General features: G+C 65.0%; 391 protein-coding genes, 7 tRNA genes, 7 pseudogenes and 2 riboswitches (1 of these 407 only partly in view). Of the genes and pseudogenes, 234 read left to right on the top strand and 171 right to left on the bottom strand.

The genetic code is table 11. From position 1 onward, the window contains the following. Window positions 1-94: 94 nt before the first annotated feature. Window positions 95-670, bottom strand: a complete 576-nt coding sequence (locus tag ACMAUO_RS14570; protein WP_420357695.1) for a hypothetical protein — start codon at window positions 668-670, stop codon at window positions 95-97. A 98-nt stretch (window positions 671-768) separates the two neighbouring features. Here ACMAUO_RS14570 and ACMAUO_RS14565 point away from each other — a divergent pair, with 98 nt between their 5' ends. The 3 genes from ACMAUO_RS14565 (at window position 769) to ACMAUO_RS14555 (ending at window position 3734) form a co-directional block, all read left to right on the top strand. Then, a complete protein-coding gene (locus tag ACMAUO_RS14565; protein WP_420357694.1) occupies window positions 769-987 on the top strand; it encodes a DUF1653 domain-containing protein in 219 nt (72 codons plus the stop codon). 48 nt (window positions 988-1035) lie between these two features. After that, window positions 1036-2619, top strand: a complete 1584-nt coding sequence (locus ACMAUO_RS14560; protein ID WP_420357693.1) for an adenosine deaminase family protein — start codon at window positions 1036-1038, stop codon at window positions 2617-2619. 62 nt (window positions 2620-2681) lie between these two features. After that, window positions 2682-3734, top strand: coding sequence for a purine nucleoside permease (locus ACMAUO_RS14555; protein WP_420358277.1), 1053 nt, complete (start codon window positions 2682-2684; stop codon window positions 3732-3734). 13 nt (window positions 3735-3747) lie between these two features. On the opposite strand, the gene ACMAUO_RS14550 is transcribed toward ACMAUO_RS14555, so the two are convergent. The 12 genes from ACMAUO_RS14550 to ACMAUO_RS14495 all read right to left on the bottom strand — a co-directional run bounded on the left by ACMAUO_RS14550 (window position 3748) and on the right by ACMAUO_RS14495 (window position 17183). Beyond that, on the bottom strand, window positions 3748-4302 hold the full coding sequence (locus ACMAUO_RS14550) for a PqiC family protein (RefSeq protein ID WP_420357692.1): 555 nt from the start codon (window positions 4300-4302) through the stop codon (window positions 3748-3750). Between the two features lie 203 nt (window positions 4303-4505). Beyond that, window positions 4506-5480: an MlaD family protein gene (locus tag ACMAUO_RS14545; protein ID WP_420357691.1), complete on the bottom strand. Its 975-nt coding sequence runs from the start codon at window positions 5478-5480 to the stop codon at window positions 4506-4508. Window positions 5481-5483: 3 nt separating this feature from the next. Further along, window positions 5484-6281, bottom strand: coding sequence for an ABC transporter ATP-binding protein (locus tag ACMAUO_RS14540; protein ID WP_420357690.1), 798 nt, complete (start codon window positions 6279-6281; stop codon window positions 5484-5486). 1 nt (window position 6282) lies between these two features. Then, entirely contained in the window at window positions 6283-7416 is a 1134-nt protein-coding gene (locus ACMAUO_RS14535; RefSeq protein WP_420357689.1) for an MlaE family ABC transporter permease, read from the bottom strand. 122 nt (window positions 7417-7538) lie between these two features. Next, window positions 7539-8591 carry a hypothetical protein gene (locus tag ACMAUO_RS14530; protein WP_420357688.1) on the bottom strand — a complete coding sequence of 351 codons (1053 nt, stop codon included), beginning with the start codon at window positions 8589-8591 and terminating at the stop codon, window positions 7539-7541. Then, window positions 8566-9942: an MBOAT family O-acyltransferase gene (locus ACMAUO_RS14525; RefSeq protein WP_420357687.1), complete on the bottom strand. Its 1377-nt coding sequence runs from the start codon at window positions 9940-9942 to the stop codon at window positions 8566-8568. Before ACMAUO_RS14525 ends, ACMAUO_RS14530 begins: the two co-directional genes overlap by 26 nt. 17 nt (window positions 9943-9959) lie before the next feature. Beyond that, window positions 9960-10697 carry a 2OG-Fe dioxygenase family protein gene (locus ACMAUO_RS14520; RefSeq protein ID WP_420357686.1) on the bottom strand — a complete coding sequence of 246 codons (738 nt, stop codon included), beginning with the start codon at window positions 10695-10697 and terminating at the stop codon, window positions 9960-9962. Beyond that, entirely contained in the window at window positions 10690-13167 is a 2478-nt protein-coding gene (locus ACMAUO_RS14515; protein WP_420357685.1) for a mechanosensitive ion channel family protein, read from the bottom strand. Before ACMAUO_RS14515 ends, ACMAUO_RS14520 begins: the two co-directional genes overlap by 8 nt. A gap of 168 nt (window positions 13168-13335) precedes the next feature. Then, complete coding sequence (gene thiM, locus ACMAUO_RS14510; protein ID WP_420357684.1) at window positions 13336-14175, bottom strand: hydroxyethylthiazole kinase; 840 nt, start codon at window positions 14173-14175, stop codon at window positions 13336-13338. Between the two features lie 36 nt (window positions 14176-14211). Continuing rightward, entirely contained in the window at window positions 14212-14826 is a 615-nt protein-coding gene (locus ACMAUO_RS14505; protein ID WP_420357683.1) for an RDD family protein, read from the bottom strand. 37 nt (window positions 14827-14863) lie between these two features. Then, complete coding sequence (gene argJ / locus ACMAUO_RS14500) at window positions 14864-16096, bottom strand: bifunctional glutamate N-acetyltransferase/amino-acid acetyltransferase ArgJ (RefSeq protein WP_420357682.1); 1233 nt, start codon at window positions 16094-16096, stop codon at window positions 14864-14866. A gap of 130 nt (window positions 16097-16226) precedes the next feature. Then, window positions 16227-17183: a peptidylprolyl isomerase gene (locus tag ACMAUO_RS14495; RefSeq protein ID WP_420357681.1), complete on the bottom strand. Its 957-nt coding sequence runs from the start codon at window positions 17181-17183 to the stop codon at window positions 16227-16229. A gap of 232 nt (window positions 17184-17415) precedes the next feature. Between ACMAUO_RS14495 and secA the strand changes: the two genes are divergently transcribed. From secA to ACMAUO_RS14405, 18 genes are all read left to right on the top strand, one after another. Next, on the top strand, window positions 17416-20148 hold the full coding sequence (gene secA, locus ACMAUO_RS14490) for a preprotein translocase subunit SecA (RefSeq protein WP_420357680.1): 2733 nt from the start codon (window positions 17416-17418) through the stop codon (window positions 20146-20148). A 232-nt stretch (window positions 20149-20380) separates the two neighbouring features. Beyond that, a complete protein-coding gene (locus ACMAUO_RS14485) occupies window positions 20381-21130 on the top strand; it encodes a YebC/PmpR family DNA-binding transcriptional regulator (RefSeq protein WP_114726573.1) in 750 nt (249 codons plus the stop codon). A gap of 11 nt (window positions 21131-21141) precedes the next feature. After that, window positions 21142-21648, top strand: coding sequence for a crossover junction endodeoxyribonuclease RuvC (gene ruvC / locus ACMAUO_RS14480; protein WP_420358276.1), 507 nt, complete (start codon window positions 21142-21144; stop codon window positions 21646-21648). Then, window positions 21645-22262: a Holliday junction branch migration protein RuvA gene (gene ruvA / locus ACMAUO_RS14475; RefSeq protein ID WP_420357679.1), complete on the top strand. Its 618-nt coding sequence runs from the start codon at window positions 21645-21647 to the stop codon at window positions 22260-22262. Before ruvC ends, ruvA begins: the two co-directional genes overlap by 4 nt. Next, window positions 22259-23305 carry a Holliday junction branch migration DNA helicase RuvB gene (gene ruvB, locus ACMAUO_RS14470; RefSeq protein WP_420357678.1) on the top strand — a complete coding sequence of 349 codons (1047 nt, stop codon included), beginning with the start codon at window positions 22259-22261 and terminating at the stop codon, window positions 23303-23305. Before ruvA ends, ruvB begins: the two co-directional genes overlap by 4 nt. After that, entirely contained in the window at window positions 23302-23706 is a 405-nt protein-coding gene (locus ACMAUO_RS14465) for a YbgC/FadM family acyl-CoA thioesterase (RefSeq protein WP_420357677.1), read from the top strand. The genes ruvB and ACMAUO_RS14465 overlap by 4 nt, the downstream gene beginning before the upstream one ends. Before the next feature lie 188 nt (window positions 23707-23894). Then, entirely contained in the window at window positions 23895-24611 is a 717-nt protein-coding gene (tolQ, locus tag ACMAUO_RS14460; protein ID WP_420357676.1) for a protein TolQ, read from the top strand. Between the two features lie 3 nt (window positions 24612-24614). Beyond that, window positions 24615-25058 carry a protein TolR gene (gene tolR, locus ACMAUO_RS14455; protein ID WP_420357675.1) on the top strand — a complete coding sequence of 148 codons (444 nt, stop codon included), beginning with the start codon at window positions 24615-24617 and terminating at the stop codon, window positions 25056-25058. Between the two features lie 27 nt (window positions 25059-25085). Next, on the top strand, window positions 25086-26078 hold the full coding sequence (tolA, locus tag ACMAUO_RS14450) for a cell envelope integrity protein TolA (protein ID WP_420357674.1): 993 nt from the start codon (window positions 25086-25088) through the stop codon (window positions 26076-26078). A gap of 44 nt (window positions 26079-26122) precedes the next feature. Further along, complete coding sequence (gene tolB / locus ACMAUO_RS14445; protein WP_420357673.1) at window positions 26123-27487, top strand: Tol-Pal system beta propeller repeat protein TolB; 1365 nt, start codon at window positions 26123-26125, stop codon at window positions 27485-27487. A 247-nt stretch (window positions 27488-27734) separates the two neighbouring features. After that, window positions 27735-28211, top strand: coding sequence for a peptidoglycan-associated lipoprotein Pal (gene pal, locus ACMAUO_RS14440; RefSeq protein WP_420357672.1), 477 nt, complete (start codon window positions 27735-27737; stop codon window positions 28209-28211). A 232-nt stretch (window positions 28212-28443) separates the two neighbouring features. Then, entirely contained in the window at window positions 28444-29391 is a 948-nt protein-coding gene (locus ACMAUO_RS14435; RefSeq protein ID WP_420357671.1) for a tetratricopeptide repeat protein, read from the top strand. After that, window positions 29382-30701 carry a tRNA lysidine(34) synthetase TilS gene (gene tilS / locus ACMAUO_RS14430; protein ID WP_420357670.1) on the top strand — a complete coding sequence of 440 codons (1320 nt, stop codon included), beginning with the start codon at window positions 29382-29384 and terminating at the stop codon, window positions 30699-30701. The genes ACMAUO_RS14435 and tilS overlap by 10 nt, the downstream gene beginning before the upstream one ends. A gap of 198 nt (window positions 30702-30899) precedes the next feature. Beyond that, the gene (gene ftsH / locus ACMAUO_RS14425) at window positions 30900-32834 is read left to right on the top strand and encodes an ATP-dependent zinc metalloprotease FtsH (RefSeq protein WP_420357669.1); all 1935 of its coding nucleotides are present in this window, start codon (window positions 30900-30902) and stop codon (window positions 32832-32834) included. A 107-nt stretch (window positions 32835-32941) separates the two neighbouring features. Then, entirely contained in the window at window positions 32942-33988 is a 1047-nt protein-coding gene (gene folP, locus ACMAUO_RS14420) for a dihydropteroate synthase (RefSeq protein ID WP_420357668.1), read from the top strand. Window positions 33989-34023: 35 nt separating this feature from the next. Then, complete coding sequence (glmM, locus tag ACMAUO_RS14415) at window positions 34024-35382, top strand: phosphoglucosamine mutase (protein ID WP_420357667.1); 1359 nt, start codon at window positions 34024-34026, stop codon at window positions 35380-35382. Window positions 35383-35402: 20 nt separating this feature from the next. Next, entirely contained in the window at window positions 35403-36215 is an 813-nt protein-coding gene (thiD, locus tag ACMAUO_RS14410) for a bifunctional hydroxymethylpyrimidine kinase/phosphomethylpyrimidine kinase (protein ID WP_420357666.1), read from the top strand. Window positions 36216-36554: 339 nt separating this feature from the next. Then, window positions 36555-37307, top strand: a complete 753-nt coding sequence (locus tag ACMAUO_RS14405) for a response regulator transcription factor (RefSeq protein ID WP_420357665.1) — start codon at window positions 36555-36557, stop codon at window positions 37305-37307. Between the two features lie 233 nt (window positions 37308-37540). Here the strand turns inward: ACMAUO_RS14405 and ACMAUO_RS14400 are convergent, their stop codons facing one another. From ACMAUO_RS14400 to ACMAUO_RS14385, 4 genes are all read right to left on the bottom strand, one after another. After that, complete coding sequence (locus ACMAUO_RS14400) at window positions 37541-38851, bottom strand: Hsp70 family protein (protein WP_420358275.1); 1311 nt, start codon at window positions 38849-38851, stop codon at window positions 37541-37543. 54 nt (window positions 38852-38905) lie between these two features. Beyond that, a complete protein-coding gene (gene alkB, locus ACMAUO_RS14395; protein ID WP_420357664.1) occupies window positions 38906-39577 on the bottom strand; it encodes a DNA oxidative demethylase AlkB in 672 nt (223 codons plus the stop codon). Between the two features lie 16 nt (window positions 39578-39593). Beyond that, the gene (locus tag ACMAUO_RS14390; protein ID WP_420357663.1) at window positions 39594-40130 is read right to left on the bottom strand and encodes a GNAT family N-acetyltransferase; all 537 of its coding nucleotides are present in this window, start codon (window positions 40128-40130) and stop codon (window positions 39594-39596) included. A 231-nt stretch (window positions 40131-40361) separates the two neighbouring features. Beyond that, on the bottom strand, window positions 40362-42602 hold the full coding sequence (locus ACMAUO_RS14385; RefSeq protein WP_420357662.1) for a S9 family peptidase: 2241 nt from the start codon (window positions 42600-42602) through the stop codon (window positions 40362-40364). Between the two features lie 149 nt (window positions 42603-42751). Here ACMAUO_RS14385 and ACMAUO_RS14380 point away from each other — a divergent pair, with 149 nt between their 5' ends. From ACMAUO_RS14380 to ACMAUO_RS14370, 3 genes are all read left to right on the top strand, one after another. Beyond that, on the top strand, window positions 42752-43657 hold the full coding sequence (locus tag ACMAUO_RS14380) for a DMT family transporter (protein WP_420357661.1): 906 nt from the start codon (window positions 42752-42754) through the stop codon (window positions 43655-43657). A gap of 154 nt (window positions 43658-43811) precedes the next feature. Further along, a complete protein-coding gene (gene glf, locus ACMAUO_RS14375) occupies window positions 43812-44963 on the top strand; it encodes a UDP-galactopyranose mutase (RefSeq protein ID WP_420357660.1) in 1152 nt (383 codons plus the stop codon). A 74-nt stretch (window positions 44964-45037) separates the two neighbouring features. Further along, window positions 45038-45760 carry a glycosyltransferase family 25 protein gene (locus tag ACMAUO_RS14370; protein ID WP_420357659.1) on the top strand — a complete coding sequence of 241 codons (723 nt, stop codon included), beginning with the start codon at window positions 45038-45040 and terminating at the stop codon, window positions 45758-45760. A 388-nt stretch (window positions 45761-46148) separates the two neighbouring features. On the opposite strand, the pseudogene ACMAUO_RS14365 reads toward ACMAUO_RS14370, so the two are convergent. After that, window positions 46149-47031: pseudogene (locus ACMAUO_RS14365) on the bottom strand (IS110 family transposase). A gap of 145 nt (window positions 47032-47176) precedes the next feature. Here ACMAUO_RS14365 and ACMAUO_RS14360 point away from each other — a divergent pair. Next, a pseudogene (locus tag ACMAUO_RS14360) lies at window positions 47177-48015 on the top strand (IS5 family transposase). Window positions 48016-48108: 93 nt separating this feature from the next. On the opposite strand, the gene ACMAUO_RS14355 reads toward ACMAUO_RS14360, so the two are convergent. The 9 genes and pseudogenes from ACMAUO_RS14355 to ACMAUO_RS14315 form a co-directional block, all read right to left on the bottom strand. Beyond that, window positions 48109-49794 (bottom strand): DUF4422 domain-containing protein, encoded by a 1686-nt coding sequence (locus ACMAUO_RS14355; RefSeq protein ID WP_420357658.1) that lies wholly within the window; start codon window positions 49792-49794, stop codon window positions 48109-48111. A gap of 76 nt (window positions 49795-49870) precedes the next feature. Continuing rightward, on the bottom strand, window positions 49871-50881 hold the full coding sequence (galE, locus tag ACMAUO_RS14350; protein WP_420357657.1) for a UDP-glucose 4-epimerase GalE: 1011 nt from the start codon (window positions 50879-50881) through the stop codon (window positions 49871-49873). A gap of 152 nt (window positions 50882-51033) precedes the next feature. After that, window positions 51034-51870, bottom strand: a pseudogene (locus ACMAUO_RS14345) (IS5 family transposase). Window positions 51871-51949: 79 nt separating this feature from the next. After that, window positions 51950-52231, bottom strand: coding sequence for a hypothetical protein (locus tag ACMAUO_RS14340; RefSeq protein ID WP_420357656.1), 282 nt, complete (start codon window positions 52229-52231; stop codon window positions 51950-51952). 95 nt (window positions 52232-52326) lie between these two features. Further along, complete coding sequence (locus tag ACMAUO_RS14335; RefSeq protein ID WP_420357655.1) at window positions 52327-54549, bottom strand: glycosyltransferase; 2223 nt, start codon at window positions 54547-54549, stop codon at window positions 52327-52329. Window positions 54550-54712: 163 nt separating this feature from the next. Further along, window positions 54713-55604, bottom strand: a pseudogene (locus ACMAUO_RS14330) (IS110 family transposase). A gap of 305 nt (window positions 55605-55909) precedes the next feature. Beyond that, complete coding sequence (locus tag ACMAUO_RS14325; RefSeq protein WP_420357654.1) at window positions 55910-57463, bottom strand: FkbM family methyltransferase; 1554 nt, start codon at window positions 57461-57463, stop codon at window positions 55910-55912. A gap of 647 nt (window positions 57464-58110) precedes the next feature. Further along, window positions 58111-58931 (bottom strand): annotated as a pseudogene (locus tag ACMAUO_RS14320) (transposase). A 199-nt stretch (window positions 58932-59130) separates the two neighbouring features. Next, window positions 59131-59373, bottom strand: coding sequence for a hypothetical protein (locus ACMAUO_RS14315; protein ID WP_420357653.1), 243 nt, complete (start codon window positions 59371-59373; stop codon window positions 59131-59133). Window positions 59374-59532: 159 nt separating this feature from the next. On the opposite strand from ACMAUO_RS14315, the gene ACMAUO_RS14310 reads away from it, so the two are divergent. The 3 genes from ACMAUO_RS14310 to ACMAUO_RS14300 all read left to right on the top strand — a co-directional run bounded on the left by ACMAUO_RS14310 (window position 59533) and on the right by ACMAUO_RS14300 (window position 63885). Further along, window positions 59533-59934: a hypothetical protein gene (locus ACMAUO_RS14310; RefSeq protein ID WP_420357652.1), complete on the top strand. Its 402-nt coding sequence runs from the start codon at window positions 59533-59535 to the stop codon at window positions 59932-59934. Between the two features lie 229 nt (window positions 59935-60163). Continuing rightward, window positions 60164-62503 (top strand): TonB-dependent receptor family protein, encoded by a 2340-nt coding sequence (locus ACMAUO_RS14305; RefSeq protein WP_420357651.1) that lies wholly within the window; start codon window positions 60164-60166, stop codon window positions 62501-62503. 14 nt (window positions 62504-62517) lie between these two features. Beyond that, complete coding sequence (locus ACMAUO_RS14300; RefSeq protein ID WP_420357650.1) at window positions 62518-63885, top strand: PepSY-associated TM helix domain-containing protein; 1368 nt, start codon at window positions 62518-62520, stop codon at window positions 63883-63885. Between the two features lie 32 nt (window positions 63886-63917). On the opposite strand, the gene ACMAUO_RS14295 is transcribed toward ACMAUO_RS14300, so the two are convergent. Then, window positions 63918-64562, bottom strand: a complete 645-nt coding sequence (locus ACMAUO_RS14295) for an SCO family protein (RefSeq protein WP_420357649.1) — start codon at window positions 64560-64562, stop codon at window positions 63918-63920. Window positions 64563-64740: 178 nt separating this feature from the next. On the opposite strand from ACMAUO_RS14295, the gene ACMAUO_RS14290 reads away from it, so the two are divergent. Continuing rightward, window positions 64741-64968 carry a hypothetical protein gene (locus ACMAUO_RS14290; RefSeq protein WP_420357648.1) on the top strand — a complete coding sequence of 76 codons (228 nt, stop codon included), beginning with the start codon at window positions 64741-64743 and terminating at the stop codon, window positions 64966-64968. A gap of 3 nt (window positions 64969-64971) precedes the next feature. Here the strand turns inward: ACMAUO_RS14290 and ACMAUO_RS14285 are convergent, their stop codons facing one another. The 5 genes from ACMAUO_RS14285 to ACMAUO_RS14265 form a co-directional block, all read right to left on the bottom strand. Further along, entirely contained in the window at window positions 64972-66630 is a 1659-nt protein-coding gene (locus tag ACMAUO_RS14285; protein ID WP_420357647.1) for a long-chain-fatty-acid--CoA ligase, read from the bottom strand. Window positions 66631-66701: 71 nt separating this feature from the next. Next, window positions 66702-68003 carry an OmpP1/FadL family transporter gene (locus tag ACMAUO_RS14280; RefSeq protein WP_420357646.1) on the bottom strand — a complete coding sequence of 434 codons (1302 nt, stop codon included), beginning with the start codon at window positions 68001-68003 and terminating at the stop codon, window positions 66702-66704. Between the two features lie 420 nt (window positions 68004-68423). Next, window positions 68424-69359: an electron transfer flavoprotein subunit alpha/FixB family protein gene (locus ACMAUO_RS14275; RefSeq protein WP_420357645.1), complete on the bottom strand. Its 936-nt coding sequence runs from the start codon at window positions 69357-69359 to the stop codon at window positions 68424-68426. 2 nt (window positions 69360-69361) lie between these two features. Next, window positions 69362-70111, bottom strand: coding sequence for an electron transfer flavoprotein subunit beta/FixA family protein (locus ACMAUO_RS14270; protein ID WP_420357644.1), 750 nt, complete (start codon window positions 70109-70111; stop codon window positions 69362-69364). Further along, on the bottom strand, window positions 70108-70290 hold the full coding sequence (locus ACMAUO_RS14265; RefSeq protein WP_420357643.1) for a hypothetical protein: 183 nt from the start codon (window positions 70288-70290) through the stop codon (window positions 70108-70110). The genes ACMAUO_RS14270 and ACMAUO_RS14265 overlap by 4 nt, the downstream gene beginning before the upstream one ends. A gap of 594 nt (window positions 70291-70884) precedes the next feature. Here ACMAUO_RS14265 and ACMAUO_RS14260 point away from each other — a divergent pair. The 5 genes from ACMAUO_RS14260 (at window position 70885) to ACMAUO_RS14240 (ending at window position 77543) form a co-directional block, all read left to right on the top strand. Beyond that, window positions 70885-72024 carry a thiolase family protein gene (locus ACMAUO_RS14260; protein ID WP_420357642.1) on the top strand — a complete coding sequence of 380 codons (1140 nt, stop codon included), beginning with the start codon at window positions 70885-70887 and terminating at the stop codon, window positions 72022-72024. Next, window positions 72024-74375, top strand: a complete 2352-nt coding sequence (locus tag ACMAUO_RS14255; protein WP_420357641.1) for a 3-hydroxyacyl-CoA dehydrogenase/enoyl-CoA hydratase family protein — start codon at window positions 72024-72026, stop codon at window positions 74373-74375. Before ACMAUO_RS14260 ends, ACMAUO_RS14255 begins: the two co-directional genes overlap by 1 nt. Window positions 74376-74394: 19 nt before the next feature. Continuing rightward, window positions 74395-76185 (top strand): acyl-CoA dehydrogenase C-terminal domain-containing protein, encoded by a 1791-nt coding sequence (locus ACMAUO_RS14250; RefSeq protein WP_420357640.1) that lies wholly within the window; start codon window positions 74395-74397, stop codon window positions 76183-76185. 79 nt (window positions 76186-76264) lie between these two features. After that, complete coding sequence (locus ACMAUO_RS14245; RefSeq protein WP_420357639.1) at window positions 76265-76747, top strand: PaaI family thioesterase; 483 nt, start codon at window positions 76265-76267, stop codon at window positions 76745-76747. A 202-nt stretch (window positions 76748-76949) separates the two neighbouring features. Continuing rightward, window positions 76950-77543 carry a chalcone isomerase family protein gene (locus ACMAUO_RS14240; protein WP_420357638.1) on the top strand — a complete coding sequence of 198 codons (594 nt, stop codon included), beginning with the start codon at window positions 76950-76952 and terminating at the stop codon, window positions 77541-77543. 66 nt (window positions 77544-77609) lie between these two features. Here the strand turns inward: ACMAUO_RS14240 and ACMAUO_RS14235 are convergent, their stop codons facing one another. Then, on the bottom strand, window positions 77610-78278 hold the full coding sequence (locus ACMAUO_RS14235; protein ID WP_420356546.1) for an IS1595 family transposase: 669 nt from the start codon (window positions 78276-78278) through the stop codon (window positions 77610-77612). A 152-nt stretch (window positions 78279-78430) separates the two neighbouring features. Then, window positions 78431-79201 carry a TetR/AcrR family transcriptional regulator gene (locus ACMAUO_RS14230; protein WP_420357637.1) on the bottom strand — a complete coding sequence of 257 codons (771 nt, stop codon included), beginning with the start codon at window positions 79199-79201 and terminating at the stop codon, window positions 78431-78433. 252 nt (window positions 79202-79453) lie between these two features. On the opposite strand from ACMAUO_RS14230, the gene ACMAUO_RS14225 reads away from it, so the two are divergent. The 3 genes from ACMAUO_RS14225 (at window position 79454) to ACMAUO_RS14215 (ending at window position 82307) form a co-directional block, all read left to right on the top strand. After that, a complete protein-coding gene (locus ACMAUO_RS14225; RefSeq protein ID WP_420357636.1) occupies window positions 79454-80431 on the top strand; it encodes an NAD(P)H-dependent flavin oxidoreductase in 978 nt (325 codons plus the stop codon). Window positions 80432-80592: 161 nt separating this feature from the next. Further along, complete coding sequence (locus tag ACMAUO_RS14220) at window positions 80593-80802, top strand: hypothetical protein (RefSeq protein WP_420357635.1); 210 nt, start codon at window positions 80593-80595, stop codon at window positions 80800-80802. Between the two features lie 74 nt (window positions 80803-80876). Beyond that, complete coding sequence (locus ACMAUO_RS14215) at window positions 80877-82307, top strand: cryptochrome/photolyase family protein (RefSeq protein WP_420358274.1); 1431 nt, start codon at window positions 80877-80879, stop codon at window positions 82305-82307. Here the strand turns inward: ACMAUO_RS14215 and ACMAUO_RS14210 are convergent, their stop codons facing one another. Both ACMAUO_RS14210 and add read right to left on the bottom strand, forming a co-directional pair. Next, a complete protein-coding gene (locus ACMAUO_RS14210) occupies window positions 82308-83228 on the bottom strand; it encodes a delta(1)-pyrroline-2-carboxylate reductase family protein (RefSeq protein WP_420357634.1) in 921 nt (306 codons plus the stop codon). A gap of 55 nt (window positions 83229-83283) precedes the next feature. Beyond that, window positions 83284-84315 (bottom strand): adenosine deaminase, encoded by a 1032-nt coding sequence (gene add / locus ACMAUO_RS14205; RefSeq protein WP_420357633.1) that lies wholly within the window; start codon window positions 84313-84315, stop codon window positions 83284-83286. 232 nt (window positions 84316-84547) lie between these two features. Between add and ACMAUO_RS14200 the strand changes: the two genes are divergently transcribed. From ACMAUO_RS14200 to ACMAUO_RS14170, 7 genes are all read left to right on the top strand, one after another. Next, complete coding sequence (locus ACMAUO_RS14200; protein WP_420357632.1) at window positions 84548-85783, top strand: acyl-CoA dehydrogenase family protein; 1236 nt, start codon at window positions 84548-84550, stop codon at window positions 85781-85783. A gap of 309 nt (window positions 85784-86092) precedes the next feature. Then, the gene (locus ACMAUO_RS14195; RefSeq protein WP_420357631.1) at window positions 86093-87301 is read left to right on the top strand and encodes an acyl-CoA dehydrogenase family protein; all 1209 of its coding nucleotides are present in this window, start codon (window positions 86093-86095) and stop codon (window positions 87299-87301) included. A gap of 36 nt (window positions 87302-87337) precedes the next feature. Continuing rightward, window positions 87338-88579 carry an SfnB family sulfur acquisition oxidoreductase gene (locus ACMAUO_RS14190; RefSeq protein WP_420357630.1) on the top strand — a complete coding sequence of 414 codons (1242 nt, stop codon included), beginning with the start codon at window positions 87338-87340 and terminating at the stop codon, window positions 88577-88579. Between the two features lie 8 nt (window positions 88580-88587). Then, the gene (locus tag ACMAUO_RS14185) at window positions 88588-89688 is read left to right on the top strand and encodes an ABC transporter substrate-binding protein (protein ID WP_420357629.1); all 1101 of its coding nucleotides are present in this window, start codon (window positions 88588-88590) and stop codon (window positions 89686-89688) included. Then, on the top strand, window positions 89681-90679 hold the full coding sequence (locus ACMAUO_RS14180; RefSeq protein ID WP_420357628.1) for an ABC transporter permease: 999 nt from the start codon (window positions 89681-89683) through the stop codon (window positions 90677-90679). The genes ACMAUO_RS14185 and ACMAUO_RS14180 overlap by 8 nt, the downstream gene beginning before the upstream one ends. Continuing rightward, complete coding sequence (locus tag ACMAUO_RS14175; RefSeq protein WP_420357627.1) at window positions 90673-91476, top strand: ABC transporter ATP-binding protein; 804 nt, start codon at window positions 90673-90675, stop codon at window positions 91474-91476. Before ACMAUO_RS14180 ends, ACMAUO_RS14175 begins: the two co-directional genes overlap by 7 nt. A gap of 253 nt (window positions 91477-91729) precedes the next feature. Further along, the gene (locus ACMAUO_RS14170; protein ID WP_420358273.1) at window positions 91730-93898 is read left to right on the top strand and encodes a TonB-dependent receptor family protein; all 2169 of its coding nucleotides are present in this window, start codon (window positions 91730-91732) and stop codon (window positions 93896-93898) included. 55 nt (window positions 93899-93953) lie between these two features. Here ACMAUO_RS14170 and ACMAUO_RS14165 read toward each other — a convergent pair whose 3' ends face one another. From ACMAUO_RS14165 to ACMAUO_RS14150, 4 genes are all read right to left on the bottom strand, one after another. After that, window positions 93954-94202 carry a DUF6587 family protein gene (locus ACMAUO_RS14165; protein WP_420357626.1) on the bottom strand — a complete coding sequence of 83 codons (249 nt, stop codon included), beginning with the start codon at window positions 94200-94202 and terminating at the stop codon, window positions 93954-93956. Beyond that, window positions 94199-96043 carry a ferrous iron transport protein B gene (gene feoB, locus ACMAUO_RS14160; protein ID WP_420357625.1) on the bottom strand — a complete coding sequence of 615 codons (1845 nt, stop codon included), beginning with the start codon at window positions 96041-96043 and terminating at the stop codon, window positions 94199-94201. The genes ACMAUO_RS14165 and feoB overlap by 4 nt, the downstream gene beginning before the upstream one ends. Window positions 96044-96059: 16 nt before the next feature. Beyond that, window positions 96060-96299, bottom strand: a complete 240-nt coding sequence (locus ACMAUO_RS14155; protein ID WP_420357624.1) for a FeoA family protein — start codon at window positions 96297-96299, stop codon at window positions 96060-96062. Between the two features lie 799 nt (window positions 96300-97098). After that, window positions 97099-98124 carry an NAD(P)/FAD-dependent oxidoreductase gene (locus ACMAUO_RS14150; protein WP_420357623.1) on the bottom strand — a complete coding sequence of 342 codons (1026 nt, stop codon included), beginning with the start codon at window positions 98122-98124 and terminating at the stop codon, window positions 97099-97101. A gap of 141 nt (window positions 98125-98265) precedes the next feature. On the opposite strand from ACMAUO_RS14150, the gene tsaE reads away from it, so the two are divergent. From tsaE to trxA, 5 genes are all read left to right on the top strand, one after another. Beyond that, entirely contained in the window at window positions 98266-98736 is a 471-nt protein-coding gene (gene tsaE, locus ACMAUO_RS14145) for a tRNA (adenosine(37)-N6)-threonylcarbamoyltransferase complex ATPase subunit type 1 TsaE (protein ID WP_420357622.1), read from the top strand. Beyond that, a complete protein-coding gene (locus ACMAUO_RS14140; RefSeq protein ID WP_420357621.1) occupies window positions 98733-99503 on the top strand; it encodes a nucleotidyltransferase family protein in 771 nt (256 codons plus the stop codon). The genes tsaE and ACMAUO_RS14140 overlap by 4 nt, the downstream gene beginning before the upstream one ends. Next, complete coding sequence (gene addB / locus ACMAUO_RS14135) at window positions 99500-102517, top strand: double-strand break repair protein AddB (protein WP_420357620.1); 3018 nt, start codon at window positions 99500-99502, stop codon at window positions 102515-102517. Before ACMAUO_RS14140 ends, addB begins: the two co-directional genes overlap by 4 nt. Further along, window positions 102514-106038: a double-strand break repair helicase AddA gene (gene addA / locus ACMAUO_RS14130; RefSeq protein ID WP_420357619.1), complete on the top strand. Its 3525-nt coding sequence runs from the start codon at window positions 102514-102516 to the stop codon at window positions 106036-106038. The genes addB and addA overlap by 4 nt, the downstream gene beginning before the upstream one ends. Window positions 106039-106106: 68 nt before the next feature. After that, window positions 106107-106433 (top strand): thioredoxin TrxA, encoded by a 327-nt coding sequence (gene trxA, locus ACMAUO_RS14125; protein ID WP_114729005.1) that lies wholly within the window; start codon window positions 106107-106109, stop codon window positions 106431-106433. Between the two features lie 79 nt (window positions 106434-106512). On the opposite strand, the gene ACMAUO_RS14120 is transcribed toward trxA, so the two are convergent. The 6 genes from ACMAUO_RS14120 to dxs form a co-directional block, all read right to left on the bottom strand. Next, window positions 106513-106746: a hypothetical protein gene (locus tag ACMAUO_RS14120; protein WP_141288988.1), complete on the bottom strand. Its 234-nt coding sequence runs from the start codon at window positions 106744-106746 to the stop codon at window positions 106513-106515. 94 nt (window positions 106747-106840) lie between these two features. Then, a complete protein-coding gene (gene hpnK / locus ACMAUO_RS14115) occupies window positions 106841-107680 on the bottom strand; it encodes a hopanoid biosynthesis-associated protein HpnK (protein WP_420357618.1) in 840 nt (279 codons plus the stop codon). A 175-nt stretch (window positions 107681-107855) separates the two neighbouring features. Next, entirely contained in the window at window positions 107856-109280 is a 1425-nt protein-coding gene (gene hpnJ, locus ACMAUO_RS14110; RefSeq protein ID WP_420358272.1) for a hopanoid biosynthesis associated radical SAM protein HpnJ, read from the bottom strand. 89 nt (window positions 109281-109369) lie between these two features. Beyond that, window positions 109370-110548: a bacteriohopanetetrol glucosamine biosynthesis glycosyltransferase HpnI gene (gene hpnI / locus ACMAUO_RS14105; RefSeq protein WP_420357617.1), complete on the bottom strand. Its 1179-nt coding sequence runs from the start codon at window positions 110546-110548 to the stop codon at window positions 109370-109372. A gap of 46 nt (window positions 110549-110594) precedes the next feature. Then, a complete protein-coding gene (locus tag ACMAUO_RS14100) occupies window positions 110595-111257 on the bottom strand; it encodes an ABC transporter substrate-binding protein (protein ID WP_420357616.1) in 663 nt (220 codons plus the stop codon). Continuing rightward, on the bottom strand, window positions 111254-113329 hold the full coding sequence (gene dxs / locus ACMAUO_RS14095; protein ID WP_420357615.1) for a 1-deoxy-D-xylulose-5-phosphate synthase: 2076 nt from the start codon (window positions 113327-113329) through the stop codon (window positions 111254-111256). The genes ACMAUO_RS14100 and dxs overlap by 4 nt, the downstream gene beginning before the upstream one ends. A gap of 393 nt (window positions 113330-113722) precedes the next feature. On the opposite strand from dxs, the gene hpnH reads away from it, so the two are divergent. Together hpnH and ACMAUO_RS14085 are read left to right on the top strand one after the other, a co-directional pair. Further along, a complete protein-coding gene (hpnH, locus tag ACMAUO_RS14090; protein ID WP_420357614.1) occupies window positions 113723-114904 on the top strand; it encodes an adenosyl-hopene transferase HpnH in 1182 nt (393 codons plus the stop codon). A 102-nt stretch (window positions 114905-115006) separates the two neighbouring features. After that, window positions 115007-116296 (top strand): hemolysin family protein, encoded by a 1290-nt coding sequence (locus tag ACMAUO_RS14085; protein ID WP_420357613.1) that lies wholly within the window; start codon window positions 115007-115009, stop codon window positions 116294-116296. A gap of 218 nt (window positions 116297-116514) precedes the next feature. Here the strand turns inward: ACMAUO_RS14085 and ACMAUO_RS14080 are convergent, their stop codons facing one another. Together ACMAUO_RS14080 and ACMAUO_RS14075 are read right to left on the bottom strand one after the other, a co-directional pair. Then, on the bottom strand, window positions 116515-118518 hold the full coding sequence (locus ACMAUO_RS14080) for a lytic transglycosylase domain-containing protein (protein ID WP_420357612.1): 2004 nt from the start codon (window positions 118516-118518) through the stop codon (window positions 116515-116517). Window positions 118519-118732: 214 nt separating this feature from the next. Then, entirely contained in the window at window positions 118733-119623 is an 891-nt protein-coding gene (locus ACMAUO_RS14075; RefSeq protein WP_420357611.1) for a uracil-DNA glycosylase, read from the bottom strand. A gap of 99 nt (window positions 119624-119722) precedes the next feature. Here ACMAUO_RS14075 and ACMAUO_RS14070 point away from each other — a divergent pair, with 99 nt between their 5' ends. From ACMAUO_RS14070 to ACMAUO_RS14055, 4 genes are all read left to right on the top strand, one after another. Then, complete coding sequence (locus ACMAUO_RS14070) at window positions 119723-121507, top strand: tetratricopeptide repeat protein (RefSeq protein ID WP_420357610.1); 1785 nt, start codon at window positions 119723-119725, stop codon at window positions 121505-121507. A gap of 7 nt (window positions 121508-121514) precedes the next feature. Next, window positions 121515-122396 (top strand): 4-(cytidine 5'-diphospho)-2-C-methyl-D-erythritol kinase, encoded by an 882-nt coding sequence (locus ACMAUO_RS14065; RefSeq protein WP_420357609.1) that lies wholly within the window; start codon window positions 121515-121517, stop codon window positions 122394-122396. Between the two features lie 116 nt (window positions 122397-122512). Next, window positions 122513-122905 carry a hypothetical protein gene (locus ACMAUO_RS14060; protein ID WP_420357608.1) on the top strand — a complete coding sequence of 131 codons (393 nt, stop codon included), beginning with the start codon at window positions 122513-122515 and terminating at the stop codon, window positions 122903-122905. A gap of 488 nt (window positions 122906-123393) precedes the next feature. Beyond that, window positions 123394-124689: a hypothetical protein gene (locus ACMAUO_RS14055; RefSeq protein ID WP_420357607.1), complete on the top strand. Its 1296-nt coding sequence runs from the start codon at window positions 123394-123396 to the stop codon at window positions 124687-124689. A 150-nt stretch (window positions 124690-124839) separates the two neighbouring features. On the opposite strand, the gene ACMAUO_RS14050 is transcribed toward ACMAUO_RS14055, so the two are convergent. Together ACMAUO_RS14050 and ACMAUO_RS14045 are read right to left on the bottom strand one after the other, a co-directional pair. Then, entirely contained in the window at window positions 124840-126225 is a 1386-nt protein-coding gene (locus ACMAUO_RS14050; RefSeq protein ID WP_420357606.1) for a hypothetical protein, read from the bottom strand. Between the two features lie 7 nt (window positions 126226-126232). Next, window positions 126233-127114, bottom strand: coding sequence for an ABC transporter ATP-binding protein (locus ACMAUO_RS14045; RefSeq protein ID WP_420357605.1), 882 nt, complete (start codon window positions 127112-127114; stop codon window positions 126233-126235). 243 nt (window positions 127115-127357) lie between these two features. On the opposite strand from ACMAUO_RS14045, the gene ACMAUO_RS14040 reads away from it, so the two are divergent. After that, window positions 127358-127882, top strand: a complete 525-nt coding sequence (locus ACMAUO_RS14040) for a hypothetical protein (RefSeq protein ID WP_420357604.1) — start codon at window positions 127358-127360, stop codon at window positions 127880-127882. 37 nt (window positions 127883-127919) lie between these two features. Here the strand turns inward: ACMAUO_RS14040 and ACMAUO_RS14035 are convergent, their stop codons facing one another. The 3 genes from ACMAUO_RS14035 to ACMAUO_RS14025 form a co-directional block, all read right to left on the bottom strand. Further along, the gene (locus tag ACMAUO_RS14035) at window positions 127920-130475 is read right to left on the bottom strand and encodes a cation-translocating P-type ATPase (RefSeq protein ID WP_420357603.1); all 2556 of its coding nucleotides are present in this window, start codon (window positions 130473-130475) and stop codon (window positions 127920-127922) included. A 148-nt stretch (window positions 130476-130623) separates the two neighbouring features. Next, window positions 130624-131610, bottom strand: a complete 987-nt coding sequence (locus ACMAUO_RS14030) for an SDR family oxidoreductase (RefSeq protein ID WP_420357602.1) — start codon at window positions 131608-131610, stop codon at window positions 130624-130626. A 94-nt stretch (window positions 131611-131704) separates the two neighbouring features. Then, on the bottom strand, window positions 131705-132283 hold the full coding sequence (locus ACMAUO_RS14025; RefSeq protein WP_420357601.1) for a YqaA family protein: 579 nt from the start codon (window positions 132281-132283) through the stop codon (window positions 131705-131707). Between the two features lie 421 nt (window positions 132284-132704). Between ACMAUO_RS14025 and ACMAUO_RS14020 the strand changes: the two genes are divergently transcribed. Next, window positions 132705-134243, top strand: a complete 1539-nt coding sequence (locus ACMAUO_RS14020; protein WP_420357600.1) for an FAD-dependent monooxygenase — start codon at window positions 132705-132707, stop codon at window positions 134241-134243. Window positions 134244-134678: 435 nt separating this feature from the next. Continuing rightward, window positions 134679-137141: an ABC transporter permease gene (locus ACMAUO_RS14015; protein ID WP_420357599.1), complete on the top strand. Its 2463-nt coding sequence runs from the start codon at window positions 134679-134681 to the stop codon at window positions 137139-137141. Window positions 137142-137171: 30 nt separating this feature from the next. Here the strand turns inward: ACMAUO_RS14015 and ACMAUO_RS14010 are convergent, their stop codons facing one another. Next, the gene (locus tag ACMAUO_RS14010; protein ID WP_420357598.1) at window positions 137172-138656 is read right to left on the bottom strand and encodes an ATP-binding protein; all 1485 of its coding nucleotides are present in this window, start codon (window positions 138654-138656) and stop codon (window positions 137172-137174) included. Between the two features lie 39 nt (window positions 138657-138695). Then, the gene (locus ACMAUO_RS14005; RefSeq protein WP_420357597.1) at window positions 138696-139418 is read right to left on the bottom strand and encodes a response regulator; all 723 of its coding nucleotides are present in this window, start codon (window positions 139416-139418) and stop codon (window positions 138696-138698) included. Between the two features lie 149 nt (window positions 139419-139567). On the opposite strand from ACMAUO_RS14005, the gene ACMAUO_RS14000 reads away from it, so the two are divergent. Together ACMAUO_RS14000 and ACMAUO_RS13995 are read left to right on the top strand one after the other, a co-directional pair. After that, the gene (locus tag ACMAUO_RS14000) at window positions 139568-140365 is read left to right on the top strand and encodes a PRC-barrel domain-containing protein (RefSeq protein WP_420357596.1); all 798 of its coding nucleotides are present in this window, start codon (window positions 139568-139570) and stop codon (window positions 140363-140365) included. 64 nt (window positions 140366-140429) lie between these two features. Next, a complete protein-coding gene (locus ACMAUO_RS13995) occupies window positions 140430-141707 on the top strand; it encodes an MFS transporter (RefSeq protein WP_420357595.1) in 1278 nt (425 codons plus the stop codon). Between the two features lie 97 nt (window positions 141708-141804). Here ACMAUO_RS13995 and ACMAUO_RS13990 read toward each other — a convergent pair whose 3' ends face one another. Further along, on the bottom strand, window positions 141805-142257 hold the full coding sequence (locus tag ACMAUO_RS13990; protein WP_420357594.1) for a hypothetical protein: 453 nt from the start codon (window positions 142255-142257) through the stop codon (window positions 141805-141807). A gap of 261 nt (window positions 142258-142518) precedes the next feature. Between ACMAUO_RS13990 and ACMAUO_RS13985 the strand changes: the two genes are divergently transcribed. Next, the gene (locus tag ACMAUO_RS13985; RefSeq protein WP_420357593.1) at window positions 142519-143883 is read left to right on the top strand and encodes an Nramp family divalent metal transporter; all 1365 of its coding nucleotides are present in this window, start codon (window positions 142519-142521) and stop codon (window positions 143881-143883) included. Here the strand turns inward: ACMAUO_RS13985 and ACMAUO_RS13980 are convergent. Next, a complete protein-coding gene (locus ACMAUO_RS13980) occupies window positions 143846-144451 on the bottom strand; it encodes a histidine phosphatase family protein (protein WP_420357592.1) in 606 nt (201 codons plus the stop codon). The genes ACMAUO_RS13985 and ACMAUO_RS13980 overlap by 38 nt on opposite strands. Window positions 144452-144624: 173 nt before the next feature. Continuing rightward, window positions 144625-144843: riboswitch (cobalamin riboswitch) on the top strand. 119 nt (window positions 144844-144962) lie between these two features. Between ACMAUO_RS13980 and ACMAUO_RS13975 the strand changes: the two genes are divergently transcribed. The 19 genes from ACMAUO_RS13975 (at window position 144963) to ACMAUO_RS13885 (ending at window position 163925) form a co-directional block, all read left to right on the top strand. Further along, window positions 144963-147074, top strand: a complete 2112-nt coding sequence (locus ACMAUO_RS13975) for a TonB-dependent receptor plug domain-containing protein (protein WP_420358271.1) — start codon at window positions 144963-144965, stop codon at window positions 147072-147074. Between the two features lie 4 nt (window positions 147075-147078). Beyond that, window positions 147079-147921 carry an ABC transporter substrate-binding protein gene (locus tag ACMAUO_RS13970; RefSeq protein WP_420357591.1) on the top strand — a complete coding sequence of 281 codons (843 nt, stop codon included), beginning with the start codon at window positions 147079-147081 and terminating at the stop codon, window positions 147919-147921. Continuing rightward, entirely contained in the window at window positions 147918-148922 is a 1005-nt protein-coding gene (locus tag ACMAUO_RS13965; RefSeq protein ID WP_420357590.1) for a FecCD family ABC transporter permease, read from the top strand. The genes ACMAUO_RS13970 and ACMAUO_RS13965 overlap by 4 nt, the downstream gene beginning before the upstream one ends. After that, window positions 148919-149701: an ABC transporter ATP-binding protein gene (locus tag ACMAUO_RS13960; RefSeq protein WP_420357589.1), complete on the top strand. Its 783-nt coding sequence runs from the start codon at window positions 148919-148921 to the stop codon at window positions 149699-149701. Before ACMAUO_RS13965 ends, ACMAUO_RS13960 begins: the two co-directional genes overlap by 4 nt. 168 nt (window positions 149702-149869) lie before the next feature. Then, entirely contained in the window at window positions 149870-150523 is a 654-nt protein-coding gene (locus ACMAUO_RS13955) for a cytochrome c3 family protein (RefSeq protein WP_420357588.1), read from the top strand. Then, entirely contained in the window at window positions 150511-153336 is a 2826-nt protein-coding gene (locus ACMAUO_RS13950; protein ID WP_420357587.1) for a 4Fe-4S dicluster domain-containing protein, read from the top strand. The genes ACMAUO_RS13955 and ACMAUO_RS13950 overlap by 13 nt, the downstream gene beginning before the upstream one ends. Continuing rightward, a complete protein-coding gene (gene nrfD / locus ACMAUO_RS13945; RefSeq protein ID WP_420357586.1) occupies window positions 153333-154682 on the top strand; it encodes an NrfD/PsrC family molybdoenzyme membrane anchor subunit in 1350 nt (449 codons plus the stop codon). The genes ACMAUO_RS13950 and nrfD overlap by 4 nt, the downstream gene beginning before the upstream one ends. Further along, a complete protein-coding gene (locus tag ACMAUO_RS13940) occupies window positions 154679-155176 on the top strand; it encodes a DUF3341 domain-containing protein (RefSeq protein WP_420357585.1) in 498 nt (165 codons plus the stop codon). Before nrfD ends, ACMAUO_RS13940 begins: the two co-directional genes overlap by 4 nt. Then, window positions 155173-155655, top strand: a complete 483-nt coding sequence (locus tag ACMAUO_RS13935; protein ID WP_420357584.1) for a c-type cytochrome — start codon at window positions 155173-155175, stop codon at window positions 155653-155655. Before ACMAUO_RS13940 ends, ACMAUO_RS13935 begins: the two co-directional genes overlap by 4 nt. After that, on the top strand, window positions 155652-156683 hold the full coding sequence (locus ACMAUO_RS13930) for a hypothetical protein (RefSeq protein ID WP_420357583.1): 1032 nt from the start codon (window positions 155652-155654) through the stop codon (window positions 156681-156683). The genes ACMAUO_RS13935 and ACMAUO_RS13930 overlap by 4 nt, the downstream gene beginning before the upstream one ends. Next, window positions 156676-157068 carry a hypothetical protein gene (locus tag ACMAUO_RS13925; RefSeq protein WP_420357582.1) on the top strand — a complete coding sequence of 131 codons (393 nt, stop codon included), beginning with the start codon at window positions 156676-156678 and terminating at the stop codon, window positions 157066-157068. Before ACMAUO_RS13930 ends, ACMAUO_RS13925 begins: the two co-directional genes overlap by 8 nt. Continuing rightward, on the top strand, window positions 157068-157847 hold the full coding sequence (locus ACMAUO_RS13920) for an SCO family protein (protein WP_420357581.1): 780 nt from the start codon (window positions 157068-157070) through the stop codon (window positions 157845-157847). Before ACMAUO_RS13925 ends, ACMAUO_RS13920 begins: the two co-directional genes overlap by 1 nt. Continuing rightward, a complete protein-coding gene (gene coxB, locus ACMAUO_RS13915) occupies window positions 157844-158809 on the top strand; it encodes a cytochrome c oxidase subunit II (protein ID WP_420357580.1) in 966 nt (321 codons plus the stop codon). The genes ACMAUO_RS13920 and coxB overlap by 4 nt, the downstream gene beginning before the upstream one ends. A 5-nt stretch (window positions 158810-158814) precedes the next feature. Beyond that, window positions 158815-160440, top strand: coding sequence for a cytochrome c oxidase subunit I (locus ACMAUO_RS13910; RefSeq protein WP_420357579.1), 1626 nt, complete (start codon window positions 158815-158817; stop codon window positions 160438-160440). Further along, on the top strand, window positions 160433-161080 hold the full coding sequence (locus ACMAUO_RS13905) for a cytochrome c oxidase subunit 3 (protein ID WP_420357578.1): 648 nt from the start codon (window positions 160433-160435) through the stop codon (window positions 161078-161080). The genes ACMAUO_RS13910 and ACMAUO_RS13905 overlap by 8 nt, the downstream gene beginning before the upstream one ends. Then, a complete protein-coding gene (locus ACMAUO_RS13900; RefSeq protein WP_420357577.1) occupies window positions 161080-161379 on the top strand; it encodes a hypothetical protein in 300 nt (99 codons plus the stop codon). Before ACMAUO_RS13905 ends, ACMAUO_RS13900 begins: the two co-directional genes overlap by 1 nt. A 78-nt stretch (window positions 161380-161457) precedes the next feature. Beyond that, window positions 161458-162282 (top strand): UDP-2,3-diacylglucosamine diphosphatase, encoded by an 825-nt coding sequence (locus ACMAUO_RS13895; RefSeq protein ID WP_420357576.1) that lies wholly within the window; start codon window positions 161458-161460, stop codon window positions 162280-162282. Between the two features lie 72 nt (window positions 162283-162354). Further along, on the top strand, window positions 162355-163392 hold the full coding sequence (locus ACMAUO_RS13890) for a glycosyltransferase family 4 protein (RefSeq protein ID WP_420358270.1): 1038 nt from the start codon (window positions 162355-162357) through the stop codon (window positions 163390-163392). 254 nt (window positions 163393-163646) lie between these two features. After that, window positions 163647-163925, top strand: a complete 279-nt coding sequence (locus ACMAUO_RS13885; RefSeq protein WP_420357575.1) for a hypothetical protein — start codon at window positions 163647-163649, stop codon at window positions 163923-163925. A 12-nt stretch (window positions 163926-163937) separates the two neighbouring features. Here ACMAUO_RS13885 and ACMAUO_RS13880 read toward each other — a convergent pair whose 3' ends face one another. The 4 genes from ACMAUO_RS13880 to ACMAUO_RS13865 form a co-directional block, all read right to left on the bottom strand. Continuing rightward, window positions 163938-165743, bottom strand: a complete 1806-nt coding sequence (locus ACMAUO_RS13880) for an amidohydrolase (protein ID WP_420357574.1) — start codon at window positions 165741-165743, stop codon at window positions 163938-163940. Window positions 165744-165836: 93 nt separating this feature from the next. Next, window positions 165837-166082: a hypothetical protein gene (locus ACMAUO_RS13875; protein WP_420357573.1), complete on the bottom strand. Its 246-nt coding sequence runs from the start codon at window positions 166080-166082 to the stop codon at window positions 165837-165839. Between the two features lie 76 nt (window positions 166083-166158). Next, the gene (locus ACMAUO_RS13870) at window positions 166159-166836 is read right to left on the bottom strand and encodes an SH3 domain-containing protein (protein ID WP_420357572.1); all 678 of its coding nucleotides are present in this window, start codon (window positions 166834-166836) and stop codon (window positions 166159-166161) included. Window positions 166837-166985: 149 nt separating this feature from the next. Next, window positions 166986-167120, bottom strand: a complete 135-nt coding sequence (locus ACMAUO_RS13865) for a hypothetical protein (protein ID WP_420357571.1) — start codon at window positions 167118-167120, stop codon at window positions 166986-166988. A 190-nt stretch (window positions 167121-167310) separates the two neighbouring features. Between ACMAUO_RS13865 and ACMAUO_RS13860 the strand changes: the two genes are divergently transcribed. The 10 genes from ACMAUO_RS13860 (at window position 167311) to ACMAUO_RS13815 (ending at window position 179668) form a co-directional block, all read left to right on the top strand. After that, window positions 167311-167505, top strand: a complete 195-nt coding sequence (locus ACMAUO_RS13860; protein WP_420357570.1) for a hypothetical protein — start codon at window positions 167311-167313, stop codon at window positions 167503-167505. A gap of 669 nt (window positions 167506-168174) precedes the next feature. Then, complete coding sequence (locus ACMAUO_RS13855) at window positions 168175-170757, top strand: EAL domain-containing protein (RefSeq protein ID WP_420357569.1); 2583 nt, start codon at window positions 168175-168177, stop codon at window positions 170755-170757. Window positions 170758-171092: 335 nt separating this feature from the next. Next, on the top strand, window positions 171093-172031 hold the full coding sequence (pstC, locus tag ACMAUO_RS13850) for a phosphate ABC transporter permease subunit PstC (protein WP_420358269.1): 939 nt from the start codon (window positions 171093-171095) through the stop codon (window positions 172029-172031). Window positions 172032-172035: 4 nt separating this feature from the next. Continuing rightward, complete coding sequence (gene pstA, locus ACMAUO_RS13845) at window positions 172036-172950, top strand: phosphate ABC transporter permease PstA (RefSeq protein ID WP_420357568.1); 915 nt, start codon at window positions 172036-172038, stop codon at window positions 172948-172950. A gap of 31 nt (window positions 172951-172981) precedes the next feature. Beyond that, a complete protein-coding gene (gene pstB, locus ACMAUO_RS13840; RefSeq protein ID WP_420355741.1) occupies window positions 172982-173755 on the top strand; it encodes a phosphate ABC transporter ATP-binding protein PstB in 774 nt (257 codons plus the stop codon). 26 nt (window positions 173756-173781) lie between these two features. Continuing rightward, window positions 173782-174477, top strand: coding sequence for a phosphate signaling complex protein PhoU (gene phoU / locus ACMAUO_RS13835; RefSeq protein ID WP_420357567.1), 696 nt, complete (start codon window positions 173782-173784; stop codon window positions 174475-174477). 13 nt (window positions 174478-174490) lie between these two features. Then, window positions 174491-175222, top strand: a complete 732-nt coding sequence (locus tag ACMAUO_RS13830; RefSeq protein ID WP_420357566.1) for a response regulator — start codon at window positions 174491-174493, stop codon at window positions 175220-175222. Between the two features lie 39 nt (window positions 175223-175261). Beyond that, window positions 175262-176557 carry an ATP-binding protein gene (locus ACMAUO_RS13825; protein WP_420357565.1) on the top strand — a complete coding sequence of 432 codons (1296 nt, stop codon included), beginning with the start codon at window positions 175262-175264 and terminating at the stop codon, window positions 176555-176557. Between the two features lie 86 nt (window positions 176558-176643). After that, window positions 176644-177648 (top strand): phosphate ABC transporter substrate-binding protein PstS, encoded by a 1005-nt coding sequence (gene pstS, locus ACMAUO_RS13820; RefSeq protein WP_420357564.1) that lies wholly within the window; start codon window positions 176644-176646, stop codon window positions 177646-177648. Window positions 177649-177970: 322 nt separating this feature from the next. Then, window positions 177971-179668, top strand: a complete 1698-nt coding sequence (locus ACMAUO_RS13815; RefSeq protein ID WP_420357563.1) for an OprO/OprP family phosphate-selective porin — start codon at window positions 177971-177973, stop codon at window positions 179666-179668. A gap of 118 nt (window positions 179669-179786) precedes the next feature. Here ACMAUO_RS13815 and ACMAUO_RS13810 read toward each other — a convergent pair whose 3' ends face one another. Together ACMAUO_RS13810 and ACMAUO_RS13805 are read right to left on the bottom strand one after the other, a co-directional pair. Further along, window positions 179787-180749, bottom strand: a complete 963-nt coding sequence (locus ACMAUO_RS13810) for a LysR family transcriptional regulator (RefSeq protein WP_420357562.1) — start codon at window positions 180747-180749, stop codon at window positions 179787-179789. Between the two features lie 95 nt (window positions 180750-180844). Beyond that, complete coding sequence (locus tag ACMAUO_RS13805; RefSeq protein WP_420357561.1) at window positions 180845-181324, bottom strand: CBS domain-containing protein; 480 nt, start codon at window positions 181322-181324, stop codon at window positions 180845-180847. Between the two features lie 245 nt (window positions 181325-181569). On the opposite strand from ACMAUO_RS13805, the gene ilvD reads away from it, so the two are divergent. The 4 genes from ilvD to ACMAUO_RS13785 all read left to right on the top strand — a co-directional run bounded on the left by ilvD (window position 181570) and on the right by ACMAUO_RS13785 (window position 189863). Continuing rightward, window positions 181570-183426, top strand: a complete 1857-nt coding sequence (gene ilvD / locus ACMAUO_RS13800; RefSeq protein ID WP_420357560.1) for a dihydroxy-acid dehydratase — start codon at window positions 181570-181572, stop codon at window positions 183424-183426. Between the two features lie 487 nt (window positions 183427-183913). After that, the gene (locus ACMAUO_RS13795) at window positions 183914-187087 is read left to right on the top strand and encodes an efflux RND transporter permease subunit (protein WP_420357559.1); all 3174 of its coding nucleotides are present in this window, start codon (window positions 183914-183916) and stop codon (window positions 187085-187087) included. Then, window positions 187087-188268 carry an efflux RND transporter periplasmic adaptor subunit gene (locus ACMAUO_RS13790; RefSeq protein WP_420357558.1) on the top strand — a complete coding sequence of 394 codons (1182 nt, stop codon included), beginning with the start codon at window positions 187087-187089 and terminating at the stop codon, window positions 188266-188268. Before ACMAUO_RS13795 ends, ACMAUO_RS13790 begins: the two co-directional genes overlap by 1 nt. Continuing rightward, window positions 188265-189863, top strand: a complete 1599-nt coding sequence (locus tag ACMAUO_RS13785) for an efflux transporter outer membrane subunit (RefSeq protein WP_420357557.1) — start codon at window positions 188265-188267, stop codon at window positions 189861-189863. The genes ACMAUO_RS13790 and ACMAUO_RS13785 overlap by 4 nt, the downstream gene beginning before the upstream one ends. Window positions 189864-189960: 97 nt before the next feature. Here the strand turns inward: ACMAUO_RS13785 and ACMAUO_RS13780 are convergent, their stop codons facing one another. Next, window positions 189961-190659 (bottom strand): GNAT family N-acetyltransferase, encoded by a 699-nt coding sequence (locus tag ACMAUO_RS13780; protein WP_420357556.1) that lies wholly within the window; start codon window positions 190657-190659, stop codon window positions 189961-189963. Between the two features lie 334 nt (window positions 190660-190993). Here ACMAUO_RS13780 and ACMAUO_RS13775 point away from each other — a divergent pair, with 334 nt between their 5' ends. The 3 genes from ACMAUO_RS13775 to ACMAUO_RS13765 all read left to right on the top strand — a co-directional run bounded on the left by ACMAUO_RS13775 (window position 190994) and on the right by ACMAUO_RS13765 (window position 197046). Next, window positions 190994-193423, top strand: coding sequence for a TonB-dependent receptor (locus ACMAUO_RS13775; protein WP_420357555.1), 2430 nt, complete (start codon window positions 190994-190996; stop codon window positions 193421-193423). A gap of 7 nt (window positions 193424-193430) precedes the next feature. Continuing rightward, entirely contained in the window at window positions 193431-195458 is a 2028-nt protein-coding gene (locus ACMAUO_RS13770) for a phosphocholine-specific phospholipase C (RefSeq protein ID WP_420357554.1), read from the top strand. Between the two features lie 172 nt (window positions 195459-195630). After that, the gene (locus tag ACMAUO_RS13765) at window positions 195631-197046 is read left to right on the top strand and encodes a diguanylate cyclase domain-containing protein (protein ID WP_420357553.1); all 1416 of its coding nucleotides are present in this window, start codon (window positions 195631-195633) and stop codon (window positions 197044-197046) included. A gap of 16 nt (window positions 197047-197062) precedes the next feature. On the opposite strand, the gene ACMAUO_RS13760 is transcribed toward ACMAUO_RS13765, so the two are convergent. Both ACMAUO_RS13760 and ACMAUO_RS13755 read right to left on the bottom strand, forming a co-directional pair. After that, window positions 197063-197548 (bottom strand): thioredoxin domain-containing protein, encoded by a 486-nt coding sequence (locus ACMAUO_RS13760; RefSeq protein WP_420357552.1) that lies wholly within the window; start codon window positions 197546-197548, stop codon window positions 197063-197065. A gap of 15 nt (window positions 197549-197563) precedes the next feature. Then, a complete protein-coding gene (locus ACMAUO_RS13755; protein WP_420357551.1) occupies window positions 197564-198196 on the bottom strand; it encodes a peroxiredoxin in 633 nt (210 codons plus the stop codon). Between the two features lie 524 nt (window positions 198197-198720). Here ACMAUO_RS13755 and ACMAUO_RS13750 point away from each other — a divergent pair. Together ACMAUO_RS13750 and cysE are read left to right on the top strand one after the other, a co-directional pair. Beyond that, window positions 198721-198930 carry a hypothetical protein gene (locus tag ACMAUO_RS13750; RefSeq protein ID WP_420357550.1) on the top strand — a complete coding sequence of 70 codons (210 nt, stop codon included), beginning with the start codon at window positions 198721-198723 and terminating at the stop codon, window positions 198928-198930. A 47-nt stretch (window positions 198931-198977) separates the two neighbouring features. After that, window positions 198978-199850, top strand: coding sequence for a serine O-acetyltransferase (gene cysE, locus ACMAUO_RS13745; protein ID WP_420357549.1), 873 nt, complete (start codon window positions 198978-198980; stop codon window positions 199848-199850). A gap of 194 nt (window positions 199851-200044) precedes the next feature. Here the strand turns inward: cysE and ACMAUO_RS13740 are convergent, their stop codons facing one another. From ACMAUO_RS13740 to gspG, 12 genes are read right to left on the bottom strand one after another with little or no spacing between them, the layout of a single operon-like run. Next, complete coding sequence (locus ACMAUO_RS13740; protein ID WP_420357548.1) at window positions 200045-200887, bottom strand: type II secretion system minor pseudopilin; 843 nt, start codon at window positions 200885-200887, stop codon at window positions 200045-200047. Beyond that, window positions 200884-203298 (bottom strand): type II secretion system secretin GspD, encoded by a 2415-nt coding sequence (gene gspD, locus ACMAUO_RS13735; RefSeq protein WP_420357547.1) that lies wholly within the window; start codon window positions 203296-203298, stop codon window positions 200884-200886. Before gspD ends, ACMAUO_RS13740 begins: the two co-directional genes overlap by 4 nt. Before the next feature lie 14 nt (window positions 203299-203312). Continuing rightward, window positions 203313-203792, bottom strand: a complete 480-nt coding sequence (locus ACMAUO_RS13730; RefSeq protein WP_420357546.1) for a hypothetical protein — start codon at window positions 203790-203792, stop codon at window positions 203313-203315. After that, a complete protein-coding gene (gene gspM / locus ACMAUO_RS13725; protein WP_420357545.1) occupies window positions 203789-204400 on the bottom strand; it encodes a type II secretion system protein GspM in 612 nt (203 codons plus the stop codon). Before gspM ends, ACMAUO_RS13730 begins: the two co-directional genes overlap by 4 nt. A gap of 23 nt (window positions 204401-204423) precedes the next feature. Next, window positions 204424-205461 (bottom strand): PilN domain-containing protein, encoded by a 1038-nt coding sequence (locus ACMAUO_RS13720; protein WP_420357544.1) that lies wholly within the window; start codon window positions 205459-205461, stop codon window positions 204424-204426. Window positions 205462-205486: 25 nt separating this feature from the next. Then, window positions 205487-206077: a prepilin-type N-terminal cleavage/methylation domain-containing protein gene (locus ACMAUO_RS13715; RefSeq protein ID WP_420357543.1), complete on the bottom strand. Its 591-nt coding sequence runs from the start codon at window positions 206075-206077 to the stop codon at window positions 205487-205489. Then, window positions 206074-206490: a type IV pilus modification PilV family protein gene (locus tag ACMAUO_RS13710; RefSeq protein ID WP_420357542.1), complete on the bottom strand. Its 417-nt coding sequence runs from the start codon at window positions 206488-206490 to the stop codon at window positions 206074-206076. The genes ACMAUO_RS13715 and ACMAUO_RS13710 overlap by 4 nt, the downstream gene beginning before the upstream one ends. Further along, window positions 206487-206915, bottom strand: coding sequence for a pilus assembly FimT family protein (locus ACMAUO_RS13705; RefSeq protein ID WP_420357541.1), 429 nt, complete (start codon window positions 206913-206915; stop codon window positions 206487-206489). Before ACMAUO_RS13705 ends, ACMAUO_RS13710 begins: the two co-directional genes overlap by 4 nt. Further along, window positions 206905-208125 (bottom strand): type II secretion system F family protein, encoded by a 1221-nt coding sequence (locus ACMAUO_RS13700; protein WP_420357540.1) that lies wholly within the window; start codon window positions 208123-208125, stop codon window positions 206905-206907. Before ACMAUO_RS13700 ends, ACMAUO_RS13705 begins: the two co-directional genes overlap by 11 nt. A gap of 15 nt (window positions 208126-208140) precedes the next feature. Then, window positions 208141-209853 carry a GspE/PulE family protein gene (locus ACMAUO_RS13695; RefSeq protein WP_420357539.1) on the bottom strand — a complete coding sequence of 571 codons (1713 nt, stop codon included), beginning with the start codon at window positions 209851-209853 and terminating at the stop codon, window positions 208141-208143. Then, entirely contained in the window at window positions 209846-210619 is a 774-nt protein-coding gene (locus ACMAUO_RS13690; RefSeq protein ID WP_420357538.1) for a prepilin peptidase, read from the bottom strand. Before ACMAUO_RS13690 ends, ACMAUO_RS13695 begins: the two co-directional genes overlap by 8 nt. A 10-nt stretch (window positions 210620-210629) precedes the next feature. Further along, the gene (gene gspG, locus ACMAUO_RS13685; RefSeq protein WP_420357537.1) at window positions 210630-211067 is read right to left on the bottom strand and encodes a type II secretion system major pseudopilin GspG; all 438 of its coding nucleotides are present in this window, start codon (window positions 211065-211067) and stop codon (window positions 210630-210632) included. 80 nt (window positions 211068-211147) lie between these two features. Here gspG and ACMAUO_RS13680 point away from each other — a divergent pair, with 80 nt between their 5' ends. Further along, window positions 211148-211558 (top strand): lytic transglycosylase domain-containing protein, encoded by a 411-nt coding sequence (locus ACMAUO_RS13680; protein WP_420357536.1) that lies wholly within the window; start codon window positions 211148-211150, stop codon window positions 211556-211558. 11 nt (window positions 211559-211569) lie between these two features. Here ACMAUO_RS13680 and ACMAUO_RS13675 read toward each other — a convergent pair whose 3' ends face one another. Together ACMAUO_RS13675 and ACMAUO_RS13670 are read right to left on the bottom strand one after the other, a co-directional pair. After that, a complete protein-coding gene (locus ACMAUO_RS13675; RefSeq protein ID WP_420357535.1) occupies window positions 211570-213174 on the bottom strand; it encodes a glycoside hydrolase family 32 protein in 1605 nt (534 codons plus the stop codon). A gap of 77 nt (window positions 213175-213251) precedes the next feature. Continuing rightward, window positions 213252-214991, bottom strand: a complete 1740-nt coding sequence (locus tag ACMAUO_RS13670; RefSeq protein WP_420357534.1) for a glycoside hydrolase family 68 protein — start codon at window positions 214989-214991, stop codon at window positions 213252-213254. An 848-nt stretch (window positions 214992-215839) separates the two neighbouring features. On the opposite strand from ACMAUO_RS13670, the gene ACMAUO_RS13665 reads away from it, so the two are divergent. The 4 genes from ACMAUO_RS13665 to ACMAUO_RS13650 all read left to right on the top strand — a co-directional run bounded on the left by ACMAUO_RS13665 (window position 215840) and on the right by ACMAUO_RS13650 (window position 221418). Then, window positions 215840-217162, top strand: a complete 1323-nt coding sequence (locus ACMAUO_RS13665) for an FAD/NAD(P)-binding protein (protein ID WP_420357533.1) — start codon at window positions 215840-215842, stop codon at window positions 217160-217162. Between the two features lie 259 nt (window positions 217163-217421). Continuing rightward, window positions 217422-219518, top strand: a complete 2097-nt coding sequence (locus ACMAUO_RS13660; protein WP_420357532.1) for a putative bifunctional diguanylate cyclase/phosphodiesterase — start codon at window positions 217422-217424, stop codon at window positions 219516-219518. 230 nt (window positions 219519-219748) lie between these two features. After that, on the top strand, window positions 219749-220873 hold the full coding sequence (locus ACMAUO_RS13655; RefSeq protein ID WP_420357531.1) for a phytanoyl-CoA dioxygenase family protein: 1125 nt from the start codon (window positions 219749-219751) through the stop codon (window positions 220871-220873). An 80-nt stretch (window positions 220874-220953) separates the two neighbouring features. Beyond that, on the top strand, window positions 220954-221418 hold the full coding sequence (locus ACMAUO_RS13650; protein WP_420357530.1) for a nuclear transport factor 2 family protein: 465 nt from the start codon (window positions 220954-220956) through the stop codon (window positions 221416-221418). 27 nt (window positions 221419-221445) lie between these two features. Here the strand turns inward: ACMAUO_RS13650 and ACMAUO_RS13645 are convergent, their stop codons facing one another. Next, window positions 221446-222558, bottom strand: coding sequence for a P1 family peptidase (locus ACMAUO_RS13645; protein ID WP_420357529.1), 1113 nt, complete (start codon window positions 222556-222558; stop codon window positions 221446-221448). Window positions 222559-222726: 168 nt separating this feature from the next. On the opposite strand from ACMAUO_RS13645, the gene ACMAUO_RS13640 reads away from it, so the two are divergent. The 15 genes from ACMAUO_RS13640 (at window position 222727) to ACMAUO_RS13570 (ending at window position 244284) form a co-directional block, all read left to right on the top strand. Continuing rightward, window positions 222727-222930: a DUF3311 domain-containing protein gene (locus ACMAUO_RS13640; RefSeq protein ID WP_420357528.1), complete on the top strand. Its 204-nt coding sequence runs from the start codon at window positions 222727-222729 to the stop codon at window positions 222928-222930. Further along, window positions 222923-224314, top strand: coding sequence for a sodium:solute symporter family protein (locus ACMAUO_RS13635; RefSeq protein ID WP_420357527.1), 1392 nt, complete (start codon window positions 222923-222925; stop codon window positions 224312-224314). Before ACMAUO_RS13640 ends, ACMAUO_RS13635 begins: the two co-directional genes overlap by 8 nt. A gap of 15 nt (window positions 224315-224329) precedes the next feature. Further along, a complete protein-coding gene (cynS, locus tag ACMAUO_RS13630) occupies window positions 224330-224779 on the top strand; it encodes a cyanase (protein WP_420357526.1) in 450 nt (149 codons plus the stop codon). 88 nt (window positions 224780-224867) lie between these two features. Beyond that, window positions 224868-226379: a sodium:solute symporter gene (locus ACMAUO_RS13625; RefSeq protein ID WP_420357525.1), complete on the top strand. Its 1512-nt coding sequence runs from the start codon at window positions 224868-224870 to the stop codon at window positions 226377-226379. 4 nt (window positions 226380-226383) lie between these two features. Continuing rightward, window positions 226384-227310 (top strand): N-acetylmuramic acid 6-phosphate etherase, encoded by a 927-nt coding sequence (locus ACMAUO_RS13620; protein WP_420358268.1) that lies wholly within the window; start codon window positions 226384-226386, stop codon window positions 227308-227310. Between the two features lie 285 nt (window positions 227311-227595). Then, entirely contained in the window at window positions 227596-229269 is a 1674-nt protein-coding gene (locus ACMAUO_RS13615; RefSeq protein WP_420357524.1) for an NAD(P)-binding protein, read from the top strand. 29 nt (window positions 229270-229298) lie between these two features. Continuing rightward, complete coding sequence (nifJ, locus tag ACMAUO_RS13610) at window positions 229299-232874, top strand: pyruvate:ferredoxin (flavodoxin) oxidoreductase (RefSeq protein WP_420357523.1); 3576 nt, start codon at window positions 229299-229301, stop codon at window positions 232872-232874. Window positions 232875-233091: 217 nt separating this feature from the next. After that, a complete protein-coding gene (locus ACMAUO_RS13605) occupies window positions 233092-234102 on the top strand; it encodes a dihydroorotate dehydrogenase-like protein (protein WP_420357522.1) in 1011 nt (336 codons plus the stop codon). A gap of 108 nt (window positions 234103-234210) precedes the next feature. Then, window positions 234211-235581, top strand: a complete 1371-nt coding sequence (locus tag ACMAUO_RS13600; RefSeq protein WP_420357521.1) for a bifunctional enoyl-CoA hydratase/phosphate acetyltransferase — start codon at window positions 234211-234213, stop codon at window positions 235579-235581. An 86-nt stretch (window positions 235582-235667) separates the two neighbouring features. Beyond that, window positions 235668-236933: an MFS transporter gene (locus ACMAUO_RS13595; RefSeq protein WP_420357520.1), complete on the top strand. Its 1266-nt coding sequence runs from the start codon at window positions 235668-235670 to the stop codon at window positions 236931-236933. Window positions 236934-237021: 88 nt separating this feature from the next. After that, window positions 237022-238011, top strand: coding sequence for an HlyD family secretion protein (locus ACMAUO_RS13590; protein ID WP_420357519.1), 990 nt, complete (start codon window positions 237022-237024; stop codon window positions 238009-238011). Beyond that, window positions 238008-240785 (top strand): ribosome-associated ATPase/putative transporter RbbA, encoded by a 2778-nt coding sequence (gene rbbA, locus ACMAUO_RS13585; RefSeq protein WP_420357518.1) that lies wholly within the window; start codon window positions 238008-238010, stop codon window positions 240783-240785. Before ACMAUO_RS13590 ends, rbbA begins: the two co-directional genes overlap by 4 nt. Further along, the gene (locus tag ACMAUO_RS13580; protein ID WP_420357517.1) at window positions 240782-241909 is read left to right on the top strand and encodes an ABC transporter permease; all 1128 of its coding nucleotides are present in this window, start codon (window positions 240782-240784) and stop codon (window positions 241907-241909) included. Before rbbA ends, ACMAUO_RS13580 begins: the two co-directional genes overlap by 4 nt. Window positions 241910-241929: 20 nt before the next feature. Beyond that, window positions 241930-243345 carry a TolC family protein gene (locus ACMAUO_RS13575; RefSeq protein ID WP_420358267.1) on the top strand — a complete coding sequence of 472 codons (1416 nt, stop codon included), beginning with the start codon at window positions 241930-241932 and terminating at the stop codon, window positions 243343-243345. Between the two features lie 54 nt (window positions 243346-243399). After that, window positions 243400-244284 (top strand): NAD(P)-dependent oxidoreductase, encoded by an 885-nt coding sequence (locus ACMAUO_RS13570; protein WP_420357516.1) that lies wholly within the window; start codon window positions 243400-243402, stop codon window positions 244282-244284. Here the strand turns inward: ACMAUO_RS13570 and ACMAUO_RS13565 are convergent, their stop codons facing one another. From ACMAUO_RS13565 to ACMAUO_RS13555, 3 genes are read right to left on the bottom strand one after another with little or no spacing between them, the layout of a single operon-like run. Beyond that, entirely contained in the window at window positions 244285-245058 is a 774-nt protein-coding gene (locus ACMAUO_RS13565) for a sulfite exporter TauE/SafE family protein (RefSeq protein ID WP_420357515.1), read from the bottom strand. It abuts the gene before it with no gap. Between the two features lie 2 nt (window positions 245059-245060). After that, window positions 245061-246749, bottom strand: a complete 1689-nt coding sequence (locus ACMAUO_RS13560) for a bifunctional protein tyrosine phosphatase family protein/NAD(P)/FAD-dependent oxidoreductase (protein WP_420357514.1) — start codon at window positions 246747-246749, stop codon at window positions 245061-245063. A gap of 40 nt (window positions 246750-246789) precedes the next feature. After that, window positions 246790-247716 (bottom strand): MBL fold metallo-hydrolase, encoded by a 927-nt coding sequence (locus tag ACMAUO_RS13555; protein ID WP_420357513.1) that lies wholly within the window; start codon window positions 247714-247716, stop codon window positions 246790-246792. 108 nt (window positions 247717-247824) lie between these two features. Here ACMAUO_RS13555 and ACMAUO_RS13550 point away from each other — a divergent pair, with 108 nt between their 5' ends. From ACMAUO_RS13550 to ACMAUO_RS13540, 3 genes are all read left to right on the top strand, one after another. Further along, window positions 247825-248481: a peroxiredoxin gene (locus ACMAUO_RS13550; protein ID WP_420357512.1), complete on the top strand. Its 657-nt coding sequence runs from the start codon at window positions 247825-247827 to the stop codon at window positions 248479-248481. Next, the gene (locus tag ACMAUO_RS13545) at window positions 248478-248885 is read left to right on the top strand and encodes an ArsR/SmtB family transcription factor (protein WP_420357511.1); all 408 of its coding nucleotides are present in this window, start codon (window positions 248478-248480) and stop codon (window positions 248883-248885) included. Before ACMAUO_RS13550 ends, ACMAUO_RS13545 begins: the two co-directional genes overlap by 4 nt. Before the next feature lie 164 nt (window positions 248886-249049). Continuing rightward, a complete protein-coding gene (locus ACMAUO_RS13540) occupies window positions 249050-250078 on the top strand; it encodes a hypothetical protein (RefSeq protein WP_420357510.1) in 1029 nt (342 codons plus the stop codon). A gap of 103 nt (window positions 250079-250181) precedes the next feature. Here the strand turns inward: ACMAUO_RS13540 and yghU are convergent, their stop codons facing one another. Then, window positions 250182-251057 (bottom strand): glutathione-dependent disulfide-bond oxidoreductase, encoded by an 876-nt coding sequence (gene yghU / locus ACMAUO_RS13535; protein ID WP_420357509.1) that lies wholly within the window; start codon window positions 251055-251057, stop codon window positions 250182-250184. Window positions 251058-251294: 237 nt separating this feature from the next. On the opposite strand from yghU, the gene ACMAUO_RS13530 reads away from it, so the two are divergent. The 3 genes and pseudogenes from ACMAUO_RS13530 (at window position 251295) to ACMAUO_RS13520 (ending at window position 255479) form a co-directional block, all read left to right on the top strand. Beyond that, window positions 251295-251930 (top strand): LysE family translocator, encoded by a 636-nt coding sequence (locus ACMAUO_RS13530; protein WP_420357508.1) that lies wholly within the window; start codon window positions 251295-251297, stop codon window positions 251928-251930. A 27-nt stretch (window positions 251931-251957) separates the two neighbouring features. Continuing rightward, window positions 251958-252143: pseudogene (locus tag ACMAUO_RS13525) on the top strand (hypothetical protein); the annotation flags it as partial. Window positions 252144-252578: 435 nt separating this feature from the next. Further along, a complete protein-coding gene (locus tag ACMAUO_RS13520) occupies window positions 252579-255479 on the top strand; it encodes an autotransporter outer membrane beta-barrel domain-containing protein (protein WP_420357507.1) in 2901 nt (966 codons plus the stop codon). Window positions 255480-255840: 361 nt separating this feature from the next. On the opposite strand, the gene ACMAUO_RS13515 is transcribed toward ACMAUO_RS13520, so the two are convergent. Then, window positions 255841-255916, bottom strand: a tRNA-Asn gene (locus ACMAUO_RS13515). 185 nt (window positions 255917-256101) lie between these two features. Here ACMAUO_RS13515 and ACMAUO_RS13510 point away from each other — a divergent pair. Further along, entirely contained in the window at window positions 256102-257178 is a 1077-nt protein-coding gene (locus ACMAUO_RS13510) for an ABC transporter substrate-binding protein (protein ID WP_420357506.1), read from the top strand. A 20-nt stretch (window positions 257179-257198) separates the two neighbouring features. On the opposite strand, the gene attM is transcribed toward ACMAUO_RS13510, so the two are convergent. The 3 genes from attM to ACMAUO_RS13495 form a co-directional block, all read right to left on the bottom strand. Beyond that, entirely contained in the window at window positions 257199-257990 is a 792-nt protein-coding gene (gene attM / locus ACMAUO_RS13505) for an AttM family quorum-quenching N-acyl homoserine lactonase (protein WP_420357505.1), read from the bottom strand. A gap of 68 nt (window positions 257991-258058) precedes the next feature. Continuing rightward, window positions 258059-259219, bottom strand: coding sequence for an iron-containing alcohol dehydrogenase (locus tag ACMAUO_RS13500; protein WP_420357504.1), 1161 nt, complete (start codon window positions 259217-259219; stop codon window positions 258059-258061). Window positions 259220-259277: 58 nt separating this feature from the next. Then, entirely contained in the window at window positions 259278-260744 is a 1467-nt protein-coding gene (locus tag ACMAUO_RS13495) for an NAD-dependent succinate-semialdehyde dehydrogenase (RefSeq protein WP_420357503.1), read from the bottom strand. A 94-nt stretch (window positions 260745-260838) separates the two neighbouring features. On the opposite strand from ACMAUO_RS13495, the gene ACMAUO_RS13490 reads away from it, so the two are divergent. Further along, window positions 260839-261624, top strand: coding sequence for an IclR family transcriptional regulator (locus tag ACMAUO_RS13490; RefSeq protein ID WP_420357502.1), 786 nt, complete (start codon window positions 260839-260841; stop codon window positions 261622-261624). Window positions 261625-261639: 15 nt separating this feature from the next. Here the strand turns inward: ACMAUO_RS13490 and ACMAUO_RS13485 are convergent, their stop codons facing one another. Then, complete coding sequence (locus tag ACMAUO_RS13485) at window positions 261640-262389, bottom strand: TetR/AcrR family transcriptional regulator (protein WP_420357501.1); 750 nt, start codon at window positions 262387-262389, stop codon at window positions 261640-261642. Between the two features lie 126 nt (window positions 262390-262515). Between ACMAUO_RS13485 and ACMAUO_RS13480 the strand changes: the two genes are divergently transcribed. Next, complete coding sequence (locus tag ACMAUO_RS13480; protein ID WP_420357500.1) at window positions 262516-263241, top strand: DUF2459 domain-containing protein; 726 nt, start codon at window positions 262516-262518, stop codon at window positions 263239-263241. A gap of 6 nt (window positions 263242-263247) precedes the next feature. Here ACMAUO_RS13480 and ACMAUO_RS13475 read toward each other — a convergent pair whose 3' ends face one another. From ACMAUO_RS13475 to ACMAUO_RS13460, 4 genes are all read right to left on the bottom strand, one after another. Further along, window positions 263248-263442 carry a hypothetical protein gene (locus ACMAUO_RS13475; RefSeq protein ID WP_420357499.1) on the bottom strand — a complete coding sequence of 65 codons (195 nt, stop codon included), beginning with the start codon at window positions 263440-263442 and terminating at the stop codon, window positions 263248-263250. Between the two features lie 131 nt (window positions 263443-263573). Next, window positions 263574-265424, bottom strand: a complete 1851-nt coding sequence (locus tag ACMAUO_RS13470; protein ID WP_420357498.1) for a beta-galactosidase — start codon at window positions 265422-265424, stop codon at window positions 263574-263576. Further along, a complete protein-coding gene (locus ACMAUO_RS13465; RefSeq protein WP_420357497.1) occupies window positions 265424-267430 on the bottom strand; it encodes an enterotoxin in 2007 nt (668 codons plus the stop codon). Before ACMAUO_RS13465 ends, ACMAUO_RS13470 begins: the two co-directional genes overlap by 1 nt. Before the next feature lie 3 nt (window positions 267431-267433). After that, complete coding sequence (locus ACMAUO_RS13460; RefSeq protein WP_420357496.1) at window positions 267434-269815, bottom strand: TonB-dependent receptor; 2382 nt, start codon at window positions 269813-269815, stop codon at window positions 267434-267436. 48 nt (window positions 269816-269863) lie between these two features. Between ACMAUO_RS13460 and ACMAUO_RS13455 the strand changes: the two genes are divergently transcribed. The 7 genes from ACMAUO_RS13455 (at window position 269864) to nagA (ending at window position 276880) form a co-directional block, all read left to right on the top strand. Then, a complete protein-coding gene (locus ACMAUO_RS13455) occupies window positions 269864-270031 on the top strand; it encodes a hypothetical protein (RefSeq protein ID WP_420357495.1) in 168 nt (55 codons plus the stop codon). 160 nt (window positions 270032-270191) lie between these two features. Next, window positions 270192-270983, top strand: coding sequence for a DeoR/GlpR family DNA-binding transcription regulator (locus tag ACMAUO_RS13450; RefSeq protein ID WP_420357494.1), 792 nt, complete (start codon window positions 270192-270194; stop codon window positions 270981-270983). Window positions 270984-271100: 117 nt separating this feature from the next. Then, window positions 271101-272081 carry a BadF/BadG/BcrA/BcrD ATPase family protein gene (locus ACMAUO_RS13445; protein WP_420357493.1) on the top strand — a complete coding sequence of 327 codons (981 nt, stop codon included), beginning with the start codon at window positions 271101-271103 and terminating at the stop codon, window positions 272079-272081. A gap of 61 nt (window positions 272082-272142) precedes the next feature. Then, window positions 272143-273096 (top strand): SIS domain-containing protein, encoded by a 954-nt coding sequence (locus ACMAUO_RS13440; RefSeq protein ID WP_420357492.1) that lies wholly within the window; start codon window positions 272143-272145, stop codon window positions 273094-273096. Between the two features lie 78 nt (window positions 273097-273174). Then, entirely contained in the window at window positions 273175-274479 is a 1305-nt protein-coding gene (locus tag ACMAUO_RS13435; RefSeq protein ID WP_420357491.1) for a class II D-tagatose-bisphosphate aldolase non-catalytic subunit, read from the top strand. Then, on the top strand, window positions 274476-275762 hold the full coding sequence (gene gluP / locus ACMAUO_RS13430) for a glucose/galactose MFS transporter (protein WP_420357490.1): 1287 nt from the start codon (window positions 274476-274478) through the stop codon (window positions 275760-275762). Before ACMAUO_RS13435 ends, gluP begins: the two co-directional genes overlap by 4 nt. Then, complete coding sequence (nagA, locus tag ACMAUO_RS13425; RefSeq protein ID WP_420357489.1) at window positions 275762-276880, top strand: N-acetylglucosamine-6-phosphate deacetylase; 1119 nt, start codon at window positions 275762-275764, stop codon at window positions 276878-276880. Before gluP ends, nagA begins: the two co-directional genes overlap by 1 nt. A 38-nt stretch (window positions 276881-276918) precedes the next feature. Here the strand turns inward: nagA and ACMAUO_RS13420 are convergent, their stop codons facing one another. The 4 genes from ACMAUO_RS13420 to ACMAUO_RS13405 form a co-directional block, all read right to left on the bottom strand. Further along, a complete protein-coding gene (locus ACMAUO_RS13420) occupies window positions 276919-277128 on the bottom strand; it encodes a type II toxin-antitoxin system antitoxin (RefSeq protein ID WP_420357488.1) in 210 nt (69 codons plus the stop codon). Next, on the bottom strand, window positions 277125-278060 hold the full coding sequence (locus tag ACMAUO_RS13415; RefSeq protein ID WP_420357487.1) for an SPFH domain-containing protein: 936 nt from the start codon (window positions 278058-278060) through the stop codon (window positions 277125-277127). Before ACMAUO_RS13415 ends, ACMAUO_RS13420 begins: the two co-directional genes overlap by 4 nt. 152 nt (window positions 278061-278212) lie before the next feature. After that, window positions 278213-279079, bottom strand: coding sequence for a methylenetetrahydrofolate reductase [NAD(P)H] (gene metF / locus ACMAUO_RS13410; protein ID WP_420357486.1), 867 nt, complete (start codon window positions 279077-279079; stop codon window positions 278213-278215). Window positions 279080-279119: 40 nt separating this feature from the next. After that, window positions 279120-280058, bottom strand: a complete 939-nt coding sequence (locus tag ACMAUO_RS13405; protein WP_420357485.1) for an ArsR/SmtB family transcription factor — start codon at window positions 280056-280058, stop codon at window positions 279120-279122. Window positions 280059-280123: 65 nt separating this feature from the next. After that, window positions 280124-280323, top strand: a riboswitch (cobalamin riboswitch). A 111-nt stretch (window positions 280324-280434) separates the two neighbouring features. Here ACMAUO_RS13405 and metE point away from each other — a divergent pair. The 5 genes from metE to ACMAUO_RS13380 all read left to right on the top strand — a co-directional run bounded on the left by metE (window position 280435) and on the right by ACMAUO_RS13380 (window position 286946). Next, on the top strand, window positions 280435-282747 hold the full coding sequence (gene metE / locus ACMAUO_RS13400) for a 5-methyltetrahydropteroyltriglutamate--homocysteine S-methyltransferase (RefSeq protein WP_420357484.1): 2313 nt from the start codon (window positions 280435-280437) through the stop codon (window positions 282745-282747). Between the two features lie 94 nt (window positions 282748-282841). Continuing rightward, a complete protein-coding gene (locus tag ACMAUO_RS13395) occupies window positions 282842-284434 on the top strand; it encodes an APC family permease (protein WP_420357483.1) in 1593 nt (530 codons plus the stop codon). A gap of 27 nt (window positions 284435-284461) precedes the next feature. Continuing rightward, entirely contained in the window at window positions 284462-285154 is a 693-nt protein-coding gene (locus ACMAUO_RS13390) for an IclR family transcriptional regulator (RefSeq protein WP_420357482.1), read from the top strand. 148 nt (window positions 285155-285302) lie between these two features. Further along, complete coding sequence (locus tag ACMAUO_RS13385) at window positions 285303-285698, top strand: GlcG/HbpS family heme-binding protein (protein WP_420357481.1); 396 nt, start codon at window positions 285303-285305, stop codon at window positions 285696-285698. A gap of 27 nt (window positions 285699-285725) precedes the next feature. Continuing rightward, entirely contained in the window at window positions 285726-286946 is a 1221-nt protein-coding gene (locus ACMAUO_RS13380; RefSeq protein WP_420357480.1) for an MFS transporter, read from the top strand. Between the two features lie 185 nt (window positions 286947-287131). Here ACMAUO_RS13380 and ACMAUO_RS13375 read toward each other — a convergent pair whose 3' ends face one another. The 4 genes from ACMAUO_RS13375 to ACMAUO_RS13360 form a co-directional block, all read right to left on the bottom strand. Beyond that, window positions 287132-287647, bottom strand: a complete 516-nt coding sequence (locus ACMAUO_RS13375) for a DUF1697 domain-containing protein (RefSeq protein WP_420357479.1) — start codon at window positions 287645-287647, stop codon at window positions 287132-287134. 180 nt (window positions 287648-287827) lie between these two features. Continuing rightward, complete coding sequence (locus ACMAUO_RS13370) at window positions 287828-289039, bottom strand: MFS transporter (protein ID WP_420357478.1); 1212 nt, start codon at window positions 289037-289039, stop codon at window positions 287828-287830. A 262-nt stretch (window positions 289040-289301) separates the two neighbouring features. Then, window positions 289302-291011, bottom strand: a complete 1710-nt coding sequence (ade, locus tag ACMAUO_RS13365) for an adenine deaminase (RefSeq protein WP_420357477.1) — start codon at window positions 291009-291011, stop codon at window positions 289302-289304. Window positions 291012-291045: 34 nt separating this feature from the next. Continuing rightward, window positions 291046-292377, bottom strand: coding sequence for an MFS transporter (locus ACMAUO_RS13360; RefSeq protein WP_420357476.1), 1332 nt, complete (start codon window positions 292375-292377; stop codon window positions 291046-291048). Window positions 292378-292593: 216 nt separating this feature from the next. Here ACMAUO_RS13360 and ACMAUO_RS13355 point away from each other — a divergent pair, with 216 nt between their 5' ends. Then, window positions 292594-292911, top strand: a complete 318-nt coding sequence (locus ACMAUO_RS13355; protein ID WP_420357475.1) for a hypothetical protein — start codon at window positions 292594-292596, stop codon at window positions 292909-292911. 137 nt (window positions 292912-293048) lie between these two features. Continuing rightward, window positions 293049-293759, top strand: coding sequence for an NUDIX domain-containing protein (locus tag ACMAUO_RS13350; protein WP_420357474.1), 711 nt, complete (start codon window positions 293049-293051; stop codon window positions 293757-293759). Window positions 293760-293774: 15 nt separating this feature from the next. Here ACMAUO_RS13350 and ACMAUO_RS13345 read toward each other — a convergent pair whose 3' ends face one another. From ACMAUO_RS13345 to ACMAUO_RS13320, 6 genes are all read right to left on the bottom strand, one after another. Beyond that, window positions 293775-295424, bottom strand: a complete 1650-nt coding sequence (locus ACMAUO_RS13345) for a glycoside hydrolase family 44 protein (protein ID WP_420357473.1) — start codon at window positions 295422-295424, stop codon at window positions 293775-293777. A gap of 6 nt (window positions 295425-295430) precedes the next feature. Beyond that, window positions 295431-297338, bottom strand: a complete 1908-nt coding sequence (locus ACMAUO_RS13340) for a tetratricopeptide repeat-containing sulfotransferase family protein (protein WP_420357472.1) — start codon at window positions 297336-297338, stop codon at window positions 295431-295433. 201 nt (window positions 297339-297539) lie between these two features. After that, window positions 297540-298427 carry a transporter gene (locus ACMAUO_RS13335; RefSeq protein WP_420357471.1) on the bottom strand — a complete coding sequence of 296 codons (888 nt, stop codon included), beginning with the start codon at window positions 298425-298427 and terminating at the stop codon, window positions 297540-297542. 200 nt (window positions 298428-298627) lie between these two features. Then, window positions 298628-300814: a PQQ-dependent dehydrogenase, methanol/ethanol family gene (locus ACMAUO_RS13330; protein ID WP_420357470.1), complete on the bottom strand. Its 2187-nt coding sequence runs from the start codon at window positions 300812-300814 to the stop codon at window positions 298628-298630. 52 nt (window positions 300815-300866) lie between these two features. After that, window positions 300867-302348 (bottom strand): aldehyde dehydrogenase, encoded by a 1482-nt coding sequence (gene aldA, locus ACMAUO_RS13325; protein WP_420357469.1) that lies wholly within the window; start codon window positions 302346-302348, stop codon window positions 300867-300869. 145 nt (window positions 302349-302493) lie between these two features. Continuing rightward, window positions 302494-303495 (bottom strand): GAF domain-containing protein, encoded by a 1002-nt coding sequence (locus ACMAUO_RS13320; RefSeq protein ID WP_420357468.1) that lies wholly within the window; start codon window positions 303493-303495, stop codon window positions 302494-302496. Between the two features lie 331 nt (window positions 303496-303826). On the opposite strand from ACMAUO_RS13320, the gene ACMAUO_RS13315 reads away from it, so the two are divergent. From ACMAUO_RS13315 to ACMAUO_RS13285, 7 genes are all read left to right on the top strand, one after another. Next, window positions 303827-304837: an MYG1 family protein gene (locus tag ACMAUO_RS13315; protein WP_420357467.1), complete on the top strand. Its 1011-nt coding sequence runs from the start codon at window positions 303827-303829 to the stop codon at window positions 304835-304837. A gap of 97 nt (window positions 304838-304934) precedes the next feature. Beyond that, entirely contained in the window at window positions 304935-305675 is a 741-nt protein-coding gene (locus ACMAUO_RS13310) for an SDR family NAD(P)-dependent oxidoreductase (protein WP_420357466.1), read from the top strand. Between the two features lie 254 nt (window positions 305676-305929). Further along, entirely contained in the window at window positions 305930-307000 is a 1071-nt protein-coding gene (locus ACMAUO_RS13305) for a phosphotransferase (RefSeq protein ID WP_420357465.1), read from the top strand. Window positions 307001-307104: 104 nt separating this feature from the next. Next, the gene (locus tag ACMAUO_RS13300; RefSeq protein ID WP_420357464.1) at window positions 307105-308550 is read left to right on the top strand and encodes an NAD-dependent succinate-semialdehyde dehydrogenase; all 1446 of its coding nucleotides are present in this window, start codon (window positions 307105-307107) and stop codon (window positions 308548-308550) included. After that, entirely contained in the window at window positions 308543-309385 is an 843-nt protein-coding gene (locus ACMAUO_RS13295; RefSeq protein WP_420357463.1) for an NADPH-dependent oxidoreductase, read from the top strand. Before ACMAUO_RS13300 ends, ACMAUO_RS13295 begins: the two co-directional genes overlap by 8 nt. 74 nt (window positions 309386-309459) lie before the next feature. After that, window positions 309460-310275 (top strand): class A beta-lactamase, encoded by an 816-nt coding sequence (gene bla / locus ACMAUO_RS13290; protein WP_420358266.1) that lies wholly within the window; start codon window positions 309460-309462, stop codon window positions 310273-310275. A 144-nt stretch (window positions 310276-310419) separates the two neighbouring features. Then, window positions 310420-311514 (top strand): branched-chain amino acid aminotransferase, encoded by a 1095-nt coding sequence (locus tag ACMAUO_RS13285; protein ID WP_420357462.1) that lies wholly within the window; start codon window positions 310420-310422, stop codon window positions 311512-311514. 118 nt (window positions 311515-311632) lie between these two features. On the opposite strand, the gene ACMAUO_RS13280 is transcribed toward ACMAUO_RS13285, so the two are convergent. The 3 genes from ACMAUO_RS13280 to ACMAUO_RS13270 form a co-directional block, all read right to left on the bottom strand. Further along, window positions 311633-311986 (bottom strand): RidA family protein, encoded by a 354-nt coding sequence (locus tag ACMAUO_RS13280; RefSeq protein WP_114727253.1) that lies wholly within the window; start codon window positions 311984-311986, stop codon window positions 311633-311635. Window positions 311987-312070: 84 nt separating this feature from the next. Then, complete coding sequence (locus ACMAUO_RS13275; RefSeq protein ID WP_420357461.1) at window positions 312071-313387, bottom strand: cytochrome-c peroxidase; 1317 nt, start codon at window positions 313385-313387, stop codon at window positions 312071-312073. Window positions 313388-313499: 112 nt separating this feature from the next. Further along, window positions 313500-315170: a phospholipase C gene (locus ACMAUO_RS13270; protein WP_420357460.1), complete on the bottom strand. Its 1671-nt coding sequence runs from the start codon at window positions 315168-315170 to the stop codon at window positions 313500-313502. Window positions 315171-315475: 305 nt separating this feature from the next. On the opposite strand from ACMAUO_RS13270, the gene adhP reads away from it, so the two are divergent. From adhP to ACMAUO_RS13235, 7 genes are all read left to right on the top strand, one after another. Continuing rightward, window positions 315476-316504, top strand: coding sequence for an alcohol dehydrogenase AdhP (adhP, locus tag ACMAUO_RS13265; RefSeq protein WP_420357459.1), 1029 nt, complete (start codon window positions 315476-315478; stop codon window positions 316502-316504). A 106-nt stretch (window positions 316505-316610) separates the two neighbouring features. Further along, on the top strand, window positions 316611-318035 hold the full coding sequence (locus ACMAUO_RS13260; RefSeq protein WP_420357458.1) for a M20 family metallopeptidase: 1425 nt from the start codon (window positions 316611-316613) through the stop codon (window positions 318033-318035). A 295-nt stretch (window positions 318036-318330) separates the two neighbouring features. Further along, window positions 318331-319932 (top strand): flavin monoamine oxidase family protein, encoded by a 1602-nt coding sequence (locus ACMAUO_RS13255; protein WP_420357457.1) that lies wholly within the window; start codon window positions 318331-318333, stop codon window positions 319930-319932. Continuing rightward, window positions 319932-320351 carry a c-type cytochrome gene (locus ACMAUO_RS13250; RefSeq protein ID WP_420357456.1) on the top strand — a complete coding sequence of 140 codons (420 nt, stop codon included), beginning with the start codon at window positions 319932-319934 and terminating at the stop codon, window positions 320349-320351. Before ACMAUO_RS13255 ends, ACMAUO_RS13250 begins: the two co-directional genes overlap by 1 nt. A gap of 7 nt (window positions 320352-320358) precedes the next feature. After that, window positions 320359-320868: a RidA family protein gene (locus ACMAUO_RS13245; RefSeq protein ID WP_420357455.1), complete on the top strand. Its 510-nt coding sequence runs from the start codon at window positions 320359-320361 to the stop codon at window positions 320866-320868. Window positions 320869-320987: 119 nt separating this feature from the next. Beyond that, entirely contained in the window at window positions 320988-321485 is a 498-nt protein-coding gene (locus tag ACMAUO_RS13240; protein WP_420357454.1) for an HD domain-containing protein, read from the top strand. A gap of 95 nt (window positions 321486-321580) precedes the next feature. After that, on the top strand, window positions 321581-322534 hold the full coding sequence (locus ACMAUO_RS13235; RefSeq protein WP_420357453.1) for a D-2-hydroxyacid dehydrogenase family protein: 954 nt from the start codon (window positions 321581-321583) through the stop codon (window positions 322532-322534). 111 nt (window positions 322535-322645) lie between these two features. On the opposite strand, the gene ACMAUO_RS13230 is transcribed toward ACMAUO_RS13235, so the two are convergent. From ACMAUO_RS13230 to ACMAUO_RS13220, 3 genes are all read right to left on the bottom strand, one after another. Further along, a complete protein-coding gene (locus ACMAUO_RS13230) occupies window positions 322646-324286 on the bottom strand; it encodes a S10 family peptidase (RefSeq protein ID WP_420357452.1) in 1641 nt (546 codons plus the stop codon). A gap of 16 nt (window positions 324287-324302) precedes the next feature. Next, window positions 324303-325076 carry an MBL fold metallo-hydrolase gene (locus tag ACMAUO_RS13225; protein ID WP_420357451.1) on the bottom strand — a complete coding sequence of 258 codons (774 nt, stop codon included), beginning with the start codon at window positions 325074-325076 and terminating at the stop codon, window positions 324303-324305. A gap of 131 nt (window positions 325077-325207) precedes the next feature. Further along, the gene (locus ACMAUO_RS13220) at window positions 325208-328021 is read right to left on the bottom strand and encodes a phosphoenolpyruvate carboxylase (RefSeq protein WP_420357450.1); all 2814 of its coding nucleotides are present in this window, start codon (window positions 328019-328021) and stop codon (window positions 325208-325210) included. A 214-nt stretch (window positions 328022-328235) separates the two neighbouring features. On the opposite strand from ACMAUO_RS13220, the gene ACMAUO_RS13215 reads away from it, so the two are divergent. The 11 genes from ACMAUO_RS13215 (at window position 328236) to ACMAUO_RS13165 (ending at window position 339533) form a co-directional block, all read left to right on the top strand. Next, window positions 328236-329519 (top strand): DUF445 domain-containing protein, encoded by a 1284-nt coding sequence (locus ACMAUO_RS13215; protein ID WP_420357449.1) that lies wholly within the window; start codon window positions 328236-328238, stop codon window positions 329517-329519. Window positions 329520-329667: 148 nt separating this feature from the next. After that, window positions 329668-330138, top strand: a complete 471-nt coding sequence (locus tag ACMAUO_RS13210; RefSeq protein ID WP_420357448.1) for an SUF system Fe-S cluster assembly regulator — start codon at window positions 329668-329670, stop codon at window positions 330136-330138. A gap of 14 nt (window positions 330139-330152) precedes the next feature. Further along, window positions 330153-331643: a Fe-S cluster assembly protein SufB gene (gene sufB, locus ACMAUO_RS13205; protein WP_420357447.1), complete on the top strand. Its 1491-nt coding sequence runs from the start codon at window positions 330153-330155 to the stop codon at window positions 331641-331643. 15 nt (window positions 331644-331658) lie between these two features. Next, window positions 331659-332432: a Fe-S cluster assembly ATPase SufC gene (gene sufC / locus ACMAUO_RS13200; RefSeq protein ID WP_114727357.1), complete on the top strand. Its 774-nt coding sequence runs from the start codon at window positions 331659-331661 to the stop codon at window positions 332430-332432. Further along, window positions 332429-333694, top strand: a complete 1266-nt coding sequence (gene sufD / locus ACMAUO_RS13195; protein ID WP_420357446.1) for a Fe-S cluster assembly protein SufD — start codon at window positions 332429-332431, stop codon at window positions 333692-333694. Before sufC ends, sufD begins: the two co-directional genes overlap by 4 nt. Window positions 333695-333696: 2 nt before the next feature. Then, on the top strand, window positions 333697-334947 hold the full coding sequence (locus ACMAUO_RS13190; RefSeq protein ID WP_420357445.1) for a cysteine desulfurase: 1251 nt from the start codon (window positions 333697-333699) through the stop codon (window positions 334945-334947). Between the two features lie 10 nt (window positions 334948-334957). Then, window positions 334958-335401 (top strand): Fe-S cluster assembly sulfur transfer protein SufU, encoded by a 444-nt coding sequence (sufU, locus tag ACMAUO_RS13185; protein ID WP_420357444.1) that lies wholly within the window; start codon window positions 334958-334960, stop codon window positions 335399-335401. Between the two features lie 28 nt (window positions 335402-335429). Continuing rightward, a complete protein-coding gene (locus ACMAUO_RS13180; RefSeq protein WP_420358265.1) occupies window positions 335430-335867 on the top strand; it encodes an SUF system Fe-S cluster assembly protein in 438 nt (145 codons plus the stop codon). Window positions 335868-335913: 46 nt separating this feature from the next. Beyond that, window positions 335914-336297, top strand: a complete 384-nt coding sequence (locus tag ACMAUO_RS13175; protein ID WP_420357443.1) for a HesB/IscA family protein — start codon at window positions 335914-335916, stop codon at window positions 336295-336297. 158 nt (window positions 336298-336455) lie between these two features. Continuing rightward, window positions 336456-337256, top strand: a complete 801-nt coding sequence (nagB, locus tag ACMAUO_RS13170; RefSeq protein WP_420357442.1) for a glucosamine-6-phosphate deaminase — start codon at window positions 336456-336458, stop codon at window positions 337254-337256. A 99-nt stretch (window positions 337257-337355) separates the two neighbouring features. After that, window positions 337356-339533 carry a beta-N-acetylhexosaminidase gene (locus ACMAUO_RS13165; protein ID WP_420357441.1) on the top strand — a complete coding sequence of 726 codons (2178 nt, stop codon included), beginning with the start codon at window positions 337356-337358 and terminating at the stop codon, window positions 339531-339533. 63 nt (window positions 339534-339596) lie between these two features. Here the strand turns inward: ACMAUO_RS13165 and ACMAUO_RS13160 are convergent, their stop codons facing one another. Together ACMAUO_RS13160 and ACMAUO_RS13155 are read right to left on the bottom strand one after the other, a co-directional pair. Beyond that, on the bottom strand, window positions 339597-340268 hold the full coding sequence (locus ACMAUO_RS13160; RefSeq protein WP_420357440.1) for a glutathione S-transferase: 672 nt from the start codon (window positions 340266-340268) through the stop codon (window positions 339597-339599). A 132-nt stretch (window positions 340269-340400) separates the two neighbouring features. Further along, window positions 340401-341108 carry a hypothetical protein gene (locus ACMAUO_RS13155; protein ID WP_420357439.1) on the bottom strand — a complete coding sequence of 236 codons (708 nt, stop codon included), beginning with the start codon at window positions 341106-341108 and terminating at the stop codon, window positions 340401-340403. A gap of 538 nt (window positions 341109-341646) precedes the next feature. Here ACMAUO_RS13155 and ACMAUO_RS13150 point away from each other — a divergent pair. Beyond that, window positions 341647-343716, top strand: coding sequence for a M13 family metallopeptidase (locus ACMAUO_RS13150; RefSeq protein ID WP_420358264.1), 2070 nt, complete (start codon window positions 341647-341649; stop codon window positions 343714-343716). Window positions 343717-343861: 145 nt separating this feature from the next. Here ACMAUO_RS13150 and ACMAUO_RS13145 read toward each other — a convergent pair whose 3' ends face one another. Then, window positions 343862-345142, bottom strand: a complete 1281-nt coding sequence (locus tag ACMAUO_RS13145; protein WP_420357438.1) for a class I SAM-dependent RNA methyltransferase — start codon at window positions 345140-345142, stop codon at window positions 343862-343864. Window positions 345143-345305: 163 nt separating this feature from the next. Beyond that, the gene (locus ACMAUO_RS13140; RefSeq protein WP_420357437.1) at window positions 345306-346955 is read right to left on the bottom strand and encodes a DEAD/DEAH box helicase; all 1650 of its coding nucleotides are present in this window, start codon (window positions 346953-346955) and stop codon (window positions 345306-345308) included. A 255-nt stretch (window positions 346956-347210) separates the two neighbouring features. Between ACMAUO_RS13140 and ACMAUO_RS13135 the strand changes: the two genes are divergently transcribed. Continuing rightward, the gene (locus tag ACMAUO_RS13135) at window positions 347211-349043 is read left to right on the top strand and encodes a glycoside hydrolase family 15 protein (protein ID WP_420357436.1); all 1833 of its coding nucleotides are present in this window, start codon (window positions 347211-347213) and stop codon (window positions 349041-349043) included. Window positions 349044-349212: 169 nt separating this feature from the next. Here ACMAUO_RS13135 and ACMAUO_RS13130 read toward each other — a convergent pair whose 3' ends face one another. Beyond that, window positions 349213-349665, bottom strand: coding sequence for a CopD family protein (locus ACMAUO_RS13130; RefSeq protein ID WP_420357435.1), 453 nt, complete (start codon window positions 349663-349665; stop codon window positions 349213-349215). 148 nt (window positions 349666-349813) lie between these two features. Here ACMAUO_RS13130 and ACMAUO_RS13125 point away from each other — a divergent pair, with 148 nt between their 5' ends. The 32 genes from ACMAUO_RS13125 (at window position 349814) to parC (ending at window position 387164) form a co-directional block, all read left to right on the top strand. Then, on the top strand, window positions 349814-351331 hold the full coding sequence (locus ACMAUO_RS13125) for an NAD(P)H-hydrate dehydratase (RefSeq protein ID WP_420357434.1): 1518 nt from the start codon (window positions 349814-349816) through the stop codon (window positions 351329-351331). Window positions 351332-351360: 29 nt separating this feature from the next. Then, window positions 351361-351445: transfer RNA gene (locus tag ACMAUO_RS13120), tRNA-Leu, on the top strand. A 146-nt stretch (window positions 351446-351591) separates the two neighbouring features. Next, window positions 351592-352929: a trigger factor gene (tig, locus tag ACMAUO_RS13115; protein WP_420357433.1), complete on the top strand. Its 1338-nt coding sequence runs from the start codon at window positions 351592-351594 to the stop codon at window positions 352927-352929. 200 nt (window positions 352930-353129) lie between these two features. Beyond that, the gene (locus ACMAUO_RS13110; protein ID WP_420357432.1) at window positions 353130-353768 is read left to right on the top strand and encodes an ATP-dependent Clp protease proteolytic subunit; all 639 of its coding nucleotides are present in this window, start codon (window positions 353130-353132) and stop codon (window positions 353766-353768) included. Window positions 353769-353977: 209 nt separating this feature from the next. After that, entirely contained in the window at window positions 353978-355237 is a 1260-nt protein-coding gene (gene clpX / locus ACMAUO_RS13105) for an ATP-dependent Clp protease ATP-binding subunit ClpX (RefSeq protein WP_114727217.1), read from the top strand. A gap of 357 nt (window positions 355238-355594) precedes the next feature. Further along, complete coding sequence (lon, locus tag ACMAUO_RS13100) at window positions 355595-357976, top strand: endopeptidase La (protein ID WP_420358263.1); 2382 nt, start codon at window positions 355595-355597, stop codon at window positions 357974-357976. Between the two features lie 171 nt (window positions 357977-358147). Continuing rightward, a complete protein-coding gene (locus ACMAUO_RS13095) occupies window positions 358148-358432 on the top strand; it encodes an HU family DNA-binding protein (protein ID WP_114727215.1) in 285 nt (94 codons plus the stop codon). A gap of 75 nt (window positions 358433-358507) precedes the next feature. Next, window positions 358508-358582: transfer RNA gene (locus ACMAUO_RS13090), tRNA-Val, on the top strand. A 112-nt stretch (window positions 358583-358694) separates the two neighbouring features. After that, window positions 358695-358771, top strand: a tRNA-Asp gene (locus ACMAUO_RS13085). A 286-nt stretch (window positions 358772-359057) separates the two neighbouring features. Next, on the top strand, window positions 359058-359423 hold the full coding sequence (locus ACMAUO_RS13080) for an NADH-quinone oxidoreductase subunit A (protein ID WP_420357431.1): 366 nt from the start codon (window positions 359058-359060) through the stop codon (window positions 359421-359423). Between the two features lie 36 nt (window positions 359424-359459). After that, on the top strand, window positions 359460-360035 hold the full coding sequence (locus tag ACMAUO_RS13075; RefSeq protein WP_420357430.1) for a NuoB/complex I 20 kDa subunit family protein: 576 nt from the start codon (window positions 359460-359462) through the stop codon (window positions 360033-360035). Next, entirely contained in the window at window positions 360028-360693 is a 666-nt protein-coding gene (locus ACMAUO_RS13070; RefSeq protein WP_420357429.1) for an NADH-quinone oxidoreductase subunit C, read from the top strand. Before ACMAUO_RS13075 ends, ACMAUO_RS13070 begins: the two co-directional genes overlap by 8 nt. 46 nt (window positions 360694-360739) lie before the next feature. Further along, window positions 360740-361990: an NADH-quinone oxidoreductase subunit D gene (locus tag ACMAUO_RS13065; RefSeq protein ID WP_420357428.1), complete on the top strand. Its 1251-nt coding sequence runs from the start codon at window positions 360740-360742 to the stop codon at window positions 361988-361990. Between the two features lie 5 nt (window positions 361991-361995). Next, entirely contained in the window at window positions 361996-362634 is a 639-nt protein-coding gene (locus tag ACMAUO_RS13060) for a complex I 24 kDa subunit family protein (RefSeq protein ID WP_420357427.1), read from the top strand. 15 nt (window positions 362635-362649) lie between these two features. Continuing rightward, on the top strand, window positions 362650-363975 hold the full coding sequence (gene nuoF / locus ACMAUO_RS13055; protein WP_420357426.1) for an NADH-quinone oxidoreductase subunit NuoF: 1326 nt from the start codon (window positions 362650-362652) through the stop codon (window positions 363973-363975). Between the two features lie 5 nt (window positions 363976-363980). Continuing rightward, window positions 363981-366047, top strand: a complete 2067-nt coding sequence (gene nuoG / locus ACMAUO_RS13050; RefSeq protein ID WP_420357425.1) for an NADH-quinone oxidoreductase subunit NuoG — start codon at window positions 363981-363983, stop codon at window positions 366045-366047. 6 nt (window positions 366048-366053) lie between these two features. Next, window positions 366054-367079 (top strand): NADH-quinone oxidoreductase subunit NuoH, encoded by a 1026-nt coding sequence (nuoH, locus tag ACMAUO_RS13045; protein ID WP_182949730.1) that lies wholly within the window; start codon window positions 366054-366056, stop codon window positions 367077-367079. Next, complete coding sequence (gene nuoI, locus ACMAUO_RS13040) at window positions 367079-367567, top strand: NADH-quinone oxidoreductase subunit NuoI (protein ID WP_420357424.1); 489 nt, start codon at window positions 367079-367081, stop codon at window positions 367565-367567. The genes nuoH and nuoI overlap by 1 nt, the downstream gene beginning before the upstream one ends. A 60-nt stretch (window positions 367568-367627) precedes the next feature. Continuing rightward, a complete protein-coding gene (locus ACMAUO_RS13035; protein ID WP_420357423.1) occupies window positions 367628-368407 on the top strand; it encodes an NADH-quinone oxidoreductase subunit J in 780 nt (259 codons plus the stop codon). After that, the gene (gene nuoK, locus ACMAUO_RS13030) at window positions 368404-368727 is read left to right on the top strand and encodes an NADH-quinone oxidoreductase subunit NuoK (protein WP_012227311.1); all 324 of its coding nucleotides are present in this window, start codon (window positions 368404-368406) and stop codon (window positions 368725-368727) included. The genes ACMAUO_RS13035 and nuoK overlap by 4 nt, the downstream gene beginning before the upstream one ends. A 7-nt stretch (window positions 368728-368734) precedes the next feature. Further along, window positions 368735-370675 (top strand): NADH-quinone oxidoreductase subunit L, encoded by a 1941-nt coding sequence (gene nuoL, locus ACMAUO_RS13025; RefSeq protein ID WP_420357422.1) that lies wholly within the window; start codon window positions 368735-368737, stop codon window positions 370673-370675. A 23-nt stretch (window positions 370676-370698) separates the two neighbouring features. Beyond that, a complete protein-coding gene (nuoN, locus tag ACMAUO_RS13020) occupies window positions 370699-372123 on the top strand; it encodes an NADH-quinone oxidoreductase subunit NuoN (RefSeq protein WP_420357421.1) in 1425 nt (474 codons plus the stop codon). Continuing rightward, window positions 372120-372905, top strand: a complete 786-nt coding sequence (locus ACMAUO_RS13015; RefSeq protein ID WP_420357420.1) for a biotin--[acetyl-CoA-carboxylase] ligase — start codon at window positions 372120-372122, stop codon at window positions 372903-372905. Before nuoN ends, ACMAUO_RS13015 begins: the two co-directional genes overlap by 4 nt. 266 nt (window positions 372906-373171) lie before the next feature. Continuing rightward, the gene (locus ACMAUO_RS13010) at window positions 373172-374818 is read left to right on the top strand and encodes a ribonuclease J (RefSeq protein WP_420357419.1); all 1647 of its coding nucleotides are present in this window, start codon (window positions 373172-373174) and stop codon (window positions 374816-374818) included. A gap of 417 nt (window positions 374819-375235) precedes the next feature. Then, entirely contained in the window at window positions 375236-376552 is a 1317-nt protein-coding gene (proS, locus tag ACMAUO_RS13005) for a proline--tRNA ligase (protein WP_420357418.1), read from the top strand. 3 nt (window positions 376553-376555) lie between these two features. Further along, on the top strand, window positions 376556-377806 hold the full coding sequence (locus ACMAUO_RS13000; RefSeq protein ID WP_420357417.1) for a lipoprotein-releasing ABC transporter permease subunit: 1251 nt from the start codon (window positions 376556-376558) through the stop codon (window positions 377804-377806). Beyond that, on the top strand, window positions 377799-378500 hold the full coding sequence (locus tag ACMAUO_RS12995; protein ID WP_420357416.1) for an ABC transporter ATP-binding protein: 702 nt from the start codon (window positions 377799-377801) through the stop codon (window positions 378498-378500). The genes ACMAUO_RS13000 and ACMAUO_RS12995 overlap by 8 nt, the downstream gene beginning before the upstream one ends. A 160-nt stretch (window positions 378501-378660) precedes the next feature. After that, the gene (gene dnaE, locus ACMAUO_RS12990) at window positions 378661-382089 is read left to right on the top strand and encodes a DNA polymerase III subunit alpha (protein ID WP_420357415.1); all 3429 of its coding nucleotides are present in this window, start codon (window positions 378661-378663) and stop codon (window positions 382087-382089) included. Between the two features lie 168 nt (window positions 382090-382257). After that, on the top strand, window positions 382258-383046 hold the full coding sequence (gene rpsB, locus ACMAUO_RS12985; RefSeq protein ID WP_182964058.1) for a 30S ribosomal protein S2: 789 nt from the start codon (window positions 382258-382260) through the stop codon (window positions 383044-383046). 119 nt (window positions 383047-383165) lie between these two features. Further along, window positions 383166-384071 (top strand): translation elongation factor Ts, encoded by a 906-nt coding sequence (gene tsf, locus ACMAUO_RS12980; RefSeq protein ID WP_420357414.1) that lies wholly within the window; start codon window positions 383166-383168, stop codon window positions 384069-384071. Window positions 384072-384113: 42 nt separating this feature from the next. After that, on the top strand, window positions 384114-384863 hold the full coding sequence (gene recO, locus ACMAUO_RS12975; RefSeq protein WP_420357413.1) for a DNA repair protein RecO: 750 nt from the start codon (window positions 384114-384116) through the stop codon (window positions 384861-384863). A gap of 81 nt (window positions 384864-384944) precedes the next feature. Next, window positions 384945-387164, top strand: a complete 2220-nt coding sequence (gene parC / locus ACMAUO_RS12970; RefSeq protein ID WP_420357412.1) for a DNA topoisomerase IV subunit A — start codon at window positions 384945-384947, stop codon at window positions 387162-387164. Between the two features lie 27 nt (window positions 387165-387191). Here the strand turns inward: parC and ACMAUO_RS12965 are convergent, their stop codons facing one another. The 3 genes from ACMAUO_RS12965 to ACMAUO_RS12955 form a co-directional block, all read right to left on the bottom strand. Beyond that, window positions 387192-387971, bottom strand: a complete 780-nt coding sequence (locus ACMAUO_RS12965; protein WP_420357411.1) for an arginyltransferase — start codon at window positions 387969-387971, stop codon at window positions 387192-387194. A gap of 171 nt (window positions 387972-388142) precedes the next feature. After that, window positions 388143-389138: a porphobilinogen synthase gene (gene hemB, locus ACMAUO_RS12960; protein WP_420357410.1), complete on the bottom strand. Its 996-nt coding sequence runs from the start codon at window positions 389136-389138 to the stop codon at window positions 388143-388145. 101 nt (window positions 389139-389239) lie between these two features. Beyond that, a complete protein-coding gene (locus ACMAUO_RS12955) occupies window positions 389240-390700 on the bottom strand; it encodes an APC family permease (protein WP_420357409.1) in 1461 nt (486 codons plus the stop codon). Between the two features lie 209 nt (window positions 390701-390909). On the opposite strand from ACMAUO_RS12955, the gene glyA reads away from it, so the two are divergent. Continuing rightward, window positions 390910-392208: a serine hydroxymethyltransferase gene (glyA, locus tag ACMAUO_RS12950; protein WP_420357408.1), complete on the top strand. Its 1299-nt coding sequence runs from the start codon at window positions 390910-390912 to the stop codon at window positions 392206-392208. A gap of 135 nt (window positions 392209-392343) precedes the next feature. Here the strand turns inward: glyA and ACMAUO_RS12945 are convergent, their stop codons facing one another. The 3 genes from ACMAUO_RS12945 to ACMAUO_RS12935 are packed head-to-tail and all read right to left on the bottom strand — an operon-like array spanning window position 392344 to window position 396162. Then, window positions 392344-393675 carry a c-type cytochrome gene (locus ACMAUO_RS12945; RefSeq protein ID WP_420357407.1) on the bottom strand — a complete coding sequence of 444 codons (1332 nt, stop codon included), beginning with the start codon at window positions 393673-393675 and terminating at the stop codon, window positions 392344-392346. Next, complete coding sequence (locus tag ACMAUO_RS12940; protein ID WP_420357406.1) at window positions 393672-395450, bottom strand: GMC family oxidoreductase; 1779 nt, start codon at window positions 395448-395450, stop codon at window positions 393672-393674. Before ACMAUO_RS12940 ends, ACMAUO_RS12945 begins: the two co-directional genes overlap by 4 nt. Before the next feature lie 13 nt (window positions 395451-395463). Continuing rightward, window positions 395464-396162, bottom strand: a complete 699-nt coding sequence (locus tag ACMAUO_RS12935; RefSeq protein ID WP_420357405.1) for a gluconate 2-dehydrogenase subunit 3 family protein — start codon at window positions 396160-396162, stop codon at window positions 395464-395466. Between the two features lie 320 nt (window positions 396163-396482). On the opposite strand from ACMAUO_RS12935, the gene ACMAUO_RS12930 reads away from it, so the two are divergent. After that, complete coding sequence (locus ACMAUO_RS12930) at window positions 396483-397508, top strand: LacI family DNA-binding transcriptional regulator (protein WP_420357404.1); 1026 nt, start codon at window positions 396483-396485, stop codon at window positions 397506-397508. 153 nt (window positions 397509-397661) lie between these two features. Here the strand turns inward: ACMAUO_RS12930 and ACMAUO_RS12925 are convergent, their stop codons facing one another. After that, a complete protein-coding gene (locus tag ACMAUO_RS12925; RefSeq protein ID WP_420357403.1) occupies window positions 397662-399413 on the bottom strand; it encodes a carbohydrate porin in 1752 nt (583 codons plus the stop codon). A 293-nt stretch (window positions 399414-399706) separates the two neighbouring features. Between ACMAUO_RS12925 and ACMAUO_RS12920 the strand changes: the two genes are divergently transcribed. From ACMAUO_RS12920 to ACMAUO_RS12900, 5 genes are all read left to right on the top strand, one after another. Further along, entirely contained in the window at window positions 399707-400222 is a 516-nt protein-coding gene (locus ACMAUO_RS12920; RefSeq protein ID WP_420357402.1) for a GlcG/HbpS family heme-binding protein, read from the top strand. Window positions 400223-400341: 119 nt separating this feature from the next. Further along, window positions 400342-401016: a sugar dehydrogenase complex small subunit gene (locus ACMAUO_RS12915; RefSeq protein WP_420357401.1), complete on the top strand. Its 675-nt coding sequence runs from the start codon at window positions 400342-400344 to the stop codon at window positions 401014-401016. Window positions 401017-401019: 3 nt separating this feature from the next. Continuing rightward, window positions 401020-402678, top strand: coding sequence for a GMC family oxidoreductase (locus ACMAUO_RS12910; RefSeq protein ID WP_420357400.1), 1659 nt, complete (start codon window positions 401020-401022; stop codon window positions 402676-402678). Further along, a complete protein-coding gene (locus tag ACMAUO_RS12905) occupies window positions 402678-404102 on the top strand; it encodes a c-type cytochrome (protein ID WP_420357399.1) in 1425 nt (474 codons plus the stop codon). Before ACMAUO_RS12910 ends, ACMAUO_RS12905 begins: the two co-directional genes overlap by 1 nt. Window positions 404103-404143: 41 nt before the next feature. Next, window positions 404144-405295 carry a lactonase family protein gene (locus tag ACMAUO_RS12900; RefSeq protein WP_420357398.1) on the top strand — a complete coding sequence of 384 codons (1152 nt, stop codon included), beginning with the start codon at window positions 404144-404146 and terminating at the stop codon, window positions 405293-405295. Window positions 405296-405360: 65 nt separating this feature from the next. Here ACMAUO_RS12900 and ACMAUO_RS12895 read toward each other — a convergent pair whose 3' ends face one another. Together ACMAUO_RS12895 and ACMAUO_RS12890 are read right to left on the bottom strand one after the other, a co-directional pair. Next, window positions 405361-406392, bottom strand: coding sequence for a M14 family metallopeptidase (locus tag ACMAUO_RS12895; RefSeq protein WP_420357397.1), 1032 nt, complete (start codon window positions 406390-406392; stop codon window positions 405361-405363). Between the two features lie 205 nt (window positions 406393-406597). Beyond that, window positions 406598-407782: a DEAD/DEAH box helicase gene (locus tag ACMAUO_RS12890; protein ID WP_420357396.1), complete on the bottom strand. Its 1185-nt coding sequence runs from the start codon at window positions 407780-407782 to the stop codon at window positions 406598-406600. Window positions 407783-407885: 103 nt separating this feature from the next. Between ACMAUO_RS12890 and ACMAUO_RS12885 the strand changes: the two genes are divergently transcribed. The 3 genes from ACMAUO_RS12885 to ACMAUO_RS12875 all read left to right on the top strand — a co-directional run bounded on the left by ACMAUO_RS12885 (window position 407886) and on the right by ACMAUO_RS12875 (window position 410983). Further along, window positions 407886-408854 (top strand): mitochondrial fission ELM1 family protein, encoded by a 969-nt coding sequence (locus tag ACMAUO_RS12885; RefSeq protein ID WP_420357395.1) that lies wholly within the window; start codon window positions 407886-407888, stop codon window positions 408852-408854. A gap of 81 nt (window positions 408855-408935) precedes the next feature. Continuing rightward, entirely contained in the window at window positions 408936-410840 is a 1905-nt protein-coding gene (locus ACMAUO_RS12880; RefSeq protein WP_420357394.1) for a hypothetical protein, read from the top strand. Between the two features lie 68 nt (window positions 410841-410908). Continuing rightward, window positions 410909-410983: transfer RNA gene (locus ACMAUO_RS12875), tRNA-Val, on the top strand. Between the two features lie 247 nt (window positions 410984-411230). Here the strand turns inward: ACMAUO_RS12875 and ACMAUO_RS12870 are convergent. From ACMAUO_RS12870 to ACMAUO_RS12745, 26 genes and pseudogenes are all read right to left on the bottom strand, one after another. Next, window positions 411231-411401, bottom strand: a complete 171-nt coding sequence (locus tag ACMAUO_RS12870) for a hypothetical protein (RefSeq protein ID WP_420357393.1) — start codon at window positions 411399-411401, stop codon at window positions 411231-411233. Beyond that, window positions 411401-412048 (bottom strand): hypothetical protein, encoded by a 648-nt coding sequence (locus ACMAUO_RS12865; RefSeq protein WP_420357392.1) that lies wholly within the window; start codon window positions 412046-412048, stop codon window positions 411401-411403. Before ACMAUO_RS12865 ends, ACMAUO_RS12870 begins: the two co-directional genes overlap by 1 nt. A gap of 14 nt (window positions 412049-412062) precedes the next feature. Next, window positions 412063-412551 (bottom strand): lysozyme, encoded by a 489-nt coding sequence (locus ACMAUO_RS12860; protein WP_420357391.1) that lies wholly within the window; start codon window positions 412549-412551, stop codon window positions 412063-412065. Window positions 412552-412666: 115 nt separating this feature from the next. Beyond that, on the bottom strand, window positions 412667-412945 hold the full coding sequence (locus tag ACMAUO_RS12855; RefSeq protein ID WP_420357390.1) for a hypothetical protein: 279 nt from the start codon (window positions 412943-412945) through the stop codon (window positions 412667-412669). A 65-nt stretch (window positions 412946-413010) separates the two neighbouring features. Further along, window positions 413011-413256 carry a hypothetical protein gene (locus tag ACMAUO_RS12850; protein ID WP_420357389.1) on the bottom strand — a complete coding sequence of 82 codons (246 nt, stop codon included), beginning with the start codon at window positions 413254-413256 and terminating at the stop codon, window positions 413011-413013. A gap of 5 nt (window positions 413257-413261) precedes the next feature. Continuing rightward, complete coding sequence (locus ACMAUO_RS12845; protein ID WP_420357388.1) at window positions 413262-414068, bottom strand: hypothetical protein; 807 nt, start codon at window positions 414066-414068, stop codon at window positions 413262-413264. Between the two features lie 3 nt (window positions 414069-414071). Continuing rightward, on the bottom strand, window positions 414072-414398 hold the full coding sequence (locus ACMAUO_RS12840; RefSeq protein WP_420357387.1) for a hypothetical protein: 327 nt from the start codon (window positions 414396-414398) through the stop codon (window positions 414072-414074). Next, complete coding sequence (locus ACMAUO_RS12835) at window positions 414395-418363, bottom strand: phage tail protein (RefSeq protein WP_420357386.1); 3969 nt, start codon at window positions 418361-418363, stop codon at window positions 414395-414397. The genes ACMAUO_RS12840 and ACMAUO_RS12835 overlap by 4 nt, the downstream gene beginning before the upstream one ends. 24 nt (window positions 418364-418387) lie before the next feature. Then, entirely contained in the window at window positions 418388-419422 is a 1035-nt protein-coding gene (locus ACMAUO_RS12830) for a phage tail protein (protein ID WP_420357385.1), read from the bottom strand. Continuing rightward, window positions 419422-420183 (bottom strand): hypothetical protein, encoded by a 762-nt coding sequence (locus ACMAUO_RS12825; protein WP_420357384.1) that lies wholly within the window; start codon window positions 420181-420183, stop codon window positions 419422-419424. Before ACMAUO_RS12825 ends, ACMAUO_RS12830 begins: the two co-directional genes overlap by 1 nt. 1 nt (window position 420184) lies before the next feature. After that, on the bottom strand, window positions 420185-421807 hold the full coding sequence (locus ACMAUO_RS12820) for a hypothetical protein (RefSeq protein WP_420357383.1): 1623 nt from the start codon (window positions 421805-421807) through the stop codon (window positions 420185-420187). Next, window positions 421807-426546 (bottom strand): phage tail protein, encoded by a 4740-nt coding sequence (locus ACMAUO_RS12815; RefSeq protein WP_420357382.1) that lies wholly within the window; start codon window positions 426544-426546, stop codon window positions 421807-421809. The genes ACMAUO_RS12820 and ACMAUO_RS12815 overlap by 1 nt, the downstream gene beginning before the upstream one ends. A gap of 2 nt (window positions 426547-426548) precedes the next feature. Further along, window positions 426549-427295, bottom strand: a complete 747-nt coding sequence (locus tag ACMAUO_RS12810; protein WP_420357381.1) for a hypothetical protein — start codon at window positions 427293-427295, stop codon at window positions 426549-426551. Between the two features lie 12 nt (window positions 427296-427307). Then, window positions 427308-427571: a hypothetical protein gene (locus ACMAUO_RS12805; protein WP_420357380.1), complete on the bottom strand. Its 264-nt coding sequence runs from the start codon at window positions 427569-427571 to the stop codon at window positions 427308-427310. A 128-nt stretch (window positions 427572-427699) separates the two neighbouring features. Next, window positions 427700-428137 carry a hypothetical protein gene (locus ACMAUO_RS12800; protein ID WP_182973552.1) on the bottom strand — a complete coding sequence of 146 codons (438 nt, stop codon included), beginning with the start codon at window positions 428135-428137 and terminating at the stop codon, window positions 427700-427702. Window positions 428138-428184: 47 nt separating this feature from the next. Next, entirely contained in the window at window positions 428185-429144 is a 960-nt protein-coding gene (locus ACMAUO_RS12795) for a phage tail tube protein (RefSeq protein ID WP_420357379.1), read from the bottom strand. Window positions 429145-429186: 42 nt separating this feature from the next. Continuing rightward, complete coding sequence (locus tag ACMAUO_RS12790; protein WP_420357378.1) at window positions 429187-429624, bottom strand: hypothetical protein; 438 nt, start codon at window positions 429622-429624, stop codon at window positions 429187-429189. Continuing rightward, on the bottom strand, window positions 429624-429854 hold the full coding sequence (locus ACMAUO_RS12785; protein WP_420357377.1) for a hypothetical protein: 231 nt from the start codon (window positions 429852-429854) through the stop codon (window positions 429624-429626). The genes ACMAUO_RS12790 and ACMAUO_RS12785 overlap by 1 nt, the downstream gene beginning before the upstream one ends. A gap of 89 nt (window positions 429855-429943) precedes the next feature. Then, complete coding sequence (locus tag ACMAUO_RS12780; RefSeq protein WP_420357376.1) at window positions 429944-430582, bottom strand: hypothetical protein; 639 nt, start codon at window positions 430580-430582, stop codon at window positions 429944-429946. A 20-nt stretch (window positions 430583-430602) separates the two neighbouring features. Continuing rightward, window positions 430603-430851 carry a hypothetical protein gene (locus tag ACMAUO_RS12775; RefSeq protein ID WP_420357375.1) on the bottom strand — a complete coding sequence of 83 codons (249 nt, stop codon included), beginning with the start codon at window positions 430849-430851 and terminating at the stop codon, window positions 430603-430605. A 54-nt stretch (window positions 430852-430905) separates the two neighbouring features. Beyond that, a complete protein-coding gene (locus ACMAUO_RS12770) occupies window positions 430906-432210 on the bottom strand; it encodes a phage major capsid protein (protein ID WP_420357374.1) in 1305 nt (434 codons plus the stop codon). A gap of 21 nt (window positions 432211-432231) precedes the next feature. Beyond that, window positions 432232-432927 (bottom strand): HK97 family phage prohead protease, encoded by a 696-nt coding sequence (locus ACMAUO_RS12765; protein ID WP_420357373.1) that lies wholly within the window; start codon window positions 432925-432927, stop codon window positions 432232-432234. Further along, window positions 432911-434185, bottom strand: a complete 1275-nt coding sequence (locus tag ACMAUO_RS12760) for a phage portal protein (protein WP_420358262.1) — start codon at window positions 434183-434185, stop codon at window positions 432911-432913. Before ACMAUO_RS12760 ends, ACMAUO_RS12765 begins: the two co-directional genes overlap by 17 nt. Window positions 434186-434279: 94 nt before the next feature. Further along, window positions 434280-435824, bottom strand: a pseudogene (locus ACMAUO_RS12755) (terminase large subunit); the annotation flags it as partial. 202 nt (window positions 435825-436026) lie between these two features. After that, a complete protein-coding gene (locus ACMAUO_RS12750) occupies window positions 436027-436617 on the bottom strand; it encodes a terminase (RefSeq protein ID WP_420357372.1) in 591 nt (196 codons plus the stop codon). Window positions 436618-436782: 165 nt separating this feature from the next. Then, complete coding sequence (locus ACMAUO_RS12745; protein ID WP_420357371.1) at window positions 436783-437070, bottom strand: HNH endonuclease signature motif containing protein; 288 nt, start codon at window positions 437068-437070, stop codon at window positions 436783-436785. A 99-nt stretch (window positions 437071-437169) separates the two neighbouring features. On the opposite strand from ACMAUO_RS12745, the gene ACMAUO_RS12740 reads away from it, so the two are divergent. Together ACMAUO_RS12740 and ACMAUO_RS12735 are read left to right on the top strand one after the other, a co-directional pair. Then, complete coding sequence (locus tag ACMAUO_RS12740; RefSeq protein WP_420357370.1) at window positions 437170-437424, top strand: type II toxin-antitoxin system HicA family toxin; 255 nt, start codon at window positions 437170-437172, stop codon at window positions 437422-437424. Beyond that, the gene (locus tag ACMAUO_RS12735) at window positions 437421-437771 is read left to right on the top strand and encodes a type II toxin-antitoxin system HicB family antitoxin (protein WP_420357369.1); all 351 of its coding nucleotides are present in this window, start codon (window positions 437421-437423) and stop codon (window positions 437769-437771) included. The genes ACMAUO_RS12740 and ACMAUO_RS12735 overlap by 4 nt, the downstream gene beginning before the upstream one ends. A 9-nt stretch (window positions 437772-437780) precedes the next feature. Here the strand turns inward: ACMAUO_RS12735 and ACMAUO_RS12730 are convergent, their stop codons facing one another. The 10 genes from ACMAUO_RS12730 to ACMAUO_RS12685 all read right to left on the bottom strand — a co-directional run bounded on the left by ACMAUO_RS12730 (window position 437781) and on the right by ACMAUO_RS12685 (window position 444870). Next, the gene (locus ACMAUO_RS12730; RefSeq protein WP_420357368.1) at window positions 437781-438389 is read right to left on the bottom strand and encodes a DUF3164 family protein; all 609 of its coding nucleotides are present in this window, start codon (window positions 438387-438389) and stop codon (window positions 437781-437783) included. Next, window positions 438386-438568: a hypothetical protein gene (locus ACMAUO_RS12725; protein ID WP_420357367.1), complete on the bottom strand. Its 183-nt coding sequence runs from the start codon at window positions 438566-438568 to the stop codon at window positions 438386-438388. Before ACMAUO_RS12725 ends, ACMAUO_RS12730 begins: the two co-directional genes overlap by 4 nt. A gap of 45 nt (window positions 438569-438613) precedes the next feature. Beyond that, complete coding sequence (locus ACMAUO_RS12720; protein WP_420357366.1) at window positions 438614-439486, bottom strand: tyrosine-type recombinase/integrase; 873 nt, start codon at window positions 439484-439486, stop codon at window positions 438614-438616. Window positions 439487-439665: 179 nt separating this feature from the next. Further along, a complete protein-coding gene (locus ACMAUO_RS12715) occupies window positions 439666-440079 on the bottom strand; it encodes a hypothetical protein (protein ID WP_420357365.1) in 414 nt (137 codons plus the stop codon). Window positions 440080-440345: 266 nt separating this feature from the next. Beyond that, window positions 440346-441038 (bottom strand): RES family NAD+ phosphorylase, encoded by a 693-nt coding sequence (locus ACMAUO_RS12710; protein WP_420357364.1) that lies wholly within the window; start codon window positions 441036-441038, stop codon window positions 440346-440348. Continuing rightward, window positions 441035-441430 carry an antitoxin Xre-like helix-turn-helix domain-containing protein gene (locus ACMAUO_RS12705; RefSeq protein ID WP_420357363.1) on the bottom strand — a complete coding sequence of 132 codons (396 nt, stop codon included), beginning with the start codon at window positions 441428-441430 and terminating at the stop codon, window positions 441035-441037. The genes ACMAUO_RS12710 and ACMAUO_RS12705 overlap by 4 nt, the downstream gene beginning before the upstream one ends. 223 nt (window positions 441431-441653) lie before the next feature. After that, window positions 441654-442199, bottom strand: coding sequence for a hypothetical protein (locus tag ACMAUO_RS12700; protein WP_420357362.1), 546 nt, complete (start codon window positions 442197-442199; stop codon window positions 441654-441656). Between the two features lie 205 nt (window positions 442200-442404). Next, complete coding sequence (locus ACMAUO_RS12695; RefSeq protein WP_420357361.1) at window positions 442405-443487, bottom strand: hypothetical protein; 1083 nt, start codon at window positions 443485-443487, stop codon at window positions 442405-442407. 128 nt (window positions 443488-443615) lie between these two features. Next, on the bottom strand, window positions 443616-444119 hold the full coding sequence (locus ACMAUO_RS12690) for a hypothetical protein (RefSeq protein WP_420357360.1): 504 nt from the start codon (window positions 444117-444119) through the stop codon (window positions 443616-443618). A 340-nt stretch (window positions 444120-444459) separates the two neighbouring features. Then, a complete protein-coding gene (locus ACMAUO_RS12685) occupies window positions 444460-444870 on the bottom strand; it encodes a hypothetical protein (RefSeq protein WP_420357359.1) in 411 nt (136 codons plus the stop codon). Window positions 444871-444972: 102 nt separating this feature from the next. Here ACMAUO_RS12685 and ACMAUO_RS12680 point away from each other — a divergent pair, with 102 nt between their 5' ends. Beyond that, window positions 444973-445239 (top strand): hypothetical protein, encoded by a 267-nt coding sequence (locus ACMAUO_RS12680; RefSeq protein WP_420357357.1) that lies wholly within the window; start codon window positions 444973-444975, stop codon window positions 445237-445239. On the opposite strand, the gene ACMAUO_RS12675 is transcribed toward ACMAUO_RS12680, so the two are convergent. The 3 genes from ACMAUO_RS12675 to ACMAUO_RS12665 all read right to left on the bottom strand — a co-directional run bounded on the left by ACMAUO_RS12675 (window position 445220) and on the right by ACMAUO_RS12665 (window position 446657). Beyond that, window positions 445220-445462 carry a hypothetical protein gene (locus tag ACMAUO_RS12675; protein ID WP_420357356.1) on the bottom strand — a complete coding sequence of 81 codons (243 nt, stop codon included), beginning with the start codon at window positions 445460-445462 and terminating at the stop codon, window positions 445220-445222. The genes ACMAUO_RS12680 and ACMAUO_RS12675 overlap by 20 nt on opposite strands. Next, window positions 445459-445866, bottom strand: a complete 408-nt coding sequence (locus ACMAUO_RS12670) for a hypothetical protein (RefSeq protein ID WP_420357354.1) — start codon at window positions 445864-445866, stop codon at window positions 445459-445461. The genes ACMAUO_RS12675 and ACMAUO_RS12670 overlap by 4 nt, the downstream gene beginning before the upstream one ends. 593 nt (window positions 445867-446459) lie before the next feature. After that, window positions 446460-446657 carry a transcriptional regulator gene (locus ACMAUO_RS12665; RefSeq protein WP_420357353.1) on the bottom strand — a complete coding sequence of 66 codons (198 nt, stop codon included), beginning with the start codon at window positions 446655-446657 and terminating at the stop codon, window positions 446460-446462. Window positions 446658-446758: 101 nt separating this feature from the next. Between ACMAUO_RS12665 and ACMAUO_RS12660 the strand changes: the two genes are divergently transcribed. After that, window positions 446759-447082, top strand: coding sequence for a helix-turn-helix domain-containing protein (locus ACMAUO_RS12660; RefSeq protein WP_420357352.1), 324 nt, complete (start codon window positions 446759-446761; stop codon window positions 447080-447082). Here the strand turns inward: ACMAUO_RS12660 and ACMAUO_RS12655 are convergent. Then, entirely contained in the window at window positions 447045-447824 is a 780-nt protein-coding gene (locus ACMAUO_RS12655; protein WP_420358261.1) for a 3'-5' exonuclease, read from the bottom strand. The genes ACMAUO_RS12660 and ACMAUO_RS12655 overlap by 38 nt on opposite strands. A 480-nt stretch (window positions 447825-448304) precedes the next feature. Here ACMAUO_RS12655 and ACMAUO_RS12650 point away from each other — a divergent pair, with 480 nt between their 5' ends. The 12 genes from ACMAUO_RS12650 to ACMAUO_RS12595 all read left to right on the top strand — a co-directional run bounded on the left by ACMAUO_RS12650 (window position 448305) and on the right by ACMAUO_RS12595 (window position 454106). Continuing rightward, window positions 448305-448751: a hypothetical protein gene (locus ACMAUO_RS12650; RefSeq protein WP_420357351.1), complete on the top strand. Its 447-nt coding sequence runs from the start codon at window positions 448305-448307 to the stop codon at window positions 448749-448751. A 187-nt stretch (window positions 448752-448938) separates the two neighbouring features. After that, window positions 448939-449187: a hypothetical protein gene (locus ACMAUO_RS12645; RefSeq protein WP_420357350.1), complete on the top strand. Its 249-nt coding sequence runs from the start codon at window positions 448939-448941 to the stop codon at window positions 449185-449187. Next, window positions 449184-449426, top strand: a complete 243-nt coding sequence (locus ACMAUO_RS12640) for a hypothetical protein (protein ID WP_420357349.1) — start codon at window positions 449184-449186, stop codon at window positions 449424-449426. The genes ACMAUO_RS12645 and ACMAUO_RS12640 overlap by 4 nt, the downstream gene beginning before the upstream one ends. Window positions 449427-449448: 22 nt before the next feature. After that, complete coding sequence (locus tag ACMAUO_RS12635; RefSeq protein ID WP_420357348.1) at window positions 449449-449733, top strand: hypothetical protein; 285 nt, start codon at window positions 449449-449451, stop codon at window positions 449731-449733. 112 nt (window positions 449734-449845) lie between these two features. Continuing rightward, on the top strand, window positions 449846-450322 hold the full coding sequence (locus ACMAUO_RS12630; protein WP_420357347.1) for a hypothetical protein: 477 nt from the start codon (window positions 449846-449848) through the stop codon (window positions 450320-450322). Next, the gene (locus ACMAUO_RS12625; RefSeq protein ID WP_420357346.1) at window positions 450319-450828 is read left to right on the top strand and encodes a hypothetical protein; all 510 of its coding nucleotides are present in this window, start codon (window positions 450319-450321) and stop codon (window positions 450826-450828) included. Before ACMAUO_RS12630 ends, ACMAUO_RS12625 begins: the two co-directional genes overlap by 4 nt. Further along, complete coding sequence (locus tag ACMAUO_RS12620) at window positions 450825-451058, top strand: hypothetical protein (RefSeq protein ID WP_420357345.1); 234 nt, start codon at window positions 450825-450827, stop codon at window positions 451056-451058. Before ACMAUO_RS12625 ends, ACMAUO_RS12620 begins: the two co-directional genes overlap by 4 nt. Further along, window positions 451059-451277: a hypothetical protein gene (locus tag ACMAUO_RS12615; RefSeq protein ID WP_420357344.1), complete on the top strand. Its 219-nt coding sequence runs from the start codon at window positions 451059-451061 to the stop codon at window positions 451275-451277. Beyond that, entirely contained in the window at window positions 451274-451651 is a 378-nt protein-coding gene (locus ACMAUO_RS12610; protein WP_420357343.1) for a LexA family protein, read from the top strand. Before ACMAUO_RS12615 ends, ACMAUO_RS12610 begins: the two co-directional genes overlap by 4 nt. Further along, the gene (locus ACMAUO_RS12605) at window positions 451648-452034 is read left to right on the top strand and encodes a hypothetical protein (RefSeq protein WP_420357342.1); all 387 of its coding nucleotides are present in this window, start codon (window positions 451648-451650) and stop codon (window positions 452032-452034) included. Before ACMAUO_RS12610 ends, ACMAUO_RS12605 begins: the two co-directional genes overlap by 4 nt. Before the next feature lie 180 nt (window positions 452035-452214). Beyond that, a complete protein-coding gene (locus ACMAUO_RS12600; RefSeq protein WP_420357341.1) occupies window positions 452215-453378 on the top strand; it encodes a tyrosine-type recombinase/integrase in 1164 nt (387 codons plus the stop codon). Window positions 453379-453749: 371 nt separating this feature from the next. Beyond that, entirely contained in the window at window positions 453750-454106 is a 357-nt protein-coding gene (locus ACMAUO_RS12595; protein WP_420357340.1) for a YidB family protein, read from the top strand. 120 nt (window positions 454107-454226) lie between these two features. Here ACMAUO_RS12595 and ACMAUO_RS12590 read toward each other — a convergent pair whose 3' ends face one another. Further along, a complete protein-coding gene (locus tag ACMAUO_RS12590; protein WP_420357339.1) occupies window positions 454227-455141 on the bottom strand; it encodes an N-formylglutamate amidohydrolase in 915 nt (304 codons plus the stop codon). Between the two features lie 144 nt (window positions 455142-455285). On the opposite strand from ACMAUO_RS12590, the gene ACMAUO_RS12585 reads away from it, so the two are divergent. After that, a tRNA-Val gene (locus ACMAUO_RS12585) sits at window positions 455286-455360 on the top strand. 103 nt (window positions 455361-455463) lie between these two features. Here ACMAUO_RS12585 and ruvX read toward each other — a convergent pair. Further along, window positions 455464-455943 carry a Holliday junction resolvase RuvX gene (gene ruvX, locus ACMAUO_RS12580; protein ID WP_420357338.1) on the bottom strand — a complete coding sequence of 160 codons (480 nt, stop codon included), beginning with the start codon at window positions 455941-455943 and terminating at the stop codon, window positions 455464-455466. Between the two features lie 76 nt (window positions 455944-456019). On the opposite strand from ruvX, the gene gatC reads away from it, so the two are divergent. From gatC to ACMAUO_RS12550, 6 genes are all read left to right on the top strand, one after another. After that, the gene (gatC, locus tag ACMAUO_RS12575) at window positions 456020-456307 is read left to right on the top strand and encodes an Asp-tRNA(Asn)/Glu-tRNA(Gln) amidotransferase subunit GatC (protein WP_182950850.1); all 288 of its coding nucleotides are present in this window, start codon (window positions 456020-456022) and stop codon (window positions 456305-456307) included. After that, complete coding sequence (gatA, locus tag ACMAUO_RS12570) at window positions 456304-457791, top strand: Asp-tRNA(Asn)/Glu-tRNA(Gln) amidotransferase subunit GatA (protein WP_420357337.1); 1488 nt, start codon at window positions 456304-456306, stop codon at window positions 457789-457791. Before gatC ends, gatA begins: the two co-directional genes overlap by 4 nt. Beyond that, on the top strand, window positions 457791-459239 hold the full coding sequence (gatB, locus tag ACMAUO_RS12565; RefSeq protein ID WP_420357336.1) for an Asp-tRNA(Asn)/Glu-tRNA(Gln) amidotransferase subunit GatB: 1449 nt from the start codon (window positions 457791-457793) through the stop codon (window positions 459237-459239). Before gatA ends, gatB begins: the two co-directional genes overlap by 1 nt. 95 nt (window positions 459240-459334) lie before the next feature. Further along, window positions 459335-459427: transfer RNA gene (locus tag ACMAUO_RS12560), tRNA-Ser, on the top strand. 443 nt (window positions 459428-459870) lie between these two features. Continuing rightward, the gene (locus tag ACMAUO_RS12555) at window positions 459871-460545 is read left to right on the top strand and encodes a hypothetical protein (protein WP_420357335.1); all 675 of its coding nucleotides are present in this window, start codon (window positions 459871-459873) and stop codon (window positions 460543-460545) included. Window positions 460546-460733: 188 nt separating this feature from the next. After that, a protein-coding gene (locus ACMAUO_RS12550) for an O-antigen ligase family protein (protein ID WP_420357334.1) crosses the window boundary here: on the top strand, window positions 460734-461373 show its start. 653 nt of this gene lie beyond the right edge of the window; the window shows 640 of its 1293 coding nt (coding positions 1-640); the start codon lies at window positions 460734-460736; its stop codon lies beyond the right edge, outside the window.

The raw sequence follows: 461373 nt of genomic DNA, 5'->3' as shown, positions 1-461373 counted from the left end.
GCGGCCCTTTGGGCCGCTCTCGCTCACCAGCTCGGATTTCTCAGCAGGTCTGCCTGCTTTCCCTGCGATTCCTTTTTGTTTGTTCAGGCTGTTTCTATTGCGGGGACTGGTCCTCGTGGTGTTGGGCCTGGAATTGTTCGATCGACTGGCGCAGGCCAGTGTCGGGGGCGGCGGGCATTGTGTCGCGGTAGGTGGTGCCGTTCCAGACCCAGCGGTCGGTGCTGTCCACGATCAGGTCGCGCATGCCGCCATGGCTACGGTGGGACAGGGCGATCGGGCCGCTGACCGAATCCAGCACCTTGACCCAGTCCTTCCGGTCGCGCCTCAGGTAAACCGAGGTGGCGCAGCCGGCCGAGCCGCAGAGATTGGCCGATTGCAGTTGCACGAACAGTGCCGTGTCTCCCGCATGGATCGAGAGCGGGGCGGAGCCGACCATTACTATGGGGGTGTCGCCCTTCCGTACCGCCGCCGCGAGGTCGGACTGGTTCAGGGTGCGGGCGGCCTGGTCCAGCGCGCCGCCGGGTTGCTGGGCCAGGATGACCGGGTCGCCGCTCTCGGTCGTGCCGGCGGACTGGTGGCGGGGGGCCGCCAGGGCGGCGGGCGTGTGCGCCAGCGCCATGGCGGCGGCCAGCGTGGGGAGGAGGCGGGTATGACGGGGCGGGCGAATCATGCAATGAGGTCCGTCGGTTCGCGGGCGGCCTTGAGTGGGTCGCCTGGGGAGAGGCTGGCTCCGGATCGCGATCCGGAGCCCCGTGAGGATAGTAACGCATGAACGAGACCGAAAGGACACGGCCGGGCCTGTACCGTCATTATAAAGGCGGGCTGTACACCCTGATCTGTGTCGGCCGACATTCCGAGACCGAGGAATGGCTGGTGACCTATCGCAGCGAGGCGCGTGGCGATTACTGGGTGCGGCCGCTGGCGATGTGGGTCGAGGATGTGGAAGGGGTACCCCGTTTCAGCCCCGTTCGCGGCGCGGAAGGCTGACCGGCGCGGCCTGTTGCGTTTTGGAATCGATCGCCGCACCATCGCCTGATGTTGCGATTCTCCGTTGTCCTTGGTCTGGTCGCCGGCCTGGTCTTGCCCGCTGCGGCGGTTGCCGCGCCCTCGTCCGATGCCGCGTCGCGCGCGTTCGCGCTGTTGGATCGCGATCCGGCCCGGCTGGAAGAATTGCTGCGCGCCATGCCCAAGGGGGCGGACCTGCATAATCATCTGGCCGGCGCGATTTATGCCGAGAACATGCTGGATTGGGCGGCGCAGGACGGGTTGTGCGTCTCGCCCGCGCAGGGGCGGATTCTCAAGGGTGGCTGTGCGGCGGGTGACGCGGGGCAGGTGCGGGCCGCGGACCTTTCCGGCAAGCCGGATGTGCGGGCCGACATGATCGATGCGCTGTCGATGCGCGATTTCGTGCCGACGGCCTTGGACCGGTCGGGGCATGACCATTTCTTTGCGACCTTCGGGCGTTTCATGGCCGTGCAGGCGACCCATGGCGGCGACATGCTGGCCGAGGCGGTGACGCATGCGGCCGGCGACCATGTGCTTTATCTGGAACTGATGATCTCGCCCCAGCTTGGGCCGGTGGCGGGGCTGGGCGTGCGGCGTCCCTTGCAGGGGGAGGCGTTTGCCGAGGCCGATCGCGCGATTGCCGCCGATCTGCCGGCGCTGGTCGGCGCCGCGCGGCGGGAGGTCGATGCGATGGAAGCGCGGATGCGGGCCGTGCTGCATTGCGGGACCGCGCAGGCCGCGCCGGGATGCGGGGTGGCGGTGCGCTATCTGTATCAGACCATCCGCACCATGCCGCCGGCCATGGTCTTTCCGCAGCTTGATTTCGGTTACGCGCTGGTCAGGGCCGATCCGCGCTTTGTCGGCGTCAATATCGTGGCCCCCGAGGACGATGCGGTGGCGATGCGGGATTATGGCCTGCACATGCGCATGTTCGGCTGGCTGGCGGCGCGTGATCCGGCGGTGAAGCTGTCGCTGCATGCCGGGGAACTGGCGCCGGGGCTGGTGCCGCCCGAGGGGCTGCGGGACCATATCCGGCAGGCGGTGGAGATCGCGGGCGCGCGGCGGATCGGGCATGGGGTCGATATCCTGCATGAGGACGATCCGGACGGGCTGATGGCGGAAATGGCGCGGCGCCGGGTGATGGTGGAGATCAACCTGACCAGCAATGACGTGATTCTCGGCATTGCCGGGGCGGGGCATCCGCTCAACGCCTATCGCGCGGCGGGGGTGCCGGTGGCGCTGTCGACCGACGACGAAGGGGTGTCGCGCATCGACCTGACGCATGAATACGCGCGGGCGGCGACGGTGTATGCGCTGGATTATGCCGCGTTGCGTGATCTCTCGCGCGCGGGACTGGAATATGCCTTCGTGCCCGGTGACAGTCTGTGGCGCGGGGTGGCGCCGTACCGCATGGTCGCGGCCTGTGCGTCCGTACCGACGGGGGCGGTGCCTGAAGCGGGGGCGTGCCATGATTTTCTGGCCGCGAGCGAGAAGGCGCGGCTGCAATGGACGCTGGAAGCGCGTCTGCATGATTTCGAAACCACGATGATCCGCGCGGCGGGGATGGGTGTGCCGTCCGCCGCCGCGCGTGCGAAGGGGCATGGACCGGTATGAGGACACACGGAGCGCGGAAACGATCGGTGCGGCGGCTGGCGGGGGCCTGTCTGCTGGCCGGGATGGTGGTCGGCCGGGGGGCCGGGGCCCATGCGGAGCAGATTCCCGTGCGTGTGGTGGTGGTGACCACCTTCGAGATCGGCAAGGATACCGGGGATGCGCCGGGAGAGTTCCAGACCTGGGTGGAGAAGCTGCCGCTGAAGCAGGAACTGCCGGCGCCGGGCACTTATCATGGGGTGATGCGCTACAATCCGGAGCTTCAGGTGCTGGGCATTTCCGCCGGTGAGGGGCCGGAGCATATGGCCTCGGCCATCACCGCGCTGGTGCTGGACCCGCGTTTCGATCTGCGGCGGACGTATTTCGTGCTGGCCGGGATTGCCGGGATCAATCCCAATGTCGCGTCGATCGGCGGGGCGGTGTGGGCGCCGCGCGTCATCAATGGCGGGCTGGCGCATGCGGTCGATGCGCGGGAGATTCCCGCCGACTGGCCGGATGGATACACGCCGGTGCAGGGCAGTACGCCGACCGACAGCCCGGTGCCGCCGTTGCATTCGCTTTCGGGCGACATGGCCTATACGCTCAATCCGGCGCTGGTGGGTTGGGCCTATAACCTGACGCGCTCTCTGAAGCTGCCGGACTCGCCCGGATTGAAGGCGATCCGTGCGCGTTATGTGGGGTATCCGCAGGCACAGAAGCCGCCTGCCGTGCTGATGGGCGACACGCTTTCCAGCGAGACCTTCTGGGTCGGCGAGCGGATGAATCGCTGGGCCGAGCGCTGGGTCGGCTACTGGACGCAGGGGAAGGGCACCTTTGCGACCACTGCCGAGGAGGAAATCGGCCTGATGCAGGCGCTGACGATGCAGGCGCAGGCCGGCCGCGTGGACCCCGACCGGGTGCTGGTGCTGCGGACGGGCAGCAATTTCGACATGCCGCCGCCGGGCGAGAGTGCCGCCGAATTGCTGAAATCCGAGGCCAGCGAGGGCGGATATTCAGGCTATCTGCCCTCGATCGCCGCCGCCTATCAGGTCGGCAGCGTCGTGGTGCGTGAACTGGCGCTGCATTGGGACCGCTATGCCGACCATGTGCCGGGTGTGCCGGTGCAGCAGGGCAAATAGCGGCTGCTGGGCTTTATCGCGGCCAGGCGGCCGCGATGCGGGCTGCCAGGTCGTCGAGGATCGACTGGGTGAGGCTCGCGACCTGGTCGTCGGTCGCGGCGGGGCCCTGACGGGTGAGGACGGCGCGCTGGTGCAGCAGGGGCTGGTGCTCGTCCCGCGGGATGATCGACCAGTCGGCGGCCAGTGACGCGGTGCCGTCATGGGCGATGTCGAGCCGGCTGATATTCACCGCCAGGCGCCAGGTCGCGGGCAGGACCTGCGGCTGGTCGGTCACGAACAGGTCGGTGCGGCTTTCGGCCAGTCGCGCCGTGATCAGGTCGGTGGCACCGACCGACAGGCGGCTGGCCCAGCGGCCGGTGGCGCTGCGCTCGATCCGGTTGCCGTCGCGGGCGATCAGGTCCTGGCCATCCAGATAATCGGGCAGGGTGACGCGGCCGACGGTGACGACGGGTGTGCTCGGGGTGACGTTGCCGACCGGCACCGCACCCGTTGCGATGGCCGGCGCGCCCAGCGTGTAGAACCGCACCGGCGGCGAGGCGCACGCGGCGAGCATGGCCGGAACGATCAACGCGGCTAGCCACGCTGGCGTGTGGCGGTTGTGGGATGAAAAAGACTGTTCTGCCAGCCGGTCTGCCGAGTGAGAGTGCCGCGCAGCGGCACGCCCGGCGTGTGTCGGCGAGCACCGGAGCGGAGCGGCCTTGATGGCCGTGAGCACCGGAGCGCAGCGGACGCGCGTCGGATCGCCGGCAGACCGGCTGGCAGAATAGTCTTTCATGGGCGGCGTCCCATTAGGAGGAGTTGCGGATTGCGTTCTACGTCGCTGGCGAAGCCGCGCAGGGCGGCGGCGGCGGCGGACAGGTCGCGCAGGGTGGAATCGATGTTCGCGCGGTCGGCCGAGCGGGGCGATGTCATGTCGTGCAGGGCGGACAGGCTTTCGCGGGCCTGGATGACCGTGCCGTTGGCGTTGTGCAGCAGTTCGTGCAGGTCGGCGCCGCGCGCGTCGAGCTGTTGGGTGCCGGTATTGGCCAGCTGGTTGATGGAGGCCAGGGTGGTGTCCAGCCGCTGCTCCAGGTCCTGGATGGCGTGGGTCGTGGTATCGACGGCGACGCGGGAATGGTCGGAGGTCTGTTTGATGCTGTCGACCAGCGGGGGCAGGTCCTGGTCCAGCCGTTCGCTCAGTTGCTTGATGCTGGCCAGGGCGGCCTGGGCGTTGTCGGCCAGTTCCTTCAGCGGCAGTTGGGTCAGGGTTTCCTGCACCTTCTGGATCGCGGACTGGCGGGTGGGGATCTCGACCTCCTTGCCGGTCACGATGTCGGGGTGCAGCACGGCGGGGGCGGAGGGGTCGAAATCGAGGTCGATCTCGGACTGGCCGGTGACGAAGCTCTGCATGTTCAGCGAGGCGCGCAGCCCGTGGTCGATCATGTTCTGCAGGCTGAGGCTGCGATGGACGCCCGAGGCGCCGGCGATGGAGATGTTGTTGGGCTGGAGCTCGACCGCCACTGGGATATAGGCGGCGTGGGTCCGGGCGTCATAGGTGATCGAGATGGCATCGACCGCGCCGACACGGACCCCCCGGAAGGTGACCGGGGCGCCGATGGTCAGGCCCGATGTCGAGCCCTGGAACACCACGGTGGCCTGCCGCGTGGGCGAGAAGATGTTGAAATTGCCGAAGAACACCAGGGCCCCCATGCCCAGGGCCACGCCTCCGACGACAAAGGCGCCAACGACTGTTTCTCGATTTGCCATGGGTCAGTCGGTCCTCCCGGACTCGGTTTCGCGTTCGCGGTGCATGAAGGCGTGGACTTGCGGTTCGTCGCAGTGATCGTGGAGCCAGGACGGCGCGCCGTGGGCGATCGGGGTCTTGGTCTTGGCGTCGAGGAAGATGCCGTCATCGGCGATCTTGAACAGGCTGGGCAGTTCGTGGCTGACGATGACGATGGTGGCCCCCAGCCCGTCGCGCAGGTTCAGGATCAGGTCGTCGAGCCGGGCCGAGGTGATCGGGTCGAGCCCGGCGGAGGGTTCGTCGAAGAACAGGATATCCGGGTCGAGCGCCATGGCGCGGGCCAGGCCGGCGCGCTTCTTCATGCCGCCGCTGACTTCCGACGGATACTGGTCGATGGCGTGCAGCATGCCGACCAGACCCAGTTTGAGTTCCACCTGGTTGCGGACGGTGGCGGGGTCCATCTTCGTGAGCATCTGCATCGGCAGGGCGACGTTTTCGCCGACCGTGAGCGAACTCCACAGTGCGGCGCTCTGGAACAGCACGCCGAAGCGCCGGCTGACCGTCTGGCGGTGGGCCGCATCGGAGGTCCAGTAATCCTCGCCATCGACCAGGTAATGGCCGGCGGCGGGGCGCAGCAGGCCGATCATGCTCTTGAGGACGGTGCTCTTGCCGCAGCCCGAGCCGCCCATGACGGCGAAGATGCTGCCGCGCTTGATGTCGAAGGAGATGTCCTTCTGGATCACTTTCGGCCCGAAGGCGAGCGTGACGCCCTGGAGGGACATCAGGGTTTCGCGGCTGTCGGTGGCGGGGGTTTGCGGCGCCATGTCAGATTCCGATCGTCGTCGCGATGACGGCGAAGATCGCGTCGAGCGCGATGACGCCCACGATGCCCACCACCACCGCGCGGGTTGCGGCCACACCGACATCGGCGGCGCTGCGGCCGGCCTGCAGGCCAATGCGGCAACTGGTCAGCCCGATCAGGATGGCGAAGAAGATGCTCTTGATGAAGCCGAACCCGAACTGGTTGAGCGCCACGGCATTGAGCGTCTGGTGGAAATAGCCGGCCCCGGTGACGGACAGCATGCCGATCGCCACCGTGAAGCCGCCCAGCATGCCGACCAGGGAGCCGTACAGATACAGGAACGGCATGGTGGCGGTGAGGCTGAGGATCGACGGCAGGATGATATAGCTGGAGACCGGGATGCCGAAGACGGTCAGTGCGTCGATTTCCTCGTTGCCCTGCATGGTGGCGATGCGCGCGGCATAGGCGCCGCCGGTGCGGCCGGCCATGATGATCGCCGTCATGACCGCCGACATCTCGCGCACCATGGCGATGCCGACCAGGCTGGCGACGTAGATGTCGGCCGCGAACTTGCGCAACTGCACCGCGCCGACGAAGGCGAGGATCGCGCCGACAAGGAAGTTCACCACGCTGACGATCAGCAGCGCCGAGGGGCCGGCGTCGCGGATGTTCGACATCAGGTCGGTCAGGCGCATCCGGCCGCGCCCGGTCAGGCTGGCGATGCCGCCCCTGGCGGTCTCGACCCCCAGTTCGGTGACGGTGCCGATTTCGGTCAGGCTGTCGATCGTCACGCCGCCGATCGTGGCCAGGGGGGCAAAACGGCGGCGGGGGATCGGGGGCGCGGGTGCCGGCCGGTCGGGCAGCAGGTCGAGCAGTTTATGTGCCGCGTCCGGCAGGGTATCGGCGTCCATTTCGAGATGGGCTTGCGCCGCGCCCTGCTTGAGCGCCCACAGGAAGCCGATCAGCCCGGTATCCCAGCGGCCCAGCCCTTCGGTGTGGAAGGTCAGTTTCTGGCCCGGTCGCGCCTGGCGCAGCCCGTCGGACGGGAAATCGGGGACGTGGCCCTGCTGGGCGATCCAGTCGCCGGACAGGACGACCACGTTGGCATTGTCGCCGGTCTGCAGGGACCATTCCGGACCGCGATCGGTACTGTTCACAGCCTCTCCATATCGCAGCGTGTCCCGGGGCGGGGGCTGGAAAAAGGTGGGCAGGCGACGGAGCGCCCGTGGACGGGTTCTGTTTCCTTATCAGATGGAAGCCGTCCGGCAAGGGGGCGGCCTCAGGGATGGGGCGGTACCAGAACCCTGCCTTGCGTGGAGGGCACGTCTCGACCAGTTGCGGCGGCGGCCAGATCGTCCATCACCATGTGGGCGACCGCCTGGCGGTAATGGATCGGGTCCCAGAAATTGGCGCGGCTGTTGGCGATGGGGCCGGGGATATCGAAATCGACCGCCATGGTGTGCGGGGTGGCACGGGCGATGGCGGCGATGGCGATACGGCAGGCGGCGCGGGTTGCCGCGACCCGGCTGCCCGGTGCGCCCTGCTGTTCCCGCGCCGACGGGGGGAACCAGAGGATCTTGGTGGTTTCCGCCGGGATGGCGGCCAGCAGGCTGATCAGGAACGGAACGGAGGCGGGGGGACGTGCGGGCCCGTCCGCCCTCGCCGTGTCGAAGGCCCAGGTGCGGAACAGTTCGTCGACCCGGCGCGGGTCGTAGCGACTGTCGGGCGGCACGAAGCTGGTATAGCCGTCGGAGCCGAAGCGCTGTTGCTTGTGCCCGATCAGCCACATGAACTGGTTGGCGGCTTCCTGCACCGCATACATGTTCATGATCTCGCCATAGCCGCGCCAGGGCGAGCCTTCGTACATCCAGTCCGGCATCGGCCGGTTGGGCTCGGACAGGCCGTGCCGGTCGGCGAAGCACCATTCGGTGTCGATGTCGATCAGCACCACGCGCGGGGCGGGATGGTGACGCAGGAACAGGCGCAGGATGCGGCCCTGTTCCCACGGCGTGGCGCTGTTCATGGCCATGTTGACGAAATGCGCGCCGAACGGGGCGTCGAGGATGGCCGGTTGCAGCAGGCGGCTGGTGGAGGTGCCGATCATCGCCGAGTCGAAACGCGGGCTGATGGCCAGCGCCGGCATGCTGTAGCGCGCGTTGGTGGAAATCGGAATCCGGTGCCAGGGCGGCGACAGGGGCAGCATGTCCCATGGATCGACCAGGGCGACGAACAGATAGAGGATCGCGCCGACCACAGCCGCCGTGACGGCGAACACGCGGACGAAGCCGCGCCACGGGGTGTGGGGATCAGAACTGGAAATAGATGAAGGCATCGGGAATCCGCCCGCCGATCAGCAGGAGCAGGAAGACGAAGGCGATCGCGGCGGGAATAGCGACCAGCGGCGTCGGGCGCAGCATCCGCAGCATGGCGTCCTGCGAGGACGGACCGACCAGCGCCACGGCCAGGGCGATCCAGAACACCGCCGCATCGAGGATTCGGGTATGGCCCAGCCCGCCGAGGCCGGCCATGCCGCGCAGGACGCGCCCGGCGGTCGGGAAGTCCGGCGCGCGGAACAGCACCCAGCCGATGATGACGAACAGCATCGTCACCGCCCATCCTGCCAGCGCCGGCAGGCGCAGGCCCGCGCGTGTCCAGAGGTGATTGACGGCCAGGCCCGCGCCATGCAGCGCGCCCCAGGCCACGAAGGTCCAGCCCGCGCCGTGCCACAGGCCGCCCAGCATCATGGTTGCCATCAGGTTGGCCATCTGGCGCGCCAGGCCGTGCCGGTTGCCGCCGAGCGGGATGTAGACGTAATCGCGCAGGAAGCGCGACAGGGTCATGTGCCAGCGCTGCCAGAAGGCGCGGATGCTGGTGGCGCGGTAGGGCACGTTGAAATTGAACGGCAGGCGGAGGCCGAACATCAGCGCCATGCCGATCGCCATGTCGGAATAGCCCGAGAAATCGAAGAAGATTTCCAGCGTGTAGGTGAGGGCCGCGACCCATGCTTCCGCGAGGTTCGGCGTGGCGCCCGTGGCCGCGTGCGCGAAGAGCGGGTTGCAGGTGAGGGCCAGCGTGTCGGCCACGCCCGCCTTTTTCGCCAGGCCAAGCAGCAGCAGCATCGCGCCGCGCGAGAGGTTTTCCCACATCGCGGGGCCGCGCGGGCTGGTGCCGAACTGCGGCACGATTTCCGAATGGCGGACGATGGGGCCGGCGATCAACTGGGGGAAGAAGGTCACGAATTCCAGGAAATCGAGCATGCCGCGCACTGGGCGGGCGCCGCGCAGCAGGTCGGCGTGATAGGCGATTTTCTGGAAGGTGAAGAACGAGATGCCCAGCGGCAGGAGGATGGTCCAGGCGGGTGGAGGCCGGCCCGTTGCCCAGTCCAGGCTCTCGGCGAAGAAATGTGCGTATTTGAAGGTGAAGAGGATCGTGAGGTTCAGCACGATCCCGGCGATCGGCCAGGCGCGGCGCCCGGTGGCCGCCCAGGCGCGGCCCAGCGCCCAGTTGGCCAGCGTGAGCGCCACCAGGGCCGGGACGAAGCGCCAGTTCCATAGCCCGTAGAACAGCAGCGAGGCCGCGACCAGCACCGCCTGCCGCGCCGTGCGGTTGCCGGCGCACAGATAGAACAGGGCGAGGGTCGGCGGCAGGAAGCCGAGCAGGAAGGCCTGGGTGCTGAACAGCATGCGGGTGGGGGCGGGCCTTACTGGTGCCGGAAGGTCACGACCAGGACGTCGCGCCAGGCGGGGCGCGCGGGGTCGATCGGCCGGACGGCGGTGACGCCGTGATAGACGCGGTTGTCGTCCACCAGGGCGGCGTCCAGCGGGTTGGTCAGGGTGAAATGCCCGACCGGACGGCGATGCAGGTCGTGGATCGTCGTCTCGCCGCTGGCCACGTTCTCGCGCTGGACCATCAGGACCAGCACCCAGTCCACGCCGTCGCGATGCAGCCCTTCGGGCGTCGGCTCGCCCGGTTCCTCGGCGCGGGCCTCGATGCGGAACTGGTGGATTTCGACATGCCAGGCATCGGGGCGCCGGTCGGGCGGCGTGAGGTCGGTGACCAGCCGGCGCATCAGCCGCAGCACGGCGATCAGCGCCGGGTGGGTGCCGATCGTGGCTTCCACGGGGCGGAACCAGCGCTCGATGCCGCCATTCAGCTCGTTGTAATCGCGGCTCTGGTAATGGGGCTGGTGTTTCTTGCGCTCGATCGCGTGCGCCGACACCGTGTAGGTGGCATGCCGCCGCCGGCGGTAGCGGCCGCCGTCGGCCATGTAGCGGTCCAGCCCCAGGCGGTTCCAGCTCGCGGCGAAACCCTCCCAGTCCGCCAGCCCGTAGGGTTGCAGCAGCGCGCGCGTCGTGGGGGCGTGCAGGCAGGCGAAGCCGTCCTGCCCCAGGGGAGATTCGACGCCGGCCAGATCGGCCGGCAGGGGAGTGTCATTCATGGGACGGGTCCGGTTGGGGGGCCGCCGGCGCGGTGTTGCTGTTGGCGGGGGGCGTCGGCTCGGCCTGTCCGATCATCAGGGGGGTGGAGCCGAAATTGCCCATCAGCGAGAGGGTGGAGGGGATCGGGAATTTCACCCCTTCGGCAACCATGCGCAGGCCCAGGCGGCGGTAATATTCGCGCCACACCTTCCATTTGCTGCCGGGTGTGGTGCGGAACGACCCCAGGAATTTCGCGCCGTTTCCGTCGGCGTTCTCGACGCCCAGGAAGGTGAAGTCGGACAGGATCATCGGGGCGAACTGGGTATCGGCCCGCATTTCCGTGACCACCTTCGCCAGGATGCCGGCCACGCGGTCGGGGCTTTCGGTGAGGTCGAGCATGAAGCTGACGATCACCACGTTGTAGTCGCGCGAGGTGTTGGCGATCGAGGTGACGGACGAGAAGGGGATGATGTGGACGTCGCCGGTGACGGTGCGCAGGCGCAGCGTGCGGATCGAGAGATGCTCGACCGTGCCGGAGACGCCGCCGGCGGTGACCCAGTCGCCGACCTGCATCGCGTTTTCCACCAGCATGAAGAAGCCGGTGATGAAATCCTTGACCAGGCTTTGCGAGCCGAAGGCGATGGCCGCACCCATGATGCCCGCGCCGGTCAGCAGCGGCGCGACATTGAGGCCGATCTGCGACAGGGTGGTGACGGCGACGATGATGACGATGACCGTCAGCAGCACGGTGCGGATGATCGGCAGGACCGTGCGCAGCCGGATGGCGCGCGAGACCTGCTCGCTGCTCTCGTAACGGTTGATCTGGTTCTGCAACGCGGCGTTCGCGGCCTCCCACACCACGATCGCGACCGTGAAGGCGATCATGACCGACAGGATGGCGGCGACGATCCGCGTGCCCAGTTCGCCATGCAGGAAGAAGGCGACGGCCGGAATGCCCCATGACTGTAACAGGATGACGGTCGTGGCGAAGACCAGCAGCACCGACAGGGCGCGCCGGGCATAGGGATAGTAGTAATCGGCCCGGGCGCGCAGGCCGGGATAGCGGGCTTCGACGTCATCACTGATGTGGAACAGGCGGTTCTGCGCGCCGAAGAGCAGCAGGGCCAGCATGCGCGAGACGACGATGACGACGACCGTCATGACCGCGGTACGCCAGATCCAGGCATAGCCGCCGCGGACCTGGGTGGCCCAGACCAGCCACAGCGCCAGGTCGAATACCATCGCCGGCAGCCACCAGAGCTGCGCCAGGCGGCTGAGGAACTGCCAGAACGAACTCTTCTGGAAGCGGGCCGGCGGATGCAGGGCGGCCGCCACCTGATGGCGGATGCGCCAGATGAACACCGCGATCATGAGATGTTCGGCCAGCACCAGCGCGCGGATCAGGGCCTCGGTTCCGCGCGGGGCGAGGTGGAACAATCCGCCCAGCGTGGAGAGGCAGACCACGATCGAGGGCATGGCGACCAGCACGTTCCACCAGCGCGTGACGATGCGGGCCGTGCGGTCCGACGCGCCGCATAGCCGGATGGTGGGCGATTTCGGCACCAGGACGGTTTCGACCAGCAGGTAGATTCCGCGGGCGGCGGCATAGGCGTTGGCCAGGGTGAGCGTGACCAGTTCGGCCTGCTCGCTGCCGCCGAGGAAGGTGGCGCCGGCATAGCCGATGCCCAGGAACAGCGCCACGGGCAGCAGCTTGGTCAGCAGATGCAGCAGCGAGAAGGGAATGCGGCGGATGATGCGCAGGGTTTCGACCTGCTTGCGGTCGTCCTGGCGCCTTGTGTCCTGGACCGTCCGTTCGGCCTGCGTTTCCCCGCTGGGGGTGGGTGCGTCGTCTTCGGCCTGGACCTGGGCCGCGCGCTGGTTCAGGCGATGCTCGGCATCGACCGCGCGGGCGGTGATGCTGTTGAGCGGCCGGCGCAGCGCGATCGACAGGCCGCGCTCGGCGGCCATGGCGAAGGCGATGATCAGGCCCGCGCGGCCGAATGCATCGAACAGGGCGTTTCGCGAGTCGGGGTCGGACAGTTCGGTGCGGAACCAGTGGCCGACGAAGGCCAGGTCGGCGAAAAGAGCGGCGAATTGACGGGCCTGGTGGACGACGCCGTTGCGCATGGTGGACAGTTCGTCCAGCACGTCGCTGCCCACGCTGTCGGGCTCCAGCGCCACATCCGACTTGCCGGCGGACGCGGCGGCCGAAGGGGCCGGTGCAGGTGCCGGTGCGGGGGGCGCCGCCGCTGGTGGCGTGGCGGGGGCCGTCTGCGGCAGGCCTTTTGCGATCGCGTTCAGGGTGTTTGTGAACTCGGCGCGCTTCTGCGGATCGTTCAGCACGCCCAGCACCTGCTGGGCCTGCTGGGCGGTCATGGCTGGTGGGGGCGATTGTGACGTGGAAGGGGGGGCTGCCGCGGCATCGGCGGCGCGGCCGGAAGCCCACGGCAGGAAGAGCGTGCCGAGAAGCAGAAGCAGGATCGGCATCATCCGGCATGGGCGCCGTCCGGCGCGGGGAAGGGAAGGGCCACGAACGGGGAAGACCGACATGCCTGTGTATTACCTCCTGGAGGAATGACCGGGTTGGGACCGGATTGTCACGCAGGGCCGGACTGGAAATGCGCGCTGGTGATCCGACGCGCATCTCCAGTCAGGCTCTCAAGGGGCTAGGATAGCGATCCGCGCCTCTTGCGTCACCGTGTCGCGGTCCAGTTGATACAGCGCGTCCAGCAGGCGGACCTGCAGGCTGCCGGGGCCGGCGGCTTCGCGGGCCGCACGCTCGCCCGCCAGGCCGATCAGGACCATGGCGTGCGCGCAGGCGGCCATCGCATCGGGTTCCACGGCCAGGCAGGCGCCGGCCAGCGCGGTCGCGGTGCAGCCCAGGGCGGTGACGCGCGTCATCATCGGGTGGCCGTTCGCCACCGTGGCGATCCGCGCGCCGTCGGTGATGTGGTCGGTCGCGCCGCTGACGACGACGCAGGCGCCGGTTGCCCGTGCCAGCCGGCCGGCGGCGTCCAGGGCCTGTTCGGCGGTTTTCAGGGAATCCACGCCACGCCCGCTGGGCGGCGGTTCGGCATGGCCGTCGCGCAGGTGGGCGAGCGCGATGATTTCCGAGGCGTTGCCGCGAATCGCCCGTGGGGCGTCGGCCAGGCTGTCCAGCGCGATCCGGGCGCGGAAGGCCAGGGCCCCGACCGCTACCGGATCGAGGATCCAGGGCGTGCCGGCACGTCGTGCCGCCTTCGTGGCGCGGGCGATGGCGGCGGCCTGGGGCGCGGTGATGGTGCCGATATTGACCACCAGCGCGGCCGCCATGGCAGCGAAGGCTTCGACTTCCTCCTCGGCATCGACCATGGCGGGCGAGGCGCCGAGGGCCAGCAGGGCGTTGGCCGTGCTGTTCGCCGCCACGATGTTGGTGATGTTATGGACCAGCGGCGTGGCGGCGCGGACGCGCTCCAGCGTCGTGGCGACGGCATCGGACGTGAAGAGGGCGCTCGACATGGGGTGGCCTCCCGCGATTGCGGCCTCTGACGTTATTTATGGCGGTGGGGTGAAGCTGACGAGCGCTTCCTCCTGCCGGCGGATGACGCAGGTACCGGCCAGCAGGTCGTGCAGGGCCTGTTTGCGGCGGGTCCACATCACCATCAGGAAGCCTAGGCCGAGTGTCAGGATCGACAGGAAACGGCCGAAATGGCGCACGATGGCGCGGCCGAGGCCGATCTGCTGGCCGTGCAGGTCGGTGACGCGCATGCGGCAGGCCCGCTTGCCGGGCGTGCCTTGCAGGCGCGAGGATTCGAACAGGATGTAATAAAGCGCCGGCAGGAGAAGCTGGAGGATCTCGTACAGTCCGTTTCCATGCCATGTCGGATGGAAGCCGTTGTAGGAATAGGAATAATCCGCAGGCACAGTGCTGATGACGTCGCTGATGCGGACGATATCCGAGATCTCGTATTTGTCCGCGGCCGATCCGCTGTTCGTCACCGTGACGGTGAGGCTGGGGGAGACCGCCAGCCGCATGAGTCCGCCCAGTATGCTGAGGATGAAAGCGTCGATGATCCAGGCCAGCACCCTGAACCAGAAGCCGGCATAGACCCAGACATAGCGGGGATGGAGGCTGCCGAACGGATCGGAAAGCGGCGGCATGTCGGACATGGAGCGGTCTCCGCGTGGTCGGTCGGCTACGCGCTGTCTAGCTGCGATAGGACCCGTTGATGTCGATATAGCCGTGGGTCAGGTCGCAGCTCCACGCCGCGCCGATGCCGTTGCCGAGACCCAGGTCGATCGTGATCTCGATTTCCGGGCCCTTCATGTGGGCGACGACCGGGGTTTCGTCATAGCCGGGCACCACGGTGCCCTCGCGGGCGATCCAGACGCCGCCGATGGCGACCGACAGCGTATCGCGGTTCGCGGGTTCGCCGCTCTTGCCCACGGCCATGACGACGCGGCCCCAATTGGCGTCCTCGCCGGCGATCGCGGTCTTGACCAGGGGGGAGTTGGCCACGGCCATCGCCACCTTGCGGGCGGATTCGTCGCTGACGGCGCCCCTGACCTGGATTGCGATCAGCTTGGTGGCGCCTTCGCCGTCGCGCACCACCAGCAGCGCCAGTTCCAGCAGCAGATCGTTCAGCGCGGTGGCGAACGCGGCCAGCGCCGGGTCGGCGGGCGTGGTGACGGGCGGGTTGCCGGCCTGGCCGGTGGCGAACAGCAGCACCATGTCCGAGGTCGAGGTATCGGAATCGACCGTCGTGCGGTTGAAGCTGCGGTCGGTGCCCGCCGCCAGCAGCGGTTGCAGGACCGTGGGCGGCAGGGCGGCGTCGGTGGCCACGAAGCACAGCATGGTCGCCATGTCGGGCGCGACCATGCCGCTGCCCTTGGCGATGCCCTGGATGCGGACCGGCACGCCGGCGATTTCCGTCTCGCGCACCGCCGCCTTGGGGAAGGTGTCGGTGGTCATGATGCCGCGCGCGGCGTCTTCCCAGCCGGTTTCGGACAGGGTGGCGTAAAGGCCGGGCAGGGCGGTGGAAATCTTCTCGTAGGGCAGGACTTCGCCGATCACGCCGGTCGAGGCCAGGAAGACCTCGCTGGCCGCGCAGCCGACCAGGCGGGCGGCATCGGCGGCATTGGCCTGGGTGGCTTCGTAGCCGGCGCGGCCGGTGAAGACGTTGGCATTGCCGGCATTGACCACCAGCGCACGGGCCGAACCGTCCGGCAGGGCGGCGCGGCACCAGTCGACGGGCGCGCCGGGGCATTTGTTGCGGGTGAAGACGCCGGCGACCGTGGTGCCGGGGGCGAAGTCCGCCATCACCAGATCGGTCCGCCCGACATAGCGGATGCCGGCTGCCGCAGCGCCGAAACGCACCCCGGCCACGGGCGGAAGGTCCGGCAGCGCGCGGGCGAGGGGGGATACGGGAAGGGGAGCCATCGGTCCGGTCTTCTTTATCTTGGGGGCGGTGTGGTCCGACCCGCCGGGGGCCGGGGAGGGCATGAGGTATTATGGGCCGGCCGCTTCATCGGGTTTCATGTGAAACCGGATGAAGCGGCCGGGTCGGCTGTTACTTCTTGGCCGGGGCAGTCGGGGCCGCCGCCGGGGCGGGCGTGTCGGCGATCGGCTTGCCGCTGGGGTCGTACCGCACGACCTTGACGCCGGCTACCGCCTTCTCGACCGCGTCGCGGACGCCCTGCTGGATCAGTTTCTGGCGGACCTCGTCACGCACCGCGTCCAGCTTGGGGATGGCGGCGGTGCGGGTTTCCAGCACCTCGATCACGTGCCAGCCGTACTGGGTATGCACCGGCGTCTGGCTGACGGTGTGGGGCTTCATGGCGAAGGCGGCGTCGGAGAAGGCCGGCAGCATGTCGCCCTTCTTGAACCAGCCGAGGTCGCCGCCATTCTGCTTGGCCGAGGCCTTGTCGGTCGACAGCTTGGTGGCCAGGGCGGAGAAGTTGGCGCCGCCCTTGAGCTGCTTGATGACGTCGTTCGCCTCGGCTTCCGTCGCCACCAGGATGTGGCGGGCGTGGATTTCCTCTTCCGGCTTCTTGTTGGCGTAGTTCTTGTCGTAATAGGCCTGGATCGCGGCGTCGGTCAGCGTCGGGGTGACCTTCTGCGACAGGTAGGCGTTCTGCAGCGCGTTGGAGGCGGCGGTCTGCATCTGCTGCTTGACCTCGGGCTGGTTGTCCAGCCCTTCCTTGTGCGCCGCGAGCTGAATGGCCTTCTGGTCGATGATCTGGTTCAGCAGCATCGGGAAGATCATGTTCGGCGGGAGCTGGCGCAACTGCTGCGGCATGCCGGCGGCGGCCTGGCGCACGTCGTCCAGATGAATGTCTTCGCCATTCACGGTCGCGACCAGCGGGTTCGGATTGGCCGGGGCTGCCGGCTGGGCCGTGCCGGCGGCCGGTGCGGCAGCGGGGGCGGGCGCCGCGACCGGGGCGGCGGCATGGGCATGAGGAATGGAAAGCGCAGGAACGAGCAGGGCTGCCGCCAGAATGGAGGCTGCCGGGCTGGAAGGCCGCATGTGTTGAGAACCCTAAAATATAAAGTGTCTGTTTCATCATGGCCGAGCCTGTCCGGTCCTGCAAGGCTGGGGGGGAGCGGGGCTTTTGGAACGGCCTCCAGGGTCGGCTTCGGTTGACCGGTGGCGGTGTGGGTCCTATCTCAGATGCCGCGCGCGCGAATGCCCTTGCTCCAGTTCCAGCCCGTCCGGGAGTCCGGCCGGGGGTGGGGCCGCGCCATTCCGGAAGGTCTACATGTTCGCCAGTCTTGCCCGTGCCCTGTTTGGAACCGCCAACGATCGTTCTCTGAAGGCATTCCAGCGCCGCGTGCCCGAGATCAACGCGCACGAACCCGCGTTGCGTGCGCTGGATGATGCGGCCCTCGCGGCCAAGACGGGGGAGTTCCGGGAGCGGATCGCGAAAGGCACGTCGCTGGATGCGCTGCTGCCCGAGGCGTTCGCGGTGGCGCGCGAGGCGGCGCGCCGCGTGCTGGGGATGCGCCATTTCGACGTGCAGCTGATCGGCGGCATGGTGCTGCATGCCGGGCGGATCGCGGAGATGCGGACCGGCGAGGGCAAGACGCTGGTGGCGACATTGGCCGTGTATCTGAGCGCGCTGGCCGGCAAGGGCGTGCATGTGGTGACGGTCAATGACTACCTGGCCCGCCGCGATGCCGAGGAAATGGGGCAGATCTACAGCTTCCTGGGACTGACCACGGGCGTGATCGTGCCCAACATGGCCGACGAGGAGCGGCGCGCGGCCTATCGGGCCGACATCACCTACGGCACCAACAACGAATTCGGCTTCGATTATCTGCGCGATAACATGAAGTACCGGATCGAGGACATGGTGCAGCGCCCCTTCCACCACGCCATCGTGGACGAGGTGGATTCGATCCTGATCGACGAGGCGCGGACGCCGCTGATCATCTCGGGGCCGGCCGACGACAGTTCGGACCTCTATCGTTCGGTGGACGAGGTGGTGCGCGAGCTGGTGAAGCTGCCCGAGACCTTCGAGAAGGACGAGAAGTTCCGCACCGTGATCCTGACCGATTCGGGGTCGGAACAGGTCGAGACCATGCTGCGCGAGGCGGGCGTGCTGGCCGAGGGCGGGCTGTACGACATCCACAATATCGCGGTGATCCATCATGTGCAGCAGTCGCTGCGCGCCCATACGCTGTTCTCGCGCGATGTGGATTACATCGTGCGTGGCGGCAAGGTGATCATCATCGACGAGTTCACCGGCCGCATGATGGACGGCCGCCGCTATTCCGACGGATTGCACCAGGCGCTGGAAGCCAAGGAGCATGTCGAGGTCCAGCAGGAAAACCAGACGCTGGCCTCGATCACCTTCCAGAATTATTTCCGCCTCTATCCCAAGCTGTCGGGCATGACCGGCACGGCGATGACCGAGGCCGACGAATTCGCCGAGATCTACAAGCTGGACGTGGTCGAGATTCCGACCAACCTGCCGGTGTCGCGCAAGGATGGGGATGACGAGGTCTACCTGACCGCGCGCGAGAAATATGAGGCCGTCAGCAATCTGATCGAGGAAATTTCCAAGACGCCGCAGCCGGTGCTGGTGGGCACGACCTCGATCGAGAAGAGCGAGTATCTCTCCGAGCTTCTGAAGAAGCGGGGTATTCGCCACAATGTGCTGAATGCCCGTTTCCACGAGATGGAGGCCACGATCGTGGCCCAGGCCGGCGCGCCGGGGGCGATTACGATCGCAACCAACATGGCCGGGCGCGGCACCGACATCAAGCTGGGCGGCAATGTGGAGATGCGCATTCGCCAGGAACTGGCCGATGTGACCGACCCCGAGGAAAAGGCGCGGCGCGAGGCCGAGATCCGTGCCCAGGTGGCGGAATATCACGGCATCGTCCGCGAGGCGGGCGGGCTGTACGTGATCGGCACCGAGCGGCATGAAAGCCGCCGGATCGACAACCAGCTGCGCGGGCGTGCCGGGCGGCAGGGCGATCCGGGCAATTCGCGCTTCTTCATCTCGCTCGAAGACGATCTGATGCGCATCTTCGGGACCGAGCGCATGGGCGGGATGCTCCAGCGCCTGGGCCTGAAGGACGGCGAGGCGATCGTTCATCCATGGATCAACAAGGCCCTGGAGCGCGCGCAGAAGAAGGTCGAGGCCCGCAACTTCGACATGCGCAAGAACACGCTGAAATACGACGACGTCATGAACGACCAGCGCAAGGAGGTCTACGCCCAGCGCCGGGAGTATATGGGGGCCGAGGACCTGTCGGCGACGGTGCAGGAGATTCGGTCCGAAATCATCCACGACATGGTGCGCCGGCGTATCCCCGAGAAGGCATTTGCCGAGCAGTGGCAAAGTGCCGAGCTGGCCGAGGATGTGCGCGAGACGCTGGGGCTGGATCTGCCGATCGTCGACTGGGCGCGCGAGGACGGGGTGGATGGCGACGTGGTGACCGAGCGGCTGGAGCAGGCGGCGACGCAGGCCCAGGCGGCCAAGGCGGCCAATTTCGGCCCCTCGGTGATGCGCTATATCGAGAAGCAGGTGGTGCTGACCACCTTCGATTCGGCGTGGAAGGAGCACCTGCTGGCGCTGGACCAGCTTCGCCAGGGCATCGGCCTGCGCGCCTATGGCCAGAAGGACCCGCTGAACGAGTTCAAGCACGAGGCGTTCCAGCTCTTTACCGCCATGCTCGACGAGATGCGCCTGCGCGTGACCTCGACCATGGCGCGGGTCGAGGTGGCGCCGCCGGTTCTGGACAATCCGTTCTCGCACGCGGCTGAGATCCATGCCGATCCGCAGGTGCCCGGCCTGACCTCGGAACCCGGGCCCGGCGCGCTCTTTGCCGAGACGGCGGGCGATGTCGCGATTGCAACCCCGATCGGGGCCAGCGCGATCATGCCCGATGATCCGTCGAGCTGGGGCGAGACGCCGCGTAATGCGCCTTGCCCCTGTGGATCGGGGAAGAAGTACAAACACTGCCACGGCCGCCTAGCCTGAGAGGCTGGCCGTAAATGCGCGCTGGTGGCGATCCGGCGCGCGTTTCCTGCGCTCCGATGCTCACGGCCATCAAGGCCGCTCCGCTTCGGTGCTCGGAAACACACGACGGGCGCGGCCCTGGCGGGCCGCTCTCGCTCACCAGCCCACATTTCCGGCCAGCCTCCGGGAGGCCGGGTGGGGTGGGCATGGATGACGATTTGACGATTTGATGAAGAGTTAGAGAAGACGGACGATGGCGGGTCATTCGCAATTCAAGAACATCATGCATCGCAAGGGCGCGCAGGATGCGCGCCGGGCCCGGCAGTTTGCCAAGGTGATCCGCGAGATTACCGTGGCGGCGCGTTCGGGACTGCCTGATCCGGCGAGCAATCCGCGCCTGCGCGCCGCGATTTCGGCGGCGCGTGAGGTCAATATGCCCAAAGACACGGTCGAGCGCGCGATCAAGAAGGCGACGGGCGCCGGCGGCGGCGACGATTATGTGGAAGTGCGCTACGAGGGCTATGGCCCGGCGGGCGTGGCCGTGATCGTCGAGGCGCTGACCGACAACCGCAACCGTACGGCATCGGACGTGCGGGCCGCGTTCTCGAAATATGGCGGGTCGCTGGGCGAGACCAATTCGGTGTCGTTCATGTTTACCCGGCTGGGCGTGATCACCTATCCGGCCAGCGTCGCCAGCGAGGACGAGATGCTGGAAGCGGCGATCGAGGCCGGTGCCGAGAATGTGGAGAGCACCGCCGAGGGGCATGAGGTGACCTGCCCGGTGGAATCCTTCTTCGCGGTGCGCGATGCGCTGGAGACGCGCTTTGGCGAGCCGGCGAGCGCGAAATTCGACTGGCGCCCCGGGACCGTGGTGACGCTGGACGAGGAGAAGGCGCGCACCGTGCTGAAGCTGATCGACGTGCTGGACGAAAGCGACGACGTGCAGGCCGTCTACGCCAATTTCGACCTGCCGGACGACGTGGCCGAGAAGCTGTCGGCCTGACCGGGATGTCGGTGGTCCGGCTGCTGGGCATCGATCCGGGCCTGCGTTTTACCGGTTGGGGCATGATCGACGTGGCGGGGAACCGCCTGAGTCATGTCGCCGACGGTGTGATCGCGACCGACGGGGATGCCGCGGTGCCCGAGCGTCTGCGCTGCCTGCATGACGGGTTGATGGAACTGGTGCATCGGTTCGAACCGGCCGAGGCGGCGGTGGAGGAAACATACGTCAACCGCAACGGGTCCTCGACGCTGAAGCTGGGCTATGCGCGCGGGGTTGCGTTGCTGGTGCCGGCGCTGGCCGGAATCGTGGTTTCCGAATACGGTGCCATGGCGGTGAAGCGGGCGGTGGTCGGCACCGGCGCCGCCAGCAAGGAGCAGGTGGAGATGATGGTGCGCCGTCTTCTGCCCACGGCGACGATCAAGCGGGCCGATGCCTCGGACGCGCTGGCGGTGGCGATCTGCCACGCGCATCATCGCGCCAGCGCCCTGCGCGTGGCGGCGGGAACGCGCACGGCATGATCGCGCAACTGACCGGGCTGGTCGGGCAGATCGAGGCCGATCGCTGCGTGATCGACGTGCATGGCGTGGGCTATCTGGTCCATGCCTCGACCCGCACCCTGTCCGCGCTGCCGATGCCCCCCGAAGTCTCTCGCGTGCTGGTCGAGACCGTGGTGCGCGAGGATGCGTTCCTGCTCTACGGCTTTGCCGATGCGGCGGAGCGGGACTGGTTCCGGCTGCTGACGACGGTGCAGGGGGTGGGGGCCAAGCTGGCGCTGGCGATCCTGTCCGCGCTTTCGCCCGCCGATGTGGCGGCGACCATCGCGGCGGCGGACAAGGCGGGGCTGACGCGGGTTTCTGGCGTGGGCGCGCGGCTGGCGGAACGGATTCTGTCGGAACTGCGCGACAAGGCGGGCAAGCTGCCTGTGGGCGCGGGCGTTGTGCTGCCCGTGCCGACGGCTTCGGCCGGGGTCGAGGGGGATGTGCTGCTGGCGCTGGCGGGGCTGGGCTTCCGCCGGGCCGAGGCGCAGCCGGTGGTGGCGCGGATTCTGGCGCGGCTGAAGGAGGCCGGTGCCGGGCAGGAAGGTGACCTCGACGTGGTGATCCGTGAAAGCCTGCGGGAACTGGCGCGATGAGCGATCTGCCCCCGCGCGCGGTCGATCCGGGACGCATGGACGAGGATGCGGGCGAGGCCGGCCTGCGGCCGCAGACGCTTGAGGATTTCACCGGGCAGAAGGCCAGCCGCGAGAATCTGGCGATCTTTATCGCCGCCGCCCGCGCGCGGGGCGAGGCGATGGACCATGTGCTGCTGCACGGGCCGCCGGGGCTGGGCAAGACGACGCTGGCGCAGATCGTGGCGCGCGAACTCGGGGTGGGGTTTCGCGCGACCTCCGGGCCGGTGATCCAGCGCGCGGGGGATCTGGCGGCGATCCTGACCAACCTGCAGCCGCGCGATGTGCTGTTCATCGACGAGATCCATCGCCTGCAACCGGCGATCGAGGAAATCCTGTATCCGGCGATGGAGGATTTCCAGCTCGACCTGATTATCGGCGAGGGGCCGGCCGCGCGGTCGGTGCGGATCGACCTTTCACCCTTTACCCTGGTGGCGGCGACCACGCGGGCCGGGCTGCTGGCGACGCCGTTGCGCGACCGCTTCGGCATTCCGCTGCGGCTGGTGTTCTATACGGCCGAGGAATTGCGGCAGATCGTCTCGCGCGGGGCGCGGAAGCTGCAATTCGACCTGACGCCGGAGGGGGCTGAGGAAATCGCCCGCCGCTCACGCGGGACGCCGCGTATTGCCGGGCGCCTGCTGCGGCGGGTGCGCGACTTTGCCTCGGTCGCGCGGCCGGGGCCGGTGGACCGGGCGATGGCCGATGCCGCGCTCTCGCGGCTGGAAGTCGATTCGCTGGGGCTGGATGCGATGGATCGGCGCTATCTGCGCCGGATCGCCGAATTTCACCATGGCGGCCCGGTGGGCGTGGAGACGCTGGCGGCGGCGCTGGCCGAGGCGCGCGATACGCTGGAAGATGTGGTGGAGCCCTATCTGATCCAGGAAGGGCTGGTGCTGCGAACCAGCCGCGGGCGGATGCTGGGCGAGCGCGGATGGCGCCATCTGGGCCTGCAACCGCCGGCCCGACAGGCCGATCAGGGCGATCTTTTGCTGGGAGAGGACGGATGAAGCACAGCATCCCGTTTCGCGTCTATTACGAGGATACCGACGCGGGGGGAGTTGTCTATCATGCCCGCTATTTCGCCTTTGCCGAACGGGCGCGGACCGAGGCGATTCGCGGGCTGGGCCGTTCGGCCTTCTCGCTGCTGGAAGAATACGGGCTGGCCTTCGTCCTCCATCGGGCCACGATCGACTACAAGCGGCCGCTGCGGCTTGACGATGTCGTGACCGTGACGACGCGCCTGGTCGAACTGGGCTCGGCCAGTTGCCGGCTGGAGCAGGAATTCCTGCTGGAGGACAAATGCTGCGCGCGTCTGGACGTGCGACTGGCCTGCGTGCGGGCCGCCGATGGCCGGGCTGCCCGATTTCCGCCTTTATGGCATGATCTTCTGACCGGGTTGCTGGATTAGGGCGAGGCGTTTCCCGCGTTTCTGTCCGGAAGAAAATTTTCTACGCGGCGCGTGTGTCCCGCCGTGGGGGTGCTTCTGCTTTCTTCTGGAAGCCTATAAGGAACAGTATGGAAAGCAGTGTCGGACTGCCCCGACTCGGCGTCGGGATGCGGTGCTGAAGCTGCGTGCGGAAGGTGCAGGAGGCGTTTTTGGACCAAGCGGTTAACGCGGCGAATCTGGGCGCGGCGGCGTCCGACCTGTCGCTGTGGAGTTTGTTTCTGCACGCGGCGATCGTCGTCAAGCTGGTGATGATCGGCCTGGCGATCAGCAGCATCATCGTGTGGGGCATCATCTTCGACAAGATCGTGACCCTGCGGCGCGTGAATCGCGAGGCGTCGGCGTTCGAGGACAAGTTCTGGTCGGGCGGCAGCCTGGACGATCTGTATGAATCCGATGGGGCCAAGCCGCTGCATCCGATGGCGGCCGTGTTCGGCGCCGCGATGGGCGAATGGCGCCGCTCGGCGCGCATCGCCGGCATCGACCTGGCGCGCGGCGGGGTGAAGGAGCGCGTGGACCGCGCGATGAACATCACCATCACGCGCGAGATGGAGCGGCTGGGCCGCTGGATGATCTTCCTGGCCACGATCGGGCCGGTGGCGCCGTTCATCGGCCTGTTCGGCACCGTGTGGGGCATCATGCATGCGTTCGGGTCGATCGCGGCGATGCACAACACCAACCTGGCCGTGGTGGCGCCCGGTATCTCCGAGGCGCTGTTCGCGACCGCCATCGGCCTTGTGACCGCCATTCCGGCGGTGATCGCCTATAACGTCATCAGCAACAGTCTGGGCCTGTTCGAGGACCGGATGGCGGCGTTCGGCACCGAATTCGCCGCGATCCTGTCCCGCCAGTCCGAAGAAAGGGGCTGAATCATGGGCGTTTCCCTCGGTGGAGGGGGCGGCCGCCGCGGGCGTCGCCGCCCCATGTCGGACATCAACGTCACCCCGCTGGTCGACGTCATGCTGGTGCTGCTGATCATCTTCATGGTGACGGCGCCGATGATGACCAGCGGCGTGAATGTCGACCTGCCGAAGACCGACGCGGCGCCGGTGAATGCCGATACCAAGCCGATCACGGTATCCATCCGCAGTGACGGGTCGCTGTATCTGGGCGACAATCCGGTATCGGCGGACCAGTTGCTGGATCAGCTGCGCGCGGCATCCCAGAACGATCCTTCGCATCGCATCTTCGTGCGTGGCGATTCGCATATCGATTATGGGCGCGTGATGGAGGTCATGGGCCGTATCACGTCCGGCGGCTTTACCCATGTCGCCCTCCTGGCCCAGCAGCCGCCCTCGGGCGGCGGCGCGCCCTGACCGCCATCGGGTAGGAGAGCCGCAATCGTGGTTCCGCCGCGTCGTTCCGAACGCAAGCTGATGCGGTGGTCGATCATCGTGTCGGGCGTTGCGCATATGGTGCTGCTGGCGGCCATGCTGCTGGGGCTGCATGTGCCCGTGCCGCCCGAGCCGCCGCCGCCACCGACGATCGAGATGGAGTTCGCGCCCTCGGACAGCGGCGGCACGCCGCACAAGGCCGACAAGCCGGCGCCCAAACCCGCGCCGGCTCCGGCCCCGGTGCCGCAGGAGGCGCCGCCGGCCCCGACGCCGCCGGTGAAGGAACCGAACGAGGAAGCGGCCCCGCCGCCGCCTCCGCCGCCGCCCATGCCGCCGCCGCCGGAGACGCCGCCGGAAAAGCTGCCCGATACGCCGGTGCCGCCCAAGGTCGAGCAGCCGTCGCCCGATGCCGTGCCGGCACCGCCGACCCTGCCGTCGCCGCCCGTGCCCTCGCACGAGACGGCGCCGCCTTCGCCGCAGCCCGAACCCGCGCCCCTGCCGAAGATGCAGCAATTCTCGCACATCACGCAGCCGAACGAGACGAAGAAGGCGGTGCCGGATACCCATTCGCTGATGGCGACGCTGGATGCGTTCCGCGCCGACCAGAAGCAGACCCATCCGCCGAAGGCGCGGGCCAATCCGGTGCAGGGCGGAGCGCCCGATGGCGGGGGCGCGCCGGATGGCGACATTACCAGCGCGCTGAGTTCGGCCGACCAGAAGGCAATCGGGAATGCCGTGCGCCGCTGCTACACCGAGGATACGGCGGCGAAGGACTATGCGCAGTTCGTCGCCCATCTGGTGGTGACGGTGGATGGCACGGGCATGGCCCGCATCGTGCAGTTCGCGCCCGAGACCCAGGCGCGGATGGCGGGGGATTCGTCCTATCGCGCGTTGGCCGAACGGGCGCGGGCGGCGGTGCTGAGCCCGACCTGCGCGCAACTGCCCATACCCAAGGCGATGCTGGGGCAGACCCAGCAGCTCAAATTCGTTTTCCGTCCGTGAGGCAGCCCAGGCGCTGCCCGGTCGGTGCCTTCGAGGAGAAGACCATGCGTTCGAGTGAACTTCCGCTGATTTCCGATGCCGAGGCCTCGGTGCTGGCGACCCATTTCGGCCGCCGCGCCTTGCTTGGGACCGGTTGTGTCGCCGCCGGTGTGCTGGCCATACCGCTGTCCGCCCATGCCCAGGGTGCGCCGGGCGATGCGGAGATTACGGTGGACCAGGCGCGGACGGCGCCGATTCCGATCGTCATTCCGGTGCTGGGCGGCGATGCGGGCCAACTGGTGAGCAGCGTGATCTCGGGCGATCTGGGCAATTGCGGCCTGTTCTCGCCCATCAATGGCGCGCTGCCGGTGGGTGTGCCGGATTTCGGCACGTATAAATCGCTGGGCGCGCGGGCGCTGGTCAGCGGCACCGCGACCACGGGCAGCGGCGGGCTGCGCGTCGAATTCCGGCTGTGGGACGTGCTGACCGGGCAGCAGATCCAGGGCACCGCCTACACGGCGGGGGCCGGGGATGCGCGCAAGATCGCCCATATCATCGCCGATGTGATCTATGAGCGGCTGCTGGGCGAGAAGGGGTATTTCAACTCGCGAATCGCCTATATCGCCCGGTCGGGCCCGCGTGCGCACCAGACCACCCGGCTGGCGATCATGGACCAGGACGGCGCCAACAGCCACTACCTCTCCGGTGGGCAATGGCTGACCCTGACCCCGCGTTTCAGCCCGGTCAGCGAACAGCTTGCGTTCATGTCCTACGCCAACAACCGGCCGCGCGTGTATGTGCTGAACCTGGCGACCGGGCGGCAGCAATTGCTGGGCGATTTCGACGGGATCTCGTTCGCGCCGCGTTTCGCCCCCGATGGGCGGACGGTGGTGATGTCCGTCACGCGCGGAGGGGGATCGGACATCTATACGGTGGACCTGGCCTCGCGCGGCAAGCGGCAGCTCACCAGTTCCGGCGCCATCGATACCAGCCCCTGCTACAGCCCGGACGGGTCGCAGATCGTCTTCAACTCGGATCGCGGGGGCACGCCGCAGCTCTATATCATGAGCGCCGGCGGTGGCGGGGCGAAGCGGATTTCCTACGGGAATGGGACATATGGCTCGCCGGTCTGGTCGCCGCGTGGTGATCTGATCGCCTTTACGCGAATTGCGAACGGCAGCTTCTCGCTGGGCGTGATGGCGCCCGACGGCACCGGCGAGCGGATCCTGACCCAGGGCTTTACCGTGGATACCCCGACCTTCTGCCCCAATGGCCGGGTGCTGGCCTTCTGCCGCCAGACGGCGGCGGGGGCCGGAGGGGCCGGGTTCTCGTCCTCGATCGGCACGATCGATATTACCGGCTTTCATGAACGGTCGATTCCGGCGGTTGGTATGTCGTCAGATCCGGCCTGGTCACCGCTGAACGGCTGAAAAGACGACCGAAACAGCGCTTTAGTGTGCTTTTCAGGCCGATGTGCAAAACAAGATGCCCGGCATGTGTTACGGGCATCTTGACGGTCTGTCATGTCTGGCGGTAACGGGCGGGTGGGCTCCGCGGTTCGCATAGTTCTGTCACTGGGTTGTTGACGGAACAAAACGAGTGTCGGAACCAGATAACGCTTACCGGCAACTTAATCATATGGTTCCGTGCGGGAACCGATCTCAGGATCTAAAACCAATGAGACTGAAGCTTCTTGGTGCGCTTGGCATGGCCGTGTTTCTCGCGGCGTGCTCGGATGATACGAACAAGGGCGCCACGACCGGTACCGGTGCCGCCGCCCAGACCTCCGGCGTGACGCCGGGCAGCGAAGCCGATCTGGTCGCCAATGTTGGCGATCGCGTCTTCTTCGAACTGAACAAGAACAATCTGTCCAGCGAAGCCCAGGCCACGCTGGACCGCCAGGCCGCCTGGCTGGCGAAGTATCCGCAGGTGACCGTGCAGCTCGCCGGCAACTGTGACGATCGCGGCACCGAAGAGTACAACATCGCCCTGGGCGAGCGTCGTGCCAACGCGGCGCGCGACTACCTGGTGGCCAAGGGCGTTGCCGCCTCGCGCATCACGACGATCTCCTACGGCAAGGATCGTCCGACCGCGACGGGTGACGACGAGGAAGCCTGGGCCCAGAACCGTAACAGCATCACGTCGGTTCGCTGAGCGAACCGGCCGAAGCGTTCGTTCGGCTGAAGGAAGCCGGCCAGGTCTTTACCTGGCCGGCTTTTTTATTGGCGGCTGACCTGCGGTCTCTTCTGCGTGGTCCGGGTGCGTGATCTCTTCACGGCTTTGGAGCAGGCGTGCATAAGAGGCTGTTTGTGACCTCTTATCGTGACCTCCGGCGATCGGCATTGGTCTGGGCCGGCGGTGGTGCATTCATGGAGACATCCATATCATGCGGCCTGTTGCCTTCCGCTCTTTTTCGCCGTTTCGACATCGTGGGAGCCTGCCGCCGCGCGCGAAGGGGCTGGTGATCCTGACCCTGCTGGCTGGCCTGTCGCCGCTGGCGGTCCGGGCACAGGACACCGAGCAGATGACGAGTCGCGAAGGGATCGCGTTGCAGAACCAGATCATGGATCTGCGCCAGCAGCTTTCGCAGATGCAGTCGGCGGCGCCCGGGGGACAGGGGGGTGGCATTCTTCCGCCGCCCATGCCCGAGGGTGGCGGCAATAGTGGTAATGGCGGGCCGCCGGCGGCCGGTGGCGACCTGACGGCCCAGTTGCTGGACCGGGTGATGACCCTGGAGCAGCAGGTGCGCGACATGCGCGGGCAACTCGACCAATTGACCAACCAGGTGCAGCAGCAGAATGCGGCCCTGGCGAAGCAGATCGACGACATGAATTTCGCCATGCAGAATGGCGGCCATCCGCCGCCCAGGCCGGCGGCGCCGGATGCGCCGGCTGACGCGGCCGGTCCTGCTGCGGCGGGTGGCGGCGGGGATGCCGCGCCGCCGGCCAAGCGCACGCCCGACATCGTGCTGAAGGACGGCAATGCGGCCCTGATGCGTGGGGATTATGCCGGAGCGCAGGCAGCTGCCAAGCAGGTGCTGGCCGGCCCGAAGGGCCCGTTGCAGATCGACGCGCAGTTCCTGCTGGCGCAGTCGCTGGCCGGGCAGAAGCAGTATCGCCAGTCGGCCGTGGCCTATTACGATACCTATAACCGTTCGCCGCGTTCGGGCCGGGCGCCGGATGCGCTGCTGGGGGTGACGGCATCGCTGCTGGCGATGGGGGACAAGAATTCGGCGTGCCAGGCCCTGGCCAAGCTGAAGAGCGAGTTCCCCTCGCCGGCGCCGCGCGTCAAGACGGCCGAGACGGCCTATCGCACCCGCGCGGGATGCCACTGACCGGCTTTGATGCCGACCTGACCGGCGGCGGTTCCGCCGGGATGCTGGATGACGGCCGCTTTGCCGCCATCATGGCGGGGCTGGGGCCGTGGTTGCCTGACGGGGTGGGCATGCCCGAAATCGGCATCGCGGTGTCGGGCGGGGCGGACAGTCTGTGTCTTGCCTATCTCGCGGGGCGGTGGCGGCGTGCGGTGCGCGCGTTGATCGTGGACCATGGATTGCGGCCCGCGGCTGCCGCCGAGGCGCGCCTGACGCGCGATCGTCTGGCCCGGCTGGGGATTCCCGCCGAGATTCTGGTGCTGGAGGGGCTGCGTTCCGGCCCCGGCGTGGCCGATCGGGCGCGGCGCGCGCGCTATGCGGCGTTGTCGGCCGCGTGTCGGCGGACCGGGATCGTCGATCTGCTGCTGGGCCATCATGCGGGCGATCAGGCGGAAACCGTGCTGATCCGGCGCCGGGCCGCCAGTGGGCCGGATGGTCTGGCGGGCATGGGCGCGGTGACGTTTACCGGGGATCTGCGTCTGGTGCGCCCGTTTCGCGACATCGAACCGGCGACCTTGCGCGGCACGCTGCGGCGCGCGGGGCTGGAATGGGTGGAAGACCCTTCAAACGCCGATCCGCGCGCCGAGCGTGCCCGTCTGCGCGCCGGGCTTTCCGCCGATCCGCCGGCCGTGTTGCGGCTTTGCGCGGAGGCGGGGCAGGCGGGGGCCGCGCGCATGGCGCGCGATGCCGGGCAGGCGCGGCGGCTGGCCCGGGGGGTGACGGTCGCCGAGGGGGGGTGGGTGGCGCTGGCGGAGGACCCGGCCTGCCCGCGTACACTGGCCTTTCTGCTGCGTGCGGTGTCGGGGCGGGATTATCTGCCGCCCTCGCGGGCGGTGGCGGCGTTGTGTGCCGATCCTCGGCCGGCCACGCTGGCGGGGGCCTGTCTGGTGGAGGCGGGCGCGGCCCTGCGCCGGGCGGGGTTGCGCTGGCTGCTGCTGCGCGAGGAGGCGGCGATGCAGGCGCCCGTGCCGGCGGTGGCGGATTGCGTCTGGGACGGGCGTTTTGTGCTGCGGGCGCCGCACGGGGCCGATCTGCGGGGCGTGACGCTGGGCGCGGCGGGGCCGCCGGGACGATGGATGGCGCCCGCCGACTGGAAGACGCCGTGGCCGGCCCGCGCGTTGCGTACCCTGCCGGCGCTGTTCCGCGCCGGGCGGGTGGTGGCGGTTCCGACGATGGGGATCTGTCATGATCCGGCACTGGCCGGGGTGCGTCTGACGCTGATGCCGGGTGCGGTGGCGGCCGAGGCGGCGCGGTTCACAGGGGGCCATTGAGCGGTGGGCAGGCGGATTTTCGCGCCCGGGGGGCAATAAAGACCCGGGGTGGGGGTGTGAATGTCCCACGAAGGGCCTATGTATGGCTAAATCGAGGTAGAGAAGGCGTCTGGCTGCCGGTCAGAAGGAAGCCTTACCTGCGTGTTTCGGCACCAGGCGGAATCCGGGTGGCGTCAAGCGTATGGAACAATGGGCAAGATGAACAATTTTGGCCGGAACCTGGCCCTCTGGGTAATCATTATCGTACTGTTGCTGCTGCTGTTCAACGTCTTCCAGCCTGGAAGCACGCAGCATGCGGCGCAGCAACTGGCATATTCCGATTTTATCGGAGATGTGAATAACGGCCGCGTGCGCTCTGTCGTCGTGCAGGACCATAATGTCTCCGGCACGCTGACGGACGGCACGTCGTTCGAGACCTATACACCCCAGGATCCGACGCTGATCCCGCGCCTGACCGAAAAGGGCGTGGAGGTGATGGCGAAGCCGCAGGACAGCGATTCCAATCCGTTCCTGCGCTATCTGATCAACTACGCCCCGATCCTGCTGATGTTCGGCGCCTGGATCTTCATCATGCGCCAGATGCAGGCGGGTGGCGGCCGGGCCATGGGCTTCGGCAAGTCGCGCGCCAAGATGCTGACGGAAAAGCAGGGACGGGTGACCTTCGACGATGTCGCGGGCATCGACGAGGCCAAGAGCGAGTTGCAGGAGATCGTGGACTTTCTGCGTGATCCGCAGAAATTCACCCGCCTGGGCGGCAAGATCCCCAAGGGCGTGCTGCTGGTCGGCCCGCCGGGCACCGGCAAGACGCTGCTGGCCCGTGCCATTGCCGGTGAGGCGAACGTGCCGTTCTTCACCATCTCGGGCTCCGATTTCGTCGAGATGTTCGTCGGTGTCGGTGCGTCGCGTGTGCGTGACATGTTCGAGCAGGGCAAGAAGGCGGCGCCGTGCATCATCTTCATCGATGAAATCGACGCCGTTGGCCGTCATCGTGGCGCCGGCCTGGGTGGCGGCAATGACGAGCGCGAGCAGACGCTGAACCAGATGCTGGTCGAGATGGACGGGTTCGAGAGCAATGAGGGCGTGATCCTGATTGCCGCGACCAACCGCCCCGACGTGCTGGACCCCGCCCTGCTGCGCCCCGGCCGCTTCGACCGCCAGGTGGTGGTGCCCAATCCGGACGTGGTCGGGCGCGAGAAGATCCTGCGCGTGCATATGCGCAAGGTTCCGCTGGCGTCGGATGTCGACCCCAAGGTGATCGCGCGCGGCACACCGGGCTTCTCGGGCGCCGACCTGGCCAATCTGGTGAACGAGGCCGCGCTGATGGCTGCCCGCATGGGCAAGCGCACGGTCGCGATGCTGGAATTCGAGAACGCCAAGGACAAGGTGCTGATGGGCGCCGAGCGTCGCTCGCTGGTCATGAGCGAGGACGAGAAGAAGATGACCGCCTTCCATGAGGGCGGGCATGCGCTGGTCGCGATCATGACGCCGGGCGCCGACCCGGTGCACAAGGCCACGATCATTCCGCGCGGCCGTGCGCTGGGCCTGGTGATGAGCCTGCCCGAGGGCGACCGCTACTCCAAGAGCCGCGCGAAATGCCTGGGCGAGCTGACGCTGGCGATGGGTGGCCGCGCTGCCGAGGAGATCATCTTCGGGGCGGACAACGTGTCGAACGGTGCTTCCGGCGATATCAAGATGGCGACCGATCTGGCGCGCCGCATGGTGTCCGAATGGGGCATGAGCGACAAGCTGGGTATGATCGCCTATGGCGATAACGGGCAGGAAGTGTTCCTGGGCCATAGCGTGACCCAGAACAAGAACGTGTCTGAAGAGACGGTTCGCGAGATCGACGACGAGATCAAGCGCCTGATCGACAGTGCCTATGCCCGGGCGCGGACCATGCTGATCGAGCATGTGGATGACCTGCACCGGCTGGCCAACGCGCTGCTGGAATACGAGACCCTCTCCGGCGAGGAAATTCGCCAGGTGCTGCGCGGGGAGCCGATCGAGCGCGTGGTGGTGGATGATCCGATGCCGGAAAATCGCCGGTCTTCGGTTCCGCCGACGCCGCCGGCGGCGCCGCTGCCCTCGCCGGGTGGTGGTGGAGGCCTCGATCCGGCTCCGGCGGCCGGCTGAAGCCCGGAATCTGGACGCTGCGTTTATAGGATAAGGTGGAAAACAGGCGGGGTGACTCCGTCTGTTTTCATTTTATGACCATGCCATGATGATGGGGCGGAAGCTGGATGGGCGCATTGCGGCTGCTTGAACCGGCGGGACTGGTGTTCGGGCGCGATGCCCATAGGGCGGTGGATGCGGGGCTGGCCCACTGGCTGGCAGATGGACCGGCGGCCTTTACCCTGGCGCGGCTGATCGAGGGCGATGATGCCCGGCTGGTGCGCGCGGGGGATCTGCCCGGCGACTGGCTGGATGTGCTGGCGCGTGTGACCGCGCCGCTGCCCTCGGCGGATCTGCCGCCGGGCCCGCAGGTGATGGGAATCCTGAACGTCACCCCCGACAGTTTCAGCGATGGCGGCCGCCATTTCGGGACGGAGGCGGCGATTCGGGCCGGTATCGCCATGATCACGGCCGGGGCGGGGCTGCTGGATATCGGCGGCGAGAGCACGCGCCCTGGATCGGCCGTCGTGACGCCGGAGGAGGAATGGGCGCGTGTGGCGCCCGTTCTGGCGGAACTGCGGAGCCAGTCCGATGTCGCGTTGTCGGTCGATACCCGCAATGCGCGCACCATGTCGGCCTCGCTTGGGGTGGGGGCGGCGCTGATCAACGATGTTTCGGCCCTGCTGCATGATCCGCAGGCGCTGGCGGTGGTGGCCGATGCCGGCTGTCCTGTCGTGCTGATGCATATGCGCGGCACGCCGCAGACCATGCAGGATTTCGCCGTCTATGACGATGTGGCCGTCGACGTGACGTGCGAACTGGCCGCGCGGATCGATGCGGCGGTGGCGGCCGGCATTGCGCGCGACCGGATCATCGTCGATCCGGGGATCGGATTCGCCAAGAACGCCGCGCAGAATATCGAGATGATCCGGCGCCTGCCGATCCTGGCCAATCTGGGGTGCCGCGTGCTGCTGGGGACCTCGCGCAAGCGTGTGCTGGGGGAGATGGCGGGGGTGCCGGTGGCGTCGGACCGCGATCCGGGTACGGTTGCCAGCAGCCTGCCGGGGCTGGAACTCGGCAATACCATCCTGCGGGTGCATAATGTTCCTGCCATGGTGCAGGCATTGCGGGTCTGGCAGGGATTGTGGACCTGCGATAAGCCGGAGCGGATGTAGGCGCGGTGCGTGGTGAACCAGGGATAGCCGGGAAGATGACCAAGACCAGAAAATTGTTCGGCACCGACGGGATTCGCGGCACGGCCAATCAGGACCCGATGACGGTGGAAGTGGCCCAGAAGCTGGGACAGGCAGCCGGCCTGCGTTTTACGCGCGGGACGCATCGGCATCGGGTGCTGGTTGGGAAGGATACCCGGCTCTCGGGCTATATGATCGAATGTGCGCTGGTGTCCGGCTTTCTGTCGGCCGGGGTGGATGTGACGCTGGCCGGGCCGATGCCGACGCCGGCGATCGCGATGCTGACGCGGTCGCTGCGGGCCGATCTGGGCGTGATGATCTCGGCCTCGCACAATCCGTTCGGCGATAACGGCATCAAGCTGTTCGGGCCGGACGGATTCAAGCTCTCCGACGAGACCGAGGCCGAGATCGAGGACCTGATGCGCGCCGACCTGACGGGCCGGCTGGCGACGCCCGAGCGGATCGGCCGCGCCTCGCGCCTGAACGATGCGGCCGGGCGGTATATCGAGAATGCCAAGGCGTCGTTTCCGCGCGGGCGGCGCCTGGATGGGCTGCGGATCGTCATCGACTGCGCCAATGGGGCCGCCTATCGGGTGGCGCCGACCGCGCTGTGGGAACTCGGGGCCGAGGTGATCCGGATCGGGTGCGAGCCGAACGGCGTCAATATCAACGAGAATTGCGGCTCGACCCGCCCTGAGGCGCTGTGTGCGGCGGTGGTGGCGCATGAAGCCGATATCGGGATCGCGCTGGATGGCGATGCGGACCGGCTGCTGATTGCCGACGAGCAGGGGCGGCTGATCGATGGGGACCAGATCCTGGCCCTCATCGCCCGGTCGTGGAGCCGTCAGGGCAGGCTGAGTGCGAACAAGGTCGTGGCCACCGTGATGTCGAACATGGGGCTGGCGCGCTGCCTGGATGGGCTGGGGCTGGAACTGGTGCGCACGGCGGTGGGCGACCGCTATGTGGTCGAGCGCATGCGCGAACTGGGCGTCAATCTGGGGGGTGAGCAGTCGGGGCACATGGTGCTGTCCGATTTCGCGACGACCGGTGACGGGCTGGTGGCGGCATTGCAGGTTCTGGCGGTGCTGGTCGAGGAAGGTCGGCCGGCCAGCGAGGTCTGCCGCGTGTTCACGCCCTTTCCGCAATTGCTGCGCAATGTCCGCTTCATCGGCAAGAGTCCGTTGCATGCGCCCGCGGTGGAGGAAGCGCGCCGGCAGGCGGAGGCCGAACTGGGAACGGCCGGGCGGCTGCTGCTGCGCGAAAGCGGGACCGAGCCGCTGGTGCGCGTGATGGCGGAGGCGGAAGACCCGGCGCTGGTGGAGCGGGTGGTTGCCGGGATGTGCGCGGTGATCGGTTCCGCGCAGGAAGCGGCGTAGGGGCGCCGGTCTTGGCCGTCATGAAGGGCCGCGTCCTGGTCATCGCCGGCAGCGATTCCGGCGGTGGGGCGGGAATCCAGGCGGATATCAAGGCCGTGACGGCGCTGGGCGGGTTCGCCATGACGGCGGTCTCGGCCCTGACGGTGCAGAATACGCTGGGCGTGAGCGGAATCCTGCCGGTGCCGCCCGATATCGTGGCGGCGCAGATGCGCTGCGTGCTGGACGATATCGGCGTGGATGCCTTCAAGAGCGGCATGCTGGATCGGGGCGAGGTGATCCGGGCAGTGGCGGCGGAAGTGCGTGCCTACCCGGATGTTCCGTATGTGCTGGACCCGGTGATGGTGGCCAAGGGCGGTTCGCGCCTGTTGCAGGATGACGCCGTGGAGACGCTGATGCGGCATCTGGTGCCGCTGGCGAGCCTGCTGACGCCGAACCTGCCGGAGGCCGAGGTTCTGGTGGGTCACCCGATCCGCACGGTGGACGATATGTGCCGGGCGGCGGAGACCCTGCGGCGGGCGGGCGCGCGGGCGGTGCTGCTGAAGGGCGGACATCTGGAAGGGGATATCCTGACCGATGTGCTGTGCGAATCGTCGGGCATCGAACTGTTCTCGGACACCCGCCTGCATACCCGGCACACGCATGGGACCGGTTGCACGCTGGCGAGCGCGATTGCCGCCGGGTTGGCGCAGGGCCTGAGCCTGCGGGATGCCGTGGAACGGGCCCGGCGCTATCTGCGGGCCGCCATCGCGCGTGCCCCCGGCTATGGGGCCGGCGCGGGGCCGCTGAATCATGCCGTGACCGTCGATCCGGCCTGGGGCGCTCCCGGCGGCTGAGAGGCCCCGACCAAAAATAGGGGCGGGTGAATGAGAACTGCCCGCGAGGGACTGCGCCCGGTGGGTATTTTCGCGCGCCGAAGCGGGGCTGGCTCTGAAAAGCCTTCGAGAGAGAGACGTGCTGCCGATCGGGGATCGGAATGAGAGAGCGGAGGATGCGGATTACGCGGTCCGCAGGCGTAATGTTCGGCGGTCTCGGAAACGCTCCTGGCGGCTTGATATAACATATTCGTGATCGAGGCGGTTTGATACCCGGACCCATCCTAAAAGGATTGTTTGTGGAGGATTATACACCTATAGGTAGTAATTGTAGTCATAAACAATCAATGGTTGATGAACATGCGTGTCTTGCTCGTCGAGGGGAATGGGAGTGCGGCTCGTGGTACTTCCAGCACATTGCGCTCTGTTGGCTACATGATCGACCACGCCATGACCGGGCATGAAGGGGTCGAGATGCTTCGCCGTTACGATTATGATCTGGCATTACTTGAAATGGTTCTTCCAGATATCGACGGCTATGAAGTCCTGCGGGCGGCGAGGGCCGCGCGGCTGGATACACCCATCGTTGCCCTGTCCAGCCTGAGTGGGGCGCAGGCGAAGGTCCGGGCCTTTTCAGCGGGCGCGGACGATTACATCACCCGGCCCTACGATACGCCGGAACTGGCCGCACGCATCCAGGCCATCGTCCGTCGTTCGAAGGGATACAGCCAGCCGGTCCTGCAGGCCGGGGCGGTCAGGCTTTCCCTGGACAGCCGCGAGGTTACGGTAAAGGGGCGGCTGGTTCATCTGACCGGCAAGGAATACATGATCCTGGAACTGCTCATGCTCCGCAGGGGTACGGTACTGAGCAAGTTCGCATTTCTCGACCATCTCTATGGGGGGATGGACGAGCCGGAAATGAAGATCATCGATGTTTTTATCTGCAAGTTGCGGAAGAAATTGCAGGTGGCCGGGGCACGGGACGTGATCACGACCGTATGGGGGCAGGGCTACATGCTCAGGGACGAGACCGATGGTGACGCGCCGCTGCCGACCGCGATGATGAAGCCGCCGCGATCGGCCGAGGATCTGCCGTCGCTTGCTGTCGTCTGATCACGCTCGGGGATTATGGGCTTTATAAAACGTACGAACCGGCAGAAACGGAGGGTGCTTCATGTCGCTTCCGCGTGTCGCAAAAAAAAAGCAGGGTCCGAAGACCCTGCAGTTTGCGTGATGATTCGATATGCGATGCCCCCATCGCCCTTTTCTTATGGCACGGGGCGGGGGCATCGGCCTTGATCTGAATCAAAATCGGATGAAAAGAACGTAAGGTCTGAAAGGCTTTTTCAGCAGGTGGTGGTGCCTGACGGATGGGCCGTGTTCCCCTGCATCAGGGCCAGTCCTTCGGCGACCGACACGAACTCTCCGCCGCGATCGATCCGCTCGTTGCCGAAACGGGCGGCGAACAGGGCGCGGACCGCCGGGACGAACGAGGTGCCGCCGGTGAGAAACACCCGGTCGATATCGGCTTCGCCCAGGCCCGCGCGGTCCAGTGCCGTTGTCACAGCGCCGTCGAACTGGGCCAGATCGGGGGCGATCCAGTCTTCGAACGCCGCCCGTGTGATCGTGCGGTCGATATGGATGTCCTTGTGATGGAAGCGCAGGGTGGTGCTGTCGGCGTGCGACAGTTCGGCCTTGGCGGCACCGACTGCGCGATACAGGGCCTGGCCCTGCTGGTCGGCGACCAGAGTGGCCAGCGCATGCAGGCGATCGGGCTCGGAGGCGGTGCGCGCCACGTCGTCGATGGCGCGCAGCGTTGCCGGCGTGCGCATCAGCGACAGGCGGTGCCAGCGCGCCAGGCTGGCGTACCACTCGATCGGCACCGGCAAGGGGGCGCCCCCCATGATGCGGTAGGTACTGTCGCGGCCCAGTTCGGGCGAGACGACGTTGTCGATGATCCGGTAGTCGAACTGGTCGCCCGCGATGCCCACGCCCGCATGGCCCAGCGGAACGGCGCGCCCGATTGCGGGATCGAAGCGCAGGACCGAGAAATCGCTGGTGCCGCCGCCGAAATCGCCGACCAGGATCGTGGCCGGCGCGTCCAGCCGCCGGGCGAAGCGCCAGCCGGCGGCCTCGGGCTCCAGCGCCACGGCGATGCTGCGGAAACCGGCTTCGGCAAAGCCGTCGCGCAGGCGCTGTTCGCCGAACGCATCATCGGGTGCCTCGCCGGCGAATTGTACCGGGCGGCCGACCGTGGCATCGACCGTGGCGGGGTCGATGCCGACGGCGCGCATCAGTTCGGCGACGAAGAAGCCGACGAGGTTCTCCAGCGTCAGTCGGCGGCCCAGCAGGCGCGTTTCGCGGAACGATGTCTGCGCCAGGTAGGATTTCATGGACATGATCAGGCGGCTTTCGGCCGGATCGTCCAGATAGGCATCGATGGCGGCGGCGCCGATGGCCTGATGAACCGCCAGGCGGCCGCGTTCTTCCTCCTGCCACAGGCACAGCAGGGTGCGGCAGGTCTCGGATTCGGGATGGCCGGGGAAGGCGAAGCGCGTGGTGTGGGTTTCGCCGTCCGGGGTCGCGATGACGACGACGCTGTTGGTCGTGCCGAAATCGATGCCGACACGGGGGCGGGGCGTGGGGGCAGAGGACATCATCGCGGGTGAATAAGTGCTGCGGATCGCGATGTCCATCCGTGTCTTGCCGTTCTACCCGGCCCGCCGGAAGGTCAGGTTCAGCCGGGCCCGGCCGGTCAGGGCGTGGGTGCCTTCGGCCAAGGGGTGGATGCCGTGATGGGCCAGGCGGGCCGCCCCGCCCCAGGCCACGATGTCGCCATGCTCCAGCGGCACCCGCTGGACCGGGTCGGTGCGCGTGGGGCCGCCCCAGAGGAATATCGCCGGCAGGCCCAGCGAGACCGAGACGATCGGCTGGCTGAAATCATGCTCGTTGCGGTCCTGATGCAGGGTGAGTCGTGTGCCCGGTTCATAGCGGTTGATCAGGCAGGCGTCGGGCGTGAAGGCGGGGTAGCCGGCTTCGGCGGCGGCCTTGATCGCGAGCGTGGCGAAGGGGGCGGGCATTGCCGGCCAGGGCAGGCCGGTGAGCGGGTCGTGGGTGGTATAGCGATATCCCCTGGCATCGGAGACCCAGCCCAGCGCGCCGCAATTGGTCATGGCGACGGACATCGTGCGGCCACCGGGCGTTGCCATGCGGCGAAACGGGGCCGTTCGGGCGATGGCTTCGATCTGGACGATCAATTCGGGGGCCGTGGCGCGAGCCCGTCCGGCCAGCAGCATGGCACCCGGACCCAGCACGCGATCGTGGGCGCCGGACGCCAGGTCCAAGCCGGGGAGCGGGCCGGTTATCGGTGGACGGGGCGGCATGTCCGATTTTCCGGTTTCAGGGCCGGTCGGGGGGCGTGCGGTCTCCGCTGCCCAGTGCGCATTGCAGCAGCACGACATCCAGCCAGCGCCCGTGTTTGAAACCGACCGATTGGAGTGTGCCGACCGTGCGGAAGCCGTGGCGTTCGTGCAGGCGGATGGAGGGTATATTCGCGCTGTCGCCGACCAGGGCCATCATCTGCCGGAAGCCTCTGGCGACGCATTCCGCCATCAATGCACCCAGCAGGGTGGTGCCGATGCCGCGTCCGGCGGCGTGGGGGGTGAGATAGATGGAGTCCTCTACCGTGTCGCGATAGGCGATTCGCGGGTGGTAGGGGCCGGCATAGGCGTAGCCGATCACCGATCCCGCCAGTTCGGCCACCAGATAGGGGTAGTTCCTGGCCAGGAGTGTTTCCATGCGCCGTGTCATCTCTTCGACGGCAGGAGGGTCGATTTCGAACGAGGCGCAGCCGTGCAGCACATGGTCGTCGTATATCGCCGTGATTTCGGGCAGGTCGTGGGCGTGCGCGGCGCGGATGGTGACGTCGGAAGGCATGTTGGCTGGTCCGGCTGATTTGGGTGGGTGCGTCGGCGTGCTGGTGTGGGAGGAAATCTGCGGCAGCAGGGGCCGGATGTCGATGAGGACATGATCCGTCCGGCTTGGCTTCCAGACAAATGGTGACGACTGAATGGTTTCCAAAGGCAAAGCCTTTGGCGGGTCCAGGGTGGAACCCTGGCCTTTGCACCTACCCTGGCCGAGAGCCGGCCAGGGTAGGATGGTTGGAGGTCAGTTTGTCGCGGTGGGGGCCGGGGCCTTCAGGGTGGCGGCCAGGAAGGCCTCGCGCGCGTCGTTGACGTGGGCGCGCAGGACCGGGTCGGTCAGCATATGGGTGCCGGGCAGCAGCAGCAGGTTGTAGGGGCGGCCGGCGGTGATGAAGGCTTGCGTCATCTTCATCGTATTTTCGAAATACACGTTATCGTCGGTCAGGCCGTGCATGATCAGCAGCGGACGGGACAGGGATTGCGCGTAGGTGAGGACATTGCTGGCGCGGTAGCCGTCGGGGTCGTCCTGCGGTGTGCCCAGATAGCGTTCAGTATAGGCTGTGTCGTAATCGGCGAAGTCGGCCGGCGGGGCGCCCGCGACGCCGGCCTTGAAGACATCCGGCCGGCGGATGGTAGCCATTGCGGTGAAATAGCCGCCGAACGACCAGCCATGGACGCCGACATGATCGAGATCCAGTTCAGGGTAGCGTTTGCCGAGGGCGGTCAGGCCGTCGATCTGGTCCTGGAGCGGCAGGTCGATCAGGTTGTTCTTGGTGGCCCGTTCCCAGTCATGGTCGCGGCCCGGTGTGCCGCGCCCGTCCAGGCTGATGACGATGAAGCCGTGGTCGGCCATGCACTGGCTTTCCAGATTCAGGCGTGGTGCGTCCAGGACTTCCTTGTAGCCAGGGCCGGCATAGACCGACAGCACCACCGGGTAGCGCTGTCCCGGCTTGAAGCTGGCCGGGCGGATGATCATGGCATCCATGTCGCGGGTGCCGGCGCGGGTGTATTCGATATGTGGTGTCAGCGTGGGTGTTTCCGCGACGGCGGGGATTTTGGCCAGCACATGACCGTCGGCATCGCGCAGGGTGGTGACGGCACTGCCGTCGGCGCCCGACAGGCTGTCGACGAAGCGCGTATGGCCGCCATCGGCGAAAGTTGCGCCGTGCAGGCCGGGCTCGGGCGTCAGCAGGACCGGCGTGCCGCCTTGCAGGGGCAGGCGGTAGATTGCGGTGCGGGTTCGATCGGGGTTGGCGGTGATGGTTACCGTTCCGGCATCGGGGTCGAAATCGTCCAGCGAGACGAAGGGCAGGCTGGTGGGCGTGACCGCGTGATCGAGCGTGCCGTCGGCGTGGCGCAGTTCCAGTTGCCAATGACCGTTGCGTTCGGCGGCCCAGAGGAAACCGCTGCCGTTCGGCAGCCAGCGGGGAAGGGAGCGGCCGCGTCCGTCGCCGGAGGGGCTGATATTGATCCAGGCGGGATCGCGCTCGGTCAGCAGGGTGCTGGTCTGGCCGGTGGCAGGGTCGACGCGCAGGACCCGCTCCTCGGTCTGGGCGCGGTTCAGCACGACCAGCGTCAGGGGGCCGTGTCCCTTGGGCCAGACGGCGCGGGCCAGGTAGGGGAAGGCGGTGCTGTCCCATTGGACCCAGCGAGTGGGGCCGCCGTCGCGCGCGACCAGCCCCAGCCGGATGCGCGCGTTTGCCGTGCCGGCGCGGGGGTAGCGGAATTCGACCGGTTGCGTGGCCGGGTGCTGGGGATCGGTGATGTAATGTTTCTCGACGCCTGAGGAGTCGGCTTCCTCATAAAGAATCGTCTGTCCGTCGGGCGACCACCACAGGCCGTCCGGTCGGGCCAGTTCCTCGGCGGCGGCAAATTCGGCCAGGCCGTGGGTCAGGGTTTCGGTGCCGCCGTGGGTCAGGCGCGTGGTGTGTCCGCTGGCCAGTGTCACGACATGGACGTCGTTGTCGCGCACCACCGCGACATGGGTGCCGTCCGGTGACAGGCGCGGGGCAATCCAGCCGCGTCCGGGGACGTCGGCGACCTTGCCGGTTGCAACGTCGATTTGCATCAGGTGGTCGGCCTGGCTGACCAGTGCGGTGCGGCCGTCATCAGACAGGGTGAAGTCGGTGATGCCGGTGAGCGACATGCGGGCCCGTTCGCGCCGGGCCTTTTCCTCGACCGACAGAGATTCGGTGCCGGTCGGGCGGGCCAGTTCGGTCTCGGTTCCGCTCGTGGGGTCGAAGCGCCAGAGATGCAGCGTGGTGTCGCGCGGGCCGCTGCGCAGGAACAGTACCCCGTGTCCGTCCGGCGTGGGCTGTGCGTGGCGTGGCAGGCCCAGGGTGAAATTCCGTGTGGCCGCCAGGTCGGCGTAGCACTGGCTGGCGGGGGCGGCGTGCGCTGCCGCGGCCAGCAATAGTCCGGGCAGGGAGAGGGCCATGTGCCGCATCAGGCGGCGTGGCCGGCGGCCGAGGGAAAATGGAAACATCAGGCAGTCCGTCTGTCATGTCGAAAGTATCCGACGATGAATTGGCGGAGCGTCGAGCGCAAGTCAGGGACCTGGCCCCTCGCGTGGTCGGGATCGTTTCGGTATGACATGAGGTGCCCGCCTCGTGTTCGGGCGGGGAAGCCTGAAGCATGTCTACTGCCGTGCGGTTCCTGCCGCTGATCGTCATTGTTGCCATCCTGTCGTGGGCCAGCGCCTATCCTGTCGTGCGGATCGCGTTGCGCGATCTGCCGCCGGTGCCGCTGGCTGCCGCACGCTATGCCATTGCGGCGATGCTGGCCGGGGGGTGGCTGGCGTGGGCCCGCCCGCCGGTGCCGGCGCGGGGGGATTGGCCGCGTATCCTGGCTTGTGGGGCGATCGGGATCGCGCTTTACAATATCCTGTTCAATACCGGGGAAGTGACCGTTTCGGCCGGTGCTGCAAGCCTGCTGATCAGCGCGATGCCGCTGATTGCCGCCCTGATCGCGGTGGCGGTGATGGGCGAGCGGCTGTCGCCCTGGGGATGGGCTGGGTCGCTGTGCAGTTTTGCGGGTGTGGTGTTGATTGCCGGTGGGCAGGCGGGTGGGATTTCCCTCGGGTCGGGTGCGACTCTGGTTTTCGGGGCGGCGGTCTGCGGGGCGCTTTATACCACGTTGCAGAAGAAGCTGGTGCTGCGTTACGGGGCGCTGCCGACCATCTGCTACATCCTGATCGCGGGAGCGGTCTGTTTGAGTCCATGGTTGCCGCAGGCACTCAGGATATTGCCGGGGGCGCCTGTGCGCTGCTGGGCGGCGGTGCTGGAATTGGGGATTTTCCCCGCAGCCATCGGCTATGCGGCGTGGGCGTTCGTGGTTGGCCATATGGGGGCGGCGAGGGGGGCAGGCCTACTGTATCTGCTGCCGCCGGCGACGCTGGTGCTGGCGTTTATTCTGACCGGTGAAATTCCGACAGTTCGGACCCTGGTAGGTGGTGCCATTGTCATGGCAGGGGTGGTGGCGACTAATATTTATGGTCATCCGGATCGGCAGAGGCGGCGGCAGGGCGGACAGACGGCCTGAACCCCGAAGCATAGGGACAGGATCTGCAGCGAGTTACCCGGCATATTTTTTCAAAAGCGTTCGGTGGCATTCGCGGGCGGAAGCGTCTATCAGTCGGGAGGGGCGGGAGAAGAGGCCGTTTCCCGGAACGGAACGGGTCGAAAGACGGAAGAGCATGAGATTTTGCGTGGTCGGCGCCGGACTGAGCGGGGCTGTCATTGCCCGGACGCTTGCCCGGTGCGGTCACCAGGTCATCGTGGTGGACGAACGATCCCATCTAGGTGGTAACTGCCATACCGAACGCGACCCTGAGACGGGGATCATGGTCCATCGCTATGGACCGCATATCTTTCATACGGCGGATGAGCGCGTCTGGCATTATGTGCGGCGTTTTGGTAATTTTCGCCCGTATACGAACCGTGTGAAGGCCGTCGCGGGAGGGCATGTTCACGTGCTTCCCGTCAATCTTCTGACCATCAACCAGTTTTTTGGAAAGACGATGAGTCCTCGGGAGGCCCGGGACTTCATCGCGGAGAGGGCGGACCATTCCATCGCGCAGCCGCGTTCCTTCGAGGAGCAGGCACTGAAGATGGTCGGCCCGGAACTGTACCGCGCATTTTTCCGGGGCTATACCCTCAAGCAGTGGGGGATCGACCCGACAGAACTGCCGGCCTCCATCCTGAAACGTCTTCCGCTGCGTTTCGACTATGATGACAATTACTTCAGTCATCGGTATCAGGGTATTCCGGAGGAAGGATATACTGTAGTTGTCCAGAATATATTGAATGTCGATGGAATAGAAATTAGGCATAATTGCAGTTTCGAATCCCTGTCCGAGGAATTCAATCATGTCTTTTATACGGGGCCGATCGACCGTTATTTCGGGTTCCGGATCGGGCGTCTGGCATACCGAACCCTTGATTTCGAACGGGTTGTGGCGGATGGCGATTTTCAGGGAACAGCGGTCATGAATTATTGTGACGAAGATATCCCTTATACTCGGATCACCGAGCATAAATATTTTTCCCCATGGGAAATGGGAAATTTCTCCAAAACCGTCTGTTTCCGTGAGTATAGCCGTGCTGCGGGGGGGAATGATATTCCCTATTATCCGGTCAGGCTTGTCAATGACAGGGTTTTGCTCGATAATTATATCAGCATGGCGCGGGAGCAAAAAAACATTTCTTTTCTTGGGCGGCTTGGAACGTATCGTTACCTCGATATGGATGTTACGATCAGGGAAGCGTTGCACGCTAGTGATGTGATCGAGCGATCTTTCCAGTCATCCGGTTTTTCTCTTCCCGTTTTCTTCATTGATCCGAACTGAAGACCCGATGCCGGGGACATGGAATGGAAGATTCTCCGCCGTAATCGTATATCGTCTCAGGGACATGGTTGGATATGAATAAGTTCTTTATCAGCTTGGAAAGAACGCCGGAACGGACCGAGCGTTTTCTCACGGTCAACGCGCATATCCAGGGACTGGTGCATGCCCCGGGAATCGACGGATCGCTATTGGATATCGAGGGCATGAAGCAGCAGGCTTTTCTGCATCCGGATTGCCAGTTCACGCGTGGTGCCGTCGGCTCGGGACTGACGCATGTCGCCCTTTGGGGCTCGGTCGCCAAGAGCGGCGTGGCTGCCCATATTTTCGAAGACGATGCCTTCCTGTGCCGGAATTTCGAAGAGGAAAGCAGCCGGGTCATTGCCAGCCTGCCCGAGGACTGGGACATCATCCTGTGGGGCAATAATTCGGACACGGTGCTGCAGTTCGAGCTTCTCCCCGGCATTACGCAATGTGTTGCAACATTCTCGCAGGATAGCGTCCGGGCGGGGATTCAGACGTTTCGCGACATGGACGTTACGTCGCGGCCTTTCCGGCTGGATCATACGTTCGGTATCTGCGGTTATGCGATTTCGCCCCTGGGCGCTGATAAGCTGATTAGAAGTTGTCTGCCCATGCAGACGGTGGATCTTGCCTATCCGGCATTGGGCGGACGGGTTTTGCCGACGAGCTCGATCGATCATCTGATGAATCGGCATTATCGTGAGATGATGGCGTATACGTGCTTCCCTCCGCTGTGCTTGACGGATAATCAGGTGGAGAATAGCCTTAATAAATAGTATTTATCCTTGCCGCGGATCGTGGGAAAATAATAGAATCGCGGTTGCGGTGAATTTTTTTGTGTGCCGATGGATGACCGTTCTGATCGCAATTTTTGTGTGTTTATGGCAACATATTGGGCCTGCTCTGGGATAACCTTGAAATCACGAAGTCACTGGATGTAGCAATCCGGGGGGAAACATCGTTACGTCTCGATGATGGGATAACGCAATCAAACCAAGGAATTTGTATTTTCTTCGGGATAAGCGGAGGCGGTGACGCTCTGCTACGAAGGGGATGGTCTAACCTTGAGCCTGATGGTGTCCAGAGCGACGAACAAGCGGAATTCGTTCTGTGGGGGGGACGGTGGCCTGAGAGTATCCGTTGTGATCAAGCTGTTTCTGGCGTTCATAGGCGATTGTCGCGCAACAGGGCGTTGGCGAGGACGATGAGTTTTCGCATGATGGCGGTAATGGCGACTTTGGCGTGCTTTCCGGTGGTGGTCAGTCGGTCATAGACCCGCTTGAGATCGGGGTTGAAGCGCATGGCGACGATGGCGGGCATGTAGAGTGCCTGCCGGAGCGGCAGCCTGGCCTTCCTCCATCGTGCCGAGTTCCGGCATGTCGGCCAGCAGGGCATGGGCGGTGATCATGCCAAGACCCGGGATGCTGGCCAGCACGTCCCGGCGCCGAGACAGGTGCGGGTCTTCTGCCACCAATGCCGCGATGGCGGCATCGAGAGAAGCGGTCTGCCCTTCAATCTGCCGCAAACGATGCCGGCCATGGCGTTTCAGCAAATCGATCGTCAGGGTTTTGAGGCGATTGATCGTTGCCGTCCGGTCTCGCATCAGGCTGCGGCGGGCTGCGACCAGTTCGGCCAGGCGGTTCTGCAGGTCCGAACGGACCGGGCGTGCGACCGGCTCCAGCAGCGCGCCATAACGCGCCAGCATCAACGCATCGATACGATCGGTCTTGGCGAGCCTGCCGGTAGCCTCGGCGAAACGGCGCGCCTGCCGCGGGTTGACCTTGATCGCTGGCACGCCGAGGGACGCCAGACGTTCCTCCAGCAGCCGGTGATACGGGCCAGTCGGCTCGAACACCACCCGCGCGACGGTCTTCATGTCGCCGATCCAGCGCAGGAGCGCGGTCTGGCCCTTGCGGGTGTTGGCCACGCGCACGGTCTCTCCACCGGGGTGACGGGCTGCATCGAGATGGTCCTTGGAGACGTCGATCCCGATCGTGATCGACGCGGGCTGTGGTTCGGGCTTGGAAGCCGTGGCCGGATGCGTCATCTTTTCCATGTCCTATGCTTGTCATCCGAGGCCGAACCTCGGGTATCCGTTCAGGGCACAAGGAAAAGAAGGGGCGGTCATACTCTCAAGCCGACCCATCACGGTCTGCCTGTCACCGACCCGTCCCCTTCCTGATTTTTCCGGGGTGGCCACCCCGGAAAAATCAGTCCTTTGTCGCACACAGCGACACGGAAGGCATAAGACAAGACGCTACCCGACCGATCTGATGGACGAGGAATGGCTGTTCATTCAGCCGTTTCTGCCGTCAGTGGCCAAGCGTGGTCGCAAGCCTGCGACGGACCTGCGCGATGTGCTTGATGCGCTTCGCTATCTGGCACGGACAGGCAATGGATGGCGGATGCTGCCGAACGACTTTCGGCCCCTTGATAGACAGTGTATTGGTGGCTCCGCCGCTTCATGCGCCGGCTCCTGTTCCGCACGATCCATGACGTCGCACTGATGCTCGACCGCGAACGCGAAGGGCGCGAGCGGAGCCTGACGGCCGCCGTCGTTGATAGCCAGTCCATCAAGGCACCAGCAGCGGAAAAGCAGGGCTTTTGATACAGGCTAGAAGGTGTCGGCGGTAAGCGATACATTGCCGTCGATACAGATGGCCGATTGCTCATGGTCAATCTGACCATCGCCGATATCTCCGACAGTGCTGGTGCTCAAGCGATCGTCGCAGCCATTCGCAAGCGATGGCCCTGGCTCAAGCATCTGTTCGCTGACGGTAGTACCTACGACCGCACCCGCCTTATGAATGCCGCGACCTATCAGGATTTCGTTCTCGAGATCATCCGCCGCTCCGACAAGGGGCCCAGCTTCAACGTGTTGCCCCGGCGCTGGGTCGTCGAGTGCACTTTCGGTTGGATGACGCGCTGGAAGCGGATCGTGCGGGATTACGAGCAGAGGATCGACGTCACGGAGGCGATGATCCATGTCGCTCTCGGTAGCCTCATGCTCCGCAGAATTGTCCATCCATGACCATTCTTAAACGGACGCTTACACCAGTAGTTGGGAGATATGGGTAAACAAGGAGCCTGGCCCTTTGCGAGGAAAATATGCGGATGACCGTTTTCATGCGGAAGGGGGGGGGTGGTCATTTTCCTGCGTTTCCATTTTTGCCCGGTAAAAGAAGTACAGGTTCTTCAGGGGGTGTTCGCATGAGGCAACCCACGGTTTGACTTCGCCCGTAAAATGAAGAATGGCCGGGTGCTTGGCGGCTTCGGCCTGCTGGAGGTCCGAATAGGCGACATCCTGCTCGTTGTGGCCGTAAAGCCGCCCACCGGCGTTCCAACGCAAGGGCAAGAGTTCAATATCATCTTTGAAGGCGATATTAATAATGTCCTGATCCTGAAGCGTGATATTTTTTATGTTTTTTACAAAAGATTCCATGTACAGAAACTTTAGATTGCCATATTTTTCTTTTGCTCTGTGTAGGTCAATAACAAAAACACCTGCATTGATATAGCTTTTGTTGTATTTCTTTCCAAAAAGCTTTCGCGAATGGGTAATTCCACCTTCATCCATGCACCCACCGAGTGTTTTTTCCTTCAGGTCCATATTCCAGAGTAACGTTATGTCGTCACAATAAATGGTATCTAGATCAGAATAGATGAAACGACCAATATTATCTGGAAGAAATTCGTGCATTATCAGTCTGTAATACGTGTTTTTGCTAATGTGCGGCCGATTGTTTGGGAAAATGTTTGAGAAAGTATCTGAGCTGACATTATAGAAATCGAACTGGTTTATTGGAAATTTCGCATGCATTTTTTTTATGTTGGCATGACTCAACCTTTCGTCATGCAGAACGTGGAAATGGACGCTATTTCGATTTTCTGTATTGTCAAGTAAAGAATACAAAGAGACCATTGCATGATCTATATATTTATCATCAAACGAGATAACAATGTGAATACGGTCTGAGTATTTGATCGGCCTTTCCTTGGGTGGATGTTTGTAAGTTATTTTGCTTATGTCATATGGTGTGGAGAATTTTGGAATAATAATTTCTCCAGCATGAAAAAACGTTTCTTTTTCACCATAAACAAAATGTTTCATCAAAAACACAGTGCTTAGAAAACTATAAATGAATTTAAATACTTTTTTCTGTTCGTTGTTGCGATGAGATGTGTCAACAGTTCTTTCAAAAAGAAAAAGAACAGAAAAAATAAAATCGCAATATTGATCAAAAATGTCTCTCCGTAGGAGAATATTTTCGCTATTAAACTTAGAATCGATATGTGCTGTTAAAAGGGCTGCTTCATAATACACACTAAAGTTGTTTTTTATGAGGGTTAGAACGCAGTCAATATCTTTTTTCTCATGTTCAAAGCAGTAATTCTCATAAAATGTCTGGACATGAGATGCCGCAGAGTGGGGGTGAATCTTGCATAAGGGCGCGGTCAGAATGGTGTGATTCTGGCAGGAACTCTCAATATTTTGGGAGCAGAAATCAATAAATTCGATATTTTTATTAAGAATGGAAATTTTCTGGTGAGCGAGTTCGGAGAAGATCAAATATGATTTTTCAGTGTTCAGGCCGACATAGTCATGTTGCGTATTTTTCCAAATCCAGTAAAGGACCGTAAGTTCGCACCACTCCCGATTTCTAGCAGAGATCGTGTCACCTGTGTCGTCACCAATCATGCCTGCAAATTTTACATTGGCAATTGCGCGCCCCCCCTGAATGGGTTCAAAATAACGGTTTCTATGTATATTTGTATTGGTGTGATGATATACATAAATCTTGATATCCATCAGATTGTCCTTATTGATATTGTCTTTGATTATTTTCATAATGAAAGATTTTTTTTAATCGGTCATTCTCTGCTGTCTATTTGACTTTTGCACTCAGGAATTGCCAGCGCCATGAATCCCTGCACATATCGACCAATGTACGCTTGGCGGTCCAGCCAAGCATGGTTTTTGCCAAAGCCGGGTCGGCATAACAACTGGGAGCATCGCCCGGGCGACGCGCGCCAATTTTGTAGGGAATTTCAATCCCTGTTGTATTTTCAAACGCATGGAGCAATTCCATTACGGAATGGCCAGTGCCAGTCCCGAGATTGACGGCATGGGTGCCATGAGTGCCAAGGGCTACCTCCACTGCGGCACAGTGAGCTTCCGCCAGATCCATGACGTGCAGGTAATCACGTATGCCTGTGCCATCGGGTGTGGGGTAGTCATTGCCAAAAATGGTCAGGCAGTCGCGCTGTCTGGCTGCGACCTGGCACAAATAGGGCATCAGATTGGTGGGAACGCCGCATGGGGCCTCCCCTATTAGGCCCGAGGGATGGGCGCCAACAGGATTGAAGTAGCGTAGCAAAAATGCGGTGGACAATATGCCGGTTCGCACAAGGTCCCCTATCATATCTTCCATGATCAGTTTTGTACGGCCATAGATATTGGTGGCATGCAGAGGCGCTATTTCTGCAATGGGGCAGTGTTCTGGTGCCCCATAAACCGTGGCGGAAGAAGAAAAAACAATACGCCCGATACCCGCATGCCGCATGGCTGTGAGCAAGCTTAAAGTGCCCGCTACATTGACATCAAAATAGAGCAGTGGGTTAGCTTCGCTTTCTCCCACGGCCTTGAGGGCGGCGAAATGAATGACGGCCTCAAATGCGGCAGCTGCAAATATCTGCCGCACAGCCTCGGTATCACGGATATCCACCTCATGGACGGGGCAGTCAACGCGCGTAATTTCCTTCAGCCGGGGAGGGACCGAGCGCGATGCGTTAGAAAAATTATCCAGAAGCGCGACCTCATGGCCACGCGCTAGAAGGGCTACCGCAGTGTGGGAGCCGATAAATCCGGCTCCGCCGGTAAGAAGAATACGTGCCACACGCCCACTTTGCTACAGAGGGAATTTGAACAATGACTATATCAACATTTCCGCCCAAGCCAATATTGGATGCCCCGAAAGGCCGGGCTCATGCGCAATGGGCATTCTGCCGCGTGGGCAGTGCACCGTAAAGCCTTAGAGTCCGTCCAAGATCATGCTTTATGATTACAGAGTCTTCGGAGCATCATCCGGACTGATGCCGATTGAAGGAAAGCGAGTGCGTTCTGGTTGAGGCACTCCCAATCCTTGCTCAGGCGTCGGCAGCGGTTCAGCCAAGCGATGGTGCGTTCCACAATCCAGCGCTTGGGCAACACCACGAACTTTCGGGCATCGCATCGTCGCACGATCTCGACGTTCACAGTGCGGCAGGCATGGGCCAGTCCCTGCTGGAACTTCGGCCCCTGATAGCCAGCGTCGGCGTAGAGTTTCAGAAGGAACGGATACAGTCCGAACAATGTTGCCATCAGCATGACGCCGCCGTGGCGGTCCTGGATATCAGCCGCATGCACTATGACGGCCATCGGAAGTCCCTGTGTATCGACGAGGATATGCCGCTTCTTGCCCTTGATCTTTTTGCCACTGTCGAAGCCGGACGGGTCGATCCGGCGCCCCCTTTTTCGGCACTTTGACGCTCTGACTGTCAATAATGGCCGCTGTGGGGCTGGCGTCGTGATGCACCTGTTCGCGGCAGAGCACGTAAAGGGCATGGTGCAACCGCTCGAGCGTACCCTCATACTGCCAGCGGCAGAAATAATAGTTCACCGTGCTGCGTGGCGGCAGATCTTTCGGGAGCGCGCGCCACTGGCACCCGATGCTCAGAATATACATCAGACCGTTCATGACCTCGCGCACGTTCACGGTCGCTTGTTGCCGCCCCGCTTCGCATGGGGGATCATCGTCTCGATCAGCGACCATTCCTCGTCAGTCAGGTCGCTGGGATAGCGGAGTTTGCCGCTGTCATACCGGACGCGATTTTCAATCGCCCACATCGAGCGCCTCTCCAAATCGGGGCTACCGACATGGAATCACAGATGATTCTAAAGATTCAAGATGATCTCGGACGGACACTTATGATGACCGAGTAGCTTTAAGTAAGGTGATTGCGCGGGCCAAGTCGTCCCTCTCTTTTTGTAGGTCAAGGTATCCTTTGCGGAATTCGCCAATTTTTCCATTAATAGCATTAACCTGCTCTTGCAGGGCGGCGTGGGCCTGTTCGGTCGCACGCAGTTTTTGCAAGGCGAGCAGATACTGTTTTTGCAATTCCGCAAAATTGGTTTTCAATCTTTTTTCGTTATACAAAAGAAATTCTACTGAACGTTCTTTCTGGTCGTCTTGGGTTGGAAAGGTCATGTCTCTGTTTTCCTGCCTGGCGTAAAATTCATGTCTTTATATGCAAAAAAGCGATTGGGGTTTGAGCACGCTCTATTTTGGAAGCCTGATATTTATCAATCGCATGCCAGCTCTTCAAAGATTTTTTTGACGTTCTCGGTATATTGCTCAGGTCCGTGTTGTTCCTCCAATTTGCGGAGGGCGTTGAGCGCAAGTTGCTGGCGCTGCTCCGGGTGGCGGAGAAGATCGTTTAATGCGTGGGCGTAGGCCCTCACCAATTCTTCATCCGTCAGTGTGTCGGAGTGAATGAGCTTGCCGGTCACATTATTTTCAATGATTTCATCAATCCCACCCACGGCAGGTGCTACAATAGGCAGCCCTACAGACATGGCCTCCAGCAGCACGTTGGGAAGCCCGTCAAAGCTGCTTGTATAAAGGAAGCAAGCATAACCCTCTGTCGCAATTTTAGTAAAGTTCGAAAAGGGCCCTCGGTAGGTAATGTTCGGGAAGGACGAAAAGACATGAGTGTCAAAATGACCTAGAACGTTTATTCCAAAAACATCAATCTGGGCTTCTGGATAGAGTTCATAAAGCATTTTGGATATTGGAATTAACAGTTCTGGTCTTTTTTCATTGTCAATTCGACTTGCCCATAAAATTCTCGTGCTTGGTTGGGTAATATTCGATTTTATAGAGTCTATAGAGGTAAAGTTTGGTTGGCATGCATAGAGTAGTTTCCTTTTTTTGTTTTTTGCGTAAATATAATAAATATCGTTGTTAATAATATTTTTATTATCTGATAATATGAGGTCAACCTCATCAAGAATCGTTGCTGCCGTTGTGAAGAAATTTCTGTATATAGGAAAGGAATCTGATCCTGATTTTTCATCAGAAAATCTGTAAAATATTTTCTTGTTATTTTTTAGTATTTTCAGGAATTTATGTGTAAAAATATATGCAAATGGACTTGGCTTGATGTGGATGCGCGCTTGTGGAGCGCAGTTCTGGATAAGCTTGAGGACAATCAGATTGCGTTCATGCTCATTCAGGTCAGAGGCAAGGGTTGGAATGTCAAGTATGGTTACGTGTTTTGGCAAGCGTGCTGATGCGCTCATTGCAGAGGATTTTTCACCCAGAATAATCAGAGTTTGATTGTCGGGGGCTAATGCCTCCAGGGCCTTGATAATATCAAAAATATATCTTTCCGCTCCACCGACGGAGAGGAAGGGTAACAGAATGACATCTGTAAATGTTTTATCCCGAATTATCTCACACACTTCGTAATAGGCAACGCCTATGGCAGGGTTTATCAAATCTAAAGAGGAACGAAAGTCGTTATCTGTCAAAAAATAGGGGTCAATCAAGGGCTCTATTTTGTTGGCAGCAGAAAGCAGTCCCCAGAATACCGGATCTCTGAGCGCATCAATACGTTTGAAATTAAATGTCTTCAGGATGTCTCGGCCATGGGTTTTCCATGACAAATATTTATCCTTGCTCAGGCGTAGAAAAGTTGGCGGCTCGAAAAGAATACAGGGCGCAATTTGTCCGGGAGAGTCGGTTGATGCTTGAACCGAAAGACTGCTTGCTCGTCTTCGGTAAAAAAAGACTGTATCGGGCGTGGGGCGGATGTTGCAGTCTATAGCTAGTGCTGTCGCATTGAAATGCCAATCTTCATACGCATAGCCAGAAGATAGGGAGTGATCCACGAACTGTATTTTTTCGTAAAGACTACGCTGAAACATGATGCACGACAGATAGGGATGCATGCCAATGAATGGCAAAGGGGACGTAGCATCAGTGTCAGGATATTCCAGAATATGGCTCTGCATACCAAATGAGAATAAATATTGACATATCCTGATTGCCAATTTTCCGCTTTGCATGACATCAGTATAAAGGGCCGTCAAGGCATTGAATGAAATAAGGTCATCAGCATCGTGCAGAAGAATGCAGGTTCCTTTTGCCGCTTCAATTCCTGAATTGCGTGATAGACCCAATGAACGATGAGAGACACGGAGAACGGTTACAGGACAGACGTCCTGTAAATCGGTGTTTTGGAAAACCGTTTCAGTTTCTTCATCGCTTGAATCAAAAACGGCAATAATTTCGCAGGTCAGGCCGCAGACCTGCGAGTAGCGAATGCAGCCTTCGAGGTTGATCAGTGTTCGAGCAAGAAAATTTTTTTCTCTATGTATATTGATGACGATGGAAATGTTCGGATTGGAAACATTTTTTTCTTGAATCATACTCGCCATTCCAAATAACTTCAGAGCCTGTTTGAAAATGCACGCTGGTGACGATCCGACGCGCGTTTCCTGTGCTTCGGTGCTCACGGCCATCAAGGCCGCACCGCTCTCGCTTGCCAGGGTAGATTTCCAAACAGGCTCTCATTGGAAGAAGTTTATATAAGGTATCAATCAAATCGGGAATATAAAATATCAGTGGATATAAGTGAGTTGCGCTGCCTGAGAGTATCCGTTGTGATCAAGCTGTTTCTGGCGTTCATAGGCGATTGTCGCGCAACGGCGCGTTGGCGAGGACGATGAGTTTTCGCATGATGGCGGTAATGGCGACTTTGGCATGCTTTCCGGTGGTGGTCAGTCGGTCATAGACCCGCTTGAGATCGGGGTTGAAGCGCATGGCGACGATGGCGGGCATGTAGAGTGCCTGCCGGAGCGGCAGCCTGGCCTTCCTCCATCGTGCCGAGTTCCGGCATGTCGGCCAGCAGGGCGTGGGCGGTGATCATGCCAAGACCCGGGATGCTGGCCAGCACGTCCCGGCGCCGAGACAGGTGCGGGTCTTCTGCCACCAATGCCGCGATGGCGGCATCGAGAGAAGCGGTCTGCCCTTCAATCTGCCGCAAGCGATGCCGGCCATGGCGTTTCAGCAAATCGATCGTCAGGGTTTTGAGGCGATTGATCGTTGCCGTCCGGTCTCGCATCAGGCTGCGGCGGGCTGCGACCAGTTCGGCCAGGCGGTTCTGCTGGTCCGAACGGACCGGGCGTGCGACCGGCTCCAGCAGCGCGCCATAGCGCGCCAGCATCAGTGCATCGATACGATCGGTCTTGGCGAGCCTGCCGGTAGCCTCGGCGAAACGGCGCGCCTGCCGCGGATTGACCTTGATCGTTGGCACGCCGAGGGACGCCAGACGTTCCTCCAGCAGCCGGTGATACGGGCCAGTCGGCTCGAACACCACCCGCGCGACGGTCTTCATGTCGCTGATCCAGCGCAGGAGCGCGGTCTGGCCCTTGCGGGTGTTGGCCACGCGCACGGTCTCTCCACCGGGGTGACGGGCTGCATCGAGATGATCCTTGGAGACGTCGATCCCGATCATGATCGACGCGGGCTGTGGTTCGGGCTTGGAAGCCGTGGCCGGATGCGTCCTCTTTTCCATGTCCTATGCTTGCTGTCACCGACCCGTTCCCTTCCTGATTTTTCCGGGGTGGCCACCCCAGAAAAATCAGTCCTTTGTCGCACGCAGCGACACGGAAGGCATAAGATAAGCCTGACCTGAAATGTGGGCTGGCGGCGATCCAGCGCGCATTTCCTGCGCTCCGCTCCGATGCTCGGAAACACACGACGAGCGCGGCCCTGACGGGCCGCTCTCGCTCGCCAGCGTGGATTTCCAAACAAGCGCTGAGTGGTCACATTAATTGAATAAGCCAGCAATGGCTTATTCAGTTTGAATGATGGGGCTGCTTATGTTTTTTGCGAGAGATTTAAAACATTGATCCCGGATTGGAAAATATTATGAAAGCCATTTTCAATATAGATATATTTTGCATAATCTAACAACACGTCTTTTCGGTAAGCAGAAACATCGTTCCCAAACTGTAAAATAAAATATTGCTCACTTAGGTGAGAAATTAGTTCTTTTATGCTGCTATCGCTCATGCATTGTATTTCAAAATGAATAATAATTGGGTGACATTTGTGTAAAAGTATATCATCGATAATGATTTTATCCATTCCCTCAGCATCGATCACCACAATGTCAGGGGGCGCACCATTTGAAATCGCAACAAGCTCATCGAATCCCACAACATCGACCTCAATTTTTTCGATGCAGGTTTGAATGATTCTTGTCGTTCGTTCATCTATGCCCCCTAGGCCCCCTATGGCATTCTTGTCGTTGTAGATGGAGGATATTCCAAGAACCCATGCGGGTAGGCCAGATTTTTCTACTTTTTGCGGGTTGATGGCATTTAAGGAGAGCTTTTTTTTGTCAAGGCTATAGGCTCGCTGAAGGATATTGGCTCTGGTATTGTTTTTGTAGTTTTCTTTCAGGAGGGTATACATATAAGGATTGGGCTCGAGAAGAAGGGCCCGTGGATTGAAATTAATCATTGCGTTACGCAGCGGGTCTACCAGAATTCCGTCTGCTGCGCCGATTTGCCAAATGAGTTTTTCTGGATATTTATTCAAAACCCAATGAATTATTTTTGATAGTTCAAATAGCTTCTCTGATTTTTCGTTAAAACTAACATTTTTTTCAATACTCATAACGCAATTAATAGTTTGTTCTCTGTGTTTGTGAATTGCGTGAATTATATTCTTGATTTCATCAAGATTATCTAGTGTTTCTAATTGTTTTTTGGCATCTTCAATATCTCCTGATTTGATTAGAGTTATTATTTTTTCTTTTTTTATTTCAGGAGAGACCCACCCTCCACCCCAGATATGAATGCCATATGTGGTATCAAGATTTTTGTTCAGAATAGATGAGAGAGGTTCATTATATTGGTAGGGGTAAAAAGAAGCGGTTGCCAAACGTTTATATGGGTATTTTTTTAAATATAGACCGAATAAGTGAGGTCCTGTTGTAATGTTCGGCCTTGTTTCATCTATATCTGTTTGAATAATATGATGAATCAAATCATAAAAAATTTCATTTTTGGGAGGGGATGCTATAAAACCGATAGAGCAATACTCTTCGGAGTCATCTTCATTGCATATGGTCAATTGTTTTGTTATGTCCTTAATATTGATGTAATTATATGGCATCATATCACAGTCGATATACATGCCACCATGGTGGTACAGAATTTCATAACGAGCTAAATCTGATTGAGAGATTTTGCTGGAAAATATCTTTAATTTTTCATAGGAAAGTGGCAGATTCTTCATGTCTTTATCTGTCCATGTGATGAATTCACATGACGGATATTGACGCTGCCATGCTTTCCAATAGTTTTCGTAAGTATGGGGAATTTCTTTATTTCCAAACCATATTCTATGAATTTTTTGTTTCATGTGGCTCATCCTTCTGATAATATTTCTGTTATTATATACGCAAAATTGCCCTTTGAAAATTTTTCCTGATTACGCACTATGTTCAGTCACGGATTCATTGAACGAAATAAGAACGATTGTTGATTTTGCGAGGCTTGGTCGATGGCTCGGAACTAAGGTTCAGTTTCAAATAGTGGCTGAACGAAACTCAGTTCGACGAACTCTGGAAGCGAAGCGAAGCGAAGCGAAGAGAAGGGGCGGCGGTAATCTTCAACTGGTATTGGGCATTCGGTTTTGAACGCCACAGCCTGTGGTGGGCGGGCGCATAGCGTCATCCAGCGCTGTGGGTAGCAATGCAGCATGTGCTGCAAACAGACGTCTCTGGTCGCCGGGATGATCTTCGCGGCGACCAAGGTGTTGCTGCGGATCGAGTTTCCTGCCCTGTATCACCTGACCCAGAGCAAACGCGGCATCTCCAGCGTTGAACTGGGGCACAGACTCGGCGGAAGGCGTGGCGGGGCAAGCACGAGGGGGGATCAGATAGGTAGGACGCAGATCGTAGACGCTGCCGGAACCACACCGCAAGGTAAGGCAATCCGCCCGAAACTCCGCCGCGCGGCCGGGACTGTCAGGAATTTTCGTGTGCGAGGCGTTGTTCACGTTGTTGATCAGACGATGGCGCGGGCGAAGCGGTCACCGAAGAGAATGGCGAACTGTGCCTTTGCCATGGACCATTCCCTTGGGAGCATAGTCCATTCTTTCTCGGCCCGGTTCAAGGCCAGGAAGAGGAGCTTGAGGGCCGCGTCGTCATTGGGGAAATGCCCTCTGGCCCGGACGGCCCGCCTGAGCTTGGCGTTCAGCGCCTCTATGGCATTGGTCGTATAGACCAATTTCCGGACTTCGGCGGGGAAGGCATAAAAGGGAATGACCTCCTCCCAGGCCCGCTCCCAGGACTGGACGATCGCCGCGTATTTCCGGCCCCAGGCGCTTTCGGCAAAGGCGGCCAGGGCAGCTTTTCCGGCCTCGGCGTCCACCGCCCGGTCCAGCACGGCGTCGGTGATGACGCTGATCAGGTCCGGTGAGGCCTCTACGCCATAGATTTCAAGCAGATGGCCCTGGATCTCGCGTACGCTCACCCCGCGCGAATACATCGAGACGATCCGATCGTCGAAACCGGGAAACCGCCGCCGGTAGCGCGCGATCAGTTGCGGATCGAACGTTCCCGCCCGATCGCGCGGGATGTCCAACCGCAACCGGCCGACATCCGCACGGTCTTCTGGCCGTAGCCATTGCGGCAGTTCGGGGAGCCGGCCGCAGCCTCGTCGTCCAGATGGTGGTCCAGCTCGGCGCGTTGAGCAACCGCTCCGCCAGCGCCTTCTTCATATCGCCCAAAAGGGAGTCCGCGTCGGACATCGTGCGGACCACGCGACCAGCCAGAACCTGGTCCAGAACATCGTCAGGAATCCACCGGCTTCTTGCGTCGGGCCATGATGCTTCTCCTTCTCCAGCATCACACCAAACACACGAAATTCAGGATAGGCCCGCGCAGCCGGGTTCAGGGCAGAAGATACGGTCTGTTTTCACTTTCGAATCGGCATAGAACTTGCTGTGTTTGGCAACTGATTTTGAGCGATCTCTTGATCGTATCGCCCCCCTCGGCAGAATTGCACGCCGAAGGGGGGATGAGGTTACAAATCCTCGTCTTCTTCTTCCTCACCGTCGTCACCGTAAACCGGTTCGACGGTGATGGTGTCGTTGTTGCCGGCGCGGAGGGTTTCGGCGTCGCGTTCGGCTTCTTCTTCGGTCTCGTAGAGCTTGCCGTCGTCCGGGTCGTCGTTCCAGCCTGCTTCCGGATCCCAGAACTGGACTTCGTCGTCGCCGATTTCCCGTATCACGAGATAGCCGACGATCACGTCGTTTTCGTCTTCCATGATGTCCCCCCTTCTTCCTGCTGGACGGCCGACGTATGGACGATGCGGCCAAAAAAGGAAGGGAAAAAATGGCCCGAAGGCGAGATGCTGGCGGGTTCCCGCGTTTATGACAGTTCGGATACGCTAGGCAGGGCGGGGGAAAGGCCCTAAGAGCGGATTATGAGTGTGATGCGCGACAGCAGGGCGAGGTGGCGGGCCGCATGGCCGCTGGTTCTGCTTGCGCTGGTCGCGCGGCTGACGCTCGGTGGGCTGGCGAGCCCGCAGGCGGTGTTCGACGATCCGCTGGTGCAACTGGCCAGTCTGTCGGTGTTCTGTGACAGCGGTCATCCCATGGCGCCGGGACCCGAGGGGTCGCATCATGGTGGTGGAGGCGGGCAGGTAGACGGCTTCGTGCTGTTGGCCGAGGCGCTCGATACGCCGGCCCTGATTGTGGGCAGCGCGGCTTTCGTGGTCTGCGCAGTCGTTGCCATGGGGATGGGGTGGGTATTTCCGCCCGTGCGCGGGCCACCCTTCCGGCACCGTTTCAGCCTTTATCCACAAGGACCGCCCGCCCTGGCCTGAGAGCCTGCGCGAATCTGTGCGCTGGCGGCGATCTGATGCGCGATTTCCTGGCTTTGGTGTTCACGGCCATCTGGCTGGTGGCTTCGATGCCTGGAAAGGCACGTCGGTGCGACCTTGGTGGGGCGCTTTCGTTTGCCAGCCCGTATTTCGAATCAGGTTCTGGATGCGTTCTCGTGACCGTCGTGCGTTGTGCGGCAGGTCTTCGTGTCGGTCTTTCAGGTCTGAATCCATGTCCATCAGAATCGTCCATGCAAGTGGACCGGGGTTGGTGGCCGGCGCGTTGGCGCTGGCCTGCGTGCATGCCGCTTTTGCCCAATCGGTCAAGGAGAGGCGTCCGGCTGTCGCGCCGCCGGAACGGGTGCCTCTCAAGCGTTCGGCCCCGGCTGCGTCGGCCGTGCCGGCGGGAGAGCGGATTACCGTGCGCGGTTCGGGGCGGGGGGCGGCGACGGTGCGGCCGGCGGGGCAGACGACCTACAGCACCGAGCGAAGTAGCTTTGCCAATCAGGTGGGGCAGAGTGTGGCCGATATGGTCGTGACCATTCCCGGTGTGAGTTTCGTTGCGGGGAATGGGCCGCGCGATATCGTGGTTTCGGTGCGGGGGTCGGGGGATCGGCAGTCTTACGGGCTGAAGAACCTCCAGGTGCTGGAGGACGGGTTTCCGGTCACCCAGCCGGATGGCACGGCGCGGTCGGACCTGATCGATCCGCATGCCTATGAGGGGGTGGATGTCTTTCAGGGGCCGGCTTCCACCGTGTACGGGAATTATGCGATCAACGGGGCGATCAATTTCCGCACCCGCTCCGGCGCCGATATCCATGGGCTGGAACTGGGGTCGGATTTCGGCAGTTTCGGCATGTTCAATCAATATGTCACGCTGGGCGTCGGCGGGCGGGCGTATGATCTGACGGTCTTTGGCAGCGACGTGCGGGGGAATGGCTTCATTGCCAACAGCCGCTATGCGACTTCGACCGAAAATATGCGGTTGCGGGTCAACCTGACGGAGCGGGATCGGCTGATCCTGAAATTCGTCAATAACGTCACCGATGCGTTTCTGCCGCTGCGGCTGTCTCTGGCGCAGTATCGGCTTAATCCTTATCAGCAGGGCTGTGCCGTTGCCGCGGATATGGCGGCGGGGTGCGCCACGGTGAACCTGCTGGTCAATGGCCGCTATGGGGCGACCGTCGCGCGGACCCCGCAGCAGGCGGGGCTGGGCCGGTTCGATCGGCGGACCATCGTGGGTCTGCGCTGGGAGCATGATTTCGACAGCCGGACGACCTGGCGCAACCAGTTCACCTATGACCAGCGCCATATCGATCAGCCGACTTCGGTGGCCAGCTATGTAGGGCCGTATAATTCCTACAATGCCAGCAGCGATGTGACGAGCCACGCGCGGCTGGGGGCGAGCAGTCTGACGACGTTCGGCGGTGTCAGTTTCGATTATCTGGATTTCGGGTCGCAGGTTTATAACGTGACGCCGGCAGGCGGGGCGACGCGCGGCGGGCTGAACGGGACGTCATACGGGCATCAGTGGAATCTTGGTGCCCGGTTCCAGGAGGACTGGCAGTTCGCGCCGCAATGGCATGCGGTGGTCGGATTGGGGGGAACCTATTCCGATCTTGGGGCGATCCAGAATCTGTATGGATATAGTGCCGCCGGGCAGAGCGTGACCGCGATTACGGCCAATCGCTTCTTCTTCAATCTCGCGCCCGAGGCGGCGCTGATCTATGCGCCGGATCGCGACTGGACGCTGCATGCGCGCGTCGGCACCGCCTATGCCACGCCGACGACATCGAACCTGTTCGTGACCCCGCAGGGGAATTACGGCAACAATACCCATCTGAAGAGTGAGACCAGCGTGGGGGTCGATCTGGGGGCGGAGTGGCATCCGTTTGCCGGGCTCGACCTTCAGGCGACGGGGTTCTACGAATTCTATCGCAATGAGCTGGTCAGCCAGTCGGCCGGGGTCAATACAGTCAGTTCCTTCACGTTCAATGCGCCGGCGTCGCAGCATCGGGGTGTCGAACTGGGGGCGGAATGGACGCCGCTGCGCCGTGCCCTGCCGGGTGGGCGGATCAGGCTGAGTTATACCTACGACAACCAGATCTACACTGATTATACCGAGGTGATGTCCGGCGGCGGGTTGTCGCGGGCGTTCGATCGGGACGGCAGGCGGATTCCGGGCGTGGTGCCGAATTTTCTGAATGCCCGGTTTCTCTATGACCAGCCGGACGGCACGCTGGAGGGGCTGGGCGGGTATGTCGAGGTGACCTGGCGGAGCGATTACTGGCTGGATAATGCCAACCGGCTGCGGGCGCCGGGCTATGCCCTGGTCAATCTGGAACTGCATTACGATCCGCCGAAGCGCCTTGGCTGGGTGCATCGGCTGCACAGCTACATCGAAGTGCAGAATCTGGCCAACCAGACCTACGTGGCCGGTGCGACGAACATCGCGGACGTGTTGCAGGCCGATGGAACCCAGGCGGGGGCGGCGGTGCTCGCGACGCGGACCGGGTCGATCTATGCCGGGTCGCCGCGCGCCGTGTTCGGCGGTGTGCGGGTGCATTTTTGAAGGGGGATGCGACCATGCGTGAGGGACAATCCGCCTTCTGGCCCGAATATCGGACGATCTGGCGCTGGCATATGCTGGCGGGATTGTTCTGCCTGCCCTTCGTGGCCTTTCTGGCGCTGACGGGCACGATCTATCTGTTCAAGCCGCAAATCGATGATCTGATCGACTGGCGTTATGACCATCGGGTCGCGACGGGGGCGGGGGCGCCCGCGTCGGCCGAGGTGCGCGCGGCGCTGGGGGCGGTGCCGGGCAGCCGGCTCATGGCTTATGAACTGCCGCGCCCTGGGCATGGAGCGGCCCGGGTGATCGTCCTGCGGAGTGGCGAGGCGATCCGGGTTTATGTTGATCCGTCGTCGCTGGCGATCCTTGGGCAGGTGCCGGAAGAGGCGCGGTTCGAGCGGGTGGTGTTGAAGCTGCACGGGCAGTTGCTGCTGGGCAATGTCGGGTCGGTCATCATGGAGATGGTGGCGTCGTGGACGATCGTGCTGATCGTTACCGGTCTTTATCTGTGGTGGCCGCGCGGGCGCAGGGGGCTGGCGGGGATCGTCTATCCGCGGCTTGGCCTCTCCGGACGGGCGCGGTGGCGGGATCTGCATGCGGTGACAGGACTGTGGCTGTCGCTGGTGCTGGCGTTGTTTCTGGTGTCCGGTCTGCCTTGGTCGTTCGTCTGGGGGCATGCGCTGCAATCGGTCGAGCAGCGGGTGGGGCGTTTGATGGCGGTGCCGGATTGGGAAATCGGCGCTGTTCCCGTGCGCGATACGATCGCGGGGCATCCGGTTGCGCCTCCTGCCGGCGCGGATGCCATGGCCGATATGCCGGGCATGGACATGGGCGGTGGGCAGGGCGTGGAGCCGGAAGGTCTTGCCGGGCTCGATGCCGTGGTTGCGACGGGTGTGCGGCTGGGGTTGCCGGCGCCGGCTCTTGTGACGCCGCCCGCTTCGGCGGGCGCGCCGTGGGAGGTGCGGTCGGATACGCAGGATCGGCCATTTCGGGCCAGCGTTCAGGTTGGGTCGGATGGAAGCGTGCTGGCGCGTCAGGATTTTGCCGGCAAGGGGTTGGTCGATCGTGCCGTCGGGTATGGCGTGGCGGCGCATGAGGGGCAGTTGTTCGGCTGGCCTAACCAGTTGCTCAATCTGCTGGTGGCCAGCGGGCTGGCGACCATGAGTGTTGCCGCGACCGTTCTGTGGCTGCGGCGGCGGCCGCCGGGTGGCTGGGGCGTGCCGGCTGCCTTGCCGGATCGGCGGGTGGGTGTGGGGGCGGTTCTGGTGATGGTGCTGCTCGGGCTGGTGCTGCCGGAGCTGGGCGGGTCGCTGCTGGTGCTGGCTGTGGTGGCCTGGATGACTGGGCGTCGTATTCCGCCTGACGGATCGGAGCGTGTTTGAAAGCCTAAATAACCTGACAAATGCTTAGGTTTTCAGGTATTGGGCAGGAGTGTGCGCAGTCGATCGGCGATGCTCCGGGGGCTGGAATCGACGGGGAGCATGGCCGCGAGATGGTTGTTGCCGTCCATCAGATAGAGGACGGAGCTGTGATCCATCAGGTAGGCGCTGTCGGGCTGGTTGGAAGTGGGCGCGTGTCGGCGGGCCAGGACGTGGAAGGAATCGAGCATCGGCTGGATCTGGGCGGGGCTGCCTGTCAGCCCGACGATGCGGGGCGAGAAGCGGGCGACATAGTCGTGGACGACCGATGGGGTATCGCGCGTTGGATCGACGGTGACGAAAACCGGCACGACGGAGGCGGCGCGGGGGCCGAGTTGCTCCAGCGCCGTGGTGACGGTTGCCAGCGTCAGCGGGCAGACGTCGATGCAATGGGTGTAGCCGAAATAGATCAGCGTATAGCGGCCATGAAAAGCGGTCTGGGTGATGGGGTGGCCCTGCTCGTCGGTCAATGCGTAGGGGCCGCCGATGGCGGGATGGGGGCGGTCCAGCACCAGCGTGCGCAATCCGGCGGCGGCCAGCAGCAGGGCGCACGCGGCCGCGCTGAACAGCGCCGGGCGTGTCCAGGGACGGCCCCGTTTGGGCGGGGCGGGGTGAAAGCGGGGTTGGGTCTTTTTCGGCATGCCTCTGTCGTGCGTGGCGATGAAGCGTCGCACTTTACGGGTTTTCGTGGTGGATCGCGACTCCTGTGGTGAGTGCCGGCGTGACGGTGACCCTTTGTGACAATTCAGTGCCTTAACGAAAAGACAGGCTTCGCTAGGTTTTGGCATGTTTCCGTCGGCAACGCAGAGAGGCCCGGCCATGCGCGCATCCGCCCTGAGAATGGTCCTCGTGATGGCGGTTGCGCTGCCGATCTTGTCTGCCTGCGCCGATCGGGGCCGCCCGCTGGATGACGATGGCGAGTCTTACGCGGAAGACGGCGGATCGTCGGGGCGGCGCGGCCGGGGTGGCATGGGCGGCGGGCAGGGATTATGGACGGAAGCCCTGCGTACCGCGACGCAGGTCGGCATGGGGTTTCTGCGCCATTGAAGGTCAACTGGTGATGCCCTCCTGAATCTTCAGGTCTTTTCGGGAGAGTTTGCCGATCAGGGTCTTGGGCAGGGAGTCGCGGAAGACGATCTCGCGCGGGCGTTCGATCTTGGAGATATATTGCTCCAGATGGGTCGCGAGGTCGGCCGCCGTGACTGTGGAGCCGGGGCGGAGGGTGACGAAGGCCTTCGGGGACTGGCCGCGATAGGGGTCGGGGACGCCGATGACCAGGGCTTCCAGCACCGCCGGGTGGCGGTGAAGGGCTTCCTCGATGATATGCGGATAGACGTTGTAGCCGCCGCAGATGATGATGTCCTTGAGGCGGTCGACCAGGAAGAGATAGCCGTCCTCGTCGAGATAGCCGACATCGCCGGTGCGGAAATAGCCGTCTGGCGTGAAGGCGGACGCATTCTCCTCGCTCTTCCAGTAGCCGGACATCACCTGCGGGCCTTTGACGCAGACTTCTCCCTTTTCCATGACCGGCAGGCGCTGGCTGATATCATCGAGGCTGCGGATCTGCAGGTCGGTATGCAGGACCACCTTGCCGCAGGAGCCGTCGCGGACGCCATGGAGGGGATTGAGCGTGAGGACCGGTGAGGTCTCGCTCAGCCCGTAGCCTTCGATGACCGGACACTTTGCCGTTTCCTCGAAGCGCTTGCGCAGGGCGACCGGCAGGGGGGCGCCGCCGGAAATGATGGCGCGCATGTGGGTGAACAGGTCCGGCGACAGGCTGGGGTCGCGAAGCAGGGCGGTCTGGATGGTCGGGACGGTGGGCATGAGCGTGATCCGAACCCGGCGCATGGTGGCGAGGGTGGATTGCGTTTCGAAGCGTGGCAGCAGGACGATTTCGCCGCCGCGCTCGATGGTGAGCAGCATGACGGCCATCAGGGCGAAGACGTGGAACAGGGGGAGGATGCCCAGCGTGATGGGTGGTTCGCGCAGGGCGTCCTGCGCCATGTCCTTGATCTGTTCGATATTGGCCAGAAGGTTGCCGTGGGTGAGTTTGGCCGCCTTGGGAATGCCCGTGGTACCGCCGGTGAATTGCAGGACGGCGACATCGTGCATCGGGTCGATCGTGACGTGCCTGGCCACCGTCTTGCTGTGGGCGAGCGTATCGTAGGTGACGATGCGCTTGTCGGCCGGGAAATGGTAGATGTCCTTCGATTTGAGAACCTTGAACAGGGTCCCTTTGACCGGTGGCAGGGCATGCGAGAACGGGCAGACGACGATGCGCCGGACCTGCGTGTTCTCCGCCGCCCGGTAGGCGGGCTCGGCAATGGCCGCGAGGTCCGAGATCACCAGAACCGACACGTCGGCGGTCTTGAGGATCTGGTGGACCTCGTGCTGGACGTAGAGCGGGTTGAGATTGACGACGATGCCGCCGACCCGCTGCACCGCGAAGAAGAGGATGACGGCGTAAGGCGTGTTGGGCAGCGAGAGGGCGACGCGATCGCCCCTGGAGACACCGATATCCTTCAGGCCGCCGGCGACATGCTCCACCGCCTGGAAGACTTCGCGATAGGTGAGCTTGCGCCCCATGAAGTCGATGGCGAGGGCATTGGGATGGCGAAATGTCGAGACGCGCAGAAGCTCGAACAGATCCTGGATCGAATCACCTGACGCGGTATGACGCAGTATGGTGCTCTCATTCATGACATTCATGGGAAAACCCTTTAATCGGGCGGGAGGGGAGACCCTGGCGGAGGGTCGATCCCGTGAGGTCCCGCTGTCGTTCAGAAACGTGTTCTCACGCCGAAGGAGACGATGTTGCCGTAATCGTTATACGAGCCGATCAATCGCCCCGATGTTTCCGAGGCCGCATCGTTGATTTTCGGATTGGTGCCGAAGATGTGGGCGTAGGACAGGGTGAAGGTCACCCGTTTGATCGGCGTGTAGTCCACGCCTGCGGCCAGATCGAAACGGTTGGTATCCGGCGTGATCGTGTTGCGGTTTCTTATGGTCGTCGGGCTCTGGTCGTAGCTGAAGCCGCCGCGCAGGAGGACGGACTTCGACGCCCGGTATGTCGCGCCGATGCCGCCGAACCAGCTATTGCGCCAGTTGACCGGAATCGAGGTGCTGGCGCCGCCGGGGTGGTCGGAGATGTTGTTCAGCGAATGCAGCAGAGACCAGTGGGTCCATTCGCCCTGCAGCATGATGGTCCAGCGTGGTGACAGGACCCGCGTGACGCCGAAGGAGACGGCGTCGGGCAGGGTGACCTGCATGGCGCCATGGCCGCTCTGGGCGATCAGCGAACCGTTGACCAGCGGATTGGCGGCCAGGAGCGGCGGCGGCGCGAATTTGGTGCGGGTGGAGAGATCGTAGGCGATGCGCGACTGGTAGTTGATGCCGATCTGGGTCGCGTCATCGGGTTTGTAGAGGATGCCGGCGTCGTAGCCGAAGCCGAAGGCGTTTCCGGCCATGTCGGCCGTTGTCGGCCCGAAGGCGTTCAGCGCGCCGAGATTGACATCGCGCGTGAAGCGACCGGCGAGATACCCCATGCGCGGGCCGATACCAATCGAGAACCGCTTGTTGAAGCGGTAGGAGGCCATGATCCCGATTTCATAATCGGTGATCGAACTGACCAGGCTCTGATAGCGCCCGACCCAGTTGGTGGGGTAATTGGCGCGCTGGCCGTAGGGCGTATAGAACCCGTAGCCGATCGCCCAGTGCGGGTCGATTTTCAGGACGCCGTAGCCGGCGGCGGTGGCGGCGTCGGTGATGCCGCGATTGCCCTGCACGCCGGGGGTGGTGACGCCGGGGCCCATATAGTTCTGGCCCGAGAAGCGGGCGACGGGGCCGGCGTAGAAGGCGTTGCCCTGCAATTCGCTGTAGTCGAGGAAGGACATGCCGGCCGGGTTCATCAGGACGGTGGACGCATCCCCCGCGCGGCTGACGGAGCCGACATAGGCGTTGCCCAGCGAAATCGCATCGGTCTCACGCAAGGCGAAACCCGAGGCGGCGGCCTGGTGGCCGGGACTGAACAAGGTCTGGGTGAGGAGGGCGCTGCATGCCATCAGCGTTATTTTATTTTTCATTATTGGACTGACCATCTCAGCATTCAAACCAAACATTTGGTAGGTTAACCGGGCAAGCGCGTTCTCCATGTCTCTGATCCGGGCAAACTATGAGCCCCGCCTGACAGGGTTGCAAGAAAATCACGGCAGGAATCGGAAGCGGCGCGCTTCACACTCTCTCGACTGAAAAGGCGGCGAACGGGCGCGCAAAACGTCGAAAAAAGAGTGGAGTTCCAATGGGTGATTGGATGGGAACGTTTTTTGAGAGGAAAACGAACCGCAGCGGGGGGGTATCCGGGCGTGGGCGCCTTGCGCGTGGCCGATGATCGGCGCGGCGGAGGATGTTCGTGCCCGGTTTGCCATATGAAAGAGGGGTGAGGGCGCTTTTCTGTAGAACACTCGTTAGGCGGGCGACCGTATCGTCGTCCCGCCTGAGTGGGGTTATCCGAGGGCTTCCGTGAGGGCGGGCACGATCTGGAACAGGTCGCCGACCAGGCCGTAATCCGCGACCTGGAAGATGGGGGCTTCTTCGTCCTTGTTGATCGCGACGATCACCTTGCTGTCTTTCATGCCGGCCAGATGCTGGATGGCGCCGGAAATGCCGCAGGCGATATAGAGATCGGGGGCGACGATCTTGCCGGTCTGGCCGACCTGATAATCGTTGGGAACGAAGCCGGAATCGACGGCGACCCGCGAGGCGCCGATGGCGGCGCCCAGTTTGTCGGCCAATGGTTCCAGGATCTTGAACCCTTCCGCGCTTTGCAGGCCGCGACCGCCGGAGACGATGATCCGGGCGGCTTCGAGCTGGGGGCGCTCGGTACTGGAATGCTCCGCCGAGACGAAATGCGCTTTTGCCTGGCAGGCGGGCGGGGTGACGGTTTCGATCGGGGCGGTGCCGCCTTCGGCGGGCACGGGGTCGAAGCTGGCGGTGCGGATGGTGAGGAGTTTCCTGGCATCCGACGAGCGCAGGGTGACCAGCACGTTGCCGGCGAAGATCGGCCGCACGAAGGTTTCGGCGTCCTTGATCTCCATGACATCGGGGATGATCTGTGCGTCGAGCAGGGCGGCGGCACGGGGAAGGGCGCTTTTGCCGATGGCGGTCGCGGCGGCGACGATGTGGTCGTAGTCCGGGGCCAGGGCGACGAGCAGGGCCGCGAGCGGTTCGGCCAGGCCGTGGGCGAAATCCTCGCCCGATACGGCGCGGACCTTGCGGATGCCGGGGATTTTCGCGGCGCTGGCCGCAGCGGCCTCGATGGTGTCGGGGCCACCGGTGACCAGCACGTCCACGTTGCCAAGCCTGGTGGCCGCCGCGATGGCCGAGCGGGCGGTCTGGGGGATGGTGCCGTCTTCGGCATCGAGAAGGACGAGTGCGGTCATGATCAGATCACCTTGGCTTCGTTGCGGAGTTTTTCGACCAGTTCGGCGACGCTGCCGACCTTGATGCCGGCCTTGCGGGTCGGGGGCTCGGCTATCGCGAGCGTGGTGAGGCGGCGGGTGAGGTCGATGCCGAGATCGGCGGCCGCCAGGGTTTCAAGCGGTTTCTTCTTGGCCTTCATGATGTTGGGCAGGGAGGCGTAGCGCGGTTCGTTCAGGCGCAGGTCGGCGGTGACGATGGCGGGGAGTGCCAGGGCCAGGGTTTCCGAGCCGCCATCGACTTCGCGCGTGACGGTGAGGCCGTCCGCGGTTTTCTCCACGCGGCTGGCGAAGGTGGCCTGCGGCCAGTCCAGCAGGCCGGCGAGCATCTGCCCGGTGGCGTTCATGTCGTCGTCGATCGCCTGCTTGCCGAGGATGACGAGATCGGGCTTTTCCCGCTCGACGAGGATGTTCAGGATCTTGGCGACGGCGAGCGGTTCGGGGCTTTCCTCGGACTGGATCAGGATGGCGCGGTCGGCGCCCATGGCCAGGGCGGTGCGCAACGTGTCGGCGGCCTGGGGAACGCCGATCGAGACGACCAGGATCTCGCTGGCGATGCCTTTTTCGCGCAGGCGCAGGGCTTCCTCGACGGCGATTTCGTCGAAGGGGTTCATCGACATCTTGACGCCGGCCGTCTCGACACCGCCGCCATCGCGCCTGACGCGCACCTTCACATTGTAATCGACGACACGTTTGATGGGGACAAGGATTTTCATGGGACCTCGGGGGTGGGAATGCGGAACGCCTTGCGTTCGGTCTGGGGATGGATGGTCTCGCGCGCGGCCGGGCGCCTGAGCGGGGTGCGCTGGGGCTGCTCCGGCCTGATCGCCGTCGCCGGGGCGGATGGGGCGCGGATGATCGCGACGGCGGACTCCATGATGTCCTGTTGGCTCATGCACGTGTCTCCTGCGTTCTGGCGCCGGCCGTCTGGAGCGGCATCTGATGGGTGTGGCACCGTTCAGCAAGGGGGAGTGTATATCGCGGCGTATTTTTATCGAACAGTCGATAGGTAGGGATGTGAGGGCAATGCCGGGTGGTGAGGGTGGCTGCTTGTGGCGGGGGATTTCGTAGAATGATGATAAGAAAAGGAATTGTTCCTGGTGTGTCTTTTCGTCACATATTTGAGATCGGGGGCGGGTTTGCGCTTGATGGGCGAGAACAAGGGCGATTCGGCGTCTGGCGGCGGGGATTTTTCCGGGGATTGTCGGCAGGCTGGAAAAATTTCTAACGATCGTTCGTATTAATTTTTGGGAGGATAATGGCGGGCGAGTGGGTGGGGAGTTGAAGGTAATATATTGATATGTATCGTAATTTATATGGATTTGCTCTGTCCCGGAGGCGGCGGGTGGCATCAATGACTTGTGTCATCACGACAACGCGTCTTTTCTGAAGCGGCGTCGTTCCCTTATCAAGGCGAGGCACAATGCGCGCCTTCAGTTCGAACAAACGTTAGACATAATGAACGAAGGCATTGCCAGGAGCGCTATTCATGAATTCCGTTGTCATCGCAGGGTATGCGCGATCGCCGTTTCAGCTCGCGCGCAAGGGGCAGTTCGTCAGGACACGCCCTGACGACATCGCCGCCCAGGTCGTGCGTGGGCTGGTGGAGCGCACGGGAGTTGCGCCGGAGGAGATCGAGGATCTGATCCTTGGCTGTGCGTTCCCGGAAGGAGAGCAGGGTTTCAATCTGGGCCGGATCGTGGCGCTGCTGAGCGATCTGCCGCTTTCGGTCGGTGGGGTGACGGTCAACCGGTTCTGCGGGTCGTCGATGCAGTCGGTCCATATGGCGGCCGGGGCGATCCGGATGGGGGCCGGGGAGGCCTTTATCTGCGCGGGCGTGGAGAGCATGACGCGCATTCCGATGGGCGGGTTCAACCCGTTGCCCAATCCGGCGCTCTACAAGAAGCGGCCCGGCGCCTATATGGACATGGGTATCACCGCCGAGAATGTCGCGCGGCAATATGAGATCGGCCGCGACCAGCAGGAACAGTTCGCGCTGCGCAGCCAGGCGCGTGCCCGCGACGCGATCGCGGCGGGCCGGCTGGAGGCGGAGATCGTGCCGATCCAGACCCGTGATGGCGTGGTCTCGGCCGATGGCTGCCCCCGTCCGGATACCACGGCAGAAGGGCTGGCCGGGCTGAAGCCGGCTTTCGACGCGGCCGAGGGCACGGTGACGGCGGGAACGTCTTCGCCGCTGACCGACGGGGCGGCCGCGGTGCTGGTCTGCTCGGAGGCGTATGCCGACCGCAAGGGGCTGCTGAAGCTGGCGCGTATCCGCTCGATCGCCATTTCCGGCTGCGCGCCGGAGGTGATGGGGCTGGGGCCGATCCTGTCCTCGCGCAAGGCGATGGAGCGGGCGGGGATCACGATCGAGGATGTGGGCGTCGTTGAACTGAACGAGGCCTTTGCGTCGCAGTCGATCGCCTGCGCCCGCGAACTTGGCGTGCGGGATGCGACGCTGAACATCGATGGCGGCGCGATCGCGCTCGGCCATCCGCTGGGTGCCACGGGGGCGCGGATCGTCGGCAAGGCGGCGCAGCTTCTGGAGCGTGAGGGCGCGCGCTACGCGCTGGCCACGCAGTGCATCGGCGGTGGGCAGGGCATCGCCACGGTTCTGGAGCGCATCTGATGACCCAGGATGTGACATCGGGCGGGGGGGGCGGCGCACGGCCGGTCTTCTCCCGCGTCTGCGTGATCGGCTCCGGCGTGATGGGGGCGGGGATCGCCGCCCAGATCGCCAATGCCGGGGTGCCGGTGCTGCTGCTCGACCGCAAGGCGGATGGGGCGGACCCGAATGCGCTGGCCAATGGCGCGATCGCCAAGGCGCTGAAGACCGATCCGGCGCCCTTCATGGACCCGGCGGCGGCGAAGCTGATCGCGACCGGCAATATCGACGACGATCTGCCCCGCGTGGCCGACTGCGACTGGGTGGTCGAGGTGATCATCGAGCGGCTGGACCTCAAGCAGGCGCTGTATCGCCGCCTGGATGGGGTGCGGCGGCCCGGAACGCCGGTTTCGTCGAATACCTCGACCATTCCGCTGGCGCGGCTGGTGGAGGGGATGCCGGAAAGCTTCACGCGTGATTTCCTGATTACCCATTTCTTCAACCCGCCGCGCTACATGCGGCTGCTGGAGGTCGTGGCCGGGCCGGCGACCGATCCAGCGCATGTCGCCGCCGTTTCGGATTTCTGCGACCGGTGGCTGGGCAAGACCGTGGTGCGGGCCAAGGATACGGCGGGCTTCATCGCCAACCGCATAGGCACGTTCTGGATGCAGGCGGCGGCGCGGGTGGCGGTGGATCACGGGCTGACGGTGGAGCAGGTCGATACCATCATCGGCCGGCCGTTCGGCATTCCCAAGACCGGCGTGTTCGGGCTGCTGGATCTGGTGGGTATCGACCTGATGCCGCATATCTCGGCCAGCATGAAGTCGCTGCTGGCGCCCGGGGACCGGTATCATGCCTTCGCCGAGGATCTGCCGCTGATCGCGAAGATGATCGAGGGGGGGTATACCGGCCGCAAGGGCAAGGGGGGCTTCTACCGCATCAACAAGGCGGGTGGCGGGAAGGTCAAGGAATCGATCGATCTCGCGACCGGTGAATATGCGCTCTCCGAACGGTTTTCGCTGCCGGCGGGGGCTGGGGATGCTGCCGGATTGCTGGCTTCCGGTGACCGGTTCGGTGCCTATGCGCGCACGGTGATGGGCGAGACGCTGGCTTATGCGGCGTCGCTGGTGCCCGAGATCTCGGACGATATCGTGGGCGTCGACCGGGCGATGGAGCTTGGCTTCAACTGGAAGAAAGGCCCCTTTGCGCTGATCGACCAGATCGGGGCGGCGAAGCTGGCGGGGTTGCTGCGCCAGGAAGGGATCGCGGTACCGACGCTGATCGAGGCGGTGGGGGACGGGCGGTTCTATCAGGATCGGGACGGCGCGACCCAGGCCTTTGGCGTGGATGGCGCCTGGCATCCGGTGGCGCGGCCCGAAGGGGTGATCCTGCTTGGGGATTTCCGCAAGCGTGGCAAGCCGGTGCTGTCGAGCAGGTCGGGCGCGCTGTGGGATATCGGCGACGGGGTGGCGTGCTTCGAGATCACGACCAAGATGAACACGTTCGACGAGAGCGTGATGGCGATCCTTGAAAAATCCGTTGCCCATGTCGGGGAGCATTTCAAGGCGCTGGTTCTGTATTCGGACGCGGCCCATTTCTCGGCCGGTGCCAATCTGGGCCTGGCGGCCTTTGCGGCCAACATGGCGGCGTGGGGGGAGATCGGCAAACTCGTCTCACGTGGGCAGAGCGTTTACAAGGCGTTGAAATATGCCCCCTTCCCGGTCGTGGCGGCGCCTGCCGGCATGGCGCTGGGCGGTGGGTGCGAGATCGTGCTGCATGCCGACGCCATTCAGGCTCATGCCGAGAGCTATATCGGGCTGGTGGAATGCGGTGTGGGGCTGATCCCCGGCTGGGGGGGCTGTGGCGAGATGCTGGACCGCCTGCGGGCCGATCCGCGCGCGGCGAAAGGGCCGATGCCGCCGACGCGCGAGGTGTTCGAGATGATCGCCACCGCGCGGGTGTCGAAATCGGCGGCCGAGGCGCGGCGGATGCATATCCTGCGCGATCGTGATGGCATCACCATGAATCGCGACCGGCTGCTGGCTGATGCGAAGGCATTGGCGCTGTCGCTGGTCGAGGGATACCAGCCGCCGCCGAAGCCGGAATTCCGTCTGGCGGGGGCGGGCGGCAAGCTGGCGCTCGACATGGCGGTGGAGGGCATGGCGCGGCAGGGGGTCGCGACGCCGCACGACGTGACGGTCGCGGGCAAGCTGGCCTTTATCCTGACTGGTGGCGATCACGATGTGACGGAGATCGTGACGGAGGAGGACATGCTGGGGCTGGAACGCGCGGCGTTTGCCGAGCTGGTCCGGAGCATTCCGACATTGGACCGGATCGAGCATATGCTCGAAACCGGCAAGCCCCTCAGAAACTGACGCAAGGGGAACCAGAGAGATGCAAACCTATACACCACCCCTCCGCGACATGAAGTTCGTGCTGACCGAGCTGCATGATTTCTCGCGGCTCACGGCGCTGGACGCATTTTCCGAAGTCGATGCCGACCTGGCGGAGACGGTACTGGAGGAAGGCGGGAAATTCACCTCCGAGGTGCTGCTGCCGCTGAACGTGTCGGGCGACCGGGAAGGGTGCCGGCTGGAGAATGGCGTCGTCACCACGCCGCACGGGTTTCGTGATGCCTATCGGCAGTTCTGCGAGGGGGGCTGGTCGGCGCTCTCCGCGCCGCCGGAATATGGCGGGCAGGGGCTGCCCGAGACGATCGGCATGATGCTCTCGGAGATGATCTGCGCGACTAATCTCTCCTTCGGGCTGTATCCGGGCCTGACCGGCGGTGCGATGGTGGCGTTGCGTAAATATGGTTCCGAAGAGCTGAAGGCGCAGTATCTGCCGAAGATGATCAGCGGCGAGTGGTCGGGCAGCATGTGCCTGACCGAGGCGCATTGCGGCACCGATCTGGGGCTGCTGCGCACGAAGGCGGTGCCGCAGGAGGATGGAACCTATCGCCTGAGCGGGGCGAAGATCTTCATCTCGGCCGGGGAGCATGATCTCTCGGAGAACATCATCCATCTGGTGCTGGCGCGGCTGGCGGATGCGCCTGCCGGAATCAAGGGGATCAGCCTGTTCCTGGTGCCGAAATTCCTGGTGCGCGAGGACGGCACGCCGGGCGAGCGCAATGGCGTGCTATGCACCGGCATCGAGCACAAGATGGGCATCAAGGCCTCCGCGACCTGCCAGTTGGCGTTCGACGATGCGAAAGGCTGGCTGGTCGGCGCCCCGCACAAGGGGATGCAGGCGATGTTCGCCATGATGAATGCCGAACGGCTGGGTGTGGGCATCCAGGGGCTGGGGATTGCGGAGGTCTCGTACCAGAGTGCGGTGGCCTATGCGAAGGAGCGCTTGCAGGGACGGTCGCTCGCGGGGGCCAAGTACCCGGCGTTGCCGGCCGATCCGATCGTCGTGCATCCCGATGTGCGGCGCATGCTCATGACCATGCGCGTCAATGCCGAAGGGTGCCGGGCGCTGGGGGCGTGGGTGGCGATGACGCTGGATGTGGCGGAGCATGGCGCCGATGAACGCGAGCGCCGCGACGCCGAGGATTTCGTGGCGCTGATGACGCCGGTGGTCAAGGCGATGTTCACCGATCTGGGGTTTGAATCGGCCAATCTGGCGGTGCAGACCTATGGCGGGCATGGCTATATCGCCGACCATGGGGTGGAGCAGTTCGTGCGGGATTCGCGGATTGCGATGATCTATGAGGGCACGAACGGGATTCAGGCGCTCGACCTCGTGGGGCGCAAGCTGCCGCCGCATATGGGGCGCAATCTGCGCGGGCTGTTCCACCCCATCGCGGCGTTCATCGCGGAGAACAAGGAGAATCCGCTGCTGGGCGAGATGGTCACCGGGCTGGAACGCGCGTTCGGCGCGCTGCAACTGGCGACCGGGCAGATTGCCGAGCGCGGGATGAAGGACCCGGAGGAAGCCGGCGCCGCCGCGACGGATTATCTGCGGCTGATCGGGCTGGTTTCGCTGGCCTATCTCTGGGCGCGGACAGTGGCGGTGGCGGTGCCGAAATCCTTCGCCGCCGGGCCGGACCAGGCGTTCTATAGTGCGAAGATCGCCTCGGCCCGCTTCTTCTATGATCGCGTTCTTCCGGAATCGGCATCGCTTTATCTGAAAATCAAGGCGGGCAAGGCGTCGATGATGGCGCTGGCCGACGACGCATTCTGACGGGAGTGTCGTTCCGCTTCCGATGGGGAGTGGGACGACGTCTCATGTCGGGTTTGTCTGCTTTCTGGGGAAGAATGTGATGGTCCATGGGTCTGAAACGCCGCCGGTGGGCTTTCGTCCGCTGCCCGTGCTCAACGAAACCGGCTTCGACGCGATAATCGGCGGGTTTGACGTGGCCGAGGCGGACGGGCGATTGCTGGCCGGTTTTACGGTGGAGGCTCGGCATTGCAATCATGCGGGGACGTGCCACGGGGGCATGATCGCCACCGTCTTCGACGGATATATGGCCATGGCGGCGATGTTCGAGCACGATCTTCAGGTGCCGATCCTGCCGACCATGTCGTTGTCTGTCGATTTCCTGGCGCCCGGGTTGCCGGATGACTGGATCGGGTTCAGTGCCGACGTGCTGCGGGTGACGCGGAGTGCCGTCTTTGTCCAGGGGCTGGCGCGGGTGAAGGGCAAGCCGATCGCGCGGGCGAGCGGGGTCTATAAACGGCCGGCGCCCGATCCCGAGCTTCGGCTGGATACCGGCAAGCTGCTGCGGGCTTTCATGCGGAGCTGACGCGGCCCTGGGTTACGCCCGGCAATTCCTGTCGCGGATATCCGGGTTGCGCTCGTGGGTGGCGTCTGGCTGGCGTTTTTATGTTTCACACTTGTTTCCCGTTTATTCCGAACCGGGGCGGCGCGGTTGCGCGTCCGTGATGGGGGTGACGGGTTCGGATATCGCATGCGGCGGTATCCGGCATCGTGGGGAGGATCGCGTTATGCCTGGATTGCGCAGGTCGTCATTGCGTATCAGTCTGGCCCTGATGACCGGGCTGGTGGTTGCATCGTCCGCTGGTCATGCGGATACGAAGATCAGGGGAGCCGTGTTCCCTGAGGATCTGAAGATCGGCGGGACGTCGCTGAAGCTCAATGGCGTGGGCGTTCGTGTCTTCTATCATCTGGTCGATGGCTATGCGACCGGCCTGTATGTGGTCTCGCCTGGGCGGGATGGGAAGGCGCTTGCCGAAGGGCCGAATCCGAAGGTCCTCTATACCGAGTTCCTTCATGATGCCTCGCTGGAGCGGGTGAAGGACGAGTATGAGTCGATTCATGCCCGTTATTGCAAGCTCTATGCGTGCAGCACGCAGAACGAGGCATCCTTTGCCGCGCTGACCGCGCATCTGGCTGCCGCGAAAAGAGGGGAGGCCCAGCTTATCCTGGTCACGGATCAGGGGGTCAGCATGCAGCGGAACGGTGCCGTGGTGGTGTCGATCGATGATCCGGGCTTCGGGAAGGGGCTTGTTCAGTCCCTGCTGAGCGAGGCGGCGCCGACGGACGGGTTTCGTGATGGCTTGCTGGGGAATGTCAATTGAGGAAAGTCCCTTCTTTTTCTGAAGAAAAAGAAGCAAAAAGACTTGGGGCTGGCATAGGTAAGCGATTTATCTGGACCGCGGTGGTGGCAGGTTAACCCATTGGGTGAGGATTTTCACGAGCTTTGCGGGCGAGCGGTAGTTGAAGCGCCATTCGCATTCCGCGAGGAAGAGATGAAAGTCTTTCCGTGGTATTCCGTTGTATCGACGCAAGTGACGCTTGGCCTGGCTCCAGAAATTCTCGATGCCGTTGATATGGTTCGTGCCGTCAGCGAAGCGCGTGCCATGATGGATGCGATAATGATGGAACTCCGAGACATCGAGTTTGTCGTATGCGTGCCATGAATCGCTATAGACAATTGAATCAGCCTGAACTTTCTCCCTGATGATCGGCATGAGCGTCTTATGGCCGGCGTTGGGTATCATCACGGCGTGGACCCGACCGCGACGTTTGAGCAGGCCAAAGACTGCAACCTTTCCCGCAGCGCCTCGACCATGCTTGCCTTTGCGGTGTCCGCCGAAATAGCTTTCATCGACTTCGACCTCACCCTCGATGGGTGCCTCATGGGCGATCTGTTCTGCGATCGTCTCACGCAATTTGCGATAAAATAGTGTTGCCGTATTGCGATTGACGCCCACGAGTTCTGCAGCACTGCGCGCCGGCGTGCCAGCAACGAAGTGCTCCAGGAGCCGTTTTTGGGTGCCGACAGGTAGGCGGCTGCGGCGACGTAGTTTCATGCGACATATCAAGCCTCTGTCGGCTTACCTATGCCAGCCCCAAAGACTTTTATTCGTTTCGGGACATCGTGTGTTCCCAGCACAAGGCTCCGGAACGGATTAAAGTTTTTTGGTTCTTTTTTTCAAAAAAGAACGAATGCGATCGCTCCTGATCATATCTCCGTGGAGGCTGGCGTAGTGGTTCCGCGCGCCGGCCGTGAGCGGCGCGGTGCCCCGGATCGGCTGCGTGTTTGGGGACGAGCGACGGTATCGGCTTCTGATTCGGCCTGATGTTTGAAAATCGTGAAGATCTGGTGGGCGATCTGACTGTGGGACATGCGGCCGCTGCGATACCAGTCGTTCGCGGTGTTGAGGGCGCGCAGAAGCAGGATGCGGTAGATGTCGCGGTCGATCGTCGCGGGAAGCGGCAGATCGTCGATGATGTTGCGGAAGATCGATTCGAACTCGTCGCGCTTCTTGACCAGCGCGTCGCGCACGTCCGGCGGTGCCGAGACGATGCTGTTCATCATCGGCAGGGTGATGGAGGTGAGGCTGAGCTGGATATCCAGCAACTCCGTGCAGGCGGCCTCGAGCCGCGCCCACGGCGCGGTGTGGGGGGCGATGGCGGAGAAGATCCTGCTGGCTGCCGCATCGAGCGCGCGGTTGTGGATCTCGACGAAGAGCGATTCCTTCGACTCGATATGGTAGTAGAGCGATCCGGCCATCATGCCCGCCGCATCGGCGATCTGGCGGATTGAGGTGGCCTTGTAGCCGCGTTCGGCGAAAAGCTGGGCGGCGGCTTCGAGAATTTCCTGCCGCCGTTCGGCCTGCGCGCCGGTTTCATCGGCATTCGGGCTGAAGGGGAGCGCGCGCATGGCGGAGAGAATGGCCCCGCCGGCTGGTGCCCGGGTTTTTCTGTTCGGTGGCGTGCGCGATGACGTCATGCTCGGTCGGTTCCAGACTTTCTTCGTTCCAGCCTATCGGGCCTGCTTCCGGAAGACTACAGGATTTGCTGGGATATTTGTCATTTTCCGTAGGCTTCATAAGGTTTTGTGCCCTCAACCATCCGTGATGGCGGGGAATGCGTTTGCGTCTCGACGGGGATCGGCTGGTGGCGTAGTGAAGGGCTAACAAATGTTAGAATTTCTTGCCGCGATAGCCGCCGCGATGCGGGCGGGCGCGGTCGGGAGGGCGCCATGTCTATGCCGATATCCTTTCAGGGCAGGCTGGCATTGCCGGCCATCGTCGCGCCCATGTTTCTGGTTTCGACGATGGAACTCGTCCTGGCCTGTTGCCGGGCCGGGGTAGTGGGGTCGTTTCCTTCGCTCAATGCGCGGCCGGCAGCGGTTCTGGAAGACTGGCTGCGCCGCCTGACATCGTCCCTGAGCGCCGGGGATCCGCCGTTTGCCGTCAATCTGATCGTCCATCGCAGCAATGCCAGGCTGGAAGAGGATCTGGCGCTGGTGGTGAAATACCGGGTGCCTGTCGTCATCACGTCGCTCGGGGCGCGGCCGGAGGTGAATGATGCGGTCCATGCCTATGGCGGGATCGTCCTGCATGATGTGACCACCGATGCGTTCGCGCGGAAGGCGGTGGCGCGCGGGGCGGACGGGCTGATCGCGGTGGCCGCCGGGGCGGGGGGACATGCTGGAACGCAATCGCCCTTCGCGCTGGTGCAGGAAATCAGGGCGTGGTTCGATGGGCCGCTCGCGCTCTCGGGCGCCATCGCGAACGGCCAGGCGATCGTCGCGGCCAGGGCGCTTGGGGCCGATCTGGCCTATATCGGCTCGGCGTTCATTGCGACGGAGGAGGCGGCGGCCGATCCGCGCTACAAGCAGATGATCGTGGAGTCCTCTGCTGGAGACATCGTCTATTCCAACCTGTTTACCGGTGTGCATGGCAATTATCTGGCCCCGAGCATTCGTGCGGCCGGGCTTGACCCGGAGGCGCTTGCCTTGTCCGATCCGTCACGGATGGACGTGTCCAGCTTTTCTGGCGGGGCGAAGGCCTGGCGGGATATCTGGGGGGCGGGGCAGGGGATCGGGGCGGTCGATGCCGTCGTGCCGGCCGCGACATTGATTGCGCGGCTGCAGCAGGAATATCGGGATACGCTCTCCCTTCTGGCGGAGGAAAGCCGTTTGCTGAACGCGGATGATCCGAATATCGCTGGGTAGGACGCATGAATTGCGATGGTGAAGACTGTTGCGGCCGGCAAGGGGGCGTCGCGTGGTACGGGCATCGGGCATTCCGAATGTTTTTGAAAGTTTTCTCGTTCTCTTTTTTCCGGAGAGAACAGGACCATATTCTGATCGATATCGTCTGAAAGGTGACTGAAATGTCGTTTTCCATCAACTCGACCGTGCGTGAGATTCTGGCCGATGAGCAGGCCAAGGGGGTGGTCGAGGGCGTTCTTCCCGGTTTTTCCAGACATCCGCAGATCGGGATGGCGAAGGGGCTGTCATTGAAGACGCTGGCGAAATTTTCGGGGGGCGTGATGACGGACGAGGTTCTGGAAAAGATCGATACGGGTTTGAAAGCGTTGTAGAGGCTGGTATCTGATCGGGTGGCCGACCGGGCGGGCTGGGGCTCGTCCGGGATGTGCTGGCCCGAAAGGATCGGATCGTTGTGACTTCCCCGGTGATCGTCTGGTTTCGGCAGGATTTTCGCCGGGCGGATAATGCGGCGCTGACGGCGGCGGTGGAAACCGGGGCGCCGGTGCTGTGCGTGTATATTCTGGACGAGGCGGCGGAGCAGGATGCGGTGCGCTGGTGGCTGGGCCGGGCGCTGGAACTGTTCGATGCCGATCTGCGGCAGACTGGCGGGGCGCTGCATGTGTTTCGCGGGCCGGCGAGCCAGGTTCTGCCGGCGCTGGTCGCGGCGACCGGGGCGCGGGCGGTGTTCTGGAACCGGCGTTACGACCCCGATGGACGGGAGACGGATACGCGGCTGAAAGCGCTGCTGAAGGCGGGGGGAACCTCCGTGCGGAGCTTCCCAGGCGCCCTGCTGCATGAACCGTGGACGATCCGCACCCGGACGGGGCAGCCTTATCATGTCTTCGGCGCTTATTGGCGCGCGGCTTGCCAGGCCGGGCATGAACGGCCGCCGCTTCCGGCGCCGGAGAGGATTGCGTTTGCCACGCCGGCTCGGTCCGGGCTGCCGCCGGTGATGGAGGCCGGTACGGTTGGGCGGGAAATGCGGGCGACCGGCTGGACGGACGGGCTGGAGGAGGCCTGGCGGCCTGACGAGGCGTCGGCGCGGGAGAGGCTGGCGCAGTTTCTGGATGGGGCGCTGGACGAATACGCGCGGGATCGGGATTTTCCCGCGCGGCCGGCGACCTCTGGCCTCTCGCCCTTTCTGCGCTGGGGCCATGTTACGCCCGCGCAGGTGCGGCAGGCGGCTGTGGCGCGGCCGGCATCGGGTGGGCTTGCGAAATTCATGGCGGAACTGGGGTGGCGGGAGTTCGCGTGGTCGGTGCTGTTTGCGCGGCCCGATCTGGCGTCGCGTAATCTGCGCCCGGAATTCGACGGCATGCCATGGCGAAACGATCCGGATGCCGTGCGGGCGTGGCAGCGCGGGCGGACCGGTTATCCGCTCGTGGATGCCGGGATGCGCCAGTTATGGCGGACGGGATGGATGCATAATCGCGTGCGCATGGTGGCGGCGTCATTCCTGGTGAAACATCTGCTGGTCGACTGGCGGGAGGGTGAGCGCTGGTTTGCGCGCACGCTGGTTGATTACGACCCGGCCAGCAATGGCATGAACTGGCAATGGGTCGCCGGAACCGGCGTGGAGGCCGCGCCCTTCTTCCGGATGATGAATCCGTTGATCCAGTCGCGTAAATTCGACCCGTCCGGCGTGTATATCCGCGACTGGGTGCCGGAGCTGGCCGGGCTGTCTGATACGGAAATCCATACGCCGTGGCTGGCGGGCGGTGTCGATGGCTATCCGGCACCGATCGTGGTGCATGAGGCGGCGCGGGAGCGGGCCCTCTCTGCCTGGCGCGCGTTGCGCGGCCCGGTGGAAGAGGGCGGCTATAACGACGCCGGTTAGTTAGGGCGCGGTTGTGGTGCCGTTCTCCGCCAGGAGGCGGCGGGCGAGGCGGCAGGCGGCCAGATCCCATGCCGCGCAGCCGACCGATTTGAACAGGACCGGCGTTTCGGGGAGCGGTGGGGTGTCGATCGCCGTGGCGAGGGGGTGGACGTTCTGCCAGTCCACGCCGGCCTGGATCAGGTCGCCGGCTTCGGAGGGTGCGCCGATCGGGTCGTCGACGAAAAGCTGGCTGTTCAGGACCAGATTCGGGCCGATTTCGATCATTTCCGGCCGGTAGGCGCCGACGCCGATGACCAGGCGGCCGGCGCGGGGGGCGGCGTCATAGACGATTGCGTGGCTGCTGGTGGTGGTGATGACGATGTCGGCGGCCTCGGCGTCATCGGGGGTTGCAGGACGGACATGGTGGCCTGTCGGGTCCAGCGTGGCGCAGAGGGTGCTTACCGCCGCCGGTTTGCGGCCGCGCACCCGGATGGCGGCCTCGGGATGGAGGGTGCGCAGCGCGTTGATATGGCCTTTGGCCTGCGTGCCGGTACCGATGATCAGGACGTGGCGTGGCGGGGTGCGCTGCAGCAGGCGGATGGCCAGCATCGACATCGCGGCGGTGCGGCGCCCCGTGGTCTCGGGCCCGTCGAGGGTGAACAGGAAGGCGCCGTCACGCGCGTCGCAGCAGGTTACCTGCCCCTGGATGACGGGCAGCGCCTTGTTGCCGTGAAAGATGGTGATCAGCTTGGTCGCCATAATGTCGCTGGCGATGGAGGGCATGCAGAGCAGGTGGCCGCCGGCATCCGTCGTGTCGATGACCATCCGCTCGGGCGACAGGATGCCGCCGGCGGCGTAATCGCGCACGACATCCCGCAGGGTATCGACCAGTTCGGGGAAGGGGAGGAGGCTGGCGGTCTGCCCGGCGGTGAAGATCTGCATTGGAGCCCCTGGATCGGTACGGGGGAAAAATATCCCGCCGTTCCGGGACAGGCAATCAGGCTTCTTCGGGGTGGAGGGCTGCGAAACGGTCCAGTGCTTCGAGATAAATTTGGCGTTCGGCGTCGGAAATCCAGGCGGATGCGAAGGCGTTGCGGCTGATGGCCAGCAGTTCCGCCCGCGTCAGATCGGCGGTTTGCTGGGCGCTGCGCAGGCATTCGGTCATGTAGGCGCTGTTCATGTAGCCCGGATCGTCGGAATTGATGGTGATCCGCAATCCCGCGTTTAGCATGCCGCGCAGGTCGCGCCGGCCGCAGCCTGGCCGGATGACGTCGTTGGGGGATGGGCAGATGGTGAAGACGATATCGCGCTCGCGGGCGCGGGCGATCAGTTCGGGGCGGTCCAGCACGTTCAGCCCGTGGTCGATCCGCTCGCTGGCGAGGTCGTCGAGCGCCTGGCGGATATGTTCGTGGGTGTTTTCCTGGTCCAGGTCGCAATGCATGGTCAGATGCAGGCCGGCCGCGCGGGCGCGGGCGAAGACATGGGCGAACTTCGCGGGCGGATTGCCGGTCTCGTAGGAATCGAGCCCGACGCCGACGATGTCGGCGAGATAGGGCAGGGCCTGGGTGAAGGTTTCATCGGCGGAGTCCGCGCTCATCTCGCGCACGAAGCACATGATCAGTTGCGAGCGGATGCCGAAATCGCGCTCGGCGGCCTTGCGGGCGCGGGTGATGCCGGTGATGACCGTGGCGAAGGGGATGCCCCGGCGGGTGTGAAGCTGCGGGTCGAAGAACATCTCGGTATACAGGACGTTCTGGGACGCGGACTTTTTCAGATACTGATAGCAGAGATCGTAAAAATCCTGCTCCGTTACGAGAAGTTCGACGCCTTCGTAATAGAGGTTCAGGAAGGACAGGAGGTCGTGATAGGTGTAGCCGGCACGGATGGCCTCTTCGCTGCTTTCCTTCAGCGGGTGGTCGTTGCGCCGGGCCAGTTCCATCTTGAGCGATGCTTCCAGCGTGCCTTCCAGATGCACATGCAGTTCCGCCTTGGGCAGCGCGTCGATAAAGGCGGCGATCGAGCCGGTCATGCTGTCTTGCTCCAGCGGGAGGGATCATTGTTGCCGATGATGCCCTGTCGCGGGCCCGGTGGCATCTCTTTCTTTTGGGTGGCGGAACGATAGGCATGGCCGCTTCTTCTGCGGGGGGGGGGGCGTGGGGATATTATTCACTAAATTATGAGTGAATATAAAACGGACTATACAACGATCCGTACGTGAATTACGATTCATAAAATAACATTTTTAAATGGTGATTTTTGACATGAATCAGTCATCATCCGAGGCGGCGCGCGCGCCGTCGCTCGAAGCGCGTTTCGCGCCGCTTTTTGCCGGGATCGCGGCGGGGGCGGTGGAGCGGGAGCAGCACAGGGAACTGGCGCGCGAGCCCGTGCGTGCCTTGCTGGCGGCCGGTTTCGGGCGGCTGCGTGTCCCCGGGGATGCCGGCGGGCTGGGGGCGTCGCTGCGGGAGTCGTTTGCGCTGCTGCGCACGCTGGCGGCGGCGGATTCCAACATCCCGCAGATCGTGCGCGCCCATTTTGCCTTTATCGAGGGGCGGCGGCAGAAGGCGGCGGAGTCGGGTCGCTGGTTCGACGTGATCAATGACGGCGCGCTGTTCGGCGCGGCGATGGCCGAGCGGAGCGACGAGACGGCGATCAGGACGACCCTGCGCGAAACGCCGGAAGGGTGGGTTCTGGATGGGACGAAATATTATTCCACCGGCACGCTCTATGCGGACTGGATCGTGGTGTGGGCGATCAACGAGACCGCGCGCGTTCATGCCGCCGTGCGGGCCGACAGCCCCGGTGTGACGCGGCTTGATGACTGGGATGGGTTCGGCCAGCGCCTGACGGGCAGCGGGACCACGATCTTCGACCATGTGGCGGTGCCTGCGGCCCAGATCCTGGACCAGACGCCTCTGACGGAACTGCCGGCGCCCGATTATCTGGGCGCTTATTACCAGCAATTCCATAATACGGCGCTGGCCGGCATCGCGCAGGCCGTGCTGCGGGATGCGCTGGAATTCGTGCGGCCCCGCACCCGGCTGTTCGGCGTGCCGGGCAAGGTGATCCAGAGGGATGATCCGGTGGTGCAGGGCGTGGTGGGGCGGCTGTCGGCCCTCGCATTCTCGACGGCGGCGCTGGTCGATACGGTCTCTGATGCGCTGGCGGTGGCCGAGCCGTTCTGGGAGCGGGGAGAGACAGGCCATCCGGCGATCGAGACGGCGCAGGAAGTTGCGTTCAAGGCCCAGCAGATCATCGTGGGGCAGACGCTGGAGGCGGCGACGCTGCTGTTCGAGGTCGGCGGCGCGTCCGCCACCAGCGAGACGCGGCGCTATGACCGGCACTGGCGCAATGCCCGCGTTCTGGCGTCGCACAACCCCGCCGCGCAGCGCCAGAGGGAGCTTGGAGACCTGGCGCTGAATGGTACGCGGCTATGGACGCCCTATTTCGAGGGGTTGAAGCGCCAGAACGCGGCGGCCGGCAGGGTGTCGGCATAAGGGGCTGGCCGGATATGCGCGCTGGGCGTGCGTTCTGCGCGCGCGTTCTGGGGGTGGCGGCGGGCGGCTGACAACGCCGCTTTGTTCGGGAATGCAGGCGGGCTGTCGCGTCCGGCCTGCATTCGCAGGGGAATAATTCACTATAAAAATGGAGTATATATGTAAGCGGCGCGTATTTTTCGCGCCAAATTAAACGTTATATATTGATTGAATGATTTATATACGTTACGTCATGATCATTGAATTTAATTTCAACGTATATGGGCGTGATTTGTGCGATCGCGCGGAATGAGTGTGACGGGTAGCCTTATGATTTCGATCCCAGCATCTCGCGTTGTCGTCTCTCATGAGGAGAATGGGGCGTTTGCCGGTGGCGCGCGCCGGGACGATATTCTGGCGCGGGCGGCCGCGTTGCGTGGTCTCTTCGCGGGCCGGGCTGCCGCGCATGATCGGGATGCCGATTTTCCGTTCGATGATATTGGCGATTTCAGTGAATCCGGCCTGATGGCGCTGCCCAGCCGCGCCGATGCGGGGGGGCTCGGCGGGTCGCTGGCGACGGCGCAGGCGGTCGTCGGCACTCTGGCGCAGGGGGATCCGTCCGTCGCGCTGGTGATCGTGAATCATTACATGGTCCATGCGACGATCGCGGCGCGGGCGGGTTGGCCCGAGGCGCTGGCGGCCCGGCTCGAAGGGGAGAATGTCCGGCAGCCGGGGTTGATCAATGCCGCGCTGGCGGAGCCCGATCTGGGCTCGGCCTCCTATGGCGGCCTGCCCGAGACCGTAGCCACCGCCACGGCGGACGGATGGCAGATTTCGGGGCGCAAGGCCTATGTGACGGGTATTCCCGCACTCTCATGGCTGCTGGTGCGGGCCCGGACCGACGAGGCCGATCCGCGCGTGGGATTGTTCCTGGTGCCGGCGCGGGCGGATGGGGTGATCGTGCATCGCAACTGGGATCATATCGGCATGCGGGCGACGCATAGTCATGAGGTCGAGTTCCGTGATGTTGCCGTTCCTGCCGGCGATGTTACGGACCTGGTTGAGGGGGGCGCCCGGCATCCGGTGCTGAGCGGCATGATGCGGTGGAATACCGGCCTGCTGGGGGCGCTGTATGACGGGATCGTGCGCGGTGGCCTGGACTGGACGGTGGGCTTTCTGCGGGAGCGGGTTCCGTCGAATCTCGGTCAGCCGCTGGCGACGCTGCCTTCGGTTCAGGATGCGGTCGGCAGGGTGGTGCTGGCGCTGGATGAGAACCGCATGCTTCTCGACCTGTATGCCGATGACGTTGCCGCCGGGCGGGCCGAGGCGGCCGATCGTGGCGCGGCGGTGATCAAGGCCCGGGTGATCGACGGAGCGGCGGATCTGACGCTGCATCTGCTGTCTTTGGCGGGCAATGCGGGGCTGAGCGCGCGCAATCCGCTGGAGCGATGTCATCGGGATGCATTGTGCGGCCGCATTCACGCGCCGCATGGCGAACTGGTTCGCCGCAAGGCCGGGCAGAGGATCCTGGCTCCCTGAATTCCGGGCAGACGCCCCAGAATATGGACACTCATCATGAGCACTCTCGTTGTTGGTGACGGCGGCGTGGTTCCCGCGCCGGCCGCCCGGCCCGCGGCGCATGTGATCCGCGACGATGAAGAGGCGATCGCGGTGGCGCGGGATATCGCGGCGCGGATCGCGGAAGGCGCGGTGGAACGTGATCGCCGGGACCTGTTTCCTTCCGTGGAACTGGATCTCTATTCCGCCTCCGGCCTGTGGGGGATCACCGTGCCGCGCGCTTATGGCGGTGCCGATGTATCGTATGTGACGGTCGGGCACGTCATTCGGCTGATTTCGGCGGCGGATTCCTCGATCGGGCAGTTGACGCAGAACCATCTGGCCACGGTGGCGGTTATCCGCTCCACCGGCACCGAGGCGCAGAAGGCGGATCTGTTCGCCGAAATTCTGGCGGGCAAGCGCTTTGGCAATGCGTTTTCCGAGACCGGCACGCGCACCGTGGGCGACCTGAAGACCCGTTTCGTGCGGGATGGGCGGGATGTGGTCGTCAACGGCGTCAAGCATTATGCCAGCGGGGCGCTTGCGGCCGATCTGGTGCAGATCGTGGCGTTGGACGATGAGGGGCGAAGCTGGCTTGCCATTGCCGATCGGGCGGCGCCGGGACTGACCGTTATCAATGACTGGGCGGCGTTCGGCCAGCGCGGCACCGGCAGCGGCAAGGTGCTGGTCGAGAATGTGCGGGTGCCGGAGTGGCGGCTGGTCGCGGCATGGAAGGCTTATCTTCCGGAAAATCCGACGGCGGATAGCGCCATTTCGCAATTCATCCAGTCGGCGATCGATGCCGGGCTGGCGGAGGCGGCGATTGCGGAGACCGAGCGCTTCGTGCGGACACGGGCGCGCGCATGGATCGACAGTGCGGCCGAGCGGGCGAGCGATGATCCTTATACGATCCATGCGCTTGGCGGGCTGCATGTGCGGCTGAGCGCGGCGAAGGCGCTGCTGGATGTGGCTGGGCGGGCGATCGACCGGGCGGTGGAGGCGCCAAGCCCGGATTCGGTGGCGGCCGCGCAGATCGCGGTGGCGGAGTCGAAGATCCTGACGACCGAGATCGCGATCGAGAGCACGAACCGCCTGTTCGAACTGGCGGGTACGGCATCGACCGATCGCGCGCTGGGACTGGACCGGTTCTGGCGCAATGCGCGGGTGCACACGCTGCATGATCCGGTGCGGTGGAAATACGCGATCGTCGGGGATTATTACCTCAATGGCCGCCGGCCGCCGCTGCATCCCTGGAGCTGAGGCGCGCCATGTCCAATCCATCGGATGATCCCGGGTTCGACGATATCCGCGAGCCGCCGCAGCCTGAACCGGGCGTGCGCTGGGGGCGGCGGGCCGTTGTGCTGGGGGGGCTGGCCAGTATGGTCGGTGGCACTCTGCTGGCGGCCCGGCATTCGGGCGCGCGGCCGCTGCCGCGCACGGCGGACGGGCTGCGCATCGTGCGGCTGTCGCTGCCGGTGAATGCGCCCTGCGTGGCGCCGCTGATCCTGGCTGAGCAGATCGGGCTGTATCGCGACCGTGGGCTGAAGGTCGAGTTTACCAACTGGACCGATACGCCGAGCCTGCTGGAAGCGGTGGCGACCGGAAAGGTCGATCTGGGCGCCGGCATGATCATGCAGTTCATGCGGCCGCTGGAACAGGGGTTCGACCTGAAGCTGGTGGCGGGCACGCATGGCGGCTGCATGCGCATGGTCGGCTCGCGCCGCGCGGGGGTGACGGACGATATCGCCAGCGTGCGGGGCAAGACCATCGGCATCGCGGATGCGACCGGCTTTGCCTACAACACCTTCGCGCTGCTGCTGAAGAGTAATGGCGTTGATCCGCTTCGGGATGTGGCGTGGCGGGTCTATCCGGCGCCGCTGCTGGAAGCGGCGTTGATGAAGGGCGATATCCAGGCCTACGCCGATTCCGATCCGCTGATGTATCTGGCGCAACGGCGCTCGGGCGGGGATCTGGTCGAGATCCTCTCGAACCTGTCGGCGCCCTGGCAGGGGCGGGTGTGCTGCGTGGTGGCGGCGAGCAATACGCTGCTGCGGCGCGATCGGCCGGCCGTGCTGGCGCTGGTCGATGCCATGGTGCAGGCGTCGGAAATCTGCGCCGCCGACCCGATGCAGGTGGCGCGGGCCTTCGCGCAATACGGCGCGGTCAAGGCGCCGGTCGAGGATATCGCTGCCGTGCTGCGGATGCAGACGCATCACATGCATCCGCTGGGGCACGATCTGGCGGCCGAGGTGGCGTTCTACGCGGCGCAGCTCAAGACCATTGGCGTGATGAGTGCCGATCTCGACCCGGAGGCGTTCGCGCGCGGCATTGTCGATGACGTGACGAGAGGGGAGGCGGCGCATGTCTGACGTGGCTGGATCGGCCGTGGGCGCAGTCGCGCCGATTGCCGTGGGTTCTGTCTTTCGCCCGTGGTGGCCAGGGGTTGTCAGCACGGTGGCATGGGTGGTGGCGGCTGCCGTGACGGCGTTGCTGCCCGACCTGGTGCGGGCACCTGCCGGGCGGCCGCTGGTGGAAGGCGCGGTCGTGATTGCAATCCTGTCCGGTCTGTCCGTGCTGTTCGGGCAGGCCGGCTGGTTCGCGCCGCTGGCTTATCACGGGCGGCGTGTTGCCGCGCTGGGTGGGGCGGTGGCGCTGTGGGAGATCGTGACCGCCAAGACGGGGTGGCTGCCTCTGCCGTTCTTTCCGTCGCCGCAGGCGGTGCTGGATGTCTATCGGGTCGATTCCGGGCGGCTGGCGCAGAGTGTCTTCAGTTCGTTGCTGATCCTGGTTCCGGGTTTCGGGCTGGGCGCGGTGACGGGGTTTCTGGCGGGACTTGCGATGGGGTGGTCGCCGGAGGCGCGGTATTGGGGGCATCCGGTCATTCGGCTGCTGGGGCCTTTGCCGGCCATTGCGTGGTTGCCGATCGCCCTGTTCGTGTTTCCGACGATTTCGGCCGCGAGCATCTTCCTGATCGCGCTGGCGACGGCGTTTCCGGTTGCCGTGCTGACGGCATCGGGTGTGACGCTGGTGGATTCCCGGCTGTACGATGTCGGGCGGACGCTGGGTGCGTCCGAGGGGTTCCTGATCCGGACCATCGTGATTCCCGCGACCCTGCCGCATGTGTTCGTCGGCCTGTTCATGGGGCTGGGGGGCTCGTTCATCGTCCTGATCGTGGCCGAGATGCTGGGGGCGAAGGCGGGACTGGGCTGGTACCTGCAATGGGCGCAGGGATGGGCGGCCTACGCCAATCTCTATGCGGCGCTGGCGGTGATGTCGGTCCTGTTTTCAGGCGTGACGGCGGCCTTGTTTGCAGTGCGTCGCCGTGCGCTGCGCTGGAACCGGGAGACGGTTCAATGGTGACGGCCATGGTGGAAGGCGCCGTGGCGGACAATGGCCTGGCCGGGGCGTCGGTGCAGGTGCGGGCGGTCTCGCATGCTTTTGGCGACGCGGCGCGGGCTTTGCCGGTTCTTGACGATGTGACCTTCGACGTGCCGGCCGGCGAGACCGTGGCGCTGCTGGGGCCGAGCGGGTGCGGGAAGTCGACCCTGCTGCGCCTGATTGCCGGGCTGGGCGTGCCGCGTGCCGGGCGGATCGGGGTGGATCATGTGCGTGTCGTCGGGCCGGACCCCAGCCGGTTGCTGGTGTTCCAGGACCCGCTGCTGCTGCCGTGGCGGACGGTGGCGGCCAATGTCGCCTACGGGCTTGAGGCACGGGGGATCGGTGACGGGCAGGAGCGCGTGCGGCAGGCCCTGCGGATGGTGGGGCTGGCCGATTTTGCCGGGGCCTATCCGCATGAACTCTCCGGCGGCATGGCGCAGCGCGCAGCGTTTGCGCGGGTGCTGGTCAATCATCCGCGCGTGCTGCTGCTCGACGAGCCTTTCGGCAAGCTGGATTCGCTGACCCGCATGACGATGCAGGAGGAATTGCTGGCGCTGGCGCGGCGCCATGCCTTCACGACGATTCTGGTGACGCATGACGTGGAGGAAGCGTTGCTGCTGGCGACCCGGGTTCTGGTGTTTTCGCCCCGTCCTGCCCGGATCATCCGCGACGTCGATAATGGCTTGCCGTTTCCGCGCTTTCGCGATGATCCGGCTTTTATCGCGCGTCGGCGGGAGATTCTGATCGCGCTTGGGCACGGCGAGGAATTTGCACGGTGAGCAGAATCCTTTTGCGCGGTGCCCGGCGATCGGGCCGATGTCGGCTGTCCTTCAGGTGGAAAGAATAGAGAAAAAGACGAAAATGTTACGAACAGGACAGATTATGCCTTATCAGGACAGGACCCGTTACGGCGCCATGAAAAATGTGGTGACGACATCATTGGCCACGCTGCTGCTGGGTTCGGTATCGTTCGAAAGCCTCGACGTTGCCCGTGCGCAGTCGACGGATGCGACCAGCCATCGTCATCATGCGATGAACGCGGCTTCGGCGAAGGCCGTGGCGCAGAAGCCCGCGACGACGGCGGCCTCGGGCAAGGCCGGGCCGGCGGGTGCCGCGAAAGCCGCGAATGCCGCGGATGACGACATGGGCGGCATGTATATGGGGGGCGCCAGTGCCTCGGACGCGGAAAAGGTGAATGTGACGGCTGCCCGTCTGGCCCCGATCCGCCGGGCAGGCGCGCAGCTTCTCTCGATTCCCGGTGGGACCAACATCATCGATTCGAAGATGGTGCTGAAGCAGCGCAACGCGACGTCCGCCGATCTGCTGAGCTATCAGCCCGGCGTGTATGCGCAGGCCCCGGCCGGTTCGGACGATCTTCGCCTGTCCATTCGCGGGTCTGGCCTCCAGGTCGGGGCGAACGCCACGCGCGCCGGTGTCATCGTGCTGTTCGACGACTTGCCGGCGACCACGCCCATCGGCTCGTTCAACGAACTCATGGAACCGCTGGGCATCCAGTACACGGAGGTATTGCGTGGCGGGAACGGGCTCGACAGTGGCTCGCTTCAGCTTGGCGGCCTGATCAATTTCCATAGTTTCACCGGCTATGACGCGAAGACCTATCAGGCGCGCGTCGAAGCGGGCAGCTTCGGCTATGTGAAGGAGCAGCTTTCGTCCGGCAAGGTTATCGGCAAGTCGGATTACTATATCAGTGTCACGAATTCATACCGCAGTGGCTACCAGGACCAGACGAAGGCGACTTCGTTCGGCATCAATTTCAATTACGGTTACCGTTTCAACGATTCGGTCGATACGCGTTTCTTCTTCCGCTATCGCCAGACCTACGAGGGCAATCCCTATTATCTGACGCGCGCCCAGGTCAGGGAGAATCCGAAGCAGGCTCAATATCCCTACAATACCTGGGGAACCTACACGATCGAGCCCGGAACGAAGTATTATGGAAACAGGACGACCATCCATATCGACGATGCCTCCCGCGTCATGATCGGGGCTACCTATATCGATGCGCCGATGGATCATCAGTTGGGCAATACCGCCTCGATCTATAATAACTTCTATCTGAGCGGTGTCATAAACTATACGCGGAACGACACGATACTGGGCCATAAGTCCGAGACCACCGCCGGCATTTACGCGACAGGTGACTTGCCGGGAAGCAACTTCATGAACCTGGTTCGTCGCCAGGCCGCCTATCCCGGCGTGCCGGTGGGCACGCTTCTGACCAAGCAGAAGCTGGGTGGCAGCAGCACGCTGTTCCATATCAGCAATAATACCGAAATTTTCAGGAATTTCTGGCTGACGGCCGGTGGGGGACTAAGCTACGATCCGCGTTCCGGATCGGTGGTCTATCCGGTTCAGAACCATTTCAGCACGGCGCCGCTGAATTTTGCGCCGCGTGGGGGATTCCGTTATCAGCTTACGCCGGAGATCCGTCTTTACGGCAATGTGAGCCGCAGCGTTCAGTCCGCGCAGGACTGGCAGTTCCTTTCAGGCACGCATTACACCTCCGGGCTTGCGCAGGGGCAGACCGAGGGCTGGCAGAAGCTGGAGCCGCAGACCGCGACGACTTTCGAGGTCGGCTCGGAGGGAACCTACAAGGGCCAGCACTGGAGCGTCTCCTACTACCATTCGGCCGTGCATAACGAACTTCTTTCGGCGGTTACGGCGGTCTCGCAGCTTTATAACAGTGCGGTCTTCACCAATGCCTCGCGCACGACCCATCAGGGTGTCGAAGCGGGCATAAATGGCACGCTGTTCAAATGGAACGGGAACGCCATTACCTATATGCAATCCTATACCTGGTCGGATTTCCATTACAATCATGACCCGGTCTTCGGTCATAATCGCCTGCCCGGTGTGCCGGAGCATTATTACCAGGGAGAACTGCACGCGGACTTCAAGAACGGCTTCTATACGACATTCGATGTCGAAGCCGCGTCGTCTATCGTCGCATCCTACGACAATGGGGCGAGGACGGCGCCGTATCATATCTATAGCTATACGCTCGGGTATCTCTGGCCGAAGAAGGACCGTCGCGTCTATCTTCAGTTCCATAATCTTGCCAACAAGCATTATGCGATGGGTGTCGTCCCCGTCTACACGTCGACGAACGGGGATGCCGCTGCCGAACTGGTCGGAGACGGATTCGGCATCTTTGCCGGTGTCGATGTCGGTTTGAACTGAGGCTGGCGCGAGAGGCTGCCCCGGACAATGGGGTCAGGGGGAGTAAGGCGGCTGCTTAGTGGCAGCCGCCGCCATCGCCGCATTTGGTGCAAGCACCGCAGCCGGTGGGGCGCTTTTCGGTCTGCCGGGCGCGTTGCGTTGCCCGGTCGCGGAGGGGGCGCGGGGCGTGGATCATGCGCAGCATGTCGGCGCTGGTGCGCCAGAACATGCCCTGGCTGGCGGGCACCAGCCGGCGCACCCAATAGAGCGCGGACGCGGTGACGATGGTGACGATCACGATGGTTTCCACGACGGTCTCGATCATGGACTGCCCCCCCAACCCAGAAGAAGCGAAATGCGCCAGACGATGAACGCGGCGCCGTAGGCCATGGCGAACAGATAGCCTGCCGTTATGCCTACCATACGCCAGGACCCGGTTTCACGCCGGATTACCGCCAGGGTCGAAAAACATTGTGGCGCGAAGATGTACCATGTGAGCAGCGACAGCGCCGTGCCGAGGCTCCAGTGCGCCGACAGCAGGGGCTGGAGCTGGTTGGCGGCGTCGCTGTCCGTGGCGCCCAGGGAATAGACGGTGGCCAGGGCGCTGACCGCGACCTCGCGCGCCGCCAGGCCGGGGATCAGGCTGACGCAGATCTGCCAGTTGAAGCCGATCGGGGCCATGACATAGAGCATCCAGTGCCCGATGCGGCCGGCCAGGCTCCATTCGATCGCGGGCCCGGCGGCGCCGGCCGGCGGGGCGGGAAAGCTGGCGAGTGCCCACAGCAGCACGCTGACCGTGACGATGATGGTGCCGACGCGCGACAGGAAGATCACCGCCCGCTGCTTCAGGCCGAGGGCGAGGTCGCGCGGGTTGGGCAGGCGGTAGGCCGGCAGTTCCAGCAGCAGGGGGTGCTCCTCCTGCCGGTCGCGGTTCTTCAGCACCCGCGCCACCACCAGCGCGCTGAGAATGCCCGCCATATAGAGGGCGAACAGCACCAGGCCATGCAGGTTGAACAGGCCGGCGACCCGTCGCTCGGGCACGAAGGCCGCGATCAGCAATGTGTAGACCGGCAGCCGGGCGGAGCATGTCATCAGTGGGGCGATCAGGATCGTGATCATCCGGTCGCGCGGGTTCTGGATCGTGCGGGTGGCCATGATGCCGGGGACCGCGCAGGCGAAGCTGGAGAGTAGGGGGATGAACGACCGGCCGCTCAGCCCCGCCGTGGCCATGATCCTGTCCAGCAGGAAGGCGGCGCGGGGAAGGTAGCCGGATTCCTCCAGCGCCAGGATCCACAGGAACAGGATCAGGATCTGCGGCAGGAACACCACCACGCTGCCCGCGCCGGCGATGACGCCGTCGACGATCAGGCTGCGCAACGCGCCATCGGGCAGGAGGGTGCCGACCGCCTGGCCCAGGGCCGCCGTGCCGGCATCCAGCAGGTCCATCACCGGCTGGGCCCAGGAGAAGACCGCCTGGAACATGACGAACATCAGCGCGAACAGGATCACCATGCCCCAGACGGGGTGAAGGAACCAGCGGTCCAGCCGCTCTTCCAGCGCCATGCCCAGCCGTGACGGGCGGGTGACGCAGTCGGCGAGAATCCGGCGGGCCTCGGCGTGGAAATCGCTGCCTGACGGCATGGAAGGCGGCGGAGGCGGGGGCGGCAGGTCGAGCGCGCGCAGGACCTCCTGCCCGCCATCGCGGCGGATGCCGACGGCCGTGACCACGGGGGCGCCGAATTCGGCCTCCAGGCGGGGCACGTCGATTGCGATGCCTTGCCGCTTCGCCGCGTCGATCATGTTCAGCACGAGGATCATCGGCCGGCCCATCTGCCGGACCTCGAGCGCGAAGCGCAGATGCAGGCGCAGATTGGTGGCGTCTACCACGCAGACCAGCAGTTCGGGCGCGGGTTCGCCGCGATAGGTGCCGGCGCAGACGTCGCGCGTGACGGCTTCGTCGGGGCTGGTGGCGACCAGGCTATAGGCGCCCGGCAGGTCGAGCAGGCGCACCGCCTGCCCCTTGGGGGTGGTCAGCCGCCCGACCTTGCGCTCGACCGTGACCCCGGCATAGTTCGCCACCTTCTGGCGGCTGCCGGTGAGGAGATTGAACAGCGCCGTCTTGCCGCAGTTCGGGTTGCCGACCAGGGCGGCGTTGAGGACGCTCATGCGACGGGGCCGGCGATCAGGCCGCGTCGCGGAGCAGCACGCGCGCCGCTTCCGCGCGGCGCAGGGCGAAGCGGGTGAAGCCGATGCCGACCGCGATCGGGTCGGCGCCGATCGGGCCGACAGCCACGATGCGGATCGGTTCGCCGGGTACGAAACCCAGGGTACGCAGCCGCTCGGCCACCGGGTCGCCGACCGTGTGGTCTTCCACATGGTCGATGATGGCGCTGCCCCCCAGTTTCAGTTCGTTGAGTCGCATCCCGGATCCGTTCGGCACTTCAGGTTCAGTTGAGAATAATACTTAATATTTAAGCGTGCCGATGTCCATTGTGCCGGGCGCATTCCACCCGCTCGGGCGCGCAGGGGATGGGCATCCCGGCAGCCGCAAGCGGGCTTCCAAAGCGGTCTCTTGCCACGGAGAGCATGGCCGGAAATGTGGGCTGGTGAACGAGAGCGGCCCGCGTGCTGCGCCCGTCGTGTGTTTCCAAGCATCGGAGCGGAGCGGCCTTGATGGCCGTGAGCCCCCAAGCGCAGGGAATGCGCGCCGGATCGTCGCCAGCGCGCGTTCCCGGTTCTGCGAGCGCCTGGCCGTAAATGTGGGCTGGTGAGCGAGAGCGGCTCGCAGGGCCGCGCCCGTCGTGTGTTTTTGAGCATCTGAGCGGAGCGGCCTTGATGGCCGTGAGCCCCCAAGCGCAGGGAATGCGCGCCGGATCGCCGCCAGCGCGGGTTTCCGGTTCTGCGAGCGCCTGGCCGTAAATGTGGGCTGGTGAGCGAGAGTGGCCCGCAGGGCCACGCCCGTCGTGCGTTTCCGAGCATCGGAGCGGAGCGGCCTTGATGGCCGTGAGCACCGAAGCGCAGGGAATGCGCGCCGGATCGCCGCCAGCGCGCGTTTCTGGTTCTGCGAGCGCCTGGCCGGAAATGTGGGCTGGTGAGCGAGAGTGGCCCGCAGGGCCACGCCCGTCGTGCGTTTCCGAGCATTGGAGCGGAGCGGCCTTGATGGCCGTGAGCACCGAAGCGCAGGGAATGCGCGCCGGATCGCCACCAGCGCGCATTTACGGTCAGGCGCGGTCGGGGACGCCTTTGCTGGTGGAGTATTCAAAATGCAGCGCGGTGTCGGGCCGCACGATGGGGTGGATGGCGTGGGCGGCCATGGCACCCTCGCTGAAGCCTTGCAGGATCAGTTTCAGCTTGCCGGGATAGGTGGCGACGTCGCCGATGGCGAAGACGCCGGGGAGCGAGGTTTCGCAGCTTGAGGGCACCACGGGGATGGTGCTGCGGATGGAATCGATGCCCCACTGCGCGATCGGGCCGAGATCGGTCGACAGGCCGAAGAAGGGCAGCAGGCGGTCGGCTTCCAGGATGCGGGTATCGCCGTCCAGCGTGGCGACCTCCACGCCGTGCAGCGTGCCCTCCGTGCCGTGCAGGCCGTGGAGCTGGTAGGGGACGATCTTCTCGATGCGGCCGGCGGCGACGGCTTCGTCGAGCTGGTGCAGGCTTTCCGGCGCGGCGCGGAAACGGTCGCGGCGGTGGACCAGAAAGATCTTCTCGGCTTCGTCCTTCAGGGCCAGGGCCCAGTCGATGGCGGAATCGCCGCCGCCGGCGATCACGATGCGGGTGCCGGTGAAGTCGGCGCGGCGGCGGACGTAATATTGCACCGCGCCCGTGGCCTCGAAGCCCTCCAGCCCGGCCAGCGGCGGGCGGTTGGGGCCGAAGGCGCCGGCGCCGGCGGCGATGATGACGGCGCGGGCGCTGATGACGTCGCCCTTGTCGGTGCGCAGCGTGAAGGCGCCGCGATGGCCGTCCAGGCCCTCGACCCGGCGGCCGAGCAGGCGGGGAACGGCGAAGGGGGCGATCTGCTGCTCCAGTGCCTCGATCAGGGCGCCGCCCTCGATCGCGGGATGGGCGGGGATGTCGTAGATCGGCTTTTCGGGATAGAGGGCCGCGCACTGGCCGCCGATGCTGTCCAGGGCGTCGATCAGCACGCAATCGAGCTTCAGCATGCCGCATTCGAACGCCGCGAACAGGCCGGTGGGGCCGGCGCCGATGATGGCGACATCGGTCGAGAGGGTGGGGGCGTCGGTCATGTCGGTTCCGTGTTGCTGCGCTGCTGAATGATCAGGGCTTCGGTTGTGCGGTCTGTTTTCGCCGAGTGCAAGATGGGCGGATGCGGGGGTGGGAAAAACGGGGTCTTGTGCCTCTGCCGAGCCGGCGGGCATCATGACCTTATGCATGAACTGATCATCAATTTGTCCAACCAGCAGGCGACGGAGGATCTGGCGCGGCGGCTGGCCGGTGCCGCGCGGCCGGGGGATGCCATTCTGCTCTCTGGTGTGCTGGGGGCGGGGAAGAGCGTGTTTTCACGGGCTTTTCTGCGGGCTGCCTGTGGTGATCCGGGCATGGAGGTGCCTAGCCCGACCTATACGCTGGTGCAGAGTTATGATGCGCCGGGGGGGGCGATCGCGCATTTCGATCTGTGGCGGCTGGAGGGGCCGGAAGGGTTGCATGAGTTGGGCTGGGACGATGCGTGCGAGGGCATCGTGCTGGTGGAATGGCCCGATCGGCTGGGGGCGCTGGCGCCAGCGGATGCGCTGCGGATCGTGCTTTCGGTGACGGGGGAGGAGACGCGCGAGGCGACGATCGCGGGGTGGGACGACCGGCCGGTATGGGCCGCACTGGCGGCGGGGAGGACGGCATGAGCATTCCGATGCCGCAGAAGGCGATGCTGTTCGCGGCCGGGGCCGGCAGCCGGATGCGGCCGCTGACCGAGGAGACGGCCAAGCCGCTGCTGGCGGTGGATGGGCGGGCGATCATCGACCATGTGCTGGACCGGCTGGAGATGGCCGGGGTGCCGGAGGTGGTGGTGAATGTGTGCTGGCAGGCCGGAAAGGTGCGGGCGGCGTTGCGTGCCCGTGCCGAGGCCGGGCGGGGGCCGCGTGTGACCTTTCGGGCCGAGGAGACGCTGCTGGAAAGTGGTGGCAGTGCCGCCGCCGCGTTGCGCGATGGGGCGCTGGGGCCGGAGCCGTTCTTTCTGCTGAATGGGGATTCGCTGTGGCTGAACGGGCCTGTGCCGGCGCTGCGGCGGCTGGCCGCCGCGTTCGATCCGGCGCGGATGGATGCGCTGCTGCTGCTGGCGCGGACCAGTCTGGCGGTGGGGGCCGTGGGGCGGGGCGATTTTACTGCCGGTCCTGACGGGCGGCTGCGTCGGGCGGCGGCGGGGGCAGTGACGCCTTATGTCTTTGCCGGGGTGCAGTTGGCGACGCCGGCGCTGTTTGCCGAGGCGCCGCCGGGGCCGTTCAGTCTGAATCTTCTGTGGGACCGGGCCATCGCGCGTGGGCGGTTGTATGGGATCGTGCATGATTCGGTGTGGTGCCATCTGTCGCGGCCCGAGGATCTGCCGGCGGCGACGCGGGCGCTGCTTCTGGCGCGCGAGCCGGATGCGGTGGAAAGGGATGCCGCGCTGTGAGCCTGATTGCCACCGTTCCGCCGCATGTGCCGTTTCTGGACGAGATTGCGGCACGCTGGATGGAGGGGGTGGGGGGCGATCCGCAACGGAGTGGGGACGGGTTGATCCTGCTGCCCAGTCGCCGGGCGGCGCGTGCGTTGACCGAGGCGTTTCTGCGCCGGGCGGATGGCAAGCCGTTGCTGCTGCCGCGTATTGCGCCGCTGGGGAGTCTGGACGAAGCCGGGCTGGCGCTGTCGGGGGATATGGCGCTGGATCTGCCGCCCGCTGTCGAGCCGCTGCGGCGGCTGGCGACGCTGGCGCTGTTGATTTTGAAAGCGGGGGATGCGTTCGGGGAGGTTCTGTCGCTCGACCAGGCGTGGCCGCTGGCGCGGGCGCTGGCCGAGCTGATGGACGACGCCGAGTGGGCGGAGTGCGATCTGGCCGAGACGCTGCCGCTGGCGGCGGATGGGGATTTTGCCGAACATTGGCGGGAGACGCTGCGGTTTCTCTCGATCGTCACCAGCGTGTGGCCGGCGTGGCTGGCCGAGCAGGGGGTGATGAATCCGGCGGCGCGGCAGGTGGCGCTGTTGCGGGCGCAGGCCGGGCGCTGGCGCGCGGCACCGGATGTGGAATCGCGTTTGTGGGCCGTGGGATTTACCGATGCGGTGCCGGCCGTGCGCGAGGTGCTGGATGCGGTGCTGGGTCGGGCCGGCGGGCGGCTGGTGTTGCCGTGGGTGGATCTTTCGCTGGATGAGGAGATCTGGGCGGCGTTGCCGGACGGGCATCCGCAGGCGGGGCTGGCGCGGTTGCTGACCGGGTTGGAGCGGACGCGGGCCGATCTGGCGGTGTGGGAGGGGGGCGCGGATGTGCCGGCCTCCTGCCCGGCGGCGCGGGGTGGGGTGCTGGCGCGGGCGCTGCTGCCGGCGGCGGCGCTGGGCGACTGGCTGCGCGATGAAGGTGTCGTGGCGCTGGATGGGGTGTCGGTGCTGCGGGCCGCCGACCAGCAGGAGGAAGCGGCCGCCATTGCGCTGGTGTTGCGGCAGGCGATTGTGACGCCGGGGCGGCGGGCGGCGCTGGTGACGCCGGATCGGGGGTTGGCCGGGCGGGTGGCGGTGGAACTGGCGCGCTGGGGCGTGGTGGCGGATGACAGCGCGGGCGAGCCGCTGCATGCGACGCCGCCGGCGGTGTTTCTGCGCCTGCTGGCGCGGGCGGCTGCTGGCGGGTTGTCGCCGGTGGCGTTGCTGTCGCTGTTGAAGCATCCGCTGGCGGCTTGCGGGCTGGCGCCGGGGGCGTGCCGTGCCTCGGCGCGGTTGCTGGAGCGGGCGCTGTTGCGGGGGCCTGCGCCGAGGCCGGGATTCGAGGGGCTGCGCGACCGGTTGGCGGCGGCGCGGGATGATGCGCATGGCGCGCTGGCGGATCGGCCCGATGCGCCGGAGGATCTGGCGGGGTTCGTCGATCGGCTGGAGCGGTGTCTGGAGCCGGTGCTGGGGTTGGGGTCGGCGGAGAGCCGGCCGGTGGCCGATCTGCTGGCCGGGTTGATCGAGGCGGCGGAGGCGCTGGCCGCGACCGACGAGAAAGCGGGTGCCGACCGGTTGTGGGCGGGTGAGGACGGCAACGCGCTGGGGCAGCATCTGGCGGGGCTGGTGGCGTTCTGCGACGTGCTGCCGGCGCAGCCGGGGTGGGTGCTGGAAGGGTTGCTGACGGCGTCGATGGGTGGGCTGTCCGTGCGGTCCCGGCGGGGGTTGCGGGGGCGGAGCGAGACGGCGCTGCATCCGCGCATCTTTATCTGGGGCCTGATGGAAGCGCGGTTGCAGTCGGTCGAGACCATGGTGCTGGGTGGACTGGTGGAGAGTGTGTGGCCGCCGGCGACCGATCCGGGGCCGTGGATGAGCCGGCCGATGCGGGCGCGCGTCGGGTTGCCTTCGCCGGAGCGGGCGATCGGACAGGCGGCGCATGATTTCGTGGCCTGCGGCTGTTCGGCGGGGGAGATCGTGCTGTCGGTGCCCGGCCGGCGGGATGGGGCGCCGACCGTGCCGGCGCGGTGGCTGGTGCGGCTGGATGCGTTCCTCGCCGGGCGGGGGCAGGCTTTGCCGGCGCATGACGCGCTGTCGTGGCTGATGCGGCTGGATCGGCCGGCGGAGGCGCCGCGGCCGGTGGCGCCGCCTCGGCCTTGTCCGCCGGTGGACTGGCGGCCGCGCCGGCTGACGATTACCGAGATCGAGACCTGGATGCGTGACCCGTATGCGATTCATGCGCGGCATATTCTGGGGTTGCGCCGGTTGAAGGAGATCGAGGAACCGGCGGATGCGGCCGATTACGGCACCATCGTGCATGCCGCGCTGGATCGCTGGTGTCGCCAGCCGGCGGGGGAGCGGGCGGACGAGGCCGGATTGCGGGCGCTGTTTGCCGAGGCGCTGGCAGAGGCGCGGCTGCGGCCTGCGCTGGCGGCGTGGTGGGCGCCGCGACTGGAGCGGATCGCGTCTTGGGTGATCGCCACCGAGGCCGCGCGGGCGGAAGGTGGGGGGGCGCCGATCGTACTGACGCGCACCGAGCAGAGCGGCAAGGCGACGCTGCATGACCTGCCGGGTGGGCCGTTTCTGCTGCGCGGGCGGGCCGACCGGATCGACCGCGACGCGGCGGGGGCGCTGGTGCTGATCGACTACAAGACCGGGACCCTGCCGAACCGCAAGACGGTGGTGGCGGGCTGGGCGTCGCAACTGGTGCTGGAGGCGGCGATGGCCGAGCGGGGGGCCTTTGGGCCGGAACTGGCCGGGCCGGCGCGTGAGCTGGCCTATTGGCGGCTGACCGGTGGGGCGGAAGCGGGGAAGATCCTGCCGCTGGCCGAGGGGGACGCGCTGGCCGTGTTGATAGAGTCGGCCTGGGAGAGCCTGCGGGGGCTGATTGCGATGTATGACGACCCGGGCCAGCCTTATCTGTCGCATCCGCATCCCGGAGAGAGCCCGCGTTTTGCCGATTATGCGCGGTTGGCGCGGGTGGCGGAGTGGAGTGCGGCGCGTGACGAGGCCGCGCCATGAGCCTGACGCCGCGTGATGCGATCGGGCTGGCGAATGCGCGGCAGGCCGAGGCTTCGGACCCTGAAGCCTCGGTTTTTGTCTCGGCTTCGGCGGGGAGCGGCAAGACCAAGCTGCTGATCGACCGGCTGCTGCGGCTGATGCTGCCGCGTATAGGGCCGGAAGGGGTGACGCTGCCGGGGTCGGACCCGTCGCGCATCCAGTGCCTGACCTTTACCAAGGCGGCGGCGGCGGAAATGGCGATCCGGCTCCAGAACCGGCTGGGGCGGTGGGTGACGCTGCCCGATGCGGAGCTGGACCGCGAACTGGCGGCGCTGTCGGTGCCGCCGGGTGAGGCGGCGCGGCGGGCGGCGCGGGAGTTGTTCGCCCGGGTGCTGGATCTGCCGGGGGGGATGCGGATCGGCACCATTCACGCCTTCTGCCAGTCGCTGCTGCGTCGTTTTCCGGTTGAAGCCGCGATCAGCCCGCATTTCACGCTGGTCGAGGATGCCGATGCCCGGATGGCGCTGGGCGAGGCTGTGGAAGCGGTGGTCGGCTCGGGCGGCGATGCGGTGGCGCTGCTGGCCGGGCAGGTGATGGTGGGGGCGTTCGCGGCGCTGGTCGGCAACTTGCAGGCGCAGATGCGGCGGTTGCGGCCGGTGGTCGAGCGGCTGGCGGTGGATCGCGCCGGAGTCGAGGCCGCGATGATGCGCGTGCTGGGGGTGCGGAGCCGTGACGAGGCGTCGCTGCGCCATGCCGCCTGTGTGCCGCCAGACGAGGCGCATCTGCGCGCTGTGCTGCGGGTGGTGGCGGAAGCGGGACCGGCCGGTGCGCGGCGGACGGCGGTGGGGATGCTCGACTGGCTGGCGCTGCCGCCCGAGGAACGCACGGCGCGTTGGGGCGAGTGGCGCAAGGCGCTGGTGACGGGGGACAATGAGCCGCGCAAGCGCGGGGGGCTGAGCGCGAAATTCGACACGGAGCATGAAGGGGTTTGCGACGTGCTGGTGGCCGAGGCCGAGCGCGTGATTGCCGTGGACGAGGAATGCCGGGCCATTGCCCTGCTGCGGGCCAGCATGGCGCTGCTGGATGTCGCGGTGCCGGTGCTGCTGCGCTACGGCGACCGCAAGCGCGGGCAGGGGCTGGTCGATTATGACGACCTGATCGAGCGGACGCTGGATCTGCTGAAAGATCCTGGTGCGGCCTGGGTGTTGTACAAGCTGGATGGCGGCATCGATCATCTGCTGCTGGACGAGGTGCAGGATACGTCGCCTGACCAGTGGGCGATCGCGGGTGGGCTGACGGCGGAATTCTTTGCCGGGGCGGGGGCGCGGGAGCCGGATGCGGCGCCGCGTACGCTGTTTGCGGTGGGGGATTACAAGCAGTCGATCTATTCGTTTCAGGGGGCCGATCCCGAGGCGTTCCGGCTTTGGCGGGCGCGGTTTCGCCGGCGGGTGGAGGAGGCGGGGAGCCCGTGGAAGGAGCCGGCGCTGACGGTTTCGTTCCGCTCGACCGCGCCGGTTCTGAATCTGGTCGATGCCGTCTTTGCCTTGCCGGATGCGGCGCGGGGGCTGGTGGAGCCTGGAGGGGAGGTGCCGGTGCATCTGTCCGCGCGGCCGGGGCAGGGCGGGCGGGTCGAGTTGTGGCCGCTGACGCCGGTGGAGGATGACGGGGGGGAGCCCGACCCCTGGCAGGCGCCGCGCGAGAATGCGGGGCAGTCGACGGCGGCGCAGCGGCTGGCGGATGCGCTGGCGGCGTGGATCGTCGCCGAGTTGCGCAGGCCGCCCGAGCCGGGGCAGGTGCCGCTGACACCGGGGGATGTGCTGGTGCTGGTGCCCCGGCGCTCGGCCTTCGTGCGGGCGCTGATCCGGGCGCTGAAGACGCATGACGTGCCGGTGGCCACGCTGGTGCGGACCGGGCTGGTGGACCAGGTGGCGGTGCAGGACCTGATGGCGCTGTGCGATGCGTTGCTGCTGCCGCAGGACGATCTGACGCTGGCCTGCGTGCTGACCTCGCCGCTGGGCGGGGTGTCGGATGACAGTCTGATGGCGCTGGCGGCCGGGCGGGGCGAGCAGCCGCTCTGGGCCGCGCTGCGGCGGCGGCATGAAGAACGGCCGGACTGGCAGGCGGCGTGGACCATGCTGGAGACGCTGTTTCGCCGGGTGGATTATGCCTCGCCCTACGGGCTGCTTTCCGAGGCGCTGGGGACGCTGGGCGGGCGGGCGCGGCTGCTGGCGCGGCTGGGGCCGGAGGCGGCCGAGCCGGTGGACGAACTGCTCTCGGCCGCGCTGCGCTATGAATCGCTGCATCCGGCGTCGCTCCAGGGGTTCCTGCACTGGCTGCGGGCCTCGCAGGAGAGTGTGAAGCGCGAGCCCGACGCGGCGGCCGACATGGTGCGGGTGATGACCGCCCATGGCGCCAAGGGGCTGCAGGCGCGGCTGGTGATCTTGCCCGATACGGTCGGGGCCGCGAAATTCGATGGCGGCATCGTCTGGGGGCGTGATGACGTCTCCGGGCTGGAGGTGCCGGTGTGGGTGCCGCGCGCCGATATGGGCGTGGGCGTGACCAGTGCGTTGCAGCGCACCATCCGCGATGCGGCGGCGGAGGAATATCATCGGCTGCTTTATGTGGCGCTGACGCGGGCCAGTGACCGGTTGGTGGTGTGTGGCTGGCAGCAGAAGCGCAACGTGACCGAGGATTGCTGGTACAGCCTCTGCCGGCAGGGGTTCGAGCAGGCGGGGGCCGAGGAACGGCCGTTCGATCTGGGCTGGGAGGGGACGCGGCTGGTGCTGGAGGCGCCGGCTGCCGTGCCCTCGACGGAGAAGCGCGCGCCCCGTGCCGAGGCCGTGCCGGCGACGCTGCCGGACTGGATGGGCAGCGCGCCGGGCTGGATGGCGACGCCGCCGCCGGTGGAGGCGGCCCTGATGCGGCCGCTGGTGCCCAGCCGGCCGGACGACGCGCCGCTGGGGCCGCAGCCGGCCGTGCGCTCGCCGCTGGCCATTGCGCGGGCGCGGCGTCCGGCGGCGCGCGAGCAGGCGTTGCGGCGGGGCGAGATCGTGCATGCGCTGCTGCAATATCTGCCCGACCATCCGCCCGCGCGGCGGCGGGAGGTGGCGCTGGCCTGGCTGGCGCGGCCGGGCAACGGGCTGGATGCGGCCGAGCAGGCGCGGATTGCCGGGCAGGTGCTGGCCGTGATGGACGAGCCGGCGCTGGCGCCCCTGTTCGGGCCCGGCAGCCGGGCGGAACAGCCGGTGGCCGGCGTGGCCGGGGGCAGCGTGATCGTGGGGCAGGTGGACCGGATGGTGGTGTGCCCCGACGCGGTGCTGCTATGCGATTTCAAGACCAACCGGCTGCCGCCGAAGGATGTGGAGTCGACATCCGTGCTGTATCTGCGCCAGATGGCGTCGTACCGGGCGCTGATGGCTGCCCTCTATCCTGATCGGCCGGTTCGATGCACCCTTGTCTGGACCGAGGAGGTCCGGATCATGCCGTTGCCCGATTCGCTGCTGTTGCGGCATGCCCCCGGCGCGGTGGCGGACGGACCATAACTTGAATCCCGGTGGTCCGGCGCCATGTGCTGGCAGAGGGCCGCCAACGAAGCCCGAGGAGTGATGTGATGAGCGAGAATACCGTGGCCGTGAGCGATGCCACTTTCGAAAGCGATGTTCTGAAGGCCGAAGGGCCCGTGCTGGTCGATTTCTGGGCCGAATGGTGCGGCCCCTGCAAGATGATCGCCCCGGCGCTGGAAGAGATCGGCGCCGAGTTCAAGGGCAAGCTGACGGTCGCCAAGGTGAATATCGACGACAACCCGAACACGCCCAATGCCTATGCCGTGCGCGGGATCCCGACGCTGATCCTGTTCAAGGACGGCAAGCCGGCGGCGACGAAAGTCGGCGCGCTGCCGAAGAGCCAGCTCAAGGAATGGGTCAAGAGCAGCATCTGAGGTTCTGGCCGGCGGGGGAAGCTGGGGCTCTGCCCCAGACCCCGCCAAAGGCCGGCGGCCTTTGGAAACCGATTCGTCGTTACCAGGGGGCGCGGCCTGTGTTCTGGGCGCGGTTGTAGCCGACCAGGATGACCACGACGACGATCACGATCATGATCGGCAACGGAACGTGGCGCATGATCCGGTAGAGGGTCGAATACAGCATCGCGTTGTACATCGTGTGGACGATGCGGCCCGCGAACGCATGGGACGCGGCATGGCCAGCGTAGCTCGACGCTTGAAAGAGCCCATGTGCGGCGGAATGAAAGCGCATCGTCATCTCCCTGGCGGGAGACAGCATAGCATGGATGCGTCGTCATCCGTTCCAGAGCCTGACTGAAAATGTGGGCTGTTGAGCGCGTTGGCTTTCAGGCGGACCAGCTTGTGGGGATGGCGTGGCAGTGCGCCAGACCGGCGCGGAAGCCGGGGCTGCACAGGGCGGCGAGTTCGCCCTGGTGGTCGTAGGTCGGCATTAGCCGTTGCAGCAGGGCGTTCTTGGCCGTGGCCGGGTGGAAATAGATTTCCGACAGCCCTTCGGGCAGGTGGGCGGCCAGGGCGGCGACGCGATCGGCGGTCATGTGGCCACTCCACGCGATGCCGAAGCACCAGTCGTTGGTGCGCAGGCCGGCCTTGTGCGCCTGGTGGCGCAGCACGCCCGTCCATTGGCGCAGGGCCGCCGAACCCATCGAATCGTTGTAGGTTCCGGCCGCGATCAGCGGTTCGGGCGGCTCCAGCGGCACGCGGACGGCTTGCAGGCCGTGGCGCAGGCCGCTTTCGATCAGGTATTTGCCTACCGTAGGATGCAGATGCATGTGCTTGTGGGCGTTGGCGTGGTCCAGCCGCAGGCCGGTGCGGGCGAAGGCGGCGAACTGGGCCTCGATTTCCGCCGCGAGCTGGCGGCGGACGTCGGGGCGGAAGAAATAGCGGATTCCGAGATCGAGCTGGTTGGAGGGGAGTTGCCCGTCCGCGTCGACCAGCAGGGGAATTTCGGCGGGTGGCAGGATGGCCGGGCCTTCGATGACCACCAGATGCAGGCCGACATTGAGGCCGGGCAGGCGGCGCGCGCGCGCGATGGCGTCCTTGGCCGCCGGGCCGGCGACCATGAGGCTGGCGGTGGAGAGCAGCCCGTCGCGATGGGCGATCTCGATGGCTTCGTTGACTTCCTCCGACAGACCGAAATCGTCGGCGGAGATGATCACGCGCTTCATGGTGCGATCCGGTACGGCTTAAAGCCTGAATGGAGAGGTGGGCTGGTGAGCGAGAGTGCCGCGAAGCGGCACGCCCGGCGTGCGTTTTTGAGCACCGAAGCGGAGCGGCCTTGATGGCCGTGAGCATCGGAGCGCAGGAAACGCGCGTCGGATCGCCACCAGCGCGCCTCTCCGTTCAGGCTGCGCGGCGATCCTTGAGGAACTGGAAGAACTCCACACCCTCGCGCAGGCGGCGCTTCATCATCTGCGGGCTGCGCACCATCTCGTTGACGATGGAGGCGATCTTCGGGGCGCGGAAATAGAATTTCCGGTAGAATTCCTCGACGCCCTTGAAGATTTCCTCATGCGACAGATGGGGGTAGTGCAGCGGGGCCATCTGCACGCCGTTCTCGTCGATCAGTTCGGCGTTGCTCTCGTCCAGCCAGCCGTTCTCGGTCGCCTGCTTGTGCAGGAAGGTGCCGGGATAGGGGGCGGCGAGGGAGACCTGGAGCGTGTGCGGGTTGATCTCGGTGGCGAACTTGATCGTCTCCTGGATCGTCTCCCGCGTCTCGCCCGGCAGGCCGAGGATGAAGGTGCCGTGGATCTTGATGCCCAGCTCGTGGCAGTTCTTGGTGAACTCGCGCGCGGTTTCGACGCGCATGCCCTTCTTGATGTTGTGCAGGATCTGCTGGTTGCCGCTTTCATAGCCGACCAACAGCAGGCGCAGGCCGTTGGCCTTGAGCACCTCCAGCGTCTTGCGCGGCACGTTGGCCTTGGCGTTGCACGACCAGGTGACGCCCAGCTTGCCGAGTTCCTTCGCGATGGCCTCGGCGCGGGGCAGGTCGTCGGTGAAGGTGTCGTCGTCGAAGAAGAATTCCTTCACCTGCGGGAAATACTGCTTCGCCAGCCGGATTTCGGCCGCCACGTGCTCGGGGCTGCGGGTGCGGTAGTGATGGCCGCCGACCGTCTGCGGCCACAGGCAGAAGGTGCAGCGCGATTTGCAGCCGCGGCCGGTGTAGATCGAGATATACGGGTGCATCAGGTACCCGATGAAATAATCCTCGATCTTGAGGTCGCGCTTGTAGACCTCGGTCACGAACGGCAGGCTGTCCATGTTCTCGATGATCGCGCGGTCGCGATTGTGGACGATCTCGCCGGCTTCGTTGCGCCAGGAGATGCCGTCGACCTCGGCGAAGTCGCGGCCTTCGGCGATTTCCTTGATCGTGAAATCGAATTCGTTGCGGGCGACGAAATCGACCGGGCCGCCCTTGAGCAGGCTTTCCTCGGGCTGGACGGCGACCTTGGCGCCGACCATGCCGATCTTGAGTTTGGGATTCGCGTCCTTGAGCATCTGCGCCACCTTGACGTCCGACGCGAAGGACGGGGTGGAGGTGTGCATGATGACCAGGTCGCGATTGCGCACGTCCTCGAGGATCGGCTCCATGCCCATGCGCGCCGGGGGGGCGTCGATCAGGCGGCTACCTTCGACCAGGGCGGCGGGCTGGGCCAGCCAGGTGGGGTACCAGAACGACCGGATCTCGCGCTTCGCCTGGTAGCGGGAGCCGGCGCCGCCGTCGAACCCGTCGAAGGAGGGGGGCTGAAGGAACAAGGTTCTCAACATGGTCATGGTACGCTGATCCTCGGACGTGGGGAGAGTGGGGCCCGGCACGGCCGTCTTCTCGGTCTGTCTGTTGATGTCGTGGCGGGCGGTTATTCGCCCGGCGCGACCGGATGGGTAGGTGGCGCTATAGCCGAATGTGGTGTGATATGCATCGTCTGTCCACGCCAGGCAACGCGGGTGCCGCTGACGCTGCCGACCATGATGGCGGCTGACAGCCAGTCGCGCACCGGCAGGAGCAGAAGCGGGACAAGGCTGCGTTGTGCCAGCAGCCGGTCTGTAAAGAACGCGCAGACCGCCCGGATGGCCCACACGAAGAAGAAGATCCACCATGTCCAGGACGCATGGGGGTTCATCAGGACGCTGACCCCCGCCCAGAACAGCGGCAACTGGATGGCCGATGCGGCATAGCCCGCCGGCTCCAGTGTCTTGACGGTGCGGCCCCAGCGCAGTTCGTGCGTCAGCACGTCGCCGAAGCCGGCCTCGCCCACCGTGGTCCAGGTCATGCAGGGCGCGATGGCGATGTGCAGGCCGCGCTCGCGCACCAGGCGGCCCAGCATGGCGTCGTCGGCGATGTGGGGGGCCAGGGCCTCCAGCCCGCCGACGGCATCCAGCGTCTCGCGCCGCAGGGCCATGGTGGCGCCCAGGCAGTCCTGCCGGCCCAGATAGCGCGACAGCATGACGCCGGGCAGGAAGTTATGGTTGATCTGGCAGGCGGCGAGCAGGCGCGGCAGGCTGCGCGAGGCCGGCAGCCCGGCATAGAGCGTGGTGGCCAGCCCGACGCCGGGCTGGGCCAGCGCGTGGACGACATGGCGCAGATAGTCCGGCGCCACATGGATGTCCGAGTCGGAAATGACCAGGAGATCGTGCCGCGCACGGGGCAGCATGTTGATCAGGTTGCCGATCTTGCGGTTGACGCCGTGTACGGTCGGATCGACCACCAGGTCGATATCGAGCGTGGGGTGACGCTGGCGCAGGCGGCGGACGATCGCGATGGCCGGATCGCCGGCATCCTGCACGCCGAAGACGATCTGGAAGCGCGGGTAATCCTGGGTGCAGAAGCTTTCCAGCGCCTCTTCCAGCAGCGGCTCGTCGCCGTGCAGCGGCTTGAGGACGGTGACCGGTGGGGCGGAGCCGCCCGGCGGCACCCGTTCCTCCCGCCAGCGGAAGCGCGCCAGCAATCCGGTGCCTAGCCCTGCCTGCACGCAGCCGGCGGCCGCGACCAGGGCGGCGAGACCGGCGGGGGAAACGAGGGCATGCAAGGCGGACATCAGCGTTCCGGTAAGGGGTGGTGGGACAGGGGCGGCTGGCGGGTGTTCAGTCTTCGGAGAACGCCCGTACCTTTTTCTGTAGCAGGGCAATCAGGTTCTGGACATTCCCAGATGCCAGGGCCCCGCTGAAATCGGACCTCTGGGCTGCAACCTGGCTGATCGTCCCTTTCAGCAGCACTTCCACGATCCGCCAGCCCTGCGGGCCGGAGCGCATGACGTAATCGATCTCTGTGCCGTCGGTATCCTCGGCCGAGCCGATATGGGTGGTCACGATCTGGTCGCTGCCCACCGGCGAGGGACGGGGCGTGGGGTCAATGGTGAAGCGCGCATCGCCGCCCGGCTTGAAGCTGGAGACGTAGCGGGCCACCGTGAACTGGCGGAAGACGTCACGAAGCTGCTGTTTGTCGGCGTCGCTGAAGCCGGCGTAGCGCATGCCCACCGAAGCGCGCAGCACGGTTTCGAGATCGTAGACCTTGTCCACCACCGGGGCGAGTATCTGCGTACGTTGCGCGAAGCTGCCGGCATGGGGGGCCTGGATCTGGCCCAGGGCGGCGTACAGCGCGGTGATGGGAGCCGTGATCGCGGCGGCCGGAGCGGACTGGGCCAGCGCCGGGGGGGCGGGCAGCAGCGGGAGCGCCACCGGAGCCGCCGCCAGGACGGTCCCGAGGGCCAGGGAAAGAGAAAGTGTCATACGGCGCATAACAGTCATGCTTTCAGTCCGATCGTCGCCTTGAGCTGGGGGTGGGCGCTCTCATGGAGGCCCAGGGCGTGCAGGGCGGTTGCCGCGATGGCGGTGGCGTCGAGACCGGCCTCGCGATACTGGGCGTCCTGCGTGTTGTGGTCGATGAAGCGGTCGGGGAGCGTCATGGGGCGGAAGCGGACGCTGTCGAGCAGGCCGGTGCGCGCCAGATGGTGCATGACATAGGCGCCGAAGCCGCCTTCCGCGCCTTCCTCGATGGTGATCAGCACCGCGTGGTTGCGGGCGAGGTTCTCGATCAGCGCGGTGTCGAGCGGCTTGGCGAAGCGGGCGTCGGCCACGGTCGGAGGCAGGCCCTGGGCGGTCAGGACGTCGGCGGCCTTCAGCACCTCGGCCATGCGGGTGCCCAGCGACAGGATGGCGATGCCGCCCTTCTCGCGCCCGGCCTGGCGGCCCATTTCGCGGATGATGCGGCCACGGCCGATTTCCAGCACCGTGCCTTCCTCGGGCAGGGCCAGGCCCAGGCCGTTGCCGCGCGGGTAGCGCAGCGCGATCGGGCCCTGGTCGAAGGCGCAGGCGGTGGCCGTCATGTGCAGCAGTTCCAGCTCGTCGCTGGGGGCCATGATGGTCATGCCGGGCAGGCAGCCCAGGTAGTTGATGTCGAACGCGCCCGCATGGGTGGCGCCGTCGGCGCCGACCAGGCCGGCACGGTCGATGGCGAAGCGCACCGGCAGGTTCTGCAGCACCACGTCATGCATCACCTGGTCGTAGGCGCGTTGCAGGAAGGTGGAATAGATGGCGCAGAACGGGCGCAGCCCCTCGGTGGCCATGCCGGCGGCGAAGGTCACCGCATGCTGCTCGGCGATGCCGACATCGAAGAAGCGGTCGGGATAGGCGCGGGCGAAGGCGTCGAGCCCGGTGCCGGACGGCATGGCGGCGGTGATGGCGACGATGCTGTCATCCTGCTTCGCCCGGCGCGTCAGCTCGCGGCTGAAGACCGAGGTGTAGCTGGGCGGGCCGGGGGGCGCCTTGTTCTGCACGCCGGTGACGACGTTGAACTTGGCGACCGCGTGATATTTGTCCCCCGCCGATTCGGCCGGGCGGTAGCCGCGGCCCTTCTCGGTGAGGATGTGCAGCAGGATCGGGCCCTTGTCGTCGGCGTCGCGCAGGTTGCGCAGGATCGGCACCAGCTGGTTGAGGTCGTGGCCGTCGACCGGGCCGACATAATAGAAGCCCAGCTCCTCGAACAGCGTGCCGCCGGTGATCATGCCGCGCGCGTATTCGTCGGCCTTCTTGGCGGTGCGTTCCAGCCGCTCGGGCAGGCGGCGGGCCACCTTGCCGGCGAGGTCGCGCAGGCCGAGGAACTGGCGCGAGGACATCAGCCGCGACAGGTAGTTGGACATGGCGCCGACCGGCGGGGCGATCGACATCTCGTTGTCGTTCAGCACCACGATCAGGCGGCCGGCACCGGGGCCGGCGACCGAGGCGTTGTTCATCGCCTCGTAGGCCATGCCCGCCGAGATCGAGCCGTCGCCGATCACGGCCACCACGTTGCGCTCGCGGTAGGCGGGGTCATGCTCGGCGCGCAGGTGGTGCGCCACTGCCATGCCCAGGCCGGCCGAGATCGAGGTGGAGGAATGGGCGGCACCGAACGGGTCGTATTCGCTCTCGCTGCGGCGGGTGAAGCCCGACAGGCCGCCGGGCTGGCGCAGGGTGCGCACGCGCTCGCGCCGGCCGGTGAGAATCTTGTGCGGGTAGGCCTGGTGGCCGACATCCCAGATGATGCGGTCGTCGGGGGTGTCGAACACCGCGTGCAGCGCCACCGTCAGTTCCACCACGCCCAGCGAGGCGCCCAGATGGCCGCCGGTGGTCGAGACCGCGTCGACCGTCTCGGCCCGCAATTCCTCGGCCAGCTGGCGGAGCTGGTCCACCGACAGGTTGCGCAGGTCGCGCGGCGACTGCACGCGGTCCAGCAGCGGGAAACGGCCCTTCGTCGGCACCTGTCCCGCAGGCTGGGCGCCCGTCTGGCCGGCGCCGGCGGTCCCGGCAGGGCCGGTAGAAGGGGAAGGCGGGGACTGGTTCATGACGATTACGTCCGTTGTGCTTGCCGGAACATGGGCCGGGGGCGGCCCTGTCCGGTCCATTCTGTTCTTGCGACGTGTCCGGGCGGGCGAGCGTAACGCCCCTCGGTCTGTTACAGTTCGGTTTCTACTCCCGCGGGGGCAGCAAATACAGACTCTTCCTCTCCACTGTGGTCAATTGGTCACAGTGCATGTGATGGGAATTGAGTATAAGATCCGATCTGTCCTATACCCCCCGAAACGGGATCGTGGCGTCGCATGTCCGCAACCTCGCTATGTCTTTCGTGCACGGCTATGATCGTGCCGGGTTGTTATCTGCTGCGTGGACGTGTCCATAATACAAGTCACATGATTTGAGAGAGGCCGGCTTCGTGCCGGCGCAGGAGCAGAGGGTTCATGGCCGTTCCTATTATGCAGGCTGTCCGGGTGGGCGCTTACGTCGTGAAGCAGCACGTGACAGGCCGGAAGCGTTATCCGCTTGTGCTGATGCTCGAGCCGTTGTTCAGGTGCAATCTGGCCTGCGCCGGGTGCGGCAAGATCGATTATCCCGCCGCGATCCTGAACCAGCGCATGAGCGTGCAGGAATGCCTGGATGCGGACACCGAGGCCGGTGCGCCCGTCATCGCCATCGCGGGTGGCGAGCCGCTGCTGCACAAGGAAATGCCGGAAATCGTCCGGGGCCTGATCGCGCGCAAGAAATACGTCTATCTCTGCACCAACGCGCTGTTGCTCGAGAAGAAGATGGACGATTACGAGCCGTCGCCCTTCTTCTCGTGGGACGTGCATCTGGACGGCGACCAGGCGATGCATGATGCCTCGGTCTGCCAGGACGGGGTGTACGAGCGCGCCGTGGCCGCGATCAAGAAGGCGAAGGCCCGGGGCTTCCGCCTGTCGATCAACTGCACCGTGTTCGATGGTACCGACCCCAAGCGCCTGGCCACCTTCTTCGACGAGGTGATGGCCATGGGCGTGGATGGCATCATGACTGCGCCCGGCTATGCCTACGAGCGCGCGCCGGATCAGGCCCACTTCCTGAATCGCCAGAAGACGAAACAGCTTTTCCGCGACGTCTTCCGCCTGGGCAAGGGCAAGAAGTGGCGCTTCACGCAGTCGCCGCTGTTCCTGAACTTCCTCGCCGGCAACGAGCAGTATCATTGCACGCCGTGGGGCAAGCCGCTGCGCAACGTCTTCGGCTGGCAGCGCCCGTGCTACCTGCTGGGCGAGGGTTATGCCAAGACGTTCCAGGAGCTGATGGACGACACCAAGTGGGATGATTACGGCACCGGCAATTATGAGAAATGCGCCGACTGCATGGTCCATTCCGGCTATGAATCGACGGCGGTGATGGATGCGGTGCGTCGCCCCTGGCACATCGCCAAGGTCGCGCTGTTCGGGCCCGAGACCGAGAAGCCGATGGTGCCGGAGATCTCGCTGGCCAACCAGCGCCCGGCCGAATACGTCTTCACCCAGCATGTGGATGCCCGCATGGCGGAAATCGCCGCCGCCAAGAAGCCGGCCAAGCCGCCGCGCGTGACGGTGGTCGATGCGCCTGCGGTCGCGGCCGACGCCGCCGACTGATCGCGGCATCCCTTTTCGGGGCGATAATGAATGGCGGGGCCGGCTGGTCCCGCCATTGTCGTATTCAGGTTTTGGAGATGCCGCATTAGAGTGCGCGGCATCATGATCACGTCCATTGCCGTCATTCTTCTCCTGGTTCTCGTCAACGGCGTTTTCGCCATGGGGGAACTGGCCCTGATCTCGGCGCGCCGGGCGCGCCTGACCATCATGCAGCGGACCGGCGTGAAGGGGAGCGAGCGTGCCCTGCGGCTGGCCGACGATCCGCAGAGCTTTCTGCCCACCGTGCAGGTCGGCATCACGCTCGTCTCGATTCTGGAAGGCACGTTCGGCGGCACGCAGATCGAGGGCGCGCTGACGCCGTGGCTGGCGCGTTTCGCGATTCTGCGCCCCTTTGCCGGCGAGTTGTCTATTACCATCGTGGTGGTGGCGATCACCTCGCTGATGCTGGTGCTGGGCGAACTGGTGCCCAAGCAGATCGCGCTGCGCCATCCCGAGATCATCGCCGCCCGGCTGTCGCTGCCGCTGGAATGGCTGGCGCGGGTGACGCGCCCGGCGGTGTGGCTGCTGGGACGGTCATCGAACCTCGTGCTGCGCCTGATGGGCGTGGAGGCCGCGACGCGCGAGGCGCTGACCGAGGAGGAACTGAAAGCCTATATCGCCGAGGGCGCGCAGTCGGGCGTGCTGGAGCAGGAGGAGCGCGACATGATCGAGCGCCTGCTGCGCATGCCCGACCGGCCGGTGCGCGCGATCATGACCCCGCGCAACGAGTTGTTCTGGATCGAGCGCGGGGCCAGCCAGGAGGAACTGCGCCGCACCCTGCGCAATACCGTCTATTCGCGGATCGTGGTGTGCGAGGGCGGGGTGGACAATCCGGTGGGCGTGATCCTGGCCAAGGACATGCTGGACCGGCTGCTGGACGGGCGCCCGGCCTCGATCGAGTCGGTGCTGCGCAAGCCGGTGGTGGTGCCCGATACGCTTTCGGCCTTCGACATGGTGGAGCGGATGCGCTCGATCCCGCTCGGCATCGCCGTGGTGCTGGATGAATACGGGTCGTTCGAGGGCATCGTGACCGCCTCGGACCTGTTCGAGGCCATCGTGGGCGAGCATCACGAGCCGGGCAGCACGCCCAAGGAGCGCTTCGCGCAGGATGACATCCTGATCCTGGACGGCTTCATGCCGGCCGACGAGGTGAAGGACCGGCTGGGGCTGGCCGACCTGCCGGACGAGGGCAGCTATCACACGCTGGCCGGGCTGATCCTCGCCCTGCTGCGCCGGGTGCCGGCGGCGGGGGACAAGATCGCGTTCTCCGGCTGGCTGTTCGAGGTACTGGAGATGGACCAGCGCCGGGTGCAGAAGGTGCGTGCCAGCCGCCAGGTGCTGGCGGAGAATTAAGTTCGTCCGTCAGCGCGGCAGGTGAGCGGGATCGTCAGGCATCGCAGATGCCGTTGGAACCTGCCTGGAAATGTGGGCTGGTGAGCGAGAGTGCCGCGCAGCGGCACGACCGTCGTGTGTCCGCGAGCACCGAAGCGGAGCGGCCTTGATGGCCGTGAGCATCGGAGCACAGCGGACGCGCGCCGGATCGCCGCCAGCGCGCATTTCCAGGCAGGTTCTCAGTGGATGGTGTGGAGGGGGTGGGTGGCGAGGTCGCGTTCGGCGGCGAAGGCGGGCCATTCGTTGCGGGCGAGGGTTTCCAGCGACGGGGTGGGCAGGCCCATCCGGTCGGCATAGAGCCACAGATAGGTCAGCGAGCGGCGGACGTAGTCGCGGGTCTCGGTGCTGGGCAGGCACTCGATGAACAGCAGCGGGTCGTCGTTATACTCGTCCGGGTCGTCCTGGCGGGCGATGGCGGTGGGGCCGGCATTGTAGCTGGCCAGCAGGCGCAGCAGGTCGCCGCCCGGTGTGCGGTGGTGTTCGTCATGCTGCTCGGACAGGTGCGCCAGGTAGAGGATGTAGAGCTGGCCGATCTCGAGATTCACCGCCGGGTTGTGCAGCAGGGCGGGGGAGGCGACGAAGCGGCCGGTCTGGCCGGTGACGAAGCTGGCGGTGACCGGCATGAGCTGCATCAGCCCATGGGCGCCGGCGCCCGAGACCGCTCCGCTGTCGAAATTCGATTCCAGCCGGGTCAGGGCATAGACCAGCGCCGGGTCGATGCGGAAGCCGTGGCCCGGCGCCAGACGCGGCAGCGGCAGGCGGCTGGTCGGGCTGGCCTGGCCGCCGGCCTGGGTGGCCAGCAGCGAGGCAAGCTGGGTGGAGAGGCCCTTCAGGCCCGCGGCGTCGGCCACGAGTTGGACCGAGCGGCACAGGGCGGCGTCGCCCTGGATATCGGGCCATAGCCGCCGCAGGGCGGCCTCGGCACGGGCGGTCTCGCCGACCTGGAGCAGGGCGAAGGCGCGGCGGCCCGCCGGCGTCGCCGCCACGGCCTCCACGTCGATCTCGCCCATGACCAGCGCGCCGGCATGCAGCATCGCCCGGTCGTCGGCCAGATGGGCGCCGGGTTGGGCGTCGTCGGGCTGGGGATTGTCGGGATGGGCGCTGTCGGTCGGCGGGCGCTCGGCCTGCTTCGGGCGCAGGCCGAGAAGCTGGGCGGCGAGCAGGCCGTAGAACGTGTGCGGGGTGGCGGCGGCGCGGTGCAGCCAGGGCCGCCATGCCGCCAGGTCGCCGGTGTTGCGGTGCGCGCGGGCCGCCCAGAAGGCGGCGCCGGCGCGGACGCTGGCGGCGGTCAGCTCGGCGCGGGAGGCGCCTTCGAACAGCGGGGCGGCGATGTCGGCGCGCCCACGCCGCCAGGCGGACAGGCCGGCGACATAGCCGGCGAGGCCGATCCGGCCGGAGGAATCGAGGAAGGCGTCCTGCCCCGTCTTCAGGGCCAGGGCGGTGTCGCCGGCGCTGAACAGGGCCATCGCGACCTCGGCACGCAGTTGCGCGCCGTAGAGGGGACTGAGGCCGGGCGTGATGCGGATGAGGTGCAGGGCGCTCCGGGCGCCCTTGGCGCCCTGTTCCGAGCGCTCGCGCACCGTGCGGTCCAGCAGCGGGTTGCGGGTGAAGGCCCGGCTGGCGGGATCGTCTTCCTCCGGCAGGCGTACCGGAGCGGCGCCCGTGCCGGCCGCCAGCGCCGCGGCGGCGGGGAGGGGCGGCAGGGCGGTGCCGCGCGGCGACAGGCCGGCCAGCAGCCCATGGATCGCCGGCGCGTCGGCCAGCGTGGCATAGGTGCGCAGCCACAGGCGCAACTGGCCGGGGGCGGCGTGATAGCCGGGGTTCAGGTAGCGGTCGGCCAGGATGTCGCCCAGCAGCGTATCGTCACGCAGGTTGGCGGTTTCCTGGATCGCGGCGTCGAACGAGCCGGCATGTTGCAGGCTGAAGATCCGGCGGACGCGCGCGGCGTCGTCGGGGGCGAGCGGGCGGGCGAGCCCGACCGCACCGCCGCCGGGGGGCGCGATCCGGGGCAGCGCCATGGCGGTTTCCTCGTTCCGCTCGTCGCTGCCCGACGGATGGCCGTCACCGGGCTGCACCGTGGCGCCGGACGCACGAAGCGGACCGAGCGCACCGGCCAGAAAAGCGGCTCCGGCCAGGAAGGCACGGACCGCACGCTGTGGGGGTGTATGGGTTATCCCTCGCATGGCCGACGGGCCTCTAAAGGCTATGGTGGCGGAAAGCAACCATATTCGAACGCAGGCCCATAGTAAGCGTTCCGCATGGGTAGGTTAAACAGCCGTTAAAATGGCCGTTCAGGGTGTGAATTCACGGGTGAATAAAACGTGTATTGCGGTGCAGTCATCCGGCTGTTTGCCACAATCCGGACAAAGTTCCACCGGAGCAGATCTACTTACTGTTTCAGTCTGTGACCTTGTCGTGATCCAGCGTTGTGCGCAGCAACAAAAGGTCCTTCCAGGCATCGCGCCGGGCGGTGGGACTGGCCCCGAGCTGCGAGGGGTGGCGCATCGGCAGCAGCGCGATCGGGGCCGCGCGGCCGGGGATCGGGACGTCGCGCCAGCGGCCGCGCAGGCGGGCGATGCCGGTGGTGTCGCCGGTCAGCAGCCGGGCGGGCATGTTGCCCATCGCGATGATTTTCCGGGGGGCGGCCAGCACGATCAGCCGGTGCAGGAACGGGGTGCAGATCCGCAGTTCGGCGGCGGAGGGCGGGCGCTCGCCCGGCGGCCGCCACGGAATGACCGGGGCCAGCAGCATGTCGGCGCGCGCGAGGCCGATGCTGGCCAGCATGCGGTCCAGCAATTCGCCCGTCGGGCCGGAGAAGGGGGTGCCGCTGCGGTCCTCGGCGGCGTCGGGCGGCTCGCCGATCAGCAGCAGGCGGCCCGGCGCCTCGCCGGCCGTGCCGACGGTATGGGTCGCGGTGTCGCGCAGGGGGCAGGCGGCGAAACCGGCCATGGCCGCGTGCAGATCGGCCAGTGTGTGCGCGGCGGCGGCGGCTTCGGTGGCCTGCTGGACCGCGCGGTCGAGCAGGGAGACGCCGTCTTCGGTGCCTGCGGCGGGCCGGGGGGGCGTGCGGCGGGGCTCCGGCGCGCCGGGGGCGGGCGTGGTGGCGGCCGGCTGGGGGCGTGGGGCCGGGTGGCGCGGCGCGGGATCGTGGAGGCCGGGCGGAGAGGGGGCGGCCAGCGGGGACGCGGCCGGGGCGGGGCGGGCCAGCCAGTCGATGGGGGTGTCGTCCAGCGCCGCGTCGGCGCCCCATTCGCCATAAAGCCGCAGCAGGGCGAGTGCGTCCATCATGCTCTCCGGGGCCTTCCGCGTGGTGGTCGATCCACCGGAGGGAGGACCGGCGAACTGGGGTTTGGCAAGTTTACCCCACGCGAGGTAGGGTCCGCCATCATGCAGCGTTTCCGCTCCTTTTGCGCGTTTCTTCTGGCGCTGGCGGCGCCGGCCGGTCTCCTCCACGCGCGGGAGGGGGCGGGCCAGCCCGCGCCGGCGGTGAAGCAGGCGCCCGCGTCCTGGCCGGCGGGCCTCGACGCCCCGTACCTGGTGGGCACCGTCGCGGCGCTGGAAGGCGACGATGCGGTGGCGGCGACGGCCTTTCGCCAGGCGGCGCAGCTTGCGCCCGGCGAGCCGGCGCTGCTGCGGCGGGCCTTTCTCTATAGTGCCCTCGCGGGCGACGACTCGGCCGCGGCACTGGCCGGGCGCCTGCCGGGGCAGGCGCTGGCCGAACTTGTGATGGGCAATGCGGCGGTGGAGGCCGCGCACTGGGCCGATGCGCTGGCGCATTACGACCGGGTGCGCAAGGACCCGCTGCTGGCGACCATCCGCCCGCTGCTGACGGCGTGGACCCTGCTGGGCGCCGGCCAGGGCGCGCGCGCGCTGGCCGAACTCGACCCGCTGGCGGCCAACCGCGACCTGGGGGGATATTATGCCGTCCATGCCGCGCTGATCGCCCAGGCCGGCGGCTGGCCCGACCGGGCCGCCCGGTACGCGCGCGCGGCACTGGCCACGCCGGCGGCGGGACATGACCTGTTTACCGTGCTGGCGCTGGGGCATTGGCTGATCGGCCAGGGGCAGCGCGAGCAGGCGGGGCATCTGGTCGACGGGTTGCTCGCCGGGGCGCCCGGCCTGTCGCTGTCGCGGCAGGGCATCCTGGCGGCGATGGACCGCGCGCCGCCGGGCACGCCGGGGCAGGGGATCGCGCAGGCCTATGCCTTCCTCGCCGGTCTGGTGGGGCAGGAGGTGGCACGGATGGCCGATCCGTCGGGGCGGCTGGTCCATGATGGCGGGCTGCGCGACATGCGCATGATGATGCTGCGTTTCGCGCTGGGGCTGGACCCGGCGGTGGGGCAGGCACGGCTGATGCTCTCGGCGCTGCAATATGAAGCCGGGCAGGCGGTGGCGGCGCGCGACACGCTGGCCGGCGCCGCGCCGGACGATCCGCTGGCCACGGTCATCCAGCTTCAGCGCGCGCGGCTCGATGCCGCCACCGGGCGGTGGGACGAGGCGAACGCGGCGCTGCTGCGGCTGGCCGCCGCCCAGCCCGGCCAGCCGCGTATCTGGCAGACGCTGGGCGACCTGCAATCGGACCGGCAGGACTGGCAGGGGGCCGAGGAATCCTACAACCGTGCGATCGCGGCGACCGGGCGCCTGACGGCTGCGGACTGGCCGCTGCTGTTCGGCCGCGCCGCCGCCTATGACCGGCTGGAACGCTGGCCGCAGGCGCAGGCCGACCTGGAACGCGCGCTGGCGCTGGCGCCCGACGAGGTGCTGCTGCTGAATTACCTGGGCTATTCGCTGGTGCAGCAGGGGCGCGACCTGGTCCGCGCCGAGTCGCTGCTGCGCCGGGCCGTGGCGCTGGAGCCGCAGAATGCCGCGATCCGCGACAGTCTGGGCTGGGCCCTGGTGCGGCGGGGCCATGTGGCCGAGGGAGTGGTGATGCTGGAACGCGCGGCGGAACAGACGCCCGAGGACCAGGCGGTGAATTACCATCTGGGCGTGGCCTATCAGGAATCCGGCCGGCTGCGCGAGGCCGTCAACCAGTGGCATTTCGCCCAGGGGCTGCCGGCCAGCGATCCGGGCGACGCCCAGCGGATCAGTGCCGCCCTTGCGGATGCGGCGCGTTCGGTCCATCAGGTCGAGCCGCCCGTTCAGGCACAGTCGGGCCAGAAGAAGGACTGAAACGCCCGTGACAGGGACCCTGTACGAATCCGCGCATGCGAAGATCAATCTCTACCTGCACGTGACGGGCCGCCGGCCGGACGGCTACCACCTGCTGGACAGTCTGGCCGTGTTCGCCGGCGCGGGCGACATGCTGGCCCTGCATCCCGGCCACGGGGCGGCCGGGGCGGTCTCGCTGGATATCGCCGGCCCCTTCGGCGCCGGGCTGGTGGCGGATGCCGACAGCAACCTGATCCTGCGCGCGGCGCGCCTGCTGCGGGCGGAAATCGGCGGTAGCGACGGGCTGGAGCCGGTGCATGTGGTGCTGGACAAGATGCTGCCGGTCGCCTCGGGCATCGGCGGCGGGTCGGCCGATGCGGCGGCGGCGCTGCGCCTGCTGCTGCGGGCGTGGCCCGGCAACGTGCCGCGCGAGCGGCTGATGGCGCTGGCGACCGAACTGGGGGCGGACGTGCCCGTATGCATCGACCAGCGCGCTGCCCGGATGGGGGGGATCGGCGAACGGCTGGACCCCGCGCCCGCGCTGCCGGCCTGCGGGATCATGCTGGTGAATTGCGGCGAGGCGGTCTCGACCCCCGCCGTGTTCCGTGCGCGGGCGCCGGTCTTCACCCCGGCTGCCAGCCTGCCCTCCGCCTGGTCCGACGTGACGGCGATGGTGCGGGATCTTTTAGTTCTGACCAATGATCTTCAGGACGCGGCCTGCGCCATCTGCCCGACGATCCGGACGGTTCTGGATGTGCTGGAGGCCGCGCCCGGATGCCGCCTGGCGCGCATGAGCGGCTCTGGTGCGACCTGCTTTGCGCTGTTCGATTCGCCGCAGGCGGCCCAGGACGCGCAGGCGGCGGTCGAACGGACCGGCTGGTGGGTGTGGGCCGGCGGCCTTCACGGCTGAGCGTGTGCCCCGGATATGCGGGCGGGCCGGGTGAAATCGCCCGGTCTGCTTCGTCCGTGTGCCGGGATCGCCGCGCGCTGTGATATCCTGCCTCGCGACGAGGTGGGGAGGTCGGGATGAGCGCGCGTATGCAGATCAGTTTGTCCGATGATCGCGGGACGGCCACGCTGGCGTTTCTCGATGGCAGCGGGGTGGACGGCACGATTGCCTTTACGCTGGAGCAGTTGAGCGAGCTGATCGCCTCTCTGGGCACGGTGCGCAGCGCGATGGTCGAGACCATGCCGCCGCCACCGATCGAGGGGGTGCCGGTGGTGCCGGTGCTGCGCACCAACTGGGCGGTGCAGCCCGATGCGTTGAGCGAGGGGTCGCTGATCGCTTTCCAGCATCCGGCCTATGGCCCGGTCGGGCTGGCGCTGGCGCCCGAGGATTCGCGGCGTGTGGTCCAGGCCCTGACGCGGCATCAGGCGATGATGCACCCCAGCAAGGGCGGGACCGGCCTGCCGAGTTGAAACTTCCGGGGGAAGCCGCCTCCTGTCCGGCGATCTGATCTCACGGATACGACACTGGCTGCCCATGCCGCCAGGGCCTGCCAGAAACTGACCCGCTCGGTGCGGGAGCCCACTATTTTCGCGCCGGAAAGCCGTTCCCCGGCCGTCTTCCGCAGGGCGCCAACGATGTCCGATCGGAACGGGACGGACAAATCTACGCCGGTTATCGCTCCGTCATCGGAACTGCGCGCCTTGGAGCCGTTGGCAATGCATGCCGGCGGCGATCCGGCGCGCGTTTCCTGTGGTTCGCGGCGGGTGGTCCTTATGGGGCCGCTCTCGCTTACCGGCGCGCATTGCCAAACAGGCTGTTACCGGAAAGGGCGCATTCGTCCGATCGCAAGACAAACTGCCAGCCATGTGAGCGGTTACAATCGGATACCGCTACTGACTTGAACTCCTTGCGTTGAAGCCATAGCATAATAAATATATATAAATATGAATGGCTTTAAATGACAATGGAAGTAAATACAGTCATAGCAATCAATTGCGTGCCAGAATATGTGGATAAAACCATTTGTAATTTTTGGCGAATTGTGGCGAAAAAAATGGATGAAGAGGGGTATGTTCTCATATTGCTGTCAACGACGGAAATAAATATTCCCGGATTGAAGGTTGTGCCGCTTCCGTACCTCATGACCGATTTTTTGAGAGTAAAAATATCCAAAAGAAATAAAAAGATAGATAAAGCTGAAATCAGTGACGTCATGCAATGGTATGGGTGTAGCTGTAGAATAGCCTATAAAAGTCTCTCCGCGGCTTACGACTATTTTTCGGACGTTCTGGAGGCCTTTCGACCATCATCGGTTATCGGGTGGCAAAGCATGAATCCTGTCATGCGTGTCTTGCGTAATGAGGCGCAGGTCAGGGATATTCCCTTGTGGTTTGGCGAGCGCGGCTGGGTTCGTCATTCGCTGATGTTCGATGTGTGCGAGAATAACTATCTCAGTGAGATCAACAGAAGTTTTACAATTGATCGGGTTTTGCGAAAATACGTTCCTGCGCCGCGTACCATCGAGTATCTCAGGAATAAATCGAATGGAGAACATGATCTCTCCAGGTATGATGCGGCTCGTGACATATCGAAAGAAGAACTGAAAGAAAAATACGGAATTTCAGAAGAAAAGAAGATTGTTACGATTTTTACTCATGGAGAGCCGCATTTAAATACTCTTTACAGAAGTGCCATCCGAGATGCCCATGATATTTCTTCCGAAAAAATGCAATCGAGGGTGATGGAGGTCGCCGCGTCGTTCGTGAGGAAGGGTTTCTGTGTTCTGGTTCAGGAACATCCGTTCAATGAAATAAACAATAAGAAAATTGATATTTCATTTTCTGACGATGTCATTGAAGTGAAGGAAAATGTAGCGTCACTTCTTTCGGCATCGGATTGTTTTTTGTTTACGTTGACGACGATTCAGTTCGACGCGATTTTCTTCGGCAAGCCCTTTGGCCTTTTGTCCAAAAGCCCGTTATATCATGATGGCGTGCCGCCCTTTATTGGAGACTTCGATAGCGTCGACAGCTTTGTCGATACGATCATATCAGGTCGTAATTGGGGAACGATAAAGGAGGCGCTCGAAAAATATGCTGCTTTCCTCTATGAGAATTTTCTGTTGGATATAGAAGAAGACAAGATCAGCGAAAGCGCGGACATTTTCGTCTCTCATCTGACCCGGTTCAGTCGTCCCGTGGATGGGAATCTTGATGACCGTCTGATGGAATTTTCAGAAAAATGGCTTTCCTGATCGATTGCGGGAACGGACCTCCGTGCGGTCTGCGAAAACGGTCGCCTCTATGCGCGTTTTTGGATAGTATTTCTTTTTATGAAAAATATAATTTTCATGGATAGAGTTATCGCTTTAAGTTTTTAATCTTTGGGAGCGCCGGGGGGGGGCTCAGAGGGAGGGAGGCTCGATGGGCCAGTCGGCGCGGGCCAGGGCGCGGGGGGCCAGGTGGGCCATCAGCAGCGCGAAGGCGACGGCCACGATGGGGAGCCCCCAGGCCAGTGGAGGCATCGGGGAACTGGCGAACAGGAGTTCGGTGTAGATCTGGATGCCGGCCAGGCTGCCCAGCATCGACAGCATCAGGATGATGCCCGGACGATTGGTCAGGGACGAGAGCACCGCCAGGCTGGGCAGGTAGCTGCCGCCGACGATGACGGCGGCCAGTGCCGGCCATGCCGCCAGCGCGCGCAGCGGGGGGACCGCGCCGATCAGGCTGGCGGCCAGGGCGGTGAACAGGCCCAGGATCAGGCCGGCCATCAGCGCGCGGCCGGCATGGGCGCGGTAGAGCGCGCGCGCGAAATCCGCCCGCGCGCCGAATGGGCCGAGCGACAGCAGGAACGGCCAGTCGCGGCGCGACAGCATCCAGTTGGGGAGGGCCACGGCGCCGAGCATCGCGACCTGGCCCAGCGCGGCGGTGGCGGCCGAGCGCGCATCCTGGAGCGTGGGGCCGTGCAACGTGCTGATGGTGTTGACCAGCAGGCCGAAGCCCGTGACCGCCGCCAGGATGACGGCCGACTGTGCGAGCAGCCCCAGTGGCGCGCCCGAGGCCAGGCCGTTGGGCAGCGGTACCGCGCGCAGGCGCGGCGGCTGCCACATCAGCGCGCGGATCAGCGCCTGGATCGCGGCGTTCGGGGGCTTGCGGCCTGGCCGGATGGCGGGGGTGGCGGGTGCGGGCGTGCCCGGATGGGCGAAGGGGCTGTGATGGAGTTCGACCAGCGCCGCCGGCAGGGCCACGGCCAGCAGGCCCAGGGCCACGAACCATGGCGCCTTCATCAGGAGATCCTGCATCCTGGGGAGCAGGAACACGACGAACAGGCCCAGCACGATGGCGGTGCGGACCTTGCGCAGGCGAGGCCGCAGGATCTTCGGTCCGACCAGGTCGCTGCCGGTACTGAGGGAAAGATTGAGGGATTCCAGCGCCAGCACGTTGAGCAGGGGCAGGCCCAGCATGAGGGCGGGCACGGCCAGCAGCAGCAGGCCCAGCACGAGCATGACGTGGATCGCCCGGTATTCCGCCCCGATCAGGCGCGGATACATGGCCGCCAGCGGCGAGCGCACCTGGCGCCAGTACTGGCAGCACAGACCGGTGAACAGCCCTTGCTGCGCCAGCCACCAGAACATGCCGATATCGTGGATGCTGGGCTCATGCCCGGATGTGGATGGGCGCAGGTTGAAGGCGGTGATGGTGAGATAGACCGCCGCCGAGATCAGGGTAGGGTTTTCCCGGATGAAGACCGGCGAGGCGTAGAGCCGGAGCGCGCGCAGGGTGTCGTTCATCGGGCGGCTATCGGGTGAGGGCCAGGAACAGCCGTTCGACATCGCCCGGCAGCAGGATGTTGCCCGCGCCCGCCGCCGCGTCATCCAGCGCCGGGTGCCAGCCGCGCACCCACACGCCTTCCGCTCCCTGGTCGGCGATGATCTCGACGCCCCACCCTGTTTCGGGCTGTGTGGAGAGGCGGCGGACGGTGGCCGCGATCTCCGGTGCCGTCATGTCCAGCATGATCTGGCCATGGCGCATCATGATGAAGCGGTCGCTGATGTCCTGAAGATCGGAGATGATGTGCGAGGAGATCAGCACGCTGGCACCCGTGCGCCGCGCATAGGCCGGCAGCAGGCGCATGAAATCGTAGCGGGCCTGCGGGTCGAGGCTGGCGACGGGTTCGTCCAGTACGATCAGGTCGGGGCAGAAGCGCAGGGCGAGCACGATCGCCAGCCGCTGGCGCTCGCCGCCCGAGAGCGTCTTGATCCGCGCGGTGGGGTCGAGGGCGGCCCATTCCTCCCATGTCCGGTCTTCGGCGTCGTTGGGGCGGGCGCGGTAGGCGGCCAGATAGGCCATCAGTTCCCCGACCCGGAACCAGGTAAAGCCGGTCATGGTCTGGGGAACGAAGCCGATGCGCGCCCTGGTTTCGGCGCGCAGGGCGGAGGCGTCCTCGCCCCATAGCCGCACCGTGCCGGCATCGGCCGAGAGCAGGCCGAGCAGGCAGCCGATCAGGGTGGTCTTGCCGGCGCCGTTGGGGCCGAGCAGGGCCGCGATCTCGCCGGGGCGCAGCGTCAGGCTGAAATCGTCGAGAATGGCACGGCCGCCGAGGATCTTGCGCAGATGTGTGATCTGTACCGGGGCCTCCCGATCGGGGATGGCCGGTGATGGGGTGTCCTGATCTGTCATCGTCCGCGCTTCGGAAAACATCGCGGGACGTTGGAGCGGTGGGGGATTTTCTGTCAAGCGGGTCGAGGGGCGGGCGGTGCTGTTGTGTTGGGCGGGCAGGACCGGTGCGGATGGGATCATCCCCATGCCGGAATAACGCTTTGTGTCGCGGGCTGGTGAATGGTCGCAATTCCTGATTTCAGGTCTCGCGCTTTCCTGCGGCATGTTGCATGGATGTTACAATCTGGATGCCTGCCCATGTGTATGACATTGCCCCCGGGGAGAGAGGGCCGGCCTGTCCGGTCGCCCCATGGTGTGGCGGAGGGACAATGGCCGTTCTTTCGCATCGGTGTGGTCGTCGCGATGGCGACCGTGGGGCGGCCTGCTTCCGGTGCGCCGGCTGCATCCTATTTTATGCCGCCGACGCCCACAATGGCGGTGCCGCGAACTGCCGAACCGGGGGGTGTCGGCGCCGGGGAGGCCGGTATGGCGGCGGCGCGCGGAGGGGTGGGGAGCGGGCAATCGGGGTACGCGGTGACTGCTTCGACATTTTCGCTGGCGCCGCCGGCATCCGGTGGGACGGGGCATGTGGGGCCGTTCGATATCGAGCAGAGCAATGCCAGCCCCGTGCCGATGGAGACGGGGCGGACCGTGACCGCTGCCTATCCCGTCAAGGGCGTGCCGGGCATGGACCTGACCATCAATATGTTCGCCGGCCATCGGGAGACGAATACCGGCAGCAATGTGGGCACCGGCGCGTTGACCGCCGGCATGCGGATCAAATGGTGAGGCGGGAGCGAGGCCGAGGCCGTTCCTGGTCGGGCTTTCAGAATCTTAAACGATCGCGCCAGTAGGTCTTGGCGATTTCCAGCATGATCAGGACGGTGGCGGCCGCGCCGATGCTCAATCCCAGATCGTGCCAATGCAGGGGGGCGAAGCGGAAGAGGCTTCGGATGGCCGGCACGAGCAGGCTGGCGGCGAGGAGGGTGATCATCGTCCCGAGAATCCAGACCAGGGTGGCATTGGGCCGCCTTATGGCCGTGACCAGGGATGTGCTGAACGACCGGTTCACGAGGATCAGGCTGACGATCGAGAGCACCAGCGAGACGAAGGTGAGGGCGCGCGATTCCTCGGCCGGCATGGCGCGCAGGGTGGCGAGCATGAAGAGGCCGCCCACCAGCATGAAAACAAGCAGGCCCTGGAGCAGGCTCCAGACGATCAGCGGCCGCGAGAACAGGGATTCGGAGGGGGAGCGAGGTGGGCGGCGCATGACGTCGTCTTCCTCGGTCTCGGCCTCGAAGGCCATGGTGCAGACCGGGTCGATGATCATCTCCAGGAACGCGATGTGGATCGGGGAGAAGATGAGGGGATAGTCCAGGACCAGCGGCAGCAGCGCCAGGCCGGCGATGGGCACATGCACGGCGAAGACGAAGCCCATCGCCTTGCGCAGATTGTCGTAGATGCGCCGGCCCAGGCGGATGGCGGTGACGATGGAGCCGAAATCGTCATCGAGCAGGACGATGGCGGCGGCCTCGCGCGCCACGTCGGTGCCGCGTCCGCCCATGGCGATGCCGATATGCGCGGCCTTCAGCGCCGGTGCGTCGTTGACGCCGTCGCCCGTCATGGCAACGATTGCGTCGCCGGCTTTCAGGGCCTGCACGATCCGCAGCTTCTGTTCCGGCATGATGCGGGCGCAGATGGTTGCGGTGCGGAGTTGTTCGCGCAGGTCGGGCTCGGCCTGCGTTGCGATGGCGGCGCCGGTCAGGACGGTTTCGCCGTTTTCGATCCCGGCCGCGCGGGCGATGGCGCGGGCCGTTTCCGGGTAGTCGCCGGTGATCATCATGACGCGGATGCCGGCCGACCGGCAGTCGCGCACCGCCGCCGGCACGCTTGGCCGCACGGGATCGGCAATGCCGACGAGGCCGAGGAACTGGAAGGCGAAACCGTGCGGGGTTTCGGGAAAATCCGTTCCTTCATATGCGCCTTTCGCGACGCCGAGGACGCGCAGCCCCCTGGCGGCCATGGCGTCGAGGGCCTGGCCGATGGCGGCGCGCTGTATGTCGTCGAGATGGCAGAGTGTGGCGATGGCTTCCGGCGCGCCCTTTGCGGCGACCATGCAGGCGGGCTTTGTGGCGTCCGGTTGCCAGACCTGTGTCACGGCCAGCAGGTCGGGGCGCAGGCCGTAGGTGCGTGCGAGGGTCCAGCCCGATTGCGCCGGGAGCGGGCTGGCGGGCAGGGACGTGCGGGCGAAATCGTGGAAGGCGGTTTCCATCGGGTCGAACGGCTGGGGGGCACTGGCCAGCAGGCCGTGGAAGGCCAGTGCCCGGGTCTGTGGCGAGAGGGCCGTCAGGGGGGCGGGAGGGGCCATGGCCGCGCCGTCGCTTGCCCGGAGTTCGGCGATCGACATGCGGTTCTCGGTCAGGGTTCCCGTCTTGTCGGTACAGAGCACGGTGGCCGAGCCGAGGGTTTCGATGGCGGCCGCGCGGCGGGTCAGCACGCGCGCGCGGGAGATGCGCCAGGCCCCCATCGCCATGAACACGGTGAGCACGACCGGAAATTCCTCCGGCAGCATGCTCATGCCGATCGTGATGGCGGCCAGCACCGCGTCGAGCCAGCCGCCGCGCATGGTGCCGTACAGCACCAGGGCCAGCAGGCTGACCAGGCCGCCGCCGATCGCGCAGAGGCGGGTCAGGCGGGCCGTCTGGGCGCGCAGGCGGGGTGGTTCGGTCTCCAGCATGCGGAGCGACTGGCCGATGCGGCCGATCTCGCTGCCCGGACCGGTGGCGCGCACTTCGGCGAGGCCGCTGCCGCGCACGATGAGCGAGCCGGAATAGACGAAGGGTTGGTCGTCGCCGCCGGGACGGGGCGCGGGGGGCGTTGTGGCCGCGACGGATTTGCGCACGGCGACGGCTTCGCCCGTCAGCAGGGATTCGTCGGCGAGCAGGTCCTGTGCCAGCACCAGCAGCGCGTCGGCCGGGACCCGGTCGCCTTCGGCGAGCACGATGAGATCGCCCCGGACCACGTCACGGCCGGGAATGCGCTGGCGCGTGCCGTCACGGATGACCAGCGCCCGGGGGCTTGTCAGGTCGCGCAGCGCGTCCAGCACCCGTTCGGTCCGGGTTTCCTGAATCACGGTGATGGCGATGGAAGCGCAGGCGAAGGCCAGCAGGATCAGCGCCTCGTGCAGGTTGCCCAGCAGGAGATAGATGCCGCCGCCCACCAGCAGCAGGGCGAGCATGGGCTCGCGCAGGACCTCGCCCATGATGGCCAGCGGGGTGCGGTGTTCCTGGCGGGGGAGTTCGTTGAAGCCGTCGGCTTTCAGTCTTGCGCGGGCTTCCGGCTCGCTCAGGCCGGAGAGGGGGGCGTCTGCCGGCTGGTCCACGGAGGCGGTCTCCTGTCGACGGGAGGCGACGCCGCGCCCGGGCCTGGCGGGCGTTCAGCCGCTATCGGCTGAACCCGCGAAGAGCCAAGCGCGCGATCCCGTGCCGGAGATGCCGTGGGCGTGAAAAAAATCGTCGGGCCCCGGCCCCTCAGCGCTTCCGGCGCAGGGTGGCGACGATCGCACCCACGCCGGCGGCCAGGGCGGCGCCGGTGAGGATCGTGCGCAGGGTGGTGGTCAGCAGCACCGGCATGGTGCGCCGGCTGAGATGGTCGAAGGGGCCGTGCGCGCCGTGGGCGCCGGAGACCGGGGTGAACAGATTGTCCGGCGTGTTGTCGGGGGCGGGGTATTTTTCCAGTTGCTGGTGATAGGCGTGGTCGGCCTGGCGCCGGTCCAGCAGCGCGGGGGCCAGCAGGGCGGCCACGTGATGGCCGATGCCCGACAGGCCCACCCGGACGTCGCGGTGGCGGCCGAAGGCGGCGCGGCTGATCGCCTCGGCCGCGATTTCGGGCTCGAAGACCGGGCCGGCGGGGCGCAGGCGCTTGCCGGTATGGTTGCGCGTCCAGACGAAGCGCGGGGTGTTGATGGCCGGCAGGCTGACCAGCGAGAGCAGGATGCGGTCGCCGTCATGCAGGATTTCGGGGCGCAGGCTTTCGGTGAAGGCGCGGATCGCGGCCCGTGCGCCGCTTTCGATGCTGCGCAGCGGGCGCGGCAGGGAGATGGCGTCGAGATTGACGATGGTGCCGTAGCCGCGCCGCCGCATGCGGATCAGCGCCGTGCGGGTGCCGAAGACGGTGCCCAGGTAGGTGACCTCGGTCGCGCGGCGGATTTCCTCGGGCGACAGTTCCACGAACTGGCCGCTGACGCCGGCGCCGGCGCAGTTTACCCAGAGCGTGATCGGGCCCAGCGTGGCTTCGATCTGGTCGGCCGCGCGTTCCAGCGCCTCGGCGTCGGTGACGTCGGCGGGTATGGCGAGGGTGCGGATGTGCAGGGCGGCCAGTTCGGCCGCCGCGTCTTCCAGCCGGGCCGCGTCGCGGCCGATCAGCGCGACGTCGCAGCCCGCGCGGGCCAGGGTCCGCGCGGTGGCGCGGCCGATTCCGGCACCGGCTCCGGTAATGACGGCGATCTGGTGAGGCATGGGGCGGGCTCCGCTGGGCTAGTCTGTCTGCTGCCCTGTTTGCTCTTGGTTCCCGCGTGCCGCAAGTCGGGGCGGTTATGCCCGGGCATGCGTTCTACAGATATTTCAGGGCCGCGAAGCCGCCGACGAGCACGACGCCGAACAGGGCGGCCACCAGGGTCAGGCGGCGTTCGATGAAGGACTGGATCGGCGCGCCGTAGCGGCGGAGCAGGGCGGCGAGCAGGAAAAAGCGGGCGCCGCGCGTGGCAATGCAGGCCAGGACGAAGGGCAGCAGCGGAAAATGCGCGGCGCCGCTGGCGATGGTGACGATCTTGAAGGGGATCGGCGTGAGGCCCTTGAAGAGGATGATCGCCACGCCCCACTGGCGGAACTGGTCCTGCAAGGCGAGCAGCCGGGATTCCGCGTGGTAGAAATGGATGATCGGCATGGCGACGTGTTGCAGCAGGACCGCGCCGATATACCAGCCCAGCAGGCCGCCGCAGACGCTGGCCAGCGTGCAGAGCGCCGCCAGCGCCCAGGCGCGGTCGCGATGGGCCAGCACCATCGGCACCAGCAGGATATCGGGCGGCAGGGGAAAGACGCTGGCTTCGGCGAACGCGATCACTGCCAGCCAGAGCGGGGCGTGGCGGCTGGCGGCGAGGGAGAGGGTGCGGGCGTAGAGTCGGTCGAGCATGATCGGTTCGCCATGTCGGATGTCAGGCCGGAATGCCATCCGATACAACGCCCGACAAGCGCGGTGTGAGCAAGCGGCGCATGTTTGACAAAGGATGATGATGCCGTTTGCAAGCACGGCCGCTTCCGCCTTCTTCCCGGTCGTTCACACTCCCGATGGGCCTGGCTGAAAGCTGCCGTCAACCGAGATGGCCGTACAACCATTGTGCCGCTGTAGACAACGCACTAAAAATGCGATGTCGGAAAAGGCAGACTTGGTTTGGTAAGCCCAAGTCCTTCCAGTAATGGACGCTCTGGTCTTTGGCTTCGTGCACGAGATCCCCGCGACGAACGAAGGACGCTTGCCGGCGTTCCCACGTTCGTCCCTGCGGGTCTCAGGTTCGAGAAACGCTCCGGTCGAACGGCGACAACGGAGCAGAACCATGAATGTGCCCATTCCTGACGACCACGATGTCCTGATTGCCGGCGCTGGCCCGGTCGGTCTGTTGCTTGCATGCGAGCTGCGCCTGGCCGGTTGCACGGTGCAGGTGCTCGAACAGGCGCGTGAAATGATTACGCCGTTGAAGCGTGCGCCTTTCGGATTGCGTGGTCTCTCCATGCCGACCATCGAGAGCTTCGACAGGCGAGGCCTTTTGGCCTCCCTCAAGGCCCGGATCCCCGATGGGGAGATCGCTGCGGCATCTCCGTGGATGAAGCAGGAACGCAGGCCTGGCGGGCATTTTGCTGGTATCGACTTCTTTCTCGACCAGATCGACCAGGCGCGGTGGCCCTGTCACCTGCCACACGCGGGCGGCCCTATTGCCGCCGATCTGGCGAGCATCGAAGCGGTTCTCACAGACCGCGCGAAGGCACTCGGGGTCACAATCAGATGCGGTTTTCGTGTCTCGGGCCTCGAGATTACGGATGACGATGTCACCGTCCGGGCAGATGGGCGCGCATTCCGGGGACGCTGGCTTGTCGGCTGCGATGGTGGCCGTAGCATAGTGCGCAAGGCCGCCGGTTTCGGTTTCACGGGGACGGACCCCGAGTTCACCGGCTACTTCGCCAGGGTTGCGTTCGCCGATCCGTCCATGCTCGAGCCGGGTCATCATGCGACGCCGACCGGCACCTACATCTTCGACCGGCCGGACATGGTCAGAATGATCGCGTTCGACGGCGGGGCCTGTCACCGGGGGCAGCCGATCACGCGCGATCATATCCAGACGGTCCTGCGGCGCATCTCCGGTACCCAGGTCGAAGTGACGACGCTCGAACTGGCCACCACCTGGACCGATCGGGCCTGTCTGGCGACCGAGTACCGAAGGGCGCGCGTGCTGCTCGCCGGGGATGCCGCCCACGTCCACTCACCGCTGGGTGGCCAGGGCCTCAATCTCGGTCTTGGTGACGCGATGAATCTCGGCTGGAAGCTCGCCGCAACCATTCGCGGCGATGCCGCCGCTGGACTGCTTGACAGCTATCAGCGCGAGCGGCGACCGGTTGCCGAGCAGATCCTCGACTGGTCCCGCGCACAGGTCGCGCTGATGCGGCCGAACCGAGGTTCGCAGGCGCTCCGAGCTATCGTCCGCGATCTGATCGCGACGCGGGATGGCGCAACCTATATCGCCGAGCGGGTCTGGGGCGTTGCGGTGTGCTACAATCTGGGGGGCGATCATCCGCTGACAGGACGGAGCGCACCCGATTTCGAGCTGAGTGACGGGACGCGCCTGAACGAGCACCTTCGGCATGGGCGCATGCTCCTGCTCGACTTCAGTGGAAGTGATTCCTTGCGAACGCTTGCCGATCGCTATCGAAGTCAGCTTTCCTATGTGGTGTGCGACGCAAAGAACCGGTCAGGCCTGCAAACCTTGCTCATTCGTCCCGATGGTTTTGTCGCCTGGGCAAGCGATCACCCTTCGGAGGGCTCCGAGGCCGCCCAAAGCTTGTCACAATGGCTGTTGTCATCGCGTAACGGTGGCGCGTAGCCCCTGTGGTGTGCGGTTGCCCAGGCCTGATGTCGCTGCCGAGGCTCCAGATGATGTTGCGCGCGATCGTCATCCTTGGTCGGGACCGTGAGCAGACGCTGGCCCTCGTTCTCGCCAATTCGTTACGGCTACGTTTGTTTTCGTCTTGACGGTGCTTCCCGGGTGTTCGCTTCCGGACAGCGTGTTCGACTTCGGACAGGTCCGGGAGGAAGTTCAAAAATCTTTCTTGTTTTTCAAAATGATATGGTTTTCTGAAATCGTGATACGCTCGTCGCTGTCGTAAAGAAACAGGATATGGAATACGCCGGAGCCGGATGTCTGAAAATAAGGAAGCGCTTTAAAAAGTAATCTGCGGTTTCCGTAGGCATACTTGTCAAAAGCCGTCCGGTCTTCGTCGTCTCCATTTCGCAACGCTATCCGAGGGAATCCGTACAGATGCTTGGCATGACCTTGCGCAGCGTTGCACGTCAGGCACGGCGGCATCCTCTTTATGTCGGGCTCAATGTCCTTGGTCTTGCCCTGGGGATCGGCGTCTTTCTCACGCTCTCCCTGCTGGTCCGGTACGAATACAGCTATAATGCCGGATTGTTGGATGTTGACCGCCTGGTGCGGGTAGACATGCGCAGCAGCGAGCCGGGAACGGCGACGAGAGAATACGAGGCCGTCACCTTCCGTGCCCTGCCGTTCCTGCGTGCGGACTTTCCGGAAATCGAGGATGCCGTCCGCATCGAAAGCGACACGCTCCAGGTCCGTCGCGACGGCGATTTTGTCCATTTCGACGCCGCCCATGTCGATCCATCCTTCCTGCGGGTATTCGGCGCGCGGCTTGTACAGGGCACCGGGGACGCGCTTGCCCGGCCGGACGGGCTCGTGCTGTCCGAGACGGCGGCGAAACGGGTGTTCGGCACGTCGGATGTGCTGGGCCGGGCCCTAACGGTGGATAGCGATGGCGAAATGAGCCGCCATGTCGTGACCGGAATCATGAGGGGCGTAGCAGGGCCGAACTTCCTCGCGGGCACTGAAATGCTGGTTTCCATTCCAGCGAACGACGAGAAGAGCCGCGCCTGTTACCTCCACTGGGGCAGTTCCTGCGGCTCGGTCTATCTTAAACTCCATCGGTCGGCCGATATCGCCTCGGTCGAGGCACGGCTGCGCGACTTCGTCATACGGCGCGCGTCGGGTTCCGATGGCGATGAAGCCAGTCTTGGCCCACATCCCGAGAAGACCTTCGCGCTCGTCCTGGTGCAGATGCGCGCCGCGCGCTTCCACGATGCCCACGTGATCGATGCGTCCAATGGCGTGGACCGGAACGTCATCGACGGGATCGGGCTGATCGGGGTGCTGGCCCTCGCCTTGGCCTGTGCCAATGCGGTGAACCTCGCCACGGCGCGTTCGCTCCTTCGGGCGCGCGAGGTCGCCATACGCAAGACCCTCGGCGGCACGCGACGGGCACTCTTTCTTCAGTTCATGGGCGAGGCGCTGTTCCTGACGGCAGGTGCCGGCGCGCTGGGCCTGGCCTTGTGCGAGATGCTTGTACCGGAAGTCGCGAGCCTGATGGGGGAGGGGCTTGCGATACGCTATGGCTTCGTGCTCGGCATGCTGATGCTTGTCGTGGTGGGCTGTGGCCTTGCCTGCGGCGTGTACCCCGCGCTGGTCCTGTCGGGATATCGGCCCGCCGCCGTGTTGGCGGCGGCGAAGATGCCCTCGGGCGGTCGGGGGGCGGCCCGACTGCGCGACGGCTTGGTGATCGGTCAGTTTGCCATTGCCGTCACGATCGTCATCGGCATGGTCGTCATCCATCGGCAGACGGATTTCCTGCGCAGCGCGGACCAGGGCTATGAAAGGTCGGGCCTTCTGATCGGCTCGTTGATACCGAGCGACGATATCGCGGTCCAGCGGCGGCTGCGGGAGGCGCTTCGCGCGGTTCCGGGCGTACAATCGCTCGCCTTCGGGATGCTTGCTCCCAGGCCGGGTATCAGGAACCAGTGGAACTATACCTATGACGGCGCCCATGGCACGGCCAGCGTGGTCCTTCTTCGGGATATGGTCGATGCCGGTTATCGCGACGTCTATCGTCCGAGGCTGCTTGCTGGTCGCTGGTTCGACCCGGCACGCGGGCAGGACGAGACACCGGATTATCGCAGGGACCCTCAGGCAATCGGGAATGTCATTCTCAATGCGACGGCGGTGGCGAAATTCGGATTTGCCACGCCCGCCGACGCGATCGGCAAGGTGATCGACTCGGATCACTGGATGGCCCGGATCATCGGGGTGATTGCCGATGTTCGCTTCGAATCCCCGCGCCAGCCGGTCTTTCCCGGCATCCTCTTCTTCAATTCGCTGAAAGAGAACCGTTATAATAGCCCGATTCCCGCAGTGCGCTTTGCGGGCGTCCCGGCAATGGAGATGGAGAAGCGCCTTCGCCGGGCCTGGGCGGACGTGTTGCCCGACGTGGCCGGCCAGTTCCAGACGCCGGAGCAACGCCTGGACGTCTACTACCGGGGCGACGAGCAGCGCGGCCGTATCTTCACGCTCGGCGCTGTCGCGGCAATGGTCATTGCAGCACTCGGGCTTTACGGCCTGGCCTCTTTTGCCGCCGCGCGACGCATCCACGAAATCGGCATCCGCAAGACTCTCGGCGCCACGGGCGGGCAGGTGATGGGGCTGCTGCTGTGCGATTTCCTGCGTCCGGTTGCCTTCGCCTGCGTGCTGGCCTGCCCGGCTGGCTGGCTCATCATGCGCGGTTGGCTTTCGGCCTTCGACGAGCGGATCGCACTGGGGCCGGCGGCTTTCGTGATCGCCGTTGGCGGTGCCCTGGCCATCGCCACACTGACGGTAATCGGGCAGGCCCTCCGTCTCTCCCGCGTCGAGCCGGCTCGGGCGCTGCGGGCGGAATGAGGTATATTTGCCTCGTTTCCGCTTTGGATTCTAGCAGACGAGGGTGACGGTGACGCGGAGGCCGTGCGGGGTGCGGTTGCCCAGGCGGATGTCGCCGCCGAGGCCCCAGATGATGTTGCGGGCGATCGCCAGGCCCAGGCCGGTGCCGCCGGTTTCGCGGTTGCGGCTGACTTCGGCGCGCACGAAGGGCTCGAACATCCGGTTCAGATCCTCGGGGGGGAGGCCGGGGCCGTCATCCTCGATCAGGACCGTGACCAGGCGCTCGCCCTCGCTTTCCGGCTGCGGGGCTTCCAGCGTGACGCGGGCGCCGCCGCCATAGAGGATGGCGTTCTGGATCAGGTTGTTGAGCGCGCGCTTCAGCGCCATCGGCCGGGCCTCGATCGTGACCGCCGGCGGCGGTTCGGCGAAGCAGATCGCCTCGGCCTGGTCGGGGTGGGTTTCGGCGGCCTCGTCGAGGATGGTCTGGAGCAGGGCCGTCAGGTCCAGCCGGCCCATCGGTTCGCGCCGCGAGGTGTCGCGGCCGAAGGCCAGCGTGGCGGAGACCATGGCCTCCAGCTCGTCGAGATCGGCCAGGAACTTGCCGCGCAGTTCGTCGTCCTCGACGAATTCGGCGCGCAGTTTCAGGCGGGTGATCGGGGTGCGCAGATCATGGCCGATCGCCGTGAGCATCAGGGTGCGGTCGGTCAGGAAGCGCCGGATGCGGCTGGCCATGGTGTTGAAGGCCTGGGCCGCGCGGGCGATTTCCAGCGGGCCGTCCTCGGGCATCGGTGGGGCGTTGACGTCGCGGCCCAGTGCTTCGGCGGCGGCCGCCAGGGTGCCGACGGGGGCGACCAGCCGCCGCACGCCCCAGACGATCAGCACGCTGCCGGCCACCGTCATCAGCGCGAAGGCGGTGGGAAAGGTGGGGGAGCGGAACGGGTTGGGCGACGGTAGGGTATAGCGGATGGTCAGCCACCGTGTCTCGTCGGGCAGCAGGAAGGCCACAGCCCGCCCGGATGCGCCATGCGGCGGCGCGCCGAACAGGATCTGCCGGGGCCGGAGATGGGCCGGCAGCGGTGGCAGGCCCTGGGGGCCCCGGGCGAAGGGCGGCTGGTCGAAAGGCTGGTGGTCGAAAGGCGGGTGCCCGAAGGAGGGCTGGCCCATGCGCATGTGGGCCATCGGTTCGTCGATCGTCTGGTCGACCATGTCGGGGTCGGGGCCGGGGGTGAGGGTGATGTGGAAGGTCGCAGGTGGGTGCAGCGCTTCGAGTTCGGCCTCGCGATTCTGCGGCTGGGTCTCGACGATCGAGCGGTAGATCATGCCGACATGATTCTGGCTTTCCTGCTGGATCATGCGACGGTCGAAATCGATGCGGTCGAGCGCGTGGACGCCAAGTCCGATGGCCTCGATGATCCCCAGCCCGAGGATCAGCACCAGGCTGGTGCGGGCCGCCAGCGAGCGGGGCCAGAACCAGCGGAGCATGCGATGGGGAAGGGCCGGCGTCTCGGTGGCCGGGCCCGACTCGGCGGCGTTCATTCAGCGTGGGTCGTCAGGCTGGGGCACCGGCGCGGGGCATCAGCGGCGTTCGACATCGGATGCCAGCACGTAGCCGCCGCCGCGGACCGTCTTGATCAACTGCGCGTTGCGGCCGTTATCCTCCAGCTTGCGGCGCAGGCGGCTGATGGCGACGTCGATCGCGCGGTCGAAGGGGCCGGCCTGGCGGCCGCGCAGCAGGTCGAACAGCATGTCGCGCGTCAGCACCCGGTTGGCGCGGTCGAGCAGGGCCGTCAGCAAGTCGTATTCGCCGCCGGTCAGCGCCACCTCGGTGCCGTCGGGGTTGAGCAGCCGCCGCCGCGTGGCGTCCAGCGTCCAGCCCGAGAAATGGAGGCATTGCGACTGGCCGTCGGCGCCGCGCGTGACGGGGGTTTCGCTCGTGCGGCGCAGGACGGCGCGGATTCGCGCCAGCAGTTCGCGCGGATTGAAGGGTTTGGGCAGGTAGTCGTCGGCGCCCATTTCCAGCCCGATGATGCGATCGGTCTCGTCGCCCATCGCCGTGAGCATGATTATGGGAACATTGGCCTGCTCGCGCAGCCAGCGGGCGAGTTCCAGCCCGGTCTCGCCGGGCAGCATCAGGTCCAGCACCACGATCTGGTAATGACCGGCCTGCCACGCCTTGCGGGTCTCGCGTCCGTCGCGCGCCGTGGTGACGCGGAACATGTTGCGTTCGAGGAAACGGGCGAGAAGGTCGCGGATTTCGCGGTCGTCATCGACGACCAGAATGTGAGGCAGGGGCTCCATGCCCCTACTTTACCGCTCTTTTTCAGCGCGTGCAGCCGGTGTTTCATTCGGTTGCAATCGGGGCCGGCCGGGCCCGTGGGCAAAAAAAACGGCGCGGACCCCCTTAGAAGCCTGTGACAGGAGCGCCCGGTTCATGCACAGGATTGGGGATGGAACATTCCACCCTGTCCCCGGTCGCGCGTACGCCCGGCCGTTTCGTGCGTCCGGCGGTTCTGTTCGGTGCGCTGTCGGTTCTTCTCGCCCTGTCGTCCGGTGCGGTGCGCGCGGCCGAGCAGGTGGCGCCGGCGCCGGATGGCGCCCCGGGGGCGCCCCTGGTCGGCAATCCCGCGCGGGACATGCCGACGGGCGACCTTCCCGAACTGACGGCGCCGCCGCCGCCGGCCCTGCTGGCGCCGCCGCCGCCCCGGCCGGAGCATGATCATGGCGCGGCGGCCACGGCCACGCACCGGCTGGGCAGCCTGATCGACCGCGACGTGGTGGCGCCCGACGGCAACCATGTGGGGCAGGTGATCGACGTGCTGCTGGACCAGGACGGTCACCCGGCCGCCGCCGTGGTGGATGTCGGCGGCTTTCTGGGGGTGGGCAACCGGCGTGTCGCCATTGCCTGGGATGCGTTCGTGATGGGCGGGCTGACGGAAAAGAGCCCGGTCAAGCTGCGCATCGACGCCGCCAGCGTGCGCTCGGCGCCGGCCTATGACGCGACCTCGATGGATGTGACGGTGATTCAGGCGCCGCCCGCGCCCGTGGTGCCGGCCGCGCCGGCGGCGGCGCCGGTGGCACCGGTCGTGCCGCCGGTCATGGCGCCGGCCGAGGCCGAGCCGGGGCCGGTGTCGATCGAGCCCCAGCCCGTGCCGCCGCCGCTGGTGCCCGGTGCCGCGGGCGGTGGGGGAGACGGGCCCCCGGACGGGCATGCGGCCTCGGGACGCGCGGGGTTCATGGCGCGATGATCCTGCATGACGATCGGTGCGCGGTGATCCGTCGCGGCCTGAGGCGGCACGGGGACGGCCCTGCGTGAAACTGCCCACGAACAGCCAGCGCGGGCTGGATTTGCTCAATTTCTTCGTCGGAAACCTGCAGGCCTCCTTCGGCTCGTTCATCGCGGTGTATCTGACCGGCGCCCACTGGACGCAGGGGCAGATCGGCTATGTGCTCAGCATCGGGTCGATGACCGCCATGGTCAGCCAGGTGCCGGCGGGCATGCTGGTCGACCGGCTGCGCGACAAGCATCGCGTCGCGGCGTTCTCGATCCTCGCCGTGATCTTCTCGTGCCTGCTGCTGGCCATCTTTCCGCAGCAATTGCCGGTGGCGCTGGCCGAGGTGCTGCACGGGCTGGCGAGCTGCACGCTGACGCCCGCGATCGGCGCGATCACGCTCGCGGTGGTGGCGGCGCAGGTGCTGCGCCTGCCCGATGACGGCAAGGGGCTGCTGGGCGAGCGATTCGGCCGCAATGCCAGTTTCGCCTCCATCGGCAACGCCATCGGCTCGGGGCTGATGGGGGCGGTGGGCTACTGGGTCTCGCCGCAGGCGACCTTCTTCCTCGGCGCCGCGCTGGCGATGCCGGGGCTGATGGCGCTGATGATGATCGAGCCGGTCGAAGCGGCGGCTTCGATCAACACCGCCGCCGTGGCAGAAGGCGAACGGCCGCCGCGCACCAAGGGCGCGATGTGGGAATTGCTGCGTGACCGCCGGCTGTTCGCGTTTGCGATCTGCGTCGCCTTCTTCCACCTGTCGGCGGCGGGCATCCTGTCGCTGGCGGCGGGGCAGGTGACGAAGGATGCGGGCAATATCGCCGAGATCGTGATCGCGGCCTGCATCCTGCTGCCGCAACTGGTTGGCGCGGCGCTGTCGCCGGTCATCGGCCGGCTGGCGGAAACGGTCGGGCGGCGGCCCGTGATGCTGGTGACCTTCGCCACCCTGCCGCTGCGCGCCGCCCTGCTGGCGACGACGACCAACCCTTATCTGATCATCGCGATCCAGTTGCTGGACGGGGTCAGTTCGTCGTCATTCGGGGTGATGATGCCGCTGGTTGCCGCCGACCTGACGCGCATCAGCGGCCGGTTCAACATGTGCATGGGGATTCTGGGGCTGGCCATGGGGGCGGGGGCCAGTTTCTCGACTTCTCTGGCCGGCACGGTGGCCGACCGTTCGGTTTCGCTGGCGTTCCTGATCCTCGCGGGGGCGGGGCTGGTCTGCGTGATTCTGGTCGCATTGCTGATGGGCGATACCTCGCGCCGGGAGGCGGCGCCGTCCGTGTCCGGCGGGAAGGATACGGCCGAGGGCGTGTCGTAAGGGCGCTGCTATTCCCGCAAGGGGTTCAAAAGGCTGACTGACAATATGGGCTGGTGAGCAGCGAGAGCGCCGCCAGACCGCATTTCCGGCCCCGCTCTCAGTTGGGGGGGCGTAGGTGGAATGTGATCCGCATGGCTTCGGCCGACAGGCGGGCGCCGCTGGCGGTGGCGGCCGTCAGGTTGACATCCACGTGGTGGTTGTTTTCCAGCAGCTTGCTGCCCAGGCCTTTGCCTACCGTCGCTTCGGCCTGCACCGCCCAGTAGGTGCCGTCGAAATCCTGCAGGCGGGAGAGGTTGCGTACCGTGCCGTGGCCCGCGATGTGCGAATAGCCGACGGTGCCCAACCCACCGCCGGAAATTGTGAAGTCGTAGGACCGGCCACCATAGACCAGTTGCCCGGTGCCCCAGGTGTAGCCGGCGCCGACTCCGATCTCCTTCATCATGAACGTGACCTGCCCCGTTGTCATGGCCGCCGGGTCGGGTGTTGCGCAGACCGCCGGATACAGGCCCAGGGTGTAGAGAGTCAGTCCGGCGGACAGGATTTTCTTCACGCTGCATCCTCCTCGACAGGGTGCGTGCCGGCGGGCGGCTCTTCACTCAACCCTGATCTCACGGATTTTACAATGTGCCTGATGCGCGATCGGATTCGTGCGACGCGGCGAAGGCGGAGAATCCGGCGGAATGGGCGGGGTGCGGGTCTTGTCGCATTGCCTTGGCCACATCATATAGCATATTGCATATTTCTGCCGTCCGGTCCTACGCTGGCTGCAGGCGGTCCGTAATCCCGTTTCCGGCGGAGGGCGTTCCAATCGATGTCTGATCGTTCTCCTGGCGTGGATGCGTCCGTCGGCCTGAAAGCGGGCGGCGGCAGGGCGCGCGGGGCGTCGGCCTCCAGCCTGGCCGATATCGGCGGTTCGATACGGATTCCGGCCGGAGCTGTCGGCTGGCGGCGGCTGCTGGCGTTTATGGGGCCGGGCTACATGGTCTCGGTGGGATATATGGACCCGGGTAACTGGGCGACCGACCTCGCCGGTGGTTCGGCGTTCGGCTACACGCTGCTTTCGGTCGTCATGCTCTCGAACCTGATGGCGATCCTGTTGCAGGCGCTGTCGGCGCGGCTGGGCATCGCGACCGGCCGGGATCTGGCGCAGGCCTGTCGCGACCGGTTCGCGCCCTGGGTGGTGATGGTGCTGTGGGTGGCGTGCGAGGCCGCGATCATCGCCTGCGATCTGGCCGAGGTCATCGGCACCGCCATCGCGCTGCAATTGCTGTTCGGGATTCCGCTTCTGCCGGGGGCGGTGATCACCGCGCTGGATGCGGGCGTGGTGCTGATGCTGATGAACCGGGGGTTCCGCGCGCTGGAAGCCTTCGTGATCGGGCTGCTGAGCGTGATCGCGCTCTGTTTCGCGATCCAGATCGTGGCGGCGGCGCCGCCTGTGGCCGCGGTGCTGGGGGGATTGGTGCCCCGGCCGGAGATCCTGACCGACCCGGGAATGCTGTATGTCGCCATCGGGATTATCGGGGCCACGGTGATGCCGCATAATCTCTATCTGCATTCCTCGATCGTGCAGACGCGGGCCTATGACCGCTCGGAGGCCGGGCGGCGCGATGCCATTCGCTGGGCGACCTGGGACAGCACGCTGGCGCTGATGATGGCGTTTTTCGTCAATGCCGCGATCCTGATCGTCGCTGCCGTTGCCTTCCATGAGAGCGGGCATCGCGACGTGGCCGATATCGGGCAGGCGTGGCGGCTGATCTCGCCCCTGCTGGGGCTGGGGGCGGCCGCGACACTGTTCGCCGTGGCGCTGCTGGCGGCGGGGATGAATTCCACCGTGACCGGAACCCTGGCCGGGCAGATCGTGATGGAAGGGTTCCTGGACCTGCGCCTGCCGCCCTGGGCGCGGCGGCTGGTCACGCGGGGCTTGGCGATCGTACCGGTGGTGGTGGTGACGGCCCTGTATGGCGATGCGGGTGTGGATCGGCTGCTGGTGTTCAGTCAGGTGGTGCTGTCGCTGCAATTGCCGTTTGCCGTCATTCCGCTGGTCTGGTTCGTGTCCGATCGGCGGATGATGGGGAGTTTCGTCATTTCCCGCCCGGTTGCCGCCCTCTCGTGGGTGGTGGCGGTGGTCATTCTGGGGCTCAACGGCAAGCTGCTGTGGGATGTGCTGGCGGGTTGAGCGCCGGTAGCGAAAACAGCGAGGCGCTGCCTTGCGGCGGTGGGGAGGCGAGCAGGTCGGGCGTTTCGCCGCGCGCGAGGGCCCGGAGCAGCCGCAGCGGGCCGCCGTGTGAGATGATTCCGGCCGGCTGGCCTTCGCGCAGCAGGTCGGCCCAGAAGGACAGGATGCGCCGGCGCAGGGCGGCGCCGCTCTCGCCGCCGGGGGGCGCGAAATCCTCGGGGTTTTCGGCCCAGCGGTCCAGCGCCGTGCGGTCGATATCCGCCCAGGGGTGGCCCTCCCAGGCGCCGAAATCCAGTTCGGCCAGTCGGGAGTCGATCCGCAGGGGGAGGCTGGTCGCGGCGGCCAGGCGGCTTGCGACCATCTGGCAGCGGGTGGCCGGGGCGCTGTGGATCACATGGATCGCCGCGCCGCGCGCCAGCACCGCCAGCCCGTCGGCATGACGTTCCCAGCCGGGGCGCAGCGCGATGTCCAGCCGGCCGTAACAGGTGCCGGGCGCTATTGCCACGGGCGGGTGGCGGACCAGCAGCAGGGCGTGGGTGCCGGCCTGATCGGCGGGAGGAAGGATCATGCCCGCGATCAACCGGGATCGGGGGCGGGCGATCAAGCGAAAAAGAAGCGATGCGGTTGATAAGGTGGCTTGGTTCCCGGGCCCGGGTCGTAGGCTGGCGCGTGCCTGTTGAGGGGAACGGGCGGGTTTTATTGCGGCCGCCCATGCGTTTTTCTTGACAGGCAGGGCGCAGATTCTATGAAGGGCGCGATGGTTCCTCTCGATGAGGATTAAAAGGGAACACAGTGCGGGTCGGAAGGCCCAAGCCTGTGGCTGTCCCCGCAACTGTAGGCGGCATGTTCACGCATCGCCGGGCGTCATGGCCCGGGGCCACTGGGGTTTCGTTCGACCCGGGAAGGCCATGCGGAACGACAACCGCGAGCCAGGAGACCTGCCGTCAGCACTGGTTGCGACCGGGAACCGTCAGGCGGGGTGATCTGGCGGACGGGACAGGGACGTTATCCCGGCATCGGATGACGGATCGTGACCCGTGGTCTCGTGGCAGCCGCGCATGGTCACGAGAACGGTCCTGATGCACGATTTTCGCTCGATTCTTTTTTTCTCCACGCTGTTTACCGCCGTCGGACTTTCCGCCGCGCTGGCGGAGGAGGTGCCGGTTTCGCCCGCGATGGGGAAGGCGCCTGCCGTGCGGGCCGCGACCGCGACGACGCGCCCGGTGGCACCCGCCGGCAGCCATATTGTGCTGAAGCCGCAGGATCGGGGCGAGGCGATTACCGTCAGCGCCGCCCGTCGCCCCGTTAGTGTGGACGATATCGGCTCCAGCGTGACCATCGTCACCGAACAGCAGATCCAGACCCAGCAGCGTCGGGGGCTGGCGGATATTCTGGTCCGGCAGCCGGGACTGAATGTGGTGCAGACGGGTGGGGTCGGCGGCACGACCTCGATTTTCATGCGCGGGAATAATGCGAACGAGGTCAAGGTCCGGATGGACGGCATGGACGTCAATGACGGCAGTTCGGCCAGCGGCGCGTTCGATGCCGGGCAGTTCGTGACCGATGGCATGGGGCGGATCGAGATCCTGCGCGGGCCGCAAAGCGGCCTGTATGGCGCCGATGCCATGGCGGGCGTCATCGACATTACTACAGCCCAGGGGCAGGGGCGTTTCAAGCCGTTTGTCCGGCTTGAGGGCGGCGAATACGGCACGTTCAACCAGGTGTTGGGGGCGCGGGGCAGCAAGGGGCGGTTTCACTATAATATCGAGCTGTCCCATTACCGCATGGACGGGTTCAACAATATTCCGTCCTATATCGAGCGGGCTTACGGTGCCGACCGCCAGCAGCGCAACGAGGGGAATCGCAACGACAACCGGAGTGCCAATATCCGGTTGGGATATGATGTGACCCGAACGTTTGACCTGGGGCTGACGGCGCGCCTGATCCAGTCGAATTATCATTCCTATTCGGTCTATGATCTGCAAAGCGAGAATCTGTATGGGGATTCCGGTGTGCGGGAGCAGAACAACAAGAATCAGGCGATCGTGCGCGGCACGGCGCATCTGGTCTCGTTCAACGGGCTGTTCGATCAGGTGATCGGGCTGGGATACATGACCAACCGCAATCGCTGGACGGAGACGGGAACCAGCTATGGCAGCGCGATCAATCCCGACCCCAGCTATTATCGGTCCGAGCGGTTGAAGATCGACTGGCATGGGACCTTCGACCTCAAGCAGTACGGTCAGTTCCTGATCGGTGCGGAACATTTCCACGATAGCTTCAACACCAGCCATACCGCGTCCAGCATGTGGGACAGCGGGTATGATAATTCGGCCGGCATGGATACGACGGCGGGATATGGGCAGTATCAGGGGAACTGGAACCGGATCCTGTATGGCGCGGCCAATATCCGTTATGATGCCAATTCGCGCTATGGCAACCATGTGACCTGGCGGGTGGCACCTGCCATCCATGTGCCGGGGACGGGTACCATCATCAAGGCGAGTGCCGGGTCCGGCTTCCATGGGCCTTCGTTGTACCAGCTTTTCGCCAATCAGGTTGGCGTGGGGTATTCCGAAAAAGGCAATCCAAACCTGCGGGCGGAACAGTTGATCGGCTATGATGCCGGGGTGGAGCAGAAGCTGCTGCATGATCGCCTGAAATTCGGCGCTACGTGGTATGACAACCGGGTCCGGAACCTGATCCAGTCGTCGTTGTCGATCGATTCTTCGTACAACTACAATTATTCGTACGAGAATGTCGCGAAGGCGCGCATGTATGGCGTGGAGGCCTTTCTGGACTGGAAGGCGCGCAGCGATCTGGAATTCAACCTCAGCTATACCTGGACCCATGCGCGCGACGAGACGGTGCATACGGAATTGCAGCAGCGTCCACAGCATAAATTCAATTTCAATACGACATGGACGCCGATCAGGGATCTGACCTTCTCGGGCAACATCCTCTACACCAGCGGCTGGCGCGACCTGCCGGTGATCGGCAGCGAGACATGCAGCATCTGCGCCAAGGGGCATGGGTACGTGACGATCGACGTGGCGGCCAATTACAAGATCAACCGGTTTGTTTCGGTCTATGCCCGTGCGGATAATCTGCTGAACAGGCAATATGAGGAGCCGATCGGGTATCTGCAGCCGGGGCGCGGCGGGTATGGCGGCTTCACGCTGTCTTACTGAGAGGATGCGGGCCCGCGTTCGGCGCTTCGTGATCCTGCTGCTGGCAGCAATGCTGCCGGCGGGGGCGCGGGCCGAGCCCAGGCACCGGATCGTTTCGCTGAATCTGTGTACGGACCAGTTGCTGCTGCAACTGGTGCCGGCCCGCGATATCGTGGGTCTGTCGCCGCTGGCGCGGGATTGCGCCTATTCCGTGATGTGTAGCGAGGCGCGGTCGGTGCCGGTTATTCGGCCCACGGCGGAGGCCGTGGTGGCGGCGCGGCCGGATCTGGTGGTGGGTGGACGCTATGCCAGCGTGACCGCCTTGCTGGCGGCACGGCAGGCAGGCATGCCGGTTGAACTGTTCGACCCCGTCGAGCGGCTGGTGGATGTTCCGGACCAGATCGTGGCGGTGGCGAATGCGGCGGGCGTGCCGGCGCGGGGGCGGGAACTGGCCGAGGCGTTCAGGGCGCGTCTGGCGGCTTCTTCTGTCTCGGCTGGGGCAGCCGCTCCTTCGGCGGTGATTTATGCCGCCAATGGTTTTGTGACCCGTGCCGGATCGCTGGCTGACGATATTCTGGTGCGGGCCGGTTTTCGCAATGCGGCGAACGGGCTGGATGGACGGCATGCGCTCGGCGTGCCGCTGGAGAGCCTGCTGGCGCGGCCGCCCGACCTGCTGATCGTGGCGCGTTCGAATGTCGGTACGTCGATGGCGCAGGCGGTGCTGGATCATCCGGCCTTGCGCGATGCTTTTCCGGCCTCGCATCGGCTGTCGTTGCCCGACCGGATGTGGCTTTGTGGCCTGCCGCAGACGCTCGATACGCTGGACCGGCTGATCGAGGCCCGCAAGGCGCTGGAGAGTTCCCGATGATCGACCGCCGCGACTATCCGCTGATCGCCGCCCTGGCGGCGTGCGTGCTGATGATGCTGGTGCTGTCGCTGGCCTGGGGAGATAGCCCGGTTTCGCTGCCTTCGGCCCTGGGGGATCTGATGGCCGGGCGGCATAGTGTGGGGGCGATCATCGTTGGCCAGTTGCGCCTGCCTCGGGCGATCCTTGGGGTTTCGATCGGGACGGCGCTGGGGCTGTGCGGCGCGGTGATGCAGGGGTATCTGCGCAATCCGCTGGCCGACCCTGGTTTGCTGGGTGTGTCCGGCGGCGCGGCGCTGGGGGCGGTGCTGGTTTTCTATACCGGATTGGCCGGGATCTCCGCGCTGTTGTTGCCGGCGGGCGGGCTGGTGGGGGCGCTGCTGGCGGTGCTGCTGTTGCTGGGGCTGGTGGGGCAGGGCGGGACGCTGGTGCTGCTGCTGGCGGGGGCGGCGCTGAGCAGTTTTGCCGCCGCACTGACGGCCATGGCGATGAACCTGATGCCCAGCCCCTATGCGGCCTATGAGGTGATGCGCTGGGTGATGGGGTCGTTGACCGACCGGACCATGACCGACGTGTGGATCAGTCTGCCGGGAACCGTCGCGGGGTGCCTGCTGATGCTGACGACCGCGCGGGCGCTGGATGCGCTGGCGTTGGGGGATGAAGTGGCCGAGAGCATGGGGTTTCGGCTGCGGGGGCTCCTGGGCGTTCAGACCCGGGTGGTGGTGGGCGCGGCTGTCGCGGTCGGGTCCTGTGTTGCGGTTAGCGGGGCGATCGGCTTCGTGGGGCTGGTGGTGCCGCATATGCTGCGGCCGCTGACCGGGTACCAGCCTTCGCGCCTGTTGGTGCCGTCCGCGTTGGGGGGGGCGCTGCTGCTGCTGGTTGCCGATGCGGCGGTACGGCTGCTGTCGGGTGCCACCGAGATCCAGATCGGTGTGCTGACGGCGCTGATCGGGGCGCCTGTCTTCTTTCACCGGGTGATCGCCATGCGCCGGAGCGGGTCGTGACCGGCCTGCTTGCGCGGGGGGTGACGCTCTCGCTGGGGGGGCGGCGAGTTCTGCATGAAGCGCATGTGGACGTGGTGCCCGGTGAGGTTGTGGGGGTGATCGGCCCCAATGGCGCGGGCAAGAGCACGCTGCTGCGCGTGCTGGCCGGCATCCAGGAGGCCGACGCGGGAGAGGTGGTGCTGGATGGCCGCGTGCTGGCGGCGATGACGCCGGGGGAGCGGGCCCGGCGCCTGTCCTTTCTGCCACAGGAGGGCGTACCGCCGCCGCCGATGCGGGTTGCGGACCTGGTGGCGCTTGGGCGCCTGCCGCATCGGGCGGCGCGGGATGATGCGCGCGATCATGCGGCGGTGGAGGGCGCGCTGGCGGAGACCGGGCTGGTTGATCTGCGCGACCGGCCGGCCAGCCAGTTGTCGGGTGGCGAGGGCGCGCGCTTGCGGCTGGCGCGGGCGCTGGCGGTGGAGGCGCCCTATCTGCTGGCCGACGAGCCGGTGGCGGCGCTGGACCCGGCCCATGCGCTGGCGGTGATGGCGTCGTTCGGCCGGCTGGCGGATGCGGGCAGGGGGGTGGCGGTGGTGCTGCATGACCTGACCCTGGCGGGGCGGTTCTGCCATCGGCTGGTGCTGATGCGCGACGGGCGCATCGTGGCGCAGGGGCGGCCGGCGGAGATTTTGACCGATGCGGCCATGCGCGCGGTTTACGGCGTGACCGTCCGGCGGGTGGGCGATGCGGTCGTGCCCTGGAGCCTGACCGGTGGCCGGCCTGATGAAGCGCTGACCTGACGAAGACCAGATGGTTTCGTGAAAAATACGCGAAAAATATAGTCGGTTTCGACGGATTGCTGCAGGTCACCGCGACGTGATGGGATCGTTTGTCGTCCTGGATGCGTTCGAGGGGGGAACGATGCCCGGGCGGATCGGGCCGCCCCGGTCTGCAAGATGGAACGGCCGATGGCGGCGGTATTCAGTCCACGGGCCAATGTCATCGTTACGATGGCGATGGTGGGGGCCGCGGGTGCCGTCGCCGGGGTGTGTCTGTGGTGGTTTGCCTGGCCGCGCTCCGATTACGTCCGGCATGTCGGGTGGGTGATCCAGCAGCCGGTTCCTTTCAGTCACCAGCATCATGTTGCGGGACTGGGTATTGATTGCCGGTTCTGCCACAGCAGCGTGGAGCGCAGTGCGCAGGCCAGTCTGCCGCCGACCTTTACCTGCATGACCTGCCATTCGCAGGTCTGGACCAATGCCGCCCTGCTGGCGCCGGTACGCGACAGCCTGGTGGAGAACCGGCCGATCGTCTGGGCGCGTGTGACGGACGTGCCGGATTATGTTTACTTCAACCATAGTATCCATGTTTCAAAAGGTGTGGGGTGCGAGAGTTGTCACGGCGACGTGGCGCGCATGCCCCTGACCTTCAAGGCGAAAAGCCTGACGATGCAATTCTGTCTGGATTGCCATCGCAATCCGGGGCCGAACCTGCGCCCGCTGGCGGATGTCTATGACATGGGTTGGCATCGGGACCCTGCGACGCCGTCGGCGGCGGAATTGATGCGGGCCTATCATATCGGCGGCCGGAACCTGACGGAGTGCTCAATATGCCATCGTTAGCGGGGCTGCCGGGCGAGGAACGGGAGTGGATCAGGCGCTTTCCGCAATTGGAACAGGCGCTGGCGCATCCGCTGGACCGGCGGCGGACGCTGAAGCTGCTGGCATTGGCGCTGGCCGGCGGCGGGCTGGCGGGGTGTGACCCCGGAACGCCGGATCGTGGTTTCGTCTCGGCCGTGCGGGCGGCGCCGGGGGTGGTTCCGGGGGTGCCCAACATCTATGCCAGCGCCCATGTGCGCGATGGCTATGCCAACGGCATTCTCGTCACCCATCAGATGGGGCGGCCGATCAAGGTGGAGGGCAATCCCGGGCATCCGTCCAGCCTGGGGGCGACCGACCTGTTCGCGCAGGCCGCGATCCAGGATTTCTATGATCCCGACCGGGCCAGCGGCCCGCTGCATGACGGGATGCCTGCCGCGTGGCAGGAGGTGACGACCGCTCTTCAGGCTTTGCGCGCCGGGCCGGGTGGTGCGGGATTGCGCATCCTGAGCGGGACGGTCACCTCGCCCACGCTGGGGGCGGCGATCGACGCGCTGCTGGCGGCCCATCCCGGCGCGATCTGGCATCGCTGGGACGCTATCGGGCGGGATGCGGTGCGGCAGGGGGCGGCCATGGCGTATGGGCGCCCGGCGATGGTGATTCCCGATCTGCGGCAGGTCGACGTGGCCCTGGCGGTGGAGAGCGACCTGCTGGACAGCGCGCCGGGGCATCTGCGCCATGCCAGGGCCTTCGCCGGGCGGCGCAATCCGGTGCGGAGGCCGATGAACCGGCTATATGCCGTGGAACCGACGCCCAGCCTGACGGGGGTTGCGGCCGATCATCGGTTTATCGCGGGGCCTGCCGGATGCGACGAGGTGATCGGGCGGCTGACGGCTGCCTTGCTGCATAACGAGGAACCGTCTGGCGGGCCGGACTGGCTGGGGGCGGTGGTGGCCGATCTGCGGGCGCATCGTGGGCGGGCGCTGATCCATCTTGGGCCCGATCATGGGGCGCAGGCGCACGCTGCTGTCCATGCGATGAACGAGGCGCTGGGCGGGCGGGGCAGGGTATTCGATGTATTCGAGCCGCCTGAATATCGCCCGGCGCAACCGGTTTCCACATTGCCGGACCTGATGGACGATATGGAAAAGGGACAGGTGCGCGCGCTGCTGATCCTGGATGGCAATCCGGTCTATCAGGTGCCGCGTTTCGCGGCGGCGTTGCCGCGCGTGGCGCTGAGCGTTGCGCTGGCGGACCGGCCGCATGAGACGGCGCGGGCGGCACGGTGGCATGTTCCGCTGGCGCATGGGTTCGAGGATTGGGGGGATGCGCGGGCCGATGACGGCACGGCGACGATCCTTCAGCCGCAGGCGATGCCGCTCTATGGCGGACGCAGTGCCGCGGCCGTCCTGCGGTTCTGTGCCGGCGATGTGGACCGCCCGGCGCGGGAACTGGTGCGGCAGGTCTGGCGGGAGCGCCTGGCGTCGGAGCACGACTGGCGGGGCGCGCTGGCGGCCGGGGTTGTTCCGGGCACCGCCAGTCCGCGCCTTGATGCGGCGATTGCACCCGTTATGCCGCCTGTTGCGCCCCGTGAGGGATTTGCCGACCTGACATTGCTGCTGCGGCCGGACCCGCATCTTTGGGACGGGCGCGAGGCGAATAATCCCTGGTTGCAGGAACTGCCCCGGCCGTTGAGCAAGACGGTCTGGGGCAATCCGCTGCTGATTCCGCCGGATCTGGCACGCTCGATGCGGCTTCGTAACGGGGATGAAGTCGTGCTGTCCGTGGGGGCGGGGCGGGCTGTGCTGCCGGTGTGGGTGCAGCCGGGGCAGGCGCCGGGCTGTGTCGTGGGGTTGCTGGGCTCGGGGAGAAAATGTGCCGGGGAAACGGGGGATGGGGTCGGTACCGACCTGTATCCGCTGCGGGATGTGGTGGGGCCGGTGCGGATTGCCGCTACCGGTCGCAAGGTGGCCGTGGCCTGTACCGAACACCATGCCACGCTGGTTGCTGATGCGCCTTCCGATATCGTGCGGCATGGCACGTTGGCGCGGTTTCGGCAGGAGCCGGGATTTCTTGGTGCCGGTCGGGAAGATCCGGCAGTTTCTGCCGCCTTGTATCGGCGGGACCCCGGCGCGCCGGTGGCATGGGGGATGAGCATCGACCTCAATGCCTGTATCGGCTGCAATGCCTGCATGACCGCCTGCCAGGCGGAGAACAACGTGCCGGTGGTGGGGCGGGACGAGGTGCTGCGCCAGCGCGAGATGCACTGGCTGCGGATCGATCGCGCCTATGAAGGAACGCAGGAGGCCCCGGACACGTTCTTTCAGCCGATGCTCTGCATGCATTGCGAACAGGCGCCCTGCGAAACGGTCTGCCCCGTCGGCGCCACGACGCATGATTCGGAGGGCCTGAACGTGATGGTCTACAACCGGTGCGTCGGGACGAAATTCTGCTCCAACAATTGTCCTTACAAGGTCAGGCGATTCAATTATTTCGCCTTTGCCGAACAGGAGCGCCGGCCGCCGATCAGCCGCAATCCGGACGTTTCGGTGCGGGCGCGCGGCGTGATGGAGAAATGTACCTTCTGCGTGCAGCGGATCGCGCAGGCGCGTATTGCGGCTGATCGGGACGGCACGGCGGAACAGGTGGTGACGGCCTGTCAGGCGGCCTGCCCCACGCAGGCCATTACGTTCGGCGATATCAACGATCCTGATACGGCCGTGAGGCATCGCAAGGCCAGTCCGCTGACTTATGCCGTGCTGCCCGAGCAGGGTACGCATCCGCGCGTGACGTATGAGGCGCGCATCCGGAATCCCAATCCGGCAATCGTGTCATGAGCCTCCCGGCCGTCATCGCCGCCGGCGAGACCGCGCAATCGGTGACCGAGCGGATCTGCGCGGTGACGTTGCGCGAGGGAGCGGGCCGCTGGACGCCGCTATGGTGGTGGGCGGCGTTCGCAGTCTCGCTGGGGCTGCTGGGGTTGGGCGTGGTTTCGGTTGCCTGGCTGTTCTATGCCGGGCTGGGGATCTGGGGCATCGACTGGCCGGTGGCCTGGGGACTGGATATTCTCAATTATGTCTGGTGGATCGCCATTGCCTCGGGCGGCACGTTCATCTCCGCCTTGTTCTTCCTGCTGGGGGTGGCGTGGCGCACGGCGCTGAACCGTCTGGCGGAAAGCCTGACCCTGTGTGCCGCCTTGTGTGCCGCGATCTTTCCGATTCTGCATCTGGGGCGGCCGTGGTTCTTCTACTGGCTGTTTCCCTATCCGAACACGATGGGGCTGTGGGCGCAGTTTCGCAGCCCGCTGGTGTGGGATTTCTTTGCGATCCTGGCTTATGTTCTGGCATCGATCCTGTTCTGGTATTTTGGGCTTCTGCCGGACCTGGCGACCTTGCGCGATCGGGCGCGCGGGCAGGGGCAGCGTGTGTTCTATGGCGTGCTGGCGCTGGGTTTTCGCGGATCCGGGCGGCAGTGGCGGCATTATCGGGCGGTCTATGCCGTCATGGCCGCGCTGATGGCGCCGCTGGTGGTGTCGGTGCACAGCATCGTGGGCATGGATTTCGCGGGGAGTGCGGCCACCGGCTGGCATTCCACGCAGTTTCCGCCGTTCTTCGTGTTCGGTGCGGCCCTGTCGGGGTTCGCCGTCGTGCTGATGGCCATTCTGCCGCTGCGCGTGCTGCTGGGTTTGCAGGCCTATGTGACGGCGCGGCATATCGACGTACTGGGGCGCCTGTTCCTGACCAGTTCGCTCTGTGTTGGCTATGCCTATCTGATGGACGCCTTTTCCACGTTCTATGGGCCGGATCAGGCGGATCGGACCATGTTCGCCTTGCGTGTCTTTGGCCTGTATGCGCCGGTTTATTGGGGCACCATCGTCCTGAATATCCTGTTGCCGCAATTGCTGTGGTGGCGCGCGGTGCGGATGACGGGGCCGCTGGTCTGGCTGATCGGGCTGGGTGTGCTGGTGGGCATGTGGCTGGAGCGGTTCCAGATCATCGTGACCAGTCTGGCGCGTACTCAGATGCCGTCTTCCTGGGGGCAGTATACGCCGACGATCTGGGAATGGAGCCTGCTGCTCGGCACGATCGGGCTGTTTCTCACGACGTTCCTGCTGATCGTGCGGCTGATGCCGGTGGTGGCGATGGCCGAAATGCGCGCGATGTTGCGGGGAGGGGTGGCATGATCGTCGCTGCCTTCGCCACCGAAGCCGGGATGCGGGAGGCTGCTGCTGAAATGCGGCGTGGCGATAGCGGTCCTGTCGAAACCTATATGGCGATGGAGCCGCTGGAGGACGAGGGCGCGGATGGTGGTTCCATTCTTCCGGCCGTCATGCTGGGGGGCGGGATCGTGGGCGGTGTCGGGGGTTTTCTGATGCAGGCCTATGCCACGACCATCAGCTATCCGCAGAATATCGGTGGGCGGCCGGATCTGTCCTGGCCGTCCTATGTGCCGGCGACCTTCGAACTGGCGGTGCTGGGCGCGGTTGTTGCCGGCATGGCCGGCTATCTGCTGCTGGGCGGGATGTTGCGCCTGTACGATCCGGTTGACGAGGCGGAGTGCATGCGCGGGGCCATGCTGGGGAACTATGTGCTGGTCGTGCGACCCGCCGATAGTGCCTACGCGCGGCGGGTGCTGGCGCATCATGCTCCGATCGGGATCGAGGAGGTGGCGGAATGAGGTCGTGCGCCGCCATCGCCCTTGGAATCGCGTCCGTGCTGCTGGTTGCCGGCTGCGACGATATGACGAAGCAGAAGAAGCAGAACCCGTATGCCAGCCGTGCGACGGCGCCCGGCGAGGTTCCGGCCGGTGTGGTGGCGTATGGCGACAATTCCGCCCCGGTGCCGCCGGTGACGATGGCGCTGCTGGAGCGTGGGCGGACCGAATATCACGTCTTCTGTGCGCCCTGCCATGCGGAAATCGGCGATGGGCACGGGATGATCGTGCAGCGCGGCTTTCCCGCCCCGCCGCCGCTGGCCGCCGAGACGCCGCAGTTTGTGTATGACGTCATCACCGGCGGTCGGGGTGTGATGTATGGTTTTGCCCAGCGGATCGCGCCGGCCGATCGGTGGGCCGTTGTTGCCTATGTGCATGCGTTGCAGCGCAGCCAGCACATGACGCTGGCCGATCTGACGGCCGAACAGCGGGGTGCGCCGTGATCCGGGCCCGGCTCCGCATCGAAGGTGTCGCGTGGGCCGTTGCCGTATTGGCCGGTCTGGCGGTGCTGGGTGGGCTGGTGTGGATGCCCCATGCCGTTTATCGCCCGTGGCTGGGGGCATGTGCCGCGTGGCTGGGCTGGCCGCTGGGCAGCATGGCGTTGATGCTGGCGCATGCGCTGACGGGCGGGCGGTGGGGCGAGATCCTGCGGCCGGCCTTGCGGGCCGGCGTGGCGACCTTGCCGCTGGGCCTGCCGGCGCTGGCCGTGCTGTTGGCCGGGGCGGGGGATCTTTATCCATGGTTGCATGGGGAGGGTGCCGCGCATGCGGCGAACCGGTTCTATCTGAACCCGCCCTTCGCACTGTTGCGGATTGCCCTTTATGCCGGGATCTGGGGCACGCTTGGCGTGTTGTGTCTGCGGGGGCGGGGGTTGGCGCGCATTGCGCCGGTGGGGCTGATCCTGCTGGCGTTGACGTTCAGTTTCGCATCCATCGATCTGACGGAATCGCTCGATCCGCGCTTCAATTCGAGCGCCTATGGGCTGATCGCCTCCGCCGGGGCGGGGCTGCTGGCATTGGCGCTGGCCATGCTGCTGGTGGGGGCCCGCCGGCCCGATCGGGAGGCGTTGCGCGGACTGGCCCGGTTGCTGCTGGGGTTGACGGTGTTGTGGGCGTATCTGGATTTCATGCAGTTCCTGATCATCTGGCAGTCCAACCTGCCGGTTGAGGCCGCCTGGTATGGCCGCCGCCTGCATGGCGGGTGGGGGGGCGTTGCGGTGGCGATCGTGCTGCTGCATTTCCTGCTGCCTTTCGCGCTGCTGATGCTGGCGCCGTTGCAGGTGCGGCGGCCGGTGGTTCTGGGCGCGGCGAGCCTGCTGGTGGCCATGGAGGTTGTGCGCAATCTGTGGCTGGTGCTGCCGGGGCAGGCGTCGGTTTCGGTGCTGCTGACGCTGGCTTCGCTGCTGCTGTTCGGGGGGGCGGGGGTGGCGCTGTGCATCCGTGCGATGCAGGGCGAGGTGATCCATGGTTGATGATCCCGCCCCGGTTGCCTCCGCGCATTTTTCCCGACCCCGGCATGAGGAACGGGATGTGGCCCTGCGCCCGGTCCTGGTCGTTGGGCTTGGGGTGGGTGTGGCGGTGGTGGTGCTGGCGGTGGTGGCGAATCTGCTGTTTCCGCAGCACCGGCTGGACAGGTTGATGGCCACGCCTTTGCCGCCGATGGCCGCACCGGCACTGCAAAGCGATCCGCCGGCGGATATGGCGGCGTTCCGCGCGGCGGATATGGCGCAGTTGAATGGGTTCGGCTGGGTGGATCGCGCGCATGGGGTGGCGCATGTGCCGATCGGGCAGGCGATGCGGCAGGTGGCGCGCGAGGGGATTCCCGACTGGCCCGCTGCCGGGGGGGATCGGCCCTGATGCCCCGGATGGCGATCGGGCGCGCCATTCTGGCGGCGCTGGGCCTGACGGTCGCCGTGCCGGCGTGGGCAGGCGCGCTGGGCGATCTGGCCTTTACCCAGCGGCAGGGAGCGAATCTGCCGCTGGATGCGCGCTTTACCGACACGGTGGGGCGTACGTTGCCGCTGGGTGCGTTCGTCGGTGGGCATCCGGCGATCCTGTCGATCGGGTATTATGATTGCCCCAATCTGTGCGCGCTCGAACGCGAGGATCTGCTGCATGCCCTGGACGGCAGCGGGTTGAAGACGCCGGATGATTACACGCTGATCGTCGTCAGTATCGACCCGACCGAAACCGCTTCGGTGGCGCGTCGGGCCCGGAAGGACGATCTGGGTCGTCATGCCACGCCGGGTGCCGAGCGGGGCTGGCATTTTCTGGTCGGGCAGGAAGGGTCGATCCGGCGGCTGGCCGATGCGGTGGGGTTCCATGCGCGATACGATCCGGGGCTGAAACAGTATCTGCATCCGATGGGGCTGGTCTTTGCGACGCCGGCCGGGATGGTTTCGGGCTATGTGCTGGGTGTAGGCTACCGCGCCGGTGACGTGCGCCAGGCTCTGGCGCGGGCGGCGGTGGGGCAGCGGGCCGAGGCGTCGCCGGTTCTGCTGCTGTGCTTCCATTACGATGCCGCCACCGGGCGCTACACACTGGCCGTTCGCAAGCTGTTGCGGCTGGGTGCGCTGATGACGGTGCTGGTTGTGGGCACGATGCTGGCCATGGCCCATTGGCGGAGGGCGCGATGAGCTGGCTGCCCGAGGCTTCGGCCCATGCCATGCGGATCGATATCCTGCTGGCCGGTCTGGTAATCATCAGTCTGGCGGTGCTGGGGCTGGTGTTCGGACTGATGGCGCTGAACGTACTGCGCTTTCGCGCAGGCCGGACGTCGCCCATCGCCCGGGCCAGCGCCGAACATAAAGGCTGGGGGTTCGAGATTGCGTGGACCTCGGCAACGCTGGTGATCTTCTTTGGGCTGTTTCTGTGGGCCACGCAGCTTTATGTCGTGGGGTTTCGGCCGCCGGATGATGCGATCCAGATCTATGTCACCGGCAAGCAGTGGATGTGGAAGATCCAGTATCCGGGCGGCCAGCGCGAGATCAACGCGCTGCATGTGCCGGTGGGACGGCCGGTCCGGCTTCTGCTGACATCGGAGGACGTGATCCACGATTTTTCGATCCCGGTGCTACGGATCAAGCATGACGTGCTGCCCGGCCGGTATCAGAGCCTATGGTTCACGGCGACGCGGACCGGGTCGTTCCGCCTGTATTGCACGCAGTTCTGCGGGCTGGGGCATTCGCGCATGACCGGCACGCTGACGGTTCTGAATGCCACGGATTATGCCGGCTGGCTGAACAGCGCGCCGGCCAGCGGCAGTCTGGCGACGGTGGGGGAAGCGCTGTTCATCCGCAGCGGGTGCAGCGGGTGCCATGCTTCCAGCCGCTATGCCCCGGATGCGGGGGATACCAGCCGGGCGCCCTCGATGGTGGGTTTGTATGGCAGCCGGGTGGCGCTGGCGGACGGGCGGGCGATCGTGGCCGATGCTGCCTTTCTGCATGATTCGATCCTTGATCCGCCGCGCCGGCAGGGGGCGTCTTTCGCGACCGAGATGCCGTCCTTTCGTGGGGTGCTGGCCGAGGAGGATCTGGCCGCGCTGGTGGCCTATCTGCAGACGCTCTCGCCCACTCTTCCTCAAGAAGCAGGGAATTGAACGGGATGTCGGAAAGCTATCTCTGGCAGGACGGAACCCTGCGATCCTGGCTGCTGACGCGCGATCATAAGCGGATCGCCCTGCTCTATCTGGGGTCGATCACTGCCTTCTTTGCGCTGGGAGGGGTCGGTGCGGCGCTGATCCGGCTACAGTTGCTGGAACCGACGGGCGCCATCCTGTCCGACGCGACCTATAACCGGATGTTCACCATGCATGGCGTGGTGATGGTCTGGCTGTTTCTTGTGCCGTCGATTCCGGTGACGCTGGGCAATTTCCTGGTGCCGCTGATGCTGGGCGCCCGTGATCTGGCGTTTCCGCGCCTCAATCTGATCAGTTGGTACCTGTTCGTGGCGTCGGGGCTGCTGGTGCTTTACGGCCTGTTCCGGGGTGGGCTGGAGACCGGCTGGACGTTCTATACCCCGCTTTCGTCGGATTATACCGAGGGCAGGGTGCTGCCGGTGGTGCTGGGGATTTTCCTGAACGGGTTTTCCTCGATTGCGACCGGCGTGAATTTCATCGTCAGCATCCATCAGTTGCGGGCGCCGGGGATGACGTGGTACCGGCTGCCGCTGATGCTGTGGGCGCTGTATGCGACCAGCGTCATCTTCGTGCTGGCCACGCCGGTGCTCGGCATCACGCTGCTTCTGCTCGCGTTCGAGCGCCTGTTCCGGGTGGGGGTGTTCGACCCGACATTGGGTGGGGATCCGCTGCTGTTCCAGCAGATGTTCTGGTTCTACTCCCACCCCGCCGTCTACATCATGATCCTGCCCGGGATGGGGGTGGTCAGCGAGATCGTCAGCACCTTCTGCCGCAAGCCGGTCTTCGGCTATCGCTTCGTGGCGTGGTCATCGGTTTCGATCGCGGCGATCGGCTTCATCGTGTGGGGGCACCACATGTTCGTGGCCGGGGAATCGCTTTACTCGGCGATCGTCTTTTCGATGTTCAGCTTCTTCGTCTCGGTACCGTCGGCCATCAAGGTCTTCAACTGGCTGGGGACGATGCATGGCGGGTCCATCCGGCTGGATGCGCCGATGCTGTATGCGATGGGGTTCATCGGGCTGTTTACCGTGGGGGGGCTGACCGGGCTGTTCCTGGCTTCGCTGGCCGCCGACGTGCATCTGACGCAGACCTATTTCGTGGTCGCGCATTTTCACTACATCATGGTCGGCGGCATGGTGTCGGCCTATTTCGGCGGGCTGCATTACTGGTGGCCCAAGATCACCGGCCGGATGTATCCCGAAATCTGGGGACGGCTGGCGGCTGCCCTGATCTTCTTCGGCTTCAACCTGACCTTCTTTCCGCAATTCATCCTGGGATTCGAAGGCATGCCCCGCCGCTATGCCACCTATCCCGCGCAGTTCCAGATCCTGAACGTGCTCTCCTCGGCAGGGGCGGGGATTCTGGCCGTCGCCTATATTATGCCGCTGGTCTATTTCGGCTGGTCGCTGTTTCGTGGTGCGCGGGCGCCCGACAATCCGTGGGGCGCGACGGGGCTGGAATGGCGGACGTCGTCACCGCCGCCCACCGAGAATTTCGCCGAGACGCCGGTCGTGACGACCGATGTCTATGATTACGGCGACCTGGATGCCCGTACCGGCGTGGCGGATGCGGGAGGGCCGCATCATGTCTGACGGGTCGGTGCTGGACCACCATTCGCCCTACGAGACGCCGGTGCATCGCGACGAGAGCGCGATCGCCGGCATGTGGCTGTTCCTGGCCAGCGAGGCGCTGCTGTTCGGCGGATTGTTCCTGGTCTGTCTGGTCTATTCGCAGACCCGTGCGGGTGGGTGGGGGGAAGGCGTGCGCCATACGAACCTGGTGATCGGAGCAGTCAATACCCTGATCCTGATCACCAGCAGCGCGGTTTATACGATGGCGGTGGAGGCGGGGCAGCGTGGCGACAATCGGCGCGTGGTGCGGGCGGGACTCGGCGCCGCGGTACTGGGGCTGGCGTTTCTTGTTCTGAAAGGCATCGAGTGGGGCGAGGAGTTCCGAGAGAACCTGTTTCCGGGGCCGCATTTTGCTCTTCATGGGCCGGATTCCGGGGCGGCGGCCCTGTTCTACAGCTTCTATTTCCTGGCGACCTTCCTGCATGGCATGCATATGGTCGTCGGGATCGGGTTGATCCTGTGGGTCTGCCGCAAGGCCCGTTACGGGGCGTTCAGTCCGGCGTGGAGCACGCCGGTCGATGTCGTGGGGCTGTATTGGAGCTTCGTCGACCTGATCTGGATGCTGCTGTTTCCGCTGCTCTATCTGATCGGGCGGGTGTGATGGCCCGCATCGCGCTCTGCTGGGGGATGCTGGTCCTGCTGCTGGCGGGGGAACTGGCGGCGACCTGGGCGGGCTTTGGTATCGCCGTCTGTGTGGCGGCGGTGCTGATGGTTCTGGTCATCGTGCTGGGCTTCATGCAGATCCTGCGCGGGCCGCCGCTTGCGATCATCTTCGCGCTCGGGGGGCTGTTCTGGCTGACGATCCTGCTGGCGCTGGGCAGCCTGGACAGTTTTACCCGCACCACCGTTCCGGTGCCCGGAACCGCGCCGTCCGTGCCTGCTCCGATAGTGAGCGGATAGTTTCATCAAAGATACACGAAGGAAACGGGCGGATGCGGGTAGAGAAGGCGCGTCCTTCATCAGGGTGTGCCGCTTGCGATGAACGTGATTCTGAACGATCGACTCGCATCCGCCAGCTATCGGGCTGTCTTTGTTTCGGACGTCCATCTGGGAACGCGCGACTGCCGTGCCGACCTGCTGGCGGAATTCCTGCGTAACATGACCTGCCAGCGCCTGTATCTGGTGGGCGATATCATCGATGGCTGGAAGCTGAAACGGTCATGGTTCTGGAACCGTCATCATGACGATGTGCTGAACCTGATCCTGCGCATGGCGCGCGGCGGGACCGAAATCATCTACATTCCCGGCAATCATGACGAGATGTTCCGGCGCTGGCTGCCGCATGAACTGGAAGTGGCGGGGATCCGCCTGCGGAGCCAGGCCGAGCATGTGACCGCGACCGGACGGAAATTCCTGGTGCTGCATGGGGACGAGTTCGACAGCGTGGTGCGCTATGCCCCCTTCCTGGCGATGCTGGGGGACCGGGCCTATACGCTGGCGCTGGTCGTCAACCGGTGGTTCAACCTGGTGCGGCGCCGGCTGGGCCTGCCTTATCGCTCTCTGTCGCAATGGCTGAAGCGGCAGGTCAAGAGCGCGGTCATGGCCATCGACCGGTTCGAGACCGCCGTGGCGGACGAGGCGCGGCGCCGGGGCATGGACGGGGTGATCTGCGGCCATATCCATCATGCCGTGATCAAGGATCTGGACGGCGTGCTGTACATGAATGACGGCGACTGGGTCGAAAGTTGCAGCGCGCTGGTGGAGCATCATGACGGCAGCATGGCGCTTCTGGACGTGACCGATATGTGCAACCGGTTTGCCGTGGCCGCGCCGCTGGCAGCGCGTTCGTTTGCCGGTGCCTGAGTGACGGTGGACGTGCTTTCCGCCATCGCGCCGCCTGAGGGCACGCCGCATTGCGGCCTCGCGGAGCAGCCCTTGCGTATCCTGATGGTCAGTGATGCCTGGTATCCGCAGGTCAATGGCGTGGTGCGCACCGTCTCCCGCCTGCGGGATGCGCTGGAGGCGATGGGGCATACGGTCGGGATTATCGGCCCGCATCTGTTCCGTACCGTGCCGTGCCCGACCTATCCTGAGATCCGGCTGTGCATCCTGCCCGGCGGCCGGCTGAACCGGCTGATCGAAAAATTCCGGCCCGATGCGATTCATATCGTGACCGAAGGGCCTCTGGGGCTGGCGGCGCGCGGGTGGGCGCTGCGCAACGGGCAGTGTTTTACCTCGTCATTCCATACGCGGTTTCCGGAATATATTCGTGCCCGCACGGGATTTTCGATGGCGCTGTCCTATCGCTTCCTGCGCTGGTTTCATGGCGCGGCGGCGCTGACGCTGGTTCCGACCGCCAGCATGCTTGAGGAATTGCGGGAACGGGGCTTCGCGCATCTGGAATGCTGGACCCGGGGGGTGGATGCCGACCGGTTTCATCCCGATGCCGCCGTGATCGACTGGCATGCAATGTATGATGTGCGGGGCCCGTATCTGCTCTATGTGGGGCGGGTCGCGGTGGAGAAGAATCTGGAGGCATTTCTGTCGCTGGATCTTCCGGGCACCCGGATCGTGGTGGGAGACGGGCCGGACCGGGTGGCCCTGGCCGCGCGCTATCCGGATGTGCTGTTTACCGGCTACCTGACCGGCGCGGATCTGGCGGCGGCTTATGCGGCAAGCGACGTGTTCGTGTTTCCCAGCGTGACCGACACGTTCGGGCTGGTGATTCTGGAGGCGCTGGCCTGCGGCGTGCCGGTGGCGGCCTTCGATGTGACGGGGCCGCGCGATATCCTGCCGCCGGGGGTCTCGGCTGTGGGGGCCATCGGGCCGGACCTGCGGCGCAATATCCTCGCCGCGTTGCGCGGGGATCGGGCCGCCTGCCGGGCCCATGCCGCCCGGTTCAGTTGGGAGGCCTGTGCGCGTATGTTCCTCGATGCCGTCATGCGGGCGCAGCGGGCCGGTCGCACGGCCTGAGCGTTTGGCGGGGATCGTGCGCCGGGCGGCCTATCTGGCTTAGCCCGGCAGCATTGTGACGTCGAACGTGAGGAGAGGGAGTATCCTATCGCGGGGTTTTGCCGGATGCTGAATAATGTCGCGCGTTGAACGGGCGGCCGGGTGAGGCGTTTCTGGTGAAGGGTGATCCAGGCGGGTGGACCGGCGGCTGAAAACATCTTAACGGGGCTGGATGCCGAGGATTGGCCCGGCGCCGTCAGGAAGGAAGAATCGTCATGGAAGGCGCCATTGCCGTCGTCACTGGCCTGTTGGTGGGATTATTCGGCCTGATCCTGACGGCCGTCGCCGCGATCGAGAATCTGGCGCGCGAGATTCTGGCCAGCGTGGGCATAAGGGGCGAGTTGCAGACGGCGCTTCTGATCATCCTGCTGGTTGGTCTGGCGATTAGCGCCTTCCGCCTGTTCGGGGGTGTTTTCGCCGTTCTGATCGGTGTGGTGCTGATGCTGATCCTGCTGCACGCCCTGCTGGTGACAGCGGGCGTGCCGGTGCATTGACGTGTTCGGGCCTTATCTGACCGGTGGACTGAAGGTTCCGGTGCTGTAGACGATGCGACCGCCGACCATGGTGAGCAGGACTTTCGTGTCCGCGATCTGCCCGGCGGGGATGGTGGCGATGTCGCGATCCAGGATGATGAGATCGGCGAATTTTCCGGGTTCGAGCGAGCCGGCGACTGGGTCGGAGCGGAGTTCGTAATTTGCATTCATCGTGATGGCGCGCATTACGCTGGCGCGGGACAGGCCGGGTTCGGTGCCCAGCGGCTTGCTGTATCGGGCGCCGGCGGCGGGCGCGTTGGTGCGGGTGACGCCGACCTTGAGCGCGAACCATTCATCCAGCGGATCGACCGGCCAGTCGCTGCCATAGGCGATGCGGGCGCCGGCCTGTTCGAGTTGCGAGGCGGGTTCGAGAGACCGGGCGCGGGCGGGGCCGATATAGGGCAGCACGCCCTCCGTGGTGTCCGGGGCCTGTTTTTCCCACTGGAAGGACAGGACGGGGATAGTGTTCAGCGCCCGGTGACGCGGCATGTCGGCGGGATCGACCATTTCATCATGGGCGATCGCCGGGCGGAAATCGTTGGCGGGCAGCGCCGTGCGGGTGGCTGCGATCGCATCGAGCGCCAGGCGGACCGCGCCGTCGCCATCGGCATGCATGTGCGGGTCGAATCCGGCCGTGACGAGGGCCTTCAGCAGCGGGCTGAGGGTTTCCAGTGGAAAATAAGGGACGGGGCCACTCGACGGGCCGGGCTGCCAGTCCGGGTGGTCCTTGGTGCCTTTGTTGACCAGATAGGGGGCGAGCAGCAGGCCGGTCTGGGATGGGGCGGTGATCACGCCATCCATGAACAGTTTTACGTTGCGCACGGTAATGGTGGGCGCGGGAGTGAGAGGCCCCTGATCGTAGCGGGCGCGGATCGTGGTCAGGCGCTTGATGTCGCCGGTGATATCCTTGCCCTGAGCGGGTTCGATCAGGGGGGCGAAATGGGCGCGGGCGGTCAGTTTGCCCTGTTTCTGCAGGGCGGTGAACGAGTCCAGATCCTCGGGGAGGGCCCAGGCGTCGAGAAAGCCGGTGATGCCCTGGGCCCGCATGGCCGCGAGGGCCGCCGCCGCCGCCGCGACATTTTCCTGCGCGGTGGGATGCGGCAGGACGGCGAGAATGAGATCCAGCGCCGTGTCCTCGAGGATTCCGGTCGGCTGCCCGTCCGGGCCATGGACGACCTGGCCGCCGGTGGGATTGGGCGTTGCGGCCGTGATACCGGCGCGCTGGAGGGCGGCGCTGTTGGCCAGCAGTGAATGACCGAAGGAGGACAGGACGATGATGGGGCGCGTGCTGTCGATGGAATCGAGCGCGGCTTTGGTCATGCGCAGGCCAGCGGGCTGCATCGCCTCCTGGAACCAGTTGCGGACGACCAGCCAGCCGGACGCCGTGCGATAGGCGGGATTGGCGGCGCAGGCACGGATGCGGGCAGTGAAGGCGTCGGCGGTCAGCGGAAGATAGTCCAGCGAGCAGCCGACCAGGTTCTGGCCGCCGACCAGCGGGTGCATGTGGCCGTCGGTCAGCCCCGGCATGACCATATGGCCCTTGAGGTCGATGGTCCTGGTATGGGCATCGGCGTGGCCGGGCGCATCGCTGTTGGAGCCGGTCCAGATCACGCGGCCATCACGGATGGCCAGGGCCTCGGCCGTGCTGTCCTCATGGTCGATGGTGCGGATCGTGCCGTTGGTCAGCAGGATGTCCGCCGAGGGCGCCGGGGCGGCAATGGCCGCATGGGCGGCGAGGAGACAGGGGATGGACAGCGGAAGAAGCGAGGCGCGGCGCATGGCGATCCGGATGGCTGTTGACGTGATGCGCCACCATGAGGAGCCGGATGTTGCGATGTGTCAATGAGGACGAGGCGCGGGATTGCGTGTTGATTATCGCTGTCGGCGGAAGGCGACGCGGCGTGACAGGCCAGCCGACATCTGGCGCACCGAGGCGACATAGGTGGGCCACGACAGGGTCCTGCGGTTGCGTGCCCAGCCTTGCCATTCCCTGCGACGGGACTTCTCCGGCGGCTGTGCCGGAGGCGCGTCGTGATGACCGTCGGCACAGGCTGGGTGCCTGGCGCCGATCCAGTCACGGACCAGGATATGCCCGATGATGCCGGCCGCGTGTGTCATCGACATTGTCCTCCTGTCCAGGATGTCCGGAATGCAACCCGGACATATCAGCAAAGTTCGGACACAAACACGAGAACTATTCGCCATGATGGCCTCCGTGGCCATCACCGCCGGCGTGGCCGTGGTTGTTTCCGCCAGGAGACCTCGAATGGGGCATGCCGCCGTTCCGATGCTCGCCGCCCCGGTTGCCTCCTGGCGGCGGCCCGCCTCGGCCGCCCCACCCCGCCGCTGGCCCTCCGGGAGATGTTCCCCTGGGGTGGCCATCCGGCCCGGGGCCTGCGCCCCTGAAACCGCCACCCGGTCCGCCGTAACCGCGGCCAGGGCCGCCGCCGTGGAAACCCTGGCCGCCCCGGCTGCCGCCGCCCCAGCGATCGTAACTGGAAAACCAGGGGCGGTTGCGATAATGCGCGCCCCAGTAATCGCCGAAGGCAAAACCGATCAGGGGAAGGCCCATCATGGGGCCATACGCGCTCAGGGGGGCGGGGGAACCGCCATAGAGAAGCTGGACCCGCTCGGCAGGCGCCCAGCCACGATAGGGGCCGCCGGCGACGTCGCACCATCCCCAGCCCGGCTGGCACCCGAAAATTTCGATGGGGGCGCCTGGCGGTAGCTCCCCGACTACCGGGTAGGCCGGGGATGGGCCGGCAAAAATATCGGTGCCATCCATGACCACGCCTGGGGCGGCGAGGGCCGGCCCTGTGAGGCCGATGCCCGCGGCCAGGGCGGACAGGATGATCGTTGCCCTGAGTCTCATCGGTCTCCTGGCTCCGCACGGCGCAGTGGAGCGCATCGGCCGCACCACGGCCATGGATCGTGCGCTGCCGGACTGAGTAGGCTTTCCGGAAAAGGAAAGTCCTTCCGCGATGGCGGCGGGCTATCGCGCGGACTGCGCCATCCTCCCTGCTACCAGGCCTGCCCGAACAGCAGGATGCCAGCATAGAACACCAAAAGGGTGAGGATCCCGCCGACCATGAAGGTCCAGTAACCGATCGAGCGGGGTGGCGTGGCGGAGACGCCGCGTGTGATCGTATGGGCCATGACTGCCTCCTTGTTGCCGAGGGTCGTTTTTACCTGGTCTGCCCAGTGCTGGATCTGGGATCTGCCGCCGCGGGAACAAGGCATGTGACCCGATCACATCCGCACGATCCATCGACATGGATTCTCTTGTCCGGCGCCGGGCAATGCGGGCATGCTGGTGTCTCTCCTCTCTGTAATCAGGATAATGCACATGCGTTTGCGCCTGCTTCTTTCGAGCCTGGCCGTTGTGGCGCTGGTTGGTGCCTCGGCACCGGCTTCCGCCGTCGCGCCGTGTCGGGACGCCAAGGGCAAGTTTACCGCCTGCCCCAAGCCGAAACCTGTCAAATGCCGCGATGAAAAAGGGCGATATGCCAAATGTCCGGCCCAGTCCGCCAGTCCGGGCTGACGGCGTTGCCATCCGGCCTGTGTTCTGGCGAACATCGTTGTTGATTTCATCATATTCTGCATTTCATGCCGGGGAGCGACAGGCTCTCCGGCCGGTCGGGCGGTATTATTTCCGCAGTCTGATTTGCCTGGTGCGGCGTGTCTTCATCGCGGCCACGTTGCGCGGACCTGCGTCGCGATTTCAGTGCGGGCTTTGACGAATCTGATCGCCGATTAGGATTATACCTTTATTGTTGCAGTCTTGTTACCCTAAGATCATTGTCTGGAAACATATTTTGAAATAATAAATGGGCTGTTGGTGCAGGGACACATGCCTATTTGCCGCATCTTGACCTGATGGGCGGCGTGCGGGGGGTCTTTGTACGTGTTGAGGTTGCCGCCTGTTGCAACAGGACAAGATAAACGGTGCCTCCAACTTTCTCTGCCGGCTCAATGGCCTATATGCCCAAGTGACGGAGGGTGTATTGAGCTATGTCATGCTGCGTTTTTACTTGATGTATGGCTGGTATGTGTAGAAAGTGCGGAAACATGATCTGCCGAAGATTGCAGGCAGTCGCCGATATGGAATAAGAAGCCCCGGGTATCGGGTCGGGTAGGCTGGTGGTCGCTATCGTCTCCAAGCAGTCCGGAATGTCCTGCGCGAGGTGATCGCAGGGTGGAGAAGTGATTCATGGGAGAGCCGGCGTTGCAGAGTGGGCCGTCATATCTTTCGTCGGTTCTGAACGCGCTGGCTGATGGCGTGATCATGGTCGACGGCGGTGGCATGGTGGTTTTCGCCAACGACGCGGCTGTAGCGATGTGCGGCGTACAGGCTGCCTCATGGGTCGGGCAGCCCGTGGGCGAGATGTTGCCCGCGCTTGATCTGGCATCTGGTCCGACACCACGTGAATTCTCTCTCTCCCTGCCCGGCTGTCCGGTGCGTTGGCTGGAAGCGGTCGTCGCGTCCGGCGATGCGGCCGGGGGGTCTGCGTGGGTCGTCACGCTGCGTGACGTGACCGAGGCGGTCGGGCGGCGTGAGGCCGGGCAGCTCTGTTCCACCGTTGTCAACCGGACCGGCCGGGGGGTGATGGTCCTCGATGGGCTGGACCGGATCACTTATGTCAATCCGGCTTTTACGCATCTGCTCGGCTATCGTCCGGAGGATGTCCTGTTGCGGGATGTCTCGATTGCCCTGTCGGCAGACGAAGCCGATATGCCGGTCCTGCGCGAGTTCCGGTATAACCTGCGTGCCCGCAGGCCATTCGAGATCGATCTGCGGGCGCGGTCGCGAGCCGGGCGGGAGATCTGGCTCAGCACGGCCGTGAGTCCGGTGCGGGACGATGGTGCGGCCGATGGCGATGTCATCGTTCTCCTGGCGGACGAGACCCAGGCGATGGAATTGCAGGGTCTCCGGCAGGATGTGACGACGGCCCTGAGCGGTGCGACGGACTTTACGGATGTCATGTCGCTGATCTGCAGGCGGGTGGAGGCGATTTCGCCGGATGTCCTGGTGTCGATCCTGCTGGTGACGGACGAGGGAACCGCCTGGATGGCCGGGCGCGGGGCGATGCCGGAAGCGTTTGCCTCGGCCTGCGACGGAATGTCCGTCGGCCCGATGGTGGGGACCTGCGGGGCGGCGATCTATTCAGGCCATGAGATTCTGACACCCGATATCGAAATCGATCCGCGCTGGACGCCCGTATTGCGCGACGCGGTGCGTCCGCTGGGGGTGATCGCCTGCTGGTCGGTGCCCGTGCGCCTGCGTGACGGCACGGTGGCCGGGAGCCTGGCCCTGTATTTCCGCGACCGGCGGGAGCCGACGCTCTGGCAGCGCCGGGTTGTGGATGCCTGCATCCATTTCTGCACGCTGGCGGTCGAGCAGGAACGCGCCCGGGCGCGAATCGCGCAACTGGCGCATTACGATGCGGTGACGGGTCTGCCCAACCGGACGTGGCTGCGTGACCATCTGGCGGGCCTGCAGGACAGGCCGGGCTGGTGTGGCCTGACCCTGATCGCGATCGATCTCGACCAGTTCCGGACGATTCGCGACGGGTTGGGGGGCGCCGGCGCGGACGAACTGCTGGAGAGGGTTGCGCGTCGGTTGAAACGTGCGGTGGGGCGGAACGATACGCTGACCCGTACCGGCGAGGACGAGTTTTCGATCGTGACCGGCTGTGGCCGCACGCCGATGGGACCGGGATGCTGCGTGGATGGGGACGGGTTTCTCGCGGTCGATCATGCGTCGGTGATGGCTGGAGCGATTGTGCGGGCCATGGCGGAGCCCCTGATGATCAATGGCCTGCCTGTCACGTCGAGTGTGAGCATCGGTATCTGCGCCGGCAGCGAGAAGGGGAGGACCGTCGACACGCTGCTGCGCAATACCCGGATCGCCGTTTCGCGCGCGCGGGATGCCGGCGGCAATTGCTACCGATTCTTCAGCCCGGCGATGAACCAGCGGGCGCATGATCGCGTCATTCTCAGCAGCGTGCTGGGGACCGCGTTGTCATCCGAGCGGTTGCGGCTGGTCTATCAGCCCCAGGTTTCGCCTCATACGGGTGCTATTCATGGGGTGGAGGCGCTGGCGCGCTGGCATGACCCGGTGCGCGGCAATATTTCGCCGGTGCGCTTCATCCCGCTGGCCGAGGAAGCCGGCCTGATCGAGGCGTTGGGCGAATGGGCGCTGCGCCAGGCCTGTGGGCAGATGGCGCAATGGATGGCGGACGGGATCGCGATCCCGTCGGTGGCGGTCAATCTGTCCGCGCGGCATTTCCGCGAGGCGGGCCTGCCCGCGATGATCGGCGCCATCCTGGAGGAAACCGGCATTCCGCCCGGCCGCCTGATGGTGGAAATGACCGAAAGCACGATGATTGCCGATCTGGACAGCACGATCGAGGCGGCGCGGGCTATCCGGGCGCTGGGAGTCGGCCTGTCGATGGACGATTTCGGCACGGGATTTTCCACGTTGGCGAATCTGGTCAATCTGCCGCTGAACGAGGTGAAGATCGACCGCAGCTTCGTGGACGGAATGGATCGGGTGCCGGAAAGCCGCCAGATCGTGAATGCCGTTATCGGCATGGGGCGCAATCTGGGTATGTCGATTGTCGCCGAAGGGGTCGAGACGAAAGAGCAGCTGGCACTTCTGGATGAACTGGGATGCCCGGTGGTGCAGGGGTTCCTGATCTCTCATCCGCTGGAGGCGGAGCATCTGCCGGATTGGGTCCGTACGTGGCAGCAATCCTGTGCGACCGGGTTGGTGCGGCTTCCGGCGGCGTAACCGGGCCGCACGGTCGGCATGGCCTCGGGGGCTGTTTCAAAGGGCCCGACGAGCGCGGCCGGATGTCGGCTTTTCATGTCTTGTTTCCTGCGACACCCGTGATGCCTCAAGGACAGCTGCGAAAGTGCCGAACACTGCGTGGCGGCCATCGCATCCTGCTTATCCTCGGCCTGTCTGGAACAGACGCCCATGGAAACGGCGTGGGATGTCATAAAAACTTAATTGCGCTTCCGATCCTGTCCGATTGAAGCCCGCTGGGGCGAAATGTATTGGATGAACGGACCAAGGACGGCATCGGGAATAAATGGATGCAGCAGATGCCGCGATCCCGGGACATGGTTCCGGTGGGACGGAATACAGACACGTTGATCGGTGACCGGCTGTTCGCGGGGCTGGTGCGGCTCTCGGGGTGGTTGATGCTTGCCCTGTTGGGCGGTCTGATCGCGGTACTGGCGTGGGGCGGGCTTTCGGCGTGGTCTTCGTTTGGGCCGGGCTTTGTGTGGAGCACGGCGTGGAACCCGGTGACGCAGCATTTCGGGGCGGCGGCGCCGGTATTCGGCTCGGTGATGACGACGCTGCTGGCGCTGGTATTCGCAGTGCCGCTGGCGTTCGGGATCGCGTTCTGGCTGGTCGAGATGGCGCCCGCGATGGTGGCGGGGCCGATCGGGATGGCGGTGCAGTTGCTGGCGGCGGTGCCGTCGATCATCTTCGGGATGTGGGGCTTCTTCGTGATCGTGCCGGTGATGGCGCATTACGTGCAGCCCTGGGCGCGGGTGCATCTGGGGCACATTCCCGGGGTCGGCATGTTCTTCCAGGGGGCGCCCTACGGCACCGGGATGCTGACGGCGGGGCTGGTGCTGGCGGTGATGGTGACGCCGTTCGTCTGCGCGGTGATGCGCGACGTGTTCGTGGCGATGCCGGCGCAGATCCGCGAGAGCGCCTATGGGCTGGGGGCGACGCGGTGGGAGGTGATGCGCAGCGTGACGCTGCCCTGGTCGCGGCCGGCACTGATCGGCGGGATCATGCTGGGGATGGGGCGGGCGCTGGGCGAGACGATGGCGGTGACGTTCGTGATCGGCAACACCAACCGGATCGGCTGGTCGCTGTTTTCGCCGGGGAACACGATTGCCTCGCTGATCGCGCTGGAATTTCCCGAGAGCCCGGCGGGGAGCCTGAAACTGGCGTCGCTGCTGGCGCTGGGGTTTATCCTGATGGTGATCTCGTTCCTGACGCTGGCCTGCTCGCGGCTGCTGCTGCGCCGGGGAGGGGCCTGAGCGCATGGACGGGACAGGGAGCGCGGTGATGGCGGGTGCGGCGGGTGCGGCCGTGGGGACGGGGTGGAACCGCCCGGGCGGGCTGGCGCTGCGGCGGCGGCTGGTGGACCGGGTGGCGACGGGGCTGAGCATCGCGGCGACGGCGATCGTGCTGCTGGCGCTGGGGTCGATCCTGCTGACGCTGCTGGTGCGGGGGCTGCCGGGCCTGTCATGGGGTACGCTGGTGCATGCGATGGCGCCGCCGGGGAGCAATGGCGGGCTGGCGAACGCGATCGTGGGCAGCCTGGTGCAGACCGGCTTCGCGGCGGCGATCGGCACGCCGGTGGGGCTGCTGACGGGGATCTACCTGTCGGAATATGCGCGCGACGGCCGGGTGGTGGATCTGGTGCGCTTCGTGTCGGACATGATGCTGTCGGCGCCGTCGATCCTGGTGGGGTTGTTCGTGTATATGCTGCTGGTGATGCCGTTCGGGCATTTCTCGGGGCTTTCGGGGGCGATCGCGCTGGCGGTGCTGTTCGTGCCGGTGGTGGTGCGGACGACGGAGGACATGCTGCGGCTGGTGCCGCTGACGATGCGCGAGGCGGCCTATGCGCTGGGGGCGCCGAAATGGCGGGTGGTGTTGCAGGTGTGCCTGCGGGCGGCGCGCGGTGGCGTGCTGACGGGCATCCTGCTGGCGGTGGCGCGGGTGTCGGGCGAGACGGCGCCGCTGCTGTTCACCTCGCTGGGGAACATGAACTGGTCGCTGGACCCCGGGGCGCCGATGGCGAGCCTGCCGGTGGCGATCTATCAATATGCGGGCTCGGCCTATGACGACTGGGTGCAGTTGGCCTGGACGGGGGCGCTGCTGATCACGGCGGGGGTGCTGGCGCTGAACGTGCTGGTGCGGCTGTGGAGCCGGCAGGCCGGTTCCGGGCGCTGACGCTGAACCTGACGGGTTGGGAATACGATTTATGGATGGGACGGTGATGCAGGACGCGGCGTTGGCGGTGCGGGGGCTGGATTTCTGGTATGGGGCGAACCACGCGCTGAAGGGCATCACGATGGATTTCCCGGCGCGGCGGGTGACGGGGATGATCGGGCCGTCGGGCTGCGGGAAATCGACGCTGCTGCGGGTGCTGAACCGGATGTATGACCTCTATCCGGGCCAGCGGGCGACGGGGGAGGTGCTGTTCGACGGGCGGAACATCCTGTCGTCGGACCTCGACCTGAACGTGCTGCGGGCGCGGGTGGGGATGGTGTTCCAGAAGCCGACGCCGTTTCCGATGTCGATCTACGAGAACATCGCGTTCGGGGTGCGGCTGCATGAGCGGCTGTCGCGCGCGGAGATGGACGCGCGAGTGGAGGACGTGCTGCGGCGGGTGGCGCTGTGGGGCGAGGTGAAGGACCGGCTGGGGGCGTCGGCGACGGCGCTGTCGGGCGGGCAGCAGCAGCGGCTGTGCATCGCGCGGACGATCGCGACCCGGCCGGAGGTGATTCTGCTCGACGAGCCGACCAGCGCGCTGGACCCGATCTCGACGGCGCGGATCGAGGAACTGCTCGACGAACTGAAGGGCGAGTTCACGATCGCAATCGTGACGCATAACATGCAGCAGGCGGCGCGCTGCGCGGATCGGGTCGCGTTCTTCTACATGGGCGAACTGGTGGAGGTGGACAGTGCCGACCGCATGTTTACCGCCCCGCGCGAGCGGCGCACCCAGGATTACATCACCGGCCGGTTCGGCTGAGTTCGGCGGGCAGGGGGAAAGGCAGCATGGTGAAGGAACAGGCGCATACCGTCAGCAGCTACGAGCAGGAACTGGACCAGGTCCGGGGCATGCTGGTCCGCATGGGTGGAATCGTCGAAAGCCAGATGGCGATGGCGATGGCCGCGATCGTCGACCGCGACGAGGACGCGGCGATGGAGGCATCGGAGCGCGATCCGCAGGTGGACGAGCTGGAGCGCGAGATCGAGACCTTGTCGATCCGCCTGCTGGCGCTGCGGGCGCCGATGGCGGGCGACCTGCGCGAGATCGTGGCGGCGATGAAGATCTCGGGCGATCTGGAGCGCATTGGCGATTGCGCCGCCAGCATCGCGCGCCGCACCCTGCGGCTGGATGCCGGGGATGCGCGGCTTTCGCCGGGCGGCCTGCGCACCATGGGGCGGCTGGTGCAGGAGAATTTGCGCCGGGCGATCGATGCCATGAGCCAGCAGGACAGTGAGCGCGCGGTCGAGGTCTGGCAGTCGGACGCGGCGGTGGACGAGCTTTATACCGCCATGTTCCGCGAGCTGGTGACCTATATGATGGAGGACCCGCGCACTATTCGGTCCTGCACCCATCTGCTGTTCATCGCCAAGAATCTGGAGCGGATCGGCGATCATGCCACCAATATCGCCGAGCGGGTCTATTTTGCCGCTACGGGGGAGCAACTGCCGGTGGCGAGGCCGCGTGGCCTCCCGGTGGTATGATGGAAGTGAAGTGATGTCGGGTACGATGACGGATACGGGCGAAGGTGCGGGCGGCGGCCGGCGGACATATGTCCTGGTGGTTGAGGATGATGACGCGCTGCTGATGCTGGTGCGGTATAATCTGGAAAAACTGGGATACGAGGTCGGCGTGGCCGAGGACGGCCATCAGGCGCTGGCGCGGGTTGCTGAACGTCGGCCCGACCTGGTGATTCTGGACTGGATGCTGCCCGGCCTGTCGGGGCTGGATGTGTGCCGGCGCCTGCGCGAGCAGGAGGCGACCCGCGCGTTGCCGATCCTGATGCTGACCGCGCGGGCCGGCGAGGCCGACAATATCCGTGGGCTTGATGTCGGTGCCGATGATTATGTCGTCAAGCCCGTCAGCATCGAGGCGTTGCAGGCGCGTATCCGCGCGCTGCTGCGCCGGGCTCCGCCGCTGGAACAGCTTCTGCGTTTTGCCGATGTGACGATGGATACCGTTGCCCATCGGGCCGAGCGCAATGGGCGTGCGCTGGCCCTGGGGCCCACGGAATACCGGATTCTGGAGTTCTTCCTGCGCAATCCGCGCCAGGTCTTCTCGCGCGAGGATCTGTTGCAGCGGGTGTGGGAGCGTGGAGTGCATGTGGAACTGCGGACGGTCGATGTGCATATCCGGCGCTTGCGCCTGATCCTGAACGGGCCAGGAGAGGGCGATATCGTCCGGACCGTCCGGGCCGCGGGCTATGCCCTGGATGACCCGCGCCCCTGATTGCAGGGCCTTCGCGCGCGTCGCGCCGGGAGTTGAACCATGTCCGCAATCGTGGCCGAAAATATCGTGGCGGGCATGAGCGTGCTGGCGGCAGGCGTCATGGGGTGGCGCATGATCGCCAGCCGGCGTGCCGCGACCATGTCGGTGGCCAGGGGGGATTCCGTGCACGCGGCGCCGCCCTCGACCGATGTGCTGTCGCGGATGATCGAGACGCTGGACCTGGTGCCGGCGGCCGTCCTGGTGCTGGATGCCGGGGGGCGAATCCTGCATGCGGGGCCGGGCGCATGGGAATTGTTCGGCGACAGCCTCGGTGCGATCATGCGGCATCCGGCACCGCTTTCTGCCGTGCTGGGATTGCGGGATGGTGACCGGGCCGAAGTGGATATGATGCTGGATGTGCCGATCCGCCGTGCGGTGCGCGGGCAGTTCCGCCGGATCAGCATCGGGGCGGGCCAGTCGGTGGTGCTGGCGACCCTTCAGGACGGAAGCGAGCGCGATGCGCTGGAGCGCATGCGGACCGATTTCGTGGCTTATGCCAGCCACGAACTGCGCACGCCGCTGGCGGCGCTGATGGGGTTTATCGAGACGCTGCGTGGCCCCGCCGCCGACGACCCGCAGGCGCAGCAGCGTTTTCTCGGCGTCATGGCCGGGCAGGCGGCCCGCATGCAGCGCCTGCTGGACCGGCTGCTGATGCTGTCGCGCGTGCAGATGATCGAGCATCGCAAGCCGCGCGGCACGGTCAGCCCAGCCGCGATCGTCGCGCGGGTGCGCGACGAGGCAGCACCCCTGCTGGATGGCGGGCCGGCCAGCCTGGACGTCGATCTGCCCGCCGGCCTGCCGGATTTTGCCGGCGATGCCGACCAGGTGGTGCAGGTGCTGCTGAACCTGATCGAGAATGCGATCAAATATGGATCGGATGAACGCGATCGCGCGGTGACGATCGGCCTGCGCGTGCGCCAGACGGTGCCGGCGGCGCTGATGGGCGTGGTGGGCGCGGGCAAGATCCAGGGGCCGGGCCTGGGGGGCGGGGTTCGGCAGGGGATCGCCTTCACCGTGACCGACAACGGGCCGGGGATCGAGGCGCGCCATCTGCCGCGCCTGACCGAGCGTTTCTACCGCGTGGAGGGCAGTTCGGCCAGGCGGACCGGGACCGGACTGGGGCTGGCGATCGTCAAGCATATCATCGACCGGCATGAGGGACGGCTGACGGTGGAGAGCGAGGTGGGGAAAGGGACGGCCTTTACCGTCTGGTTCCCGTTCGGGGATGGCGTGTCTTCGAAACGTCATGAAACTGTCATAGACACATCATTCCCTCAGCCGGCTGATCCGGGCTAGGAGGGGGACACCCGGGAGAAGCGGGCCGCATCACCTTGTGGCCGTTGCCGGGTTTGTCTGTCACGCTCGTCCAGGAACGGAACCCGATGCGTCGTCCTGTCAAATTCCTTGCCGCGCTTATGATCGCGGCTGGTCCGGCTGCCATTTCCGTCGCGCACGCCGCCGACATCACCGGAGCGGGCTCCAGCTTTGCCGCCCCGATTTATGAAGCCTGGGGTGCGGCCGCCAAGAGCGCCACCAGCGTTGCCGTGAACTACCAGAGCGTCGGCTCCAGCGCGGGTCAGAACCAGGTTCTGGCCGGCACGGTCGATTTCGGTGCGTCCGACGCCCCGATGGACGCCGCCAAGCTCGAAAAAGGCTCGCTGTTCCAGTTCCCCACCGTGATGGGCGGCATCGTGCCCGTGGTGAATATCCCCGGTGTGAGCGCCAATGCGCTGCGCCTGACGGGTGATGTGCTGGCCGATATCTATGCGGGTACGATTTCCTCGTGGAACGATCCGAAGATCACCGCGCTGAACCCGGGGCTGAATCTGCCGGACCTGCCCATCGCGACGGTCCATCGTGCGGACGGTTCGGGCACGACCTTCGTGTTCACCTCCTATCTGTCGCGTGAATCGCAGTCCTGGCATGACTCGGCCGGTGCCGGCAGCTCGATCGCCTGGCCGGGTGGCGTGGGCGCCCGCGGCAATGACGGTGTCGCGGCCTCGGTCCGCAACACTGAAGGCGGTATCGGCTATGTCGAATACGCCTATGCCAGCCGCAACCACATGACTACGGTGCAGCTCAAGAGCAAGGCCGGAGATTTCGTCACCGCCAACCTCGACAGCTTTGCCAAGGCCGCCGGTGCCGCCGACTGGAAGGGTGCTACGAACTTCGCGGTCGACCTGCTGGACACGCCGGGCCAGGGCGCCTGGCCGATCGTTTCCGCGACCTATGTGCTGGTGCCGAAGCCGCCGAAGGACGCGGGCAAAGGTGCTGCGGTACGGAAATTCTTCGGCTGGGCCTTCGATAATGGTGATTCGGCTGCCCGCCGCCTGGACTATGTGGTTCTGCCGGCCTCGGTGAAGGCCGCTGTGCGCGCTGCCTGGTAACAGGCGCGCCTCTTGGATGTGGAAAAGGCGGGGATCTCGGTCCCCGCCTTTTTTATTGGTCTTATCCTGTCGGGAGAGGATTGTTTTTTGTCCAATTGCTGGCAGTGGTTGTTAAATATTTTTGTCATACTTCAAATGTCTTATCGGGCGCTGCTTGTTCCGCTCGTGGTGTTGTGTGTTTGCAACAGTATATGTATGTTGTAATTTCAATGACTTGAGGCGTTTTGTCATCGTTCTGTCATGAGTCAGTTATAAAATCATCACACCGAAAGAAAGCAGGCCAGTTTACGAAGTCGTCATCTTCTCCTTCGGAACGGATGACATGCGTCTGCGATCCTCTCTTTCCGCCCTGTTCTGCACCACTGCATTGCTGGGCACCGTCTCCCATATGCATCCGGCCATGGCTGCCGACTCACAGGACGCGCAATTGCGCGAACTGCGCCGGGAAATGCTGGAGATGCGGAGCCAGATCAAGGCTCTGAAATCTCGCCTGAACGAACCCGAGACCACGACCACCCGGACCGCCCGTGTGGCTGCTGCGGCGCACCGTTCGCAAATGTCCAATCGCATGGCGCATGACATCAACATCGGCGATGCCGTCCGGCCCAGCGTTGGTGTACTGAATGCCTCCGGTGCCGGCACGCCGCCGTCGGATCGCGCCGTGGTGGAATCCTGGAAGGATTTCCAGGCGGCCACGAAGAGCGATGAAGAAGTTGCCGTCGGCGGCATGAAGATCGGTTTCCCCAACGGGCGCTTCACGGTCCAGTCGAAGGACGGCGAATATGCGCTGTCGATCGGCCTGGCCTTCCATGAGGATTTCGGTGGCTTCATCACCAACAATCCGCGTGGCAACGAGGCGAAAGGCGCGTTCAACGCCTTTACGACCAACCAGCGCCGCCTGCGTATTCCCTTCATGTTCCGTTACAAGAACTGGGTCGCCGCCGTTACGCCGGACTTCGGTGCCAATCATAATGACGGTTACGTCGGCCTGTATGAAGGCAACCTGAACTATACCGGCCTGCGCAACACGGTGCTGACGGTTGGTTACTTCCAGCCGCGCGTGACCGAAGAGGACGCGGAAAGCTCCAACGACTTCATGACGCTCGAGCGCCCGAGCATCACCGACATGGTGCGCAACATCGCCGCCGGCGATGCGCGCTTCAGCGTTGGTGCGATGCATTACGAAAAGCGTTGGTGGATTGCCGGCTATTTCACCGGTCAGGAATGGGGCCATCGTAACCCGTCCGACAACGGCGCGACCTATTATGGCGGTGGCAGCGGTTCGGTCGTCGACAGCCAGACCGGCGGTGTCTTCCGTGCGGCCGGTCGGCCGATCGCGACGAAGGACTGGGATGTGCATATGGGCATCTCGGCGATCTCGGCGTTCAAGATCCAGGGTACGGGCACCAATAACCGCACGACGTCATTCGGCCAGCGTCCGGAATTCGATATCGGTGAAGGGAGCATGTCTGCCACCGGCACCATTCCATTCGTTTCGCATGTCTGGGCGGCCGGTCCGGAACTCGGTGTTCGCTGGCGTCGCCTGCTCGTGAAGGGCGAGTATTACAATGTTGGGATCGAGCGTTCGCAGGCGACCCTGCCGACGCTGCATTTCCAGGGTTGGTACGGTTCGGCTGCCTATACCATCTTCGGCACGCCCCGGATGTATAACTACAAGGAAGGTGCGTGGGGCGCGCCTGGCGTCAAGGAGACGCAGGAGTTCGATCCGGCTCACAACCAGTGGGGTGCCCTGGAAGTCGTCGGTCATTACAGCGTGATCGACCTGAACGATAACGCGCATGATCCGTCGGCGATCAGCGGCGGCAAGCAGTACAACTACTATGGCGTGAATGGTGGCCAGCAGACGGTCTGGCAGGGCGGCCTGAACTGGTATCCGAACCGCCATTTCGCGATCAAGGCGGACTACAGCCACTTCATCGTGTCGCGTAGCCAGCAGACGACGAATACGCTTGGTCGCACGGGTGACTCGGTCGAGGCCCGCGTGCAGGCGACGTTCTGAAGGACGATTGGATGGCAATGCGCGCCGGGGCGCGTATTGCTTCCTGATGCTTCTTGCAAAGGGCGTGCGGATCCGGATCCGCGCGCCCTTTGTCTTTGCGCCCTTTCCCGACAGGTTTTCAGGGGTTCCTGTCGGTTGCGGCGTTCAGGGCCGCGCGGAACGCATCGGCCATCAGGCTGCTTTCGGCGTCTTTCTTGACGACGAAATGCAATTGGGTCGCCAGGGGGGGCAGATCGGCGCAGGAGAGCTGGCGCAATTGTCCGTCGCGGACCATCGGGGCGGCAAAGGCTTCGGGCAGGAAGCCGAGATAGACGCCGGTGAGGATCAGCATCGCCCGCGAATCAATGGTCTCGGCCGAGGCGGAGAATGTCAGGCGGCGGCGGATGGTGGGCCAGTCGGATGCCGTGGCGGCGTCGGAGACATCGATCAGGCGCTCTTCCTCGAGCATCGGCAGGGTCAGCGGGCCGTCATGGTCGAACAGGGCGTGCCGGCGGCCGCAATAGAGGTGCAGCGTTTCCGAGACCAGAATGCTGGCGCTGAGGCCGGGCTGGGCGTTCGGCATCAGGGTCAGCGCGGCGGTTGCGCGCCCGTCGAGCAGCGCGTGCTCGATATCGGCTGCCGACGCGGATGTCATGCTGATGAAGACCTGTGGATGCTGGCGGGCGAATATCTCCAGCGCGTGGATGATGCCGGTTTCGCCATAGATCAGCATATTGTCGATGACATAGAGCGCGAAGCGGCCGGACAGCACGCCGCTGGCGATATTGATCCGGTCGCGGAAGCGGTCGATATCGCGCAGCAGGTCGTCGGTCGCATCCAGGACCTCGCGGCCTTCCGGCGTGAGGGCGAAGCCGCCTCGTCCCCGGCGGCACAGGCGGATGCGCAGCCGCTGTTCCAGGGACGAGATGTCGATGCTGATCGACGATTTGCTCTTGCCCAGCGCCAGTTCGGCGGCGGCGAAACCGCCGCGCGTTGCCACGGTGCGGAATACGCGCAGCAGGCGCAGATCGACTTCGGCCAACTGGCCGGAAAAGCCCTGGGGGGAACGGACCGGGACAGGCCAACGCCGGGGATCGGCCAAGGGGAGCATCCTTCCTCTCTGCGAGGAAGGGTGCATACCATGGCCCGGCGGTGGGATGCTATTTGCCGGTCGTCTGGACGCTCCCGGTCTGGGTTTCAGGATGCGAAGGGTTGGGGCGGTACCGAGGCGTGGCCGCCCTCCTGCATGACGTAGGCGCGCATCTCTCGGGCCAGGGTCTCGGCTTCCTCCAGCCGCATTCTCACGATGTCGCCGATACTGACCAGGCCGACCAGATGGCCGCTGCCATCCAACACCGGCACATGGCGGCTGTGGCGGCGCGTCATCTTGCGGGCAACCGAGTGGATATCCTCGGACCGGGTCGCGGTGGGAACCTCGCGGGTCATGATGTCCCGCGCCGTCAGGCCCTCGATATGCGCGCCGTGATGCGCCAGGGCATCGACGATCGAGCGTTCCGAGACCATGCCGGCGAGATGGCCGGACGGGTCGACGACCGGCACCGCGCCGATGCGGCGTTCGACCAGCAGGCGGGCGATAGCCGTGACGGGCTCCTCGACGCCGACGGTGATGACGGCAGGGCCCTTGTCGTTGAGGATATGCAGGACGGGGATGCTCACGGGGTGTTTCCTCCCTTTTATGGTCCACGCTTCATGGGTGGCGTGGTGGCTGCGTTTCGACATGGGAGTTTTCGGGGCGGGAACAATGGCGCGCCTGCTCATAACGGCGTGAAAATGCGGGGGCGGTGGCGGGGTGCTTCACGGCGGGGGGAAACGTCTCATATAAGGGGGGCGCGCCGGGACGCGGCGCATCGGGGCCGTATCCCCGCAACGACCTGCCCCTGTCCGGAAAGGCTTTACATATCATGCCCGCCTATCGCTCCCGCACCACCACGCATGGCCGCAACATGGCCGGGGCCCGCAGCCTGTGGCGTGCCACGGGCATGCAGGATTCCGATTTCGGCAAGCCGATCATCGCCATCGCCAATTCCTTCACCCAGTTCGTGCCTGGGCACGTCCACCTGAAGGATCTGGGCCAGCTCGTGGCGGGCGCGGTGGCCGAGGCGGGCGGAATCGGGCGGGAATTCAATACGATCGCGGTCGATGATGGCATCGCCATGGGGCATGGCGGCATGCTGTACAGCCTGCCCTCGCGCGAACTGATCGCCGATGCGGTGGAATATATGTGCAATGCCCACTGCGCCGACGCGCTGGTGTGCATCAGCAATTGCGACAAGATCACGCCCGGCATGCTGATGGCCGCGATGCGGCTGAATATCCCCACCATCTTCGTCTCGGGCGGCCCGATGGAGGCCGGACGGGTGACGGAAGGCGGCATCGAGCGGCATGTGGACCTGGTGACGTCGATGGTTTCGGCGGCCGATCCGCGCGTCAGTGATGCCGAATCCCAGTCGATCGAACGGTCGGCCTGCCCGACCTGCGGATCATGCTCGGGCATGTTCACCGCCAATTCGATGAACTGCCTGACCGAGGCGTTGGGCCTGGCGTTGCCGGGCAATGGCAGCCTGGTGGCGACCCATGCCGACCGGCGCGAACTGTTCCTGGAAGCCGGGCGGCGGATCGTCGGGCTGGCCCGCCGCTGGTACGAGCAGGACGATGCCAGCGTGCTGCCGCGCGGCATCGCCACCATGGAGGCGTTCGAGAACGCGATGACGGTCGATATCGCCATGGGCGGCTCGACCAACACCGTGCTGCATCTGCTGGCCGCCGCCCATGAGGGCGGGGTGCCGTTCACCATGGCCGATATCGACCGCCTGTCGCGCGGGGTGCCGCATCTGTGCAAGGTCGCGCCGTCGAAGGCCGACGTGCACATGGAAGACGTACACCATGCGGGTGGCATCTTCGCCATCATGGGCGAGTTGGACCGGCTGGGGCTGCTGCATCGCGAGACGCCAATGGTGCATGCGCCGTCGCTGGCCCAGGCGCTGGAGCATTGGGACGTGACGGTGCCCGACGCGCCCGAGGCGGCGAAGACCCTGTTCCGTGCCGCGCCCGGCGGGGTGCGGACCACGCAGGCGTTCTCGCAGGCCAGCCGCTATCACGCGCTGGACCTCGACCGGGCGGAGGGAGCGATCCGCGACGGCGCGCATGCCTTCAGCCAGGATGGCGGACTGGCGGTGCTGTACGGCAACATCGCCGAGGACGGTGCGATTGTGAAGACGGCGGGCGTGGCGGCGGGGCTGCTGCGCTTCAAGGGGCCGGCGCGGATCTTCGAAAGCCAGGACGATGCGGTGTCGGCCATCCTGGGCAACCGGATCGTGGCGGGCGATGTGGTGGTGATACGCTATGAAGGGCCCAAGGGCGGCCCCGGCATGCAGGAAATGCTGTATCCGACCAGCTACCTGAAATCGAAGGGGCTGGCCGAATCCTGCGCGCTGATTACCGATGGTCGGTTCTCGGGCGGGAGTTCGGGCCTGTCGATCGGCCATATCTCGCCCGAGGCGGCGGAGGGCGGTGCGATCGGCCTGCTGCGCGAGGGCGATGTGATCGAGATCGACATTCCCGGACGGGTCCTGCGCGTCGATCTGCCGGACGGGGAACTCTCGGCGCGTCGGCTCCAGATGGAAGAGACGGGGGAGGCCGCCTGGCAGCCCGATCGCACGCGCTCGGTGTCGGTTGCGTTGCAAGCCTATGCCGCGCTGACCACCAGTGCCGCGCGGGGCGCGGTGCGCGATGTGGGGCAGCTTCGCCGTCGCGGATGACGGGTCCGGCGAGGCAGGCGGCCGGGGAAACTCGGTCGCCTGCCTCGTAATTACAACGTAATGATGTCTGTTTTATGTTACGTTGCGCAATAATTTATCTGACAGTGATGAAGAGTTGGGCATAGATTCGCCCTATCCGTGTGATGACGCGGGTTTCATGAAATTTGTTTTCGGAACATGGACATTTTTTCATACATATTTTGAAATATACCTATGTATAGGCTGTTGAGAGACAGCGTCGCTCTTGCGGGCACGCGCGCACGGGGAGCCAGAGATGACAATCACACCGCATAATCCCTGACCTGAACAGGAATATTGTCCCGCGCGCCGCGCGGTGACATGGCCGACGCGGCCCTGGCGGCGGAAGGGCGTGCCGATGATCATTTCGGTTAAGAAATGTCTTGGCGCGCTCCGTCTTTCGGATGCGGTCGTGCGGCCTGTTTCCTCCTGATGCTGGTAAAAGCCCTGGACGGGGAAAAACTCACATATGAATGCAATCGTCGTGACGGCCCTGCGGCGGCCGTACACCTTTGTCGTTCTGTCGATCCTGATCGTCTTGTTCGGCGTCATGTCCGCCCTCAAGACGCCGACAGACGTCTTTCCCAATATCAAGATTCCGGCGATCGCCGTGGTATGGACCTATGCCGGTCTGCTGCCCGACGAATTTGCTGCACGCGTCATGTACAATTACGAACAGGGCGTGACCTCGACGGTCGAGGGTATCGAACATATGGAATCCGATTCCTATTACGGCCGTGGTATCGTGAAGATCTTCTTCCAGCCCGGCACGGATATCGGATCGGCCGAGGCGGACGTGACCGCGATCTCGCAGACGGTGCTGATGCAGTTGCCGGAAAAGATTCCGGCACCGATGATCATGAAGCTGGAAGCCTCGTCGGTTCCCGTCATTACGCTTGAACTGACCTCGCCGACCATGACGCCGTCGGACCTGTTCAAGCTGGCGCAGATCCGCATCCGTACGCTGCTGGTGACGGTACCGGGCGCCATCGTGCCGCATCCCTATGGCGGCATGGATGCGTTCGTGATGTTCGCGCTCGACCAGAAGCAGTTGCAGGCGCACCATCTGTCGGCGATGGACGTGCAGAACGTCCTGGACAAGCAGAACATCGTGCGTCCGGCCGGTGACCAGAAAATCGGTGCCACCGACTGGATGGTGGCGACCAATGCCCAGCCGCGCACGATGGAAGAACTGAGCAATATTCCCATCAAGCGTGTCGGCAATTCGGTCGTCTACATGCACGATCTGGGGCAGGTCTATCGTGGCGGCCATCCGCAGACCAACCTCGTGCTCGTCAAGGGCCGGCAGGCGGTCGTGATGGTGGTGATGAAGAGCGGCGAGGCCTCGACGCTGGATGTGGTCTCCGGCGTGAAGGCGCTGATGCCGCGCCTGGAGAAGGTGATCCCGGCGAGCGCGCATCTGTCGATCCTGAACGATGCTTCCGGTTTCGTGAAGGATTCGATCACGGACGTGCTGCGCGAGATGGTAACGGCGGCGTTCCTGACCGGCCTTGTGGTGCTGCTGTTCCTGGGTTCATGGCGATCGACGGTGATTATCGCCACCTCGATTCCGCTGGCGATCCTGTGCGCCGTCATCGGGCTGGGCTGGGCCGGGCAGACGATCAATGTCATGACCCTGGGTGGTCTGGCACTGGCGGTCGGTATCCTGGTCGACGACGCCACCGTGATGATCGAGAACATCGATACCCATCTGGAAATGGGCAAGGAACTGGAGGTCGCGATTATTGACGCGGCCAACCAGATCGTGATTGCGACCTTCGTTTCCACGACCTGCATCTGCATCGTCTGGCTGCCGCTGTTCGAACTGGGCGGGGTGGCCGGCTGGCTGTTCATGCCGATGGCAGAAGCCATCATCTTCGCGATGATCGCCTCCTTCATCCTGTCGCGCACCCTGGTGCCGACCATGGCGAAGTTCCTGCTGGCAGGGCAGACCCATGGCGCGCATGGGCATGACACGCACGAGGACCAGTTGAAGGGGGGCAATATCTTCTCGCGCTTCCAGCGCGGGTTCGAGCGCCGCTTCACCAGCTTCCGCGAGGCTTATGGTGTGTTCCTGGGGCGCGCCATTGCCAACCGGGTGCGGTTCGCCTCGATCTTCCTTGGCGTGTCGGTGCTGTCGATGGGGCTGTATCTGGTGGCGGGGCGTGATTTCTTTCCTGAGATCAAGTCCGACCAGTTGCAGATGCACATGCGCGCGCCGCTGGGCACCCGGATCGAGGTGGCGGGGCGGATCGCGACGTTGGTCAGCGACCGGATTCATGAGCTGCTTCCGGGCAAGGTGGATGATGTGGTCAGCAATTGCGGCCTGGCTGAAGCGCCGCATAACCAGGCCTTTATCCCGACGCCGACCATCGGCACGCAGGATTGCGACCTGACGATTACGCTGACCGAGGCGGAAGCGCCGGTGTGGGATTATCGTGCCGTGCTGCGCAAGGGGCTGTCGGCCAGTTTCCCCGGCACTGTCTTTACCTTCCAGCCAGCCGATCTGACGGCGAAGATCCTCAATTTCGGTTCGCCCTCGCCGATCGATATCAAGATCACGGGGCCGGAACTGAGCAAGAGCTATCAATATGCGGTCGAACTGACGAACAAGCTGCGTCTCGTCCCCGGTGCCAGCGACGTGTCGCTGCAACAGACGATGAAGACGCCGACCCTGTTCGTGAAGGGGGACCGGACCTTCAGCCAGGCCACTGGCGTCGATGCCGCCGACCTGGCCGACAATGAACTGATGACGCTGTCGGGCAGTTCGACCGTCGATCCGCAATATTGGTACGATCCGGTCTGGGGCGTGACCTTTCTGCTGAACACCTACGTGACCCAGAACCAGCTGACCCACTTCAACGACCTGCTGTCGATCCCGGTCGACAAGGGAGATGGCAATCCGACGGGCAAGGGCATGCAGTTGCTGGGCGCCGTCAGCACCATCAGCGCCACCGGTACGCCGGGACAGGTCTCGCACTTCAACTCGATGCCGGCGTTCGACATCTATGTGTCGGCCGAAGGCACCGATCTGGGGACCGTGCTCTCGGGCGTCAACAAGGTGATCGCCCAGACGGCGGCGGACGTGCCGCGTGGGGCGGCGGTGGATGTGGAAGGCCAGGCGACGACGATGCGCAGCGCCTATGCGCAGCTTATCGGCGGGCTGGCGATCTCGATCGCGCTGATCTACCTGCTGATCGTCGTCAATTTCCAGTCCTGGCTTGATCCGTTCATCATCATCTCGGCCCTGCCGGGGGCGCTGGCGGGAATCGCCTGGAGCCTGTTCCTGACGCATACGCACCTGTCGGTGCCTGCCCTGACCGGTGCCATCATGTGCATGGGCACCGCCACCGCGAACTCGATCCTGGTCGTGTCCTATGCCAGCGAGCGGATGGAGATTCATGGCGACGCGCTGAAGGCGGCGCTGGAGGCCGGGTATGGGCGCATACGCCCCGTGCTGATGACTGCTGCCGCGATGATCGTGGGCATGGTGCCGATGTCGATCAGCAACTCGCAGAATGCGCCGCTGGGCAAGGCGGTGATCGGCGGACTGATCGTGGCCACCATTTCCACGCTTCTGTTTGTTCCTTGTGTCTACGCGATTATCTACAACCGCTCGTCGAGCCGGAAGGAGACCGTCTGATGGCTTCCATGTCACGCAACACCCTTCTGGCGACCGGGGCTTGTGTCCTGGCCGGGCTGGTCGGCTATCAGGTGGTCACCCGGGTTCATGCGGTGACGGAACTGCGCGCCGAGACATTGAGCAACGCGCTGCCCGATGTTGCGGTGATCCAGGCGAAACCTTCGCCCAAGACCGTGACCCTGACCCTGCCGGGGAATATCGACGCCTGGTACCAGGCGCCGCTTTTTCCGCAGGCGTCGGGCTATGTGAAGATGTGGTATAAGGATTACGGATCCGAGGTGAAGACCGGCGATGCGCTGGCCGAGATCAATGCCCCTAGCCTGGACGCGCAATATGCCCAGGCCAAGGCCGATCTGGCGGAGGCGCAGGCCAAATACAACCTGACCGTGGTCAGCGCCAACCGCTGGCGGGCGATGGGCAAGTCGCAGGCGGTGTCGGGCCAGTCGGTCTCGGTTGCCGATGCGAACGAGAAGGCCGGGCTGGCGGTGATGCAGGCTGCCGAGCACAAGGTCGATCAGTTCGAGGCGCTGGAACGCTTCAAGACCATCGTGGCGCCGTTCGATGGTGTGGTGACGTCGCGCGACATCAATGTGGGTGATTACGTCAGCAGCGGGGCGGGGGAGCATGGCAGCAATGGCGATGCCAGCCAGCTTTTCACCGTATCGGACATGCACAAGATGCGCCTGTTCGTATCGGTGCCCGAGACGTTCTCGTATATTCTCAGGCCGGGCATGACGGCCGAAGTCAGCGTGCCGCAGTTTGCGAACCGGACCTTCAAGGCCGACTTCCTGACCATCGCGCGGGGATATGACCCCAATACCCGCACGGCGATTACCGAATTTACCATCGACAACGACAAGCATGAGCTGTGGCCGGGGACGTTCGCGTCGGTGAAGATGACGGCACCCTCGACGCCGGGTGTGTTCCAGATCCCGACCGCTGCCCTGGTCTTCGAGGAGAAGGGCATGCAGGTGGCGGTACTGGATGCCAACGATGTGGTGCATTACCACAACATCGAAGTGGGGCGCATGGCCGATGCGGAGACCGACGTGACGTCGGGCGTTTCGCCAGCCGACCGGATCATCAACAACCCGCCGGCGGACCTGCTGGAAGGGCAGAAAGTGCATGTCGTCCAGCCGGCCAAGGGGTACGACCAGGAAGACGAGGAAATCGAGGGATGATCATGCGGTCTTTGCGCCGGACCATGATGTCCGGCGGGGCGATGCTGTCGCTGGCGGCGCTGTCCGCCTGCGATCTGGCGCCCACCTATCATCCCCCGACCTATATCGTGCCCGCAAGCTGGCATGGTCAGGGGGTGTTCGCCACCGCGACGCCGGCGGATACGCAATTGCCCTCGAACTGGTGGACGCTGCTGCATGATCAGCAGCTCGATGCGCTGGAGGACAAGGCTGTTGCCGCGAATGCGGATTTGCAGGCGGCAGCCGAACGCTTCGTCCAGGCGCGGGCCATGGTCATGAGCGCGCGTGCGGACCTGCTGCCACATTTCGGTCTGGCCTTCGGGGCATCGGACAACAAGCAGTCGGCCGACAGGCTATTCCGCTACAAGGGGGCGCTGACGCAGACCGACGAGTTTTATGGCGGCTTGGCGTCGTGGGAACCGGATTTCTGGTCGGAGATCCGCAACCAGGTGCGCATGGCGAAATTCTCGGCCCAGGAGAAGGCGGCGGATTATGCTGGGGCGCGGCTGAGCTTGCAGGCGGAACTGGCCAGCGATTACGTCGCATTGCGCGGGTATGATGCGCAGGATGCGATCTATCGCAAATCCATCGCCTATTACGAGCAGGCGCTGAAGGTGACCCAGACGCAGCTTGCCAATCAGGCGGCGCCGCGCCTCGACCTGGCTCGTGCCCAGAACCGCCTGTATGTGACCCAGGCGGCGGAACTGGACATCCAGGCCGAGCGTGAGGTGACGGAGCATGCGATCGCGGTGCTGACCAACAGCGCGCCGTCCGATTTCCACATTGCGCCGACCGATGCGTTGACGTTCGTGCGGGCGAACATTCCGCTCGGCGTGCCGTCCGACCTGTTGCAAAGGCGGCCGGATGTGGCTTCGGCGGAACGCGAGATGGCGCAGGCCAATCGTGCCATCGGGGTTTCGCGGGCGGCGTTCTATCCGCATATCTCGCTCAATGCCAATGGCGGGTTCGATGCCAATGGGTTCGATCTGGCCAATCTGGCGAACAGCATGTGGTCCTATGGTGCGTCGGCCTCGATGCCGATCTTCGAGGGCGGCATGCGCCGGGCCGCCTTGCAGGCGTCCTGGGCCAGTTATCGCGAGACGCGGGATCGTTACCGGTCCTCGGTTCTTGCGGCATTTCGCGAGGTGGAGGATGGGCTTTCGCGCACCAACCGGCTATGGGCGGAGAATGACCGGCTGAAGGCGGCGACATCGGCGGCGTTGGACATGCAGAGCATGACCATGACCCTGTACAAGGGCGGGGTTTCGGCCTATCTGGACGCGATCATTGCCCAGCAGGCCGCGCTGGAAGCCCAGATTGCACAGGTGCAGGTCGAGACGCGCTATTTCCAGGCGGAAATCGGGCTGATCCGCTCGCTTGGCGGCGGGTGGAACGACAGGCTGCTGCCGACGCCGGACCAGACGATGACGTTCTCGGTGCTGCAATATGACGGGCTGCATCATCCCGATCCGGCCGGTGGCATCGACAGCGTGCGGGACGAGACGCCATTCGACAATCTGAGCGGTGTGGCCCCGGCGCTCAACACGGGAACGGCGTCGGTCCGGAGCGGGCATTAGCCGTTGGCCGCTGATGGCGGAACCGGCGAGGGCGGGGCGATTTTATCGCTCCGCCTTTTTTGTATTTATGCGATGGGACGGGATGTGCCCCCACCCGTCAGGTGGTTGCGAAGACAGCGGAAGTGACGGTTTGGAAGGGCGTGAAACCCAGGGATCTGTACAGGGCGATCGCACCGGTATTGGTTGCGTAGCAATGCAGGAAGGGGGTCGTCCCGCGTGCGAGGATGCGGGCCGCGACTTCCCGCATCAGGAATCCGGCATAGCCGCGTCCGCGATGGTCGGGATGGGTGCATACGCCGCTGACCTCGACATACTCTGCCGGTTGCGTGCGTTCGCCGGCCATCGCGACCAGGCGGCCTTCATCGCGGATACCGATGAAAGGGCCCAGTGCGTGGGTGCGGGGGCGAAAGGGGCCGGGTTGCGTCATCGTCGCCAGCGCCAGCATCTCCTGCGCGTCGTCGGCGCCCAGTTCCGCGATGTGAAAGCGGCATGGGGCGGGGGTGATCGTCCGGGCAACCATCTGCATGCAGTCGGCCCGCTTGAGCAGGGTCAGTCCGGGGATGGCCAGGGGTGGATTTTTTTCCAGCAGCCATATCTCGTCCTCCGCCGCCAGAAGGGCCAGGTCGCGCAGTGCTGGCTCGGATTCGTCGATGGCTGCCGCGAACGGGCCATAGGCGGGGTCGAATCGCCGGGCCTTGCCGCAGGTGATGGCGACGTTGCCTTGGCGGCCAGTTAGGGCCTGCCAGACGGGCCGGTCGAGAGGATGGCTATCCGATTGTTTTCCGGGCGTAGACATCAGGGTGCTTTCGGACGTGCTTGAGACCGGACAAAGCGCCTGCGCCGATTTTTCGCTGAAGTCAATAAATCGCGGGGCAAAGCGGATTGGCTCCGAGTCGACCGGCATGGGGAATGAAATCGTCACGGTCTTTCTTCATTTCTCTGCCTGCATCTCGACGGCTTTGGTTCTCCTTATATTGGGGTGCGAATCCTAATATTACAGAAATAAGGCAGGTGGAGGAGAAATGATTGTCATGAAATCATAACGAGACCTGATCGGGCGCCGATCATATTAAGCGACCATCAGCCGGAAGCCGCGTCCTGACGGGGTGCCGCCAGTTGGATGGAGCGATATGAACAAGAGCGCAGCCCTTTTCGTGACCACCTGCCTTGCCGCCGCGATGATCCATCAGGGGGCGATCGCTGCCACTGCGAGCCAGAAGCACAAGGTTCGTAAGTCGACCGCGCAGGCGCATGGAGCGCCCGCGCGGGCCCAGGCCGCGTCGAAATCTGTCGCGCCGGTTGTGGTGGTGCGTCCGACTGCCGTGCCGGCTCCGGCAGCGCATGTCGCGAGCGGGAACGAGGCGATCGTGGTACTGGGGGCGGGGGCCGCGCGTGAAACGCAGACCGTGTCGCATATGGCGATCCAGCAATATGTGCCGGGCACCAGCCCTTTCAAGGCGCTTTCCAAACTGCCTGGTGTCATGTTCACCTCGTCGGACCCGCTGGGATCTTACGAATGGTCGCAGCAGATCATCATCCGCGGGTTCGACCAGAGCCGGCTGGGCTTCACGATGGATGGTGTGCCGCTGGGCAATCTGGCCTATGGCAATGATAACGGGCTGTCGATCGGTCGGGCGCTCCAGACCGAGAATAATGGACGTGCGACTCTGACCCAGGGTGCCGGGTCTGTGGGTGTGGCGGCTTCGAACAACCTGGGTGGTGCACTGGAATTCACGTCGATCGACCCGACCAGAAAGTTCGGCGTGGATGTGGCGGGAACGGTTGGCTCGGCCGGGACCTGGCGCACTTTCATGCGCGTCAATAGCGGCGTGTTGCCCGGTGGCGGGAAGTTCTATGTCTCGTATGATTATCAGGACGCCAACAAGTGGAAGGGCGACGGTATCCAGCGCCAGCAGCAGGCTAACGCGAAGTTCGTCCAGCCGCTGGGCGAGCATGTGAAGCTGACGCTGTTCGGGGACTGGTCGCTGCGCCAGGAAAACGACTATCAGGACCTGTCACTGGCGACGATTGCGAAATATGGATACCGGGTCGACAACATTACCGGAAATTACAATCTGGCCAAGCAGATCGGCTATGCCTACCAGAACGGCACGCCTTATCCGGCGGGAATCGGCAACACCAATTACGGCAGCTATCCGGATTTCGTCTATTACAATGCGGCGGGCCTTCGTCAGGACGCGATGGGATATGGACGGCTGGATTTCGACCTGACCAGCAACCTCAAGGGTTTTGCGTCGGTTTACGGCCATACCAATAGCGGCGAGGGTGTGTGGGCCACGCCGTATCAGGCGACGCCGACGGCGCTGGGCGGCTCGCCGCTTTCGGTGCGGACCACCGAGTATGACATCCATCGCGAAGGTTTTCTCGGCGGCCTGACGTACAAGGTTGGCCATCATACGATCGAAGGTGGATTCTGGTTCGAGAACAACGATTTCGAACAGGCGCGGCGCTTCTATCCTCTGGGCCTGGATGGCACGCCGAGCAGCACCTATTGGTACCAGAACAACTGGTTCGCCACCCAGTGGCAGGGTGCATTCAATACCAAGACCTATCAGGTCCACCTACAGGATACGTGGCAGATCACGCCGGCCCTGAAGCTGAATTACGGCTTCCGGTCGCTGATCGCGGACAATAAGGCGCGCCAGATCGGCAGCAATATTCTTGGTGTGAAGGGGGATGACGGTTATCCGTCGGGTTCGATCGAGGCGAGCAACGGTTTCCTGCCGCAGGTCGGCGCCAATTATCGCGTCAATGCGCATAATGAGGTGTTTGCCGATTTCGCACGCAACATGGCGGCGTTCGACAATTCGAACACCGGGGCGACCAGCCCGTTCGCCACGACGATCGCGGGCTATGAGGCGATCAGGAACAAGCTGAAGCCGGAAATGTCCTATTCCGAGGAAATTGGCTACCGCTATCACGACCATAATATCCAGGCCTCGATCACCGGCTATTATGTCGAGTTCGAGAACCGGCTGCTGACCATCACCCAGGGAACCGGCGTGCAGGGCAATGCCTCGGCGCTGGCCAATGTCGGCGGTGTGACGGCGCGCGGCGTGGATCTGGCCTTCAACTACCAGTTCGCGCCCAACTGGTCGATCTATGCATCCTATGCCTTCAACGACTCGAAATATAACGACAACGTCAATAGCGGCGGGACCATTTACGCCACCAGGGGCAGGGACGTGGTGGGTATGCCGCGCAACCTGGCGAATGTGCAGATCGGCTATGATGACGGGTCGATCTGGGGTAATATCAACATGCAGTTCCAGGACAAGCGGTCTTATACCTATCTGAACGATGCATGGGTGCCGGCAAATGACGTGTTCAACCTGAATGTGGGCTATCGCTTCCATAGCCGTAACTGGCTGCTGCGCGGCGTGGATGCCCAGGTGAATGTGAGCAACCTGTTCGACAAGCGTTATGTTGCCTCGGTGGGCACCAACGGGTTCGTGTTCTCGGATCCGACGCATACATTCGCCACGTTGCAGGCGGGCGCGCCGCGCATGGTGTTCTTTACCCTGCGCAAGCATTTCTGACCGACAGATGGCTGTTGCCCCCGGACGCCGCCGTTTTCTGCAATGGAGTGCCGGCCTGGCGACCGGGGGAGTTTTGCCCGACAATCTGCGCCGGGCCATGGCCATTCCCCCGCATCATGTGACCGGCACGATCGCGGATGTGGCGCATGTGGTGATCCTGATGCAGGAGAACCGGTCGTTCGATCACTATTTCGGCTGCCTGAACGGGGTGCGCGGTTATGGCGACCCCAGGGCCGAACGCCTGCCGGACGGGAATTCCGTCTTTGCCCAGCCGGATGGGAAGGGCGGGCGCGTGCTGCCGTTCCGCTTCGATACGGACCATACATCCAGTGCCTGCCTGGCCAGCCTTGACCATAGCTGGAAGGGCACGCAGGCGGCATGGGACGACTGGAATATTTGGGTGCCGCGCAAGACGGCGATGACGATGGGCCATTTCACCCGGGCGGACATTCCCTATTACTACGCGCTGGCAGATGCATTCACGATCTGCGACGCCTATCATGCCTCGATCTTTGGGCCCACCAATCCGAACCGGCTCTATTTCTTCAGCGGCACCAATGGGCTGGCCGTGGACGATCACGGCCGGCAGGCCATCGAGAATGTCGATGACGGCAACTGGACCGCCGACATGGCGCATGACCGCGCATCGTTCGCACCGTTCCGCTGGGAGACCTATCCCGAACGGCTCCAGGCCGCCGGGGTCTCGTGGCGGGTCTATCAGGAATACGACAATTTCGGCGACAACCCGATCGCCTCGTTTGCCGCGTTCCGCGACCTGGACCGGCGATCCTGGCAATATCAGCGCGCGCGGCGGATCGTTTCCGGCTCCAACCGTGCGAACATGAACAGTTCGGACGGCCGGTATCTGGTCGAGGCGTTCGAACGGGATGTGGCGAGCGGCTGCTTGCCCCAGGTGTCGTGGATCGTGCCGCCCACGGCCCTCTCGGAGCACCCCGATGCGCCACCGGGCTATGGCGAATTCCTGATCTCGCGCCTGATGGATGTTTTCGTGCGGCATCCCGATATCTGGACGAAGACGGTTTTTATCCTGAATTATGATGAAAATGACGGGTTTTTCGACCATGTGCCGCCGCCGGTTCCTGCCCTGGAGAAAGCGCGGGGGGCCAGCACCGTTCCGGTGACGGGAGAGGTGTATGACGGCGTACCGGTCGGCCTTGGGCCCAGGGTGCCGGCCCTGCTGATATCGCCGTGGAGCACGGGAGGCTGGGTTAACTCGCAGGTTTTCGATCATACTTCGGTCCTGCGCTTTCTGGCGGCGCGGTTCGGTGTCGAGGTGCCGAACATTACCCCCTGGCGCCGGGTGGTCTGCGGGGATCTGACCTCGGCCTTCGACTTCACGCGCCGGGATGCGGTGTGGCCCGAGGCCCTGCCGGATACCTCAGCCTATCCGGTCCGGACACGGGCCTCGTGCCGCCTGCCGCCGCCGACAATCCCCGACCGGCAGTCTCTTCCCCGGCAGGAAACCGGAGCGCGCCCGGCCCGGCCCCTTCCTTACGATCTCCATGCCGATCTGGAGGCTGACGGCAGGCTTCGGCTGGCCTGTGGCGGCACGCAGGGAGCCGTGTTCCGGGTGCGCGATGGCGGCGGCGTGCGCCACTACACAGTCGGGGCAGGGGACAGCCATGTCTTCGCGCTCGCGGGGAGCGTGGCGGTGACGGTGCATGGCCCAAACGGCTTCTATCGGCGTTTTACGGCCTGTGCCGGGTTTGCGGTTGCCCTGCGAACGGGAGTGTCCTTGGACACGGTTGTGCTGCGGTTGGGCCAGCACACCGGTATTGCGCGCAGGGTTGTTGTCACGGATGCCTATCGGGAGGTGCGGCAGGAGGTCATGGTGCCTCCACAGGGGTCGGTCGATGTCGTGATCGATGTCGGTCGGAACGACCATTGGTATGACCTGACGGTGGAACTGGACGCGGGAGCCGGGCGCGCCCTCCGGTTTGCCGGTCATCGCGAAACCGGGCGGCCCAGCCGCACCGATCCCGCCATCGGCGGTATGGGAGGCCTGGTCGTCTGAGCGCCTGATCAAGCTGCGGCTGGCAGGCTGCATCGCGCGTGTGTTGAATAGCGTTTATTTTTGACGGCTATCAGGGTACTGGTTGTGACGGTACACGCTGCGCGAGGGGGGGTGGTTGGGCTGGAGACCTTATCGTTCGGCGGAAATCAGGCGCGGCAGTGGAACGGCTGCGATGCTTGTGGCTGTCTTTGGCCTGAGTTGCCTGATCTCCCGTTTTTTCGTCACGGACGAATTCGGCTACGCCTCCTTCTGGGCACCGAATGCGGCTATGCTGGTCGCCCTGCTGAGTTTGCGCCCCGTTCTGGCCGCGGGGGTTCTGGTGGCCTGTCTCGCCGTCAATTTCGAGATCAACGGCTTCGCCGGCGGTTTGTCGCCGACCGAGAGTTTTCTCGCCTGCATGCTCAATGCCGTGCAGGTACTGATCGCGGCCCCGATGACGCGCCGCTTCTGCGGGGCGACCATCGATCTGACACGGCCGCGGCGTTTCGCGGCGTTTACCATCATCGCGCTGCTGTCGGCGGCCATCGAGGCGGCGATCGGGGTTGCTGTCGAATACACGCTGCTGGGTGATGCCGCGCCGCCATTTCGCGAATGGATGCAATGGGTTCTGTGCGATGCGCTGGGGCTGCTGCTGGCCACGCCCGCTGTCCTGGCGTTGCTGCGCTACGCGCGCCCGGGGCAGGTGGTCTGGCAGGTCGAGAAAGAGAATGTTGCCTTGCTGCTGTGCTGTGTCGTGCTGACGATCCTCAGCTTCACCTGGGGGCGCTCTCCGCTGTTTCTGTTTCTCTACCCGGCGCTGGCAATGCTCGCCTTCCACGCCAGGCCGGCGTGGGGCCTGACGGCGGTTTTCTTCGTGTCGACCTTTGCCTCGGCGCTGACGGCGCGGGGACTGGGGCCGATCGCCCGATTGTCTCCGGACGGCAGTCTGATGCGCGAGGGCATGATGCAGCCTTATCTGTTCTCGCTGCTACTGGTCGTGCTGCCGATCAACAACGCGGTGGGTGAAAAGCGGCGCGATACCCGGCGGCTGATGATGATGAAGGCTAATCTGGAACATGCCGCGACGCATGACATGCTGACATCGACCATGAACCGCCAGAAATTCGAGGCGGTGCTGAAAACGGTGGTCGAAGCGCTGCAACCGGGTGTGGTTTTCTTCATCGATATCGACGATTTCAAGGGGGTCAATGACAGTCTGGGGCATCAGGCGGGGGATGCGTTTCTCAGGGCGTTCAGTGTCCGGCTGCGCGACCTGGTGACATGGCGCGGCGGCTGTGTCGGCCGGTTTGGCGGCGACGAGTTCGCCGCATTCATTCCGGGTGCGTTTTCCGCCGAGGAATTCGATGCGCTGTGCGCCATGGTCTCGGATGCGCTGCGCACGCCTTATTGCTTCGCGGGCGTCACGCGGTCGGTAACGGCCAGTATCGGTGCGGTGATGACCGGCATGGATCGCATTACCGCCGATGAACTGATCTATCGCGCCGATACCGCCCTTTACGCGACAAAGGCGGCCGGTCGCAATGGATATACGCTTTTCCAGGAGCCTGCCGTGGATCTTGTCTCTTTTCCGGCGGGCGAAGCGCGATAAAGCGGAGAGCGTGGTTTCAGGCTGCCCGGACCGGGCGGAGGGGAAGCTCCTCCAGCCCGAGTGCCTCTGCTGCCTGGATGATGTCGGTAAAATGCCTTCCATGCACGGGTGGGTATGACAGGACGGTGCGGATCGTCAGGGCGGGATCAATCACATAGACCGCGCGCTCCGCCATCGGTACGGCTGGAACGATATCGCCGATATCCTGCGTCACGCCCTGCCAGGCCCTGGCGACGCGGTTTGCATCCTGCTGGCCGACGATCGTGAAGCCCGGGCCGTGCGGGCTGCTGTCGTCGTGGCAAGGGGAGAGGCCGAGCAGCCGGACCGGTTGCGCGCGGGAGAGCGCCCATGCTCCGGCGCGGCGTAACCCATCCAGGTCGTAATCGGTCGGATGGGTAATGACGATGCCCCAGCTTCCGCGCAGCCAGGCATGGAAGTGAATCTGGCCCGCTGTGGTCTGAACCGTAAAATCAGGGGCCTGCCATCCCGGGAACAGGGTCATTGCAGTTTCTCCTGTTCAGCGGGGTTGGGCGATGAGGCGCAGATAGGGGCGCAGGGTCTTCCAGCCATTGGGGAAAAGGGCGTGGGCCTGCTCGTCGGTGACCGAGGGGGCGATGATCACGTCGTCGCCCGCTTGCCAGTTGGCGGGGGTCGTGACCTTGTGGCGATCCGTCAGTTGCAGGCTGTCCAGCACACGCAGGATTTCATCGAAATTGCGGCCCGCTGACGGCGGGTAGGTCAGGGTCAGCCGGACCTTCTTCGCGGGGTCGATGATGAAGACCGTCCGGACGGTCACCTTGGGGTCCGCCGCCGGGTGAATCATGTCGTAGAGGGCCGCGACCTTGCCGTCGGCGTCGGCGATGATCGGGAAATTGACTTTTGCCCCTTGGGTCTCGGCAATGTCGGCCTCCCATTCCGCGTGACTGCCGACCGGATCGACGGACAGGCCGATGACCTTGGTGTTCCGCTTTGCCCATTCCGGTGCGAGCTTTGCGACGGCCCCCAGTTCGGTGGTGCAGACCGGGGTGAAATCCTTGGGGTGGCTGAACAGGATGCCCCATGAATCCCCCAGCCATTCGTGGAAGCGGATGGGGCCGATGGTCGTTTCCTGCTCGAAATCCGGTGCGACGTCGCCGAGATGAATGCCCATGATACCGGTATCCTTCCAATGAGGCCCCGATCTGGTGGGGTGCTCGATAACGAGCATATATCGTTATATGAAACATTCAACGAAAAATTTGGTATTATAGGGGCCGTCGGCGATGCGCCGGGTGAGGTTGTTGCTAGATGGGACGATGAAAGGGTGGCTCTGGTGTGGGGAAAGGGGTACGAAAAATTTTCAAAAAACTTAATTAAATTAAGATGTTTATGGGTGTCAGTTTAAAACTCGCGTTAATAACATAAATGTAAGTGATATGATTTATCATACGAACGTGTGATGTTTTAATCTTGACGGGACGCGGGATGCCTGTATCGTTCCCTTATCGCCATCGGGATATGGCGTGATCATCCGGAGTGTGGAGTCCGATGACCCTCATGAATGCGCGAATGTGTCGCAACGACCGATGTAGTGCGCGATGGGCCGGCCATATGGGGCTGGCGCCCGCCCGATAATGCGCCGGCGGTGAGTGCTGCCGGCGGACCCGCGCAAGCGGAACGACAAGGCAGCAGGCAATGTTTGAATCACGGATCGTCGAAATCGAAGGCACGTTTCTGGGAGCGCTGATCGTGGAGGCTGACCGCAAGACGCGGCGCTTCTATGCCGCGCATGACAGCGTGCGCCTCCTCCATAATCGGGTTCTGGCCGAACCGGACGAACTGACGCGGCAGGTGGTGTGGCAGTTTCGTCGCGCCCATGCGGACGGGTTGGCCCAGGCGCGGTGATCCGGACGCGATCTCTTCCGTCTTTGGAGCGGAGACGGGAACAGGTGATGGATGCGGACATCACCAGCCTGCGTGCCTATTTCGAGCGGGGCGGGGTGGATGCGGCGGCGGTGGATGCCGCCGCTCCGTCGGTCTCGCCGGCGGGTTTGTGGGAATTGATCCGGGGCGAGGCCCGGGCGCATCGCGACCCGGTTTTGCGGGACCTGACGCGGCCGAGCATTCTTGACCAGCCGGATTTCGCAACCGCGCTGGCCTATCTGCTCTCGCGCAAGCTCAGCAATGATCTGGTGCGCAAGGCGACGCTCTTTGCCCTGATCAGGGATTTTCAGATCAGCTATTCGCCGGCGGTCGATATGGCGGTTGCGGATCTGGCCTCGCTCCGCGAGCGCGATCCGGCGGCCAGCGGGCTTCTGGTGCCGTTCCTGTTTTTCAAGGGCTTTCATGCGATCCAGTCCTATCGGGTTGCACATTGGCTGTGGCATGAGAACCGCCGCCCGCTGGCGCATTATATCCAGGGGCGGGCGTCGGAAGTGTTTGCTGTGGATATTCACCCTGCCGCGCGGCTAGGGCAGCGGATCATGTTCGACCACGGGACCGGCATCGTGGTGGGCGAAACGGCGGTGGTCGAGGATGACGCAGCCCTGTTGCAGAACGTCACGCTGGGCGGGACCGGGAAGGAAGCCGGTGACCGGCATCCCAAGGTGCGGCGGGGCGCGTTGATCGGAACCGGGGCCAAGGTGCTGGGCAATATCGAAATCGGCGAGGGCGCCAGAGTGGGTGCCGGGTCGATCGTGCTCAAGCCCGTTGCGCCGTTTACGACCGTGGTGGGTAATCCGGCGCGGGTTGTCGGCGCGCCGCATCGGGGCTTGCCCTCGCTGACCATGGATCAGAGCCTGCCGGCCATCGAGTATGAAATCTGATTTTCTAAAGAGGAATTTTTAAAAAACTCTTACGGGTTGTTTGAAAAGTCGGCCTGCCGAGCGAGCGTGCTGCGAAGCGGCACGCCCGGCGTGTATTTTCGAGCATCGGAACGGAGCGGCCTTGATGGCCGTGAGCACCGAAGCGCAGGAAATGCGCGTTGGATCGCCGGCAGGGTGACTTTGTAAAAAGCCTCTTACAGATCTGGCTGTAGCTGCACGATATGCACCATATCGGCGAGGGTGGCGCCGGGTTGCGCCGCCGGGGTGAGCAGGATGATGGCATGGCGGCCGGCGCGACCGCCATGGCCGTCCTGGACGGTGATTTCGGCCCGGAAGCTGCTGGGTCGGTTCACGTTGCCTGGGAGCGGAGGGGGCATGGGCTCGCCTGCCTTGCGCATGGCCTGCCGCACCGTGACATCGGCCTGTGTGATATCGGGATCGTTTGGCTGCGTGACGGAGAGATGCGGTGTGAGGGCGCGCAGCAGGCCCGGAGTCATGCCCAGGACCAGTCCGATCTCGTCGATTGTCTGGAAGGCGGCTTGTGGCGGACGGTAGGTCAGCCCTGCGGCCAGATAGCGGGCGCGCATGTCCGCGACGTTTCCCTGTGCGCTGCTGCGCCATTCCACCATGTTGGCTGCGATTGTCGCCGCCTGGCCGGCTGTGGCGCCGCATGCCTCGATCAGGGCGGCCAGCAAGGGGCGGGGGGCGGTGTTTGGATTGATCAGGCCGGCTTCGCTGCGCAGTCGCGTGGTGAGGGTGAGGCCGTCCATGCGCGTGACATAGGCGCGGCCGTCCTGGGCCCAGTGTGCGACGGAACGGTCCATGGCGTGAAAGATTGCCTGCCAGACGGCGCCATCCGCGGCTTCCTGCATCTGGGCTGAAAGCCTCAATGCACGAACGCTCCGCAGTTCGGCGCCGGCTGTCGCGATGACGATGGAGACGAGCAGCGACAGCCCCACCAGCGTCCACAGCACGATCAGCAGGGCGAAGCCGCCCTGGCGGTTGTGCGCGTTCCGTGGGTGGACGCGGCTGGTCACCGGTCCAGCCCGACCTGCCGGCGTAGTGGCCGCAGGGGATCGGCACTGCCGGTCGTGTGCATCGGTGTCAGTTCATCGGGCACGTTCGCGGCATTGGGGTGGGTGTCGCGCAGATCTTCCATCAGGCTGACCGCGTCGCGCTCGTCATGGATGACGTGGGGGGTGATCAGGATCAGCAGTTCGGTGCGTTGGCGGCTGTTGTTCTGGCTGCCGGCCAGGAAACCCAGGATGGGGATGTTCTTCAGCCAGGGAATGCCGCTATTGGCGCGGCTGGAATTCTCGGTGATCAGTCCGGCCAGCCCGACGGTCTGCCCGTCCTGCACCACGACGCGCGAACTGACCGAGCGGTCGTTGAAGGTGGGGTTGGTACTGGTGCTCGTGGTCGTGACCGGCGAGGTGTTGCTGACTGAGCTGACCTCCTGCGCGATGTCCAGCGTGACGAGGCCGGCATGGCTGACATGGGGGGTCACTTCCATGATCACGCCGGTCGGCTGGTAGGTGAACTGGTTGTAGATCGATGTGCCGATCGTGCTGGATTGCGAGCCGATCTGGACCGGCACCAGTTGCCCGACCTGTAACCGGGCCGGGTGGTTGTCCTGCACCATCAACTGCGGTGAAGACAGGACATGCACGGTGGTGACGTTTTGCAGCGCGTCGATCGCGAACGGTGCGCCGCCGCCGCTGGCGCCGCCGATGATGAAACCGGGCAGCGTGTGGCTGAAGGCGGCGGTGGCCAGCGTACCGGTGGTGATCGTCTGGCTGTTGGTGCTGAGTACGCCGTTGATGCCGCCGGATTTGAAGAAGAACTGCGTGCCGTATTGCAGCGCGTCGTTGAGCTGGACCTCTGCCACCACGGCGTCGATCCGCACCTGGAGGGGCATGATGTCGATGCGGTTCAGCATCAGTTCGACATTGTCGCTTTCCTGATCGGTGGCGTAGACGAGGATCGCGTTGTGCTGGCCGTTGGAGATGATCCGCATGCCCTGAGGGCGGGATTCGGTGCTCGCGGAACTGTCCAGTCCGCCCAGCAGGGGGTTGTTGAACGGCGCTGCCTGCTGGCCGGCGCCCGTCGTGCCCTGGGTTCCGCCCTGCGCGCCTGCCTGGGTGAGGCCGGTCGTGGCGTTGGCGCCCGATCCGCCGGCCATGCCCGCGCTGCCACCCAGGCCGCCCACACTGCCGGCAGTGCCGCCTGTGGCGCCGCCGCCCAGGTTGCCCATGGCGTTGCTCATGCCGCCGGTGAAACCGGTCTGGGCCAGTTGCGAGGCCGTGCCGGAAGCGTTGCCGGGGGGGAGGGCCGTGATATTGTCGGGCGTGAAAGCCTGCTGCAGCGTGTAGGTGACGTCGTTTACGTTGGAATTCTGCACGTAGAAGATGTGCCAGGACCGGATCGTGGCGCGGCGGTTGCGTTCGATCAGCGCGAACAGGCGGCGTGCGTCGTCGATATAGCGCGTATTGCGTGCGACGATCAGCACCGCGTTGACGCGGGTGAGCGGCAGGACCTGCACGATCTGTGCCAGGGAGCCGCCGCTGCCGTGCAGAGCCGTCTGCAAGACCGATGCCATATCCTTGGCTGTTCCCGATTCGACTGGAAGCAGGGCATAGGACTGGCTGCTGAGCCAGTCCACGTCGAACGCGCGGATGACTTCGACCAGCGCGTTGCGTGCCGTCGGGTCGCCGCTGACGATGACCGCGTTGCTGCTGTCGATCGGTGTGAGGCGGGCGCCGGACTGGACGAAGGGTTGCAGGGCGCGTGTCAGGCTGGCGGCCTCGGCGTAGCGCAGCGGGACCAGAATATTGCCGCCCAGGGCGGGGTTGTCGGTCATTCCGGTTACGCCGGCTTGAAGATTGCCGGATTGGGAACCGGCCTGTGGGCCCTGGCTTGGGACGATGCGGTACAGCCCGTCGCTGCGCAGCAGCACGGCCTGGACCTGGGCCAGGATCATCTGCAATGCCGGGAGCACCTGTGCGTTCGTGAGGGGGGCGGAAGTGTGCAGCGTTACTGTTCCATGCACCGCCGGGTCGATCGTGTAGTTTACATGCAGGATATCGGTCAGGATCTGGGTTGCCGCATCGCGGATGTCGGTATCGGCGAAGTTCAGTGAGATCTGCCCTTCGCCGGCCGCAAAACCGGAGGGGCGCAGGGACGGTATTGTGTTGCGGCCGTAACTGTATTGCACCTGCCCTGATGCGTCGGTCGTGCCGATCCGTCCCTCGGCGCCCTCGGGTGCCGGGGTGGCCAGCGGGAACGCGCCGGACAAGGGCCTGACCCGTGGCGGGCCATTGTCACATCCCGCCACTGACAGGCACAGGGCCAGCGTCGCCCGGAGAGGTGTTGTGCGACGAGGCATCGTGCCTTCGGGCATGCGGCGCTGCGTCGTCATGCCTTCGAGGGCGCGGATCAGGATATGCATCGCATGGGACCTCGTTATTGATTTTCCGGGCGGGAAGGGGCTGGTGCGGGCGGGGTGTCGCCCATCCGGTTGTCGGTTCGGCGGTCGCGGTCAGGGCGCATGACGTGTTCGCCCGCCATGTCCCGGACCCGGATCGTGCCGTTCTCGATCGCGACGATCCGCCATGGGCCGATGAGGTCGCCCACATCGGCGATCTGGCCGCGATCCTGTCCCGGGATCATGAAAATGGCGCGCCGCCGGCCGCTGCCGACGACGATGCCCGTCAGGCGGGGCGTGGTATCGCCCGTGCCGGGCATGTCAGCCGGGCGGCGGGTGGGGCTGAACAGGGGGCGCGCCAGGATCGTCTGCTGCCATGAGTCGATCCGGGTGCTGTCCGGCAGGTTTGGGGCGTCCTGCGTGGGTGGGGCGGCAAGCGCCGGCAGCATGCCGAGGCCGAGCATCATCGTCGCCAGGCAGGCGGTGAGGAAGGAGCGGAGATGGGATGCGCCCGTCATGGGGTGTCCGTCCGCGACGGGGTTGCTGCCGGGGTACCGTCCGTACGCCGGAAGGCGTGGAGGATCATGTCGCAATCCAGGAGGGTGGATGCACCGTTCGTGTCCTCGGCGCCGCGCAGATGCAGTCCGTCGATCACGATCGCCGGGGTGGATCGTTCCAGCCGGCTAAGCAGCCGGATCAGCGTGGGGAATGGCGCTGTGACGACGATATGCAGGCCGATCCGCCGATAGCGCCCGGCCGCTGCCGAGGGCACGTTCTCGATGCTTGTGATCTCGGCTTCCGTCGCGGTGGCGATCTTTTGCAGGATGTCTTGCAGGTTGGCGCTGGCGACGGCGTCGGTGGGACCGTCGATCAGTTGCGCGGGGCCGGGGAAGGATGTGGCGGTCTTCTGACGCAGGGCCGGCAGGGCGCTGGCCAGCCGTTCCATGCGGGTGAGCGTGGCGCGTTGCAGGTCCAGTCCCTGCGCGCGGTCGGCATAGAGGGTCCAGACGGGGCTCAGCACAAGAAGCCATGCCAGCCCCAGCGCGAGTCCCAGCATGCAGAGCGCCAGTGCCCGCCCCCGCCTGCCTTCGGGCAAGGTGCGTGCCAGCGTCAGCAAGGATGTCATTTCGTGGTTCATGCTCCGGCCGTTCATTGTCCGACATCGACGCGAATGGAGAACGCGCTGGTATTCCGGCCGGTTATGCGGGTGACCGGTGCGACGAAGGCGGGGTTGCGGAAGACCGGTGTGCGGCTGAGGACCTGAATCAGCCCCGTGGCCTCGGGCGATTGGCCGCTGATGATCAGTTGCCCCTGACGGAGGCTCAGGTCGGTCAGGAAACTGTTGTCGGGCAGCATCTGCGTGGTTGCCGCCAGCACCGCCATCGGGTCGCCCCATTGCCGGCGTGTGGCGGCGATCACGGTCTCGCCGGCCTGGCGATCCTCGGCCTGGTGGCGGAGCATGGTTGCCTCCATCGCCGCCGGACGCAGGGCTGCGATCCGGGCCGACAGGGCTGCCTGTTCGGTGGATTGGCGCCAGAACAGAAGTGCGATCACCATTGCCGGTAGCAGGGTGGCTCCGGTCGCTGTCATGATCCGGGGGTCTTTCAGGCTTCGCCAGGACGATCGGGTCGTCTTCAGCGGGATGCGTATCGATCGGGTTGCGTCTTCCAGATGGTTCGGCTGGATGCCGAGCGGTGCGAGCAGGCGCAGGGCCGGGGTGACGGGGGCGCGGAGTGTGAGCGACAGCAGGACGCGCAGTTGATTCAGCGCGGCATCCCGCCGGACGATGGCGTGGCTGTAAAAGATTGCGTCGGCGGAAAAGGGGGTCAGCCGGTCCATCTCATAGGCCAGGACGCCGTCGAGATCGGGTTCGGTGGCGGCGGGCAGGGTGAGTTCGCGCTGCATGACCATTCCGGGCGGCAGGTGCAGGATCGTCTCGGACGGGTGGCTTCGGCCTGACAGGACGGATTGGCAGGCGGCTTGCGTTTCGGCATCGCCGGCTTCGGACTGGCCGAGCGTGCCCAGCGCCGTGTGATTGCCCTGCCGTTCCAGCGAGAGGGCCAGCGCGTGCCCGTTCCATGCGGCGATCAGCCGGGGGCGGGACGACAGTCGGGCCTGCCGGATTCGTTCCGGGATCAGGCCGCGGATCTGTCGCCACCACCAGGCGAACAGAATCCTGCCGATCATGAGGGGTGCTTCATGATGGCGGTTGCTATTGCGGCATCGGGTCCAGCAGGGGGGATGCGACGATGTCCGGCCAGTGCCGGGGATCGCCGTCGGGGAAGCGAATGCGGATGCGCACCAATGTCGGCAGGTGGTCGGCTTCCCATGTCGTGTTCCAGTGTCCGTTCGAGAAATAGGCGCACTCCAGGTCCGCAACGTTTGTCAGCAGCGTTTGCTGCCGTTCGGGTGCGGAAGGGGCGATCACATGGCGATAAGGGAGCCAGATCAGGAGCAGGCGATGCCGGCCATCGACCGACAGGCGGAGGTCGGCCTGTGTGTCGGGTTGGCCACCCAGGGCGATCGGCAGCGTGCCGCGCAGCACCAGCCCGTGCGCCTGCCCGACGAAGAGGGGGCCTTCGCGGCCCGCTCCGGGATCGGCGCGTGTCACCAGCCCGCGCAGCAGGCGATCGACGGCGCCCAGTTCGGCCTGGGAGGCCAGCAGGCCGTGCTGGCGTTCGAACAGTATCGTCGCCGTCTGGAACCCCTGTTGCAGGATCAGCAGCACCAGTGAGAGCACCGCCAGCGCGATCAGGATTTCCAGCAGGGTAAACCCTGCTTGTCGGCGGCCGGCGGCGGTCATGGACCGGCTGCCCGCGTGGCCAGCCGCAGGGTGCTGAGGGCGACTGCCCGCCGACCGGAACCGGTTGAGGGATCGGGCCAGGATTCGGTGATCTGCACCTGGTACAGCATCAGGCCGGAGGATGTGCCGGTTGCCGTTTGTGCGGGCGCGATCCGGACATGCCAGTGAAAAGCGCTGCCGTCGTCGCCATCCTGCTCCAGCGGCGCGACCTGCATACCGTGGCCGATCGCTGCCATATGCGACTGGGCGCGGGAGAGGGCATCCTGCATGCGGTTGGACAGTTGCGTGGCGGCGACGCCGTCCAGCATGCCTCGGTAGGCGACTGCCAGTGCCAGTGTCACGATGACGAAGGCGACCAGGACTTCGATCAGGGTGAAGCCGGCCTGTTGGCCGGATTGATGGGGAGCGGTCATGGCCCCTCCACGCTGGCGGCGCCGGTCAGCCAGTTGATCCGCAGCACGACATGCCGGGCGCCTTCGACCAGCGCGGTCGCGGGGCCGGTCGCGCTGCCGTCGGGGTGGAAGGCGAAGCGGGCGGGACCGGCGACCGATACGCCCGTGGGCAGGGCATGGCGGGTGCCCTGTTGCAGCCCGTAATCCCGGTTGGCCGCGTCGATGGTGAAGATTTGTGTGGTGCCTGAATAGATCGCCAGCATCCTCGCCTCGCGCATGGCCGACGCGATCTGCTGCGCCGAGCCGCGCAGATCCAGCGTGACCGAATGAAACGGTCCGCGCCCGATCATGATCGTGCCGATCAGGCCCAGGATCAGGACGACCACGATCATTTCGATCAGTGTGAAGCCGGTCTCTCCGGGGTGGGCGGGGCGTTTATTGTGCAAGATCGTTCAGGCTCAGCATGGCCAGCAGCAGCGAGGAGACGATCCCGGCCACCAGCAGGCCCATGATGATGGTGATCGCGGGTACCAGCAGCGCGACCAGGCGCTGGATGGCGATGCGGGCCTGATCTTCGTGAATGTCGGCCGCGCGCAACGCCATGGGGCCGAGCTGGGCCGTTTCCTCGCCCAGCCGGAGCAGGTGGACCATGCGGCGAGGGAAGATCGCCGCGGCTTCCAGCGTCGTGGCCAGTCCGTATCCGGCCTTGGCGCTCTGCGTTGCCGCGTCGATCGTGGCGATGGCGGCGCGGTTGGTGGTGGCCTCGCGGACGATGGCCAGCGCCGTCAGGATCGGCACGCCGTTTTCCAGCAATGTGCCCAGGATACGGGTGAAGCGGGCGGCCAGGATTTCGCCGATCAGGGGGCCGGCGACCGGCAGGGCCAGCAGCCAGCGATCCACCCTCAGCCGGATGGGTGGGCGGTGAAGGAGGGCGCGGCCCAGCAGGGTGAGCACCAGCAGGACCGGTGGTATGGCCAGCCCGTCATGACCCAGCCAGTTCCCTGCCCGGAGCAGCATCCGCGTGGAGGCGGGCAGCGTGACGCCGTTCTGGGTGAACAGGGGGGTGAACTGGGGGAGGACGGTGGTCAGTAGCAGGGTAATCGAGCCGATGGCCGCCAGGGTGAGGATGGCGGGATAGATCATCGCCGACTGTACCGTGGTGGCCAGGGCCCGTTCGCGTTCCAGCAGCAGCGCCAGCCGCTCCATGGTCGGCGCCAGGTCGCCGGTGGCTTCGGCCGCGCGGACCATCCCGAGATACAGGCGGGGGAAACTGCCGGGATAGTGGCCCATGGCCGCGTGCAGGGCGCGGCCGTCGCGGACCATCGTGCGCACGCCCTCCAATACGCGGCGCACCCGCGGGCGAGGGCTGGTTTCCGCCAGGAAGCGCAGGGCGCGGTCGATATCCAGCCCGGCCCCCAGCATGACCGCGAGTTCGCGCGTGATGGCCGCAAGTTCCGCGCGGCGCAGGTCGGGACGGCGCAGTGTCAGGCCGTCCAGCACTCTTGTCGGGGCGAAATGTGCGGGGGCGCCGATCCGCATCGGGATGTGGCCCTGACGACGCAGGGTAGCCAGGACCGCGCCTTCGGTTTCGGCTTCAAGGGTACCGCGGATCAGCGTGCCCTGTGCGTCGACGGCGGTGTAGGCGAATTCGGCCATGCGATTGCCTCTCCGTCAGGTGCCGGCGCGGACGCTGCGGGTGACGTCTTCGATCGTCGTTTCGCCGCGCAGGGCGGCTGCCAGGCCGGCAGTGAAGATCGGCACCATGCCGGCGGCGATGGCCGCCCGCTCGATCGCCATGTGATCGCTGCGCGAGAAGATCAGGCGCTCGATCGCCTCGTCCGGTTCCAGCAGTTCGGCGATCGTCTGGCGGCCGCTATAGCCTGTGTGGCGGCATCGGGCGCAGCCGACGGCGTGGAACAGGGTCACGGGGGTGTCGCCGGCCAGGCGGCGCAGGTCGAGCCGTTCCACCAGTTCGGGCGGCGGGGCGTAGGGCGTCTTGCAGGTGTCGCACAGCCGGCGGACCAGCCGTTGCGCCAGCACGCCGCGCAGCACTGCCGTGAGCAGGTAGTCCTCTACCCCCATGTCGCGCAGGCGAATGATGGCGGCGGCGGCCGAATTGGTGTGCAGGGTGGACAGGACGAGATGCCCGGTCAGCGCCGCCTGCACCGCGATCTGGGCGGTTTCGATATCGCGGATTTCGCCCACCATGATCACGTCGGGGTCCTGACGCAGGATGGAGCGCAGCAGGGTGGCGAAGGTCAGGCCGATCTGCGGGCGGACCTGAACCTGATTGATGCCGTCCAGCTGGTATTCGATCGGGTCTTCGATCGTGACCACCTTGCGCGTGACGGTGTTGAGGTCCGCGAGGCCGGTATAGAGCGTTGTGGTCTTGCCCGAGCCGGTCGGGCCGGTGACCAGCACGATGCCGTTCGGCTGCGCCAGCAGGGCACGCATGCGGGTGACGATATCGGGTGCCAGGCCCAGCGTGGCGTAGTCGAAGCGGACGCTGGAGCGGTCGAGCACGCGCAGCACCACCGTCTCGCCGTATAGTGAGGGGATGGTGGAGACGCGGAAATCGATCTCGTGGCCACGGACGGCCAGCTTGATTCGTCCGTCCTGTGGCAGGCGCCGTTCGGCGATGTCCAGGCGGGCCATGATCTTGATGCGCGAGATGATGGCGGGGATCAGTTGGGCCGGTGGGCTCTCGACCTCGTGCAGTACGCCGTCATAGCGGTAGCGCACGCGCAGCCTGTCCGCGAACGGTTCGATATGGATGTCGGAGGCGTGACTCTCCACCGCGCGGCCGATGATCTGGTTGACCAGGCGGATGACCGGTGCCTCGGAGGCCAGGTCCTTCAGGCGTTCCGCGTCGTCCTCCAGCGGGGCTTCGTGATCCTCGGGCGGGGCGGTGTCCTCGGCGCGGGGGTAGAGCCGGTCGAGTGCTGCTTCCAGTTCGATCGGCACGCCGACATGGCAGGCCACGCGCAGTCCGGTGGCGGCCGCGATCGACGCGGGCGTGAAGCCGTCCAGAGGGTCGCGTAGCACCAGTGAAAGGATATCGCCGCGCACGGCCAGCGGTACCGCGTGGGCGTCGCGCAGGAAGCGGGCGCCGAGTATGTCCGCCAGCACCGGTTCCTCGGGGTAGTGGTCGGGTGTCACCAGGGGAATGTGCAGCAGGTCGGCGTAGGTCTGTGCCATCTCCTGCTCCGAGACCAGGCCCAGTTGCAGCAGGATCTGGTCGAGCCGCCCGCCACTTTGCTCCGCCGCGCGGCGGGCGCGTTCGACGGCACGCTGGTCGCAGCGTCCGCGTGCGACCAGCAGGCTGGCCAAGTCGTCGACCGACGCGGCCACCGGGGGACCATCGGTCTTGATGGGACTATCCATGGAACGGGTAAGCCGTTTGCCACAGCCAGGTTCCCCACAGCGACGCGGCGAGGCCGGGGCCGAAGGGGATGGGCATGTTGCGGTTGATCCTGCCGCGCGTGGTGACGAGGACGGCGCCCAGTGTCAGGAGCGCCGCCCCGCACACCACCATCGGCAGCGCGGCCGGCCCCAGCCATGCTCCGCCGGCCGCCAGCAGTTTCGCGTCGCCCAGCCCCAGGCCATCATGGCCGCGCAGGCGGCGGTAGGACAGTGCGAGGGTGGTGAAGATGCCGTAGCCCAGCAGGGCTGCCGTGGCGTGCGTCAGGACCATGGCCCATCCGTTCGTTGCGGCCAGGATCAGTCCCGCTGCCGTCAGCGGCAGGGTCAGGATATCGGGCAGGCGGAACGTCCGGAGGTCGATCGCGGCGAGGACCAGCAGCCACCAGCCGAACAGGCAACCGCGCCAGACAGCCGCCGCCGCGAGTGGCCCCGGCGCGCCGCCCTGCCAGGTTGCCAGCACGGTCAGGGCGGCGATTGCCAGGGCGAGGATTTCCATGGCCGGGTGGAAACGGTCGATCGGAGCGCGGCAGGTGCGGCAACGGCCCTTCTGCGCCAGATAGCTGAGCAGGGGCACCAGTTCCCATGCCGTCAGCCTGGTGCCGCAGCGGGGACAGGCCGAGCGTGCCAGAATCACGGGTTCGGCGCGGGGCATGCGCCAGGCCAGTACGCCCAGGAACGACCCGATGAAAGGCGCCAGTACCAGCGGCAGGGAAGGGGACAGCAGCATCGGCGGTGCGTCAGGGATTGCAGATCATCGTGGCGCGATCGGCGGTGTTGCCGCTGGAGCCTGCCGAGCACAGATCATAATCATGCCCCGGCCGGTCGGACGGATTGCGATAGATGTAGGGGTGATGCCAGGGATCCAGCGGGTCGGTGCCGTCCTTTACGTAGGGGCCGTTCCAGTTCTCGGCGCTGGCCGGTCGGGCGATCAGGGCGTGCAGTCCGTCTTCAGTGCCCGGATAGCTGCCTGTGTCGAGCCGGTACAGGTCCAGCACCTCGCCCAGCCGTTGGATCGACTGGTGGGCGACCGAATTGCGGGCGCCGCCCAACTGGCGCAGCGCGGCCGGTGCGACCAGGCCGATCAGGAGGCCGAGGATCGCGATCACCACCAGCAGTTCGAGAAGGGTGAAGCCTTCATCACGGCGGGAGAGAGAGAGGGGAGCAGATTTCGGCATCTTGAGCCCGCTTTGCTGTGATATGGAACGAGGCCGCCGCATCAGGGCCGGCATCCGGAACGGAAGGGGCGGACCCTGCCATGGCGATTGCATATGTCGGCTGCATGGTGTTCGCGGCGTCGCTGTACCATCTGCCGCCGCGTATCCTGCCGTCGATCCAGGCGGTGGAGGCCGGGCGGAACGGGCTGGTGCATCACAACGCCAACGGTACGGACGATCTGGGCGTCATGCAGGTCAATACGCGCTGGATCGATCCGATCGCCCGTTTCACCCATGTCGCTCCGGAGGTCGTCTATCGGAATCTGCTGGAGCAGCCTTGCTATAATATCAGCGCGGCGGGGGCGATCATGCGCGTGTATCTGAACGAAACGCGCGGCGACCTGATGCGGGCGGTTGGCAATTACCATTCTCATACCGTCCTTTTGAACGAATCCTACCAGGCGATGGTGCTGGCCTGGGCGCGGCGCCTGTTCCAGCCGGCGCGGCCATGACGGTCGGATGGTCATCGGGCCGATGCCGAGATGCGGATTCCGGTGAAGTGCGTGCGACCGCCATCGGAAAAGAGCGATACGCGGTCGCTGCCCGCCGGGGGAAAGACCAGGTCGGTCATGCGGAGTGCGCCGCCATTGGCGAAGAGTTCGACCGAATTGCGGTCGACCACCAGATGCAGCGACAGCACGCCATCGGGCGCGGACAGGTGGGCGATATGCGTCAGGCTGAAACGGGGCGAAAATGCTACTTCGCCGGAGTGGCTGCGATCGAGCGTGAGATTTCCCGTGGTGAAATCGTAGCTGATGACGGTTCCCGTCCTGCCGTCCGGACTCTGTCGCACCACGATGCCGGCGCGTACCGCGTCGCCCCGATGCAGCGTGACGCGGATATCGAGCACGTCGCCGACCAGGGGGACGCGCCAGGTCTGGCTGGAGCCGAGGTCCCGGTCGGCGAACGCGGCGATGCCCTGTCGGCGTATCAGCTCTTCATAGGTCGGGGTTGGGGTCTGGATCAGGGTCGGGTGCCCGTCGACCGTCTTCAGGGCCAGTTGGACGGGGAGCGTCGCCTGCCCGCGCCAGGGGGCGGTGGGGAGCGTGGAGGCGTAATCCCAGTTGCTCATCCATCCGATCAGCAGTGGTGCTTCCGTGCCGGTATTGGCGAAGCGGATTGTCGCGTACTGGTCGGCGCCGTGATCCAGCCAGTCATAGGCGGAGGGGTCGGAGCCTTCGGGGGGCAGGGCGTCGGGCGTGAAGCGGGTGCCGTCGAACCGGCCGACGAAATATTGCACGCCGGATCCGCCCGCGATGCTCCAGGGATTGACGCTGACGATCATCACCCAGCGTGGGTCGTGCGGGTTGCCGTCGAGGGAAAGGGGGATCAGGAGCGGCATTTCCCACAACATGCCGGGCTTGCGATAGCCGGAAGGCTGGAAATCGCTCAGGAACGACCAGTGCAGCAGGTCGGTCGAGCGGTAGAGCTTCACCAGTTGGGCATCGGCGACCACCGTCGTCATGATCCAGCACTGGCCTTGCGGATACCAGACCACCGAGGGATCGCGGAACTGCCGGGATTCCGGCTCCAGGGTCAGGATCGGATTCTGCTCGTAGGACCGCCAGTGCGCGCCGCCATCCAGGCTGTAGGACAGGGATTGGGCTTGCGTTCCGTCGGGGTGCGCGGGATTGCCGTGGAAAACCGAGGTGTGAAAGGCCAGCAGCGGTGGTGCGGAGGCGCTGCCCAGCCCTGAACTGTTCCGGCTGTCATAGACGACCGTGCCGGAAAAGATGTCTTCGTTCGGGCTGGAGGAGATGGCCACGCTCTCCTCATGCCAGTGCAGCAGATCGGTGCTGGTGGCGTGCCCCCAGGACATCGGCCCCCAGACCATGCCGGCCGGATTATACTGGTAGAAAAGATGATAGGTACCATCGAGCAGGAATGGCCCGTTCGGGTCGTTCATCCAGTGCTCGGCCGGTGAGAAATGCAGTGCGGGCCGCCATTGGGGCGTCGCTGGGTCCTGCGCCTGTGCGTGGGACGAAAGAATCAGAACGAGGCATGCCGCTGCCAGCCCGTGATATCGACGGGCCGTATCCAGCGGGACTGTCTGATCGGATCTTTTCATCTTCTGTGGCATGGCTCTCAGGAACCGGATGGCCGGCCCTTCCGGGATTGCCCCGGAAAGGCCGGCCTGGCCTGGGATCATTGGTTCGTGTTGACGAAACTGTTGACCTGGCCGGTCGTGTTCGACCGGATCGAGATATTCTGCCCGATCAGATCCTGGATGAAGGCACGAACATTGATGGCCGCACGGTTGGCGGGGATATCGCCATAGCCGCCCAGTCCGCCATTGCCGTAGCGCAAATCGACGATCGAGGCGTCGGAGCGGATCGCTACCTTAACTGTTGGTGACAGCGTGCCGCCGCGACGGTTTTCGACCGTGTCGATAAAGGATTCGACCAGGCCACCCGGCATCACATAATGGGAGTAGGACTGGAACGCCCGGGGATTCTGCTGCGGATTGGCATCATAATCGGTGCCTGCCGCCTGGTTGAGGTCCGTCGGGTTGCCCAGCACCAGGCCGCTGCCGTAGTTCATGGGCTGGAAGTCGCTGCGGATGCCGTTGCCGACAAAACCGTACACGCCGTCTGGCCCATCAATCCCCGCTGCGTAGGTCGTGCGGTGGCTGATGGTGAAGATGTAGTATTTTCCGTTCTTTATATACATCTGCGGACGTTCGGTCTGATCGTTGACGCAGTTGGCCGAGATCAGGGGAGTCAGGAACTTCCATTTCGACATCGAGGCATTTTCGGCCACGGCCAGGCCGATCGCCGCTTCCTGGTAATAGGCGCCGCTATCGAGCACCTGCTGGACGGTTTCGGCGTGCGGATCGTTCGGGCGGTAGCCCAGATCTTCGGCGGTGCAGTTCGGGGTGCCGCGCTGGCTGGCGGTATTGCCCTCGAAGACCATGTAGTTCACGCCGGGATGCTTCGGATCCTCGAAGGTGAACGGATCGCGGAAATTGTAATACGGGTTCTGCGCGCCGTTCTGGTACAGCACGCCATCGGGACGCAGCAGGGGCGTATGGGTGGTAAAACCGGTGAACCAGACATGGTTGAAATCGGCATGGATACGCCCCAGGCTCTGGGTGATGACCGCCTGGGCGGGGGTGATGTCCTGGCCGCTCGCATCGCGGTTGAAGGCCATGTCGGTGTAGAACAGCGACACCCTGTTGTCGTTCGGGTCCAGCAGGCGCAGCGAGCCCGACCATTCCGCCGTGAGCGTGTAGGTGGTGCCGGTAAAGACCTGTTCCTGCGCGCCTTCGGGGATCAGGAGGCCGCCATAGATCCAGCCGCCGTTCGCGGGGCGCCTGGAAACCGGGATTCCGGCGCGGCGATAGAAGAAACCGATGCGGGCATGGGTGTGGCGATCATCGAAGCCGTAGCCGGCATTCTTGTCCGCTGTCAGGCAGAAGATGACCTCCCAGCCGTTATAGCTGAACTGATTGGCGTGTTTGTCGATCAGGGTCCAGGTGTCCCATACCCAGACATCGGGATTGATCGTTGGGAAATCTGCTGGAATATCAGGCATGATCAGTTGCGCGGGCAATGAGTTCTGCCCCGCCGGCACCGATGGGTTGGAATGCGCCTTGATCTGCAATGCGTCGGCGCGCGTCCAGCGCGCCGTGAAAGTTCCGTCGGGCTCGTAGGCGCGTTGGGTATGGATGGTCGGCAGTGGGAAGCCAGGCACGCCCGCCAGCGAGCGCCCGGGGAACATCCGGCCCGCATGGGGCATCATGCCCGGATGAGGGGCGACACGGAGGGCCTCTCGCCGGGCATCCGGCGTTGATTGCGCGAACGCTGTCTGGCTGGCCAGGGCGGCGATCAGCGATCCGGCCACGGCCATTCTGAATACTGGCTTTTTCTGGCGTATGTTTGCCATATCACCCTCCTTCCGCATGAAGCGTGCTCGATGAAGGAGACGCTTCATGACAGTGTATTTTTTCAACAAATATTTGATTTATAAAAAGTTTTTGTTTTTCTTCCTTGGGAGCAAGGCTGAGGAGATCACTTTTTGGTTACAGGAGTCAAATTTAATTTAATGTCGAATTTATGGAAAAATTGTGTCACTGAGAATCAAAAAATTAATATTTTATAATACAGATAATATATTTTATGAAGAAATTTTCATTTCCGTTAATTTTTAAGAAAAAAATCGTCAAATTTTTGGAATTCAATTGTGGCGATGTTATTTTTTATTATTCTTCCTTCGAGGCCAGGATTCGTGGCTGTCGGACCCTCGAATGTATCGCGGCCGTGGTCGGAGGACCCCACCTTCCGACGGATATCCGAGAAACGATGGGAAGAACCCCATAGTTCCCACCCGGCGCTGCGAGCGGAACGTGGCGGGGCTGCCGCGAACGCCTCACGTCATCTGCCACATGTGTCGGGGGTCATGATCCGTCAAGGCAGGAGGGTGTCCGATTCTCAAGTTTCGAGGGAATAGCGGGCATGATGCCTGTCCAGGGTATGATCGGGAGACGGCCTGTATTCCGAACGGGATTGCCGGACTGAACCGTGCGGATCAGGAATATCGCGTCAGGCAGTCTTGTGCCCTTTGCGGGCACGTCCGGACCGACCTTGCGCTGTTATCATTCGTTACCCTCTCCATCCTTTCCGCGCCGGCGTGGGATCTGCGAAGAAGGGCTGAATGGAGCGGGGATGTGACATCATGAAGACGACCATGCGCGGCTGGTCCTGCCGCTGTTGCCAGGGCTGAGGGGTGCGGCCATGACCGGGACGGTCGCAATCGTCGGAGGCGGAGCGAGTGGCGCATTGGCGGCGATCCATCTGGCGCAACAGGTCAATCCGCCGAAGCTGGTGGTGATGGAGCCCCGGGCCGAACTGGGTCTGGGCATTGCCTATGCGACGCATAGCCCCCGTCATCTGCTGAATGTGCGCGCGGGGAACATGAGCGCCTTTCCCGATGCGCCTGGTCATTTTCTGGACTGGCTGCGGCGGGAACACGATCCGTCGGCCGATGCGGGCGTGTTCGCGCCGCGCATGGTCTATGGGCGCTATCTCCGTTCCTTGGCGGCCCGGTCGGGCGCTGTTCATTGCCGGCAGGGTGCGGTGGGATTGACGGTGGAGGGTGATGAGGCATCGGTCGCCTTGGCCGACGGTGGGAGCGTTCGGGCCGGGCGCGTCGTGCTGGCATTGGGACATTTTCCGCCGGTCGACCTGCCGCGTATCAGTGCCGAAGCGCTGTCGGCGGGCCTCTATCATCGCGATCCGTGGCGTGATTTTGCGCTGCCGTCCGATCGTGATGCGCCGGTCGTGCTGATCGGGACCGGGCTGACGTCGGTGGATATGGTGCTGCGCCTGCGGGAGAACGGGCATCGCGGGCCGGTGACCATGGTGTCGCGGCACGGTCTGCTGAGCCTGGGGCATGCGGCCTGCGACCCGTGTGCGCGGCCTGTCGTGCCGGAAGGGACGACGCCTTCCGCCCGTGCCTATCTGAGGGCGTTCCGCGAGGCCGTGCGGGGTGGGGCGCCGTGGCGGGCGGCCATCGACAGCCTGCGCGGGACCAGCAACACGCTATGGGCGCGCCTGCCGGCAGGCGACAAGGCGCGGTTCAGGCGGCATCTCTTTCATTACTGGAGCGTTGCGCGCCATCGCATGGCGCCATCCATCGCCGAACAGGTGGAGCGGGAGCGGCGGTCGGGTCATCTGGCCGTCCGCCGGGGGCATGTGCGGGACCTGGATATCTCGGACGGTGTCGCGCGACTGACGATCGTGACATCACGGGGAACGGAGAGCCTGGCCGCCTCATGCGTCATCAACTGCACGGGGCCGGTCACCGACTACCGGCGGGTCGATTCTCCGCTGCTGCGGACGCTGTTTGTGGACGGACACGCGGTTGCCGGGGATATGGGGGCGACGCTGGCGACTGATGCGCACGGCGCGCTAGAGAGTGCGTCCGGCGCGTGTTCGCGCGTGCTGTACGGGATCGGGCCGATGCGGGCCGGGACCCTGTTCGAAACGACGGCGATTCCCGAGATCCGGCAGCAGGCCCGCGATCTGGCGCTTTATCTGACAGGGATGTGTTCGTAAGCGGCGCTGTCGCGCGGGCGGCACCGGCGGGTATCGGGCGTGAAAGAGTGGACAATAAAATCGTCGGTTGCGATATATAACAGGAGGCCATCGAACCGTCCGGGTGATATCCTGGCCTGATGATCATGGTAGGGTGGCCGAAATAAAAAATTCTTGTTCAGATCGGATCTGCATAATTGACGGCATGAATGCTCTATATTTTTTTATTCTTTGAATGCCGATGCTGTAATTCACCGCGAATGCATTTGAAGGTTCCACGATGACGATGCTGGAGAATGGTGCGGTGGCCGCGCAGACGATGCGCGATATCGCGGCCGTGGTGCCCATCCTGCCGGAAACGGCCGTCGGTGGGGATGCCATGCAGTATTTCGAGAGTGATCCCGACCTGCTGTATGTTGTGATCGTCGATCAGGGCGGGCGCGCGCTGGGGCTGGTCGACCGCCATACCTTTCATGTGCGGATGGCTGGGCAGTACGGATATTCGGTCTACCATCGGCGCCCGGTCACGCTGCTGATGGACCCGCGCCCGACCATCGTGGAGGCCGACGTGCTGGTGGCGGACTTTCTGCCGCGGGCCCTGGGGGCGAACCCGTCGGAACTCCTGCTTGGCTTCATCGTCGTCGAGCGCGGGATCTGCCTGGGGGTGGGATCGGCCATCGATCTGGTCCGTCACGCGCATGCCGCCAAGCAGACGGCGCTCTCCGAACTGCGCATGGCGACGGACAGGCTCCATGAGGCGAACGAGAAGATCCTGCGTGACAAGCTGTTCATCGACCGGATCGTCCAGAATGTGCCGTCGCCGCTGATCGTCCAGTCGGTCGTGGATGGGGACGTCATTCTGATGAACCGCGCGGCAAAGCTGTTCGGGGACTCCGCCCTGTCTGAAAGGACGATCGGCATGGCATCGTGCATGACGGATGCGGTGCCGGCGGATGACGGGCAGGCGACCATGGAATGTTCCCTGGACGACCCGCAGGGAAACCGGCGGGACCTGATCATCAATCGCCTGCTGATTGCCGATCAGTCGGGAACGCCGCTGTGGGATCTGTATGTTTTTGATGACGTGACGGTTTACCGGGATAACGAGCGGCAGATCGAGCGGCTGGCCCATTATGACAAGGTGACCGACCTGTGCAATCGCCGGCTGTTCAGCACGCGGCTGGAGGCGTTGTGCGGCGAGAACAGGCATGGTGTTCTGTTCTATATCGACCTTGATTATTTCAAGACCGTGAATGATGTCCATGGCCATGCTGCGGGGGACGCCCTGCTGCGCCTGGTGGCAGGCCGGCTGCGCGACCACAGCCGGCCCGGCGACCTGATTGCGCGCCTCGGCGGGGATGAATTCGCCATTCTATGGCCCAATATCGCCTCGCCGTCGGAAATCGACGGGCGGATGACGCCGCTTCTGGCGTCGCTGAGCGCGCCCTATCAGGTGGGCGACAAGCGGATCGTGATCGGGGCCAGCATCGGGTCCGCCCGTTTTCCCGAAGATGCCGACAGTGCGGAGACCCTGCTGCAGCACGCGGACATGGCGATGTATCGCGCGAAGGCCCAGGGGCGAAACCGCTTCGCGCAGTTTCAGGCCACGTTGAGCGAAGAGGTGAGGAGTGCCGCGATCCTGACCGGGGAACTGCGCGATGCGCTGGCGACCGATGCCCTGACCGTGCATTTTCAGCCGATCTACGATCGCACGGGCCGCCAGGTGATGAGTTGCGAGGCCCTGGTGCGCTGGCGCCACCCGGTGCATGGGCTGATCATGCCGGACCGGTTCATCGCGCTGGCCGAGCAGAACGGGCTGATCCACACGCTGGGGCAACGGGTTCTGCAGGCTGCCTGCCGGGAGGCGGCGACCTGGCCGGCCGGCTTGAGGGTGGCGGTGAACGTGTCGCCGATCCAGCTCGGCGACGCGGCCTTTCCCGACATGGTGATGAGAACCTTGCGGCAGACCGGGCTGCCGGCGCATCGGCTGGAAATCGAGATTACCGAAACGTCTTTCCTGAAAAATGAAAAATCGAATCAGGCCGCGCTGCGCAGGCTGGTCGAGATCGGTTGCCGGCTGGTGCTGGACGATTTTGGGACCGGCTATTCCTCGCTGAAATATCTCTGGTCCTTTCCATTCAGCAAGATCAAGATCGATTGCGGATTTGTCCAGGCGATGTCGCAGGCCAAGGTCCTCAAGGTCACGCAGACCATTCTCGGCCTTGCCCACTCGCTGGATCTGTGTGTCACGGCCGAAGGCGTGGAGACGGACGAACAGCACCGGCTTCTTGCCGGGATGGGCTGCGACGAGGTTCAGGGCTATCTGTTCGCGCGGCCTCGACCGGTGGAGGAACTCTTGTCGTGTCTGGGTGTCTGACCGGAAAGTCGGGCTGGTGAGCGGGAAGGGCGGGACCTTGCCGGCTTCCTGTTCGGGATGCTATGTTTTACCGGTGAAATTTTCTTTCATGATTTGAATGAATTACCGTGCGATTTTGCATCGTATTCTGATGATGTTATTACATTTCTCCTACATGTGGCGTGTTGCGGCGAGGCTGCAACTTCAGGGGGCGGAGAGCGTTCCTTCGCCGTTATGGCCGACCGGACGTCATGCATAAGACCATCAAGACTGTTCTGACCTATCCCGTGTGGGCATTTCAGCTTTTCACTGGTGCGAAATCCTTTCGCGACAATCCCCTGATCGGCAGCCGCCGGCTGAATGAGACGGGTCTGCACGTGGTGCGCCAGAGCCTGGCCCATCGGGCTGCCGCCTGGCGCCGGCGCCGGCTCAGGCGCGGGGTTCCTTCGCATCTGCTTGCGGAGTTCGATCGCGACGGGTTTGTCGTTATCCGCGATTTCCTGCCGGCGGGGGCGTTCAGGCAGCTTCTGGAGGACGTCCGGCAATATCGCGGTGACGCGCGCGAGACCATTCAGGGCGACACGGTGACGCGCCGCATCGCGCTGGAGCCTGGGGCCCTGGCCCGCATGCCCGGCGTGCGGCGGTTGCTGGACCTGCCGCTTCTGGGCCGGCTGATCCGGCTGGCCGGCAGCCGGGATTGTGAGCCGCTATATTATATCCAGACGATTCTGCCCCATGCCGTTACCGGCGACGCCGATCCGCAGCTTCAGCTTCATGCCGATACGTTCCACCCTACCGTCAAGGCATGGTTCACCCTGACCGAGACGGCGGAAGAGGGTGGCCCCTTTGTGTACGTTCCCGGGTCGCACCGGCTGAATCCGGCGCGGCGGGCCTGGGAAAAGCGCATGAGCCTGGAGGCGGCCGGCTCCGGTGATCGTCTGAGCGGACGGGGATCTTTCCGTGTCGATGCGGAAGCGATCGCAGCCATGGGCTATGCGGCCCCGCGCGCCGTGGCCGTGCCCGCCAATACGCTGATCGTCGCCGACACCGGCGGCTTCCATGCGCGCGGCGCCAGCACGCAGCCCGGTCTCCGGGTGGAGATATGGGCGTATGAACGGGGCAACCCTTTCTTTGCGCCCCTGATTGACCTGTGGCGTATCCGGGCGATCGGGCGGCGTCGTGCGGCCGTGGTCTGGGCGTTCCATGATTGGCTGGAGGAAAGCGGGTTCGGGGTGCATGTCTGGCGGAAGCGGGGCGATGTCGGCGCATTCGACCGCGACGTGGGGGGGCATGAGATGCTGCGCATTGCCCCCGGCGTGCCGGGTTGGTTCGGACAGGCGACCGCGCATTTGCTCCGGCGGCTCGTGCACCGGTAGGCTTGCTTCCGGGGTGGATCTTCTGTAGCGGATCAGGCACATATTTCTGTTCGGTACAGGTCAGTGCAGGGAAGAATGCAATGCCTCTTCCACCATTTCCTCCCTTCACGGCCGAAACGGCGCGGCTGAAGGCCCGACTGGCCGAAGACGCATGGAACAGCCGTGACCCGCAGCGCGTGTCGCTGGCCTATACGCCGGATTGCCGGTGGCGGAACCGGGCCGAGTTCATTCAGGGGCGCGAGCAGATCGTGGCGTTCCTGCGCCGCAAGTGGGAGCGGGAGCAGGATTATCGGCTGATCAAGGAAGTCTGGACCTATGCCGACGACCGGATGGCCGTTCGTTTTGCCTATGAATGGCATGATGTCGGCGGCCAGTGGTTTCGCTCCTACGGCAACGAGAACTGGGAATTCGGCGAGGACGGGTTGATGCGTCGGCGGATCGCCTCGATCAACGACCTGGCAATCCGGGCGGAAGACCGAAAATTCCGCTGGCCGTCCGGCAGGCGGCCCGACGATCATCCGTCGCTCAGCGAACTTGGATTGTGATCGTGGACGAGGGCGCCCGCTTGTCTCTCACCCGGGCAGGCTTTTCCAGGTCGGCCCGCCCATGCCCGGTGGCAGCGTAGCCTCGTAGACGCCGCGCGCGACCGCGCGGGCCAGCACGTCGGCCGCCAAGGCGCCCAGCCGGGCGACATGGAGCGGGCGCGGGCCGGGGGGAAGCGGGCGACGGCCTGTGGACAGCGCGAAAATGACATCGCCGTCGAAGGGAGAGTGGACCGGGCGGATGGCGCGGGCCAGGCCGTCCTGCGCCATCATGGCCACGCGCTTGAGGTCGTCGGCATCGATGGCGGCATCGGTGGCGATGCAGGCGATGGTGGTGTTGGCGCGGGCTGCCGGATTGAGTTTGGCCCGGCCCCACTCCTCGGGATCGACATGGGCGGCGCTGGCGCCCAGCCCGCCGAATTCGCGGTCCATCTCGAAGGCGCCGGCCCAGAAATGGCGTGTGCCCGGCACGACCACCGAGCCGAGGCTGTTGACCGCCACCAGCGCGCCGACGGTCAGCCCGTCGGCGGTGACGAATGAAGCCGAGCCCAGGCCGCCCTTGAGCGCGCCGGCCTGCGCCCCATAGCCCGCGCCGGCCGTGCCGAGGGTGACGCCGCGGGACGGGTGGTCCATGGCCTTCAATGCCAGGTCACGATAGGGCGGATTGAGGCCCCAGTTCTTGTCGCCGCCATTGGCGAGATCGAACAGGATCGCGGTGGGAACGATGGGCGAGGGCGGCACGCCGGGTTGTTTCGTCATGGAGAAGCCGCGTCCGCGCGCGCCCAGCCAGGCGGCGACGCCGTCGGCCGAGCCCAGCCCGTAGACCGAGCCGCCGGACAGCACGATGGCGTCGACGCTGCGCACCAGGTTGCCGGCCGTGAGCGCATCGGTCTCGCGCGTGCCGGGGCCGCCGCCGCGTACATCCACCGCGCAGGCCACGCGCTGGTCGGGCAGGATGACCGTGACCCCGGTGCGGGATCTGGCGTCATGCGCCTCGCCGACCGCCAGGCCGGTGACATCGGTGATGAGGTTGGTGGGACCGACATGGCCGGGGCCGGGATGCAGTGGGTCGCCCTCGGCCGCGCGGGCGCCTGTCCTGCGGGTTGCCAGCATGGGCAGGGCGGCCGTGAGGCCGAGAAGCATGCGTCTTTTCATCGGGAAACGGACCTTGGGCGATTGGGTGTTCAGGCGCGTGAGAAGGGGATGGGCGGGCGGGGTGCATACTGGCAGACTATCCCGTGGCATGGCTTGAATCGGAACGGCATCGCAAGGGAGGGCCGCGCACTGAAACCGCGATCGACCGGGGGAAGCATGAGAGATGTCTGGCGTGTCGGCCTTGGGGTTGGTGTGCCGTTTGCCGCGATCGTGCTGCTGCTGCCTATCCTGAGTTCAAGCCGACTGCTGATCTTCGGCGTGCCGCTGGTGGTGTGCTGGCTGTTCGGCTGGTTCTTCCTGACATCGCTGTGCATGGTCGTTGTCTGGCTGGCTTTCGATCGCGGAGGGGATGATGGCTAGCATCGTCTTCTTCCTGGTCATTCTGCTGTCGATCATGGTGGCGCTGTTCTCGCGGCGTGGCCATGGGCATCAGGACAGCCGGGACTTCTTCGTGGCGTCCGGGCAGTTCGGCGGCGTTCTGGTCTTTATGCTGGCGGTGGGGGAAACCTACAGCATCGGCAGCATCATGGGATTTCCGTCGGCGGCGTACAGTGCCGGCACGTCGTTCATCATCTGGTTCCTCAGCTATATCGTGCTGGCCTATCCGGTCGGCTATTTCCTCAATCCGCTGATCTGGCGGGCCGGCCGGGACTGCCAGGCCCTGACCATGGCCGATCTGTTCCGCGCCCGGTTCGGCAGCCGGGGGCTGGAACGGCTGGTGGTGCTCACCGCGATTTTGTGCCTGCTGCCGATGGGCGAATTGCAGATTGTCGGCCTGCTGCGCATCATCGACCAGTTTCACTGGGCATTGCCCGAGCAATGGACGACGACCGCCGCCGCCGGCCTGACCTTTGCCTGGATCATGCTCTCGGGCATTCGCGCGCCGGCCTATGTCTCGGTGATCAAGGACAGTCTGGTGCTGATCGCGGTGACGGTCGTGGGGCTGGCCGCCCTGCGGGGCGGGGGCATGGCGCATCTGCCGGCGGTGGCATGGACCGGGCATCCGGTGGCGCTGCGGGACCAGATCTATGCGCTCTCCACCATTCCGCTCCAGGCCGTGGCGTTCTGTGTGGCGCCCCAGACGGTTGCCTTCGTGTTTACCGCGCGCTCGGCGCGGACGGTGCGCCGCAACCAGATCGTTATGCCGCTTTATATGGTGATGTTTCCGTTTCTCTATCTGGTGGCGCTGTATGCGCGGTCGGCGGCGCTGCCGGTACCCTCGCCCAATGCGGTGTTCCTGGCGGCGGCGGGGGCGCTGCTGCCGGACTGGATGGTCGGGCTGGCCGCCGGTGCCTGCGCGCTGTCGGGGCTGGTAATCCTGGCCGGGACCTGCCTGGCCATCGGCCCGCTGGTGTCGCGCAACCTGCTGCATGGTCTCTCCGATTCCGGGCAGCGGCGGGGCGCGCAGGCGGTGATCGCCTGTTATCTGCTGTTCTCGATCCTGGCGGCGGGGCATCTGTCCGGCCTGATGGTGACGCTGACCAGCTTCTACTATCTTGGCGTGTCGCAGTTTATTCCCGGTGTTGCCGCGATCGTCTGGCGCTGGCCGCTGTCGGCCCGGGCGCTGGGGGCGGGGCTGGTGGTCGGCGATGCGGTGGCCATGGGAGGCGCGCTTGCGGGTTTGCAGCCGGCGGGGCTCAATACCGGGATGATCGGTCTGGTGGCCAATCTGCTGGTGGCCGGTGCGATCCAGTGGATGGAACGCCGGAAACGGGTCGTGGGACCGGCTTCCGATATCGCCTGACGAAGGGAGACATGCATGTATGCCAGCCGGGAAGACGTGACCGAGGCGATCGTGATCGCCAGGGTTCGCAAGGGGTTGAACTGGGCCGACATTGCCCGGCAGGTCGGGCGCAGCAAGGAATGGACCACCTGCGCCTGCCTGGGGCAGATGGTGTTCTCCGAGGCCGAGGCGCGCACCGTTATCGGCCTGTTCGACCTGGACCAGACGGCGCTGCCCTGGCTGTGCGCGGTGCCGTACAAGGGCAGTTTCGACGGTGGGGCGCCGAGCGACCCGTTGCTGTATCGCTGGTATGAGATGCTCAGCGTCTATGGGCCGGCGCTGAAGGAACTGATCCACGAGGAATTCGGCGACGGGATCATGAGCGCGATCGATTTCCGCATGCAGGTGGGGCGTGAGGCCGATCCGGCGGGGGATCGGGTCCATGTCACGATTTCAGGCAAGTTTCTGCCGTACAAGCCGTTCTGACCGGCCGGGACTTTCTCGCATCCGACTGCGCCGGTATGGTGCGGCCGTCCGGGCGCGGTTCATGATTTTCGCCGGCCAGAGGGGGCTTATGCGACCTGCCGACATTGCCGTGATCTGCCTGTATTTCGTGGTCCTGCTGGCCGTTACGCTGACCATGGCGCGGCGGGGGCGCTCGGCGGGGGATTTCCTGTCGGCGCATCACGATCTGCCGTGGTGGGCACTGTGCCTCTCGCTGGTGGCGACCGAGACTTCGACCCTGACCTTCATCAGCGTGCCGGGGGTGGGCTATGCCAATGGCCTGGTCTTCGCCGGTCTGGCGGCGGGCTATCTGATCGGGCGGCTGGTCGTGGCCGTGTGGTTTCTGCCGCTGTACATTCAGGGGCGGATGAGCAGCGCCTACCAGTATCTCGGCCGCCGGTTCGGGTATGGGGTGCAGCGGATTGCCGCCGGGGCCTTTTTGCTCACGCGGCTGGTGGCGGAGGGGGTGCGGCTGCTGGCCGGCATGCTGCCGCTGGTCTGGCTGCTGACCCATGCCGGCCTGCCGGTGGGGCGGGGGGCGGTGCTGGTCGCGATCATGGCGGTGACGCTGGCCTATACGCTGTTCGGCGGCCTGCGGGCCGTCGTGTGGTCGGACAGTGTGCAACTGGTCATCTATCTGTTTGGCGCGGCAGTGTGCGTGGGCATCCTGTGGGGCGGGGCTGACGGCTGGCAGGAGGCCTGGCGGGCCGGGCGGCTGGCGCTTTTTCATGTCCAGGCCGGTGGCCGGTGGTTTGCCGACCCGTTCACGCCTGCCGCCGCGCTGCTGGGCGGGGCGATCCTGTCCGTGGCCTCGCATGGCACCGACCAGTTGATGGTGCAGCGGCTGCTGGCGGCCCGCAGCCTGCGGGCGGCGCGGATGGCGCTGATCGGCAGCGCCGTGCTGGTGGGGGTATTGTTTACGCTGCTGTCGCTGGTCGGGGTTCAGTTGTGGGTGCGGTCGGGTGGGGCGTCGCTGGCGGTGCTGGGGTTTCGTTCGGCGGATGAGCTGTTTCCGCATTTCATCGTCACCGGCCTGCCGGCGGGGTTGAGCGGGCTGCTGGTGGCGGGGGTGTTGAGTGCGACCATGGGGTCGCTGTCCGCGACGCTCAATGCGATGGCCGGGTCTGTCCTGACGGATTTCGGACCGATGCCGGCGCAGGTTCTGGGGCGTCTGGCGATGTTTTGCGGATGGCGGGCGGGGCCGCTGTTTCCTGCCCGTGCCCTGACCGCCTTCTGGGCCGTGGCGCTGGTTGCCGTCACCATGGTGCTGGGTGAGGGGACGAAATCGGCTGTGATCCTGGGGTTGACCGTCGCGGGGTGGTCCTATGGGCCGACTCTGGGGGCGTTCCTGTTCGGGATGCTGTGTCCGGCGGGCCGGGGACGCGATGCGGCGTTGGGGGTCGTGGTCTCGCTGGCCGGCATGGCCGCGCTGATGTTGCTGGCCCAGCGTGTGGGGTGGGTGATCGCCTTTCCGTGGCTGGTGCCGGCCGGGATCGGGATGATGCTGGTGCCGGCCTGTCTTTCCATGATGTTTCCCGCGCCCCGTGTCGCAGGCGGGGCGGATTCCGTTGCAGAGAAGTGATCAGATCGTGACGACAGGCCCGCATTCCGCCCCCGTTTCCGCTCCCTTGCCCGGTATAGGCACCGAGGAACGTGATCCGCGCTATGCCGATATCGATCTCTGGCCGACCGGCGCGATCCTCGATGCGCTGGCCGAGGCGCAGATGACGGCGGTAGCCATCGTGCGGGCGGCGGTGCCGCAGATGGAGGCGGTGGTCGAGGCCGCGCTGCCGGGACTGCGGGCCGGGGGGCGGCTGTTCTATGTGGGGGCTGGTACGTCGGGGCGGATCGGGCTGCAGGATGGGGTGGAACTGACGCCGACCTTCGGCTGGCCGGGCGAGCGGCTGGTGCTGATGCTGGCCGGAGGGCCGGCCGCGCTGTTCGAATCGGTGGAAGGGGCCGAGGACCAGGAGGAAGCGGCGCGGGCCGAGATCCTGTCGCATGATCCGGGGCCGCAGGATGTGGTGCTGGGCATCGCCGCCAGCGGGGGCACGCCCTATACCTGTGCCGCGATCGCCGCCGCGCGGGCGTGCGGCGCGCTGACGGTGGGCGTTGCATCGAATCCCGGTGGACGCCTGCTGGGCGAGGCGGAATTGGGGATTGTGCTGCCGACCGGGCCGGAGGTTATTTCCGGCTCGACGCGGCTGAAGGCGGGTACCGCGCAGAAGGCGGCGCTGAACATGCTCTCGACCGCGCTGATGGTGCGGCTGGGCCATGCCTATCGCGGGCAGATGGTGGATATGCGTGTGGTCAATGCCAAGTTGCAGAGACGCGCGGCGCGAATGGTGCGGCTGCTGGCCGGCGGCACGGACGAACAGATCGCCGAGGCCCTCGCGGCCTCGGGTGGTAACGTCAAGCGGGCGGTGCTGATCCGGCATGGCATGAGCCTCGCGGAGGCCGAAGCGGCGCTTGGACGGCATGGCGGCGATCTGCGGGCGGTGCTGGGAGCCTGACGGCGTGGGCTTTCGCCGCTGTGGGGCCGGCTTGGCCATCCTGATGACAGATCAGAGAAATTTGTCGCAATTGACTTCGGTCAAATGGGCTCCGAGCCATTCAATGTTATGACAAACCCGGCGAATCCTCACGCGGATGGAGGGCACCGATTGGGTGCCTGAATCCGGTTCGGGGGATTTATCTGGATTGGTATCGAAACAATAATATCATGATATCGATCGTGCGGCAGAGGGCCGGCCACGCGCCAATAATGCGCGGGCGCGCCCGGTGGGCTGGGGGTTGGGATGGCTTTGAAACTCGATGACATGACGCAGGTGCTGCAGGAGACGACGCGGCGCGGGGTTGGCAGCCGGCGCTGGCAGAAGCCCGTCTACATGCATTTCCTGCCGCCCTGTAACCATGCCTGCCCGGCCGGCGAGGATATCCAGGGCTGGCTGGCCCTGGCCCAGGCGGGTGAGTACGAGAAGGCGTGGTACGCGCTGGTGGCCAACAACCCCATGCCCGCCATCCATGGCCGGGCCTGCTATCATCCGTGCGAAGGCGGCTGCAATCGCGGGGAGCTGGATTCGCCGGTCGCCATCCATTCCGTCGAGCGGTTTCTGGGCGATCTGGCGGCCGAGAAGGGCTGGCAGGTTTCGGTGGCGCCCGCGACCGGCAAGAAGGTCCTGGTCGTGGGCGCGGGGCCGGCTGGCCTGTCCTGCGCGTGGCATCTGGCGCGGATGGGGCACCAGGTGGAGATCCGCGACGCGGCCGAGCAGCCGGGTGGCATGATGATGTACGGCATTCCGGCCTATCGCCTGCCGCGCGACCCGATGAACAAGGATATTGCCCGGATCACGGGGTTGCCTGGGGTGACATTGCGGTGTGGCCAGAGGGTGGACGACGTGGTGCGCGCGCGGCAGGAAGGGGGCTTCGACGCGGTGTTCGTGGGGGTTGGCGCGCAACTGGCCAATCGCCTGAACATCCCGGCCATGGATGGCCGGAAGATGACCGATGCGATCAGCCTGCTGGGCGATGTGAGTCGGGGCGGGCGTCCGGCGCTGGGGCGCGTGGTGGCGGTGGTCGGTGGCGGCAACGTGGCGATGGATGCCGCGCGGACCGCGCGGCGGCTGGGCGCGACCGATACGGTCATCATCTTCCGCTATGACCAGAAGCATATGGAGGCCCTGCCGGCCGAGGCGGCCGAGGCCGTGGCCGAAGGGGCCAAGGTGCGCTGGCTGAGCGTGGTCGATCATTTCGGCGCCGACGGGCTGGTGGTCGAGAAGGTGACCATGAACCCCGACGGCAGTGTGACGCCGACCGGCGAGACCGAACGGCTGGCCGCCGACGCGGTGGTGCTGGCGGTGGGCCAGCATAGCGACCTGGGCCTGCTGGCGGATGCGGCGGCGGTAAAGGTGCAGAAGGATGGCACCGTTGCGGTGGATGCCGACCTGATGACCGGGCAGGCCGGCATTTTCGCCGGCGGCGACTGCATCGGCGGCGCGCGGACCATGACCACGGCCACCGGGCACGGCAAGCTGGCGGCACGGGCGATCGATGCCTGGCTGGCGGGCAGGACCTACGAACATCCGGCTTCGCACCCGCTGGTCAGCTTCGACATGCTGCATCTGCCGGATTACCGCGATGCGCCGCGCAGCGTGCAGGCCGAGCAGCCGGTGGCCGAGCGCCACGATTTCGCGGAAGTCGATGCCGGGCTGGACGAGCGCCATGCCCGCTATGAGGCGCAGCGCTGCCTCTCATGCGGCAACTGCTTCGAGTGCGACAATTGCTATGCCGCCTGTCCGGAGCAGGCGATTACCCGGCTGGGGCCGGGGCAGGGCTATGCGGTTTCGATGGATCTGTGCACCGGGTGCGCGACCTGTTTCGAGCAGTGCCCCTGCCATGCGATCGAAATGGAGCCGGAAGCGGTGGGGGCGGATACTTCCCCGGCACCGTCGGCATTCAAGGTGCGGGCGTGAGCGACATGACAGGAACGGAGAAGGTCGGCATGACCGAACAGACCGCCACGATGGATGGCAACACCGCCGTCGCGCATGTGGCTTACCGGGTCAACGAGATCTGCGCCATCTATCCCATCACGCCGTCCTCGCCGATGGCCGAGCTGGCCGATGCCTGGTCGGACCAGGGGTTGCGCAATATCTGGGGCGATATCCCCGAAGTGCAGGAAATGCAGGCCGAGGGCGGTGCCGCGGGCTGCGTGCATGGATCGCTGCAAAGCGGCGCCCTGACGACGACCTTTACGGCGTCGCAGGGGCTGATGCTGATGCTGCCCAACATGTACAAGATCGCCGGCGAACTGACCGCGACGGTCTTTCATGTGGCGGCGCGTGCGCTGGCGGCGGGCGGATCGTCGATCTTCGGCGACCATCAGGACATCATGGCGGCGCGGCCGACGGGTTTCGCGATCCTGGGCGCGGCCTCGGTGCAGGAAGGGCATGACCTGGCGCTGATCGCGCAGGCGGCGACGCTGGCGGCGCGGGTGCCCTTTATCCATTTCACCGACGGGTTCCGTACGTCGCACGAATACAACATGCTGAAGATCATGCCCGACAGCGTGATCCGGGCCATGATCGACGACGATCTGGTGCATGCCCATCGCAACCGCGCGCTGACGCCCAACAACCCGTTCATTCGCGGCACCTGGCAGAATCCCGATACCTATTTCCAGACGCGCGAGGCGGTGAACCCGTACTATGCGAAGGTGCCGGGCATCGTGCAGGAGGTGATGGACAAGTTCACCGCCCAGACCGGCCGGGCCTATCGCCTGTTCCGCTATGACGGGCCGGCGGACGCCGAGCGCGTGATCATCAGCATGGGGTCGGGTGCCGAAGTGGTGCGGGAAACCGCATTGTGGATGAACAGGCAGGGCGAGAAGGTGGGCGCCTTGCAGGTGCTGCTCTATCGCCCGTTCTCGGCCGAGCATTTCCTGGCCGCGCTGCCGCCGGGCGTGAAGTCGATCGCGGTGCTGGACCGCACCAAGGAACCGGGCGCGCCGATGGAGCCGCTTTATGCCGACGTGCTGGGCGTGCTGGCGCAGGCGTTCGGCACCGGCAAGATTGCCGCGATGCCGCGCGTGATCGGCGGGCGCTACGGATTGTCGTCGCGCGATTTCAATCCGGGCATGGTCAAGGCGGTCTTCGACGAACTGGCGAAGCCCGAGCCGAAGAACAATTTCACGCTCGGCATCGACGACGATGTGAGCCATACCACGCTGGAATACGACCAGAACCTGGATATCGAGCCGAAAGATACCGTGCGTTGCCTGTTCTACGGGCTGGGTGCCGACGGCACGGTGGGCGCGAACAAGAACAGCGTGAAGATTCTCAGCGAGCAGCCGGGGCGGTTCGCGCAGGCTTATTTCGACTATGATTCGCACAAATCGGGCGGCGAGACGATTTCGCACCTGCGGTTCGGCACGGCGCAGATTGCTGCACCCTATCTGATCCGGCATGCGGATTTCGTGGCCTGTCACAAGTTCGAATTCCTGTTCAAGCGCGATATCCTCGGGCCGGCCATCGACGGTGCGACCTTCCTGCTGAACAGCCCGTATGGGGCCGATGTGGTGTGGGACAAGCTGCCGCGTCGGGTGCAGGACCAGATCGTGGCCAAGAAGCTGCGCTTCTTCGTGATTGATGCCTCGGACGTGGCGTTGAAGATCGGGCTGGGGCCGCGTGTGAACACGGTGTTGCAGACCTGCTTCTTCCATCTATCCAAGGTATTGCCGCCCGACGAGGCAGTGGCGCAGATCAAGCATTTCATCACCAAGAGCTATGGCGCCAAGGGCGATGCGGTGGTGAAGTTGAATTTCGCCGCCGTGGATGGGGCGGTGGCCGCGCTGCATGAAGTGACGGTGCCGCAGGCGGCGACCGGCACGGTGGCGATGCCGCCGATCGTGCCGGCCTCGGCGCCGCTGTTCGTGCGCGAGGTGACGGGTGAGATCATGGCCAGCCGGGGCGAGGCGATCCCGGTCAGCAAGATCCCGGCCGATGGGACCTTCCCTGGCGGCACCACGCAATATGAAAAGCGCAATATCGCGGTCGAGGTGCCGATCTGGGACCAGGATGCGTGCATCCAGTGCGGCCAGTGCAGCATCGTCTGCCCGCATAGCGTGATCCGTGCCAAGATCTATGACGAGGACGCGCTGGAGGGGGCGCCGGAGCATTTCCGCTCGGCGCCGGTCAATGCGCGCGGGTATCCGGATTCCCGTTTCTCGCTGCAATTCTATGTCGAGGATTGCACCGGGTGCGGCGTGTGCGTGGAGAATTGCCCCGCCATTGCCGAGGACGGCGTGCATCGGGCGATCAATATGGGCGAGAAGCTGCCGATCCTGGAGCAGGAGCGGGAGAATATCAGCTTCTTTGAAACCCTGCCGACAGCGGATCGGACAACGGTGAACCAGGCCAATGTCCGGGGCGTGCAGCTGCTCGAACCGTTGTTCGAGTTCAGCGGCGCTTGTGCGGGGTGTGGTGAAACGCCGTATCTGAAGCTGATTTCGCAGCTTTTCGGCGACCGGTTGCAGATTGCCAATGCCACGGGCTGTTCGGCGATCTATGCCGGCAACATGCCGGCCCATGCGTGGAAGGCGAATGCCGAGGGACGCGGGGTGGCCTGGGCGAACTCGCTGTTCGAGGACAATGCCGAATTCGGCTTGGGTTTCCGTCTGGCGGTGGACAAGCAGACCGGGCTGGCCCGCGATCTGCTGACCCGGCTGGCGCCGAAGGTCGGGCAGGATCTGGTGGACGCGATCCTGGCGAAGACGCAGCATACCGAACGCGATTATGCCGAGCAGCGCGAGCGGGTGGCGGCGCTGAAGCAGCGGTTGGCCGCGATCGAAGGGCCGGATGCGAAAAACCTGCTGATCCTGGCGGATTTCCTGGTCCGGCGTTCGATCTGGATCGTCGGTGGCGATGGCTGGGCCTATGACATCGACTATGGCGGGCTGGACCATGTGCTGGCGCAGGGCCGCAACGTGAACGTGCTGGTGCTGGATACCGAGGTCTATTCGAACACCGGCGGCCAGTCCTCGAAGGCGACGCCGCTGGGGGCCGCCGCCAAGTTCGCGGCCGCCGGCAAGAGGGTGCCGCGCAAGGATCTGGCATTGCAGGCCATTTCCTACGGCACCGTCTATGTGGCGCAGATCGCGCTGGGGGCGAATTCGGAGCAGGCGCTGATCGCGATGCGCGAGGCGGAAGCCTATGACGGGCCCTCGCTGATCCTGGCCTATTCGCAGTGCATCGCGCATGGCATCGACATGCGTACCGGCATGAAGCAGGCGGCGCGGGCGGTGGCTTCGGGATACTGGCCGCTGTTCCGCTTCGACCCGACGATGCGCAAGAGCGGGCTGAACCCGTTCCGGCTGGATTCGCCGCCTCAGCGGATTCCGCTGAAGGACTATGCCTACCGGGAACTGCGGTACAAGACCCTGCTGCGCACGCATCCGGAATCGGCCGGGCATCTGCTGCAACAGGCCGAGGCGGCGGCGCAGGAGCGCTATCGCGTCTATGAAGACATGGCCGCGCGCGACGGCAGCCGGTTCCTCCCCCACTGGGAAGACGTCCCCTGAGTTTTGGCCCGTAAACGCGCGCTGGTGGCGGGCCGGCGCGCGTCCGCTGTGCTCCGGTGCTCACGGCCATTGAGGCCGCTCCGCTCCGGTGCTCGCGGACACACGCCGGGCGTGCCGCTTTGCGGCACTCCCGCTCACCAGCCCACGTTTCCGGGCCAAAACTTTGATTATCTATGGGGATTTTTTTGGAATTCGGTAGGGGGAGAGGGTTAGGGACATGGATTTTAGAACGACTTATCTTGGTCTTGAACTGAAGCATCCGATCGTCGCGTCGGCGTCGCCGCTTTGTGCCGAGCTGGATGGCATCATGCGGCTGGCGGATGCGGGGGCGGCGGCGGTCGTGCTGTCGTCGATCTTCGAGGAACAGATCGTTGCCCAGGAACTGGCCGAGGCGGCCATGACGGAGATGGTGACCGATTCCCAGCCGGAAGCGGCGGGCTATTGGCCGCCGGATGCGGGCAGCAACGTGCTGGATGGGCGGCTGGAAACTCTGCGGCGCGCGGCGGAGCGGGCCGGGGTGCCGATCATCGCCAGCCTGAATGGCTGTTCGGCCAGCGGATGGGTGGATTTCGCCCGCAAGCTGGAGCAGGCGGGGGCGTCGGCGATCGAACTGAACATCTATCGCGTGCCCGCCGACCCGGCGGAAAGCGGCCCCTCGGTCGAGGCGGCGGCGCTGGAGATCCTGCGGCAGGTGAAGGCGGCGGTGGGCATGCCGGTCAGCGTGAAGATGGCGCCTTTCTATAGCGCGCCCGGCCATATGGCGGCGCAATTCGCCCAGGCTGGCGCGGATGGGCTGGTGCTGTTCAACCGGTTCTATGGACCCGATGTCGATCTGGCGGCGCTGACGGCGCGCGATGACCTGCATCTGAGCAGCCCTTACGACATCCGCCTGCCGCTGATGTGGGTGGGGCTGCTGTCACGGCGGATTCCGACCTCGATCGCGGCGTCGACCGGAGTGTGGAGCGGGGCGGATGTGGTGAAATACCTGCTGGCTGGGGCGGATGCGGTGATGACGACCTCCGCGTTGCTGCGCCATGGGCCGGCGCATCTGGGCACGCTGCTGGGCGAGCTGCGGGGCTGGATGGAGCGCCGGGGCCATGAGTCGGTAGCGGCCTTCAAGGGGCAGCTTGCGGCCGGCGGGCAGCCCGACGAGGCGGCGCAGTTCCTGCGGGCCCAGTATCGGACGATCCTGACCACCTATGACGCGCAATCGGCCTCGAAGCTCTGAAAGCGGGGGCAATGGGCCTGTTTTGACCGGGATCAACGCGGGGGCTGTTCGCTGGTGTCATAACAGGAAATTGATCGTTCATCCCTTTTGTCCGAAGGAAATTCGCTGGTGGATAAGACCCAGGAACTCGTGACCAACCGGTTGTTCAAGGATATCGCGGTCGGTGAGAAGGCCGACCTGACCGAGATCCTGACCAGGGACAATGCGGACCTGCTGGGCGGATGGCAGCCCGATGGGGCGGGTGTCGAAACCGCTTCCGTATCGCAGTCGGTGGCGAGCGTGTGGATCGGCATCCTGGTGATGCGGCTGGTCAGTACCCGTTTTCCCGGTGTGGGCAGTGTGGTGCGCAGCTATGCGCTGACGCTGGGAGGCGATGCCCTGTCGGTCGGCGACCGGGTGGTGGTGACCTGCCAGGTGGTGGCGAAGCATGACGCGGATGCGCTGCTGGACCTGTCCTTCGTCTGCGTGCGGCAGGATGGGGGCGAGGTCGCGCGGGGCACCATGCAGATCCAGGCGCCGCAGGCGCCGCAATCGGTGGTGATGGCCTGTTCGTCGTTCGAGCATATCGTGACGCATCGCCGCTTTCGCGCCCTGTGCGAAAAGGCGGCCCAGTTGCCGGCCCTGCCGATCGCCGTGGCCTATCCCTGCGATGACCTGTCGCTGCGCTCGGCCTGCGATGCGGCCCAGCGCGGGCTGGGGCAGCCGATCCTGGTCGGGCCGAAGGCGCTGATCGAATCCGTGGCCAAGGCTTCCGGCCTGTCGATCGACGGGCTGGAGATCGTCGAGGCCGAGGACCCGCATACGGCTTCGGCCCAGGCGGTGGCGCTGGTGCGCTCGGGGCGCGCGCGCCTGCTGATGAAGGGCGCCGTGCATACCGACGTGCTGCTGCACGAGGTGGTGACGCGCCCGACCGGCCTGTGCGCCGATCGCCGCCTCAGCCATGTCTTCGTCATGGACGTGCCGTTCTATGACCGGTTGCTGATGATCAGCGACGCGGTGGTGAATATCGCGCCGGATGTGCGGGCCAAGCATGACATCGTGCAGAACGTGATCGATTTCGCGCATGTGCTGGGACTGGCGGAACCGCGCGTGGCCGTTCTGTCGGCGGTGGAGACCGTCAATCCGGCGATCCAGTCCACGCTGGATGCGGCCGTGCTGTCGAAGATGGCGGACCGCAAACAGATCACCGGTGGCATCGTCGACGGCCCGCTGGCCTTCGACAACGCGGTGAACCTGAATGCCGCGAAGATCAAGCATATCGATTCTCCCGTGGCCGGGCGCGCGGATATCGTGATCGTGCCGACGCTGGAGGCGGGCAACATGCTGGCCAAGGAACTCTCCTTCCTGGCCGGTGCGGATGCCGCGGGCGTGGTGCTGGGCGCGAAGGTGCCGGTGATCCTGACCAGCCGCGCGGATTCCGAGCAGGCGCGGCTGACTTCCTGCGCCATTGCCCTGATCATGGCCCACGGCGCCGCATGAGCGCACCGCCTGGGGTGGGAGCGTTCTTTTTCGATTCGGTAAAACAATAAAAACCCGCCACCCTGTGGCGAGGGGAGGATACGCCGATGACCATGATGACCAGTGCGCCGCCTGTCGGCGGCGCGCAGGCGAAAGGGGGCTTCCAGGCCGGCTATGTGCTGGCCTGGGCGTTCTGCCTGCTGTTCTATTTCCTGCAATATTCCGTCCGGTCGGCGCCCAGCGTCATGATGGACGAACTGACTTCGACCATGGGGCTGACCACGGCGGGGCTCGCCTCGCTGCTGGGGCTTTATTACTATACCTATTCGGCATGTTCGCTGATCTCCGGTGCGTCGATGGACCGGTGGGGTGCGAAGATCGCGCTGCCGGCCGGTACATTCGTGCTGGCCGTCGGGATCGCCATGTTCGGCGCCGGGCCGGCATGGATGGCGGAACTGGGGCGCCTGTTGCAGGGAGCCGGGGCGGCGTTCGCCTTTGTCGGCGCGGTCTATCTGGCCTCGCACGGTTTTCCGGCGCGCTATCTGGCGACCGCGATCGGCGTGACCCAGTGCGTGGGCATGCTAGGCGGGGCGATGGGGCAATCGACCGTCGCGTGGCTGATCCATGGCGTGGTGACGTGGCGGTCGTTCTGGGTCTATGCCGGGGTGGCGACGGCGATCGTGGCGGTTGCGATCTTTCTTGGCACGCCGCGCCAGGAAGCGGGCGCTTCGGCAAAGAAGGGGCCGCTTCTGGCGCCTTACAAGATCGTGCTGGGCAACCCGCAATCGTGGCTGTGCGGCCTGTGTTCCGGCCTGCTGTTCCTGCCGACCACGGTGGGCAGCATGACGTGGGGCGTGTCGTTCATGACGCATGGATGGCACCTGAGCTACCATGAAGCGGTGAGCCGGGCGGCGATGGTGCCGATCGGCTGGGTGTTCGGCTGCCCTGTCATGGGTTATCTGGCCGATCATCTGGGGCGCCGGAAGCCGGTTTTGTTGGGGGGCATCGTGGCGATGCTGCTGTCTTCCGTAGCGATCATCTATCCGCCGCCGGGCATGTTCCCGCCCTATATCCTGGCCTTCATCCTGGGCTTTGCGTCGGGTGCGGCCATGATCCCCTACAGCACCATCAAGGAAGTGAATCCCGACAGCGTGAAGGGCAGCGCCACGGGGGCGATCAATTTCCTGGTGTTCGTCATGAGCGCGGTAGTGTCGCCGCTGTTCGGGTGGCTGCTGCAAAAGCTGGCCGGGAGTGCCGGATTGACGGAGACGGTCTTTCGCGAAGGATTCTCGGTTGGCGTGGCGGGGATCGTGCTGGCCGGCGTGATCGCCCTGTTCATCCGCGAGACCGGGTCTGCGGTGCGGGTGGGGTAGGACCGACATATCCCGTGTCGCTTTGGCTTCGTGCGGGCCGGTGGACGGGATACTGTGTCTTGTCGGGATGAATGGGAAGCGGGTGGAGATGTCACGGAAGATCCTTGTTGCCAGCGGTCTGGCCGGTCTGCTGGCCATTGTTGCCGTGGCCGGGTGGCTGTGGGACCAGCAACTGGGACGGTCGGTGCCGGGCCTGTATCATTCCAACGGGCGGCTTGAACTGACGCGGATCGACGTGGCTGTGAAATATCCGGGGCGGATCGGCGCGCTGGACGCGCAGGAGGGAGACGTCGTCAGTCGGGGCCAGGTTCTGGCGCGTGAGGATGACGCCGAGGCACGGGCCCAGCTTGCGGCGGCCATGGCCCGGCAGGGGCAGGCCGAGGCGGCGACGGGCCGGGCGCAGGCGGAACTGGCGGCGCGGACCCAGGCCGCGCGGCTGGCGGGTGACGAACTGGCCCATGCCCGGACGATGCGGCGGCAGATGCTGGTTTCGGACATGGAAGTGACGCAGCGGCAGACCGCGCTGGATGTCGCCGAACGGGCGCGTGACGGTGCGGCGCAGGCGGTGCAGGAGGCCAGCCGCGCGGTGGATGCGGCGGCGGCGATGGTGGCGCAGGCGCGGACCGTGGTCGATGACATGGTGATCCATGCGCCGGTCGGCGGGCGGATCGAATATCGTGTCGTCGAGGCCGGCAGCGTTCTGCCGGCCGGTGGGCGGCTTTATTCGCTGCTGGACCCGGTGGACCCGTATCTGACGGTTTTCTTTCCCGCGCGGGTGGTCCGGCAGATCCGGGTGGGGGACGAGGCGCGGATCGTGTTTGACGATCTCGAAACAGGCCCGGTCGCGGCCCGGATTTCCTATATCTCGCCCGAGGCGCAGTTCACGCCGAAATATGTCGAGACCGCGACCGAGCGCGAGCAACTGGTCTATCGGGTCCGGCTGCGGGTGGAGCGCGCGGCCCAGAAGGATCTGGGCGGCCTGCTGAAGGCCGGCATGACGGGTGAGGGCTATGTGCGGACCGAGGCCTCGGCCCCCTGGCCGGCCGGCCCCGCCGGAGCGCGCCGGGCCGCGCCGTGAGCGGCACCTTGCCCGCGCCCGCCACGCCGCCGCCCGCGTCGCCGGGGATACGGGTTGAAAATGTTCGGCATCGCTACGGGAAGACCGAGGCGCTGCGAGATGTTTCGGTAGACCTGCCGGCGGGTACGACCATCGGCGTGATCGGGCCGGACGGGGTTGGCAAATCGACGCTGCTGGGGCTGATCGCCGGGGTGCGGCGGCTTCAGGGCGGCCGGGTGCTGACGCTGGGGTGCGACATGGCCGACCGGCGCGAGCGGGAAGCCTTTCTCAGCCGCGTTGCCTTCATGCCGCAGGGGTTGGGGAAGAATCTGTATCCGACCCTGTCGGTGCGGGAGAATATCGATTTCTTCGCGCGACTGTTCGGGCTGGATGCCGAGACCCGCGAGGCGCGGATCGGGCAGCTTCTGGAGGCGACGGGGCTGGCGCCCTTTCCGGATCGGCCGGCGGCCCAGCTTTCGGGCGGCATGAAACAGAAGGTCAGCCTGTGCTGCGCCCTGGTGCATGACCCGGACCTGGTGATCCTGGACGAGCCGACGACCGGTGTCGATCCGCTGTCGCGGCGGCAGTTCTGGACGCTGGTGGACCAGTTGCGCGCCCGGCGGCCGGGGATGACCGTGATCGTCTCCACGGCCTATATGGAAGAAGCCGAGCGGTTCGAGTGGCTGGTGGCGATGAATGACGGAAAGGTGCTGGCCTGCGACCGGACCGAGAGCATCCTGCACCGTACCGGGCGCGCCACGCTGGAAGAAGCCTATATATCGCTGCTGCCCGAGGCTGAGCGGACGGCGGCCTCCGCATTCTCGATTCCGCCCTATCACGATCCGGGCGGGGCGCCCGCGATCGAGGCCGATGGGCTGACCAAGCAGTTCGGGCGCTTCGTTGCCGTCGATCATGTCAGTTTTCATATCGGGCGGGGCGAGATCTTCGGATTTCTTGGCTCCAACGGCTGCGGCAAGTCGACCACGATGAAGATGCTGACCGGGCTGCTGGATGTGAGCGCGGGCAGTGCCAAGGTCTTTGGGCGGCCGGTGCGCGCGGGCGACCTGGAGAGCCGGATGCATATCGGCTACATGTCGCAGGCGTTCTCGCTCTATGAGGAATTGACGGTTCGGCAGAATCTGGTGCTGCAAGCCCGTCTTTTCCGGTTTTCGGCGGGTGAGGCCGAGGCGCGGGTACGGGCGGCGCTGACGGATTTCTCGCTGGACGGGGTGGCGGATCTGCGGCCGGCGGGATTGCCGCTGGGTATCCGGCAGCGCCTGCAACTGGCGGCGGCGTGCATCAATGACCCGTCGATCCTGATTCTGGACGAGCCGACATCGGGCGTGGACCCGGCCGCGCGCGAGATGTTCTGGAAGCATCTGGTGGCGCTGTCGCGCGAGAAGCAGGTGACGATCTTCGTTTCGACCCATTTCATGAACGAGGCCGCGCGCTGCGACCGGATCTCGTTCATGCATCGTGGGCGGGTGCTGGCGGTGGGAACGCCGGATGCGCTGGTGCAGGCACGGCACGCCGCGACGCTGGAGGATGCCTTCGTCGCCTATCTTGAAGAGGCGATGGCGGGCGACAAGGAGAATACGCCGGCGGGGGAGGCGGCCGGTGCGTCCACCCATGCGGCCTCTGGCCGGCACGCGCCGGCGACGGGCATCCGTGGCTGGGTGGCGCGGGCCTATGCGTTCGGGCGGCGCGAGGCGGTGGAATTGCTGCGCGACAGGCTGCGGCTGCTGTTTGCCGTGGGCGGGCCGGTCGTGCTGCTGCTGATTGCCGCCTTCAGCATTTCATTCGACGTCAACACGATCCGTTTCACCGTGTGCGATCATGACCATAGCGAGGCCAGCCGGGAACTGGTGGAGCAGTTTCAGGGATCGCCCTATTTCGTGCAGCAATCATCCTCGCCCGACAGCGCGACTTTGGAGGGACGGCTGCGGCGTGGCGAGGCCGATATCGGGATCGATATTCCTGCCGCGTTCGGTCGCGATGTCGCGGCGGGGCGCGATCCGGCGGTCGGGCTTGCGATCGATGGCGCGGTGCCGTTCCTGGGGGCCAATATCCGCTCGTACGCCGAAGGCGTGGTCATGCAGTACGAGCAGACCATGATGCGCGAGAAGGGGGTGGTCCGGCTGGATCTGCTGCCGGTGCAGGTGTTGCCGCGCTTTGCCTATAATCAGGAATTTCGCAGCGTCTACGCCATGACGCCCGGAATCATCATGCTGGCGTTGATCCTGATTCCGACCATGCTGACGGCGCTGGGCGTGGTGCGGGAGAAGGAAATCGGCTCGATCATCAATCTCTACGCCTCGCCGGCTACCGTGGGGCAGTATCTGGTGGGCAAGCAGATGCCCTATGTGCTGGTGGCGCTGGTGGCCTATGCGGTGCTGGTGCTGATGTCGGTGACGCTGCTGGGCGTGCCGCTGAAGGGGTCGCTGCTGGCGCTTTCGTTCGGGGCGCTGCTCTATCTGTTCGCGGCGACGGGGCTGGGGCTGCTGGTCTCGGCCTTTACGACCTCGCAGGTGGCCGCGATCTTCGGGGCCGCATTGATCTGCCTGATTCCCGGCGTCAATTTCTCGGGGCTGCTCTATCCGGTTTCGACCCTTTCAGGCCTCGGCTATGGCGTCGGCATGGCGTTTCCCGCCGGGTGGTTCCAGATCATCAGCCTGGGCAGCTTTACCAAGGGTGTGGGGGCCGGAACCTTTACCACGGCCTATGTCGTGCTGGCGGTTTCGGCGATCGTCTGCATGCTGGGAGCCCGCTTGCTGATCCGGAAGCAGGAGCCATGAGGCGCTGGTGGATCACCGTCGGGCTGCTCTGCCACAAGGAGGCGTTGAGCCTGCGCCGCGATGGCGTGCTGCTGGGGCTGATCGTCTTTGCCTTTACCGCCGCGATCCTGATCGTCGCCAACGGGGTGAAGGCCGAGGTGTCGCATGCCACGATCGCCTTCATCGACGAGGATCGGTCCACCCTGTCGCGCCAGTTGCGCGAGGGGGTGCAGGAGCCCTATTTCCAGACGCCGGTGCTGGTGGACCGCGGGACGGCGCGCGACCGGCTGGACCGGGGGACGCTGATCTTCGTCGTGGATGTGCCGCCGCGTTTCGAGGCCGATCTGCTGGCCGGGCGGATGCCGTCGCTCGATGTCCAGGTCGATGCCACCGCTATGACCCAGGCGGGGCTGGGGGTCGTCTATCTTCAGGATATCTTCCTGCGCCGGATTGCCGAGGCGATGCCGCGTCCGGTCGCGGGGCCGGCGCTGCCCTTTCATCTGGTGCCGCGTATCCGCTTCAACCCGAATTCGGAATCCGCCTGGTTCACCTCGGTGATGCAGATCGTGACGAACGTCACCGTGCTGTCGATCATCCTTGTCGGCGCCGCCGTGATTCGCGAGCGCGAGCATGGCACGATCGAGCATCTGCTGGTGCTGCCGGTCTCGGCGGGGGAGATCGCGGTGGCCAAGATCGTCGCCAATGCGCTGGTGATTTTCGTTGCGTCCCTGCTGTCGCTGCTGCTGGTGGTGCATGTCTGGCTGGGGGTGCCGCTGGCGGGGTCGCTTTCCCTCTTTGCCCTGTGCCTGTTCGCCTATGTGATCGCGGTTTCGGCGCTGGGGATGATGCTGGCGACCATTGCGCCGGCGATGCCGCAGTTCGGCCTGCTGGCGGTGCCGGTCTATGCCGTGGCCTATCTGCTGTCGGGCGCCGCGACGCCGGTGGCGAACATGCCCACCCTGTTGCAGGCGGTGATCGGCGTGCTGCCGACGACGCAGTTCGTCAGCCTGACGCAATCCATCCTGTATCGCGGCGCGGGGCTGGAAACCGTGTGGCTGCCGCTGCTGGTGATCGTCGTGTCGGCCGTGCTGTTTCTGCTGACGGCGCTGGTGCGGTTCCGCTCCATGCTGGCAAGACAGGGGTGAGGAGATTGGGCGTGAAACGAATGTCATCCCGCTGTCTTTGGCTGGCGGCCCTGGCTTTGGGCACGGTTTCTGCCGGTGGTTGCACGGTCAAGGACAGCGCCGCGCCGCCGTCGCAGGTGGTGCTGCCCGCGCGGTTCGCCGAGGCGCCGGCCACGGCCGGAGCGCCGGTCGATCTCGCCCGCTGGTGGACGGCATGGCATGACCCGGTGCTGGACCGGCTGGTTGAGGGGGCGCTGGCGGCCAATCCGGATCTGGCGGTGGCGCGGGATCATGTTCGCCAGGCCGGGGCTTATGTGACGGTGGCGCGTTCGGCGCTCTATCCCACCGTCGGCGCGACCGGCGACATTGCGGGTGGGGGGCTGGGCTGGAGCAATCCGGCGGTGCCGGCGGCGCTCGCGCCCAATCTGGGCGATCCGGCAACGGATGGGCATCTGGCCGGGCTGGCCGCCGCGTGGGAGCCGGATATCTTTGGCGGTCGTCATGCCGATCTCCGCGCCGTGCGGGCGGTGGCGCAGTCGGTGGAGGAGCAGCTTCACGGCACCCGCATGCTGGTCGCGGCGGATGTGGTGGAGAGCTATGTCGGGGCGGTGGATGATGTGCGGCGGGTGGCGCTGATCGACCGTTCCGCCACGGTGCTGGATCGCATGGAGGTCTATGCCACCGCGCGGATGGCGGCGGGGCAGGCGACGCGGGCGGATATCGACGCCATCCGTGCGCGGCGCCGGGTGCTGGTGGCCACGCGGCCGATGCTGGTGGCCGACATGGATACGCGGCGCCGGCGGATCGCCGTGCTGTCGGGCAAGCCGCCGGAGCAGGCGCCGGTCATTCCCCAGCCGGCGGTGTTCGTGATCCCGTCCGTGCCTGTCGGGACCGTGCCGGTTGCGGTGATGGACCGGCGGCCTGATATCCGGGCCCGTCGGGATCTGGTGCGGGCCGCGCTGGACCGGCTGCGCAGTGCGCGGACCGATCTGCTGCCGCGCTTCGGCCTGGAATTTTTCGGCGGCAACGGGCGGCTGCGCTTCGACGGGCTGCCGGGCCTGTCGGGGAGTGGCGGGTTGATGGCGCTGACGACTTATCTGCCGATCTTCACCGCCGGGCGCATCCATGCGCAGATCCGTGCCGCCGATGCGCGGCTGGACGAGGCGGTTACGCTCTACGATCAGGCGTTGCTGAAGGCGCTCTCGGAGGTGGAGACGGCGTATGAAAGCCGGGCGGGCCTGGATGCGCAGGGGCAGGGTCTGTCGGCCGCGCTGGCGGCGGCGCAGCACGAGGCGCGGGACCGGATGGGGCTGTTCGATGGTGGGCAGGGGACGCTGCTCGACGCGCTTCAGGCGCGGCTGAATGCCATTGCGATCGAGGATGCGGGGGTGCGCTCGGAAGATGGACGGGCCATGGCGACGATCAGGCTGGCGGCTGCCCTTGGCGGGGGTTGGTAAGGCGGCGGCTTCATCCCTATGTCCGATTTGGTGATGGGTCTTGGGGAGGCGGGCATGAAGATCGGATTTCTCGGGCTGGGGGCGATGGGGCACGCCATGGCGCGGCGGCTGCTGGAAGCCGGGCATGACCTGACGGTCTGGAACCGGACGCAGGCGAAGGCGGACGATCTGGTGGCCAAGGGCGCGCGGCGGGCGACGAGCCCGGCCGATGCCGCCCGTGGGGCGGAGATCGTGCTGTCGATGCTGATCGACGATGACGCGATCCAGGCGGCTGTGTTCGGGCCGGAGGGTGTGGCTTCGGCGCTGGCGCCGGGGGCGATCCATGCCTGTTGCGGGACCATATCGCTGGCGCAGGCGCACCGGCTGCGCGATGGCCATGGGGAACGGGGGCAGGCCTATGCCAGCGCCACCGTGCTGGGTCGGCCGCCGGCGGCCGAGGCCGGGACGTTGTTCGTCGTCGCCGCTGGCGCGGAGGCGGCGGTGACGCGGCTGACGCCGGTGCTGGAGGTGCTGGGGCAGCGGGTTTTCCTGGCCGGCGAAGACCCGGCGAATGCTAATCTGGTCAAGCTGTCGCTGAACTTTTTGATCATGTCCACGATCGAGCAGATGGCGGAGGTCTTCGCGCTGAACGAGAAGGCGGGGATTGATCCGAAGACGGTGTTCGAGATCATGACCGGCAGTTTCTATAATGCGCCGGTGCACAGGAACTATGGGAAGATGATGGTCGATCGGGCCTATGACGATCCGGGCGCGTCGGTGCGGCTGGGGCTGAAGGATACCGAGATGGTGCTGGCCGCCGGCCATGATTTGCAGGTGCCGCTGCCTTACGCCGCGATCGCGCGGGACCGGTTTCTGGCGGCGATGGCAGCGGGGGATGCCGACCGGGATTTCGTGGTGCTGATGGAAAATGCCCGCCGGGATGCGGGGCTGGTGCGCTGATCAGATGCTGCGCCAGATCATGTATGTGGCGACGCAGAAGATGACGCCTGAGAAGAAAACGGTTAGCGCGCCGGTGGTACCGGCCAGGGCCCGGGCCGCGCGCATGCCGCCGAAACTGCCGGCGATGCCGCCGACGATGAACAGCAGGGCCAGGTTCCAGTCGATCAGGCCGGAGGCCATGTAGCTGATGGCGGTGCTGGCGCCGAAGGCGGCGACGGCGACCAGCGAGGTGCCGATGGCGTTGAGGATCGGCATGCCGGTGGAGGCGATCAGCGCCGGCACGATCAGGAACCCGCCGCCGATGCCGAAAAAGCCCGACAGCAGGCCGGTCCCGAGCCCGTAGGACATCACGCGGGGCATGTTGTGGCGGTTGCAGGCGGCGCCCGCGCAGCCGAGATTGCGGCGTCCGCGCAGCATGAGCACGCCGACCACCACCATCAGCAGCGCGAAGCATAGCAGCAGGCGGCGCCCGTCCATCGCCTTGCCGAGCGTGGCGCCGGCCAGGGCGCCGATGACGCCGCAACTGGCGAAGATCGCGGCGCAGCGCCATTTGACGGTGCCGGCGCGCGCATGCTGCGCCACGCCTGCCAGCGCATTGACCGCGACGGCCAGGGCGCTGGTGCCGATGGCGACGTGCGGGTTGGCGACGCCGACGACATAGACCATCAGCGGCACCGCCAGGATCGATCCGCCGCCGCCGATCAGCCCCAGCGTGAAGCCGACCAGGGCACCGGAGAGGAGTTCCAGCGCCAGATGGGTGAGGTCGGCGGGCATGTTCAGGCTTTCGGCGCGATCCGGGGCGCGACCATCAGTTCGTGCCCACGCAGCATGGCGTGCCAGTAGAGCGGGGGCATGATCTTTTCCTTGAGGAACCATGCCAGGCGCGTGGGCTGCGTGCCGCGCAGCAGCCAGAGCGGCAGGGTTGGTTCCAGCCGGCCGCCATAGCCGAATTCGGCCAGCACGATGCGGCCGCGCTCGACGGTCAGCGGGCAGGCGCCATAGCCGTCATAGGCCGCGACGGGGGCCTTGCCGTCCAGCGCCGCCAGGACGTTGACCGCCACGATCGGCGCGTGCTTGCGCACGGCGGCGGCGGTCTTGGCGTTCGACGTGCCGGCGACGTCGCCCAGGGCGAAGACATCGGGGAAGCTGGTATGGCGTAGCGTGGCGGGATCGACGGCCACGAAGCCGTCGGCGCCGGCGAGCGGGCTGGTGCTGACGACGGCCGGCGCGGTCTGGGGCGGCACGGCGTGCAGCATGTCGAAGCCCCGTTCGACGCGCGTGGTGCCGTCGGCGGTCGTGCGTTCGAAAGTGGCGATGCGGCGGTCGCCATCGACCGCGACCAGCTTGGAGCGCAGGGTCAGGTCGATGCCGTAGCGTTCGATATAGGCCATCAGCGCGGGCACGAAGGCGGCCACGCCGAACAAAGCGGGCGTCGCGGTGTCGAACGCGACCGAGATATCCTTCAGCACGCCGCGCCGGCTCCAGGCATCGCAGGCCAGGTACATCGCCTTCTGCGGCGCGCCGGCGCATTTGATCGGCATGGGCGGCTGGGTGAACAGCGCGGTGCCGTGGTTCAGGCCCTGCACCAGTTTCCAGGTATAGGTTGCCAGATCGTAGCGGTAATTGGAGGTCACGCCGTTGCGGCCCAGCGTTTCCGCCAGGCCGGGGATCGCCGCCCAGTCCAGCGTCAGGCCCGTGGCGACCACCAGTATGTCGTAGGACAGGGTGGCGCCGTCATCCAGCGCGACCTCGTGGCGGTCTGGCAGGAAGCCCGTGACCGCCTGGCGCACCCAGGTTGCGCCGGATGGAATCAGGCCCTCTTCAGGGCGCTTCGTCTGTTCGGCCGTGAAGACGCCGCCACCGACCAGGGTCCAGCCCGGCTGGTAGAAATGGGTGGAGGAGGGTTCGACGATGGCGAGGGAGAGGCCGGGCCGGCGGCGCAGGATGCTGGCGGCGGTGGCCAGGCCGGCCGCGCCGCCGCCGGCGATCACGACGTTGAAATGCCGGGCGGGTTTCGGGGTGGTGGCTTTCGGTGCCACCGCTGTCTCGGGCGCGGTCAGGCGCGGTGCCAGCGCGGACAGGTCGATGCCGGCATTCTCTCCCGCCTTGAGGATGGCATCGGCCGGCATTGTGCCGGCCTGCGCCAGCGCCCACAGCCGCGCGGCCCGGCCGCCGCCCTGGCAATAGGACAGGACCGGTCCGGGCATGGTGCCGAGGGCCGAGCGCATGGCGGCCACCGCTGCGTCATCTGGCGTGCTGCCCGAGGGAACCGGGATGGCGACGAAGGCCAGGCCCTGTTCGCGTGCCGCCCGTTCGATCTCTCCGGCCGGGATCTGGCCGGTCTTCTCGCCGTCCGGGCGGGCGCAGACGATGGTCTTGAACCCGTCGGCGGCGGCCTTGCCGACATCGGCGACCGACAATTGCGGAGAGACGGAGAACTGGGGCGTCAGGGAACGGAAAGCCATTGGTGAGGACCTCGGGGGGAAGCGGAAAAGGAAGGGTGGTTCAGAGCGTGTCGATCGGGATCTTGATGTAGCGCGTGCCGTTGGATTCCGGCGCCGGCAGGCGGCCGCCGCGCATGTTGACCTGGACGGAGGGCATGATCAGGTTGGGCAGCGACAGGGTGGCGTCGCGTGCGGTGCGCATGGTGGCGAATGCGTCCTCGGTGACGCCGTCATGCACGTGGACATTGCCCTGGCGCTCGGCGCCGATTGTGGTCTCCCACGCGAAATGGTCGCGGCCGGGGGCCTTGTAGTCGTGACAGAGGAACAGGCGGGTCCTGTCCGGCAGGGAGAGCAGGCGCCGGATGGAGCGGTAGAGCTGGCGGGCGTCGCCGCCGGGGAAATCGGCCCGCGCCGTTCCGTAATCCGGCATGAACAGCGTGTCGCCGATAAAGGCGGCGTCGCCGATGACGAAGGCCATGTCGGCGGGCGTGTGGCCGGGTACATGCAGGGCGATGGCCGGAATGCGCCCGATGGCGAAGCGGTCGCCGTCGTGGAACAGATGGTCGAACTGCGAGCCGTCGCGCGCGAAATCAGTGCCAGCGTTGAAGATCTTGCCGAACACATGCTGGACACGGGTGATGTCGGCGCCGATGCCCAGTTTGCCGCCCAGTTGCTGCTGGAGCCATGGCGCGGCCGACAGATGGTCGGCGTGGGCGTGGGTTTCGAGCTGCCACTGGACGGTCAGCCCCTCGGCCCGGACATAGTCGACGACCCGCTGGGCGGCGTTATGGCTGGTCCGGCCCGAGGCGGCTTCATATTCCAGCACGCTGTCGATGATTGCGGCATCGCGCGTTGCGGGATCATGCACGACATGGCTGGCGGTGAAGGTCTGTTCGTCGAAGAAGGTCCGCACCACCGGGGCCGGAACAAGCCCCTGTTCAACATCTTGGATCTGGGTGGCGGCTGCCGCCAGCACGGGATCGGACATCGGGGTTCTCCTGATAATTAATGAAAATTATTAATTATCTTTTCATTGTTTATTTAATAATTAAACTCTCTTGCGTCAAGCTGCGGATGCGTCTTATGGAACGTAGCCATGACCGATCCTGTTTCTCCGTGCCCTGCCGGTTTGCCGGTCGTTGCTCCCAAGATCGGGGATGTGGCGCCGGATTTCGTTGCGCGGACCACGCAGGGGCCGCTGCGCCTGAGCGAACTGCGGGGGCGGTGGGTGCTGCTGTTTTCGCATCCCGCCGATTTTACGCCGGTCTGTACCAGTGAATTCCTGGCGTTCGCGGCTTCCGCCGATCGGTTCCAGGCGCTGAACTGCGCGTTGCTGGGGCTTTCGGTGGACAGTCTTTCCGCGCATCTGGCGTGGGTCGAGGCGATCCGGGTCCAGTTCGGGGTGACGATCCCTTTTCCGATCATCGAGGACCCTTCGATGGCGATCGCCCGGGCCTATGGCATGCTGGACGTGACGGCGGCGAGCAGCGCCACCGTCCGGGCCGTGCATGCCATCGACCCCGAGGGGGTGATCCGGGCCGTCGTCTGGTATCCGATGTCGGTCGGTCGCTCGGTGGCGGAGTTGCTGCGGCTGGTGGCGGCGTTGCAGACGGTTGCCACGGACAACGTGCTGACGCCCGAGGGGTGGATGCCGGGAGACGACACCGTGCTGCCCGCGCCGCAGACGCAGCAGGACGCGGCGGCGGCCGGGCCGGCCTGGTTCATGCGGACGCGGCGGGACAGCGCCGCGTGAGTGGCCTGACGCCGGAGGAGGCCAGGCAGTTGACCGACCGGCTGAAACTGTTCGCCCAGCCGCAGCGGTTGCAGATCCTGTCGCTGCTGCTCGACGGGCCGCGGGCGGTCAGCGTGCTGGAAAGTGAAACCGGTATCGGCCAGCCTGTCCTGAGCCAGCAACTGGGCGCGCTGCGTCGCGCGGGCACTATCCGTGCGGAGCGGGAATCCCGCGCCATTTTCTATAGTTTCCTGAATGAGGCGGAGGCTGGGCGGGTACGGGCCCTGCTTGGGCTGCTGGGTGGGGCCGTTGTTTCGGAGACCGTTGGGGAAACGGCATGGGCGCGTTCCCGGGGCGGGAAGCGGGAGGAGGCGGGGGCGGTATTCGCCCGTGTCGGAGGCCCGGCGGATCGGGGGCAGGCATAGCCGGTCACGCGATTGTTGATGTCGGGTAGAAGGTGATCATTTCCCGGAGCCCTGCCGTGTGGCCCGAGGGATTGTTTTCCGGCGGTCGTTGACGCATTGCTGGAGGGTTGCCGAAGACGTGGGTGATCTGGTGACGGCGGCGCATCCGGGGAGGGCATGGCTTCATGCGTCGGTGTATCCTGCCGCTTCTGTCGATGGTCTTTCTGATGGCGATGGGTTTTTCGCGCGCCGAGGCGGCGGAGCCGGATCGCTGCATCAGCAGCGCCCTGGTCCTGCCGCTGCTTGGTGGAGCCGGAGATACGCCGATTATTCCGGTGCGTGTCGAAAATCGGGATGCCGCGATGTATCTCAGTACGGCGTTCGACAGAATTTACGTGCGCAATCTGAGAAACTTCAATTTCCATGACGGGCATGGCGACCTTTTTCATGACGAGCGGCATGAGGTCATCGTCCAGGTCAATGGCTACCATAGCGAGGAGGCGCGCCAGATCGTCATCGACGATTTTCAGATCGGCAAGGTGCAGGCCGGTCCGGTCAATGCGATCCAGCTATTCAGCGAAGGGGCGCAATCGGTCGATGGGCGGCCGCTCGTGGGGGTTCTGGGGGTGGTGGCCTTTACCAATCTTCAGGTTCTTCTGGACATTCCGCATCGCCAGGTGGCGTTTCTGACGATGAGCGACAGCGCGGATTGTCACGATGCGGCGCGGGACCTGATGGGTAAAAACGCCCATGCGGTGGAGGTGAGTGAGGATTTCCAGATTCCGGTTACCATCGACGGCAAGACGCGATGGGTTCGTCCCAACCCGGATCTGAGTTCCACCGTCCTGCCGGGTGCCTGGGGTGACCTGCCGGAACTCTCGCCCTCCGCGGTCGGAAAGGGGGAGTTGACCGTCACCCATTACGACACCTTCACGACGACCGGACGGCGCCTGTCGCTGGCCGATTTCAGGATGGATGGCGTTCGGCTCTCGGACGGTCCGGTTGCCGTCCAGCGCGATATCCAGTGGGCCATGCTCGGGCTGCCGTTCTTCGAAAACAGGGTCGTACTTTTCGATTATCCGCATCATCGTTTCTATTTCGCGCCCTCCGAAACCGTGTCTCGGCCCGCCGGGCATGACCTGCATTTCGAGGCTACGATCGGGGGCGTTGTGTCCATTCGCGAACGGCGAGGGAAAAGCCGGCAGGACGGATAGGGGGAGATCGGGAGCCTGTCCGTATTTCGCGGCAGGCTATGAGGCTGGCCGTTCGGTAGTGGCCCCTCCCGCGCCGGGTCTGCGTCGGGAGGGGTGGCCTTGTCTATCCGGCCGGGTCGCGTTTGTCCTCCGTTTTGGTCTGGAAGTCGCTGGCGTCGTGGCGTTCGCGGAGTTGGCTTGAGGGTTCGCCGTTCATGCGGTTGACCATGCGGCCGCGCTGGACGGCGGGGCGCTCCAGCAGGCGGTCGGCCCAGGCCTGGAGATGTTTGTAGTCCTGCACGCTCAGGAACGCGGCGGCGCCGTAGAGCCAGCCTTTGACGAGTCCGCCATACCAGGGGAAGATCGCCATGTCGGCGATGCTGTAGGTGTCGCCGGCGATATAGGGGCTTTCCGCCAGCCGGCGGTCCAGCACGTCCATCTGGCGTTTGGCTTCCATTGCGAAGCGGTCGATCGCGTATTCGATCTTCCGCGGCGCGTAGGCATAGAAATGGCCGAAGCCGCCGCCGAGATAGGGGGCGCTGCCGACCTGCCAGAACAGCCAGTTGAGGCATTCGGTGCGTCCGGCGATGTCCTTCGGCAGGAAGGCGCCGAATTTTTCGGCCAGATAGAGCAGGATGGAGCCGGATTCGAAGATGCGGACGGCTTCCGGCCCGCTATGGTCGACCATCGCGGGGATCTTGGAGTTGGGATTGACGGCGACGAAGCCGCTGCCGAACTGGTCGCCCGCGCCGATATTGATCAGCCATGCATCATACTCGGCCCCCGCATGGCCGGCTGCCAGCAGTTCCTCCAGCATGATCGTCACCTTTACGCCATTGGGCGTGCCCAGCGAATAAAGCTGGAGCGGATGGCGGCCGATGGGCAGGGCCTTGTCGTGGGTCGGCCCGGCGATCGGGCGGTTGATGCTGGCGAACTGGCCGTTGCCCGACCTGTTCCATGTCCAGACTTTCGGTGGGGTGTAGTCGGTGGGGTCGGTCATCGTGGCTCTCCGCTATCAGGGGCTGTCGCAACAAGATAGGACTGGATGGGAACGGAAGCGAGGCGCGCGCTGCGTTGCCATGTGGCCGGAGGAGCGGGCTGGACCTGGGGGCGGATAGTCCGGAATATGGACCGGCATCAAGGCTTGACCTGCAATGCGGGCTGGTGAGCGGGCGCCCCTTGGGGGGAGCGGATCGCGGTCAGTGGGCATTTTGGACCAGTTTCCAGGAGACAGACGATGATTTTGCCCGTTACGCATCTTGCCGCGTTTTCGCTGGTCGCGCTGGGCATGGCGCTGACGCCTGGCCCGAACATGATCTACCTGATTTCCCGATCCATCTGCCAGGGACCGCGCGCGGGGCTGGTTTCGCTGGGCGGAGTGGCGCTTGGATTTGTCTTCTACATGCTGTGCGCGGCATTCGGGATCACCGCGCTGGTGATGGCCGTGCCGTATGCCTATGATGCGCTGCGGCTGGGTGGAGCGGCCTACCTGCTCTATCTGGCGTGGCAGGCGATCCGGCCTGGGGGGCGGTCGCCGTTCCAGGTTCGGGCGCTCGCGGCCGATGGCAATCGCAAGCTGTTCTTCATGGGCTTCATGACCAACCTGCTGAATCCCAAGATCGCCGTGATGTATCTGTCGCTGTTGCCCCAGTTTACCGTGCCCGGCAGGTCCATGCTGGCCCAGATCCTGATTCTGGGAACCATGCAGATTTTCATCAGTGTGCTGGTGAATGCTGCCATTGCGCTTTCCGCTGGCAGAATGGCGAAATTTATTGAATCCAATCCGCGTTTTGCCATGGCGCAGCGCTGGATCATGGCGACCGTTCTGGGTGGTCTGGCGGCGCGGATGCTGGCCGAGCAGCGGGGAGCGTGAGCCCGGCTGGAGATCGGGCGTGCCTTAGATCGGACGTCTGGGATGGGGTTCTTTATCCGGACCGTCGGCGTCAAACGGGCGACGATAAAGATCGGCCTGGCCGATATCGTCTACGACATGCGCCGCGTTCTCTTTCTTGAAAGAACCAGCGTCGCCGCATGGCGGATCATGACATCCCGAAAGCCTCTCCGTGAAAAAACAGAAGAGGTATAGTATAAAAAGTAGTCCGTCGAACAAAATATCCATAAATAATAATGTAGAAAAAATAGACGGTCCTTCAATCTATTCACGTCTCCGGATCGTTGTTATTGTTGCCGGTCCTTTGCCATAAGGATGGCCGGCGGAAGCCGACCGACAGCCTCCATATGGAATGAAAATGTAACAAAGAGTTACGATTTGGTGAAATGAAAATATCGAAAAAAAATACCATCGTGCTATCTGTGCCATATTTAGGTGAATAAAGGATAGATTATAAATAAAAAGTGGAAGAAAATAAGATATGAATAGCGATTTATTAGATTTATATGACGTTCAATGCCTGAAATATAACGATTTTGTCATTATGAATTCGTGTCGACGTGGGTTCTTTCAATCGTGAAATTTTTGATTTATCGTCGTGGATATGGGAAAAAATTTCTGTAGGATATTATGAGAAAGCCCACGTTAGTCTTCAATATTGCCGTTGGAGCCTCGACTGCCCTTCTGGCGCTAACTGATATTTGCGAGCCTGCCCTGGCGAAGTCGGTTTCGGGTAATGAGAGTTTTTCTCTCGCGCCGGGAGCATCGCTGGTTGTTGACGACGACAAGGGTCTGTCGATCAAGAACCCTGTCAATGTGTCCGTCGATATCGGCGCGGGGGCGGTATTGAGTGCGTCTGACGATGGTATCCACGGGGGTGATGCCACCAGCGGCACGGTCTCCATTACCAACAGCGGTACGATCGAAAGTACTGCGGGTGGGCAGGGGATCGACCTGAACGATTTTGTCGGTCCCGACAATACGAGCACCATTACCAATAATGCGGGCGGGGTCATTCGAGCGGACGACGCCGATGGTATCCGTCCGGGTGCGAATGCCACGGTGGTCAATGCGGGTACTATTTATGCCGATAGCGTGGTGGCAGACGACAGCCATGACGGCGTTGACTTCCAGGACGCGCCCACCGGCACCGTCATCAACGAGGCTGGCGGTCTGATTTCCGGCCAGCGCCATGGCATCACGACTGATGGCTATGTGGATGTCTATAATGCCGCGGGGGGTACGATTATCGGCCGCAACGGTTCGGGCGTCGGGTCTGACGGAACCGGCAAGGTCGTCAATTATGGTACCATTATTGGCGCATATGACGGATCTGGAACCGGTGACGGGGATGGAATCGATATCGACAACCACGCTGTCGTTGACAATTACGGACTTATCCAAGCCACAGGGGCAGCCGGCGTGGGTTCGGATGGTGGCGAGAACGAATCCGAGGGTGTGGCCCTGACTAACGGTATCAGCCTGACAAACGAGAAAGGCGGATTGATCACGTCTGTGCAGATTGGCGCCACGCTGACGGGCATGGAACAGCAGCCCATGACGGTCACGAATTATGGCACCATCTTTGGCGCGGTGCAGGGCGTACGCATTGCGGGGAATTTGACGTTCTATAATTATGGCACGATTTCCAGTGACCAGGTGGCGTTTGTGAATAATCCCTCCGCCACTGGTATGGTGCAGGATTTGGAGAATTACGGCACCATACAGGGGGAAAACGCAGCTTTTGTCCTTCAGCCGTCGACCAACACGGTACTGGGACTTCATGACGGGTCGCTCATCGTGGGCGATATCGTGTCGCATGGGGCGCTCGAAGTCCGCAATGAAGACGATTATACCCTCGACAATATCCTGTCCGGTTCGGGTTCCCTGACGAAATCCGGAGGGGGGGTGCTGACTTACAATGGCAACGGCGCAGGTTACGACGGGCAGACGCAGGTCGTGGCCGGGGCATTGGCGGTCGACGGGTCGCTGGCATCCTCTGCTATCACAGTTGGATCCGGTGCGATGCTGGAGGGCAGCGGTGCGGTCGGTGGCGTCGTGGTCGAGCAGGGTGCGACCCTTCAGGGGGGCGAAGGTGGCGCGGGCACGCTGACGGTGAATGGCGACCTGCAACAGCAGGCGGGATCGACCCTGCTTGCCAATGGCGGTCTTGTGTCGGTTGCCGGCCATGCGACGATCGGCCAGGGCGCGCAACTGGCGGTATCGGAGGCCATGGTGAGCGACCTGCGTGATTCTGCGGGATATCGCGTCCTCAGTGCCACGCAGGGCGTCAGCGGGACTTATACGCTGCTGGGCGATACGCAGGTTTCTGCGTTTGATTCCGTTGTCGATGCGTATGATGCCAATGACGTTTATCTGCGCGCCGAACAGACCCGTGCCCTGACCACGGCGGCCGTGACGCGCAACGAACTGGGGGCGGCAGGCGCGTTGGATGCAATGGGGGGAGCGGGCGTGAGCCGGGCTGTCGGTCTTGTCGGCACTGATGCGCAGGGGCGGCAGGCGTTCAATGCGACATCGGGGGAAATCCATGCTTCCGCCCGGACTGAGCTGATCCAGGACAGTTTTTACCTGAGGAACGCCGCGATCGACCGCCTGCGCGGGGCGGCGTGCGATCCGGGGGCGGGACCGCAATCGACCGCGACGCTGCGGGGGCGCCGCACCGATGGCACGTGCCGGCAGCAGGGTGCCGCGATGTGGGGCGAAGCCTATGGCGGATGGGGCCATAATGCGGGCGACGGCAACGCGGCGGGCATGCATCATAGCGTCGGTGGCTTTATCCTTGGCGCGGATGCCCCGGTATTCGGCACGTGGCGGGTCGGCGGGCTGGTCAGTTATGGGCATTCGGCTTTTGACGTGGGTGCGCGCGATTCGTCAGGCCACAGCAACACCGTGTCGGTGGGCGGATATGCGGGAACGCACTGGGGGCGGCTGTCGCTGCGGCTCGGGGCGACCTATTCGTGGGATATGCTGGGCATGAACCGGCGGGTGGCGTTTGCGGGATATTCCGCGCGAGAGAACAGCGCTTACATGGGCGGCACGGCGCAGGGTTTTGGTGACCTTGGGTACCGTTTCGACGTCGGTGCCGTGGCGCTGGAGCCGTTCGCCAATGTTGCTTACGTTAACCTGCATACGGACGGGTTCCATGAACATGGCGGCACCGCCGCGCTGGTGGGGCGTGCGACGGATACCGGTACGACCTATTCCACCTTCGGTCTGCGGATGTCATCGCGCCTGCGCGCGGGGGCGGTCACGCTGGTGCCCAATGCCAGCTTCGCCTATCGCCACGCGTTTGGGGAACTGACGCCCACCACGCGGGAATATTTCGCCCAGAGCGGTGGAGCGGCATTCGATGTCGCGGGCGTGCCCCTGTCGGAAAATGCGGCGGTGCTGGATGCGGGACTGAAGGCGGTGATGAGTGACCGCATGGATGTCGGCGTGTCCTATATCGGCCAGTATGGCGAACGTTCCATCGACAGCGGCATCCGTGGGAAATTCCGGCTCAAATTCTGATCTTTTCTCTTCCGGGCTTCCAATTTCTGAGCTTCGGAGCGTGTCTGGAGAAAGGAAGCACTGAGGGGACAACCCCTCAGTGCTTGCCTGACACATGAATGCCGGAAGCGACCCGGTGCGTGTTTCCGGTGCTTCGGTAAAGCATCATCGTGGACGTGAAAGCCAAAATCGCGCCACGACAATGATCAGCCACCTAAAGACCGGTGACCGCGACCGGCTGGAGCGAGTTCGTTCTGGCTGTAAAGCGCGAAGGACGGGACATTATTGTGATGGTTCGGAATTTGACCGAACAGTATTCAGATCAGGTCTGGAGGGAAGCACCTCTGCTACTCCCTGATCTGGCCTTAATTTTCAAGAAGGGTGGCTCCCGAAGTAGGACTCGAACCTACGACCCAGCGATTAACAGTCGCTTGCTCTACCAACTGAGCTATTCGGGATCAGCGCCGGGGCACCGTATAGCGGAGGTTCGGGACGGAGGTAAACCCCCTGATGCGTTTTTTTTTGACGGCTAGGAGAGGAGGCCCCAACCATGCGAAGAAGCCTCGTGCGCGATGATCTGCACCGCGCCGGACATGGGCTGAAGGAGGCCTGAGACGGGGATGGATCAGAAGGCCGGTCATCCATGCGTGGCCTGACGCGGCGGCGCCTGCTGCTTGGCGCGGGCGGCGTGACAGCAGGCGTGGCGGTTGTGGGCGCCGTGGTGGTGCATCATCAGCGCCCCCGGCCGGTGGTGATGCACAAGCTCGTGCCCGACGGGCGGGCGCGGCGGCTGGTCCTGTCCTGGCCGTCGTCGAATCGCCTGCTGTTTCATATCGCGCAGGCGCGGTTTTTCGGCACGTATAATCTGGACGTGGCCCTTGTGGACGGTGCGCGGACCGGTCGCACGACCATCGCGGATGTGGTGGAAGGACGGGCCGTTGGCGCTGCCGCGCCGATTCTGACCTGGCTGGACCGTTACCGTCTTGGCCCGATTCCGGTCCATCTCGTCAGCGGCCTGCAATCGGGGGGCTTCCGCCTGCTGGTGCGGCGTGGGGTCAAGGGCTCGCGGCTGGATAATGTCGCGGGAATGCGAATCGCGGTGACGGACCAGGACATGGCCGACCGGCTGTTCTTCTCGGTCATGATGCGGCGCAAGGGCATCAATCCGGACGATGCGGTGCATTGGGTGACCCTGGCGCCGACACAAATCGAAGAGGCCGCGCGGGCCGGTGAGATCGACGCCGTGGCGGCGCATGACCCGCAGGCATGGCTATGGCTTCACGCGCCGGATACGCTGTTCTTCGAACTGGAGAACAGCACGAGCGGCCATTACGGCCAACGGACCAATCTGGCCCTCGGCCTCTCCGACGCCCTGCTGCGGTCCGACCCGGTGGGGGCGGCGACGTTGGTGATGGCTCTGCGGGCGGCTTCGGACTGGATCCGCCTGCATCCCGACGAGGCCGCCGGCCTGATGGCCGAGGCGACGGATGGCATGGATGCCGCCCAGATCCTGGCGATGCTGCGGCATGAGAGCCTGGGTGTCAGCCCCGTGGGGCATGACCTGCGGGTGCAGGTGTCGCAATATGTCGACGAGATGAAGCTGCTGGATCGCGTGCCCGATGCGGTCGGTTCGGCGGCTTATGCGCGGCGGCTCTGCGTCAATGTGTTGGAGGCCGATGAATCCGGCGCGTTTCTGATCCCGGATGCCGGGCCGGCCTGACGCCGGCCCGGCGCTGGATTTCAATCGTAGAATTCGGGCGCCTGCCGGAAGCGGGCCCAGGCCTCGGGATCGTGGCCGGTGACGATGCGGGCGTCGGTTCGTTCGGCCAGTACGCGCAGTTTCTGCACCGAGCGCACGCTGTCGATCGTCGAGGTGAGGAAGCCGGGCAGGGAGCGTTCCTCCCAGTGGTCGAGCGTGTAGGCGGCGTCGATCGTCAGCAGGGTGGCCCCGGTTCCGGGCAGCCGGACCAGGAATGACATATGCCCAGGCGCGTGGCCGGGCGTGAAGACCGTGGTCAGCACGCCGTCGCCATACAGGTCGTACTGGTCGTCCGCGATGCCGTTCAGGAACTGCCATTTCAGTCCCGGGCGGTCGAAATCGCGGCGGATGTAGCCACCCGCCGCGAACCAGTCGGGCGTGTAGGCATACTCATGTTCCGCCCGCTGGACGATGTGGGTGGCGTTCGGGAAACGGCCGATCGCCCCGGTATGGTCCAGATGCAGGTGCGATTGCAGGACGTAGCGCACGTCCTCGGGCCGGATGCCCAGGCGGGCGAGCTGGGCGACGCATCCGTCTTCCTCGGTCATCATGGGCCAGTAGACGTCGCAGATCCCGCCCCAGCAGCCGCGCGGATCGGTCGCGACCTCGACGGCGTTGCCGCCGTCGATGATCGTGTGGCCCTTGGGATGGGTGATCAGGAAGAAGGGGACCGGGATTTCATAGTCCGCGCCGTTCCCTTCGTTCATCTTGATGTTGTGCAGCTTGCATTTCAGGGATCCGCTCTGAAACATGTAAAGCCGGATATCGCTCATGGCGGTGCTTCTTCATGGCTTGGGCCGTATTCCGGCCTCGTGGTTTCGACTGGATCGCGCGGGGACGTTCAGAAGGCTTCGCGATACAGGGCCAGGGCGTCCTCTTCAGTGATTTCGACCGGGTTGTTGACCAGGAGCCGGGTCTGTTTCATGGCGTCGCGGGCCAGCATGGCCAGGCTGTTGTCGGTCACCTTGACGTCGCGCAGCCGGCGGGGGGCGCCGCTTTCGTCCATCAGATGCATCATATGCGTGACGAAGGCGGCCGCGCGGGCGTGGATGTCACCTTCGCCCGGCGCACCCACGACATCGGCCAGTTCGGCATAGAGCGGGGCGGCGATTCGGGCGTTGTGGCGCAGCACCGGACCCAGCATCAGGGCGTTGGTCAGGCCGTGGGGCAGGTGGTAATGGCCGCCCAGCGGATAGGCCAGCGCATGGACGGCGGCGACCGGTGCGTTGGCGAAGGCCTGGCCGGCGAACAGGGCGCCCAGCAGCATCTTCTCGCGCGCCGCGTGGTTATGGCCGTCGCGGCATGCGGGCAGCAGGTTGGCGGACAGCAGGCGCAGCGCCTCGCGCGCCAGCATGTCCGAGATCGGGTTCTTCTTGAATTTCGAGGTATAGGACTCAATCGCGTGGACCATGGCGTCGATGCCGGTTGCCGCCGTATGGATCTGCGGCAGGCCGACCGTCAGCGCCGCATCGAGCAGCACGAAATCGCCGTAGAGCTGGCGCGAGACGACGCCCATCTTGGTGGTCTCGCCCGTGGTGATGATCGAGATGTTGGTGACTTCGGACCCCGTGCCGGCGGTGGTCGGGACCAGCGCCAGGGGCAGGCGCGTGCCGGTGACGTTGCCGACGCCGTACATCGTGGACAGGTCCTGCGTCGACCCCGCCGTGACGGCGATGAGCTTGGCGATGTCGAGTGACGAGCCGCCGCCCAGCCCGATGACGATATCCACGCCGCGTGCCCGGGCGGCGGTCGTGCAGTCCAGAACCACGCTTTCCGGCGGGTCGGCGACGACTGCATCGAAGATCGTGACCTGAAAGCCGGCCTGTTCCAGCGAGGCCCGCACCGGGTCGATCAGTCCGGCGCGGACCAGTCCGGCATCGGTGACCAGCAGGGCCGAGCGGGCATCGAACTGCCCGGCCAGCTTCTCGCCCAGCCGGTGGGCGCCGCCCCATTCCACATGGATATGGGGAACCGTGGTGAAGCCGAAGGGAGTGAAGGTCATATCGTTATTCTCTTTTGGTCTTGTTTTTTGAACGATCCTGCTCCGATGCTGGGTTTTTTCAGCCGATGGCGGAGCAGAGATATTTGATTTCCAGATATTCCTCGATGCCGTGGCGCGAGCCCTCGCGGCCGAGGCCGGACTGCTTGATGCCGCCGAAGGGCGCGACCTCGTTGGAGATCAGGCCGGTATTGTGGCCGACCATGCCGTATTCCAGGGCTTCGGCGACGCGCCAGACCCGGCGGACATTCTCGGTGTAGAAATAGGCCGCCAGACCGAACACGGTATCGTTGGCCATGGCGATGACCTCTTCCTCGGTCTCGAAGCGGAACAGGGGGGCGACGGGGCCGAAGGTTTCCTCGCGGGCGACCTTCATCTTCTGGGTCACGCCGGTCAGGATCGTCGGTTCGTAGAAATTGCCGCCGAGCGCGGGCTGCTTGCCGCCCGTCACCAATGTCGCGCCCTGGGCCAGCGCGTCGGCGACGTGGGATTCGACCTTCCTGACCGCGGCTTCGTCGATCAGCGGGCCGACGGTCACGCCGGGTTCGGTGCCCAGGCCGAGTTTCATCTTCCGCACCGCCTCCGCCAGGCGGGCCGCGAAGGCGTCATAGATGCCGGACTGGATGTAGAGCCGGTTGGCGCAGACGCAGGTCTGGCCGGCATTGCGGTATTTCGAGGCCAGGGCGCCTTCGATCGCCGCGTCGAGGTCGGCGTCGTCGAAGACGATGAAGGGGGCGTTGCCACCCAGTTCCAGGCTGAGTTTCTTGATGGTGGGGGCGGACTGGGCCATCAGGATGCGCCCGACCTCGGTGGAGCCGGTGAAGGACAGCTTGCGCACCACGTCCGACCCGGTCAGCACGCCGCCGATGGCGCGGGCGTCGCCGGTGATGACCTGCAAGACGCCGGCCGGCACGCCCGCCCGCTCGGCCAGCACGGCCAGGGCCAGCGCGGTCAACGGCGTCTGTTCGGCGGGCTTGACGATCATGGTGCAGCCGGCGGCCAGCGCGGGGGCGGCCTTGCGGGTGATCATGGCGGCGGGGAAGTTCCACGGCGTGATCGCGGCGCAGACGCCGACCGGCTGCTTGATGACCAGCAGCCGCTTGTCGGCGGTGGGGGCGGGGATGGTCTCGCCGTAGGTGCGCTTGGCTTCCTCGGCGAACCATTCGAGGAACGAGGCGGCGTAGATGACCTCGCCTTTCGCCTCGGCCAGGGGTTTGCCCTGTTCGGCCGTCATCAGCGCCGCCAGGTCGTCGGCATTGGCGATCACCAGTTCGAACCAGCGGCGCATGATGGCGCCGCGATCCTTCGCGGTGCGGGCCGACCAGGCGGGCAGCGCACGGGCGGCCGACGCGATCGCTGTCTCGGCCTCGGCCGCGCCCAGATCGGGCACCAGGCCGACGACGTGGCCGGTTGCCGGGTCGGTCACGGGGGATGTGCGGCCGGGGGCGGCTGTCCATTTGCCGTCGATCAGGCAGTCCGACCGCAGCAGGGTCGGGTCTTTCAGCGTTACCATTGCCGTCTCCACCATTGCCGTCTCCTTGGTCGTTCAGTATATTGAACGAGTGGTCATTATGATGAACTGTGGGAGCATCGCGCTTCTCCGGTCAAGATGGGAGAAGGCGGTGCAGGCTCACGATCAGATCAGGTCCGCCGGGGCCCATGTGCCGGCGCTGCGTCGGGCGGTGGCGATTCTCGACCATATTTCGGCCTCTTCCGACGCGCCGACGCTCTCGGGACTGGCGCGCGCGCTGGGGTTGCCCAAGAGCACGGCGCATGGGCTGGTGCAGGCGATGGAGGAACTGGGGCTGCTGGTGCGGGCCGCCGATGGCAGCCTGCGGACGGGGCCGCATCCCCTGCGCTGGGCGGGCGATTTCCTGGCCCGGACCGATCTGGTTTCGGTCTTTCGGCAGGCCATCGCCGAATCGCGGCGATTCGAACGCTTCACCGTGACGATGACGGTGCTGGACGGCGGCGAGGTGGTTTATATCGCCTGTTCGGATGCCAACCGTCCGCTGGACGTGGCCTTTCGGATCGGCATGCGTCTGCCCGCCCCTTTTACCGCGACGGGCAAGGCCCTGCTGGCGGCCCGGCCCGAGCGGGACGTGGATGCGCTGTTCGCGCCGGGGTTTCCACCACCGCTGACGCGCTACAGCGTGGCCTCGCTGCCCGATCTGCGGCGGGAACTGGCCGAGACGCGGGAGCGGGGCTTTTCGATCGACGACGGGCAGATCCGCGAGGGGTTGTTCTGCCTGGGGGCGACGGTCGGCGACCATACCGGCCATGCGGTGGCGGCGCTGGCGCTGTCGCTTACGCGCAGCGAGGCGACGCCGGACATGATCGGGACGCTGGGGCGCAGCCTGGTCGAGGCCGCCGCCGACCTGTCGCGCCGGCTGGGGGGCGGTGGCTGACCGGCCCTGCTGGTTTTATGCCGCCACGCGGCGTTTGCGGGCCGGGGTTCCTTTCGGGGCGGCCTTCGTGCTGCTTTTCGTCGTGCGCTTCGCACACGCTGCGGCCGGGGCGTCGTGGCGGAAGATCGCGAGGATCTGTGTCGCGATCTCGGCGCGGGACATGCGGCCCTCGTGGTACCAGGTATCCGCCGTGTTGAGCAGGCGCAGCAGCAGGATGCGATAGATCTGGCGGTCCATCTCCGGCGGCAGGGGCAGGGCGTCGACGATGTCGCGGAAGATGGTTTCGAACTCGTCGCGCTTCTTGACGAGGACGGCTTTCACCTCCTCGGGCACCGAGCGGAAATTGTTCATGATGGGCAGGGTGAGGGATTCGGCATTGAGCTGGATTTCCAGCATCTCGCTGCACGCCGCCTCCAGCCTTGCCCATGGCGCGGTGTGCGGGGCCATGGCGGCGCGCACCCGCCGCGCCGCCGCATCCAGCGCCCGGTCGTGGATTTCGATGAACAGGGCCTCTTTCGAGCGGATGTGGTAGTATAGCGATCCGCCCATCATGCCGGCCCGCTCGGCGATCTCGCGGATCGAGGTCGCCTTGTAGCCATATTCGGCGAACAGCTTGGCCGCGATTTCCAGGATTTCCTGTCGGCGTTCCGGGTTCGGGACGGTGTCGGCCGCCGAGGGGGCCTGTGCGCGGCCGCGCCGGGCCGGGCGCCCCGGGGGATCGTCATGCGTCCTGTTCGGACCGGTGGTTTTCTGCCTCGCGCTCACGCCGCCCTGTACTCCTGATATCCGAGTCCCGGTGATTCTTAATGCATGCCCGGTTCATGTTCCATGGCCTGATGCGCGGCATGAGGGTCAACCGGCAGCCGATCCGCGGGTTATCGGTCGTGGGGCGTGCCCCATTTCCCCGGCTGTTGTGACGAGGTTGCGTATGGGCTGTCGATGCGGATGACGGGCGGATACGCCGTTTTATCGCGCCTGCCGTTTCTGGCCGCCGTGGCATTCCTGCTGGCCGGCTGTGCGGGAGCCGGCCGGCCCCCCACCTGCCGGGCCGTGGGCACGAATGCGGTCTATCTGGTCGATCGGGGGTGGCATACCGAAATCGGTGTGCCGGTGGCGGCACTTTCCGGGCCGCTGGCGGTTTATCGCGAGATCTTTCCCGGGGCGCGGACCATTCTGTTCGGCTATGGCAAGAAGACGTTCTTCACCGCGCCCGCGTCCAGCGTGGAAGAATATCTGATCGGGCCGTTTCCCGGCCCGGCGGTGGTGCAAGTCTTTGCCATGACCACCACGCCCGATCTGGCCTATGGCCCGGATGCGGTGGTGGTGCTGCCGATGAGCAGGGAGGAAACCGATCGTCTGTCGGCTTTCATCGGAGAGGATCTGGAAAGGGGGCGTGACGGCAGGCCGAGACTGGTCGCGGTCGGCCATCGGCCGGAGAGCCTGTTTTATGCGGCGCGCAGCCGCTACACGCTGTTCCATACCTGTAACGGATGGGTGGCGCAGGCGCTGGGGCGGGCAGGCCTGCCGGTTTCGGACAATGGCGTGGTGTTCGCGGACCAGGTCATGGCGCGCGGTGCGCGCGCGGCAAGGATGCTGTGCCCCCGGATGGCGCCGTGACGGATTTCAAGGACAGGGCGGATGGTTGCCATCCGGACAGACGACATCGGTGCCGCGCGGCACGACGATGACCTTGTGATCGCGGGGCGGATGGTCATCGCCGTCGCCGCTGGCGGAACTGCATGCGGCCAGCGGGAGAAGGATCAGACACAGGGCGGCGGACAGGCAGGGCAGGCGGCGCGGCAGCGGGGCGTCGGTCATGGAGGAGGCCTCGTGAGGGAAGGGTAGCCATCTGCTCAATCGCGCGGCGTTCGTTCCGGTTGCCGGTCGGTCGCTATTTTTCCTCTGGTGTTCGCCGGTTATGTCGCCGGCATGGATGCCCGAACAGGTTCCTACAACGTGGTTGCGCCGGCGATCGAGGCCGGGGCGGTCACGTGGCAATCGAGCACCAGCAGGTCGTTCTCCGTCAGGTGCAGGAATTCCGCCGGACAGAAGAGACGCCGTTGCGGGCCGATCGACCAGAAGCGCCCCAGCGCGTGGCCATTGATCCAGGCATAGCCCTTTTTCCATTCCGACAGGTCGAGATAGGTGCCGCCGATGCCCGGCATGTCGAATGTCGCATGGTACAAGACCACGGGATGGTCCGATGCCGGTGGATGGCGCATGGCCCGCGTGCGTTGGGCGGCGTCGAGGGGCAGGCCGAAGATCGTCCAGTCCCTGAGTGGCGTACCGCCCAGCGTGACGGGGCCTTCCAGGCCCTTGCGGTCGCCCATGGCGGGGCCGAAGCCGATATGGCCGAAACTGTCCACCAGGATGTCCAGGCGTCTGGGGTGCGGCGCGGGTGCGATGACGAGGGGGGGCTTTGCTGGAAAGAGGCGTGACAGCGCGCCGATATCCGTGCCGTCGAGGATCAGGCGCGCATCGTCATGGACCGGCGGCAGATGGAGCGGGCCGCCGCGCCCGGCCGGGATGACGCAGCGATAGAGCGCCATGCCGGAGGGCTGGCGCAGGCCGCGTTCCATCGATACGGGATCGCGCGCGCGGATCGGATCGCCCAGGGCGTCCCAGAGCGAGCCGGCGGCGCGCGCCATGACCGGGGCGAAGCCCAGGACCGGCGGGTCGGGGGGGACGGCAAGGGCGGGGCGGCCGGTGGCGCGGGCGATCATGGCGCGCAGGGCGTGATATTTCGGGGTAGCGCGCCCGGCCTCGTCGATGGGTGCGTCGTAATCGTAGCTGGTGACCACGGGCTGGAACTGGCTGCCGTCGCGATGGGCGTTCGCGCCCGCGCCAAAGCCGAAATTCGTGCCGCCATGCACGACATAGAGATTGAACGATGCTTTCTGGTACAGGATTTTTCTGAAATCTGGGACGAAATCGACCGCCGCCATGCTCTTCTCGCCCCAATGGGTCAGCCAGCCGGGATAGGCCTCGCTGATCCAGAGCGGCGCCTGCGATGCGAGGTCGCGGGCCTTGTCGAGCGCGTAATCGCCGTCCAGCCCGATCGCGCAGGCGGCCAGGATGGTGCGTTTTTCGCGCAGTTGGGCCAGCCCGTCGGCGGTGGTGCAGGCACCGGTGATGCCGTATCGGCGCCAGGTGTCGCGGGTCCAGGCCATGTAGGCGGGATCGCCGCCGAAGGACGCATATTCGTTTTCGATCTGCGTCATCAGGATCGGGCCGCCGCGATCGGCCATGAAGGGGCGCACGGCCTGTGCGATGGTGGCGATATAGCGCCCGGCGGCGGCGAGGAAGGCGGGGTCCATGCTGCGGACGCGGATATCGCCTTCATAGAGCAGCCATGTGGGCAGGCCGCCGAAATCCCACTCGCCGCAGACATAGGGGCCTGGGCGCAGCAAGACCCACAGCCCGGCCTGTTGGCACAGGGCCAGGAAGGCCCGGAAATCGCGCCTGTCCGTGGTCAGGTCGAACTGTCCGGGCGCGGGTTCCAGCGTGTTCCACATCAGGTAGATGGCGATGGTGTTCAGCCCCATCGCCTTCGCCATTGCGATTCGTGCCGGCCATTCGCTGCGCGGGATGCGGATGGGGTGCATCTCGCCCGACCGGATCTGGAACGGGGTGCCGTCCAGCCGGAAACCGTCGCGATGCAATGTGAAAGTGTGGGGGCGGCCGTCCGGTATCAGGTCCGGTGCCGATTCACGGTCGGCGGCCAGGAGCCTGCCGCCGACCGTGAACAGGCCGACGGCCAGGGACCCGGAGAGAACGGTACGGCGGCCCGGGTGCTGCATCAGGGTGTCAGTTCCAGCGTCATGACCTCGAACGGTGCCAACTGGATGACGACGGGCGTGGCGGCGTCCAATGTTTTGGGCACGGGGGATTTCGCCCATAGCGCATGCACGCTGTATTGCGTCGGCGCATCTTCGGGCAGTTCGAGCACCTTGCCCGGTTCGATCAGGATGCGGCGTGGCACCTCGTCGGGATTGCGCAAGGTCAGGAATGCCTTTTTCGGCGTCCAGGCCGCCCAGCCATAGGGTTCGAGGCGGCCGGGGTCGCCGCCGACCCAGTGGCTGTCCTTCAGGATCTCGGCGTTGGCCCGTGCCCATTTCGCCGTGTCGGCGATGACGTCCCAATCGGCGGGCTTGAGCAGGTCGGGCGTGAGGTAGAGTTCCTGCTCATCCGTGCCGGTGGCGAAGAAGCTGTGCACCTCGTCGGGGAAATCGTGACCGGGATCGCTGTCGAGGCGCTGGTTCTTCTGTGCGTAGATGATGCCGTGCAACATCAACGAATTCAGGGGGAAGAGCGGGGCCTTGACGACGATGTTGTGGTAGGTGTCCGAATCCCGGTACGTGATCCAGCGCTGGCGTTTGCTGCCCACGCCGCGCAGCATGTCGTCCTCGCCGCCGCGCCAGATGGAATCGGCGGTGCGTAGCCAGAAGGGCGACGGGAAGGTGCCCGTTGTCAGGTTGATGAAAATGTTGGGGCGGGCGGCGTAGATGTCGGCGATCAGGTGGATGGCGGCGTCGAAATCGCTGTTGAACACGCTGCCGGGCGCGACCTGGTCGGCATTGCCGGTACCGTCGAACTTGAACTGGTTGATGCAGTCTTGCTTCAGCATCCGCATGACGGCGTCATGGAAGACGGCGTAATATTTCGGCCCCGACAGATCGAACCCGTCGCCGCGGATTTCCAGGCCGGCCTTGCGCCCGTTGGCCAGGCGGATCTGCTGTGGCTTGCTGTAGCCGCCCCAGGGGGAGAGCCAGACGCCGGGAGCGGCGCCATAGGACGAGGCCAGTGTGCAGAGCGGCTTGAAGCCGGAGGGGAAATCCTTGCTGAACCGCCAGAAGCCGCTCCGGTCGTCCCAGCCGTCGTCGAAGAGGTAGGAATCGAGAACCACGCCCCGCTTGCGGACCAGTTCCTCGCCGATGGCGCGGATGCGGCTCTCGGCGTCCTTCTGGGTATAGGGCGTGAAATAGCCGATATCGTACCAGGAATTATAGTTGAGGAAGGGGCGGTAGGGATGGCTGCGTTCGCGCTCGACATAGATCTGGAAATCGCGGCGCAACTGCCCGTGGCGGACGATGCCCGCCACGGCGGAAACGGTCAGCGTATGGTCGGGCTGGATCGGCAGCGCCTGGGCAAGTGTCAGGTGCGAGCGGCCGTTGAACACCAGGCTGTTGGCCAGCGGATTTTCGATGCCGAAATAGCTGTCATCGACGACTGCCGGCGAGCCCTGCACGTCACCGACGACCTCGCCCGCTTTCACGTTGGCTTCGAACAGTGCCACGTTTTTCAGTGAAAGAGGCGTGGTCTTTGGTGTCAGCGCCACGATTTCGCGCAGATAGGGAGAGCCGTCGCGTTGCTCGACCCGCCAGGCGATCGTGAAACGGCCTTTTGGATCGGCGAATTGCGCGGTGACCGCCCGGCCGGGCAGGCGGTCGGCCGCGCGTGCGCTGGTCGCGTCCGGCGCGATCGCTTCGACGCGCGGGGATTGGGCCACCGTCAGGTCGGCGCTGGATATCGCCTTGCCGTCATCGAGGGTCAGCGTGAACAATCCGCGCAGCGTGATTGTCCTGTCATGGACGAGGTCGGAAAACCGGGGATCGACGAGTTTGTTGCCCTGGCTGGCCCATGACAGGCGCACGGCCTGGTTGCCGAAGCTTGGGCGGGCGGCAGCCAGATCGCCGGCGGGATTGCCGGGGGCCAGGACCAGGGTATCGGCTGCCTGCGCCTGGGGGATCGCGGTCAGGGCGCTTGACGCGAGGATGGCGCAGACGACCAGTTTTCTCATGTTCATGAATCAGAAGCCCGTTGTGACCGAAAAGACAATGCCGAAGCCGCCGCCCACGACATAGGTAGGGGCTCTGCCGGCGATCGTCGAACCGAAGACACCCGTCGTGGTCTTGGCATTGTAGCCGCCATTGCCGGCCGCAAGATATTTGTTGTCGGTTATGTTCATGACATTGACCTGGACCTGCGGGGATTTGGCGATCCACAGTTTCTTGAAGCGATAACCCGCCGTCACGTTGCCGGTGGCATAGGCAGGCATGGTCTGGTCGTCCATGTAGGTCGCGTATTGCGAGCCGACATAGCTCATATACCCGTTGGCGAAGAAATTGCCATTATCGTAGGACAGTCCGACATTGACCGTGGTTTTCGGGCTGTAGGGGGCGATTTTTCCGGCGCTGCGGATATAGTCGACGCCGTGGGGCAGGTTGTTGTCCGTGGTGACGTGCAGATACTGGAACGACACATAGGGGCTGAAGCCGTGCCAGGGCCGCAGGCCGGCCGCGAACTGGAAGCCACGCGAGGTCTGGCCGCCGGCATTGACGTAATTCGACACCAGCCGGCCGCCGATATAGCTGGAAATCGAACTCTGCTTGTTGGTCATGTTGTAGTTGAAGAACGAGGCCGTGACGTTTACCAGGCCGGTATGGCGGTAGCCTATTTCCTCGGAAATTGAGTATTCCGCCTTGAGGTTCGTCGAATGGGCTTCGTCGACGATCGGTGCCGAGCCGTCCCAGTACGTGCCGTAGACGAGGATGCCGGTCGGCTCCATGAAGGCGGTCGCGCCGTCCAGATAGATCTGGTCGTGCGGCGTGATCTGGAAGGAGGCGGAGACCTGCGGCAGGGGCTGGGCGTCGTTGCGGCCGTAATTATACTGGTCGCCCGGAATGTTGTTCGTCGAATGATAGGACATCATGACGTATTTGAAGCCGGCATTCAGGGTCAGCCGGTTGTTCAGCGCCTTGTAGGTGTCTGAAATGAACAGCGAATTGAGCTGCTGGATCAGGTGGATGTTGAACATCATCAGGGGCACGCCGTCTTGTCCCCGGATCGGATATTTTCCCCAGTAATTCTCGCCTTCGCCATTGGGCCCGATCAGGGACAGGGGGGCCATTTCGTGCTGGTCGTAATAATTGTACCAGTACCCGACCTTCAGTTCGTTATGGCCGAGCTTCCAGCTGAGGGTGTTGTTGAAGCCCGCGGTGTGCTGGTTCCAGTTGTCGATGGCCAGCACCGGTGCGTATCCATCCTCGGCGTTGGGGATGTTGAGGTTTCCGGTGGGCTGGGTGCCGTTATAGCCGTATTCCGCCTGGGTCTGCCCGTTATTGCCGGCGCCGTGGATATGCACGTAATAGGGCGCCGATTCGTAGGTCAGGCCGTGGCCGAGATTGAAGGAAACCGGCGCGCCGATGATGACGGAATGCTGCTCGGTCGCGTTGAGTTTGTAATAGTTGTAGTCGCCTGTCGTGTAGGTCGGGTCGTAATAGGCGGCGGAGCGGCCGTACTGCTTCCATTGCTGCTTCGTGATGCTCATCAGATACGGCTCGCTGCTCTGATTGTAGGTCAGGAAGACGCGCGCGCTGTTTCCTTCCCCCCATTCCTTGAGCGCCATCGCATCGACGTGCGAACGGCGGCTGCGGCCCGGGCCGAGCCACATCGCATGGGTGCCGTAGGAGTAGGACGCGAATGTCTTGATTCCCGAATGGCCGATCTCGCCGCTGTCGAGGCGGATGAATTCGCGCGCGGCCTGGTGGTTGCCGTAGCTGAGATCGATCTTGCCGCCGAAATGCTCGGCGGGGTCGGCCAGTGATTCCTTAATCGACCCCGCCAGGGCGTTGTAGACCGGCATCGCGATGTCCGCCACGCCCTGCTGGACCGTGAGGTGGCTGATATTCTCGGTATCGGCGGCCTGCGACGTATAGGGGACGTAATGCGTCGGGTCGGCGGTGGGGATGCCGTTGAGCGTATAGCCGACCGAGGTCTGCCCCATGCCGCGCATATAGAAGCTGCTCTGGTCCGACTGGCCGAACGCATCGGCGCTGGAGAGCGTGACGCCGGGGACGTACTGGATCAGCGAAAGGGGATTGCTGGTGGGCGACTGCTTGGCGATGAAGTCGCGTGTGACGGTCTGCTGGGCCTGGGCGGCGGTTTCGGGGGCCAGCAGGCCGCCACCGGGTGTCGTGTTCGTCACGCCGGTCGCACTGGAAGCCGCGCCGACCACCTGGATCGTTTCCTCCCTGGCGGAAGGCTTCGGGGTTGCCGCCGGCGCGGCACGGCTGGATGCCGGGCGCGGATGATCGTGGTGGAGCGCCTTCCTGCTTCCGGCCTGCTCGGTGGTCGCCGCGAGCGCGGTCGAGCAGGAGAGAAGAACGGCAAGCTGTGACAGCAAGCCCACGGATCGGCGGGAATATCGGTGAGACATTCGACAACAGGATGATTGATCGTGATCGTGCTGGCTCATGGCATTGCTTCGCATCGCAAGGTTATGACGCAGTTTAGCCACGGGCTGTCAGGAGATTGCAATACAAAAACGATCACAAACGATCATAAAAAATTCCACAAAGAAAATTCAATTAATACAGTATGTTGGTTTGCTGTATCGGACGATTGACGAAAGGGGGCGATATTTTTGGATGGAAAAATGTCCGATTCCATCGGCGAATCGACGGACTATGGATCGTCCCGATCTCTCCATGATCGTTTTGGCTATGCGAATTGAGAATGGGGGGGAATGATGCCAGAATGCCGGGCCCGTTCTGTCGGAGGTCCCCATGCAGCCCGATCGATTGACCCAGATCCGTCATTATCTCTACCTCCACGGCACCACGGGGGTGAACGAACTGGCGCGTGTCGTGGATACGTCGGTCGTGACGGTGCGGCGCGACCTGCAACGCCTGGAAGAACTGGGCCATGTGCGCCGGACGCATGGCGGGGCGGAAATCGTCAATTCGGGCGGTCTGGAAATCGGGTTCGAGGCGCGCGAAAGCCATTGCCTGATGATCAAGCGTGCCATCGCCGAGGCGGCTTATGCGTCTCTGCGGCCGCATTCCTCGATCTTTCTCGATTCGGGGACGACGGTCCTGCAACTGGCGCGGCGCCTGCGGCTGGGGCCGATTCCGCTGACCGTGTTCACCAACAGCATCGCCATCGTGCAGGCGCTGCTCGATACGCCGCAGCTTCAGCTCTGCCTGCTGGCCGGTCGCGTGCGGAATGAAAACCGCAGCATTGTCGGCCCCATGGCCGAACGCTCCATCGAGGGGTTGTGGTTCGATCAGCTTTTTCTCGGCGCGAGCGCGGTGCAGCCCGATGGCGGAATCGCCACCCCCGATTGCGAGGAAGCCAGCCTGAATGCCGCCATGGTCCGGCGCGCGGGCGAGAGATTGCTGCTGATCGACAGCAGCAAGTTCGGGCGCCATGCGACATTTCGCGTCGCGGGGCTGGAGGATCTGGGGCACCTGATTACGGATGACGGTATTTCCACGGAATGGCTCGCCCGTCTGGAGCAGGCGGGGGTTGCCTGCACGCGCGTGCGGGGCACGGGGGGCGACGTCGCCGAAGCGTGAGGGGTCGGATTGATGATCGTAACGATCATAAACGATCATATAAATGACTTGACATGAGAGCTTTCTGATCGGAAGCATCGGGCCATCGCATGACACCTGTTGGTCGGGGGAAAGAACGTGTCGCACGCTTCCGGCGAGCCCTGCCTGCTGGCGATGGATGGTGGCGGATCGAAAACGCTGCTCGTCCTGATCGATCGGGATGCCGCGGTGCTGGACGTGCGCCGGGCCGGGGGCACCAATCCGTTCGATCGGCCGGACTGGCGGGAGGAAATGGCCGGATTGCTGGCGGACCTGCCGGGCGGCATCGTTGCCGCCGGTTTTGGGATGGCGGGTTATGGTGGCAGCCCGGCGATCAGCGCCCTTCAGGATGACATGCTGGCGGAATGGGGGCGGTGTCCGTACGTGGTGCGCAATGATGTCGATATCGCTTGCGCCGGCGCGTTTGGCGGGGGGCCGGGTATCCTGCTGCTGGCGGGGACCGGGTCGATGGTCTGGGCGGCCGATCCGGCCGGCCGGGCTCTTCGGGTCGGAGGGTGGGGGCATCTGTTCGGCGATGAGGGCAGCGCCTTCTGGATCGGGCGCGAGGCGCTGGGTACTTTGACGCGGGCCCTGGATGGTCGGGAGCCGGAGGCTGCGTCCTTTGTTGCGCCATTCTGCCGATTCATGGGGTTTCCCGACGATCCGGCCGGAATCGATAGCGCCCTGCTGGACTGGTATGGCGGGCTGCGCCATGCGCGTTCGGCGGTGGCGGCCTTGACGCAGGGTGTGGACTCGCTTGCGGCTGCTGGTAACGGGCCAGCACAGCGGATTGTGGAACAGGCGGCGGCCCATCTGGCCCGGCATGTCGATGCGGCGCGCCGGCGGCTGCAACGGCCCGACCTGTCCTGGTGTGACGCCGGCGGAGCGTTTCGGAATGCGTCGCTGCGCCGGGCGGTCATCGATATGTGCGGCGTGCCGGTGGCCCCCCTATTGCCGCCTGTCGGCGGCGCGGCGCTGCTGGCCGCCCGGCGGGCGGGGTGGGACCCCGATGCTGCCTGGATCGCGCGACTGGCGAATGGTCTGACCGATGCCGGCCTGTTTGTCCCGGCGTCGTCCTGACCGGGGCCGACACTGAATACCCATGCGAATATCCATATGGAAATAGAGACAAGGATTGATCATGAACGCAACGGAACGCGGTATTCGCGAGCAATTCCCTCTATGGGACAAGCTGGTCATGGATGGAGTGCGGCCGCGTGCCGGCCTGGTCCATGTGGTGGTGGGCTGTGGTACGTCGGTCCATATCGCGGATTCGATCGCCGCGACGCTGAACATGCGCGGTGTGCTGGCCCGCGCGGTGCCGGGCAACGAATGGACACGGCGGCGGGACAATTACGTTCCCGCCACGATCGCGCCACATGTCGTCGCCCTGTCGCGGAGTGGCGAATCGACCGAGACGGTGGCCGCGGCCAAGGTCAGCCGGGCGGCCGGCCTGGGGGTGACCGCGTTCTGCTGCGCGCCGGGCAGTGCGCTGTGCCATAACGCCGATGAAGTCGTGCTGGCCGATACCCATCCGGAGGAAGGGATCGTGATGACGGCCTCGGCCAGCCTGATGCTGCTGATGGGCTTGCGCTATGCCGGGGTCGCGGTCGGGCCCGAGACCACGAGGGCGGCCGAGGCCCTGATGCGCGCGGCCGATCCGCTTCTGCCCGGGCTGATCGCGGGGCGATCGCACTTCGTCTTCCTCGGCGCCGGGGCGCTGTATGGCGTAGCGCGCGAGGGCGCGCTGAAATTGCAGGAAATGAGCCTGAGCCAGACCGAGGCGCATCATCCGCTGGAATATCGCCATGGCCCGATCAGCCTGATCGACGATCGGTCCTGTGTGGTCATGCTGTACCACCCGGACACGATCGAGGAAGAGGCGCAGCTCGCGCGGGAACTGATGGCAAAGGGCGCGCGGGTGCTGGGGCTGGGCGGACCGGGCAGTATCGAGCTGTCCGTTGACGGTCCGACAGACGTGCGGCCGCTGCTCTGCCTGCCCGTCCTGCAATTGCTGGGTGAATATGTGGCCCGGCAGCGCGGATTGGACACGCTGGCGCCCCGACACCTGACCAAGGTTGTAACGGTCGCCTGAAAGCCGGGCCGGACAGGCGTGCTGGTCCGTACATGTTCGATCCGGCTCTGAACAATCGTGGTCCAAAGGAAATATGTGATGTCCTTGGCTTTGTTTCATGCCCTGGTCGCGCAGGCGCATGATCCGTCGGTGCCGCGTGCGGCCCGGGTCGGGCTGGCGTCGGTGTGTTCGGCGCATCCGCTGGTTCTGGAGGCCGCGCTGGCGCGCGCCGGGCGCACCGGGCGCCCGGTCCTGATCGAGGCGACCTGCAATCAGGTCAATCAGGAAGGCGGGTATACCGGCATGACGCCGGCCGATTTCCGCGACATGGTCTGGCGCATCGCGGAGACGGCTGGATGTCCGCGCGACCTGATTCTGCTGGGCGGGGATCATCTGGGTCCCAATCCGTGGAAAACGCTGCCGCCGGACGAGGCGATGCGGCGGGCGGAGGCGATGATCGCAGCCTATGCCGAGGCCGGATTCGTCAAGCTGCATCTGGATGCCAGCATGGGATGCCGGGGTGAGCCCGCCGTGCTGCCCGATGACGTCGTGGCTGGCCGGGCCTGTGCCCTGGCGGCGCGCGCCGAGGCTGTGGCCCCCGGACAGGCGGTGTATGTCGTGGGAACCGAGGTTCCGGTTCCCGGGGGTGTGAGTGGAGAATCGGATCATCTGGCCCATCTGGTCCCGACCGCGCCGGAGGCGGCCCTGCGGACCCTGGCGGCGCATGAGGCGGCATTCCGTCCCGCACTGGGCGATGATGTCTGGTCGCGGGTGATCGCGCTGGTCGTGCAGCCGGGGGTGGAATTCGATGCCCGGGAGGTGATCGTCTATCGCCGTGAACCCGCCCAGCCCCTGGCTGGCGTGCTGGGGCAGATGCCGGGCCGGGTGTTCGAGGCGCATTCGACCGACTATCAGCCGGAGACCGCGTTGCGGGCGCTGGTGGAGGACGGGTTCGCGCTGCTGAAGGTGGGGCCGGGCCTGACATTTGCGTTGCGCGAGGCACTGTACGCGCTCGATGCCCTGCGCGAGGTGCTGTGCCCCGGCGGCGAGGGCCTGCGCGAGACGATGGAGCGGGTCATGACCGGCGCGCCCGACCATTGGACCGGCCATTATGCGGGATCGTCCGCGCAGCAGATGATGCTGCGCCATTACGGCTATAGTGACCGGATCCGCTATTACTGGCCGTCCCCCGCCGCCGAGGCGGCGGTGGAGCGGCTGTTCGCCGACCTGGAGGAGAGCGGCCTGCCGGATGTGCTGCTGCGCCAGTTTCTGCCGGCGGTCGGCGCGCGCGTGCGCTCCGGCGCGGTTGCGCGCACGCCCCGAGCCATCGTGCTGGCCGCGATCGACCTCGCGCTGGAGGATTATGCGCGGGCCTGTGTGCCGCCCGGGCCTCATGGACCATGATGCGCCGGCTGTCCGTGCCGGGTGGGCCGGCCGGCGATTTCGGCTGGACGCCGCTGGCGATCATCGCCGGACTGTTTTTCGTGATCGGCTTCGTCACCTGGCTGAACGGCCCGCTGATCTCGTTCGTGCAGGTTGCGTTCTCGCTTGACGATGTCAGCGCATTTTTCATTCCCCTGGTCTTCTACCTGTCCTATTTCCTGTTCGCGCTGCCGTCGTCGGTGGTTGCGCGGCGGGTGGGGCTGAAGCGCGGGCTGGCGTTGGCTCTTCTGGTCATGGCTGTGGGAACAGCGCTGTTCGGCCAGTTTGTCGCTGGCCGCTGGTATGCCGGCGCGCTGGCGGGGCTGCTGGTGCTGGGCGCGGGGCTGGCGCTGTTGCAGGTGACGGTGAATCCCTATGTCAGCCTGCTGGGGCCGCCGACGCGGGCCGCCCAGCGCATCGCCATCATGGGAATCTGCAATAAATTCGCCGGTATCCTGGCGCCGGTCGCGCTCGCCATGCTGGTGATGCGCGATATCGGCGGCGTGGCGCAGCGCGCGCGGGCGGCGTCCGACCCGGCGACGCGCGAGGCGATCCTGGCCGGCTTCATGCGGGCGATCTACTGGCCCTATATGGGCATGGCTGCGGTCCTGGTGGCGATGGCGGCCGCTATCGTCCTGTCGTCGTTGCCCGACCTGGATGCGTCGTCGTCGCGTGGGCAGGAGACCGACTGGAAGGCGCACATCCTGCGTCCGCACCTGCTGGCGGGGATCGGGGCGATGTTCCTGTATATCGGCGTCGAGGTCATGGCGGGGGATGCGATCGGCACCTATGGACGGGGGCTGGGGCTGCCTCTGGACCAGACCCGCTTTCTCACCGCGCTGACGCTGGCGGCGATGATGCTGGGCTATGTGGCCGGACTGCTGGCGGTGCCGCGCCTGCTGTCGCAGGAACGCTGCATGGAACTGTCCTGCCTGGCGGGCTGCGTCCTGACTGTTCTGGCCTGGACCACGCACGGCTATGTCTCGGTGCTGTGCGTGGCGTTGCTGGGATTGAGCAATGCGATGATCATGCCTGCGTTGTTTCCGATCGCCATCCGGGGCGCGGGCGCTTCCACGCCGCTGGCCTCGGCGCTGCTGGTCATGGCGTTCTGCGGCGGTGCGATCATGCCGCAGCTTTATGTCTGGCTGAAGCCGGTGATCGGTTTCCAGCCCATGTTCGCAATGCTGATGCTGCCGTCCTATCTTGCCATTCTGCTGTATGGCCGGCACTTCGGACGTGAACGACCGCCGATAGCGGAGGAATGATGAGTTCGTTGCCAATTCTGGAAGGCCGGATCGTGCTGCCCCAGCGGATCATGCCGGGGCGCATCGTCTTTGACGGGCAGATCCGCGAGATCGCGGCATGCCCTGGTGCGTCGCGGCATTATATCCTGCCGGGCTTTATCGATTGCCATGTTCATGGCGGCGACGGCGCGGACACGATGGACGGGGTGGCGGCGATCGGGCGGCTGTCGCGCTTTCATCTGTCGCACGGTACCACGACAATCCTGCCGACCACCATTACCCGGCCCTGGTCCGACGTGATGGACGCGCTGCGTGCGGTTGCCGAGGTGCGCCGGACGGGCGTGCTTCATGGGCCCGATATCCATGGTGCGCATCTGGAAGGGCCGTTCGTCAGCCCGCACAAACTGGGTGCGCAGCCGCCCTTTGCCGTGGCGCCCCGTCCCGACCTGGTGCGGGAGGTGCTGGAGACCGGTGTCGTGCGCGTGGTCACCCTGGCGCCGGAACTGGATCATGCCGAGAGCGCCATGCAGGCCTTTGCCGGTGCGGGGGTTCGGGTCAGCCTGGGCCACATGACGGCCGATTACGAGCGGACCGAGCAGGCGATCTGCACGATCTGCGCCGCCGGCGGTACGGTGGGGGCGACGCATCTGTTCAACGCCATGGCGCCGATCGAGGGGCGTCGCCCTGGCCCCGTTACGGCGCTGATGTGCAGTGACGCGGCCTATGCCGAAATGATCCTGGATACGCATCACGTCCATCCGGCCACCTTTCGCATGGCGGCGCGCCTGATGGACGGGCGCCTGCTGCTGGTGACCGATGCGATGCGCGGTACCGGCCTGCCTGACGGGCCGAGCCAGTTGGGTGGGCAGGATGTGATGATCAGGGACGGGGTGGTGCGGTTGCCGGGCGGATCGCTGGCGGGGAGCGTGCTGACCCTGGATGTGGCCCTGCGCAACGCGGTGGGGAGTGGCGGGGTATCTCTGCCGCGGGCCGCCGACCTGGTCAGTGGCACGCCGGCCCGTTATCTGGGCTTGCATGATCGGGGCGTTCTGGCAGTGGGCCGCCGAGCCGATTTCGTCGTGATGGACGAGCAATTGCGGGTCCGGCAGGTGTGGGTTGCCGGGCAGCAGGTGTTCTGAGAATCAGACCGCAAATGCGGTCTGGCTCCGAGAAGCTGTCAGGACGGGTCGCTGTCGGGGCCTTCGGTCAGACGTAGACCGCGCCGGGCCAGGGCTTCGCGCAGCAGGACTTCCATCTGCGCGTTGACGCTGCGCAGTTCGGCATCCGCGCAGCGCCTGATGGCCGCAAGCAGGGCCGGATCGAGACGGAGGGCGAACGCCGCCTTGTCCGGTCCGCGCGGCCTTCCCCTGCGGCTTTCATTGGTCACGAATACAGCGTGCCCGTGTTGACAACCGGCGTGACGTCGCGGTCGCCGACCAGCACCACCAGCAGGTTGGAAATCATCGCCGCCTTGCGTTCGGCGTCCAGCACGCCGCCCAGGCGGTCTTCGAGTTCGTTCAGGGCCTGTTCGACGATGGCCACGGCGCCGGAGGTGATTGTGCGCCGCGCGGCGATGACGGCGCTTGCCGCCTGTTTGCGCAGCATGGTCGCGGCGATTTCGGGCGAGTAGGCCAGGTGTGACAGGCGGGCTTCCCGCACGACCAGGCCGGCCAGTTCCATCCGGTCGCGCAGATCGGCGGCCAGGGTGGCGGTCAGCCGATCTCCGCCGTCGCGCAGGGACAGCACGGGACCTTCCTGGCGGAGCGTTCCCTCCACCTGCTGTTCGGCCAGGGCGTGCCGGTATTCGTCTTCGTCATAGGGGTGGCGGCTGGCCAGGCTGCGCAGGGCGGTTTCGCCCTGGGCCGTGACATAGGCCTGGTAATTTTCCACATCGAAGACCGCGCGGGAGGCCTCGGCCACGCGCCAGGTCAGCACCATGCCGATCTCGACCGGATTGCCCGCCGCGTCATTGACCTTCAGGGGCCCGATTTCCTGCGTCACGAGCCTGCGGGTGACCCGCTTGCGCATAGCGAACGGGTTGACCAGCCAGAAGCCGTCCTGGCTCAGGGTTCCCGAATATTTCCCCAGGAATGTCAGCACGGCCGACTCATTGGGTTGCAGGGTGATGAACGCACGCAGCAGAAGCAGGATCCCGACGCCGCACAAGGCAGCGCCGATGATGCGGGTTGCGGCCGCGATGTCCGACGAGGACGCCTCGATGGATAGCAGGCTGAGAGCGCCCACCAGCGCCAGAAGCGGAATGGCGCCAATGCCGATGAAACCCGAAACTGCCCGTGCCCTGATCTCTGCGGTACCCATTCTCACTGCTCCTTTTTCTTATCTTATATATTTATGATATCAAAAAATAAGCAACGAAAAAATGCGGAAAGGGCGGGCTTTTTTGCCGATCTCGGGTTGTGGGGGGGGCGGGGGGGCCCGGACGAACGGGTCCGGGCGACGGGCGTGGCAGGTCAGGACGCCGTGCCGGCATGCAGCAGGCGGTGCAGGGCCAGTGCGGCGTCGGGGCGGTTGAGGGTGTAGACGTGCAGGTCCGTTACCCCATTGTCGCGCAACTGGCGGCAGAGTTCGGCGGTGACGGCGGTGGTGACCATCGCGCGGGCACCGGGATGGTCGTCCAGCCCGTCGAACAGGCGGCGCATCCAGTCCGGCACATGGGCGCCGCACATCTCGGCGAAGCGGTAGGCCTGGGCGACGTTGCCGATCGGCAGGATGCCGGGCACGATTTCGGTCGTGATGCCGGCGGCGGCGGCACGGTCGCGAAAACGCAGGAAGGTTTCGGCCTCGAAGAAGAACTGGGTGAGGGCGCGGGTGGCGCCTGCGTCGATCTTGGCCTTCAGATGGTCGAGGTCGGCAGCCGGGCTGAGGGCGGCGGGGTGGGTTTCGGGGTAGGCGGCGACCGAGATTTCGAACGGCGCGATGCGGCGCAGGCCGGTGATCAGGTCGATCGCCCCGGTATAGCCGTCGGGATGGGGGATGAAGGGGGCGCCGGGTTCGGACGGGTCGCCCCTGAGCGCCACGATATGCCGCACGCCGGCATCCCAATAGGCGCGGGCGACGGCATCGACCTCGGCGCGGGTGGCGTCGACGCAGGTGAGGTGGCCGGCGACCGGAACGTCGGTATCGCGCACCAGGTCGGCGACCGTTTGCAGCGTGCGGTCGCGGGTGGAGCCGCCGGCGCCGTAGGTGACGGAGATGAAGCGTGGGCCGAGCGGCGCCAGAACCGAGGCGGTCTGCCGCAGGGCTTCGGCCATCTTTGGTGTCTTGGGCGGGAAGAATTCGAACGAGAGCCCGGGGCCGGGGGGCTGGGGAAGGGACATGGAGCCGTTTCCTTGGAGGCAGGGAAAGAGAAGAGGCGGGTCAGGCGGCCGGTGTGGCCATGCGGCGGCCGAGCCATAATTTGACGGTCAGTTCGCCATCGAGATGCACCGGTGGTGCGCTGGACAGGCTGGCGGCAGCGAACCATTCGGCCATCTGATGGTCGGTGAAGCCCAGGCGGACATGGGCATCGCGCTCGCGGAGATCCTCGCGGTCATGCGGCGCGAAATCCACGATCAGCAGCCGGCCGCCCGGTGCCAGGATGCGCGCGGCCTCGTCGATCGCGGCGGCGGGGTGCTGCGCGTAATGCAGGACCTGGTGCATGATCGCGAAATCGGCCGCGCCGTCGGGCAGGGGCAGGGCGTATATGTCGCCCTGCCGGAGTTCGGCATTGCCGGGCCCGGTCTGCGCCAGCTTGGTGCGTGCCAGGCGGAGCATGGCCGGGCTGCGGTCGAAGCCGATGGCGCTTTCGGCCTGTTGGCCCAGCAATTCCATCATCCGGCCGGTGCCGGTGCCGATATCGACCATGCGCCCGATCGGCTCTGGCGCCAGCAGGCGCTCGATCGCGGCCTCGACGTCGCGTTCGGCGACGTGGAGCGAGCGCAGGGCGTCCCAGTTGGCGGCATGGGTCTCGAAATAATCCTCGGCGGCGACGGCACGGACGGCGCGGACGGCCTTCAGGCGGGCGAGGTCCGCCTGCTGTTCGTCGTCGCCCTTGGGGCACCAGTTGTCGATTGTCTGCAGGACCGGGGTCACGATGGCGGGCGGGCCCAGGGTGAGGAAGACCCAGCTCCCTTCCTTGCGGCGGCCTGCCAGGCCGGCATTCACCAGGATCTTCACATGGCGCGAGACGCGGGGCTGGCTCTGGCCCAGTACCTGCGCGATTTCACCGATCGAGAGTTCCATCGCCCGCAGCAGCGCCAGGATGCGCAGGCGGGTCGGGTCGGCGAGGGCCTGGAACAGGAGGAGAGGCTGAGGCATGTCGGTTATATATAACGATATCCTTATATGTGCAAATTATATTGACTCGTATCCGAAGCGGGCGCCTTAATCCGGCACGTCATGGTTCCGCGCCTTGTTGGGGCGCGGCGAAGAGGGAAGCCGGTGCGATGCCGGCGCTGCCCCCGCAACTGTAAGCGGCGAGCATCGGTCCATTCGTGTCACTGGGGTTCCGCACCCCGGGAAGGCCGGACCGGCGATGCGCGGACCCGCGAGCCAGGAGACCTGCCATGGCCATGGAAAGATCCTCCGGCGGGGTGTCCGGATGGGGCGTGGATGATGCCGCGCTGGCCCCTGGCCGGCGTGAGTGTTCGCGCGCACCTGTCCCGACGGCACCGCCCAACCTGACGAGGCAGTCATGAGCGTTACCGTTGCGACTTTGGGATTCCCCCGAATCGGCCCCCGGCGCGAACTGAAGACCGAACTGGAAAGCCATTGGGCCGGGCGGAGCGATGCTGAATCGCTGCTGGCCGCCGCCGCGCGGCTGCGGGCCGGCAACTGGGCGTGGCAGCGTGAGCGGGGGGCGGATGTGATCCCGTCCAACGATTTCTCGCTCTATGACCATGTGCTGGATACCAGCGTGATGGTGGGTGCGATTCCGCCTGCCTATGGCTGGACCGGCGGTGCGGTCGATTGCGCGACCTATTTCGCCATGGCGCGCGGCACCCAGGGCGGGGCCGCGTGCGCCCATGGCCATGCACCGCATGGGGCGGGCGGCGTGCCGGCGGCGGAAATGACCAAATGGTTCGACACCAACTATCATTATCTGGTGCCCGAATTTTCCGCCGACCAGGTGTTCCGTCTCTCTTCGACCAAGCCGCTCGACGAATATAACGAGGCGCGCGCGCAGGGGATCGAGACCCGGCCGGTGCTGCTGGGGCCGGTCAGCTATCTGCTGCTGGGCAAGGCGCGTGGTGGCGATTTCGATCCGCTGACGCTGTTGCCGCGTCTGCTGCCGGTTTATGTCGCCATGCTGCGCGCGCTGGCCGATGCGGGGGCGGGCTGGGTGCAGATCGACGAGCCCTCCCTGGTGCTGGACCTGAGCGATGCGGCGCGCGCTGCCTATGCGCAGGCCTATGCCGTGCTTCATGCGGCGCTGGATGGCACGCGCCTGATGCTGGCGACGTATTTCGGTGCCCTGGGCGACAATCTGGCGACCGCGCTGGCGCTGCCGGTCGACGGGCTGCATATCGACCTCGTGCGGGCACCCGGGCAGTTGCAGGCGGTGCTGGATGGGGCGCGGGCCGATCTGGTGCTGTCGCTGGGGGTGATCGACGGGCGCAATGTGTGGCGGGCCGACCTGAATGCGATCCTGGCGGCAATCGCGCCGGCGGTGCGTTCCGGCCGCGCGCTTCAGCTTGCCCCGTCGTGCTCGCTGCTGCACAGCCCGCTGGATCTGGACCGCGAGAGTGCGCTGGATGGGGATGTGCGCTCCTGGCTGGCCTTCGCGGTGCAGAAGATCGGGGAACTGGCGATTCTGGCACGGGCGCTGAATGAGGGCGCGGAGGCTGTGCGCGGGGAACTGGATGCCGCGTCGGCCGCCGTTGCGTCGCGCAGGACATCGCCGCGCATCAACAATCCGGCCGTGCGGGCGCGCGTGGTGGAAGGGATGGGGCAGGAGGGGCGCATAACGCCGTTTCCCGCGCGTCAGGCCGTGCAGCGCGAGGCGCTGAACCTGCCGCCTTTCCCGACCACGACCATCGGTTCGTTTCCGCAGACGCCCGAGGTGCGGCAGGCCCGTGCCGCGCAGGCGAAGGGGGTGCTGTCGGATGACGCCTACGAAGCCTTCCTGAAGGAGGAGATTGCCGGTGCGATCCGCTGGCAGGAGGAGGCGGGGCTGGATGTGCTGGTGCATGGCGAGTTCGAGCGCAATGACATGGTGCAGTATTTCGGCGAGCGTCTGTCGGGCTTCGTGTTCACCAGACATGGCTGGGTGCAGTCCTATGGTTCGCGCTGCGTGCGGCCGCCGATCATTCATGGCGATGTCGCGCGGCCCGCGCCGATGACCGTGGGCTGGTGGAAATACGCCCAGTCGCTGACGGCGCGGCCGATGAAGGGCATGCTGACCGGGCCGGTCACGATCCTGAACTGGTCGTTCGTGCGCGACGACCAGCCGCGCGAGACCACCTGCCGCCAGATCGCCTATGCCATTCGCGACGAGGTGGTGGACCTGGAGCGCGCGGGGGCGGCCGTGATCCAGATCGACGAGGCGGCGCTGCGCGAGGGATTGCCGCTGCGGCGGCGCGACTGGCAGGCCTATCTGGACTGGGCGGTAGCCTGTTTCCGCATCGCGTCCTCCGGCGTGGCCGATGGGACGCAGATCCATACCCATATGTGCTACTCCGAGTTCAACGACATCATTGCCGCCATCGCGGCGATGGATGCCGATGTAATCTCGATCGAGACCGCGCGGTCGAAGATGGAACTGCTGGATGCCTTTGTGGGCCATCGCTATCCGGCGGAGATCGGGCCGGGGGTCTATGACATCCACTCGCCGCGCGAACCGTCGGTGGACGAGATGGTGGCGCTGCTGAAGGCCGCCGCCGAACGGCTGGATGTGGGGCAGATCTGGGTGAATCCGGATTGCGGGTTGAAGACGCGCAAATGGCCCGAGGTGCGGCCGGCGATCGCCGGCATGGTCGCGGCGGCGCGCGTGATGCGCGCGGGCTGAACGGGGCCTGTTGCATCCGGGCGCGGAACGAGGTTGGTTGGGCGGATCGTAAGCGATTCGCTCGCCTGTCCCTTTATTTCGGAGTTTGCCCGACGTGTCGTCCCGCCTGAATCGTGCCCTTGGACCCTGGCAACTGATGTTTACGGGGCTGAGTGCCATGATCGGGTCGGGGTGGCTGTTCGGTGCCGAACGGGCGGCCTCCACCGCCGGGCCGGCCGCCATCCTGGCCTGGCTGCTGGGCGCGTTCATCGCGCTGGTCATTGCCGCGATGGCGACCGAACTGGGTGGCATGTTTCCGGTGGCGGGGGGCATGGTCCGCTATGCCAACCTGACCCATGGGCCGCTGGTCGGCTTCATGGCCGCCGGGGCCAACTGGCTTTCGATCGTCAGCGTCGTGCCGGTCGAGGCCGAGGCTTCGGTGCAGTATATGAGTTCCTGGCCGTTCCCGTGGGCGCGGGGGATGTATCATGACGGCGTGCTGTCACCGAGCGGGCTGGCCGCCGCCGCCGTGCTGGTGGTGGTCTATTTCCTGCTCAATTTCTGGGGCGTGCGGTTCTTTGCCCGCTTCAATTCCGCGATTACGGTCTTCAAGCTGATCGTGCCGGCGACGACGGCGGTGCTGCTGATGGCCAGCAGTTTCCATGCCGGCAACCTGACCGGCGCGGAGACGGGGGGCTTCATGCCCTATGGCCTGTCAGGCGTGCTGACGGCGGTGGCGACCTCGGGCATCGTCTTTGCGTTCAACGGGTTTCAGAGCCCGCTGAACCTGGCGGGCGAGGCGCGGAATCCGGGGCGGAGCATTCCGTTTGCCGTGATCGGGTCGGTGGCGACGGCGACCGTGATCTATCTGCTGCTGCAATGCGCCTATCTGGGCGCGGTGCGGCCGGGTGCCGGAGGGTGGGCGGCGTTGTCCTTTTCCTCGCCCTTCGCGCAACTGGCTATCGCGTTCAACCTCAACTGGGTGGCGATGCTGCTGTATTTCGATGCCTTTCTCGCGCCCAGCGGAGCGGGGGCGACCCATCTGGCGTCCAGCACGCGGATGACGCTGGGCATGCAGCGCAACGGCACGCTGCCCGACCTGCTGGGGGCGATCCATCCGGAATACGGGGTGCCGCGTGCGGCGCTGTGGTTCAATCTTGGCGCGGCCTATATCTTTCTGTTCTGCTTTCGCGGCTGGGGCATTCTCGCGGCGGTGATTTCGGTCTGTACCGTGATTTCGTACCTGATGCTGCCGATCTCGGCGCTGGCGCTGCGGCATACGCTGGCGGATCGCCCGCGCCCGGTGCGGGTGCCGGTGATGCGCTTGACCGGGGCGCTGGCCTTCATGTTCTCGTCGCTGCTGCTGTACTGGGCGCGCTGGCCGCTGAGCGGATATATCATCCTGCTGATGCTGCTGCTTCTGCCGCTCTATCTGTGGTGCCGCCGGCAGGATAGCTGGGCGCAGCATCGCGCGGCGGCCCGGCATGCCGTCTGGTTCATGGTCTATCTGCCGACGATCGCGGCTTTGTCCTATGCCGGGAGCCCGCAATTCGGCGGGCATGGCTGGATTCCCTATGGCTGGGACCTGATCGTGGTGGCCGTGGTCTCGCTGTTGTTCTGCGTGTGGGGCGTGCGCAGCGCCGTGCCCGCGCCGGATCTGTCGTTGATGGACGAAGAGGATGATGGATTGCCGGATATCGGGCACTGAGCCAGCGCCGGCCCTGTGGGGACGGCCGTGATCCAGTCCGTCGAGCGGGCGGCCGCGATCCTGGAAATCATTGCCCAGGAGGGGGGACGCGCGCATCTGCGGACGATTCACGAGCAGATGCGGATCGGCAAGACGACCGTTCATAACATTTTGAAAACGCTTGATCGCCTGGGCTACGTGCAGCGCGTGCCGGGGGATATGCGCTATCATCTGGGAAGCCGGATCCTGAATATCGCGCGCATGGCGGGCAATGACGCCATGCTGCGCGATCGGCTGCGGCCGGTCCTGGAGGCGATTGCGCGGGCCTGCGAGGCGACGGTGCTGCTGGCCGTGCCGAGCGGGGATGAAGTGGCGTATCTCGACATGATCGAGACGCCGGCCTGGCGGCTGGATGGCGCGGGATACGGGCAGCGCGACAAACTGGAAGGATCGGCGCTGGGCTTGGTGTTTCTGGCGTTTTTTCCCGGGGTCGAGAAGAGGATGGCCCTGTCGGAGGGCCGGACCCTGAGTGCCGCGTTTCTCTCGCAGATCGAACAGGTGCGGGCCAGGGGATATGCGCTCGATCTTGAGGCCTCCCGTGCCGGATGGAACTGCCTGGCCGTGCCGTGGCGGGATAACGGCCTGGTGCAGGCGGGCATCAGCATTACCGGGCCGGCCGACAGGCTCCCCCGGGGGCGGCTGATCGAACTGAGCTGGACGATGATGACGCTGGTTGCCTGACGACCCGGATTGAGCCTCACAGTTTGGTGGGTGTGGAAGTTCAACGATATTGAACAAATTCGGAATTGTGGGATCCGGCCATTCCCTGTGCGCTTGTCTCGATTAGAGTGCCGGCACGTTTTCCTGACAGTATCAGAGGTCGTTTTTCATGCAGCTTTCATCTGCCACCCACATGCTCGCCGCAGCCCGTGCGGAGGCGGAGCGGCAGGGCGTCGTCGTGTGTGTGTCCATCGTGGATGCGGCGGGGTACCCGGTTGTCTTCCTGCGCATGGACGGCCTTCCGCTGGGCTGCATCGACGTCTGCAACAAGAAGGCCAGGACCGCCGCGCTGTTTCATATGGATAGCGCGGATTTTGCCCAGGTTGCCTGCCCCGGGGGCGGGGCCTATTCCCTGGAACTGACCAATGGCGGACTGACCAGCTTTGGCGGCGGGCTGGCCATACGGGACAAGGGCGGGGTGGTGATCGGTGGGATTGGCGTCTCCGGTGCCAAGACGGAAGACGATATCGCCATCGGCCGCGTGGCGCTGGCTGCCTTTTCGTAAATTATCGCAGAATCCTGGACTGATCCGATGTCGACAGAAATGATTCCGGACGGGCACGGTATTGCCCGAATCCCGCCGCCGCATGGAACGGCCCTGGCCTTCCTGACGCTGACATTCGGCACATTCGTCGTGGGCACCGGCGAGTTTGCGATCATGGGGATGCTGCCCCAATTCGCCGCGTCGCTTCATGTATCGGAAGCCGAGGCCGGCTATGCCATTACGGCCTATGCGCTGGGGGTGGTGGTGGGGGCGCCGCTCTTTACCATTCTGGGGGCGCGGCTTTCACGCCGGGAGCTTCTGCTGGCGCTGTTCGTCTTTTTCTGCTGCGGGAATTTTCTGAGCGTCATGATGCCGACGCCGGCGCTGGTCGATGGTGCCCGCTTCATCGCCGGCTTGCCGCATGGGGCCCTGTTCGGGATTTCGGCGCTGATCGGCGCTTCCATGGTCGATCGGTCGCGCCGGGGATGGGCGGTTGGCCGGGTTCTGTCGGGCATTGCGATCGCCACCCTGATCGGGGCGCCGTTCTCGACCTTTGCCGCCGATCATCTCGGCTGGCGGATTGCCTATGCCGTGATCGGGCTGGCCGGCGCCGTGACCCTGCTTGGCGTGTGGCGGTATATTCCGGCGGACCAGCCCGACCGGGCGGTGACGCCGCTGGGGGAATTGCAGGGGCTGGCCAATGCGCAGGTGCTGCTGACCCTGCTGACGGCGGCCATCGGTTTTGGTGGCATGTTCACGCTCTATACCTTCCTGACCAGCATCCTGAACAACGTGACCCATGTGCCGGAATGGATGGTCATGGTCTATCTGGTGGTCTGGGGCGCGGGCATGCTGGCGGGCGCGAATGTCGGGGCGTGGATCGTCGATCGGAACCTGAACGCGGCTGTGCTCATCGCGCTGGTCGGCAGCATCGTCACCATGCTGGTGCTGCCGTTCGTCCTGCATAGCCGTATCGGGCTGATGGCCGATGTCTTTCTCGTGCCGACCTTCTTCAATGCGCTTGGGCCGGCGTTGCAGACACGATTGATGGATTTCGCCGGCAATGCGCAGACCCTGGCAGCGTCGCTCAATCATTCCGCGTTCAACATCGCGAATGCGCTCGGCGCGGTGCTGGGCAGTGTGCTGCTGGCCCATCATTTCGGTTATGACGCGCTTGGCATGGGTGGGGCCCTGATGTCGGTGGGCGGGCTGCTGGTCTATCTGCTGGCGCTGCTTGTCCTGAAAGTGCGCAACGCCCAGTCTGCCTGAGAGCCTGACCGAAAATGCGCGCTGGCGGCGATCCGACGCGCGTTTCCTGTGCTTCGCGGCGGGCGGCCAGCAAGGCCGCTCCGCTCCGACGCTCGGAAACACACGCCGGGCGCGGCCCGTTCCGGTCCGCTCTCGCTCGCCAGCCCACATTTTCGGTCAGGCTCTGAGAGGCCGGCTGCCGCCCTTTACCCCAAGGCGGCGGCCATCTCTGCCAGTTTGGCGACCGTGTTCATGTTGCGTGCGGTCCCGGTCTTTTCGCCGGGGAGGCGCAGGCGGGTCTTCGCCATGCCTTCGGGATAGAAGACGAATAATTCACGTTGGCCCAGGCGGACCTGTTCGTCCTTCGCGCCGGTGGCGCCTTCCATTGCGTCGGCCGGCAGGGGAGTGTCGACGAACAGGGCCATGACGCGGTTGCCCGGTCGGTCGGGGAACGGGTTTCGGGCCACTGCAGCGGCGATCTCGGATGCGGTTCGGACGATGACGCCCACGCGCTTGCCGCAATGGGCATGGAGTCGGTCTTCGAGTGCCGTGCGGACCTGTTCTTCGGTTTCGTCGCTGTGGAAGACGACGTTGCCGCTGGCGATATAGGTTTGCACGCGCGAGAACCCGGCCGCCGCGCAGAGTTCGGCCAGATGCGTCATCGGCAGCTTTCCGGTGCCGCCGACATTCACCGCGCGCAGCAGGGCGACATAGGCTGTCATTCGTTCTCTCCCTTCATAGCCTGACCTGAAATGTGGGCTGGCGAGCGAGAGCGGCCCGGAACGGGCTGCGCCCGGCGTGTGTTTCTGAGCATCGGAGCGGAGCGGCCTTGATGGCCGTGAGCACCGAAGCACAGGAAACGCGCGCTGGATCGCCGCCAGCGCGCATTTCAGGTCAGGTTCTCAGGATCGGGCCACCCGGTGCAGCCATGCGGCTGCGGCCAGCGCGCCGGCCAGCAGCAGCAGCGTGAAACTGGCGACCCCGTTCCATCCCAGGCCCGTCCACCACCAGCCGCCGATCGAGCCGGCGATGCTGGAGCCGAGATAATAGGCCAGCAGGTAGAGCGACGTTGCATGCCCCCGGTCGATGCGCGCGAGGCGCCCCACCCAGCCGCTGGCCACCGCGTGGGCGGTGAAGAAGCCGATCGTCAGGAACACGATGCCGAGGAAGATGCAGGGCAGGGCATGCGGCAGGGTCAGCATGATTCCGGTTGCCATGATCAGGATGCCGGCCGTGAGCACGCGCCCGCGCCCCATGCGGTCGGACAGCGCGCCCGCGACCGACGAGGAGACGATGCCGAACACATAGACCGAAAAGAGCAGGCCCAGCCGGGTCTGGTCCAGATTGTAGGGCGGGGCCATCAGCCGGTAGCCGGCATAGTTGAAGATGGTGACGAAGCTGCCCATCACCGTGAAGCCGACGGCATAGAGCGCCGGCAGTGCCGGGTCCCGCAGATGGCGGGCCCAGGATGCGAGGTGGTGGCGTGCGTTCAGCCCCGGCCGGCGGACGAAATTGCGCGAGGGCGGCAGCAATGCCAGGAAGCCGAGAGCGGCGAGCAGGCCGGCGACGCCGATGATGGTCATGGCGGCGCGCCAGGAGAACGCATCGGTCAGGATGCCCGTGCCCACGCGGCCGATCATGCCGCCGAATGCGGTGCCGGCGACATACAGGCCCATTGCCAGGCCGAGTTCGCGCGGGTGGATCTCCTCGGCCAGATAGGTCATTGCCACGGCCGGCACGCCGCCCAGCACGAAGCCCTCGGCCATGCGGGCTGCCAGCAGGGCCGGCCAGACCGGTGCCCAGGCGGCGGCGATGTTCAGCACGGCCGACAGCATCATGGACAGAGCCATGATGTCGCGCCGGCCGAGGCGCTCGGACAGGGCGGCGGCGAGCAGGATGGCGACGGCGAGGGCGCTGGTGGACAGGGAGAGCGACAGCGAACTGCTGGCCGCGCCGATGCCGAACTGGCGGGAGAAGACCGGCAGCAGCGGCTGCACGCAATAGAGCAGCGAGAAGGTCGCGAAGCCCGCCAGGAACAGGGCGAGCCCGGCGCGCCGATAGGCCGGGCTGGCGCGGGTGATGAATGTGCCGGCATCCGCCGGAGCAAGGGGCATGGGGGCGTCCGATCGAGGGTTCAGAACTGGTCGTCGGAGGCTGTTTGAAAAATGCCGCTGCTGGCAAGCCCTGTGCGCGTTTTTCCGCGCCGTGGGCGGGATGTTGGCGAGGGCGTTACGGCACGGGATCTACAGGTTTGGGCCGCGTCTTTTCCCGTGTGGGGCGCTGTTGGAGCGGCGCTCTCTTCGCTGTGGCATCGCGGCTGCCGGGGGATTCAATTTCGTGCGAGCCGCGCGATTGCGAGCGGGGTGAGTGCTGCGGTCAGCCGATTATGGCCATCCGGCTGACATCGACCAGCCCGTGATCGGTGATCTTCAGGTGCGGCACCACCGGCAGGGGCAGGAAGGCGAGTTGCAGGAAGGGTTCTTCCAGCGTTACGCCCATCTCCCGCGTTGCGGCGCGCAGGATTTCCAGTTGCGCGCGCACGGTCTCGAACGGTGCGTCGCTCATCAGGCCGGCGATCGGCAGGTTCAGTTCGGCGCGGACCGTGCCGTCCTCGACGATGACGAAGCCGCCGCCGGTTTCGGCCAGCCGGTTGACCGCCGTCGCCATGTCCGAATCGTCGACGCCGACGACGCAGATATTATGCGCGTCATGGCCGACCGACGAGGCCAGGGCCCCGCCGCGCAGCCCGAAGCCCTGCACGAAGCCCCGGCCGATATTGCCGTTCAGCCCGTGTCGCGCCACCACCGCGACCTTGGCGATGTCGCGGCCGATGTCGGGCAGGACGCGGCCTGCGGTCTCGGGCAGGTCTTCGGTCAGGAACGTGGTGATGATCTGGCCGGGGACGATGCCCATGACCGGACGGTCGGCGCCGCTGCCGGTTACCGTGAAATCCTCCGCCGTGACCGGCCGGTCGAGGATGATGCTGTCGCGGCCGGGGGCCGGGATCGGCTGGCGTTCGTCCAGCGCCGGCCCGATGGGGCGGCCGCCGGCCAGCACGTCGGAGACCGTGCAGCGTTCCAGATCGTTCAGGAAGACGATGTCGGCGCGTTTGCCCGGCGCCAGCATGCCGCGATCGGTCAGCCCGAAGGCGCGTGCCGCCGTCAGGCTGGCGGCGCGATAGGCGGCCAGCGGCGGCACGCCGCGCGCGATGGCGCTGCGGATCAGGAAGTCGATATGGCCTTCATGCGCGATTTCCAGCGGGTTGCGGTCGTCGGTGCAGAAGGCCAGGAAGGGCGAGGTCTCGACCGTCAGCAGCGGGGCGAGCGCCGCCAGGTCCTTGCAGACCGATCCTTCGCGGATCAGCACCGTCATGCCCTTGCGGATTTTCTCCAGTGCCTCGTCGGCGCGGGTGGCCTCGTGGTCGGTGGAGATGCCGCCTGACAGGTAGCCGTTCAGCTTCTTGCCGCCCATCAGCGGGGCATGGCCGTCGATATGGCGGCCCGCGAAGGCGGCCAGCTTGTCCATGCAGTCGGGCGCGCCGGACAGCACGCCGGGCATGTTCATGAATTCCGCGAGGCCGATGACCTTGGGGTGGTTCATCAGCGGCGTCAGATCGTCCGCCATCAGGACGGCGCCGGAGGTTTCGACCGGCGAGGAGGGCACGCAGCTCGACAGATTGACGCGCAGGTCCATGACCATGCGGGTCGCGGCGTCGAGGAAATAGCGCAGGGCCGGGACGCCCAGGACGTTCGCCATTTCATGCGGGTCGCAGATGGCGGTGGTGACGCCGTGGGGCAGCACGCAGCGCTCGAATTCGAACGGCGTGACCAGCGAGGATTCGACATGCAGATGGGTGTCGATGAAGCCGGGAACGACGATGCGGCCGCGTCCGTCGATGACGTTGGGGCCGTCGTACCGGTCCAGCGTGCCGACGATGGTGTCGCCGCAGATGGCGATATCGGTCTCGATCAGCGCGCCGGTTACCAGATCGAACAGCCGGACGTCGCGGACGACCAGATCCGGTGCTTCAGCGCCGCTGCCCTGGCGAATGCGGCGGGCGATCAGGTCGGGAGAGATGCTTGCCATGTTGTTCTTAAACACGGACAGGCGGTGGCGTCCATTATATCCGTGTGGTGTCCTGGCCGGCACGGGGAGGCAAGGGCGCGCGCGCGGTCGTGATGTCGGGCATGGCCCACAGGGCGATGCCGCCTATCAGGGCCATGACGATGACATACAGGGCCGGCGCGGTGGGATTGTGCCCGACCAGTGCCGAGACGCAGGCCGGTGTCAGGCCGCCGAAGACCGCGTAGGACAGGTTGTAGGAGAAGGACAGGCCGGAAAAACGGATCGCCGGGGGGAAGGCCCGCACCATCGCGATCGGCACCAGGCTGACATAGCCGGCGCCGATGCCGGCCAGGGCGGCGAGGGCCATGAACCATGAGGGATGGGCCGGAGCCACCGCGTACAGCCCCCATGCCCCGGCGATGAGCAATGCGATCACTGGTGGGATCGTGCCGCGCAGGCCCCAGCGGTCGGTTGCGGCCCCGATCGCCACGGAGGCGAGGGTGATGCTCAGCGTGGCGATCAGGCTGGCGCGCATGGTGCTGGCGGGGGAAAAGCCGTGCAGGCTTTGCAGCAGCGCCGGCATCATCAGCAGCAGGACGACGATCGCGGCGGTGAGCGTCCAGGTGCCGATCACCGAGAGGATGATCGCGCGGCGGCTGGCGCGCAGCACGGTGAGCAGCGGAGCCTGCCGTGCCAGCATGTCGTTGGCCTGCATTTCGGCGAAGACCGGGGTTTCGTGCAGCCAGCGGCGCAGGCGCATGGCGACCAGCCCGAATATGCCGCCCAGGATGAATGGCAGCCGCCAGCCCCAATCGGTGATCGCGGCGGGCGGCAGGGCCGCATTCAGGCCCAGCGCGACCAGAGAGCCGATCAGCATGCCCGCCGTGAGGCCGCCGGTGAGCAGGCCGCAGGCCAGGCCGGTATGCCGGGGGCTGGCATGTTCGACGACGAAGACCCAGCCGCCCGGCGCCTCGCCGCCCATGGCGGCCCCCTGGGCCATGCGCAGCACCAGCAGCACCAGCGGCGCGCCGATCCCCAGCGTGTCGAAACCGGGCAGCAGGCCGATCAGCAGGGTGGGGGCCGCCATCAGCAGCACGCTGAAGGCGAACATCTTCTTGCGCCCGTGCAGGTCGCCGAAATGCGCCATGATCACCCCGCCCAGCGGCCGCGCCAGATAGCCGGCGCCGAACAGGCCGAAAGTCTCGGTCTGGCGCAGCCAGTCGGGCTGGGTGGCGGGGAAGAAGTGCTGGGAGATGATCTTCGCGAAATAGGCGAAGATGACGAAATCATAGAATTCCAGCGCGCCGCCCAGTGCGGCAAGCATCAGCGTGCGCAGGTCTTTCCATGTCAGGCTGGCAGTGTGGGACGGGGCTGGGGAGAGGGGCATCGGGGGGCTTGGTTCGGTGGAAGGTGATTTGGTCTGTCTGACACGGGCCGTGTCCGTAACACTTTGTCAAGAGACGGACATGCGCGTGATACGGCAAAGAATGTCTTGCATTCCGGCCATGAAGACCTTGAAACTAGGGACGGCCTCCTAAAAAAAGTGGCCCGTGCGGACGCAAAAAAAACAAGAATGTGGGTCTTCACAATGGTTGATACAGGCATGACCCGTTCCGAGGAACGGTTCATCCGCTGGTCTTTCGGGACCTATTCCGGCAGCAATCCCTCGCTTTCGGCGGGCATCATCCTGCCGACATGGAAAAGCGGGCCCTTGGCGGGCCAGCCGCGCATTCCGGCCTCGATCCGCGACCTGGTCGCACGCGGTCTGTTGCGGGTCGCGGCAGACGAAGGGCCGCCGCGTGCCTATTTCACCTCCACGGGTCTCGGCGCGGTGCGGCGCATGTTCATCAGACCACGGTTCGATACGCAGCGTTACGTTCATCTGTGGCGCGAAGTGGAACATCGCGGAGAGTGCGAATAGCCTCGGTCCGGCCTCTGGATTTATCCACAGAAATGGGGACAATCCTGTGGGCGATGTCGGGGAAGATGGTCGGACGGATCGGATTCCGGCAGGTTGGCGCACGTAATGTTGCGACCCGTTCCGGAGGAGGGAGCCGCATGGTGCCGGTCGATCACATTCCGATTGCATTCTCGGCCAGCGTGCCGGAGGACCGGCGCGCCGACGTGCGGGCGGCGGCGCATTTCCGCCGCTGGCTGGAGCAGGCGGCGGCGCGCTTCGACCTGCGCGGTGTCGTGGTGCGGGATGTCGTCTTTTTCGGGGCGCGGGTGGGGTTCATCCTTGTCGAGGCCGATGCGTGGCATGAGGGGCGGAAGGTGCCCGGCGCCGCGCTGTTGCGTGGGGATTCGGTCTCGGTCCTGGTTGTGCTGCATTGCCCCGGTCACGCGCCGCGAACCATCCTGACCTGCGAGCCGCGTCTGCCGGCGGCCTGTCCCGACCTGCTGGCGCTGCCGGCCGGGATGGTGGATGGCGGCAATCTGGTCAGCACCGCCTTGCGCGAACTGGCCGAGGAAGTCGGCCCCGACCTGGCCGTGCCCGCCGATCGGCTGGTGGAACTGACGACGGTGTGGCCGTCGCCGGGCGGCTGTGACGAGGCGATTACCCTTTATGCCGTGGATCTGGATATCGGCGAGGCGGCGATGCGGGCCCTGGACGGGCGGCGGACCGGGAACGCGGCCGAGCATGAATCGATCCGGCTGCATGTGGTCGAACTGGATGATATTCCGCGCATCGGCCGCACGGATGCCAAGACCCTGCTGTCCTATCACCTCTATCGGGCCGGGCAGTCTGTCCAGGGGTTGGTGCCATAGCCCCATGGAGGCAGGTCACTGCCTGCGGGGCATTCTCTTTCCGGTGGGATGAAGGAGGAACAGGGTGACGCTCTGGCGGGGCAGGGAAGCATGCAGCCGGGCGTTCGTGTAGCGGGAATTCGCCAGGTGGACGATCCTGTTATCCGCCAGTTGCCAGGTTTCCACCTTGCCGTTGTCGGACAGATGGGCCAGCGACAACGAGACGTCGGCCATGGTGTCGAGCTGCTTGTTGATGACCATCACCGTCGCCGCGCCGTCCCTAGTGCGCAAGGCGGCGAAGGCGGAAACCTGATCGGCATCGGGTGCTGTGGCCTGGATGCTCGTCTCCCCGAATCCATCGCCCCGGTCGTTGTAATTGCGATAGAGTTTCATAGCCTTGTAGACGGGCGTTCCCGCTTCGGGAGCCGTCCAGCGCATGGCGATATCGAGCTTTTCCCGGCCGAAGATGCCCAGGAGATCGGCCTCGGTCGTGGCGCCGTTCATCAGCTTTTCCCCGCCCCAGCTATACTCCGTGAGCGCAATGGGGGTGCCGGGGTAATAGTACTGGTCGACCCACTGCCGCATCAGCGGAATCAGGGCGACCACGCTATTGATCCAGGTCGGGTCCTTGTAGTGCTGATCCCATAGGTCGCGGGTCGAACGGTTGCGGGCGAGTGCGACGGTCGGGGAATCGGAATCCGAAAATTCGCCGCCTTGCGGGTAGAAATGCAGGCTGAAAACATCGATCGGATGGCCGGCGGCTTTCCATTGCGTCAGCAGCCATGGAACATAATCCAGGCCGTGTGTCTGGTTCTCCCGATCGGGTGCATGTGCCAGACCGTGCTGCGTGCGGTATTGCTGGTCGAAGCCGCTATATTGATAGCCCGTCCAGCCCCATTCCTCGGGCCCTACGACCAGCCCATGTGGATCGGCGCTTTTTATCGCCTTGGAATAGAGAATGCCCTTGTCCGCGATTTCCTCTGCGTGGGCGCCGACGGGATGGACGTCGTAATGGATGCTGTGCCAGAGGCTCGGTTCGCTATCGAGAAGATAATAGCGGATGTCGCGGGCGCGGAAACGGCGCGCCAGTTGCCGCACGCGGGCGTGTTCGTTGGCCGGGCTATCGGGGGTTTGGGCATCGTTCGGGTCGGCGTGGAGGATGGGCGTGCCGTCGGGGGCCCGGCCATTTCCCGCGTCGGGAAACCATTGGGCGTCGTGCGCCTGCTGCGGCCCGTATTTCGCGATGGAAAAGCTGGCGAGGCGCGTACGGTTCGGGCCGAGTTTCGTCGTCCAGCCGATCATCGGAATCGTCACCATGGGTATGGCGCCGCCTTTCCTGGCCGTGGCGATGAAGCGTGGCCCGAATTGGAGGGTTGCGTCATCTGGTGGACATGGCAGGCTTTCGTAAAACCAGTCGGCACCGGCATTGCGGGCATCGAGCCGCCAGTTGTACGTACTGGAATTGTTGCCACCGGCACGGGTGACCGGTGCGCGAAGATCGTGCAGGACAGTGGCGGAACCGAAATCGACGCCGTAGATCAACGGGCTGATCGGATGGCGGTCCGCCGCCGCGTCGACGGTGATCTCGACGGCGAGCGGTGTGGCGGCGCAGGCCTGCGTAATTTGGAGAGCGCAGGCGGTCGCCAGGGCAATGGCCGCCTTACGCATCGGTTTATCGATCATCATGGCGACTTAACCGTGGCCGGTCTTTGCAATGACGGTTCCAAGGCCTTCGAGCAGGGGCTGCAATGTTTCGTCGTCGGGGCGCCAGCGCCCCACGGCGGTGCGATAGAGCGGTTTGCGGACCTGGGCGACGCTTGATGTCCTGACCACACGCCGGGTTTCGTGAAAGCGCAGGCAGGCATCGTTCCATGGCAGGCCGCAATAGGCGATGATGCGTCGCGCATTGGCTTCGAAATCCTCGATGATGTCTTCGTATTGGACGTCCAGGATCGCATCTGGGGGCAGGACCTGCCGCCAATGGGCCATCTGCTCCTGATATTGACGATGATAACGGCCGAGTTCGCCCAGATCGAACGTAAAATCGAGATTGTCGAAGGAAATCGAGAAACAGGACATGCAGGTGTCGATCGGATCGCGGCAGGTGTGGATGATCCGCGCATTGGGCCATAATTGCCGAATGATTCCGATATGGAAAAAATTATCCAGCATCTTGTTCGAGATGCGTGCCGGCGGATGGTCGTCCGTCCAGTCGTGCGCCAGCCTGTCCAATCGCTGGAGATAGTCTTCGGCGATGGCGTGCCGGTCCGGCTCGGTCAGGCAGCCCAGAGGGGTACCTATCTTCCAGGCAGGAAAGCGTCTGGCGGCATCCTGAAGGGTGTCGGTCAGCGTGCTGACTTCGCCGGCGCCGTAGATTTCCGGATGGCTTGCCAGGATCTGCTCGACCAGTGTCGACCCCGATCGGGGCATGCCGACGATGAAGATCGGGCGTGGAGAGGGGTGGCCCGTCCCGGCAGTTGCCGCCATGGCTTCGGCCGTAAAATGATCGCGCACTGCCTTTGCCGCCCGGGCGACCGGCTTTTCGTCATAGGGTACGAGGCGGCGACGGAGTGCATTCGCTTTCAGCAGGTGGTCGAATGATTCCTGATTCCGGCCGAGATCGGCCAGCGCCTTGCCCAGGGCGAAATGAAGATTCATCCTGCCGCGGTCATCAAGTGTTTCTTCGCGTTCGGCAAGTGCGCGCATGGCCGCCAGCGCGGGATCGTCGGGCGCCAGTTTCGTCAGGCGCGCGAGGGCGAGATAGTGGTTCGGCTCCTCCGGTGCCAGGGCGATGGCCTGACGCCGGTGGTCGATCGCCGCGTCGATTTGTCCCAGTTCCTGGAGGAGCTGGGCCAGAACGGCGTGGATCGGCGCGTCGTCCGGCCGCAAGGTGCAGGCCTGTTGCAGATGGTGGACAGCCTCGGCATGGCGCCCGGCTTTTCGCAGCAGCGTTCCTGTTCCGGCGTGGATGGCATGCAGGCTCGGGTCCTGCTCCAGAACGGATCGATAGCAGGCGATCGCCTCGTCGAGACGATCAAGCTCGACCAGGACCTGAACCAGATTGCGCGCCGCGTCTGGACAGGCGGGCGTGTGGGCCAATGCCGTGCGGAACTGCTCGGCGGCTTCTTCGTGCCGGCCGGCTGCCCGTAGCGCATGGGCCAGGCCGGTAAGGGCGGACATATCCTGCGGATCGGAGGCCAGGGCGGCGCGGTGGCGGGCGATGGTTTCCATGCTGGCTTCGATGGCCAGGACTGCGCGGTATTGTTCGATATTATCCCTGCCGTGGCCGCGCGCCGACAGGGCCTGCTTGAGGCGTGCCAGCGCGCTGGGGAACGCGGGGCGCAGGTCGATCGCCTTGCGGAAGCTGTAGATCGCTTCGTCGATTCTTCCGGATTCATGCAGCGCCAGGCCGAGCGTGTTGAAGGCATCTGCATTGTCGGGCAGCACTATCGTGGCGCGCTGGAGGAAGGGGATCGCCTGTGCGAACTGCTTCCGCCATGTGCGGATCGTGCCCATAAGCAGCAGGGCTTCGGGATGATCCGGCACCTGGGTGAGGCAGGTGGTGGCGTACTGGATGGCATTTTCGACCGCCTCTGCCATTTCCGCTTCTGGTGCCGGTATGCCTGTTCCGATGGGAACGGCAGCAGGGAGCGCATCTGGCCGCAGGCGACCAAACGCGCCATTCTCCTGGCCAGGCTGGATATTGAGGATATTCTCGTCGGCTTCCTGCATCTTGCCAGGATAGTTGTTTAGGCTGGCATTCCTGTCAATCGGAGCAGGCGTTCTGTCCACGCCCGCCAGCTACCACAGATAGACGAATTTTATGTAATAGGCGTTGGTTTCGGGGAGGTTTCGTCCTTCGACGGAATGCGCGTAGCGGAAGGTCAGTGAACTCTTCTTGCTCAGGTTGAACATGATGCCTGTTCCAAGAGCTACCTCGCGCGCGTTCGAGTTCTGTACATATTGGTTGAACGTGTTGTCGTAGAGTCCTCCTGTATTCTGCCAGTCGAAGGCGAAGAAGGGCTCCATCAATGCCGAGGCTTTCCATCCGAAGCGCAGGTTGCTGAAGAAGGATTGGCCGGCCGTGTAGCTGTGCTGCTGGCGCAGATGTGTGGATGTCGCGGCGACTGTCGCGCCGAGGTCGCCGTCAAAGCTGAAATGTTTCCATTCATAGTCGAACAGGAAGCTCGTGATGTTCGTCCAGTTATGGGATGCCAGTGCGTCGCGGGTCGCGCTTGGTGACTCCATGAAGGTCTGGAAGCCGAATGTGCTGTGGGCGTTGGGCTTGAACCAGGCCGCGAAGCCCGGGATGGTGGTGCCGAGGCCGCCATAACTCTGCCCATTGGCGAGAACGTAGCTCGATGCCTGGATCAGTTCGAAGGCGAATCCGACATTCGGGATGGCTTCGAAGCTGCGGAAATGAACATATTTCGTCAGGCCGGTCCAGGTGTGGCTCCCACCGGTTGGAACGCGCGCGCCGGAACTGTCATAGCTGTGGCCGGCGGCGTTTCCATCGCCGTACTGGACGAGGACGTTGAACGGATCGAAATTGACCGGCAGGTCGTATTCGTGGGGTCCGATGACTGCGAAGGTGATGTCGGATGCGTGTCCGGAACGGACATATCCCAGGGCGAGCAGGCAAATGGCGCCTGCGGAGATGGTTTTTTTCAGATTGCGTATCGTGCGCATGATGAAAGCCCCCGAACGGCGTCGAAACGCCGGGTAGCGGTATCACGGCCCGGAGGGCGAGGGACGGTACGGGCCGCCCTTGAGGCGCCGGCCGTCTGGGCCGGCGCCATGCACTGCGGGATGTGGTGTCGAACGAGGTGGCGTATTGCCCCTGGTCGGAACGTGGAGCATCGCGCTCCGCGTTCCGTGGCCCTTGCGGGTCAGTTCGTGGCGGGGGTACTGGCCTCGGGCGTTTCCGCCTTCAGGTCGTAGGCGCGCTTGATCAGGTAGTCGTGGATCAGGCTGATCTGTTCGTCGGTCAGCACGCCGTCATAGGAGGGCATGCCCAGTTGCTGGAATGCGCCTTTCACGATGGAGGCGAACATCTGGTGCTGCCCGGACGAGAGCCTGCGCAGGTCCGGCACCACGCCGCCGGACACGGCATTGATGCCGTGGCATTGCGAGCAATGGCCATTGAATTCGGCCTTGCCCTGCGTGATCTGCTCGGCGCTTGCTGTCTGGGCCGGCGGTTCGGGGGTGGGCAAGGGGGCGAAATGGGCCTCGGCCAGCTTTGCGTCGCCGCCCAGCCTGTATGTCAGCACCTGTGCCCATGGGCGTACGCCGGCATCCAGTGATGCCGCGCCCGCAAAGGTGGGGAATGCGCCGCCCCAGCCCACCATGAAGGTGACGTATTGCGCTCCATTGGCCTCATAGGTCACGGGTGCGGCGATGACGCCCGACTGGGCCGGCGATTCCCACAGCTTGTCGCCGTTCGTCGCGCGATAGGCTACGACCAGTCCGTCCGCCGTGCCTTCGAAGACGAGATTGCCGGCGGTCGAGAGCGTGCCGCCGTTATAGATGGTCTTGTAAGGGACTTCCCAGACCTTCTTCTGTTTGACCGGGTCCCAGGCCAGCAGCGCGCCGGTCCAGCTTCGGGCCCATTTTTCCATGTCGGCCGGGTCGTCCTTCATGTCGGCCGCCGCGACGCCAAGCTGGTAGAAATGCTTCTTGTTGGAGATGTACTGGTAATCGGGTGTGTTCTCGTACGTCACCGCGAAGACATGTTTGGGGATATAGACCAGCCCCGTCTGTGGGTTGTAGGACATGGGCTGCCAGTCGTGGCCGCCCCAGAAGCCCGGGCGGACCAGCACCTTGCCCTTTTTCAGCCAGTAGCTGGCCTCGCCGGTGAAGACGGGGCGTCCGGTCTTGAGGTCGATCTTCGACGCCCAGTTGACCGGTGCGTATTTCTCGGCGGAAATCAGCTTTCCGGTGGCGCGATCCAGCACATAGAAAAAGCCGTTTTTCGGCGCCTGCATGATGACCTTGCGATCGACGCCGTCGATGGGCAGATCGGCGAGGATCATGTGCTGAGTTGCCGTCATGTCCCACGCATCGCCCGGTGTCGTCTGGTAATGCCAGACATATTTCCCGGTATCGGGGTTGATGGCGACGATCGAGGAGAGGAAGAGATTGTCGCCCTTGGCCTGGGAACGCAGCGCGTAATTCCACATCGAGGCGTTGCCGGTGCCGATATAGAGCAGGTTCAGTTCGGGATCGTAGGCCATTGAATCCCAGGCCGTGCCGCCGCCGCCCTGCTTGAACCAGGCATCGCCGGTCCAGGTCTTGACCGCCATCTGGAGTTCCGGCGTTTCCTGTGGCCTGGCCGGATCTCCGGGCACGGTATAGAACCGCCATGCCTGCTGTCCGGTCTCGGCGTCATAGGCGGTGATATAGCCGCGCACGCCGAATTCCGCTCCACCATTGCCGATGATGACCTTGCCATGGACGATGCGTGGCGCGCCACTGATGGCATAGGAGCGGGAGTGGTCGGCGATCGTGTCGGCCTGCCACACGGATTGCCCGGTCCTGGCGTCGATCGCGATCAGGCGCCCGTCATTCGTGCCGACATAGACACGGCCTTTCCAGACGGCCACGCCGCGATTGACGGCGTCGCAGCAGAATTCACCCGCGCGGGTCATGTCCTCATGCGGGTCAAATTTCCACAGCAGTTTGCCTGTCGCGCCGTCCAGGGCATAGACGAGGGCGAAGGAACCCGTGGTGTACATCACCCCGTCGACGACGATTGGCGTTGCCTCGACGCCCCGGTTGTAGTCCAGCTTGTACTGCCAGGCGAGACCGAGATTCTTGACGTTGCCGTCGTTGATCTCCTTCAGGGGGCTGAAGCGCTGCTCGTCATAGGTGCGTCCGGTGGACATCCAGTTGCCGGCTTCCTTGTCGGCATTGACGATCCGCGTGCCATCGACGTCGGCAGGGATCGCGGCGGCATGGAGCAGGGGGGGCGATCCGCACAGCATGGCCAGTGAGGCGGCGCAGGTGAAGGCGAGACGCGGCCAGCCGCGAGGTGCGGCGTGCCGGCATGCGGCAGTCGGTGAAACGATGATGGTCATATCTGAATCCGTTTTATTCTTGTTCTAATGGATTTCTTTGGGGTTGTTTGTCTTATGGTGTTCCCTGGAGGTACACGACGTGTGTTTCCATGAACTCGTACAGACCGTGCTTGCCGTCCGCGCCGCCGATACCCGACTTTCTGCGGCCGGCGTGGAAACCCTGCATCGCTTCGAAATTTTCGCGATTGACGTAGGTTTCGCCGAATTTGAGTTCGCGGCATGCTTTCAGAACCGCGTTGATATTGCTGGAATAGATCGAGGAGGTTAGTCCGTATTCGGAATCGTTCGACAGGGCGATCGCCTCATCGAGGCCTGAGACAGCCATGACGGGGAGGACAGGGCCGAAGGTCTCGCGCCGCATCACCTCCATATCCGATGTTACGTTTGCCAGCAGCGTGGGCTGGTAGTGAAAGCCCGGCTTCGTGTCGCAGGCCTTTCCGCCCACGACGATCTCGGCCCCTGCGTGCCGGGCATTTTCCACGATGCCGGCGATGCGTGTGACGGCCGCGCGATTGATCAGTGGCCCCATGTCGAGCCCGGATTCCCGCGACGGATCGCCATAGCGCGTGTTGGCGAAGAGATTTTTCAGACGGGCGAGAAGGGGTTCATATACCGCCCGATCGACATAGACGCGTTCGGCACAGTTGCAGACCTGCCCCGTATTGATGATGCGGGAGGCATGGATGGCGCGTGCCGCCAGATCGAGGTCGGCATCGGCCAGCACGATGGCCGGGGCCTTGCCGCCAAGCTCCAGATTGACGCGCGTCAGGTTGCACGCCGCCGTTTCCATGATCTTTACACCGGTTGCGACACTGCCTGTAAATGTCACCATATTGACGCCGGCGTTGGACGTCAGGCTGTGTCCGCAGACGGCTCCTGTTCCGCTGACCAGGTTGAAGACGCCTGGCGGCAGATCGGTTTCGGCCACCAGGGCCGCGAATTCATGCGCATTGATCGGCGTTTCCTCGCTCGGCTTGAGCACGATCGTATTGCCGGTCACCAGGGCCGGCCCGACCTTTCGCGCGATCATGAAGAACGGGAAATTCCAGGGCAGGATACCAGCCACGGTGCCCAGAGGCTTGCGCATCAGCAGGATCGTTTCCGCCACGCGGTCGCTTGTCAGCACTTCGCCTTCCAGGCGGCGTGCCCATTCGGCCATGTAGTCGAAATAGTCGGCGGCGAACGCCACCTCGGTTTCCGCAAGGCTGCGGATCTTGCCCTGTTCTTCGACGATGATTGCGGCCAGATGATCTCGGCGTCTGCGAATGCCGGCTGAAATCTGGCGCAGATAGCCGGCCCGCTGGATTGCCGGCAGTTTCTCCCATGATGGCTGTGCCGCGATGGCGGCGGCAACGGCTTCGTCTACCGTCGCCGCGTCGCTATTGGGAACATAGCCCAGCAGGTCTCCATTTGCCGGATTGTGGACTTCCAGCGTGTCCGTCGCATGGTCTTGGAATGTGCCTCCGATATAATTCAGGTAGTGCCGGGGAGAGAGGGAGGTGACGTCGTTCGACGTTCGTTGATTGTTGGGCATCCTTGGTTCCTCCAGCCGCGCTCCGTCGCGTCGTGCTGCCGCTTAGCATTTGCCGGATTTTTGGAGGATGTCAGGATGGCGAAAGTGCTTCTTCGGCCGAAGTGGCTCAGCCGCGAGCCACTTTATCGGCCGGGGATGTGCTGTGTCAGCCGGGCGGGCGTTTGCCGGCGTCGGCTTCGCTGCTCAGATTTCCGCCATTGAGGCCGTGGAATTTCAGCTTTCTGTTGATCGTCGCGCGGCTCAGGCCAAGCGCGCGTCCGGCCGCACTGACATTGCCGCCCGAGCGCACGAGTGCTCGCCGGATGGCTGCGCGCTCGGCTGATGGCAGCCCGTCTTCCGGGTCTTCCAGCAGGTCGTTGGCGCAAATCCCGGCCTGCAGGTGTGCATCCGAGAGTTTCAGCATGGCCCGCGCCCCCCGGGTGGCGGCGTGGACAACATCGTCGGAATCGACCGCCAGAAGTGCGTTGCCCGAACGGCCCGACGTGCCGAGCGAGATAATCCGACATGTGGGAAACATGGCGTGGAAATGCTCGGATTCGACCTGTCGTGCCGCGAAGCCGACCAGGGATGCCACGATCCGCCTGATCTCCCGCGCCATGTCGGGACCGTACAAGGAGACGTTGAAGGCGCCGCCGATGCGGCCCTGATGGTCGAATATCGGTGCGACGACGCAGGTCATCACCGAGTCGCGGGAAAAGAAATGCTCATCGCTATTGATGATCAGCGGGGTTTCCTCGACCAGGCAGGTGCCGATTCCGTTCGTGCCTTCGACGGCCTCGCTCCAGTCGACGCCCCGGGCCAGCCCCCATTGCGCCACATGTGCCGTGTCTCCGTCCCTTGCCCGCATTGCCAGGATGACACCGTCCGGGGCGGCGTATCCTACCCACATGCAGTAAGGCGCCAGGGTGGTCGACAGATGCGACAGGGGTTGCATGACATGGGCCAGCAGGGGGCCGGACCGTTCCTCGGACTGGCGCAGTTCGCTTTCCGTCAGGATGGAGCGCCTGGACTGCATGTTGGGGTCAAGGCCGTGCCGGGCGATGCAGCGCCGCCAGGACGCGACAACGCCTGAGCGCGCGGCGTCGTCGGCCGCGATCGAGGCCTGGATCTTTGACGCATGCGTCGTTGGAGAGGCCGATGACATCATGTTTTGTCTCGATAGATGGTTCGTCATTTTACAAGGCGGGGACAGCCGTGCGGCATGCTGTGACAATCGCGGGTGCGGCTTGGACGACACCGAAAACGCGGCAAGGAGCCCGATTGCGGGAATTCACCACAATATTTCAATAACGGTAAAGAATACTGCCGGTTGTATCACGCTCCGGTGATGGAAAATCATACTGGTTCCGTTATTCCGCCAATCGCATTTGCGAGAGAAGGGTTGTCTGCGACGCGCCGAAGGCATGTTGTGTCGCGTTGGCGGGTACGGCATGAGGGGGCCTGAAACACTCCCCCGAACGTCGGCAGGTCCTTGGAATATGACGGAACACACTCCCATCGGTCTCGGTTGTGAGACGACGCCTGTCCAGGCGCTGACCCATTCGGGCAATTTTCATGCCGATGAGACGCTGGGTTATGTCATTCTCCATTATGCGCTTGCCCCGCAGGGTGACCTGCGGGCGCGAATTCTGGGTGATGGGCCGGACGACCGGCTGACCTTTACGCGCTCGCGTGTGCCCGGGCAGATCCAGGCCGCCGATATCGTGTTCGATGTCGGCGGTGTGTACGATCCGGCGGCGGGGCGGTACGACCATCACATGAAGAACAAGCCGCTGCGCGAGGACGGCACGCCCTATAGCGCGGCGGGACTGCTGTGGAAGGATTACGGCCTGGCCGCGATCCGCAACATGCTGGCCGAACCCGTGGACGACGCAATGGCCGCCGCCATCTGGCAGGCCGTCGACAAGGCGCTGATCCTGCCGATCGATCAGGACGATAACGGCGTGGCGAAAATGGGACGGCTGTCGCTGGCGGAGATCGTGTCGACCTGCGGTGCGCCCTGGGACACCGCCGAACTGTATGGCGCCGAGGAAGCGGGAAAGCGCGAGATGGCGGGCTTTGCTGATGCGGCCGGGATCGTGGCGCGGTATCTGGTCGGGGTTGTCGATCGCGTGCGGGCCAGTCTGAAGGCCGTGGAGCGTGTAGTGCGCGCCTATGAGCAGGCCGAGGACAAGCGCATTCTGGTGCTTGAGACGGGCATGCCGGCCGAGAAGGTGATTTTCGAGCGCGATCTGCCGGTTGTCTATGTCGTCTCGCCGGCCGGTGGCGGCCAGTGGAATGTGAAGGCGGTGCCGCCGGCACGGGGTGAATTCGGCCAGCGCGTCTCGCTGCCGGAGGCGTGGGGCGGGCTGGAAGGCCAGGCGCTGGCCGAAGTCTCGGGGATCGGGGATGCGGCGTTCGCGCATCCGGCACGGTTCATCTGCGGTGCGCGCAGCCGGGCGGGCGCGGTGGCCATGGCCCGCCGGGCACTGGAGATCGGCGCGCCCTGATTTCGCCGTTCCCCGGCCGATCCGCCTGCCGTGGCCCTTGTCGGGGGAGGCGGAGACGGCCCATGATCGTTCCGCGATTAGCGTAGGGGGAACGAAGGTGGCGGATCATCAGCCGATCATGCTCCTGACCGGCGCCAGCCGGGGGATCGGTCATGCGACGGTCAAGCTGTTCCAGGAGCGGGGCTGGCGCATCCTGACCGTGTCGCGCCAGCCCTTTGACCCGGCCTGCGCTTGGCCGGCCGCCCGCATGAGCCATATTACCGCCGACCTGAACGATCTGCCGGGCATCGAGCGGCTGGCGGACGAGGTGCGGGCCCGCCTGCCGGATGGCCGCCTGCATGCGCTGGTCAATAACGCCGGCATTTCGCCCAAGGGGCCGGACGGTGCGCGGCTGGGCGTGCTGGAGAGCGATCTTTCGGTGTGGACCAGCGTGCTGAACGTCAACCTGGTCTCGATCGCGCTGCTGGTGCGGGCGCTGGCGCCGGAGCTGGAGGCCGCCTCCGGCTCGGTCGTCAATGTGACCTCGATCGTCGGGTCGCGGGTGCATCCGTTCGCGGGCGCGGCCTATGCGGTGTCCAAGGCCGGTCTGGCGGCGCTGACCCGGGAGATGGCGAACGAACTGGGGCAGCGGAACGTGCGGGTGAATGCGATCGCGCCCGGTGAGATCTCGACCGCGATCCTTTCGCCGGGGACCGACCAGCTTGTGGCCTCGGATGTGCCGATGAAACGGCTGGGGGCGCCGCGTGAGGTCGCCGAGACGATCTATTTCCTGTGTTCCTCGGCGTCATCCTATATCAATGGGGCTGAGATTCATATCAATGGCGGCCAGCATGTCTGAGAACCTGACCGTAAATGCGCGCTGGTGGCGATCCGACGCGCGTTTCCTGTGCTTCGGTGCTCACGGCCATCAAGGCCGCTCCGCTCCGGTGCTCGGAAACGCGCGACGGGCGCGGCCCTGCGGGCCGCTCTCGCTCACCAGCCCACATTTCCGGTCAGGTTCTGGGGATTTGACCGGGCATGCGTGCCGATGGCGATCTGGCGCGCGTTTTCTGTGCTCCGATATTTGCGGCCGTTAAGGCTTCGGCGAACGTCATGAGCTTTTTCGAGGTGCCGGCGGGACTGGAAGGGGCTTTTGCCCAGTTCTGCTGTGACCGGCCCGCCATCAGCGTGGGTCAGGCGTGTGAGATCGCGCGGAGTGTCTATGGCATGGCGGTGTCCGCCGCCGCCTTGCCGGGGGAGCGTGACGCCAATTTCGTGCTGCGCGACGCGCATGGGCGGCGGACGGTGCTGAAAATCATGAATGCGGACGAGACGGCTGAGGATGCCGCGTTCGTCTCGGAGGTCATGGATCGGCTTGCCGGACAGGTGGCGGAGATCGGGCTGGCGGGGATCGTGCCGACCCTTGCGGGTGAGACGATTGCCGTTCTGACGGTACCGGGCGCGGAAGGTCTGATGGCGCGCATGGTCGAATGGGTGGAGGGCGTGCCGATGGGTGCTTGCGCCGGTTCGGCGCGTCTGGCCCATGGCACGGGGCGGGCGGTCGGGCTGATGGCGCGGGCGTTGCAGGGTATGGCGCCGCCGATGCGGGAGAGGGTGCTCCTGTGGGATTCGTTGCGGGTGGATGCCCTGGGGGGCTTGCTGCGGCATGTGCCGCAGGTGGAGCGCCGGCGGGCGACGGCAGGGTTTCTCGACAGGTTCCGCGATGCGGTGCGCCCGCTGGTCGACGGGTTGCCCCGGCAGCCGATCCATAACGATCTGAACGGGTCTAACCTGCTGGTGGCGGCCGATGATGCCGGGCGGGTGGCTGGAATCGTCGATTTCGGCGATGCGGTGTTCGCTCCGCGCATCAATGATCTGGCGGTTGCCGCGTCCTACCAGTTGGGGGCGGGTCCTGACCCGTTGGCCGGGGTGGGGGCGATGCTGGCCGGGTTTGCGACCGTGGTGGTGCCGGACGCGGCTGAGGTCGATCTGCTGTTCGATCTGGTCGTGGCGCGGCTGGTCCTGCGGGGGCTGCTGACCGAATGGCGCAGCGTGCTGTTTCCCGACAATCGCGATTATATTCGCCGCAACAGCGTGCAGGCCGGACTGGCGCTGGACTGGGCGCTGGCCTTGCCGCCGGGGCGGGGACGGGCCGCGATCCGTGAGGCGTGGGCCGGCCGGTAGGCAGTGGGTGGGGCTTTTGAAACAGCCTCTGGGTCTCTTTGACCGACAGGGGTGGATGCGGCAAGCTCCCGCCCCGTTCGCCCGATTGCTGGAGGTTCTCTGCCATGTCGTCTTATCCGGATACCTTGCTGTTCATCGACGGTCAGTGGATTGCGGCCCGGGATGGGCGGTTCATCGACGTGGTCAATCCCGCGACCGAGCAGGTTATCGGGCGGGTGGCCCATGCCGGCCAGCCGGATCTGGCCGCCGCCGTGGCGGCCGCCGAACGGGGCTTCGCGGTGTGGAGCGGCATGTCGGTGTTCGAGCGCTATCGGATCATGCGTCAGGCGGCGACGCTGCTGCGCGCGCGGGTCGATGAAGTTGCCACGGTCCTGACCCAGGAACAGGGCAAGCCGCTGGCCGAGGCGCGGACGGAATTGCTGGGGGCGGCGGATACGATCGACTGGCTGGCCGAAGAGGGGCGCCGCGCCTATGGGCGGCTGATTCCGTCGCGCGCTGTTGGGGTGAGCCAGGCGGTGATCCGCAGCCCGGTGGGGCCGGTGGCGGCGTTCTCGCCGTGGAATTTCCCGGTCAACCAGGTGGTGCGCAAGGTCGGTGCGGCGCTGGCGACCGGTTGTTCGATCATCGTCAAGGCGGCCGAGGAAACGCCGGCTTCGCCGGCCGCGCTGATCCGCGCCTTTGCCGATGCCGGGGTGCCGGCGGGGGTGATCGGGCTGGTCTACGGCACGCCGTCTGAAATCTCGGAGACGCTGATCGCGCATCCGGCGATCCGTAAGGTGACGTTCACCGGCTCGACCGTGGTGGGCAAGATGCTGGCCGCGCTGGCCGGGTCGCACATGAAACGGGCGACGATGGAACTGGGCGGGCACGGGCCGGCCATCATCTGCGCCGATGCCGATATCGACCAGGCGGCGGCGACGCTGGCGGCGGCGAAATTCCGCAATGCCGGGCAGGTCTGCGTCTCGCCGACCCGTTTCCTCGTGGAACGGCCGGTCTTTGGCCGGTTCGTGGAGCGGTTCGCGGCGGTGGCCAAGGAGATCCGCGTGGGTGACGGGCTGCTGCCCGATACGAAAATGGGCCCGCTGGCCAATGTCCGGCGTGTGGAGGCGATGGAGGCCCTGATCGGCGATGCGACGGTCAAGGGGGCGAAGATTGTGACCGGTGGTCAGCGGATCGGTAATGCGGGCTATTTCTTCGCGCCGACGGTGCTGACCGACCTGAATACCGACATGCGGATCATGAATGAGGAGCCGTTCGGCCCGGTGGCGCTGATGAACCCGTTCGATACGCTGGACGAGGCGCTGACCGAGGCCAATCGCCTGCCATACGGGCTGGCGGCCTATGCCTTTACCGGTGCGGCCCCCACGGCCGCCCGTCTGCGCGACGAAGTGCGGGCCGGGATGCTGACGGTGAACCATCTGGGGCTGGCGCTGCCGGAGGTGCCGTTCGGCGGGATCGGCGATTCCGGTTACGGCTCGGAAGGTGGCAGCGAGGCGCTGGATGCCTACCTGGACACACGCTTCGTGACGATCCGCGATTACAATGTCTGATACTGCGGCCCTTGACGCCGGCAGTCTGGCGGCGCTGTGGGCGGCGCGCTATCGCGAGGGCAGCGCACCGGGGGGCCTGCCGGACGAGGCGGTGCTGCGTCATCTGATGGCGCATCGCTCGGTGCGTGCCTACCGGCCCGACCCGGTGCCCGAGGGTGTGCTGGAAGGGGCGGTGGCGGCTGGCCAGTCGGCCTCGACCTCCTCGAACCTTCAGGTGTGGAGTGTGGTGGCGGTCGAGGATGCCGGGCGGCGTGCCCGGCTGTCGGAACTGGCCGGCGGGCAGGCGCATATCCGTCAGGCGCCGCTGTTTCTGGCGTGGCTGGTCGATCTCTCCCGGCTGGCGCGGCTGGGGGCGGAGCGGTCGCACGCCACCGAGGGGCTGGATTATCTGGAGACCTTCCTGGTCGGGGTCGTCGATGCGGCGCTGGCGGCGCAGAACGCTGCCGCTTTCTTCGAGGCGCAGGGACTGGGGATCGTTTATATCGGCGGCCTGCGCAATCATCCGGAACAGGTGGCGCGCGAACTGGGATTGCCGGATCGCTGCATGGCCGTCTTCGGCATGTGCGTGGGGCATCCGGATCCGGCGCGGCCCGCCGCGATCAAGCCGCGGCTGCCGCAGGCGGTCGTGCTGCATCGCGAACGCTACGATATCGCGGGCGAGGACGCGGCGATCGGCCGGTATGACGGTATCGACGAAGCCTTTCAGCGTGAGCAGGGGCTGGCGCCGCGTGCGTGGTCGGATGCGATGGTGCGGCGTGTGGCCGGCCCGCAATCGCTGAATGGCCGTGACCGGCTGCGTGAGGCATTGGACGCGCTGGGATTTGCGCTGCGATAGGTGCGGTTCTTGCTTCGACGGGGATGATGCGCATGCGGCGCCGCGATTTGCTTCAATCTGTTCCGGCCTTGCTCGTGTCTCCGGCGTGCGCGCGGGCGCCGGCGGAGGGAGCGATTGCGGCGTATGAGCGCGCGACGGGTGGGCGTGTCGGCGTTTTTGCTCGGAATGTTGCCAGCGGAAAGAGTTTTGCCTGGCGGCAGAACGAACGGTTTGTGATGTGCAGCACGTTCAAGGCATCGCTGGCCGCGTGCGTGCTGGCACACGCCGACCGGGGGCAGGCGGATCTTGACGAGGTCATCGCCTTTACGGCGGCGGACATGGGGGAGATGTATGCGCCCGTCGCGAAAGAGAATCTGGGCCGGGGCGCGATGTCGCTGCGCGAGATGTGCGCGGGGGCCGTCGAATTCAGCGACAATGTCTGTGCCAACAAGCTTCTGACGCGGATCGGTGGCCCCGCTGCATTGACGCGGTTCTGGCGGGCGATCGGCGATGATGTGACGCGGCTTGATGATGTCGAGCCTTTTCTCAATCGCACGCCTCTGGGCGGAGTACGGAATACGACGACGCCGGCGGCGATGGCGGGGATCGCCCGGCAGCTTGTGCTGGGCGATGTGCTTTCGGCGGGATCGCGGGCAACGCTGAAGACCTGGCTGGTCAACTGCCAGACCGGAAAGAACCGTCTGCGCGCGGGGCTGCCCGGTGGTTGGGTGGTGGGCGACAAGACCGGGAATAACGGCAAGGACGCTGCCGGCGATATTGCGATTGCGTGGCCTGGCGTGGGAGGGCCGATCGTCATGGTTGTTTATACGCGCGGCGGTGTGCCCACCGATGCGCGGTTTGCCGAGGTCTTCGCGGGGATCGGGCGGCATGTGGCGGCGATGCTGTCGTAACGGGCTGCGGGCCTGATGCGTGGCGGCGCGGGCTTGACGCGCCGCGTGATCTGGGGACTCTGACCGGTCGGGACGTGCCGTGGGGCGCGTGCCTGTTGCGTCGTGCATGCGGCACGCGCCGTTTCGTCGTGAGAGAGCAGGATCATGGATAGCGCCGATCAATTCCGTTTCACGCATATTCCGCACCCCGCGCCGGTATCGGTCGCACAGCGTACGGAATTGCTGGCCAATCCGGGGTTCGGGCGCGTCTTTACCGACCACATGGCGGTCGTCCGCTACAAGGAAGGGCTGGGCTGGCATAATCCGACGATCGAGGCGCGGGCGCCGATCGCGCTCGATCCCGCTGCCGCCGTGCTGCATTACGCGCAGGAGATCTTCGAGGGCATGAAGGCCTATCGCGCTGCCGATGGTGGCGTGGTGATGTTCCGCCCGGATGCCAATGCCCGGCGTTTTCGCCAGTCGGCCGAGCGCATGGCCATGGCGGAGGTGCCCGAGGCGCTGTTCCTGGAGGCGGTGCGCGAACTGGTGAAGGTCGATCGCGACTGGATTCCGTCGGGGGAGAGCGCCAGCCTGTATCTGCGGCCCTTCATGATCGCGAACGAGGCTTTTCTGGGTGTGAAGCCGTCTTCGGAATATCTGTTCATTGTCATCGCATCGCCCGTGGGCGCGTATTTCAGCGGTGGTGCCGTGTCGGTGTGGGTGTCGGAGGATTATACCCGCGCTGCCCCCGGCGGCACGGGTGCGGCCAAGTGCGGCGGCAATTATGCCGCCAGCCTGCTGGCCCAGCGCGAGGCGAAGGACAAGAAGTGCGACCAGGTGCTGTTTCTGGATGCCGCCGAACATCGGTGGATCGAGGAAATGGGCGGCATGAACATCTTCTTCGTGATGGATGACGGCACGCTGGTCACGCCGCCGCTGGGGGGCACGATCCTGCCCGGTATCACCCGCGATGCGCTGCTGACGCTGGCGCGCGACAAGGGGCTGACGGTGCGCGAGGAACGCTACAGCATCGACCAGTGCTATGAGGACGCGGCCAGCGGGCGTCTGAAGGAAGCCTTCGCCTGCGGCACGGCGGCGGTGGTGACGTCGATCGGCCGTTTCCGCGGGCATCGGGGCGAGATCGTGATCGGTGCGGGCAACGGGGCCGATCCGGTGACCGAAGGGCTGCGCGATGCGCTGATCGGCATCCAGCGCGGCCAGCGCCCGGACCCCTATGGCTGGGTCCAGCGCGTCGACTGACGCGCCAAGGCGGGGCCCTCAGCCCCGCCTTTTCAATTTACTGAATAAACGAAATGGTTTGCAAAGGCCGCCGGCCTTGCCGGGGTCAAGGGGCAGCGCCCCTTGGTGCTCGCGCAGTTCAGGGCAATGCCGCGATGCCGGTCAATTCAACGCGCCAGGCCGGGTCGGCCAGCCGGGCCTCGACGGTGGCGCGGGCCGGTTTGTTGCCGTGGTCCAGCCATTGGTCCCAGGCGCGGTTCATGGCTTCCAGATCATCCATGTTGGCCAGGAAGAGTTGCACTGACAGCAGGCGGCTCTTGTCGGTGCCCGCTTCGGCCAGCAGGGCGTCGACCTGACGCAGGATGTCGGCCATCTGTCCTTCGATATCCAGCGACGGGTCGTCGGTGACTTGGCCGGCCAGATAGACCAGCCCGTTATGGATCGTCGCACCGCACAGGCGGGTCTCGGGTTGCAGGCGGGTAATCGGACTCATGGCCGGTCTCTCTGTTCGTGGGGCGAGGGGTGAACGATAGAATAACACACGCGCCCGTGACAGATGGGCGCCGGGTCGAACGGATCAGTGGGTTGGTCGGTCGGTCAGCATGCGCAGGAAGGCGATGATGTCCTGTCGTTCGCGCGGGGTGAGTGCTGGCGCATCGCCCGGGTGGCGGTCGAAGGGGGCGTCCGTGATGTCGAGATTGGCCTGATAGGCGGGCGGCAGGTCGTCGTATCGCAGGACCTGGCCATTGGCGTCCGTGGGGTAGATCCGGTCGGGGGCGACGTCGCGCAGGACGTAGAAATCCAGCACGTCGTCGAGCGTGCGATAGACGCCGTTGTGGAAGAAGGCGTGGCGGGTGGCAGTGTTACGCAGGGTAGGTGTGACGAACAGGCCGCACATATCGGCACGGGACGCCATGTCGGTACGGACCGGGCCGCATAGTCCCAGATCGTGAAAGGCGGGGTTGCGGTTGGCTGACAGCACGCGGTTGCGCGGGACGCCCAGGGCTTCGAACTGATGGTCGGTCAGCAGGGGGGGCGTGCCGTCAGGTTTGGGGCGGTCGGGGTGGCAGGCGGCACAATTGCCTTTCGCCGGGTCGTTGAACAGCAGGTAGCCCCGGCGCTGGGTCGGCGTCATGCGGAGCCGGCCTTCCAGCCAGTCGTCGTAAGGGCTGGCGTAGGGGTGGAAGGTCGGGTCTTCGATCTGGTAGCGCGCGATGGCGAACAGGGCTTCGGACAGCAGCAGATCGTCCGAACTGGCGACGGCGGGGCCGCCGAGGCGGCGGAGCATCGGGGCGTAGGGGCCGTGCTTCAGGCGGGCCAGGACGATGGCGCGGCTGGAGGCCATCTCGTCGGGGTTGAAGAGGGGGCCGTTGATCTGCTGTTGCAGGGTATCGGCGCGGCCGTCCCAGAACAGGCCGCCTTGGGGAACCAGGTTGGCGGCGGAATCGGCGTTGTTCTGTGCCGTCTTGGCGCCGTGGGGGCCGATGGGCGTGGCGGACGGGGTGGTGGCGGTTTCGGTTTCGGCATCGTCGGGGCCGATGCTGAAATTGGGGCGGGTTTGCAGATAGGTGAGGGTCGGGACCGCGCGGAGCCCGTCCCGCGTCAGATTGGTGCCGCCCTGGGCGACGGCGGCCGAGCCGGACGGGGCGTAATGATGCGCTGGGTCATGGCAGGAGGCGCAGGATTGCCGGCCCGATCCGGACAAAGCGGGATCGTGAAACAGGCTGCGCCCCACTTGCGCCATTGCCGAGAGTGGGGCGGCGGGCGGGCGATGCAGCGTGATCGGGCAGGGGTTGCCGCCGTTGGACGTCGGCAGGCAGGCGGCCGGAGGCGCTCCGGCGGCGAGAGTCGGTGTAGCCAGCAGCACCAGGAATGCGAATATTTTAGAAATCATTGAATATGTCGAGATATTTCTCGAAATTGGCGATGTCCCATAACCCCGAGGGGTGAAGGGGACGACTGTCCCCTTCCGGGTGCAGGGCAGAGCCCTGCATGGCCTAAATATTTTAACGGGTCGGTTCGCCGGTCTTGGGGTTCAGCAGCAGGCGGCCCATCCGGGGTGGCTGGGTGAAATCGAACAGGTCGCGCAGATCGGCGGCGTCGGCGTCGAAGGAGCCGCCGCCCAGGCGGGTGCCGTGCAGCCAATTGTCTTCGATGAAGCGGGCGACCGAACTCTGGGTCAGGAGGACGTGGCTGACATGGTTGGTCTTTGCCCAGGGGGAGACGACCAGGAAGGGGATACGGGTGCCGGGGCCGCAGCGGCCGTTGACGGGGCGGCCATCGACGCCCAGCGGGCGGGGGGCGCTGCCGCCGCAGCGGCCCGGGCCGTCCAACTGGTCGGCCTCGGGGTCGCTGGAGGAACGGGTGGGGGGGACGAAGGCGTGGTCGTACCAGCCATCGGAATCGTCCCAGGCGATGATGATGGCGGTGTCGCGCCATTCCGGACGCTGCTGCACCATGTTCAGGATTTCGACCAGGCCCTGCTGTTCGTCCAGCGGGTCGGAATAGCCGGCGTGGCCGTCCTGATAGCCCGGGAGCTTGAGGAACGAGACGGCCGGCAGGTTGCCGGCCCGCAGGGTGGCGGCGAAGTCGCGCAGGTCATATTCGTGATTGGCCGGATCGCGCGTGACGCCGTCTGCCGCGAAGGTGTGGCCGATCGCGGCGACCGAGCCGGGGCGGGCGTGGGTGGGGTTGGCGGTGCTGGGATAGTACTGGAACCAGTTGTGATGGGGGATGTAGTCGGTGATCGTCTCGCCGACCACGGGGGAGGGGGTGGAACGGGCGCAGCCGGTCGTGCCGTTGGGGTTGCGTGTGTCCAGCGCGAACCCGCCCATGAAGCCGCCCCAGGTGATGCCGGCCTGGTTCAGCAGGTCGCCGACATTGCGGCCGCGCATGGTGACCTGATTGCCGGGAACCGAGCAGACGTCATAGGCCGGGTCGATGTCGTTGATCATGGTCCAGCCGCCCTGCCCATCGGCGATATAGGGCGTCGCGGCATGTTTGGTGGCCGGTTTCTGCGTTGTCTTGACGACCTGCATGCCGCCGGTCTGGCCCGAGACGACTTCCAGCGCGCCGGGGGTGGAGGGGCCGTAGGTGTCGGTGTAGGTGGCGTCGCTCATGGCGAAATGCTGGGCGTACTGCCAGAGGGCGGTGACGGTGTTGCCATCGAAATAGCCCATCACCTGGCCGCGCGTGCCGAAGGCGCCCACGCCGCCGGGCGTGCCGCGCCCGGTATGGAGGGGGAACAGGTCGGCCTTGCCGCCATGGTAGGCCATCTGCTCGGCCGTATAGGCATGGTTCTGGTCGGCGGTGGCGGCCTGGGTGCGGTCGAGGCGGAACGGCAGGCTGGCGTCGGCGCCGTTGGCGGGACCGGCATTGGGGTTGCTGGTCAGCAGCCCGGCCGTGACCAGCGTATTGACCGATGGTGTGTCGGGCCGCGCCGTGAAGGCGGGTTCGCCGGGCGGGTTGGCGGCCTGCGGGTAGGTGGCGAAATAATGGTCGAACGAGACGTTTTCGTCATAGACGACAATGAGATGCTTGATCGGCGTTGCCGTGGCGGGCGTTGCCGCCTGGGTGTTCGGGGCAGGGGCGGCCAGTGCGGACGTGACCAGGGGGGACGTGGTGGCCAGCAGGGCCACGAGGGCGCTGGCGAGACGAACGGGGCGGGAAGAGGTCATGCCGAGCGCGTATCCTGCTGTTTCGGTTCTGCTTCGGTTCTGCGGCCCGGGGCGAACCGATCGTGCGGGACGGTCATCTCCGGGCCATCGCCGTTCCGGCGGCGGCCCCGGCGGTCGGCCTTCGTTCTATAGGGCGTCGTCCCGGCCTTGGCCAGAATGGAACGGGAGCGGAAGAGTGTGAATTCTTGATGATGCAGGCGGCGTCGGGGCTTGACGTAGATCAGGTTCCGCCGGCCGCGAACAGGCTAGCATGCCGTTCATAGCGCCCTCGGTGCGCCACCCCCCATGCATTGCGAGGAACGAGCATGACCGGAAAGATGAAGGCCGCCGTCGTCCGTGAATTCGGCAAGCCGTTGACGATCGAGGAACTGGATATTCCGACGATCCGTGCCGATCAGATCCTGGTACGGCTGGATGCGTGCGGCGTGTGCCACACCGACCTGCATGCCGCCCGTGGGGACTGGCCGGTGAAACCGAAGCCGCCTTTCGTGCCGGGGCATGAGGGCGTGGGGCATGTGGTGGCGGTGGGAAGCGCCGTCAAATGGGTGAGGAAGGGCGACGTGGTGGGCGTGCCGTGGCTGTATTCGGCCTGCGGCCATTGCGAACATTGCCTGGGCGGCTGGGAGACGCTGTGCCCGACGCAGGACGATACGGGCTATACCGTCAACGGGTGTTTTGCCGAATATGTGGTGGCCGACCCCAATTACGTGGCGCATCTGCCGAAGAACATCGACCCGATGCAGGTTGCGCCCGTGCTATGCGCGGGGTTGACGGTCTACAAGGGCCTGAAGATGACCGATACCCGTCCGGGCCAGTGGGTCGCCATCTCGGGCGTGGGCGGGCTGGGCCAGATGGCGGTGCAGTACGGCGTGGCCATGGGGCTGAACGTGATTGCGATCGATATCGACGACGAGAAGTTGCAGACCGCCAAGGTGCTGGGGGCGGCGCTGACGGTGAATGCGCGTTCGGTTGATCCCGCGCCGTATATCCAGTCGCAGGTGGGTGGGGCGCATGGCGCGCTGGTGACGGCGGTCTCGCGCACTGCCTTCGCGCAGGCGATGGGCTTTGCCCGGCGTGGCGGGACGATCGTGCTGAACGGCCTGCCGCCGGGGGAATTCCCGATTTCCATCTTCGACATGGTGATGACCGGGACGACGGTGAGGGGGTCGATCGTCGGCACGCGGCTGGACATGATCGAGGCGCTGTCCTTCTTCGCCGACGGCAAGGTCAAGACGGTCATCGAGCCCGACCGGCTGGAGAACATCAACCAGATCTTCGCCGACCTGGAGACGGGCAACGTGCATGGACGCAAGGTGCTCGATCTGCGGGACTGACCGGCGTGCCGTGGGGCGGATCGTGGTGCCCTACGGGATCATGGTGGGGCGGTATCGTTCTGGGTTATGAGTCCTGCGTCATGGATGGATGGGTTGGGAACGGGCGATGCGGAACAGTGCGCGGATCTGGGAATGCGTCGAGGCCCGCAAGGCGCCACTGGTCGCGCTGAGCGACGCGGTGTGGGCGGTGCCGGAGCTGAATTTCGGCGAATTCCGCTCGGTCGCGCTGCATGAGGCGGCGCTGGAGCAGGCGGGTTTTCGCGTGACCCGCGATGTGGCGGGCCTGCCGACCGCGATCATGGGCGAAGCCGGGGATGGCGGGCCGGTGATCGCCTTCCTGGGCGAATATGACGCGCTGCCGGGCCTGAGCCAGGAGGCCGGCGCGATGGTGCATCAGCCGCTGCCGGGTGATGGAAACGGCCATGCCTGCGGGCATAACCTGCTGGGGTCGGCATCGCTGCTGGCGGCGGTGGCACTGAAGGACTGGCTGGCCGAGACCGGGATGCCGGGGCGGGTGCGCTATTATGGCTGCCCGGCCGAGGAAGGCGGCGCGGGCAAGGGCTTCATGGTGCGCGCGGGCGTGTTCGATGACGTTGATGTCGCGATTTCGTGGCATCCCTTTGCCTTCGCCACGGTCTTTCCACCGGCGGCGCTGGCCAACATGCGCATGGACTTCACCTTCACCGGCCGGTCGGCCCATGCGGCGGCGGCGCCCCATCTGGGCCGTTCGGCGCTGGATGCGGCGGAACTGATGAATGTCGGGGTGAACTATCTGCGCGAGCATATGCTACCGAGTTCGCGCATCCATTATGCCTATCAGGATGCGGGGGGTGCGGCGCCCAACGTGGTCCAGTCGCGGGTGGTCATTCGCTATACCGTTCGCGCGGCGGATCTGGACGACATGCTGGCCCTGGCCGGGCGCGTGCGCAAGGTGGCCGATGGGGCCGCGCTGATGACCGAAACCCGGGTGGAATGCGCGGTCGTCAGCGGGATGGCCAACCTGCTGCCGAATCCGCCGCTGGAGGCGGCGATGCAGGCGAATCTGGAACGGCTGGGGCCGCCGCCCTTCGATGCGGCGGATCGGGCTTTCGCCCGGGAGATGCAGGAGACCTTCACCCCGGAGGATATCGTGGCGGCGTTTCGCCAGGTGGGGCTGCCGCCGGCGACCGACATGCCGTTGTGCGATGTCGTGCTGCCCTATCCGTCGCCGGTCGGGCCGATTCTGCTGGGCTCGACCGATGTGGGGGATGTGAGCTGGACGGTGCCGACCGTCCAGGCGCTGGGTGCGACCTGCGCCATCGGCACCGCGCTGCATTCGTGGCAGATGACGGCGCAGGGCAAATCGTCGGTCGCCCACAAGGGCATGGTTCATGTTGCCAAGGTGATGGCGGCGACGGCGGTGGATGTGCTGTCGGACCCGGAACTGCTGGCGCGGGCGCGGCGGGACCATGCCGCGCGGCTGGCCGAGCGCCCGTATGTCAGCCCGATGCCGCCTGATCTCATGCCCCCGATTATGGGGCAGCCTTCCTGACCTGTTTGGTTTGATGGACATATTGTAACGATTTTTTTTGTTTCCAAGTTGTATTTAAATCACGGATCACTGCAGAAAATTTTTTTGATGCCGGAAAGGTCCGGGAAACAAACGTCTTTTCGCCGCATGGGTGGGAGAACGCTTAAAAAAACCGTTACGATAGGGGGATCATGTCATTGCCCATACGGGGCAGGCCCCTATAACAGGCATGGTGTTTCCGCCCTCGGACGGCTGCGCCGCCCGAGGAACGTTCTTAAATGGTAAGGTTTTCTGTCCTGTCTGCTGGGGAAACTTGATGACAAACGCTTTTCGGCGTCCGGTGGCCACGCGCCGCCAGATGCTGACACGAATCGGCATCCTGGGGGGCAGTGCCGCCCTGTATCAGGCCATGACGAGCCTGGGCCACGCCGCGGGAACGGATTTCCAGGGGGCGCCCGCGCTGAGCGGCGCCAAGCCCGGCACGAAGGTGCTGGTGCTGGGCGCCGGCCTGGCGGGAATGCTGGCGGCGTATGAACTGCGCAAGGCCGGCTATCAGGTCCAGATCCTGGAATTCCAGGACCGTGCCGGCGGCCGCAACATCTCGCTGCGCGGCGGGGACACGCTGACCGAGCTGGGCGGGGCCGTGCAGAAGGTGCAGTTCGCGTCGGGCAACTACATCAATCCCGGCCCGTGGCGGATTCCGTATCATCACCAGGGCCTGCTGCATTACTGCAAGACCTTCGGTGTCGAGCTGGAGCCGTTTGTCGAGCTGAATCACAATTCTTGGCTGCATTCCAGCGACGTGTTCAACGGCAAGCCCGTGCGCTACCGCGATTTCGCGGCGGATTTCACGGGCTTTACGGCGGAGCTGCTGGCCAAGGCGATCAACCAGCACAAGCTGGATGACGTGGTCTCGGCCGACGAGCGCGCGCATGTCGTCTCGGCGATGCGCGGCTGGGGCGGGCTGACGGCCGATGGCGCCTATCGCAAGGGGGCGGTCAGCTCGCTGCGCCGTGGCTTCGCCAAGCCGCAGGGCGGTGGGCTGGATGGCGCGCCCGTGCCCTCCGACCTGTTCGCGCGGGACGATGTCATGCGGTCGGGGCTGTGGCAGTGGATGGCGTTCCATGAGCGGCTGGACATGCAGACGACGATGTTCCAGCCGGTCGGCGGCATGGACCAGATCGGCAAGGGCTTCAACCGCCAGGTGCATGACCTGATCACGCTGAACTGCAAGGTGACGGCGATCCATCAGGACGACCGTCATGTGACGGTGACCTATAACGACATGGCGCATGGCGGCGCGGTACGGCAGGCGGAGGCGGATTACTGCGTCTGCACCATCCCGCTGCCCGTTCTCTCGCAGCTGGATGTGCAGGTCAGCGGCCCGATGAAGGCGGCGATCGCGGCGGTGCCCTATGCCTCGTCGGTCAAGCTCGGGCTGGAATTCAAGCGCCGGTTCTGGGAGCAGGACGACCAGATCTATGGCGGCATCAGCTTCACCGACCAGCCGATCAGCCAGATCTCCTACCCCAGCCATGGCTATTTCTCGGACGGGCCGGCGGTTCTGCTGGGTGGCTATATGTTCGGGCCGGCGGCCTATGATTTCGCCGGCATGACCCCGGCCGAGCGGATCGAGCACGGTCTGGCGCAGGGCATGGCCATTCACGCCAACTACCGCAAGGAATTTCGCACCGGCGTGTCGATGGCGTGGAGCCGCATGCCGTGGACCCTCGGCTGCTGTTCCATGTGGTCGGAGCAGGCGCGCAAGACCCATTACAAGGCGCTGTGCGAGATCGATAACCGGATCGTGCTGGCCGGCGAGCATGCGTCGTATGTCGGCTGCTGGCAGGAGGGCGCTATCCTGTCGTCGCTGGATGCCATTACCCGTCTGCACAAACACGCGCAGGGAGCTGCCTGATGCGGTCCGTATTTCTGCTTCTGGCCGGCCTGGCGGCCGGCGCGTTTCTCGCCCCGCAGGCACGGGCCGACAGTGCCAGCGCCGTCGTGGGCAAGATGCAGCCGCTGAAGACCGGGGCCGACGTGTACAAGCATGTCTGCCAGAGCTGCCACATGCCCGACGCCAAGGGCGCCGAAGGGGCCGGTGCCCGCTTCCCGGCACTGGCGGGGAATGCCAAGCTGGCGAGCGCGGATTATCCTGTCTACGTCGTGCTGAACGGCTTTGGCGGCATGCCGTGGTTTTCCGGCATGCTGAACGACCAGCAGGTGGCGGACGTGGTGAATTATATCCGCACCCATTTCGGCAATCATTATACCGATATGGTGAAGCCGTCGGATGTCGCGGCCCAGCATCCGACCATCAGCTCTGAAGAGGATTGACAGGGATATGACGATTTTCAAGACAGTCCGCATCGCCGCGCTGGCGTCGGTTCTGGCGGGTGGGACGATTTCCGCCGCTGGAGCGGCTGACGTGGTGCGGCATAGCGAGCCGGGCAGCCACTTCCCGATTTCCACCGCGATCGAAGTGCCGCCGGGCGCCACGACCATCTATCTGAGCGGCATGGGTGCACCGCCGGTCGACAAGGCCGCCGATCCGAAGACGCTGGCCGCTTATGGCGACACGGAAACCCAGGTGCGTGGTGCGCTGACCCGCATCCAGGGCGAACTGGCCAAGCTGAAGCTGACCATGGGCGATGTCGTCAATATGCACATCTACCTGGTCGCCGATCCGAAGCTGGGCAAGATCGATTTCCCGGGGATGATGAAGGCCTACACCGAGTTCTATGGCACGCCGGCCCAGCCGAAGCTGCCGACCCGCTCGGCGTTCGAAGTCGCCCATCTGGCCAATCCCGGCTGGCTGGTGGAAATCGAAGTGGTCGCGGTGCGCACCCACTGATGCTGGCTCCGGGAGGGGGTTTGTCCCTCCCGGCGGACACCGCTGATCGGCCTGCATGGGAACCCATGGACATATCCGGGCATTAAGCACGGAGCATATGCGGAGGGGAGGGCCGGCGGGTGACGGATCTGGTACGGCGCGCGGCGGTTTTTGCGGCATCGATCCATGCTGCGAGCGGCCAGCGCCTCCGTTATACTGACGAGCCGTTTATCACGCATCCCATGCGGGTGGCCGAACTGGTTGCCGGGACGGGGGCGCGCCCGGAAGTCGTGGCGGCGGCCTGGTTGCATGATGTTCTTGAGGGGACGCCGGTAACGCTGGCGGAACTCGTCTCGATCTTCGGGCCGGACGTGGCGTCGCTGGTGGACATGGTGACGATGTCGGCACATTGCCTGGCCGATGATCTGCCGGGGCCGGTGGACCACGAACAACTGGCCCGGGCTTCGGCCGAAGCGCAGACCATCTGTATTGCCAGCCTGATCGACAATACGGCGCAGATCCTGCGCTATGAAACCCGGCGGCGCAGCCTCTTTCTACAGGAACAACGCGAGATCCTGCGCAGGCTCGGCAAGGGTGATGCTGGATTGTACATGATGGCCGCGATGGTCATGGACTGAGAGGCGGTCTGCAAAGCCGGTTTGCCGGCATGTAGCATGCTGCTTGACGCCGATAATGAAGGCGGCGCAAGCGTGCTGAAGCTGGGACGGCTCTCATGATGAAATGCATTATTCTCGACGATTATCAGAATGTCGCGTTGCAAAGCGCCGATTGGGCGTCGTTGCGCGGTCGGGTCGATGTGCAGGTGCTCACGGCACATATTGATGACGAGGCGGCGCTGATTGCAGAGTTGGCCTCGGCTGACATCGTGATCGCCATGCGTGAGAGAACGCCTTTTCAGGCGCGGCTGTTTGCCGCCCTGCCTGGCCTGCGCCTGCTCGTGACCAGCGGCATGCGCAATGCGTCGATCGATCTGGAGGCCGCGCGTGCCTGTGGCGTGACGGTATGTGGTACGGCCAGCAGCCAGACGCCTCCGGTGGAGATGACCTGGTCGCTTATCCTCGGACTGGCGCGACATATTGTCCCTGAAAGCCACGCCATGAGGCAGGGTGGCCCATGGCAGCAGAGTATCGGCAAGGATCTTGCTGGGCATCGGTTGGGATTATTGGGAGTCGGCCGGATTGGTAGCGCGGTTGCGCGTGTTGCGCAGGCTTTCGGTATGCAGGTCGGTGGATGGAGCCCCCATTTTACGCCAGAACGTGCAGCATCGGCCGGTGTGGAATTTGTTGCTTCCAAGGAGCAGCTTCTGGCCGAGAGTGATATTGTCAGCATTCACCTCGTGCTTGGTGCCACAACGCGCCATCTTGTCGGAGCAAGTGATCTGGCGCTCATGAAACATGACGCGCTTCTGATCAATACGGCCCGCGCCGCCATTGTGGACGAGACGGCCCTGATAGAGGTGTTGGCGAGCGGCCGTATTGGCGGTGCGGGCTTGGATGTATTCGAACATGAGCCGCTACCGCCGCAGCATCCCTATCGTACATTGCCCAATGTGCTGGCGACACCGCATCTCGGTTATGTTACCCGCGACAATTACCGCACATATTTCAGTGAGGCGGTGCAGGATATCCATGCGTGGCTCGACGGATGTGCCATCAGGACATTGTGACGGCCACACCAGCTCATGACAATCGGGATCGGCGACCGGTGGAAGTCCGGGCAGCCTCCGGGGTAGACGGGGAGTGGCCGCAATGCGTGACCATTCGCCCGTCCATGGATCTTATGGCGTTGCTGTTGCCGGCTGGTTGTCGGTGCGGCGGATGAAGTCGGCGATATTGTCATGCAACTGGGTCAGGGCCGGGATATTGGCGTAGACCATGTGGCCGGACTGGTACTGGCGGAATTCGATATTCTTCTGCAAGGCAGCCGGGATCGGCAGGTGGCGCATTTCGTAGACCCCTTCGTAATAGGGGGTCGCCAGGTCGAAATAGCCGGCATTGAGCATGATTTTCAGCGTCGGGTTGGTCTTCATCGCCTCGGCGAGGTCGGGCATCACGTTGGCCGGGCCGTCCGATTCCGCACCACCGCCAGCGGCGTGGTGGAAGTTCCAGTGCTGGATGTCGATTTCCGGACGGTAGGTCAGGCCGTCACCGTAATTCAGCGTCTTGCGCACGTAGTCGTTGAACAGTGACACATAGGCCGAGCTGATGGCGGTCGATTGCGGGTCGTATCCGGCTTCCTCGCTCAGCGGGTCCAGGGCCGGGCCGGAGAAGCGGGTGTCGAGGCGGCCGGTCGTCATGCCGTCATCCGATTGCAGGGTCTTGGAGAACTCGCCGCCGTCGATGCGCAGGTCGGCGCGGCGGATATAGTCGGCGGGCAGGCCGGTATAGGCATGCAGACGCTCGACGATCCGTGCCCGGTCGGCATCGGGCAGGGCAGCACCCTGCTGTAACGCCGCCAGATAGTCGGAACTGGCGAAATGCTCGACCTCGGCGAGGAAAGCCTTCAGGTCTTCGGGCTGCTGCGGCAGCTTGTGGTGATACCAGGCGGTGGCGGCGTAGGTCGGCAGGGCCAGCACGAACGGCTCGTCCATGCCGGGATTCAGTGCCGGTTCGTCCACGCTGTTGTCGTAGCTGAGGATCTGCGACAGCAGGATCACGCCGTTGAAATCGATGTTTTCCTGATTTTGCAGGTCATTGACCAGGACAGCCGAGCGCATGGTGCCGTAGCTTTCGCCGAACAGGTATTTCGGCGAGTTGTAGCGGCCATATTTCGCCAGGAACTGGGTGACGAAGCTGGTGAAGGCCTGACCGTCGGCGTCCACGCCCCAGAACAGCTTTTCCTTGTCCTTGCCGTTGATGCGGCCGAAGCCGGTGCCCGGCGCGTCGATGAAGACCAGGTCGGTGACGTCCAGCAGGCTCTGCGGGTTGTCGATCAGCCGGTAGGGGCTGGCGGGGGTGTGGGTGTCGTCGTTCGTCACCACCCGGCGCGGGCCGAAGGCGCCCATATGCAGCCACACCGAGGACGAGCCCGGTCCGCCATTATAGATGAAGGTGATGGGGCGGGATTCCGCCCGGCTGTCCTTGCGGAAATAGGCGACATAGAACATCGACGCTGTCGCGTCCGGATTGCCGTCGATGGCATGGGCGTCGCTGCCCGGCGTCTGGTGCTGGACCGTCTCTTCGGAATCGTCCCAGCCATGGGGATGGACCACCAATGTGCCGGCGACCGCCTGGTAGGCGACGGGTTTGCCGTCGATCGTGATCGTGCCGCTGCTGGTCCGTTCGATGGGCTGGGCCGGGTGGGCGGCATGGGCGGGATCGGGATGGGCGGTGTCGGAATGGTCGATGGCGGCGCGGGCCGGCGACAGGCCGAGGCAGATGAGCGATGCGGACAGCAGCAGGGACAGGCGTGTGGTCAACGGTTCCTCCGGTTCGTCAGGGGGGCGCCGGAGCCTGCGGAGGCGGGGCGTCTCCGGGGGCGGCATGGGCGCGCCAGCCATCGTGATCGTGTATTGCGCAACCGTCATCACGCAATTTTTCCAGGTGCGCCAGCAGATTCAGTTCCGCCGCCCGGCGCAGGGAGGCTGGTATGGCGCGATAGACACGCCGCATCATCTCCTCGAGCGTTGCAGGGCCCTGCCGCAGGGCGGTCAGGATCGTGTCCTCGCGCGAGAGGCGATGCGTGATCAGGGCGCGGATGCAGGTTTCGGGTGTGGGGATCGGCGGTCCGTGGGCCGGCAGCAGCAGGGGCGGGGCCAGGGCGTTGATCCGTTCCAGCCCATCGAGGAACTGGCGCACTGAGCCGTCCGGCGCGGGCGGCACCATCGTCGTCGACCAGCCCATGATGTGATCGCCGGTGAAGACGATGCCCTCCGCCGTCAGGAAGCAGAGATGGTCGGTCGCATGGCCCGGCGTGTGCAGGGCGGTCAGCCCGGCCACCACCGATCCGTCATCGAGCGGGATGTCCGGCGTGAAGGAGGGAACCGCGCTGTGGCGGAAGCCGCAGACCGGCGCGCCTGTCATCCGGCCCAGCGGGCGGGCGCCCGTCAGGTGGTCGCGGTGCGTGTGGGTCAGCAGGATATGCGTGATCCGGCCGCCGGCCGCCGCGAGGATCGCTTCGAGATGGGCGGGATGATCCGAGCCGGGGTCGATGACGGCCGTGCCGCCGGGATGATCGACCAGCCAGCTATTGGTGCCGTGCCCGGTCATGGGGCCGGGATTGGGGGCGACGACACGCCGCAGCCCCGGCAGATGCGCCGCCGCCGGCAGGGGACGGCCGGTGGGCGGCGGCGGTTCGCGGACCTGCCAGGAGGGGCGTGGGCGGGATTCGATCTGCGTGCTCAGCCGAAGGCTCCGACATGGTGCATCACCGCGACGCTGGTTTCGCGCAGCAGGTTGAACAGGCGCAGCATGGGCGGGAAGATTTCGGCATGTTCGCGGACATAGGCGCCTTCGGAGCGGGGGCCGTGGGGCTCGTGGTAGTCCAGTTCCAGCCCGCTGCGGGTGACCGAGGGGAAGACATGGTCCAGCTCGCGCAGGGCGGAGGGGATTTCCAGGCACAGCACGCGCGTCGTCAGCGCGTCGCGCGAGAAGGCGTTGCGCGGTGAGAAATAGGGGATGCGTGTCGACAGCAGCCAGATCTGCTCGATCATGGCGATGCGGATCGCGTGCAGCAGCTTTTCCTCGGTGCCCATGGTGGGGGCCTGTGCCCAGGCGCGGCGCAGGGCCAGGTGGTCGGACTGGATGCGGCGGAACATGGCTTGGGTGCTGGCCCAGAAATTCAGCCGCTCCAGCCCCTGCATCAGGGCGAGGTAGGCGTCGCGCCGGGCCGGGTCGGTTTCGGCCGTTGCACGGTTCAGCCACATATCCGGGTCCAGCATGTAGATGACGGCGCGCAGCACCATGTCATCCGAGTGGGCCAGGGCATGGGCCGCGAAATCCAGCGCCCGGCGGAAGCGCGGGCTGCGGTCGAGAAATTCCTCGAAGGTTTCGGGATGGCGGGCGGAGGCGGTGCCGAGCCCCTGGATGGTGTTCGCGCACCAGCCGAGCTGCTGGAGGATCGCGTTGTTGGGGATGGCGCGCAACTGGCTGGGATGGCTGATGCGCGTGGTGGCGGCGCCGGCATCGCTCTGGCGGGCCGAGGGGCGCGAGCCTGTCTTGTCGATCAGGGACGGGCCGAAGGCGCCCAGCAGGGCGGCATAGCCCGGGTCTTCGACCAGGGTCGCCATGCCCGCGCCGATGGTCGAGAAGAAATCGGCGGAGAAATCGGGCTCGTCATAGACCGGGTCGCGGTCGCGGGGCGGGTGGGCGAAGGCATGTTCGGCGATGATGCTGATGGTGGCGTCGGCCAGTGCGCCGGTGCCGAACAGCAGGTAGCCGTCACCGCCCTGGAACGCGGTTTCCTCGCGGATATGCACGCCGGCATCGGCGAAGGTGGCCCGTGCCTGTGGCGGCGACAGGTAGTCGAGCCGGTCGGCCAGGCGGAACGGGTGGGCGCCGCGACCGATGCTCTCGCCATGGGTGTCGAACAGGATGACCTCGACATCCGTGAGGTTCCACCGCCGCAGCAGGTCGCAGATTTTCAGCCGCAGGCGCTCGATCAGGTAGGTGGCGGCGAGCTGGCCGACATAGCGGCCGGAATCCGAATAGCCGAATTGCAGGCTCATGCGGCCGGTACTGCGCAGATAGTCGCGCCAATGGGGCGAGCGCAGGGCTTCCTCGACGATATGGGCGCCGTTTTCCAGCGCTTCCTGCGTCTCGAACAGCGGCGAGATCTCGACCTTGTCGGCGATGCCGAAGGTGCGGGCCAGCCAGAGGGCGGCCAGCAGCGTATAGCCGCTTTCGGTCTCGGCGATCAGGAAGCGGACCGGGCTTTCATTGTCGATGTGGCGGATGATCTGGCGCACCGTCATCATCAGGCGGCCGGCGGTTGCCTGCTCGACCAGCAGCGAGCCGAAATCGATCTCGACCGGCTGGGCCTGTTCCAGCGCGTCGTTGATATGCGTGAGCAGGGCGCGGCGCTGCGATGGATTGTCCGGATTGTCCTCGATCCCCAGCCGCTGGCGGGCGACATTGTGGATCTGGGTCGAATTCAGCCGCACATGGGTGTGGGCGGCGCCCATGCCGTGGGCCAGCAGCCCGGCGCGGGCGACGGAAAGCGCCATCCGGTCGTCGGGCGGGGCGGCGTCGATGGCCTCCTGGAACGGCGCGGCCAGCAGGCTGGCGGCCGGGATCGCCTCGTCGCCGCGCTCGATCAGCACGGCGGCGAAGGCGGCGACGGCTTCGGCCTGCACGGAGGTGCCGACCGGGCAGGATTCGATCTGGGCGGTGACGGCCTCCAGCGCGGTGCCGACCCGTGCATGCAGGGCATCGGTCAGAGGGAGCAATGGTACGATCTGCGCCTGTAGCCGCTCCAGTTGCAGCCTCTTCATCCGCAGGCGCAGGCGGATGGTGTCCCACCAGCCGATATCGGTGCGTCCGTCGGTGTCGTAGCCGACCCAACTGGTCAGGATCACCGGACGGGGGCTGAGGACCGACCATTCATGCGGCCAGCGGGCGCGGGCCTCGGCCAGCAGGGCGCCGGTCAGCCGGTCCACCGCGTCGCGTCCGCGCAGGATCGCGGCCGAGGCGAGGGAAAATTCCTCCTCCAGGGTCGGCGGGGCGGCGCGGCGGTGGGTTTCCAGCTCCGGCAGGGGGGGCGGGGCGGCGGGGTCGGCCGACGCCATCGTCGCCAGGAGCGCGTAGACCGGATTGGCCAGGGCGAAGGTCGGGTGGGCGGTGAAGACGGCCGCGAAGCGGCAGCGTTCCACGGTCTTGCGGAAGGCGCCGAAGGTGGGCGGCGTGCCCTCCGGCCCCGGTGCGGTGGCGACCGCTCGCGCGACTTCGCGCAGGCGGGCCGCGATCTGCGAATCGTCGGTGCCGTCGACATAGCTGCCCAGCCGGGCGGCCCGGGCGCGGAAGGCGTCGTCGCGCAACTGGCGCACCACGCCGTCGAGCATGTCGGTCGTGAGCGTGCCGGCGGTCAGCCGCCGGCCGATTCGGCGCGCCAGCGTGATGATGGGATTGCCCGCGGACAGGTCCTCGGCCGCAGTGACCGATTGCCGTGCGAGGTCGAGCAGCATTTCCGCCGCGTCGCTGATGGAGGTGTCGGTCATTGCTGGCCTGTCTTTTCTGTCGTCATCCGTGGCGTCACGCCCCGGCAGGGTTTCATGTTCGCGTTCCCATCGCAATCTCTGGTGGTGTTGATCACGTCGAATTTCGGCCGATGTGCCGCAAGGGGGACAGCGGGTTTCGCGGGCGGCGCTTGGGTCTGTGCGTGCGGAGTGGTATCGGCAGGGGATGAAGACGACCCCCGATGTGGAAAATGCCATGTCCGACGCGGATCGGGCCGCCTGGCGGACATTGCGCCGATACCGCCACGCGGCGGGCGGCCTTCTGGCCGGCATGGGGGCGCTGACCGTGGCGGGGTATGCCGCGCCGGCGGCCGGCCTGGTGGCCGATGCGCTGTGGCTCGACGTGCTGCGCTCGGGCGCCAAGGCCGGCGTGGTGGGCGGCCTGGCGGACTGGTTCGCCGTGACGGCGCTGTTCCGTCGGCCGATGGGCCTGCCGATTCCCCATACCGCCATCCTGCCCGCGCAGAAGGCACGCCTGGGCGAGGCACTGGGCCGCTTCGTGGCGACCCATGTCTTTACCGAGGCCGACGTGGCGGCCGCGCTGGAACGGATCGACCTGCCCGGAATCGTGGCGGGCCTGCTGGATGATCCGGCGACCGCCCAGACCGTATGCCGTACGCTGGCCGGCGCCGCGCCGGCGGTGATGGCGCGGCTGGAGGATGGACGGGCCGGATCGGCCGTGACGCGGATGCTGCCGCTGCTTCTGGGGGGCGAGGAGGTGGCGCCGGTGGTGGCGCGGACCCTGCGGGCGCTGGTGGAAGGCGACCGGCACCAGGAAGTGCTGTCGTTTCTGCTGGCCCGGCTGAAGGATGGGCTGAAGGCCAAGGAGGAATCGCTGCGCGCGATGATCGAGGACCGCGTGCGTGAGCAGGGCGGCCGGATTCTGGGCTGGGCCATCGGCGGCTCGATCGCGACCAAGGTGCTGATTGCGGTCAATCAGGAACTGGATCGGGTCGATCCGCAGAACTCGGAACTGCGCGAGGGCTTCACCACCTGGGTGCGCGGCGAAATCGACCGGATCGAGACCGATCCCGAGCGGCGGCGCGAGATCACGGGCGCGATTGCCGGCGTGATGACCCATGACAGCGTCCGCGACTGGGGTGGCGATGTCTGGCGCCGGCTGCGGCAGATGATCGAGGCCGACATGGCCTGTTCCGATGGCTGGACCGCGTCGATCGTACGGGACACGTTGCAGCGCCTGGCCGACCAGATGCGCACCGACCAGGCCCTGCGCGAACGTGTGGTCGGGTGGGCGCGGCGCATGATTTTGGGGAGCCTGCCCTTTGTACGCGAGCGGCTGTCGCGCTTCATTGCCGGAGTGGTGGCGGCCTGGGACACCGACATGCTGGTTTCGCGGCTGGAATTGCGGGTGGGCCGGGATCTGCAGTTCGTGCGGCTGAACGGCACGCTGGTCGGCTTCCTCGCAGGGGCCGTGCTGTCGCTGGCGTTGCACCTTGTTTTCGGGGCGCAGGTGGGATGATCGGGCCGCGCCATGCGGCCATGACGGTCCGCTGTGCGCGGTTTGCACTTGACGATGGCGTTGTTGGGCATCATCTGGATCATAAATCAGTACTGAATTGGTCCGCTATGGAGCGGGCCGGAATCCAGGGACGAAAAGGAGGGTGCGGGTGCTGAGACTCTCGAAGCTGACCGACTATGCCGTCGTTGCCCTGGTGCGCCTGGCGCAGCAGGACGAGATGATGACCTCGCCTTCGCTTTCGCAGGCCACGGGGATTCCCGAACCCACGGTGGCCAAGGTGCTGAAGATTCTGGCCGCCGACGAACTGGTGATTTCCCTGCGCGGCGCGCGTGGGGGATACCGTCTTGCGCAGCCGCTGAATAAAATTTCGGTTGCGCGGGTCATCACCGCCGTGGATGGGCCGATCTCGCTGACGGCGTGCGTCGATGGCGGGGAATGCGACGCGCGCACCCTGTGCGGCCTGTGCGGGCAGTGGGATGCGGTCAATGACGCGATCCGGGGGGCGTTGTCCTCGATCACGCTGGCCGACATGCAGACCCGCGGGCAGGCCGCGCGGGGACCGGGGGCCGGTTGCGCGGCCCATGACATATCCGCTGCCGGCCCGGCCGTCGCAGTCTGAGGGAGCAGGAAGACATGCCAGCGATTGCCGAAACCCGCGATGCGGTCGAGACTCTGGGCCAGTCCGCCTACAAGTGGGGCTTCGAGACCGAGATCGAGATGGACATGGCCCCCAAGGGCCTGAACGAAGATACCATCCGCCTGATCTCGCACCGCAAGCAGGAGCCTGAATGGCTGCTGGAATGGCGGCTGAAGGCGTTCCAGGCCTGGCAGGCCATGACCGAGCCGACCTGGGCCAAGGTCAGCCATCCGCCGATCGATTTCCAGGACGCGCATTATTACGCCGCGCCGAAGAAGAAGGCGGGGCCGAAATCTCTGGAAGAGGTCGATCCGGAACTGCTGCGTACCTACGAGAAGCTGGGCATTCCGCTGCATGAGCAGGCATTGCTGGCCGGGGTCGAACTGCCCGAGGGCGAGACGGCGCGGCCGCCGGTGGCGGTGGATGCGGTGTTCGACAGTGTGTCGGTGGTGACCACCTTCCGCGAGACGCTGGCCAAGGCCGGTGTGATCTTCTGCCCGATTTCCGAGGCGGTGCGCGAGCATCCCGAGCTGGTGCGCCGCTATCTGGGCAGCGTGGTGCCGGTGGCCGACAATTTCTATGCGGCGCTGAATTCGGCCGTCTTCACCGATGGATCGTTCGTGTATGTGCCCAAGGGCGTGCGCTGCCCGATGGAGCTTTCGACCTATTTCCGCATCAATGCGCGCAATACCGGGCAGTTCGAGCGGACGCTGATCGTGGTCGAGGACGGGGCGTCGGTCTCGTATCTGGAGGGCTGCACGGCGCCGATGCGCGACGAGAACCAGTTGCATGCGGCGGTGGTCGAACTGGTGGCGATGGAAGATTCGTCGATCAAATATTCGACCGTCCAGAACTGGTATCCGGGCGACGAGAACGGGCGCGGCGGGATCTATAATTTCGTGACCAAGCGCGGCGCGTGCCGGGGCGATCGGTCCAAGATCTCGTGGACGCAGGTGGAGACCGGATCGGCCATCACCTGGAAATATCCCTCCTGCATCCTGCAGGGTGATGGCGCGGTGGGCGAGTTCTACTCGGTTGCGGTAACCAATAATCACCAGCAGGCCGATACCGGGACCAAGATGATCCATCTGGGGCGCAATACGCGCTCGACCATCATCGCCAAGACCATCAGTGCCGGGCATTCCGACAGCACCTATCGCGGGCTGGTGCGGATGATGCCCAAGGCCGCCGGGGCGCGGAATTTTACCCAGTGCGACAGCCTGCTGATCGGCGACCAGTGCGGTGCGCATACCGTGCCCTATATCGAAAGCCGCAACCTGTCGGCCAAGATCGAACATGAGGCGACGACCTCGAAGATTTCGGAAGACCAGCTGTTCTATTGCCGCCAGCGCGGCCTGTCCGAGGAAGATGCGGTGGGCCTGATCGTGAATGGCTTCTGCAAGGACGTGCTGAAGGAACTGCCGATGGAATTCGCGGTCGAGGCCCAGAAATTGCTGCAGATCAGCCTTGAAGGCAGCGTCGGCTGAACGGAGATGAGTGACGTGAGCAACGAGTTTTTGCGGATTGCCGGCCTGTGCGCCAAAATTTCGGATAACGGCGCGGACAAGGAAATCCTGCGCGGCGTCGATCTGGAGATTCCGGCCGGCGAGGTCCATGCGATCATGGGGCCGAACGGGTCGGGGAAATCCACGCTCTCCTACGTTCTGGCGGGGCGCGAGGATTACGAGGTGACGGCGGGCAGCGCGACCTTCAAGGGCCAGGACCTGCTGGCGCTGGAGCCGGAGGAGCGCGCGGCGCTGGGCCTGTTCCTGGCCTTTCAGGCGCCGGTGGAACTGCCGGGCGTCAATAACGCGAATTTCCTGCGCACGGCCGTCAATGCGGTGCGCCGTGCGCGCGGGCAGGAAGAACTGGACGCGGTGGCCTTCCTGAAGGCGGTGCGGCAGGAGACGAAGCATCTGTCGATGTCCGACGACATGCTGAAGCGCAATGTGAATGTCGGCTTTTCGGGTGGCGAGAAGAAGCGCAACGAAGTGCTGCAGATGCGCATGCTGAACCCCTCGTTCGCCATTCTGGACGAGACCGACAGCGGGCTGGACATCGATGCGCTGCGTATCGTGGCCGAGGGCGTGAATTCGCTGCGCGCGCCGGATTTCTCGGCGCTGGTCATCACCCATCACCAGCGGCTGCTGGATTACATCGTGCCGGACCGCATCCACGTGATGGCGCGCGGGCGCATCATCCATAGTGGCGGGCCGGAACTGGCCAAGCAGCTTGAGGCCCAGGGCTATGCCCGTTTCCTGGCGGAGGCCGCGTGAACGCGATCGCTCCCGCCGGCGTCAGCGCCGCCGCGTTCCTGAACCGCTACACCGGCGGGGAAGGGAATGCCACGCGCACGCAGGCGGCCGACCTGCTGCGCAAGGCGGGCCTGCCGCGCGCGGGTGTCGAGGCATGGAAATACACCTCGCTGCGGACGCTGTCGGATATCGCGTTCGCCGGTGCGCCGGCGCAGGCTGATGGAGTGGCGGTCGATGCCCTGCTGGCCGAGGCCGTGCGGGCTTACGAACTGGATGCCGGTCTGCCGCGTGCGGTGATGGTGAATGGGCGTTTCGCGCCTGACCTGTCGCGCCTGCCGGACGGGGTGTCGGTGGCGCGCTTCGCGGCGGGCGCGGATCTGGCGCCGCATGATGACGTGGCCAGTGCGCTGAATGCCCTGCTGGCGGAAGACGGGCTGACGCTGACGGTGGCGCCCGGTGTCGATGCCGGGCGGATGGTGCTGCTGTCGGTCGTGGTGGCGCCGGAGGGTGTCGCGCTGTCGGTTCATCCCCGGCACCGGATCATGCTGGGGGCGGGGGCGCGCCTGTCGGTGCTCGATCTGTCGGTCGGGCGTGGGGATTATCTGAACAATCCAGTGCTGGATGTCGTGGTCGCCGAGGGCGGGCATCTGATCCATGCCAAGCTGCAGACCGAGGACCCGGCTGCCCGGCATCTGGCGGTGGTTCATGCCGAGGTCGCGGCCGATGCGTCCTATGACAGCTTCACCCTGACGCTGGGCGCGGCCCTGGCTCGGCACGAGGTGCATGCCAGGCTGAAGGCCGAGGGCGGCATCGTGCATGTCAACGGCGCGCAGTTGCTGGACGGGCGGCAGGTTGCCGACCTGACCAGCGTGATTACCCATGCCGCGCCGTCATGCAATTCGCGCCAGACGGTGAAGAACGTGCTGGCGGGCCATGCTCGGGGCGTCTTCCAGGGCAAGATCCTGGTCGAGCGTGTTGCGCAGAAGACCGACGGCTACCAGATGAATCAGGCCCTGCTGCTGTCGGATACCGCCGAGATCGACGCCAAGCCGGAACTGGAAATCTATGCCGACGACGTACGGTGCAGCCACGGCGCGACCGTGGGGGCGCTGGATGCGGACCAGCTCTTCTACCTGCGCAGTCGCGGCGTGGCGGGGGGGGATGCCCGGGCCATTCTGGTCAAGGCCTTCCTGCACGACGCGGTGGAACTGATGGGCGACGAGGCCTTGCGGGCGGTGCTGAACCGCGCGGTCGAGACCTGGTGGAACCGAAAGGACGCATGATTATGGATGTCCCGCCCATGGTGATGATCGATCCCATCGATTCGCTGCGCGACCGGCGCGCCGACTTCCCGATCCTGGGCGAGACGGTGCATGGTCGCCCGCTGGTCTTTCTGGATAGTGCCGCCTCCGCGCAGAAGCCGGTCCAGGTGATCGATGCCATGGGTGACACCATGCGCACGCAATACGCCAACATCCATCGCGGCCTGCACTGGATGAGCGAGCGCACCACCGATGCCTATGAGGCGGTGCGCGACCAGGTGGCCGGGCTGATCGGCGCTTCGGCACGGGAAGAGGTGATCTTTACCCGCAACAGCACCGAGGCGATCAATCTGGTCGCCCATTCCTTCGGCAGCCTGATGCGGCCGGGGCAGGCGGTGGTGATTTCGGAGATGGAGCACCACGCCAATCTGGTGCCGTGGCAGATGCTGCGGGACCGGGCGGGCATCGAACTGCGCGTGGCGCCGATCACCGATGACGGCGACATCGAACTGGACGCGCTGGAGCGTCTGGTGGCGGACGGCAAGGTGGCGCTGGTGGCCGTTACCCACATGTCGAACGTGCTGGGGACCGTGACGCCGGCGCGGAAGATTGCCGATATCGCCCATGCGGCAGGGGCGCGCGTGCTGTTCGATGGCAGTCAGTTCGTCGTGCATCGCCGGGTCGATGTGCAGGCGATCGATGCCGATTTCTACACTTTCACCGGCCACAAGCTGTATGGTCCCACCGGGATCGGCGTGCTGTGGGGGCGGCGGGAACTGCTGGATGCGATGCCGCCGTTCCTCGGCGGCGGGGACATGATTTCCTCCGTGACCTTCGAGCGCTCCACCTGGGCCACCGTACCGCATAAATTCGAGGCCGGCACGCCTGCGATCATCGAGACGATCGGGCTGGGAGCGGCCATCAGCTATATCGAATCGATTGGATATGACGCCATCGCGGCGCATGAGGCGGCACTGGTCGCATACGCGCTGCCGCGCCTGGCCGAGGTGCCGGGCCTGCGTGTGGTGGGGGCGCCCGCCGAGCGTGGGGGTGTGATTTCGTTTACGATGGACGATGTGCATCCGCACGACATCGCCACCCTGCTGGATCGCAACGGGATTGCGGTGCGGGCGGGCCATCATTGCGCCGAGCCGCTGATGCGGCGCCTGGGCCTCTCCGCCACCGCGCGCGCCAGCTTCGCGCTCTATACGACGCGCGAGGAGGTGGACGCCCTGGCCTCGACGCTGACGCAGATCCGCGGCTTTTTCGTCTGAGGCGGGGCCGATGGATCAGGACGGGCTTTACCAGCAGCAGGTGATCGAACGGGCGCGTACGCCCGTTCATGCCGGGCCGCTGGAAGGCGCGACGGGCCGGGGCGAGGGCACGAACCCGATGTGCGGCGACCGGGTGCGCGTCGGGGTCTGGCTGGATGGGGATGGGCGGATCGAGACCGTTCGTCATCAGACCAGGGGATGCGCGATCTGCCTGGCTTCGGCCGACATGATGGCCGAACTGGTGGCGGGGCAGGAGCGGAGCGGAGCCGTGACCATGGGGCAGGCGTTCACCACCCTGCTGCAGACCGGGCAGGACGGCGAGGTTCGTCCGGAACTGATGGTTTTTGCGCCCTTGCGGCAGCATCGGTCGCGCATCCGCTGCGCGACGTTGGCGTGGTCGGCGCTGGAGGCGGCATTGACCGAGACCCCGGCGGATGACTCGAAGGACGGATGAGGCGGGAATGATGGTTGAGACCGACAGGATGGCCGCGATGGAAGAGACCGGAAACGGGACGCAGGAGCATGGCTTCTCGTTCGATGCGCCTGCGGCCAGCGACAGCCCAGCGGTGGAAGGCTGGACGCCTGATGGGCAGCCGGCGACGGACGGTGCGGTTGCGGTGCCCGACGAGGAGGCCGTGATCGCGGCGATCGCCACCGTCTTCGATCCGGAAATTCCGGTGAATATCTATGAACTGGGCCTGATCTACGCCATCGACCTGCATCGTGACGGCACGGTGCGCGTTGAAATGACGCTGACGGCCCCCAATTGTCCGAGTGCGCAGGAACTGCCGGCCCAGGTGCAGGAAGCGGTTCGCACCGTTCCCGGCGTGACCGATGCGACGGTCGAGATCGTCTGGGACCCGCCATGGGACATGTCGCGCATGAGCGACGATGCCCGCCTGAGCCTGAACATGTTCTGACACGTCGCGGCGGGATGCCATGCCCGCCGGGATCGGGAGATTGCCAATGACTGTTTCCAGCAACGCGACGACCGCATCGCCTGCCCCCGCCAGGCGGGCCCTGCCGCCCCTGATGGCGCTGTCCGACCGGGCGGCCGATCGGTTGCGGGCGTTGTACGCCACGGCCCATGCCGGGCAGTTGCTGCGGATCGCGATCTCGACCAAAGGTTGTTCCGGTCATGCCTACGACATGAGTTTCGTCGAGGCGCCCGGGCCGGGGGATGAAGTGGTGACCGACAAGGGTGTGACCGTTCTGGTGGATCGCAAGGCGACCCTGTTCCTGATCGGCACGACGATGGATTACGAGGTCAAGCAGCTCGAATCCGGCTTCACCTTCAATAATCCGAACGAGAAGGGCCGCTGCGGCTGCGGCGAGAGCTTCCACGTCTGAGCGCGATGCCTACGGCGATGGGCGGTCGTCATGCGGTCGGCGCCCCCTGAGATGACGTCTTGCGGTGTTCTGAAGCCGGATTGTCTGTGCCGTGAGGCATGCTTTTTCCCTGGATGGACGGGTAACCCGCCGGTCGCCATGGGAAGGAGCGAAATGTCATGAAGGTTCTTATCTGTCCTGATCCAGGTCGCGTTGCCGAACTGGCCGCGCGGCTGCTGGCCGGGCAGGTGCGTGACAAGCCGGATTCCGTCCTTGGGCTGGCAACGGGGCGGACGATGGAGAGCATCTATCGCCTGCTGGTCGGAATTGCCGGCGCGGAGGGCGTCGATTTCGGTGCCGTTACCACCTTCAATCTCGATGAATATGTCGGCCTGTCGGGCGGGGATGCCCAATCCTATCGCCATTACATGCATGCGCATCTGTTTGCGCACGTCAATCTCGACGGCGCGCGGACCCATGTTCCGGATGGTGCGGCGCGGGATGCCGATGCGGAAGCCCGGGCCTATGAAGCGCGTATTGCCGGGGTCGGCGGGATTGATCTGCAGCTTCTTGGTCTGGGAGAGAACGGACATATCGGCTTCAATGAGCCGTTGTCCTCGCTTGCCAGCCGTACCCGTGTCGTGACCCTGGCGCGGGCGACGCTGGTGCAGAATGCTGGGCTGTTCGACGGCGATCTGTCCCGCGTGCCGACGCGGGCCATCACGATGGGAACGGGTACGATCCTGGAGGCGCGCAAGGCGCTTCTGGTCGTGACCGGTGCCCGGAAGGCAGCAATCGCCGCGCGGGCCATCGAGGGGCCGGTCGGCGCCTCGGTGCCGGGGTCTGTCCTGCAATGGCATCCTGATTGCCTTGTCCTTCTGGATCCGGCGGCGGCGTCCGCGCTGACGCAGCGTGACGCGATCGAATGGCAGATGCGCCATGATGCGGAACTGCTCGCGATTCAGGCGGCCGGCCGGTAATAGATTGATGCTGCGGGAAACAGGGCGGTGCGAAGGGCCCCGGGCAGCGCGGGCCGTATCGCGACGGTATCCGTGGGGCGATCCCAGGAGAGGACGAGTATGACGTTTTCGACCGCGCGCGCAGCCCTCGTCGGGTCTTTGCTGCTGGCCGCGATGATGGCCCCTCCGGCGTGGGCGGTGCCCTCGGGAGAACAGCCGGCAGTGGTGGAGCCGCTCGCCCCCGCGCTGATGCCGCTTCCCTCTTCGGTTACCTTTTCCGGTGGTGTGCTCCCGTTGTCCGAGGGGTTTGCCGTGTCGTGGAGTCATCCGCCTTCGGCGATGTTGCGGGCGGCGGTCGGGCGTTTCCTGCACCGTGCCGATGCGCTCGCCGGGCGGGTGCTGCCCGCGGCGGATCGCCCTGCTGGCTCCACGGCCATGCCGGTGCCGCTCCGCATCGCGGCTGGGCAGGATGCGGGCTGGCTGAGCACACGGGCGAAGGAGGATTACCGGCTGGTGGTCGGCCCCGATGGCGTGACGCTGACGGCCGACGGTCCCGATGGGGTGATCCATGGTCTGGCGACTCTCGCGCAACTGATCGCGCGGGACGGAAACGGCCCGAAAATCGATTTCGCGACCATTGCCGATCATCCCCGATTCGTCTGGCGCGGGATCATGATCGATACGTCGCGCCATTTCGTGACGGTCGAGACCATCAAGCGCCAGATCGACGCGATGGAGATGCTGAAACTCAATGTTCTGCATCTGCATCTCAGCGACGGCACTGGATTCCGGGTGGAGAGCCATGTGCTGCCCGAACTGACCGCGAAGGGGTCGCACGGCCAATATTATACCCAGGCGCAGATCCGCGACCTGGTGGCGTATGCGGCGGATCGGGGTATCCGGATCGTGCCCGAATTCGACCTGCCGGGCCATGCCTTGGCCGTGCTGCTGGCCCATCCCGAACTGGCGGCCACTCATCCGGTCGATCCGGAGCCGAAAAACAAGAATACGGCCGCGCTTGACCCCACCCTGCCGGAGACGCTGCACCTTGTGCGTCGGCTCTATGGTGAGATGGGGCGCCTGTTTCCCGATGCCTATTTCCATTCTGGTGGCGACGAGGTCGAGCCGGACGAATGGCTGAAGAATCCGAAGATCGTGGCCTGGATGAAGGAGCATGGCTATGCCACGCCGCAGGCCTTGCAGGCGGGGTTCACCGTCCAGGTGCAGAAGATCCTCGCTGCGCAGGGGAAGGTGATGGTCGGGTGGGACGAGGTCAGCGAGGCGGCCATCCCGTCCGACGTGGTTGTGGATGTCTGGCGGAGTTCGAAATTCATCGCTTCCGCGACCGCGGGCCATCATCCCGTTATCGTTTCCGCCGGATATTATCTCGATCTGCTTCAGCCGGCCGGGCAGCATTATCTGGTCGACCCTTACGATCCGGCCGCGAATGGCGTTACCCGCGAGCAGGCCGACAGATTGCTGAAGAAGGGGATGCGGCCCGATCTGGTGGAGGCCTTCCTGAAGGAGCCGGCGCCCCCGCCACTGACCGGGCAGCAGAAAGCCTTCGTCCTTGGGGGGGAGGCGCCGCTATGGGCGGAACTGGTGACCGACGAGATGCTCGATGCGCGGATCTGGCCCCGTGCCGCCGCGATTGCCGAACGGTTCTGGTCGCCTGCCGAAGTGCGGGATGTCGACGACATGTATCGTCGCCTCGCGGTGGTGAATGCCGAGCTTCAGATCGCGGGATTGCAGGCCGAGGCGAACAGATGGCGCATGGCGGCGCGGCTTTCGCCCGGCGCGGTCGATCCGGTCATGGTTCTGGCAAGTGCGACGGTGCCGCTGCGTAATTACAACATGAACCGCTATGTGGCACGCCATGGCAGGAGGCTGGATGAGATCGGGGAAGTGGCATCGCCCGATCCGGCACCCGCGCTGCGGTTTTCGATGCTGGTGACGCGCTATGTGTCGGGCGACCATGCGGTGGCACCGGCGCTTCGGCGGCAGCTTGTGGCGTGGCGCGACAATGATGCTGCGTTTGCTCTGGTGGCGCATGTCCGTGGCCTGTCCGAAGCACTGGTGACGTCCCACCATCTCGCGGTGATCGCCCAGGCAGGGTTGAAGGCGCTGGATGGCAAGCCGGCGCTTTCGGCAGCGGAGAAGGAAATTTTCGATCAGGAAGATGCGGCCATCAACAACTCCGCCGATGTCTCCGGTTCCTCCGGTGGGCCCGTGATCCTTCCGCCTGCGGGCCTGATGATCGCGGTCGAGCCGGCGGTGAGAAAACTTCTCGGCCAGTGAGGCGCCGGTGGGGTTTGGAGGCGGGGAGACAGGATGTTCTCTCCCCCTCATATCAGGTCCGCTTTACGCCCCCGAATAGGCATAAGGGCCGCCTCGTTCCAGTGCCCGGCTCCAGGCCGGTCGGGCGTGGATACGACGCAGAAACGCCTCGACATGGGGAAGATGCCGCACCGCCTCCGTTCGGGCGCATGCGGCCTCCAGTGGGAAACTCATCTGGATATCCGCTGCGCTGAACGCACCGCCGGCAAACCAGCCGGTCTGCATGAGCGATTCTTCCCAGAAAGTCGTGTGACGCTTGATTTCCGGCCCCAGAAGCTGGGTCTGCACCCCCTTTGCAATGAGGGAGGCGAACGGGCGGAGCAATAATGGCATGCGGGACGGCAGCATCCCGAAGATCAGTTTCATCACCAGCGGTGGCATGGCCGATCCTTCCGCATAATGTAGCCAGTAGATGAAACGGCGATATTCTGGCGTTCCCGCGGGAGGGCGCAGGTGGCCATTGTCATATTCATCGAGAAGATATTCGATGATGGCGCCGCTTTCCGCGAGCGTGACGTCTCCTTCCGTGATGATCGGTGACTTGCCCAGCGGATGGATTTTCCGGAGTTCCGGCGGCGCCTGCATCGTCCGGGGATCGCGTTTGTAGAACCGTATCTCGTATGGCACGCCGAGTTCCTCAAGCAGCCAGAGCACGCGTTGCGAGCGGGAATTTTCGAGATGATGCACGATGATCATGAGAGGCCGTCCTTGTCGCACCATTCCTCGGGCGCGTATGGAGCGTCGGGACTCATGATAACGCCGGATAACGTGATTGCGTTTCGGCTTGGGCGATGCTGGAGACGCCGGGCACGGTGCCGCATGTTTTTTTTAGTCTGTCCGCTTCCAGCGGTTGAGCTGAACCGGAAAAATCATTGTGATGCCGGAGATCGGCTTTGTGCTCATGAACACGGCTTCAGCCGGATAAACACGAGGCTGGAAAGAGAAATCATAGGATTTGTCGCTATTATTCTGAACGAGGCTGAATGCCTTGCCGGCTTCGGTCACGGAAAGTTCCGATCGGGCTGGCAGGGTGAGGGTGACCGTCGTCGTGTCGGGTAGAAAGGCTGACATGAAACCGGCCTTTCGGCTTATCTGATGATCAAGCTTCGACATCCAGCCTCTTGCATCGCTGCCCGTGAACCGGGTTGCCGGAGGTGAGTCCATGCTGACCGTTGCCTGAAACCTGATCTCCTGGCCTTTGGACAGGGCAGCCACGACATTCGGGTTTTCCATCTGCAAGGCCCGGTCGGCGGGGAAGACGATTTCATTGCCTCCTTTGGGAAACAGGGAGACATGGCCCTGCTTCGCATCGAGAAAAATATGGGCGTCTTCGGGTTGAAGGTCGCCAGGCTCCAGTAGCGCCCGGACATGCAGATGAAGACCCGTTGGCTGGCCGTCTTTCAGATCAATGGCGTTCGCCGTTCCTTCCATCCGGCTTAGATTCGACACCACGACACGATGAAATGCACCGCGAATGGCGATATCTTCGGCCAATGCCGGTGAGGCAACGAATAGCCAGGCCAGCAGAGCGGTCAAGAGTCTCAAGCGCATTCCTTCATCCTTAGCCCGGTGTGGCGTGATGACGATCCTGCAAGTGTCCTTTGGATATTGCTCGGCATAACGATCAATCCGCAAGGAAACCGTGATCAATATAATTTACTTGCGAGGGTACGTATGCTGCCGGTGGTGACTGGTCGCTTCAGGGAAGAACGTATTATGCACTGGGATGTCACCTTGAATACCCGTGTTTATTTCTATATATTAATAATATTTTACTTTCAACGCGACCGTCGGCCCCGCATTTTTCAAACTCTATGTGGTCAACCCGAATATCAACAACGTGTTCAAGTTGAAGCGGTAACATCTTGATGCGGGTTCGACCTCGTGCTCTTTCGACGGCATCGTCGACTGCCCGGTCCTGCTCATGGTCCAGGCGAATTTCTGAGCGTGGGTATCCATGTCATGCCAGGCTTGGACGACCACAACACGTAATCGGCGCGCGGCCGCGCGCCAGGGAGAAAACGATTTGATTCGGACAAAACTTCACGGCGCCCCGAAGCGCCGTGCCAGGACCATGATGCTGCTGGGCACCGCCTGCCTTGCCGGAATGCTGGTGGGAACGGAAGCGCGGGCCGCCGCGACCATGACGGCGCCCGCAACGCCGAGCGTGCCCGCAATGTCGCAGGGTTCGTGGGGCTTCGATCTGCCCGGTCGCAATCTTTCGGTAAAGCCGGGCAATGATTTCTTCGGTTATGCCAACGGCACCTATGTCGATCATCTGGTCATCCCGCCGGATCGGACAAGCTGGGGGCCGTTCAACGAGCTTGCGGAACTGTCGCGCACGCGGGTGCAGACGATCCTGAAGGACGTATCGTCCCAGTCTCAGGCGAATCCCGCGACGATCGAGGGGAAGCTCGGCACGTTCTATGCCTCGTTCATGGATGAGGCGGCCGTCGAGGCGCTGGGCGCAAAGCCGCTGGCGGCCGACCTGGCGGCGATCCGCGCCGTAAATGACGCCACATCCTTCGCCGCCCTCGTGGCCTCGGCGCAGGACACATTTCAGTCCTCGCCGTTCTCGCTCATGATCCAGCCCGATGCGAAGGACCCGACCCAGTACGCGCTCGATCTCGATCAGGCCGGCCTGGGCATGCCGGATCGCGATTATTATTCCAAGCCGTCTTTCGCCGCGAAAAAGACCGCGTATCAGGCCTATGTCGAGCAGATGCTCGGTCTTATCGGCTGGCCCGACGCGAAGCAGGCCGCGTCCGACATCGTCACCCTTGAAACGGCGATTGCGAAGGTGCACTGGGCGCGCGACGAGATGCGCGATCCGGAGAAAAGCTACAATCCGCGTACAGTGGCGCAACTCCAGAAGGACGCGCCCGGTTTCGACTGGCCGACATGGCTGAAAGCGGCGGGGATCCCCGAGACGGGCCTCGCGCAGCGCGTCCTGATCGCGGGTGAGCCGAGTGCCATTGCGGGGGAGGCAAAGATCCTCGGCGCGACGGACATCGCGACCCTGCGGGCCTGGCTGGCGTTCCATCTGGTGGACAATGCCGCCCCCGACCTGTCGAAGTCGTTCGTCGATGCGTGGTTTGCCTTCAACGGCAAGACCCTGTCTGGCCAGCCGCAACTGCCCGTGCGCTGGAAGCGTGCGGTGGGGGCGACGAGTTCCGCGATGGGCTGGGCGATCGGCCGTGTCTATGTCGAGCGCTATTTCCCGCCGGAGAGCAAGGAGGAGATGGGGCATCTGACGGATGCGCTGAAGGCCGCGTTCCATGTTCGTCTGGAGCATAATAGCTGGATGGGGGCGGCGACCCGCGCCGCCGCGCTGCGCAAGCTGGACAATTTCACCATCCAGATCGGCTACCCCACCAAGTGGCGCGACTATGGCACGCTGGAGGTCCATAAGGGCGACGTGTATGGCAATGCCACGCGGGCGATCGCCTTCGAATGGCATTATTGGCTCGGGCATCTGGGCAAGCCGGTCGATCGCGACGAGTGGGACATGACGCCGCAGACCGTGAATGCCTACAATATGCCGGTCTTCGACGAGATCGTGTTCCCTGCCGCCATCCTCCAGCCTCCGTTCTTCAATCCGAAGGCGGACGCGGCGATCAATTACGGTGCGATCGGCGGGGTGATCGGGCACGAGATGACCCATTCCTTCGATGATGAAGGCCGCAAGTTCGACGATCATGGACGGTTGCGCGACTGGTGGACCAAGGCGGATGCGGCGCGCTTCCAGAAGCTCGCTGATCGGCTGGGCGCGCAGTATGATGCGTTCGAGGTGCTGCCGGGCGTGCATGTGAACGGCAAGCTGACGATGGGCGAGAATATCGCCGATCTGGGTGGGCTGACGCTGGCGCTCGATGCCTATCACGCATCGCTCCAGGGCAAGCCGGCCCCTGTGATCGACGGGCTGACCGGTGACCAGCGCGTGTTCCTCGGCTGGGCGCAGGTCTGGCGCGAGAAGGTGCGTGACGATGCCGTCCGTCAGGAAATCGTGGTCGATCCGCACTCGCCGCCGGTCGCGCGCGTCAATATCCCGATGCACAATATCGACGCCTGGTATGCCGCATGGGCCGTCGAGGCCGGGCAGAAGCTTTATCTCAAGCCTCAGGACCGCGTGAAGATCTGGTAACGCGAAACCGGCCGGGGAAAGCCCGGCCGGTTTGAATGGGGATAGTCACATCAGGCTCGGATCGTTTCGGTTGAGGCGATCCGGGCCTGATTTTTTGTGAATGGACGATTCGCGTTTCCGATTGAGGGTCATGCCCTCATGCGATTTATCGCGGGCGGCGGCGTGGTGAAGGTGGGGCGCTGAAGACGCAGACGGCTTCGACTTCGGTCGACCACAGGAACTGGTCGATGACCGTTACACCGTCCAGCCGGTATCCCGCCGCCTTCAGCCCGGTGGCGTCTCGGGTGAGTGCCTGCGGGTTGCAACTGACATAGATGATTCGGGCCGGCTTTCCGTCGACGATCTGCGCCATCTGGGCTCCGGCGCCCATGTAGGGGGGGTCGAGGACGATGGCGCTAGCCTCGGAGATCTGGCGGGCCATGATCGGCTGGCGGTTCAGGTCGCGCTGTTCGGCAACGACCCGTGTGCCGCTGGTCGCGCGGCGCAGGGAAGCGACAGCGTCGGGGTGGCCTTCGAACGCCAGGACCCGGGCCTTCTCGCTGAGTGCGAAGGAGAGGGTTCCGCAGCCGGCATATAGTTCGATGATTGCGTCGCGGCGTGCCAGTTTGCGCGGCAACGCCGCCAGGACCGCTGCAATGATCGCGGCTTCGCCTTCGCGGCTGGGTTGGAGGAAGGCGCCGGGAGGTGGGGCGACGGTGACGCCCGAGAATAGATGGCGCACCGGGCCGGTCTGGGCGGCGGTTTCCGGCGTGTCGGTGCTGCCGGCGCGGCGCCAGGCGATGCGAGGGATGCGCTGGCTGCGCGCGAATTCCGCCAGTTTGGCGCGATCGCTCGGTTCCAGGGGGCCGTCGGTTGCCAGGAGCAGGTCTGGCCCGGAGTCGAGAAGGTTGATCAGCACGTCTCCGCTCTGCCGCAGCGCACCCAGCGAGCGGGCCACCTCACGCAATGCGGGCAGGATGGCGAACAGAGCAGGCGCGAGAATCGGGCAGGTCGTCAGATCGACCACGTCGCCGCGCCGTGCGTGCAGGCCGATTGCCACCCCGTCCGGCCGCCGGCGGATCGCCAGATCGACGCGCCGCCGGGAAGCGGGCGGGCTCTGGAAGTGGGCGGTGACGAGGGGATCGGCAAAGCCGGCGCGCTCCAGGGCATGGACGACCGTTTCGCTCTTCCACGCCAGCGCGGCGGGGAGGGACAGATGCTGGATGGCGCAGCCGCCGCATTGCCCGAACAGGGTGCAGGGCGGCTCTGCCCGGTCCGGGCTCGGGCGCAATACCGACAGCAGGTGGGCCGAGCGTGCGTCCACCTGCTCGATACGGACCAGTTCGCCCGGCAGGGCGCCGGGAACGAACAGGGGTTCGCCGTTCGGCATGCGGGCCAGACCATCTCCGTCCGCGCCGAGTGCGCTGATTTCGATTTCGATGTTCATCAGGTTTATATCCAAGTCGCCTGGGCCGGTCCGCGTCGGTCAGGACGCCCGGGACACAGAGCCTGACTGGCATATGGGCTGGTGAGCGGGAGCGGCCTTGATGGCTGTCGCGCTACAGGACATGCATGCTGGATCGCTGCCAGCGCGCATGTCCAGCCGGGTCTCAGGCCGGTTCGTCGGCCGTATGGGTGCTCTCGTCATCGGCCGAGGGCGTGATCGTGAACTGCCGGCGCGGCAGCAGCATGAAGGCGGGAACCTCCGCGCCGAAGCCCATGACCGGGTTGCCGTTGGTCTGCGCGGTGGAGTCTTCCAGTTCGCGTTCCCGCTGATGGCGCGGTGGAGCGGGCTTGCGCGCGGGCGGTGGCGGTGGCGCTGCTGCGGCGGTTTCGGGCGCGGGGATGGCCTCGGCCGGTATCGTGGGCGTGGCGGCGGGACGGGCGGGCTTGGGGCCGCGACGGTCGTCCTTCTCCCGGCCGCGTCCGCGACCCTTGCCCCCACGGGGACGCTCTTCCTCGGACCATTCGAGCTGGGTCACGCCTTCGACCGCCAGACGCGGAATCGGGTGGCCGATCAGCTTCTCGATGGCCTCGGCCAGACCCCGGTCATGCGGTGAGGCCAGGCTGTAGGCGTGGCCGGTGCGGCCGGCGCGGCCGGTACGGCCGATCCGATGCACGTAATCCTCGGCGTGGAACGGGAGGTCGAAATTGAAGACGTGCGACAGGCCGCCGATATCGATGCCGCGCGCGGCGACGTCGGAGCAGACCAGGAATTTGAGATCGCCGGCCTTGAAGCGCTCGAGCGTGGAGAACCGGACCGACTGCGGTAGGTCGCCATGCAGCGCACCGGCCGAGAAGCCGTGCTTCACCAGCGATTTGCACAGCACGTCGACATCGCGCTTGCGGTTGCAGAAGATGATGGCGTTCTGCACCGCGTCGTCGCGCAGCATCTGGCGCAGCACGCGCCGCTTGTCGTCCTCGTCGACCACCACCAGGCCGGCCTCGATGGTCGTGGCGACCGAGGACGGGCGGCTGACGGTAATTTCCTTGGGGTTCTGCAGGAACATATCCGCCAGGCGCCGGATTTCCGGTGCCATGGTGGCGGAGAAGAACAGCGTCTGCCGCAGGGGGGACAGCATGCCGACGATTTTCTCGATATCGGGGATGAACCCCATATCGAGCATGCGGTCGGCTTCGTCGATGACCAGCAGGCGGGTCTGGGTCAGCAGCAGGCCGCCGCGCTCGAACAGGTCGATCAGCCGGCCCGGAGTCGCGATCAGCACGTCGACGCCGCGATTCAGCACGTCCTTCTGCTCGGCCATGCTCTCGCCGCCGATCAGCAGCGCGTGGTTCAGCTTCAGGTATTTGCCGTATTTGACGAAATTCTCGGCCACCTGGAGCGCCAGTTCGCGCGTCGGCTCCAGGATCAGCGAGCGCGGCATGCGGGCCCGTGCCCGGGAGCCCGAAAGGATTTCGAGCATCGGCAGGGTAAAGCCGGCGGTCTTGCCGGTGCCGGTCTGGGCCACGCCCAGCACGTCGCGGCCCATCAGCACATACGGGATGGCCTGGGCCTGAATCGGCGTGGGGTGGATGTAGCCGGCTTCGTCGATGGCGCGCTGGATCGGCTCGGACAGGCCAAGATCGGAAAAGAGCGGCTGTGGAGCGGCCTCTGCCTGCTCGTCGGGGGTGTCCACGGCACCGGAAGCGGACGGCTCGCCACCGGGGGAACCGGCGTCCGCGTCAGGTGGGACAATGGAGACGGGATGGGCTGCGGCGTCAGGTTCGGCCGAAGCGGAGGCATTCGTCTTGGCGCTCAAAATTCTCTCGAACGTGTCAGTGGTGTGGTCCCGTCCATTCCGCCACGATGTGGTCCGGCAGGCTTTTTCGGCCTGTTTTCCTGCGACGAAGCAGGGCCTTGCGAAAATGAAGGCGAATCCTCCGATTCCGCGTGACTGTCCGTATCGGTAAATGCGACGAAAATCAAGCACGGAGCACCGGAGCGGGCGGGGCCTGTCCGGGGCATCGCGGGTCTTTGGGTGTCATGTCTCTGGCGTCTTGTCTCTGGGGGATACGTGGTCACAATCACGCCGTTGAAAATCGAGGATTATGGCCTGATCGGTGATGGGCGCAGCTGCGCCCTGGTCGGGCGGAACGGGTCGATCGACTGGCTCTGCTGGCCGCGATTCGACAGCCCGGCCTGTTTCGCGGCCCTGCTGGGCGACGGCGAGAACGGGCACTGGCAACTGGCTCCGGACGAAGAGCGTGGAGGCACGCCCGTTACGGTGACGCGGTCGTATCGCAACCAGGGCATGGTGCTGGAAACGGTGTTCGAGACACATACGGGCGTGGTCGCGATCCTGGATTTCATGGCAGTCGGTGCCGCCGAGCCGACCCTGATCCGGATCATCGAAGGCCGGCGCGGGGCGGTGCCGATCCTCAACTGGCTGGTGCTGCGCTTCGATTACGGACTGTCGGTGCCCTGGGTGACGCGCCTGCCGGACAATATGGGCATCAGTGCCATCGCGGGACCCTCGCGCTGCGTGCTGCGCTGCCCGGTGGCCCTGCATGGCGAGGATCGCCATACCGTGTCGCGGTTCATCGTGTCGGAAGGTGACCAGGTGCCTTTCGTGCTGACTTATATGGATTCGCACGGCGCGCTGTCCCAACCCATCGACGCGCGGGCCGCGCTGCACCGAACGGAACAATTCTGGTCGGACTGGATCGGGCGCTGCACCTATCAGGGCGAGCATGCTTCCATCGTGCGGCGCTCGCTGCTGACGCTCAAGGCGCTGATCTATCAGCCGACGGGGGGGATCGTGGCGGCACCCACGACCTCGCTGCCCGAGGAACTGGGAGGCGGGCGCAACTGGGATTATCGCTATTGCTGGCTGCGCGACGCCTCGCTGACGCTGATCGCGATCATGGCCGGTGGCTATTTCGAAGAGGCGATGGCATGGCGGGACTGGCTGCAGGCGGCCGTCGCCGGCAGCCCCGACCAGGTCCAGATCATGTATGGCATCGCCGGCGAGCGGCTGCTGAACGAATGGGAGGCCGGCTGGCTGGCCGGTTATGAGGGGTCGAAGCCGGTGCGGGTCGGCAACGCGGCGGCTGGCCAGTTGCAGCTCGATGTCTATGGCGAGGCGATCGCGGCCCTGCATGTTGCCCGGCAGACGCGCCTTTGCGCGATCACCGACGGCTGGCGGCTACAGGTTGGGCTGTTGCAGCATCTGGCGACGATCTGGAAGGAGCCGGACGAGGGGATGTGGGAAGTCCGCGGGGGGCGGCGCCAGTTCACCGTGTCCAAGATCTCATGCTGGCTGGCGTTCGACCGGGCGATCCGCGACGTCGAGAAATATGGACTCGAGGCGCCGCTGGAGGAATGGAAGGCCCTGCGGCAGGACATTCACGACACGGTCTGCCGTGAGGCGTTCAACGCGGACAAGAACAGTTTCGTCCAGTATTTCGGCGGTACCGGGCTGGATGCTGGATTGCTGCTGATCCCGGTCGTCGGCTTCCTGCCCGCCGATGATCCGCGCGTCAGCGGTACCATCGCGGCGATCGAGCGCGAATTGCTGGACGAGCATGGATTCGTCCGCCGCTATCTGCCCGATCGTGTGATCGAGGGCGTGACGGGGGACGAAGGGGCGTTCATCGCCTGTTCGTTCTGGCTGGTGAATGCCTATGTCGCCCAGGGGCGGATGGAGGAGGCCCATGCCCTGTTCAACCGGCTGCTGGCGCTGTGCAGTGACCTCGGCCTGCTGGCCGAGGAATACGACGCCACCACCGGGCGGCAGGTGGGGAACTTCCCACAGGCGTTCTCGCACCTGTCGCTGATCAACTCGGCATCGATCCTCAGTGCGGGGCGTATCACCACCATGGGGGCGGCGCCGCTGCCGGTTCTGTAGTGTCGACATAGGCTGGTGCGGAGACACCGATCCTGAGCGAGAGCGGCCTGGCACGGGCCGCGTCCGGCGTGTGTTCTTGAGCATCGGAGCGGAGCGGCCTTGATGGCCGAGAGCACCGAAGCGGAGAAAACGCGCGTCGGATCGCCGGGAGCGGTGTCTCCGCGCCGGCCTACAGGCCGCGCGCCATGGCGGCGGAGAGGATCGTGAGAACGCCGAGGCCGATATTGATCGTCACCAGCGAGCGGATGGTGTCGAACAGGGCCGGCTGGGGGCGGATGGCGCGGCGGGCCTTCTGAAACGGGCCGAAATAGATGCGGGCGAACACGGCCGCCATGACCAGGCCAAGAAGCTGCATCACGTTGACCTGCCACGGGATGGCGGCGAAACCGCCCTCGTGCAGGATCATCAGCCAGCCGGTGACCAGGACGGTGGGCATCGTGTGCCAGACGACGCGGAAGAAGCGGGTGAGCGTTTGCAGGTGGACCGACGCGCGCTGGGTCGCATCCAGCAGCCCCAGGCTGGGACGCAGGACGAACACGGCATAGATCATGCCGCCGACCCAGGCGGTCATGCCGAGCAGATGGATCGCGAGCACGAAGCTCCAGAGGATTGAGGAGGTCATGTCAACTCCCGGCCGGGGGTAAGAGATGGCCCGCGTGACGGGGCGCGGGCGTCGATGGTATGCTTGATCGCCAATTCCGCCCCGGCGCGCAAGACGGCGGTGCGCGGGCGCCCCCGACAAGCCACCCCCGACCGGAGGAGATTGCCCGATGGGCCAGCCCCAATCCAAGAGCGAATGCCCGTCAGCGACCGCGCTGCTGTTGCCGGACCCGGCCGAGATGGGCCTGATCGACAAGGCGGGCAGCCGAACCGTGCCGGTGCGCGACCTGATGGAGCATGCGGGCCGGGCGGTGGCGCGCGCCGTGATGCGCCATATCGCGCCGTGCCGGGTGCTGGTGCTGTGCGGTCCGGGCAATAATGGCGGGGACGGCTATGTCGCGGCGCGGCGCCTGGCGCAGGCCGGCTGGCCGGTTGCCGTTGCGGCGCTGGCCCCGCCTCGGGCGGGTGGTGATGCGGCGGCGGCTGCTGCCGAATGGCGGGGACCAAGTGCGGCGTTTACGGCGGACGAGGCCGCGCGGGCCGACCTTGTGATCGACGCGGTGTTCGGCGCCGGGCTCAGTCGCGCGATCGAGCCGGACCTGGCATCCGTGCTGGGCGCGGCGCGGCGGGTGGTGGCAGTGGACATGCCCAGCGGCATCGACGGCGCGACCGGGTGCGTCCTTGGTTATGCGCCCTCGGCGGAAATGACCGTGACCTTCGTGCGGGCCAAGCCCGGGCATCTGCTTTTGCCGGGGCGCGAGAGGCTGGGGCGGCTGGTGGTTGCGGATATCGGTATGCCCGACACGGTGTGGGACGCGGTGCCGGTTCGCACCTGGCGCAACGCGCCGGGATTATGGCAGGTGCCGGGCCAGACGGTGGATAGTCACAAATACGCGCGTGGCGTGGTCAGCATCTGCGGGGGCGGCACAATGCCTGGCGCGGCGCGGCTGGCTGCCGGCGCGGCGCGCACGGCTGGGGCGGGGCTGGTGCGGCTGGCGGCGGGGTCGGCGGCGGGACTGTATAGAATGACCGAGCCGGGACTGATCGTGGATGACGGCGATCTGTCCGGCTTGCTGGAGGATCGGCGCCGGAAGGTCTGGGTTTGCGGGCCGGGCCTGACGGAAGACGAAGTCAGCCGGGTGCTGCCGGAGTTGCTGGGGGCCGGGCGGATGGTGCTGGCCGATGCCGGGGCGTTCGCCTGGGCGGCCGGGCAGCCGGAACGGCTGGCCGGGGTCGGGGTGATCACGCCGCATGAGGGCGAATTCGCACGGGTTTTCGGGGCGCCGGCGCATGGGCGGCTGGATGCGGCCCGGGCGGCTGCGCAGCGGGTCGGGGCCGTGGTGGTGCTGAAGGGGCCGGATACCGTGATCGCGGCGCCTGACGGCAGGGCGGCGATCAACGACCATGCCACGGCGGCGCTGGCCACTGCCGGTTCGGGCGATACGCTGACCGGAATCATCGCCGCCCTGCTGGCGGCGGGGATGGAGCCCTGGCAGGCGGCCTGCGCCGGGGTGTGGATCCATGGCGAGGCCGGGATGCGCGCCGGCCCATGGCCGGTGGCCGAGCAGTTTGACCAGCATCTGGGGGCGGCGCGGGCGCGTGCGGTCGCGCTGGGGTTGGGGGTTGCTGCGGCACGGGGCGCGGACTCGCGCCATTGTCGGCTTGCCGGATCAGGCGGCGTGCGCTAAAGCCGCGCGCTTGGAGGCCGGGCGCCGATGCGGGCGTGGTGGAACTGGTAGACACGCCAGATTTAGGTTCTGGTGGCGCAAGTCGTGGGGGTTCAAGTCCCTCCGCCCGCACCAGCCCGGCTGGAGACTGATTGAATTGGTACGGGGTGCGGGCGCGAATGCGGCTGCGGCTCGCGCCGGTTGCTTTGCGTGCGGATACCGCCGTCCGGGGTGGACTCGTGCGTTCTTTGGAAGTTCTGACCGAGAGGATGGCCTCGCAGATGCAGGTTACTGAAACGCTTTCCGACGGCCTGAAGCGCGGTTTCACCGTCACGGTGCCCGCCGGCGAACTGGAGAGCAAGCGGACCGCCCGCCTGAAGGAAATGGGGCAGTCCATGAATCTGCCGGGTTTCCGTCCCGGCAAGGTGCCGCTGAGCCTCGTGACGAAGCGCTACGGCGCCGCCGTGCAGGGTGAAGTGCTGGAGCAGGCCGTCAGCGACGCCACCCGCGCACTGCTGGAGGAACGCAATCTGCGCCCGGCCCTGCAGCCGCGTGTCGACCTGGTTTCGGGCGCCGAGGCGGATGGCAAGGCAGACCTGGAATTCAAGATCGAGATGGAAGTGCTGCCCGAGATCGCGCAGCCTGATCTGTCGGACCTGACGCTGACCCGCCTGAAGGCGACGGCGGATGCCGAGACGGTCGATAAGGCCCTGAAGGACATCGCGAGCCGCCAGCGCAATTTCGTGACGGTCGAAGAGATCCGTCCGGCAGCAGCGGGCGACGTCGTGGTTGTCGATTTCGTGGGCAAGCTGGACGGCGTGCCGTTCGAAGGCGGCACCGCCGACGACGTGAATGTCGAGATCGGCGGCGCGGGCTTCATTCCCGGTTTCGCGGAGCAGATCGAGGGTATGTCGCCCGGCGAGGAGAAGGTGATCACCGTTACCTTCCCGGCCGATTACTCGGCTGAGGCCCTGGCGGGCAAGGAAGCGACCTTCGACATCAAGGCCAAGGGGCTGAAGCGCCCGGTCGATGTCGAGATCGACGAGGATCTGGCCAAGAAGATGGGTTTCGAGGGCCTGGAGCAGGTTCGCGAACTGATCACCAAGCAGGTCGAGCAGGAATACGAGCAGCTTTCGCGCCTGCGCATCAAGCGCGAGCTGCTGGATGCCCTGGCGGAAAAGACCGACTTCGAAGCCCCTCAGGGCATGGTCGATGCCGAGTTCGCCCAGATCTGGCAGCGCGTCGAGGCCGACCGCAAGGAAGGCCAGCTTGACGAGGAAGACCAGGGCAAGGACGAAGAGACCCTGCGGGCCGATTACCGCAAGATCGCCGAACGCCGGGTGAAGCTGGGCCTGCTGCTGGCCGAGATCGGTCGTGCGAACGCCATCACCGTCTCGCAGGACGAGATGCTGCAGGCGATTCGGGCCGAGGCCATGCGCTATCAGGGCCAGGAGCAGGCGGTGTTCGACTTCTTCCGCAAGAACCCGCAGGCGGCCGAGAGCCTGCGTGGCCCGATCTTCGAAAACAAGGTCGTCGATTATGTGATCGAGCTGGCCACGGTGACCGACAAGGACGTGACGCCTGAGGAACTGGCCGAGATCCCGCCTGCCGATCTCTGATCGATCTGGCCTCCCGCCATCGGTGCCCCATCGCTTTTATCGCCGCGAAATGATGGCGGTGGGGTGGTATCCGGACGGTTTATCTCTATCTTGTTGGAGGTAACCGGGGAACGACCCGGCCACCCTCCCCGAGGAACGCCCCGGCGGCCTTCGGGGGAGGTGAGTCGGGTCTTCGCGTCTTCAGGAACGGGAATGAGACTATGAGGGATCGGGATCCCGTGGAGATCTTCAGCAACGCCCTAGTGCCCATGGTGGTCGAACAGACCTCACGCGGGGAGCGGGCTTTCGACATCTATTCCCGCCTGTTGCAGGAACGGATCATCTTCCTGACCGGGCCGGTCTATGATCAGGTGTCTGCCCTGGTGTCGGCGCAGCTCCTGTATCTTGAGAGCGTGAATCCGACCAAGGAGATCTCGTTCTACATCAACAGCCCGGGCGGCGTGGTGTCGGCTGGTCTGGCCATCTACGACACCATGCAGTACATCCGCAGCCCGGTGAGCACGGTGTGCATCGGCCAGGCGGCCTCGATGGGGTCGCTGCTGCTGGCGGGTGGCGAGAAGGGGCGGCGTTTCGCCCTGCCGAATGCACGGGTCATGGTGCATCAGCCTTCCGGCGGGGCGCAGGGGCAGGCCAGCGACATCGAAATCCAGGCGCGTGAGATCCTGACGATTCGCCAGCGCCTGAACGAGATCTATGAAACCCATACCGGCCAGTCGCTCGAGGAGATCGAACGCAAGCTGGAGCGCGACAGCTATATGTCGGCCGATGAGGCGCTGGCCTTCGGCATCGTGGATGAGGTGGTGCGCAACCACGCATCGACGGTTGCGGCCAAAAGTTGAGGCTGGGCATTAAAGTATTGATTTATTTAATGTCCGTGACCTGAAATTCCTGGGTTTCAGATTTTGGGCATAAGGGGTGGGTGCGCTTTATTTATCTTCGGCGCAACCCGCCGGCTTGGGTGGGCTTGATGGAAGTCCTGTCCTGAGTCAAGATTTTCGACCCTGGTCCGGGCACCGCGTGGCTTGGCATTCCGGGGGGAGGAGCGGTTATGAATAACAAGTCCAGCGATTCCAAGAACACGTTATATTGCTCGTTCTGCGGCAAGTCGCAGCATGAGGTCCGGAAGCTGATCGCTGGTCCGACTGTCTTCATCTGTGACGAATGCGTCGAACTTTGCATGGATATCATCCGTGAAGAGCACAAGACGCATCTGGTGAAGTCGCGCGATGGCGTGCCGACTCCCAAGGAGATCTGCAAGGTTCTGGACGATTACGTGATCGGGCAGTTCCACGCGAAGAAGGTTCTGTCGGTCGCGGTCCATAACCATTACAAGCGTCTGGCCCACAGCCAGAAGAACAACGACGTCGAGATTGCGAAGTCGAACATCCTGCTGGTCGGGCCGACTGGATCGGGCAAGACGCTGCTGGCCCAGACGCTGGCGCGGATTCTCGACGTGCCGTTCACCATGGCCGATGCGACCACGCTGACCGAGGCCGGCTATGTGGGCGAGGATGTCGAGAACATCATTCTCAAGCTGCTTCAGGCCGCCGATTATAATGTCGAGCGGGCGCAGCGGGGCATCGTCTATATCGACGAAATCGACAAGATTTCGCGCAAATCCGATAATCCATCGATCACGCGCGATGTCAGCGGCGAGGGCGTGCAGCAGGCGCTGCTGAAGATCATGGAAGGGACGGTGGCCTCGGTTCCGCCCCAGGGTGGGCGCAAGCATCCGCAGCAGGAATTCCTGCAGGTGGACACCACCAACATGCTGTTCATCTGCGGTGGTGCCTTTGCCGGGCTGGACAAGATCATCGGCGCGCGCGGCAAGGGTTCGGGCATTGGCTTCGGAGCGGATGTCCAGTCGCCCGACGAGCGGCGCACGGGTGCGATCCTGCGTGATGTCGAGCCTGAGGATCTGCTGAAATTCGGCCTGATCCCCGAATTCATCGGCCGTCTGCCGGTGGTGGCGACGCTGGAGGACCTCGACGAGGCGGCGCTGATCGAGATCCTGACCAAGCCGAAGAACGCGCTGGTGAAGCAATATGCCCGCCTGTTCCAGATGGAAGGGGTCAAGCTGACCTTCACCGAGGATGCGCTGAAGCAGGTGGCGCTGCGGGCGATCGCACGGCGCACTGGTGCGCGTGGCCTGCGTGCGATCATGGAGAGCATCCTGCTGTCCACCATGTTCGACCTGCCCGGGTTGGAGAACGTGGAAGAAGTGGTGATCAACAAGGAGGTCGCCGAGAACAAGACCAGCCCGGTCTATGTCTATGGCAAGGAAAAGCCTGCGGAGCAGTCGGCCTGATCGGCTGTTATTGCTGGCCTTTTTCTCTGGGATTTCTGTCCTGCATCGGGGAGTGAGCCCCATGCGGGCGGCCCCGGTTTCTTCCCGTCGTCCGGGGCCTTGCCGTGGCGGCCCCGAATGACGACATGATGTTATCCGTCATCGCGTTAGCGAGACACCGGGCGGTGCGCGCCGCGATTGGGCGCCCGCCCGCGATCGTCCTTCAGGAGGTCACACGACATGCCCAAACCCAACCGACCCGATTCCGATCGCTCCGAGAGCGGCGAGCCCGCTCCCGTCGAGAGCCACGATCTGCCCGTGCCTGTGTCTGCGTCGGATTCTGACGTGGAAGGGGCCGAACTCTCCGATTCCGAGACGATGGCGGTGCTGCCACTGCGCGACATCGTCGTCTTCCCGCATATGATCGTGCCGCTGTTCGTCGGGCGCGAGAAGTCGGTTCGGGCGCTGGAAGCGGTTACGAAGCATGACAAGCAGATCCTGCTGGTCGCGCAGAAGAACGCCTCGCAGGACGATCCGTCGGCCGACGATATCTATCGCTACGGCACAGTGTCGACGATCCTGCAATTGCTGAAGCTGCCCGACGGCACCGTGAAGGTGCTCGTGGAGGGCATGCGCCGGGCACGGATCACCGCGCTGCATGATATCGACGGACATTTCGAGGCTGAGATCACGGCCGTTGCCGAGGAGCCTGCCGCAGATAACGAGGGCGAGGCGCTGGGGCGCACCGTGGTCTCGCAGTTTGAGCAATATATCAAGCTGAACAAGAAGATCGCCCCCGAAGTGCTGGTTTCGCTGAACCAGATCGAGGATCTGTCGAAGCTGGCCGACACCATTGCCAGCCATCTGAACCTGAAGATTGCCGAGAAGCAGGAGATCCTGGAGATCCCTGGCGTCAACGCCCGGCTGGAGCGCGTGTTTGCGCATATGGAGGCCGAGATCGGCGTCCTGCAGGTGGAAAAGCGCATCCGCAACCGCGTCAAGCGGCAGATGGAGAAGACGCAGCGCGAGTACTACCTGAACGAGCAGCTGAAGGCGATCCAGAAGGAACTGGGCGAGGGCGAGGAAGGCCGGGACGAAACCGTCGAACTGGAAGAGAAGATCGCCAAGGCCCGTCTGCCCAAGGAGGCCCGCGACAAGGCCTTGGGCGAGCTGAAGAAGCTGCGTGCCATGAGTCCGATGTCGGCCGAATCGACGGTGGTGCGCAATTATCTGGACTGGATCCTGAGCCTGCCGTGGAAGAAGCGGTCGAAAGTGCGCGGTGATCTGGCCGAGGCCGAGAAGGTGCTCGATACCGATCATTATGGCCTCGAGAAGGTCAAGGAGCGGATTCTGGAATATCTGGCGGTCCAGAGCCGGTCGCAGAAGGTCAAGGGGCCGATTCTCTGCCTGGTCGGGCCGCCTGGCGTGGGCAAGACCTCGCTGGCGCGGTCGATCGCCAAGGCGACGGGGCGCCATTACGTGCGCATGTCGTTGGGCGGCGTGCGCGACGAGGCCGAGATTCGTGGTCACCGGCGGACCTATATCGGCTCGATGCCTGGCAAGATCATCCAGGGGATGAAGAAGGCGAAATCTTCCAACCCCCTGTTCCTGCTGGACGAAATCGACAAGCTGGGCGCCGACTGGCGTGGCGATCCGTCTTCGGCCCTGCTGGAGGTCCTGGATCCGGAGCAGAACAGCACTTTCGCCGATCATTATCTGGAGGTCGATTACGACCTGTCGGATGTGATGTTCGTCACCACCGCGAACAGCCTGAACATGCCCCAGCCGCTGCTGGACCGCATGGAGATCATCCGCCTGTCCGGCTATACCGAGGACGAGAAGGTGGAGATCGCCAAGCGCCACCTGCTGAGCAAGCAGGGCGAGGCCCATAGCCTGAAGCCGGACGAGTGGTCGGTCAGCGATGACGCGCTGCGCGAGCTGGTGCGTAGCTACACCCGTGAGGCCGGCGTGCGGAACCTGGAGCGCGAGATTGCGACCCTGGCCCGCAAGGCAGTGCGCGAAATCGTGACCGGCAAGGCCAAGAAGGTGGCGATTACCCGCAAGAACCTTGAAAAATATGCGGGCGTGAAGCGGTTCCGCTATGGCGAGACCGAGGCCGAGGACATGGTCGGCGTGGTGACCGGGCTGGCCTGGACCGAGGTCGGCGGCGAGATCCTGACCATCGAGAGTGTGATGGTGCCGGGCAAGGGCGTGATCAAGCACACCGGCAAGCTGGGTGATGTGATGCAGGAAAGCGTCGCGGCGGCGCTGTCTTACGTCCGCAGCCGTGCGGTGACGTTTGGCATCAAGCCAACCCTGTTCGAGAAGCGCGACCTGCACGTTCACGTGCCCGAGGGGGCGACTCCGAAGGACGGGCCGTCGGCCGGCATTGCGATGGCGACTTCCCTGGTCAGCGTGCTGACGGGCATTCCGGTGCGACGCGACGTGGCGATGACTGGTGAGATCACGCTGCGTGGCCGTGTCCTGGCGATCGGAGGGCTGAAGGAAAAGCTGCTGGCGGCCCATCGGGCGGGGATCAAGACGGTTTTCATCCCCAAGGACAACGAGAAGGATCTGGTCGATATTCCCGAGACGGTGAAGAAGGGGCTGCGCGTTATCCCCGTCTCCCATGTCGATGACGTGATCGGCCAGGCGCTGATTCGGCGCCCCGAGCCGATCGAATGGAGCCAGGAGTCGGAAGACGCGGTTGCCAAACCGGCCCCTGCCGCGGGAATGGCTGCTGCGTCCCTGCCGCATTGAAACCCTGTTGATTGTGTCAAAATGGCACCAACCCCCCGGTTTGGCCGGACTTTCGGCTGATCCGGGCCGTGTGCTCGGTTGACGCAGCAAAAAACGGCTGCATAGTGCGGGCCAATGCGGCGTTGGCGATAGCTCGGTTCCGGCGCGTGCACAGAGAAAGAAAGGCGTAAAATGGAGAAGCCACTTAACAAGCAGGAACTCGTCGCCGCTGTGGCCGATGATGCGGATCTGCCGAAGGCGAAGGCCGGCGAAGTGGTCGACGCCGTGTTGAACGCGATCGAGAAGGCCCTGGCGAAGAAGCAGGAAGTCCGCCTGGTGGGCTTCGGGACCTTCGTCACGGCGACGCGCAAGGCGGCCAAGGGCCGCAATCCCCGCACGGGCATGGAAATGGACATCGCGGCTTCGACCTCGGTTCGCTTCAAGCCGGGCAAGAACCTGAAGGAAGCCGTGAACTGATCACGCGCTGATACGACCGGGCAGGTGGTTCGTCCACCTGCCCTGGTTGGTCCTGATGGGCCAGCCCTGTCTGACGGGCGATTAGCTCAGCGGTAGAGCGTCTCGTTTACACCGAGAGGGTCGGCGGTTCGATCCCGTCATCGCCCACCATCTGCCGGCCCGGTGCCGGCAGCCTATCCTGCCTCGTCAGGATACCGGACAAAATGATCATCGTCCGGTTGACGCTTCCCGGGGGCATGGTTAAACACCGCCTCACGCCTTCGCGGGTGTAGCTCAGTTGGTTAGAGCGCCGGCCTGTCACGCCGGAGGTCGCGGGTTCGAGCCCCGTCACTCGCGCCATGGTCGTTTCATGTTTAATAATGATCGACCGTATGGCACCTGTTAAAGGTGCGTCTCCTCAATAATCGGATCGGGCTTCGCTTCCAATATTTTGGGGCGGGAAAAGACAAGTCGTCCCTAACGCGCATATCCGCGTAGCGTATTCATCATCACGGGAATGTTCATCCCCCGATGGCGGGTCGCGGTCTGGTCGCGTCCGGACGATGGGTCTAACCTCCTGACCATGACGACGCCCTGTTCGTCATGACGCCCGTAGCAAGCGGGCCATCAGTCAGGGAGACGCGCCATGACGTCCGTTCTCGCGGATTATTTTCCAGTTCTGATCTTCGCTGTTCTGGCGGTCGTGATTGCCGGCGCGATGCTGGGAAGCTCCCTGCTCTTCGGTCATCAGAAGCCCTATGCCGAGAAGGTCTCGGCCTATGAATGCGGGTTCGAGGCATTCGACGATGCGAGGCATCGTTTCGATGTCCGGTTCTATCTGGTGGCGATCCTGTTCATCATCTTTGACCTTGAAGTCGCCTTTCTTTTCCCCTGGGCGGTCAGCCTGTCGCGGATCGGCCTGTTCGGCTTTCTGTCGATGATGGGGTTCCTGGGCATTCTGACGGTGGGGTTCATCTATGAATGGTGCAAGGGCGCGCTGGATTGGGATTGAGGATCACCGAGATCGAGTGAGGGGAGGAGACGAGGCATGAATACCGCTGATGCGACAGGTGACGGGCAGGGCGCAATAGCCTGGAACCGGGACATGCTGCCCCCGGGACCGGAGCAGGATGCCGTCATAAAAGGTATTACCGGCGAAATCACCGAAAAGGGGTTCGTCGTCGCCAACCTCGACAAGTTGGTCAACTGGGGCCGCACCGGTAGCCTGTGGCCGATGTCCTTCGGGCTGGCATGCTGTGCTGTGGAGATGATTCACGCCTATATGCCGCGCTATGACCTGGACCGGATGGGCATCATCCCACGCGGTTCGCCGCGCCAGTCCGATGTGATGATCGTGGCGGGGACCCTGACCAACAAGATGGCGCCGGCCTTGCGTCGCGTTTACGACCAGATGGCCGAGCCGCGCTGGGTGATCTCGATGGGGTCCTGCGCCAATGGCGGCGGCTATTATCATTATTCCTATTCCGTGGTGCGTGGATGCGACCGGATCGTGCCGGTGGATGTGTACGTTCCCGGCTGTCCGCCGACGGCTGAGGCGCTGATCTACGGCATTCTGCAACTCCAGAAGAAAATCCGCAGGACAGGGACGATTCTCCGTGGCTGAACCGGGCACCGAACTGACGACCCAGCAGGCTCAGTCGCGTGGCGCGTTGGGGGCTCTGGCCTTCGCGCTGTCGACGAGCGTGCCGGGTATCCATTCCGCCGCGATCGAGGCTGGTGAACTGGTCGTGCGGACCAGTCGTGGCCGATTGCTCGGACTGATGGCCTTGCTGCGCGATGATCCGCGCTATGCTTGCGAGCAACTGATGGATCTGTGCGGCGTCGATTATCCGGCGCGGACGGAACGATTCGAAGTCGTCTATAATTTGTTGTCGGTGACACATAACCATCGGATTCGTGTCATCGTCACGACGGATGAGAGCAATCCGGTGGCATCGGTCCATCACCTGTGGCCCTGCGCCACATGGTGGGAGCGCGAGTGCTACGACATGTTCGGGGTCCTGTTCTCGGGGCAGTCGGATCTGCGTCGCATTCTGACCGATTACGGGTTCGAGGGGCATCCGCTGCGCAAGGATTTCCCGCTGACCGGCTATGTCGAGATGCGGTACGATGAGGATCGCCGTCAGGTGGTCTACGAGCCAGTGAAGCTGACGCAGGATTTCCGCAATTTCGATTTCGAATCGCCGTGGGAGGGCATTCTGACCCTGCCGGGCGACGAGAAGGCGCATGAATCCCGCCAGGGGCTGAAGTTGCCGCGATGACGGGACAATCCAGACATAGGGCGCGCAAGGTGAGGGAGAGCGGACGATGAGCGAGATTGTCCTTCACGAGGATATTCCCGAAGAGCTGCTGTCCGAGGACGCGGCCATCAAGGCCGAGACCCGGACCGTGGAGATCGATTCCCACGCCCTGAATTTCGGCCCCCAGCATCCGTCGGCCCATGGTGTGCTACGTCTGGTGCTGGAAATGGAGGGCGAGGTCGTTGCCCGCGCCATTCCGCATATCGGGCTGCTGCATCGCGGCACCGAGAAGCTGATCGAATACAAGACCTATCCCAAGGCGCTGCCGTATTTCGACCGGCTCGATTATGTCTCGCCGATGTGCGAGGAGCAGGCCTTCGCGCTGGCGACGGAAAAGCTGCTGGGAATCGAGGCGCCCGACCGCGCGAAATGGATTCGCGTGATGTTCGCGGAAATGACGCGCATCCTGAACCATATCCTGAATCTGACCTCGTTCGGGCTGGATTGCGGCGCGCTGACCCCGGCACTGTGGGGGTATGAAGAGCGCGAGAAGCTGATCGAATTCTACGAGGCGGCGTCGGGCGCGCGTTTCCATGCCAATTATTTCCGTCCGGGTGGCGTGGCGCGCGACCTGCCGGCGGGGCTGGAAGAGCGGATCGCGGAATGGGCGCGGGAATTCCCGCGCTGGATCGACGATCTGGAAACGCTGCTGACCAATAACCGGATCTGGAAGCAGCGGACGGTCGGGATCGGCGTGTTCACCACCGAGCAGGCGCTGGCCTGGGGGTTCAGCGGGCCGTGCCTGCGGGCGTCGGGCGTGCCGTGGGATCTGCGCCGCGCGCAGCCTTACGACAATTACGACAAGGTGACGTTCAATATCCCCGTCACCCGCCAGGGCGATTGCTATGACCGCTATCTGGTGCGCGTGGCCGAGATGCGCGAGAGCGTGAAGATCGTTGAGCAGTGCCTGGCGCAGATCAAGCCGGGGCCGGTGAAGGTCCAGGATCACAAGATTACGCCGCCGCCGCGGCGAGAAATGAAGCGCTCGATGGAGGCGCTGATCCATCATTTCAAGCTGTTCACCGAAGGGTACCATGTGCCGCCGGGGGCGACCTATACCACGGTTGAAAGCCCCAAGGGCGAATTCGGGGTCTATCTGGTCGCGGACGGCAGCAATCGGCCCTACCGGTGCAAGATCCGGCCCACTGGCTTCGCCCATCTGCAGGCGATCGACGAGATGTCGCGCCGCCACATGCTGGCGGACGCGGTCGCGATCATCGGGTCGCTGGACCTGGTGTTCGGCGAGATAGACAGGTGACAGAGATGTCCGCTCATTCCCCCATCGACCAGATCGAACAGCCCGACAGCTTCGCCTTCGATGCCGAGAGCGAAGAGCAGATCGCGGCGATCCTGGCCAAATATCCGCCCGAGCGTAAGGCCAGCGGCACGCTTCCGCTTCTGTATGTGGTGCAGAAGCAGATGGGTCGGCAGACCGGAAGCGCCTGGGTGCCGCGCGTGGCGATGGACGAGATCGCACGCCGGCTGGAGGTTGCGCCGATCCGTGTCTACGAGGTGGCGACCTTCTACCTGATGTTCAATACCAAGCCGATCGGGCGGTATCATCTTCAGGTCTGCACCACGACCTCGTGCTGGCTGCGTGGCTCGGATGATGTGGTTGCGGCCTGCAAGAAGGCGACCGGGATCGCGGGCTTTGGCCAGTCGAGCGCCGACGGGCTGTTCACCCTGACCGAGGTCGAATGCCTGGGCGCCTGCTCCAATGCGCCGATCCTGCAGGTCGATGACGATTTCTACGAGGATCTGGACGGGCCGCGCACGATCGAACTGATCGAGGCGCTGCGTCGCGGCGAACGCCCGACGCCCGGGCCGACGATCGACCGGGTGAGTTCGGCGCCGGCCGGTGGGCGCAAGACATTGGTCGACAGTCCGGCGAAACAGGGCTGAGCGGGAGAGACGGCGATGCTTCAGGATAAAGACCGGATCTTCACCAACCTGTATGGCCAGAATGACTGGCGGCTGGCCGGGGCCCGCCAGCGCGGCGACTGGGACGGCACGGCCGAGATCCTGGCGCGCGGGCGCGATGCTATCGTCAACGAGATGAAGGGCTCCGGCCTGCGTGGCCGGGGCGGAGCGGGCTTTCCGACCGGGGTCAAATGGTCGTTCATGCCCAAGAAATCGGATGGCCGCCCGCATTACCTGGTCATCAATGGCGACGAATCCGAACCGGGGACCTGCAAGGATCGCGAGATCCTGCGGCATGAGCCGCACAAGCTGATCGAGAGCGCGCTGATCGCGTCCTTCGCGATGGGGGCACATGCGGCTTATATCTATATTCGCGGCGAGTTTTTCAACGAGGCGCGCCATCTGCAGATCGCGATCGACGAGGCCTATGCCGCCGGGCTGATCGGCAAGAATGCCGCCGGGTCGGGCTGGGATTTCGATTTCTACATTCATCGCGGCGCTGGCGCCTATATCTGCGGCGAGGAAACCGCGCTGCTGGAAAGCCTGGAAGGCAAGAAGGGGCAGCCGCGCATGAAGCCGCCCTTTCCGGCGGCGATGGGCCTGTATGGCTGCCCGACGACGGTCAACAATGTCGAGAGCATCGCGGTGTCGTCCACCATCCTGCGGCGCGGGGCCTCGTGGTTCTCGGCGCTGGGGCGGCCGAACAATGCGGGCACCAAGCTGATGGCCATTTCGGGTCATGTGAACACGCCCTGCGTGTTCGAGGAAGAGCTGGGCGTGCCGCTGAAGGACATTATTGAGCGGCATGGTGGTGGGGTGCGCGGCGGCTGGGACAATCTGCTGGCGGTGATCCCTGGCGGGTGTTCGGTACCGGTACTGCCGGCGTCGATCTGCGAGACGGTGCTGATGGATTACGACAGCCTGCGCGCCGAGCGTTCGGGCCTGGGCACTGCCTGCATGATCGTGATGGACAAATCGACCGACATCATCAAGGCGATCGCCCGTTTCTCGCAATTCTTCAAGCATGAGAGCTGCGGCCAGTGCACGCCGTGCCGCGAGGGCACCGGCTGGATGATGCGGGTCATGAACCGGATGGTCGAGGGGCGGGCGGAAATCGAGGAAATCGACATGCTCGAACAGGTGACGCGCCAGGTCGAGGGTCACACGATCTGCGCCCTGGGTGATGCGGCCGCGTGGCCGATCCAGGGGCTGATCCGGCATTTCCGCCCGGTGATGGAAGAGCGGATCGCGGCCTACAAGGCGGCCCATGGCGGTGGGCGGATTACGCAGGTGCCGCTCGGTATTCCTGTGGCGGCGGAGTAAGGACGATGGTGAAAGTAACCGTCGACGGGATCGTGGTCGACGTTCCCAACGGGTCTAGCGCGCTGCAGGCGTGCGAGGCGGCCGGCAAGGAAATTCCGCGCTTCTGTTTCCATGAGCGTCTGTCGGTCGCGGGCAACTGCCGCATGTGCCTGGTGCAGGTGGTGCGGGCGCCCAAGCCGGTGGCGTCCTGCGGCTTTCCGGTGGGGGAAGGGATGGAAATCCTGACCGACACCGAGATCGTGCGCAAGGCGCGGCGGGCGGTGATGGAATTCCTGCTGATCAACCATCCGCTGGACTGCCCGATCTGCGACCAGGGCGGCGAATGCGATCTGCAGGATCAGGCGTTCGGCTATGGCGCCGATCACTCGCGCTACCAGGAAGCCAAGCGCGCGGTGAAGGACAAATATCTCGGCCCGCTGGTCAAGACCGTGATGACGCGCTGCATCCAGTGCACGCGCTGCATCCGTTTCGCGACCGAGATTGCGGGCGTGCCCGAACTGGGTGCCGTGTCGCGCGGCGAGAACATGGAAGTCACCAATTACGTCGAGAAGGCGCTGACTTCCGAACTGTCGGGCAATCTGATCGATATCTGCCCGGTGGGTGCCCTGACCTCCAAGCCCTATGCTTTTACCGCCCGGCCGTGGGAACTGAAGCGGACGGATTCGATCGATGTCAGCGATGCGGTCGGCGCCAATATCAGCCTGCATGTGCGCGGCAGCGCGGTGCTGCGGGCGGTGCCGCGGGTCAATGACGCGGTGAACGAGGAATGGCTGGCCGACAAGGGGCGCTTCTCGGTCGACGGATTGAAGCATCGGCGGTTGGACCGGCCCTGGGTACGGGTGCATGGCAAGTTACAGGCGGTATCCTGGCAGGATGCGTTTGTGGCGATCGGCAAGCGGCTGGACGGCGTTGCGGGCGATCGGATCGGCGCGATTGCCGGCGATCTGTGCGATGCCGAGAGCATGCTGGCGCTGAAGGACCTGATGACGGCGCTGGGCTCGCCCAATATCGACTGCCGCCAGGATGGCGCGGATTATGATCTGTCGCATCGGGCCTACTATACCTTCGGCACCACCATTGCCGGGATCGAGGAGGCCGATGCGCTGCTGATCGTGGGGTCGATCCCGCGCCAGGAAGCGCCGGTGCTGAATGCGCGTATCCGCAAGCGGTTTCTGGCGGCGGGCCGGGGCGGTTTCCCGATCGGGCTGATCGGCGCGCCGACGGCCGATCCGACCTACAAGGCGGACGTGCTGGGCGAGGGGCCGGAGGTGCTGGCCGCGCTACGTGATGGCACGCATCCTTTTGCCGAGGTGCTGAAGGCGGCGAAGAAGCCGATGATCATTGTCGGGCATGGCGCGCTGACGCGGCCCGATGCGCGGGCGATCCTGGCATCGGCCTGGGCGCTGGCGGCCGAGACGGGCGCGATCGGGGCCGGCTGGAACGGTTTCAACGTGCTGCATAATGCGGCCAGCCGGGTTGCCGGGCTGGATCTGGGACTGGTGCCGGGTAAGGGCGGACGCAGCGCCGCCGGGATGATGAGCGGCGGCGTCGACGTGCTGTGGCTGCTGGGGGCGGACGAGTTCCATACGGCGCAGATCGGGCCGGAGACGTTCGTCATCTATCAGGGTCATCATGGCGACGCGGCGGCGGCGCGGGCGGATGTGATCCTGCCCGGCGCGACCTATGCCGAGAAATCAGGGACTTATGTGAATACCGAGGGGCGGGTCCAGCGGTCGTTCCGGGCGGTTATGCCGCCCGGCGATGCGCGCGAGGACTGGCGCATCCTGCGCGCCTTCTCCGAGGTCGTGGGGCACACGCTGCCTTATGACACGGTGGAGGTGCTGCGCGAGCGACTGGCGACGGTCAATCCGGTCTTCCGGGTGATCGGCGGGCTGGATGCGGTGGACGTGTCGGCGCTGCCGGGACCGGCGGGTGCCGGTGCGGTGTCGCCGGTGCCGTTCCGCCCGGTCTTCGACGATTATTATCAGACGGATCCGATCTGCCGGGCCAGCCCGACGATGGGTGAGTGTTCGCGGATCTATGTCCATCCCCGGACCGTGGCGGCGGAGTAAGGCGACGTGGCGCATTTCTTTCTGCACACAATGATCGGCCAGGTGATCCTGACGGTTCTCGAGGCCCTGGCCGTTCTGGTGCCGCTTCTGCTGGGCGTGGCCTATCTGACGCTGGCCGAACGCAAGGTCATGGCGGCGATGCAGCTTCGCAAGGGGCCGAACGTCAACGGCCCGTTCGGCGTGCTGCAGGCCTTTGCCGACGCGATCAAGATGATCACCAAGGAAACCGTGATCCCGTCAGGGGCCAACCGTTTCCTGTTCCTGTTCGCGCCGTTCCTGACCTTCTCGCTGGCCATGACCGCCTGGGCGGTCATCCCGACCAATGACGGCTGGGCGATCGCGAACATCAATGTCGGCGTTCTCTACCTGCTCGCGATCTCGTCGCTGGGTGTCTATGGCGTGCTGATCGCGGGTTGGGCGTCGAATTCGAAATACGCCTTTCTCGGCGGTCTCCGCGCTGCGGCGCAGATGGTGTCCTACGAAGTTTCGATCGGGCTGGTGATCGTGTCGGTGCTGCTGGCGGTGGGCAGCCTGAACCTGAACGACATCGTGCTGGCGCAGCGCCATGTCTGGTTCTGCCTGCCGATGTTTCCGATGTTCATCATCTTCTTCATCTCGGCGCTGGCGGAAACCAATCGCGCGCCGTTCGATCTGCCCGAGGGCGAGAGTGAACTGGTGGCCGGCTTCTTCGTCGAATATTCGGCGCTGGCCTTCGGCCTCTTCTTCCTGGGCGAATATGCCAACATGTTCCTGATGTCGGGGATGGTCAGCATCCTGTTCCTCGGTGGCTGGCTGCCGCCGATCGGGATTGCGCCCTTTACCTGGATACCGGGGCCGCTATGGCTGATCGCGAAAATCCTGTTCTGCCTGTTCGTCTTCATCTGGGTGCGCGCGACATTCCCGCGCTACCGTTACGACCAGCTGATGCGCCTGGGATGGAAAGTGTTCCTCCCGCTCTCGCTGGTGTGGATGGTGCTGACGGCGGGCTTTCTGCTGGCTACCGGGCTGTTGCCCCAGGGAGGAGCGAGCTGATGGGCACTCTTGACCGAACGGTCCGTTCCTTCCTGCTGGCCGAACTGGTGGCTGGCATGGGAGCGACGCTGCGGGCCTTTTTCAAACCCAAGGTGACGATCAACTATCCCTTTGAAAAGGGGCCGTTGTCTCCGCGTTTCCGGGGGGAGCACGCGCTACGCCGCTATCCGAACGGCGAGGAACGCTGCATTGCCTGCAAGCTGTGCGAGGCGACCTGCCCGGCGGAGGCGATCACGATCGAATCCGAACCGCGCGATGACGGGTCGCGGCGCACCACGCGCTACGACATCGACATGACGAAATGCATCTATTGCGGCCTGTGTGAGGAAGCCTGCCCGGTCGATGCAATCGTCGAGGGGCCGAACTACGAGTTCGCGACCGAGACGCGCGAGGAACTCATGTACAACAAGGACAAGCTGCTCGCCAACGGCGACCGCTGGGAAAGTGTCCTGGCACGACGGCTGGAACTCGATGCGCCCTATCGTTGAGGGAAAGGCCGAGCCAGTGAGGCAGCGGGAGAAAAGAGCCATGCGGCAGGAAGGTCACCGATGATGACCCAAATCGTCTTCTACGTGTTCGCGACGGTACTGGTCCTGTCGGCCGGAATGGTGGTCAGCGCGCGCAATCCCGTTCACTCCGTACTGTTCCTGATCCTGGCCTTTTTCAATGCTGCGGGTCTGTTCCTGGTCGCGGGGGCCGAATTTCTCGCGATGATCCTGGTCATCGTGTATGTCGGCGCCGTTGCGGTGCTGTTCCTGTTCGTCGTGATGATGCTCGATGTCCGCTTCGCGCAGATGCGCGAGGGATTGCAGCGTTATGCGCCCTTTGGCGCGGCGGTAGGGCTGGTGTTGCTGGCGGAACTGGCGCTGGCGTTCAGCCACTGGCAGGTGGCGCAGGATATCGCCTCGGTCCCGCATGTGGTGGCCGCACCTGGTCGGACCAATACCGCCGCCTTGGGTGACGTGCTGTATACGCATTACGTCTTCCTGTTCGAATCCTGCGGCCTGGTGCTGCTGGTCGCGATGATCGGCGCCATCGTGCTGACGCTGCGCGAACGGCCGATGGGGCGTCGGCAGAACATCGATCGGCAGCATGAACGCACGGTGGCGGATACGCTGGCCATGATGACCGTGCCGCTGGGGCAGGGGGTGACCGCGAATGGCGGTTTCCGCCGGCCGGAACATTCTTACTACATCGCGTCGGTTCCGGGATCGTACGGGGTGACGGCCGAGCCGGTGCCCTTGGGCAAGCCGGCCGAAGAGGCCCCGAAGGATGGGGCCCCGAAGGATGGGCACGGCGCCGACAATCATGGAGGGCTGGCGCAATGACCGGCGGACTGGGAAGCATCGGCATCGGGCCCTATCTGACGGTCAGTGCCATCCTGCTGGTTCTGGGTGTGTTCGGCATTTTCCTGAACCGCAAGAACGTCATCATCATCCTGATGTCGATCGAACTGATCCTGCTGTCGGCGAATTTGAATTTCGTCGCATTTTCCTCTGCGCTCGGCGATCTGTCCGGGCAGGTCTTCACCCTGTTCGTCCTGACCATCGCGGCGGCGGAATCCGCCATCGGTCTGGCGATCGTGACGGTCTATTTCCGCAATCGCGGGTCGATCGAGGTCGAAGACATCACCATGATGAAGGGCTGAGCGGGCCATGCAAACGGCATCTACCCTTTTCGAGATCGCAGTCCTCGCGCCCCTCTTCGCCTGCATGGTGGCGGGTCTGTTCGGGCGGATGATGGGCGATGGACCGGCCAAAGCGCTGACCACGTCCATCATGGTGATTGCGGCTCTGTGCGGCAGCGGGGCGTTGTTCACTGCCATGCATGCCGGTGGCATGCCGGTCGTGGTGCAACTGGCGGACTGGATCCGCGCCGGCAGCTTCCATGCAGCCTGGACGCTGCGGCTGGACACGCTTTCGCTGTCGATGGTCGCCATGGTCACGGCGGTCTCGGCTCTCGTGCACATATACAGCATCGGCTACATGGGGCATGAGACGATCCCGACCTATCGGTTCTTCTCGTATCTCTCGCTCTTTACTTTCGCGATGCTGATGTTGGTCACGTCCAACGACCTGATCCAGCTCTTCTTTGGCTGGGAAGGTGTTGGTTTGGCCAGCTATCTGCTGATCGGCTACTGGTATGACCGCCCGAGTGCCTGCGCCGCCGCGATCAAGGCCTTTGTGGTCAATCGTGTGGCTGATCTGTTCTTCATGGTTGGTATCGCGCTGCTGTTCGTCGAGTTCGGTTCGGTGACTTACGATAATATCTTCGCGTTGGTGCCGGCGCATGGCGACGATACCTATACGCTGTTCGGCACGCATCGGATCTACGAGACGATCTGTCTGCTGCTGTTCATCGGCGCGATGGGTAAGTCAGCGCAGCTTTTCCTGCATACCTGGCTACCGGATGCGATGGAAGGCCCGACGCCGGTTTCCGCGCTGATCCATGCCGCGACCATGGTGACCGCCGGCGTGTTCCTGATGGCGCGCATGTCGCCGCTGGTGGAATTCGCGCCCGACACCAAGGCGTTCATCCTCTTTATTGGCGCGACGACCTGCTTCTTTGCCGCCACGGTCGGGCTGGTGCAGCCGGACATCAAGCGCACGATCGCCTACTCGACCTGTTCGCAGCTTGGCTACATGTTCATGGCCGTCGGGGCCGGGGCCTATCAGGCGTCGATGTTTCATCTGACGACGCATGCCTTCTTCAAGGCGCTGCTGTTCCTCGGCGCGGGCTCCGTGATCCATGCCGTGCATGATGAGCAGAACATGTTCCGCATGGGTGGATTGTGGAAGAAGATCCCGCTGACCTATGGCGCGATGTGGGTGGGCAGCCTGGCTCTGGCCGGTATCTTCCCCTTCGCCGGCTACTGGTCGAAGGATGCGATACTGGAAGCCACGTGGATGGCCCATAGCAGCCTTGGCTTCTATGGCTGGACGCTGGGTTGTGTCACCGCCTTCATTACCGCGCTGTATAGCTGGCGCCTGATCTTCCTGGTCTTTCACGGTACGCCGCGCGATGCGCATCTGCATGAGGGCGCGCATGAGAGTCCGGCCTGGATGACGCTGCCGCTTGTCCTGCTGGGGGTCGGCGCGGTGCTGGCCGGCCTGTTGCTGGCGCCGTACTATGTCGGGGAGGGTCAGGCGGCCTTCTGGAACGGAGCGATCGTCAACGCGCCGGGCAACACCATCATCGCGACGCTGGAGCAGACGCCGGAACTGATCGCGCTGGTGCCGACCTTTGCCGGTGTGCTGGGTATTCTGGTCGCCTATCTCTGCTATGTGGCCAGCCCGACCATTCCGGCGTCGTTCGCGACCAGCCTGCGGCCGATCTACCTGTTCCTGCTGAACAAATGGTATTTCGACGAACTGTATGACCATCTGTTCGTCCGGCCGTATCGCGCGCTGGCCAACCTGCTGTGGAAAGGCGCGGACGAGGGGGTGATCGAGGGCATCCCCCACGGTCTGGCCCGGGTAACGGCGGGTACGGCCGCACAGGCGGTACGGACCCAGACCGGTTCGATTGCGATTTATGCCTTCACGATGCTGATCGGCCTGGTGGTGCTCGTCTCCACCCTGCTGGTCTTCCATTGATCTCCGGGAACGGGTTTGAACCGATGAACTGGACACTTGCTCTGCCGGAAATCGTCCTGGCGCTCTGTGGCCTTGCGATCCTCGTCTTCGGGGTGGTGCAGAAGAAGGGGCAGCCCTTTCTGTCCTGTTCCATGCTGACGATCGGCGCTTTCGTCCTGACCGCGTTCCTGGTCGTGATGTCGCCGGACGGGACCGGCTATAACCACATCTTCGTCAATGACAGCTTTGCCCGTTTCATGAAAATCCTCAGCCTGGCCGGCGGGGCGTTGGCAACGATGCTGACGGTCGGCTATGCGCGGGAACTGAAGGTGGAGCGGTTCGAATTCCCGGTCCTGCTGCTGTTCTCGACCCTTGGCACGATGATGATGGCGTCATCGGGCAATCTGATGACGCTGTTCATCGGGTTGGAACTGTCGTCACTGGCCATATACATTCTCTGCGCCTTTGCGCGGGATGATGTGCGGGGCGCCGAGGCGGGGCTGAAATATTTCGTGCTCGGCTCGCTGGCTTCGGGACTGCTGCTCTATGGTTCGGCGCTGGTCTATGGCTTTGCCGGCACCATGGAATATGGGGCCATCCAGACGGCGCTCAGTGCGACCTCGGCCGTGCCGATGGGGTTGATGATCGGCATCGTGTTCATGCTGGCTGGCCTGACCTTCAAGCTGTCGGCGGTGCCGTTCCACATGTGGACGCCTGACGTCTATCAGGGCGCACCGACACCGGTAACCGCCTTCATGGCGGGTGCGCCGAAGATTGCGGCCTTCGCGCTGTTGCTGCGGGTTATGGCGGGGCCGTTCGGCCATGTCGCGCCGCAGTGGCAGATCCTGATCGAAGCCATTTCGATCGTCTCGATGGTGTTCGGGTCATTGGCCGCCATTCCGCAGACCGATATCAAGCGGCTGATGGCCTATTCCTCGATCGGCCATATGGGTTATGCGCTGATGGGCCTGTCGGCCGGCACCGAAGAGGGCATCCGCGGCACGCTGGTTTATCTCACCACCTATCTGTTGATGAATGTCGGGGCCTTCGCCGTGATCATCGCCATGCGTCGCAAGGGGCGCGCGGTGACGGGCATTGCCGATCTGGCCGGGCTGGGTCGCACCGATCCGGGGCTGGCCACCGCGATGGCGATCTTCATGTTCAGCATGGCGGGCGCACCGCCGCTGGCCGGCTTTTTCGGCAAGCTGATGGTGTTCTATGCCGCGATCAATGCCCACCTGTTCGGCCTGGCGGCGGTCGGTGTCATCAGCAGCGTGATCGGTGCCTATTATTATGTGCGTATCATCAAGGTGATGTTCTTCGACGAGGCGGCGGCGCCGCTTGACCGGCGCCCCCTGTCACTGTCCTTCGTTTCGGTCGGGATGGGGGTTGCGACTGTCGGGTTCCTGGTCGTGCTGGGGCCGGTTTCGACAGCGGCTCAGGCGGCGGCCCAGGCTCTGTTCAGGTGACGGTGGGGCCGGTGCCCGGTGCGACAGCCTGGCGCCTCGAGATCCATGATGAACTGGGTTCGACTTCCGATCGCTGTATCGAGCAGGCTGGGCTGGGGGCTGAGGCCGGTCTGGCGATCATGGCCCGGCGCCAGACCAGTGGCCGGGGCAGCCGGGGCCGGGACTGGCAGGACCCTGGCGGCAATCTGGCCTTCTCGGTTCTGCTGCGACCTACGGAGGCGGATGGTGCGGTCGGGCTGTGGCCATTCGTCGCCGGACTGGCCTTTCATGGGGCAATCCTGCCCTGGGTTCACGACCCGGCGCTGTTGCGGTTGAAATGGCCCAATGATCTGCTGCTGGCCGGCCGCAAGACCGCCGGTATCCTGATCGAGAGCGGGAGCGACGCTACGGGGCGGTGGCTGGTTATCGGGTTCGGGGCCAATCTGCGGGCTGTGCCCTCGATTGCCGGACGGGCCCTTGCCTGCGTCGCCGATTACGGAAGCGTGCCGGACTCTGAGACCGTAGCCCGCGCGATTTGTGCCGAATTGGATCGCTGGCAGGCGGCGTGGCGCGCGAATGGGTTCGGTTCGCTACGCGCGGCATGGCTGGAGCGTGCGCACCCTCCAGGCACCAGACTTGTAGTGCGCGGCGAAAGCGGGCAGGTAGAAGGCTCGTTTGTCGGTGTGGATGAGCAGGGGATGCTCCTGCTGCGCTGCGCCGATGGGCTGAAACGGATTTCGACCGGCGAGATCCTGCTGCTGGACCGCGACGCCGCCGGGGCGTCCGGGTGCGCGGGAACCTGACGGCCGGTCAGGGTTTTAGGGTCGCATAAGGTCGCTGATCGTCGAGCGGGAACGGATGTTTCGGGCTCCGATTGGAGGGACAGCGCGGCCCGACGCGGCGGGATTGCCCCCAAGGGGGCGTTGGAGTCTGATGGACAGAATTGCTGTCCGCAATGGGAGAGATGCCGGCAGGCCCCTCGCGGGCCGTGCGGGCCATCCCGATATGCATATTCCCATGAAGGGACTGTTTTCCCGTCATGATTCGTGTTGGTACAAAAGGATAGGTTATGAACGACACCAATGATGGTCTAGCCTTTCTGCCTCTGGGCGGAACGGGCGAGATCGGCATGAATCTGAATCTCTACCGGCTGGGTTCTACCTGGCTTGCCATCGATTGTGGCATCGGCTTTTCCGGCAACGACACGCCCGAGGCCGAGATCCTGATGCCGGATCCGGTCTTTATCGTCGACCGCAAGGCGGATCTGGCGGGGTTGGTCATTACCCACGCACATGAAGACCATCTGGGGGCGGTTGCCCATCTGTGGCCGCGTCTGGGCTGCCCGATCTACGCTACGCCCTTTGCCGCCTCGGTGCTGCGCCGCAAGCTGGGCGAGGCGCATCTGACCCAGCAGGTGAAGATCCATGTCATCGCCCCCGGCGGTGCCTTCAATGTCGGGCCGTTCGACCTGCGCTTTATCCCGGTGACGCATTCGGTGCCCGAGGCCCAGGCGGTGGTGCTGCGCACGCCGCATGGCATCGTGGTGCATACCGGCGACTGGAAATTCGACCCCCAGCCGATGGTGGGTCCGCCCACCGATGTCGCGGCCTTCGAGGCCCTGGGCGACGAGGGCGTGCTGGCCATGGTCTGTGATAGCACCAATGTGATGACGCAGGGGCCGTCGGCGTCGGAATCCGACGTGCGGCGGAGCATGACCGACCTGATCGCCTCGCTGAGCGGGCGCATCGCCGTGACCTGCTTCGCCAGCAACGTGGCCCGCATCGAGACCATTGCCAAGGCGGCGCAGGCGGCCGGCCGGTCGGTGGTGATCGTCGGCCGTTCGCTGCGCAATCTGGACGTGTCGGCACGGGAATGCGGCTATCTGGCCGATGTGCCGCCCTTCCTCTCCGAGCAGGAAGCCAATTCGCTGCCGGACGATGAAGTGGTGATGATCATCACCGGCAGCCAGGGCGAGCCGCGTTCGGCCCTTTCGCGCATTGCCAGCGACAGCCACCCGAATATCTCGCTGGGCCAGGGAGATACGGTCATTTACAGCAGCCGCATGATTCCCGGGAACGAGCAGGCGGTGATGCAGGTGCAGGACAACCTGACCCGTCGCGGGGTGCGGGTGCTGACCGACCGCGACCATCTGGTGCATGTGTCCGGCCATGCCACGGGCGGCGATGTGCGGCGCCTATTCGATCTGGTGCGGCCGCGCTTTGCGGTACCGGTGCATGGCGAGTGGCGGCATCTGACGGCCAATGCCGCTATTGCGCGGGAAAAGGGTGTTCTGCCGATCCTGCTGGAGGATGGCGACATCCTGAACCTTGCGCCGGGCACGGTCGAGGTGGTGGACACTGCGCCGACCGGCCGGCTGGTGCTGGACGGCGGCCGTCTGCTGCCGATGAATGGCGGTGTGCTGGCGGCGCGCCGGCGCATGCTGTTCAACGGCATCGTGATGGGCAGCTTCGCGGTGGATGACGAAGGCTACCTGATCGGCGATCCGAAGGTGAGTGCGCCAGGGCTGCTGGACCCCGAGGATTCGGAGACCGCTCGCCTGACGGAAGAGTTCGGCAACGCGCTGGACGAGATACCCGACGAACTGAGGCGGGACGACAATACCTTCCGCGAGGCGGCGAAGACGGCGCTGCGCCGGGCATTGGGGCGGAAATTGCAGAAGCGGCCGCTGGTCGACGTCCATCTGCTGCGGGTCTGATGCTGTGCCTCTGGAATTCGCTTGCGAATTTCAGAGATCAGGTGGCTATCGCATTGTCGGTTGATTCGATGTTGCCACGGATCTGCACGCGGAAAGGCTTCAGATCCGGGACATCGCGTTCTTCACGAGGGTTGCGGCAGAAAGGTGCGCGTCGCCCTTCCTGCCGGCCCTGGACGTTTTTTCCCTAAACCCGGCGTTCCTCCGGATTGGGTGGCCGCACTGTATGAGTCCTGACTCGGCCTGTCACCTGCCTCACGCGCTTGTTGAACGGGTCCGGGCGGTCTTGGCCCTTCACAGTTGGGTGTGCGTGCAGGCTGCGTTGCCGGACATGGCGGCGGCGCGGATTCTGGCGTATTCCTCTTGTCCTGAATAACGATCCACCCGGCGGTCCGCCGGTTTTTCGAGGTTGATAACGGTATGCGTCTGTCGCGCGGCTTCCTGCCCACTCTGAAGGAGAATCCTGCCGAGGCGCAGGTCATTTCCCACCGGCTGATGTTGCGGGCCGGGCTGATCCGCCAGACGGCGGCGGGGATCTATGCCTGGTTGCCGGCGGGATGGCGTGTGCTGCAGAACATTTCGCGCATTGTGCGCGAGGAGCAGGATGCGATCGGGGCGCAGGAATTGCTGATGCCTACCGTCCAGTCGGCGGATCTGTGGAAGCGGTCGGGCCGTTATGACGCCTATGGCCCGGAAATGCTGCGTATCCAGGACCGGCATGAGCGCGAACTGCTTTACGGGCCGACCAATGAGGAGATGATCACCGACCTGTTCGGGCAGGTGGTCAAGTCCTACAAGGAACTGCCGCAGGCGTTGTATCATATCCAGTGGAAATTCCGCGACGAGGTGCGGCCGCGTTTCGGTGTGATGCGCGGGCGCGAGTTCCTGATGAAGGATGCCTATAGTTTCGATGTCGATTATGCCTCGGCGGTCGATTCCTATCGGCGGATGATGCTGGCCTATCTGCGCACTTTCCAGCGGCTGGGGGTGAAGGCGATCCCGATGGTGGCCGATACCGGGCCGATCGGCGGCGAACTGAGCCATGAATTTCTGATCCTGGCGCCGACTGGCGAAAGCGGCGTGTTCTTCGACAGCGCGTTCGAGGCGCAGGACTGGCTGTCGGAGCCGGTGGAGATCGACGACCGGGAATCGCTGGATCGATTCTTTACCCGCATGACCTCGTTCTACGCCGCGACCGACGAGAAGCATGACGAGGCCGCCTGGGCGGAGGTGCCCGAAGAGCGCCGGCGCGAGGGCCGGGGGATCGAGGTCGGCCATATTTTCCATTTCGGCCGCAAATATACCGAATCGATGGGGATTACCGTCAGCGGGCCGGACGGCGCACCGCTCTATCCGGAAATGGGATCGTACGGGATCGGCGTCTCGCGCCTGGTGGCTGCGATCATCGAGGCCAGCCACGACGAGAACGGCATCATCTGGCCGGACAGCGTGGCGCCGTTCCGCGCCGCGATCCTGAACCTGAAGTCGGGCGATGCGACATGCGATGCCATCTGCGAGAAGATCTACGCAGCGTCGCCGGAGACGTTCCTGTATGACGACCGGAGTGAACGTGCGGGCGTGAAGTTTGCCGATGCCGACCTGATGGGCCATCCGTGGCAGGTCATCGTTGGCCCGCGTGGTGCGAAGGACGGTGTGGTGGAACTGAAGCGTCGTGCCGACGGTACGCGCCTGGAACTGCCGGTGGATGAGGCTCTGGCGCGTATCCTCGGGGGCTGATCCATGTTTGGTCCGTTCGAACGGGCGGTTGCCGGCCGGTACCTGCGCGCCCGCAAGGGCGAGCGGTTCGTATCGGTCATCGCCATCTTCTCGCTGGTCGGGATCGCGCTGGGTGTGGCGACGCTGATCATCGTCATGTCGGTGATGAACGGGTTCAAGGCCGACCTGATGGGACGGATCCTGGGCCTGAACGGTGATCTGAGCCTGTTCGGCGTAACCCGGACCATTGGGGATTATGACGATCTGGCGGCCACGGTGCGCCAGGTGCCAGGCGTGGTGACCGCGACGCCGCTGATCGAGGGGCAGGCCTTGCTCAACTCCGGCTCGTACAATGCGGGCGGGATGGTGCGGGGCATGAGCATGCAGGGGCTGCGGGACCTGCATGAGGTCAGTGATTCGCTGGTGGCCGGGTCGCTGGACAAGTTCGTCGGCAATGACGCGATCATCATCGGTGTGACGCTGGCGGAACGGGCGGGGCTGTCCGTGGGGTCGAAGATCACGCTGATCTCGCCCAACGGGGCGGCGACGCCGTTCGGCACCATGCCGCGCATTCGCGCCTATCATGTGGTTGGCATCTTTGATGCCGGCATGAACGATTATAACTTGGGTTATGTGTTCCTGCCGCTGGCGGCGGCGCAGATCTATTTCGAGATGCCGGCGCAGGTAACGCAGATCCAGGTGATGACGCAGGACCCGACGAACGTGCGCCCGGTGCGTCAGGCGATCGAGCAGGCGATCGTCGGCGATCCGAGAGTGCGGGTGCTGGACTGGACGCAGAGCAACAACGCGTTCTTCGGCGCGGTGCAGGTGGAGCAGAACGTGCTGTTCCTGATCCTGACGCTGATCGTGCTGGTGGCGGCGTTCAACGTGATCTCGTCACTGATCATGATGGTGAAGGACAAGACTGGCGATATTGCGGTGTTGCGGACCATCGGGGCCACGCGCGGCGCGATCATGCGCATCTTTCTGATGTGCGGAGCTTCGGTCGGGGTGACCGGGACGGCGATCGGCACTGCGATCGGGATCGTGTTCTGCCTGAATATCGAGCGGATCCGCCAGTTCCTGCAATCGCTGACCGGGACCAATCTGTTCAATCCGGAAATCTATTATCTGGAGCGCCTGCCGGCGAAGCTGGTGTGGCCGCAGGTGTTCGAGGTGATCGGCATGGCGCTGGTGCTGTCGCTGCTCGCGACGCTCTATCCGTCCTGGCGCGCGGCGCGGACTGATCCGGTGGAGGCCTTGCGCCATGAATGATGCCTCCGCGACCCCGTTGGTGCTGCGTGATGTCCGGCGCACCTTTCGTAGCGGCGACGAACGGCTGGACGTGCTGCGAGGTGTGAACCTGACCTTGCGGGCGGGCGAGATCGTGGCGCTGGTCGCCCCCTCGGGCACCGGCAAATCGACCCTGCTGCATCTGGCAGGGCTGCTGGAATCGCCGGATGCGGGCGAGGTGATCGTCGGTGGGCAGGATGCCGGCCGGTTGGGCGATCTGGATCGGACGGCGATTCGTCGTCGTATGATCGGCTTTGTCTATCAGGCGCATCATCTGTTGCCGGAATTCACCGCGCGTGAAAATGTCGTGTTGCCGCAACTGATCGCGGGCGTACGGCGATCTGACGCACGGGCGCGGGCGGATGCGCTTCTGGGTTCGTTCGGGCTGGCGCACCGGTTGGAGCATCTGCCCGGCCGGCTGTCGGGTGGCGAGAAGCAGCGTGTGGCGATCGCCCGCGCCCTGGCCAACCGGCCGGGACTTCTGCTGGCCGATGAGCCCACGGGGAATCTGGATGTGAATACGTCCGGTGCCGTGTTCGACGAATTGCTGCATATGGTCCGGGGGCAGGGAGTGGCGGCGTTGATTGCTACCCATAATGAGGAACTGGCAGCGCGAATGGACCGGGTGGTGACATTGCGGGACGGGCAGTTGGTGGATCTGACTCTGTGTTCGTAGGCGGGCGAGGGAATGCCTTCTTTTTCTGAAGGAAAAGAAGAAAAAAGAACTTTCTCGTTCAGGCGTGTCGTGAGGCACAAGTATAAAGCTCTTTAACAGATCAAAAGTTTTTTGGTTCTTTTTTCCAAAAAAGAACGAAGGCCCTATGATATAACCCGGTATGTCCTACGCCGATTTCGTCCATCTTCGTGTTCATTCCGCCTATTCGCTCAGCCAGGGGGCGATCCGGGTGCCGGATATCGCCGGGCTGGCGAAGGGCATGCAGATGCCGGCGGTGGCGATCACCGATACAGGCAATCTGTTCGGGGCGCTGGAGTTCTCGCAATATTGCTCGGGCAAGGGGGTGCAGCCGATCATCGGCTGCCAGATCGGCCTGCCGCCGCGTGGGGACAAGCCGGGCCTGCCCGCCGAGCCGGTGGTGCTGCTGGCGCAGGACGATATCGGGCTGATGAACCTGCAATATCTGTCCTCGCAGGGGTTCTTGCAGGGGGACGCCGCGGAACCGACCGTGCCGCTGGAGATTCTTTGCGCGCGCGCCGAAGGGCTGATTCTGCTGACCGGTGGGACGCGGGGGCCGCTGTTCCGTTTGCTGGCCGATGGGCAGCAGGACGAGGCCGCGCGGTGGCTGGAGACTTTGCACGAGGCGTTTGGCGACCGGCTGGCGGTTGAGTTGCACCGCCATGGGTTGCCGGTCGAGCAGGCGGTGGAGCCGGGCATGATTGCGCTGGCCGACCGGCTGGGGCTGCCGCTGGTGGCGACCAATGAATGTTTCTTTCCTGATCCGGGGATGTACGAGGCGCATGATGCGTTGCTGTGCATTGCGCAGGGGCGCACGATCGCGGAGCGCGACCGCTGGCGGGTGACGCCGGAACATTGGTTCAAGCCGCCCGAGATGATGCGCGAACTGTTCGCCGATCTCCCGGAGGCCTGCGACAATACGCTGGCTATCGCCCGGCGTTGCGCGGTACGGGTGGAGACTCGCAAGCCGCTGCTGCCGGTGTGCCCCAAGGTGCAGCCGGGTGCGACCGAGGAAGAAACGCTGCGTGCGATGGCGGCCGAGGGGCTGGAAAACCGCCTGGCGCGCATGACGATGGATGATGCGACGCGGCAGGTCTATCGCGACCGGTTGACCTTCGAACTCGACATCATCGCGAAGATGGGGTTTCCCGGCTATTTCATGATCGTTGCCGACTTCATCCAGTGGGCGAAGGCGCATGATATTCCGGTGGGGCCGGGGCGTGGATCGGGGGCGGGATCGCTGGCCGCCTGGGCACTGACGATCACCGATATCGATCCGATTCCCTTCAATCTGCTGTTCGAGCGGTTCCTGAACCCCGAGCGCGTGTCGATGCCCGATTTCGATATCGATTTCTGCCAGGACCGGCGTGACGAGGTGATCCGTTACGTGCGGGAGGAATATGGCTCCGACCGGGTGGCGCAGATCATCACCTTCGGGAAATTGCAGGCCCGGGCGGCGGTGCGCGACGTGGGGCGCGTCCTGGGCCTGCCGTTCGGCATGGTCAACAAGGTTGCGGAACTGATTCCGAACAACCCGGCCAAGCCCGTGACCCTGAAGCAGGCGATCGAGGGTGAGCCCAGGCTGCAGGAAATGCGTGACGACGACGAGGCAATTCGTCGCCTGCTGGAGATCGGCCAGCAGCTTGAGGGCCTGTATCGCCATGCCAGCACCCATGCCGCTGGCGTGGTGATTGGTGACCGCCAGCTTGTCGAACTGGTACCGCTCTATCGCGATCCGAAGAGCGACATGCTGGTGACGCAGTACAACATGAAGTTCGTCGAGCAGGCTGGGCTGGTGAAGTTCGACTTTCTGGGCCTGACGACGCTGACGATTCTTCAGCGCGCGGTGCAGTTCCTCAAGGGGCTGGGGGAGACGGTGGAACTGTCGGCCCTGCCGCTGGACGATGCGCTGACCTATGAGATGCTGGCGCGCGGTGATACCGGCGGCGTGTTCCAGTTCGAAGGTGCTGGCATGCGCGATGTCCTGAAGCAGATGCGCCCGACGCGGCTGGAGGATCTGATCGCGGCGGTGGCGCTCTATCGGCCGGGACCGATGGCCAATATCCCCGATTACTGCCGTCGCAAGCATGGCGAAGCATGGGAGCCGCCGCACGAAGAGATCCGCTCGATCCTGGAAGAGACCTACGGCATCATGGTCTACCAGGAACAGGTGATGCAGATCGCCCAGAAGATGGCGGGTTACAGCCTGGGCGGCGCCGATCTGCTGCGCCGCGCGATGGGTAAGAAGATTCGCTCTGAAATGGATACGCAGCGCGAGATCTTCACCGAGGGCGCGGTGGGGCGGGGTATCGACCGCGAGAAGGCGGTCGAGGTCTTCGATTTGATGGCCAAGTTCGCGGATTATGGGTTCAACAAGTCCCATGCCGCAGCCTACGCCTTGGTATCGTACCAGACGGCGTGGATGAAGGCGAACCATCCGGTGCCCTTCCTGGCGGCGTGCATGTCGCTGGCGCGGGAAAAGACCGACAAGCTGGCGGCCCTGCGACAGGAGGCCGAGAGGCTGGGCATTCCGGTGCTGCCGCCCGACATCAACGCTTCGGGCCCGGATTTTACCGTCGAGCGTCTGGCCGATGGGCGGCTGGGTATTCGTTATGCCCTTGCGGCTGTGAAGAAGGTCGGTTTCTCGGCGATGGAGGCGCTGGTGGCGTCGCGCAGAGGGCGCCCGTTCACCGATCTGGCCGACATGGCGGCGCGGGTCGACCCGCGACAGTTGAACAAGATGCAGATCGAGAATCTGGCTAAAGCTGGGGCTTTCGATACCATTACCCCCAACAGGCATCTGGTTTCGGCGGCGGCGGAAACCGTGCTGCGGCGGGCGAACGCACAGGCGGAGGAAGCGGCCAGCGGGCAGATCGGTCTGTTCGGTGGAGGTGGCGCGACGGCGGCGCCCGAGCCGCTGCGGCTGCCCGATGTGGCCGATTGGCCGGAATTCGAGCGGCTGGGAATGGAGGCCGAGGCGATCGGCTTTCACCTGACCGCCCATCCGCTGGATTCCTATGGGCCGCTGCTGCGCCGCCTGGGGGCAGTGCGGGCGACGGGGCTGGAGGCAGCGGCTCAAGCAGGGTTGACCCGCGTGAAGATCGCGGGATGCGTTGTGGATCGCAAGGAACGGCCGACGCGCACCGGCAGCAAGATGGCCTGGGTTCGCCTGTCGGATTCCAGTGGCGGCTGCGAGGTCACGCTGTTTTCGGAGGTGCTGTCGCGCACCCGTGAGATCCTGACCGCCGGCAGCGCGATCCTGGTGACGGCGGATCTGCGGCTGGATGGCGAGGCGTTGCGCATCACCGCCAGCGATGTGGTCTCGCTGGAGCAGGCGGCGGCCGACGCGGCGGCGGAATTGCGCATCTGGTTCGATCGCGAGGACGCGGTGCCGCCAATCCATGACATCCTGGCCGACAGCAGGGGAGGGCGCGGCAAGGTGGTACTGTTGCCGTCGGTGGCCGAGACGCGGGATGTCGAGGTCACGTTGCGCGGAGCCTATCGCGTGACGCCGCGCATGGCCCAGGCGATTCGGGCCGTGGCAGGTGTCGCGCGCGTGGAGCAGGGCTGAGGCGACGGCTTTCTGCCACGTCCCGCTTGCATTGCGGGGCAAAAATGGCCATAGGACGCCCGTCGGTGGAAACACCGGCAATTCGCACGCGAGGCAATTCCTCTGGTGTCCCCAAGCGGGACCGGGGCCTCGCGGAGGACCAACCAGAAGATCAAGGATACAGCCGCCATGGCTATGCCCGATTTCACCATGCGCCAACTGCTGGAAGCCGGCGTCCATTTCGGACACCACACCCGTCGCTGGAACCCGCGCATGGCGCCGTTCCTGTTCGGCGTGCGCAACCAGGTCCATATCATCGACCTGCAGCAGACCGTTCCGATGCTGGACCGCGCCCTGAAGGCGATCCGTGACACCGTCGCCGGTGGCGGCCGCGTCCTGTTCGTCGGCACCAAGCGCGCCGCCGCAGACCAGATCGCCGAAGCCGCGAAGCGCTCCGGCCAGTATTACGTCAACCACCGCTGGCTGGGCGGCATGCTGACGAACTGGAAGACCATCACCGGTTCGATCAAGCGCCTGCGCCAGATCGACGACATGCTGAGCGGCGACACGCACGGCCTGACGAAGAAGGAAATCCTCGACATCACCCGCAACCGCGAGAAGCTCGAGCGCTCGCTGGGTGGCATCAAGGAAATGGGCGGCCTGCCGGACATCCTGTTCGTGATCGACACGAACAAGGAGAAGCTGGCGGTTGAGGAAGCCAACAAGCTGGGTATTCCGGTCGTGGCGATCCTGGACAGCAATTCCGACCCGCGCGGCGTGACCTTCCCGATCCCGGGCAACGACGACGCCATCCGCGCCATCGCGCTGTATTGCGAGCTGGTGTCGGGCGCCGTGCTGGACGGCATTTCGGCCGAGCTGGGCGCCTCGGGCGAGGATTTCGGCGCTGCCGAGGAACTGCCGATCGACACGGCCGCCGAAGTGGCGGCGGCGGAAGCCGAGACCGCTCCGGCGGTCTGATTCCGGCGGATCGGCTGAAAGGACCCCGGCTCCTCCGGGGCGGGGTCTTGATGATGATGAAAGCGCGGGCGCGTCCGGCCGGAAGGCAGGGCGCGCCCCTGCCTTGAGGAGAGACGGATATGGCGGAGATTACCGCGGCTCTGGTGAAGGAACTTCGTGAGAAGACCGGCGCCGGCATGATGGATTGCAAGAAGGCCCTGAACGAGGCCTCTGGCGAGATCGAGGCGGCCATCGACTGGCTGCGCAAGAAGGGTCTGGCCGCCGCGGCGAAGAAGTCGGGCCGGGTCACGGCCGAGGGCCTGGTTGGCGTGGCTTCGGCCCCGAACCGTGCCGCCATCGTCGAAGTGAACGCCGAGACCGATTTCGTCGCCCGCAACGAGAGCTTCCAGGGCTTTGTCGAGGCCGTGGCCAAGGCCGCGCTGGTCGCCGGCGAGGATCTGGAGAAGATCAAGGAAGTCGTGCTCGAGAGCGGCCGCACGGTTGCCGACGAACTGACGCACCTGATCGCGACCATCGGCGAGAACATGTCGATCCGCCGCGCCCGCGTGCTGAGCGTGCCGTCGGGCGTCGTGGCCAGCTACATCCACTCGGCCGTTCGTCCGGGTCTGGGCAAGATCGGCGTTCTGGCCGCCATCGAAGCGCCGTCCGAGAGCGAGGCGCTGGAGACGCTGGGCCGCCAGATCGGCATGCATGTGGCCGCCACCCGTCCGGCCGCGCTGGATATCGACAGCGTCGATCCGGCTTCGCTGGAGCGCGAGCGCGCCGTGCTGGTCGAGCAGGCGCGTGCGTCGGGCAAGCCCGAGGCGATCATCGAGAAGATGGTCGATGGCCGTATCCGCAAGTTCTACGAGGAAGTCGTTCTTCTGGAGCAGGTGTGGGTGCATGACGGCGAGAGCCGCGTGCGCAAGGTCGTCGAGAAGGCTGGTGCGAAGCTGAATGGCTTTGAGCGCTTCCAGCTCGGCGAGGGCATCGAGAAGGAAGAGAACGACTTCGCGGCTGAAGTCGCGAAGGCCGCCGGCGCCTGATCGGCGTCCGGCATACGGCATGAACGGGGCGGGGCCTTCCTGATGGAATGGGAGGCACCCGCCCTTGTGCTGTCTGCGGCCCCATATGGGGAGAGCAGTGCCATCGTTCATCTGCTGACCGAGGAACACGGGCTGTTCCACGGTCTGTCGCGCGGTGGTGCCGCGCGCGCCGGGCGGGCCTTGTGGCAGCCTGGCAATCTGGTCCGTGCCGTGTGGCGCGGGCGTCTGCCCGAACAATTGGGCAATCTCTCCGGCGAACTGGTGCATGGGTCGGCAGCGCGGGTGATGTCCGCCCCGCTGGCTCTGGCCATGCTGGCCTCGGTCTGCGCGGTGGCCGATGGCAGCCTGCCGGAACGTGAGCCACATCCCCGCATCTTCCATCTTCTGACCCGATTTTTCGCCCTGATCAGCCTCGACCCCGAGATGGCGGCGTGGAACGGCATGGCGGCCCTGCTGCGATGGGAAGCATGCCTGCTGGGTGACCTGGGCTATGGCCTTGATCTGTCAGCCTGTGCGGTGACGGGGGCGACGGATGGGCTGGCCTGGGTGTCGCCCCGGACCGGGCGGGCGGTCAGCGATGCGGGGGCCGGGACATGGCGGCCGCGCCTGTTGCGTCTGCCGCCTCTGTTTCTGGATGAGACCGATCCCGGTACCAGCGCCGACTGGCAGGATGGGCTGCGGCTGACGGGGCATTTCCTGGCACGCGATGCCTTCGGCCAGCATCACCGGCCGCTGCCGGCGGCGCGGCTGCGGCTGGCGGACATGGTCGGGGCGTTGGCGGCGCCGGACTGAGCGGCGGGTCGTCTTTCTCATCCGCGTGATGGACAAATCCTGGGTTTTCTCTATCTGTTCCTCCGGACAGGAGGAGTGCGCATGTCAGTGGAAACCAGTGGCCATATCGAGGAAACCCCCCTCGCGGAGGCGTTGAGCGAGCGCTACCTGGCCTATGCGATGTCCACCATCATGTCGCGGTCGCTGCCTGACGTGCGCGATGGGCTGAAGCCGGTGCATCGGCGGATGATCTACGCGATGCGGCAGTTGCGGCTGGACCCGAGTTCGGGGTTCAAGAAATGCGCCCGTGTCGTCGGCGATGTGATCGGTAAATACCATCCGCATGGCGATGCCTCGGTCTATGAGGCGCTGGTGCGGCTGGCGCAGGATTTTGCCGTGCGGTACCCGCTGGTCGAAGGGCAGGGGAATTTCGGCTCGATCGACGGCGATAACGCGGCGGCCATGCGGTATACCGAAGCCCGGATGACCGAGGTTGCCCGCGCGCTGTTGCAGGGAATCGACGAGGATTCGGTCGATTTCCGCCCGACCTACGATGGCGAGGAAGAAGAGCCGGTTGTTATGCCGGCGGCCTTCCCGAACCTGCTGGCCAATGGCGCGGCGGGAATCGCGGTAGGCATGGCCACCAACATCCCGCCGCATAATGTCGGGGAGATCTGCGACGCGGCGATGCTGCTGGTCCGCAAGCCCGACTCCAGCGTGGCGGACCTGATGGAACTGATGCCGGGTCCCGATTTCCCGACCGGCGGTGTCATCGTCGAGGATCGGGCGACGCTGTTGCAGGCCTATGAGACCGGGCGTGGCAGCATCCGCATCCGCGCCCGCTGGGCGGTGGAGCAGGGGCGTTTCGGCACCTGGCAGATCGTGGTGACGGAAATTCCGTACCAGGTGCAGAAATCGCGCCTGATCGAGTTGATCGCCGATCTGATGGAGCAGAAGAAGCTGCCGCTTCTGGGCGATATCCGCGACGAGAGCACCACCGACATCCGGCTGGTGCTGGAGCCGAAATCGCGCGGCGTCGAGCCTGAAGTGCTGATGGAGACGCTGTTCCGCGCCACGCCGCTGGAAAGCCGGTTCGGCCTGAATATGAACGTGCTGGGAGCCGACCGGGTGCCGGGCGTGCGCGATCTGCGCGAGGTGTTGCAGGCGTGGCTGGACCACCGGCATGAGGTGCTGCAACGGCGCAGCCGCCACCGGTTGCAGGCGGTGGATCGTCGGCTGGAGATCCTGGATGGTTTCCTGGCCGTCTACCTCAATCTTGACGAGGTGATTCGGATCATTCGCGAAGAGGATGATGCGAAGGCCGGGCTGATGGCTACGTTCTCGCTGACCGAGTTGCAGGCGGATTCGGTCCTGAACATGCGGCTGCGCAGCCTGCGACGGCTGGAAGAGATCGAGATCCGCAAGGAGCATGCCGACCTGAGCGCCGAGCGCGCGGGGCTGAACGACCTGCTGGAGAGCGAAACCCTGCGCTGGAAGACGATCGCCGGGGAAATCAAGGAGATCCGCAAGGCATTCGGCAGTGGCAAGCTGGGGGCGCGGCGCACCGAACTGGCGGCTCCGCCGCGCGCGATCGACGTGTCGGTGGTGGAGGCCGTGGAGCGCGAGCCACTGACCCTGATCATGTCGGCCAATGGGTGGGTCAAGACCGTGAAGGGCCATGCGGTCGATCCGGCGGCCCAGAAATTCAAGGAGGGAGACAAGTTCCGCCTGGCGGTGGAATGCCAGTCCACCGACCGGCTGTGCTTCTTCGCCACCGATGGGCGGGCCTTTACGCTCCGGGCTGCCGATCTGCCGCGCGGCCGTGGCGATGGCCAGCCGATCCGCCTGTTGGCCGACCTGTCGAACGACGAAGATGTGGTGGCGGTGTTCCCTGTGCGCGAGGGCGGCCGGCATCTGCTGGCGTCCAGTTCCGGGCGTGGCCTTGTGGTGCGCGACGAGGACATGGTGGCCGAAAAGCGCACCGGGCGGCAGGTGCTGAACCTGAAGGACGATGAGAGCGCGCGCATCTGCCTGCCGGTTGAAGGCGACCATGTGGTGGTGCTGGGCCAGAATCACCGCATGCTGGTCTTCCCGGTGGCACAGTTGCCGGAAATGGCGCGCGGGCTGGGCGTGGCCTTGCAGAAATACAAGGATGGCGGGCTGCTGGATGCCTGTATCCTCTCCTCGACGGATGGTGTGGCCTGGCCCGATCCGGCACGGGTGCGGGCTTTCGCCGATTTCCGCGATTACCTGGGCAAGCGGGCTGATATCGGTCGCGCGGCGCCCGCATGGGCGACCCGGAAGCCCAAGCCGAAGGCGTAAGGCCGAGCGGGGACGCGGCGCGTCCCGCTATTCCGGCAGACTGACCGGGAAGCGGGAGGCGTTGCTGCCATTGGCGGGCAGGTTGGCGGGGTCAAGCGCCGTCCAACTGCCGTGATGGAGGATTTCCGCCGGGCGGAAGCGGGATTTGTAGGCCATCTTGGCGCTGTCGCGGATCCAGTAGCCCAAATAGAGATAGGGCAGGCCGAGGCGCCCGGCATACGCAATCAGGTGCATGATGGCGTAGGACCCCAGCGAATGGTCTTCCATGCCGGGGTCGAAGAAGCTGTAGACCGCCGACAGCCCGTCATCCAGCCGGTCGATCAGGCTGACGCAGACGAGCTGGTCTTCCTGGGTGCGGAACTCGACCATTGCCGTATCGACCGGCGTATCCTCGATCATCGCGCGGTAGTCGTAGAAGTTCATTGCCGCCATGTCCCCTTCCGCATGGCGGGCGAACTGATAGCGCTGGAACAGCACGAACTGTTCGGTCGTGGCATGGGCCGGGACTTCGAACCCCTCGATCGTCGCGTTGCGGCGCAGGGTGCGGCGCTGCGTCCGGTCGGGGCTGAAGGTCGCCACCGGCACCCGGATGGGAACGCAGGCATTGCATGACGGGCACACCGGGGCATAGGCGATGGTGTGGCTGCGCCGGAAACCGGCGCGGGACAGGCGGTTGTGCAGCCGTTCGGCGTCCGGGCCGCCGATGTCGGTCACGACCTTGCGCTCCATGCGGCCAGAAACATAGGGGCATGGCATGGGGGCGGTCGTGTAGAAAAGCTGCGGACGACGCGGCGATGTATAGGTCATACGCCTCCTCGACTGGCTTCAGCGCCCCATTGGGCCGACGGTGACAGTGGCCCCGTACGATAACCTGAAGCGTCGCGAGGCAGCGGTCAGGACCGATGGTAACGGCAAAGGGGCCGCCTTGCATCACAAACCGCCATGGAGATGACGATTTGTGACATGGGCATGACGCGGTTAGCCGTTGCGCAGGCGGCGCGCGGCCTCGACCGCGAAATAGGTCAGCACGCCGCTGGCGCCGGCGCGGCGGAAGGCCAGCAGGCTCTCCAGCATCGTGCGTTCGGGGTCCAGCCAGCCATTTTCCATGGCGGCGGTCAGCATCGCGTATTCGCCCGACACCTGATACGCGAAGGTGGGAACGGCGAAGCGGTCGTGGACGCGGCGGATGATGTCCAGATAGGGCATGCCCGGCTTGACCATGACCATGTCCGCGCCTTCGGCCAGGTCGAGCGCCACTTCGCGCAGGGCCTCGTCGCTGTTGGCGGGGTCCATCTGATAGGTCTTCTTGTCGCCTTTCAGCAGGCCGCCAGAGCCCAGCGCGTCGCGGAACGGGCCGTAGAACGCGCTGGCATATTTGGCGGCGTAGGACATGATCCGGGTGCCGACCAGCCCCTGGGCGTCCAGGTCGCGCCGGATGGCGCCGATGCGGCCGTCCATCATGTCGGACGGGGCGATGATGTCGATGCCTGCCGCGGCCTGGTTGACCGCCTGCCGCGACAGCACCTCGACGGACTCGTCGTTGACGACGTAGCCGTCGCGGATCAGCCCGTCATGTCCGTGGTCGGTGTAGGGGTCCAGCGCCACGTCGCCGATCAGGCCCATCTCGGGGAATTCGCGCTTCAGCAGCCGGGCGGCGCGGCACATCAGGTTGTCCGGGTTGACGGCCTCGGTGCCCTTTTCGTCACGCTGGCTGGTGGGGGTGATCGGGAACAGCGCGAGGGCCGGGATGTCCAGCTTGGCCGCCGGTTCGACATGGGCGGCCAGCCGGTCCAGCGTGACGCGGCGCACGCCGGGCATCGAGGCCACGTCGGTCTCGCTGTCGGTGCCTTCCATGACGAAGATCGGCCAGATCAGATTGTCGACCGTCAGTGTCGTCTCGGCAACCAGGCGGCGGGTGAACGGGTCCTGCCGGTTGCGGCGCGGACGGGTGGTGGGAAACTGGCCGAGCGTCATGATGCGGTCTCCGGAAATGACCGGCACATTATGGAGCGCGTTCGCCAGTGTGGCCAGACGCGGCCGCCGGGGGGCTGTGTTCCCGGCGGCCGCGTTGGCGGTCAGGCGTCTTTGGCCAGATGGCTGTTGCGGCGGCTGTAGCCGAAATAGATCACCATGCCGATGAGTAGCCATACGCCCAGCCGGATCCATGTGAGCCCGTCCAGCGACAGCATGACCGCCGTGCAGGAGACGATGCCGAGGACGGGTATGATCGGGCCGCCGGGCACGCGGAAGCGGCGCTCCATGTCCGGGGCGCTGCGGCGCAGGAACATGACGCCGATACAGACGATGACGAAGGCCAGCAGGGTGCCGATCGAGGTCATGTGCGCGAGCTGGTCGATCGGCAGGAATGCCGCCAGCGCGCCGGTCAGGACCATGAACAGCAGGTTGGAATACCACGGCGTGCGCCATGTGGGGTGGATGGAGGCGAACAGGCGCGGCAGCAGCCCGTCGCGTGACATGGCGTAGAAGACGCGGCTCTGCCCCAGCAGCAGCACCAGCAGGACCGAGGTGAAGCCGCAGATGATGCCGAACTTCACCGCCAGCTTCAGCCAGGCGAAGGGCGTCTGGTCAATCGCGGTGGCGACCGGCGCGGCGTCGCCCAGCATGTCCTTGTAATTCACCAGCCCGGTCATCACGAGCGAGAACAGGACATAGGCGATCGTGCAGATCACCAGGCTGCCCAGAATGCCGATCGGCATGTCGCGGCCGGGGTTGCGGGCTTCCTGCGCCGCCGTGGAGACGGCGTCGAAGCCGACATAGGCGAAGAAGATGGTGCCGGCCGCGCGCATGATGCCGGAGAAGCCGAAATGGCCGAACGTGCCGGTATTGTCCGGGATGAAGGGAACGTAGTTCGCCGTCTTGATATAGGGCAGGCCGAACGCGACGACGGCGATGATGATCGCCAGCTTCACCACCACGATGACGGCATTGACCCGCGCCGATTCGGACACGCCGCGGATCAGCAGCGCCGAGACGACACAGATGATGAAGGCGGCCGGCAGGTTCATCAGCCCCACGACATGGCTGCCATCGGGCAGTGCGACCGTCTCGAAGGGCGAGGCCAGCAATCTGGGCGGGAGCGAGATCCCCCAACTGCCGAGCAGCGACGAGACGTAGCGCGACCAACTGACCGACACGGCGGCGGCGCCGACGGCATATTCGAGCACCAGGTCCCAGCCGATGATCCAGGCCACGAACTCGCCCAGGGCCATGTAGGCGTAGCTGTAGGCGCTGCCCGCGATCGGGATCATGCTGGCGAGTTCGCTGTAGCACAGGCCGGCGAAGCCGCAGGCGATGGCGGCGACGATGAAGGACAGCACTACGGCGGGGCCCGCGTTTTCCGACGCGGCGATGCCGGTCAGCGAGAACAGGCCGGCGCCGATGGTGCAGCCGACTCCCAGGGCGATCAGGCTGGCCGGGCCCAGGACCCGGCGCAGGCCCTGCGTATCGGCGGGAATTTCGATTCGTTTGCGGCGTAGCAGGCTCGAGCTGGACTGGGTAACGGGCGGCTGCGCCATGCAGGGCGTCTCCTGGGAAGGGGGGTGTCGGAGGGGAACGTGCCGGGTCGCGGAGCGGTCGGCGGGAGGATATCGGTTATTCGGCGTGTGGCCTCGCCGGGGTGGAGACGCTAGAATGCGCAAAATTGCAATGACGCGCGGGCTGGGGCCATGGGAACTTTTCCGGGGACCGGCTAAAGGCGTTGCACGAAAGCTTGGAGAATATAACGATGCCGGACCAGTTGAGCCAGAGCGGGTTGCAGTCCTATTTCCGCGCCGCCCTTTCAGAGCGTGATCCGGCCGTGGCCGGGATGATCGCCGGTGAGCTGGAGCGACAGCGCGACGGGATCGAGCTGATCGCCAGTGAGAACATGGTCTCGCAGGCCGTGCTGGAGGCCCAGGGCAGCGTCCTGACCAACAAATATGCCGAGGGCTATCCGGGCCGGCGCTATTACGGCGGCTGCGTCGAGGTCGACAAGGTCGAGGCGCTGGCGATCGAGCGGGTGAAGACGCTGTTCGGGGCCGGGTTCGCCAATGTGCAGCCGCATTCCGGCGCCAATGCCAACCAGGCCGCCTTTATGGCGCTGGTCAGTCCCGGCGACACCATCCTGGGCATGAGCCTGGCCGCCGGCGGCCATCTGACGCACGGGGCCGCGCCGAACTATTCCGGCAAGTGGTTCAACGCGGTGCAGTATGGCGTGCGCCGCGAGGATGGCCTGCTGGATTACGAGGAGATGGAGCGGCTGGCCCGTGCCGAGCGGCCGAAGCTGATCGTGGCCGGTGGATCGGCTTATCCGCGCGTGATCGATTTCGCGCGTTTCCGCGCCATCGCCGACGAGGTCGGGGCCTATCTGATGGTCGACATGGCCCATTTCGCCGGACTGGTGGCGGCTGGCCTGTATCCTTCGCCGGTGCCGCACGCCCATATCGTGACCAGCACCACGCACAAGACGCTGCGCGGTCCGCGTGGCGGGCTGATCCTGACCAATGACGCCGACCTGGCGAAGAAGATCAATTCGGCGGTGTTCCCCGGCCTTCAGGGTGGTCCGCTGATGCATGTGATCGCCGCCAAGGCGGTGGCGTTCGGCGAGGCGCTTCAGCCGGAATTCCGCACCTATCAGGAAGCGGTGGCGGCCAATGCCAACGTGCTGGCCGAGACGCTGCTGGCGCGCGGCTTCGACATCGTGACTGGTGGCACCGACAGCCATCTGCTGCTGGTCGACCTGCGCCCCAAGAAGGTGACCGGCCGGGCCGCCGAGCGTGCCCTGGAGCGGGCCGGGATCACGGCGAACAAGAATGCCGTGCCGTTCGACCCGGAGAAGCCGGCGGTGACCTCGGGCATCCGTCTGGGCAGCCCGGCGGCCACGGCGCGCGGGTTCGGCGTGGAGGAGTTCCGGGCGATCGGCGAGATGATCGACGAGGTTCTGACCGCCGTGGCCGAGAAGGGCGACGAGGGATGCGCCGAGACCGAGCAGGCGGTGCATGAGAAGGTGAAGGCGCTCTGCGCCCGCTTCCCCATCTATCGCTGAATTTCGCTGAGTTTTTAAACGAGAACGGGCGCCGGAGATGATCCGGCGCCCGTTTCTTTTTTGGCGGCGTTTGCCGCCGCCTTTCGGTGCCCGGAGACCATGCCGGGCACCTTGGTCGTAACCGCTTCCGCCGGATCAGTTCAGCGGAACGGGCTTTTCGTCCAGGACCCGGGGCGGTGCGGATTTCTGCAGGCTGGTGACCGTCGCGGCGTCGACGGGGGAGGCGTTGTTGCCCCAGGCGCCACGGATGAATGTCACCACATCGGCAATCTGCTGCGCGCTGAGCATCTGGCTGTAGGACGGCATGACGAATGCCGACGGCGCCTTGGCCATGCCCGGCAGGGCCGCGCCGCTCTGGACGACATGGACCAGGGAGTCCGGCTGTTCGCTCATGACCACCGGGTTGCCGGCAAGCGGCGGGAAGGCCGGTGCGTAGCCGTGGCCGTCGGTGCGGTGGCAGGCGGCGCAATGATCGACATACAGCTTGGCGCCACGGGCCGAGGCATCGCCATGCTGCAAGGCCGTCGCGGCCGCGGGGTCGTAATGCCAGGCCGCCACGTTCGGGTTATTGGGCTGGAGGTAGCGGAGATACTGCGCCATGGCGTGCAGGTCCTCCGTGCTGAGATGCTGCGTGCCGTGATAGACGGCGTCGGTCATGCCGCCGAACGATTCGCCTTTCAGGTTCCGGCCCGTGGACAGGAACGCCACGATGTCATCCTCGGACCAGGAGGCCAGGCCTGTGCGCTGGTCCTGGCGCAGGCTGGTCGGCACGAAACCGTCGATCGGCGCGCCGCCCGACAGGAAGGCCGTTCCCGAACTGGCGGACAGGGCCTTCTCCTGCAAGGCGATGCCGCGCGGAGAATGGCAGGCGCCGCAATGGCCCGGGCCTTCCACCAGATAGGCGCCGCGCGCGATGGCGGGCGTGGGGAAGGTGCGATGGACGTCTTTCTGCGCCGACGGGACGGACGGTGCGAAGACCGCGCGCCAGAAGATCATCGGCCAGCGCATCGACATCGGCCAGGGGATGCCGTTGGCGGGGGCCGCCTGGGCGACCGGCTGCACGCCCTTCATGAAATAGGTGTAGAGCGCGTGGATGTCGCTGTCGCTCATGCGGGCATAGGACGGGAACGGCATGGCCGGATAGAGGCTGGCGCCGTCCCGGCGGACGCCCTCACGCACCGCGCGGGCGAACTCGGCCTCGGAATAGGCGCCGATGCCGTGCGCCGGGTCGGGCGAGATATTGGATGAGTAGATCGATCCAATCGGGAGCTTGAATTCCATGCCGCCCGCGTAGGGGCGGCCACCCTTGACGGTGTGGCAGGCACTACAGTCGGAGGCTTCGGCGACATAGCGCCCCTGGGCGACCAGATCCGCCGACGCATCCGCGCGGGCCTGCGGCACGTGGGCGAGCACGAGGAGGGCGGCGGCGCCGAGAGCCGCCGTGAACGGGAATGTGCAGTGTTTCATGCTTGCACCATGGGGCCGGGGTTTTTCAGATAGGTCGTGCGGATGTGATAGGCTGCCCAATAGGCAAGCGCGGCCACCATGCCGGTCGGATTATATCCCATGCCCTGCGGGAACGCGCTGGCGCCGATGACGAAGACGTTAGAGACGTCCCAGCTTTGCAGGTAGCGGTTGATGGCGCTCGTCTTCGGGTCGGCGCCCATGACGGCGCCGCCGCCGAGGTGGGTCGTCTGATAGCGCCGCGTATCGAAGACGTCGTTGGCGTGGAGCGTGCCCAGCGCGTAGCGCGTCGCCCCCAGCTCCTTCATGATGGGCTCGATCTTGCTCACCACATACTGGTTCATCCGGATGTCGTTGTCCTTCCAGGTGAACGTCATCCTGAGCAGGGGCTGGCCGTAGGCGTTCTTGTAGGTCGGGTCGAGGTCCAGATAGATGTCCCGGTACGCCATGTTGCTGCCATGGGCGTCGATCGTGAGCGAATGGCGGTAGGTCTCCACCATCGCGTCCTTGTAGCCTTCGCCCCAGGTCGGCGCCTTGCCGCCCGGCCCGCCGATGGCGGCGGCGATCGGCTTGACGCCGGCCTGGTTGACCCACACGGGTGAGCCACCCACGAAGCCGAGGGGGCCGTGATCGAAATTCATGCTGTTGAAATCATCGATGGCGACACCCGCGCCGCCGGCACCGACGAACAGGTTGGTGTACTGCTTGGATGGGAGCCACGCACGGGAGGTCGTGATCGTCTGGTACACGAAGTTGCGCCCGATCGTGCCCGTGTTCTTGACCGGGTCGTAGGGCTCGCCGATGCCGGACAGCAGCATGAGATGGACGTTGTGGAACTGGAAGGCGCTGATGATGACGAGGTCGGCCTGCAACTGGACTTCCTGATTCGTGCGCAAATCGAGATAGGTGACGCCCGTTGCCTTCTTGCCGTCGCTGTCGAGATCGACCTTCAGGACATGGGCCTTGGTGATCAGCGTGAATTTCGGATCCTGGCGCAGGGCGGGCAGGATGTTCACGTTGGGAGAGGCCTTGGAGTACATGTAGCAATCGTACCCGCTGCAATATCCGCAGAAATTGCACGGCCCCATCTGCACGCCATAGGGATTGGTATATTGGGCCGAGGCGTTGGCCGCCGGCAGGGAGTAGGGGTGATACCCCACATTGGCCGCCGCCTTCTTGAAGATGCTGGCGGAATAGACGTCTTTCATCGCAGGCAGGGGGAAGGCGTCGGAGCGGTCCGGCGCGAAGGGATTGCCGGTGCCGGCGACCTTGCCCTTGATGGTGTAGGGTTCGCCCGACGTGCCGAAGACCTTTTCCGCCTTGTCGAAGAACGGCTCCAGTTCCTCGTAGGTCACGTCGTAATCCTGAAGGTTCATGCCTTCGGGGATGAAGTTCTTGCCGTATTTGGCCACGACGTTGCTGCGCAGCGCCAGGTCGTCCGGCGCGACGCGGAAATGGACCCCCGACCAGTGAAGGCCGGCCCCGCCGACGCCCTCGCCGGGCAGGAAGGCCGCGAGGCGACGATAGGGCACGGCAACCTGGTCGGTCGTATTGCGAATGGTGACCGTCGACTGGGACAGGTTCTGGAACAGGCGGTGGCGGATGGCGCCCCGGAGTTCGTCGATGGAGGTGGGGTAGTCGCCTTCCACGGCCGTCGCGCGATCTTCCCCGCGTTCCAGGATGGTGACCGAGAGGCCGGCCTCGGTCAGTTCCTTGGCGAGGATCGATCCCGCCCAGCCTGCGCCGATAACGATGGCGTCGGTCTTCTTCGTGGTCATGATATGAAAATCCTTAGGCTGTTTCGCCGGAAATCGAGACGGGTCCAAACGGGTAGGCAGCGCCTTCCTGGTTGACCCAGTCCATGAAATCCGCGCGGGCTCCGGGGAAGCCGAGCAGCGTCCAGCCGGCGAGGCCCTTGTTGCCGCCGTAGAGAGGATCGGAAAAAACGCCTTCGAGCGTGTTCTGGCGCAACTGCTCGAACAGGAGGTGTGCCGGAACGGCACCCAGCGCCATGTCGCCGTGTTCGAACTCTTTCAGGACGGCTGTCTGGGTGGCGGCGTCGAGGTCGGCGAAGCTGCGGCCGTCATGGTGCTCGCGCGTATAGGCGTCGGCGCCCGCGATGCCCTGGCGGTAGACTTCGCGCGGCGGCAGGGAGAGCTGGTAGCCGAGATTGGCCGGCGCGCTCACGAAGGGGCCGGACATGTACCACAATTCGCCACGTCCATAGGCGGTGTCCATCTGGCGGTCGATGAATTCGGGGGCGCCGAGGCCGCGCGCGCCGGGACCGTGGGCGTCGGTCGGGTAGATGCGCTCGCAGGCCGCGTTCAGGAAGCGCCATTCCTCCTTGTTGAAATAGCGCGGCGCATAGGGACCTGCATTGCCGACGGCGAGGGCATCGGCCCAGACCTTGTGGTCGCTGTAAAGCCAGAACGACGCGGACCCCAGGAGGCCGCCGATGAAACGGCGTCGGGTCGATGAGGGCATTTTCATTGTGGACTCCATCTAATAAAAAATACACACGGTGGGTTCTTGATGACGCTCAACAGATTTCTCTCTGTATAGGGCGTCATGCTCGCGAAATTTTTATGGCTCTAACGATATTCAATTCCTTTCCTTTGGTCTGTTTTTGTTTTTGTCTTCCTTGGGTTTCGTTCTGATCATGATCAACACTTCCGATCTCTCTGAGGGGCGGGGTGAATGTCCCTTTGCGGATGACCGGAGCTATGGGATGATCGCCGGACGAAGAAGTGACTGTCTGAAATGCATCGCTTGAATGCTCATGGCCCGTCGCAATCAGAGGAGAGAGGCTGGTGAGCACACGCGGCAGTCAGAAAAAGGTGAATCTGCAGTGCGTTGCCGATGAAGCCGGAGTCTCGCGGGCGACCGCGTCGCTGGTGTTGCGGGAAAGCCCCCTTGTTTCGGCCGAAACGCGCAAGCGCGTGATCGCGGCCATGCAAAAGCTCGGCTACATCTACAACCGGGGCGCCGCCAACCTCCGGCGGCAGAAGACCGGCACGATCGGCGTGGTGCTGTGCAATATCGGCAGCCCGTTCTACAGCAAGCTGCTGATCGGCATCGATGAGGTGTTCGTCGATGCCGGCATCGTGGCGCTCCTGGTCAACAGCGCCGAGAATACCGAGCGGCAGATGCGCCAGATCTGGCGCCTGCGGGAACATGGCGTGGATGGGCTGATCATCTGTCCGGCGGTGGGCAGTGACGAAACGCTCCTCTCCGAGATCGAGAAAATGGGGCTGCCTTACGTGCAGGTGCTGCGCCATGTGTCGCAGACCGCCGGCGACTATGTGGGGCCCGATTACGCTGGCGGCACCGACCTGGCGGTTTCGCATCTGGTCAGGCATGGACGCAGGAAAATCGCTTTTCTGGGCGGAAACCCCGTCCATTCGGCGGCCTGCGAGCGGCTTGAGGGATTCCAGCGGGCGCTCAGGCGTCATCGCCTGGAAAGCGACCTGATCATACCGACCGATCTCGATAACCTGTCCGATTTCGGCTCGCTGGAAAGCCTCATGGCGTCCTCGTCCGCTCCGGATGCCGCGATCTGCTACAACGACATGGTCGCGCTGTCCCTCATGGGGCGGCTGCTCTCGGAGGGGGAACTGCCCGGTCGCGATTTCGCGGTGATCGGGGCGGATAACCTGCCGCAGGCCGCAACGTCGTTTCCAACCCTGACGACGATCGTGACCGACCCCGTCGGGGTGGGGCGCAATGCCGCGCGGCTGCTTCTGGACCGGATTACGGAACCGCGTGCATCCAGCATGCGTATTCTCGTATCGGGCCAGTTGATGGTTCGGGAAAGCTGCGGCGGACCGTTGCCGTAAAACGCCTGGCCGGGTGCCGGCCTGCTGTACACATCCGTCCGTTACGCGATCGCTGGACACGCGAAGGTACGATACCTCCCGGCTGGGAGGCGTCGTGTCGAAACGATCAGATACGGACGGAATAGTCATGCGCAAATATCCGTTTGGACCGATCTAAAAAAAGGACACATAAGACTTAAAGCCCAGCATTGCGGAGTTACGCAATCCCTTTTGGCCGTTCGGGTTCATATAGTACTGGAAGTCGGGGCTGAAGGTCACGCCGCGCATAACATGTATGGAATAATCGAGTTCCAGCACCTCGGCATTCGTCTGCACGCCCGTGGCATGGTTGGGCATGCCGGAATATTTGTCGGCATTCACCATGGCGATGGTGGTGTCTCTCGTGCCCGGTGCGATGCTGACATAGGAAAACGCGGCGCCCAATATGTCCTGGGGCCGGCCGGGGAAGAGGCCCTGGCTCATGAACGCGCCGTAGACTTCGAAATCACGGACCGAAGTGTGGGGAGAGTTGTAGATGTACCCGCCCATGAACGTCAGGCCGCTGCTCTTGGGGCGATTGGAATAGTTCATGATTTTCTGGTCAAACATGAAATATGTCTGCCATGAGGAATTCCGCATGAGCTGCTTGCCGCCATAGACATAGTAGGCCTGCCCCGCGGTGTTGTAATAATTGTCGGGTCTCCGGACATCGTCGTAAACGAAGCCGAATTTATAATGGCCGGGAAGATCGTGGTTGGCGCCGAATTTCGGCTCCCACTGGGCCTCGACCGGGATTTCGTATCCTATGATGTTCGCACCGTTCCATTTGAAGCCGGTGCGGTGCTGATAGTCCATGTAGATGCCGTTTTCCGCGAAATAGACGGCTGTCTGAATGTAGAGATCCTTGCGAGGACGCCCCTTGAGGCGAAAGGCCCAGGTTGATGCCGGGTAGCTGCTGTAAAAGGTGCTGTCCGCCGCCGCCTTGGGACGTCCGCAGAACGAATTGTTCTGGAAATTGCAGAAGAGCGGGCTGGAGGCGAAATCCGACATCTGGGACATGCGGCCGCCCGCGATCAGCAGCCGGCCATTATAGAGGCTCTGCTCTCCGTACAGGGAGACCAGATGGACGACCACGTTGCCGCCGCCGCCGTAAATTTCCGAACTATGGGCCAGCCAGTCGCCGAACATCCGGTTGGCGGTCGTGCCGTAGCGGCCGACGGTGGTCATGTGCGTCATGAACCCCTTGATGCCGGCCAGTTGTTCCCAGTCCACGGTCAGGTTGGCCGAGTATTGGCCGGCGTTGCTCGATCCCTGGCGATAGTTGCCGTAATGGGGGCCGCGCGTGGGGGCCTGCAGCGCGCCCGCATATTCGTTGGTGTTATCGAAATGAAAGCCGATGCCGCGCCGCTGGAGCCAGGGTGTGACGCCGAAAAGAGCGGGGAACAGGGCGGGTGGCCCTTTGGTGATGGGGGCCGGCTGTCCGCTCCGGGGGGGCGTAAGAGGCGGCGACGGGTATGTCGTCAGGATGCCCGGCGGAATGGATGCCTGCGGGGGGGCATTCTCTTGGACCGAATTAAGTGGAGACGATGCATTCTGCTGCGGGCCGAGAGTCTGATTCTGGTTCTGGCTCTGCTTCGCCGCTTTGGTCACCTTGGCGGTGCTTTGCGCCTGCTGTGCGAATGACGGGGTGGTGTTGCAGGATAGTTGAAGAAAGGCGAGCGTAATAAACGCCAAATTCCTGTAGTTTCTGAACTTGAAACAGGAACACTGTGCGCCTTGTTGTTTATATACAGAGCCTGTCATCTGAAATCCGGTGACCTGAAGTGTATTATATACTTTATATCCTATCCGAATCATGCTGGGGGCTCGGATAAAATACTCGATATCGTTAAGCGAGCGAGATGCCATACAATCGTCACGCTTCACAGGCCATCCCTGATCACGAAAACCGTGATCGCGGGTGGGGAGCGGGCAAACCATGAAAACCATTTTAGACCGATATAAAAATCCGGCTTGGTGAATTTATGAAAAAAAAGACATATTCTCATAAGGATGGCTGATTTTTCGGCCCTTTTCCGTGTGATGCGAGAGGGGCCCGAGGGGGCGGTCATGACACCGTGTTCACAATATAGTGATTTAGACCGATCTAGTGAAACTATGCCCGTGCATGGCAAAGGGCGCTCAGGACGTTACGCAACACCACCCGAAAGGCGAACCGGATGCTGCGACTCAAGAGTGCATCGACCAGGACCGATTCCCGCCTTGCGCGCCGGATGGCGTGCGGGTTCGTCATCGGCCTGAACCTGCTGTCTGGCGCGGCCTTTGCGGAGGCCCGGTCTGCCGGCGTTGTCGCGTTGCCCCAGGCGCGGGCCATGGCGCAGGCGGCGGAAAGCAAGGCCGCGTCGAACGGTACGGCCATCGTCGTGCATATCGTGGACGGCGGCGGACGGACGATCCTGGTTGAGCGGATGGCGGACGCGCAGATCGCGAGCCTTGACCTGGCGGAACGCAAGGCGATCAGCGCGGTCTTTTACAAGCGCCCCTCCGCCGCATTCGAAACGGCGCTGACCGGCGGGAAAATGGCGGTGCTGGCCTTGCCGCATGCCATGCCGGCTGCTGGTGGAATCCCGATTTTTCATGATGGACGTCTGATCGGCGCCATTGGGGTGAGCGGAGGAAACAACGCTCAGGATGAACAGGCGGCGGAAGCCGGCCTGGCAGCGATGAAAGAGTGAGCGGGCATTGTGGACGGTTTTCCACAGGGCGGGATTCGTGGAGCGGATCGCCCGCCCTTCCGTGGCGAAACCGTCTTGTCCTCGGCCATCCCGATGCGTGTTCTGGAGAAAAGTGAGGCATGAACAGAAATACTGACGTGAACGGCGACAGGTCCGCCCGGAAATCCGGCGTGAGTCGCCGCTCGCTCATGCTGGGAACGGTCGTAACCGGCTTTTCGGCGGCTTTTGGCGAGTTCGGATTTTCCGGGGATGTCGCGCATGCCGCGACGGTCAACGATGCGACGTTCCTGTCGGTATCCCGCGCCATCACCGGGCATTCGGAACTGCATCCGGTCATCGCACGCCGCCTGTTCGCGGCGATGCAGAAGACGTTTCCGGATTATCCGGCAAAGATACAGGCTCTTTCCGGCCTGGTCGCGCAGGGTGGCACGCCCCGGGAGATCCTGGACCGCGCCGGCGACCTGAAGGACGACCTGCTGGCCCTGAACGCGGCCTGGTACACCGGGTCGGTGCAGGACAAGACGAATGCGCCGACGGTCGCGTACTATGACGCGCTGATGTACCAGCCGGCGCGCGATGGACTGCCGGTTCCCACCTATTGTTTCGACCGGCCGGGCTGGTGGACGGAGACGCCGCCGCCGCTGGGTATTCCCGTTCATGCGCCGCTGCCGGCCACGCCGCCGGCTCCGGTGCCGCAGGGTGTCGAAAGCAAGACGCCGCCGCAGACGCCGCCGTTGGGAACCATTCCCCCGTCATCTCCTCCCCATTCTCCGTTGCCGCACAGGGAGCTATAAATCGTGGCCAAACCAGAATTTTCCCAGTCCGGCGACGTATCGGCCGACGTCGTTGTCGTCGGCTCGGGGGTCGTGGGCGGTATGATCGCGAACGAACTGGCCGCAGCAGGTCGTTCGGTCGTCATTCTCGAAGCCGGTTTGCGCCTCAAGCGCGAGGAGTATGTCGAGAACTGGCGGAACATGTCGTTCCATAATCGCCTGCATTCCGATTTCCAGGGGCTGTATCCGCAATCTCCGCTGGCTCAGGCGCCGCTGTATTTTCCGCCGAATGATTATGTCGGCCTGTCCGGTCCCAATGGTTCGGCCTTCAAGCAGGGCTATCTGCGGACGGTCGGCGGCACGACGTGGCACTGGGCGGCATCGTGCTGGCGGCATCTGCCCGTCGATTTCGAGATGAAGTCGCGTTATGGCGTCGGCCGGGACTGGGCGATTTCCTATAACGAGCTTGAGCCGTACTATTGCCGGGCGGAAGAGGAGATGGGGGTTTCGGGCCCGTTCGACGTTTCCCTCCAGTCGCCTCCGGAACGCAGCCGGCCTTATCCCCGCGACATGATCCCCTTCGGCTATGGCGATCGCCGGGTGGCGGAGATCGTGAATCCGCACGGCTTTCATCTTGTGCCGATTCCGCAGGGGCGGAGCATGGAGCCTTTCGGGGATCGTCCGTCCTGCTGCGGCAACAACAACTGCCAGCCGATCTGCCCGATCGGCGCCATGTATAACGGCATCCAGCATATCGACCGGGCGGAAGCCAACGGGGCGGTGACGCTCGCCGAGGCCGTCGTCTATCGGATGGATACGGACGAGAACAACCGGATCACGGCCGTCTACTGGTATGATGCGCATCGCCAGTCGCACAAGGCGACCGGCAAGACGTTCGTGCTGGCGTGCAACGGGATCGAGACGCCGAGGCTGCTGCTGCTGGCGGCCAATGCCCGCAACCCGAACGGCATCGCCAATTCGTCCGACCAGGTCGGGCGGAACATGATGGACCATTCGGGCGTGCATGCGTCCTTCCTGGCCAATGAGCCGCTCTGGTTCGGGCGCGGGCCGGCGCAGAGCAGTTGCATCGTCGGGCCCCGGGACGGTGGTTTCCGCAGCGAGTATTCCGCGAACAAGATGATCCTGAACAATATCAGCCGTGTCGCGCCGGCGACCCAGCAGGCGCTGGAACTTGGACTGGTCGGCCAGGAACTGGATGATGAAATCCGCCGTCGCGCGGCGTGCGGTGTCGATCTTTCGATCAGCCTCGAGCCGTTGCCGGACCCCAGTAACCGGCTGACCCTGAGCAAGACGCGACAGGATGCGCTCGGTCTGGCGTGCCCGGACATTCATTATGATGTCGGCGATTATGTTCGCAAGGGACTGGATTCGGTCAACGAGCAGGTCAAGCAGATCGCGGGTCTTCTGGGCGGCACCGAGCTGCGCATCACGACCGATTACAACGCGAACAATCACATCATGGGCGGCACGATCATGGGCAAAAGTCCCAAGGATTCGGTCGTTGACGGAGATTGCCGGGCCCATGACCACCCCAACCTCTGGTTGCCCGGCGGCGGGGCGATGCCATCGGCCAGCGTGGTGAACACGACGCTGAGCATGGCGGCCCTCGGCCTGAAGGCGGCCGACTCCATCAAAGCTGATTTCGAAAAGGGACGGGCATGATGCAGAGTTCCAGAAAGGTGCGGGGACTGGCCGGTCATGTCGGACTGGCCGCCGCAGCGCTGGTATTGTCCTGCACCGTCGTTCGGGCGCAGGTGCCGGAATCGAATGAAGCCCTTGCCCAACGCGGGCACTATCTTGCCGTCGCGGCGGATTGCGCCGCCTGCCATACGGCGCCCGGTGGCGGAAAGCCGTTTGCCGGTGGCTATGGCATCGCATCGCCGCTGGGTTCGATCTATGCCACCAACATCACGCCTTCGAAGACGTACGGCATCGGCGCCTATACCGAGGCGCAGTTTGCCCGCGCATTGCGCGAAGGCATTCGTGGCGACGGCGCGCATCTTTACCCCGCGATGCCCTATACGTCGTACACGAAGCTGACCGACGAAGACATTCACGCCCTGTATGTCTATTTCATGACCGACGTGAAGCCGGTCGAGGCGAAGGCGCGGGAGACGGCGCTGCCGTTCCCGTACAACATTCGTGCCAGCATGGCGTTCTGGAACATGCTCTTCCTGGACGATACGCGCTTCAAGCCGGAACCGGGCAAGTCGGCCGAAGTCAATCGCGGGCATTATCTGTCCTACGCGCTGGCGCATTGCGATACCTGCCACACGCCGCGTAATGCGATGATGGCCGAGATCGGCAGCAAGGCGCTGGGCGGTGCATCGCTGGCATCGTGGTATGCGCCCAATATCACGTCGGATCAGAAAAGCGGTGTCGGCTCCTGGAGCGATGACGATCTCGCCCGGTATCTGAAGACCGGCGACGTGCCTGGGAAGGCCCAGGCGGGCGGCCCGATGGCGGAAGCGGTCGAGCATAGCTTCCAGTATCTGGACGACAGCGATATTCGCGCGATTGTCGCTTATATCAAGCAGGTTCCCGCGATTTCGGACAGCAAAGATACCGCGCCGCGCGATGCGTACGGCAAGTCGTCGGATCGTGAGGATGTCTATCGCGGTGTGGCGGAAAGCGGGATGAGCCGCGGGGAGCGCCTGTTTACCGGTGAATGCGCGGCCTGTCACCGCCCGACCGGCAAGGGCAGCCCGGACGGATATTATCCGCAACTTTTCCACAATACGGCCGTTGGTGCGCCGATTGCGGATAACCTGATTTCGACGATCCTGATGGGTGTCAGGCGGGAAGTGGGTGGCCATACGGTCTATATGCCGGGCTTTGGCGCGGGGTCGTATGTGGACTCGCTCTCCGATCAGGATATTGCGGATATCAGCAATTATGTTGAGCAGGAATTCGGCAATCCGGCCGTGAAGGTCTCGGCGGATGACGTGAAGCTGATCCGCTCGGGTGGTCCCAAGCCGCTGATTGCGAAGCTCGGGGCATTCGCCGTGCCGGGCATGATCGTCGGGGTTCTGGTTCTGGCTGGTCTTGTCGTGCTGGTCGTGCGCCGGGTCCGGAAGAAACATTGAAGCATGGCCCGGTTTCAGGGGCGGATGGGTTGATATTGAAGATGCGCAACAAACTGACGCTTGCCTTTACGGCGCTGCTTGCCATGTCCTCGCCGGTCTGTGCGCAGACTGTCGTTTCGGCCAATGACGGGCACTCCATTCTTCAGAACGGGGTGCAGGTTCTGCCGAAGCCGCTGGTTCCCGACACGCTGTCCGTTCTGGAAAGGGCCGCGAACGGTGTGTGGGGCGTGCGGGCGAGCCTCAATGTGCCGGTCAGCGTGATCGGGCCGCCGACGGCCCTTGAATTCACGCATGACGGCAAGACCGTCCTGGTATCCTCGGCGTCGAAGCCCGACGTGAAGACGAACAAGATCGTTCCCGATGATCGCATCAGCGTCGTGGACCTGTCGGGCGCGACGCCCCGGCTGGTCCAGCAGGTGGCCTCTGCCGCCGGGGCGACCACGATGCGCTTTACCCCGGACGGGCAGCACCTGCTGGTCGCCAATGGCAAGTCGGGCGTGCTGACGTGGTTCCGCTTCGACGGCCACCGGCTCGGCGACCGCAAGATCATCACGCTGCCGGTTTCGGGCTTTCCCGCCGGGGTTGCGATCCTGCCGGATGGGAAGCGGGCGCTTGTGAGCCTGTGGCAGGCTGACCGGGTCTATCTGCTGCATATCGACGGCGACGATGTCTCCGTCGATCCGGCACCGCTCAACATCGCGCCCGGCCCATGGAACATCCGGATGACCAGGGATGGGCATTACGCGGTGATGGGGATGCTGGGGCATGGCGAAGGCCTGCCGGGCGCCCTTTCGGTGCTGGACCTCACGGCCTCGCCGATCAGGGAGATCCAGCGCGTGACGGTGCCCAATGCGCCCGAGGGGCTCGATATCTCTCCCGACGGGCAGTATGTCGCGGTGGTGTCGCAGAATGGATCGGCGGTGCCGCCGACCTCGCCGCGCTATAATCCGCGTGGCGTGGTGACGGTGCTGTCCCTGAAGGATGGGCAGTTGCACACGCTGGCCCAGGCGCCGGGAACCTTGTGGCCGCAGGGACTGGCGTTTGCGCCCGATGGGAAGGAAATTCTCGTTCAGGGCGTCATGGATCGCAGCCTGCTGACGCTGGGCTGGGATGGCGAGAAGCTGGAGCGGATCGGCGAATCGCCCCTGCCGGGTGGTGGCGCGGATCTGGAACGGTTTTCTCCGGCAGAGTGACGGCCGGGCTGTTTGCGAAAATCGGCCGGCAACCCGAACGATCGTACGGGTTGCCGGACAGTCTCCTACGGCTGCGCGGACAATGTGCGGGCCAGTCGGACGGCGGTTTGCCCCCGGCCGGGGCGCAGGTTGGGCATGACCAGCATGCAGTCTGCATAGGGGGTGCGGATTTCGTCCGGGCCGTCCTGGGCCAGCAGAGTGCCCCGGCGGCGGATCACCTCGCCGCCCCGGAAGGGGCGGACGAAGCGGAAGCCCGGCGTCTGGGCCGTGACGATGTCGGTGACCATCAACTGGCGGCTGGCGGCGGGCGGTGCCGCCGGGTCGGCCGGCAGCAGGCCGCTATGCCGCAGCAGGGCGCGCACCGCGCTGTCCGTCGTCTCGACCGTGTTGGCCGCCCAGTGCGCGCCGGCTTCCAGCAAGCAGGCGGCGTAGGGACCGGCGGGGTCGGAAAATCGTTCATAGTCGATCAGGCGCGGGCCGGCCTTGTGGCCGTGGTCGGAGACCACCAGCGGCGGGTCGCCGATCATCGTCGCCAGGCGGCGGCCGCTTTCGGTGGCACCGGCCAGGATCAGCGGCGCGCCGGGCCAGAGCATCGAATGCAGATCCATCAGGATGTCGGCGGTTTCGATCACCGGCAGGATTGCCCGCGCCCGGTCCAGTTCCACCGAATGGCGCGCGCTGGAGAGGACCTGCCGGCTCCAGACCCGGTTCATGTCTTCCTCGACGAAGCGCGAGGCGACCGGATTGGCCGGGGTGAAGCGGGCGAATGCCTCCGGATTGGCGAAGATCAGCGACAGCCGGCCCCGTGTCGGGCGGATCTGCTCGCGCAGCAGGCGGTCCAGCACGATGGCGCCGGCGAACTCGTTGCCATGGATCAGGGCCGTCAGCACGACATGGGGGCCGGGGCGGGGGGCCTCGTGATGCACCACGCCGGGAATGCCGCAATGATCGGTCAGCCAGGGTGACAGGTCGGGCGGCGTGATTTCCTGCGCGAAGGTGGGCAACGCCTGCGGAGGGGGCGGCAGGGTTTCGAGAAATTTCGGCCGGGCGCGCACGCGCGGCGACGCGCCGGGGCGGGAGCCTGTGCCGCAGCTCATCCCGTCACGCTCCGCGCGGCCGGGCGGCGGGTGCCGGACAGGCCATCGTCATGCACCACGGAAGCGGTCGGACTGGTCATGACAGCGATTTTATAGCGTCGCGCCGGACCTGCAATGCCATGGCGCGCCGGGAGCCTGTCCGGGCATGGGCGCTGGGGAACGATTGCCGCCAGCGCGCCTGTCCGGACGGCTGCTCAACGGGCGGTCAGGCGGGGTCGATCGCGGTGATCCGGGCGCTGGTCTGGCGTTCGATCTCGCGCAGCAACTGCCGTTCCTCTGGCGCGCATAGCGAGAGCGCGGTGCCGCGGCGGCCGGCGCGGGCCGTGCGGCCGATGCGGTGGATATAGGTCTCGGGCTGTTCGGGAATGTCGTAATTCACCACCAGCGTCACGTCTTCGATATCGATGCCGCGTGCCATCACGTCGGTGGCGACCAGCACCCGCAGCGTGCCGCGCCGGAACGTGGCGAGCGTGCGGTCGCGCCTGGCCTGGCTGTGGTCGCCATGCAGTGCCGCCGCCGACAGGCCGGCGGATTCCAGCGCGCGGGCGACGCTGTCGCTGGCCTGTTTGGTGCGGGTGAACACCATCACCCTGTCCGGCGTGTCGCGCTTGAGCAGGGCGATCAGCGTTGCGTTCTTGCGCGTGGCCGGGACGAAGGCGACCTGCTGGCGGATGCGGGGCGGGGGGGCGGTGGCCTCGGGCGGGGCGACGTGCAGCGGCCGGTGCAGCAGCCGGCGGGCCAGGGTGGCGACGGCGGGCGGCATGGTCGCGGAAAACAGCAGGGTCTGGTGCCGGGTCGGCAGGCGCTCGGCAATGGACTGGATATCTTCGATGAAGCCCAGTTCCAGCATCCTATCCGCCTCGTCGAGCACCAGGCAGGTGGTCTGCTCCAGCGTGATCGTGCCGTCGGCCAGGTGGTCGAGCAGGCGGCCGGGGGTGGCGACCAGGATGTCGGCGCCGCCGCGCAGGGCGCGGGTCTGGCGGTCCTTGGGCACGCCGCCGATGGCCAGCCCGATCATCAACTGGCAGCCATGGGCGCAGGTGCGGATGGCGGTTGCGGTCTGGCTGGCCAGTTCGCGGGTCGGCGACAGGATCAATGTCCGCAACACGCCGGGGGTGCCGTCCTGCTCCGTCGTGGCGGGGCGGGGGGTGGCGAGCAGCGTCTGGACCAGTGGCAGGGCGAAGGCGGCGGTCTTGCCGCTGCCGGTGCGCGACAGGGCCTCGACATCCTTTCCGGCCAGGATCGGCGGGATCGCCAGGGCCTGGATCGGCGAGGGCGTGGCGTAGCCGGCGCGGGCGACATTGGCCAGGATGCGCTCCTGGAGGCCCAGTTGCGCGAAGGTGGGGGTGTCGGTGCTGGCGGTATCGGCGGGGGAGGGCGTGTCGGTCATTCCATGAGGGGATACCGTGTGTGGCGGCCGGGGGGAAGAAAGCGAATCTCCGGGGCCGGGTCGCGGCATTGACGGCCGGCCGTGACGGACGGCAGATGACGCGATGAGCATGCATGATGCCCCGTCTGTTGTGCCCCCTGCGGATCGCGCGGTGGCGGTGGTGGCGGAAGATCTGGCCGGGATGCGCTCGCAGGCGTTCGGGCTGGCGGCGCGGGCGGGGCTGGCGCCGTTTTTCTGCCCGGTGCGGGCGCGGGGCCTGTGGGGCCGGGTGCCCGCCGCGTGGTGGCCGGCGCCGTTGCGCGCCGTCGATCCGCTGGATGCCGGAGCGGCGGAGCTGGTCTTCAGTGTCGGTGGCACGGGTGGGGCCGTGGGGGCCGCGTTGCGCGGACGCATGCGGCGGGTGGTGCAGATCCAGAATCCGCGCATGCGGCTGGACCGGTTCGATCTGGTCGTCGCCAACCGGCATGATGAAATCAGCGGTTCCAACGTGCTGCTGTCACGCACCGCGCTGCATGGGGTCTCGCCCGAGCGGCTGGCGGCGGCGCGGGCGGAGTGGTTGGCGCGCCTGGCCCATCTGCCGCGCCCGCTGGTTGCCGTGCTGCTGGGTGGCTCCAACGGGCGCTTCCGGCTGGACGAGGCGGTGGCGGCCCGTCTGGTGGGGCAACTGGCGGACATGATGCGCCGTGACGGGGTCGGGGTGGCGGTGACGCCGTCGCGGCGGACGGGCGAGGGAGTCTGCCGGATCGTGCGCGAGGCGCTGGCGCCTCTGGGGGGCTGGGTGTGGGACATGCGGGGCGACAACCCGTATCTGGGATTGCTGGCCTGCGCCGACGCGGTGGTGGTGACGCAGGACAGTGTCTCGATGGTGTCCGAGGCCGTGGCGGGAACGGCGCCGGTGATGGTTGTGGACCTGCCGGGACGGTCGCGGCGGATCGGGCTGTTTCTGCGCGAACTGGCGGATGCCGGGCGTATCCGTCGCTTCTCGGGGCGGATGGAGGCGTGGCCGGTGGCGCCGCTGGACGATACGGTCGAGGTGGCGGAGACGATGCGCCGGCGGTTGAATCTGGGCTGACTTTCCGCCCGGCTCCTGGCATCCGCGACCTGTCGAAACGGTATGATTCCTGGGGGCGGGATTATGCGGTATGGAATGCCCATGCTGGACATCCATACCTATGACGCCCAGGCGGGCGGCAATGTTCTCTACAAGGCGCTGGCGCATCCGCTGGCGGCCGAGGCGCTGGCGGGACTGGCGGCTTCGGTCCGCGCCGCCGGCCCGGTGGCGGTGTATGACCCCGAGGGCATGTTCGCCATGGTGCTGGCGCTCTGCCCCGGTGCCGTGGATGGGGTGTCCGGCCTGGGCGTGATCGAGGGCGTGTATGTCCATGATACGCAGCGTGTCGGCCAGCCCACGGCGGCCGGTCCGGCGCGGGCGCTGGTGGACCTGCCCGGGGCGTCGGTGGGGGCGGTGCTGGCCGTCAGTTTCGATGGCGCGCGGGTGCGCGATCGCATTGCTCATCTGCTGCCTGATGGGGCGCGGGTTTTTGCGTTGGATGGCGTGCGCTTGCCCGATGCCCTGCTGACCGTGCCGGGGCGGTATCTCGACCGGCTGAATTTCGCGACCAATCATGCCTTCTTCCGCGATGCGGAGGGATTGTCGACCCGTCTGGTCACGGCGAATTACTGGGCGCGCTATGGGGCCTCGGACGTGCGGTTGTGGCTGCGGCTGTTCGGGGCGCGGGGCGAGGTGCTGGCCAGTTGGGAAGAGGCTGTGCCTGACGGTGAAAGCGCGATCGTGATCGACAGCCGGGCGGTGCGCGAGCGGTTCGGCCTGCCGCCTTTCGTCGGGCAGTTGTTCGTGCATGCCATCGGCGTGGCCGGGCATGACGTGGTGAAATATGCGCTGGATACGTACGGCACCGGGGATAATCCGAGCCTGTCGGTGACGCATGATGCCAATGCCTGGCCATCGGACCGGTATGCCAACCTGCCGGCCCCGGACGAGGGCGAGGAGGTGGTGCTGTGGGCGCAGAACAGTCACGCGGTGCCGATTCCGCCCGGTGTGATGACGCTCAACCGCATGGGGGACGCGCGGCTGGTGGCGATCCCGTGCGGGATCGGCCCTTATGAGACGGTGGCGATTCCCGTGGCCGACTGCCTGCCGGACCTGCGCTGGCCGGCGCAGATCGAGCTGCGGTCGGGGCGGTATCTGGTGCGGCCGCGCTATGAGGTCACGCGGGCCGCGCGGACGCGCATCGCCCATCTGAACGTGGAGCGCGCGGATCTGCGCCCCGATCCGGGGATTGCGGATTTGCCGGCCAGTCTGGGGCGGGGGTACCTGCTGCCGTTCCCGATTCTGGACCCGGCGCGGTTTCGTACGGTGGTCCAGCCTTCGCCGATGGCCGAATCGCAGGCGACTCTGCCGCTGCGGCTGGATTGCTTCGATACCGCGGGGCGGCTGACTGGCCGGAAGTTCCTGGGCTGCCTGCCGCGCGACCATGATCTGGCGCAGGATGTGGCGGAACTGGGCGTGCCCGAGGGGCATGGGGAACTGGTCTATGATTTCCGCGATGGCGGCGAGGCCGATGGCTGGCTGCATGCGCTGATCCGTTTTACCGCCCGGGAGGGCGGTCATGCGGCCGAGACCAGTTTCGGGGCCCATATCTTCAACACCATCATGACCTATCGCGGCGAGCCGCAATCCTATTCCGGCCCGCCGCCGGGGTTGACCACGCGGCTGTTCCTGAAGGGGGGGAACGGGTTGGGCGAGGCGTTCTGCTGCCTGATCTATCCCGCGTCGGCCGCCTGGCGGCCGTGGTCGCGCACCGTGCTGAGCCTGCATGACGGGCAGGGGCAGGCGGTGGCGAAGGCGGACCTGGAAATTGCCTGTTCGGGGTCGGCGATGGTCTGGCCGCATCGCCTGTTCGGCGCGGCGGCGACCGAGCGCGCGGGGATGGGGGGATATGTCATGATCCGCGACGTGACGTGCCGGCTGTTCGGCTATCACGGCGTGATGCGGGCCGATGGCGCCTTCTCGCTGGACCATATGTTCGGGTTTTGAAGAATGTGTAACGGGGTGTCTTGCAGCCCGCAGGGAGATCCATTATGAGGTCCCCACCGGGCACGGATGGGTGCGTAGCTCAGCGGTAGAGCATCGCCTTCACACGGCGGGGGTCACAGGTTCAATCCCTGTCGCACCCACCATCCGACCCCGGTTTTTCCCCGATTTTTCAAGTCTTACGCCGCCGTTTCGGTCCAAATCAGGACAAGACGAATCGTGTTGGCATGCTCTGACATGGCAGAATCTGTGCCAGAGACGTGCCACTCTCTCTGCGCGCGAATCGGCGCGCCCAGAAATGCAAAAAGAGCCCCCGGCCGGGGCCGAGGGCTCTTAATACGCACTGCATTCAGCGGGTTTCGCTTACGTGGAAAACAGACCGATTTTCTTTCGTTATCCGGCCTGCACAGCTTGGTTGGCCTGATCGAGGGCCGCCTTGGCAGCCTCCCATTCGGCCTCGGTCGGCTCGCGCCCCTCCTGAATGGGCGCGAGCAGGGCCTTGATGCTATCCGCGATATCCGGGATGGCCTGGATCAGGCCGACAACAAGAGCAGCATAGGGCATCACTTGGTATCCTTGGTCTGGAGCAGGGTAGTCAGGGCAGACAGCGCGTCCTGCCCGGCGGTGATCGCGGCCTGGTCGAGCGGGTCGCCATGCTCGGCCGCGTCCATCAGTGGCAGGATCTGGTCGTGGGCCCGCTGAAACGCGGGCTTGAGATCGGCCACGACCTTGGGGTCGGCATCGGCGGAGTGCTCATAGGTGACCGCGAGCTTGGCTGCGATCGGGTAGGAGCGGCCCATCGCCATGACCGCTTGCTGCCGCTCGATCACGGCGTCGCTGCCGCAGGCCGACAGGGAGACGGCCGCACCCAGCAGCAGGGCGATGGCGGCCGCGCCGATCTTGCCGGCGGGTCCGGACGTGCTGCTGGAGCCCGAGGACTGGAGCGGGATGCCGACGGCCTCGATCGCGGCCTTGGCGGCCGGAGCATCGGCGCGGGCGACGACGACGCCAGTCAGCCCCACCTGGAGCCGATTCGTGGCCCAGCCGATATTGAGGGCGACGAGGTTGACGACTCGATAGAAGGGCGCCCAGCGCGAGGTGTCGGCCGGCGGCTGGACATAGACGGTCAGCAGCTTGCAGCCGATGATCAGCGCTGCAATCAGCAGCGCATATTGCTCCGGCACGTATGCCAGAAGGGACGAGAGGTCCATGATTGATCCGATTCTTACGATAGGGGGGAAGGCAGGCGGCCGAGGAATGCGGCGCGCTCGATCTCACGGCGGTTGACCAGGCCCTGGGATACGACCAGGCGCCCGGTCATCGGACTGCGGATCTTGTTCCAGACCGCGAACTGCGCGCTTGCGCCGTCGAACCGTCCGGCATTGAGCATCCGGAGCAGCGTCGAGGACGCGGCGGCCGAGGTCCCGACATTGTATTGCCAGGACAGCACGGCGCCTTCCTGGCAGGCCGACAGCGACACATGCACCAGGGCGCGCAGCTTGACGCGCAGGGCGGCGATCGTGCCGGTCAGCAGGGCGACGGCCGCGTCTTCAGTGATCGGCCGGGTCGTGGCAGTGACGGGCGAGCCATCGGCCAGACAGCGATTGCCGTAGCCGATGGTCCAGAGCCCGGCGACGTCCCGGTAGGGCGCCAGGCGCAGGCCCTCCAGCCGGCGCAGCAGCAGGTCCGCGACGGCGAGCGAATCCATCTCCATGATGGCCCTCTCCAATGAGCAGGAATCAAAAAGGCCGCCCCAGGGGACGGCCTTGCGAACTTGCGCAGAATCGCAAGCCAGCCTGTCGGCGGCCCGCGAGAGCGAGGGATGACGATCATGCGGCGGGCTTGATGTCTGCCAACTGGAGCTGCTGGGTCAGCAGCGCGACCTGGACGGACAGTGCGGCGACCTGGTCGCGGAGCGACACGATGGTCTCTTCGCGGCTGTCGAGGTCTGCTTTGAGGTCCCTGATCTGGTCCGACAGATTCTTGATCTGGTCTCGTGCGGCCCGGCCGCCGAATCCGACCAACCAACGGACCGTGAACAGGAAACTGCCGAATGCGGCGGCGGCGGCAGCCCACCAGGGCTGCGGCGTGATTGCAGGGTCGGACATCAGGACTCCGGGCATAAAAAAACCGCCTCGGGGGCGGTGGTCAGCATGACTGGTAGTGTTGGTCACTACGGCGTCGGTGGTGTGTAGATGCTGCCAACCGGGTAAGTCCCGTCCGGATCGGCTGCCAGCGCGAACCCCTCAGGAACGGTTACCGTCGCAGGGTCGGCGATCTGCTGGGTCAGGATGACCGCCCCGGCCGGCGAGGCGATAAATGGTTCGGGCGTGACCGTTTTGCCTGTCGTCGGATCGGTATAGGGCGCCGGCGTTACGACATAATCGCCGGTGCGATAGAGGATGTAATTCGTGGTCATGGCCATTACTCCGCGATCCAGGCTGCGCCGCTGTAGATCACCGGGCAGAACGTCGACCCGCCGCCGGTCAGAGATCCGAGGAAGGTGCAGGCTGTTGCGTCCGTGACGTAGGCCCGTGCGCCCGCATAGCGTCGCGCATCGGTCGGCAGTGTCGCGACCGTGTAGCCGGTCGCGATTTCGCGCCGGACCCCGGCCATGGTGGCTGCGTTTGTCGAATTATCGCCAGCGGCGGCCGTTGGAAATTGCGGTGTTGCGTAGAATATGCCCACCCCAGTGGAACGGTTAAAGGTCAGGGCATTGTACAGATAGCCGCCGTCGTCGGCGAACGCTGAAAGACCCCAATTCGAACCGGTATTGCTCCCGCTCTCGGGATCGGCATTCGCCGACATAATCCACCGGTCGACACCGCCAGTCTGATATCGAAATTGCCTGAAGCCGTTCTTTGCGCCGTTTAAGAAGAGACTGGCCCCCGCAGCCCCGTTTGATCCTGCGGAAATATTGGGGGCGATGATACTCCCCGACATGAGGCATCCGGCCAGGGCGCACTGGTTTGCGTCCGCGTTTGCGCGCGCCTGCGCCTCAGTAGTGATATTGCCCTGCAGCGTCGCCTCGGCGCCCTTTGCGCGCGCGATCTCGTCCGAGAGGCTAGACTGCGCCGCTGCAATATTGGTCAGCATCTGTGCCAGCGTCGAGGTGCCGACCGTCGTCGCCGGCGCCAGTCCGCCCGGCGGCTGGAACGGCGCATACTGCGCCCAGGCCGACATGGGCGCCGCCATGGCGACCAGCATCAGCACATAACGAAATAGCCTCATGAGTCAGCTTCCTTTCGAAATCAGCAGGACCCCGCCTTGTGTCCACAGCGCGTTTTTCACGCCCGGGTCCGAGGTCGGCACGGGCACGTCGAGAATCAGGTTGCCGGCAGAATCCACATGCAGCGCCGGCGTGTTGTTCAGCACCAGCGCGCCATTGCCATCCAGCGGCGCGACGCCGTTGGCCTTGCCGACACCGAGCCAGGACAGGACATAGGACAGCGCGGCTCGATAGCTTGCCCAGCCCGTGCCGGTCTGGCGCGAGATCAGCAGCAGGTCGCCCGACTGGACGTTGCTGCTGTCCTGCAATTGAGAGAGGGGTGTTGCGCTCACGTTAAATCCTCCAGCGCGATGGGCAGCAGGGCCTCGGTGACCAGCGACGATCCGTTTTCGAGCAGGAGCGTGGGCGCCGGCGGCGGATCGCCCGACAGGGTGTCGGGCACGAATTGCGGGTAGCGCAGTGCGTGACTGATCCCGTCCAGGATCTCGCCCTGTGCGAACCCGTAGACCTCGTAACCGGCCGGGTTGAGGGTAAAGGCGCCGCGCACCGGGTCGGTGGGCGTGGCTACCTGCACCGCCTGCAACATCTTGATGCAGCGCCCGACGATGTATTTGATCTTGTCCGTATCGGCGCCAGCCAGACCGCAGGCAATCGCGCCCTTGAGGCAGAGCGCCATGTCATGCGGCTCCCGCGTCGTGCCGTGCGGATCGAGATAGCCGCCGGCCGGCCAGGGCTGGCCCTGCGTCCAGCCAGGCGGCCCCCATTCGCTCGGCACATAGAGCGCGTCTGGATTGTCGCGGAGCCAGCCGTAGATCCAGGTCAGATAGGCCCCGGCGACCTGCCCGGCGAGCGCTGCGGCTGCCAGGCCTTTCTGGCGGGCGAGAAGCCAGGTGTGCGCCATGGCGTCGAAGGCCCGCCACTGCCAGCCCGTCCAGGCCGGGTTTCCGTCGGGTGCGTCATACACCCAGCTATCGACGGCGCCGACCTGCACCGAATCCCAGATCGCCGGCAGGTAGCAATGCGCGAACGGCCCGCGCAGGTGCTGGGGATGCGCAGCCGCGAACTGGTCCTGGGCGTCGGCCATGAATTGCAGCATCTGCTGCAATTTGGCGCCGTTGCCGATATCGATCCACGGCGTGCCCGACTGGTATCCGGTAATGTAGGGCCCGCGATACGGCACCGCGCTCAGGTTGCTGTGCGACGGCCCGTTGATCTGCAAGCCGAACGGTGCCGAGCCGTAATATTTGATCGGCGTCCGGATCCCGTTGACGAGCTGCACATCGCCGACCTTGAGCGTGAACGCATCCGTCGACGTGGACTGGATCGTGAAAACGTCAATATTTTGCTCCGAGGTTGGCGGCTGGGCCGGTTGCGCGGCCGCGACATAGGCTACATAGAGCGGACCCAGATTGTCCGTGTCGGACTGGATCGTGATCCCCTGGGCATAGTTCGTGCCGCCGAGTGCCGGTACCGTTGGCGTGTCGCCGGTGCCGGGCTGCGCCGTATTGAGGATCAGCCTGGAGACATCCGGCTGGAACCAGCGCCAGGCCGGCACCAGCTTGCCATTGGCATCGAGCGTGCCGGCGGCCGGCATCTGCGTCACCCAGAGCCAGCCATTGGCATCCTGCACGCAGTACCAGAGGTTGGAGGCGGCGGCGTAATAGATGCCCGGCGGGCTGGACCAGGTTGCAAACGGGTAGACATTGGCGCGTGAAATGCCGAACCCGGCATAGGCCGCCGTCATGTCCATCTGGATCGTCAGCATCTGGCTGCCGTCGGGCATCGCGGCGCTAGCGCGGACGATGTCCGTGATCGAGCCAAAGGTGTAGTAGCCCCGGTCCGCCAGCCAGACCGAACCGGTGAACGCCTTGAAGGCCACCATCGGCACCGAATAGGGCCCCGGATGGCTGGGCCCGACGGGCAGCAGGCAGGAATACCTGTCCGCGACCGTGCCGGCGTCGTGATGCGGCCGGTAGATCAGAGCCAGTACCTGGTCGACCGAGGACACGATATCGAGGCTGATCGCGGCGTTGGCGGCCGTCCAGGAGAGAAACAGCGCCTGGCACTCGAACGCCATTTCGCTGCGGGTCTCCAGCCCGCTGCTGCCGTCCGCCAGGGGCAGCGTGAACGTCACATAGCCGTCGCTGGTGCGCGCCGCCGTGTAGTGAGACGGCGGCTGGGCTGCCCACCGTGTCGTGCCATCGGCCGCGAACCCGTCAGCATAGGAGTAGGTGAGCGGGTAGTTGTTATAGGGCCCGTCCGCGCCGGCCCGGAACATATAGGTGCCGTCACTCTCCTGGCTGCACATCAACTGCCAGACATCCAGCAGTCGGGCCTGGGCGTATTGCCAGTCGGCGTTATCCGGCTCGGCCTGCTGGAGCAGGCGGAAACTGTCGACCAGCCAGTGGATCGCATCGCCGGCGGCCGTGCGCTCGGTGGCGCCCATCTTGCGCCACATCGGCCAGGCCTCATACACCTCGCCGTAGGCGATCTGGACGTCGGGCACCGTGACGCAATAATTGGCCCGGCAGGTGCCGCTGATCGAGGTATCGGCGAGGACGATCTTGCCGGGCGTCTCCCCGCTGTTGGGCACGATCGGCTGGCCGAACGAGCCGGATTTCTGGGTGCCGTAGACCCGGTTTCCGTCCTTGTCGATATAATAGGCAACATTGACCAGAGAGCCCGTGGGTGTGCCGGTGTCCGGGTCGGGCGCGATGTCCGAAAACACGTTCTGCCAGACGAATTGCGTGCCGCCGGTCACCACCTGGTAGACGACGTCCGGTGGGCTCGCCAACTGGCCGACGCCGGCCGTAAAGGCCACGGCCTCGCCGATCACGCCACCCTCGGCCAGATCCCCGTTGGCTACCAGCGGGCCGCGCACGGCGAACGGCGCACCGCCATTGACCATCCACGAGTGATGCCACAGCGGCGCGGCCGCCGCCGTCGGCTTGGTGTTGTAAAAAAAGTAGGTGCAGGCGGCGTTGAAGAGAAACTTGGCATAGGCCAGCTTGGCCGGGTCGCGGTCGGCCAGATAGGCCGAGACGACACCGCGCAGCATGAGCGCGATCCCCTCGGACGAGCATACGCCGTCGGCGGTGTAGCCGCCCAGCGCGGCGCCGACGAACTGGTTGTTCTTTACCAGGCCCTCGGCCGTGATGAGCGGGGGCATGCCCGCCGCCGTGGCCGCAGCCCCGGTGGCGCGCTGGAGATAGGCCCACAGACTGTCCGACATCGCCTGGACGATGGCGATCACCGCCGCGTTGCCGTCCGGCGGCAGGACGCCTCCGCTGCGCAGGCCGGTATAGATCACCCGATTCAGCATGATCGCGGGCGGCATGTTCTGGCTGTTGCCGCCGCCGGCGGGCGCCAGCGTCAGGCCCGTGGCTGCGCCAGCGATCATCAGCCCGGTTTTTGCCCGCGCCGTCCGCGCTGTCGCGGTCTGCTCGACCCGGCCCCCACCCGCAAAGGCCGCGCCGATCTCGCCACCCGATCCTTCCGGCACCACGAAGCCGCTGCCCTGATTCGGGCCATGGCTATGGCCGGGATCGGTCAGGATATGATTGTGCCCCGGATCGTTGGCGCCGTGGGTGTGCTTGGCCAGCAACTCACTGCCGCCGGCGGCGCCGAGCTGCGCACCGTTGATGCCGGATCCGGACGCGGTGACCCGGCGGGCAGTGCTGTCCAGGCCGATGCTCAGGCGCCCGCGCAGGTCGGGCAGCGCAAAGGTGGTCGCGCCGTCACCCGCGCCGTACAGGGTGCCGATCGCGGCAAACAGCCGGGCATAGTCGGTCCGACTCACGGCCTGGCCGTAGCAGAGCAGCCAGCCGTCCGGGGCGGCCGGCGCCGCGCAGTCCATCACCACGCCGGGCGGCAGCCAGCCGGCGGACCGGTAGCGGGCGCGCATCGCGGCACGATCCGCGTAATTGGCGGCCAGCCAGGTGCGGTCGACCAGCACCAGGTCTCCGGCGCGCGCCAGGCCGTCAGGGCCGATCAGCGGCAGGTATTCCGCCGGCACCTCGTTATAGACCGTGACGGTCCCGACAAAATTGAGCGGCGCGGTGCTGCCGGCCGTGGTGCCCCGGACGGTCGTCCGCGTCAGGGTGATCGGGCCGGAGACATCGAGCGAGCCGATCCCCCATTCGGCCTGGGCGTCATCTCTGGCGAAATAGTAGATATCGCCCCCCGACGGAAACGCAGCCGAGAACAGACGACGACCGACCGGCGCACCCTCCAGCAGGAACGGACCGGTGCCGGGACCGGTCGCGGTTTCCTGCACGAAATCTGCCAGTTTCGACATGCCGTCAGGGCCTCTCGGAATTTGTCATGTGGGTGCGCCGTCGCCGGCATAGATGATGCAGTTCAGGACGATGGCAGGCGGCATGTTCTGGCTGTTGCCCCCGCCGGCCGATTTGATCGTCACGCCCGTCTTTGCGCTGTCCACGGATTCGTCCGTCGTGGCCGTAGCAGTCCGCGCCGTTGCTTTTTCGTCGACGTCTCCGCCGCCGGCGAATGCTGCGCCGATCTCGCCGCCCGATCCCTGTGGCACCACGAAGCCGCCGCCATGGGCGGGCCCATGATCATGGCCGGGATCAGTCAGGGTGTGGGTGTGTCCCGGATCGTCGACGTCGTGCGTATGGGCCTGCGTCAGCTCGCTGCCACCGACAGCGCCGAGCTGCGTGCCGTCGACGCCGGATCCGCCGCTGCTGATCCGGCCGGCGATCTCGCCGCCCATATTGTCCAAGGCGAAGGCCGCGCGGCCTCGCATGTCCGGCAGCGCGAAAGTCGTCGCGCCATCGCCGGCGCCGTAGGCGGTGCCGATCGCGGCAAACAGGGCGGCATAGGTCGTGCGGCTGACGAGCTGCCCGAAGCAGGGGAGCCAGCCGGCCGGCACCGTCGCGCCGGCGTAATAGAGGATCAGCCCAGCGGGAAACCAGCCGAGCGCGTCAAACTCCTGATCCGCCGTGGTCCGGTCGATGTAATTGTCGGCCAGCCATGCGCGATCGACCAGCACCAGGTCGCCGGCGCGGGCCAGCCCATCGGCGCCGATCAGCGCCAGGGCTTCGGCCGGCACCTCGTTGTAGACGTCGACGGTACCGGCGAAATTGAGCGGCGCGGTGCCGCCGGCCGTGGTGCCCCGGATGGTGGTGCGCGTCAGGGTGACCGGGCCCGAGACATCGAGCGTGCCGATACCCCATTCGGCCTGGGTGCCGTCGTCGGCGAAATAGTAGACCGAGCCGCCCGACGGAAAGGCCGCCGCAAAGGTCCTGCGGTCCGGCGCGGCCCCGTTGAGGGTGATGATGCCTGTGCCCGGGTTGGTCGCGGTCTCCAGGACGTAATCGGCCAGCATCGAGGCCATCAGAGACGCTCCGTCATGGTCAGGGTGATGGCGTGGCGGTCGGCCGCGCCGAACGGGTTGGACAGGTCGGCACCCGATAGCCGGCCGAACAGCGCCTGGCGGGCAAGCGTGCCGCCGTCGGCGCCGGGATCGGGCAGGAACAGGATGTTCTGCCCGGTTGCTGCCACGCGCAGGATCTGCTCGACCACGGCGCTGTCGGCATCGCCGAGGGACTGGTGGGCGATCGAGGCGGTGCGCTGATACCAGCGGGCATCGACAAACTCGGTCCCGGCCAGGGAGGTCAGGCTGTCCTGCCCCAGGGCCCGCCCCGTGGTGCTGTCGGTCGAGAAATTGCGCACCGGCTGCCAGAGCGGCCCGACATAGGCGAGCGGCACGTCCAGCCAGCCGTCAGGGTTGGTCGGGTCGGAGATCGTGAGCCGCACCGTGTCGCCCGCGAGGGTGGCCGGCGCGACGACAACGGACTGCCCGCCGACGATCGGGCCGCCGTTGGTTGTCCAAACCGTCTGCCCGCCGCTGGAGACGGTGACGGTCCACGTCGCCAGAGCGGTCAGGTTGGTGCGGTGGAGGCTGACCGCGCGCAGCGGGGCGGCGGCGGACAGGGACAGGGTGAGGCCAGCCGCCGTGCCGGGGGTGCGCCAGCCGAGGCTGGGCGCCCCCTGCTGGTTGCGCAGGTTGGAGACGGGCAGGCGCGCAGCCTGCGCGTCAGCGGTCAGCGTCGCGTCGAGGACGCGATTCTGCCAGCCGAAACCACAAATTTCCATCTCACACCAATATCTGGAACGTGACGTACGGGTCGCTCGACTGGATCTGTTCGCCGACCACGATGCCGGGGGCGCCCCCGGTCAGCCCGACCGCCGGCGCCTGGAGCCAGACCGGATCGCCCAGGTCGAGCGACCAGGCGTAATCCTGCGGCACGCTGACCGCCCATAGCCGGCGCTGCACGCCCCACAGGGCGCCGTGCCGGTCCGCGATCGTCTGCGCGTCGGCCGCACTGGCCAGCGCCGTGGTGATCAGGGCCGGATCGTTGGGCACCCGCCAGCGCGATTTGATGTCGCCCGACCACCAGACCGCCGCGCGGTCGGTCTGGGCAACCAGCGACTGACGGTCGGCCGGGATCTGCGGATGCAGGGTCGATCCCGCCGGCTGCGGGGTGAAATTGTGCTGCCAGCCGATCCGCCAGCGCCAGGTGGGCGGGTCGAGCGAGGCATCGAGCGAGGCTGCGGTAATCTCGGTGATGACGTCCGCCGTCAGCGCCGCGACCGGCTGGGCGGTGCGGGATGGCGCGGTCAGCAGGATCGGCCGCAGGGTGCCGGTCCGCGTCGGCACCAGCGACAGGCCAAGGCCCGACAGCAGCGTGCTGACGGCCTCGGCGCCGGTCACGCTGCCCGAGCCGTCCCAATACCAGCCACCCGGCCAGGGTGTGGCGGGTGAGACCGCAGGCCAGCCCGCATCGATGCAGGATGCCGGCATGGCCACATCCTCCAGCAGGACCTGCCGGAGGATATCGACCACGGCCGTCGGCGCCGCCCCGCTGCGAAACTGGCCTACGGCGTCGATCGTGATCGCGTAGACCGGTTTCGTGCCCAACCGAAACCAGGTGCCATTGTTGCCCGTCTGGACGGTGTAGGTGCCCGGTGCGGGGCTGGTGGCGTAGAGATCATCCACGGTGCCCCCGGCCGCGATGCCGCCGGCGTAACCGCCCTCATAGAGCGCGGTGATCGCCGCCGGGCCGTCCGAGACCTGATAGACGTAGTTGACGCTGTCGATCAGGGTTGGCGTCAGGTTGCAGGCGGTGCCGCGCAGGCGGGGCATCGCCCGGCCTGCCACGTTGGCGTCACCGTCCAGTTTGCCAGTGCCCCCATAGAGGGTCACCGGCATGGCATTGTCGAGCCAGTAGGTCGCATCGAGCAGGTCGACTGCAACGCTGGTCCGGTCGGGCCGCCAGCCCCGGCCCAGCCCGGCGAAGACCGGCACCAGGTCGGATGCCGCCGGGTCGACCCAGATCCCGCGTGTGCCGTCCCAGCGTTTGCGGCCGGCGTGGATCCGTACCGGCAGGTGATCGTTAATGCGGGTCAGGATCGTGCTGTCCAGTGCCCCGCCCGGGTTGGACAGGGTGATGGCGCCAAATGACCGCGCGCCGCCCAGCGCATCGGCCAACAGGGTCAGCCCCCGGTCGATCGTAAACGCATCGGAGATATAGGGCGGATAGACCAGATCCCCATCGACAAGCCCCGCATCGGAGAAGCGCAGGGTTTCCACGCTCTCCAATGCGTCCGATGGGCTGGTGGCGACACCGTGCGGCCGCGTGCCATATCCGGGTGCCGTCGCGGCCGAGGCGCTGTCTGCCGGCCGGACGATATCCAGTTCGACGGTACGAACCTGCATCAGGTGAGCGCCAGTGCGCGGCTGTTCTGTTGGTACGCTGCTTTCAATGCATCTACCGATTTTTGCAAACTGGTGATCGCATCCGTCGTGCCATTGGAGGCATCGACGGCCTTTTGCGCGAGCTGCTTGGCCAGGTTTGCGGTGACGACGTCCGTGGCGGCCCCGCCCAGCGACTGGAGCATCTGGATGCTCTGCTGGACGAGCTGGGCATAATCGGTGCCCGATCCGTAGAAGGATTTGCCCAAGCTGAGTTCAGCCTGCATCTCCGACTGGATACGCGACAGGGCATCGTAATCGCCGCCCTGCGCGGCCTGATAGTCAGTGGCCAGCGTGGATTTCGCCAGGCTGAACTGGTCCTGTACCGACAGGGGCGAGGCATCCGATGTCAGCAGTCCCTGAGCGTAGGATGAGAGGCTGGAATAGACTGCCGTCACCGATTGCTGCGCTTGTGACAGGTACTGCTTCTGCTGGGCGATGCTAGTGCCGTTATACTCGGCCTGGATCTGCAACCGCTCGGCCGCCAGCGTCTTTTCCAGATCTGTCATCTGCTTCTGATAGGTCTGGTTGTCCGCATAGCTGTCGCCGAGATAGGACTGCCAGCTATCCTTGAGTTGTTGGACCTGCTGGTCGGCCGATACCTGCTGGTTCAGCAGATCCGCGCCCTCCTGGTCGCCATTGGCTGCCAGCAGGCGTGCCTGGACGGACTGGTCGGACTGGTCGAGCTGCTGCGTCGCGGACGCGATCATCCGCGCGGCGATAGCATTGCCCTTGTCCAGCAGGACCTGGGCATCCATCCCATATTGCTCGGCCTGCTGCGCGGCGTTCTGGTAACTGCGCGTCAGGTCGGCCACCTGTGAGGTCAGGCTTTCCGACCCGCTGTCCGTGATGTCCAGCAGGCCCTTCAGGGTGCTGATCTCGGCAGTCAGCGCATCGGTTGAGATGCTCTTGCCGTCGAGCTGCGCCAGCATCGTGCCCAGATCGCCGGTATATCCGTCGATATGGTCGACCGTGACCCGGGTGGCGCTGTCGAACTTCGTGACATGCACGCCCAGATCGTCCAGCGCATCGGCTGTCTGCTTCAGCGCCGTCAGGGTGCTTTGATAGGTCGCGACGGAATCAAACGAGGATGGCAGTCCGCCCTGTAGGGCGAGGTTGAAGGTGGCGTCCTCGCTGCTGAGGTCGACGTCGCCCAGCAGCGAGGACAGGTCGGTCGTGCTTTTTTTCTTCCCCTTATGGTAGTGCCCGACCTCGCCATAGCTGCCGTCGGAAACGGAGATGCCGAGGCTGGACAGGGTATCGTTTACGCTGTCGAGCTGGTCCTGCAGCCCGGCCGTGACATCGTCCGATGAGTGTTTGGTGCGGGTGCTGCCGATCGAGAGCTGACCGTCCGATCCCACCACGCTGTCATAGGCATAATGGGTCTTCGAGAAGAGTCCGCCGATCAGCCCGCCGAGACCACCTCCGACGATGCCGCCCAGCATCGTGCCGATGACTGGGATGAACGAGCCCGCAGCAGCGCCTGCCGCTGCCCCGATCCCGCTGCCGAGCAGGCCATACGTGCCGCCGCCGATCGAGGATAGGGCCGATCCCAGGCCCATACCGCCGCCGATGCCACCCAGCAGGTTTCCGGCCGTCGCCGTGCCGAATAGGGGCGTCTTCATGGCCGACGACAGCCACGACGACGAACTCGACGACAGAGAACCTATATTGAGGCTGCCGACATTGACCGATCCCGCGTCGCCAAACGGATTGCCGACCGTATCGGACACCGTTGATCCGCCTTCGCCGAACGGACTGTCGGCGGTGGACGAATCACCAAGCACCGGCAGATTGCCGTAGCCCGAGGCTGCTGTGCCCGCATTCGTCCCCGACGACGAGCCGCTCAGGATTTTCTCGAAATCACCTAGCGTGCTGCGCGTGCCGCCGTCGATCGCATTCATCAGCGGATTGATCAGCGCCATGCGCGCAATGAGGGAGATGATCTGGGTCTCGATCCCCTGGAGCATCGATTTGAACGACACCCCAGCACCGGACCCTTGCACGAATGCCTGCGTCAGGTCGTCAGTCAGCGTCTGCGCCATGGACGAAATCGAACCCGTGACGTCCGACAGGATTTCCTGCTGATGCTGGTAATCCGCCGTTGCCTTGGCCACAGACCCGCTGAGAGCGATGTAATCCTGCGCCTCCTGCGGCAGGATATCGCCGTATTTTCGGTGCTCGGTCAGCTCGGCCTGCATGACGGCCAGGCTGACGCTGCGCTGATCCGCGTTCTCTCCGATCGCCGCCGTTTCGGCCTTGATCATCTGTAGATTGTCTGACAAGCCAGCATTCTGCTGGAGCTGCTGCGCTCGCATCTGCGCAGCCGCCGATGCATCAAGCGCCGCCGTGCGGTCCTGAACGGCCTTTACGAACTGGGCGGATTTCGCTGAACCGAAATCGTTCAACGCCTCGTTGTATGCCTGCTGATAGTTGGTCGCGTGCTGAAGCGCGACAGCCGAACCGCCGGCGGCATCGGCAATTGCCCCCTGTGACTTCGCCTGGCGCTCCGCTGCATCCGTCCCATCCTGATATGCCTGGGCGAGCTGCTGCTGACGTGCGCTGAGGGCCTGTGCCAGCGCCTGCTGATCAATGCCTGTGCCACGCGCCGTCTGGTCGAACTGCGCCACCACCTCGGCCATGCTGCGCCAGTAGCCGGTTTGCGCGTGGAGTGGATCGAGGCCATCGGTCAGGCCCTGGGTGATCTTCTCCTGCGGCGACAGCGTATTGGCCAGCTCCACGCGGGCTTGCGTGATCTTTTCGCTGGTCTCCTGCCACGAGGCCGAGCCTTCCTTCTGGGTCGCGAGCAGTTTTTGCTCGGACGCGATATAGGCCTCGATCGCCTCGCGCTGCTGGGAATAGCTGGAAGAGGAATATCCCCCGGCATCAGCAGGCGCTCCGCCGATGACAGATGCCTGATCGCTGATGACCGAGGCCGACGTGGCATGCGCGACCGACTGTGCCGTTCCCGCCGTAGTTCCGGCATAATCCTGATATTGATGGCCACCACTCTCGTGACCGATCACTCCCTTGAAGAGATTCACCAGGCGGGATGATAATCCCAGCCGCGATGCCTCCTGGTCCACCAGCTTCGACGTGTCGGATGGCAAGCTGTTGGGGTCATAGCCGTAGACGGCGCTATTATAGGACCGCTGCCCAGCGCTGCCGATCGCATTGCCGCTGTAATAGGCGAGGGTATTGTCCCAATTGCCACCAGCCCGCTGGTTCGACGCCATGAAATTCTTCAGCGCCGCGTCGATGTTCCCCTGCGGGGTCATGACATCATAGCCGTATGAATAGCGCGGATCGACCTGCCCGAGACCATAATGGTGCTGCCCGGCGGCGTAATTATCCAGGACTTGGGATCCGGCCAGGCCATTGGTAGCAACCGGCGTTCCGCGCGGGATCAGCGAGATGACGGCCGTCACCGCATTGAGAAGATCAGCCCCAATGCTCAACGCCAGCTTGCCCACGGCACTGGTGATCGGATCCAGCACATGGTGCAGGTTCTCCAGCGACTGCTGGAAGGGCGTCAGGGCCTGTTCGCTCGCGCCCTTCGTCGCATCACGGATCTCTCCGATAACGAGCGCATAGGCTTTGCCCTGCTGCCCGCTCGCCTGGAGGTTCTTTACCTGCGTCACTAAGGCCGCGTCGACGCCGGGCAGATGCTGTTTATACAGCGCCTCGATTTCGGCCGTGGGATTGACCATGGCCTGCTGAACGGCCTTCAGGCCGTCTTCCAGGCTGCCGAATACGGTTCCGGCGTCGCGGGCGATGCCCGACAGGTCCACGATGTCCGAGGACGAGCCCGTGAAATTGTAGGTCCCGCCGATCGTGGTTGCTGCCGAACGCGCATCGGCCGCATCCCAGCCGGGCATGTTTCTCAGGCTCTCGGACGCCGACGTGATGGTGCCTGCCATGCTGGCCGCGTCATCGCGGGTGGACCGCAACTGCGCCGACAGCCGCGCCAGGCGCGACTGCTCTTCTTCGGCGTGCGAGCCCAGCTCAAAGAGAGCGAGTCCAGCCACGCCGGCGCCGACCGCCAGGCCAGCCGGTCCCGAGAGGGCGGTGCCAACCAGCCCAATGGCGTTCTTCAGGCCGCCCATGGTCTGGATCGCGTTCGGGGCCTGATAAAAGGCCGCCGTCATGGCGCTCCCGCCCGCCAGGATCTGGTCGGCGAATTTATGCGCCTCGTCCACCAGGATGCCCATCTGGTAGCCCGACAGCTTATGCGCCTGGGTCAGATCGTCGACGGCTGACCTCGCCTTTCGGGCGGCGGAAACCTCCCTCTCCAGCCCATCGACCCGCGCCTGATAGCCCGCTACGATCGCATCGGCATCTTCCTGCGACAGGCCGCCCGCTGTTGCGGTCTTGGCCTGCGCCTGGGCCTGCGTGAGGCGGTCCTGAGCGCGTTGTAGGTCGATCATCTTGCGCGCGACCAGATCGACCGACGCGCCCATCCGGAGCATGGACGTTGCAGAGCCATCGAACCCGCGCCGCAGATCCGCCGCTGTTCCGGATGCGGACGAGGCCATGCTGCCCATGGCGCTGGACACCTCCTCGAATGCCCGCGTCGTCGCATCGGCCTTGTCCTGCAGGCCATCCAGATTTCTGGCAGCACTCTCGGCGCCCTCGGCGGTCCGGTCGGTCACGTTGACGATGTTGTCGATTTCGTTCGTGACGACCTGAGAGACCGCAACCATGACTACATCCTTTGATTGGTGAGGATCAGCGTGGGATAAAGGAGCTGCTGCCCAGCCTGCCGATCAGGCCGGCGCGAGCGGTAGGATTCGTGCTTTCGGGCCCAGGCCTTGGCCTTTTTGTCCCAGGTCAGCCCCGAGGCCACGCCGGCAGAGCGCAGGATGTAGGGGACTGGCTCGCCTCGGGCGTCCTTCCCGCCCTGGAGGGGCTTAAAGGCCTTTACTGCCTTCACGGTAAGAAATCGCTTCATGGTGGCCTCCCGCACAGCTTCGATCAGACCAGGCGGAATCCGTGTCCGCTGTCCGCCTGTCTCGATTTTGCGTGAGTAGGGAGTGGTGTTGGTAATCCAGATTTCCGACCCGGTCGGAATCTTGGCGGGCGCATCCGTCCAGGCTTTGTCATTCACCAGGATCACCCAGCTATCGCGGAAATTTCCCTGTCCGACCGGAGAGCGCCGGCGGCATTCCGAGAGAGCCCAGTTCGCAGCCTGCGCGATCTCGCTGAACACGTAGCGGATGATACCGCCCTGTAGGGGGACGGTCTCTTCTGCTGCGCCTCGATTCCCATCCGTGTAGGTGGTGTAGACCGATCCGGATGTCTGTCCGGCGCCGATCGCATCATCGCGCAACTGGCGCGATTGCCTGGCCACCATGGATCGCAGCTCGGTGCTGTTGAGGGCCGCCGACGTATTGAGGTGGATCTGGTTGCGCACGACCTGGGACCAGCGGAGTGATGAGGCCCGACGTGCCATGATTTCCCCCTGTCAGGCGAAGAATGCGTCTACGCCGCTTTTGATCTGTTGCGCTCGAATGGCGAGAAACCGCCGATCCATCGCCAGGACGAGGTGGCGGGTGAAGGCGGTGTGCGACGGTTGCAATCCGTGGTTTCTGCACCAGGCATCAATCTCGTTCACCGGGATGGCCGAAGGCTGGGCGACGATGCGGATTTTCCCCATGCCCGCGCCGAACCCTTCAGTGGAACTGCCCCGTGACCCGCTCAGTTCGTGCCAGCACCGCCAGGGCATCATGCACCATGGCTCCGGATCGATGCGGCACGACCAGCCGTCCAGCGCCTCCCAGTCCTGATCCGGGGGGCGTCTGCCGTCATATTTGTTGACGGCGGACCCCCAGATCAGCAGCCATTCAAGCGCAGCCGTCAGTTTTTTTCCGCGTCCGCCAGCACCTTCTTTTCCTCGGTGCCCACCGAGGAAACGGCCTCCAGGGTCAGGCGCAGCAGGATGACATTCTCGCGCCGGGTGATCATGTCGCGGAAGGCGTCGATCGTGATCGCGGCGCCATCATCGCCTTCCAGATCCCTGACATCGATCAGGCATTTTTCGCCAAGGGCCTGGGCAACGCAGCGGTCGTCGATCGAGGGAGGCAGATCCTGCGGCACGGCACGGACATCATCGCGCGTCAGCCCGGCGTTATACTCGATTGTCGCCAGGCGGCGCAGTTCCCACAGACGGTCGGAGTAGGCGTCGGTCATGCCGCGTGTCACCAGGACGAAACGATCCGACTTCGGGCCGACTTCGACCTCGGTGCCGTCGGTGATCGCGTCGGCGTGGCGGGTAAATTTGCTCAGACGGGCCATGTTAATTTTTACTCTCTCGATTGAGGGGTGAAATCAGCGGGTTGCGGTCAGCCGCCGACGGGCGGTGCGGGGACGATCTTGGTGATGGTGAAGGTGCCCCCGGCATCGGCCGGGTTGCCCTCGATCGTGAAGGTGGCCCTGACAGTCTGGTTGGACTGCGAATTCGGGATCTTGGGGCTGCGCAGGGCGGCATTGAGGAACTTCAGCTCGTAGCCATTGCCGGCGGCATCGGCGACGCGCACGACAATCTCGCCCTGATTGCCGGCGATGGCGTCCTGATACTGGGCCCAACTCCGGAAATAGAACTCCAGGGTGCCTGCCGCCATGAAGCGGCCCGAACGCACGCCGCAGGCATCTGCGTGGCCCACGCCGTAATCGTTGGCGGCGCCATCGCGTGAAAGCGTGATCGTGGCCTGGGTGACGCATCCGTCCGGCGCCACACCATTGACCGTGCAGGAGAGAAAGTTCCCGACGGTGTCCATGACCTTGGTGGTCGTGGGGGCGGTAACGGACGTGGCGATGTCGGCGTCGGAAACACTTTCGTTCTTGCTCAACAGATCCACGCTGACGGCCGCGTATTGACCCTGCTGGAACTGAAACTGCACCTGGCTGACCAGCGATCCGGGATAGAGAACGAATTTGTCCAGGATCTTTCGACGCACGGTATAGGTCTTGCCGATGCCGCCATTCGTGATCGCGCCATCAGCCCAGTCGGAACCCATCACGCCGGCAATCAGATCGTCATACGTGCCCGACGACAGCGCACCCGATATGGTGCCGGAGGCCTGCACCTGTGTCAGGACCGACTGGGATGCCTCGGCCACGCCGTTGATTTCGTCAGGCCGTGACGTGGACTGGGTGATTGCCAGCGATTCACCCGTGATACGCAGCGCCTGATAGGCCACGGCCGGGGACGTGCCGTAGGTCGCTTCCTGCGCATAGTCCAGGCGCGTGTCATTGGTCTGCGCGCCGGCCGCAAGGCCGGCCGTCGCTCCGGTAAAGGCCATGATGTTACCTCATGAAAAAAGCCGCCCGGAGGCGGCTTGGGATCAAGGATTCTGGACCAGCGCGGACTGGTATCGGTAACTGACCATCAGGGTCAGTGCGTACCAGTTTCCAGGCGAATCAAGGTCCGGAGGCACGAAGTCCTGCCGGCTGTAGAACAGGCCCGGCGCCCAGGGCTGTGGTGTTTCGCCGACTGGAGCCCGGAATGCGGCGCTCATCGCGCCGCAATGCTCAAGAGCGTCCGGCGTGCTCAGGCTGCCCCTCGGCACCATCAGCACCAGGACGATCTGGCCTTCTTCTTCGTTCTCGGGCTCGCCCATGCCCAGACGGTCGCTGGAGGCAATCCCCATCGGCAACTGCCAATATGGGTCCTCTCGTTTCGACAGGTCCTGCAGGAGCGGGTCGACGATATCGACGCCAAGACACTCACATACCGCCTTCGCGCGGGTATAGGCGTCGTTCCATACGGTGTCAGAAAGCATTACGTGCCTCCCGCCGCGATCAGCGTCCAGCCGATCAAGGTCGGCCCGTCATAGACCCCGGCGGCATCGGTCAGGGTGTAGGTCCTGGCGCCATCCGCCAGGCTATCGCCTTCCTGCGGGATGAAGCCCGCAGCGTCGGTTTCGTCCGCGGTGATCTGGGCCACGAACGCAGACCGCGCCACGCCATCGACCAATTGCGAGGCCTGCGGGGGAGGGGCGTAGGCAGTCACGGTGACAGATCCAGCGTTTCTCGGGTGCGAGAGGGTCATCGGGCGCCCTTTGGCCCGGATCTGCCGGCGCCGTCGGTCAGCGCGCCAGCTCATGACCATGCCCCCGCGCGATATGGGGTGAGTATGGCGGCAGCATCGACCGGCATGCCTCCCGCAGATCCGTCCGGATCTAACCAGGCCGTCGATCCGACGCCCTGCTCGCTCTCCGACCGCAGTTGCGGATCGCCGCGACTGGGCGCGTGGAATAGGGCGCGGGCGGTGATCAGCACCGCCCGGCTGATATCGGGCGGGAGTGCCGGCACAGTCAGCCCGTCGGGCGCGTCCATGCCGGGGCCTAGATAGCCTGCCCGATAGGTTACTATGATGCGTCCGTGCCACCGGCAGCAGCCGGCAGGGGCGTGCAAAATGCCAGCGTCCGGGTCCAGGTCGCTGTCCGGGTCGACTACGTCCGTCAGGTCCTGTCCATTGGCCATGATGGTATCGATCGCCGCGACCGGCCGCCTGCCGAGTAGGATCTCTCGCAGGGGAGATCTCTCCAACCGCAGAACGTCTCGATATGAGTTCAACAGCACCGGCGACCCGATATAGGATGCCGCCATGGAGCTTGCTTGCCGCAGATAGTTTATCAGGGCCGGCTCGTCGAAGCTGGCATTCTGGAGTTCTGCTTTCAGGTCATCCAGGGCTGCCAGCGGCACGTCAGGTGCAGGCGCAGTTGCTATCGTGGTCATCGTTTCCAGACCTGTCGGATCTACCGGTTCTCAGGCGCACCGTTGGCCCGGTTTTCGGGGCGCGGTGCACGGTTCTTCTCCCGGGCGATCATGCGGGCGCGGCGAGGGTCGTTACCCTTAGCGACCAGTTCGGCGATGTCTGCCTCGGTATCCTCGGCGCGGCGCACGCGCTCCCGGAACACCTGGTGGGGCGAGGGCGCGCGGGTCTTCGGCGCGGCCGCCTTGGCATCCTGGTTGTTGGCGCCGCCAGCTTCGTCTTTGCCGTCCATTCGATGTCTCCTTCACCGGAGCAGGCGCGGGCCCGCTCCGGCAGGTGGTTGAGATCAGGCGCCGGTGCCGACCCGGACGAACTTCACCGCCCGGCTATCCAGCACCACCGCGCCGGTCCGCTTCGTGGCGTAGAAGCCCACATAGGGCTTGTTGGTGTAGGGATCGCGCAGCGTGCGAATGCCCATACGATCAACGATCTGGTACGCCCGCTGGAAATTGCCGAAGGCCAGCGGGGTGGCGCCCGCAGCGATATCGGGCATCTCCTCCATCTCGTTGGTCGGATAGGCCAGCAGGGTCGACGGCTGGCCGACTTGGACCGACGGCTGCCACAGATAGTTGCCCTGCCCATCCTTGAGTTTGCGGATGGTCGCCAGCGTAAGCCTGTTCAGAATCCACTGTGCGTTCTGCCGGAAGACCGTGCGGGTCGAATGGATCACGTCGATCAGCATGTCCGTCGCGGCCGTCCCGGTGCCGAGGCTGGCTGCGTTTCCCGTCATGATGGACTGGAAAGTGCCGTAAGCCCGGGTCTTGTCCAGATCCGTCGAGGCCGCCTGGGTGAACAGTCCCTTCGGTTTCTTCGCCCCATCGCCGAACAGGAATGCATCCCCTTCCAACTCCGCAAACGCGAGCGCGATTTCGTTCGCGATGTAGGACTCCAGATCCAAGGTACTGTCATCGAGCAGCCGCTGGGTGATCTGCGGATTGGCATACATCTCGCCGAAGGTGGCGATCGTCTCACCGAAGTTGGGGCCGTTCGTTGCCGGGCGGGCATCGGTCTCGCCGACCCAGCCAGCGCCGCTGCCGTGCAAGCCGACCAGGCGCTTGTAATCGTCGGCACCGATCGAAATGGACGAGAACAGATCGCGGACTGTGCTTTCGTCGCCCAGGATGTCGAGGATGTTCCGGTCGACGGTTTCAGGCACCAGAAATCCGCCATCTTCGGGCGTGAGGGTCGTATTGGCGCGACGCTCCAGCCCGCGCAGTTCATACTCGCCAGCGCCGCGCCGCGCCCAGGCAGCCCAGGCATTGCGATGCTCGGTGACCTCGGGGCGCTCCTGATCGCCACCGCCGGCCCCACGCGGGCGATTGGCGCGCGTTTCCATCTCCCGCAAAGCATCGGACAGGCGGGTGATCTCGGTGTTGATCCGGTCCACCGTCTCCGACGTCACGACGTCGGAAGAGCCGCGTTGCTCGATCTGGCGGATCCGATGGTCATTCTGCGAGCGGAACTCGGAAAAGGTCCGGTTGATGCCGTCGATCAGGCTCCGGATCTCGGACATGCTGGGTTCTGCGCCACCGCCGGCATCGCGACGCTCCAGGCGCGCGACATTACGCCGCATCGTGCGGTTCAAAGCCATTTGGCTCTCCTGATTGGCTGGTTACGAAAAGGTCTGCTGACAGGCCCGTAGGCTGTCCATCAGACCGGCCAAGTCGCCGCTCTCTTCCCGAGAGCCCGAAGCTGACTTGAAGCCACGCGAGGCGATCGCCTTCGCGCGGCTGTTGGAGAAGCCGCCTTCATCCCGAAGGAACCTCTCCAGATCTCTCTCCGTGCGGATCCGGTCGGCTGCGCGGACATTGTCGACGCGCGCTGCCGGGTTGGCCGCAAAGGTCACGATCGACACTTCCCACAGGTCTGCCTGCGTGATGGTGCGGATTCCGGTCTGCGGGTCCATGTCCGAGGACTGGGTCACGAAGCCGACCGACAGACCGTCCAGGGCGCCCGCTTGGAGCAGGTCATACGCGATCTGCGCCTGCGGCACCGACCGGACGAGCTTCCCCTTCACGACCAGTCCGCGGCTATCCTCCGACATGGAGGTGTAAACGCCGATCGGAAGGGTGGGATCGTGCTGCCAGAGGAGCTTGGGTGTCGTCCCGGACTTCTTGTGCGCTGCCAGGCTGGCCGTGAAAGCGCCAGGCGCGAAGCGTGTGCCGTAGCTTTCCTCGATCACGTTGAAGACCGAGCCATAGCCCTCGAAAGTGCCATCTTCCGTGAGGTTCCGGCACTCAAAACGCATATCCACCTCGGACCGCCATGGTTTCCCGGTAGGATCGCGGGTTTCAGGAACTCGGCGCATTTGGATCTCCCGGAGGAACGGAATGCGGCGTCTCTGACGCCGGCATGGGCAGGCCGTTTTCATCCAGCACGCTCATGTTGAGCGGCAGGACAGCCTTATCGAGGCCAGGCATTGGGGGCAGGTCCTCCAGCTCGCGGGTCTCGGAGCGGAGCATGAAGCCCGCAGTGATCGCGATCTGGTATGCCGCGTAGCGCGTCTTGATATCGGCGCGCTCCAGCGCCGCAACGACGTGTTTCACATAGACGTCCGGCCGGCTTCTGGTCGTCAGATCGCGCCGGATCGCTGATTCCCAGCGCCTTACCCATGGCAGCAGGGAATATTTCACATGCGCCAGAAAGAACTGCTCGGCCGAGGCGAACGTGGCTGTCTTGTCTGAATGCCCAACCATCTGCGGGAAAACCCGCATCGCCCGACAGACCTCCTCGATCTGGAGCTTGCGCGTGGCAATGTGCTCGGAGTCGACCCCGCTCATCATGACACGGGTGAATTTTCCACCTCGGTCCATGATGATGGGGCTGAATTGAGCGCCCCCCGTGTGCTGCTGCTCTATCGCCGTACGCAGACGGCGATATTGAGGCTCGTCCAGGGCCCCCTCGACCGAGAACACCCCCGATGCCTGGACGCCGTTGCGATGGAGGTTGGCGTGGCTCTCTTCCAGCGCCACCGCAAGGCCGATCGCCTCGCGGGCCTTGCGCACGATGTCCAAGCCCGCGAACCCGTTCCATGACGGCCCCCGCAGGTGGAAAACTGCTGTCCTGGGGAGAATTAAGGGCTCACCGCCATCCGGCAGGCTGATCTTGTAGGATACGACCCAGTCCTGAACCTTTTGAATCGTGACCCATCCGGGCAAGACAGGCAGCAGTTCGCGGATCTCGTCCTGGCCGGTGACCGTATTCCTGACGGTATTCTTGATCGCCAGGCCGTTCCCCGTAAGCACAGCGTGCATCGTAAGCTGCTCGACCAGCTCCTCGCCGGTCTGCCAGTCGTTGGGGAAATCGAGCAGAAGTTGCAGCGGATCGTTGGGGAGCGGGATCCGGTTGACGCCGCTTTTGCGGTATACCCCGCGCGGCATGCCGGCGACGTCTTCCGCGATGATCCGCGCGCATGCGAGGACCGTCGTCACTTCCAGGGCGCTGTCCCAGGTGACGGCGACGCCAGACCGGGATGGCCGCCCCACGAAGAAATCCCTGAACAGTTCTGCCGGACCTATGCGGGGGCCCCGGCGCTCCAGCCCCAGAAGCCGCCTCCATATGCTCATCATCATCACCTGGTTCGTTTTGATCCATGCTGTCCCACCAGGATCGAGGCGGTGGTTGGGGGTCTTTCGACATCACGGCCGCTGCATCGAAGAGGGCGAGCAACGGATCGATTTTCTTGCCGCCGGCGAGCTGCTTGGTGATCTCGATGTTGTTGCCCTTGGTCTGGGCTTTGGCATTCCCCAGCGCCCAAGCCATGATCGGCCTGGCGCCATGCACGAAGCCTCCGCTGGCCAGCTTGCGCTCGACGGTCTTGATCGTGCCCGTCAGGGCCCATCCTTGTCGGACGCCGACGACGCGGTCCCCGAGGATTTCCCGCTTTGCCAGTTCCGTGACGATCTCGGCGACGCCGGCAGGGTCAAGTCCGACCATGGCCAGCTTCCCGGAAGCGTCCACCTCCTCCAGGCAGTCTGCCAACTGCCGGATATCCTCCGCGACCGCGCCCTCAGTTACCATCTGCACGGCATCGGCTAGAGGGTCTGCCCCCTCGCTCATGAGATCGATCAAGATCAGATCGCCCTCTTTTGCGAAGTCGAGCAGACGCGCGGCCTCTTTCTTGCGGGCTTCAAGGACCTTCCTCGACACCCAGCTCCGCTGCCAGTGCAGCCACCTCCCGGTGAATCGCTCGCGTCCCAGCAGGGCCAATGAGAGGAAGTCGTCGAGACCCCCGCCATCGATGCCGGCAACGACGACCTCGGACCGGCGTATCAGCCTTTCAAGCGTGAGCTTCTCGTCGCCCCGCGCCTCCCAATATTCCGCGCCAACCCATGCATCGGCCCCTAGCGCAACCCCGACTTCGACATTCAGATGTTTGGACAGAAAGATGAGAAGTTTGTCTTCCCCTTCTTCTTCTGCCTGACTGAATTTCGAGGATAGAAATTCCTCGCTGACCGATGCTCCCATATTGGGGTTGGTGATATAAAAATTGGCCGGGTTGCGCTCCCCCTTGGCAGCCAGGATTGCCTTCGGGAACTCGTAAATGAGCGGAAGAAACTTGGGGTTGTGAATCTTTCCGTCGCGGACCTTCCGAGCATATTTGAGCTTCGCAGCGAACACGCCGGCCGGCGGCTCTTCTGACTGGGTCGTCAGATAGATCACGAACCCCTCGGGACGGGATGCCAAGCCGCCGGTAGCCTCGATCAGCATGTTGTATGCCGTTGGCCTTTTTCCGAACTCATGAAGCTCGTCGACCAGAACCCCGGTGGCCTTCTTGCCAACGACGGTCTGCCCATCGGCAGCTACCACCTTCAAGGTGGCGCCGCTCTCCAGGTGGGTGATGACTTTCGTGTAAGCCTGGACATGGAAAATCGCGGAGAGCGTTTCGTCGGCCTTGATGATGTCCCAAGCTGGCTTGAAGGCGTTCTCAGCGGCTTCACGGGTCGGAGCGAGAATGAGGAACTCTGCTGATTTCCTCCAGTTCAAAATCAAAACCGCCAACATGATCCCAGCAGCGATCGTGGACTTGGCGTTCTTTTTGGCGACCAGAAGGAAAAATTCGTTGATCAGCCGTATTCCGGAAACCTCGTCATAGGACCCGAAAAAGAACTCGGCGAACTCGGTGAGCCATTGAAGGTTGGCCTCGCCGAAGGTTGGTTCCCCCGTGACGTCCACAAGCCGGAACGCATTGAACACGCCCTCCATGGCGCGCCTGGCATACTCTGGGAATAGCGGCCCGCATGGCAGCAGGCTCTGCCGTTGAACGATCCGGGTCTCCCAATCTGGGCGGGCGGTCGTCCATTCGGGAATCCGTACCGGAGGTGGCTGAGGCCGCGCCCCAGCCTTGGTTTTGCTTCCCCGGGAGATCTTTCGCTTGGTAACGCTGCGTTCCGCCCGGCCTTCTTGCTCATCCGTCACGGTTGTTCACCACCAGCTTCGGAGGAGCGCCCATGGCGAAACGACCGCCACTGGCCGAGGCCGCTTTCGCTGCGTCTTTTCGCTGTTCTTTCTTTCCCTTCTCGGCCTCCGTTTCCTTCATCGCGCCGAGGGCCTGCGCAATTGTCTTCAGCGTTGTGGCGCGGGCCGAGAGACTGACAGCTTTCATCATGGCCTCGCGACGGCGCCCGTTTGAATCGTCGGCCGTTTCGACCTCGATCATCTCCTCCAACTCCCCGGCATGCGCGGTAGCTGCGTCCAGCTCGGAGAGCATCCGCAGGGCAATATCCCGGCCGAGGTCCGCGTGATTGCCTGCTACCTCAGCCGGACGGGGAGGGGCCTGGCGCGCAGGGGCAAGGGATTGGGCAGCTTTGCGGTGCGCACTTTCCTTTCTGGTGCGCACCTTGGGCACCTTGTTGCGCACCCAGCCTTCCGTCATCGCGCGCTTTCTGATCGCGCTCTCGGAGAGCCCATGCTTCTCGGCAATTTGGCGGTTTGACAGGGCTCCTGCGCGGAAATCCGCCTCGATAGCCGGCCAGTCGACGGCCCGTTTTCTGGTCATGATCCACCGTCAATTGTGCGAAGTGCGCACCTCGCGCCCGTTCAGACGGAAAAATTTTTCACGCATGGGACCGGTCCGGTTAGGCCCCTATGCGTTCCGCTCAAGATTGGACCCGCCCCCATGCGCCCGGTGCATGGATGCGTCGGACGCATGGGTCCGCAGAGTCTATGCGTTTGGCGCATACCTTGTTGCGACCCGGTCCGCGCGGGCTCGGGCGGTCTTCCGCGTGTGGCAGGATCCGCAGAGCAGCCGCACGTTTGATGCCGCGAGCGGCGCGCCGCCGTCCTTCAGCTCGTGGATGTGGTCGCCGAAGATCCGGGTGTTCTCACGGCCGCACTGCTCACAGCGACGGCCGCGCTTTCGGATCAGATCCGTGACCAACTGTCGCCAGGGCGCCGAAAGGTAAAACGGATCGGCGGTCTTCTTGGGCACCGGAGCGATGCTGGTGTCCAATGTGCGGACCCCGCTTTCGAGGCACCGAAGGGGTGCCTTCTTTCTGTGTGCTATCATATTATGCTTGCATTCTCGTGCGGCACAGCGCATTATGCTTGCATGAACCGCAAGCAGCGCCGCACCTTGGAAGCGATCTTGACGAACCCTGTCAGCGCGACACTGATCTGGTCCGACATTGAAGCCCTGCTTGTCGCGATCGGTTGCGACGTGATCGAGGGCAACGGCTCACGGGTCAAGTTCGTATCGAACAAGCTCGTTGCGGCGTTCCATCGCCCGCATCCTCGGAAGGAAGCAAAGGAGTACCAAGTCCGGGCCGTGCGGGAATTTCTGACCAAGCTAGGGGTAAAGCCATGAGCACCATGACCTACAAGGGCTACCATGCCCGCGTCGAATTCGAGGCGGCGGACCAGGTGTTCGCCGGTCGCATCGCAGGCATCAACGACATCATCACCTTTGAGGCCGACAACGTGAAGGATCTGACAGCGGCATTCCATGACGCTGTCGATGACTATGTCGAGACCTGCGCCGAAGTAGGCAAGGCACCGGAGAAGCCCTACAGTGGCAAGATGATGTTTCGGGTCGCGCCTGAAGTGCATGCCAGCGCCGCCCTGGCGGCGGAATTGCAGGGCAAGAGCCTCAACCAATGGGCGGAAGAGGCAATCAGGGCTGCCGCCGCCGGATCGTTGGAACAGCGGGGATAAGCACGACCGTCAGGCGCGGGCGATGTCGAGCGGGACCTGGCTGAAGGCGTCTTCCGCGCGGCGGCGCTCATGAAAGCGGATGTAGGCCTTGGTGGCGTCGATTCGGATGCTGTCGGAGATCGCGCCCATGGCGCGCTTCCATTCGTCATCCTCGATCGCCAGGCGCCGGAGGCCGAGGATCTTGTCGGTCCGGATCTTGCCCTCTTTGCCAACCTCGAACGCATCCAGCACGACAGCCCGCACGTTCGCGTTGCCGCCCTCGGTCCAGCGCGTCAGGCAGCTATCGATCAGGGTCTTGGCGACCTGCAACTCGGGACCAAACGAGATCGAATCGCCGATAGCGACCGTGATCCGCTTCGTGCCGTCGTAGCTCGGCAGCGTCAGGTTGCCCTTCGTGCCGCCCATGGCGGTGTCATAGTTCTCAGCCAGCAGGGCCAGAAACGACTTGATCTCCGAGAAGCAGACGTCGCGGAACGCGCGGAGCTGTTCCCGCTGTTCCGCGGCCTGGGCGAATAGCCGGCACACCAGGTCATCCTGCAGGAGGTGTTCGGGCTTGACCTTGTCGCGCGGTACCAGCCTTCCAGCCGAGTCCTGCATGTAGCCGTCGGGAATGGTCATGCCGGCAACTCCCCGGCGACGCCCTGCGCCCGACGGTGGCAGGCCTTGGCCCGCAATGCGGCCCACAGCCGCACGCCAGGGCGGCGATCCTTGTCCGCGATGCGGCTGTAGTGCGCGGCCGCGCGCTGCCACACGCTGGCGTCCGTCGCCGGCGTGCGGGCCTGACTGGCTGGCTTCATGAGACGATCATCCCTGACAATGGGGGACTGGCCGCGCTGATGCGGTCAGTCGAGATATTTCCCGGCGCCGTCGCCCTCGCGGACGTGGCTGTATCGCGTCGTCGTGGCGAGCGACGCGTGGCCGAGCTGGGCCTGGACAACGTGAGGCGGCGCGCCCCGGTCCTGCGAATGCGAGCAGCAGGCGTGGCGCAGCCAATGCGCCGACACGGCCGATGACAGGCCAGCCCGCCTCGCGGCCCTCTTCACGACGCGGTCTGCCGCCTTTACGTGAAGAGGACCGCCCTCGTGGCCGGGGACAACCGGCGCGTCAGGCCGTTTGTCGACACGCAGGGCCACAAGCTCTTTCCACAGCTTGGCGGGCACCACGACCGATCTGGTCTTGGCGCCCTTGCCGAAAATGCTGGCGATGCCGCCCTGCTGGCGGCGCGTCATGTCTCGCCATGTGAGGCCGCAGGCCTCGCTGATGCGGAGGCCGAGGACATACAGGACGCGGAGCAGCGCATGCCGGCGCGGGTCCGTCTCGCCATCGATCATCCTGGCCACGTCTTCCTCGGGCAGGATCCGCTCGTGCAGCGTGTCCCGCGCGCGCTCCAGGCGGAACGCGGCGCCCTCATCCGTGGGGAGGACACGCATCGTTGCGCCGAAGGCGAGCAGCGATTTGACGGCCGAGAGCTTCCGCCGGCGCGTGGCATCCGATCCGTCCAGGCAGTCGAACCAGGCTTGCAGGTCGTCCAGCACCACCTCACCCAGCGGCTTGCCGGCATAGGCCATGAAGGCGCGGGCATCCCGCTCATAAGCCCGGCGGGTGTTGTCTCCCCGGTTGTGGAGCCACGACCGCAGAAGCAGATCATCGCCCGAGACCTTGGCGAGATCTGGCGGCCCGCTGGCGCGCGATCCCGCACGATCTCTCTTAACCATTTGATCCACCTAAATAAGTGGCCAATTTCACCCCACCAAAAACCGGGAGATAACAGGCATTATCTCCCGGCTTTCCGGGGGGGCTTGCGGGTTATCTCCCGCATGTCGCACTGCCCCGTGTCCGATAATTCCGGGTTATCATCCCGGCTTTCGGCGACTGGGCTGCGCGGAGACCGGCATCAATCGGACGGCGCACCGCCGACCTTCCGGCCGCAATCCCACCAGCGCGGCCCACGGCCGAGCGTGGACGGCACCACGCCTGGGCGCAGTTCTTCCGTCTTGCGTGCCGTGTTCTCCCGCATGATGGCGCGGTCGATGTCCTGCATAAGCGCGTCGGGCGCGTCGCCAGCCCGCTCTGCGCCGGCCCGGGCGCTCGTCCAGAACCGGTCGGCGCAGCGCGCGGCAAGATTGGTCACCTGGCGTGGTGCGCACGGAATTTTCCTGCACGGCACGTCGGCGCGGTGACGCGGCAGAGCGTCGCGCTCCAGCGGGACGATCAATGCCTTTCCGTCCAGCACGGACACGACAATGCCGTGACGCGATCCGCGCACGACAATGTCGCCGCGCTGCACCGGCAGCGGGCGTTGTTTCATGTTTCACCGAGGGGAAGGTGCCCGTTGGGCATAAAAAAAGCGTGTTGCCCGTTTCCGGACACACGCCTTCGAAGATGCTACCAGATTTGCATCAAAAAACGTGGCACGTCAATCTTGGCTGACGTTTCGGTTTGGTTCTGCGTTCCGATGGAGAGCTGCGCGACTGGGAGCAGCGGCGGCGGCCAATGCCACTTGCTTTCGCGATGCCTATGTCCCGGTTATCACGCGTTCTTCTGACATGGTAGCCAATCTGTTGATTGGTCGTATTAGACCCCGTTCACGATGCAATCGCGCGATCCGTCCCACGCAAGGTCCCAGCTTGCGCCCGGCCGCACGTTCTGAATCGCCGAAGGATCGAAGACGGCGAAGCACCGGCCGCCAGGGTGGCGGACTGACGGATAGATCAGGCCGCGCTCGCCGTCTCGCTGGAGTTCTGTTGCAAATTTTTGGCCTGCCAGATATCCGATCGCGGGATCAGGGTGTAGGCACGGGTGATCGGGTTCGTCTGTAATGTCGGGGAATTCCCCGATGAAATCTGCATGTAGCTCTACATATCTAGCATTGTCTTTGAAGATTCCAATGTAATCAAGTTCCCGCGCCCGGTGGAATGCGACTTCTTTAATTGCTGTTTCTACATTCCAGACGCAATACCATGCGCCGCGTTGTTCAGTATTGAAACGACTTCCGCCTGTTCGCGTGTATGTAAACGCTGCATTTATATGGCTGTTTCCGTAAACCGCCATGCTATTATTTTTTCTCTGCCAAGCCAGTTCGCGATTGTCTACATTGAAGATACGCCCCTTTTCGGCAAGCTGTCTCTGGCTGGTCAGCGCTTCAATTCGTGCCAGGACCTCCATTTCCTCGTCGCTGTCGACCAGGACCTGCAAGGCAGGAGGCTTGTGGTAGGTGGCTGAGATGAGACGTATGAGCGCGCGGTCCTGAATGATGGTGCGCTTCATACGCCCCCCCGTAGGGCATCGAGATAGCGGCGCGCTTCGAGAAAGTGAGGGAGCCCATATTCAATCAGCGCATCTACTGGCCGCATGCCTTTGAAGAGCGGACCGTTGTTCGGCAACATCGGCCACCTTTCCGCTATATCCGCGTCAAAGTACAGGACCAACGACTTGTATATGCCGATCAGGGCACTCAATCGTTGCATCTGGTCATACGTAAGAGTGCCGGTGAATCCCGGTTTCTTCGCGCGTTTCCAAGTGCTTTCGGACATATCGCATAGGCGCGCGGCCTGTGGGCCAGGGACATGCCATGTCGTCATGATGCGGTCTACTGCCTTGAGCGCGACGGCAGTTTCGTCCACCCCGTCTGTGCAGGTGCTTTTTGTTGCGGCGTGCATCTGTGCCCCCTCATGTTGGAAACATAAATAGGACCATATGAACCGGTCCGCAAGTTCATATGGACTGCGTGCGGCAGTTTCACGACATCGGGATAAAACAGCGGTGGTTCCACTCATTGAACTGAGGGTGTCGCAGATTGCATCGCAAAGGCGGCGCGAATCGCGACGGCAAAGATTCGGGCGGCGGCTTAGCCAGCAGAAAATTCAAACCTGAGACATAGTGCTAATCCCGCCAATAGGCGCCGGGCATCTCGTCATACAGTTCGACGATCTGTTCCAGCACAAGCCCTGTTGCCCCCGAGATTTTGCGCGTGTCCCTGGCAAGGCGCCTCGCCATCTCGTCCAGGGGAAACCCGTCGATCAGAAGCATGATCAGCAGGTTTTCCCCCACTCGGCCAATCGCCTTTCTGATGAGTTCGCACCTTGCCGATGCTGCCGCGCGCGCCAGCATCACATCATGAAGATCGCCTCCTTTCCCGGTTGTCTCCCGCTCCGGATCAGACGCGCCGAGAATTCCCGTTTCGTAATCACGGGCCCACATATTGGCGCAAACCACATGGGCCTTATCGATCGCCTTGGCGCGGCGCAGTGCATAAAGCGCAGGACACGTCCGGTAGACATTGATCGCGCCGACTGCATCCTTCGGATCCAGCCTGACGATTTCGACTTCCCCGCGCGCCAGGCGCTCGGGCGTTGGTGTTGCTGTGGCCCGTTGGCCCTGAGAAACCGCCGCTGTGCGCGGCCGGCGGGATGACCGTGCTGCCGTCACCGTGCGCGTACCGTGTCCATCTCTGCTCCCGTCTTTGCCCGGAAACGGCCGCACGTATCGCGCGGCTGCTCCATCAGCGCCATGCGCCGACGCAAAAGCGCCAGCTCCAAACGCAAATTGGCCAGCTCACGCCCGAGCTGGCCGTTTTCGCACCGCAATCGGCACGCCTCCCTGTGAGGCTGGATGAATCTGTCCAGAAACGCTCTCAAGCCGCATCCTCCTGTGGGCGGTATGCCGCCAGATAGGATTCCAGGCGCAGCTCAGTGATCGGGCGGCCCAACTCACGCGCCTTGTCCGCCCACAGGCGCCTCGCCTTCGTGTAATCGCCCTCGGCCTGCATGATGCTCGCGAAGAGGCGCTGGTCATGGCCGTAATCTTCCCGCGCCTGGCGCTCCCAGTCGGGCGTCGGCGGGGCAGGGCGGCCGATTTCCTCCGGCATCAGGGAGAGCATGCGATGTGCCTCCCACGCCGCGCCGATCGCCTTCTGAAACGCGCCCATATGCCGGGGTGTGTCCTCATTGGCCTTCATCGCCTGGGCATGAGCCTCAACAGCTTCGACCAGGACGTCCGCCGGGCAGCCGCGCTGGAGCCAGCCCCGGATCGCGCCCATCTGCCTGGACAGGTCCGTGCGTTCCCACCCTGCTGCGCGCAGGACCCGGTTAGCGGTTTCCGCGAGCAGCTCGGCGGGCACGGGGGCAGTTTCGGGCCGGGTTTCAGGTTCGGCGGTTTCCTGAGATTCAGAAAGAGAGAGATTGGTATTTCTTTCTCTATCTAGATCTAAGGAAACCCCGGAAACCGGAAGCGAAACCGAATCCACGGAAACCGAAAACCCATTTCGGTTTTGGTTTCCGGTTTCGGTTTTCTGGGTTTCCACCGTCCGGAGCAGGCGCATCGAGCGCTGCTGCCCCGCATGTTCGGCCTCGGCGAGGCGGCGGGCATAGGCCGCCTCCGGAGATTCACCCTTACGGGGGCGGCCGCCACGGCGCGCATTCGTCTGATTGGCCATGGTCTGGATCGTCATGTCCGCCGGCAGCTCGCCAGCCGCAATGGCCGCCTCGATGGCGTCCTGCCGCGCTGCGCGCTCTGCTGCCTTGCGTGCGCGCTCCTGTCGGCGCAGCTCGCGGGCCAGCAGGTGCGGGCTATACAGACATCCCTCGTCGTCCCACGCGGCAAAGCCTCGCCGCACGATCTCCGGCAGCGTACGGGTCAGAACGTCTGCCTGTTCGCCGATCAGGGTGGCGATCTCGGGCACCGGCAGGGCATGGGTGCCACTGCGGAACGCGATCATGCGGCTTTCGTGTAGGGTGTCGCGCAACGACACGACAACGCCCCGGATTTCGGCGGGGGCGCAGCGCAGCAGCTTCCAGGCTGGCACGGCGTCGGCATCGAAGTCTGCCGGGATGGGAAAGGCAGAGGTCATGCTGCTCCCCCGGCTGTTGCGGCCTCGTGAATCGGCACGACCCGTTGCTGGCTACCGAGGCGCGCCTGGCAAACGTGCAGCGCGTCATGCACGACCGTCAGCAACCCATGCAGGTCCGCCGATAATTCGCGCGCCTCGTCCTCGGTCACGATCCCGTCCGCCAGGATGCGGATTGTCGTCTGGAGGGCGGCCGACGAATTGACGGACACGCGCTCCATGCTCGCCGCGACACTGCCGCTGCCGACATGAATCGGCATCAGCGCGTATCCCTCGATCCGGGCGATCTCCCGCAGGATCACTGGCTCATGGGCGCGTCGGTCCAGGTCGAGCGCGACGTCGACCGGCACGATCGAGGGTCGGTGCGGGTTCTGGTAGTCGGAAAGCTGGCTGTTCCCCACCCGGCAGATGGTCTCGGCCGCGTGGACACCCCCGACCCTGGCGATTGCGTTGGCAGTCGCGGTCTTGATCGCCGCAAGGGTCTGACTGTCGTTGCCCGTCATAGCGCGGCATTCCTCAGATTGTCAGGGGGGGCAGTGCGGGCCGGCGCGTTGGCGCACCGGCCCGCGTCGTCCATCATGGGAGTGCAACCAACCACGGAGGACGATTCGGTGAGTGAGACAGCCATCGGAATTTCAAGCCTGAAGCATCTTCCTGACGGCCATATCAAGGTTGCTATCCGGCTACTGCCGCTACGGCCGCATGATGAGGCCAAGATGAAACTGGCGGTCGTTTTGCCGCCTGGCTCCGCCCCCAACACAGATCGGATCGCAGAGATCGAGCGAGAGGCATTGCGACGTGTTCGTGAGGCGCTCAATGAGCGTATCGCCGATCTTGATCGAGTCATTCATCACGCTCGGATGCTAGGCCGGTAGTTTCTGGGCGAGTTTCGCGCGAGTAATAAATAACGTAAGGAAGGGGATCGCGATTTATAAAAAGAATGTCCCGTCTATAGGGGGATGCTGAAAGCAATAAATAAACCCTGAACAATATTTCGTTGATTAGGTTTATCTGTTCATTCAGCGTTAGTGCAGAGAAAGCCCGTTCTTCCAATGCCGAGACAGGGGAGCGGTAGAAATCTGCTGCGGTCATAGCCGCCTGGCGCGCGCTCTCGGCTCGCTGCTCTTCCAGCACCTCTTTCAGGGCGCGCGCGACGGCCGCTTCCAGAGCCCGTGCCGTTACTTGCACCGCTTCCGGCTGACCCGAAGCGCCCTCGGGGGCATGCTGGGGATGTAACGGGGGAGGAGTGGTCATACGGCGTCTCCCATTGGAAACGGCAGGGCGCACGCGGCCGTATTGTAACGGCCGCGCACTACGTCCAACGTGTTTGTGGGAACCAACACGAGAGGACGATTCGTGAAAAACGATATGCCGGGAATTATCGCGGTCGAGCGCATCGAGGACTTTACTTTCCGGGTAACGGTCAATCCGGGACAGAATTCGGGGCCAAAAGTCCGAAATATTACCATCACCGCCGAACTCGATACATCCAGTGGACCATTCCATATGCTCGAAAGTGAGCGCGTTATTCTCTGCGCGGTGGAATTCGCGGCCGCTATGCGCCGCTGCGAGGTGGTTGATCTTCTAAACAAGAGCAAGTCCATCAACCGCGGTGAGCCGTAGCGCGCGCAAGCAGGCGCTCCACGGTTCTCAGGGTCGGCCCAAGTCGGTAGGCGTGGGGCCTCGTGATTTCCAGCACGTCCAGTGCCTCACTTGTGCCCTGCAAGTCGGACACGACCAGGAGCAACCGGTTAATGCAGCCGACCTGATCTTCCAGGGACAGGCCCATGAACGCGCGCATATCGACCTGCACGCTGACGGCCTTCTGGATTGCGGTATCGGTCATGCGGCGTCTTCCGCAGGCGAAGCCGGGGGTTTCTGCCCCTCCATAATATACCCGACCAGAATGTCGGCGTAGGCAAACAGATCGTTTTCCCTTCCCTTCCCGAAGGCGATCCGGTGGGAGACACGCTCTATGGCCCACATGCGTACGGCCTGTTCCGTCGATAGGCCCGCGTGGCATCGCATGCGGGCTGCGTCCACCCGGACTGCCTCCGTCCGACCCATGGCGCGGCGAGATTCCTCGCAGAATGCGCGGTACTTTTCCAAATCTGCGACTGCATTCGCCATGAGCAGCTCGATCTCCTGGTCGAAGTCCCGTTTTGCATCACCGGTCACCCAAGCCGTCTCCGGCTGACCGGCCGCGCCGGGGGCAGCATGCTGGGGATCTGACGCGGGAGGGATGGTCATGCGGCGGCTCCCGTAGGGTTTGCATAGGTGCGGGCCGGCGCGTTGGCGCACCGGCCCGCGTCGTCCATCATGGGGTGTCGGAAACCATGAAAGGACGATTCGGATGCAGGGAATTGCACAATGCGAGAAATGCCACGCCCGGCTGATCGTGACGGGGACGCGCCGTCGTGACACATCGCATGTGTCCGACCCGCGTGATCGCGTATTGTGCTTGAACTGGCACACCGCAAATCCAGGCCACAAGGGGCCGGACGGGTGTGAATTCTGGACTGGCGCTGTGGACAAGCTGACATCTCAGTGGCCCCGCTGAGGTGGCATGGGCCAGCCGCGATACATCACATGCCGGATAAAATCTGTCAGCCGAACATAGCGCCACGCTTCCAGGATCAACGGCCCGTCTTCGTGCAGTCGGATATGCCATGTGATGACGTCTGCGTGTGGAGGCAGCGGATCGACGACGGGCGATACCCACGGCGTTAACGGTGTGGTGCACCGAACGATCCGGAACCAACCTGCGAACCCAAGTCGGATCGCCTCCGGGTGACCCGGCGCGCTCTCGGCGGCATGCTGGGGGTGTGACGGAGGAGGAGTGGTCATACAGCTATTCCGTCAGGAAACAGGTCCGGACGCAGTTTGCCTCGGTCGATTCCGGAGGCTTTTTCAACCAGAACCACGCGCTCTGCTGGTATTTTCCCCCGCTTCCTCCAGCCGCATATGCTGGGAGGAGAGATGCCGACGGCCTTCGCCAAGGCGCAGACACCGCCAGAACGCTCTATTGCGAGGTCGATCATGCTTTCCATTTTGCGATAGTTAGCACAGGGCTAATTTTGAACGCAAGCGGACGTTAGCCAAGGGCGAATATGGGAATGGAATTTTATGCCATTTTGCGGTTATGAGTTTAGCAGCGCGCTTGAGAACATTACGAGAACATGCAACCTTGGGTCAAGCCGAGGTTGCTGCTGCTCTCGACGTCTCCATACCGACGGTGAGTGAGTGGGAGTCCGGCAAGAAAAAGCCATCTCGACATAGGATTCCTGCGTTGGCCCGTCTCTTCGGTGTAAGCACTGATTACCTTTTAAGTGGCCAGGAGCTGCGTCTTCCAGATCGAGATGAAAATGGAGAAGAAGAATCTCTAGTTGCTTTATATAGAGCAGCAGATAGAGAAGTGAAAATTGCCGTTATGACGTTGCTCCGGGCAGCTTCTGATAAAAATTAGTTCTCTTAATTACATTATTTCTTCTGGGTAGAATATCTGGTCGGCAAGGCGGCTCTATAAAGTTTTGCCATGATGGAAATTCAAAGTCCGACCGTGGCCTCTGACCCCTTACCCAATAAAGCCAGAGTGCCATACACATGAATGCATCTTCAAAGGCGTCGTGCGTAGTGTTCTTTCGATGTATGCCGATTCGTTCTGCGCATGCACTCAAAGAGGCAGGGTAAAAGCCTTGGGATCTAGCTTCTATCATTGTGCAATATATTGGTTTTTCGGGCATTTTTTGCCCGCACATCTCGAATGATCTTTTTACGAATGGAATATCAAACGCAGCGTTGTGCGCGATTATCGCGTCGCATTCATTCAATAGGTCTCGTATTTCGTCGAGTCGCTGCACGAATACCTCTTGGTGTCTCAATGTCCAGTCATCAATTCCATGTATTCGCTCGGCATCTTTGTGTGATTTTTTAAGAGGATCAAATATAAAGTTTACGATTTTCAAATTATTAGAGTGATCATTTTTTTTCTCTACGAGTATCATCGAGATACTTACGATCTGGTCTGAGCTATGCAGTCCTGTTGTTTCTACGTCTATAAATAAAGGTCTATTTACGTTCTGAAGATAGCTTCCTGATCTCAGTGTATCATCACTTTTTTTCTCCGGAGGCAACAGCTTAGGTTCAGCTGGCCGCGCGGCTGCTGGAAGATCATCCAACTGCTCGCATGAAGGCGGCGGCACTTTCATCGGCACGCTCGATTTTCTATCTTTCGATCTAAAGAGCCAGCGCCAAATTCCCATTCGTTCCTCCTGATTGTTACATAAAATAACGCCCTCTGCCTGGGCATGATTAGCCGCAAGCTAAAATTCCTCTTGTGTGATTAATTAGCTTACGGCTAATGGTAGCCATCGCCACCCCGCGATGGAGGAATTGTTGCCTACCACCCAAGAGACGCCCGCCATCAGGCTGGGCACTATATGCACTGACCGGGTTACCGGGTTTAGCGGCATGGCCACGGGCCGCACCACGTATCTGAGCGGTCAAAGCCGCATCGAGCTTTCCCCCGCTTTGCGTCCGGATGGCCGGCTCCCCCGGCCCGAATGGTTCGACGAAGGGCGGATTCGTCCGGTCGAATTGTACCGTGCTGGAGGGCGGACCGGGCCCAGCGAAACCGGCGAGCAGCAAAGCCCATTTGCGCTAGACACGACGCCGCGCGGGTTCGCCCCATGAGCGGTCCGGTATTCACGCGCGACGGCGCGCGGTTCGTCGTAGATCAGCGGTACTTTGGCCGCTTTGAATACGATGCCGAGACGGAGGCGCGGTCGATTGTCGCTCTGGAAAAGGCGCTGTCCGATTATTTGCGCAGATATGGCGAATATCCGAACTTCCGGGCCGATGTTACGGATAGTCTCCGCGTTTGCCGGGACGATGCTGCACTGAAATTTATGGAGTTCCTGTCGACCTCCGTGATTGGGCCTGGGCCGTCTGGAATTCGGCAACTCACGCTTCTTCGTCGTCTGATGGACGAGCTGATTGTGCAGATACTGGCCAGCATCAGGCCGCTTCCTTCGAAGGTGAAGATCGAAGAAAGCGGGGCGGTGAACACCTCGATGATGGAAGGAGCGGGAATGGCTGACAACGGCCATTCCCGCCTGCCGGACGGTGCAGCATGAAGGCGCCGATGAAGCCGCCCCCGGCCCCGGCACCGCCGCCGTCTCGCATTCTTCAGGTCGGCGTGTGCGGCTTGGGTTGGGTGTGCGTCTTGCATGCCGCAATCCTGCTGTTCGGCGCCGCAATTCTCGCATGGGCAGGTGTTCTATGAAGCGCTCAGCCCGATGCAACTCCACGCTGGAAACCGTGATGATCCCGCGCGTCGAGCTGGCCACGCAGGCCGCGCTGCTTGCCCTGGCTGATCGCGCTCTCGGCCTGGTGATGGAGGCTGGCCCGCACGGCGAACTGGCGCTTCTTGACCTGGAGCGGACGTTCATTCTCGCCCGCACCGCGATCCGCAACGAGATCGACAGCCGGCCTGTCCGCTACGCCCCCACAACGGTGATGCGCCGCCCCAACCGCCCGCGCCGCGCCAGCATCGGCGGCATCGCGCCATGACCGGCATCATCACCCGCGCCGAGCTGCTGGTGGACGCGATTCTGTCCAACCCCTCGCCTGACAACGCCGAGCTGCTGGGCGTGGCCACGGCGCTGGAGCAGGACGCTGCCCGGATGGAGGAATACCTGGAGACTTGGCGCTTCCAGGCTCGCCGCCTCCGCGACTTCGCCGGCGCCCGCCAGGCCCGCATGGACGGCAACCACACCCCTGACAATGCAACCACCCCCGACGCGCCATAGCGCACGGGGCCGGAGAAGCATCATGCCCGCACCCCTGACCGAGGAACAGTTCACACGCCTGCTGGGCCGTTGCTCGCACGCGAAACAGCGCCGCATCGCAAAGCTGGCGAAGGATATCGAATTTCTCCAGCGCACGGCAGCGACAAGTCGATTTATCGGCAATCCCGAAGAGCACCGGATATTGACCGACATCATCTGCCAGAATGCGACTGAGATCGAGCACATCCTGCTGCGGGACCCCGGCGTGCCGGAGATTCCGCCGCGTCCAGGGTGCGTGATGCTGCCGCATTACGGGCGCGTGTCATGATCGGCGCTGATCGCCCCTGGACGGCACCCGTTCGCGGCATTCTGGTGGCGGTCGCCGCCGGGATGCTGTTCTGGACCATGGCCATCGCCGCTGTGGTGTGGGGGCTGTCGTGATGGCCCAGCAGCTCGATCTGGTCGAGTTCATCGCCAGCATGCCTGCGGACCGTGCGGGTCCGTGCATGAAGCCCGCGCAGGCGCTGCCGGTCCCGGATGAGGTTCTGGCCCTGCTGCCGCGCCGCCCTGCCGCCTGGCGACGCGTGGTCGCGCCGATCGGCGCATCCGCCATCATCGTGAGCGTTTCGACCCTCTGGACGCGGCAGGTCGTCGAGTGGGTGCGTCAGCCGGACCAGTCGCTGCTGCTGGGGCATGACGGGCGCATAGACGCCATTCCCGGCCAGTGGCCCGCCGTCACCCGCACGGTCGCCATGGAAGCCGAGGCGGCGCTTGATCTGCCGTGGCCGCTGGAGCCGATCGAGATCACCGACACGTGCCTCGAGTTCCGGTTCAGCCCCGATCGCCGCGCTGAAACGCTGACGGCTCGCGGACTTCTCTTGGACCTTATGAAAAAGATGGAAGGGGCGGCCGCATGAGCTACGCCACCATGGACCATGCTGCGTGGGTCGAGAGCAATATCGCTGCGGCCAAGAGCATGTTGACACGCAAGCCGCGCAAGGACTGCCGCAAGGGATGGGCTGGGGCACCTGACAAGCTCAACCCGTTTCAGGCGACGTGTATGCAGATCCTCGGCATTGCCGGCGACGGGATCTACAATGCGCCGATCAGTTGGGAAACGATCGAATGGGGCGGCGACCAGTGGCTGGTTGTCGCATGGCGACATGAACTCGCGACCTTCGACAGTGCAGCGCTGACGAAGCTGGTCTTCCTCGCCCATGAGTGCTGCATCCGCGTCTCGATTTCCGCACGGACGTTCAGGCACGTCGAAATCATGTTCCATCGTCGCGAACGTGAGGGAGGAACGAGCTCGCGCCATCCCGACATGGCCGGAATGATCGAGACGATGCAGCGATACATCCACGCCGGCTCGCCCGTCTGGCGCGACCGGGACGCCATGCTGGCGGCGAAGGTGACGGCATGACCGACCATCCGATGCTTTTCAACACGCCAATGGTGCGCGCCCTGCTGGACGGACGGAAGGTCCAGACGCGGCGTATATGGATCGAGATCGACGGCAAGCGCCGGCGGCTGACCAAGTCCGAAAGCATGCGCCTGGTCGGCAACAGTGTCCCGAAACGCATGGCCACCCTGCTGGCCCAGGCAAACCGCGTCACCGCCCTCGATCGGGCGGCGGTGATTGCTGCGGAGTGAATGATGGATCAACCTGTCAATGACAAGGCCGCAGCATCCTTTTTTGCGATGCTCGATCTACACGCAAACGCCATCAAGGCAACGGTGAGACCGGATGCCAAGGTGACGATAATCGTCCGCGCACCGGAGGCTCTGCCGTGCGAAGCGATGATTACTACCAATGATCAACTGTCCGTCGTGCGCGATGCCGTCGAGTATTTTGCGGGAGGGAAGAGATGAGCAGCAGAACCGCACAATGGGAATCCGTTGCTGAGGCTGCGATCCGGAGGGGCCAGTTTGCAGCATCAGTAGGCGTCGGTATTCATCTGTCACGGGATGAGGCGCATGCGCTGTTCGGCATTGGCCCGCTCTGCCAGGCTATCCCCTCCGGCGAAAGAGGCTCTACGGCCCGACACCCAAAGCTGACGGCGACCCAGAGGCGGATTCTGGATGTCGTTATGCCGAGTTCGGGAGGCTTCGACCCGCGTACGGATCAGGTGGCCCATAGCCTTGGCGTTTCCACCAGCACCGTGTGGGGACATCTCAGGGCATTGGAGCGCAAGGGGATCATCACCCGATCGCATAATGCCCCGATCCGTTGGAGGAAAGTATGACCCAGCACAGGACGCGCGACGTACAGATTACCGAGATCCTGGGCGCAACGGCGGCGACAGTTATTCGGCGGGACTATCCGATGGACGTCTATCGGATCTGGGTCGACAGGATGCTGGAGGAAGCCGAGGGACGCGGCTATCAACGCGGTGCCCAGAATGGACGGGAGGCCGGCGTTACCATCGGCCGGCACCAGGCGCAGAGCGTCATTTCTGCCGCGATCGCGGTAGCGCTGTCAGAGCATGGCGTGGACTCCGCGCTCAAGGGCGGCGACCCGCTGGCATTTGAACCATGGCCGGAGATGGATGCTCTGCTGGTTGTTCTGGATGCAGCGCGGCCGGGATGGCGCGACCGGGCGCTGGATGGGGGGCGGGGCGATGGCTGAAGTATCGTACCTGAAGCTAGACCGCGTGCTGGAAGATCTGCGCGGGATCGTGGGGCGCACCAAGCTTCTGGCACACCTGAGGGCCACCCCGACATTTAATGGGGCTCCGACTCACCGCAGAATAGGCAAGAAGATCCTGTTCCGCCCAGAAGACATGAAATGCCTGCTTGAAAGTCTCGAATGCCCCTGTCCATCGTCAAGCGGAAAGGCCGCGAAACGCTCTATGTCCGTGGAACCGTCAGAGGACAGGGCATTTTCGAAAGCACAGGCACTACTGATCCGAAGCAGGCAGAGGCTTACAGAGCAAAGCGCGAGGCGGAACTCTGGGAGGAATCGGTCTACGGCAAGCGGGCTGTCGTAACATTCGCAAGCGCCGTGACCGCCTACCTGGAAGCGGAGCAGCGGAGCGCCACGACGCTGACGCACATCGATCGGCTCCTGAGTCACTTCGGCACGCGCAAGGTGAACTCTATCGGGCAGAGCGATCTCGACCAGGCTTATAAGGCGATCCTGACCAAGGGGGCCGAGGCATCTGGCGCGACGAAGATCAGGGCGGTTCTGACGCCGCTGCGCGCCGTACTCGAGTTTTCCGCTGTTCGCGGGTGGTGCGCCAAGCCAGCATTTGCGCGCCCCAGGGTCGCCCAGACCAAGATGAGATTCCTGCGGCCCGATGAGGCAACAGATCTCGTGAACGCGGCTGCGCCGCATGTCCGGCCGCTGCTGGTCTTCCTTATCGCGACCGGGGCGCGGATGTCCGAGGCCCTGGAGATGGAATGGCAGGATGTCGACCTGGATGGGCGCCGGGCCGTCGTCTGGCAGAAGCAGGGCGACGAGAGGCATATCGATCTACCGCCGGTAGCAGTGCTGGCCCTGAGGGGTATAGCCCATCGCACCGGTCGCGTTTTTCGGCCCGTCCGGAGCCGGCGGCCGCCCGGGGCAACATCCGGAAAGGAGATCGGGGAGGGGTATCATGACACTGGCCGCACTGGCGGCGGCCAGATCAAGAGCGCATGGGCGTTCGCGTGCCGGCGGTCAGGGCTGCCCGGGCGCGAGCGTGTGTGGGTGCCCAAGGGAGAGCGGGCGGAGAAGCGCCAGTTTGTCCCAGATCTGACGCCTCACTGCCTCCGTCACACTTTCGCGACATGGCACTATTGCGTCCACAAGGACCTGTTGAGGCTCAAAGAGGATGGGGGCTGGCAGACCATCACAATGGTCACGCGCTACGCAAAAAAAATGCCGGATCATTATCGGGGGGCGATTCGGGCGTGGCTGGCTCATACGGACTGGACAGACATTGCCGGATGTGTGCCATATCCGAGCCAAGAGACGCATGGGGAAGAATAACTAATCTATATCAGTTGATTAAGCGGCCGACCCATCGCCTTCACACGGCGGGGGTCACAGGTTCAATCCCTGTCGCACCCACCATCCGACCGGAAAAACCCCCTTTAAATCCTGCGGTCTTCATCGGGTCCGGTGGCGCTGTCGTGCCGCATCGGGCGTGAACGCGCGCTTGCCGTCGCGATTTTTCTTGACACTTAAAAGTGATTTGAGCCATCAAAATCGGGTTGCAGCGTTTCGTTTGAACGGCTGCTTCTTGGACGTTTCCTCCCTAAACTTGGCGGTGCTTCGGCACCGTCTTTTTTTTGTCCGGACCCCTTGGCTGATCCATGATGATTGGCCTCTACTGAACCGATCGGCATTGAAGGTGGATCATGGCGGGACTCTTTGACGGACTGGTGAACAAGCTGACGGAACTGGCGGACAGCACGGGCCTGACCGATCAGGTGCATCAGCATCTCGCCGAACTGACATCGGCCAACGGTATCTCGACCTTGCTGGCCCAGGCCGAGCAGGCCGGGTTGGGCGACAAGGTGCGGTCGTGGATCGGCAATGGCGAGAACCTGCCGGTGTCGCCCGACCAGTTGCGTTCGATTCTCTCGAACCAGCAGGTGCAGGCGCTGGTCGACAAGACCGGCCTGCCGGCGGCGACGATCCTGCCGGCACTGGCGCAGTTTCTGCCGGCCGCGGTGGATCATCAGACGCCGGGCGGCTCGCCTCCGGCTGCCTGAGAAACTGTCTGCAAAGTTACCCCGCCGGCGACCCGACTGGCATTTTCCGCGCTTCGCGGCACGCTCGCTCGGCGGGCTGAGTTTGCAAACAGTCTCCGGGTGCCTGCGCGTCGTATCCCGTCAATCCGTCCGGATGCCGGACGAGTGGGCCAGGTCGGTGGCGACGCCGGCCAGCGTGCGCAGCAGCGCGGTCATGACGGTGCGGATCTCCCCGAAGCCGGCATTCGGCGTCAGGCCGTTTTCATCCATGTATAGTGCGCGGCCGATTTCGACCTGTAGCGCGTGGCAGCCTGTTGCGGGCCTGCCATAATGGCGCGTGACGTAGCCGCCGGCATAGGGGGCATTGCGGTTGGTCCGGAATCCGTAGGAGCGCAGGCAGGCCTCGGCCGCTTCGGTGAGGGCGGGCGCGCAGGACGCCCCCCAGGCGTCGCCCAGCACGAAATCCGGCATGTCGTAGGCCCGCAGGCCGGTGCCGGGCATGGAATGGCAGTCGATCAGCACGCAGACGCCGTGGGCCGTGACCTGGGCCTCGATCAGGGCTGACAGGGCGGCGTGATAGGGGGCCCAGAAGCGGACGATTCGCTCCGTTGCCTCCCGGAGCGGCAGCCGGGTGCGGTAGATGGGCGCGCCAGACGCGGAGATGCGGGGAATGACGCCGAGGCCCGCGCGTACCCTCGGCGTGATGGTCGTGCGCTCGGGGGGCACGGACTCGGTGAACATCGTGGGGTCGAGTTCGTCCGAATCGCGATTCACGTCGCAATAGATGCGCGGGAAGGTGGCGTGGATCATGTGCGCGCCGACGCCGGGCGCGCCGGCCAGCAGTTCGTCGACGCGGAAATCCTCGCTGCGGCGCAGGACCGTGCGGTCCAGGCGCGACAAAGTGAGGAAATCCCGCGGATAGGCGTGCCCCGAATGGGGGGAGGCGACGACCAGCGGCACGCCCGCAAACGCGGGCGGCACCAGCACGAAAGGGCCGGAAGGTGCCTCCGATGGCGTATCCGATTCAGGGGAGATCGGGGAGTCCGTTTGCGTCACGTACGGCCGTCCGGCGCGGTGAGGCGGATATTATGTTTTCTTTTTAATATGTTAATGGAAACGGTCACTGGCTCGTCATTTTTTCCGTACGGATGGGTTGCGCAACGCCGGTTGCCCGGCTAGAAGCCTGTTCACCGAACGGATGGGCGCATAGCTCAGCGGTAGAGCACTACCTTGACATGGTAGGGGTCACAGGTTCAATCCCTGTTGCGCCCACCATCCTTCGGGTTCCCCTTTCTGAAAATTGCCAAAGAGATCGTTTGAAAAAACGGTCGCCGCGTGAGCGGGCCGCTTAAGCGGCGTGCGTGGGGCGGGCTGTTCTTCACACGCTCTCCGATCGGGTGGCCGAGGCGTCCAGCGCCGCTTGCAGCATGTAGGCGGCCGCCAGCTTGTCGACCAGTTCGGCGCGGCGCTGGCGGGTGAGGTCGGCGTCCTGGATCAGCATGCGGTTCACGGCGCTGGAGGACAGGCGTTCGTCCCACATCGCGGCGGGCAGGCCGACCAGATCGGACAGGTTCAGCATCCAGTCATGCGCCGCCTGGGCGGCCGGGCCGAAGCTGCCGTCCATCGACAGCGGCAGGCCGCAGACCAGGCCCCCGACCTCCTCCCGCGCCGCGATCTTGCCGATTTCGGCGGCGATGGCCCCGAGTTTGCCGCGTTTGAGCGTGCCGTAGGACGAGGCCAGCATCAGCAGCGGGTCCGACAGGGCGAGGCCGATCGTCTTCTGGCCGGGATCAATGCCCAGCAGGCGTTGGCCGCGACCCAGACGGGCGCGGATCTGGTGCATGTTGAACAGGGGCATGGTCTGGGTCTATGGTCCGCGCGGTGTCCTGACCGGCAGGATATTCCCCCCAGATGATAATGGAAAGTTGTGCTTCATGTCGCTTGACCCCGCGACGGTCCGACGTATCGCCAGATTGGCACGGATCGGTATCGATGAGTCCGACCTGCCCGCCCTTCAGCGGGAACTGAACGGCATTCTCGGCTGGATCGAGCAATTGAACGAAGTCGATATCGACGGTGTCGAACCCATGGTCGGCACCGGGCACGCCGCCCTGCGCATGCGCGAGGATGTGGTGACCGATGGCGGCGCGCGCGATGCCGTGCTGTCGAACGCGCCCGATGCGGCGGGGCCGTACTATACCGTGCCGAAGGTGGTGGAATGATGCTGACCGAACTCACGATCGCCGCTGCCCAGGGGGGGCTGCGTCGCCGCGAATTCTCCGCCGAGGAACTGGTGGGCGCGCATGTCGCGGCCATCGACCGTCTGAATGGCCGGCTGAATGCCTTTATCACCGTCACGTCCGATTTGGCGCTGGATGCCGCGCGGCGGGCCGATGCGATCCTGGCCGGTGGCGAGGATGCGCCGGCGCTGACCGGGATTCCGCTGGGGATCAAGGATCTGTTCTGCACCGACGGCGTGCGGACGACGGCCGCCAGCCGGATGCTGGAAGAGTTTGTCCCGCCCTATGAAAGCACGGTGACGGCGAACCTGCTGGCCGATGGCGCGGTCTTTGTCGGCAAGACCAACCTGGACGAGTTCGCCATGGGCTCGGCCAACATCACCTCGGCCTTCGGTTCGGTGGAGAATCCGTGGAAGCGGGCGGGGGATGACCAGACCGTGCTGGTGCCCGGCGGTTCGTCCGGTGGGTCGGCGGCGGCGGTGGCCGCGCGGCTGGCCATGGGGGCGACCGGCACCGATACGGGCGGGTCGATCCGCCAGCCTGCCTCCTATTGCGGGATCGCGGGGATCAAGCCGACCTATGGGCGGTGCAGCCGCTGGGGAACGATTGCCTTCGCCAGTTCGCTGGACCAGGCTGGGCCGATGGCGCGCACGGTCGAGGATTGCGCCATCCTGCTGCAATCCATGGCCGGTTTCGACGTGCGCGACAGTACCAGCGTGGATATCGCGGTGCCGGATTATCGCGCTGCCTGCGGCCGGTCGCTGAAGGGCATGAAGGTGGGCATTCCCGCCGAATACCGGGTGGCCGGCATGCCTGCCGAGATCGAGGCGGCGTGGGAACAGGGCATCGCCTGGCTGCGTGACGCGGGATGCGAGATCGTCGAGGTGTCGCTGCCCTACACGAAATATGGTCTGGCGACCTATTATATCGTGGCGCCGGCGGAATGTTCGTCGAACCTTGCGCGTTATGACGGCGTACGATTCGGGCGCCGGGTGCCCGGTGCGTCGCTGGACGAATTGTATGAAGCGACCCGGCGCGAAGGGTTCGGGGCCGAGGTGCGGCGGCGTATCCTGATGGGAACCTATGTGCTGTCGGCCGGCTATTATGACGCCTATTACCTGCGGGCGCAGAAGGTGCGGAACCTGATCCGCAAGGATTTCGAGAATGCGTTCCGGACGGTGGACGTGCTGCTGACGCCGACCGCGCCGTCGCCCGCCTTTGCGCAGGGCGAGAAGATGGATGACCCGGTGCAGATGTATCTGAACGACGTGTTTACCGTGCCGGCCAGCATGGCCGGCGTGCCGGCGATGTCGGTGCCCGCCGGGCTGAGCGCATCCGGGCTGCCGCTGGGCTTGCAGGTGATCGGCCGTTCGTTCGACGAGGAATCGGTTTTCGCGGCGGCCAGTGCCCTGGAGCGGGCGGCGGGCTTCACGCATCGTCCGGCCGTGCGCGCGGAGGTGGTGTGATGACCTATCTGATCGAAGGGCGTGACGGCCCGTGGGAACTGGTGGTGGGGCTTGAAGTCCATGCCCAGGTCATCAGCCAGTCCAAGCTGTTTTCGGGGGCCTCGGCTTCCTACGGCGGTGAGCCGAACACGCATGTCAGTCTGGTCGATGCCGGGTTTCCCGGCATGCTGCCGGTCATCAACCGGGAATGCGTGGCGCAGGCCGTCCGCACCGGGCTGGGGCTGAAGGCGCGGGTGAATCTGGAAAGCCGGTTCGACCGCAAGAATTATTTCTATGCGGACCTGCCGACGGGCTACCAGATCAGCCAGTTTACGCATCCGATCATCGGCGAGGGTGCGGTGGAGATCGAACTGGCGGACGGTTCGACCCGCGTGATCGGCATTACCCGCCTGCATCTGGAACAGGATGCCGGCAAGTCGATGCATGATCAGGATCCGGCGCGCTCGTTCATTGACCTGAACAGGGCGGGCGTGGCGCTGATGGAGATCGTCAGCGAGCCGGATATCCGCTCGCCTGAGGAAGCGGGGGCCTATCTGCGCAAGCTGCGCATGATCCTGCGCTATCTGGGCACCTGCGACGGCAACATGGAAGAAGGCTCGATGCGTGCCGACGTGAACGTGTCGGTTCGCAAGGCCGGCGAACCGTTCCGTACGCGCTGCGAGATCAAGAACGTCAACTCGATCCGCTATGTCATGCAGGCGATCGAGGTCGAGGCCGTGCGGCAGGTGGAGATCTGGGAGAGCGGCGGTTCGGTCGATCAGGAAACGCGTCTGTTCGATCCGGCGCGATCCGAGACGCGGTCGCTGCGCAGCAAGGAAGATGCGCACGATTACCGCTATTTCCCCGATCCTGACCTGCTGCCGCTGGTGATTGAGGAAGCGTGGGTTCAGGGCCTGGCCGCGCATCTGCCGGAACTGCCGGATGCGAAGCGCCAGCGTTTCCAGGACGAGTATGGTATTCCGCGCTATGATGCCGGCGTGCTGGTGGCCGAACAGGCGACCGCCGATTTCTATGAGACGGTGGCGCGCGGGCGTGATCCTCGGCTGGCGGCGAACTGGGTGATCGGCGATTTCTTCGCGGCGCTGAACCGTACTGGTCGCACGATCCAGGATAGTCCCATCAGCGCGGACATGCTGGGTGGCATGCTGGACCTGATCACCGACGGCACGATCAACGGCAAGATCGCCAAGGACGTGTTCGAGGAGATGCTGGAGACCGGTGAGTCGGCGGCGGAGATCGTCGAGCGCAAGGGGCTGCGGCAGGTGACCGATACGGGGGCGATCGACGCCGCCGTGCAGGCGGTGCTGGACAAGAACCCAGACAAGCTGGCGGAATATCGCGGCGGCAAGGACAAGCTGTTCGGATTTTTCGTCGGGCAGGTCATGAAGGCGATGGCCGGCAAGGGCAATCCGGCGCTGGTGAACGAGGCGCTGAAGAAAGTGCTGTAATCGCCGGGGAGCCGGCGGTTTGGGGTTTGACGGCGCTGTGGTGACAGTCTACAAGCAGCGCTGCAAACGCCGTGTTAACAAACACGCTCCTCGGCGGAGGGGTGGCCGAGTGGCTGAAGGCGGCGGTTTGCTAAACCGTTGTACGGTGTCAAGCCGTACCGTGGGTTCGAATCCCATCCCCTCCGCCAACTTTCCTTTCCTGAAAATGAATAGCGGTATGACGCATGGCATGGCTGTTCGGCTGTCGCTATGCCTGTTTTTCACAAATCGGTGAAAGACTCTGCGAGGTATGACCGCGCTGCGTCATCCTTCGGGGTAGGCCGCGCGGTATTCTATTCTTTATCTGGAATGGTCTGAACGATTTTCCTCTGAGGATCGTCCGGCTGGCGAGATGCCGGACCCCATCTGATGCCGGGCCGGTGTGGATCTGGTCGATGGAACCGGTATTACCGTGTGCCGTTCACCGTCTCCGCGTTCCGGGGACAAAATAATGAACAGGGATCAACCTGCTGCTATCAGCCTGACTGAGGCTGCGTTTGTTACATCCGAGATCGGAAGCGCCGGGACATCTTTGCCCGGCCGGGTTTTTCCCGACCTGCCGCACAGTGTGCTTGCGCAAATCGTCGAGGACATGAACCGGACCGGTTTCGGGGTGGCCGAGGATTGCATCGACGCCGGGCATCTGTCGCTGTTGCGGCATTTCGTTACCCGAAAGGTTGCGGAGGCAGGCGGAGAATATGTCGGCTTTACGGGACGGGGGCCGGTCAGCGGCACGCTGCTGGAGGCGTTGTCCCTCTCGCCTGAATTCAACCGCGCCTGCCGGACAATTTATCGGATGGGAACGGGCAGGCCGGCTCCCGATACGCCGTTCTATCAGGTGCTGCGGGGCCTTTCCGGCCGGACCGGCGAAAAGCACGCGCATTTCTTCCATTATGATTCGTATGTCATCACCGCGTTGGTACCGGTCCTGATGCCATCGGTCGGCAAGGCGGGCGACCTGATCATGTTTCCCAACCGGCGGGGCATCAGGAAGACCTACACGGGCAATCTGTTCGACAAGATGCTGCTGGATAATCGTCTGACGCAGATCGTGCTGAAGCGGGGGGTGGTGTCAGGGGTCCTGCAGCCGGTTCGGGTCCGCATGACGCCGGGGAGTGTTTATTTCTTCTGGGGGTATCGCTCGGTGCATGCCAACGAGCCGTGCGATCATGACCAAATTCGTGCGACCGCGCTGTTCCATTATGTCAATCCGCATGTCGATAGCAGGATGCGGCGCCTGACCAGCCGTGAGATGCCTGTTGCCTGAAGAATGGTTTCCATAAGCGCCGATGGTGAACAGGTGTGTGTGTGGTTCCCAGGCAGCGGGGCGGAACGGATTGTTGCGCGTGGGCGTTAGTCAGGTTCTGAAACAATTCGTGCCGGACTGTCCGGTCGCCAGGGATGCGTGCGCGCCTGTATGGGGGAGTACGAACTGGCAAGCGGCGTTAAGTGGGGATGATGGTTGAAAAGGTAAGCGGGCGCCTTGGCGTGCCCGATGGCGTGACGCGCGGAATTGCCGTGGCGATGACCCTGATGTTGCCGTTCTTTCTGTTGCGGGGGCGGGCGATCAGCGACGGGTTCATGTCGTGTATCGCCGTATTTTTTCTTCTGCATTGCGTGCGGGTGCGGGATCGCGGCTGGTGGCGGGGGTGGCCGGTGTTCGCCCTGGCGTTCTGGGGGTGCGCGATCCTGTCGTCGGTGATGCATGGTACCGGCCATGCGGTGGCCGAGGCGTTCGTGCTCGGCCGGTTCCTGTTGTTCTGCGTGGCGCTGGAGCGCTGGGTGCTGCGCGATGGCGCGGTGCGGCGCTGGCTGGGGGTGTCGGTGACGTTGGCGGCCCTGTGGCTGGTCGTGGAATGCTGGCAGCAATATCTGCTGGGAACCAATCTGTGGGGGTATCCGCGCTGGGTGGATGGCGCGCTGACCGGGCCGTTCTACAAGCCGCGTGCGGGGGCCGCGCTGCTGATGGTCGTGTTTCCGGGGCTGATGGTCTTTGCCGTGCGCTGGCTGGAAGCGCCGGCGTGGCGGGCGCGGCTGGCGGGTGTCGGGCTGATCATGTTCCTGACATTGACGATGATCCTGATCGGGCAGCGCA

Source organism: Gluconacetobacter brunescens (assembly GCF_048695475.1).
GTDB lineage: Bacteria > Pseudomonadota > Alphaproteobacteria > Acetobacterales > Acetobacteraceae > Gluconacetobacter.
This window is presented reverse-complemented; position numbering and strand designations above follow the sequence as displayed.

Coding starts and splice junctions, on each gene's coding strand:
- ACMAUO_RS14570 (WP_420357695.1), bottom strand. CDS start 670: ATGATTCGCCCGCCCCGTCATACCCGCCTCCTCCCCACGCTGGCCGCC.
- ACMAUO_RS14565 (WP_420357694.1), top strand. CDS start 769: ATGAACGAGACCGAAAGGACACGGCCGGGCCTGTACCGTCATTATAAA.
- ACMAUO_RS14560 (WP_420357693.1), top strand. CDS start 1,036: ATGTTGCGATTCTCCGTTGTCCTTGGTCTGGTCGCCGGCCTGGTCTTG.
- ACMAUO_RS14555 (WP_420358277.1), top strand. CDS start 2,682: ATGGTGGTCGGCCGGGGGGCCGGGGCCCATGCGGAGCAGATTCCCGTG.
- ACMAUO_RS14545 (WP_420357691.1), bottom strand. CDS start 5,480: ATGGCAAATCGAGAAACAGTCGTTGGCGCCTTTGTCGTCGGAGGCGTG.
- ACMAUO_RS14540 (WP_420357690.1), bottom strand. CDS start 6,281: ATGGCGCCGCAAACCCCCGCCACCGACAGCCGCGAAACCCTGATGTCC.
- ACMAUO_RS14530 (WP_420357688.1), bottom strand. CDS start 8,591: ATGCCTTCATCTATTTCCAGTTCTGATCCCCACACCCCGTGGCGCGGC.
- ACMAUO_RS14525 (WP_420357687.1), bottom strand. CDS start 9,942: ATGCTGTTCAGCACCCAGGCCTTCCTGCTCGGCTTCCTGCCGCCGACC.
- ACMAUO_RS14520 (WP_420357686.1), bottom strand. CDS start 10,697: ATGAATGACACTCCCCTGCCGGCCGATCTGGCCGGCGTCGAATCTCCC.
- ACMAUO_RS14515 (WP_420357685.1), bottom strand. CDS start 13,167: ATGATGCCGATCCTGCTTCTGCTTCTCGGCACGCTCTTCCTGCCGTGG.
- thiM (WP_420357684.1), bottom strand. CDS start 14,175: ATGTCGAGCGCCCTCTTCACGTCCGATGCCGTCGCCACGACGCTGGAG.
- ACMAUO_RS14505 (WP_420357683.1), bottom strand. CDS start 14,826: ATGTCCGACATGCCGCCGCTTTCCGATCCGTTCGGCAGCCTCCATCCC.
- argJ (WP_420357682.1), bottom strand. CDS start 16,096: ATGGCTCCCCTTCCCGTATCCCCCCTCGCCCGCGCGCTGCCGGACCTT.
- ACMAUO_RS14495 (WP_420357681.1), bottom strand. CDS start 17,183: ATGCGGCCTTCCAGCCCGGCAGCCTCCATTCTGGCGGCAGCCCTGCTC.
- secA (WP_420357680.1), top strand. CDS start 17,416: ATGTTCGCCAGTCTTGCCCGTGCCCTGTTTGGAACCGCCAACGATCGT.
- ACMAUO_RS14485 (WP_114726573.1), top strand. CDS start 20,381: ATGGCGGGTCATTCGCAATTCAAGAACATCATGCATCGCAAGGGCGCG.
- ruvA (WP_420357679.1), top strand. CDS start 21,645: ATGATCGCGCAACTGACCGGGCTGGTCGGGCAGATCGAGGCCGATCGC.
- ruvB (WP_420357678.1), top strand. CDS start 22,259: ATGAGCGATCTGCCCCCGCGCGCGGTCGATCCGGGACGCATGGACGAG.
- ACMAUO_RS14465 (WP_420357677.1), top strand. CDS start 23,302: ATGAAGCACAGCATCCCGTTTCGCGTCTATTACGAGGATACCGACGCG.
- tolR (WP_420357675.1), top strand. CDS start 24,615: ATGGGCGTTTCCCTCGGTGGAGGGGGCGGCCGCCGCGGGCGTCGCCGC.
- tolB (WP_420357673.1), top strand. CDS start 26,123: ATGCGTTCGAGTGAACTTCCGCTGATTTCCGATGCCGAGGCCTCGGTG.
- pal (WP_420357672.1), top strand. CDS start 27,735: ATGAGACTGAAGCTTCTTGGTGCGCTTGGCATGGCCGTGTTTCTCGCG.
- ACMAUO_RS14435 (WP_420357671.1), top strand. CDS start 28,444: ATGCGGCCTGTTGCCTTCCGCTCTTTTTCGCCGTTTCGACATCGTGGG.
- tilS (WP_420357670.1), top strand. CDS start 29,382: ATGCCACTGACCGGCTTTGATGCCGACCTGACCGGCGGCGGTTCCGCC.
- ftsH (WP_420357669.1), top strand. CDS start 30,900: ATGAACAATTTTGGCCGGAACCTGGCCCTCTGGGTAATCATTATCGTA.
- folP (WP_420357668.1), top strand. CDS start 32,942: ATGGGCGCATTGCGGCTGCTTGAACCGGCGGGACTGGTGTTCGGGCGC.
- glmM (WP_420357667.1), top strand. CDS start 34,024: ATGACCAAGACCAGAAAATTGTTCGGCACCGACGGGATTCGCGGCACG.
- thiD (WP_420357666.1), top strand. CDS start 35,403: ATGAAGGGCCGCGTCCTGGTCATCGCCGGCAGCGATTCCGGCGGTGGG.
- ACMAUO_RS14405 (WP_420357665.1), top strand. CDS start 36,555: ATGCGTGTCTTGCTCGTCGAGGGGAATGGGAGTGCGGCTCGTGGTACT.
- ACMAUO_RS14400 (WP_420358275.1), bottom strand. CDS start 38,851: ATGTCCTCTGCCCCCACGCCCCGCCCCCGTGTCGGCATCGATTTCGGC.
- alkB (WP_420357664.1), bottom strand. CDS start 39,577: ATGCCGCCCCGTCCACCGATAACCGGCCCGCTCCCCGGCTTGGACCTG.
- ACMAUO_RS14390 (WP_420357663.1), bottom strand. CDS start 40,130: ATGCCTTCCGACGTCACCATCCGCGCCGCGCACGCCCACGACCTGCCC.
- ACMAUO_RS14385 (WP_420357662.1), bottom strand. CDS start 42,602: ATGTTTCCATTTTCCCTCGGCCGCCGGCCACGCCGCCTGATGCGGCAC.
- ACMAUO_RS14380 (WP_420357661.1), top strand. CDS start 42,752: ATGTCTACTGCCGTGCGGTTCCTGCCGCTGATCGTCATTGTTGCCATC.
- glf (WP_420357660.1), top strand. CDS start 43,812: ATGAGATTTTGCGTGGTCGGCGCCGGACTGAGCGGGGCTGTCATTGCC.
- ACMAUO_RS14370 (WP_420357659.1), top strand. CDS start 45,038: ATGAATAAGTTCTTTATCAGCTTGGAAAGAACGCCGGAACGGACCGAG.
- ACMAUO_RS14355 (WP_420357658.1), bottom strand. CDS start 49,794: ATGGATATCAAGATTTATGTATATCATCACACCAATACAAATATACAT.
- ACMAUO_RS14340 (WP_420357656.1), bottom strand. CDS start 52,231: ATGACCTTTCCAACCCAAGACGACCAGAAAGAACGTTCAGTAGAATTT.
- ACMAUO_RS14335 (WP_420357655.1), bottom strand. CDS start 54,549: ATGGCCGTGAGCACCGAAGCACAGGAAACGCGCGTCGGATCGTCACCA.
- ACMAUO_RS14325 (WP_420357654.1), bottom strand. CDS start 57,463: ATGAAACAAAAAATTCATAGAATATGGTTTGGAAATAAAGAAATTCCC.
- ACMAUO_RS14315 (WP_420357653.1), bottom strand. CDS start 59,373: ATGGAAGACGAAAACGACGTGATCGTCGGCTATCTCGTGATACGGGAA.
- ACMAUO_RS14310 (WP_420357652.1), top strand. CDS start 59,533: ATGAGTGTGATGCGCGACAGCAGGGCGAGGTGGCGGGCCGCATGGCCG.
- ACMAUO_RS14305 (WP_420357651.1), top strand. CDS start 60,164: ATGTCCATCAGAATCGTCCATGCAAGTGGACCGGGGTTGGTGGCCGGC.
- ACMAUO_RS14300 (WP_420357650.1), top strand. CDS start 62,518: ATGCGTGAGGGACAATCCGCCTTCTGGCCCGAATATCGGACGATCTGG.
- ACMAUO_RS14295 (WP_420357649.1), bottom strand. CDS start 64,562: ATGCCGAAAAAGACCCAACCCCGCTTTCACCCCGCCCCGCCCAAACGG.
- ACMAUO_RS14290 (WP_420357648.1), top strand. CDS start 64,741: ATGCGCGCATCCGCCCTGAGAATGGTCCTCGTGATGGCGGTTGCGCTG.
- ACMAUO_RS14285 (WP_420357647.1), bottom strand. CDS start 66,630: ATGAATGTCATGAATGAGAGCACCATACTGCGTCATACCGCGTCAGGT.
- ACMAUO_RS14280 (WP_420357646.1), bottom strand. CDS start 68,003: ATGAAAAATAAAATAACGCTGATGGCATGCAGCGCCCTCCTCACCCAG.
- ACMAUO_RS14275 (WP_420357645.1), bottom strand. CDS start 69,359: ATGACCGCACTCGTCCTTCTCGATGCCGAAGACGGCACCATCCCCCAG.
- ACMAUO_RS14270 (WP_420357644.1), bottom strand. CDS start 70,111: ATGAAAATCCTTGTCCCCATCAAACGTGTCGTCGATTACAATGTGAAG.
- ACMAUO_RS14265 (WP_420357643.1), bottom strand. CDS start 70,290: ATGAGCCAACAGGACATCATGGAGTCCGCCGTCGCGATCATCCGCGCC.
- ACMAUO_RS14260 (WP_420357642.1), top strand. CDS start 70,885: ATGAATTCCGTTGTCATCGCAGGGTATGCGCGATCGCCGTTTCAGCTC.
- ACMAUO_RS14255 (WP_420357641.1), top strand. CDS start 72,024: ATGACCCAGGATGTGACATCGGGCGGGGGGGGCGGCGCACGGCCGGTC.
- ACMAUO_RS14250 (WP_420357640.1), top strand. CDS start 74,395: ATGCAAACCTATACACCACCCCTCCGCGACATGAAGTTCGTGCTGACC.
- ACMAUO_RS14245 (WP_420357639.1), top strand. CDS start 76,265: ATGGTCCATGGGTCTGAAACGCCGCCGGTGGGCTTTCGTCCGCTGCCC.
- ACMAUO_RS14240 (WP_420357638.1), top strand. CDS start 76,950: ATGCCTGGATTGCGCAGGTCGTCATTGCGTATCAGTCTGGCCCTGATG.
- ACMAUO_RS14235 (WP_420356546.1), bottom strand. CDS start 78,278: ATGAAACTACGTCGCCGCAGCCGCCTACCTGTCGGCACCCAAAAACGG.
- ACMAUO_RS14230 (WP_420357637.1), bottom strand. CDS start 79,201: ATGACGTCATCGCGCACGCCACCGAACAGAAAAACCCGGGCACCAGCC.
- ACMAUO_RS14225 (WP_420357636.1), top strand. CDS start 79,454: ATGTCTATGCCGATATCCTTTCAGGGCAGGCTGGCATTGCCGGCCATC.
- ACMAUO_RS14220 (WP_420357635.1), top strand. CDS start 80,593: ATGTCGTTTTCCATCAACTCGACCGTGCGTGAGATTCTGGCCGATGAG.
- ACMAUO_RS14210 (WP_420357634.1), bottom strand. CDS start 83,228: ATGCAGATCTTCACCGCCGGGCAGACCGCCAGCCTCCTCCCCTTCCCC.
- add (WP_420357633.1), bottom strand. CDS start 84,315: ATGACCGGCTCGATCGCCGCCTTTATCGACGCGCTGCCCAAGGCGGAA.
- ACMAUO_RS14200 (WP_420357632.1), top strand. CDS start 84,548: ATGAATCAGTCATCATCCGAGGCGGCGCGCGCGCCGTCGCTCGAAGCG.
- ACMAUO_RS14195 (WP_420357631.1), top strand. CDS start 86,093: ATGATTTCGATCCCAGCATCTCGCGTTGTCGTCTCTCATGAGGAGAAT.
- ACMAUO_RS14190 (WP_420357630.1), top strand. CDS start 87,338: ATGAGCACTCTCGTTGTTGGTGACGGCGGCGTGGTTCCCGCGCCGGCC.
- ACMAUO_RS14185 (WP_420357629.1), top strand. CDS start 88,588: ATGTCCAATCCATCGGATGATCCCGGGTTCGACGATATCCGCGAGCCG.
- ACMAUO_RS14180 (WP_420357628.1), top strand. CDS start 89,681: ATGTCTGACGTGGCTGGATCGGCCGTGGGCGCAGTCGCGCCGATTGCC.
- ACMAUO_RS14175 (WP_420357627.1), top strand. CDS start 90,673: ATGGTGACGGCCATGGTGGAAGGCGCCGTGGCGGACAATGGCCTGGCC.
- ACMAUO_RS14170 (WP_420358273.1), top strand. CDS start 91,730: ATGAACGCGGCTTCGGCGAAGGCCGTGGCGCAGAAGCCCGCGACGACG.
- ACMAUO_RS14165 (WP_420357626.1), bottom strand. CDS start 94,202: ATGATCGAGACCGTCGTGGAAACCATCGTGATCGTCACCATCGTCACC.
- feoB (WP_420357625.1), bottom strand. CDS start 96,043: ATGAGCGTCCTCAACGCCGCCCTGGTCGGCAACCCGAACTGCGGCAAG.
- ACMAUO_RS14155 (WP_420357624.1), bottom strand. CDS start 96,299: ATGCGACTCAACGAACTGAAACTGGGGGGCAGCGCCATCATCGACCAT.
- ACMAUO_RS14150 (WP_420357623.1), bottom strand. CDS start 98,124: ATGACCGACGCCCCCACCCTCTCGACCGATGTCGCCATCATCGGCGCC.
- tsaE (WP_420357622.1), top strand. CDS start 98,266: ATGCATGAACTGATCATCAATTTGTCCAACCAGCAGGCGACGGAGGAT.
- ACMAUO_RS14140 (WP_420357621.1), top strand. CDS start 98,733: ATGAGCATTCCGATGCCGCAGAAGGCGATGCTGTTCGCGGCCGGGGCC.
- addA (WP_420357619.1), top strand. CDS start 102,514: ATGAGCCTGACGCCGCGTGATGCGATCGGGCTGGCGAATGCGCGGCAG.
- trxA (WP_114729005.1), top strand. CDS start 106,107: ATGAGCGAGAATACCGTGGCCGTGAGCGATGCCACTTTCGAAAGCGAT.
- ACMAUO_RS14120 (WP_141288988.1), bottom strand. CDS start 106,746: ATGCGCTTTCATTCCGCCGCACATGGGCTCTTTCAAGCGTCGAGCTAC.
- hpnK (WP_420357618.1), bottom strand. CDS start 107,680: ATGAAGCGCGTGATCATCTCCGCCGACGATTTCGGTCTGTCGGAGGAA.
- hpnJ (WP_420358272.1), bottom strand. CDS start 109,280: ATGTTGAGAACCTTGTTCCTTCAGCCCCCCTCCTTCGACGGGTTCGAC.
- hpnI (WP_420357617.1), bottom strand. CDS start 110,548: ATGTCCGCCTTGCATGCCCTCGTTTCCCCCGCCGGTCTCGCCGCCCTG.
- ACMAUO_RS14100 (WP_420357616.1), bottom strand. CDS start 111,257: ATGACTGTTATGCGCCGTATGACACTTTCTCTTTCCCTGGCCCTCGGG.
- dxs (WP_420357615.1), bottom strand. CDS start 113,329: ATGAACCAGTCCCCGCCTTCCCCTTCTACCGGCCCTGCCGGGACCGCC.
- hpnH (WP_420357614.1), top strand. CDS start 113,723: ATGGCCGTTCCTATTATGCAGGCTGTCCGGGTGGGCGCTTACGTCGTG.
- ACMAUO_RS14085 (WP_420357613.1), top strand. CDS start 115,007: ATGATCACGTCCATTGCCGTCATTCTTCTCCTGGTTCTCGTCAACGGC.
- ACMAUO_RS14080 (WP_420357612.1), bottom strand. CDS start 118,518: ATGCGAGGGATAACCCATACACCCCCACAGCGTGCGGTCCGTGCCTTC.
- ACMAUO_RS14075 (WP_420357611.1), bottom strand. CDS start 119,623: ATGATGGACGCACTCGCCCTGCTGCGGCTTTATGGCGAATGGGGCGCC.
- ACMAUO_RS14070 (WP_420357610.1), top strand. CDS start 119,723: ATGCAGCGTTTCCGCTCCTTTTGCGCGTTTCTTCTGGCGCTGGCGGCG.
- ACMAUO_RS14060 (WP_420357608.1), top strand. CDS start 122,513: ATGAGCGCGCGTATGCAGATCAGTTTGTCCGATGATCGCGGGACGGCC.
- ACMAUO_RS14055 (WP_420357607.1), top strand. CDS start 123,394: ATGACAATGGAAGTAAATACAGTCATAGCAATCAATTGCGTGCCAGAA.
- ACMAUO_RS14050 (WP_420357606.1), bottom strand. CDS start 126,225: ATGAACGACACCCTGCGCGCGCTCCGGCTCTACGCCTCGCCGGTCTTC.
- ACMAUO_RS14045 (WP_420357605.1), bottom strand. CDS start 127,114: ATGACAGATCAGGACACCCCATCACCGGCCATCCCCGATCGGGAGGCC.
- ACMAUO_RS14040 (WP_420357604.1), top strand. CDS start 127,358: ATGACATTGCCCCCGGGGAGAGAGGGCCGGCCTGTCCGGTCGCCCCAT.
- ACMAUO_RS14030 (WP_420357602.1), bottom strand. CDS start 131,610: ATGCCTCACCAGATCGCCGTCATTACCGGAGCCGGTGCCGGAATCGGC.
- ACMAUO_RS14025 (WP_420357601.1), bottom strand. CDS start 132,283: ATGCTCGACCGACTCTACGCCCGCACCCTCTCCCTCGCCGCCAGCCGC.
- ACMAUO_RS14020 (WP_420357600.1), top strand. CDS start 132,705: ATGAATGTGCCCATTCCTGACGACCACGATGTCCTGATTGCCGGCGCT.
- ACMAUO_RS14015 (WP_420357599.1), top strand. CDS start 134,679: ATGCTTGGCATGACCTTGCGCAGCGTTGCACGTCAGGCACGGCGGCAT.
- ACMAUO_RS14010 (WP_420357598.1), bottom strand. CDS start 138,656: ATGAACGCCGCCGAGTCGGGCCCGGCCACCGAGACGCCGGCCCTTCCC.
- ACMAUO_RS14005 (WP_420357597.1), bottom strand. CDS start 139,418: ATGGAGCCCCTGCCTCACATTCTGGTCGTCGATGACGACCGCGAAATC.
- ACMAUO_RS14000 (WP_420357596.1), top strand. CDS start 139,568: ATGGAACATTCCACCCTGTCCCCGGTCGCGCGTACGCCCGGCCGTTTC.
- ACMAUO_RS13985 (WP_420357593.1), top strand. CDS start 142,519: ATGTCTGATCGTTCTCCTGGCGTGGATGCGTCCGTCGGCCTGAAAGCG.
- ACMAUO_RS13980 (WP_420357592.1), bottom strand. CDS start 144,451: ATGATCCTTCCTCCCGCCGATCAGGCCGGCACCCACGCCCTGCTGCTG.
- ACMAUO_RS13975 (WP_420358271.1), top strand. CDS start 144,963: ATGCACGATTTTCGCTCGATTCTTTTTTTCTCCACGCTGTTTACCGCC.
- ACMAUO_RS13970 (WP_420357591.1), top strand. CDS start 147,079: ATGCGGGCCCGCGTTCGGCGCTTCGTGATCCTGCTGCTGGCAGCAATG.
- ACMAUO_RS13965 (WP_420357590.1), top strand. CDS start 147,918: ATGATCGACCGCCGCGACTATCCGCTGATCGCCGCCCTGGCGGCGTGC.
- ACMAUO_RS13955 (WP_420357588.1), top strand. CDS start 149,870: ATGGCGGCGGTATTCAGTCCACGGGCCAATGTCATCGTTACGATGGCG.
- ACMAUO_RS13950 (WP_420357587.1), top strand. CDS start 150,511: ATGCCATCGTTAGCGGGGCTGCCGGGCGAGGAACGGGAGTGGATCAGG.
- nrfD (WP_420357586.1), top strand. CDS start 153,333: ATGAGCCTCCCGGCCGTCATCGCCGCCGGCGAGACCGCGCAATCGGTG.
- ACMAUO_RS13940 (WP_420357585.1), top strand. CDS start 154,679: ATGATCGTCGCTGCCTTCGCCACCGAAGCCGGGATGCGGGAGGCTGCT.
- ACMAUO_RS13935 (WP_420357584.1), top strand. CDS start 155,173: ATGAGGTCGTGCGCCGCCATCGCCCTTGGAATCGCGTCCGTGCTGCTG.
- ACMAUO_RS13925 (WP_420357582.1), top strand. CDS start 156,676: ATGGTTGATGATCCCGCCCCGGTTGCCTCCGCGCATTTTTCCCGACCC.
- ACMAUO_RS13920 (WP_420357581.1), top strand. CDS start 157,068: ATGCCCCGGATGGCGATCGGGCGCGCCATTCTGGCGGCGCTGGGCCTG.
- coxB (WP_420357580.1), top strand. CDS start 157,844: ATGAGCTGGCTGCCCGAGGCTTCGGCCCATGCCATGCGGATCGATATC.
- ACMAUO_RS13910 (WP_420357579.1), top strand. CDS start 158,815: ATGTCGGAAAGCTATCTCTGGCAGGACGGAACCCTGCGATCCTGGCTG.
- ACMAUO_RS13905 (WP_420357578.1), top strand. CDS start 160,433: ATGTCTGACGGGTCGGTGCTGGACCACCATTCGCCCTACGAGACGCCG.
- ACMAUO_RS13900 (WP_420357577.1), top strand. CDS start 161,080: ATGGCCCGCATCGCGCTCTGCTGGGGGATGCTGGTCCTGCTGCTGGCG.
- ACMAUO_RS13895 (WP_420357576.1), top strand. CDS start 161,458: ATGAACGTGATTCTGAACGATCGACTCGCATCCGCCAGCTATCGGGCT.
- ACMAUO_RS13885 (WP_420357575.1), top strand. CDS start 163,647: ATGGAAGGCGCCATTGCCGTCGTCACTGGCCTGTTGGTGGGATTATTC.
- ACMAUO_RS13880 (WP_420357574.1), bottom strand. CDS start 165,743: ATGCGCCGCGCCTCGCTTCTTCCGCTGTCCATCCCCTGTCTCCTCGCC.
- ACMAUO_RS13875 (WP_420357573.1), bottom strand. CDS start 166,082: ATGACACACGCGGCCGGCATCATCGGGCATATCCTGGTCCGTGACTGG.
- ACMAUO_RS13870 (WP_420357572.1), bottom strand. CDS start 166,836: ATGAGACTCAGGGCAACGATCATCCTGTCCGCCCTGGCCGCGGGCATC.
- ACMAUO_RS13865 (WP_420357571.1), bottom strand. CDS start 167,120: ATGGCCCATACGATCACACGCGGCGTCTCCGCCACGCCACCCCGCTCG.
- ACMAUO_RS13860 (WP_420357570.1), top strand. CDS start 167,311: ATGCGTTTGCGCCTGCTTCTTTCGAGCCTGGCCGTTGTGGCGCTGGTT.
- ACMAUO_RS13855 (WP_420357569.1), top strand. CDS start 168,175: ATGGGAGAGCCGGCGTTGCAGAGTGGGCCGTCATATCTTTCGTCGGTT.
- pstC (WP_420358269.1), top strand. CDS start 171,093: ATGGTTCCGGTGGGACGGAATACAGACACGTTGATCGGTGACCGGCTG.
- pstA (WP_420357568.1), top strand. CDS start 172,036: ATGGACGGGACAGGGAGCGCGGTGATGGCGGGTGCGGCGGGTGCGGCC.
- pstB (WP_420355741.1), top strand. CDS start 172,982: ATGGATGGGACGGTGATGCAGGACGCGGCGTTGGCGGTGCGGGGGCTG.
- phoU (WP_420357567.1), top strand. CDS start 173,782: ATGGTGAAGGAACAGGCGCATACCGTCAGCAGCTACGAGCAGGAACTG.
- ACMAUO_RS13830 (WP_420357566.1), top strand. CDS start 174,491: ATGTCGGGTACGATGACGGATACGGGCGAAGGTGCGGGCGGCGGCCGG.
- ACMAUO_RS13825 (WP_420357565.1), top strand. CDS start 175,262: ATGTCCGCAATCGTGGCCGAAAATATCGTGGCGGGCATGAGCGTGCTG.
- pstS (WP_420357564.1), top strand. CDS start 176,644: ATGCGTCGTCCTGTCAAATTCCTTGCCGCGCTTATGATCGCGGCTGGT.
- ACMAUO_RS13815 (WP_420357563.1), top strand. CDS start 177,971: ATGCGTCTGCGATCCTCTCTTTCCGCCCTGTTCTGCACCACTGCATTG.
- ilvD (WP_420357560.1), top strand. CDS start 181,570: ATGCCCGCCTATCGCTCCCGCACCACCACGCATGGCCGCAACATGGCC.
- ACMAUO_RS13795 (WP_420357559.1), top strand. CDS start 183,914: ATGAATGCAATCGTCGTGACGGCCCTGCGGCGGCCGTACACCTTTGTC.
- ACMAUO_RS13790 (WP_420357558.1), top strand. CDS start 187,087: ATGGCTTCCATGTCACGCAACACCCTTCTGGCGACCGGGGCTTGTGTC.
- ACMAUO_RS13785 (WP_420357557.1), top strand. CDS start 188,265: ATGATCATGCGGTCTTTGCGCCGGACCATGATGTCCGGCGGGGCGATG.
- ACMAUO_RS13780 (WP_420357556.1), bottom strand. CDS start 190,659: ATGTCTACGCCCGGAAAACAATCGGATAGCCATCCTCTCGACCGGCCC.
- ACMAUO_RS13775 (WP_420357555.1), top strand. CDS start 190,994: ATGAACAAGAGCGCAGCCCTTTTCGTGACCACCTGCCTTGCCGCCGCG.
- ACMAUO_RS13770 (WP_420357554.1), top strand. CDS start 193,431: ATGGCTGTTGCCCCCGGACGCCGCCGTTTTCTGCAATGGAGTGCCGGC.
- ACMAUO_RS13765 (WP_420357553.1), top strand. CDS start 195,631: ATGCTTGTGGCTGTCTTTGGCCTGAGTTGCCTGATCTCCCGTTTTTTC.
- ACMAUO_RS13760 (WP_420357552.1), bottom strand. CDS start 197,548: ATGACCCTGTTCCCGGGATGGCAGGCCCCTGATTTTACGGTTCAGACC.
- ACMAUO_RS13755 (WP_420357551.1), bottom strand. CDS start 198,196: ATGGGCATTCATCTCGGCGACGTCGCACCGGATTTCGAGCAGGAAACG.
- ACMAUO_RS13750 (WP_420357550.1), top strand. CDS start 198,721: ATGTTTGAATCACGGATCGTCGAAATCGAAGGCACGTTTCTGGGAGCG.
- cysE (WP_420357549.1), top strand. CDS start 198,978: ATGGATGCGGACATCACCAGCCTGCGTGCCTATTTCGAGCGGGGCGGG.
- gspD (WP_420357547.1), bottom strand. CDS start 203,298: ATGCATATCCTGATCCGCGCCCTCGAAGGCATGACGACGCAGCGCCGC.
- ACMAUO_RS13730 (WP_420357546.1), bottom strand. CDS start 203,792: ATGACGGGCGCATCCCATCTCCGCTCCTTCCTCACCGCCTGCCTGGCG.
- gspM (WP_420357545.1), bottom strand. CDS start 204,400: ATGACATCCTTGCTGACGCTGGCACGCACCTTGCCCGAAGGCAGGCGG.
- ACMAUO_RS13720 (WP_420357544.1), bottom strand. CDS start 205,461: ATGATCGGCAGGATTCTGTTCGCCTGGTGGTGGCGACAGATCCGCGGC.
- ACMAUO_RS13715 (WP_420357543.1), bottom strand. CDS start 206,077: ATGACCGCCGCCGGCCGCCGACAAGCAGGGTTTACCCTGCTGGAAATC.
- ACMAUO_RS13710 (WP_420357542.1), bottom strand. CDS start 206,490: ATGACCGCTCCCCATCAATCCGGCCAACAGGCCGGCTTCACCCTGATC.
- ACMAUO_RS13700 (WP_420357540.1), bottom strand. CDS start 208,125: ATGGCCGAATTCGCCTACACCGCCGTCGACGCACAGGGCACGCTGATC.
- ACMAUO_RS13695 (WP_420357539.1), bottom strand. CDS start 209,853: ATGGATAGTCCCATCAAGACCGATGGTCCCCCGGTGGCCGCGTCGGTC.
- ACMAUO_RS13690 (WP_420357538.1), bottom strand. CDS start 210,619: ATGCTGCTGTCCCCTTCCCTGCCGCTGGTACTGGCGCCTTTCATCGGG.
- gspG (WP_420357537.1), bottom strand. CDS start 211,067: ATGCCGAAATCTGCTCCCCTCTCTCTCTCCCGCCGTGATGAAGGCTTC.
- ACMAUO_RS13680 (WP_420357536.1), top strand. CDS start 211,148: ATGGCGATTGCATATGTCGGCTGCATGGTGTTCGCGGCGTCGCTGTAC.
- ACMAUO_RS13675 (WP_420357535.1), bottom strand. CDS start 213,174: ATGAAAAGATCCGATCAGACAGTCCCGCTGGATACGGCCCGTCGATAT.
- ACMAUO_RS13670 (WP_420357534.1), bottom strand. CDS start 214,991: ATGGCAAACATACGCCAGAAAAAGCCAGTATTCAGAATGGCCGTGGCC.
- ACMAUO_RS13665 (WP_420357533.1), top strand. CDS start 215,840: ATGACCGGGACGGTCGCAATCGTCGGAGGCGGAGCGAGTGGCGCATTG.
- ACMAUO_RS13660 (WP_420357532.1), top strand. CDS start 217,422: ATGACGATGCTGGAGAATGGTGCGGTGGCCGCGCAGACGATGCGCGAT.
- ACMAUO_RS13655 (WP_420357531.1), top strand. CDS start 219,749: ATGCATAAGACCATCAAGACTGTTCTGACCTATCCCGTGTGGGCATTT.
- ACMAUO_RS13650 (WP_420357530.1), top strand. CDS start 220,954: ATGCCTCTTCCACCATTTCCTCCCTTCACGGCCGAAACGGCGCGGCTG.
- ACMAUO_RS13645 (WP_420357529.1), bottom strand. CDS start 222,558: ATGCTTCTCGGCCTCACGGCCGCCCTGCCCATGCTGGCAACCCGCAGG.
- ACMAUO_RS13640 (WP_420357528.1), top strand. CDS start 222,727: ATGAGAGATGTCTGGCGTGTCGGCCTTGGGGTTGGTGTGCCGTTTGCC.
- ACMAUO_RS13635 (WP_420357527.1), top strand. CDS start 222,923: ATGGCTAGCATCGTCTTCTTCCTGGTCATTCTGCTGTCGATCATGGTG.
- cynS (WP_420357526.1), top strand. CDS start 224,330: ATGTATGCCAGCCGGGAAGACGTGACCGAGGCGATCGTGATCGCCAGG.
- ACMAUO_RS13625 (WP_420357525.1), top strand. CDS start 224,868: ATGCGACCTGCCGACATTGCCGTGATCTGCCTGTATTTCGTGGTCCTG.
- ACMAUO_RS13615 (WP_420357524.1), top strand. CDS start 227,596: ATGGCTTTGAAACTCGATGACATGACGCAGGTGCTGCAGGAGACGACG.
- nifJ (WP_420357523.1), top strand. CDS start 229,299: ATGACCGAACAGACCGCCACGATGGATGGCAACACCGCCGTCGCGCAT.
- ACMAUO_RS13605 (WP_420357522.1), top strand. CDS start 233,092: ATGGATTTTAGAACGACTTATCTTGGTCTTGAACTGAAGCATCCGATC.
- ACMAUO_RS13595 (WP_420357520.1), top strand. CDS start 235,668: ATGACCATGATGACCAGTGCGCCGCCTGTCGGCGGCGCGCAGGCGAAA.
- ACMAUO_RS13590 (WP_420357519.1), top strand. CDS start 237,022: ATGTCACGGAAGATCCTTGTTGCCAGCGGTCTGGCCGGTCTGCTGGCC.
- ACMAUO_RS13580 (WP_420357517.1), top strand. CDS start 240,782: ATGAGGCGCTGGTGGATCACCGTCGGGCTGCTCTGCCACAAGGAGGCG.
- ACMAUO_RS13575 (WP_420358267.1), top strand. CDS start 241,930: ATGTCATCCCGCTGTCTTTGGCTGGCGGCCCTGGCTTTGGGCACGGTT.
- ACMAUO_RS13570 (WP_420357516.1), top strand. CDS start 243,400: ATGAAGATCGGATTTCTCGGGCTGGGGGCGATGGGGCACGCCATGGCG.
- ACMAUO_RS13565 (WP_420357515.1), bottom strand. CDS start 245,058: ATGCCCGCCGACCTCACCCATCTGGCGCTGGAACTCCTCTCCGGTGCC.
- ACMAUO_RS13560 (WP_420357514.1), bottom strand. CDS start 246,749: ATGGCTTTCCGTTCCCTGACGCCCCAGTTCTCCGTCTCTCCGCAATTG.
- ACMAUO_RS13555 (WP_420357513.1), bottom strand. CDS start 247,716: ATGTCCGATCCCGTGCTGGCGGCAGCCGCCACCCAGATCCAAGATGTT.
- ACMAUO_RS13550 (WP_420357512.1), top strand. CDS start 247,825: ATGACCGATCCTGTTTCTCCGTGCCCTGCCGGTTTGCCGGTCGTTGCT.
- ACMAUO_RS13540 (WP_420357510.1), top strand. CDS start 249,050: ATGCGTCGGTGTATCCTGCCGCTTCTGTCGATGGTCTTTCTGATGGCG.
- yghU (WP_420357509.1), bottom strand. CDS start 251,057: ATGACCGACCCCACCGACTACACCCCACCGAAAGTCTGGACATGGAAC.
- ACMAUO_RS13530 (WP_420357508.1), top strand. CDS start 251,295: ATGATTTTGCCCGTTACGCATCTTGCCGCGTTTTCGCTGGTCGCGCTG.
- ACMAUO_RS13520 (WP_420357507.1), top strand. CDS start 252,579: ATGAGAAAGCCCACGTTAGTCTTCAATATTGCCGTTGGAGCCTCGACT.
- ACMAUO_RS13510 (WP_420357506.1), top strand. CDS start 256,102: ATGCGTGGCCTGACGCGGCGGCGCCTGCTGCTTGGCGCGGGCGGCGTG.
- attM (WP_420357505.1), bottom strand. CDS start 257,990: ATGAGCGATATCCGGCTTTACATGTTTCAGAGCGGATCCCTGAAATGC.
- ACMAUO_RS13500 (WP_420357504.1), bottom strand. CDS start 259,219: ATGACCTTCACTCCCTTCGGCTTCACCACGGTTCCCCATATCCATGTG.
- ACMAUO_RS13495 (WP_420357503.1), bottom strand. CDS start 260,744: ATGGTGGAGACGGCAATGGTAACGCTGAAAGACCCGACCCTGCTGCGG.
- ACMAUO_RS13475 (WP_420357499.1), bottom strand. CDS start 263,442: ATGACCGACGCCCCGCTGCCGCGCCGCCTGCCCTGCCTGTCCGCCGCC.
- ACMAUO_RS13470 (WP_420357498.1), bottom strand. CDS start 265,424: ATGCAGCACCCGGGCCGCCGTACCGTTCTCTCCGGGTCCCTGGCCGTC.
- ACMAUO_RS13465 (WP_420357497.1), bottom strand. CDS start 267,430: ATGAACATGAGAAAACTGGTCGTCTGCGCCATCCTCGCGTCAAGCGCC.
- ACMAUO_RS13450 (WP_420357494.1), top strand. CDS start 270,192: ATGCAGCCCGATCGATTGACCCAGATCCGTCATTATCTCTACCTCCAC.
- ACMAUO_RS13440 (WP_420357492.1), top strand. CDS start 272,143: ATGAACGCAACGGAACGCGGTATTCGCGAGCAATTCCCTCTATGGGAC.
- ACMAUO_RS13435 (WP_420357491.1), top strand. CDS start 273,175: ATGTCCTTGGCTTTGTTTCATGCCCTGGTCGCGCAGGCGCATGATCCG.
- gluP (WP_420357490.1), top strand. CDS start 274,476: ATGATGCGCCGGCTGTCCGTGCCGGGTGGGCCGGCCGGCGATTTCGGC.
- nagA (WP_420357489.1), top strand. CDS start 275,762: ATGAGTTCGTTGCCAATTCTGGAAGGCCGGATCGTGCTGCCCCAGCGG.
- ACMAUO_RS13415 (WP_420357487.1), bottom strand. CDS start 278,060: ATGGGTACCGCAGAGATCAGGGCACGGGCAGTTTCGGGTTTCATCGGC.
- metF (WP_420357486.1), bottom strand. CDS start 279,079: ATGTCCCTTCCCCAGCCCCCCGGCCCCGGGCTCTCGTTCGAATTCTTC.
- ACMAUO_RS13405 (WP_420357485.1), bottom strand. CDS start 280,058: ATGCCTCAGCCTCTCCTCCTGTTCCAGGCCCTCGCCGACCCGACCCGC.
- metE (WP_420357484.1), top strand. CDS start 280,435: ATGAGCGTTACCGTTGCGACTTTGGGATTCCCCCGAATCGGCCCCCGG.
- ACMAUO_RS13385 (WP_420357481.1), top strand. CDS start 285,303: ATGCAGCTTTCATCTGCCACCCACATGCTCGCCGCAGCCCGTGCGGAG.
- ACMAUO_RS13380 (WP_420357480.1), top strand. CDS start 285,726: ATGTCGACAGAAATGATTCCGGACGGGCACGGTATTGCCCGAATCCCG.
- ACMAUO_RS13375 (WP_420357479.1), bottom strand. CDS start 287,647: ATGACAGCCTATGTCGCCCTGCTGCGCGCGGTGAATGTCGGCGGCACC.
- ACMAUO_RS13370 (WP_420357478.1), bottom strand. CDS start 289,039: ATGCCCCTTGCTCCGGCGGATGCCGGCACATTCATCACCCGCGCCAGC.
- ade (WP_420357477.1), bottom strand. CDS start 291,011: ATGGCAAGCATCTCTCCCGACCTGATCGCCCGCCGCATTCGCCAGGGC.
- ACMAUO_RS13360 (WP_420357476.1), bottom strand. CDS start 292,377: ATGCCCCTCTCCCCAGCCCCGTCCCACACTGCCAGCCTGACATGGAAA.
- ACMAUO_RS13355 (WP_420357475.1), top strand. CDS start 292,594: ATGACCCGTTCCGAGGAACGGTTCATCCGCTGGTCTTTCGGGACCTAT.
- ACMAUO_RS13350 (WP_420357474.1), top strand. CDS start 293,049: ATGGTGCCGGTCGATCACATTCCGATTGCATTCTCGGCCAGCGTGCCG.
- ACMAUO_RS13345 (WP_420357473.1), bottom strand. CDS start 295,424: ATGATGATCGATAAACCGATGCGTAAGGCGGCCATTGCCCTGGCGACC.
- ACMAUO_RS13340 (WP_420357472.1), bottom strand. CDS start 297,338: ATGGCAGAGGCGGTCGAAAATGCCATCCAGTACGCCACCACCTGCCTC.
- ACMAUO_RS13335 (WP_420357471.1), bottom strand. CDS start 298,427: ATGCGCACGATACGCAATCTGAAAAAAACCATCTCCGCAGGCGCCATT.
- ACMAUO_RS13330 (WP_420357470.1), bottom strand. CDS start 300,814: ATGACCATCATCGTTTCACCGACTGCCGCATGCCGGCACGCCGCACCT.
- aldA (WP_420357469.1), bottom strand. CDS start 302,348: ATGCCCAACAATCAACGAACGTCGAACGACGTCACCTCCCTCTCTCCC.
- ACMAUO_RS13320 (WP_420357468.1), bottom strand. CDS start 303,495: ATGATGTCATCGGCCTCTCCAACGACGCATGCGTCAAAGATCCAGGCC.
- ACMAUO_RS13315 (WP_420357467.1), top strand. CDS start 303,827: ATGACGGAACACACTCCCATCGGTCTCGGTTGTGAGACGACGCCTGTC.
- ACMAUO_RS13305 (WP_420357465.1), top strand. CDS start 305,930: ATGAGCTTTTTCGAGGTGCCGGCGGGACTGGAAGGGGCTTTTGCCCAG.
- ACMAUO_RS13300 (WP_420357464.1), top strand. CDS start 307,105: ATGTCGTCTTATCCGGATACCTTGCTGTTCATCGACGGTCAGTGGATT.
- ACMAUO_RS13295 (WP_420357463.1), top strand. CDS start 308,543: ATGTCTGATACTGCGGCCCTTGACGCCGGCAGTCTGGCGGCGCTGTGG.
- ACMAUO_RS13285 (WP_420357462.1), top strand. CDS start 310,420: ATGGATAGCGCCGATCAATTCCGTTTCACGCATATTCCGCACCCCGCG.
- ACMAUO_RS13280 (WP_114727253.1), bottom strand. CDS start 311,986: ATGAGTCCGATTACCCGCCTGCAACCCGAGACCCGCCTGTGCGGTGCG.
- ACMAUO_RS13275 (WP_420357461.1), bottom strand. CDS start 313,387: ATGATTTCTAAAATATTCGCATTCCTGGTGCTGCTGGCTACACCGACT.
- ACMAUO_RS13270 (WP_420357460.1), bottom strand. CDS start 315,170: ATGACCTCTTCCCGCCCCGTTCGTCTCGCCAGCGCCCTCGTGGCCCTG.
- adhP (WP_420357459.1), top strand. CDS start 315,476: ATGACCGGAAAGATGAAGGCCGCCGTCGTCCGTGAATTCGGCAAGCCG.
- ACMAUO_RS13260 (WP_420357458.1), top strand. CDS start 316,611: ATGCGGAACAGTGCGCGGATCTGGGAATGCGTCGAGGCCCGCAAGGCG.
- ACMAUO_RS13255 (WP_420357457.1), top strand. CDS start 318,331: ATGACAAACGCTTTTCGGCGTCCGGTGGCCACGCGCCGCCAGATGCTG.
- ACMAUO_RS13250 (WP_420357456.1), top strand. CDS start 319,932: ATGCGGTCCGTATTTCTGCTTCTGGCCGGCCTGGCGGCCGGCGCGTTT.
- ACMAUO_RS13245 (WP_420357455.1), top strand. CDS start 320,359: ATGACGATTTTCAAGACAGTCCGCATCGCCGCGCTGGCGTCGGTTCTG.
- ACMAUO_RS13235 (WP_420357453.1), top strand. CDS start 321,581: ATGATGAAATGCATTATTCTCGACGATTATCAGAATGTCGCGTTGCAA.
- ACMAUO_RS13225 (WP_420357451.1), bottom strand. CDS start 325,076: ATGACCGGGCACGGCACCAATAGCTGGCTGGTCGATCATCCCGGCGGC.
- ACMAUO_RS13220 (WP_420357450.1), bottom strand. CDS start 328,021: ATGACCGACACCTCCATCAGCGACGCGGCGGAAATGCTGCTCGACCTC.
- ACMAUO_RS13215 (WP_420357449.1), top strand. CDS start 328,236: ATGTCCGACGCGGATCGGGCCGCCTGGCGGACATTGCGCCGATACCGC.
- sufB (WP_420357447.1), top strand. CDS start 330,153: ATGCCAGCGATTGCCGAAACCCGCGATGCGGTCGAGACTCTGGGCCAG.
- ACMAUO_RS13190 (WP_420357445.1), top strand. CDS start 333,697: ATGGATGTCCCGCCCATGGTGATGATCGATCCCATCGATTCGCTGCGC.
- sufU (WP_420357444.1), top strand. CDS start 334,958: ATGGATCAGGACGGGCTTTACCAGCAGCAGGTGATCGAACGGGCGCGT.
- ACMAUO_RS13180 (WP_420358265.1), top strand. CDS start 335,430: ATGGCCGCGATGGAAGAGACCGGAAACGGGACGCAGGAGCATGGCTTC.
- ACMAUO_RS13175 (WP_420357443.1), top strand. CDS start 335,914: ATGACTGTTTCCAGCAACGCGACGACCGCATCGCCTGCCCCCGCCAGG.
- nagB (WP_420357442.1), top strand. CDS start 336,456: ATGAAGGTTCTTATCTGTCCTGATCCAGGTCGCGTTGCCGAACTGGCC.
- ACMAUO_RS13165 (WP_420357441.1), top strand. CDS start 337,356: ATGACGTTTTCGACCGCGCGCGCAGCCCTCGTCGGGTCTTTGCTGCTG.
- ACMAUO_RS13160 (WP_420357440.1), bottom strand. CDS start 340,268: ATGATCATCGTGCATCATCTCGAAAATTCCCGCTCGCAACGCGTGCTC.
- ACMAUO_RS13150 (WP_420358264.1), top strand. CDS start 341,647: ATGATGCTGCTGGGCACCGCCTGCCTTGCCGGAATGCTGGTGGGAACG.
- ACMAUO_RS13145 (WP_420357438.1), bottom strand. CDS start 345,142: ATGAACATCGAAATCGAAATCAGCGCACTCGGCGCGGACGGAGATGGT.
- ACMAUO_RS13130 (WP_420357435.1), bottom strand. CDS start 349,665: ATGACCTCCTCAATCCTCTGGAGCTTCGTGCTCGCGATCCATCTGCTC.
- ACMAUO_RS13125 (WP_420357434.1), top strand. CDS start 349,814: ATGGGCCAGCCCCAATCCAAGAGCGAATGCCCGTCAGCGACCGCGCTG.
- tig (WP_420357433.1), top strand. CDS start 351,592: ATGCAGGTTACTGAAACGCTTTCCGACGGCCTGAAGCGCGGTTTCACC.
- ACMAUO_RS13110 (WP_420357432.1), top strand. CDS start 353,130: ATGAGGGATCGGGATCCCGTGGAGATCTTCAGCAACGCCCTAGTGCCC.
- clpX (WP_114727217.1), top strand. CDS start 353,978: ATGAATAACAAGTCCAGCGATTCCAAGAACACGTTATATTGCTCGTTC.
- lon (WP_420358263.1), top strand. CDS start 355,595: ATGGCGGTGCTGCCACTGCGCGACATCGTCGTCTTCCCGCATATGATC.
- ACMAUO_RS13095 (WP_114727215.1), top strand. CDS start 358,148: ATGGAGAAGCCACTTAACAAGCAGGAACTCGTCGCCGCTGTGGCCGAT.
- ACMAUO_RS13080 (WP_420357431.1), top strand. CDS start 359,058: ATGACGTCCGTTCTCGCGGATTATTTTCCAGTTCTGATCTTCGCTGTT.
- ACMAUO_RS13075 (WP_420357430.1), top strand. CDS start 359,460: ATGAATACCGCTGATGCGACAGGTGACGGGCAGGGCGCAATAGCCTGG.
- ACMAUO_RS13065 (WP_420357428.1), top strand. CDS start 360,740: ATGAGCGAGATTGTCCTTCACGAGGATATTCCCGAAGAGCTGCTGTCC.
- ACMAUO_RS13060 (WP_420357427.1), top strand. CDS start 361,996: ATGTCCGCTCATTCCCCCATCGACCAGATCGAACAGCCCGACAGCTTC.
- nuoF (WP_420357426.1), top strand. CDS start 362,650: ATGCTTCAGGATAAAGACCGGATCTTCACCAACCTGTATGGCCAGAAT.
- nuoG (WP_420357425.1), top strand. CDS start 363,981: ATGGTGAAAGTAACCGTCGACGGGATCGTGGTCGACGTTCCCAACGGG.
- nuoI (WP_420357424.1), top strand. CDS start 367,079: ATGGGCACTCTTGACCGAACGGTCCGTTCCTTCCTGCTGGCCGAACTG.
- ACMAUO_RS13035 (WP_420357423.1), top strand. CDS start 367,628: ATGATGACCCAAATCGTCTTCTACGTGTTCGCGACGGTACTGGTCCTG.
- nuoK (WP_012227311.1), top strand. CDS start 368,404: ATGACCGGCGGACTGGGAAGCATCGGCATCGGGCCCTATCTGACGGTC.
- nuoL (WP_420357422.1), top strand. CDS start 368,735: ATGCAAACGGCATCTACCCTTTTCGAGATCGCAGTCCTCGCGCCCCTC.
- nuoN (WP_420357421.1), top strand. CDS start 370,699: ATGAACTGGACACTTGCTCTGCCGGAAATCGTCCTGGCGCTCTGTGGC.
- ACMAUO_RS13010 (WP_420357419.1), top strand. CDS start 373,172: ATGAACGACACCAATGATGGTCTAGCCTTTCTGCCTCTGGGCGGAACG.
- proS (WP_420357418.1), top strand. CDS start 375,236: ATGCGTCTGTCGCGCGGCTTCCTGCCCACTCTGAAGGAGAATCCTGCC.
- ACMAUO_RS13000 (WP_420357417.1), top strand. CDS start 376,556: ATGTTTGGTCCGTTCGAACGGGCGGTTGCCGGCCGGTACCTGCGCGCC.
- ACMAUO_RS12995 (WP_420357416.1), top strand. CDS start 377,799: ATGAATGATGCCTCCGCGACCCCGTTGGTGCTGCGTGATGTCCGGCGC.
- dnaE (WP_420357415.1), top strand. CDS start 378,661: ATGTCCTACGCCGATTTCGTCCATCTTCGTGTTCATTCCGCCTATTCG.
- rpsB (WP_182964058.1), top strand. CDS start 382,258: ATGGCTATGCCCGATTTCACCATGCGCCAACTGCTGGAAGCCGGCGTC.
- tsf (WP_420357414.1), top strand. CDS start 383,166: ATGGCGGAGATTACCGCGGCTCTGGTGAAGGAACTTCGTGAGAAGACC.
- recO (WP_420357413.1), top strand. CDS start 384,114: ATGGAATGGGAGGCACCCGCCCTTGTGCTGTCTGCGGCCCCATATGGG.
- parC (WP_420357412.1), top strand. CDS start 384,945: ATGTCAGTGGAAACCAGTGGCCATATCGAGGAAACCCCCCTCGCGGAG.
- ACMAUO_RS12965 (WP_420357411.1), bottom strand. CDS start 387,971: ATGACCTATACATCGCCGCGTCGTCCGCAGCTTTTCTACACGACCGCC.
- hemB (WP_420357410.1), bottom strand. CDS start 389,138: ATGACGCTCGGCCAGTTTCCCACCACCCGTCCGCGCCGCAACCGGCAG.
- ACMAUO_RS12955 (WP_420357409.1), bottom strand. CDS start 390,700: ATGGCGCAGCCGCCCGTTACCCAGTCCAGCTCGAGCCTGCTACGCCGC.
- glyA (WP_420357408.1), top strand. CDS start 390,910: ATGCCGGACCAGTTGAGCCAGAGCGGGTTGCAGTCCTATTTCCGCGCC.
- ACMAUO_RS12945 (WP_420357407.1), bottom strand. CDS start 393,675: ATGAAACACTGCACATTCCCGTTCACGGCGGCTCTCGGCGCCGCCGCC.
- ACMAUO_RS12940 (WP_420357406.1), bottom strand. CDS start 395,450: ATGACCACGAAGAAGACCGACGCCATCGTTATCGGCGCAGGCTGGGCG.
- ACMAUO_RS12935 (WP_420357405.1), bottom strand. CDS start 396,162: ATGAAAATGCCCTCATCGACCCGACGCCGTTTCATCGGCGGCCTCCTG.
- ACMAUO_RS12920 (WP_420357402.1), top strand. CDS start 399,707: ATGCTGCGACTCAAGAGTGCATCGACCAGGACCGATTCCCGCCTTGCG.
- ACMAUO_RS12915 (WP_420357401.1), top strand. CDS start 400,342: ATGAACAGAAATACTGACGTGAACGGCGACAGGTCCGCCCGGAAATCC.
- ACMAUO_RS12905 (WP_420357399.1), top strand. CDS start 402,678: ATGCAGAGTTCCAGAAAGGTGCGGGGACTGGCCGGTCATGTCGGACTG.
- ACMAUO_RS12900 (WP_420357398.1), top strand. CDS start 404,144: ATGCGCAACAAACTGACGCTTGCCTTTACGGCGCTGCTTGCCATGTCC.
- ACMAUO_RS12895 (WP_420357397.1), bottom strand. CDS start 406,392: ATGAGCTGCGGCACAGGCTCCCGCCCCGGCGCGTCGCCGCGCGTGCGC.
- ACMAUO_RS12890 (WP_420357396.1), bottom strand. CDS start 407,782: ATGACCGACACGCCCTCCCCCGCCGATACCGCCAGCACCGACACCCCC.
- ACMAUO_RS12885 (WP_420357395.1), top strand. CDS start 407,886: ATGAGCATGCATGATGCCCCGTCTGTTGTGCCCCCTGCGGATCGCGCG.
- ACMAUO_RS12880 (WP_420357394.1), top strand. CDS start 408,936: ATGCTGGACATCCATACCTATGACGCCCAGGCGGGCGGCAATGTTCTC.
- ACMAUO_RS12870 (WP_420357393.1), bottom strand. CDS start 411,401: ATGCCCTATGCTGCTCTTGTTGTCGGCCTGATCCAGGCCATCCCGGAT.
- ACMAUO_RS12865 (WP_420357392.1), bottom strand. CDS start 412,048: ATGGACCTCTCGTCCCTTCTGGCATACGTGCCGGAGCAATATGCGCTG.
- ACMAUO_RS12860 (WP_420357391.1), bottom strand. CDS start 412,551: ATGGAGATGGATTCGCTCGCCGTCGCGGACCTGCTGCTGCGCCGGCTG.
- ACMAUO_RS12855 (WP_420357390.1), bottom strand. CDS start 412,945: ATGTCCGACCCTGCAATCACGCCGCAGCCCTGGTGGGCTGCCGCCGCC.
- ACMAUO_RS12850 (WP_420357389.1), bottom strand. CDS start 413,256: ATGACCACGAATTACATCCTCTATCGCACCGGCGATTATGTCGTAACG.
- ACMAUO_RS12845 (WP_420357388.1), bottom strand. CDS start 414,068: ATGAGGCTATTTCGTTATGTGCTGATGCTGGTCGCCATGGCGGCGCCC.
- ACMAUO_RS12835 (WP_420357386.1), bottom strand. CDS start 418,363: ATGTCGAAACTGGCAGATTTCGTGCAGGAAACCGCGACCGGTCCCGGC.
- ACMAUO_RS12830 (WP_420357385.1), bottom strand. CDS start 419,422: ATGGCCTCGATGCTGGCCGATTACGTCCTGGAGACCGCGACCAACCCG.
- ACMAUO_RS12825 (WP_420357384.1), bottom strand. CDS start 420,183: ATGGAAATTTGTGGTTTCGGCTGGCAGAATCGCGTCCTCGACGCGACG.
- ACMAUO_RS12820 (WP_420357383.1), bottom strand. CDS start 421,807: ATGCAGGTTCGTACCGTCGAACTGGATATCGTCCGGCCGGCAGACAGC.
- ACMAUO_RS12815 (WP_420357382.1), bottom strand. CDS start 426,546: ATGGTTGCGGTCTCTCAGGTCGTCACGAACGAAATCGACAACATCGTC.
- ACMAUO_RS12810 (WP_420357381.1), bottom strand. CDS start 427,295: ATGGCACGTCGGGCCTCATCACTCCGCTGGTCCCAGGTCGTGCGCAAC.
- ACMAUO_RS12805 (WP_420357380.1), bottom strand. CDS start 427,571: ATGATGCCCTGGCGGTGCTGGCACGAACTGAGCGGGTCACGGGGCAGT.
- ACMAUO_RS12800 (WP_182973552.1), bottom strand. CDS start 428,137: ATGGCCCGTCTGAGCAAATTTACCCGCCACGCCGACGCGATCACCGAC.
- ACMAUO_RS12795 (WP_420357379.1), bottom strand. CDS start 429,144: ATGGCCTTTACCGGAGCGACGGCCGGCCTTGCGGCCGGCGCGCAGACC.
- ACMAUO_RS12790 (WP_420357378.1), bottom strand. CDS start 429,624: ATGCTTTCTGACACCGTATGGAACGACGCCTATACCCGCGCGAAGGCG.
- ACMAUO_RS12780 (WP_420357376.1), bottom strand. CDS start 430,582: ATGACCACGATAGCAACTGCGCCTGCACCTGACGTGCCGCTGGCAGCC.
- ACMAUO_RS12775 (WP_420357375.1), bottom strand. CDS start 430,851: ATGGACGGCAAAGACGAAGCTGGCGGCGCCAACAACCAGGATGCCAAG.
- ACMAUO_RS12770 (WP_420357374.1), bottom strand. CDS start 432,210: ATGGCTTTGAACCGCACGATGCGGCGTAATGTCGCGCGCCTGGAGCGT.
- ACMAUO_RS12765 (WP_420357373.1), bottom strand. CDS start 432,927: ATGCGCCGAGTTCCTGAAACCCGCGATCCTACCGGGAAACCATGGCGG.
- ACMAUO_RS12760 (WP_420358262.1), bottom strand. CDS start 434,185: ATGAGCATATGGAGGCGGCTTCTGGGGCTGGAGCGCCGGGGCCCCCGC.
- ACMAUO_RS12750 (WP_420357372.1), bottom strand. CDS start 436,617: ATGACCAGAAAACGGGCCGTCGACTGGCCGGCTATCGAGGCGGATTTC.
- ACMAUO_RS12740 (WP_420357370.1), top strand. CDS start 437,170: ATGAACCGCAAGCAGCGCCGCACCTTGGAAGCGATCTTGACGAACCCT.
- ACMAUO_RS12735 (WP_420357369.1), top strand. CDS start 437,421: ATGAGCACCATGACCTACAAGGGCTACCATGCCCGCGTCGAATTCGAG.
- ACMAUO_RS12730 (WP_420357368.1), bottom strand. CDS start 438,389: ATGACCATTCCCGACGGCTACATGCAGGACTCGGCTGGAAGGCTGGTA.
- ACMAUO_RS12725 (WP_420357367.1), bottom strand. CDS start 438,568: ATGAAGCCAGCCAGTCAGGCCCGCACGCCGGCGACGGACGCCAGCGTG.
- ACMAUO_RS12720 (WP_420357366.1), bottom strand. CDS start 439,486: ATGGTTAAGAGAGATCGTGCGGGATCGCGCGCCAGCGGGCCGCCAGAT.
- ACMAUO_RS12715 (WP_420357365.1), bottom strand. CDS start 440,079: ATGAAACAACGCCCGCTGCCGGTGCAGCGCGGCGACATTGTCGTGCGC.
- ACMAUO_RS12710 (WP_420357364.1), bottom strand. CDS start 441,038: ATGAAGCGCACCATCATTCAGGACCGCGCGCTCATACGTCTCATCTCA.
- ACMAUO_RS12705 (WP_420357363.1), bottom strand. CDS start 441,430: ATGCACGCCGCAACAAAAAGCACCTGCACAGACGGGGTGGACGAAACT.
- ACMAUO_RS12695 (WP_420357361.1), bottom strand. CDS start 443,487: ATGATCGCGTTCCGCAGTGGCACCCATGCCCTGCCGGTGCCCGAGATC.
- ACMAUO_RS12690 (WP_420357360.1), bottom strand. CDS start 444,119: ATGACGGGCAACGACAGTCAGACCCTTGCGGCGATCAAGACCGCGACT.
- ACMAUO_RS12685 (WP_420357359.1), bottom strand. CDS start 444,870: ATGACCACTCCTCCCCCGTTACATCCCCAGCATGCCCCCGAGGGCGCT.
- ACMAUO_RS12675 (WP_420357356.1), bottom strand. CDS start 445,462: ATGACCGATACCGCAATCCAGAAGGCCGTCAGCGTGCAGGTCGATATG.
- ACMAUO_RS12670 (WP_420357354.1), bottom strand. CDS start 445,866: ATGACCATCCCTCCCGCGTCAGATCCCCAGCATGCTGCCCCCGGCGCG.
- ACMAUO_RS12665 (WP_420357353.1), bottom strand. CDS start 446,657: ATGATCGACCTCGCAATAGAGCGTTCTGGCGGTGTCTGCGCCTTGGCG.
- ACMAUO_RS12660 (WP_420357352.1), top strand. CDS start 446,759: ATGAGTTTAGCAGCGCGCTTGAGAACATTACGAGAACATGCAACCTTG.
- ACMAUO_RS12655 (WP_420358261.1), bottom strand. CDS start 447,824: ATGAAAGTGCCGCCGCCTTCATGCGAGCAGTTGGATGATCTTCCAGCA.
- ACMAUO_RS12650 (WP_420357351.1), top strand. CDS start 448,305: ATGAGCGGTCCGGTATTCACGCGCGACGGCGCGCGGTTCGTCGTAGAT.
- ACMAUO_RS12645 (WP_420357350.1), top strand. CDS start 448,939: ATGATCCCGCGCGTCGAGCTGGCCACGCAGGCCGCGCTGCTTGCCCTG.
- ACMAUO_RS12640 (WP_420357349.1), top strand. CDS start 449,184: ATGACCGGCATCATCACCCGCGCCGAGCTGCTGGTGGACGCGATTCTG.
- ACMAUO_RS12635 (WP_420357348.1), top strand. CDS start 449,449: ATGCCCGCACCCCTGACCGAGGAACAGTTCACACGCCTGCTGGGCCGT.
- ACMAUO_RS12630 (WP_420357347.1), top strand. CDS start 449,846: ATGGCCCAGCAGCTCGATCTGGTCGAGTTCATCGCCAGCATGCCTGCG.
- ACMAUO_RS12625 (WP_420357346.1), top strand. CDS start 450,319: ATGAGCTACGCCACCATGGACCATGCTGCGTGGGTCGAGAGCAATATC.
- ACMAUO_RS12620 (WP_420357345.1), top strand. CDS start 450,825: ATGACCGACCATCCGATGCTTTTCAACACGCCAATGGTGCGCGCCCTG.
- ACMAUO_RS12615 (WP_420357344.1), top strand. CDS start 451,059: ATGATGGATCAACCTGTCAATGACAAGGCCGCAGCATCCTTTTTTGCG.
- ACMAUO_RS12610 (WP_420357343.1), top strand. CDS start 451,274: ATGAGCAGCAGAACCGCACAATGGGAATCCGTTGCTGAGGCTGCGATC.
- ACMAUO_RS12605 (WP_420357342.1), top strand. CDS start 451,648: ATGACCCAGCACAGGACGCGCGACGTACAGATTACCGAGATCCTGGGC.
- ACMAUO_RS12600 (WP_420357341.1), top strand. CDS start 452,215: ATGCCCCTGTCCATCGTCAAGCGGAAAGGCCGCGAAACGCTCTATGTC.
- ACMAUO_RS12595 (WP_420357340.1), top strand. CDS start 453,750: ATGGCGGGACTCTTTGACGGACTGGTGAACAAGCTGACGGAACTGGCG.
- ruvX (WP_420357338.1), bottom strand. CDS start 455,943: ATGCCCCTGTTCAACATGCACCAGATCCGCGCCCGTCTGGGTCGCGGC.
- gatC (WP_182950850.1), top strand. CDS start 456,020: ATGTCGCTTGACCCCGCGACGGTCCGACGTATCGCCAGATTGGCACGG.
- gatA (WP_420357337.1), top strand. CDS start 456,304: ATGATGCTGACCGAACTCACGATCGCCGCTGCCCAGGGGGGGCTGCGT.
- gatB (WP_420357336.1), top strand. CDS start 457,791: ATGACCTATCTGATCGAAGGGCGTGACGGCCCGTGGGAACTGGTGGTG.
- ACMAUO_RS12555 (WP_420357335.1), top strand. CDS start 459,871: ATGAACCGGACCGGTTTCGGGGTGGCCGAGGATTGCATCGACGCCGGG.